At 66.7% G+C, this 461373-nt stretch carries 409 protein-coding genes and 7 pseudogenes (2 of these 416 running past the window's edge); 206 read left to right on the top strand and 210 right to left on the bottom strand.

The window, feature by feature from the left end; all coding sequences use genetic code 11:
* Positions 1-511, bottom strand: partial view of an alpha/beta fold hydrolase gene (locus tag JOF56_RS42715; RefSeq protein WP_209645273.1) — the 5' portion only. 176 nt of this gene lie to the left of the window's left edge; the window shows 511 of its 687 coding nt (coding positions 1-511); it begins with the start codon at positions 509-511; its stop codon lies off the left edge, out of view.
* Between the two features lie 455 nt (positions 512-966).
* Between JOF56_RS42715 and JOF56_RS42710 the strand changes: the two genes are divergently transcribed.
* The 4 genes from JOF56_RS42710 (at position 967) to JOF56_RS42695 (ending at position 7967) form a co-directional block, all read left to right on the top strand.
* A complete protein-coding gene (locus JOF56_RS42710; RefSeq protein WP_209645272.1) occupies positions 967-1449 on the top strand; it encodes a CocE/NonD family hydrolase in 483 nt (160 codons plus the stop codon).
* A 597-nt stretch (positions 1450-2046) separates the two neighbouring features.
* Positions 2047-3567 carry a non-reducing end alpha-L-arabinofuranosidase family hydrolase gene (locus JOF56_RS42705; RefSeq protein WP_372448402.1) on the top strand — a complete coding sequence of 507 codons (1521 nt, stop codon included), beginning with the start codon at positions 2047-2049 and terminating at the stop codon, positions 3565-3567.
* Between the two features lie 464 nt (positions 3568-4031).
* Positions 4032-6386, top strand: coding sequence for a ricin-type beta-trefoil lectin domain protein (locus JOF56_RS42700; protein WP_307855505.1), 2355 nt, complete (start codon positions 4032-4034; stop codon positions 6384-6386).
* A 117-nt stretch (positions 6387-6503) separates the two neighbouring features.
* The gene (locus JOF56_RS42695) at positions 6504-7967 is read left to right on the top strand and encodes a ricin-type beta-trefoil lectin domain protein (RefSeq protein WP_209645270.1); all 1464 of its coding nucleotides are present in this window, start codon (positions 6504-6506) and stop codon (positions 7965-7967) included.
* A gap of 167 nt (positions 7968-8134) precedes the next feature.
* On the opposite strand, the gene JOF56_RS42690 is transcribed toward JOF56_RS42695, so the two are convergent.
* Entirely contained in the window at positions 8135-8704 is a 570-nt protein-coding gene (locus tag JOF56_RS42690; protein WP_209645269.1) for a TetR/AcrR family transcriptional regulator, read from the bottom strand.
* A 458-nt stretch (positions 8705-9162) separates the two neighbouring features.
* Between JOF56_RS42690 and JOF56_RS42685 the strand changes: the two genes are divergently transcribed.
* Together JOF56_RS42685 and JOF56_RS42680 are read left to right on the top strand one after the other, a co-directional pair.
* The gene (locus tag JOF56_RS42685; RefSeq protein ID WP_209645268.1) at positions 9163-10368 is read left to right on the top strand and encodes a cytochrome P450; all 1206 of its coding nucleotides are present in this window, start codon (positions 9163-9165) and stop codon (positions 10366-10368) included.
* A 38-nt stretch (positions 10369-10406) separates the two neighbouring features.
* Positions 10407-10601, top strand: coding sequence for a ferredoxin (locus JOF56_RS42680; RefSeq protein ID WP_209645267.1), 195 nt, complete (start codon positions 10407-10409; stop codon positions 10599-10601).
* A gap of 148 nt (positions 10602-10749) precedes the next feature.
* Here the strand turns inward: JOF56_RS42680 and JOF56_RS42675 are convergent, their stop codons facing one another.
* Together JOF56_RS42675 and JOF56_RS42670 are read right to left on the bottom strand one after the other, a co-directional pair.
* Entirely contained in the window at positions 10750-13638 is a 2889-nt protein-coding gene (locus JOF56_RS42675; RefSeq protein WP_209645266.1) for a glycoside hydrolase family 9 protein, read from the bottom strand.
* Between the two features lie 109 nt (positions 13639-13747).
* On the bottom strand, positions 13748-14515 hold the full coding sequence (locus JOF56_RS42670) for a FadR/GntR family transcriptional regulator (protein WP_307855504.1): 768 nt from the start codon (positions 14513-14515) through the stop codon (positions 13748-13750).
* A 344-nt stretch (positions 14516-14859) separates the two neighbouring features.
* Here JOF56_RS42670 and JOF56_RS42665 point away from each other — a divergent pair, with 344 nt between their 5' ends.
* The 6 genes from JOF56_RS42665 (at position 14860) to JOF56_RS42640 (ending at position 22724) form a co-directional block, all read left to right on the top strand.
* On the top strand, positions 14860-16218 hold the full coding sequence (locus JOF56_RS42665) for an ABC transporter substrate-binding protein (protein WP_209645265.1): 1359 nt from the start codon (positions 14860-14862) through the stop codon (positions 16216-16218).
* Complete coding sequence (locus JOF56_RS42660; RefSeq protein WP_209645264.1) at positions 16215-17102, top strand: carbohydrate ABC transporter permease; 888 nt, start codon at positions 16215-16217, stop codon at positions 17100-17102. Before JOF56_RS42665 ends, JOF56_RS42660 begins: the two co-directional genes overlap by 4 nt.
* Positions 17092-18036: a carbohydrate ABC transporter permease gene (locus JOF56_RS42655; RefSeq protein ID WP_209645263.1), complete on the top strand. Its 945-nt coding sequence runs from the start codon at positions 17092-17094 to the stop codon at positions 18034-18036. The genes JOF56_RS42660 and JOF56_RS42655 overlap by 11 nt, the downstream gene beginning before the upstream one ends.
* A 30-nt stretch (positions 18037-18066) precedes the next feature.
* Positions 18067-19995 carry a DUF8034 domain-containing protein gene (locus tag JOF56_RS42650; protein ID WP_209645262.1) on the top strand — a complete coding sequence of 643 codons (1929 nt, stop codon included), beginning with the start codon at positions 18067-18069 and terminating at the stop codon, positions 19993-19995.
* A 23-nt stretch (positions 19996-20018) separates the two neighbouring features.
* Positions 20019-21536 (top strand): arabinofuranosidase catalytic domain-containing protein, encoded by a 1518-nt coding sequence (locus JOF56_RS42645; RefSeq protein WP_245378616.1) that lies wholly within the window; start codon positions 20019-20021, stop codon positions 21534-21536.
* A gap of 114 nt (positions 21537-21650) precedes the next feature.
* Entirely contained in the window at positions 21651-22724 is a 1074-nt protein-coding gene (locus JOF56_RS42640; RefSeq protein WP_209645261.1) for an RICIN domain-containing protein, read from the top strand.
* A gap of 100 nt (positions 22725-22824) precedes the next feature.
* Here the strand turns inward: JOF56_RS42640 and JOF56_RS59740 are convergent, their stop codons facing one another.
* Positions 22825-24102 (bottom strand): extracellular catalytic domain type 1 short-chain-length polyhydroxyalkanoate depolymerase, encoded by a 1278-nt coding sequence (locus JOF56_RS59740; RefSeq protein WP_209645260.1) that lies wholly within the window; start codon positions 24100-24102, stop codon positions 22825-22827.
* Positions 24103-24511: 409 nt separating this feature from the next.
* On the opposite strand from JOF56_RS59740, the gene JOF56_RS42630 reads away from it, so the two are divergent.
* The 6 genes from JOF56_RS42630 to JOF56_RS42610 all read left to right on the top strand — a co-directional run bounded on the left by JOF56_RS42630 (position 24512) and on the right by JOF56_RS42610 (position 30635).
* Positions 24512-25465 carry an alpha-amylase family protein gene (locus tag JOF56_RS42630; RefSeq protein WP_245378615.1) on the top strand — a complete coding sequence of 318 codons (954 nt, stop codon included), beginning with the start codon at positions 24512-24514 and terminating at the stop codon, positions 25463-25465.
* A complete protein-coding gene (locus JOF56_RS58660) occupies positions 25372-25767 on the top strand; it encodes an RICIN domain-containing protein (RefSeq protein ID WP_245378614.1) in 396 nt (131 codons plus the stop codon). The genes JOF56_RS42630 and JOF56_RS58660 overlap by 94 nt, the downstream gene beginning before the upstream one ends.
* A 94-nt stretch (positions 25768-25861) precedes the next feature.
* The gene (locus JOF56_RS42625) at positions 25862-27328 is read left to right on the top strand and encodes a glycoside hydrolase family 10 protein (RefSeq protein ID WP_245378613.1); all 1467 of its coding nucleotides are present in this window, start codon (positions 25862-25864) and stop codon (positions 27326-27328) included.
* 42 nt (positions 27329-27370) lie between these two features.
* Positions 27371-28729 (top strand): RICIN domain-containing protein, encoded by a 1359-nt coding sequence (locus JOF56_RS42620; RefSeq protein WP_209645259.1) that lies wholly within the window; start codon positions 27371-27373, stop codon positions 28727-28729.
* A gap of 26 nt (positions 28730-28755) precedes the next feature.
* Entirely contained in the window at positions 28756-30042 is a 1287-nt protein-coding gene (locus JOF56_RS42615) for a ricin-type beta-trefoil lectin domain protein (RefSeq protein WP_209645258.1), read from the top strand.
* A 29-nt stretch (positions 30043-30071) separates the two neighbouring features.
* Positions 30072-30635 carry a DJ-1/PfpI family protein gene (locus JOF56_RS42610; RefSeq protein WP_209645257.1) on the top strand — a complete coding sequence of 188 codons (564 nt, stop codon included), beginning with the start codon at positions 30072-30074 and terminating at the stop codon, positions 30633-30635.
* A 56-nt stretch (positions 30636-30691) separates the two neighbouring features.
* On the opposite strand, the gene JOF56_RS60885 is transcribed toward JOF56_RS42610, so the two are convergent.
* The 20 genes and pseudogenes from JOF56_RS60885 to JOF56_RS42515 form a co-directional block, all read right to left on the bottom strand.
* Positions 30692-30817, bottom strand: a complete 126-nt coding sequence (locus tag JOF56_RS60885) for a hypothetical protein (RefSeq protein WP_372448304.1) — start codon at positions 30815-30817, stop codon at positions 30692-30694.
* 3 nt (positions 30818-30820) lie between these two features.
* Positions 30821-31123: pseudogene (locus tag JOF56_RS60880) on the bottom strand (TIM barrel protein); the annotation flags it as partial.
* A gap of 259 nt (positions 31124-31382) precedes the next feature.
* Entirely contained in the window at positions 31383-31856 is a 474-nt protein-coding gene (locus JOF56_RS42600; protein WP_372448401.1) for an ATP-binding cassette domain-containing protein, read from the bottom strand.
* A gap of 231 nt (positions 31857-32087) precedes the next feature.
* Positions 32088-33791 (bottom strand): ThuA domain-containing protein, encoded by a 1704-nt coding sequence (locus JOF56_RS42595; protein WP_245378612.1) that lies wholly within the window; start codon positions 33789-33791, stop codon positions 32088-32090.
* An 87-nt stretch (positions 33792-33878) separates the two neighbouring features.
* Entirely contained in the window at positions 33879-36689 is a 2811-nt protein-coding gene (locus tag JOF56_RS42590; protein WP_209645256.1) for a PQQ-dependent sugar dehydrogenase, read from the bottom strand.
* Positions 36689-40198, bottom strand: coding sequence for a ThuA domain-containing protein (locus JOF56_RS42585; protein ID WP_209645255.1), 3510 nt, complete (start codon positions 40196-40198; stop codon positions 36689-36691). Before JOF56_RS42585 ends, JOF56_RS42590 begins: the two co-directional genes overlap by 1 nt.
* 148 nt (positions 40199-40346) lie before the next feature.
* A complete protein-coding gene (locus tag JOF56_RS42580) occupies positions 40347-42170 on the bottom strand; it encodes an RICIN domain-containing protein (protein ID WP_209645254.1) in 1824 nt (607 codons plus the stop codon).
* A 332-nt stretch (positions 42171-42502) separates the two neighbouring features.
* Positions 42503-44827, bottom strand: a complete 2325-nt coding sequence (locus JOF56_RS42575; protein ID WP_209645253.1) for a beta-L-arabinofuranosidase domain-containing protein — start codon at positions 44825-44827, stop codon at positions 42503-42505.
* A 330-nt stretch (positions 44828-45157) separates the two neighbouring features.
* Complete coding sequence (locus JOF56_RS42570; protein ID WP_209645252.1) at positions 45158-47062, bottom strand: primary-amine oxidase; 1905 nt, start codon at positions 47060-47062, stop codon at positions 45158-45160.
* Complete coding sequence (locus JOF56_RS42565; RefSeq protein WP_209645251.1) at positions 47059-48507, bottom strand: APC family permease; 1449 nt, start codon at positions 48505-48507, stop codon at positions 47059-47061. Before JOF56_RS42565 ends, JOF56_RS42570 begins: the two co-directional genes overlap by 4 nt.
* 110 nt (positions 48508-48617) lie before the next feature.
* The gene (locus JOF56_RS42560; protein ID WP_209645250.1) at positions 48618-48935 is read right to left on the bottom strand and encodes an NIPSNAP family protein; all 318 of its coding nucleotides are present in this window, start codon (positions 48933-48935) and stop codon (positions 48618-48620) included.
* Complete coding sequence (locus tag JOF56_RS42555) at positions 48935-50545, bottom strand: bifunctional 3-(3-hydroxy-phenyl)propionate/3-hydroxycinnamic acid hydroxylase (protein ID WP_209645249.1); 1611 nt, start codon at positions 50543-50545, stop codon at positions 48935-48937. The genes JOF56_RS42560 and JOF56_RS42555 overlap by 1 nt, the downstream gene beginning before the upstream one ends.
* Positions 50542-51378 carry an alpha/beta fold hydrolase gene (locus JOF56_RS42550; protein ID WP_209645248.1) on the bottom strand — a complete coding sequence of 279 codons (837 nt, stop codon included), beginning with the start codon at positions 51376-51378 and terminating at the stop codon, positions 50542-50544. Before JOF56_RS42550 ends, JOF56_RS42555 begins: the two co-directional genes overlap by 4 nt.
* Complete coding sequence (locus JOF56_RS42545; protein WP_209645247.1) at positions 51375-51977, bottom strand: amino acid synthesis family protein; 603 nt, start codon at positions 51975-51977, stop codon at positions 51375-51377. Before JOF56_RS42545 ends, JOF56_RS42550 begins: the two co-directional genes overlap by 4 nt.
* 15 nt (positions 51978-51992) lie before the next feature.
* Positions 51993-52451: a VOC family protein gene (locus JOF56_RS42540; protein WP_209645246.1), complete on the bottom strand. Its 459-nt coding sequence runs from the start codon at positions 52449-52451 to the stop codon at positions 51993-51995.
* 194 nt (positions 52452-52645) lie between these two features.
* Positions 52646-53662, bottom strand: a complete 1017-nt coding sequence (locus JOF56_RS42535; protein WP_245378611.1) for a WD40/YVTN/BNR-like repeat-containing protein — start codon at positions 53660-53662, stop codon at positions 52646-52648.
* Between the two features lie 20 nt (positions 53663-53682).
* Positions 53683-54465: an SDR family NAD(P)-dependent oxidoreductase gene (locus tag JOF56_RS42530; RefSeq protein ID WP_209645245.1), complete on the bottom strand. Its 783-nt coding sequence runs from the start codon at positions 54463-54465 to the stop codon at positions 53683-53685.
* A complete protein-coding gene (locus tag JOF56_RS42525; protein WP_209645244.1) occupies positions 54462-55991 on the bottom strand; it encodes an aldehyde dehydrogenase family protein in 1530 nt (509 codons plus the stop codon). Before JOF56_RS42525 ends, JOF56_RS42530 begins: the two co-directional genes overlap by 4 nt.
* Entirely contained in the window at positions 55988-57538 is a 1551-nt protein-coding gene (locus JOF56_RS42520; protein WP_209645243.1) for an acetolactate synthase large subunit, read from the bottom strand. The genes JOF56_RS42525 and JOF56_RS42520 overlap by 4 nt, the downstream gene beginning before the upstream one ends.
* A 149-nt stretch (positions 57539-57687) precedes the next feature.
* Positions 57688-58380 carry an IclR family transcriptional regulator gene (locus JOF56_RS42515; RefSeq protein WP_209645242.1) on the bottom strand — a complete coding sequence of 231 codons (693 nt, stop codon included), beginning with the start codon at positions 58378-58380 and terminating at the stop codon, positions 57688-57690.
* Between the two features lie 146 nt (positions 58381-58526).
* On the opposite strand from JOF56_RS42515, the gene JOF56_RS42510 reads away from it, so the two are divergent.
* The 3 genes from JOF56_RS42510 to JOF56_RS42500 are packed head-to-tail and all read left to right on the top strand — an operon-like array spanning position 58527 to position 61337.
* A complete protein-coding gene (locus tag JOF56_RS42510) occupies positions 58527-60008 on the top strand; it encodes an aldehyde dehydrogenase family protein (RefSeq protein WP_209645241.1) in 1482 nt (493 codons plus the stop codon).
* 31 nt (positions 60009-60039) lie between these two features.
* Positions 60040-60666: an NAD(P)H:quinone oxidoreductase gene (gene wrbA / locus JOF56_RS42505; protein WP_209645240.1), complete on the top strand. Its 627-nt coding sequence runs from the start codon at positions 60040-60042 to the stop codon at positions 60664-60666.
* Positions 60663-61337, top strand: coding sequence for a DsbA family oxidoreductase (locus tag JOF56_RS42500; RefSeq protein ID WP_209645239.1), 675 nt, complete (start codon positions 60663-60665; stop codon positions 61335-61337). Before wrbA ends, JOF56_RS42500 begins: the two co-directional genes overlap by 4 nt.
* 41 nt (positions 61338-61378) lie before the next feature.
* Here JOF56_RS42500 and JOF56_RS42495 read toward each other — a convergent pair whose 3' ends face one another.
* From JOF56_RS42495 to JOF56_RS42480, 4 genes are read right to left on the bottom strand one after another with little or no spacing between them, the layout of a single operon-like run.
* Positions 61379-61549: a hypothetical protein gene (locus JOF56_RS42495; RefSeq protein WP_209645238.1), complete on the bottom strand. Its 171-nt coding sequence runs from the start codon at positions 61547-61549 to the stop codon at positions 61379-61381.
* Between the two features lie 11 nt (positions 61550-61560).
* Positions 61561-61842 carry a hypothetical protein gene (locus tag JOF56_RS42490; protein ID WP_209645237.1) on the bottom strand — a complete coding sequence of 94 codons (282 nt, stop codon included), beginning with the start codon at positions 61840-61842 and terminating at the stop codon, positions 61561-61563.
* A complete protein-coding gene (locus tag JOF56_RS42485; protein ID WP_209645236.1) occupies positions 61839-63377 on the bottom strand; it encodes an FAD-binding oxidoreductase in 1539 nt (512 codons plus the stop codon). The genes JOF56_RS42490 and JOF56_RS42485 overlap by 4 nt, the downstream gene beginning before the upstream one ends.
* A gap of 1 nt (position 63378) precedes the next feature.
* Positions 63379-64740 carry a (Fe-S)-binding protein gene (locus tag JOF56_RS42480; protein ID WP_209645235.1) on the bottom strand — a complete coding sequence of 454 codons (1362 nt, stop codon included), beginning with the start codon at positions 64738-64740 and terminating at the stop codon, positions 63379-63381.
* Between the two features lie 125 nt (positions 64741-64865).
* Here JOF56_RS42480 and JOF56_RS42475 point away from each other — a divergent pair, with 125 nt between their 5' ends.
* The 4 genes from JOF56_RS42475 (at position 64866) to JOF56_RS42460 (ending at position 69037) form a co-directional block, all read left to right on the top strand.
* Positions 64866-65648: a FadR/GntR family transcriptional regulator gene (locus JOF56_RS42475; RefSeq protein WP_307855503.1), complete on the top strand. Its 783-nt coding sequence runs from the start codon at positions 64866-64868 to the stop codon at positions 65646-65648.
* The gene (locus JOF56_RS42470) at positions 65645-66340 is read left to right on the top strand and encodes a cache domain-containing protein (RefSeq protein WP_209645234.1); all 696 of its coding nucleotides are present in this window, start codon (positions 65645-65647) and stop codon (positions 66338-66340) included. Before JOF56_RS42475 ends, JOF56_RS42470 begins: the two co-directional genes overlap by 4 nt.
* A gap of 108 nt (positions 66341-66448) precedes the next feature.
* Complete coding sequence (locus JOF56_RS42465) at positions 66449-67969, top strand: APC family permease (protein ID WP_209645233.1); 1521 nt, start codon at positions 66449-66451, stop codon at positions 67967-67969.
* 9 nt (positions 67970-67978) lie between these two features.
* A complete protein-coding gene (locus JOF56_RS42460; protein WP_209645232.1) occupies positions 67979-69037 on the top strand; it encodes an LLM class flavin-dependent oxidoreductase in 1059 nt (352 codons plus the stop codon).
* On the opposite strand, the gene JOF56_RS42455 is transcribed toward JOF56_RS42460, so the two are convergent.
* Positions 69021-69818 (bottom strand): hypothetical protein, encoded by a 798-nt coding sequence (locus JOF56_RS42455; protein ID WP_209645231.1) that lies wholly within the window; start codon positions 69816-69818, stop codon positions 69021-69023. The two genes, JOF56_RS42460 and JOF56_RS42455, sit on opposite strands and share 17 nt — an antisense overlap.
* Before the next feature lie 21 nt (positions 69819-69839).
* The gene (locus JOF56_RS42450; protein WP_209645230.1) at positions 69840-70364 is read right to left on the bottom strand and encodes a hypothetical protein; all 525 of its coding nucleotides are present in this window, start codon (positions 70362-70364) and stop codon (positions 69840-69842) included.
* Between the two features lie 348 nt (positions 70365-70712).
* On the opposite strand from JOF56_RS42450, the gene JOF56_RS42445 reads away from it, so the two are divergent.
* Together JOF56_RS42445 and JOF56_RS42440 are read left to right on the top strand one after the other, a co-directional pair.
* A complete protein-coding gene (locus JOF56_RS42445) occupies positions 70713-72506 on the top strand; it encodes a flavin-containing monooxygenase (protein WP_307855502.1) in 1794 nt (597 codons plus the stop codon).
* The gene (locus JOF56_RS42440; protein ID WP_245378610.1) at positions 72496-74049 is read left to right on the top strand and encodes an NHL repeat-containing protein; all 1554 of its coding nucleotides are present in this window, start codon (positions 72496-72498) and stop codon (positions 74047-74049) included. Before JOF56_RS42445 ends, JOF56_RS42440 begins: the two co-directional genes overlap by 11 nt.
* Positions 74050-74052: 3 nt before the next feature.
* Here the strand turns inward: JOF56_RS42440 and JOF56_RS42435 are convergent, their stop codons facing one another.
* Positions 74053-75498 (bottom strand): MDR family MFS transporter, encoded by a 1446-nt coding sequence (locus tag JOF56_RS42435; RefSeq protein WP_209645228.1) that lies wholly within the window; start codon positions 75496-75498, stop codon positions 74053-74055.
* Between the two features lie 27 nt (positions 75499-75525).
* On the bottom strand, positions 75526-76149 hold the full coding sequence (locus JOF56_RS42430; RefSeq protein WP_209645227.1) for a TetR/AcrR family transcriptional regulator: 624 nt from the start codon (positions 76147-76149) through the stop codon (positions 75526-75528).
* A 185-nt stretch (positions 76150-76334) separates the two neighbouring features.
* Here JOF56_RS42430 and JOF56_RS42425 point away from each other — a divergent pair, with 185 nt between their 5' ends.
* Entirely contained in the window at positions 76335-77465 is a 1131-nt protein-coding gene (locus tag JOF56_RS42425; protein WP_209645226.1) for a sensor histidine kinase, read from the top strand.
* Positions 77462-78097 (top strand): response regulator, encoded by a 636-nt coding sequence (locus tag JOF56_RS42420; protein WP_209645225.1) that lies wholly within the window; start codon positions 77462-77464, stop codon positions 78095-78097. Before JOF56_RS42425 ends, JOF56_RS42420 begins: the two co-directional genes overlap by 4 nt.
* Here the strand turns inward: JOF56_RS42420 and JOF56_RS42415 are convergent.
* Positions 78094-78369: a PLDc N-terminal domain-containing protein gene (locus tag JOF56_RS42415; RefSeq protein WP_307855501.1), complete on the bottom strand. Its 276-nt coding sequence runs from the start codon at positions 78367-78369 to the stop codon at positions 78094-78096. The two genes, JOF56_RS42420 and JOF56_RS42415, sit on opposite strands and share 4 nt — an antisense overlap.
* A 1106-nt stretch (positions 78370-79475) precedes the next feature.
* Positions 79476-79706, bottom strand: a pseudogene (locus JOF56_RS61130) (IS701 family transposase); the annotation flags it as partial.
* Positions 79707-80494: 788 nt separating this feature from the next.
* On the opposite strand from JOF56_RS61130, the gene JOF56_RS42405 reads away from it, so the two are divergent.
* From JOF56_RS42405 to JOF56_RS42395, 3 genes are read left to right on the top strand one after another with little or no spacing between them, the layout of a single operon-like run.
* Entirely contained in the window at positions 80495-80833 is a 339-nt protein-coding gene (locus JOF56_RS42405) for a PadR family transcriptional regulator (protein ID WP_209645223.1), read from the top strand.
* Positions 80830-81783, top strand: a complete 954-nt coding sequence (locus tag JOF56_RS42400; protein WP_245378609.1) for a hypothetical protein — start codon at positions 80830-80832, stop codon at positions 81781-81783. The genes JOF56_RS42405 and JOF56_RS42400 overlap by 4 nt, the downstream gene beginning before the upstream one ends.
* Positions 81784-81815: 32 nt before the next feature.
* Complete coding sequence (locus JOF56_RS42395) at positions 81816-83324, top strand: alpha/beta hydrolase (protein ID WP_209645222.1); 1509 nt, start codon at positions 81816-81818, stop codon at positions 83322-83324.
* 66 nt (positions 83325-83390) lie between these two features.
* Here JOF56_RS42395 and JOF56_RS42390 read toward each other — a convergent pair whose 3' ends face one another.
* Positions 83391-84764, bottom strand: a complete 1374-nt coding sequence (locus tag JOF56_RS42390; RefSeq protein WP_209645221.1) for an IS701 family transposase — start codon at positions 84762-84764, stop codon at positions 83391-83393.
* 217 nt (positions 84765-84981) lie between these two features.
* On the opposite strand from JOF56_RS42390, the gene JOF56_RS42385 reads away from it, so the two are divergent.
* Positions 84982-85626 (top strand): CBS domain-containing protein, encoded by a 645-nt coding sequence (locus JOF56_RS42385; RefSeq protein WP_245378608.1) that lies wholly within the window; start codon positions 84982-84984, stop codon positions 85624-85626.
* 22 nt (positions 85627-85648) lie between these two features.
* On the opposite strand, the gene JOF56_RS42380 is transcribed toward JOF56_RS42385, so the two are convergent.
* Positions 85649-87067 carry an NAD(P)/FAD-dependent oxidoreductase gene (locus tag JOF56_RS42380; RefSeq protein WP_209645219.1) on the bottom strand — a complete coding sequence of 473 codons (1419 nt, stop codon included), beginning with the start codon at positions 87065-87067 and terminating at the stop codon, positions 85649-85651.
* Positions 87068-87237: 170 nt separating this feature from the next.
* On the opposite strand from JOF56_RS42380, the gene JOF56_RS42375 reads away from it, so the two are divergent.
* The 5 genes from JOF56_RS42375 (at position 87238) to JOF56_RS42355 (ending at position 95549) form a co-directional block, all read left to right on the top strand.
* A complete protein-coding gene (locus tag JOF56_RS42375) occupies positions 87238-88500 on the top strand; it encodes a flavin monoamine oxidase family protein (protein WP_209645218.1) in 1263 nt (420 codons plus the stop codon).
* Between the two features lie 44 nt (positions 88501-88544).
* Complete coding sequence (locus JOF56_RS42370; protein WP_209645217.1) at positions 88545-89960, top strand: amidase; 1416 nt, start codon at positions 88545-88547, stop codon at positions 89958-89960.
* Between the two features lie 76 nt (positions 89961-90036).
* Positions 90037-90624 (top strand): TetR/AcrR family transcriptional regulator, encoded by a 588-nt coding sequence (locus tag JOF56_RS42365; RefSeq protein WP_209645216.1) that lies wholly within the window; start codon positions 90037-90039, stop codon positions 90622-90624.
* 232 nt (positions 90625-90856) lie between these two features.
* Entirely contained in the window at positions 90857-92401 is a 1545-nt protein-coding gene (locus tag JOF56_RS42360) for an MFS transporter (RefSeq protein WP_245378606.1), read from the top strand.
* A gap of 19 nt (positions 92402-92420) precedes the next feature.
* On the top strand, positions 92421-95549 hold the full coding sequence (locus JOF56_RS42355; RefSeq protein ID WP_209645214.1) for a bifunctional cytochrome P450/NADPH--P450 reductase: 3129 nt from the start codon (positions 92421-92423) through the stop codon (positions 95547-95549).
* Between the two features lie 43 nt (positions 95550-95592).
* Here JOF56_RS42355 and JOF56_RS42350 read toward each other — a convergent pair whose 3' ends face one another.
* Positions 95593-96228 (bottom strand): TetR/AcrR family transcriptional regulator, encoded by a 636-nt coding sequence (locus JOF56_RS42350; protein WP_209645213.1) that lies wholly within the window; start codon positions 96226-96228, stop codon positions 95593-95595.
* A 188-nt stretch (positions 96229-96416) separates the two neighbouring features.
* Between JOF56_RS42350 and JOF56_RS42345 the strand changes: the two genes are divergently transcribed.
* On the top strand, positions 96417-98504 hold the full coding sequence (locus JOF56_RS42345) for an AMP-binding protein (protein ID WP_209645212.1): 2088 nt from the start codon (positions 96417-96419) through the stop codon (positions 98502-98504).
* A 215-nt stretch (positions 98505-98719) separates the two neighbouring features.
* Positions 98720-99853, top strand: coding sequence for an MFS transporter (locus tag JOF56_RS42340; protein ID WP_209645211.1), 1134 nt, complete (start codon positions 98720-98722; stop codon positions 99851-99853).
* Positions 99854-99861: 8 nt separating this feature from the next.
* On the opposite strand, the gene JOF56_RS42335 is transcribed toward JOF56_RS42340, so the two are convergent.
* The 5 genes from JOF56_RS42335 to JOF56_RS42315 form a co-directional block, all read right to left on the bottom strand.
* Positions 99862-100356, bottom strand: a complete 495-nt coding sequence (locus tag JOF56_RS42335) for a hypothetical protein (protein WP_209645210.1) — start codon at positions 100354-100356, stop codon at positions 99862-99864.
* Positions 100357-100358: 2 nt separating this feature from the next.
* Entirely contained in the window at positions 100359-101345 is a 987-nt protein-coding gene (locus JOF56_RS42330; protein ID WP_209645209.1) for a HEAT repeat domain-containing protein, read from the bottom strand.
* A gap of 10 nt (positions 101346-101355) precedes the next feature.
* On the bottom strand, positions 101356-101877 hold the full coding sequence (locus tag JOF56_RS42325; RefSeq protein ID WP_209645208.1) for a zinc-dependent metalloprotease family protein: 522 nt from the start codon (positions 101875-101877) through the stop codon (positions 101356-101358).
* 271 nt (positions 101878-102148) lie between these two features.
* A complete protein-coding gene (locus JOF56_RS42320; protein ID WP_209645207.1) occupies positions 102149-104350 on the bottom strand; it encodes a hypothetical protein in 2202 nt (733 codons plus the stop codon).
* A gap of 170 nt (positions 104351-104520) precedes the next feature.
* Positions 104521-104883 (bottom strand): hypothetical protein, encoded by a 363-nt coding sequence (locus JOF56_RS42315; protein WP_209645206.1) that lies wholly within the window; start codon positions 104881-104883, stop codon positions 104521-104523.
* A 180-nt stretch (positions 104884-105063) separates the two neighbouring features.
* Here JOF56_RS42315 and JOF56_RS42310 point away from each other — a divergent pair, with 180 nt between their 5' ends.
* Positions 105064-105927: a thioesterase family protein gene (locus JOF56_RS42310; RefSeq protein WP_209645205.1), complete on the top strand. Its 864-nt coding sequence runs from the start codon at positions 105064-105066 to the stop codon at positions 105925-105927.
* Positions 105928-105967: 40 nt separating this feature from the next.
* Here the strand turns inward: JOF56_RS42310 and JOF56_RS42300 are convergent, their stop codons facing one another.
* The gene (locus tag JOF56_RS42300; protein ID WP_245378605.1) at positions 105968-106831 is read right to left on the bottom strand and encodes a family 43 glycosylhydrolase; all 864 of its coding nucleotides are present in this window, start codon (positions 106829-106831) and stop codon (positions 105968-105970) included.
* Between the two features lie 843 nt (positions 106832-107674).
* Between JOF56_RS42300 and JOF56_RS42295 the strand changes: the two genes are divergently transcribed.
* Entirely contained in the window at positions 107675-109654 is a 1980-nt protein-coding gene (locus tag JOF56_RS42295) for an alpha-L-fucosidase (RefSeq protein WP_209645204.1), read from the top strand.
* A gap of 152 nt (positions 109655-109806) precedes the next feature.
* On the top strand, positions 109807-110532 hold the full coding sequence (locus tag JOF56_RS42290; RefSeq protein ID WP_209645203.1) for a FadR/GntR family transcriptional regulator: 726 nt from the start codon (positions 109807-109809) through the stop codon (positions 110530-110532).
* A gap of 13 nt (positions 110533-110545) precedes the next feature.
* On the opposite strand, the gene JOF56_RS42285 is transcribed toward JOF56_RS42290, so the two are convergent.
* Entirely contained in the window at positions 110546-111259 is a 714-nt protein-coding gene (locus JOF56_RS42285; RefSeq protein ID WP_209645202.1) for a FadR/GntR family transcriptional regulator, read from the bottom strand.
* 148 nt (positions 111260-111407) lie between these two features.
* On the opposite strand from JOF56_RS42285, the gene JOF56_RS42280 reads away from it, so the two are divergent.
* Genes JOF56_RS42280 through JOF56_RS42260 form a run of 5 tightly spaced genes read left to right on the top strand, consistent with a single transcriptional unit; the run spans position 111408 to position 118645 of the window.
* A complete protein-coding gene (locus JOF56_RS42280) occupies positions 111408-112730 on the top strand; it encodes an enolase C-terminal domain-like protein (protein WP_372448303.1) in 1323 nt (440 codons plus the stop codon).
* Between the two features lie 40 nt (positions 112731-112770).
* The gene (locus tag JOF56_RS42275; RefSeq protein ID WP_209645200.1) at positions 112771-113826 is read left to right on the top strand and encodes a sugar ABC transporter substrate-binding protein; all 1056 of its coding nucleotides are present in this window, start codon (positions 112771-112773) and stop codon (positions 113824-113826) included.
* Positions 113827-113851: 25 nt separating this feature from the next.
* On the top strand, positions 113852-115348 hold the full coding sequence (locus JOF56_RS42270) for a sugar ABC transporter ATP-binding protein (RefSeq protein ID WP_209645199.1): 1497 nt from the start codon (positions 113852-113854) through the stop codon (positions 115346-115348).
* Positions 115341-116366, top strand: a complete 1026-nt coding sequence (locus tag JOF56_RS42265) for an ABC transporter permease (RefSeq protein WP_209645198.1) — start codon at positions 115341-115343, stop codon at positions 116364-116366. The genes JOF56_RS42270 and JOF56_RS42265 overlap by 8 nt, the downstream gene beginning before the upstream one ends.
* Positions 116367-116386: 20 nt before the next feature.
* Entirely contained in the window at positions 116387-118645 is a 2259-nt protein-coding gene (locus JOF56_RS42260; protein ID WP_245378604.1) for an alpha-L-fucosidase, read from the top strand.
* Positions 118646-118727: 82 nt separating this feature from the next.
* Here the strand turns inward: JOF56_RS42260 and JOF56_RS60400 are convergent, their stop codons facing one another.
* Positions 118728-119036 carry a DUF6355 family natural product biosynthesis protein gene (locus JOF56_RS60400; RefSeq protein ID WP_209645197.1) on the bottom strand — a complete coding sequence of 103 codons (309 nt, stop codon included), beginning with the start codon at positions 119034-119036 and terminating at the stop codon, positions 118728-118730.
* A gap of 179 nt (positions 119037-119215) precedes the next feature.
* Here JOF56_RS60400 and JOF56_RS42250 point away from each other — a divergent pair, with 179 nt between their 5' ends.
* From JOF56_RS42250 to JOF56_RS42205, 9 genes and pseudogenes are all read left to right on the top strand, one after another.
* Complete coding sequence (locus JOF56_RS42250; protein WP_209645196.1) at positions 119216-120079, top strand: SDR family oxidoreductase; 864 nt, start codon at positions 119216-119218, stop codon at positions 120077-120079.
* A 146-nt stretch (positions 120080-120225) separates the two neighbouring features.
* Positions 120226-121302, top strand: coding sequence for a hypothetical protein (locus JOF56_RS42245; protein WP_307855500.1), 1077 nt, complete (start codon positions 120226-120228; stop codon positions 121300-121302).
* Positions 121303-121349: 47 nt separating this feature from the next.
* Positions 121350-123371: an AbfB domain-containing protein gene (locus JOF56_RS42240; protein ID WP_209645195.1), complete on the top strand. Its 2022-nt coding sequence runs from the start codon at positions 121350-121352 to the stop codon at positions 123369-123371.
* Positions 123361-125424 carry an AbfB domain-containing protein gene (locus JOF56_RS58650; protein ID WP_245378603.1) on the top strand — a complete coding sequence of 688 codons (2064 nt, stop codon included), beginning with the start codon at positions 123361-123363 and terminating at the stop codon, positions 125422-125424. The genes JOF56_RS42240 and JOF56_RS58650 overlap by 11 nt, the downstream gene beginning before the upstream one ends.
* Before the next feature lie 59 nt (positions 125425-125483).
* Positions 125484-127532, top strand: coding sequence for an AbfB domain-containing protein (locus tag JOF56_RS42225; RefSeq protein ID WP_209645194.1), 2049 nt, complete (start codon positions 125484-125486; stop codon positions 127530-127532).
* A gap of 28 nt (positions 127533-127560) precedes the next feature.
* Positions 127561-131481, top strand: a complete 3921-nt coding sequence (locus JOF56_RS42220; protein ID WP_307855499.1) for a nucleic acid/nucleotide deaminase domain-containing protein — start codon at positions 127561-127563, stop codon at positions 131479-131481.
* A 144-nt stretch (positions 131482-131625) separates the two neighbouring features.
* Entirely contained in the window at positions 131626-132720 is a 1095-nt protein-coding gene (locus JOF56_RS42215; protein WP_209645193.1) for an acetate/propionate family kinase, read from the top strand.
* Positions 132717-133682, top strand: coding sequence for an Acg family FMN-binding oxidoreductase (locus JOF56_RS42210; RefSeq protein WP_209645192.1), 966 nt, complete (start codon positions 132717-132719; stop codon positions 133680-133682). Before JOF56_RS42215 ends, JOF56_RS42210 begins: the two co-directional genes overlap by 4 nt.
* A gap of 321 nt (positions 133683-134003) precedes the next feature.
* Positions 134004-134628 (top strand): annotated as a pseudogene (locus JOF56_RS42205) (phosphoketolase family protein); the annotation flags it as partial.
* Here JOF56_RS42205 and JOF56_RS58645 read toward each other — a convergent pair.
* From JOF56_RS58645 to JOF56_RS42180, 6 genes are all read right to left on the bottom strand, one after another.
* Positions 134559-134813 (bottom strand): hypothetical protein, encoded by a 255-nt coding sequence (locus JOF56_RS58645; RefSeq protein ID WP_245381307.1) that lies wholly within the window; start codon positions 134811-134813, stop codon positions 134559-134561. The pseudogene JOF56_RS42205 and the gene JOF56_RS58645 sit on opposite strands and share 70 nt — an antisense overlap.
* Before the next feature lie 114 nt (positions 134814-134927).
* The gene (locus JOF56_RS42200; protein WP_209645191.1) at positions 134928-135581 is read right to left on the bottom strand and encodes a response regulator; all 654 of its coding nucleotides are present in this window, start codon (positions 135579-135581) and stop codon (positions 134928-134930) included.
* Positions 135582-135884: 303 nt separating this feature from the next.
* Positions 135885-137639 carry a sensor histidine kinase gene (locus JOF56_RS42195; protein ID WP_307855498.1) on the bottom strand — a complete coding sequence of 585 codons (1755 nt, stop codon included), beginning with the start codon at positions 137637-137639 and terminating at the stop codon, positions 135885-135887.
* A gap of 83 nt (positions 137640-137722) precedes the next feature.
* The gene (locus tag JOF56_RS42190; protein WP_209645190.1) at positions 137723-138151 is read right to left on the bottom strand and encodes a pyridoxamine 5'-phosphate oxidase family protein; all 429 of its coding nucleotides are present in this window, start codon (positions 138149-138151) and stop codon (positions 137723-137725) included.
* 135 nt (positions 138152-138286) lie between these two features.
* Positions 138287-139990 (bottom strand): sulfate permease, encoded by a 1704-nt coding sequence (gene sulP, locus JOF56_RS42185; protein WP_209645189.1) that lies wholly within the window; start codon positions 139988-139990, stop codon positions 138287-138289.
* Between the two features lie 24 nt (positions 139991-140014).
* Complete coding sequence (locus tag JOF56_RS42180; protein WP_209645188.1) at positions 140015-141229, bottom strand: nitrate/nitrite transporter; 1215 nt, start codon at positions 141227-141229, stop codon at positions 140015-140017.
* A gap of 161 nt (positions 141230-141390) precedes the next feature.
* Here JOF56_RS42180 and JOF56_RS42175 point away from each other — a divergent pair, with 161 nt between their 5' ends.
* From JOF56_RS42175 to narI, 4 genes are read left to right on the top strand one after another with little or no spacing between them, the layout of a single operon-like run.
* Positions 141391-145029, top strand: a complete 3639-nt coding sequence (locus JOF56_RS42175; protein WP_209645187.1) for a nitrate reductase subunit alpha — start codon at positions 141391-141393, stop codon at positions 145027-145029.
* Positions 145029-146558, top strand: coding sequence for a nitrate reductase subunit beta (gene narH, locus JOF56_RS42170; protein WP_209645186.1), 1530 nt, complete (start codon positions 145029-145031; stop codon positions 146556-146558). The genes JOF56_RS42175 and narH overlap by 1 nt, the downstream gene beginning before the upstream one ends.
* Complete coding sequence (gene narJ, locus JOF56_RS42165) at positions 146558-147184, top strand: nitrate reductase molybdenum cofactor assembly chaperone (protein ID WP_245378602.1); 627 nt, start codon at positions 146558-146560, stop codon at positions 147182-147184. The genes narH and narJ overlap by 1 nt, the downstream gene beginning before the upstream one ends.
* Positions 147181-147891, top strand: a complete 711-nt coding sequence (gene narI / locus JOF56_RS42160; RefSeq protein ID WP_307855497.1) for a respiratory nitrate reductase subunit gamma — start codon at positions 147181-147183, stop codon at positions 147889-147891. Before narJ ends, narI begins: the two co-directional genes overlap by 4 nt.
* 14 nt (positions 147892-147905) lie before the next feature.
* Here narI and JOF56_RS42155 read toward each other — a convergent pair whose 3' ends face one another.
* Genes JOF56_RS42155 through JOF56_RS59735 form a run of 3 tightly spaced genes read right to left on the bottom strand, consistent with a single transcriptional unit; the run spans position 147906 to position 148547 of the window.
* On the bottom strand, positions 147906-148133 hold the full coding sequence (locus tag JOF56_RS42155) for a hypothetical protein (RefSeq protein ID WP_209645184.1): 228 nt from the start codon (positions 148131-148133) through the stop codon (positions 147906-147908).
* Entirely contained in the window at positions 148130-148384 is a 255-nt protein-coding gene (locus tag JOF56_RS42150) for a hypothetical protein (protein WP_209645183.1), read from the bottom strand. The genes JOF56_RS42155 and JOF56_RS42150 overlap by 4 nt, the downstream gene beginning before the upstream one ends.
* 40 nt (positions 148385-148424) lie before the next feature.
* Positions 148425-148547, bottom strand: a complete 123-nt coding sequence (locus JOF56_RS59735) for a hypothetical protein (protein WP_281065572.1) — start codon at positions 148545-148547, stop codon at positions 148425-148427.
* A gap of 224 nt (positions 148548-148771) precedes the next feature.
* On the opposite strand from JOF56_RS59735, the gene JOF56_RS42145 reads away from it, so the two are divergent.
* The 4 genes from JOF56_RS42145 to JOF56_RS42130 all read left to right on the top strand — a co-directional run bounded on the left by JOF56_RS42145 (position 148772) and on the right by JOF56_RS42130 (position 154449).
* On the top strand, positions 148772-150889 hold the full coding sequence (locus tag JOF56_RS42145) for a hypothetical protein (RefSeq protein WP_209645182.1): 2118 nt from the start codon (positions 148772-148774) through the stop codon (positions 150887-150889).
* 13 nt (positions 150890-150902) lie between these two features.
* On the top strand, positions 150903-152045 hold the full coding sequence (locus tag JOF56_RS42140; RefSeq protein ID WP_209645181.1) for a S53 family peptidase: 1143 nt from the start codon (positions 150903-150905) through the stop codon (positions 152043-152045).
* Positions 152046-152150: 105 nt separating this feature from the next.
* A complete protein-coding gene (locus tag JOF56_RS42135) occupies positions 152151-153383 on the top strand; it encodes an outer membrane protein assembly factor BamB family protein (RefSeq protein WP_209645180.1) in 1233 nt (410 codons plus the stop codon).
* A 28-nt stretch (positions 153384-153411) separates the two neighbouring features.
* The gene (locus JOF56_RS42130) at positions 153412-154449 is read left to right on the top strand and encodes a hypothetical protein (protein ID WP_209645179.1); all 1038 of its coding nucleotides are present in this window, start codon (positions 153412-153414) and stop codon (positions 154447-154449) included.
* Between the two features lie 3 nt (positions 154450-154452).
* On the opposite strand, the gene JOF56_RS42125 is transcribed toward JOF56_RS42130, so the two are convergent.
* The gene (locus JOF56_RS42125) at positions 154453-154887 is read right to left on the bottom strand and encodes a DUF6069 family protein (RefSeq protein WP_209645178.1); all 435 of its coding nucleotides are present in this window, start codon (positions 154885-154887) and stop codon (positions 154453-154455) included.
* 148 nt (positions 154888-155035) lie between these two features.
* On the opposite strand from JOF56_RS42125, the gene JOF56_RS42120 reads away from it, so the two are divergent.
* The gene (locus JOF56_RS42120; protein ID WP_209645177.1) at positions 155036-156004 is read left to right on the top strand and encodes a LysR family transcriptional regulator; all 969 of its coding nucleotides are present in this window, start codon (positions 155036-155038) and stop codon (positions 156002-156004) included.
* 173 nt (positions 156005-156177) lie between these two features.
* On the opposite strand, the gene JOF56_RS42115 is transcribed toward JOF56_RS42120, so the two are convergent.
* The 4 genes from JOF56_RS42115 to JOF56_RS42100 form a co-directional block, all read right to left on the bottom strand.
* Positions 156178-156786: a hypothetical protein gene (locus JOF56_RS42115; RefSeq protein WP_209645176.1), complete on the bottom strand. Its 609-nt coding sequence runs from the start codon at positions 156784-156786 to the stop codon at positions 156178-156180.
* Positions 156786-158069: a hypothetical protein gene (locus tag JOF56_RS42110; RefSeq protein WP_209645175.1), complete on the bottom strand. Its 1284-nt coding sequence runs from the start codon at positions 158067-158069 to the stop codon at positions 156786-156788. Before JOF56_RS42110 ends, JOF56_RS42115 begins: the two co-directional genes overlap by 1 nt.
* On the bottom strand, positions 158066-158779 hold the full coding sequence (locus JOF56_RS42105) for an ATP-binding cassette domain-containing protein (RefSeq protein WP_209645174.1): 714 nt from the start codon (positions 158777-158779) through the stop codon (positions 158066-158068). Before JOF56_RS42105 ends, JOF56_RS42110 begins: the two co-directional genes overlap by 4 nt.
* An 87-nt stretch (positions 158780-158866) precedes the next feature.
* Positions 158867-159232: a hypothetical protein gene (locus JOF56_RS42100; RefSeq protein WP_209645173.1), complete on the bottom strand. Its 366-nt coding sequence runs from the start codon at positions 159230-159232 to the stop codon at positions 158867-158869.
* 514 nt (positions 159233-159746) lie between these two features.
* On the opposite strand from JOF56_RS42100, the gene JOF56_RS42095 reads away from it, so the two are divergent.
* Positions 159747-159998, top strand: a complete 252-nt coding sequence (locus JOF56_RS42095; RefSeq protein ID WP_209645172.1) for a hypothetical protein — start codon at positions 159747-159749, stop codon at positions 159996-159998.
* A gap of 14 nt (positions 159999-160012) precedes the next feature.
* On the opposite strand, the gene JOF56_RS42090 is transcribed toward JOF56_RS42095, so the two are convergent.
* Both JOF56_RS42090 and JOF56_RS42085 read right to left on the bottom strand, forming a co-directional pair.
* Positions 160013-161542: an alkaline phosphatase D family protein gene (locus JOF56_RS42090; RefSeq protein ID WP_209645171.1), complete on the bottom strand. Its 1530-nt coding sequence runs from the start codon at positions 161540-161542 to the stop codon at positions 160013-160015.
* Positions 161543-161550: 8 nt separating this feature from the next.
* On the bottom strand, positions 161551-163152 hold the full coding sequence (locus JOF56_RS42085; RefSeq protein ID WP_209645170.1) for an FG-GAP repeat protein: 1602 nt from the start codon (positions 163150-163152) through the stop codon (positions 161551-161553).
* Between the two features lie 134 nt (positions 163153-163286).
* Between JOF56_RS42085 and JOF56_RS42080 the strand changes: the two genes are divergently transcribed.
* A complete protein-coding gene (locus JOF56_RS42080; RefSeq protein ID WP_209645169.1) occupies positions 163287-164981 on the top strand; it encodes an RICIN domain-containing protein in 1695 nt (564 codons plus the stop codon).
* Between the two features lie 95 nt (positions 164982-165076).
* Here the strand turns inward: JOF56_RS42080 and JOF56_RS42075 are convergent, their stop codons facing one another.
* Positions 165077-165970, bottom strand: coding sequence for a LysR family transcriptional regulator (locus JOF56_RS42075; protein ID WP_209645168.1), 894 nt, complete (start codon positions 165968-165970; stop codon positions 165077-165079).
* Positions 165971-166053: 83 nt separating this feature from the next.
* On the opposite strand from JOF56_RS42075, the gene JOF56_RS42070 reads away from it, so the two are divergent.
* Positions 166054-167256: an MFS transporter gene (locus JOF56_RS42070; protein WP_209645167.1), complete on the top strand. Its 1203-nt coding sequence runs from the start codon at positions 166054-166056 to the stop codon at positions 167254-167256.
* A 26-nt stretch (positions 167257-167282) separates the two neighbouring features.
* Positions 167283-167960: an alpha/beta fold hydrolase gene (locus JOF56_RS42065; protein ID WP_209645166.1), complete on the top strand. Its 678-nt coding sequence runs from the start codon at positions 167283-167285 to the stop codon at positions 167958-167960.
* A gap of 166 nt (positions 167961-168126) precedes the next feature.
* Here the strand turns inward: JOF56_RS42065 and JOF56_RS42060 are convergent, their stop codons facing one another.
* Entirely contained in the window at positions 168127-168312 is a 186-nt protein-coding gene (locus JOF56_RS42060) for a hypothetical protein (protein ID WP_209645165.1), read from the bottom strand.
* The gene (locus JOF56_RS42055) at positions 168309-168995 is read right to left on the bottom strand and encodes a hypothetical protein (protein ID WP_209645164.1); all 687 of its coding nucleotides are present in this window, start codon (positions 168993-168995) and stop codon (positions 168309-168311) included. The genes JOF56_RS42060 and JOF56_RS42055 overlap by 4 nt, the downstream gene beginning before the upstream one ends.
* A 288-nt stretch (positions 168996-169283) precedes the next feature.
* Between JOF56_RS42055 and JOF56_RS42050 the strand changes: the two genes are divergently transcribed.
* Entirely contained in the window at positions 169284-170519 is a 1236-nt protein-coding gene (locus JOF56_RS42050) for a PQQ-dependent sugar dehydrogenase (protein WP_209645163.1), read from the top strand.
* Positions 170520-170556: 37 nt separating this feature from the next.
* Here the strand turns inward: JOF56_RS42050 and JOF56_RS42045 are convergent, their stop codons facing one another.
* The 3 genes from JOF56_RS42045 to JOF56_RS42035 all read right to left on the bottom strand — a co-directional run bounded on the left by JOF56_RS42045 (position 170557) and on the right by JOF56_RS42035 (position 173519).
* A complete protein-coding gene (locus JOF56_RS42045; RefSeq protein WP_245378601.1) occupies positions 170557-171234 on the bottom strand; it encodes a DUF4166 domain-containing protein in 678 nt (225 codons plus the stop codon).
* On the bottom strand, positions 171210-171806 hold the full coding sequence (locus JOF56_RS42040) for a hypothetical protein (RefSeq protein ID WP_209645162.1): 597 nt from the start codon (positions 171804-171806) through the stop codon (positions 171210-171212). The genes JOF56_RS42045 and JOF56_RS42040 overlap by 25 nt, the downstream gene beginning before the upstream one ends.
* A 402-nt stretch (positions 171807-172208) precedes the next feature.
* On the bottom strand, positions 172209-173519 hold the full coding sequence (locus JOF56_RS42035) for an FAD-dependent oxidoreductase (RefSeq protein WP_209645161.1): 1311 nt from the start codon (positions 173517-173519) through the stop codon (positions 172209-172211).
* Between the two features lie 207 nt (positions 173520-173726).
* Between JOF56_RS42035 and JOF56_RS42030 the strand changes: the two genes are divergently transcribed.
* The 3 genes from JOF56_RS42030 (at position 173727) to JOF56_RS42020 (ending at position 177138) form a co-directional block, all read left to right on the top strand.
* Complete coding sequence (locus JOF56_RS42030; RefSeq protein WP_307855496.1) at positions 173727-174722, top strand: alpha/beta hydrolase; 996 nt, start codon at positions 173727-173729, stop codon at positions 174720-174722.
* A complete protein-coding gene (locus JOF56_RS42025; protein ID WP_209645160.1) occupies positions 174719-175636 on the top strand; it encodes an NADP-dependent oxidoreductase in 918 nt (305 codons plus the stop codon). Before JOF56_RS42030 ends, JOF56_RS42025 begins: the two co-directional genes overlap by 4 nt.
* An 80-nt stretch (positions 175637-175716) precedes the next feature.
* A complete protein-coding gene (locus tag JOF56_RS42020; protein ID WP_209645159.1) occupies positions 175717-177138 on the top strand; it encodes an MFS transporter in 1422 nt (473 codons plus the stop codon).
* Positions 177139-177260: 122 nt separating this feature from the next.
* On the opposite strand, the gene JOF56_RS42015 is transcribed toward JOF56_RS42020, so the two are convergent.
* The 4 genes and pseudogenes from JOF56_RS42015 to JOF56_RS42000 all read right to left on the bottom strand — a co-directional run bounded on the left by JOF56_RS42015 (position 177261) and on the right by JOF56_RS42000 (position 179593).
* Positions 177261-177620 carry a serine hydrolase domain-containing protein gene (locus JOF56_RS42015; protein WP_372448302.1) on the bottom strand — a complete coding sequence of 120 codons (360 nt, stop codon included), beginning with the start codon at positions 177618-177620 and terminating at the stop codon, positions 177261-177263.
* Positions 177621-177663: 43 nt separating this feature from the next.
* Positions 177664-178149: pseudogene (locus JOF56_RS42010) on the bottom strand (ABC transporter permease); the annotation flags it as partial.
* Complete coding sequence (locus JOF56_RS42005) at positions 178146-178757, bottom strand: ATP-binding cassette domain-containing protein (RefSeq protein ID WP_209648797.1); 612 nt, start codon at positions 178755-178757, stop codon at positions 178146-178148. The gene JOF56_RS42005 and the pseudogene JOF56_RS42010, both read right to left, overlap by 4 nt.
* A 206-nt stretch (positions 178758-178963) precedes the next feature.
* The gene (locus tag JOF56_RS42000) at positions 178964-179593 is read right to left on the bottom strand and encodes a hemerythrin domain-containing protein (protein WP_209645157.1); all 630 of its coding nucleotides are present in this window, start codon (positions 179591-179593) and stop codon (positions 178964-178966) included.
* A 197-nt stretch (positions 179594-179790) separates the two neighbouring features.
* On the opposite strand from JOF56_RS42000, the gene JOF56_RS41995 reads away from it, so the two are divergent.
* Positions 179791-180729 (top strand): LysR family transcriptional regulator, encoded by a 939-nt coding sequence (locus tag JOF56_RS41995; protein ID WP_209645156.1) that lies wholly within the window; start codon positions 179791-179793, stop codon positions 180727-180729.
* 15 nt (positions 180730-180744) lie between these two features.
* On the opposite strand, the gene JOF56_RS41990 is transcribed toward JOF56_RS41995, so the two are convergent.
* The gene (locus tag JOF56_RS41990; RefSeq protein WP_209645155.1) at positions 180745-181635 is read right to left on the bottom strand and encodes an MBL fold metallo-hydrolase; all 891 of its coding nucleotides are present in this window, start codon (positions 181633-181635) and stop codon (positions 180745-180747) included.
* 100 nt (positions 181636-181735) lie between these two features.
* Here JOF56_RS41990 and JOF56_RS41985 point away from each other — a divergent pair, with 100 nt between their 5' ends.
* Both JOF56_RS41985 and JOF56_RS41980 read left to right on the top strand, forming a co-directional pair.
* Positions 181736-182164: a MarR family winged helix-turn-helix transcriptional regulator gene (locus JOF56_RS41985; protein ID WP_245378600.1), complete on the top strand. Its 429-nt coding sequence runs from the start codon at positions 181736-181738 to the stop codon at positions 182162-182164.
* Positions 182165-182230: 66 nt separating this feature from the next.
* A complete protein-coding gene (locus JOF56_RS41980) occupies positions 182231-183025 on the top strand; it encodes an oxidoreductase (protein ID WP_245378599.1) in 795 nt (264 codons plus the stop codon).
* A 29-nt stretch (positions 183026-183054) separates the two neighbouring features.
* Here JOF56_RS41980 and JOF56_RS41975 read toward each other — a convergent pair whose 3' ends face one another.
* Positions 183055-184863: a Xaa-Pro dipeptidyl-peptidase gene (locus tag JOF56_RS41975; protein ID WP_209645154.1), complete on the bottom strand. Its 1809-nt coding sequence runs from the start codon at positions 184861-184863 to the stop codon at positions 183055-183057.
* Positions 184864-184930: 67 nt separating this feature from the next.
* The gene (locus tag JOF56_RS41970) at positions 184931-185491 is read right to left on the bottom strand and encodes a snapalysin family zinc-dependent metalloprotease (RefSeq protein ID WP_209645153.1); all 561 of its coding nucleotides are present in this window, start codon (positions 185489-185491) and stop codon (positions 184931-184933) included.
* A 277-nt stretch (positions 185492-185768) separates the two neighbouring features.
* Here JOF56_RS41970 and JOF56_RS41965 point away from each other — a divergent pair, with 277 nt between their 5' ends.
* From JOF56_RS41965 to JOF56_RS41950, 4 genes are all read left to right on the top strand, one after another.
* Positions 185769-186530, top strand: coding sequence for a S1 family peptidase (locus JOF56_RS41965; RefSeq protein ID WP_209645152.1), 762 nt, complete (start codon positions 185769-185771; stop codon positions 186528-186530).
* A gap of 116 nt (positions 186531-186646) precedes the next feature.
* Positions 186647-187405 (top strand): GTP pyrophosphokinase, encoded by a 759-nt coding sequence (locus tag JOF56_RS41960; RefSeq protein ID WP_372448301.1) that lies wholly within the window; start codon positions 186647-186649, stop codon positions 187403-187405.
* 96 nt (positions 187406-187501) lie between these two features.
* Entirely contained in the window at positions 187502-189295 is a 1794-nt protein-coding gene (locus JOF56_RS41955; protein ID WP_209645150.1) for an NACHT domain-containing protein, read from the top strand.
* Between the two features lie 36 nt (positions 189296-189331).
* Complete coding sequence (locus tag JOF56_RS41950; RefSeq protein ID WP_209645149.1) at positions 189332-190009, top strand: hypothetical protein; 678 nt, start codon at positions 189332-189334, stop codon at positions 190007-190009.
* Positions 190010-190033: 24 nt separating this feature from the next.
* Here JOF56_RS41950 and JOF56_RS41945 read toward each other — a convergent pair.
* From JOF56_RS41945 to JOF56_RS41930, 4 genes and pseudogenes are all read right to left on the bottom strand, one after another.
* Positions 190034-190279 (bottom strand): annotated as a pseudogene (locus JOF56_RS41945) (RNA polymerase sigma factor); the annotation flags it as partial.
* Positions 190280-190351: 72 nt separating this feature from the next.
* Complete coding sequence (locus JOF56_RS41940; protein WP_209645148.1) at positions 190352-191212, bottom strand: hypothetical protein; 861 nt, start codon at positions 191210-191212, stop codon at positions 190352-190354.
* Positions 191213-191281: 69 nt separating this feature from the next.
* Positions 191282-193834, bottom strand: a complete 2553-nt coding sequence (locus JOF56_RS41935; RefSeq protein WP_209645147.1) for a reprolysin-like metallopeptidase — start codon at positions 193832-193834, stop codon at positions 191282-191284.
* A 229-nt stretch (positions 193835-194063) separates the two neighbouring features.
* A complete protein-coding gene (locus JOF56_RS41930) occupies positions 194064-194843 on the bottom strand; it encodes an inositol monophosphatase family protein (protein WP_209645146.1) in 780 nt (259 codons plus the stop codon).
* Positions 194844-194897: 54 nt separating this feature from the next.
* Between JOF56_RS41930 and JOF56_RS41925 the strand changes: the two genes are divergently transcribed.
* Positions 194898-195794, top strand: coding sequence for a LysR family transcriptional regulator (locus JOF56_RS41925; RefSeq protein ID WP_209645145.1), 897 nt, complete (start codon positions 194898-194900; stop codon positions 195792-195794).
* Here the strand turns inward: JOF56_RS41925 and JOF56_RS41920 are convergent, their stop codons facing one another.
* From JOF56_RS41920 to JOF56_RS60395, 4 genes are all read right to left on the bottom strand, one after another.
* Positions 195795-196403 (bottom strand): NAD(P)-dependent oxidoreductase, encoded by a 609-nt coding sequence (locus JOF56_RS41920; RefSeq protein WP_209645144.1) that lies wholly within the window; start codon positions 196401-196403, stop codon positions 195795-195797.
* 73 nt (positions 196404-196476) lie between these two features.
* Positions 196477-197127 carry a LuxR C-terminal-related transcriptional regulator gene (locus JOF56_RS41915; protein WP_209645143.1) on the bottom strand — a complete coding sequence of 217 codons (651 nt, stop codon included), beginning with the start codon at positions 197125-197127 and terminating at the stop codon, positions 196477-196479.
* Positions 197120-198259: a sensor histidine kinase gene (locus JOF56_RS41910; RefSeq protein WP_209645142.1), complete on the bottom strand. Its 1140-nt coding sequence runs from the start codon at positions 198257-198259 to the stop codon at positions 197120-197122. Before JOF56_RS41910 ends, JOF56_RS41915 begins: the two co-directional genes overlap by 8 nt.
* Positions 198260-199465, bottom strand: a complete 1206-nt coding sequence (locus tag JOF56_RS60395; RefSeq protein WP_209645141.1) for a fibronectin type III domain-containing protein — start codon at positions 199463-199465, stop codon at positions 198260-198262.
* 188 nt (positions 199466-199653) lie between these two features.
* Between JOF56_RS60395 and JOF56_RS41900 the strand changes: the two genes are divergently transcribed.
* The 3 genes from JOF56_RS41900 (at position 199654) to JOF56_RS41890 (ending at position 203319) form a co-directional block, all read left to right on the top strand.
* On the top strand, positions 199654-200166 hold the full coding sequence (locus JOF56_RS41900) for a hypothetical protein (RefSeq protein WP_209645140.1): 513 nt from the start codon (positions 199654-199656) through the stop codon (positions 200164-200166).
* A gap of 80 nt (positions 200167-200246) precedes the next feature.
* The gene (locus JOF56_RS41895) at positions 200247-201911 is read left to right on the top strand and encodes a hypothetical protein (protein WP_209645139.1); all 1665 of its coding nucleotides are present in this window, start codon (positions 200247-200249) and stop codon (positions 201909-201911) included.
* 124 nt (positions 201912-202035) lie between these two features.
* Positions 202036-203319, top strand: a complete 1284-nt coding sequence (locus JOF56_RS41890) for a hypothetical protein (RefSeq protein WP_209645138.1) — start codon at positions 202036-202038, stop codon at positions 203317-203319.
* A gap of 90 nt (positions 203320-203409) precedes the next feature.
* On the opposite strand, the gene JOF56_RS41885 is transcribed toward JOF56_RS41890, so the two are convergent.
* Entirely contained in the window at positions 203410-204882 is a 1473-nt protein-coding gene (locus JOF56_RS41885; RefSeq protein WP_209645137.1) for a flavin-containing monooxygenase, read from the bottom strand.
* Positions 204883-205016: 134 nt separating this feature from the next.
* Positions 205017-206117, bottom strand: a complete 1101-nt coding sequence (locus JOF56_RS41880; protein WP_209645136.1) for a calcium-binding protein — start codon at positions 206115-206117, stop codon at positions 205017-205019.
* A 300-nt stretch (positions 206118-206417) separates the two neighbouring features.
* Between JOF56_RS41880 and JOF56_RS41875 the strand changes: the two genes are divergently transcribed.
* The 3 genes from JOF56_RS41875 (at position 206418) to JOF56_RS41865 (ending at position 208213) form a co-directional block, all read left to right on the top strand.
* Positions 206418-206921, top strand: coding sequence for an RICIN domain-containing protein (locus tag JOF56_RS41875; protein ID WP_209645135.1), 504 nt, complete (start codon positions 206418-206420; stop codon positions 206919-206921).
* 96 nt (positions 206922-207017) lie between these two features.
* On the top strand, positions 207018-207251 hold the full coding sequence (locus JOF56_RS41870) for a hypothetical protein (RefSeq protein ID WP_209645134.1): 234 nt from the start codon (positions 207018-207020) through the stop codon (positions 207249-207251).
* A 329-nt stretch (positions 207252-207580) separates the two neighbouring features.
* Positions 207581-208213, top strand: a complete 633-nt coding sequence (locus tag JOF56_RS41865) for a tetratricopeptide repeat protein (protein ID WP_209645133.1) — start codon at positions 207581-207583, stop codon at positions 208211-208213.
* Here the strand turns inward: JOF56_RS41865 and JOF56_RS41860 are convergent.
* From JOF56_RS41860 to JOF56_RS58635, 4 genes are all read right to left on the bottom strand, one after another.
* The gene (locus JOF56_RS41860; RefSeq protein WP_209645132.1) at positions 208207-211959 is read right to left on the bottom strand and encodes a tetratricopeptide repeat protein; all 3753 of its coding nucleotides are present in this window, start codon (positions 211957-211959) and stop codon (positions 208207-208209) included. The two genes, JOF56_RS41865 and JOF56_RS41860, sit on opposite strands and share 7 nt — an antisense overlap.
* A 56-nt stretch (positions 211960-212015) precedes the next feature.
* Positions 212016-212960: an acyltransferase domain-containing protein gene (locus JOF56_RS41855; protein ID WP_209645131.1), complete on the bottom strand. Its 945-nt coding sequence runs from the start codon at positions 212958-212960 to the stop codon at positions 212016-212018.
* Positions 212961-213058: 98 nt separating this feature from the next.
* The gene (locus JOF56_RS41850) at positions 213059-213580 is read right to left on the bottom strand and encodes a hypothetical protein (protein WP_209645130.1); all 522 of its coding nucleotides are present in this window, start codon (positions 213578-213580) and stop codon (positions 213059-213061) included.
* A 207-nt stretch (positions 213581-213787) separates the two neighbouring features.
* Positions 213788-214306, bottom strand: coding sequence for a hypothetical protein (locus JOF56_RS58635; protein WP_245378597.1), 519 nt, complete (start codon positions 214304-214306; stop codon positions 213788-213790).
* Positions 214307-214407: 101 nt separating this feature from the next.
* On the opposite strand from JOF56_RS58635, the gene JOF56_RS58630 reads away from it, so the two are divergent.
* Positions 214408-215343: a hypothetical protein gene (locus tag JOF56_RS58630; RefSeq protein WP_245378596.1), complete on the top strand. Its 936-nt coding sequence runs from the start codon at positions 214408-214410 to the stop codon at positions 215341-215343.
* Between the two features lie 6 nt (positions 215344-215349).
* On the opposite strand, the gene JOF56_RS41840 is transcribed toward JOF56_RS58630, so the two are convergent.
* From JOF56_RS41840 to JOF56_RS60390, 11 genes are read right to left on the bottom strand one after another with little or no spacing between them, the layout of a single operon-like run.
* Positions 215350-215919: a hypothetical protein gene (locus JOF56_RS41840; protein WP_209645129.1), complete on the bottom strand. Its 570-nt coding sequence runs from the start codon at positions 215917-215919 to the stop codon at positions 215350-215352.
* The gene (locus JOF56_RS41835) at positions 215916-217787 is read right to left on the bottom strand and encodes an AMP-binding protein (RefSeq protein ID WP_209645128.1); all 1872 of its coding nucleotides are present in this window, start codon (positions 217785-217787) and stop codon (positions 215916-215918) included. The genes JOF56_RS41840 and JOF56_RS41835 overlap by 4 nt, the downstream gene beginning before the upstream one ends.
* A gap of 21 nt (positions 217788-217808) precedes the next feature.
* On the bottom strand, positions 217809-218570 hold the full coding sequence (locus JOF56_RS41830) for an SDR family NAD(P)-dependent oxidoreductase (RefSeq protein ID WP_209645127.1): 762 nt from the start codon (positions 218568-218570) through the stop codon (positions 217809-217811).
* Positions 218567-219718 (bottom strand): CaiB/BaiF CoA transferase family protein, encoded by a 1152-nt coding sequence (locus JOF56_RS41825; protein WP_245378595.1) that lies wholly within the window; start codon positions 219716-219718, stop codon positions 218567-218569. Before JOF56_RS41825 ends, JOF56_RS41830 begins: the two co-directional genes overlap by 4 nt.
* A complete protein-coding gene (locus JOF56_RS41820; RefSeq protein WP_209645125.1) occupies positions 219718-220143 on the bottom strand; it encodes a MaoC family dehydratase in 426 nt (141 codons plus the stop codon). Before JOF56_RS41820 ends, JOF56_RS41825 begins: the two co-directional genes overlap by 1 nt.
* Positions 220140-220577, bottom strand: coding sequence for an FAS1-like dehydratase domain-containing protein (locus JOF56_RS41815; protein ID WP_209645124.1), 438 nt, complete (start codon positions 220575-220577; stop codon positions 220140-220142). Before JOF56_RS41815 ends, JOF56_RS41820 begins: the two co-directional genes overlap by 4 nt.
* Before the next feature lie 16 nt (positions 220578-220593).
* Positions 220594-221739, bottom strand: coding sequence for a thiolase family protein (locus JOF56_RS41810; RefSeq protein WP_307855494.1), 1146 nt, complete (start codon positions 221737-221739; stop codon positions 220594-220596).
* On the bottom strand, positions 221736-222149 hold the full coding sequence (locus JOF56_RS41805; protein WP_209645123.1) for a Zn-ribbon domain-containing OB-fold protein: 414 nt from the start codon (positions 222147-222149) through the stop codon (positions 221736-221738). The genes JOF56_RS41810 and JOF56_RS41805 overlap by 4 nt, the downstream gene beginning before the upstream one ends.
* On the bottom strand, positions 222146-223087 hold the full coding sequence (locus JOF56_RS41800; RefSeq protein WP_209645122.1) for an SDR family oxidoreductase: 942 nt from the start codon (positions 223085-223087) through the stop codon (positions 222146-222148). The genes JOF56_RS41805 and JOF56_RS41800 overlap by 4 nt, the downstream gene beginning before the upstream one ends.
* Before the next feature lie 3 nt (positions 223088-223090).
* Positions 223091-224284: an acetyl-CoA acetyltransferase gene (locus tag JOF56_RS41795; RefSeq protein WP_209645121.1), complete on the bottom strand. Its 1194-nt coding sequence runs from the start codon at positions 224282-224284 to the stop codon at positions 223091-223093.
* A gap of 1 nt (position 224285) precedes the next feature.
* Entirely contained in the window at positions 224286-225578 is a 1293-nt protein-coding gene (locus JOF56_RS60390) for an OB-fold domain-containing protein (protein ID WP_209645120.1), read from the bottom strand.
* A gap of 139 nt (positions 225579-225717) precedes the next feature.
* On the opposite strand from JOF56_RS60390, the gene JOF56_RS41785 reads away from it, so the two are divergent.
* Complete coding sequence (locus JOF56_RS41785) at positions 225718-226881, top strand: TetR/AcrR family transcriptional regulator (RefSeq protein WP_209645119.1); 1164 nt, start codon at positions 225718-225720, stop codon at positions 226879-226881.
* Positions 226878-227330: a nuclear transport factor 2 family protein gene (locus tag JOF56_RS41780; protein ID WP_209645118.1), complete on the top strand. Its 453-nt coding sequence runs from the start codon at positions 226878-226880 to the stop codon at positions 227328-227330. Before JOF56_RS41785 ends, JOF56_RS41780 begins: the two co-directional genes overlap by 4 nt.
* Before the next feature lie 34 nt (positions 227331-227364).
* Here JOF56_RS41780 and JOF56_RS41775 read toward each other — a convergent pair whose 3' ends face one another.
* Complete coding sequence (locus JOF56_RS41775; RefSeq protein ID WP_209645117.1) at positions 227365-228174, bottom strand: oxidoreductase; 810 nt, start codon at positions 228172-228174, stop codon at positions 227365-227367.
* Positions 228175-228386: 212 nt separating this feature from the next.
* Here JOF56_RS41775 and JOF56_RS58615 point away from each other — a divergent pair, with 212 nt between their 5' ends.
* Positions 228387-229115 (top strand): GbsR/MarR family transcriptional regulator, encoded by a 729-nt coding sequence (locus tag JOF56_RS58615; protein ID WP_209645116.1) that lies wholly within the window; start codon positions 228387-228389, stop codon positions 229113-229115.
* Between the two features lie 24 nt (positions 229116-229139).
* Here the strand turns inward: JOF56_RS58615 and JOF56_RS41765 are convergent, their stop codons facing one another.
* Positions 229140-229847, bottom strand: coding sequence for a TIGR03943 family putative permease subunit (locus JOF56_RS41765; RefSeq protein WP_209645115.1), 708 nt, complete (start codon positions 229845-229847; stop codon positions 229140-229142).
* Positions 229844-230854, bottom strand: a complete 1011-nt coding sequence (locus JOF56_RS41760; RefSeq protein ID WP_245378593.1) for a permease — start codon at positions 230852-230854, stop codon at positions 229844-229846. The genes JOF56_RS41765 and JOF56_RS41760 overlap by 4 nt, the downstream gene beginning before the upstream one ends.
* A gap of 254 nt (positions 230855-231108) precedes the next feature.
* Between JOF56_RS41760 and JOF56_RS41755 the strand changes: the two genes are divergently transcribed.
* Positions 231109-231546, top strand: coding sequence for a hypothetical protein (locus JOF56_RS41755; RefSeq protein WP_209645113.1), 438 nt, complete (start codon positions 231109-231111; stop codon positions 231544-231546).
* A gap of 173 nt (positions 231547-231719) precedes the next feature.
* Positions 231720-233225 carry a family 43 glycosylhydrolase gene (locus tag JOF56_RS41750; RefSeq protein ID WP_209645112.1) on the top strand — a complete coding sequence of 502 codons (1506 nt, stop codon included), beginning with the start codon at positions 231720-231722 and terminating at the stop codon, positions 233223-233225.
* 56 nt (positions 233226-233281) lie between these two features.
* On the opposite strand, the gene JOF56_RS41745 is transcribed toward JOF56_RS41750, so the two are convergent.
* The 3 genes from JOF56_RS41745 to JOF56_RS41735 all read right to left on the bottom strand — a co-directional run bounded on the left by JOF56_RS41745 (position 233282) and on the right by JOF56_RS41735 (position 235072).
* A complete protein-coding gene (locus tag JOF56_RS41745; protein WP_209645111.1) occupies positions 233282-233773 on the bottom strand; it encodes an NUDIX hydrolase in 492 nt (163 codons plus the stop codon).
* A gap of 21 nt (positions 233774-233794) precedes the next feature.
* Positions 233795-234208, bottom strand: coding sequence for a DUF5980 family protein (locus tag JOF56_RS41740; protein WP_209645110.1), 414 nt, complete (start codon positions 234206-234208; stop codon positions 233795-233797).
* Between the two features lie 150 nt (positions 234209-234358).
* Positions 234359-235072, bottom strand: coding sequence for an SDR family oxidoreductase (locus JOF56_RS41735; RefSeq protein WP_209645109.1), 714 nt, complete (start codon positions 235070-235072; stop codon positions 234359-234361).
* 89 nt (positions 235073-235161) lie between these two features.
* Between JOF56_RS41735 and JOF56_RS41730 the strand changes: the two genes are divergently transcribed.
* Complete coding sequence (locus JOF56_RS41730; RefSeq protein ID WP_307855493.1) at positions 235162-235578, top strand: MerR family transcriptional regulator; 417 nt, start codon at positions 235162-235164, stop codon at positions 235576-235578.
* Here the strand turns inward: JOF56_RS41730 and JOF56_RS41725 are convergent.
* Entirely contained in the window at positions 235570-235728 is a 159-nt protein-coding gene (locus JOF56_RS41725; RefSeq protein WP_209645108.1) for a hypothetical protein, read from the bottom strand. The two genes, JOF56_RS41730 and JOF56_RS41725, sit on opposite strands and share 9 nt — an antisense overlap.
* A 17-nt stretch (positions 235729-235745) precedes the next feature.
* Here JOF56_RS41725 and JOF56_RS41720 point away from each other — a divergent pair, with 17 nt between their 5' ends.
* Together JOF56_RS41720 and JOF56_RS41715 are read left to right on the top strand one after the other, a co-directional pair.
* Complete coding sequence (locus tag JOF56_RS41720) at positions 235746-236366, top strand: hypothetical protein (RefSeq protein WP_209645107.1); 621 nt, start codon at positions 235746-235748, stop codon at positions 236364-236366.
* A 97-nt stretch (positions 236367-236463) separates the two neighbouring features.
* Entirely contained in the window at positions 236464-237639 is a 1176-nt protein-coding gene (locus JOF56_RS41715; RefSeq protein ID WP_209645106.1) for an SGNH/GDSL hydrolase family protein, read from the top strand.
* Positions 237640-237700: 61 nt separating this feature from the next.
* Here the strand turns inward: JOF56_RS41715 and JOF56_RS41710 are convergent, their stop codons facing one another.
* Complete coding sequence (locus JOF56_RS41710) at positions 237701-238186, bottom strand: SRPBCC family protein (protein WP_209645105.1); 486 nt, start codon at positions 238184-238186, stop codon at positions 237701-237703.
* 72 nt (positions 238187-238258) lie between these two features.
* Between JOF56_RS41710 and JOF56_RS41705 the strand changes: the two genes are divergently transcribed.
* From JOF56_RS41705 to JOF56_RS41695, 3 genes are all read left to right on the top strand, one after another.
* Positions 238259-238939 (top strand): TetR family transcriptional regulator, encoded by a 681-nt coding sequence (locus tag JOF56_RS41705; RefSeq protein WP_307855492.1) that lies wholly within the window; start codon positions 238259-238261, stop codon positions 238937-238939.
* Between the two features lie 228 nt (positions 238940-239167).
* A complete protein-coding gene (locus JOF56_RS41700; protein WP_245378592.1) occupies positions 239168-240010 on the top strand; it encodes an alpha/beta fold hydrolase in 843 nt (280 codons plus the stop codon).
* Positions 240011-240019: 9 nt separating this feature from the next.
* Complete coding sequence (locus JOF56_RS41695; protein WP_307855491.1) at positions 240020-240967, top strand: helix-turn-helix domain-containing protein; 948 nt, start codon at positions 240020-240022, stop codon at positions 240965-240967.
* On the opposite strand, the gene JOF56_RS41690 is transcribed toward JOF56_RS41695, so the two are convergent.
* The gene (locus JOF56_RS41690; protein WP_209645104.1) at positions 240948-241496 is read right to left on the bottom strand and encodes a TIGR03086 family metal-binding protein; all 549 of its coding nucleotides are present in this window, start codon (positions 241494-241496) and stop codon (positions 240948-240950) included. The two genes, JOF56_RS41695 and JOF56_RS41690, sit on opposite strands and share 20 nt — an antisense overlap.
* 313 nt (positions 241497-241809) lie before the next feature.
* Here JOF56_RS41690 and JOF56_RS41685 point away from each other — a divergent pair, with 313 nt between their 5' ends.
* Positions 241810-242508: a DUF8817 family protein gene (locus tag JOF56_RS41685; protein WP_245378591.1), complete on the top strand. Its 699-nt coding sequence runs from the start codon at positions 241810-241812 to the stop codon at positions 242506-242508.
* Between the two features lie 56 nt (positions 242509-242564).
* On the opposite strand, the gene JOF56_RS41680 is transcribed toward JOF56_RS41685, so the two are convergent.
* Positions 242565-242900 carry an MDR/zinc-dependent alcohol dehydrogenase-like family protein gene (locus tag JOF56_RS41680; protein WP_209645103.1) on the bottom strand — a complete coding sequence of 112 codons (336 nt, stop codon included), beginning with the start codon at positions 242898-242900 and terminating at the stop codon, positions 242565-242567.
* On the opposite strand from JOF56_RS41680, the gene JOF56_RS41675 reads away from it, so the two are divergent.
* The gene (locus JOF56_RS41675) at positions 242884-243249 is read left to right on the top strand and encodes a hypothetical protein (RefSeq protein WP_307855490.1); all 366 of its coding nucleotides are present in this window, start codon (positions 242884-242886) and stop codon (positions 243247-243249) included. The two genes, JOF56_RS41680 and JOF56_RS41675, sit on opposite strands and share 17 nt — an antisense overlap.
* Positions 243250-243367: 118 nt before the next feature.
* Positions 243368-243817, top strand: coding sequence for a hypothetical protein (locus JOF56_RS41670; RefSeq protein ID WP_209645102.1), 450 nt, complete (start codon positions 243368-243370; stop codon positions 243815-243817).
* Between the two features lie 35 nt (positions 243818-243852).
* Here the strand turns inward: JOF56_RS41670 and JOF56_RS41665 are convergent, their stop codons facing one another.
* The 5 genes from JOF56_RS41665 to JOF56_RS41645 all read right to left on the bottom strand — a co-directional run bounded on the left by JOF56_RS41665 (position 243853) and on the right by JOF56_RS41645 (position 247104).
* On the bottom strand, positions 243853-244704 hold the full coding sequence (locus tag JOF56_RS41665; RefSeq protein ID WP_504739850.1) for a DUF72 domain-containing protein: 852 nt from the start codon (positions 244702-244704) through the stop codon (positions 243853-243855).
* Positions 244705-244833: 129 nt separating this feature from the next.
* Positions 244834-245157 (bottom strand): hypothetical protein, encoded by a 324-nt coding sequence (locus JOF56_RS41660; RefSeq protein ID WP_209649137.1) that lies wholly within the window; start codon positions 245155-245157, stop codon positions 244834-244836.
* A gap of 67 nt (positions 245158-245224) precedes the next feature.
* Positions 245225-245893, bottom strand: coding sequence for a DUF2238 domain-containing protein (locus tag JOF56_RS41655; protein ID WP_209645101.1), 669 nt, complete (start codon positions 245891-245893; stop codon positions 245225-245227).
* The gene (locus JOF56_RS41650; RefSeq protein WP_209645100.1) at positions 245851-246162 is read right to left on the bottom strand and encodes a hypothetical protein; all 312 of its coding nucleotides are present in this window, start codon (positions 246160-246162) and stop codon (positions 245851-245853) included. The genes JOF56_RS41655 and JOF56_RS41650 overlap by 43 nt, the downstream gene beginning before the upstream one ends.
* An 18-nt stretch (positions 246163-246180) precedes the next feature.
* Positions 246181-247104, bottom strand: a complete 924-nt coding sequence (locus JOF56_RS41645) for a pyridoxamine 5'-phosphate oxidase family protein (RefSeq protein ID WP_209645099.1) — start codon at positions 247102-247104, stop codon at positions 246181-246183.
* A 116-nt stretch (positions 247105-247220) separates the two neighbouring features.
* On the opposite strand from JOF56_RS41645, the gene JOF56_RS41640 reads away from it, so the two are divergent.
* On the top strand, positions 247221-247679 hold the full coding sequence (locus tag JOF56_RS41640; RefSeq protein ID WP_372448400.1) for a VOC family protein: 459 nt from the start codon (positions 247221-247223) through the stop codon (positions 247677-247679).
* A gap of 3 nt (positions 247680-247682) precedes the next feature.
* Complete coding sequence (locus JOF56_RS41635) at positions 247683-248453, top strand: PIG-L deacetylase family protein (RefSeq protein ID WP_209645098.1); 771 nt, start codon at positions 247683-247685, stop codon at positions 248451-248453.
* Positions 248454-248455: 2 nt separating this feature from the next.
* Here JOF56_RS41635 and JOF56_RS41630 read toward each other — a convergent pair whose 3' ends face one another.
* Positions 248456-249136, bottom strand: coding sequence for a TetR/AcrR family transcriptional regulator (locus JOF56_RS41630; protein WP_209645097.1), 681 nt, complete (start codon positions 249134-249136; stop codon positions 248456-248458).
* Between the two features lie 66 nt (positions 249137-249202).
* Here JOF56_RS41630 and JOF56_RS41625 point away from each other — a divergent pair, with 66 nt between their 5' ends.
* From JOF56_RS41625 to JOF56_RS41615, 3 genes are all read left to right on the top strand, one after another.
* Complete coding sequence (locus tag JOF56_RS41625) at positions 249203-250312, top strand: FAD-dependent oxidoreductase (protein WP_209645096.1); 1110 nt, start codon at positions 249203-249205, stop codon at positions 250310-250312.
* Positions 250313-250373: 61 nt separating this feature from the next.
* Positions 250374-251930: an MFS transporter gene (locus JOF56_RS41620; RefSeq protein WP_209645095.1), complete on the top strand. Its 1557-nt coding sequence runs from the start codon at positions 250374-250376 to the stop codon at positions 251928-251930.
* Positions 251931-251948: 18 nt separating this feature from the next.
* Entirely contained in the window at positions 251949-252527 is a 579-nt protein-coding gene (locus JOF56_RS41615; RefSeq protein WP_209645094.1) for a TetR/AcrR family transcriptional regulator, read from the top strand.
* A gap of 146 nt (positions 252528-252673) precedes the next feature.
* Here the strand turns inward: JOF56_RS41615 and JOF56_RS60385 are convergent, their stop codons facing one another.
* On the bottom strand, positions 252674-254338 hold the full coding sequence (locus tag JOF56_RS60385; protein WP_209645093.1) for a CHAT domain-containing protein: 1665 nt from the start codon (positions 254336-254338) through the stop codon (positions 252674-252676).
* Between the two features lie 22 nt (positions 254339-254360).
* Positions 254361-255611: a CHAT domain-containing protein gene (locus tag JOF56_RS41605; protein ID WP_209645092.1), complete on the bottom strand. Its 1251-nt coding sequence runs from the start codon at positions 255609-255611 to the stop codon at positions 254361-254363.
* Positions 255612-256020: 409 nt separating this feature from the next.
* Between JOF56_RS41605 and JOF56_RS41600 the strand changes: the two genes are divergently transcribed.
* The 8 genes from JOF56_RS41600 to JOF56_RS41565 all read left to right on the top strand — a co-directional run bounded on the left by JOF56_RS41600 (position 256021) and on the right by JOF56_RS41565 (position 266650).
* Complete coding sequence (locus JOF56_RS41600; protein ID WP_209645091.1) at positions 256021-257922, top strand: hypothetical protein; 1902 nt, start codon at positions 256021-256023, stop codon at positions 257920-257922.
* Positions 257915-260404 (top strand): protein kinase domain-containing protein, encoded by a 2490-nt coding sequence (locus tag JOF56_RS41595; RefSeq protein ID WP_209645090.1) that lies wholly within the window; start codon positions 257915-257917, stop codon positions 260402-260404. The genes JOF56_RS41600 and JOF56_RS41595 overlap by 8 nt, the downstream gene beginning before the upstream one ends.
* Positions 260405-260424: 20 nt before the next feature.
* Positions 260425-261840 (top strand): coiled-coil domain-containing protein, encoded by a 1416-nt coding sequence (locus tag JOF56_RS41590; protein WP_209645089.1) that lies wholly within the window; start codon positions 260425-260427, stop codon positions 261838-261840.
* Positions 261837-263672, top strand: a complete 1836-nt coding sequence (locus JOF56_RS60380) for an AAA family ATPase (protein ID WP_209645088.1) — start codon at positions 261837-261839, stop codon at positions 263670-263672. The genes JOF56_RS41590 and JOF56_RS60380 overlap by 4 nt, the downstream gene beginning before the upstream one ends.
* Positions 263669-264313, top strand: a complete 645-nt coding sequence (locus tag JOF56_RS41580) for a 4Fe-4S single cluster domain-containing protein (protein WP_209645087.1) — start codon at positions 263669-263671, stop codon at positions 264311-264313. Before JOF56_RS60380 ends, JOF56_RS41580 begins: the two co-directional genes overlap by 4 nt.
* The gene (locus tag JOF56_RS41575) at positions 264301-264852 is read left to right on the top strand and encodes an FHA domain-containing protein (RefSeq protein ID WP_209645086.1); all 552 of its coding nucleotides are present in this window, start codon (positions 264301-264303) and stop codon (positions 264850-264852) included. Before JOF56_RS41580 ends, JOF56_RS41575 begins: the two co-directional genes overlap by 13 nt.
* Positions 264849-265598, top strand: coding sequence for a PP2C family protein-serine/threonine phosphatase (locus JOF56_RS41570; protein ID WP_209645085.1), 750 nt, complete (start codon positions 264849-264851; stop codon positions 265596-265598). The genes JOF56_RS41575 and JOF56_RS41570 overlap by 4 nt, the downstream gene beginning before the upstream one ends.
* A 113-nt stretch (positions 265599-265711) precedes the next feature.
* Entirely contained in the window at positions 265712-266650 is a 939-nt protein-coding gene (locus tag JOF56_RS41565; RefSeq protein ID WP_209645084.1) for a LysR family transcriptional regulator, read from the top strand.
* Between the two features lie 34 nt (positions 266651-266684).
* On the opposite strand, the gene JOF56_RS41560 is transcribed toward JOF56_RS41565, so the two are convergent.
* From JOF56_RS41560 to JOF56_RS41525, 8 genes are all read right to left on the bottom strand, one after another.
* Positions 266685-267911, bottom strand: a complete 1227-nt coding sequence (locus JOF56_RS41560; protein WP_209645083.1) for an MDR family MFS transporter — start codon at positions 267909-267911, stop codon at positions 266685-266687.
* Positions 267902-269647, bottom strand: a complete 1746-nt coding sequence (locus tag JOF56_RS41555) for an ABC transporter permease subunit (RefSeq protein ID WP_307855489.1) — start codon at positions 269645-269647, stop codon at positions 267902-267904. The genes JOF56_RS41560 and JOF56_RS41555 overlap by 10 nt, the downstream gene beginning before the upstream one ends.
* Positions 269648-269676: 29 nt before the next feature.
* On the bottom strand, positions 269677-271167 hold the full coding sequence (locus tag JOF56_RS41550) for an ABC transporter substrate-binding protein (protein WP_209645082.1): 1491 nt from the start codon (positions 271165-271167) through the stop codon (positions 269677-269679).
* 68 nt (positions 271168-271235) lie between these two features.
* The gene (locus JOF56_RS41545; RefSeq protein ID WP_307855488.1) at positions 271236-271769 is read right to left on the bottom strand and encodes a GNAT family N-acetyltransferase; all 534 of its coding nucleotides are present in this window, start codon (positions 271767-271769) and stop codon (positions 271236-271238) included.
* A gap of 69 nt (positions 271770-271838) precedes the next feature.
* Complete coding sequence (locus JOF56_RS41540) at positions 271839-272603, bottom strand: ABC transporter ATP-binding protein (RefSeq protein WP_209645081.1); 765 nt, start codon at positions 272601-272603, stop codon at positions 271839-271841.
* The gene (locus JOF56_RS41535; RefSeq protein WP_209645080.1) at positions 272600-273649 is read right to left on the bottom strand and encodes a FecCD family ABC transporter permease; all 1050 of its coding nucleotides are present in this window, start codon (positions 273647-273649) and stop codon (positions 272600-272602) included. Before JOF56_RS41535 ends, JOF56_RS41540 begins: the two co-directional genes overlap by 4 nt.
* A complete protein-coding gene (locus tag JOF56_RS41530; protein WP_307855487.1) occupies positions 273627-274538 on the bottom strand; it encodes an ABC transporter substrate-binding protein in 912 nt (303 codons plus the stop codon). The genes JOF56_RS41535 and JOF56_RS41530 overlap by 23 nt, the downstream gene beginning before the upstream one ends.
* 306 nt (positions 274539-274844) lie before the next feature.
* Positions 274845-275468, bottom strand: coding sequence for a DUF4360 domain-containing protein (locus JOF56_RS41525; RefSeq protein WP_209645078.1), 624 nt, complete (start codon positions 275466-275468; stop codon positions 274845-274847).
* Positions 275469-275753: 285 nt separating this feature from the next.
* Here JOF56_RS41525 and JOF56_RS41520 point away from each other — a divergent pair, with 285 nt between their 5' ends.
* Positions 275754-278588, top strand: a complete 2835-nt coding sequence (locus JOF56_RS41520; RefSeq protein WP_307855486.1) for an AfsR/SARP family transcriptional regulator — start codon at positions 275754-275756, stop codon at positions 278586-278588.
* Between the two features lie 227 nt (positions 278589-278815).
* Complete coding sequence (locus tag JOF56_RS41515; protein ID WP_209645077.1) at positions 278816-280003, top strand: PucR family transcriptional regulator; 1188 nt, start codon at positions 278816-278818, stop codon at positions 280001-280003.
* Positions 280004-280057: 54 nt separating this feature from the next.
* Here the strand turns inward: JOF56_RS41515 and JOF56_RS41510 are convergent, their stop codons facing one another.
* The 3 genes from JOF56_RS41510 to JOF56_RS41500 form a co-directional block, all read right to left on the bottom strand.
* Positions 280058-280396 carry a hypothetical protein gene (locus JOF56_RS41510; RefSeq protein ID WP_209645076.1) on the bottom strand — a complete coding sequence of 113 codons (339 nt, stop codon included), beginning with the start codon at positions 280394-280396 and terminating at the stop codon, positions 280058-280060.
* 315 nt (positions 280397-280711) lie between these two features.
* Positions 280712-282247, bottom strand: coding sequence for an ISL3 family transposase (locus JOF56_RS41505; RefSeq protein ID WP_307855824.1), 1536 nt, complete (start codon positions 282245-282247; stop codon positions 280712-280714).
* A gap of 115 nt (positions 282248-282362) precedes the next feature.
* Positions 282363-282830, bottom strand: a complete 468-nt coding sequence (locus JOF56_RS41500; protein ID WP_209645074.1) for a hypothetical protein — start codon at positions 282828-282830, stop codon at positions 282363-282365.
* A gap of 226 nt (positions 282831-283056) precedes the next feature.
* Here JOF56_RS41500 and JOF56_RS59725 point away from each other — a divergent pair, with 226 nt between their 5' ends.
* The gene (locus tag JOF56_RS59725) at positions 283057-283515 is read left to right on the top strand and encodes a YbaB/EbfC family nucleoid-associated protein (protein WP_209645073.1); all 459 of its coding nucleotides are present in this window, start codon (positions 283057-283059) and stop codon (positions 283513-283515) included.
* Here the strand turns inward: JOF56_RS59725 and JOF56_RS41490 are convergent.
* The 11 genes from JOF56_RS41490 to JOF56_RS41440 form a co-directional block, all read right to left on the bottom strand.
* The gene (locus JOF56_RS41490; RefSeq protein ID WP_209645072.1) at positions 283512-284783 is read right to left on the bottom strand and encodes an HNH endonuclease signature motif containing protein; all 1272 of its coding nucleotides are present in this window, start codon (positions 284781-284783) and stop codon (positions 283512-283514) included. The two genes, JOF56_RS59725 and JOF56_RS41490, sit on opposite strands and share 4 nt — an antisense overlap.
* A complete protein-coding gene (locus JOF56_RS41485; RefSeq protein ID WP_209645071.1) occupies positions 284780-285103 on the bottom strand; it encodes a type VII secretion target in 324 nt (107 codons plus the stop codon). Before JOF56_RS41485 ends, JOF56_RS41490 begins: the two co-directional genes overlap by 4 nt.
* 44 nt (positions 285104-285147) lie before the next feature.
* Complete coding sequence (locus tag JOF56_RS41480; RefSeq protein WP_307855485.1) at positions 285148-285567, bottom strand: SUKH-4 family immunity protein; 420 nt, start codon at positions 285565-285567, stop codon at positions 285148-285150.
* 30 nt (positions 285568-285597) lie between these two features.
* A complete protein-coding gene (locus JOF56_RS41475; protein ID WP_209645070.1) occupies positions 285598-285846 on the bottom strand; it encodes a type 2 periplasmic-binding domain-containing protein in 249 nt (82 codons plus the stop codon).
* Between the two features lie 70 nt (positions 285847-285916).
* Complete coding sequence (locus tag JOF56_RS41470) at positions 285917-286654, bottom strand: hypothetical protein (RefSeq protein ID WP_209645069.1); 738 nt, start codon at positions 286652-286654, stop codon at positions 285917-285919.
* On the bottom strand, positions 286651-287184 hold the full coding sequence (locus JOF56_RS41465; protein ID WP_209645068.1) for a YbaB/EbfC family nucleoid-associated protein: 534 nt from the start codon (positions 287182-287184) through the stop codon (positions 286651-286653). The genes JOF56_RS41470 and JOF56_RS41465 overlap by 4 nt, the downstream gene beginning before the upstream one ends.
* Positions 287181-287702 carry a hypothetical protein gene (locus JOF56_RS41460; protein ID WP_209645067.1) on the bottom strand — a complete coding sequence of 174 codons (522 nt, stop codon included), beginning with the start codon at positions 287700-287702 and terminating at the stop codon, positions 287181-287183. Before JOF56_RS41460 ends, JOF56_RS41465 begins: the two co-directional genes overlap by 4 nt.
* A gap of 14 nt (positions 287703-287716) precedes the next feature.
* Positions 287717-289078 (bottom strand): putative T7SS-secreted protein, encoded by a 1362-nt coding sequence (locus JOF56_RS41455; RefSeq protein WP_209645066.1) that lies wholly within the window; start codon positions 289076-289078, stop codon positions 287717-287719.
* Positions 289078-289458, bottom strand: a complete 381-nt coding sequence (locus JOF56_RS41450; RefSeq protein WP_209645065.1) for a hypothetical protein — start codon at positions 289456-289458, stop codon at positions 289078-289080. The genes JOF56_RS41455 and JOF56_RS41450 overlap by 1 nt, the downstream gene beginning before the upstream one ends.
* Before the next feature lie 119 nt (positions 289459-289577).
* Positions 289578-290735, bottom strand: coding sequence for an acyl-CoA dehydrogenase family protein (locus JOF56_RS41445; protein WP_209645064.1), 1158 nt, complete (start codon positions 290733-290735; stop codon positions 289578-289580).
* Between the two features lie 89 nt (positions 290736-290824).
* A complete protein-coding gene (locus JOF56_RS41440; protein ID WP_209645063.1) occupies positions 290825-291613 on the bottom strand; it encodes a pectate lyase in 789 nt (262 codons plus the stop codon).
* 328 nt (positions 291614-291941) lie between these two features.
* Here JOF56_RS41440 and JOF56_RS41435 point away from each other — a divergent pair, with 328 nt between their 5' ends.
* The 4 genes from JOF56_RS41435 (at position 291942) to JOF56_RS41420 (ending at position 296515) form a co-directional block, all read left to right on the top strand.
* A complete protein-coding gene (locus tag JOF56_RS41435; RefSeq protein WP_209645062.1) occupies positions 291942-293537 on the top strand; it encodes a carboxylesterase/lipase family protein in 1596 nt (531 codons plus the stop codon).
* Positions 293538-293606: 69 nt separating this feature from the next.
* A complete protein-coding gene (locus JOF56_RS41430; protein WP_209645061.1) occupies positions 293607-294377 on the top strand; it encodes an SDR family NAD(P)-dependent oxidoreductase in 771 nt (256 codons plus the stop codon).
* 79 nt (positions 294378-294456) lie between these two features.
* On the top strand, positions 294457-295188 hold the full coding sequence (locus JOF56_RS41425) for a PaaI family thioesterase (RefSeq protein ID WP_307855484.1): 732 nt from the start codon (positions 294457-294459) through the stop codon (positions 295186-295188).
* Positions 295189-295303: 115 nt separating this feature from the next.
* Positions 295304-296515, top strand: a complete 1212-nt coding sequence (locus JOF56_RS41420) for a cytochrome P450 (protein ID WP_209645060.1) — start codon at positions 295304-295306, stop codon at positions 296513-296515.
* A gap of 3 nt (positions 296516-296518) precedes the next feature.
* Here the strand turns inward: JOF56_RS41420 and JOF56_RS41415 are convergent, their stop codons facing one another.
* On the bottom strand, positions 296519-297958 hold the full coding sequence (locus JOF56_RS41415; RefSeq protein WP_209645059.1) for a radical SAM protein: 1440 nt from the start codon (positions 297956-297958) through the stop codon (positions 296519-296521).
* The gene (locus tag JOF56_RS41410; RefSeq protein ID WP_209645058.1) at positions 297958-300510 is read right to left on the bottom strand and encodes a glycosyltransferase; all 2553 of its coding nucleotides are present in this window, start codon (positions 300508-300510) and stop codon (positions 297958-297960) included. The genes JOF56_RS41415 and JOF56_RS41410 overlap by 1 nt, the downstream gene beginning before the upstream one ends.
* 244 nt (positions 300511-300754) lie before the next feature.
* Here JOF56_RS41410 and JOF56_RS41405 point away from each other — a divergent pair, with 244 nt between their 5' ends.
* The 3 genes from JOF56_RS41405 to JOF56_RS41395 are packed head-to-tail and all read left to right on the top strand — an operon-like array spanning position 300755 to position 303270.
* On the top strand, positions 300755-301333 hold the full coding sequence (locus JOF56_RS41405; protein ID WP_209645057.1) for a maleylpyruvate isomerase N-terminal domain-containing protein: 579 nt from the start codon (positions 300755-300757) through the stop codon (positions 301331-301333).
* A gap of 16 nt (positions 301334-301349) precedes the next feature.
* On the top strand, positions 301350-302477 hold the full coding sequence (locus JOF56_RS41400) for a cupin domain-containing protein (RefSeq protein ID WP_209645056.1): 1128 nt from the start codon (positions 301350-301352) through the stop codon (positions 302475-302477).
* Positions 302478-302532: 55 nt separating this feature from the next.
* Positions 302533-303270 (top strand): class I SAM-dependent methyltransferase, encoded by a 738-nt coding sequence (locus JOF56_RS41395; RefSeq protein WP_307855483.1) that lies wholly within the window; start codon positions 302533-302535, stop codon positions 303268-303270.
* Positions 303271-303280: 10 nt separating this feature from the next.
* On the opposite strand, the gene JOF56_RS41390 is transcribed toward JOF56_RS41395, so the two are convergent.
* Positions 303281-303739 carry a MarR family winged helix-turn-helix transcriptional regulator gene (locus tag JOF56_RS41390; RefSeq protein WP_209645055.1) on the bottom strand — a complete coding sequence of 153 codons (459 nt, stop codon included), beginning with the start codon at positions 303737-303739 and terminating at the stop codon, positions 303281-303283.
* A gap of 63 nt (positions 303740-303802) precedes the next feature.
* Here JOF56_RS41390 and JOF56_RS41385 point away from each other — a divergent pair, with 63 nt between their 5' ends.
* Together JOF56_RS41385 and JOF56_RS41380 are read left to right on the top strand one after the other, a co-directional pair.
* Positions 303803-304171: a VOC family protein gene (locus JOF56_RS41385; protein WP_209645054.1), complete on the top strand. Its 369-nt coding sequence runs from the start codon at positions 303803-303805 to the stop codon at positions 304169-304171.
* 196 nt (positions 304172-304367) lie between these two features.
* Positions 304368-305351 (top strand): hypothetical protein, encoded by a 984-nt coding sequence (locus tag JOF56_RS41380; RefSeq protein ID WP_209645053.1) that lies wholly within the window; start codon positions 304368-304370, stop codon positions 305349-305351.
* 57 nt (positions 305352-305408) lie between these two features.
* Here JOF56_RS41380 and JOF56_RS41375 read toward each other — a convergent pair whose 3' ends face one another.
* Together JOF56_RS41375 and JOF56_RS41370 are read right to left on the bottom strand one after the other, a co-directional pair.
* Positions 305409-307067: a sigma-70 family RNA polymerase sigma factor gene (locus JOF56_RS41375; protein WP_209645052.1), complete on the bottom strand. Its 1659-nt coding sequence runs from the start codon at positions 307065-307067 to the stop codon at positions 305409-305411.
* A gap of 125 nt (positions 307068-307192) precedes the next feature.
* Positions 307193-308035, bottom strand: coding sequence for a substrate-binding domain-containing protein (locus JOF56_RS41370; protein WP_245380657.1), 843 nt, complete (start codon positions 308033-308035; stop codon positions 307193-307195).
* A gap of 24 nt (positions 308036-308059) precedes the next feature.
* On the opposite strand from JOF56_RS41370, the gene JOF56_RS58600 reads away from it, so the two are divergent.
* On the top strand, positions 308060-308197 hold the full coding sequence (locus JOF56_RS58600; protein WP_245381306.1) for a hypothetical protein: 138 nt from the start codon (positions 308060-308062) through the stop codon (positions 308195-308197).
* Here the strand turns inward: JOF56_RS58600 and JOF56_RS58595 are convergent.
* A pseudogene (locus JOF56_RS58595) lies at positions 308171-308266 on the bottom strand (DeoR family transcriptional regulator); the annotation flags it as partial. The gene JOF56_RS58600 and the pseudogene JOF56_RS58595 overlap by 27 nt on opposite strands.
* Before the next feature lie 144 nt (positions 308267-308410).
* Between JOF56_RS58595 and JOF56_RS41365 the strand changes: the two are divergent.
* Genes JOF56_RS41365 through JOF56_RS41335 form a run of 7 tightly spaced genes read left to right on the top strand, consistent with a single transcriptional unit; the run spans position 308411 to position 317852 of the window.
* The gene (locus JOF56_RS41365; protein WP_209645050.1) at positions 308411-309709 is read left to right on the top strand and encodes an ABC transporter substrate-binding protein; all 1299 of its coding nucleotides are present in this window, start codon (positions 308411-308413) and stop codon (positions 309707-309709) included.
* Positions 309706-310632 carry a carbohydrate ABC transporter permease gene (locus tag JOF56_RS41360; RefSeq protein WP_209645049.1) on the top strand — a complete coding sequence of 309 codons (927 nt, stop codon included), beginning with the start codon at positions 309706-309708 and terminating at the stop codon, positions 310630-310632. The genes JOF56_RS41365 and JOF56_RS41360 overlap by 4 nt, the downstream gene beginning before the upstream one ends.
* A gap of 47 nt (positions 310633-310679) precedes the next feature.
* Positions 310680-311489 (top strand): carbohydrate ABC transporter permease, encoded by an 810-nt coding sequence (locus JOF56_RS41355; RefSeq protein ID WP_209648780.1) that lies wholly within the window; start codon positions 310680-310682, stop codon positions 311487-311489.
* Positions 311486-312502, top strand: coding sequence for a hydroxyacid dehydrogenase (locus JOF56_RS41350; RefSeq protein ID WP_209645048.1), 1017 nt, complete (start codon positions 311486-311488; stop codon positions 312500-312502). Before JOF56_RS41355 ends, JOF56_RS41350 begins: the two co-directional genes overlap by 4 nt.
* Positions 312502-314427 carry a DUF2264 domain-containing protein gene (locus JOF56_RS41345; protein ID WP_245378586.1) on the top strand — a complete coding sequence of 642 codons (1926 nt, stop codon included), beginning with the start codon at positions 312502-312504 and terminating at the stop codon, positions 314425-314427. Before JOF56_RS41350 ends, JOF56_RS41345 begins: the two co-directional genes overlap by 1 nt.
* 12 nt (positions 314428-314439) lie before the next feature.
* Positions 314440-315900, top strand: coding sequence for a glycoside hydrolase (locus tag JOF56_RS41340; protein ID WP_209645046.1), 1461 nt, complete (start codon positions 314440-314442; stop codon positions 315898-315900).
* The gene (locus tag JOF56_RS41335; protein WP_209645045.1) at positions 315897-317852 is read left to right on the top strand and encodes an RICIN domain-containing protein; all 1956 of its coding nucleotides are present in this window, start codon (positions 315897-315899) and stop codon (positions 317850-317852) included. Before JOF56_RS41340 ends, JOF56_RS41335 begins: the two co-directional genes overlap by 4 nt.
* An 81-nt stretch (positions 317853-317933) precedes the next feature.
* Here JOF56_RS41335 and JOF56_RS41330 read toward each other — a convergent pair whose 3' ends face one another.
* Entirely contained in the window at positions 317934-318833 is a 900-nt protein-coding gene (locus JOF56_RS41330) for a S1 family peptidase (RefSeq protein ID WP_209645044.1), read from the bottom strand.
* A 222-nt stretch (positions 318834-319055) separates the two neighbouring features.
* Here JOF56_RS41330 and JOF56_RS41325 point away from each other — a divergent pair, with 222 nt between their 5' ends.
* The 4 genes from JOF56_RS41325 to JOF56_RS41310 all read left to right on the top strand — a co-directional run bounded on the left by JOF56_RS41325 (position 319056) and on the right by JOF56_RS41310 (position 322233).
* The gene (locus tag JOF56_RS41325; RefSeq protein ID WP_209645043.1) at positions 319056-319556 is read left to right on the top strand and encodes a ribbon-helix-helix protein, CopG family; all 501 of its coding nucleotides are present in this window, start codon (positions 319056-319058) and stop codon (positions 319554-319556) included.
* A gap of 66 nt (positions 319557-319622) precedes the next feature.
* A complete protein-coding gene (locus tag JOF56_RS41320; RefSeq protein ID WP_209645042.1) occupies positions 319623-320465 on the top strand; it encodes a DUF4097 family beta strand repeat-containing protein in 843 nt (280 codons plus the stop codon).
* A 23-nt stretch (positions 320466-320488) separates the two neighbouring features.
* Positions 320489-321442: an ATP-binding cassette domain-containing protein gene (locus JOF56_RS41315; protein WP_209645041.1), complete on the top strand. Its 954-nt coding sequence runs from the start codon at positions 320489-320491 to the stop codon at positions 321440-321442.
* Complete coding sequence (locus JOF56_RS41310) at positions 321442-322233, top strand: ABC transporter permease (protein ID WP_209645040.1); 792 nt, start codon at positions 321442-321444, stop codon at positions 322231-322233. Before JOF56_RS41315 ends, JOF56_RS41310 begins: the two co-directional genes overlap by 1 nt.
* A gap of 7 nt (positions 322234-322240) precedes the next feature.
* Here JOF56_RS41310 and JOF56_RS41305 read toward each other — a convergent pair whose 3' ends face one another.
* Together JOF56_RS41305 and JOF56_RS41300 are read right to left on the bottom strand one after the other, a co-directional pair.
* The gene (locus JOF56_RS41305; protein ID WP_209645039.1) at positions 322241-323845 is read right to left on the bottom strand and encodes a peptidoglycan D,D-transpeptidase FtsI family protein; all 1605 of its coding nucleotides are present in this window, start codon (positions 323843-323845) and stop codon (positions 322241-322243) included.
* A gap of 88 nt (positions 323846-323933) precedes the next feature.
* A complete protein-coding gene (locus JOF56_RS41300; protein WP_209645038.1) occupies positions 323934-324497 on the bottom strand; it encodes a dihydrofolate reductase family protein in 564 nt (187 codons plus the stop codon).
* A gap of 65 nt (positions 324498-324562) precedes the next feature.
* Between JOF56_RS41300 and JOF56_RS41295 the strand changes: the two genes are divergently transcribed.
* The 5 genes from JOF56_RS41295 (at position 324563) to JOF56_RS41275 (ending at position 328217) form a co-directional block, all read left to right on the top strand.
* Positions 324563-325507, top strand: a complete 945-nt coding sequence (locus JOF56_RS41295) for a sigma-70 family RNA polymerase sigma factor (RefSeq protein ID WP_209645037.1) — start codon at positions 324563-324565, stop codon at positions 325505-325507.
* A 413-nt stretch (positions 325508-325920) separates the two neighbouring features.
* Positions 325921-326106, top strand: a complete 186-nt coding sequence (locus JOF56_RS41290) for a hypothetical protein (protein WP_209645036.1) — start codon at positions 325921-325923, stop codon at positions 326104-326106.
* A gap of 113 nt (positions 326107-326219) precedes the next feature.
* Positions 326220-327116: a thiopeptide-type bacteriocin biosynthesis protein gene (locus JOF56_RS41285; RefSeq protein WP_209645035.1), complete on the top strand. Its 897-nt coding sequence runs from the start codon at positions 326220-326222 to the stop codon at positions 327114-327116.
* Between the two features lie 64 nt (positions 327117-327180).
* Positions 327181-327846 (top strand): lantibiotic dehydratase C-terminal domain-containing protein, encoded by a 666-nt coding sequence (locus tag JOF56_RS41280; RefSeq protein ID WP_281065561.1) that lies wholly within the window; start codon positions 327181-327183, stop codon positions 327844-327846.
* On the top strand, positions 327816-328217 hold the full coding sequence (locus tag JOF56_RS41275) for a YcaO-like family protein (RefSeq protein WP_209645033.1): 402 nt from the start codon (positions 327816-327818) through the stop codon (positions 328215-328217). The genes JOF56_RS41280 and JOF56_RS41275 overlap by 31 nt, the downstream gene beginning before the upstream one ends.
* A gap of 76 nt (positions 328218-328293) precedes the next feature.
* Here JOF56_RS41275 and JOF56_RS41270 read toward each other — a convergent pair whose 3' ends face one another.
* Both JOF56_RS41270 and JOF56_RS41265 read right to left on the bottom strand, forming a co-directional pair.
* Complete coding sequence (locus JOF56_RS41270) at positions 328294-329763, bottom strand: polysaccharide deacetylase family protein (RefSeq protein ID WP_209645032.1); 1470 nt, start codon at positions 329761-329763, stop codon at positions 328294-328296.
* A 101-nt stretch (positions 329764-329864) separates the two neighbouring features.
* Positions 329865-330347 (bottom strand): GbsR/MarR family transcriptional regulator, encoded by a 483-nt coding sequence (locus JOF56_RS41265; RefSeq protein ID WP_209645031.1) that lies wholly within the window; start codon positions 330345-330347, stop codon positions 329865-329867.
* 143 nt (positions 330348-330490) lie between these two features.
* Here JOF56_RS41265 and JOF56_RS41260 point away from each other — a divergent pair, with 143 nt between their 5' ends.
* The 3 genes from JOF56_RS41260 to JOF56_RS41250 all read left to right on the top strand — a co-directional run bounded on the left by JOF56_RS41260 (position 330491) and on the right by JOF56_RS41250 (position 334289).
* Positions 330491-331402 (top strand): ABC transporter ATP-binding protein, encoded by a 912-nt coding sequence (locus JOF56_RS41260; protein WP_209645030.1) that lies wholly within the window; start codon positions 330491-330493, stop codon positions 331400-331402.
* Positions 331399-332991 (top strand): ABC transporter permease, encoded by a 1593-nt coding sequence (locus JOF56_RS41255; protein ID WP_209645029.1) that lies wholly within the window; start codon positions 331399-331401, stop codon positions 332989-332991. The genes JOF56_RS41260 and JOF56_RS41255 overlap by 4 nt, the downstream gene beginning before the upstream one ends.
* Before the next feature lie 377 nt (positions 332992-333368).
* Entirely contained in the window at positions 333369-334289 is a 921-nt protein-coding gene (locus JOF56_RS41250; protein ID WP_209645028.1) for a TolB family protein, read from the top strand.
* 253 nt (positions 334290-334542) lie between these two features.
* Here the strand turns inward: JOF56_RS41250 and JOF56_RS41245 are convergent, their stop codons facing one another.
* Entirely contained in the window at positions 334543-334905 is a 363-nt protein-coding gene (locus JOF56_RS41245; protein WP_209645027.1) for a VOC family protein, read from the bottom strand.
* A 121-nt stretch (positions 334906-335026) separates the two neighbouring features.
* Positions 335027-335473 carry an anthrone oxygenase family protein gene (locus tag JOF56_RS41240; RefSeq protein WP_209645026.1) on the bottom strand — a complete coding sequence of 149 codons (447 nt, stop codon included), beginning with the start codon at positions 335471-335473 and terminating at the stop codon, positions 335027-335029.
* 91 nt (positions 335474-335564) lie between these two features.
* Between JOF56_RS41240 and JOF56_RS41235 the strand changes: the two genes are divergently transcribed.
* The gene (locus tag JOF56_RS41235) at positions 335565-336143 is read left to right on the top strand and encodes a TetR/AcrR family transcriptional regulator (protein WP_209645025.1); all 579 of its coding nucleotides are present in this window, start codon (positions 335565-335567) and stop codon (positions 336141-336143) included.
* A 6-nt stretch (positions 336144-336149) separates the two neighbouring features.
* Here JOF56_RS41235 and JOF56_RS60875 read toward each other — a convergent pair whose 3' ends face one another.
* The 6 genes from JOF56_RS60875 to JOF56_RS41205 form a co-directional block, all read right to left on the bottom strand.
* On the bottom strand, positions 336150-336314 hold the full coding sequence (locus tag JOF56_RS60875; protein WP_209648779.1) for a PKD domain-containing protein: 165 nt from the start codon (positions 336312-336314) through the stop codon (positions 336150-336152).
* Positions 336250-336618: a beta-propeller fold lactonase family protein gene (locus JOF56_RS41225; protein ID WP_209645024.1), complete on the bottom strand. Its 369-nt coding sequence runs from the start codon at positions 336616-336618 to the stop codon at positions 336250-336252. The genes JOF56_RS60875 and JOF56_RS41225 overlap by 65 nt, the downstream gene beginning before the upstream one ends.
* A gap of 70 nt (positions 336619-336688) precedes the next feature.
* Entirely contained in the window at positions 336689-337069 is a 381-nt protein-coding gene (locus JOF56_RS41220; RefSeq protein ID WP_209645023.1) for a hypothetical protein, read from the bottom strand.
* Between the two features lie 39 nt (positions 337070-337108).
* Positions 337109-337522, bottom strand: a complete 414-nt coding sequence (locus tag JOF56_RS41215) for a hypothetical protein (RefSeq protein ID WP_209645022.1) — start codon at positions 337520-337522, stop codon at positions 337109-337111.
* Positions 337523-337670: 148 nt separating this feature from the next.
* The gene (locus JOF56_RS41210; RefSeq protein WP_209645021.1) at positions 337671-341273 is read right to left on the bottom strand and encodes an nSTAND1 domain-containing NTPase; all 3603 of its coding nucleotides are present in this window, start codon (positions 341271-341273) and stop codon (positions 337671-337673) included.
* Between the two features lie 135 nt (positions 341274-341408).
* Complete coding sequence (locus JOF56_RS41205) at positions 341409-342914, bottom strand: tannase/feruloyl esterase family alpha/beta hydrolase (RefSeq protein WP_209645020.1); 1506 nt, start codon at positions 342912-342914, stop codon at positions 341409-341411.
* 220 nt (positions 342915-343134) lie between these two features.
* On the opposite strand from JOF56_RS41205, the gene JOF56_RS41200 reads away from it, so the two are divergent.
* Together JOF56_RS41200 and JOF56_RS41195 are read left to right on the top strand one after the other, a co-directional pair.
* Positions 343135-343737 carry a hypothetical protein gene (locus JOF56_RS41200; protein WP_209645019.1) on the top strand — a complete coding sequence of 201 codons (603 nt, stop codon included), beginning with the start codon at positions 343135-343137 and terminating at the stop codon, positions 343735-343737.
* A gap of 146 nt (positions 343738-343883) precedes the next feature.
* Complete coding sequence (locus JOF56_RS41195) at positions 343884-344207, top strand: SDR family oxidoreductase (RefSeq protein ID WP_209648778.1); 324 nt, start codon at positions 343884-343886, stop codon at positions 344205-344207.
* A gap of 4 nt (positions 344208-344211) precedes the next feature.
* On the opposite strand, the gene JOF56_RS41190 is transcribed toward JOF56_RS41195, so the two are convergent.
* Complete coding sequence (locus tag JOF56_RS41190; protein ID WP_372448300.1) at positions 344212-344709, bottom strand: class F sortase; 498 nt, start codon at positions 344707-344709, stop codon at positions 344212-344214.
* 265 nt (positions 344710-344974) lie between these two features.
* Between JOF56_RS41190 and JOF56_RS41185 the strand changes: the two genes are divergently transcribed.
* The 3 genes from JOF56_RS41185 to JOF56_RS41175 are packed head-to-tail and all read left to right on the top strand — an operon-like array spanning position 344975 to position 346322.
* Positions 344975-345631, top strand: a complete 657-nt coding sequence (locus JOF56_RS41185; protein ID WP_209645018.1) for a TetR/AcrR family transcriptional regulator — start codon at positions 344975-344977, stop codon at positions 345629-345631.
* Positions 345628-345993 carry a YidH family protein gene (locus JOF56_RS41180; protein ID WP_209645017.1) on the top strand — a complete coding sequence of 122 codons (366 nt, stop codon included), beginning with the start codon at positions 345628-345630 and terminating at the stop codon, positions 345991-345993. Before JOF56_RS41185 ends, JOF56_RS41180 begins: the two co-directional genes overlap by 4 nt.
* Positions 345990-346322, top strand: coding sequence for a DUF202 domain-containing protein (locus JOF56_RS41175; protein WP_209645016.1), 333 nt, complete (start codon positions 345990-345992; stop codon positions 346320-346322). The genes JOF56_RS41180 and JOF56_RS41175 overlap by 4 nt, the downstream gene beginning before the upstream one ends.
* Positions 346323-346339: 17 nt before the next feature.
* Here JOF56_RS41175 and JOF56_RS41170 read toward each other — a convergent pair whose 3' ends face one another.
* The 4 genes from JOF56_RS41170 to JOF56_RS41155 are packed head-to-tail and all read right to left on the bottom strand — an operon-like array spanning position 346340 to position 349600.
* Positions 346340-347356, bottom strand: coding sequence for a sigma-70 family RNA polymerase sigma factor (locus JOF56_RS41170; protein WP_209645015.1), 1017 nt, complete (start codon positions 347354-347356; stop codon positions 346340-346342).
* Between the two features lie 50 nt (positions 347357-347406).
* Positions 347407-348630 (bottom strand): RNA polymerase sigma factor, encoded by a 1224-nt coding sequence (locus JOF56_RS41165; RefSeq protein ID WP_209645014.1) that lies wholly within the window; start codon positions 348628-348630, stop codon positions 347407-347409.
* Complete coding sequence (locus JOF56_RS41160) at positions 348627-348950, bottom strand: YciI family protein (RefSeq protein ID WP_209645013.1); 324 nt, start codon at positions 348948-348950, stop codon at positions 348627-348629. Before JOF56_RS41160 ends, JOF56_RS41165 begins: the two co-directional genes overlap by 4 nt.
* A 29-nt stretch (positions 348951-348979) precedes the next feature.
* Complete coding sequence (locus tag JOF56_RS41155) at positions 348980-349600, bottom strand: dihydrofolate reductase family protein (protein WP_209645012.1); 621 nt, start codon at positions 349598-349600, stop codon at positions 348980-348982.
* A gap of 255 nt (positions 349601-349855) precedes the next feature.
* On the opposite strand from JOF56_RS41155, the gene JOF56_RS41150 reads away from it, so the two are divergent.
* The 6 genes from JOF56_RS41150 (at position 349856) to JOF56_RS41125 (ending at position 360076) form a co-directional block, all read left to right on the top strand.
* Complete coding sequence (locus JOF56_RS41150; protein WP_209645011.1) at positions 349856-350359, top strand: GNAT family N-acetyltransferase; 504 nt, start codon at positions 349856-349858, stop codon at positions 350357-350359.
* A gap of 71 nt (positions 350360-350430) precedes the next feature.
* The gene (locus tag JOF56_RS41145) at positions 350431-351222 is read left to right on the top strand and encodes a LuxR C-terminal-related transcriptional regulator (protein WP_209645010.1); all 792 of its coding nucleotides are present in this window, start codon (positions 350431-350433) and stop codon (positions 351220-351222) included.
* A 70-nt stretch (positions 351223-351292) separates the two neighbouring features.
* Positions 351293-352627 carry an FAD-binding oxidoreductase gene (locus tag JOF56_RS41140; RefSeq protein WP_209645009.1) on the top strand — a complete coding sequence of 445 codons (1335 nt, stop codon included), beginning with the start codon at positions 351293-351295 and terminating at the stop codon, positions 352625-352627.
* 59 nt (positions 352628-352686) lie between these two features.
* Positions 352687-353976: a cytochrome P450 gene (locus JOF56_RS41135; RefSeq protein WP_209645008.1), complete on the top strand. Its 1290-nt coding sequence runs from the start codon at positions 352687-352689 to the stop codon at positions 353974-353976.
* A complete protein-coding gene (locus JOF56_RS41130) occupies positions 353973-359645 on the top strand; it encodes a type I polyketide synthase (RefSeq protein ID WP_209645007.1) in 5673 nt (1890 codons plus the stop codon). Before JOF56_RS41135 ends, JOF56_RS41130 begins: the two co-directional genes overlap by 4 nt.
* Positions 359642-360076 (top strand): acyl-CoA thioesterase, encoded by a 435-nt coding sequence (locus JOF56_RS41125; RefSeq protein WP_209645006.1) that lies wholly within the window; start codon positions 359642-359644, stop codon positions 360074-360076. The genes JOF56_RS41130 and JOF56_RS41125 overlap by 4 nt, the downstream gene beginning before the upstream one ends.
* Before the next feature lie 3 nt (positions 360077-360079).
* Here the strand turns inward: JOF56_RS41125 and JOF56_RS41120 are convergent, their stop codons facing one another.
* The 4 genes from JOF56_RS41120 to JOF56_RS41105 are packed head-to-tail and all read right to left on the bottom strand — an operon-like array spanning position 360080 to position 364944.
* Positions 360080-361945 (bottom strand): Xaa-Pro dipeptidyl-peptidase, encoded by a 1866-nt coding sequence (locus tag JOF56_RS41120; RefSeq protein WP_209645005.1) that lies wholly within the window; start codon positions 361943-361945, stop codon positions 360080-360082.
* 16 nt (positions 361946-361961) lie between these two features.
* Complete coding sequence (locus JOF56_RS41115; protein ID WP_209645004.1) at positions 361962-362456, bottom strand: TlpA family protein disulfide reductase; 495 nt, start codon at positions 362454-362456, stop codon at positions 361962-361964.
* A complete protein-coding gene (locus JOF56_RS41110) occupies positions 362453-362869 on the bottom strand; it encodes a hypothetical protein (protein ID WP_209645003.1) in 417 nt (138 codons plus the stop codon). Before JOF56_RS41110 ends, JOF56_RS41115 begins: the two co-directional genes overlap by 4 nt.
* A complete protein-coding gene (locus JOF56_RS41105; RefSeq protein ID WP_209645002.1) occupies positions 362869-364944 on the bottom strand; it encodes a peptidase M6 in 2076 nt (691 codons plus the stop codon). The genes JOF56_RS41110 and JOF56_RS41105 overlap by 1 nt, the downstream gene beginning before the upstream one ends.
* A 132-nt stretch (positions 364945-365076) precedes the next feature.
* Here JOF56_RS41105 and JOF56_RS41100 point away from each other — a divergent pair, with 132 nt between their 5' ends.
* Positions 365077-365754 carry a GntR family transcriptional regulator gene (locus JOF56_RS41100; protein ID WP_209645001.1) on the top strand — a complete coding sequence of 226 codons (678 nt, stop codon included), beginning with the start codon at positions 365077-365079 and terminating at the stop codon, positions 365752-365754.
* A gap of 98 nt (positions 365755-365852) precedes the next feature.
* Positions 365853-368807 (top strand): beta-L-arabinofuranosidase domain-containing protein, encoded by a 2955-nt coding sequence (locus tag JOF56_RS41095; protein WP_209645000.1) that lies wholly within the window; start codon positions 365853-365855, stop codon positions 368805-368807.
* A gap of 9 nt (positions 368808-368816) precedes the next feature.
* On the opposite strand, the gene paaK is transcribed toward JOF56_RS41095, so the two are convergent.
* From paaK to JOF56_RS41075, 4 genes are all read right to left on the bottom strand, one after another.
* Positions 368817-370079, bottom strand: a complete 1263-nt coding sequence (paaK, locus tag JOF56_RS41090; RefSeq protein ID WP_372448299.1) for a phenylacetate--CoA ligase PaaK — start codon at positions 370077-370079, stop codon at positions 368817-368819.
* Positions 370076-371092, bottom strand: coding sequence for a phenylacetaldoxime dehydratase family protein (locus JOF56_RS41085; protein ID WP_209644999.1), 1017 nt, complete (start codon positions 371090-371092; stop codon positions 370076-370078). Before JOF56_RS41085 ends, paaK begins: the two co-directional genes overlap by 4 nt.
* Positions 371093-371096: 4 nt before the next feature.
* Entirely contained in the window at positions 371097-372104 is a 1008-nt protein-coding gene (locus tag JOF56_RS41080; RefSeq protein ID WP_209644998.1) for a carbon-nitrogen hydrolase family protein, read from the bottom strand.
* A gap of 84 nt (positions 372105-372188) precedes the next feature.
* Positions 372189-373148, bottom strand: a complete 960-nt coding sequence (locus JOF56_RS41075) for an AraC-like ligand-binding domain-containing protein (RefSeq protein ID WP_209644997.1) — start codon at positions 373146-373148, stop codon at positions 372189-372191.
* A gap of 244 nt (positions 373149-373392) precedes the next feature.
* Between JOF56_RS41075 and JOF56_RS41070 the strand changes: the two genes are divergently transcribed.
* Positions 373393-374484 (top strand): AAA family ATPase, encoded by a 1092-nt coding sequence (locus JOF56_RS41070; RefSeq protein ID WP_209644996.1) that lies wholly within the window; start codon positions 373393-373395, stop codon positions 374482-374484.
* A 381-nt stretch (positions 374485-374865) separates the two neighbouring features.
* A complete protein-coding gene (locus JOF56_RS41065; protein ID WP_209644995.1) occupies positions 374866-376380 on the top strand; it encodes a serine/threonine-protein kinase in 1515 nt (504 codons plus the stop codon).
* Here the strand turns inward: JOF56_RS41065 and JOF56_RS41060 are convergent, their stop codons facing one another.
* Positions 376381-377028, bottom strand: coding sequence for a TetR/AcrR family transcriptional regulator (locus JOF56_RS41060; protein ID WP_307855482.1), 648 nt, complete (start codon positions 377026-377028; stop codon positions 376381-376383). It lies immediately after the preceding gene.
* Between the two features lie 113 nt (positions 377029-377141).
* On the opposite strand from JOF56_RS41060, the gene JOF56_RS41055 reads away from it, so the two are divergent.
* Together JOF56_RS41055 and JOF56_RS41050 are read left to right on the top strand one after the other, a co-directional pair.
* Complete coding sequence (locus JOF56_RS41055) at positions 377142-378353, top strand: cytochrome P450 (protein WP_209644993.1); 1212 nt, start codon at positions 377142-377144, stop codon at positions 378351-378353.
* Between the two features lie 13 nt (positions 378354-378366).
* Positions 378367-378561 (top strand): ferredoxin, encoded by a 195-nt coding sequence (locus JOF56_RS41050; protein ID WP_209644992.1) that lies wholly within the window; start codon positions 378367-378369, stop codon positions 378559-378561.
* Here JOF56_RS41050 and JOF56_RS41045 read toward each other — a convergent pair.
* A complete protein-coding gene (locus tag JOF56_RS41045; protein ID WP_209644991.1) occupies positions 378545-379234 on the bottom strand; it encodes an NADPH-dependent F420 reductase in 690 nt (229 codons plus the stop codon). The two genes, JOF56_RS41050 and JOF56_RS41045, sit on opposite strands and share 17 nt — an antisense overlap.
* A gap of 129 nt (positions 379235-379363) precedes the next feature.
* On the opposite strand from JOF56_RS41045, the gene JOF56_RS41040 reads away from it, so the two are divergent.
* The 3 genes from JOF56_RS41040 to JOF56_RS41030 all read left to right on the top strand — a co-directional run bounded on the left by JOF56_RS41040 (position 379364) and on the right by JOF56_RS41030 (position 381939).
* A complete protein-coding gene (locus tag JOF56_RS41040; RefSeq protein WP_307855481.1) occupies positions 379364-380224 on the top strand; it encodes a helix-turn-helix transcriptional regulator in 861 nt (286 codons plus the stop codon).
* A 160-nt stretch (positions 380225-380384) separates the two neighbouring features.
* A complete protein-coding gene (locus JOF56_RS41035) occupies positions 380385-381167 on the top strand; it encodes an ABC transporter ATP-binding protein (protein WP_209644990.1) in 783 nt (260 codons plus the stop codon).
* 10 nt (positions 381168-381177) lie between these two features.
* On the top strand, positions 381178-381939 hold the full coding sequence (locus JOF56_RS41030) for an ABC transporter permease (protein ID WP_209644989.1): 762 nt from the start codon (positions 381178-381180) through the stop codon (positions 381937-381939).
* A 68-nt stretch (positions 381940-382007) separates the two neighbouring features.
* Here the strand turns inward: JOF56_RS41030 and JOF56_RS41025 are convergent, their stop codons facing one another.
* Complete coding sequence (locus tag JOF56_RS41025) at positions 382008-383054, bottom strand: LacI family DNA-binding transcriptional regulator (protein WP_209644988.1); 1047 nt, start codon at positions 383052-383054, stop codon at positions 382008-382010.
* A gap of 122 nt (positions 383055-383176) precedes the next feature.
* Positions 383177-384586, bottom strand: a complete 1410-nt coding sequence (locus tag JOF56_RS41020) for an MFS transporter (RefSeq protein ID WP_209644987.1) — start codon at positions 384584-384586, stop codon at positions 383177-383179.
* Between the two features lie 101 nt (positions 384587-384687).
* Between JOF56_RS41020 and JOF56_RS41015 the strand changes: the two genes are divergently transcribed.
* The 4 genes from JOF56_RS41015 (at position 384688) to JOF56_RS41000 (ending at position 387859) form a co-directional block, all read left to right on the top strand.
* A complete protein-coding gene (locus tag JOF56_RS41015; protein WP_209644986.1) occupies positions 384688-385554 on the top strand; it encodes a helix-turn-helix transcriptional regulator in 867 nt (288 codons plus the stop codon).
* Between the two features lie 85 nt (positions 385555-385639).
* Positions 385640-386476: an NAD(P)H-binding protein gene (locus JOF56_RS41010; RefSeq protein ID WP_209644985.1), complete on the top strand. Its 837-nt coding sequence runs from the start codon at positions 385640-385642 to the stop codon at positions 386474-386476.
* A 45-nt stretch (positions 386477-386521) separates the two neighbouring features.
* The gene (locus JOF56_RS41005) at positions 386522-386995 is read left to right on the top strand and encodes a MarR family winged helix-turn-helix transcriptional regulator (RefSeq protein WP_209644984.1); all 474 of its coding nucleotides are present in this window, start codon (positions 386522-386524) and stop codon (positions 386993-386995) included.
* A 30-nt stretch (positions 386996-387025) separates the two neighbouring features.
* On the top strand, positions 387026-387859 hold the full coding sequence (locus JOF56_RS41000; protein ID WP_209644983.1) for a GNAT family N-acetyltransferase: 834 nt from the start codon (positions 387026-387028) through the stop codon (positions 387857-387859).
* 24 nt (positions 387860-387883) lie between these two features.
* Here JOF56_RS41000 and JOF56_RS40995 read toward each other — a convergent pair whose 3' ends face one another.
* Positions 387884-388276, bottom strand: a complete 393-nt coding sequence (locus JOF56_RS40995) for a VOC family protein (RefSeq protein WP_209644982.1) — start codon at positions 388274-388276, stop codon at positions 387884-387886.
* 153 nt (positions 388277-388429) lie between these two features.
* On the opposite strand from JOF56_RS40995, the gene JOF56_RS40990 reads away from it, so the two are divergent.
* Positions 388430-390031, top strand: a complete 1602-nt coding sequence (locus tag JOF56_RS40990) for a discoidin domain-containing protein (RefSeq protein WP_209644981.1) — start codon at positions 388430-388432, stop codon at positions 390029-390031.
* A gap of 59 nt (positions 390032-390090) precedes the next feature.
* Here JOF56_RS40990 and JOF56_RS40985 read toward each other — a convergent pair whose 3' ends face one another.
* From JOF56_RS40985 to JOF56_RS40945, 9 genes are all read right to left on the bottom strand, one after another.
* Positions 390091-390960, bottom strand: coding sequence for a fumarylacetoacetate hydrolase family protein (locus tag JOF56_RS40985; RefSeq protein ID WP_209644980.1), 870 nt, complete (start codon positions 390958-390960; stop codon positions 390091-390093).
* On the bottom strand, positions 390957-391367 hold the full coding sequence (locus JOF56_RS40980; protein WP_209644979.1) for a RidA family protein: 411 nt from the start codon (positions 391365-391367) through the stop codon (positions 390957-390959). Before JOF56_RS40980 ends, JOF56_RS40985 begins: the two co-directional genes overlap by 4 nt.
* A gap of 10 nt (positions 391368-391377) precedes the next feature.
* Positions 391378-391764, bottom strand: coding sequence for a cupin domain-containing protein (locus JOF56_RS40975; protein ID WP_209644978.1), 387 nt, complete (start codon positions 391762-391764; stop codon positions 391378-391380).
* Complete coding sequence (locus JOF56_RS40970) at positions 391761-392462, bottom strand: cupin domain-containing protein (RefSeq protein ID WP_209644977.1); 702 nt, start codon at positions 392460-392462, stop codon at positions 391761-391763. The genes JOF56_RS40975 and JOF56_RS40970 overlap by 4 nt, the downstream gene beginning before the upstream one ends.
* Positions 392459-394054 carry an FAD-dependent monooxygenase gene (locus JOF56_RS40965; protein ID WP_209644976.1) on the bottom strand — a complete coding sequence of 532 codons (1596 nt, stop codon included), beginning with the start codon at positions 394052-394054 and terminating at the stop codon, positions 392459-392461. The genes JOF56_RS40970 and JOF56_RS40965 overlap by 4 nt, the downstream gene beginning before the upstream one ends.
* Positions 394051-394779 carry an SDR family NAD(P)-dependent oxidoreductase gene (locus tag JOF56_RS40960; RefSeq protein ID WP_209644975.1) on the bottom strand — a complete coding sequence of 243 codons (729 nt, stop codon included), beginning with the start codon at positions 394777-394779 and terminating at the stop codon, positions 394051-394053. The genes JOF56_RS40965 and JOF56_RS40960 overlap by 4 nt, the downstream gene beginning before the upstream one ends.
* On the bottom strand, positions 394776-396356 hold the full coding sequence (locus JOF56_RS40955) for a phytoene desaturase family protein (protein WP_307855480.1): 1581 nt from the start codon (positions 396354-396356) through the stop codon (positions 394776-394778). Before JOF56_RS40955 ends, JOF56_RS40960 begins: the two co-directional genes overlap by 4 nt.
* Positions 396353-397402: an Ldh family oxidoreductase gene (locus JOF56_RS40950; protein WP_209644974.1), complete on the bottom strand. Its 1050-nt coding sequence runs from the start codon at positions 397400-397402 to the stop codon at positions 396353-396355. Before JOF56_RS40950 ends, JOF56_RS40955 begins: the two co-directional genes overlap by 4 nt.
* Before the next feature lie 95 nt (positions 397403-397497).
* On the bottom strand, positions 397498-398475 hold the full coding sequence (locus JOF56_RS40945; protein ID WP_209644973.1) for an AraC family transcriptional regulator: 978 nt from the start codon (positions 398473-398475) through the stop codon (positions 397498-397500).
* Positions 398476-398640: 165 nt separating this feature from the next.
* Here JOF56_RS40945 and JOF56_RS40940 point away from each other — a divergent pair, with 165 nt between their 5' ends.
* The 10 genes from JOF56_RS40940 to JOF56_RS40900 all read left to right on the top strand — a co-directional run bounded on the left by JOF56_RS40940 (position 398641) and on the right by JOF56_RS40900 (position 407468).
* Positions 398641-399438: an SDR family oxidoreductase gene (locus tag JOF56_RS40940; protein WP_209644972.1), complete on the top strand. Its 798-nt coding sequence runs from the start codon at positions 398641-398643 to the stop codon at positions 399436-399438.
* Between the two features lie 5 nt (positions 399439-399443).
* Complete coding sequence (locus JOF56_RS40935; protein ID WP_209644971.1) at positions 399444-400670, top strand: styrene monooxygenase/indole monooxygenase family protein; 1227 nt, start codon at positions 399444-399446, stop codon at positions 400668-400670.
* The gene (locus tag JOF56_RS40930; protein WP_209644970.1) at positions 400667-401185 is read left to right on the top strand and encodes a flavin reductase family protein; all 519 of its coding nucleotides are present in this window, start codon (positions 400667-400669) and stop codon (positions 401183-401185) included. Before JOF56_RS40935 ends, JOF56_RS40930 begins: the two co-directional genes overlap by 4 nt.
* Before the next feature lie 11 nt (positions 401186-401196).
* Positions 401197-402045 (top strand): FAD binding domain-containing protein, encoded by an 849-nt coding sequence (locus tag JOF56_RS40925; protein WP_209644969.1) that lies wholly within the window; start codon positions 401197-401199, stop codon positions 402043-402045.
* Positions 402042-402521: a (2Fe-2S)-binding protein gene (locus tag JOF56_RS40920; RefSeq protein ID WP_209644968.1), complete on the top strand. Its 480-nt coding sequence runs from the start codon at positions 402042-402044 to the stop codon at positions 402519-402521. Before JOF56_RS40925 ends, JOF56_RS40920 begins: the two co-directional genes overlap by 4 nt.
* Positions 402518-404968, top strand: coding sequence for a xanthine dehydrogenase family protein molybdopterin-binding subunit (locus tag JOF56_RS40915; protein ID WP_209644967.1), 2451 nt, complete (start codon positions 402518-402520; stop codon positions 404966-404968). Before JOF56_RS40920 ends, JOF56_RS40915 begins: the two co-directional genes overlap by 4 nt.
* Complete coding sequence (locus JOF56_RS40910) at positions 404965-405390, top strand: SRPBCC domain-containing protein (protein ID WP_209644966.1); 426 nt, start codon at positions 404965-404967, stop codon at positions 405388-405390. The genes JOF56_RS40915 and JOF56_RS40910 overlap by 4 nt, the downstream gene beginning before the upstream one ends.
* Before the next feature lies 1 nt (position 405391).
* On the top strand, positions 405392-406264 hold the full coding sequence (locus JOF56_RS40905; protein ID WP_209644965.1) for an amidohydrolase family protein: 873 nt from the start codon (positions 405392-405394) through the stop codon (positions 406262-406264).
* 156 nt (positions 406265-406420) lie between these two features.
* Entirely contained in the window at positions 406421-407353 is a 933-nt protein-coding gene (locus JOF56_RS58585) for a helix-turn-helix domain-containing protein (protein ID WP_307855479.1), read from the top strand.
* Positions 407277-407468: a DUF397 domain-containing protein gene (locus JOF56_RS40900; protein ID WP_307855478.1), complete on the top strand. Its 192-nt coding sequence runs from the start codon at positions 407277-407279 to the stop codon at positions 407466-407468. The genes JOF56_RS58585 and JOF56_RS40900 overlap by 77 nt, the downstream gene beginning before the upstream one ends.
* Positions 407469-407479: 11 nt before the next feature.
* Here JOF56_RS40900 and JOF56_RS40895 read toward each other — a convergent pair whose 3' ends face one another.
* From JOF56_RS40895 to JOF56_RS40865, 7 genes are read right to left on the bottom strand one after another with little or no spacing between them, the layout of a single operon-like run.
* Positions 407480-408712: an alpha/beta hydrolase-fold protein gene (locus JOF56_RS40895; protein ID WP_209644963.1), complete on the bottom strand. Its 1233-nt coding sequence runs from the start codon at positions 408710-408712 to the stop codon at positions 407480-407482.
* 12 nt (positions 408713-408724) lie between these two features.
* Positions 408725-410485 (bottom strand): DUF5605 domain-containing protein, encoded by a 1761-nt coding sequence (locus tag JOF56_RS40890; RefSeq protein WP_209644962.1) that lies wholly within the window; start codon positions 410483-410485, stop codon positions 408725-408727.
* A gap of 1 nt (position 410486) precedes the next feature.
* Entirely contained in the window at positions 410487-412934 is a 2448-nt protein-coding gene (locus JOF56_RS40885) for a glycoside hydrolase family 3 protein (RefSeq protein ID WP_209644961.1), read from the bottom strand.
* The gene (locus JOF56_RS40880; protein WP_209644960.1) at positions 412931-413767 is read right to left on the bottom strand and encodes an ATP-binding cassette domain-containing protein; all 837 of its coding nucleotides are present in this window, start codon (positions 413765-413767) and stop codon (positions 412931-412933) included. Before JOF56_RS40880 ends, JOF56_RS40885 begins: the two co-directional genes overlap by 4 nt.
* Positions 413764-415524, bottom strand: coding sequence for a dipeptide/oligopeptide/nickel ABC transporter permease/ATP-binding protein (locus JOF56_RS40875; protein WP_245378583.1), 1761 nt, complete (start codon positions 415522-415524; stop codon positions 413764-413766). The genes JOF56_RS40880 and JOF56_RS40875 overlap by 4 nt, the downstream gene beginning before the upstream one ends.
* The gene (locus tag JOF56_RS40870) at positions 415521-416462 is read right to left on the bottom strand and encodes an ABC transporter permease (protein WP_209644959.1); all 942 of its coding nucleotides are present in this window, start codon (positions 416460-416462) and stop codon (positions 415521-415523) included. The genes JOF56_RS40875 and JOF56_RS40870 overlap by 4 nt, the downstream gene beginning before the upstream one ends.
* A 17-nt stretch (positions 416463-416479) precedes the next feature.
* Positions 416480-418009, bottom strand: a complete 1530-nt coding sequence (locus tag JOF56_RS40865; RefSeq protein ID WP_209644958.1) for an ABC transporter substrate-binding protein — start codon at positions 418007-418009, stop codon at positions 416480-416482.
* Between the two features lie 137 nt (positions 418010-418146).
* Here JOF56_RS40865 and JOF56_RS40860 point away from each other — a divergent pair, with 137 nt between their 5' ends.
* From JOF56_RS40860 to JOF56_RS40810, 11 genes are all read left to right on the top strand, one after another.
* The gene (locus JOF56_RS40860; RefSeq protein WP_209644957.1) at positions 418147-419025 is read left to right on the top strand and encodes a transketolase; all 879 of its coding nucleotides are present in this window, start codon (positions 418147-418149) and stop codon (positions 419023-419025) included.
* Entirely contained in the window at positions 419022-420026 is a 1005-nt protein-coding gene (locus tag JOF56_RS40855) for a transketolase family protein (protein WP_209644956.1), read from the top strand. The genes JOF56_RS40860 and JOF56_RS40855 overlap by 4 nt, the downstream gene beginning before the upstream one ends.
* Positions 420019-421440: an FGGY family carbohydrate kinase gene (locus JOF56_RS40850; RefSeq protein ID WP_209644955.1), complete on the top strand. Its 1422-nt coding sequence runs from the start codon at positions 420019-420021 to the stop codon at positions 421438-421440. The genes JOF56_RS40855 and JOF56_RS40850 overlap by 8 nt, the downstream gene beginning before the upstream one ends.
* Positions 421441-421454: 14 nt before the next feature.
* A complete protein-coding gene (locus JOF56_RS40845) occupies positions 421455-422432 on the top strand; it encodes a sugar phosphate isomerase/epimerase family protein (protein ID WP_209644954.1) in 978 nt (325 codons plus the stop codon).
* A gap of 37 nt (positions 422433-422469) precedes the next feature.
* Positions 422470-423447, top strand: coding sequence for a sugar-binding transcriptional regulator (locus tag JOF56_RS40840; protein ID WP_209644953.1), 978 nt, complete (start codon positions 422470-422472; stop codon positions 423445-423447).
* A gap of 86 nt (positions 423448-423533) precedes the next feature.
* The gene (ribB, locus tag JOF56_RS40835; protein ID WP_209644952.1) at positions 423534-424181 is read left to right on the top strand and encodes a 3,4-dihydroxy-2-butanone-4-phosphate synthase; all 648 of its coding nucleotides are present in this window, start codon (positions 423534-423536) and stop codon (positions 424179-424181) included.
* Between the two features lie 132 nt (positions 424182-424313).
* Positions 424314-425951, top strand: a complete 1638-nt coding sequence (locus JOF56_RS40830; RefSeq protein ID WP_307855477.1) for a flavin monoamine oxidase family protein — start codon at positions 424314-424316, stop codon at positions 425949-425951.
* 12 nt (positions 425952-425963) lie between these two features.
* Positions 425964-427430, top strand: a complete 1467-nt coding sequence (locus tag JOF56_RS40825; RefSeq protein ID WP_209644950.1) for an APC family permease — start codon at positions 425964-425966, stop codon at positions 427428-427430.
* Positions 427431-427442: 12 nt separating this feature from the next.
* Complete coding sequence (locus tag JOF56_RS40820) at positions 427443-429272, top strand: amidohydrolase (protein WP_209644948.1); 1830 nt, start codon at positions 427443-427445, stop codon at positions 429270-429272.
* 27 nt (positions 429273-429299) lie between these two features.
* Positions 429300-430895 carry a carboxylesterase/lipase family protein gene (locus JOF56_RS40815; protein ID WP_209644947.1) on the top strand — a complete coding sequence of 532 codons (1596 nt, stop codon included), beginning with the start codon at positions 429300-429302 and terminating at the stop codon, positions 430893-430895.
* A 28-nt stretch (positions 430896-430923) separates the two neighbouring features.
* Positions 430924-431361: a hypothetical protein gene (locus JOF56_RS40810; protein ID WP_209648771.1), complete on the top strand. Its 438-nt coding sequence runs from the start codon at positions 430924-430926 to the stop codon at positions 431359-431361.
* Positions 431362-431374: 13 nt separating this feature from the next.
* Here JOF56_RS40810 and JOF56_RS40805 read toward each other — a convergent pair whose 3' ends face one another.
* The gene (locus JOF56_RS40805) at positions 431375-434320 is read right to left on the bottom strand and encodes a tetratricopeptide repeat protein (RefSeq protein ID WP_209644945.1); all 2946 of its coding nucleotides are present in this window, start codon (positions 434318-434320) and stop codon (positions 431375-431377) included.
* A 140-nt stretch (positions 434321-434460) separates the two neighbouring features.
* Here JOF56_RS40805 and JOF56_RS40800 point away from each other — a divergent pair, with 140 nt between their 5' ends.
* Positions 434461-435492 carry a Gfo/Idh/MocA family protein gene (locus tag JOF56_RS40800; protein ID WP_245378581.1) on the top strand — a complete coding sequence of 344 codons (1032 nt, stop codon included), beginning with the start codon at positions 434461-434463 and terminating at the stop codon, positions 435490-435492.
* 4 nt (positions 435493-435496) lie between these two features.
* Here the strand turns inward: JOF56_RS40800 and JOF56_RS40795 are convergent, their stop codons facing one another.
* The 5 genes and pseudogenes from JOF56_RS40795 to JOF56_RS40775 all read right to left on the bottom strand — a co-directional run bounded on the left by JOF56_RS40795 (position 435497) and on the right by JOF56_RS40775 (position 440204).
* Positions 435497-436927: an Nramp family divalent metal transporter gene (locus JOF56_RS40795; RefSeq protein WP_209644943.1), complete on the bottom strand. Its 1431-nt coding sequence runs from the start codon at positions 436925-436927 to the stop codon at positions 435497-435499.
* Positions 436928-437091: 164 nt separating this feature from the next.
* Positions 437092-437463, bottom strand: coding sequence for a hypothetical protein (locus JOF56_RS40790; protein WP_209644941.1), 372 nt, complete (start codon positions 437461-437463; stop codon positions 437092-437094).
* Positions 437464-437552: 89 nt separating this feature from the next.
* A pseudogene (locus tag JOF56_RS61175) lies at positions 437553-438317 on the bottom strand (LysE family translocator); the annotation flags it as partial.
* Positions 438318-438474: 157 nt separating this feature from the next.
* Positions 438475-439650 (bottom strand): cytochrome P450, encoded by a 1176-nt coding sequence (locus JOF56_RS40780; RefSeq protein ID WP_209644939.1) that lies wholly within the window; start codon positions 439648-439650, stop codon positions 438475-438477.
* Positions 439647-440204, bottom strand: coding sequence for a class I SAM-dependent methyltransferase (locus JOF56_RS40775; RefSeq protein ID WP_209644937.1), 558 nt, complete (start codon positions 440202-440204; stop codon positions 439647-439649). Before JOF56_RS40775 ends, JOF56_RS40780 begins: the two co-directional genes overlap by 4 nt.
* 129 nt (positions 440205-440333) lie before the next feature.
* Between JOF56_RS40775 and JOF56_RS40770 the strand changes: the two genes are divergently transcribed.
* The 4 genes from JOF56_RS40770 to JOF56_RS40755 all read left to right on the top strand — a co-directional run bounded on the left by JOF56_RS40770 (position 440334) and on the right by JOF56_RS40755 (position 444441).
* Entirely contained in the window at positions 440334-441428 is a 1095-nt protein-coding gene (locus JOF56_RS40770) for a sensor histidine kinase (protein ID WP_209644935.1), read from the top strand.
* Positions 441425-442072 (top strand): response regulator, encoded by a 648-nt coding sequence (locus JOF56_RS40765; protein ID WP_209644934.1) that lies wholly within the window; start codon positions 441425-441427, stop codon positions 442070-442072. Before JOF56_RS40770 ends, JOF56_RS40765 begins: the two co-directional genes overlap by 4 nt.
* Before the next feature lie 102 nt (positions 442073-442174).
* Positions 442175-443458, top strand: a complete 1284-nt coding sequence (gene eno, locus JOF56_RS40760; protein WP_209644932.1) for a phosphopyruvate hydratase — start codon at positions 442175-442177, stop codon at positions 443456-443458.
* 74 nt (positions 443459-443532) lie between these two features.
* The gene (locus JOF56_RS40755) at positions 443533-444441 is read left to right on the top strand and encodes an NADP-dependent oxidoreductase (RefSeq protein ID WP_307855475.1); all 909 of its coding nucleotides are present in this window, start codon (positions 443533-443535) and stop codon (positions 444439-444441) included.
* A 9-nt stretch (positions 444442-444450) separates the two neighbouring features.
* On the opposite strand, the gene JOF56_RS40750 is transcribed toward JOF56_RS40755, so the two are convergent.
* Positions 444451-445392, bottom strand: a complete 942-nt coding sequence (locus tag JOF56_RS40750; protein WP_209644930.1) for a helix-turn-helix transcriptional regulator — start codon at positions 445390-445392, stop codon at positions 444451-444453.
* A gap of 120 nt (positions 445393-445512) precedes the next feature.
* Here JOF56_RS40750 and JOF56_RS40745 point away from each other — a divergent pair, with 120 nt between their 5' ends.
* The gene (locus tag JOF56_RS40745; RefSeq protein ID WP_209644929.1) at positions 445513-448920 is read left to right on the top strand and encodes a S8 family serine peptidase; all 3408 of its coding nucleotides are present in this window, start codon (positions 445513-445515) and stop codon (positions 448918-448920) included.
* Between the two features lie 44 nt (positions 448921-448964).
* Here JOF56_RS40745 and JOF56_RS40740 read toward each other — a convergent pair whose 3' ends face one another.
* From JOF56_RS40740 to JOF56_RS40700, 9 genes are all read right to left on the bottom strand, one after another.
* The gene (locus JOF56_RS40740) at positions 448965-449447 is read right to left on the bottom strand and encodes a poly-gamma-glutamate biosynthesis protein PgsC/CapC (RefSeq protein WP_209644927.1); all 483 of its coding nucleotides are present in this window, start codon (positions 449445-449447) and stop codon (positions 448965-448967) included.
* Positions 449441-450622: a poly-gamma-glutamate synthase PgsB gene (gene pgsB, locus JOF56_RS40735; RefSeq protein WP_209644925.1), complete on the bottom strand. Its 1182-nt coding sequence runs from the start codon at positions 450620-450622 to the stop codon at positions 449441-449443. The genes JOF56_RS40740 and pgsB overlap by 7 nt, the downstream gene beginning before the upstream one ends.
* On the bottom strand, positions 450622-451713 hold the full coding sequence (locus JOF56_RS40730; protein ID WP_209644924.1) for a cache domain-containing protein: 1092 nt from the start codon (positions 451711-451713) through the stop codon (positions 450622-450624). Before JOF56_RS40730 ends, pgsB begins: the two co-directional genes overlap by 1 nt.
* The gene (locus tag JOF56_RS40725) at positions 451710-452690 is read right to left on the bottom strand and encodes a cache domain-containing protein (RefSeq protein WP_209644922.1); all 981 of its coding nucleotides are present in this window, start codon (positions 452688-452690) and stop codon (positions 451710-451712) included. Before JOF56_RS40725 ends, JOF56_RS40730 begins: the two co-directional genes overlap by 4 nt.
* A complete protein-coding gene (locus JOF56_RS40720; RefSeq protein WP_209644920.1) occupies positions 452687-453601 on the bottom strand; it encodes a hypothetical protein in 915 nt (304 codons plus the stop codon). The genes JOF56_RS40725 and JOF56_RS40720 overlap by 4 nt, the downstream gene beginning before the upstream one ends.
* Before the next feature lie 91 nt (positions 453602-453692).
* On the bottom strand, positions 453693-454343 hold the full coding sequence (locus JOF56_RS40715; RefSeq protein ID WP_209644919.1) for a response regulator: 651 nt from the start codon (positions 454341-454343) through the stop codon (positions 453693-453695).
* Positions 454340-455467 (bottom strand): sensor histidine kinase, encoded by a 1128-nt coding sequence (locus JOF56_RS40710; RefSeq protein WP_209644917.1) that lies wholly within the window; start codon positions 455465-455467, stop codon positions 454340-454342. Before JOF56_RS40710 ends, JOF56_RS40715 begins: the two co-directional genes overlap by 4 nt.
* A 179-nt stretch (positions 455468-455646) precedes the next feature.
* Positions 455647-456027 carry a DUF8189 domain-containing protein gene (locus JOF56_RS40705; RefSeq protein ID WP_209644915.1) on the bottom strand — a complete coding sequence of 127 codons (381 nt, stop codon included), beginning with the start codon at positions 456025-456027 and terminating at the stop codon, positions 455647-455649.
* A 335-nt stretch (positions 456028-456362) separates the two neighbouring features.
* Entirely contained in the window at positions 456363-457067 is a 705-nt protein-coding gene (locus JOF56_RS40700) for a tyrosine-type recombinase/integrase (RefSeq protein WP_307855474.1), read from the bottom strand.
* Positions 457068-457229: 162 nt separating this feature from the next.
* Here JOF56_RS40700 and JOF56_RS40695 point away from each other — a divergent pair, with 162 nt between their 5' ends.
* Both JOF56_RS40695 and JOF56_RS40690 read left to right on the top strand, forming a co-directional pair.
* A complete protein-coding gene (locus JOF56_RS40695; RefSeq protein ID WP_281065558.1) occupies positions 457230-457430 on the top strand; it encodes an ATP-binding protein in 201 nt (66 codons plus the stop codon).
* A gap of 146 nt (positions 457431-457576) precedes the next feature.
* Positions 457577-457795 carry a hypothetical protein gene (locus JOF56_RS40690; RefSeq protein WP_209644913.1) on the top strand — a complete coding sequence of 73 codons (219 nt, stop codon included), beginning with the start codon at positions 457577-457579 and terminating at the stop codon, positions 457793-457795.
* A gap of 202 nt (positions 457796-457997) precedes the next feature.
* On the opposite strand, the gene JOF56_RS40685 is transcribed toward JOF56_RS40690, so the two are convergent.
* Positions 457998-458294, bottom strand: coding sequence for a hypothetical protein (locus JOF56_RS40685; RefSeq protein WP_209644911.1), 297 nt, complete (start codon positions 458292-458294; stop codon positions 457998-458000).
* A gap of 736 nt (positions 458295-459030) precedes the next feature.
* Between JOF56_RS40685 and JOF56_RS40680 the strand changes: the two genes are divergently transcribed.
* From JOF56_RS40680 to JOF56_RS40670, 3 genes are all read left to right on the top strand, one after another.
* Positions 459031-460209 (top strand): sensor histidine kinase, encoded by a 1179-nt coding sequence (locus tag JOF56_RS40680; RefSeq protein ID WP_209644909.1) that lies wholly within the window; start codon positions 459031-459033, stop codon positions 460207-460209.
* 5 nt (positions 460210-460214) lie between these two features.
* Positions 460215-460886, top strand: a complete 672-nt coding sequence (locus tag JOF56_RS40675) for a response regulator (RefSeq protein ID WP_307855814.1) — start codon at positions 460215-460217, stop codon at positions 460884-460886.
* Between the two features lie 89 nt (positions 460887-460975).
* On the top strand, positions 460976-461373 hold the start of the coding sequence (locus JOF56_RS40670; RefSeq protein ID WP_209644894.1) for a CPBP family intramembrane glutamic endopeptidase. The gene runs 526 nt beyond the window's last position; only the first 398 of its 924 coding nucleotides appear in the window; the start codon lies at positions 460976-460978; its stop codon lies beyond the right edge, outside the window.

Genomic DNA, 461373 nt, shown 5'->3' with positions numbered 1-461373 from the left:
CGCTGAGGTCGACGGTCTCCGCCAGCAGCGCGGCGGCGTCGTCGACCACGCGGCTGAGGATGAACTGCGACTGCTCCTCGTCGGCGTCGTTGCAAAGCATCGCGCGTGCCGCGTCGGCATCGATGCTGTAGACGCCATCCGTGATGCTCGCCTCCACCGAGGCACGCACTTCCGGGTCGATCTGGTCGAGTACACGTGTGCCGTCTTCTGGTACCACGGCCGACAACAGCACCACTCGCCGGATGCGATCCGGCACCAGCTTCATGACCCGTGGCACGGTGACGCCGCCGAACGAGTGGCCGACCAGGACGATGTCGGTCAGGTCGCGCTCGAGGATATCGGCGGCTACGGCCTCGCCGCAGTCGTCCAGTGTCACGGTGCGCACGTCGGTGTCGCGCCGCTTGCCGCGGCCGGGCAGGTCCACGGCGAGCACTTCGCCGTCCAGCAACGGGATCAGCCGGTCCCAGCAGTCGGCGCCCATGGTGGCGCCGTGGATCAGTACGAACGACATGGGGAATTCCTTGTAGTAGACCAGTTCATGGGTTGGGAGAAGCCGCCGCTCGTCGGTGTGACCGCGCTTCTCGCCGTGCTGAAGCAACCAGCCTTCAGCAGTGGCAGGTGACCTGCCTGCGCGGGTGTCTGTCCACCGCTGACCATGCCCGCCGTCGCCGTGAGTCAGTCATCCGTCCTCCTCGTCGAGGAACCAAACTGAACTCACTTAGACTAACAAGCGGCATGCGAGACGCATAGCGGCAAGCCGGAATTGGTCTGCCGGGTACGGGATTCCGGTGTGTGAGCGAGTTACCTGCTGGTCAACGGGATAAGTGAAGTCATTTCATGACTGGTTGTCATCGGGTGGACAGGCACCGTCAGGCCCATGCGTGCGGCCGATCAATCTATCGAATATTGATGCTTGCTGCGACAGGCGGCCGATCGGGAAGGTGAGTACACCCGAAGGAGGTCCGGATGAGAACCCTCGCACTGGCCGCCGTGCTGATCCAGGTCGCGGTGTTGTTCGCGCCGAGCGCCGCGGCCGAGCCGCTGCTTCCCGCGGACCGGTTCTTCTCCTACGGCCGCGCGGCCACCTACGGCGTCCACATCGGACGGACGGATGTCCCGGTGCGCGACGGCAGCCACCTTGCGTGCGACATCCACCGCCCGGCCGGTCCCGACGGGCAACCGGCGCCGGGCCGCTTTCCGGCGATCGTCTACGACTACAACGCCTATGACCAACTTGAGGCACTCGGGAAGGCCGCGCGGTTCTACGTGACGCGCGGGTATGTCGCCGCGGTCTGCAACGTTCGCGGCTCCGGTGACTCCTCGGGATATCTCGACCCGTTCGGCGCCCAGGAGCGGCGCGACAACTACGACTATCCGGAGATCGACTCCGACGCCCCGGCCGGCCGGGTCACTCTCACGCGCGGCACGCTGGCGGTCACCACACTCTGAGCCTTGACCGAAAGTTTCGATCAAGCACCTTGTCATTTCGGTAGGCGTGCCGCCTTCGCACGTCACGGTCAGCGACTCGGGGCGATCGGGTCAGTGCGCCTGTGCCGAATGACAGCCGACAACATCGCAGGTCTATACGTTTGGGCAATCGATGCATCGGCGGTCGACCCTGGTGATCCCCCGTTGACTGCGGCTGCGGCACTGGCTACATTTGTTCGAAACTTGAGGTGGAACAGCCCGAACTTTTGAGCGTCAACGGTGACGTCGTGGAGGTGAGGCATCCATTTCGGTTGTCGGTCGCCACTTTCTGTGTAGCCGAAGCGCGGGTGCACGCATCGGCAGTTCCTCTTGAAGGTTCGGGAGCGATCTGGCAATCGCACAAGCGGTCATGATCACCGTTGCCCCGTGCTCTGCAGTGAATGCGGGCTTGTTCCGCGACCCCGAATGTTAGCGCTAACACGGCAACACTCCCTGCTGATCGAGATCCTGCGCTCCCGTCCCGTCACGACCAACCCGGGAGGGCGGGGATTGGGCCTCCCTGTCACGCATTTCAGCTTCGTGCGGCCCTGACACCGAAGGAGAACCACCATGAGTTCGATGGGTCAAGCCCCGTCGGCCGTGCCACCACGGACGGCGCCCCACCGTACGGATCGCGCACGGCGTAGCCGTCGGCCACGCGCGCTGATCACCCTGCTCGCGGCCGTTCTGGCGGTTTCCGCGGCGGTCACGCTCAACATCGGCGTAGCGTCGGCGGCGACCGTCGACACGAGCGCCTGGTATGTGTTGATCAACCGCAACAGCGGCAAGGCATTGGACGTTTCCGGTGTTTCCACCGCCGACGGAGCGGGGATCATCCAGTGGGCCCGCCACGACGGAGCCAACCAGCAGTGGCAGTTCGTGGACTCCGGCGAGGGCTACTACCGACTGAAGTCCAAGAACTCCGGCAAGGTCCTCGACATCGCCAACTCCTCGACCGCCGACGGCGGGAAACTCCAGCAGTGGACCGACCTCAACGCGGCCAACCAGCAATTCCGCCTCGCCGACTCCGACGGTGGCTACGTCAGGCTGATCAACCGCAACAGCAACAAAGCCGTGGCGGTGACAGGCTCGTCGGCCGCGGACGGCGCAGTCGTCGCGCAGTACGGCGACTCGAACGGGTCCAACCAGCAGTGGCAACTCGTCCGCCTGGGTGACACCCCGCCGCCCGGCGCGTGCACTCTTCCGTCGACGTACCGCTGGACATCGTCGGGACCGCTGGCGCAACCGAAGTCGGGCTGGGTCTCGCTCAAGGACTTCACCCACGTCGTCCACAACGGCAAGCACCTGGTCTACGCCACGACGCACGACACGGGAACGAGCTGGGGCTCGATGAACTTCAGCACCTTCACCAACTGGTCGGACATGGCCTCGGCCAGCCAGAACGGGATGAACGCCGGCACGGTGGCACCCACGCTGCTCTACTTCGCCCCCAAGAACATCTGGGTGCTCGCCTACCAGTGGGGCGGGACCGCTTTCAGCTACAAGACGTCGACTGACCCCACCAACCCGAACGGATGGTCGGCACCGCAGACGCTCTCCACCGCAAGCATCTCCGGCTCCGGCACCGGACCCATCGACCAGACGCTCATCGCCGACGGCACGAACATGTACCTGTTCTTCGCCGGCGACAACGGCAAGATCTACCGTTCCAGCATGCCCCTCGGCAACTTCCCGGGCAACTTCGGCTCGTCCTACACGACGATCATGAGCGACACGCAGGCCAACCTGTTCGAAGCGGTCGAGGTCTACAAAGTCCAGGGCCAGAACCAGTACCTCATGATCGTGGAGGCGATGGGAAGCAGGGGCCGCTTCTTCCGCTCGTTCACGGCCACCAGCCTGGGCGGTTCGTGGACGCCGCAGGCCGCCACCGAGAGCAATCCCTTCGCCGGCAAGGCCAACAGCGGCGCCACCTGGACCAACGACATCAGCCACGGTGACCTGATCCGCAGCAACCCCGACCAGACCAAGACCATCGACCCCTGCAACCTGCAACTGCTCTACCAGGGACGTGACCCCAACTCCGGCGGCGACTACGGCCGCCTGCCCTACCGGCCGGGCCTACTGACCCTGCAACGCTGACCGACTGACACAACAGGTCCACCTCAGCTGGGTCGCCGCCCTCATCTCTCGCCGGGTGAGGGCGGCGACCCGGCTTTTCGCCGTGCCCGTCGGCCGGGCGGTGTACGTCAAGCTGTAGCGACACCGTGCGGATGAGTCGGGTTTATCGCCGATGAGCTGAGCAGGCCAACCCGGCCGTGCGGCCGTTCGGTCCGCCGAACTGCCTGGAGGGCTCTTGATAAGTCGTATCTATCGTCGGCGCATGCTTGTGTATACATCGGTCATATGGTGCACTGATGTCCGCTGTGTTTCCCTGCTGTTAGACCAGTGTCATACGATGCGATCTTCGCGACCTTATGGGCGCGCGCACAGGAACGTCGAGCGCTGCCGCTTGAAGGTACGCAGGCAGGGCGTTCGTCGAGCATCTCTCCCCACTTGAAGGAGATCCTGTGTTCGCGTCCTCGTCCCCCGCGTCACGGAGACCGGTGTCAGCGTCCGTAGCAGTCGCGGCGTTGACCGCCGCGATGGCCGTGGTGGCCCCTGTCCCTTCCGCTTCCGCGGCTACGACCACTCTCTACGCGTCCCCGTCCGGTACCGGTACCAGTTGCACTGCCGCCGATCCGTGTTCGTTGCCGGCCGCGCAGGCCGCGGTGCGGTCGCTCACCGGCGCGATGTCCGACGACATCGTCGTGGAGCTGGCCGGTGGTGTGTATAGGCTTTCGGCGCCGCTTCGACTAACTGCGGCGGACTCCGGCAACAACGGCCACCGCGTCACATGGCAGGCGGCCGCGTCCGCCCGTCCCGTGATCAGCGGTGCCCGCGCGGTCACCGGCTGGTCGGTCGCCGACTCGGGCAAGAACATCTGGCGCGCCAACGTCGGTACCGGGATCGACACCCGGCAGTTGTACGTCGACAGCGCGATCGCCACCCGTGCGCGTACCCAGGTGAACCGGTCCTTGTTCACCTTTACCAGTGGTGGCATGACTTTCTCCAGTTCTGCGCTGAGTTACCTCAACAGCCTGGCCAACCAGAACCGGGTCGAAGTGGAGAGCGTCAACTCGTTCACCGACCGGTACTCGCCGGTGCAGAGCATCAGCGGGAACGTCATCACGATGCAGCAACCCGCGTGGAACAACAACACCTTCGGGTACGACACGCTCACCGCTCCGCACCGGGCCGGTCCTTTCTACCTGGCCAACGCGTACGAGTTCCTCGACTCGCCTGGCGAGTGGTACGTCAACCCGGGGACGGGCACGTTGTACTACATCCCGTTGGCCGGGCAGAACATGAGCAATGTCAATGTGGAACTACCGGTGTTGCAGTCGCTGGTGAACGTCGGGGGCACGTATGACGCGCCCACGCACGACATCACGTTCAGCGGTATCACGTTCACCGGCACGAGCTGGCTCGGCCCCAGCAGCAACCAGGGGTTCGCCGACCAGCAGACCGGCGCCTACCTGGCGGGCAACTGGAACTGGCTGGCCGACCGGCTGACCTCCTGCCAGAGCGGCTGCCAGCAGTTCGAGGCAGGGCGGCCGTACTGGAGCCAGATGCCCGCCGCCGTACAGGTTTCCGCGGCTCGTGGCATCACCTTCAGTGGCTCTGCGTTCGTCAACCTGGGACAGACGGCGATCGGCATCGGCAATGACGCCAACGCCCACGCCAGCGGAGTCGGTCTCGGCGCGAGCGACATCACGGTCACCGGATCGGAGATCGCCCGCAACTCCGCGGGTGGCTTCGTGGTCGGTGGCGTCCGCGCCGACGCGCACCATCCCAGCGACCAGCGGATGGTCAACAAGAACATCACCATCAGCGACAACCGTATCCACGACCTCGGCCTGGAATACCGGGGCAACGTCTCGGTTCTGACCACCTACGTCACGACAACCGACGTGTCCCACAACGAGGTCTACAACATGCCGTACTCCGGTATGTCGATCGGGTACGGGTGGGGCAGCAACGATGCGGGCGGCAGCAACCACTACGCCAACCGCGGTCTGTACAACTACCAGCCGCGATACTCGACGCCCACGACCGCGTCCGGCAACCGGCTCGTCAACAACTACATCCACGATGTCATGCAGCAGATGAACGACGGCGGCTGCATCTACACGCTGGGGTGGAACCCGAACGCGACGATCAGCGGCAACCACTGCCTGCGGACCAACGGTTACTTCGGCATCTACTTCGACGAAGGCTCGCGGTACTACACCGCGACCAACAACGTGCTCTCCGCCACCGGCACCTGGGCCACCGCGAACTACTGGGGCGGCGAGAACATGGGCAACTGGACCGTCACCAACAACTGGTCGACCAACGGCAGTACCAATGTGACCAATGGCGACCGTGGCAACGTCGTGTCCGGCAACGTCACCGTGAGCAACGGAAACTGGCCGTCCGGTGCCCAGGCCGTGATGGCGAACGCCGGGCCGCGGGGCGGCGGCACTCCTCCTCAGGCCGGCACGATCGTCGGCGGGCAGTCGGGCCGCTGCATCGAGGTCAGTGGCGGGAGTACGGCAAACGGCACCAGGACACGACTCTGGGACTGCAACACGGCCGCCAGCCAACGATGGACCTACACCTCCAGCAAGCAGTTGATGGTGTACGGCAACAAGTGTCTCGACGCGTCGGGCCAGGGAACCGCCAACGGCACCGCGGCGATCATCTGGGACTGTCACGGCGGGACCAACCAGCAGTGGAACGTCAACGTCAACGGCACCATCACAGGCGTGCAGTCCGGGCTGTGCCTGGACGCCAGCGGTAACGGGACCGCGAACGGCACGCTGCTCCACCTCTGGGCGTGCCACGGCGGAACGAACCAGCAGTGGAGCCTGCGCTAAGGCTTCATGCACTGTGGACAGCCGCCCGAACGCACGGTGAACGCACAACGGTTCCCGGGCGTTCGGGCCTCTGCCGACGACCACACCCTGCAACGTCGCACGAGAACGGTCTGTGCCATGTCCACCAACAAATACAAGTTCACGCTGTTCCGGCGCCTGCTCAGTGTGCTGACCACTGTGGCACTCGCCATGAGCTGCGCGCTCGTCAGCGCATCACCTGCCAGCGCCGACACAAGCCAGTTCAGAGGTATGAACTGGGCTCGGAAGGGTGACAACTTCACGACCGGAACCCTTGTCCTGGAAGGGTTGACCGGATCCGACAGCTATCAGACTGTCCGGGCCAAGGCCGACGCCGTCTACGCCAGTATGGCCAACCTGCTCGGCGTCAACACCGTCCGGCTGCCCGTCAATACCCACACTGTCGGCTCGGCTTGGTGGAACGCCTACCGCGGCGCCATCGACGCCGCGACCGGCCGCGGGTTCAAGGTCATCCTCGCCTACTGGGAGGACGGCGCCGCGTCAGGTGGCCGGATCACCAACATGGCCGCCTTCAATTCCATGTGGGACACCGTGGTCGCCCAGTACGGCGGCAACGCACTGATCCACTTCGAACCGATGAACGAACCGCACGGGTACAGCTCGAGCGAATGGCTGAACGTCGCCGCCGGCTGGATCAACGCCCGGCCGTCGATTCCGAAGGGCCGGATTCTCATCGGCGGCACAGGCTTCAGCCAGGACCTCAGGCCGGTGTGCGGTGACAGCCGGTTCACCGGCACCCTGCTGTCGTTCCATTTCTACGCGTTCTTCTACGGGCAACACGATTACGCCGGCTGGCGCGACCTTGCCCGGACGCGCCTGGGCAATTGCGCCTCCCGAGCGGTCGTGACCGAGTTCGGTGCGCCGATGGACACCGGTCTCGACTACGGAAACCCGAGCAGCTCCGACAACTTCGTCCGGTACATCCGTGCCATCACTGACATCATGCGCGACAACGACATGGGCGGGACCTACTGGCCTGCCCTCGGCGGCAAGATCACCGCAGGGCAGACCTACGACTGGTACTCGATGTTCGCGCTTCGCGGCAGCGGCACCGATCTCTCGCTGAGCATCCGTAGCACCAGCGGCGCGGACCGGCTCCGGCACGCCTGGGGTGACGACGGAGGCCCCGGTGTGCCGGCCACCGCCATCACGAACCGGAACTCCGGCAAGTGCGTCGACGTGGTGAGTGCCTCGAGCGACAACGGCGCCGAGATCATCCAGTGGGACTGCCACGGCGGGACCAACCAGCAGTGGGAAGCGCGCCCCGTCGCAGACGGTCACGTCCAGCTCGTTTCCCGGCATTCCGGCAAATGCCTTGATATCAGCGGTGCTTCGACCGCCAACAACGCCAAGGTGATCCTCTTCTCGTGCGGTACCGGAACCAACCAGCAGTGGCTGCTGCGCGACACCGGCGGCCACCTGGAGATCGTCGCTCGCCACTCCGGCAGGTGCCTGGACGTGACCGGCTCCTCGACGGCGAACGGCGCCCGGCTACAGCAGTACGACTGCCGGGGTACCAGCAGCCAGCACTGGAGCCGCTGATACGTCACAGCGCCCCGGCGATCGCGTGATGCCGGCGCTCTCGCGCACATCCTGAAATTTCACGGGTGTAGCCGGCATCAGCCGGGTGACCACCCTGGACCGCATCGTCGCCGCCGTACCACTAACCGGATCCTTCGCTCGCGGCAGGCGACCTCATGTCGCACCTGTCATAGCGGGCGGCGCAGCCCGTCCAGTACGAGGGTGATGACGCCGTTGGCTTCGGCACGCCAGTTGGGGCGGTCGTGGGCCGCGCCGATGCCGTGCAGTGCCATCATCACGGCACCGGCGTCCACGTCGTCGCGAACGGCGCCCGCCTGTATGGCGGCGGCCACCAGGTCGGTGACGGCCTGTTCTAGCGCCCGGCTGCCTTCGGTGAGGGCGCCCGAGCGATCGGCCCATAGCGTGGCCAGCGTCCGGGCGAGGCCTTGGTGGGCATCGATGTGGTCGACCATGTCGCGTAGGAAGGTCGCCAAAGCGTCCGCCGCGGGCAGTGTGGCCTGGAGCTGGCGGGCGTGGTCGTGCAGCGTGGCGACTTCTTCGTGGTAGACCGCCTCGGCCAGTGCTTCCCGGGTGGGGAAGTGGCGGTACAGCGTGCCTGTGCCCACCCCGGCCAGGCGGGCGAAGTCATCGAAGCGCAGGTCGAAGAAGTCTCCGGCGTCGAAGATCTCCCGGGCCGTGGCGAGCAGGGCCTCGCGTTTGCGCTGGGCGTCGGCCCGCAGCGGCTTGTCGGCGGTCATGGGCTACCCCCTTGTTGACAAATGGAGATGACCTCCATATTTTGGAAAGTGGAGATAGTCTCCAAAACGATATCGATCGTACCCCGACGAGGTGCAGTGTGAAGATCCTGATGTTCGGCCGGGGCGTGATCGCCACCATCTACGGCTGGGTCTTGTGGCGCACTCCGACCCCGGCGCCGAGGAGCCGCGTGAGGTCTGCCGGGACACCCTGGCCGAGGCACGACGGTTGGGCATCGCGGTACCGCGGCTGAAAGCGCGGAACCGACCTTCGCCCGTGCGGGGACAGGTCGAGCCTGAATTCACCGAAGTTGTCGGTCCCGGCGGTCCATTGCGGCTCCGTGGTCCGCCGCATCCCAGAGCCAAACCCGGTCGCACCGGTCGACCAACTGCCGTTCACCCACGGCTTTTCGCTGTCCAGCCTCTATCGCCTGTCCGTGCCGTCGTGGAAGGAAAAAGTCATGATTACCGCCGAGAAGCACGAGTTCCCCATGGCCCGTACGTGCCCGTTCGCGCCGCCGCCGGCGTACGAAGAGATCCGCGAAGAAGAGCCGGTCTCGCGGGTTCGTCTGCCCGACGGCGGGTGGGCCTGGGTGGTCAGCCGCCACGAAGACGTGCGAACCGTGCTGAACGACCGGCGGTTCAGCGCCGACCGGCAGCATCCGGACTTCCCGCAGCTGGTCAAGGGCGCGGCGGCGGCCCGGCGGCCGGACGAGGAGCGCACCCTGATCGAGATGGACGCACCCGAGCACGGGCCGGCGCGCAAGGCCGTACTCGGCGAGTTCACGGTGCGCCGGTTGGAGGCGCTGCGGCCGCGGATCCAGGAGATCGTCGATGGGCAGATCGACGCGCTGCTGGCCGGGCCGCAGCCCGGTGACCTGGTGGAATCGCTGTCGCTCCCGGTCCCGTCCCTGGTGATCTGCGAGATGCTGGGTGTGCCCTACGCCGACCATGAGTTCTTCCAGGAGCACACGGCGAAGATGTTCAAGCAGTCGACACCGCCCGAGCAACGGGGGGCGGCCATGGGAGCCATCCAGGGCTACATGGTCGACCTCATCGCGGAGAAGGAAGAGAATCCGCCGGACGACCTGCTCGGGCGGCAGATCGTCGAGCTGCGCGCGGACGGCACCTACCGGCGGACAGCGCTGGCCGGCATGGGCTTCCTGCTGCTCGTGGCCGGCCACGAGACGACGGCGAACATGATTTCGCTGTCGACCGTGGCGTTCCTGCGCAACCCGGAGCAGCTCGCGATGATCAAGGCCGACCCGGGCAACACGCTCAACGCGGTCGAGGAGATGCTGCGGTACTTCACGATCGTCGACGCGGCGGCGTCCCGGCTGTGCGTCGAGGACACCGAGATCGGCGGGCAGCTGATCCGCGCCGGCGAAGGAGTGCTGACGCTCGGTCATTCGGCCAACCGGGACCCGCGGGCGTTCGAGCACCCGGACGAGCTCGACATCGAACGCGGCGCGCGCCACCACGTCGCGTTCGGGTTCGGGCCGCACCAGTGTCTGGGCCAGAACTTGGCTCGGATGGAGCTACAGATCGTGTTCGACACGCTGTTCCGCCGCGTCCCCACGCTGGAGCTGGCGGTGGATGTCGACGAGCTGCCGTTCAAGGACGACGCGAACATCTATGGCCTGTACCAGCTTCCGGTGACCTGGTAGCGGACGAACTGCCATCCCCACCTCAGGAGGACAGGGCCATGAGGATCATCGCGGACACCGGCAGGTGCGTCGGTGCCGGACAGTGTGTGCTCACTGAGCCCGCGCTGTTCGACCAGAGCGAGAACGACGGCACAATCATCGTGCTGAACGAGAAGCCGGAGGGCGAACTGGTCGAGAAGGCCCGGGAAGCGGCACGCGTGTGCCCCAGCCAGGCCCTCTCGCTGGAGGCATGAGTCAGTCCGTGGATGGCCGTACAGCCTGAAACGATCACGCTGATCGGTGCGGGGCGCTGAACGGCACCGTCGACCCCGAGCCCAGGTAGGTCACCATGACACCGGGTCGCCGAGCACGCAAGACGCTCGGCGACCCGGTGCTTTCAGGTCAGCCCTTCGAACAGGGCTGACCGTTGACCGTGAAGGCGGTCGGTTCCGAATGCGGTGGCGTCGATGAGGCGTTGAATCCGGTCTGGACCGAACCGCCGGCCGGGACGCGGCTGTTGTACGACATGGCGGTCGCGGTCACCGCGGCGCCGGTCTGGGTCCAGGCCGCCGACCATCCCTGGGTGATCTTCTGGCTGCCGGGCCAGGTGAACCCGAGCGTCCACGAACTCCACTCCGCGCCGCTGGTGTTGGTGATGGTGATGTTCGCGGTCAGCCCGGTGCTCCACGTGTTCGCCTGATAGGCGATCTTGCAGTACGTCCCGCCGGTGTCCAGTTTGGTGGTCACCGGGACCGCGCCGGAGAGCGCGGACTTGAGATCAGCCCCGTTGCGCGCCTGCACGGCGAACCGATACGCGGTGTTCGGCCGCAGCCCGGTCAGTGTCGCGGACGTGCCGGTGACGGTGGTGACCACGCGTTGGGTGTCGCCCTCGATCGAGATGACGTCGTAGTCCCTGACACCGCTTTCCGGGTCGCTGGACGCGGTCCAGGTCAGTGTCACGCCCGAGCTGGTGACGTTGGACGCCACCGGGGTGCCCGGCGTGGTCGGGGGAGTGTTGTCAGGCGGGGTCGGCGTGCCTGACTTCTCCGCCGCCCAGTTGGCGATCCACGCCAGCGCCGAGTTCCAGTTGACTGTGACCTCGTTGAGCGAGTACGCCTCGATGTGGTCCACAAAGCACTTCTGTGGCTTGCAGCCCTGAAGCATGCGCGCGGCAATGGGGTCCTGCAACCCGCTGTTGGGGCCACCGGAGAGCACGCCGGGCGGCGCGATGGGCAGCGTCGAGTTGAGCTGGTTGGCCCAGTGCCGGTGGTGGACGTTGCGCACCGGCTGCCCGCCGTACCCGCTGACGTAGGAGTAGCTCACCGGGTTGCGGCCGAACAGGTAGTGCAGTGCCTCGAACACGCCCTCGCGGTACTTGGCCGCGCCAGTGAAGTCGTACGCCAACGCGAGCACCGATGCGTTGTTGGCGACCAGGCCGTTCGATCCCCACACGTATGTGCCGTCGGGCTCGCGGTACGGCGCGGGGTACGCCAGTGACGCCATCTGGTTCAGGTGTTTGTCGGCGGTGGCCACGAAGGCCGACTTGATCGCCGAGATGTCCTGTGCCGGCAGGCCGTTGGGCACCAGCGCGAGTGTGATGTCGCCCATCGGGCCGGTGGAGCCCCAGTCGTAACCGCGGTCGGTAACGGACTGTCCCTTGTAGAGGGACGAGCTGGTCACGTCCGCGCGGTAGGATGCCTCGCCGGTGGTCGCGTACATTTCCGCTGCGGCCCAGTAGAACTCGTCGGTCAGCACGTTGTCGCTGTACGCGCCGCCACCGGTGCTGTCGTTCGGGTCGGCGATCTTGTTCGGGTTCGCCTTCGCTGCCGCGTACGCCTTCGTCGCCGCGGCAAGGGCCTTGGCCGAGAACGCCGGGTCGATCGTCTTGTAGATGCGGGCTGACTGTGCCGCGACCGCTGCCATGTTCAGCGTCGCCGCGGTGCTGGTCGCCGACAGCCTGCGGGCCTGGTTGTCCTGATGCGGCAATGTGGGCAGGGCCGTCCAGTTCGCATCATGGATCTTGTGGTGCACCATGCCGTTGGGCGCCTGCATCTTCAGCAGGAAGTCGACCTCCCAGCGGGCCTCGTCGAGGATGTCGGGCACCCCGTTGGCCTTCTCCGGGATGGCGAGCTTGCCGTCGCCGAGTGCGGCGGCGTCGCCGATCAGTTTGGCGCGCTCGTAGGTGTTGAGCACCTGCCACGCTGAAATGCCGCCGTTGACGACGTACTTGCCGTGGTCGCCCGCGTCGTACCAGCCGCCGCGCACGTCCAGTGTGTAGCCGCAGTTCAGATCGGACCGGCAGGGCACGTTGTTGTCGCCTTGGTTGGGCGCGACGTTGAGGTGGCCGGCAGGCCGCGCGTACGTGGCGCCGACGTACTGCGCGTCGATCGCGATACCGCTGCGCTGGTGGTAGAAGAACGCCAGCGAGTCGTACCGCAGTTTCTTGATCGGGTTGGCGGAGATGTCGAACGGGAAGCTGGTGTCCGCGCCGACGGCGAGTGTATAGCCCGTGCCCGCGGTGTCATAGGAGGAGAAGTCGATCAGGTGCACCGAGTCCCCGGACAGCGTGTCGACGCCCTTCGGGGTGGTCCGGCCAGTGGCGACTGTCGCACCTGCGGAGTTCTTCAGCGTCCACGTCTGCGCGGCGGTCGCGTTGGACACGAGGGTGGCGTGCTTCGCCAGGCCTGGTACGTACGCGACCTGATCGACCTGGACCTTTTTGGTCGGTGCGCCTGGACCTCCGGGCGGGATCACGCCGCCGATCAACGAGATGTTGTCCACGCAGATGGTGTTGCCGGCCGCACGGCCGCCGAGCTGGAACGTGATCTGGCCGTTGCCCGCGTCCGGGAAGTCCAGCCCGGAGGTGAACGTGAACGAGTACCGCTGCTTGCTCGTGGTCAGCTGAAATTCCTGCCGCGCGATCGCGCGGTACGGGCTGACCCCCTCGCCCGCGTTGGCCGCGACCGGCTGGGGCGTGGTGGCGTAGGCGTCGAAGGACATTGTGTACTGCTGCCCGGTTTCGAACGGCACGCCGTTCTCGCCGATCAAGGCGTCCCAGGGGTTGGTCGTGCCGCCGGTGACCGACGCGCACAGCTCGCCGTTGGCGACGCGGTTGGTCACTCCGGTGCTCGCCCACCACTGGTCGGCCGTGCCGGCGCTGAAGGTGCCATTGACAATCCGTTCGTAGTTGGCAGCCTGGGCGGTGCCGGTGGCGAGTGCGCCCGTGACGGCTACCAGGGCGAGGGTTGCGGTGGCGTGGCGGCGCCAGCGGCGAGGGGCAAGAGATCTCATCGGACTGGGTCTCCTCCGTCTGCTCTGACGGTCGGCATTGCTTCTGGGAGCGCTCCCAGAAACATAGGGTGACCCAGCGCGACCGCACAAGAGCAGGCTTGCGGAAGGTTCAGCCGAAGACGCGGCGCTGAATCTCCCTGCGGTAGTCCTTGAGAGTGTTGTCCAGGTGCACAGCGGCGGCCTGGGCCGCCGCTTGCGGATCGCCGTCGCGGATCGCCCGGTAGATCGCCGCGTGTTCCTCGATCGCTTCCTCGGCGTGGCCGCCGACGGTGCCGCTCAGGCCGATGGCGCTGGACTGGCTCTGCAATCGGCGGGCCTCGCGCACCGAAGCCACCAGGAACTCGTTGTGCGACGCCGCGGCGATGCCGAGGTGGAAGTCGTCGTCACCGCGTTCGAACAGGGCAGTCTGCCCGGTCAGGTGGCCCTCGCGGCAGGTCTCGGCAGCGGCTTCGATGGCCCGCAGTTCGGCGGGCGTCGCGCGGGTCGCGGCCAGCCGGCTCGCTGCGGTCTCCTGGACCTGGCGGAACTCGAAGAGCATGTAGATGTGGTCGAGGTCGGTGGGCAGAAAGAAGCCGCCCCAGCGGGCCGAACCCAGCATCCCGTCGTCGTTCCCGACGTAGAGTCCCCGGCCTTTCTGGGCCTTGACCCGGCCGATCGCCGACAGCGTCTTGACCGCTTCCCGGACCATGGTGCGTGAGGCACCCAGCCGCTCGGCGAGTTCTTTCTCGGTGGGCATCCGGTCGCCCGGCTGCAGCCGCGACTCGGCGATGAGTTCGAGGATCCGTTCAGCCACCAGTTCGTAGCCGGGTTTGTACGAACCGGCGTCCTGTTCCCGCGTGGAATCGCTGGTACTGGCCGGAAGGGACGTGCTGTCCACCTGCATGCCTCCTACAGTGCGGGACCGCCGAGCAAGAGCATGGCTCATCAGTCGGGGCCGGTTAGACCGTACAACTGCGGTCTTGACGTGCTCACCTGGCGGCGGCAGTTGGGTGCGCACGGCTGAGAAGATCGGGCGATTAGTCAGGCTTATCTCTTGACGTCAGGCCTCCTGATCGTTGTTATGTGTGATCTAAGGGTCGAAATTCTCCCCCCACGGTGACCGATAGGTTTAGACAACACGGCGATTGTACGTCTTTTGGTCAGGGTAAGTCATACACATGCTGGCAGCTTTCGCCCGTGACGCTTCGGCTGGCCGGGCGCCACAACGTAGTGGAGTAGCTCATGACGAAGGCCGATGCTGGCGGCACACGAAGTCGGGGCAGTGGCCGGTGGCGGGTCGCGTTGCCGGCGAGCATCGCCGCACTCGTCTTGGCCGGGTGTGGTAACAGCGGCGGGACTGCCAGTCCCCAGAACGAGTTCAAGCCGGTGGAGCAGACCGGCGGCAAGCTGACGGTATGGGTGGATTCCACACGCCTGGCCGCCGCACAGCTGTACCAGAAGCAGAACCCTTCGGTGCCGATGGACATCGTCACGTACGACGGTGACGCCAACGGTTCGAACTACCTGCAGACCAAGGTGAGTCTGTTCAACCGGACCGGCAGTGGCTGGCCTGATGTGGTCTTCAGCTCGCAGAACAACGAGGCCACCTGGGCCGTGCAGGCGAAGTTCACCGCACCGCTGAACAAAGGGCTCCTCCCGCAGCAGGTTCTCGACGGCTGGGCGCACGGTGCCAACGACCCATGCATGGTCGACGGCACGCTTTACTGCCTGCGCAACGATCTGTCCCAGACCGTGCTCTGGTACAACGCGTCCCTGATGCAGCAGTGGGGTTACCAGGTTCCCACCACCTGGGACCAGTACGAGGACATCGGTAAGAAACTCGCCGCCGAACACCCTGGCTACCTGGTGGGTTCCGCGGGCGACACGTTCACCCCGGAGATCTACCTGTGGGCCGGCAAGTGCGGCGCCAACCAGATCACCGGGCCCAAAGCGGTCACCGTGGACACCACCAGTGCGACCTGCACCCGGATGGCGTCGCTGCTCGACACGCTGATCACGAACAAAACGCTGTCCACAAGCAGCGTGTTCAGTTCGGACTTCGGCAAGAACTACGCCGACAAGATCCTCATGATGCCCGGCCCGGCGTGGTACGGCGGTGCGCTCTTCCAGGAGGCGTTCAAGGTTCCCGCGGGCCAGATCGCGGTCGCCCCGATGCCGCAGTGGTCCGGCGACGACAAGCCGTCGGTCGGCAACGTCGGCGGCGGTACCTGGCTGTTGTCCGCGCACAGTGCCAACCTGAAGGCCGCCACCGACTTCCTGACCTGGGTGACCACCTCGGACGACTATCAGGGCAAGCTCGCACCGGGCTACCCGGCACACGCCCCGGCGGCCAAGACGTGGCTGGCGAACCAGGCCACCTCCAAGTACTACGCCAACGACATCGCCGCGCCCCTGCAGGCCGCCGCGGGCCAGGTGTGGCCAGGGTGGGGTTACGGGCAGTTCAGCCAGGAAGCGATCTGGGCGGCGACAGTCACCCCCGGTCTCAACGCCGGCAAGTCCATCGTGTCGATGCTTCCGGACTGGAAGACCGCGATCGTCAACCATGCGCGGTCCGACGGCTATCAAGTCAATCAGCAATGAGCTCGCCGCCGGCCGGCAGGGTGCGCTGGCGCGTCCGCGCCGGCCACGCTTTCGTCGCCCCCTATGTCGTACTACTCGTCGCCTTCGGTGTCGTACCGACTGGTTACGCGTTCTACTTCGCCTTCACCGATTCCGGCGACACCTTCGCCGGGTGGGAGAACTTCGTCACGGCCGCGAGCGATTTCCGGTTCGCCGCGGCCGTCGGGCACGTCGCGCTCTACCTGCTCTTCTGGCTGGTCACGCTGGTGATGTTCGTGGTCGGGCTCGCACTGTTGCTGCACCGCGTGCGCTCCCGCGTCATCAGCAGGTCCTTGCGTTTCCTGTACTACATCCCCGGCGCCCTGGCCGGCGCGGCGAGCGTGCTGGTCTGGCTGTTCCTGCTCGACCCGGCCGTCAGCCCGATCGCCTTCCTGTTGCGTGCGTTCGGATTCGACACCTTCGGCCAGGTGGTCGCGCCGGAGCACCTGCCGGTCCTGTTCACGCTCATCGCGTTCTGGACCGGCGCGGGCGGGTGGATCGTGGTGATGTACGGGGCGTTGAACAACATCTCGCCGGACATCATCGAGGCGGCCCGGATCGACGGCGCGGGCGCCTGGCAGACCGCGCGGCGCATCCAGCTCCCGTTGCTGCGCAAATGGATCGTCTACATGGTGATCCTCGCGTTCGCCGGCGGGACGCAGCTGTTCGTCGAGCCGCAACTGCTGTCGCAGGCGAGTGTCGGGGTCGCCGGCCGGGACTACTCGCTCAACCAGCTCTCGTACGACTTCGCCTTCCAGAACAACAATGTCAACACCGCCGCAGCCATCTCGGTCGAGCTGTTGCTGATCGCGCTCGTCGCCGCGGGCCTGTTCGTCACGAGATCGAGGTTCTTCGATGCCGACTGACGTGCGGCAGCCCGTCCAGGCCCGCGACCCTGCCACCGCGCAGCGTCCCGTGGGCGCCCGGTCCACGCGCCCACGCCGCGGAGTGCCGAACCCGTTGTCCGCGGCGGTCCTCGCGTTGTTCCTGCTGTTGTTCACACTTCCGGTGCTTTGGCTGGTGCTGGCCGCCACCAAGACCGACGACCAGCTCGTGCGTGACCATCCGCTGTCCTTCGGATCGTGGCAGGCACTGCTGGCCAACTGGGAGGCGCTGACCGCGTTCCAGGATCGCGTGATCCTGCAGTGGCTGGGAAACTCCGCGCTGTACTCGTTCCTGGCCCTCGCGATCACCTTGTGCGTGGTGATCCCCGCGGGATACGCGCTCGCACTGACCGAGTTCCGTGGCAGACACACCCTGCTGGTGGCCACCCTCGTCGTGATGCTCATGCCCAACGCGACGCTGGTGGTGTCGCTCTTCCTCGAGCTCAACGCGGTCGGCTTGATCGGCTCGATGTGGTCGATCATCCTGCCGTACTCGTTCTACCCGTTCGGGGTGTATCTGGCGTACATCTTCTTCAGCACCGCGCTGCCCAGGGAACTGCTGGACGCCGCCAGACTCGACGGCTGCTCGGAGTTCGGTGTGTTCCGCCGCGTCGCCCTGCCGCTGGCCGCTCCGGTGGTCGCGCTGGTCGGGTTCCTCAGCTTCGTGTCCAACTGGACCAACTACTTCCTGCCCTACGTCCTGTTGCCCGCCAGCGACCAGTTTCCGGTCCAGGTCGGGCTCGGCGAGCTGCTCAACAACGTCCCCCAGTTCAATCCGACCGTCGGCGAGCTCGCGGTCCAGCGCCCGCAACTGGCGCTGGCGACCCTGCTGGCGATCGTCCCGGTACTCGTGGTCTTTCTTTTCTCCCAACGATTCCTCGTAGCCGGGATGCTCGCCGGCGCGACCAAGGAGTGAACGCCCCCGCCCTGGAACGGAGAACTCCGGATGCATCCCGTCATCACCGCCTCGGTGCCCCTGCTGGAGCCGCCGGACTGGGCGATCTCCCAGCGTGCCCTGTTCGACCTGCTCGACCACGCCTGGCGCCAGTTCGAGCACGACTTCACCGGTCCGGACGGGCAACTGAACTACCAGGCCTGGCTCACCTCGCGCGACGGCGTGGACGATTTCTACGAGACGTTCTTCAACTGGCCTCAGCTCTACCTGCTCGGCGGGGCCGACGACCTGCTGGCCGCGTCCGAATGGCACTGGGAAGGGGTCACCCGGCAACTGGCCGGCCTGGGCATGCTTCAGGACGAGTACGAACGTGGGTACGACTGGTTTCACCAAGGCGAAAGCCTGCTGATGCTGTACTTCCTGTGCATGGCGGCGCCTGGCCGCTGGGTCGGGCGGGCGTTGCGCTTCGCGGAGCTCTACGTCGACCCGGCGCACGGCAACTACGACCCGCAACAGCGCATCATCCGCCGGCCGCACAACGGCAGCGATCCCCTGCGGGAAGGACTCTTCGACGGCGAGGCCTATCCCTGGTTGCCCCAGGAAGCCCGGATGTACGGCTTCCCACTGGACTGGGTGCTGGCACCGGGCACCGGCCAACCGGAACGCGACCGTGACCCCAGGCTGGGCGAGGAGATGCGCCGGCGGATGGCCGTCGGGGACACCGCGATCAATCTGGCGGCTGCCGGCCTTGTGCTCAACGCCTGGATACTGTCAGGCCTGCCCCGGTACCGGGACTGGATCGCCGACTATGTGGGCGCATGGCGCAAACGGGCCGACGCCAACGGCGGCATCATCCCCGACAACGTCGCGCCCGATGGCACGGTCGGCGGCCTGATGGACGGACGCTGGTACGGCGGGCACTATGGCTGGTCCTGGCCGCACGGCTGGTACAGCGTCGGGCAGGCCGCGACGATCGCGGCGCTGGCCGTGGTCGCGGCCACCGGCGACGAGTCCTTTCTCGACCTCGTTCGATCCACATTGGACGAAATCGTCGCGCAGGGCAAGACCATGGCCTTCACCGAGGCGGACTCCAGCCTCCAGTCCCGGTGGATCGTGCAGCTGGGCGATGACATTCGTACGTCCACCCTGCATGTTCCGCTCCGGTACGCCGACCACGGCTGGTTCGACTACAACCCGATGCTGATGGCGATTCCCACGGCGTTGTGGCATCACTCCGCCGCGCCCGCCGATCAAGAGCGCATCGAGCGGCTGTGTGCGGCCAGCGGTCACGACTGGCGCACCGTGCGATCGTTTCGCAGCAAGGAGGAGGCGGGTCACGAGGAGCCGTGGCTCGCCTTTCTGGCCGGGGACAATCCCGGATACCCCGAGCGGATCCTGGCCGCGGCGCAGGCCCAGGTGCGCCACCGGCTGGCCCGGATGGAGCGCTACGGCGGCACGGATGTGTCCGAGCCGGACATTCACCTGTGGCAACAGTCCAACCCGGTGGTCACCGAAGCCCTCGTACAGCTGACCTGGGGTGGCCCGCAGGTCATCTACAACGGAGGCCTGCAACAGGCGCGGGTGCGCTACTACGACGCCCGGGACCGGCGGCCTGGCCTTCCGCCTTCGGTGGCAGCGCTCGTGTCCAGCATCGAACCGGAGGCGACCACAGTCGACCTGATCAACCTCGATCCCGAACACGGCCGTTGCGTCATCGTGCAGGCCGGGCCGTTCGCCGAACACACCATCCGCTCCGCGCGCTACACCGTCTGCGCGGACTCGTCCTGGCTCGGCGACCTCTACGACTACGGACACAGCCAGCCGGCAGTGACAACAGCGTCCATCGATGTGGGCGGCCCATGGCTCGGAGTGGAACTGCCGCCCTCCACCCGCATCCGCCTGACGTTGTGCCTCGGCCTGCGAGACCGGCAGCCGTCCTATCGCACCCCCTTCGACGATCCGAGCACCAATGGACTTTGAGCTGATCAGGAAGGAGTAGAACAATGCACCCTTCATCCGTTTCCCTGCAAGGCCGTGCGACGCGTGGGCGTCGCTGGTCGGCGGCGGTTGGTGTGCGTATGGCCGTGGCGCTGATCGCGGTGCCGGCGGCCACGTTGACCTGGACGGCACCCGCCTCGGCGGCCGGCACAGGACCATGTGACATCTACGCTTCGGGCGGCACGCCATGCGTGGCCGCGCACAGCACTGTGCGGGCGCTCTACGGCTCGTACAACGGCAACCTCTATCAAGTCAGGCGTTCGTCGGACAACACGACCAGGGATGTCGCTGTCCTGACCGCGGGTGGCGCGGCCAACGCGGCCACTCAGGATTCCTTCTGTGCCGGCACTTCCTGTGTCATCACGGTGGTCTACGACCAGTCCGGCAAGGGGAACGACCTGTGGTACCAGGGATCGAGTGTGGTTCCCGGCTCGAGTCAAAGCAGGCCGGCGAACGCCACCTCCGAGTCGCTGACAGTCGGCGGCAGCAAGGCATACTCGCTCTACATCAACCCCGGCAACAGCTACTGGCGTGATGGCCACCTGACGGGCGTTCCGACCGGAAGCGCGCCCGAAGGCATGTACATGGTGACCAGTGGCACGCACGTCAACGGCGGCTGCTGCTTCGACTACGGCAACAGCGAGACGACCAGAAGCGCGGACGCCGCCGGAGCGATGGACGCGATCAACTTCAGCACACAGTGCTGGTTCGGCGGGTGCTCCGGAACAGGTCCCTGGGTCCAGGCGGACCTGGAATGGGGGCTGTATCCCGGCGGCAGCCAGTCCTGGAACCCCAACCAGCGGGCCTTCCCCAACAAGTTCGTCACCGCGATGCTGAAGAACAACGGGACGTCACGATTCGCCATCAAGGGCAGCAACGCACAGGCCGGCACCATGACGACGCTGTGGGACGGCGCCCTTCCATCCGGATACAGCCCGATGAAGAAGCAAGGGGCGATCATCCTGGGCAGTGGCGGCGACTGCTGTAAACCCGGCGGCGGTGCCAACCTGAGCGCGGGGACCTTCTACGAAGGGGCCATGGTCTCCGGTTACCCGTCCGACGCGACCGACGCCGCGGTGCAGGCCAACATCGTCGCGGCCGGGTATGCCACGGGTGGCGGCTCCGGTTCGAGTGGAGCGGTTCGCGCGGTGGGCGCGGGCAAGTGCCTTGATGTCAACGGAAGCAGTACGACTCCGGGCACGCAGTTGCAGATCTGGGACTGCCACGCCGGTACCAACCAGACCTGGACACGCACCGCGACGGGTCAGCTGACCGTCTACAGTGACAGCAACACGAGGTGCATGACTGCTCTGAACAATCAGACCAGTCCTGGAACCCAGGTTGTGATCTCGTCGTGCAACGGCGGTGCGGGTCAGCAGTGGCAGTTCAACGCCAACGGCACCGTCACGGGTGTGCAGTCCGGGATCTGCCTGGACGTCAACGGCGGATCGACCGCCAACGGCGCCAAGACCATCCTGTGGACGTGCCACGGTGGCAGCAACCAGCAATGGTCACTCGGCTGACCCACGCTGGATCGTAGGCACTGGCAGGGAACCGTTCCGGGGCTCTGCCAGTGCTGTGGGTACCCCTGCACAGCAGCAGTCGACACTGCGCTGACCCACGTAAGGAGAACAACTATGCGCACGCGTCTTCCATGGCTCGTGAGCGCGCTGGCTTTGGTCGTAGGCATGACGATTCCCAGCGCGACCGCCGTCGCGGAATCGAACGGCGGAGTCCGCGTGATGCCGTTGGGCGACTCGATCACCGAGGGGACACAGGTTCCCGGCGGATACCGGATCGGGCTCTGGCAGCGGATCGTGGCCAACAGGTATCAGGTCGACCTCGTCGGCTCGCAGTTCAACGGTCCCGCCGGGCTCGGCGACCATGACCACGAAGGACATCCCGGCTGGCGCATCGACCAGATCGACGCGAACATCGCCGGCTGGTTGCGCACCACCAATCCGCGTACCGTGTTGCTGCACATCGGCACCAACGACATCCTGCAGAACTTCAACGTCTCCGGCGCCCCCGCGCGGCTGTCCACATTGGTCGACCGGATCACCGCTGCCGCGTCGTCCGCCGAGGTGTTCGTCGCCACGATCATCCCACTGGCCAACTCCGGCCAGGAGGCGAACGCCCGCGCCTTCAACGCCACGATCCCCGGTATGGTGCAGAGCAAAGTCAACGCTGGCAAGCATGTGCACCTGGTCGACATGCACGCCGCGCTGACCACGGCCGATCTGATCGACGGCGTTCACCCCACCGCCACCGGCTACGACAAGATGGCCGCGGCCTGGTTCACTGCCCTGCAATCGGTGCCGGGGAGTATCGGCAGCCCTGTCGAGGGAGGCAAGCTGATTGTCGGCGGCCAGTCCGGTCGTTGTGTGGACGCGCCGAATACCAATGGTGCGCAGGCGCAACTGTGGGACTGCAATGGCCAGGCTTGGACCTATACCGCGAATCGGCAATTGACCGCGAATGGCAAGTGTCTCGACGCGTACGCCCAGGGTACGAACAACGGTACTCAGGTCGTGCTCTGGGATTGCAATGGCCAGGCGAACCAGCAATGGAATGTCAACGCCGACGGCACGATCACCGGTGCGCAGTCCGGTCTGTGCCTGGACGCTACCGGCCGCGGTACCGCCAACGGCACGAAGATCGTCCTGTGGTCCTGCAACAGTCAGACCAACCAGCAATGGGCTTTGCGGTGAGTTTCGAGGTTCTTGGCGTCGAAAGTTTCGGGCATGGCATGGCGCGGCTGCCCGGCGTGCGAACACCGCACGCCGGGCGCCGGACCACTGTGGACGGGGGTCAGCCCGCCGCGCAGGCGGATCCGTTGAGCGTGAACGCCGATGGCGCTGTGTTGGTCCCGGAGTGGCTCGCCTGGAAACCGAAGCTCACGGTGGCGTTCGGGGCGATCGTCCCGTTCCAGGTCACGTTACGGGCGTTCGCCTGGGTGCCGGACTGGGTGACAGTGGCGTTCCAGGCGCTGGTCACCTGCTGGTTGCCCGGCCATGTCCACTGCAGAGTCCAGCCGTTGACGCTCGACGTGCCGGTGTTGGTGATCCGGACATCGGCGGTGAAGCCGGTGCTCCAGGACTCCGGCTGGTAGGTCACGCGGCAGCCGGTGGCAGGGTCGGGCGGTGGCGGTGGCGGGGGAGTGGTGCCGGTCAGGCCGAAGAACTGGATGGCGTACTGGGCCATCCCGCTCATGGGCAGGTTGTGCCCCGCGCCGGCCACGGTGATCGCTTCCACCCGGGTGGTACTGGACGAATCGTTCCAGCGCTGCCGGGTCCAGCTGGCCTGCGGTTTGTCGGTGGACGTCGGCGTCGTGCCGAGGCCGTGCACGTTCGTCCACTGGTCGATCTCCTCCTGCAGCTCGGAGTACGCGACCACGTTGTCGGCCGTGCCGTGCCACAGTTGCATTCGCGGCCACGGCCCGGTGTAGCTGGGATTGGCCCGGCGCACGATGTCGCCCCACTGCTGGGGCGTCTTGCCGAGGTTGCCGGCGCACGGCGCAGGGTTGCCGCCAGGCTGGTACGCGGCCTCGTTGGGGAAGCACGCGAACGGCACGCCCATGAATGCCGCACCGGCCTTGATCACGTCGGGGTACAGCGCGGCGATGGCGTTGGTCATCATCGCGCCGGACGACGAGCCGGTGGCGTACACCCGGTTGGGGTCGCCCTGGTACTGACGTTTCGCGTACATGATCATCGAGATGATCGACTCCACGTCGGTGCCGGCACCGCGGATCTTCGACGCGTCCGACCAGTTGTCGAAGCAGTTGAACTTCTTGTTGGACGCAGACGGGTAGATCACCACGAAACCGTGCTGGTCGGCGAGGCGCCCGAACTCACTCGACTGGTAGAACTGCGGTCCGTTGCCGCCGCACGGGTGCATGGCGACCACGATCGCGGGTGTGGGTCTGACGGCGTTCGGCACGTAGACATGCATGCGCAGGTTGCCGGGGTTGCTGCCGAAGTTCGGCACTTCCGTCAGCGAGGCAGCGGCGGCGGGCGGCGCGAACGCGATGCCCATCGCCGCGAGCAGGGTCGCCGTCCCAACGATGGCGGCCTTCGTGCGAAGCATCTGTCACCTCCTATCGAAACTTTCGATCTTGACAGCGAAATACCCTTGTGACGTTAGACAGCTTCGTGACGGCCGTCAACACATTGCCCATCATTGTGGCGATGCGGCCGGGTGGTAGCCGGAAGGAGTTGTGAGCAGGAGGGAATTCTCCGAATAAGACAGTTTTCGCGGCCGGGGGTGGTCACGTTCCTGGTCGATTCCGCGCGCCCGGAAAAAGGTGCATGTTTGCGTTAACATTTATTCGGGCTCATGACGACGTTGTCGTCGTTTTCCCGGTCGATGTGATTGCTTGTTCGACAGGATGTAGTCGTGTTAGCGTTCACATAATCGTCGTGTAACGATGTGTACGAACCTGATCGGGCACCGTTGTCGTGCGCAGGTGCTCGCCGTCAACGATGATGGGGTTCTCATGTGCGATGAAGCACTTGCCCGCGGCATGGCCGTGGTACGTCGCTTGGTCAATCGATTCCGCTGCCATCGGGCGTTGCTGATCGTCGCGTTGCCGACGGCCGGGCTGGCCTTGGCGCCGGTCCCGTACCAGCCGGCGGGGTTCGCCGCGCCCGGCAGCCCAGCGGTCACACCACCTCTGGGGTGGAACAGCGACGCGCTGCGGGCCACTGGGCGGCCGATTGTGTTCAGTATCAACCCCAACAGCTTCCACGCGATCACAGGTGACAAGTACAACTGGGGTGAGGTCGCCGATCTGTGGCGCACCACCGAGGACCTGCTCGACATCTGGCAGAACGGCAACACCAACAGCTATCCGATGGGGGTCGGCAACGTCGTCGACGTCAACGCCCCGCTGGCCGCACAGGCCGGGCCCGGGCACTGGAACGACCCGGACATGCTGGTGGTCGGCCGGCCGGGACTGTCGTTGACCGAGTCGCGGTCGCATTTCGCGCTGTGGTCGCTGATGGCGGGCAACGACATCCGCACCATGTCCGCTGACGTCAGCGCGATCTTGCGCAACCCGCGGTTGCTGGCGGTGAACCAGGACCGGCTCGGTGCCGGCGGACGCCGGGTGCGTGACGATGGCGCCACAGAGGTGTTCGCCAAGCCGCTGTCCGACGGATCGGTCGCGGTTGGACTGTTCAACCGTGGTGGTGGCACTGCGACAATCAGCGCGACGGCCGCGCAGATCGGACTGTCCGGCGACTCCTTCACGCTGACCGATCTGTGGACCGGGTCCACGTCCAGCAGCGGCGGCCAGATCACCGCCAGCGTCCCGGCACATGGCGTGGCGGTCTACCGGGTGGCAGGCGGTAGCCCTTGTCCAGCACGACTTCGCGGCTTCGTGGCAGCGGTTCAGGACGTTGCCTCGATGTCACCAACGCCTCGACCGCCGCGGGCTCGGCCGTGGTGATCTGGGACTGTCACACCCCCGCGAGCCAGCTGTGGACGACGTGGCCGGGCGGCGAGATCCGGGTTTACGGCGACAAGTGCCTCGACACGGAGAACCAGGGCACCGCCAACGGGACGCGCGTGCTCATCGGGTCCTGCAACGGCCAAGCCGGTCAGAAATGGACCCTCGGCGCGGACGGATCGGTCACCAACGTCCACTCCGGACTCTGCCTGGACGTCAACCAGGCCGCCACCGCGAACGGCTCGCGGCTGATCCTGTGGAGCTGCAACAACCAGTCAAACCAGAAGTGGGCCCGTGGGTGAGCCGGTCACCGGCGTGGGCCACTCGACGCACGGCGGCTGCCGGTGCGGGGGAGGTGAACCAGCGGACTCCCGTGCGTGAAGAGAAAGGATGAACATGACCCTGCATACCCTTCTCCCCGGACAATGGCCCCGCAGACTCGTCCGCGGAGCGGTTGTCTCGCTCGCGGTCGCGAGTGCTGTGATCACCGTGCCCAGCACGGCGACGGCAGCGGCGTCCACTTTGGGCGCGGCGGCGGCCGAGTCGGGCCGTTACTTCGGCGCCGCGGTGGCCGCGGGCCGGCTGGGCGACTCGCAGTACACGACCATCCTCGACCGGGAGTTCAACATGGTGACTCCCGAGAACGAGATGAAGTGGGACTCGACCGAGAGGTCCCGCAACAGCTTCAGCTTCGGCTCGGCCGACCAGATCGTCAACCACGCGCGGAGCCACAACCAGCGGCTGCGCGGGCACACGCTCGTCTGGCATTCCCAGCTGCCCGGCTGGGTCAGTTCGATCGGCGACGCGAACACCCTGCGCAGCGTGATGAACAACCACATCAACCAGCTGATGGGCCACTGGAAGGGCCAGATCTACGCCTGGGACGTGGTCAACGAGGCGTTCGCCGACGGCGGGAGCGGCCAGCTGCGCAGCTCGGTGTTCCGCGACAGACTCGGAACCGGGTTCATCGAGGAGGCGTTCCGCACCGCGCGTGCTGCCGATCCGGCCGCCAAACTCTGTTACAACGACTACAACATCGAGGACTGGAACGCGGCCAAGACCCAGAGTGTGTACCGCCTGGTCCAGGACTTCAAGACCCGTGGCGTGCCGATCGACTGCGTCGGGCTGCAGGCGCACTTCGGCTCCGGCGGCCCGCCGAGCACGTTCCAGACGACGCTGTCGAGCTTCGCCGCGCTCGGTGTGGACGTACAGCTGACGGAGCTGGACATCGCACAGGCGTCGTCGAACGCGTACACCAACACTGTCCGGGCGTGCATGAACGTGGCGCGCTGCACTGGCATCACCACTTGGGGCGTCCGGGACAGCGACTCCTGGCGCTCGGGTGAGAACCCGCTGCTGTTCGACCGTAGCGGCAACAAGAAACCGGCCTACAACGCGACACTCACGGCGCTTAACGGCACGGTCGGCGGGGGACCGGTGCAGGTTGGTGTGAACTACCGCCTGGTGGCTCAGCACAGCAACAAGGCAGCGGAGATCACAGGCTCGTCGACAGCCGCTGGTGCGTTGTTGCGGCAGTGGTCGTCGACCGGTGCGACGAACCAGCAGTTCGATTTCCTCGACTCGGGTGGTGGTTACTACCGGATCCGGGCCCGGCACAGCGGCCTGGTCCTGCAAGTGGCCAGTGGCAGCAGCGGCGCCGACATCAGTCAGCAGCCGGATTCCAATGCCACCAGCCAGCAGTGGCAGGTGGTCGACCAGGGCGGTGGCGTGGTGAGTCTGGTCAACCGGCAGAGCGGGCTGGCGATGGACGTCTGGCAGGCCTCCACCGTCGACGGTGCCCGCATCTCCCAGTGGACGGTCAGCGGTGCCGCCAACCAGCGGTTCCAGCTGCAGCGCACCTAGCGGGGGAGCAACGACATTCGGAAGAACAGAGGGAGTCATGTGATGCCAAGGTGTAGATCCTTCTTCAGATCCCTTGCGGCCACGGCGCTTCTGGTGCTGGCGGCGAGCGGCACCGCGCAGGCAAGCCCGGACGCGGCCGAGTCACCTGCAGGTGTCGGCATCGCTGCCTCGACTGCCGGGTGCGGCAAGGCCCCGGCATTGGCAAGTGGCACGCACACGATTCAGAGCAACGGCAAGAGCCGCAGCTTCATCCTGAAGGTCCCTGACACCTACGACAACAACTACGCCCACCGGCTGGCCTTCGGGTTCCACTGGCTGGGCGGCACCGCCCAGCAGGTCGCCTCGGGCGGGAGCGACGGGTACGCCTGGGCCTACTACGGCATGCAGTCGCAGGCGGGCAACAGCACGATCTTCGTCGCGCCCCAGGGCATCAACAACGGCTGGCCCAACTCCGGCGGTGAGGACGTGACCTTCACCGACGACATGATCAGGGTGATCGGAAACGCTCTCTGCGTCGACACGACCCAGCTGTTCTCGGTCGGATTCAGCTACGGCGGCGCGATGAGTTACTCGCTTGCGTGTTCCCGCGCGACCGTCTTCCGCGCGGTGGCGGCCATCGCGTCCCCCAACGGGATCAGCGGGTGCAGTGGTGGCACGCAACCCATCGCGTACATGGGTATTCACGGCATCTCGGACAACATCGCCGGCGGACGGGCGCAGCGGGACAGGTTCGTCAGGAACAACGGGTGCACGCCCCAGAACGCGCCGGAGCCCGCAGGAGGCAGCCGCACGCACATCAGCACCAACTATTCGGGCTGCCGAGCCGGATACCCGGTTGTCTGGGCCGCGTTCGACGGAGGCCACCAGCAAGGCCCAGTGGACAACTGTGCCGGGTGCGAGAGCGGTGCCCGCAGCTGGGTCAAGCCGGAGTTGTGGCGGTTCTTCACCCAGTTCAGCAGCACTCCGCCCCAGCCGCCGGTCCAGGTCGGCGTGAACTACCGGCTGGTGGCTCAGCACAGCAACAAGGTTGCGGAGATCACGGGTTCGTCGACGGCGGCCGGTGCGTTGTTGCGGCAGTGGTCGTCGACCAGTGCGACGAACCAGCAGTTCGATTTCCTTGACTCGGGCGACGGGTACTACCGCGTTCGGGCGCGGCACAGCGGTCTGGTGCTACAGGTGGCCGACAGCAGCAGCGGTGCGGACATCAGCCAGCAACCCGACACCAACGCCACGAGTCAGCAGTGGCGCGTGGTCGATCAGGGCGGTTCGGTCAGCCTGGTCAACCGGCAGAGCGGTCTGGCGATGGACGTGTGGCAGGTGTCGACAGCTGACGGTGCCCGCATTTCGCAGTGGACCGTCAGTGGCGCCGCCAACCAGCGGTTCCAGCTCCAACGTGCGTAGTTTCAACACAACTCTGGAGAACGACGATGTTCGGTAGATCCATGTTCGGAGCGGTCGCGGCGCTCCTTGTGCTCGCGGCGGGTGGCACCGCCCAGGGCAGTGGCCTCGACAGTGACGTCGGCACGGCTGCGGCGACCCCCGGCTGCGGTAAGACCCCCACATTGCGCAGCGGGCCGCAGACGATTCAGAGCAACGGCAAGACCCGCAACTTCATCCTGCGGATTCCCGACAACTACAACAACCAGAACCCCTATCGGCTGATCTTCGGCTATCACTGGCGGGGCGGCACGGCCAACGATGTCGACTCGGGCGGGAGCGACCGGGACCTCTGGGCCTACTACGGCCAGAAGCGGCTGGCGAACAACAGCGCGATCTTCGTCGCGCCGCAGGGCTTCGGCAACGGCTGGGCCAACTCCGGCGGTGAGGACGTGACCTTCACCGACGACTTGGTCAGGCTGATCCAGAACGACCTCTGTGTCGACACGACCCAGCTCTTCGCCATGGGATTCAGTTACGGCGGCGGGATGAGTTACTCGATCGCGTGTTCCCGCGCGAATGTCTTCCGTGCGGTCGTGGTCTACTCCGGAGCACAACTCAGCGGGTGCAGCGGTGGTACCCAGCTCATCGCGTACATGGGTATTCACGGCCTGAGTGACAACGTCCTCAACATCGGTCTGGGGCGAGGGCTGCGTGACACGTTCGTCCGCAACAACGGCTGCACGCAACAGAACCCACCGGAACCCCGGCAGGGCAGCCTGAGCCACATCACGACCACCTACTCGGGATGCCGTTCCGGGTATCCGGTTGTGTGGGCGGCGTTCGACGGAGGCCACGGTCCCGCACCCATCGACGGGGCTTCGGGTGACAGCGGCGCCAGGACCTGGACATCGGCCGAAGCGTGGAAGTTCATCTCGCAGTTCGGCCCCGGCACCCCGCCGCCCGGGGCCAAGCAGATCGTCGGCGCCGAGTCCAGCCGGTGCGTGGACGTGCCGAACACCAACGGTACGCAGGCACAGCTGTGGGACTGCAACGGGCAGGCCAGCCAGTCCTGGACGAACACCACCGAGCGGCAGCTGAAGGCCCACAGCACCAAGTGCCTCAGCGCGTCCGGCCAGAACACCGGCGCTCAGGTGGTCATCTCGGACTGCACCGGTCAGGCCAACCAGCAGTGGACGGTCAACGCCAACGGCACAATCGTCGGCGCGCAGTCCAACTTGTGCCTGGACGCGAACGGCCGGGGCACGGCCAACGGCACGAAGATCATCCTGTGGACCTGCAACGGCCAGACCAACCAGCAGTGGACCCTGCGCTGATCACGACATGTGGAGGATAGGAGCGAGTGGTGGCCAAAGTGCTTGTCCTGACTGGCGATGCTGCTGAGGAACTGGACTGCATGTACCCCGTGTTCCGGCTCAGGGAAGGCGGCCACGAGGTGGTCGTGGCCGCGCCCACCATGCGTGCCGTCAAGCTGGTGGTCCACGACTTCGAGGCCGGCTGGGACGCCTACACCGAGAAGCCGGGCCACCAGTTGCCGGTGGACCTCGCGTTCGCCGACGTGCGGCCGGAGGACTATCAGGCGCTGGTGATCCCGGGCGGCCGGGCGCCGGAGTACATTCGCACGGATCCTGATGTGGCCCATATCGTGCGCCATTTCTTCTCGCGCGATCTCCCAGTGGGCACCATCTGCCACGGCGCTCAGGTACCGGCCGCGATGGGCCTGTTGCGTGGCCGTGCGACGGCGGCGTCCCCGCCGTTGCGAGCCGACATGGAGCAGGCCGGTGCGATGTTCATCGACGGTCCGGACGTGGTGGACGGCTCGATGGTCTCCTGCCGTGGCTGGCCGGACCTGCCCGAGTGGTCGCGGGCGTTCATGCGTGTGCTGGAAAACGCGAACGTGCCGGCCTGAGTGACAGTCTGCTTCGCCACGGCGAGTGGTTTTCGCTGTGGCGAAGCAGACCGTTGCTACAGGGATTTGAGAAAGGCCAGGCCGTTGGCGGCCAGGTAGTCCTGGCTCGCGGCCAGCGGCCGCCAGATCGATGCCGCGGTGGCGATGCTCGCGTTGTGTGCGGTGAACGATTCGATACACAAGGGACCGTCGTATTCGGCGTCGTCCAGCGCCGCAACCAGCCTCGGCCAGTCGAGGTGATCATGGCCGGGCGTGCCGCGGTCGTTGGCGCATACCTGTACGTGTGCGATTTTGCCTTTTGCCGCCCGGATTGTGGCCGGGATGTCGGTCTCTTCGATGTTCTGGTGGTAGAAGTCCAGTGCGACACCGCAGGACGGTAGTCCGGCCAGTGCCTCCAGTGTCTGGCCGATTGTGTTGAGCAGGCTTGTCTCGTATCGGTTGAGCGGCTCGACAGCGACAGTGACACCGGCCTGCCATGCATGTTCCAGAACCGGCCGGAGATTGTCGCGCAGTTCACGGATGTCGAACTCGCGTTCTGCTCGGTGCCCATCGACTTCAGCTGGACCGAACGCAGCAACTGCTCGACATCGATCCGCCTACGACCGAATGCCGCGTTGCGGACCAGCATCGTGTTGTCCCGCACGGTCTGGCGCAGGGCCAGGCCTTGGCCTTTGCGGTCCTCGGTGACATGCGCGATGCCCTGCCGGATCGCGGCCCGCGGCGACCGGATGTGCACCAAGCGACCGTCTACGTCGACCTCGCCGGAGCCCTGCAGGCCTGCCAGGCCGACGATCTCGCCCGCGGCGCCACGGGTAACCGCCGCACCAGGGTTCGGGGCGTGATCCCGTGCTCGCCCAATCGGCCGAGCAGATCGGCCGTGTCGGCTTCCATCCGGCGGCGATCCACCTGGCCGCGCCGGACCGGTTCCCGGCCGAGGTAGACGTTCTCGGCCACGCTCCGGTCCGGCAGCAGGTTCAGCTCCTGATGCACGATCGAGATGCCGGCTTGCTGGGCATCGCGCGGTGAGCCGAACGACACCTTCTGTCCATTCAGGACGATCTGGCCGCCGTCCGGCCGGTGTGCGCCGGCGAGGATCTTCATCAGCGTGGACTTGCCCGCGCCGTTCTCGCCCACCAGGGCGTGCACCTCGCCCGCGGCCAGGTCGAGATCGACATTGCCGAGCACAGTCACACCGAGGAACTGCTTGCTGATCCCCGTCATCCGCACCACCGGCATCATGGGTACATTCACTGAATTCCTAACGGGAGTCGAGCGGTGATGGCTTTGTCGCGCTGGTCGTTTGTGCCTCGCAACGCGCCCGGCATCGCCCCGGCCCCGGCGGCGGCCGGCCTCGGGCGAAGATGCCGGTTTGCGTGGGGCGGGGCGCAAACGACCGGCTTTGGCGACAAAGTCCGTCCGAGCGGAGCGAGGACAATCAACACTGTCGGGTTCTCAGGGCAGGGTCCAGCGTTGGTTGGTGCCGCCGTGGCAGGTCCAGATGATCAGCTGGGTGCCGTCGGCGGAGCTGGCTCCGTTGGCGTCCAGGCACTTGCCGGACTGGGAGTTGACCAAAGATCCGTTCGATCCGGCCGCCCAGTTCTGGCTGCCCGATCCGTTGCAGGTGGACAGCTGGATCTGAGCGCCGTTGGCAGTGCTCCCACCCGCGACGGTCATGCACTTGCCCAACGCGCGCAGCGTGCTTCCGCTGACAGTCCACTGTTGTTTGGTGCCGCCTGAGCAGGTCCAGAGCTGGATCTTGGTGCCGTCGGTGGTGTTGCCGCCGTTGACGTCCACGCACTTGCCCGCCACACCGGTGATCGGCCCGGTGCGGGGGACGGTGCCGCCCTGCTCCTTGATCCGGATGTTGCGGAACGACACGTCGTCGCCGGTGCCGTGGTTCTGGATGCCGATGTACCCGGAGGTCAGTGAGCGCACCGGGTCGGCGTTGGTGAAGTCGTTGATCTTCACCCCGTTCAGGAACACCTGCAGGCGCTCACCTTCCACCAGCAGCTCGTAGGTGTTCCACTCACCGGGCGGGTTCAGTGCGGCGTCGCGGGCGGCCTGGTCGGCGGCCTTGAACCCGTAGATCGAACCGGTGGTCTTGTCCACGGTGTCCGTGGCGTCGATCTGGACCTCGTAGCCGTTGTCCATCGCCGAGTTCGGATCGGAACTGGCCGGGAAGCCGACCAGGACGCCGGAGTTGTCGTCACCGGGCATCCGCCAGTCCAGCTTCAGCGAGTAGGAACGGAACTCCTTGGTGCTGTACCACAGCATTCCCAGCCCGCCGGTCGAGGTCAGCGTGCCGTTGCTGTTGGTGAACGAGCCCGGACCGGCCTGGGACCAGCCGGTGGTGGAGCCGTTGTAGAGCGTCGTGTAGCCGGTTTCCGGCCGGCAGTCCGCCTTGGTCCGGTTGGCCGCGTACCGGATGCCGCCGAGCACCAGCGACCGGAAGTCCGCCTCGGTGTAGCTCGCCTGGGTGTGGCCGTTGCCCGTGTAGAACGAGCGTCCACCTTGGAGTGTCTTGCACCAGGTGAACGGGTGGTCGGCGCCCATGCCGCCACCGGAGTACGTCGATTCGTCCAGTGTGGTCAGGACTCGGGCAGTCGACCGGACGTTGGTCCGGAAGTTGTACCATTCGTCGGTACGCACCCAGGCGGGGTTGAGGTGCTGGGTGGCCTGGTGCGCCCGGTTCTCGACCCGCTCGGTCGCCTGCTGGATGGCTGGGTGCGAGGAGAAGTACGCGCCCACAAGCTCGCCGTAGAACGGCCAGTCGTACTCGGTGTCGGACGCCGAGTGGATGCCTACGTAACCGCCCCCGCCGCGGATGTAGTTCTCGAAAGCGGTCTGCTGGGTGGGGTTGAGCACGTCCCCGGTGGTGCTGAGGAACACCACGGCTTCGTACTGGGCCAGGTTGCTCGCGTTGAACTGGTTGGCGTCCTCCGTGGCGGTCACGGTGAAACTGTTGGCCGAGCCCAGTTCCCGGATCATCTGGATACCGGCGGGGATGGAGTCGTGCCGGAAGCCCGCGGTCTTGGAGAACACCAGCACGTCGTAGGGCGTGTCGGCAGCGTTGCTTGGTGGGACGGCATTGAACGCGAGGGTTACGAACGCGGCCGCGGACAAGCCGAGCACGCGTCGGGTGAGCGAATGTCTCATCTTCGGCCTTCTGCAGGGGGAAGGCGGTGTGGCAGTGGTTCTCGCCGCTGGGGGAGGCCCGGCGAGAAGTACTGCCACACCGCATGGTCAGGGCAGGGTCCAGCGTTGGTTGGTGCCGCCGTGGCAGGTCCAGATGATCAGCTGGGTGCCGTCGGCGGAGCTGGCTCCGTTGGCGTCCAGGCACTTGCCGGACTGGGAGTTGACCAGTGATCCGTTGGCTCCGGGCGCCCAGTTCTGGCTGCCCGATCCGTTGCAGGTGGACAGCTGGATCAGGGCGCCGTTGGCAGTGCTGCCGCCTGCGACGGTCATGCACTTGCCCAGTGTGCGCAGCGTGGTCCCGTTGACGGCCCATTGCTGGTTGGTGCCGCCTGAGCAGGTCCAGAGCTGGATCTTGGTGCCGTCGGTGGTGTTGCCGCCGTTGACGTCGACGCACTTGCCGCCGACGCCGGTGATCGGTCCAGTGCTGCCGCCCGTCGGCACGCTGAAGGTGAACGCGTCAACCTCGAACAGGTTGCCGGAGCCACCGTGGAACGTCAGGTACAACGTGCCGCCTCCGGCCGGGACATTGGACAGGGTGGTGGACACCTCGGTGAAGGTGTCCCAGCCGCCCGTGGCCGGCACGGTGACCGATCCGAGCACTGTGCCGGTCGACGAGCCGGTCCGGACGGACAGCGTGCCGCCGGAGCCACCGGACGCCACCCGGGCGGTGAACCGCGTGTTCGTGTCGATCGCGTACGGCTCGAACGCGATCCAGTCACCGTTCTGGATGTCGCCGACGCTCCGGCCACCCTCGGCGGGCGTCTTGTTGAGCAGCGCCGTGCCGGACTGGCTGGCATAGTGCTCGGCCTGGCGATGCCGCGGCTGCAGGACGTTCTGCGCGTGGGTGGTCACCGGTGGCTGACCGTTCGCGCCGAGGTCGGTGTACTCGGCGTCGAACACCGCGTACAGGTTCGCTGCCGTGTCATGTTCGCCGTCCACTGGGATCTGCAGTGTCCCCGAGCATCCGTTCTGGGAGGTGATCAGATGCGCGTGGCTGTCATGGCCCAGGAGGTAGCTCAGCTTCACCCGGTTGCAGTCGATCGTGCCGTCCTCCGCGTCCGACACCGTGATGTTGTACGGCACGCTGTCACCGAAGCTGAACAGAGTTCCCTTGATGGGCGTGTTCAATGTGACTGTGGGGGCGGTGTTGCCGACCGAGATCAGCACGCTCGCACCGCCGGTACGGCCGCCTGTGTCAGTCACTGTGAGCGTCACCGTGTACTGGCCGCTGGTGGTGAAGGTGTGGCTCGGGTTGGCCGCAGTGGACGTGCTTCCATCGCCGAAGTTCCACGAATAGGTCAGCGCGCTGCCCTCGGGGTCCGAGGAACCGGCTGATGAGAAGTCCACCGCGAGCGGCGCCGCGCCGGACGTACGGTTGGCACTGGCCCGCGCGGTCGGTGCCTTGTTGCCGGCAGGGTTGTACTCGATGCGGTAGAGCGCGGAGCTGGCGTCCCCGTTGCCCCATCCGGTGCCGTAGTCGAGCACGTACATCGCGCCGTCCGGGCCGAAGGTGGAGTCCATGACCTGCGTGCCGCGCCACGGGAAGTCGTTGATCTGCCCGGCCGAGCCGTCGGAGTTCACGTCGATGGCCTTGATCCACCGCCGGCCGAACTCGGTGGCGAAGACGTGACCGTCCAGTGCGGGCGGGAACTTCACCGACGACGGGTTGGCCGCGTCGTACCGGTACACCGGCGCGCTCATCGGCGACTCCGACCCGCAGCCGAACGCCGACACCGAGCAGTTGTCGTACTTGATCCACGCCGCGCGGGCGGCAGGCAGGTTCCTCAGCCCGGTGTTGCGCGGGGAGTCGTTGACCGGCGCGGCACAGTTGAACCGCGCACCCGACGGCCCGGACGGGAACGTGTAGTCCACATAGGTCTCGTTGGTGGTGTTCGAGCCGGTGCAGTACGGCCAGCCGTAGTTGCCTGCCGAGGCGATCCGGTTGAACTCGACCTGGCCGGCCGGACCGCGGCCGGAGGTCGTCGAGCCCGCGTCCGGCCCGTAGTCGCCGAGATAGACCACGCCGGTGGCCTTGTCCACGTTCATCCGGAACGGATTGCGGAAGCCCATCGCGTAGATCTCCGGGCGGGTCTGCGCGGTACCGGGCGCGAACAGGTTGCCTGCCGGGATCGAGTACGACCCGTCGGCGTTCACCTTGATCCGCAGCACTTTGCCGCGCAGGTCATTGGTGTTGCCGGCGCCACGCTGCGAGTCGAACGCGGGATTGCGGTTGCTGCGCTCGTCGATAGGGGTGTAACCGTCCGAGGCGAACGGATTCGAATCGTCCCCTGTGGACAGATACAGGTTGCCTGCCGCGTCGAAGTCGATGTCCCCGCCGACGTGGCAGCAGATACCCCGGCTCGTGGCCACGTCCAGCACGGTCACCTGGCTGGCCATGTTCAGTGTGAAATCGGCGTTGAGGGTGAACCGGGACAGCCGGTTCACCCCGTTCCACGCCGAGAAGTCCGTGCCGTTCTCCGGGGCGTCACCGCCCGGTGTGGACAGTGGCGGTGAGTAGTACAGGTAGATGTACCGGTTGGTGGCGAAGTTCGGATCCGCCCCGATGCCCTGCAGGCCTTCCTCGTCGTGCGAATAGACCTGCAGGGTGCCGATCACTTTGGTGTTGCCCGCCGCGTCGGTGCGGCGCAGCGTGCCGTTGCGGGCGGTGTGCAACACCGAACGGTCCGGCAGCACGGCCAGCGACATGGGCTCGCCCATCTCGGCTACGCCCCGGGCCAGTTCGATCTGCTGGAAGTCGGCCGCGTTCACCGGATGGGCCGATGCCGGCGCGGCCGCTACGAATAAGGGTACGACAACGTTTGCCGCGATCAGCGCGGCCGTGGCGATCAGTTTTCCCATCACACTGCCTTCATGTGCGGACGTGGAGCGGCGATGGACGCGGGTACGGTCCACTTCTGGTTGGTGCCGCCGTGACAGGTCCAGATGATCAGCTGCGTGCCGTCGGCGGAGCTGGCTCCGTTGGCGTCGAGGCACTTGCCGGAGTTGGCGTTCAACAGCGAGCCGTCGGTCTGCGGGGTCCAGTTCTGCCCGGCACTGCCGGTGCAGCTCCACAACTGAACGAGAGCGCCGTTCGCGGTGCCCGATCCGTTCACCGTGAGGCACTTGCCCAGCGCACGGAACGTCGAGCCGGACCTCGTCCACTGCTGGTTGGTTGCGTTCGTGCAGGTCGACAACTGGACCTTGGTGCCGTCCGCGGTGCCGCTGCCGTTGACATCGACGCACTTGTTGGCGATGCCCACGATCGGGCCGCCCTGGCTGGTACCCGGCGTGCCCACACCGGGGCCGACGAACGTGATCGAGTCCAAATCGAACGTGGTGCTGGAACTGGACTTGAACACCACGAACAGTTCGGTGGTGCCCGCGGGCCTGGTCACGTTGACCGGCGTCAGGTTCACGTAGTTGTCCCAGCCGCCAGTACTGCCCACAGTCGCGGTCGCCACCAGCGTTCCGGTCGGCGAACCCGCCCGCAACTCGATCGTCCCCCCAGGACCCGGCGAGGACACCCGGAAGGAGACCTGGTTGATGTTGGTCAGGTTCATCGGGGTGAACGAGATCCAGTCGTTGTTGCCGATGTCCCCGATCCGCTGGCCGCCCTCGGCGCCGGCCTGGGCCACGACCCGGATCCCGGACGAGTTGGTGAAGTACTCGGCCTGCTTGTGCTTGGGCTGCAACACGGCCTGGGTCCGGCCGGTCAGTGCGGGAACCCCGGTGGCCCCTTTGTCGGTGTAGACCGAGTCGACCGCGTAGAACAGGTTCGCGTCCGCACCGTGTCCGGTGTCCGCGCTGGTCACGATCGTCCCGGAGCAGCCGGGCTGCGGCTCAAGCGGATGCGCGTGCTGGTCGTGGCCCAGCGCGGGCGTGGTGATGACCCGTGCGCAGTCGATGGTTCCGTCCTCGGGGTCGGTGACGTTCACGGTGTACGGCACGCGGTCCCCGAAGTCGAACATCCCGCCGTGGGCCGGTGCGCTGAGCTGGACCGTGGGCGTGGTGTTGCCGGAGGTGATCGTCACGTTGGCCACTCCGGTCTTGCCTTCCCCGTCGGTGACCGTCAGCTGTGCGTTGAACTGGCCGCGCGTGGAGTAGGTGTGCGACGGGTTGGCAGCGGTGGAAGTGGTGCCGTCACCGAAGGCCCAGCGATAGGTCAGTGCGGTGCCGTCCGGATCGGACGATCCGGCACTGGAGAAGGCCACTGTCAGCGGCGAGGTACCGGACGAGGGAGTGGCGGTGGCGCGGGCGACCGGGGCGCGGCTGCCGGAGGTGTAGTCGATCCGGAACAGCGCCGAGTCGGCGTTGTCCCGGCCGAATCCGGTGCCCCACTCCAGCAGGTACATCGATCCGTCCGGGCCGAACTTCATGTCCATCGGCGACTTGAACTGCAGGTTCGCCAGGAACCGGTTGATCTTGAGCAGGTTGCCCGAGGAGTCCAGCCGGAACTCGTGCATGGTGTTGCGCGACCACTCGCCGAAGAACGGCGTCTTGTCGAAGTACTGCGGGAATTTGGTGGCCGACGGGTTGTTGGCGTCGTAGTGGTACACTGGGAAGGCCATCGGAGCCTCGCCGCCCGTGCCCATTTCTGGGAAGGCGTTGCCGTTGCTGCCGTTGCCGTACCACACGTTCGCCGCGCGGGCCGCGGGAAGGTTCGTCATTCCGGTGTTGTTCGGCGAGTTGTTCACCGGCGCCCCGCAGTTGAACTTGGCGCCTGAGCTGTTGGTGGCGAAGTTGAAGTCGTTGAACGCGATGTTGTTGGCCACGCAGTACGGCCAGCCGTAGTTGCCCGGCGACTTGATCACGTTCCACTCGACCAGCCCGGCGGGTCCGCGGTTGGCGTTGTCGGAGCCGGCATCCGGGCCGTAGTCGGCCATGTAGATCGTCCCGTCGGTGTCCACAGTGAACCGGAACGGGTTGCGGAAGCCCATCGCGTAGATCTCGGGCTTGGTCTGAGCGGTCCCGGCGGGGAAGAGGTTTCCGGCCGGAACCGTGTACGTACCACCGGATTCCGGGTGGATGCGGAGGATCTTGCCGCGCAGGTCATTGGTGTTGGCAGAGGTCTTCTGCGCGTCGAAAAGGTCGCGTCCCGAACGCTCGTCGATCGGTGCGTAACCGCTGGACTCATTGGGGTTGGTGTCGTCGCCGACGCCGATGTAGAGGTTCCCGTTGGGACCGAAGGTCAGGTAACCGCCCGTGTGCCCGGGCTCGGAGCGGCGCGCGGCCGGAATGGACAGCAGAATCTTCTCGCTGGCCAGATCCAGGGTGTCGCCGTTGATGGTGAATCGGGACACCCGGTTGGTCTCAGCACTGCCCGCGGGGGAGTAGTACAGGTACACCCATTTGTTCGTGGCGAAGCCGGGATCGAGTGCGATGCCTGCCAGGCCGTCCTCACCGCCGGTGTAGACGTTGAGCGTGCCGGCCACGACCGTGGCCCGCGTGTCCGGCTTGTAGATCTTGAGCTGGCCGCCGTACTGGGTGTAGAACACCCGCCGGTCGGGAGCGACCTCGAGTGCGCTGGGCGCCAGCGTGTTGCCGTCCAGTTCCACCTTGTCGTAGTTCGACCACACGGTCGGGGCGCAGTCAGCCGAACGGGTGCCGGCGGCTGTCTGGACGCCACCGAGGATGTGGGTGCGGAACAGTGGCTCGGAGTACGAGGAAGCCTGATGCCCCATGGCCGTCGCCCACAACCGGCCGCCCTCGAAGTTGCGGCACCAGGAGATCGGGTGATCGGATCCCATCGCCGAGGAGCCCGGGTTGTAGGTGGTCTCGTCCGCCGTCACCAGCACATGCACGTTGCCACGGGCGTTGCGGTCGAAGTTGTACCACTCCTCAGTGCGGTTCCACCGCTGGGGCAGCCCCTGACCCGACGGGTGCACCTGGTCGGCGACCTTCGCCGTGCCCGCGACGGTGGCCGAGTGCTGGGTCATGGTCATCCCGAGCATCTGGTCCCACCACGGGAACTGGTTCTCGATGTTCATGTCCGTGGCGTTGTGGATGGCGACGATGCCGCCTCCGTTGCGCACGTACTTCTGTACCGCGGCGCGCTGGGAGTCGTTGTCCCAGACCATGCCCGAGGTCTGGAACATGATGATCACGTTGAAGCCGGCCAGCGTGGCGTCGTTGAAGACGGTCGAGTCCTCCGAGTGGGTCATCTGCCACCCGTTGTCCGCGGCCATCTGCTGGAACATGCTCACGCCTGCCGGGATGGAGTCGTGCCGGAACGCTCCGGCCGCGGTCTTGGTGAACAGCAACACCTTCTCGCCCGCCGCGGCCTGGGCGGGCGCGGCGGGCGCGGTCGTGGTGATCACCAGCAGCAGACCGGCGATCAAGGTCATCAGCCTGACGAATGTGTGTCTCATGTGTCCGCTTCCTGTGCAGGGGAAGGGGTAGCGGCGACCGTCCGGATCGAGCTCCTCCCCGTGACGGTGCGATCACGGGGAGGAGCCCTCCTTCTGGAAGCGCTCCCAGAAGCTGGATGAAAAAACCTGGATCGGCAAAACCGGGCCGCTAGCGGCCCAGCAGCCGCCAGGTCTGGTTGAGCTGGTTGCCCTGGTTCACGGGCTTGCAGGACCACTGGATGACGGGGGCTCCCGCAGCGGTGGACACCCCGTTGACGTCCATGCACTTGCCGCTGTGCCGGGCGACGAGTTGATAGTCATGGGGGTCGTTGCCGGAGTAGGTGACCTTTCGCGGGGTGAACTGCTGGCTGAGGGTCGCGGCAACACAGCTGCGCTGTTGAACGGCGGCGCCGTCCGTGGTGGCGGAGCCGTTGACATCGAGGCACTTACCCGTCTGCTGGTTGACGACGGTGTAGGTGTCGGCGACGCCGGCCACCGGGCGGAAGTTCCAGAGTTGCTGGTCGCCGCCTTCGCAGGGCGACTGCTGTTGCTGGTTGCCCTCGGCGGTGCTGGAGTTGGTGTTGTCCAGGCACTGCTGGGAATGCTGGGCGACGGCCACGGACTGGAAACCGGCGTCCGAAGGCGGCACGAGTGTGATCGTGAACGTGTCGTCGGCATTGCTGTGCGGCAGGTTCACCGTGGTGGCGTTGCCGGACAGGGACACGACGGAGTTCTGGATCGTGACCGGGCCGGTGACGGCGGCGCCCCCGTTGTGCGGGATGCGCTGTGCGATCACACGTACCTGGTTGTTCTGCACGATGCCGCTTGTGGTGTCCAGGCGCTGCAGGTTGACCGCGATATTGCCGGTCGTGCGCCCGCCACCGACGAGGACTTTCGCGACGTCCGGTGCCTTTGTGGCGAACGCGTCGTAGTTCGGGCTCGGGGTGACCGAGGCGATCTGGCCGGTCTGCGAGCCGTAGAAGCGATAGACCCACCATTCGCCCTTCGGCTGGTGCTGCCCGGCCGAGTTGCGCACGAGCAGGTTGCCGAGGTCGTTGTGCAGGTTCCCGCCGCCGGCCCAGTTGGCGCGCAGGCCGTCGGCGCCGGCTCGCTCCAGACGGGCGATGTACCAGGAGCCGTCACCGGGATTCTGCTCGTTGGACGCCCCGTACTCGTTGATCTGATACGGCCGCGGGTGCGGGATACCCCGGGAGTCCAATGAGGAGTTCGCGGCCGCCACGTTCGCCACTGGATCTCCCGGCAGGGAGTGCCAGCTGACGATGTCGGGAACGACATTGCCGGACCGCACGAAGTCCAGGTACTGGGTCCACCACCCGTTGCCGGTCGACGGGACGCACGCACAGCTCGGGCCGACGATCAGGTGCGCGGGGAAGACGGCCCGGACACGTTGGTAGGTACGCCGCCACAGCTCGAAGTACTGGGACTGGGGCCGGTTCCAGAACAGCGTGATGTTGGGTTCGTTCCAGAGGTCCCACTGCACCGGGGCGCCGGTCGCCCGTACGTCGTCGATCAGGCGGGTGAGGAAGTTGTCGTAGTCGGTCCAGTTGCCGTTGTCGCCAGGGAAGCGGGAGATCGGATAGCCGTCCGCGCCCCACAGGTCGTGCACGAGCAGGACGAATTCACCGCCCAGCGAACGGGTTCGCAGCAACTGGGCGCGGGTGGAGTTCCACCGGCGGTCGTAACGGCCCGACACCCAGCCACCCGGGCTGTCGAGTTGTGCTCCACCGGCGCGCATGTACCGGAACTTCACGTCCCGGTAGAAGTGGTCAGCGGGTCCGGAAGCGTTCTCGGTCATGCCGTAGATCCAGCCGGAGGCTCGGTAGGTCGGTGAGCCACCGGCGACGGAGAAGTTGACGGTGATGGACTCGTCCGCGGCCTGGGCGGGCGCGGCGAGCGTGACGATGGACGCGGCGGCGAGGAACGCGGCGGTTCTGCGCAGATATCTTCGCCACTTCAGGCGTCTGGTGTCCATGTGGCTCCTTTGGCAGCAGGGACGGAGTGCACGAGATCACCGAACGGGCAACCGGCTGGTCGACAGGCAGCCGGCGGACAGGCGGATACGGAGGCCGGGCAGGATCGGCAAGGCAGCCGCGGTCAGTGCGGCCGGCATGCGACGGATAGTTCGCCGTTGAACCATGGGGACTCCGACGGGGTCGAACCGGTTCGATCAACTGGCCACCGTACGCGACCTGTTGCGGGCAACGCAATGGTTCAGTCTTATCTGCCGAAATGGTTCAGTCTTATTGCGGCCGATCGAGCGATACCATCACCAGAAGCCAGGCTCAACAGGGCCCGCGACGCGCACTACTGGCTGTTGCGTACGATTCGCCATCGGTTGTCCGGGGTGCCGTTGTCGGAGTCCTGGACGGCGAAGGCGCCGTTGGTGGTGGAGCTGTTCTCGATGCCGAGCAGCTTGCCGCTGTTGGCGTTGCGGATTTTGTACGTTCCGTCCCCCAGGTCGAGCAGCGTCCACCTGTGGTCGGCAGTGCCGTTGTCCGACCACTGCAGGACATGTGCGTTGTCCGCAGTGGACATGTCGCGTACGCCGAGTACCTTGCCGCTGTTGGCGTTGCGGAAGCGGACCGCGGTTCCGTCGGTGATGATCTCCCAGTTGTGGTCCGCGGTGCCCGAATCGTTCCACTGCAACGCGCGGCCGCCGTCGGCCGTGGACATGTCCTGGATGCCGAGCACGAGACCGCTGCCCACGTTGACAAGGCGGGAAGTGTTGCTGCTCTGGCCGCTCGCGTTCCAGTAGACCGTGTAGTTGTGGCCGTGTGCGTCGTAAAAGGGGCCAAGGTTGACCGTGGAGCCGTTGGCGGTGGCGGTGAAAGCGAGGGAACTGTTGCTGGTCCTCGTAATCGAGGAGGTGGTCAGTGACGGCAGGGAGCTCAGCGCGGTGTTTCCATAGTTACCGGACAGAACCGTTGGGCCGTAAGTGACTGCGGCGACGTTCGGGTTGTCGTTGGCCGCCCGCATGACGATTCGCATCGGCATGCTGAGGGTGACTGTGTCGCCGGAGGTCCACGAGCGGGTCAAGGTGGCGTAACTGCCTGGTGTGGTGGGGATGTTCTGGGCTGTGCCGTTGACGCTGATGGTGGCGCCGGTGGTCCAGCCGGGGATGCGGATGCGCATCGGCCACGTTCCGCTGACGTTGCCGGTGACCTGCAGGGTCGTGGTGTCGCTGACCGGGTACGACGTGGTCTGCGTGACCGTGATTCCGCGCTGCGACCAGTTGAGCACCGATGGCAGGAACATGTTCACGATCAAGGTGGTGTCGTTGTAGAAGTAGATGGAGTCCATCAGCGTGGTGTGGACCTCCAGGCCCGTGCCCTGACAGCACCAGAAGGAGTCGTAGTCGGTGCTCCATGTGCCGCCGCCCCACGCCGGGCCCACGCCACGGCGGCCGCCCGGGTTGAGCGGGGTGAAGTAGGTGACGTGCCCGCGGCTGTCGGCCGGGTTCTGCTGGCCGATCATCTGGTTCAGCCATGCCCGCTCGTAGTAGTCGAACAGGGGGACCCGGTTGGGGTCCAACGTGAACAGCTCCCGGGTGAGCTTGAGCATGTTGTAGGTGTTGCAGCTTTCGCAGGTGTCCTTGGAGAGGTAACCGGCGACGGCGTTGGGCGGCCGGAAATGCTCGGCCTGGCTGTTGCCGCCGATGACGTAGGTGTGCGCGTTGACGCAGATGTTCCAGGCGTTGGTGGCGATGTCGCGGTAGCGGGTGGTGCCGGTGGCCTTGTACTCCCGGGCCGCGCCGATCCACTTGGGCACCTGGGTGTTGGCGTGCAGTCCGTTGAGCTGGTCCTGGTTGGCTGCCAGCGGGTTGAACACCGCGGCGTGATCGAAGCGCTGGGCGGCGGTGAGCCACCGCGAGTCGCCTGTCTGCTGGTACAGGTCGGCCAGAACGGCGTTCATACCACCGAATTCCGTCTGCAGCATGGACTGCATCTGCTGGCTGGTCAGCCGGCCGGTGCGCCAGTCGACCCACCCCGCAAGCCGCAAGAGCACGTCGCGCGCTTGCGTGCTTTCCATGTAGCGCCACACGTCCAGAAGACCGGCCAGGGTCTTGTGGATGCAGTAGTACGGCACGTTGCCGTTGGTCAGGGTCCGCGCCTCCAGAGCGCTGAAGTCGGACTCGGCAAATCCCGACAGGTACCCGGTGTTGAACCCGGCGGCGCTGTTGTTGGCTTGGCACTTGGCCATCTCGGCGACCATGTAGTTGGCCTTGTCGCGGCACGTGGTGTCGCCCGTCAAGGCGTACACCTGCGCCCACGCCGTGAGGAAGTGTCCCTGCATGTGGGTGCGGAACGGGAATGTCGGAGCGTCCCAGCCGCCGTTGGAAGCGGCGCCGTTGGTGGACAGCCGGTGGTTGGTCCGGAAGTTGTACAGCAACCGGTCGACGTTGACGAACCGCAGGTAGTTCACCGTGCGGTTCTGGTTGTCCAGCCACCGGCTCGCGGTCAGCCGGACCTGGCCGAGTTGAAAGGGATACGCCGACACCCCGATATCGGCCCTGACCGGTGCGATGGCCGCGTGGGCGGGCGAGCCGCCGAGGTAGTACCCCGCCGCGGATGCGACCGCTGCGGCTCCGGTGGCTTGCAGAAGCCGCCTACGGCTGAGGGAGGAGGACATCCCGCGCCCCTTTCCATCCAGGGAACTAGTGCACTGTGGACGCTGAACAGCCGTTGTTCGCGCGGAGCGGGGCGATGCCCGGAAACCCTGCTGTGGAAGCGGATTGCCGAAGGCTGCCGTGGCCGTGTCGCCGACGGCCCGGCAGGTCGGGGAGGCGGTTGTCCCAATATTATGTTAGCGCTAACATCCCGGTCTGTTCGTCGGGCAAGTGCAATTGGCTTACACACCTGCGAAGTTGACAACGCTGGAAGTGGTGCTCGTCACAACCCTAGACGAGCGTGGCCGATAACACCGGCGCAGTCAAGGTTCAGCCCGGGATGAGCCGGTCGTTCAGGCGTGGCAGTGTCCAGTGCCTTGACCGGATGGGGGTGGTATGTCCAGTGCGGGGTTGCGGTCGAAGAAGCCGGCGGGTTTGAGGGAGAAGCCGACGTAGTCGCAGGGCATGATCGGCCAGTCCTCTGGCCGGGGCAGGTGGGAGGTGCCGAAGGTGTGCCAGAGGACGATGTCCTGGTTGACCAGGTCGCGTTCTTGTTTGACCCATTCGCCGAGGCCGTCGCCGGGGTGCTGGTTGGGGTAGTCGCCGGCGGCGTGTGTCTCGGCTGCGTGGTAGCGGGTGACCCAGAGGTGGTGACGGGCGAACTCGGCTCGTTTGGCGAGGTCGCTTTCCGGGGCGGCCAGCAGGGTGGGGCCGACGAAGGGCACGAGTTTGTAGCCGACTGGTTCGCCGAATCGGTTGGTGACGCCTGGGTTGATCACTTTCCAGGTGCGTGCGGTGGTGGGGTCGCAGGCTCGTCGTGCGTCGCGTTCGTTGGTGATCTCGGTTTTGCGGGCGACGATGGCGTTGCCGTGTTCGTTGCCGGGACCCATCGGCATGCCGACGGCGTCGACTTCGAGGACGGTGTTGTTCGGCCCATCGACCTCGAAGTCGAGGCGCATGTTGAACAGGTGCTGGTGGTTGGGTGCGTCGAGCTGGGGCGCGACAAGGGTGCCGAACTCAGGGGTCGCGCCGGGCGCGACGGCTCGGGTTTGGACGATGCCGGTCAGTTTGGCTTCGAACTGGATGGTTCCGTCGAGGTAGAAGTACCAGAAGAAGCCGTATTCGTAGTTGCCGATGGTGTGGATGGCCGAGACGACGAAGCGGCGGGACCGGCGGACCTCGGGCTGGTCGGTGTAGCGGAAGTTCCAGTGTTTCCAGAGGATTCCGTAGTCCTCTTCGTGCATGCAGATCGCGTTGGTGATGGTCTGCGGCGTGCCGGCTTCGTCGGCGAGGACTGCGTCGAGGTAGCGGATCTCGCCGAGGCAGTCGCAGCCGAGCGACAGTGATCCGACTGTCTTGCCGAGGTTGTATTCGCCGGCGTCGAAGACGTTGCGGAAGTAGAAGTCGTTGCTGGTGTCGCCGTAGGGGACGACCATTTCGCTGATGGCGGCCCGGTGCAGGATCGATCGGCGACGGTCACCGTCCAGGTAGGACACGTCGCTGATCACGAGGCCTTCGACGGCGTCGATGTGGACGTGCATGCGCCAGCGTTGCCATTCGATGACGTGACCGGTGACGGTGAACGACGGCCCCTGGCTCTGGATGATCTCCAGGGGACGCAGATCCGTGCGCAGTGGGCCGACACTGTCGACGTCGTAGTTGCCGCTTTCGGGTGGCAGGGGGATCGGGTCGCCTTCTTGGATGGCGGCGACTGACTTGTCGTTGCAGTCGATCACGAAGACGAGGTTGCCGACTGGACGGGCGTAACCGTTGTCCGTTGTGTACTCGCGGACGTAGGCGCTGGCGCGGATGATCCGCCTGCGGGCCGAGACGCCGTCGACCGGCAGTGTCCCGGTGGACCACGGGTCGATCTGCAGCAGGTCCAGGTCGTGTACGCCGTGGCGGGCCAGTGCGGCGACCGCGGCGGGGTCGTTGCGGACGATCTCGTCGAGCATCATGATTTCTTCGATCATGATCGCGGGCTGCACGCCGGGAATGTGCGCCCAGTCGGTGATCTTGCCCGTGGCCAGGTCGACGCGGGCCTCGTAGGTGGCCGCGTCGGCACGGTCATAGACGACCAGGAACGCGGCCCTGGTGAATGCCGGGTCCTGCCTGCGGACGACGTCCTTGGCTGGCGGGTCTGTGCGGACGAGCGGGAACCGTGGCTCGGTCAGTTCAGGCTTGCCGGAGCGCACCGCGTTGACAGCGGCAGTGATCTCGTCCGCGCTGAGCGGGTCGTAGGGGTGTAGTGCGCTCACAGTTGTCCTCCAGACGGCAGTACCGGGTTGATGCTGGTCGCTGGTCGTCGTCGGGTGACGACCAGCGACCAGATCACCCCAACGGCGATCCAGCTGCCCAGGGTCCAGGGCACGGTGTCCAGCGGGCTGCTGGCCTTGTAGACGGCGCCGAACACGGCGCCGCCGGAGACCAGGATGCCTGCTGAGGCGGCGACGAGCAGCTTGACGCGGTTGACCTCGTTCCAGAGCCCGCGCGCTCCGGCGGCGCTGACGGTGAGGTACATCAGGGCCAGGCCGGTCCCGGCGAATCCGGCCATCCACCCGAACATCGGCGCCCACTGCGGCTGGCCCTCGGCACGGGCGAACACCCCGTCAGTGAGGGCGACGAGCAGGATCATGGCGACCGAGACGACCGCGATCAGTGTTGCGCCGACGACCGGCGTGCGGAAGCGGGGGTGGACGGTCGCCAGCGTGGACGGCAACCGGCCGGCCCTGGCCATGGCGAGCATTCCGCGGGTCGCGGCGACGCCGACGCCGATGGCGACCGCGAGGATGTCGAGGATGACGAAGACCGAGAGGAAGAGGCCGAATCCGGAGGACCCGAACTCGGAGCCGGAGGAGAGGACCTGTAACGGGAACACGCTGGTTTTCCACGCGGTGCCGTCGAGTCCGAAACCGACGGCCTGGGCGTAGGCGGTGATGATGAAGTACGCGCCGACGATCGTGAGTGACCACAGCACCGCGCGTGGGACATGCCGCTTCGGGTTGTCGGTCTCCTCGGCCAGGTTGGCCGCGGACTCGAATCCGATGAACATGTTGATGCCGTAGAGCACGCCGAAGAGCAGATCCGGGCCGGAGACGGCGAACGGGTTGAAGGGCGTGGCCGACAGGCTGTTTCCGCCGAGGCCGCCCTTGGCGATGATGTAGATCGAGAAGATGAGGACGATGGCCGACGAGATCAGCACCAGGGCCAGCTGGGCCCGCACCGAGACCTGGACGCCGACGACGACGATCGTCGTCACGATCGCGACGAACACCAGCGACAGCACCCACCAGGGCACGTTCACCGAGAAGGCGGCCAGGAGGAATTCCTGGGTCATGCCGCCGAGGACGAGGAAGGTCGCGGCGGCCAGCACGAGCATGGCGCCGAAGTAGGTCCAGCCGGCGACGATGCCGATGCGCGGGCCGAAGGCGTCGCAGATGTACTCGTAGAGCGAGCCGCACAGGTGGATGCGCTTGGCGTACTGGGCGATCACCCAGCCGGCGCCGAAGATGCCGAGGCCGGCGATGATGATCGCGACGGGGGTGGCGACTCCCGCGCCGCGGCCGGTGGCGGACAGGCCGACGATCAGCGGCAGCAGCGTGGCCACCGAGAAGACCGGGCCCATGAATCCGACGGACTGAGCCAGCACGCCGGTCATCGAGACTGTGGTGCGTCCTAGTGAGGCTGTCCCTGGATCGCTCATAGCGGCTCCTGTGAGTATGAGAGGACACCGGACCAACCGGGTGAATATGTACGATTTTCGTACATATTGTTCAAATAATGAACAGATGGTGACTTGCGGTCGGCCTGATGTCAACCGTTGACCGACGGAAATGCCGCTGGGACAAGAAGACGGCTGGACTGGGTTACCAGCAAGTCACGAACTTCCGTGCGGAACTGGGCGAAATCGGCGTCGGCGGCCAGTTGCCCGCGCCGTTGTGCGCGGTCGCCGGGGCCGGTGAACTGCCACAAGTAGACGATCGTGTTCAGCTGACCTGTCTCGGCGGTGTAGACGCCAAGCGGTTCACCCAGGTGACGTGTCTGGGGTTCCCGGCCGAGCCGGTTCCATGTTTCGAGGTATCGGGCTGTGCCACCCGGTACGAGAAGGTAGTCGCGCTGTTCGACGATCATCACGATTTCCCAGTGAACCGGTCGGCGAGTCGAGTGAGCGCCGGGGCGAAATCATCCACAGTGGACATCGCGGCGACGTAGCGGTCCGGGCGGACGAGCACGGCGTTACGGCCCCGCGCCTGGAACCAGGTTCGCAGTTCGTTGTGGACGTCTTCGACGACCAGGGTTTCCTTGGCGGCGCAGGGTTGCCGGTGGTGTCGTTCACCTGCCCGCGATTCGACGACTTTGATCACTTGAGGCCGCAGGCGCCGGACGGCGGCCAGTTCGGTGCTGGTGAGCCCGGCCAGCGGATCGCATTCGAACCCGATGACGGCGAACCACGGGCCCAGGACGTCGTCGAACTTGAGATGGATCCCGTCGGAGGTCTCGACCATGGGCTGGGTCATCATCCTGCCGACGCTGGGCACCCGGGTTCCGGGGCTTTCCGGTACGACGAAGCCGGTTCGATAGTGCGGGATGGGTTTGAACCGCATCTCGAGTGTCCACTTCTTCACCGCGGGTGCGAGAGACGCGGCGCGGAGAAACCAGTCGCGCGCCCGTGCCACGGACGGTCGAGTGGGGCTGAGAATTCGGCCGAGGGTGGTGGACAGATCGATGATCGCCTGGGCGTGCGGCCGGCGTTCCTGGGTGTATGTGTCCAAAAGCGACGGATCAGCCTCGCCGCTGACGATGGCCGCCAGCTTCCAGCACAGGTTGGTCACATCGCGGATGCCGGTGTTCATACCTTGTCCGGCCCACGGCGGCATTAGGTGCGCGGCATCACCGGCGAGGGCTACGCGGCCCTCGACGAAGCGGGTCGCGATGCGGGAATGGTGGGTGTAGACGCGGGCGCGGATCACGTTGACCACGCTGGGGTCTCGGACGTGGTGGCGGAGCAGGTCGTTGACCCGGTCTGGGGTGAGCATCTCCTCGGCGTCCTCGCCGGGGAAGAGCATGAACTCCCAGCGGCGGTGGTCGTCGGGCAGGTGCGCGCAGACGTACGGGCGGCGTGGGTCGCAGTGCAGCGCGGTGTAGGGAGCGTCGAGAGGGTCGTTGGCGCAGTCGATGACGACCCATTTACGGGAATGTGTCGCGCCTTCCAGCGGGATGCCGAGCAGGGTGCGGATGGGGCTGCGGCCCCCGTCGGCGGCGATCACGTAGTCGGCGCGGACTTCTTGCTGCTTGCCTTGCTCGTCCACCAGGTGGAGGGTGACGCCGTCCTTGTCCTGCACGAGGTGGCGCATTTCAGTGCCCAGCATCGTCCGCACGTGCGAGAAGCGTTTCAGACCGCGCCGCAGCGCGGCTTCGGCGATCGGCTGCATGAAGATGTTGCGCTTGTACCAGCCGTAGTCGCAGGTGGTGGGCCGGATGTCGGCCAGACAGTTCCCGGCGGCGTCGAAGAACTTCAGCGGCACGTTCTGGATGGCGCCGCGCAGGATGTCGGCCACGAGCCCGGCGGTCTGGAAGGTACGCAGGCTTTCGTCGTCGACTCCCGCTGCCCGCGGATAGTCCACGATGTCCGGTTCACGGTCGACGATCAGTGTGTTGATTCCGTAGGCGCCGAGCAGGTTGGCAGCCGTGGCGCCGACCGGTCCGGCGCCCACGATCGCCACCGAGTAGTGGTCGTTCATGACAGGAAACCGGTCACGAGCCGGATGAACGCAGCGGGGTTGTCGTCGTGCACGTAGTGTCCGGCGCCGGGAATCTCCGTCCACGTCACCAGGGGCTGACGCCAGGCCATTCGCTCACAGGTGTGTTTGGGCAGGAAATCCGACTGGGCGCCACGGACGACGAGTGTGGGGCAGCGCAGTGCCTCCACACAGGCCCATAGGTCGATGGAACCGGCGGGATCGCCGCTGAGCCGGGCTTTGGCGATGCCGGTCATGTCGAGATTCCAGTGCCAGCGACCGTCAGGTGCTTCGCGGATCGTGTGCTGGATACGTGAGGCGAGCGCGTCTTCGGTGATGCCCGGACGGATTCCGTGCCAGTAGCCGCGTACGGCGTCGAGTGAGTCGAAGCTGTCCGGTGTGTCGCTCATTTCCCGCACGATCCGGTCGGCTCCGGCGGTGGCTGTCGACGAGTCCGGACCGATGTCCTCGATGACCAGCCTGTCGACCTGCTCGGGGCGCCGTGCGGCATACGCGTAGCCGACCGCGCCGCCCATCGAATGGCCGACGATGCTGAAGCGGGTGAGCCCGAGCTGGGCGACGAGATCCTCGATGTCGCGGACGTAGGTGGTGGTGAAGTAGTCGTGCTTCGGGTCCCAGGAGCTCTCACCGCGGCCACGGAAATCTGGTGCGATGACCAGATGCGTGCTGCTGAGCGCATGTGCGACGGGCTCCCAGGTGCGGGCGTAGCTGCGCAGCCCATGCAGCATCAGGACGGCAGGAGAGCGCTCGTCACCCCACCGCAGGTAGTGGTAGCTCATCCCGTTGACAGGTGTGAGATGACTTGATGGTGTCATCGCAACCCGTCCACGCCGCGCACCTCGTCGGCCGTGAGGCCGCCGAGCCGGGCGTGCAGGCGGCCGCGGGAGGCGAACGCGAAGATGACCACGACCTCGTCTGGCCGTGGGGCGTCGCCGAAACTGGCCGAGATGGTGTCGTAGTTTGACCGGACGTACAGAGCATCCTTGTGGGCCAACGGAATATCGATGGCAGCGCCCGCGGCACCGACTTTGCCGGTCGAGGGCACCCACGACTTGCCGCCGCCCACGGCGTCGCGCACCGGGTCGGCGAATACCTGAGTCAGGAATGCATTACCGTGTTCGTACTCGCCGAGTGTGCCGATCAGGCAGGCTTTCCCGTAGCTCTGGATGGTCTCGTCGCCGGCTGCCTCGACGGCGCGTCGGCCGAATTCACGGCCGAGTTCGTCGGATTTGGCGACGATGTCGCTCAGGTCCTTGCTGAACCGTCCGGCGTAGGGGTTGTGGATGGCTGCTGCGACGACGATGCGGCGCACCGGCTGTCCATCGGCGGGCTGGCCGGTCTCGTTGGCGAGCACGTCCTCGACGTGGGTGAACCATTTGCGGATGTGGTACGGCCCGAAGTTCGCTTCTGGCATGGGTGTGGGCTCCTGTCAGGTGTAGAGGGGGTCGAGTTCGACGGGCTCGCTGGGCGCGTTGTGCTCGCCGAGGACGCGCTGGCCTTCCTCGTCGTCAGTGATGGTCTCGGCGAAGAACTCGAACCGGTTGCCGTCAGGGTCTTCGAAGTAGAGTCCGAAACCGATCTTGTGGTCGGTCGTCTTGACGACCTTGACGCCCTTGGACAGCAACATGCCGTACAGGCGGCGCAGATCGTCGACGTCGCCCTGGATTTCCAGGCCGTAGTGCTGCAGACCCAGGCCGCCCTGCTGGGCGCCGTCCTCGGCGCGGATGAGCGCGAGGTCATGGTGCTTGCGGCCGAAGGACAGGAAGACCCACTGCGGGCCGCGGGCCGTGATCTTCATACCGAGAACGTCGGCGAACCATTCCGCGGAGGCCTCTGGGTCGCGTACGAACAACGACAGGTGGGTGCGCACGATGACGGGTTTGGTCATGGTTGGTGTTCTCCTGATCTGAGTTTCTGACAGAGCCATGGGCTTGGCCGCGCTGGTCATTTACGCCGCGCAACACGCCCAACATCGCCCCAACCCGGCTGGGCCCGGCCTCCAGCGAAGATGTTGGTTGCGTGGGGCGGGGTGGAAATGGCCGGCTTCCGGCGGCCAAGCCGGTCCGGGCGGAGCTCGGACAGTCAAACACCGTGGGTGGCGGGAGCGTCGGCGGCCACGGCGGGTGTCCAGGCCACGTCGGTGATCTCCGGGAACTCGCGCCACTCCTTGGTGAAGGTCCGGCCGCCATCGGTCGAGCGGAACAGGTGGCCGTACTTGGTGCCGGCGAACACGCGGCCCGCGTCACTGGGGTGGGTGCCGAACGCCCAGACTGTCGAGTTGGGCGGAGTGTCGAATGTGGACTCCGTCCAGCTCTGGGCGAGGTCGTCGGAGCGCAAGACGCGGGTCTGGGTTCCGGGTGTGCCGTCGCCGATGCCGAGCAGTACCGAGTTGGAGTCCGGGATACGGGCGACGAGCCGGGTGTAGTAGATGCCCCAGGTGGACTTGGTGCCGGTGCGCGTCCAGGTGGCTCCGTCGTCCTGGCTGACGAAGATGGCGTTGACGACCAGGCAGATGAGTGTCTTGGGTGGGCCGTCGAGCACGACGACGCAGTGCACGTCCGAGGGGGTCACGCCGTCCGGTCCGTCGACGCGGTCCCAGGTGTCGCCGCGGTCGCGGGTGAGCCACAGGCCGCCTTCCTCGACCCCGAACCAGGCGGACTTGCCGTCGACGTGGTCGTAGGTGGTGGTGAGGATGCGCGGTTTGCTGACGCCGGCGCAGCGTTCGGGCAGTTCGGGGGAGAGCCGGTCCCAGGTGGCGCCGCCGTCGGCGGTGCGGTACATGACCGCGCGGGATGGCGCGCCGGTGCCCACGAGCATGCTGTCGGGGTCGTTCGGGTCGATCGCGATCGACCACACCTGGGTGCCGTTGAACGGTGAGTCCACACGGGACCACCGGGTTCCGCCGTCGTCACTGCGGCCCAGCCCTGCGTCGGCGCCCGCGAAGATCACCTCAGGCTGGGTGGGGTGCACGGCCAGGGTGCGTACCACGGCGTCGAATTCGAGGGCCTGGTCGAGCGGGATACGGTTCCAGGTGGCGCCGTCGTCGTTGCTGCGCAGCACTCCCTGCCCAGCCGTGCTCACCAGGATTGTTCCTTGCATCAGTGGTCTCTCCTTCTGCTTTAGAGGAAGATGCCGCGGGTCAGGCCGCCGTCGATACCGAGCGATTCTCCGGTGAGGCCACCGGAGGCGGGTGCCGCGAAGAAGCAGACGGCGTCGGCGACCTCGGCGGCGGTCAGAACGCGACGGATCGGTGTGCGGTTGATGAAGTTCTGCTCCACCTGTTGCGGGGTGATGCCTTCTGCCGCGGCGTTTTTCGCGTAGAGCTCGTGGATGTGCTCGGTCTCGACTACGCCGGGGTGCAGGGTGTTGATGGTGATGCCGTGCGGGCCGAGTTGGTCGGACAGCACTTTGGTCATGTGCACGATCGCGAGGTTGCGCATGCCGGACAGCGCGTGGCTCGACCGGCCGGTCAGCCCGCCGATGTTCACGATCCGTCCGTAGGACTGCTCGCGCATGAGCGGGACGACTGCCTTGATGCAACGGAAGTATCCGACGACTTTGGTGTTCAGGTCGGCGAGCAGTGCTTCTGGATCGGCGTTCTCGACATCATTGCGCACGAGCCCGGCCGGTGCTGCGGCGCCGTTGACCAGGATGCTGACCTGACCGAGCTCGGCGGCGGCTTCGGCCATCGCCACGACGGATTCGGTATCGGTGGTGTCGGCGACTACCGGAACGACGTGCCCGCCGATCTCCTCTGCCGCTTGCCGCAGGATGTGCATCCGGCGTGCTGCGATGACGACTGTGGCGCCCCGGCGTACCAAGGCCTGTGTGACGGCCTTGCCGATGCCGAGCCCGCCACCGGTGACGATCGCGACCTGGCCGTCGAGTTCTGTGCTGCTCATGTCAGATTCACCCAGACGCTCTTGGTTTCGGTGTATTGCTCGAGCACGCCGCGGCCCATCTCGCGGCCCCAGCCGGACTGCTTGTAGCCGCCGAACGGCGATGCCGGGTCGGTGAGGTTGTAGCAGTTGATCCACACGGTTCCGGCTTTGATCGCGGCCGCGATCCGGTGTGCCTGGGTGAGGTCGTTGGTCCACAGCCCGGCGGCCAGTCCGTATGGTGAGTCGTTGGCTTTGTCGATCAAGTCGTCGATCTCGTTCCAGCGCATCACGACGAGCACCGGGCCGAAGATCTCCTCCTGGACCACGCGCATGGCGTGCGTGGTCTCAGTGAGCACGGTCGGTTCGAGGAAATAGCCGTCGGCGTAAGGGGCATCGAGACCGCGTGGACGCGAACCACCGGTGGCCAGAGTGGCACCTTCGGTGAGTCCGGACTCTACATAGGATTCCACTGTGGCCAGTTGCCTGGCCGAGACCAGCGGTCCCATCTGGGTGGCCGTGTCCTGTCCCGGGCCGACGACGATCCGGCGGGCGTGGTCCACGAGTGCCGCCATCACGTCGTCATAGATGTCAGAGTGCACGTACAGCCGTGAACCGGCCGTGCACGTCTGGCCTTGGTTGAAGAAGATGCCGTCGGAGGCGGCTGCGGCCACGGCGACCGGATCGGCGTCCGGGAGCACGATGTGTGGTGACTTGCCACCGAGTTCGAGCGAGACCTTCTTCATGTTTCCCAGCGCTGCCGTCGTGATCAGCCGCCCGACCTCGGTCGAACCGGTGAAGGCGACCTTGTTCACATCAGGGTGGGCCGCGATCGCCGCGCCGACGACGCTGCCGGACCCGGTGACGACGTTGAGTACACCTGGTGGGAACCCGGCCTGCTCGACCAGTTCAGCGAGCCGCAGGGTCGACAGTGAGGTCTCTTCGGCGGGCTTGAGTACGACTGTGTTGCCCATCGCGAGGGCTGGGGCCAGCTTCCACGAGGCCATCGACATCGGGAAGTTCCAGGGCACGATCACGCCCACCACACCGATCGGCTCGTGCACGGTGTAGTTCAGAATGCGCAACCCGCCGCGCGGTGACAGCGGGATCGTCGAGCCCTCGAATTTGCTGGGCCAGCCTGCGAAGTAGCGGAAGAGTTTCGCGGTGGTGCCGACGTCGACAGTACGGGCGACCGAGACCGGTTTGCCGTTGTCGAGTGACTCCAGGAACGCCAGCTCATCGGCATGGGCTTCGACGAGGTCGGCAAGTCCGTGCAGCAATTCCCCACGCTGCAACGGGTTGATGTCCCGCCAGGCAGGATCGGCAAGGGCCGCCCGGGCTGCCGTGACTGCCGCGTCCACATCGGACTTGCTGCCTCGGGTCAGCGTGGCCAGCGGACGGCCGGTGGCCGGGTTGAGAGATTTGATCGTCTCGCCGGAGTCGCTTGGCCGCCACCGTCCGCCGATGAACAGGCCGTGTTCCAGGGACAGGAACGATGCGACGCTGGGAGGTGTCGACGCGGGAAGGAACGCACTGTCTACTGTGGTCATATCGCCATCTCGATCAGGTGTGGGCCGCCTGCGTCGACGGCGTCGGTGAGGGCATGCCGCAGGTCCGCGACACGAGTGGCCCGGTTGGCCGGCACCCCGAATCCGCCGGCCAACGAGACCCAGTCGACGCGCGGATCGGCCAGGCTGGTCAACGCCTCGGCCTGGGGCCCGAACTCGGCGTTCCCGTGCCGTCCGAGCTCGGTCCGAAGCACGTTGTAGCTGTGGTTGGCAGCGATGAGCACGATGACGTTGGTGCGTTCCCGGCTCATCGTCCACAGTGCCTGCGCGGTGTACAGGCCGCTGCCATCGGACTGCAGCGCGATGATCGGCCGATCCGGGGCGGCGATGGCCGCGCCGAGCGCGCAGGGCAGGCCTTGCCCGATGGCGCCGCCAGTGTTGGTCATAACCGTATGCGCGGCCGCGGAAGCCGACGCGGTGTAGAACGGGTAGCCGCTCGTACCACCTTCGACGGACACGATGGCCGAGTCGGGCAGGCATGCCGCGACAATCTGGCCGATTGCCTGGCCTGTCAGAGTTTCGTCGTCATTGGGCACCACGGCAGTCGATGTGGGTGTGGTCTTCGCGGTGCCGCCGATCAGGTCGGCGAGCTCGAGCAGGGCTTCTTCGGCGTCCTCGGCCGGACCGGCCAGCCGGATCAAGGTGCCGGGCTGCGTGAGAATACTCGGGATGCCTTCATAGCCGAAGTACGCGACGGGATTTTCTGCCCCCGCAACAACAACAGTGTCCACGTCCTGGAGTAATGCTGCGGCTGTCTCAGGGAAATAGGGCAGCCGGTCGATGTTGGGAAGCCCGCCGCCGCGCTCGGCGCGTGCGGGGAAGGTTTCGCTGTACAGCGCTGCTCCGGTGCTGGCGGCGATTCGTGCGGCGGCTTGCTGTCCCGGGCGGGTGAGGGCGTTGCCGCCGAGCAGGAGCAAGGCCCGTCCGGCACTGCGCAGTCGCGCCGCGACGTCCTTGACGCGGTCGCTGCCGACCACAGGACGGGATGACGGATTCGTTGGGGCGGCAGGGGATTGTGGCGCGCGGTCCTGTTGATAGTCGGCGGGCACGATCACGGTGCTGACGCCCAGTGTCCGGTGTGCCTCGTCGATCGCGCCGCGCGTCACCTCGCCGACGCCGGCCCGGTCGGTGATCGTGTGCACCGTGCCCACTGTCGCCGCGAGTGCAGCGATGTCCGAGGTCAGCGGTGCGTCGTAGGGCAGGTGCCAACTGGTGTGGTCGCCGACGATGTTCACCAGCGGTGTGTTCGCTCGCCGGGCGTTGTGCAGGTTCGCGAGACCGTTCGCCAGGCCGGGACCCAGGTGGAGCAGGGTCATTGCGGCGCTGCCGGTGATACGTGCATAGCCGTCGGCGGCTCCGGTGCACACGTTCTCCTGCAGCCCGAGCACCGCTCGCACGCCTGGTACCTGATCCAACGCGGCGACCAGCGGCATCTCGGTGGTGCCGGGGTTCGCGAAGCACACTCGCACGCCTGACTGCGCTGCGGCGTGCACGAGCGCTTCGGCTCCAGTGAAGGTTTCGTTGGCCACGACTCTCTCCGCTGTACGATAATCGTACGAGATGTACGCTTATTGGTGAGAGTAGACGCTGTCGCGGCCGTGCGGAACCCCGTTGTTCCGGGAGCGTGGGTTTCTCCGGGCAGGCCGAATTCAGCCTTGCCCGGTGGATCTGGGTGGCTCTACGCGCTGTGGTCGCCCGACAGGCGGCGCGCGGCCTCGGTGGCCGCGGACATCACCAGGTCAGGGATCTGTGGGTCGGAGACCTTGGTGCCGAGCTGCACGATGCCGATGCTGGCGCTGGCCCAGTCGGAGGTCTTGATCGGCGCGGCGACCCCGAGTGCCCCCGGCTGCAGAACGCCCACGGTCAGCGCGTAACCGCGTTGACGAGCACGCTGGACGTCCTTTGTGTCCTCGTCGGCCGGCGGGCGTCCGGCGAGGATGGCGAGGCCGTCCGCGCCGAGACCGAGAGCGTGCCGGGCGCCTTGACGCAACGCCAGGTGGAACGTGGTGTCCGGCGGCTCTTCGGTGATCAGGATCAGGGCCTCGTCGCCGTCGGCCACGCTGAGCAGGGACGTGCTGTTGGATTGCCGGCTCAGCCGGCGCAGGATCGGCAGGACCGTCGCCTGCAAGCGTGGACGCAGGCGGCTGGCCAGTTCGGCGATGCCGATGCCCAGCACGTACCGGGTGTCGATGCGTCCGATGAGGCGATGGGATTCGAGAGTGCGTAGCAGCCGGTAGACCACGGCGCGTGCCGTGGAGAGCTGCTCGGCCAGTTCGGCGGCCGTCAGCCCGTCACTGTGCTCGGCCAGCAACGACAGCACTGTGAGCCCGCGGTCGAGGGTCTGGGAGATCTCTCCGCCTGATGCGCTCATTGCTTCGCTGTCCTTCGTGGCCGGCCGTCTTCGTGAACATGGTTTAGCACAGCGGGCCGAACGCCGGCGTGATTGACCGGGGGCGACCCACTGCGTAGTGTACGACTATCGACCGCGAAGGACGGTAATCGAACATGACACCCAGCATGTCACGACGTTCAGCCGCCGAGGCCCTTGTCCGGAACGTGCCTGCCACGCCGTTTGTGGCGGGGCGTTGGGAGACGCGCTCCACAGCGCCGAGCTTCGATGTCATCGACCCGGTCACCGAACGTCCACTCACGACAGTGATCGAAGCGGACGCCGAAACAGTGGACCGTGCCGTCGTTTCCGCACACCACGCCCTTGACGAGGGTGAGTGGGGCCGGGTGGACGGCGCCACCCGTGGACAGCTGCTCTACACCTTCGCGCAACTGCTGGAGGACCGCGCGGAGGATTTCGCCAACCTCGAATCCCTCGAGGTCGGCAAGCCCGGCATCGAACCCCGGGTGATCGACCTTCCACAGGCCGTTGCCACTTTCCGGCACTACGCGGGCTGGGCCGACAAGCTGACCGGGCAGTCGATCCCGACCTCGGGTTATCAGGGACGCGCCACCCTCAGCTACACCGTCCGTGAGCCGATCGGGGTCGTCGCGGCGATCACGCCGTGGAACTCGCCCACGATGATCGGGTCCTGGAAGATCGCGCCGGCCCTGGCCGCCGGATGCGCGGTCGTCCTCAAACCCCCGGAGGACGCGCCGCTGACCTCACTGCTGCTGGCACAACTGGCCGAGCAGGCCGGTTTCCCACCCGGCGTGTTCAGCGTCCTTCCGGGCCGGGGCCCCACCACGGGCAACCTGCTCATCGAGCACCCGGGCATCGACAAGATCTCCTTCACCGGCAGCCCCGAGACCGGGCACATCGTGGCGACCGCCGCGGCCAAGGGATTCCGGCCCACCACACTGGAACTGGGCGGCAAGAGCCCGCAGATCGTGTTCGCCGACGCCGACCTCGACGCCGCCGCGGACGGTGTCGCCCTCGGCATCTTCGCCAACCAGGGCGAGGTCTGCGCGGCAGGCAGCCGGATCATGGTCGCTCAGGCGGTCTACGACGATTTCGTGGACCGGCTTGCCGCCCGCGCGGCCAAAATCGTGGTCGGTGACCCCTTCGACGCGGGCACCACCATGGGCGCACTGATCAACGCCAAGCAACGCGACCGCGTCCTGCGTTACGTTCGCCTCGGCCGCGAAGAAGGCGCCCGGCTTGTCACCGGGGGAGGGCAACCCGATCGCAACGGATACTTCGTCGAGCCGACTCTATTCGCCCACGCGTCGAACACGATGACCATCGCCCGTGAGGAAATCTTCGGCCCGGTCGGCACCATTCTCGCCTTCGACGACGACTCGCACGCCGTCGCCATGGCCAACGACAGCAACTACGCCCTCGCCGCGACCCTCTGGACCACCGACCTGAGCCGGGCACACACCGTGGCCCGGCGCGTGCGGGCCGGCGCCGTCGCGGTGAACGGCTGGTCCCCGCTCGACCCGCGCCTGCCGTGGGGTGGATCGAAACTCAGTGGCCACGGACGCGAGCTCGGCTGGGCCGGAATCGAGGCGAACACCGAGCTGAAGACCGTCACCGTCGTCCTCTGACCATTTTGTGTATCGCTGAAAGGAACAACACATGTCTGTCCGCGTACTCGTCGCCTACTACAGCGCGACCGGTTCCGTGCACCGTCTCGCTGAGGCCGTCCAGGCGGGCGCCGAGGCCGCTGGGGCCGAAGTGCGGCTGCGCCGCGTCGCCGAACTCGCCCCAGCCGACGCGATCGCGTCCAACCCTGCCTGGGCACAACACAAGCAGGACACCGACAGCCAGGTGGAGGTCGTAAGCCTGGACGACCTGGAATGGGCTGACGGTTACGCCTTCGGCACCCCCACCCGCTACGGCGCCCCCGCCGCGCAACTCAAACAGTTCATCGACTCCGCCAGCAGCCTCTGGCACGAAGGCAAACTCGCCGACAAGCCGGTCACCACGTTCGTGTCCTCGGCCGAGCAGCACGGCGGGCAGGAAGCCACGATCCTGTCCCTGAACAACGTCTTCTACCACTGGGGATGCGTCATCGTCCCGCTCGGATACACCGACGACGTGGTCTACGAAGCGGGCGGAAACCCCTACGGCACCTCATGGCCCGCCGGGTTCCCATCCACCATGCCCGACGAGGCCGTGTTGAACTGCGCACGCTACCAGGGCCGTCGCCTCGCCCACTTCGCCGGGGCACTCTCTGGCGTCCGGTCTGGCGCATCGGCGTGACACGCTCCACGAGCGTCGTGGACATCTGGTCGGACATCCATTGCCCGTGGGCGCTCGTCGCCGTGCACCGGCTGCGCAACGCCCGGGACAAGCACGATCTGGATGTGGTGTTCGCGCCGCGAGCCTGGCCACTGGAATGGGTCAACCACCGCGGTACACCGCGCGACATCGTCACAACCGAGACGGCGGCACTGGCCAGCCACGAACCGGAGCTGTTCAACGCCTACACAGTCCAATCCTGGCCATCGACATTCGTCCCGGCCTTCGAACTGGTCGCAGCGGCCCGGCGCGTACACGGCCTGCGCGCCGCCGAAGACGTCGACTACGCACTTCGGCTGGCGTTCTTCCGCGACAGCGTCGACGTCAGCATCAAGGCAGGCCTGCACGACGCACTCACCCTCGCCCACAGGCTCAACACGGACCTGCGGCCAGAAAAGATCATGGATACCTGGCTGCACGCGAACACACGCTCGGACGTAGCCGAGGATTTCCGCGTGAGCGGAACCCAGCCGATCCAAGGAAGCCCGCAGATCTTCTGGCCGGACGGGACCACCACGCACAACCCCGGCATGACCGACCACCACTGGCACGGCGACCTCGTCCGGATCGGACCCACCGATCCCGGCGAAACCGAAAGGCTCCTGCTGGCCCACACGGCGTCCATTCGGTGAACTGCCAGCGTGAGCACCAACACCACAGGACGACAGCGGCGTCACGCATGCGTCGAGGTACTGGCCACGCGCAAGGCACGGTCGACGTCCTCAGGTCCGGATACCGGGGCCGAGCCGAAGACCTCCCCGGTGGACGGATCGACCAGGTCGGCGCGACGGCCATCGACCGCGTCCACATATTCTCCGCCGACGAAGTTCCGGTAGTTCTCCACAGGGCTTCCCTTCACTCGGCGTCGATCTCAGCCAGGATCTCTGACCCCGCGACCACGCTGCCGGCGAAGTGCCGGTGCATCCAGTCCAGATGGTCGTGCCTGCTGCGCATGATCCGCAGGGTGTCCCAGTTGGGGAACGTCTGCTGGAGCACATGTCGTTGCATGAGCCGGGAGTCCACTTCGTACACGTGCTCGAACGTCGTTCCCGCCACCTCGCTCACCCGCACGGTTTCCGGCCGGGTGTGTTGCTCGGTGTAGCGGTACGGGCCGGCCGCGCGAGGCTCGGCGCTCATGGCGACGTCACTTCGAAAGCCCGGTCCAGGAGGTACTTGCCGGGATTCATGATGTTGTTCGGGTCCAGTGCGCGTTTGACGTCCAGCATCACGTCGAATCCGCGGCCCAGTTCCTGGGGCAGCAGGTCGACCTCGCCCTCGCGGCAGGAGCCGTGGCAGGCGCTGATGGAGCCGCCGTGGGCGATCGCGACGGCGGCGATGTCCCTTTTGGCCTGCACCCACGCGGCCCACGCGTCGTCGCCGAGCCGTTGCTCCCAGATGCCGACGTCGATCTCGGTGAGGTAGTCCACGCCGGTGCTGCCCGACGTATAGGCGAATACGCCCCAGTCGTCGAAAACGTCGCTGCGCCGGCGCAGATCGGCGACGATCTCGTGCCAGGCCTTCGTGACGGCCGGCACCGCGGAGTAATTGACAGCGGCATCCTCGCAATGCCAGGACATCGGGATCACCTGGCCGTCCTTGGTGCGCCCGTGCAGGGGAGTGGCGTAGCGATCGTGCCGCGCGGCCCAGTCTCCCTCGGAGATCTCATCGCCGAGATAGCGGGCACCGTGCTCACGCGCGATTCGGAACAGCCGCTTGCCGCCGGCACGAACCTCGTCGTCGTAGCCGTACATGACGGCGCACACGAGCGCGCGCACGTCCGCTGGCTGCGGGATGTAGGCCTCGTCGTCGCGGCGCAGGTAGGCGACTTTGTGCTCGTCGAAAAGCACGGCGCCGGCGAACGTCGCCACACCAGCGCGGGCAAGCGCGCCCACGCACGAGTACGCGGCGTCGTAACTGTCGAAGGACCAGAACGGCGACAGCTCCGCCTCCGGCTTCGGGAACAGCTTCAGCGTTGCCTGCGTGGCGATGCCAAGCGTGCCCTGATGGCCCATGAACAGGTGCTTGAGCTGGTAGCCACTGGAGGACTTGCTGATCTTGCGGCCGATCCCGTCGCCGACGTGCAGCACCTCACCGGTGGGCAGCACGTGATCGAAGCTCAGCACCAGGTCGCGGGTGTGTCCGTAGCGCGCCCCGATCAGCGACCAGCCGCTCGTACCGATCCGCCCACCCACCAACGAGCACGGATAGGACGCGGGGTTGTCGGGATAGATCAGCCCGTGGGCCGCCAGCCGCTCGTTGAGCTTGAGCATGTTGATGCCGGTGCCGACCGTGACCGTGCGGTTGACCAGGTCCAGCTCGTGGATCTGGTTCATCCGCTTGACGTCGACGACGATGCCGCGGCGCATCGGCACCGCGCCGTCGGTAAGGCCTGTGCCGCCGTCGCGGGGGACTACCGGCACGCGCAGCTCGTTGGCGATTTTCACGACGTCGGCGACCTGCTCGGTGGAGGCCGGCAGCACCACGACGTCCGGCACACGCTCGGACCAGCGATGCACCGGGAACGGCGCGGGCACGCGGGCGCGGTTCCAGCGGTCGGTCTTCGCGGTGAGTACCTGCTCGGGGGAGAGCACCCGAAGCAGTGCCGCGACGAGTGTGTCCACCCGGTCCGGCGGCAGCGGCTCGGTGATGAACGGGCTCTCATGCACGGTCATCTCACTGGCCTCCACGCCGGTCGCCGACCTCGCCGCGGGAGCCACCCACGGTGATGCCCAGCGACTGTGCCAACAGCTCGTGTAGGTCGACCACATCGATGTTCTGGGCGTCACCTGCTTGCGACAGCGGCCGCTCGGACCAGGGGCACGCGCTCACCAGCGTGTCGACGTCCAGTTCGGCGGCGCGCTCCAAGCGTGCGGCGCTGATCCGTGCCGTGAGGCCGGGCTTCGCGATCGGCAGCCCGCCTCCGCCGCCTGAGCAGTACGACCACTGGGTGACGCGGTCGACGTCGGTGAACCGCAAGCCTGGGATGGCCCGCAGCAACTCACGCGGCTCGGCCCAGATGCCCTTGCGTTTGTTCAGCCGGCACGGGTCGTGGTACGTGACCGCGCGGTCGACCGTCACCGACGGGGTGAGGCGGCCACTGCGCAGCAGCTGTGCCAGCACTTCGATCACCAGCACCACTTCGATGTCGAACTCGTCGCCGAAGTAGCGCGGGTAGTCCTCGGTGAAGCTGATGTAGTCGTGCGGGTCGAGCACGAGAACTCGCTTCGTGCCGGTGGCGTGCCAGTCGTCGAGGTTGTGCCGGGCGAACCGTTTCGCCTGCTCGGCGTAGCCCATTTCGGCCGCCGGACCGCCGCAGCACCATTGCTCGCCCATCAGCCCGAACTCGTAGTCCGCGAGCTGCAGCATCTGCGCGACGGCACGGGGGACCGAGGTCCGGTAGAACGCGGCTTCGCAATCGACGAACAACACCGTCTCGCCGCCCACTGGAATGTCCAGGCCCGCAGCCCAATCCCGCACGTTGTCCTGCCCGGCTGGGGTTTCCCCGAGCACAGGCTCGTGCGTGCGCAGGTCAGTGCGCTCGTTCCAGGTGCGCCAAGCGGGCTGGTGCACGCCGCTGTCCACCGCGAGCGTGCGAACGGCTTTGACGACATCGACCGTGCGAGTGCGGAACTGGTAGAAGTCGCCGGTGAACAACGTGTTCGGACAGCGCAGCTCACACGCGCCGCACTGGGTGCAGTTGACGTAGTCGGCGGCGACGTCGGTGATGTCGAGCTCGCCACGCTCCATCGCCACCACGTTCGCGTGGAAGGCCGTGGGCGTCCAGGATTCGTTGCGCTCCACCTGGGTGACCGGGCAGACCTCGCGGCAGAACTTGTGGCCCGAGGAGAAGCAGTTGTACGAGGCGTTGCGCCACTCCGCGACGAACTCCGCAGTCCTCGCGTCGGCGACCGGTGCAGGAGCTGGCGCCGCCAACGTCTCCGGGTACTCGGCGAGTTCCGGCGGGTTCGCGAGATCCCCGGGAACGAACGGCTCGGACAGTGCGTCAGGCGGGGCGTCAGGCGGGACCTGGGTCACGGGTGCTCCTCATCACAGTAGGAGGCATGCGGCAACGCTAGCGAGTAAAACCTATGAATTCAATGGTTAATGGTCAGTGGCAGGATGGAGCAATTCCCGTTGCCGGCAACGCAAGGAGGAGTGGCGTGCAACTGCTCAGCGGCGACGCGCGGCGCGCCGTGTTCGCTCCGCTTGATGACGGCGCGCTGCGCAGCGAAGCCGTCGTGCGGAGGGTGGGCAGTGCGATCGCGCTCGGATTGCTGAGCGACGGCGAACAACTTCCAGCCGAGACCGACCTCGCCACGATGCTCAACGTGTCCACGGTGACGCTCCGCGAGGCATTGTCCGACCTGCGCAAACTCGGCCTGGTCGAGACTCGCCGCGGCCGGGGCGGCGGCAGCTTCGTATGCCTGCGCGACGACGCGCTGACCGAGCTGGCCGACGCGCGGCTTGCCCAGCTCGGCACCACTGACCTGCGAGAGCTCGGCGATATGCACGCTGCCATCGCAGCCGCCGCGGCAGGCCTGGCCGCGGACCGGGCATCGCGTACCGAGATCGCGCGACTGCGCGACATCCTCGACCGGCTCGTACACGTCGTGTCCTTCACCGGCCAGCGCCGCGCGGAAGGCCGCTACTACATCGAGGTGGCGGCTGCGGCACAGTCGGTACGGCTGACGATGCAGGAGATGGAACTGCACCTCGAGCTCGGTCAACTGCCGTGGCCACCCGCGCAGGAGCCCGGGATGCTCGAATCGATCGTCGCCGGCCACCGCGCGGTGGTGGACGCCATCGCCGACGGCGACGTCGCGCGCGCCCGGCGGCTGGCCGGCGAGCACATCGACCGGCGCACCCGCTGGCAGATCGAGCTGCACCTGCGGCGGGCGATGGCCGGGCCGGACGATGCGGACACGCAGCGGGAGGTCTCGTGACGGCGACGAAGCAGACCGACGACGCCGGCCGGATCGGCGCGGCGGTCAGCGGGGTGATCGAGCAGGTTTTCGCGGCCGTCGACGTCGTGCACACCGCGGCGCTGCGATCACTCACTGACGCCGGGGCAGGTTCGGCTCTCGCCGAACAGGTCAGCGAGCTGTTACGGGAGCCGGGGCAGCTCGCAGTGGGCCTCGGGCTGGTCGCCGTCCCGCGACCGCAGACGGACATGGCGATGCAGCTGAAGTGGTGGCAGGCCGACCCGACCGCCGACCAGTTGGTGCAGCTCGACCCCGACCTGCGCCCGGCCAGCCTTGGCTACTACGACTACACGACCACCGACTGGTTCGACGTCCCGCGCCGCACGGGGCGGCGGCACGTCGTGGGCCCGTACGTGGACGTCCACGGCACCGGGCGGTACCTCCTGACGCTCACCGGTCCGGTGGCCGACGGCGGTGAGTTTCTCGGCGTGGTCGGCGCCGACGTGCCGGTGAGCGGCTTCGAGGCCACCCTCCTGCGCCTGCTGGGTGCGTCGCGGCAGCCATTCGTGCTGGTCAACGAGGAGGGGCGGGTCGTTCTGTCCACTACGGCGCGGTGGCTCGTCGGCGACCTGGTGCGGACCGAGGGGCAGCTGCCCGGCGCGGGAACGCCCATCGTGGGCGTCCCTTGGCGGTTGCACGTCGGCGAGCTCTGACGTCGCCACTGGCACCTTGATGTATGAACTCTGATTCTATAAGTTTATCTCCGCTTGCTGTGACCTGCCCCACAGCGATCCCGTGCCCGACGGGATGTAGGAGGCCTGGTGACCGGATCCGGACGGCCCATTGAGCACAACACCGACGACACCAACGACACTGCCCAGCTTGCCGCGCTCGGCTACTCGGGCGAGTTCGAGCGGAGTATGGGCCTGTGGGCGAACATGGCCCTCGGATTCACGTACCTCTCGCCGTTGGTGGGTGTGTACTCGCTTTTCGCGTACAGCCTGGCCATCGGAGGCCCGCCGGCGATCTGGTGGATCGTGATCGTCGGCGTCGGGCAACTGCTGGTGGCTCTCGTCTTCGGTGAGGTCGTGTCGCAATACCCCCTCGCCGGCGGCATCTACCCGTGGACGCGGCGACTGTGGAACCGCCGCTACGCCTGGATCGTCTCGTGGATCTACATTTGGGCCGTCATCGTCACGATCACCTCGGTCGCCGAGTTCGGCAGCACTTTCGTGGCCGCATTGCTTGGCATCGAAGCGACTCCGGGCGTCACCCTGCTCACAGTCGTCGGGCTACTGGCCATCGCGTTCGTGGCCAACTACAGCGGAACGCGTTCGCTGGCCCGGATCGCCCGCATCGGGCTCGCCGCCGAGTTGATCGGCGTGGTCGCGCTGGGGCTGTATCTCCTGCTTTTCCAACGTGCACAACCGTTCTCGGTTTTCTTCGACAGCCTCGGCGCAGGCGGCGACCAGGCGTATCTGGCGACGTTCCTGGCAGCGTCGCTGTCCGGACTGTTCCTGTTCTACGGATTCGAGGCCTGTGGTGACGTCGCCGAGGAGGTCGCCGCCCCGGCCCGGCGTATCCCGGTCGCGATGATTCTTACGATCGTCGTCGGCGGCGTCTCGGGCTTCCTTTCCTACGCCGGTTACGTGCTCGCCGCACCAGACCTGCGGTCCATCGTCGCCGGCGAGAACACCAATCCGATTCCGTCGATCCTGGAGAGTTCACTCGGCACCGCCGGGTCGAAGGTTTTCCTTGTCGTCACCGTCGTTGCCTTCGTCTCCTGTGTGTTGTCACTGCAAGCGGCGGGCAGCCGCCTGCTGTATTCGTTCGCGCGCGACCGGATGCTTCCGGCCAGCCATTGGCTCGCGCACGTCTCATCGCGATACTCCGTGCCCACCAACGCTTTGCTCGTCGTATGCGTGGTGCCGCTGCTCATCGCATTGTTCGTGTTCTGGCGGCCCGATTCGCTCGCCCGCATCACCGCGTTCGCGGTTCTGGGCATCTATGTGGCGTTCCAGGCGGTTGTGCTGGCGGCGCTGCGTCAGCGTTTGAAGGGCTGGAGTCCGGCCGGTGTGTGGAACCTCGGCCGGTGGGGAACCGCGGTGAACGTTCTGGCGCTCTGCTACGGGATCTTCGCGATGGTCCTGTTGCTGCAACCTGCCAGCGCCCCGACGTTCCTCGACCGCTGGATCGTGGCGGCCGGTATCTGCGTTGTCGTCGGATCCGGGTTGCTCTATCTGTTGCTCGGCCGGCCCGACCGGCGTTCCGCCGACTTCCCCGAGGGCGACGCCCGCGAGGTCGCCGCCCGGCTACAGGCGATCAGGCGCACACCACGGTGAGGAGAACTGATGAAGTTCAGCTATGTCATGCTCCCGGACTACCCGCTCGAAGAGTCGCTGCGCGCCATCCGGCTCGCCGACGAACTCGGCTTCCACGCCTGCTACGCGGCCGACGAGACGTGGCACAAGGACCTGTGGCTGCTGTTCGCCGCCGCGGCGCAGCAGACATCCCGGATCCGCTTCGGCCCGAGCGTCTCCTCGGTGGCGCTGCGGGAGCCGACACTGATCGCCCAGGCCACCGCCACCCTCGACGAACTGACCGGTGGCCGCGCCGAAGTCGTGTTGTCCAGCGGTAACTTCGGCCTGCTCGCCCAGTACGGGATGGACTGGAGCAAACAGAAGCCGCTCTCGCGTGTCATCGAAGCCGCCAAGGTGATCCGCACTTTCCTCGACGACGGCGCCATCACCTACGAGGGCGAATTCTTCCGCTACGACGGCCTGTTCACCTTCGCCCGCCCGGTGCAGGAGCGCGTGCCGGTCAAGCTCGGTGCAATGCGTGGGCCGCGGTCGTTCCAGGCGTCGGGCGAGTACTCCGACGGCTGCCACCACGCCCTCAGCTACACCCGCGAAGCCTACGAGTACGCCGCCGAACACCTGCGGATCGGTGCCGAGCGCGCCAACAAGGACTGGACCACCCTCGACTTCGGCGCCTGGGTGGTGCTCGCCGTCGGCCGTGACTCAGCGGCCGCGAAGGACGCCGCGCGCAGCATGGTCGGCATCTACGCGTCGTCGATGCCGGCCGAGCAACTTGAGCGAAACGGCGTCGACCCGGCCTCCCTCAAGCCGATCATCGATGCGATCGCCGGTGGCGACTTGGCACAAGGCATCGAACTGACCACCCCGGAGATCGCTGACAAGCTGTCCTTCGCCGGTACCCCGCAGGAGGTCCTCGAGAAGATCAACGCGATCGAACCGGCCGGGGTCAACCACCTGATCGCCGCGATCACCGATGCTTCGCTCGTCAAGGCCTTCACCGGCCGGTCGGTGCCCGGCGTCGCCACAGTGGAGGAGCAGCTGCGACTGCTGCACGACGAGGTGATGCCGGCCTTCGTCAGCCCAGGCGGTTGATCGTGTCCGAGTCCCAGGTGACCGCGTCGTCGGCGGTCACAGGGAATGCTTCGAGCTCGGCGTCGGCTACCACAGCCGCGATGGCGTCGGCGCTACCGCCGACGTAGGTGGTCATCATGTCGACGTCCGTTGCCACGCACCAGGTGTGATCGCTGGGCCACCACAGGTTCGGGTGCAGCCCGCGGTCGGGCTCCGTGAGCGGCGGGTGTTCGTCCCCCAGCGGGAACGCCGCCGCGGCCGCTGGGCCTACGAGCAGGTGCATGCCGCGACCAGGCACCTCGAACCGGGGCGCGGTGGTCCAGTTCCCGGCCAGGTCGCCGTATCCTTCCCAGACCGCGAGCCAGCACCGTCCGGGCGTGGTGGTGTATCTGGTGAGCAGGGCGGAGAGACGGGTAGCGACGGAGGCCGGCATCGCGCCTAGGACCGGTTCGTCATCCCACACGCCTGCGCGGGCGGGGATGGAGCCGAGGTCCCTGCACCACTTTTCGAGATTCGTCGTTTCGCCGGGCAGCGGCGGATTGATCTTCCGCCACTGCGCGAGCGGGTGCATCGCACGGTGGTGCGCCTTCGCCACTTCTCGCCAGCGCACCGGTTCGACGCTGTCGTCTGCGGTTCTGCGGTACGCGGGGTGGAACACGCGGGCGTAGGCGGGGAAGACCGACGGCACGATCGAGCCAACCGTGCCGTCGAAGTCTCGGACACCGGCAACAGCCCACGCCGAAGCGTGAGCTGTTGCCGCCGGTGCCGGCTTCGGTGCGCCGCCAACGGGATTTGCCGTCATGTCCGCATTGTCCCGTGACGGTCAGCAGTTGGTGATGCGGGCGCTGCGGCCGACCGCGCTGATCCGGCCGGTAGCCGGGCGGTAGCCGGGCGGGAAGGTGATCTCGCCGCCGACCCAGCTGCCGTACTGGTGGTTGTTGATGCACGCCGTGTTGGCGTGGTTCGCCGCACTGCGGCGCCCCGTCGTGACGCTGTTGCGCGCGGACGTGCCGGCCAGCCTGCCATCGCGGTAGATCGCGCCCCGCACGGCGATCCTGGGGACGTTGGCGGTGCACGTGATGTTGACGTGCACGTTCGCCCTGCGCGAGTCCGTGTGCGACTTGTGTGGATTGTCCGTGTTGCCACGGCAGACGATCACCGCCTGTGCGCTCAAGCCGTCGCCGTCGGCCACCGCGGTGATCTCGACCTGTCCCGGCTCGGCCCCCTCGATGACGGACGGTGCGGCCGCGCCCTCTTCAGCCGCTGACGCTGTTCCGCCGACGCTTATGACGAGTGCTGACACCGCCACGAACGTTGCCGCGATGAACGACGATTTCCTGTTCCCCATGGAATGTGTTCCTCTTTCATATTCCCCAGTTGCGCGCCGAATCGGTGATTGACGCCGCGTTGTGCGAGGACGAGCCCACAGGCCGAAACGTGGCCAGGCAAGAGACGTGACCCCCGGATCGCGCCCCCATGAGCACCGCCCCCACAACAATGCAGGGGCGAGCTTTCCGGTTCACGGCAACAAGAGGTACCACTGAACAGATGAATCGATCTTCCTCCGATCGGGGTGGGCGTGAGTTCCCGGGTAGCGCCTGGTTGTCAGCCCCGGCTCGGTTGGGAAATTTCCGCTACGCTTAAGTCAGTCGATTGACTTAACTCGTGAGAGGGTGGCATGTCGAGACTTGAGTCTGTGGGGACTCCTGATGAGCTGGGCTTCGACGCTGACGCACTGCGTGTGCGTTACGCGCTGGAGCGGGAGCGGCGGATCAGGCCCGACGGCAGCGAGCAGTACCAGCGCGCGGAGGGTAAGTTCGGCTATTACGCCGAGGATCCCTATGCGGAGCCCGGTTTCACCAGGGAGCCGATCCGTGACCGGGTGGACGCGGTCGTCATCGGCGGTGGGTTCGGCGGGTTGCTGGCGGGTGCGCGGCTGCGGCAGGCCGGTCTGGAACGCATCCGGATCATCGAGAAGGCCGGGGACTTCGGCGGTACCTGGTACTGGAACAGGTATCCGGGCATCCACTGCGACGTCGAGTCCTACGTCTACCTCCCGTTGCTGGAGGAGGTCGGATACCTCCCGCAGTGGAAGTACTCGCCGGGTGAGGAGATCCGGCAGCACGCGATGGCGATCGGCCGGAAGTTCGATCTGTACGCGGACGCCTTCTTTCAGACGGGCGTGCGGGAACTGCGCTGGGACGACGGCGAGTGGATCGTGCGCACGGACCGCGAGGACGAGGTTCGCGCGACGTACGTGGTGGTGTCCAACGGCACGCTCGACCACCCCAAGCTGCCGCGCATCCCCGGCATCGAGGACTTCGCCGGGCACACGTTCCACACGAGTCGCTGGGACTACGACTACACCGGTGGTGACGCGAACGGTGGCCTCACCGGGCTCGCGGACAAGCGCGTCGCGGTGATCGGCACGGGCGCGACGGCGATCCAGGTGGTGCCGCACGTCGGGCGGGATGCCGGGCACCTGTACGTCTTCCAGCGCACGCCTTCGTCGGTGGACGTGCGTGGCAACCGGCCCACCGACCCGGAGTGGGCCGCGTCGCTTGAGCCCGGCTGGCATTCCGCGCGCAGGGAGAACTTCCAGGCCCTCGCGACGGGACACCAGCCGGAGACGGATCTGGTGGACGACGCGTGGACCGCGAGCGGCCGGCTGCTCGGGAAGATCGTCGCGACGGACGCGAACGCACACCTGGAACCGGAGGAGTGGGAGCGGATCGAGGAGCTCCTCGACTTCGGGAAGATGAACGAGCTGCGCGCCCGCGTGGACGAGATCGTCGCCGACCCGGCCACGGCGGAGCTGCTGAAGCCTTGGTACCGCTACGGCTGCAAGCGTCCCACGTTCAGCGACGAGTACCTGCAGACGTTCAACCGCCCCAACGTCACCGTCGTCGACACGGCCGACCACGGCGGTGTCGAGCGGATCACCGAGAACGCGATCGTGGTCGGTGGTGTCGAGTACGAGGTGGACTGCATCGTCTTCGCCACCGGCTTCGCGGTCGGGATGTCGGACGTGATGACCGGCCGCCTGCCTGTCCACGGCAGGGACGGCGCCGGATTGCTGCAGTCGTGGAGCACCAGCGGGGTACAGACCCTGCACGGCTTCTACAGCAACGGTTTCCCGAATCTGTTCCACCTCGGTGGTCTGCAGAACGCGCCGTCGGTCAACTATGTGCACGTGCTGGATGAGCACGCCATCCACATCGGGGCCGTGGTCGAGCAGGCGCGTGAGCGGGGCGTGAAGCGTGTCGAGCCCACCGTCGAAGCCCAGCGCGCCTGGGTGGAGACGCTCAGGGCGACCTCTCCGGAGCGGGAGCGGTACGACGCCGAGTGCACACCCGGCTACTACAACAACGAAGGCAAGCCGCGCGGGCCTCGCCTGACCTACGGGCCCGGCCCGGCCGCGTTTCAGCGGCTGCTGCGCGAATGGCGGTCCGGCGACGGGATCAACGAGGTGCTCGGCGATGAGAACTGACGGGCGGTACGGCCAGACCGAGAGTCCACGCTCCGCACGGCGGAGCATCACCTGGCTCACTCCGCCGAGTCCGCTGTGGGGTTCGAACGGCGTCGCGTTCGGTCCGGACGGAAGGCTCTACGTCGCGCAGTTCGTGGCCGGCCGGATCAGTGCAGTCGACCTGACCTCGGGTGAGGCCGAGGTCGTGGTGGAGATGGACGGCCCGGTGCAGTCTCCGGACGATCTCGCTTTCGGTGCCGACGGTTCGATGTACATCACCGACCTGGTGCCGGGACGGGTGTGGCGGAGGTCGCCGGACGGCGAGTTCACCCTTGTCGCGGAGGGTCTCACGTCGCCCAACGGCATCGCTTGTGTCGGCGACAGGTTGTTCGTCAACGAGATGTGCATGGGCGGCCGGGTGCTGGAGCTGTTCCCCGGCGGCGGGGGACCAGTCGTGCTCGCGGAAGGGCTGGCGTTCGGCAACGCCATGCAACTCGGACCCGACGGCTGCCTGTACTACCCGCACATGGTCACGAACGAAGTGCATCGCGTGTCCCCGGACGGCGGACCGTCGGAGCTCGTCGCGGCGGACGTCCACCAGCCGGTGGCGGTCCGCTTCGACCGGGGTGGGCAGCTGACCGTGTTGTCGCGCGGTGAGACCGGGATCGTCACACGGATCGACCTCGCTTCGGGCAAGCGCACGGTCGTGCCCGGCGAGCTGTCCGGAATGGACAATGCCGCGTTCGACGCGGAGAACCGGATGTTCGTGTCGAGTTTCGCGGCGGGCGGGATCGCGGAACTCGCTCCCGACGGGCGCGCACGGGTGATCGTGCCGAAAGGTCTGGTCGGTCCGTACGGTGTCGCGGTCGACCGTTCCGGCACGGTGTTCGCGGGGGACAACTTCCGGCTGGCGACCGTTGAGGGCGGCGAGGCGCATACCCGCGAGCTGCTCGTGTCGAGCCACGGTGTCGCGGCCGACGACCGTGGCCGGGTGCACCTCGCCTCGCAGTCCGGTGTGGTGCGCACATACGAACCGGGGGAGCGGACGCTCAGGACGCGGGCGGAGAACCTAGCCCGTCCCGGCGGTGTCGCCCAACGCTCCGACGGTCTGCTCGTGGTCGCCGAGACCGGCGCGGGCCGCGTGGTGGGTATCGACGACACGGACGTTCTCACCGTCCTCGCTGAAGGACTGGGTGCACCGGTGGATGTCGCGTTCGACGCGGAAGACCGTTGCTACGTCAGCGATGAAGAGCGCGGCGTGATCGCCACGATCGACGGTGATCTCGTCGCGGAAGGGCTGGAGCGGCCGCAGGGCATCGCGGTGAGCGACGGTGTGCTCTTCGTCGTGGAGACGGGGACACGGCGGCTGCTCGCGATCGACCTCGCCACCGGGGAACGTCGTGTCGAGGCCGAGGAACTCGCCGTCGGATTGCCGCCAGGGCTCGCTCGCGTTCAGCCGGGCGCGGGAGTGCCGGTGCCGTTCGCCGGAGTGGCAGTGGGGCCGGACGGCTCGCTCTACGTCTCGGCGAACGGTGAAGGCAGCGTGCTGCACCTGCATCGCTGACGTTCAGTCCCCTTTGGATACATCAAGGCTGGTGCGCAGTGCCACCGGCTTGAGCAGGATCGCGGCCAGGACGCCGAGCAGGGCGACACCGGCCGAGATGGCGAAGACGGTTGCGGTCGCCTCTCCGTAGGCGGCCGCAACCGTCATGCCTGCCGCGGTGTGGTGGGCGACCTGGCGGGCGAGGACGGCGCCGAGGACAGTGACGCCGATGGTGCCGCCGAGCGACCGAGAGAACGACACGGTGGCGCTGGCGGCACCGATGTCGGCGAGCGGGACGGCGTTCTGCACGACGAGAACGAAGTTCTGCAGCGTCATGCCGACGCCGATGCCGACGAGCAGCATGGGCGCCGCGATGAACACCAGCGGGGTGTGCTCGTCGAGCAACCCGAGGCAGGCGAAGCCGGTGGCGAGGCTGGTGGCGCCGATGACGAGGAACGGCTTGATACGGCCGGTCCGGCTGAGCAGACGTCCGGCCACGATCGACGAGATGAGGATGCCCGCCATCATCGGGATGGTGAGCGCGCCGGCTTCCGTCGGGGTGTGGCCGCGGCTGACCTGGAAGTACTGGCTGAGGAAGACCGCGGCGCCGAACATGGCCGTGCCCGCGGCGAGGCTGCCGAGGATGGCCAGCGCGGTGGTGCGCCGCGTGACGATGCCGGGCGGCACGATCGGCTCCGCGACCCTGGTCTCCACCCACGCCGCGAGAACGAGCAGAACCACGCTTGCGCCGACCATGGCCGCGGTCTGCCAGGAACCCCAGGCGAAGGCGTCGCCGACGAACGAGACCCAGATCAGCAGCACGCTGACGCCCGCGGTGAGCAGCGTCGCGCCCCAGTAGTCGATGCGGACATTCTCCTTGCGTACCAGCGGAAGACGTAACGTCAGCTGCAACAGGGCTAGCGCGGCCAGTCCGAACGGGATGCCGATGAAGAAGCACCAGCGCCAGCCCAGCCATGAGGTGTCGACGAGGAACCCGCCCAGCAACGGCCCGCCGATCGTGGACAGGGCGGTGACACTGCTCAGGTAACCCGCGTACTTGCCGCGCTCGCGGGGTGGGATCATCGCGCCGATGGCGATCTGGACCAGGGCCTGCACCCCGCCGACGCCGACACCCTGCAGGGCGCGTGCGGCGATCAACTGACCGGCGTCCTGGGCCAGCCCTGCCGCGACCGACCCGGCGAGGAAGACCACCGTGGCGGTCTGGACGAGGGTCTTCTTGGCGTAGAGGTCGGCGAGCTTGCCCCAGAGCGGGGTGGTGACGGTCGAGGCGAGCAGCGTGGCGGTGACCACCCAGGTGTACTGGGTGGGGGAGCCGTACAGGTCGCCCATCATCCTGGGCAGCGCGGTGGCCACGACGGTGCTGCTCAGCGTGGAGACGAACAGGGCGAGCAGCAGGCCGGTGAGCGACTGCAGGACTTCACGGCGTGCCGGTGCGTCGATCGTGCTCATGGGCACAGATTAAGTCAATTGATTGATTTAATGCGAGGCGGGGGCCTGGTATAGGCCTGTGAGGGCGTTGATGAGCCCTGTCGCTGTCGAGTTCCAGATCTCCGTGCTGTCGTCGGGAAGGCCCGGTTCCCGACGGGCGCACATGTGCACGATCAGCACGCGGGCCATCTCGTCACGTTCGGCGCGCACAGCCGGTGCGAGGTCGGGAAGACAGCCGTGCACCGCGTCGATGATCGTCCGCTGGAGCTCGGTCTGGCCCACGTCGACCAGCCCGAGCTCACGCAGCTTCGGCTCGGTCATCAGCTGGGCGGCGAAGCGGGCATACCAGCTGTTCGAGGCGAGAGACACCAGGTGGTCGGTGAACGGACGCACAACGCAGGTCAGCCAGTCGCGCAGCTGGACGCTGCCGGCGTACTGCTCGAGCGCCTTCGCGCGCAGGCGGTCCAGCGACTCGTTGTGGCGCAGGTAGATGGCGCGGACGAGCTCCGCCTTGCTACCGAAGTGGTAGCTGACCGCGGTGTTGTTGCCCAGTCCCGCCTCGTCGCTGATCTGCCGGTTGGACACGGAGAAGACGCCGTGCTCGGCGAACAGGCGCTCGGCGGTCTCGAGGATGCGTTGCCTCGTACTTTCTGGCGTCTTGCTGCGCGTCATTCCCTGAAGCTCCGGCCGGCCGTGCCCCGGCGCCGTGCCGGGCTACTGACCAGCAGGATAAGGTCCGACCGCCGCCCAGCCGCCGTCGACAGGCGGCACAACGCCGTTGATGTCGGCGGCGAGGTCCGTGCGATCTGAAAGCCCTGATGCGCAGGTGATCATGCCGGTCGCATATCGTGTGCGCGATGCGGTCGGAAGGACGTTGGGCCAAGCGGCTCCTGTGGTGGGACGGCCGTGTCGGCTTGCTGTTGCTTGATGTCGCCGTGGCCGTTGCCGCGATTGTGTTCGACTTGGGCTCGGTTCGCCGTGTCCCTGTTCCTGAGTCGTTGTACGTGGTCGCCGCGTGTGCGGCAGGGTTGGCTTTGCTGGCCAGGCGCCGGTTTCCGTTAGTGGTGCTGATCGTGGCCAGTGTGTGTTTGCTGGCTGGTACTACGTTCCTTCCGTCGATGGTGGCGCTGTACTCGGTGGCTGCCCGGCATGGGCTCAGCCCTGCCACGGGTGTCTCGGCCGTCGTGGTCGCGGTGAACGGCCTGTACCGCCAGTTCACGGACTCGTTCGACGTGGTGTCGATGGTGGCTACGCTCAGTCTGCTGGTCGTGGCGCCGGTTCTGGGTGGCTTGTGGATGTATCAGCGTGCGGCGTTGCTCACGGCGTTGCGTGATCGCGCCGAGGAGGCTGAGCGCAACCGGACCTTGCTGGCGGACCAGGCGGTGCTGGCGGAGCGACGACGCATCGCCCGGGAGATGCATGACGTGGTCGCGCATCACGTCACGGCGATCACCCTGCAGGCGGGGGCGTTGACGCTGGCTCCGCCGGACGAGCGCACAGCCGAGATCGGCGAGAACATCCGCTCGTCCGGCGTGGTCGCCTTGAACGAACTGCGCGGCATTCTGGGTGTGCTGCGCGACAGCAGTTCCGAGGACTCACGGCTGTCCGGGGTGGGGATACCGGTCGCGATCCGCAAGCTGGCCGGCGAAGGTGTCAACCTGATTCTGCCGGACCGGTGGCCGGAGGTGCCCGGTGACGTCGGCCGGGCCGTGTACCGCGTCGTCCAGGAGTCGCTGACCAACGCCAAGAAGCACGCGCCGCAGACCACTGTCGACGCGACTGTCACCACGACCGGGTCCACGCTCACCGTCACGGTCACCAACCGCCTCGCCACGCACCACTCGGGCGTGCCCGGGTCCGGCTACGGTCTCGTGGGTATGCGGGAACGGGTCGAACTCGCCGGTGGGCAGCTCCGGGCCGGTCCGCACGACGGCCGGTTCGACGTGGTCGCCAGCTTCCCGCTCGGCCAGGCCGAGAAGCCGTCGTGACGGTACGAGTCCTGCTGCTGGAGGACGAGGAGCTGGTCCGCAGCGGCATCCGGATGATCCTCGAGTCCTCTTCGGACATCGAGGTGGTCGCCGAGGCCGCCGACGGGTCGCGCGCTGTCGAACTGGCCGAGACGCACCACCCGGACGTCGTGCTGACCGATATCCAGATGCCGCACGCAGACGGTCTCTCGGTCGCCGAACGTCTCGCCCGGCGCATCCCCGTGGTCGTGCTGACCACTTTCGATCTCGACGAGTACGTCCACACCGCGCTCCGGCACGGGGCGGCCGGGTTCCTGCTCAAGGACACCCCGCCCCGGGACCTGGTCAACGCGGTGCTCGTGGCGGCCCGGGGCGAGGCCATGATCTCGCCCCGGATCACCAAACGGCTGTTGTCCACGTTCGCCGCCGATCCCGCCGGAGAACCGGCGCGTGCCCGTCTGGCCTCTCTCACGCCCCGCGAACACGAGGTCGCCCTGGCCATCGGCCACGGCCTCAGCAACGCTGAGATCGCGAAGTCCCTCGGCCTGAGCGAGTCCACCGTGAAAGTCCACATCGGACGAATCATGGCCAAGCTGGACGCGGCGAACCGGACCCAGGTCGCGATCCTCGTCCACGACGCCGGACTCGTCTAGACCGCCGCTTGCCTGCGTCCGATCAGGAACCACACCAGCGGGCCGAGAAACGGTGCGAAGAACGCGAAAATGATCCAGACCAGTTTCGTCCCACCGCTCTGCGTGCTGCCGAGAATGCTGATCAGGGTACCGATGAAGAACACCAGATAGGCCACGACGAGAAGACCGATCACGACGACGGCGCCGACTCCCCAGGCCCGCTCGGCTTGCTCACTGAGTGCGAAGGACAGCACTGGTTCCCCTCCGATGGTGGCCAGAACGTTGATGATCACGTGTCAAGCATCGCCGTGAGGAGGGGGCGCGGGTATCGGCCGATCATGCATTCCGCGTAGTACTTAAGTTCTATCCCGGCCGCCGGCTTGTCGATCCTTTTCCACGCGGTCAGCACGATTCGTTGGGCCGGACCCATCGGTGCGACCGCAGCAGCCTGCCGATGGCGAGAGTCGTCGACCTGCCCTGCGGTAGAACGACGTAGTCGACCGTATTGTTGTCATAGGGTAACGATTGGCTCGAACGGGTGAACCGAAGCATCTTGACTTAACTCTCGGTAACGACGGCCGGATTGTCTTCGACCATACGGGTCAAATGCGAAACGGGGCTGTTTCGCGAAACCGGAGGAGGGGTCGAAGTGTTCTTGACAATGAAATTGGGTGCCTTTGTTCGACTGGTCCTGGTCGTTGCGCTGGTGGTCTTGGTCCTTGTCGCGGTGATGACCGGTCCCCGGTCGGTGCCCGAGGTGCCAACGCCCGCCCAGCCAGTGCCGACGGAGCGGGCCGGCAGTCTCGAAGCCCCTGTTTTCCTGAGGAAATGGGGCATGCTCACCCCGACATGAGCGATCGATCCGCCATGGCCGGGCGGCTCCTGCCCGTGCTGTCCGGCCATGCATTACCACAACGCTGGACGTTTGTCCGTCAATGATCAGGCGCGCAGAAGATGCCGCCGGCGAAGCCGGAGTAGTCGTTCCAGTGGAACTTCTGCACAATTCCGGTCAGCGAGGTTGGTCGGGAACAGTTTGCGTCAGAACTTGGCTATCCGGCGGTATTTCTCGTTGCCGGTGCGCAGTCAGGAGGTCTGCGCGCCGGAGAGGTCTTTGGGTCCCAGCGGAGGCAGGTAGTCAGGAGTGAGAAGGCGACACGCGAGGCGTGAGGCGGACTTTCGCCTCACGCCTCGCGTTGTGTGATCCACTCGGTGTCAGCCACGGGGTGAATCGTTTCGGCTTCGCGGACTCCAGATAGGGACTAATGGCCTCAGACAGTCGAACCCACTGATGTGGAGGAGAACCGCGATGAGCATCCTGCCCGATCACCATCAGCCGATCGTCGGCGGTGTCGACGGATCCGGCTCAGCCCTAGTACGGCAGCCGCACTTGCCGTGCGGGTTATGTTTGCTGGTTACGGCGTAGTCGGGTGCGGTGGTGGAACCAGCGGGCGCGGGCTTGGTGGCGTCGTCGCCACCAGATCCAGTGCAGGTGGTGGGTTTCGGGTTGCTGGCGGCGGGTGACCAGGAGGAACAGGGGTTTGATCTCGGCGACGGTGAGCGTGATGAGACCGGGATCGTTCGGTGGGTCGTCTGACCCCGTGGGCAGGATCGGTTGCGGTGCATGGGCCTGCGGGAAACGACCGGTGGCAACACCGACACCGCGCCCCCAGGTCTACCTCACAAACGTGTTCACGTTGGTCCTTCGGCTGGTGGTGCCGGTTGGGTTGCGCCGCTGGTGGCGCCTGCGGTGGATTTGTCGGTGGTCGGGCTGCTGGTGTCGATTCGGTATCTGTCGTTGCGGGATGCGCCTGTTGAGGTGATTTGCCGGCTCGGCGGCTGTTGTCGGCGTCGAGTGTGGTGACGTTGGCGTTGAACGTGGCTGAGCCGTTGATCGCTGGTGAGGTGGGGAAGGCGTTGTGAGGTGCTCCGCTGGGCGTCGGCCGAATCCGCCCGTCTGCTGGGTGCGGAAGGCGCCGCCCCCGGAACAGCCTCGGTATGCGCGCCGAGGCGTCGGTCGCGGAGGCCGCCAGGGCCGCGGTCGGACGCTGACGGGCACACGCGGAGCACCCGGCGGCCGGTGCCCGCGACCGGGCGGCCAGCGAACTCCTGATCCGGACGGCCGAAGGCCTGGCCACATGAGCCACGCGCGCTGGATGAACTGCAGTTCTTCGGGCCACCACGTGCGCCGACCCGTCGTGCGCCGCTACTGCTTTTCCGCGTCGCAGCCAGCTTCCCACCGTCCGGGGTGATGATCGCCGTGCGCACCGGACTGGTCTGGCATTGCGGGACGAAGCGTCTGAAGCGGCTGCCCTCAACCTGGCCGGCCCGCGGCTGCTTCGGAAATTTCGCGGAGGACGAGGCAACGGACACCGGTATATATCGTCTTATGATATATGTGGACTCATGGTGGAGCGAAACATGTCCGAGCAGACCTTCCTGATGCTGGTCGCGTTGGAGGAGGAGCCGCGGCACGGGTACGGAGTCGTGCAGCGGGTGCTGGAGGTGTCCGAGGGCCGGGTGCGGCTGCGTGTCGGCACCCTCTACGGCGTGCTGGACCGGCTGGTCGCCGACGGCTGGGCCGAGCACGACCGGGAGGAGATTCACCAGGGCAGACTCCGTCGCTACTACCGGTTGACCGGGGCGGGCAGCGCGGCGCTGGTCGAGCAGACCCGGCGGCTGGCTGCGAACGTCGATGCCGCCAGCACGGTGTTGCGAGCCCGCGGCCAGTGGCCCCGTGCGGCGGAAGTGCGGGCATGATCAGCGCCGAGGCTCGGTACCGCACGCTGGTACGGATACTCCCGGCGTGGTACCGCGCCGAACGCGGCGACGAGATGGTCGGCACCCTGCTCGACCTGCATGGCGAGCGGGCCCGCGCGGCACTGTGGAGCGAACTGTGGGCGTTGCTGGCGCTGGGTGCGCGCACCCGTCTGGCGGCCAGGGCGGCACCCGGCCGTGCGGTCGCCCTCGGCGATCTGGTGCGGCAGGTCGCGCTCCTCGGCCTGCTCTGGGGCGTGCTCAGATCCGCCGGCAGCGTCGGTGACATCCTCTGGTCGCTCTTGGCATTCTCCGACCAAGGCTTCTTCTACCGCGCGGCGTTGACGTCCGACCTGGCCAGGGACCTCGTCCTGCTCGCTGCCGCGCTGATCCCGCTCGTACTTCTGGTGGACGGGTGGCGCCGCCTGGCCAGGATCGCCGCCGGGGCGGTCCTGGCCGCGGGCGCGATCTTGTTCCTGACCAAGCACTGGTCCGATCTCGGCCCCGGGCCGGTCGTGTACTTCGCTCCACAGTGGCTTCCGCTGGTGCTGGTGCTCGCGGCCTTCCACGTCGACGCCCCGTTGCCACTGGCGCGGCCGTGGTGGTGGGCCATCGGTGCGAGCCTGGTCCTTGCCCCCGCCCTCGCGATCGCGCACATCCAGACGAGCGCACTGGACCGGATCACCGGTTTGTCCCCGCTCGTCTGGCTGTGCGCGATCGCCGGAGCCGGATATCTGCTACTCCGGCGCCGCACCGGACCACGCCCGGCACGGACGCTGGCGCTGGCCCTGTGCATCGCCTTGGCGGTGATCCAGAATCTGGTGCTGAAAAACGGAATCATGCCGTTCGGCGTGGTGGTGATCGCGCAGGTTTGCTGTGTCGGGGCAATCGTCGTGGCGCTGACCGTCGTGGGAATCCGTGACTACCGCCGGACCGTCGTGCGCCACGACTGAACGAGCACAACACGACAGATGGAGATGATTCAATGAGGCTGTTACGTGGCACAACAGCGCTGGTCTGCACGCTGACGGTTGTTCTCGCCGAGACCAGTAGTGCGGGCGCCGCCGGCGCGGGGTCGTCGAGCGTGGCCCGCCCGGTATCGTCAATCGACTGGCGACCCTGCGGCGAGCACCCGGCGCTGGACTGCGCGACCGTGCACATGCCGATCGACTGGGCGAATCCGGCCGGGCAGACCGTGCCGATCGCGGTCGCCCGTGCGAAGGCGGCGAAACCCGAGCAGCGCAAGGGCGTGCTGATGGTCAATCCCGGCGGGCCAGGGGGGTCCGGGGTCGACTACGCCTTCGACATCTCGGAAAATCATGCGCTGTCCCAGACGTTGTTGGACAACTTCGACATCATCGGTTTCGACCCGCGCGGCGTTTCCCGCAGTGCACAGCTCAAATGCGACGACGGTGTGCTCAACGAGACGTGGCCATGGCAACCGAAGTCCGAAAAGGACTTCGGTGAGGTGCTCGCGCACAATGACAGGGTCGCCCAGAGTTGCATACAGCACAACGGTGCGCTGGCCAACCATGTCGACACCACCAGTGTGGTGCGGGACATGGATGCGCTGCGCGAGTTGCTCGGCGAGAACACGATCAGTTACTACGGCAAGTCCTACGGGACCCAGGTCGGCCAGCAGTACGCCGAACTGTTCGGTCCGCATCTGCGTGCCCTGGTCCTCGACTCCAATATGGACCACAGCGCGGGAGTCGCGGACAGCCTCGTGCCGGAGAACCTGGCCCTCGAGCAGTCCTTCACCGATTTCGCGGCCTGGTGTCAGCGCACCACGTCCTGCGTCTTGCACGACCGGGACGTGCTGGTCCTCTGGGACGACCTCTACGCCAAGGCCACCGCGGGCAAACTGGGCTGGATAAAGCCCAGCGACCTCCGCGAGAAGGCCTCATGGGCGATGTATACCCCAGTCAGGTGGCCCAGCCTGGCAGAGTTCCTCAAGTCGGCTGCGGAGGGCACCCCGACGACCCGATCGGCCCGATCGACAAATACGGACGATGACCTGTCGAAAACCACGCAGCCGATCTGGTGCAGTGACTGGCAATGGCGCGAGGCCAACAGCTACGCGGCACTGAGCACTTACCGGACACAAGCCGAAGCCGTCGCACCACACACCCGGTTGACCCCGTTCTACGGTGATATCCTCGCCTGCCTCGGCTGGTCCGGCGCGGTGAACAATCCGCAACGTCCACTGCGCGTGCCGCACGCCCCGCCGATCCTGATGACTAACAGCCTGCGTGACGTCGCCACGCCCTACCAGTGGGCGCAGAACGTCGCCAGCCAACTGCCCACCGCCACCCTGCTCACCTACGACGGCACCGGACACGGCAACTACCAGTTGAGCACCTGCGCCCGGGCAGCGATCGATGCCTACCTGCTCACCGTCCGAACACCGGCCCCCGGCACACACTGCCCGGCAGAATGGCCCACCGGTGAGTCAACCGATATCACGCACTCGAACGCGCCCACTATGCGTTAAAAGAACACAACGCGGGAGCAAAAAAGAGTTTCTCAACTCGTATGGCAGCAGCACTCGCTGTTTGGGTTATGTTTGCTGGTTACGGCGTAGTCGGGTGCGGTGGTGGTACCAGCGGGCGCGGGCTTGGTGGCGTCGTCGCCACCAGATCCAGTGCAGGTGGTGGGTTTCGGGTTGCTGGCGGCGGGTGACCAGGATGAAGAGCCGTTTGACCTCGGCGATGGTGAACGCGATCAGACCGGGATCGGCGGGCGGTGTGTCGTCGGACGTGACGGGCAGGATCGGTACTGGAGCACGGGTTTTGGCTTGGGCGGCGGTGACCGCGCAGACCGCGAGCGCGGCCAGGGCCAGCACGATGTGCCGCAGCAGCGCGGTGTAGAGCCGGACCTGGGAATGGTCGAGCCCGAAATGGTCCTTGCCGAACTCGAAACCCTCCTCGACCGGCCAGCGCAGGCACGCGACCCGGACCAGGGCCATCAGCGTGACCGGCCGCCCAGGCGGGACGTGGCAGTAGTGGTAGGCCAGCTCGCCGGTGACCAGGTGCTTGCGGATCAACAGAAAAAGCTGCGGGCTGGTGGTGGCCAGCCAAGCCCAAGCATAGGAACGTTCGCCTTTCGAGCCGGTCACCGAGCAGATCTGCCACCGCCGCCGGTGCTTGCGGCCGGTCAGATGCGTGCTCACGGTGGCGTCGGCGCGCATCCGCCGACCGGGTGTGACCTCGGTGGTGAAGGCGCACCCGACGCGCATCACGTACCCGATCGTGTTGTCCTCCAAGAAGGTGCGGAGTTTCCCGGAGCGGCCGTAGACCTCGTCACCGGCGATCCACGGCGGGATTGTCGCATCGGCGATCATGTCGGCGAGAATGTCCTGCGCCAGCTGTGGTTTGGTCGTGAACTCCACGCCGGCGGGGACACCCAACGCCGCGCGGCGTCCGGGGTCGGCGAGTTGCTCTTCGGGTATATAGATGCGGGCACCGACCAGCGCGTGCCCGCCCGGGGTCGCGTACGAGCAGTAGACCGTGTTCACGCCGTTCGCGACCCGTCCGGCGCAGCCCATGTACTGCCGCTTGACCCCAGCCGTCGCGTTGCCGTGCTTCTCCTGGCCGGACTCGTCCAGCGCCCCCACCCGCAACGGCTGGTCGCCCAGCGCCTCGACCACGAATCGCCGTACCACGCCCTGGGCCTGATCGTGGTCCCAGACCGCGTGATTGAGCAGTCGCTGTGTCCGATCCGGTGTGCGGTCACCTGCGTGTTCGGCGATGCTCCACCCGTTCTTCCGCGGCAGATCACTCATCAACCCGGTCAGGTACTTGCGGGCCTGCCCGAACGGCTCCACCCGCGCGAAGCACGGCCGCAACCGGCCGTGCAATACGCCCAGGTTCGTCACCGCCCGCTCACCCTCTACGATGGCAGCCGCAGCCGCCTCACCGATCTCTTGCGTCACAACAAGAGGATCTTGAGGCGGCTGCCCTCATGGCCAACGGGGCAACTAAACCCCTGACCAGCCAAGATCACCCCAAGTGCTGCTGCCGTACTAGGCGCTGTCCTGCGGCCCTGCCTGCCCGGGCCATTGGTCCCTATCCGCTGTTCACCCCTTGGCACGACAGTGAAGCACAGTCCCTAGGAGGTTTCTGATGCACAACCCTACTGTTGCCAGTGTGATGACCAAGAACCCATACACTGTCGCGCCTGAGGCGGCGTTCAAGACTATTGTCGACCTGTTGGCTGTCAAGCAGATCAGCGCAGTGGCCGTCGTTGCGAGCGATGGCTTCCCTATTGGTGTTGTGTCCGAGGCGGATCTGTTGCGGAAACAGGAGAATGATGGGGCAGACGAGCAGCATAGTCTGTTTGTCGGCAAGCAAGCGAGACAGCGGATGCGCAAAGCAGCGGCCGTTCAGGCCAAGGACTTGATGAGTGTACCCGTCTACACGGTTGGGTCGGACACGACAGTGACTGCTGCGGCGCGTGAGCTTGACCGGCGTGGCGTGCGTAGGTTGTTCGTTGTGGAGAACGGAAAGCTCGTCGGCGTTGTGTCGAGGCGTGACCTGCTGGCGGTGTTCCGGCGGTCTGATGAGGACATTCGGCACGAGATCCAGCAGGAGATCCTTGTCCGGACACTGTGGGCAGACCCGGCCGCTGTCAGTGTCACCGTTGAGGGCGGCGTGGTGACTATGCTCGGCCGGCTGGAGCGTAAGTGCGAGGTTGAGATCGCCGGCCGCCTGGTTCCCAAGATCCCAGGCGTGATCGAGGTGCACAACCGCTTGGACTACGCCTGGAACGACATGCCCGAACGGCACCACGCCTGAGTTGTGCGGATCGCCGTGTCGGTCATGAGGCGAATCCCAGTCCGAGACGGTCGAGTAACCGCAGCCAGAGGTTGCGTCGGCCGGTGCGGTCCTCGCGGTCCATCGACCAGCGGGTGATCTGGATGCCGATCCAGGCGATCGGCTCCGGGGGGAAGGGCAGCGGCTTCTCCCGAACCATTCGCAGCCGGGTCCGCTCGGTGCTGAGACCGGCCAGCTGGTCCAGCATGACGTCGGCGGCGAAGCGTGAGGCTCCCACGCCCAGGCCGGTGAACCCGGTGGCGTAGGCGGTTCGGCCGCCGTGGGCCTGGCCGAAGAAGGCTGCGAAGCGGGTGGAGGCGTCGATGACTCCGGCCCAGCGGTGGGTGAAGCGGATGCCCTCGAGCTGGGGGAAGGTCTCGGCGAAATGCCGGGCGAGCTTCTCGAAGGTGACCCGGCGGTCCTGCAGTTCGTTGCGAATGGACCGTCCGAAGTGGTACACGGCGTCGTAGCCGCCCCACAGGATCCGGTTGTCGGGCGTGATCCGGTAGTAGTGGAACTGGTTGCCGAAGTCGGTGACGGCGATGGCGGGGTCCCAGTTCAGTGACCGGAGCTGTTCGTCGGTGAGGGGCTCGGTTGCCAGGACGTAGTCGTAGACGGGCACCACCGACCAGCGCGGCCGACGCAGCGGGCCGGGGAACACGTTCGTCGCGAGCACGACATTCGCCGCGCGCACGGTCCCGCCGGCGGTCGTGGCCAGGACGCGGCCGCCCTTGCGTGTCAGCGACTCCAGGCGAGTGTGTTCGTGGATTCGTACGCCCTGAGACTCGGCTGCCTTGGCCAGTCCCCATGCCAGTCGTGCCGGGTCGACGACGGAGCAGTCGCGAGGGCTGTGCCGCCCGGCCAGGTAGGTCGGCGAGTCGACGATCGCCCGGGTGGCGGTGGCGCCGAGGAATCCTTCAATGTCCGGGCGGAACTTCAGGACCTCGTGCGAGCGGGTGGCCACGGACAGCGAGCCGCCGCGCCGGAAGCCGCAGCCGATGTCGTAGCGGCTGACGGTCTGCTCGATCTCGTCGAGGTTGCGCATGCCGAGTTGGTGCAGCTGGTCGTACTCGTCGGGCCACCGTGTGCGTCCGTTGTGCTCGCCGTGGGTGATGCTGGCCTCGCACATCCCGCCGTTGCGGCCGGCGGCGTGCTCGGCGATCCGGTCGCTCTCGATGAGGACGACCTGGCGGCCTGGGTTGCGTTCGACGGCGCGCAGTGCGGTCCACAGCCCGGTCAAACCGCCGCCCACGACGAGCAGGTCGGTCTCGATGTCGTCGATGAGGGGCAACCGCGGCGCGGGACGGTCAGGGGTGTCGAGCCATAAGGGCCGGAGCTTGGATCCCTCGAGAGCGGAGAGGGGCCATGAACCCGCGCGGCCGGACGGCAGCGTGACGGGCCGGCTGATGCTCACTTGGCTCATTGCTGTTCTCCGGTCGGCCGACGGCGGTCGTGGGGACGGGCGGTCATGAGTTCCTCCGGTCAGTCCGATCAGGCACGTCCGACGCTAGCAGGAAATATTTGTTGCATTATATAACGAAGCTCATACATACTCGCCAGGCAGCCGGAACGGGCTCGGGAGGGGTACGTCGGATGAGCCGAACGGATGTCGTCGTCGTCGGAGGCGGGCTGGCCGGTCTGGTCGCTGCCCGGGACCTGACCGCGGCCGGGATCGGCGTGGTGCTGTTGGAGGCCCGCGACCGGGTCGGCGGCCGGGCCTGGACGGCCCGCTTCGAGGCCGCCGGTGCCGATGTCGACCTGGGCGCGGAGTGGGTCGCCCCGGACTGTCACGACGCGGTGGTGCGGGAAGTCGAGCGTTATGGTCTCGCTTTCGCCAGGGACATCACCGCCGAAGGCGCACCGGAGTCCCAGGTAAACGCGGCCTACCAACGCGCGCTCGACCAGATCGACAAGGACGCTGCCGAGATCGATTTCGACCGTCCCGACTGGTACCGCGGTCTCGAGCACCTCGACGTGACCATGGTCGAGTACCTGGCGCCACTGGATCTTCCAGCTCGGGCGCGTGAACAGGTACTGGCCGGCTCGTTCGCGTTGATGGGCGCCGATGAGCACCGCTACTCCGCGCTCAACCTGCTGCACGAGGTCTGCGGGTTCGGCAGTGCCCTGGCCGCGTTCACCGGCGAGTCGTCGCGGGTGAACGGGGGAGCCGACGCCATCGCGCGGGCAGTCGCTGCCGAATTGGGGGACGTCGTGCGGCTGGGACACTCGGTCAAGCGGATCGCCCCGCACGACAAGGGTGTTGTCGTGGCTGGGGTGGGCTTCTCGGTCGAGGCGCGGGCGGCCGTCATCGCGCTACCTGTCAACGTCCTGCCCGAGCTGGATCTGGAGATCCCGTTCGGCCCTCAGGCCGCGCGGGTGCTCGCCGAGGGCCACGTCGGCAGAGTGGCCAAAGGGTGGGCCACGGTCTCCGGCGACGCTACGGGTTTGCACTCCGGAGGATGGCCGGACGCGATCGAGGTGTACGCCGTGCCCGGGGAGTATCGGGCGGCCGTCGCCCGGTTCGGCCTCGGCGAGCCCGGCCATGACGCGGCGCTCGACCGGGCCCGCGAAGCGGTGGGACGTCGGCACCCGGAGCTCGGTGCCGAGCTTGAGGCCTTCTCCCACGACTGGATCGCCGACGAGTACGCCCGTGGCACATGGGTCGCCGCGACCCCCGGACAGGCGACGGGCTGGCACGAACTCGCGGCTTCTCCTGGACCCTTCTTCATCGCCGGTGCCGACGTCTCCCGCCGCTGGTTCGGCTGGATGGACGGGGCCATCACCTCGGGTGCCGACGTGGCCGAGCGGGCGGGGGCGTTCGTCGCGGGACGACCTGTGCCCGACGTCCGGGGGTGACCGCCATTGTCGTACATATTGTCACCGCGATCTGAGGAGACGGCATGCCGGACGAGCTGTACTGGAAGACTGCCGCGGAGCTGGGGGAGCTCTACCGGCGCGGCGAGGTGTCACCGGTCGAGGTGGTCGACGCCGCGCTCGACCGGATGGACCACGTCGACCCGCTGCTCAACATCATGGTCACCCGGACCGCTGACGAGGCACGAGCACAGGCAAAGGAGGCGGAACGCAGGCTGGGGTCCGGTGAGCAGCTCCCGCCGCTGTTCGGGGTCCCCATCACCGTCAAGGATCTCGCCGAGACCGCGGGTGTACGCACCACTTATGGCTGTACGGCGTACGCCGAGTACGTCCCGGACGAGGACGCGATCGGCTGGGCCCGGCTCAAACAGCAGGGCGTCATCCTGCTCGGCAAGACCACCACGCCCGAGTTCGGGCTGCTCGGTGTGACCGAGAGCAAGCTGACCGGATCGACGAGCACGCCCTGGCGGCCTGGTTACAACGCGGGCGGGTCCAGTGGAGGAGCGGCTGCGGCCGTCGTCTCCGGAGTCGGGCCGGTGGCTTGGGGGTCGGACGGCGGCGGATCGATCCGGGTGCCCTCGTCGCTGTGCGGTGCCGTCGGGATCAAGCCGTCGATCGGGCGGATCCCCACCGCCGGCAACACCGACGGCGACACGACCGACGGGCCGATCGCGCGGACCGTGCTCGACGCCGCGCTGGTGTTCGAGGTGACCAATGGCCACCACCCCGCCGACCGGTTCTCCGTGCCCCGCGACACGCGCAGCTACGTCGAGGCGGCGCGTGCGCCCGGCGACCTGACCGGGGTCCGCGTGGCAGCGTGCCCCGACCTGGGACAGAAAGTGCTCGACCCCGATGTGCGGGCGGCGTTCACCCAGGCGCTCGAGGACATGCGCGCGGCCGGCGCTGTGGTCGAGGAGGTGCGCGTGGAGCTGCCGGACACGCAGCAGTTCTTTGACCACATCAACGGATACGAGTACCTCGAGTTCGTCGAACAGATGGCGGCGGCCGGCATCGAGTTGTGGCCGATGTGCGTGGACCTGGCCCAGCGTGCGAAGAGCGTGACCGGGCGAGAGGTCAACCGGGCCTTCCGGCAGGGCAAGACCGACATCTACAACGCGTTCGCCACGGCGATGGCCGATGCCGACGTGCTGGTCACTCCGACGACGCCGGTACCGGCGTTCCCGCACGGTGGCGACCGCGGCCCTACCCGTCTGGTCGAGGGCCAGGAGGTGCCCCCACTCGGCATGCTGATCCACTCGATGACCGAGCCGCCGAGCCACGCGGGCCTGCCGGCGCTGAGCGTGCCCTGTGGTTTCGACTCCGAGGGGCTGCCGGTCGGGCTGCAGATCATCGGTCATCTGTGGGCGGACGCTGACGTGGTCTCCATCGCCGCGCGCTACGAGCGCATCAACGAATGGCACACCCGCCGTCCCGAGCTCTGAGCAACGGCCCGTGCTGTCGCGAGCGGGTCTCCCGGCTATATGATTGGGTCGTTGTATAACGAGCGGGAGGGGTGCGGTGCCGATCTTTGTCGACCACGAGCAGCGGCGGGAGGCGATCGTGGCCGCGGCGGTCGCCGTGCTGGGAGAGCTCGGTTTCGCCAAGTTCACGCTGCGGGCGGTCAGCAAGCGGCTCGGCGGCTCGGTCACGATGGTCACGCACTACTTTCCGAGCCGGGACGCGTTGCTGACGCGGATGCTGGAACAGACCCTGGACGAGGCGCGGTCCATGCAGGAGCAGCTCGCCTCCATCCCGGATCCGTACGACCGGATCGAGGCCGTCGTCCGGTACTTCCTGCCGATCGACAGGGAGGCGATGGCGGTCGAGTGCGCGCGTGTGGCGATGGTGAGCCACCGCAATGTGGAGCCGGCCATCAAGCAGCACCTGGCCCTGGTCGAGCCGGGTATGCGCGATCTGATCAGGACCGCCATCCAGGACCTGATCCCAGCCGAGGAGGTCGACCCGATGGTGGACCTGATCCGGTTGTGGACCAGCGGCGTGGTGCTGTCGGCGATCGAGCATCCCGAGCTGTGGACGCCCGAACGGCAGACCGCGGCGTTGCAGTACTTCATGCGGCTGATCGACCTGCCGGTCGCCACATCCTGACCTGACGCGACGACTCGGGCCTGGCGTCCAGAAGGCCTGATCGTCCGATGTGACTGATCACATTCCTCAGGGACGCATGGTGCTCCCGCGTCCGTTCTGACCTGCTCGCACGGCGATTCGCCGTGATCCATGATCGCACGTCCCGAAGTTGGCCATGCGGCTTGGCCGTTTGACTTGGTCAGATGGCCAAGTTAAGTTGATGTTCGCAGGACATCGACGAATGGAGCGAGGCATGCGCGACTCCGGTCCAGTTCCCGCGCCGCGCCAAGCAGGTGTTCGTCAGTGGTGGGCGTTGGCGGTGCTGACGGTGCCGGTGCTGTTGATGAGCGTCGACCTGACCGTGTTGTCCATGGCGGTTCCGCATCTGACCCAGGACCTGGCCCCGTCGGGGACCCAGTTGCTGTGGATCATCGACATCTACGGGGTGTTCCTGGCCGGCCTGCTGATCCTGATGGGGTCGCTGGGCGACCGGATCGGGCGGCGCCGGCTGCTGCTGATCGGTTCCGCGGCTTTCGGCGTGGCCTCGATCCTCGCGGCGTTCGCGTGGAGTGCCGAGGTGCTGATCGTGGCGCGGGCTCTGCTGGGAATCGGCGGCGCGACACTGATGCCGTCGACCCTGTCGCTGATCCGCACGGTCTTCCAGGACCCGGCCCAACGCCGGCGCGCTGTCTCGGTGTGGATGGCCGCGTTCGCCGGTGGCTCCGCGCTGGGCCCGGTCGTGGGCGGTCTGCTGCTGGAGCACTACTGGTGGGGATCGGTGTTCCTGATCAACGTGCCGATCATGCTCGTGCTGCTGATCGTGGGCCCGCTGCTGCTGCCGGAGTCGAAGGATCCGGCCCCGGGACCGTTCGACCTGCTCTCGGCGCTCCTGCTGATCGCGGCGATCCTCACGGTGATCTTCGGGTTCAAGAACGCCGGCGAGCACGGCTGGGGACTCGGTCCGGTCGCCTGGCTGACGGGAGGCGTCGCACTTGCCGCGGTCTTCGTGACCCGGCAACGCCGGCTCTCGCAGCCGCTGATCGACATCTCCCTGTTCCGGTCGCTGCCGTTCACCGTGGCGGTGCTGGCGAATGTCGCAGGTGTTTTCGCGATGACCGGAGTGCTGTACTTCTTCCCCCAGTACGTCCAGATCGTGCTCGGCCGCTCCCCGCTCGAGGCCGGTCTGTGGGCCCTGCCGCTCGCGGTAGGCGCCGTCACCGGGGCGCTCACGGCACCGGCGATCGCTCGCCGTTTGTCGATGGGGTGGGTGATCGGGCTGGGTCTGACGGGCGCCGCGCTGGGGTATCTCCTGGCGAGCTTTCTCGGCGTCGATGAGTCGATGGCTCTGGCGTTCGCCAGCGGGGCTTTGCTCGGCGGTGGTGTCGGTCTCGCGGACACACTGACCAATGACGTCATCATCGGCACTGCCCCCGCGGACAAGGCCGGGGCCGCGGCCGGAATCAGCGAGACCGCCTACGAACTCGGCGGAGCGATGGGCACAGCGGTTCTGGGCAGCATCGGCGTGAGCCTGTACGGCAGCAGCGTCACCGCGAACCTGCCCGCCGACATTCCCGCCGAGGCGTCCAAGGTCGCCTCCGAGACGATCGGAGCCGCCAGTCAAGTCGCCGGGGAGCTCCCGGCGGAGCTGGCGGGCCCGTTCATGGCGGTCGCCAAGGATGCGTTCGTCGACGCGATGACGCAGACCTTCTTCACCGCTGCGGTGATCGTCGCCGTCACCGCTCTCGGCGCGTTCCTCGCCCTGCGCAAGCACCAGGCAACCCAGCCCGCCGACCACTGAACCCGAGAAGGAGACAGAGATGAACACGCAGGTCTCACCCACGCGGGCAGTGATTCCCGGCCCGAAGCCGTTGCCCTTGGTCGGCAACCTGTTCGAGGTCCTCGGCGCCTCCCAGGAGACCACAATCGAGTTCGCTGAGGACTACCACCGGGAGTACGGCGGGATCTTCGTGCTGAGCGCAGGCGGGAAGCGGCAGATCTTCGCCTCCCACCACGCGCTGGTGGCCGAGATGTGTGCCGGCCCGACCTGGTCCAAAGCGGTGCACGACTCGCTGGAGCAGCTTCGTGACCTGGGCGGGGACGGGCTGTTCACCGCCTACAACCAGGAACCCAACTGGGGCAGGGCACACCGGCTGCTGATGCCGGCGTTCGGCACGGTCGCGATGAAGGACTACTTCCCGCAGATGCTCGACATCGCCGAGCAGATGATGGTCCGCTGGGAGCGGTTCGGGCCCGGCCACCACATCGACGTAGCCGAGGACATGACCCGGCTGACCCTGGACACGATCGCCCTGTGCGCGTTCGACGTGCGGTTCAACTCGTTCTACTCCGAGCAGTCGCACCCGTTCGTAGGCGCGATGGTCGGTGCTCTGATCGAGGCGGGCAACCGTGGTGAGCGGCTGCCCGGCGTCCAGCCGTTCCTGTTCGCGAAGAACCGTCAGTACCGCGACGACATCGCGACGATGCACCGGATCACCGACGAGATCGTCGCGGCGCGCATCGCCAAGCCCGCCGAGGGCCGTCCGGACGATCTGCTCGAACGGATGCTCAGCGCCGTCGACCCCCTCACCGGGGAGAAGCTGTCCGCGGAGAACATCCAGTACCAGCTGGCGACCTTTCTCATCGCCGGGCACGAGACCACTTCCGGGCTGTTGTCGTTCGCGACCCACAAACTGCTCACCCACCCCGAGGTGCTCGAACGTGCGCGTGGCATCGTCGACGAGGTCCTCGGCGACGCGACCCCGACGTTCGACGATCTCGCCCGCCTGGGCTACATCGGCCAGATCCTGCGCGAGACGCTCCGGCTGCACCCGACCGCGCCGGCGTTCGCACTGTCTCCCAGCGAACCGGCCACGCTGGGCGGATATCCCATCGACCCAGCCGAGAACGTCCTGGTGATGCTGCCGGTGCTGCACCGCGACCCCGCCGTATGGGAGAGCCCGGACGTGTTCGACCCCGACCGCTTCGGTCCCGAGCGTATGAACGACATTCCGGAGTACGCATGGATGCCCTTCGGACACGGCGCCCGTGCGTGTATCGGCCGGCCGTTCGCGCTGCAGGAGGCCACCTTGGTCCTGGCCATGATGCTGCAGCGGTTCGACATCGCCCTCGCCGACCCTGATTACCGGATGACCATCAGCGAGACCTTGACGATCAAACCCAAAGACCTCGCCATCCGCGCCACCGCACGCAGGCCCCACACGCAGATCCGGCCCGATGCGGCACCTCGTACCTCGCAGGCACCGGCGGACATGGTGACCACACACGGGACACCGATCCTCGTGCTCTATGGCTCCAACGGCGGCAGCAGCGAGAGCCTCGCGAGGACCATCGCCGGAGACGGCAAAGCCCGCGGCTGGGACACCGTCGCCGCACCCCTCGACGAATACGCCGGCACGCTCCCCACCACGGGGCCGGTCGTGATCGTCACCTCCTCCTACAACGGCGCCCCGCCGGACAACGCCAAGCGATTCGTCGAGTGGCTCACCCAGACCAGTCCGGACCTCACCGGAGTGGACTACCTCGTCCTCGGTTGCGGAAGCCTCGACTGGGCCGCGACCTACCAGCGCGTACCCACCGTGATCGATGAGGCAATGCACGCCGCCGGGGCCAGGCGCGTCCGCGAACGCGGGGCGACCGATGCCCGCACCGACTTCTTCGGCGACTGGGAACGCTGGTACCAGCCGCTATGGGAGAAGCTGTCCACCGAGTACGGCGTCGCCCACGTCGACCTGACCGGACCGCGCTACCGCATCACCGGCACCCCTGCAGCTCAGCACGACCGGGACACGGCGGCCACGGCTGTCGTGCTGGACAACCGCGAGCTGGTGCGTGGGCCCTCCGAGCGATCCAAGCGCCACCTGGAACTGCGGCTGCCCGACGGCATGGCGTATCGCACCGGCGACTATCTCTCCGTGTTCCCGCGGAATCACCCGAGTCTGGTGACCCGGTTGATCGCCCGGCTGGGCGTGCCGGCCGATCAGCTGGTCACCATCGAGTCCGACGCCCCCGCCGGGCACGTACCCGTCGGAATCCCGACACGAGTCGACGACCTGCTCACCCGATACGTCGACCTGTCAGCACCCGCGACGCCCGGGGTCGTCTCCCGGCTCGCGCAGACCACGAAATGCCCGCCCGAGCGGACCGAGCTCGGCCGACTCGCAGGCGACGACCACGCCGCACTCGTGCTGGGCAAGCGCCTGTCGCTGCTCGACCTGATGGAGATGTTCCCCTCGTGCCAGGTGGATCTGGCCTGGGTACTGGACATGCTGCCGCCTCACAGGGCGCGGCAGTACTCGATCAGCTCTGCCGCCGAGATCCAATCCGATGTCGCACTCACCGCGTCGGTTGTCGAAGGTCCCGCCCTGTCGGGCAACGGCACCTACCGCGGCGCTGCGTCCAGCTACCTTCAGCGCGTGCAGCCAGGCGACCGGCTCGCCGTGGCGCTCGCCTCACCGGTGGAGGCATTCCGGCCCCCTGCTGACAACGCCGTGCCGGTCATCATGATCGGCGCGGGCTCCGGCATCGCCCCGTTCCGCGCTTTCATCCAGGCTCGAATGGCCCGCGCGGACGCCGGTGAACCGCTCGGCGAGACCGTGCTGTTCTTCGGATGTCAGCACCCCGACTGGGACGACCTCTACGCCGACGAGTTCGCTCCGCACGTCGATTCGGGCCGCCTGCGCGTGGACCGCGCGTATTCGCGGCTTCCCGACGGGGATGTGCGATACGTCCAGCACCGGCTTTGGGAAGAACGCGGCACAGTGCTGGAACTGGCCGGACGTGGCGCCCACATCTATGTCTGTGGCGACGTCACCGGTATGGGCCCGGCCGTCGAGCAGACGCTGACTCGAACCGGTGCCGAGAGTCACGGCGCCGGATGGCTCAGTGCGCTCGCTGAGTCCGGCCGCTACGCGACGGATCTTTTCTAAGACCGCACAAGGGATCTGGCTCGCGCCTGCTGGGGGAGGCCGGTTACCCGGCCTGCCTCGGCCGGGTGAGCCCGGCGAAGAGGACGGCGAACTGGTCGAGCGACTCGTGAGCGATCCGGTTGTCGCGATGGGAAAGCCACGACGAGGTGACGCCACTCAGCGTGGCGACGACCATCTCGGCCAGCAGCTGGATGTCGATGGTGTAGTCGAGCTGTGCTTCGTCCGCGAGCCGCTCGAGATGGACCACGGCTTTCGCCAGGTAGGCGCGGTGTTCCCAGGCAGGCAGCCCGTGGAGTTCTGGCTCGCGCAGGGCGAAGCCGATCAGTTCGGTCAGGACCAGTTCCGTTTCGGGGTCGGCCTCGACGGTCGAGAAGAACGTGCGCAGCAGGGTCCGGATGGTGCTGGTGGGGTCGGCCTGTGGGGTGATGACGGGCCAGACGCCGTCGAGACCGGTGTTGATGTCGGCGGCCAGCAACGCGGCGTAAAGCTCCTGCTTGGAACGGAAGCAGTAGTGGAACGCCCCGTGGGGCATGCCTGCCTCGGCACAGATCGCGCGGGTGGTCGCCGCGGCGATCCCGTCACGCTTCATCACCCGCAGGGCGGCCGCGACCAGTTGCTCGCGCCGGACGTCCGCACTGACATGCTTCTTGGTGATCTTGACGTCCTGACCCGGGGGCATACCCGATAGTAGCATCTTGGCCGTTTGACTTGGTCATACGACCTACTCAGCTCGGTATGCCGTGGTCCGGGAAACCCTTGCGGGAAAGGTGCCTCCTGGTTATGTTTGGCACGTCATATAACGAGGGATATATTTCGACCGGCTGGCGTTCGACCCCCGGAAGACAACGAGAACAGGAGGTCGTCCAGATGGGCGGCTCGACCGACGTGCCCGTGACCTGGCCGGAGGACTTCCCGCAAGCGTGGACAGGTTGTCCCCGGCTCCCGTTGCTCCAGGTCCTTTGCCAGGGATTCGAGCAATTCGGAGATCGGACCCCGCTCGTTTTCGACGACGGGTACCGCATCACCTCCCGGGAACTGAGAGCGGAGACGGAGAAGTTCGCCGCGGCCTTGGCGACGCGGATCGGATTCGGCGACCGCGTGGCGCTGGCGGTCGGAAACCGCGCCGAATACGTCATCGCCTTCCTGGCCGTGGTGGCCAACCGGGCGGTCGTGGTGTCCCTCTCGCCGGAAATCGGTTCGCACGAGGCCGCTTACGTCGTCGAGGACTCGCAGTGCGTCCTGGCGATCACGGACGAGTCGTCGACCGCGGTTTTCCAGGAACTGGCAGGCACGTCGCCAGTCCTCAAGGAGGTCATCGCGGTACGCGGGGAGGAGCCCTATGGCTTCGCTCATGTGCTCGGCGCCGAGCCACCGCTGAACCTGGCTGCTGTCGAGGCCGATGTGGACGACCTGGTCGACATCGGATACACCTCCGGGACGACCGGCTTGCCGAAAGCACTCGGCGGCACGCATCCGGACACCCTGCGCTACATCGACGTCTTCGTCCGGAGCCGGACAGCCGTGCCGGGCGAGGACAGACGCCTGCTCATGCCGTTGCAGTTCCACTACGGCGACCCGCTGGTGGCGCTGTTCACCGCGATCTACACGGGCGCCACGATCGTGCTGATGCGGCGCTTCAGCGTTTCCCGGTTCTGGGACGTCGCCCGGCAGACCCGCGCGACCGAGATCCTGACCATCGGGTCCATTCCCGACATGCTGCTCAGCCGTCCCGAAAGCGCCGCGGACCGCGACCACAGCATCCAAGGTGCGATCGCGCTCGCGATCCCGCCAGGCCGGCACGCGGAGCTGGAGCGCCGGTTCGGCTTCCCCTGGCGGGAAGCGTACGGGTCGTCGGAATCCGGCCCTGCGATCGCGATGCCCGACTCGGCAGGGGCCGAGTTCGTCGGCACCGGCGCACTCGGCATCCCGTATCCCGGCGTCCATGCACGGCTGGTCGATGAGGACGGAGCCGTCGTCACCGGTACGGGCTCCGGAGAACTCGAACTGGCCGGCGAGGTGGAGTTCCCGGGCTACCTCAACAACCCTGAGGCCACCGCGGAGGTCCTGCGTGACGGCTGGCTGCGCACCGGCGACCTCATGCGCCGTGACGAACGCGGCGTCTACTATTTCGCCGGTCGTCGCAAGGAACTGATCCGCCGAAGCGGCATCAACATCGCGCCGACCGAGATCGAGACTGTGCTTCGCCTGCACCCGGACGTGCTGGACGCGGCCGTCGTACCGGTCGCCGACGCGATGATGGGCGAAGAGGTCAAGGCCTACGTCGAATTGGTGCCCGGTGCGGGATTCGACCCGGCGGCCCTGGTGAAGTTCTGCGAACAACGGCTGAGCCGTCAGAAGATTCCCCGCTATGTCGAGCACCGCACGGAGCCGTTCCCCCGGACGCCGACGCAACGCATCCCGAAGAACCAGTTGAAGGTCGACGGCGAACATCTCACTCGCACGGCGTGGGACCGCCTGGCAGGGGAGGAGACCACCGGGAAGTTCGAGGATCTCCCGTCCATGGTCGGGACCGTCGTGCGCGGGGAGCCGTTCGCGCTGGGGGACGAGGAAAGCGAGTTGTTCCACCGGGCAACCTGGCTCGACAAGGTCTATCCCGAGGATCCGGCCGACTACCCGGAGAACCTGGTCGAAGGCTTCCTGCTGCTGTCGATGCTCGACGCCGTGGCGAGGATGGCCCAGCCGGCCGCCGCGAGCCAGGTGTGGGGCCTGAACTACGGGCTCGACCGCGTTCGGTTCGTCTCCCAGGTCCACTGGGGCGACACGATCGTCCCGGCGTTCGAAACCCTTGACGTCCAACCGAAAGACGTCGGATTCAAAGTGTTGCGCCGCTGCACCTTCACCGTTGAGGGGCACGAGCGACCGGCGATGGTCGCCGACTGGTGGACCTTGGTGCTGCGCAACGGAACGGTCGAGAAGGGCCGGCGGAACGGGTGATCACCGTTGCGCCACGTGCTGAGCCGCCGGGGGTCTGAGCTGGAGGAGTGCTGGATGGCGAGATCAAGAAGGCAAGGCAGGGCCGTGGGGCGGCTTCGGATCGCTGCCTGGTGTTCCCGTGCGGACCAGGTGTCCGACGCCCGCGAGAAAAGAGTCCTGATGCCGCCAGTGAACAGCGATCTCCCCGTGCCCTCCGCGCCCGGCAGGTGTGGCCGATGACCGGCGCGTCGCCCGCGCCGGCGATCGGCATCCGTGTCGGTGCCGCGCTGGTGACCGGAGCCTCGCTGGGCAATCTCGGCGCCAACCTGATGCCGGTCCTGTTGCCTGGCATGGCCGGCCGGTTCCACCTGTCGAACACCTCCTCAGGCATGGTCGCCACCATGCAGCTGCTCGCGACGGCGCTGGCAACACTCGGCACGGCGTCACGGGCGGCTCGCCCTGGACGGGCGCGCATCGCCACGTTCGGGCTCGTCGCCACCGTGGCAGGATTCGGCCTGGCCTTCGCCGCGCCGGACCTCGCGATACTGACTCTGGGCAACATCCTGGCCGGCGCCGGTCTGGGCGTGGTCTATGCCGCCGCCATGGCGGCGATCACCGCGACCGACGACACCGACCGGGCCTCGGCCGTCGCCGTCGTGGGCGGCACGCTCGTGATCGCGGCCCTTGTCATCGCACTGCCTGAGGCCAACGATGCCTGGGGCGGAGCGGCGGGTTTCGCGGTCCTGGCCGCGTGCTGCCTTCCGGCGTTTTGGCTGGTGCGTGCCCTCCCTGATGCGGCCGAGCCCAGCCACGGCCCGGCATCGGAGGTGCCGGTCCCGGTGGTGTTTCTGCTGGCGGTAGCGCTGTTGGGGGCGACCGATCAGGGTGCCTGGTCCTACAGCGCCGTGCTCGGAGAAGGCCATGCGGGCATGTCGGCCGGCACCGTCTCAGTGGTTTTGTCGATCGCGTCCATCGCATCTCTGGCAGGCGTGGGCCTGAGCGCATTGGCGGCCGGCAAGGTCGGGCGACTGTCCATCGTGGCCGCTTTCGTTGCCGTGGAAGGCATTGCCAAGCTGGTGATCGCCGCGGTCCCGTCAGGGGCGGCCTACCTCGCCGCCGCGATTGTCTGGCAGATCTGCTTCATGGGCCTGCTCGTCCAGGTCCTCGCCGTGGCAGCATCCGCCGACCGCAGCGGCCGTTGGGTCGCGGCGGCAGGTGGCGCGCTGGCGATCGGTACGGGGCTGGGCCCGGCTCCCGCCGGCTGGATCCTCGACTCGTTCGGTGCTCCGGCGTTCGGCCTGGTTCTCGCCCTCGCCACCGCCGTGGCAGCGGTTCCGCTTCTGCGCACCGTTCGCGCCGTCTGCGGATAGGCGCGGCCTCAGATCCGTCGTATCGAGTTGAACACGTCGTCCGCCAGCCGGCAGGCGGCGACGTCCACACAGGACACACGAATCGTCAGGTGGTTCGACTCATCCTGTTGCGTGCTCAGGATTCGCACCCAGCCCCACGGGTTGCCGTCGCCTCTGAACGCAACCTCTGCGGCGGTGCCGCCGGTGATCTCGCGGCTCGTCCGGACGAATTCCGGTTTGTCTGTCAGAGCGGTCAGATCCTCACCGAAACGCCCGTAGTCGTAGACCACCTCATAGTTCGGTCCACGCATCACGCCGAACGCCGAGTCGACTGGCTGGAAGTCTTGAGCCTGAGCATCGGGCGGCACGGCGAAACTGACGGCATCGACGAGTGTGATCTCGCGCCATCCTTCGGGTTTCACAACGTTGTTGCCCCCGTCCGGCTTCGGGTGGGCGCAGGCGCCGATCGTGGCCAGCACGAGCAGTAGGACAACCGGTAAACGGCGATCGGCACCTGCGGTCACTCTCACCCTTCCATCGAAGGATCCCTCTGCGGACTGCGTTTCGTCGTGACCTGCCGGCTGGAGACACCGGAGATCTCGATGCCACTGGCTGTCGCGTGAACGCGCGCTACTACTGGGGCGACACCGGGAGCCATTACGGCGCGCAGACCCAACTCGACCCTGCCGTCCTGCACCGACGCCTCGCCAACGTACACGGCTTCACCGCTGGGACGGCTCAGGCGAACGGCAACTCGCCCCTCGCTGGTCGGGTGGCTGAGCGCGATCAGGCTCGGATGGAACTCGCCGTACTCAGGATCCTGCACGGCAACGACGGCGGGGACTGCGGGGCGACCACTCAGCTGCTGCACGTCGAGGTCGACCGCGATCGCCAACAGCCGGCGGCCGCACTGGACCTCATAGACGTCCTGCTTGCTGACGTCGAACCATGGCAGGTATCGGTTGATTGCCTTGAGGGCCTGGTCGCGGCGTCTGAGACCGGGGCGAACGCTCGCGAATGTCATTCCGCCTGCCGCTGCCGGCACCTCCTGCGTCTCCGGTTGCGCCAGGTCCACCTGATGGTCGGAGAGCCCGAACCGGTGCACGATCAGCGCCGCTGCGAACGTTGCTCGTTCACTCGTCGGCCCGTCGCCACGCTCTCGCACGCGTCGCAACGCCTCAAGCTCGGATGGCGTGCCGACGTTGCCCAGCGCCGCCGCAGCAGCCCTCCCCACGCCGTCGTCGGCGTCATCGAGCGCGTCGACAAGAAGTGGAATGGAATCCGAACCCGCGACCCGTGAATAGATGCCCATCGCGCCGATCCGGACGTGGCGTGCGAGGTCCGGATTCCCGACCGCGTCTCGCAGCAGTGCTGCCGGGTCGACGCCGGGGGCGTCGATATCGGAAAGCAGTGTCAAAGCCGCTGACGAGGGGATTGTGGCGACCTCGCCGGCGATTGCCTCCCGTAGTATTTCCGCACTGAGGTTGTTTTCGGGAATGTCAACGTGGACCATATTCACCTCATCAGGGCTCGATGAAACAGTGAGATCTCATGGTGTTGCCCTGTGCGGCGGTGAGCAGGCCACCGTTCGGGACCGACGGGAACATCAAGTTGGACGAGTCGCCGGTCACGTGGCTCAAGCCGAGATAATGGCCGACTTCATGCGCGAGAACCTGCCCGGTCGTGCCGCCGATGAGCTCGCACACCGTGCCGTCCATCCCTTTGGCATTCTTGTCGCATGGGCCGGGGACCGGTGACAACCCTGCGACAGAGCCGACATAGAGCCGGACGAAAAAGACGTCGACAGCGTTGTTGGCCACTGTCCACTCGTCTGTCAGCGTTTCGGCCTCTCCGTCGTTGTCGATGACGTCACGACCGTTGGCACTGGCGAGCGGTATGATGTAGTGCTCGACCCGCCGGAGTGTCAACCCGATACTCGCATAGATACCGCGAAGTGTTCCGATGGCATTGTTGATTGTCGTCAGGTCGGCTGCCGAGAAATTCTCGGACCCGACTCTGATGATGTTGAGGCTAATGCCCGGCATGCACGTCCTCCCCAAATATCCTGACGGGCTGTGCCGGGCAAGTCTCCTCTCATCGTTATTCGTTACTCAGCCGCCGAACGGGTGAAGAGGGATTATCGATCAGGTCCATTCTGATCGTATGTTCGCAAACAATGGACCGACTCGAAATATCGGACGACTGTCATCTTTGAGTGATTGATCCGAACCCTTCAGGTGGCTGACTCGTCGTGCAGCGCGCGCACGAACGCGGTTGCGGCTGCTGAGCGGTCCTCGTCGGTGACCACGATGGTTGTCACTGTGCCAGGGCGCTGATTGTGGTCGTCGTGTCGCGGATCGCGGTGCGGACCTGTTCGTCGATGATTCCTGGGGTCTGGCCGGGCCAGAAGGTCACGACGTGCTTGTCGCGGTCGGCGATTTCCCGCAGCGCCGGCAGGATCGGGGCAGCGGCCGGCCCGAGTTCGGTGAGCAGGCCGAGCAGGTCAGTCCAGGGGTCGGCGCCGGGCGGGTTCTCGGCGGTGACCACTCTGGTCAGAGCCGGCAGGACGAGGTCAGGGTCGCTGGTCAGTCGCCAGAGCGCGCGGTAGGCCCGCAGCCGCTGCGTGAACGGTCTGCTGTCGGTGGACAGCATTCCGGTCAGGGTCGGTACGGCGTCCGTCTGTCCTAGGTCGACAGCGAGGATCGCGGCCTCGACCTCGCCGTATCCGATCAGGTCGGTGTCGAGGTTGTCGAGAAACTGGCGCGCGATGGGCAACGCTTCCCCGGTGTCGCCGGTCCACTCCCAGATGAGCCGGGCGACCGCGACGCGTTCGGACTGGTACCACTCGGGGATCTCAGTCAGCCAGTCCGCTCGTGCCTGGCGCATCCTGGGCAGCAGGCCGCGGGCCGGTTCACCGATCTCGATCAACAGCGCGATCGCGGGGATGTCCGCACCGTTGTGGGTGATGTGCCGCCAGGCTTCTTCGATGGCGGGCTGCGGGTCACCGGTCAGCAGCCACCGGGCTCGGGCCAGGGTCACCAGTGTCTCGTTGGCTACGGCACTGTCGCCAAAGGATTCCGCGCGTGACGGCAACTGTGGCAGGGCATGGGCGGCGGCCGGCCCGATCGTGGCGAGGGCGTTGGCTGCCTCGGTGCCCGCTCGGCCGGACTGCAGCAGACTGACCAGTTCGGGGACGACGGTTGCAGCCGACGGTCCCCACGCCTGCACAAGGCGTAGCAGCCCGAGGCATTCCGGATCGGTGTGGCGGCCCTGTCCGCGGATGTCCCGGATCGCGGCAATGTCCCGTTGGTCCGGTGCGTTGCCGGCCAGTGCGGCGAGCCGGTCACGCACCGCGTCGAGTAATTCAGGGGTGGCCGGTGCCCCCATGGCGGCCAGCGCGATGCCGAGGTCGTCGGCCCCGGCGCCGGCCCGGATATGAGCAGGCAGCTGCTTGCTTGCCCGTGGGTCTCCGAGTTCGGCCAAGGCGGCGACCGCCTGCCCACTGGCCTCGTCGTCGCGGCCAGCCGCCGCTTCCAGTGCGTCGGCGAGGTGCGCGGCCGCCGGGCCGGCCCGGCGGACGGCATCGGTGGCGGCAAGCCGGACCCGCGGGTCGGGATCGCTGAGGGAGGGCACGAGGATCGTGGTCAGCGGCTCCCGCAGCGACCGCCGCAGGCCGATCGCGGTGCCTGCGTGGATGGCCGCCCGCATCCGCACGTCCGGGTCCGCGGAGTTCAGCAACGCCGTGAGAATCGGGGCCTGATCGGTGGGCTCGAGGTTGTCCAGCAGGTCTTGCATTGCCTCCGGGTACCAGTCCGGCGGACCCCATCGCCCGCCGTCGTCACCGGCGAACGGATCACCGTCGCGCCAGGCGTCCCGGACGGCGGCTACCGCTTTGGCTCCGGGCCAACGCCGGCCGGTCCGGACGGCGGCCAGCACCGCGGCGGCGCGGACGACCGGTGCCTGACGGGCGGCAAGTCCGTCCTTGATCAGGGTGGTGCGCCGGTCGAGGTCGGCGGACGCCATCACGAGACCGGCTCGAACCCGCGGATCGGGTTCCGTTGCCCACCGCTGCCGCAAACCCTCTTGGATGTCCGCGACCCGGTCCGGACAGCCCGACAGCGCGTACGCGGCGACATACCGGGTCCACGGATCCTCGTGGGCCAGCAACGGCAGCAGCCGGTCCACCTCCGCGGTGACCGCAGCGCGCACTTCGGCCCGCTCAGGCTCCTCCGGGTCGATCTCGTAGGCGTGGGCCAGATCGCCGAGTAGATAAATGATGCTCGCGCGGAGCGTATCGCCGACGCTGGTCAGCAACTCGGCAAGAAACGGCACGACCGGCGCGGTGGCCGAGTACACCGTGCCCTGGTGCAGGATCTCCCACTGCAGGTCATTGAAGGCATCGATCGCGGCCTGCTCGCCGCCCGCCGCGATCGTCCGGAGAAGATCAGGTATCGGCTCGTCCGAGACGCCCGCGACCTCAAGCTCCGCCCATGGCACCGAATCCAACGCACCCAGCATGCCCGCCGACGCTACTCGTGCCGGGGACGTGCGTCCTACGTGGCCCGCAATGCCGCCTGCATCGCGCAGGCGGTCCGCATTGGATGCTATTACGGCAGATGCCCTCTCGTATTGTGGATTTGTTCTGTCGCAAGAACAATCATTCCCAACGAGAGGGCATCTGTGGGGTCCTACCAGCGAACGCCGACGCTGACCGGGCCCTGCGGGCCGCTGACGTAGGCGTAGACGTGCCCAGCGGGCATGAACTTGCAGGTCCAGCTCTGCGGTGGGGCCGCGGCGTCGAACCAGTTCTCACCGCACGCGAGGCGCCCGTTGATCACGACGCCCCATTTCCCGGTTCCGCTGCCGTGCACGTCGGCGTCGACGTACAGGTCCCCGCCGGGGAACCCGGATGCGTTCGTGTTACAGGCGGTGCCCGAAGGGATGTAGCACGAGTTGCCGCCGGCCAGCGCGACCTGCGGTGACACAGCGAGCGCCGAAGCGACGACCGCGGTCGCGGTCGCGGTCAGGCCGCGCATGATTGCTTTACGCATGTTGCCCTGAATGATCGGGTTTGTCGCGTCAAAGCATCATCGAAGATCGTCTCGGCGTGCAATGGTTTCAAGCCAGGCTGAAATGGCTCGTGAGCATTGCGCGCGGCAGTCGGCGTGTGTAGGCCGAATTCACGCCGGGCTGACTACGCTTGGCTGGAGCCGATCCCGGATGGAGCTGCCGTGAGCCAGTCCGAATTCACTGAGGAGACAACGGTCGCAGCCGACGTTGACATTGAAAGCCGTTACCTGGCAAAGCTTTCAGCCGCGTGGAACGCGCCAATCCTGCCCCAGGGCGGGCTGACTGCTGCGATCGTGGCACGCGCGATGCAGGAGTATCTCGACGACGTGTCGCAGCCGCTTCGCTCGTTGAGCACGGTGTTCACCGCTCGCGTTCCGCCAGGCGATGTCACCGTGGATGTATCCGTTCTGAGACGCGGCCGGTCGATGAGTCAGCTCGCGGCGACGTTGTGCAACGCGGACGGCACACTCGGGTTGACTGCCACCGGCATTTTCGGCGCCACCAGGCCGGGATTCGCCTTCACCGACGCGACTGTCCCGCCGTGTGTCCCGCCTGAGCGATGCCCGTCGTTCCGCGACGCTCCAGCGGACGCGGAGGGGATCATCCCGGCTTCGTTGTGGGACCGGGTCGAAGGCCGATTGGTGCGGGGCCACTCGCCCTGGGTCGAGCATGCACTGACCACGTCCGAACAGATCTACTGGTATCGCTTCGACCAGACGCCGACCCTTGCCAGCGGTGCGCTGGACCCGCTGGCGTTGGTGGTCCTCGGGGACACGATGCTCGGATCTGTGGCCGAGCGGATGGGTACCGGCCTGCCGCGATGGCTGGCACCCAGCGCCGACCTCACCGTGACATGGTTCGCCGAAGCCCGTGGTCCGTGGATCCTCGCCCGCAACCGTGCCCGGCACGCCGGACAGGGGTACGTCACGCTGGAGAATGAGCTGTGGGACGGAGACCGGCTGGTCGCGTTGGCCACCCAGCTGGCTTTCTTCAGCTTCCCCGGGAAAGACCAGCCGTCCGCGTAATGAGCACGGCGGCCTCCTCGACTGGTGAACTGCCACCAGTTCATGTTGAACAGATAGCCGCTGGCGCCGGTGAACTTGAGGAACAGGTCCTGGGTTCCGTGGAGCCGTCCTCGTCGTGTCCTGTGTAGAGGTACACCCGTCCGTTGTAGAGCATCGGGGCGGGGTCGGCTGTGTAGATGTGCTGGACGAGGGGGTTGTCCGCCCTGGCCACAGCGGGGAAGACCGCCAGGGCACAGACAACGCCGAGCAACCAGGCTACTGTGCGCTTACGCTTGAGGGATCGCACTGTCGACTCCAAAGGGGTGGTGAAGACCTGTTGTGAGCGGACTTCGGTCTTGCCGTCCGGGGAGAGTTGGGCGACGCTGATGTTGGAGTTGCCGTAGGCGACGTACATGGTGTCGTTGTCGTCGACGAGCATTCCGGCGTCGTAGTAGCACTTGTTGATGGTGGTGTGCCGGGACCATTGGCCGTCGACGGCGGTCGCGGTGTAGATGTGGGTCTGGCCGAAGTCGATGCAGCCGCCCCAGTAGAAGGTCTTGTTGCTCTTGCGGTAGTTGAGGAAGGAGGCCCAGATGCCGCGGACGTAGCCGCGGCCGCCGTTGAGGTCGTACTTGGCGCCGAAGTCCAGACGCGGCACCGAGTGGCCGGCGAACTCCCAGTTCACCAGGTCGTAGGAGCGTAGGATTGGTGCGCCGGGGGAGTAGTGCATGGTGGATGCCGAGTAGTAGTACGTGTTGTCCACGCGCAGGATGTCGATGTCCGCGAAGTCCTGCCAGAGTATGGGATTGGTGAAGTTCGCGGCCGGCTGGACATCGCCGGCGCCCGCCTGTGCCGAAGGGCTTGCCATCAGGCCGAGCGCGACGGTGACAGCCGCGCCCAGCGCCCAGAGACGTCTGTGTGACATGGGATTCGCTTTCCAGGCCGAGATCCGGCCTGCGTCTGGCCGTGACAGGCCCAAGGACTGCGGCCATCCGCAGTCCTTTCGTCCTGGACCAGGGGCGCCGCCGTCGTACTCGACGCCGGCGGCGCCCCCGAGATCAGCAGGGGGCGTTGGTCTGTGTGGGTGGGCCCGGCCGGCAGTGGCAGCCGCCGCACGCGGCCCGCGGATCTCGAATGTCCTTAGTGGATTCGGCGCGGGCGGGGGCGTGCGGACGAGAGGGGTGTGCGGCGCAGGGATGTTGTCGCATCGAAAGTCCCCAACGTCATCGTTGACGGATGGCCGCAGTGGCGAATGGCTCGACCGGAGTGGGTCATCACCTTGTCGACGGCCTTGACTTTCGAGTCAATGTAGCGCTAGCGGTATCGTCAGTCAACGAAAGTTGTGAGCGCTAACATCCACGATCGCGCCAGGGGTTCGAACAACGAGATCATCTTATTCGGCCTGATGGCCCCAGTTACGCGGCTCTGCCATAGGGCGCTGGCCGTGCTCCTCGACAAGGATGACCCGTACCGGCTGGTCCGGCTTGTGAGCGTGAACAGTCGCTGCGACACTGGGAGCCGACATCCTGACATCATATGTTTGCGCTTGATCATTGCCGAGCTTGCTGATGTACTCGATCCGTCCTGTGTCACGGCCCGGTTTGGCATGTGCTGACCCGGGCGGCGCTTGACATGGCGCTGGCCAAACATATGATGACTTGGTGGTAGCGGTACGTGTCGACTGATGGCCTCAAGCCCGCGATCGGGGCCGGGTGTGCCGCAGCGCCTTCATCTCGCGCGCTTTTGTCGTTACGAGAGGTTCCCTGCCATGTCCTCTTCAACGTCTCGATTCAACCGCCGCAGACTGCTCATGGCTGCGGGGACCGCGACGGCCGCCGGGCTGTTACGGCCTGGCATTGTGCTTGCCACTGAAGGTCCGAGCAGCTATACGCCGTCCTGGCCGTCGGTCGACCTGCATCCTCCGGCGCCGGAGTGGTTCCAGGACGCGAAGTTCGGCATCTACTTCCACTGGGGAGTGTTCAGCGTCCCGGCGTTCGCCAACGAGTGGTACCCGCGCAACATGTATGCGGGCGGCTCCAACGAGAACCGGCATCACATTGCCACGTATGGTGATCCGTCGGTCTGGCCGTACCACAACTTCATCAACGGGGCCAGGGACAAGGCCGGCAACTGGGTGCAGTTCGCGCCGAAGCTGCGATCGGCGGGCGGCAACTTCGATCCGGGCGAGTGGGCGCAGCTGTTCGCCGACGCCGGTGCGAAGTTCGCCGGACCGGTGGCCGAGCACCATGACGGCTATTCGATGTGGAACAGCGGTGTCAACGAGTGGAACTCGGTGCGTACCGGGCCAGGGCTGGACCTGGTGCGGCTGCACGCCGACGCGATCCGGGCGCGGGGCATGAAGTTCCTGGTGTCGTTGCACCACGCCTACAATTTCACCGGCTACTACGAACGAGTGCCCGCACAATCGACCGCGAGTCTGCGCAAGCTGTACGGCCAGCTGGGTGCGGCGGCACAGAACCAGCTGTGGGTGGACAAACTCAAAGAGGTCATCGACGGCTATCAGCCCGACATCGTCTGGCAGGACTTCAACCTGCCGCGGGTCGACGAGGCCAGGCGGCTGGAGTTCCTGGCGCACTACTTCAACCGGGCGGTGGCGTGGAACAAGGACGTGGTGACCACCTACAAGGACGGGCTCAACAACCGGGGGTCGGTGTTCGACTTCGAGCGTGGCGGGCCCGCGGGTATCCAGAACCCGTTCTGGCTGACCGATGACAGCATTTCCAGCTCCAGTTGGTGCTACACCAACGGCATCGGCTACTACTCGCTCAACGCCATGCTGCACTCGCTGATCGACCGGGTCAGCAAGAACGGCAACATGCTGCTCAACATCGCGCCGATGGCCGACGGAACCATCCCCAGTGGACAGCGCACGATCCTGCTGGGCATCGGGGACTATCTCAAGCGGTTCGGTGAGTCCGTCTATGCCACGCGGGCCTGGGCGGTGTATGGGGAGGGCCCGACGCAGATGGGTGGCGGCTCGTTCGTCACGCCCAGGGCCGGCACCAACCGCGATATCCGATTCACCCGCAACAAGAGCAACACCGTGCTGTACGCGACCGTGATGGGCTGGCCGGGCAGCACTCTGAGCATCACGACCCTGAACTCGAACCGGATCAACCTGAGCAGCCTGACTTCCGTCCAGCTGCTGGACGCCACCGCCGGGACGTATGTCAACCTGCCCGGCCGCAGCCAGAACAGTTCGGGCCTGCAGATCACGATGCCGTCGGCGAGTGCCCCGTTCAGCGCGGGCGCGTATGTGGTGAAACTGACCTTCTCCGGCCAGATTCCCAGCCTGGACAGTGGTCCGGCGCCCACCGGCTGGGCCCGGATCACGAACGTCGCCAGCGGTCTTGTGCTCGACAGCGGTGGCAATGTCGGGTCTGGATCGGTGCTCAAGCTGTGGACCGTCGACAGCAGCACCAACTTGCAGTGGCAACTGGTCGACGCCGGCGGTGGCTACGTCCGGATCGTCAACCGCACCAACGGCATGGTCGCCGACAGCGGCGGCAACACCGCCAACGGTGCCAATGCCATCCAAGCGGCCTGGAACGGCGGCAACAACCAGCAGTGGCGGCTTGCCGGCCTCGGCAACGGCCGCTACAACATCGTCAACCGGGGTACCGGCACGGTCTTGGACAGCGGTGGCGGCACCACAGCCGGTTCCACTGTGAAGCTGTGGGCCCTGAACGCCAGCACCAACACCCAGTGGACCATCACGGCGGTCTGACTGTCACACCGCAGGTGGCGGCACGCTCCTGACCAGGAGATGCCGCCACCCTCGGCTGGTCGGCTGATACTCGAACGCCGAGATGGCTACCATGTGGCCTGACCAGGCCCGGTATCCGTTCGGCCGCCGAGGTGTCAAGGAGCTGAGCCGCGATGTCATTGACCGACGAGGCGATCTCGCGTATCCGTGAGCTGGTCCGGTCCGGCCGGTTCCCGGCTGGCGCGAGACTGCCTCCCGAGCATGAGCTGGCGGCGGAGCTCGGCATGTCACGCAGCCCGGTGCGGGAGGCCGTGAAGGCGTTGGCGGTGGCCGGCGTACTGGATGTGCGTCGCGGTGACGGCACGTACGTCACCAGCCTTGCGCCAAGCCTGTTGCTGGCCGGCTTGGGCAGCGCGGTGGAACTGATGCAGGGCAACACGTTGCTTGAGCTGATGGAGGTCCGGCGGCTGCTGGAACCGACTGCGACCGCGGTCGCCGCGGCCCGGATCTCCGAGGCCGATCTGGCCGTGGTGTACGAGCACCTGGAGGCGATGCGCGCGGCGGCCGACGACGTCGAACTGCTCAACTTCCACGACGCCGCCTTCCACCACGCGGTCATCGCCGCCACCGGCAACGAGGCGCTGACCACGCTGCTGGACGGAATCTCCAGCAGGACCCTGCGCGCGCGGGTGTGGCGCGGCATGACCGACAACGATGCGGCACCTCTCACGCTCGCCCAGCACACCGCGATCTATGAGGCGTTGGCGGAGGGGGACACCGCCACGGCCCATGCAGCCGCCTTGATCCACGTCGGCACCTCCGAACGTTGGTTGCGCGAACACCTCGCGGAGTCCGACACAGCGGCCGAGGAAGCGACCACTTTCCACGCTCCACAGTGAACACCGAGGTGATTCAGGTTTGACTGTCGTTGGGCGCGTCGGCGTCCGCCAGGTGGGCGCGTAGCCAGCGGTCCGATGTGTCCACGTGCATGAGGGCGGCGGCGGTGGCGACTGCGGCATCGTGGTTGGCCAGGGCGGTGTAGATGGTGTTGTGCTGGGCCAAAGTCAGGTGGGTCACGCCGCGGTCGACGGTGCCGCGCCAGATTCGTGCGCGCAGTGTGCGGGACGAGATGCTGTCGAGCAGTGTGGTCAGGGTTTCGTTGCTGGTCGCGGCGATCACGGCGTGATGGAAGGCCGCGTCGAGCACGGTGAGACGCTCGATATCGTCGGATGCCTTGTGCATCGCGTCGAGCAGTTGGTGGACTTCTTCGAGTTGTTCCGTGGTGATGCGAGTGGCGGCGAGGCCGGTGGCCGCGGGTTCGAGCAGTCTGCGTACCTCGGTGAGTTCGAGAACGCCGCCGCCGTTCATGAGCGCCACCGCGCTACCGAGGCCTTCCAACAGCAGGCTGGGCGCCAGGCTGGTCACGTAGGTGCCGTCGCCCCGGCGGACGTCCAGGACACGCGCGAGGCTGAGAGCCTTGACCGCTTCACGCACCGGGCTGCGTGAGATGCTCAGTTCGGAGGCGAGTTCCTGTTCAGGCGGCAGTTTCGAACCGGGGGGAAACCGGCCGGACTGGACGAATTCCCGGATCCGGTCGATCGCCTCGTCGGTCAGCGATCTCGGCATGGCAGTGTCCTCAGTCTTTCGTCGTGCTGGGACTGACAGTAGCAAACATGTGATGTATCGACGCCTATCCGATCGAATCTGGACTTTTGGGCACGGATGACGTAGCTATACATCTGATGTCTTTCTCTCTTGGTGGACCGAGTGAGAGGTGGTCACGTTGGCCGAAGTGATCAGTGCCATCCAAGCCGTGGATGTCCGGTTCCCGACTTCGCTCACCCTGGACGGGTCGGATGCGATGAATCCGGAACCCGACTACTCGGCGGCCTACGTGACCATCCGGACGAGCGGTGGTGAAGAGGGGTACGGTCTCGCGTTCACGGTCGGGCGTGGCAACGATGTCCAGGTCGCCGCCGTCCGCGCACTCGTCCCGCTCGTGGTGGGGATGCCGGTCGCCGAAGCGTTGTCCGATCTTGGCGCGTTCTCCCGTCGTCTGACCGGGGACAGTCAGTTGCGGTGGCTGGGCCCGGACAAGGGCGCCATCCACATGGCCGCCGCCGCGATCGTCAACGCGGCGTGGGACCTGCGGGCACGCCGGGAAGACAAACCGGTCTGGCGGCTGCTGGCCGAGATGCCGCCCGAGGAACTGGTCGATCTCGTCGATTTCCGGTACCTGCGGGAAGCACTGACCCGCGACGAGGCGCTGGAGATCCTGCGTCGCGCCGAGCCAGGACGTGCCGCCCGCCAGGCCGAACTGCTTGAGTCGGGCTATCCCGCGTACACCACGACTCCGGGCTGGCTGGGGTATACGCCGGAGAAACTCGCCGCCCTGTCCGCAGAGGCCGTCAAGGACGGGTTCACCCAGATCAAGCTCAAAGTCGGCGCCGATCTGGACGAGGACATCCGCCGGCTTCGGCTGGCCCGTGAGGTCGTCGGGCCCGGTATCCGGATCGCGATCGACGCCAACCAGGCGTGGGGAGTCGGGCAGGCCATCGAATGGCTGCGCCCGCTGGCGGAGTTCGACCCGTACTGGATCGAGGAACCGACGTCACCGGACGACGTGCTGGGCCACGCCGCGATCCGCCGGGCGGTGGCGCCGATCAAGGTGGCCACCGGGGAGCACACCCACAACGCGGTGATGTTCAAGCAGTTGCTGCAGGCTGACGCGATCGACATCCTCCAGCTCGACGCGAGCCGGGTCGCCGGTGTCACCGAGAACATCGCGATCCTGTTGCTGGCAGCCAAGTTCGGCGTGCCGGTGTGCCCGCACGCGGGTGGTGTCGGGCTCTGCGAGATGGTGCAGCACCTGGCGATGTTCGACTTCGTGGCGGTCAGCGGTACGCGGCAGGACCGCGTCATCGAATATGTGGATCACTTGCACGAGCACTTCGTCGACCCGGTGCGGATCAAGGCCGGGCGATACATGGCGCCGCTGGCACCGGGGATCGGTGCCCGGCTGCACCCGGAATCCGTGTCCCGTCACCAGTTCCCCGACGGCCAGGCATGGCGTGAGGCCTCAGCGGTGGTCGCGTGACGGGCCACCGCCTGGAAAAACCTGTCAACGAGGAGAGGTCATGAAGTTCCAGTACCTGTGTGCCGCCGTCGCCGGCGTGCTCACCGCGGCCGCACTGGCCGGTTGCAGCAGCGGCGGCTCCACCTCCGCGTCCGGCGCGACCGTCGTGGGCGTCGACTACCCGCGTTCGGACACCGACTTCTGGAACGCCTACATCAAGTACGTTCCCCAGTACGGCGGCGAGTTCGGCTTGGACCTGAAGACCACGAACTCGCAGAACGACGTCGCCAACCTGACCGCGAACGTGCAGACGATGATCAGCCAAGGCGTCAAGGGCGTGGTGATGGCGCCGCAGGACACCGCGGCGATCATCCCGACGCTGCAACAGCTGGCCGGCAAGAAGATCCCGGTCGTGTCCGTGGACACCCGGCCGGACCAGGGCAACGTCTACATGGTCGTGCGCGCGGACAACCGGGCCTACGGCGAGAAGGCGTGCCAGTTCCTCGGCGCGAAGCTCGGCGGCAAGGGCAAGGTCGTGATGCTGCAAGGCGACCTCGCCTCGATCAACGGCCGGGACCGCACCGAGGCCTTCAACGAGTGCATGAAGAAGAACTTCCCCGGCGTCACCGTCTTCGGTGAGGCCACGAACTGGGACGCGAACACCGCCGCCCAGAAACTCCAGGTCCAGCTGACCGCGAACCCGGACATCAAGGGCGTCTACATGCAGTCCAGCTTCGCGCTGGCCGGAACGCTGCAGATCCTCAAGCAACGCGGTGCGCTCGTGCCCGCCGCCGATCCGAAGCACGTGTTCATCGTGTCCAACGACGGTATTCCCGAGGAACTCGCCAAGATCCGCGCGGGGGAGATCGACGCGACCGTGTCCCAGCCCGCGGACCAGTTCGCCAAGTACTCGCTGCAGTACGTCAAGGACGCCATCGCCGGCAAGACACCTGTTGCGGGCAAGACCGACCACGACAGCACCATCATTCAGGTCCGCGACGGCCTGATGGAGGACCAGCTGGCAGCGCCTCTGGTCACCGCGGACGGTGGCACCTTCGGCCCGGTCAGCAGCGTCAAGGTCGACGACAAGTCCTTGTGGGGAAACAGCAAGAGCTGATCGCGCCGGGCGAGAGGAAGCGAACATGAGCACCGTGCCGGTGGTCGAGGCACACCAGATCGTCAAGCGCTACGGCGCCACGGTCGCGCTGGACCACGCCGATCTCAGTGTCCTTCCGGGACAAACGCACGCGCTCGTCGGCCGCAACGGCGCGGGAAAGTCCACTCTGGTCTCCATCCTCACCGGACTGACCGAACCGGATTCCGGGACTGTGCGCCTGGATGGGCAACCGGCCCCTGGTCTGTCCGACCGGGACGCCTGGCGCGCGCGGGTCGCCTGCGTGTACCAGCGATCGACGATCATCCCCGAGCTGTCGGTGGCCGAGAACCTGCTGCTCAACCGGCAGGAGACCCGTGGCGGCCTGATCCGCTGGCGTTCGGTGCGCCGGGCGGCCACCGAACTGCTTGAACGCTGGTCGGTGGACGTCGATGTCCGCCGGCCTGCGGGGGAGCTGAGTGTGGAGCAGCGTCAGTTCGTCGAGATCGCGCGGTCGTTGTCCTTCGGTGCCCGGTTCGTCATCCTCGACGAGCCCACCGCGCAGCTCGACGGGGCCGCCATCACCCGTCTGTTCGGCCACATCGCCGAGCTGCAACGCCAAGGCGTCACGTTCCTGTTCATCAGCCACCATCTGCAGGAGGTCTACGAGATCTGCGACACGGTCACGGTGTACCGCGACGCCCGGCACATCCTGACCACACCTGTGGCCCAGCTGCCGAAGGCCGATCTTGTCGCGGCCATGACCGGTGAGAACGCTGTCGCCACGGAAACCCGGACTACGTCGGTCCAGTCCGGTTCGCCCGTGCTCCAGGTGCGCGAGTTGAGCCTGGATTCCCGCTACGACAACGTGTCCTTCGACATCGCGCCCGGGGAGATCGTCGGCCTGGCAGGGGCGGGTGCCAGCGGTAAAACGGAACTCGCCGAAACCCTCACAGGGCTACGTAAGGCGGACACTGGAACCATCCTCGTCGCAGACCGCAGCCCGCGTCCTGGCGACGTTCCGGCCGCGCTGGCCGCAGGGATCGGATTCGTGCCGGAGGATCGGCACCATCAGGGTTTCGTGCCGGAGATGTCCATTGCGGACAACACTACGATGACCGTGATGGACCGGCTCGGGCCGGGGATCTTCGTCCGGGCGGGCGAGCGCGACCGGCTGGCCGGGACAATGATCACCCGGCTGGAGGTCAAGACACCAGGCCCGCAGCTGCCGGTGTCCGCGCTGTCAGGCGGCAACCAGCAGAAGGTCGTCATGGCCCGTGCGCTGGCCGTCGATCCACGGCTGCTGGTGCTGATCACCCCGACGGCCGGTGTCGACGTGCGCTCGAAGGACTTTCTCCTCGGCAAGGTCGCGGAGGCCGCCGCTGAGGGCACCGCCGTGCTGATCGCCTCCGACGAGCTGGACGACCTGCGGCTGTGCGACCGGCTGCTGGTCATGGTGCACGGAGAGCTGACCACCGAACTGCCCGCGGGCTGGCAGGACCGTGAGGTCGTGGCCGCCATGGAAGGAGTCGACCTCGATGCCTGAGAGTCCCACCGCGGTGCGCGCCGAGTCGCGGACCGAGCCTCCTCCCGCGTCGCCGTCGCGTCAGATCGCTCTTGCCCGGTTGCGGGATTTCGCCCTGGTGCCCGGCATCATCGTGATCGCGGTCGTCGGCCAGCTGGTGAACCCGGTGTTCCTCCAGTACGACAACGTGATCAACATTCTGCAGACCATGTCGGAGATCGCACTGCTGGTGCTGGCCCAGACCATGGTGCTCGTGGTCGGCAAGATGGACCTCTCGCTGGAATCCACGTTCGGCCTGGCACCGGGGGTGGCTGCCTGGCTGACGATCACCGGCAGCCACTCGCTGGGCCTGCTGCCCGGCTGGGCCGCGCTGCCTGTGGTGCTGCTGGTCGGAGTGCTGGTCGGTGCGCTCAACGCGCTGCTGATCGTCCGATTCGGACTCAGCGGGTTCGTGGTCACCCTGGGTATGCTGATCGTCCTGCGTGGCCTGCTCACCGGGGTCTCCGGCGGCCAGACGTTCTTCGGCCTGCCCGATTCGATGCTCTATCTCGGAACGACGCTGTGGGCCGGGATCCCGGCGTCGATCTGGCTCTGCCTGCTGTTGTTCGCCGGCGGCATCGTCCTGCTCGGCCATACCCGGTTCGGCCGCAGCCTCTACGCGATCGGCGGCAACCCGGACGCCGCGAAGGCCGCGGGTATCCGGACCGACCGTATCGTCTGGATCGTCCTCATCACGGCCAGTGCTCTCGCCGCGCTCGGCGGACTGTTGCTCTCCGGCAGGCTCGCTTCCGTTGCTGCCGCGCAGGGTGACGGTTACATCTTCACCGTGTTCGCCGCAGCGGTGATCGGTGGCGTGAGCCTCAACGGCGGCAAGGGCACCATTTTCGGTGCCTTCACCGGAATCCTGCTGCTCTACATGATCCAGAACGTGCTGACCCTGGCCGGTGTGCCCGCGCAGTGGATCGGGGCGCTCAACGGCACGATCATCCTGGTCGCCCTGGTGATGTCCCGCATCACCAGCGGCAAACGGCAGAACTAGTAGAACCTCAGGAGAATGCAATGACGCACCCTGCGAACAACCCCCTGTCGCGGAGGACGTTCGGTGTACTCGCGGCGGCCGGCCTCGCGGCCACGGCACTGCCGGGCACGGCCGCCGCGGATTCCCGATGTGGCCGCTACCAACCCACGTGGCCCTCGGTCGACCGGCACGTGCCCGCCCCGGAATGGTTCCAGGACGCCAAGTTCGGTGTCTACTGGCACTGGGGTGCGTTCACCACTCCGGAGTACGGCAGCGAGTGGTACGGCCGGGACATGTACCGGCCAGGCAGCAACGAGAACAACCACCACAAGGCGACCTACGGCGACCCGACCGTGTGGGGGTACGACCGGTTCATCAACGGTGGCGTCGATGTTGCCGGCGATCGCGTCCAGTTCGCCCCGAAACTGGCGTCCCGGGGCGGGAAGTTCGACCCGGACGAGTGGGCCAGGCTCGTCAAGGCCTCCGGTGCGAAGTTCGCCGGCCCGGTGGCCGAGCACCATGACGGTTACTCCATGTGGGACAGCCGGGTCAACGAGTGGAACTCGGTGGCCAAAGGCCCGCGTCTGGACCTGCTGGACCTGTTCGCCAAGGCGATCCGGGCCCAAGGCCTGAAGCTGCTGGTGTCGATGCACCACGCGTACAACTACAACGGTTTCTTCGATTTCGCTCCCCGGCAAACCGATCCCAGCCTGCAGAAACTCTACGGTCAGCTGCCACGCGCCCAGCAGGACCAGCTGTGGCTGGCCAAACTCAAAGAGGTCATCGACCGCGCCCGGCCCGACATCCTCTGGCAGGACTTCTCCCTCAACTCACCTGGGTACTGCCTCAACAACGGCCCCTGCGCCGTCGGGGAGCAGCAACGGCTGGAGTTCCTGGCGTACTACTACAACCAGGCCGAAAAGTGGGGCAAGGACGTCGTCGCGACCTACAAGCACTTCGACAAGGGCTTCACCAACAAAGGTCAGGTCGAGGACTACGAACGCGGCGGCCCAGCGGACATCGTCACCCCGTACTGGCTCACCGACGACGCGATCAGCAGCAGTAGCTGGAGCTACACCAAGGGCATCGGCTACTACTCCAGCACGCAGATGATCCACGCGCTGATCGACCGGATCAGCAAGGGCGGCAACATGCTGCTCAACATCTCACCGACCCTCGAGGGCACGATTCCCGCCGAGCAGCGCGCGGTTCTGGCCGACATCGGCACCTATCTCGGCCGCTTCGGCGAGTCGATCTACTCCACCCGCGCGTGGAGCGCCTACGGTGAGGGGCCGACCAAGATGGGCGGCGGGTCGTTCGTGGCGCCGAAGGTCGGTACTGCCAAGGACATCCGGTTCACCCGGGACAAAGCGGAACGCGTGCTGTACGCAACAGTGCTGGCCTGGCCCGGTACGACCCTGAACATCACCACCCTGTCCGCCAAGCGGGCCGATCTGTCGGGCCTCCGGCGGGCCGAGCTACTGGGCACCGGCACACGGTTGGCCTACACCCAGGATGAGGGTGGATTACGGGTCACGCTGCCGGACGCGAAACCGTTCGAGTCGCCCGCCTATGTCGTGAAGCTGACCTTCGCGAGCCGGATTCCGGTGGTGGGACCGGAAACCGGCGCGGCGGTCTATGTCGACCGCAACTACCGCGGTGCGGGCACGACTCTCAGTGTGGGCAGCTACACCGCGGCGCAACTCCAGGCGAAGAGCCTCGCATCGAAGAGCGTGTCCGCGATCTGGCCCGCGGAGGGCTACCAAGCCGTCGGCTACTCGAAGGACGACCTCACCGGGGCCTCGGCGACGTTCATGGTGGCCACACCTGATCTGCGCGCGAGCAGGTTCGACGACACCATCGTCTCGATGCGCGTGACGTTCGACCCGGCCCGATGGTTCCGCATCATCAACGTCACCAACGGACTGGCCATGGACGGCGGCGGTACGGTCGCCGCGGGCAGCAAACTCAAGATCTGGACACCGGATGACAGCCCGAACCTCCAGTTCCAGGCCGAGGAAACAGGCGACGGGTTCTTCAAGCTGACCAACCGCACGAACGGCTTCGTGATCGATGGCGCGGGCGCCCAGCAGGGAGGCAACCCCGTGCAGACCGTCTACACCGGAGCAACGAGCCAGCAGTGGTCGATCAGAGACACCGGCGGCAACGTCTTCGTGATCGCCAACCGCGCGACCGGCCTCGTCCTGGACAGCGGCGGCAACGTCGGTTCAGGATCGCCGCTCAAGGTGTGGACCGAGGACGGCAGCCCCAATTTGCGCTGGCAGTTCTTCGTGGTGTGACCTGGCCTGTTCGAGCAGGCTGAAAACAGCAACAATCCTGGCGGCCCGAGTGGGCCGTCGGGATTGTTCATGATGGACAGGTTCAGCAGCCGCCGACGTACCAGGCGTCACGCGTTGTATAGCCGCCGCTGTAGTACTCGATGTCGGTCAGACCCGGCGGGACACACTTCTCCCGGTCCTGGAACCAGATGTTCTCGACGATGATCTTGACCGGGCCGTCGCCGCAGTGGTTGTACCAGGCACGCTTGCCAGGCGTCTTGTATGCGGGAAGGAATCCGCAGTCGTAGAAGGTATCAGCGCGGGCAGACGAATTTTCGACAGCACCCGCGCTCGGCGCGATAGCAATACACGCGAGCACCGCCCAGGCGGATGCGATAGCAAGTTTCTTCACAGGCCGGAACGCTACACCGAACGCGCGAACCGTGCGGCCGTTTGGCGGAATTTCCGGCACCGGCCTGCGGAAAACGTACGCCCTTTCAGCCGTGCCTGAAACCCCGGGCCGGTGGAATCATTTGGGACACGGAGTTGCGCTCCATGTGATAACGGCCTACCCGTCCGTGGGACCCTCGAATGGGTAGGGCGACCCGAATTGGTTCCGGTTCCGGCCGGTATTCGGGCTCGAATAGCCTGGGCCAGGACATCCTCAAGGGCGAGGAAGGGGACGCCGTGGATCTGAAGCTCGCCGGCCGGGGTTATGTGGTCACTGGTGGCAGCCGGGGCGTGGGCAAGGCGATCGTGGCTGTGTTGCTTGCCGAAGGCGCTCGCGTGGCCACGTGTGCCCGTGACGCGGAGGTTCTGGCCGGGGTTTGGGGTGAGACTGACCGGGTTCTTGCCCGTTCGGGTGACGTTCGTGATCGGGCTTGGATGCGGGAATTCGTCGACGAGTCGGCGGCGGCGTTCGGTGCTCTGGACGGAGTTGTGGCGAACGCGGGTGCCGGTGTGACCGGTGGTGTCCTGTCGACTCCGCCTGGGGTGTGGCGTGATCAGTACGAGGTCAAGGTCGGCAGTGTGCTCAATGTCGTGGAGCCGGCGGTGGGGTACCTTGCGTTGTCGGATTCGGCTGCTGTCGTGTTGGTCAATGGCGTTACCGCTCATGCTCCGGAGCCGGACATGGCTGCGGTGAGTGCGGCTCGGGCCGCGGTGGGTTCGGTGGGCAAAATGCTGGCCGCGACCTTGATATCCGAGGGAATTCGAGTGAATACGGTCAACCTCGGCGCGATCGGCACCGATCGCCAGATGGCCAAATACACCGCGGCCGAGACGGGGCTGGATTTCGCGGCGTGGTCGGCTGAAGAGGCCCGTAGGCGAAGCGTCCCGGTCGGGCGGTTCGGCCGGGCTGAGGAAGTTGCGCCGGTAGTCGCGTTGTTACTGTCGCCGTTGGCGTCGTATGTGGTTGGAGCGGGTGTCGATGTCGCCGGGGGCCTGGGTGGATGAACGGCGGTGACCTCACGGTTTCAGCCATGGCTGAAACGGTGTGCCGGAAGGCTCTTGCGGCAAACCGGAGAACGTGGCTAGGTTGGGTTTCGATCGAAATTCCGACCGGGGGAACTTTCGCCACTAAAACCAGCTGGGGGGCTGAGGTGTACAAGCGCGCCTTGGTGTGCGCGGTCTGTACGGCCGCACTTTTCTCGTCCATCACGCCTATGGCGGCGTTTGCCGCTACCGAGTATTCCGCTGTGATCGCCGCGGCGCCGACACAAGCCGAACGCGACCGGGCGGATGTGTTGACGTACGCCAGATACCACCCGTATAGCACGGTCAAGACCGATGCTTGGCTGGCGCTGAGCAGTAGCGCACCCGACCTGGCGTGCGCGGATTTCCTTCGTGGCGGCGGCCTGGAGTACGCGATCGAGCGCGCTGCCCGGCGCGACGAGCAGAACAAGGATTTCATCAAGCGCGTCTACGAGACGAACACACCGCAGTACTCGCCCGAGGTGCACGCTGCGGCCAAGCACTTGTTGCGGGCGGGCGCGACGGCCAGCGAACGGGAGCAGTTCGTCCGAACCGGTTATGAGGCAGCGAAAGCGCGCGACCGGCAGTTCCGGGACGCGATCGGCGAGCAGAAGCGCGCACTCGTGGAAGCGGATCGCAACTACGTCCGGATGCTCGCGCAGCACGACCCGGGTGAGCAGGTGCGCGCGATCGCCGCATACGCGACAAGGCCCGGTGCGACGGATGACGACCTCGTCGACTTTTTCGCCTGGGGCTGGGCAAGCGGCGCGCGGCTGGACAATGATGCGCACAGGCTGCGTGTGTTGCAGAACAACCGCCAGTGGAGCAACACGATCGTCCGGCTGATCGCGGACGCGGAAGCGGCGGAGAAGGCCGCCCGTGACGCGTCCGACGAGATGGCCGAAGAGGCGAAGGCCCGCGCGATGGCCGCGTGGCGCGAGGTCGGGACGCAGACCGCGCCCGCGCGTACCGGCTGGGACGAGGCCAGGGATTTCGCCGCCCGGCAGGCGGAGAACTGGCACGCGATCCTGCTCGCCGCGCAACAGGCGAACACACCGAACTGGGACGCGGTCGTCGATCCGGCGCGTACGTCGCAAGCGGCATGGATCGAGGACCAGAACGCCGCGGCCGAGCAGGCCGCCTACTGGACCGCGCTGCTGCAGCAGGCGATCGAGCGCGAGCAGCGAGTCCGCGAATCCCGCTGACTTGTCGTATGGGGCTGGAACCGAACAACAAAAGAGGTTACTGGGGCATGCGAAGAACACTTGCGATGGCCGTCGCCGTTTTCGGCCTGCTGACGCCCATCGCCGCGCACGCGGCGACACCACCCGCGATTCCGAATGTGCAGGCCGAACCGCGGGCCGTGGCGTTACCCGAGGCCACACCGCGGGAGAAAGTCAACGCGGTCAACGAGATCGAGGTCGGCGAAGCCACTGACGACTGGGTCAGGCTGTCCGACCGCAACTTCGTCTTCAAGGTCTACGAGACCGTCAGCGCGACCAAGTTCCCGCTCACCAAAGCCGAAGCGGCCCGCGTGTACGGGCTCACCGCGACCGACGCGACCGCGTTCATCCGCACCGGCATCTTCGAGTTCGCCGCCCGTGACCGCGCCGAGAAGATCATCCGCGACCGGGAACGTGAGCACCTCCTGGAGACACGTCTCAGCGCCACCGGCCGGGTCCGTGTGCAGGCCGACCCGCTGATGCTCGACGCCACGGACAAGAACTTCGTCTTCCAGATCTTCAGCCGTGTACCGGCCGACTACCCGAAGGTGAAATCCGCCGCCGCCACCGCGTACCGGGGTGACGCGGTCGCGTGGAAGAACTTCGTCGAGGTCGCGATCCACACGATCGCCGACGAGGACGACCTGGACGCGATCAGGCGCCTCGAGCAGGAGGACGCCGAGAAGGCGCGCAAGAAGCAGATCGCCTCGGTCCGGATGAAAGCCCTGGCGGCCATCCCCGCGGCGTACAAGCCGATCTGGAACGACGTCGCCGACGACGTGTTCATCCGGGAGCTGCTGCTGGTGCCGGAACTGGCGCTGCCCAAGAACATCGAGGTCAAGGACGCCGCCGATCTCGCCGCGCGCAGCACGGATCCCTTGGCGTGGAAGACGTTCATCGAACGCGGCATCCACGAGGCGAAAGCACGGGACAACGCACGCCAGGACCGGCTGGAGGACGAGGCCGACCGGCGCGTCGTCCGGGAGGTCAAGGCCAAGGCGGAGAACAGCGGCCTGCTGCCGCGCCTGGTCGCCGCAGCGAACACCGCACTGGCCGGTTCGCACGCCGATGTGGTGAAGTTCCTGCGCGAAGGCCAGTACCAGTACCTGACCCAGTCTCTCGGCACCACGACGCCGGGTGTGCGTGGCTGGTACATCGACAGCGCGGGTGGCGACGCCTGGATCACGCCGGGCAACGCGGGAACCGGCACCGGTGGCCCGTTGACCGGAGCGACGTGGAAGGTCGCGAATGGACTCGCGGACTCGACCTGTTACTCGTTCGAGTCGACCGACTACGCCGGAAGCTACCTGCGCCAGCAGGACCTGCGCGTGAAGCTGCACGGCAACGACGGCACCGACCAGTTCAAACTGGACGCCACCTGGTGCCCGAGGCTGGTGGCGGGCGGTGTGCGGCTGGAGTCCAAGGCCCAGCCCGGCCGGTTCATCAGGCACGTCGACGCGCAGCTCTGGGTGGCCCAGGCCGGCGGCCCGAACTGGTTCGACACCGACCGGCTGTACCAGGAGGACTCGACGTGGACGACCGTCGATCCCAACCCGCAGATCAGCACGCCGCTGATGCTCGGCTGGTTCAACGACGACCAGTTGCGGTCGCTGGCCGGGAACCCCAAGGCCGCTGAGGTTTACGACAACGGAGTGCGGTACCGCGACTTCGACCGCGGCCGGGTGTACTGGAGCGAGAGCACGGGCTCGAAGTTCCTTACTGGCCAGGTGTTGCAGCGCTACAGTGCGCTGAACCTGCACAAGCAGGGGTACTTGCCGATCGAGCACCAGACTTCGAGGACGAACCACGAGCACGTCTCGCTCGGCAGCTACATCGCGGTCTACTGGTCGCCGGCGTCCGGTGCGAAGCTGGTCATGGGCGCCATCCGGGCAAAGTGGGAAAGCCTGGGCGGCGTGAGCTCCCCGCTGGGATACCCGATCAGCGACGAGTACGCCACGTCGTATGGCGCGCGCAGCGACTTCCAGAACGGCTACAGCATCACGTGGGACGCCACCACGCACGAGGTCAGGGTGTGGCGTAATGCGTCCTGAGCGAAGATGGCGCGCCACGGCCGTGACTGTGGCTCTGTTATGTGGTTTGGTCGCCACCCCGGTGTCCGCGCAGGCGGACCCGGTGGCGGCGGCCGACATGCCCGCCGCGACGGAACTGGAGAAGGTCAAGGCGGTCAACGAGATCGAAGTCGGCGAGGCGACACCGGAGTGGCGCAACGCCAACGACATGGATTTCGTGTTCAAGGTCTACGACCGGGTCAACGCGGAGAACTTCCCGTTCACCCGTGAGGAGTCCTATCGGGTCTACCGGATCATGGTGGACACGCCCGCCGCGCCGGACGCGACCTCGTTCATCCGCACTGGCATCTTCGATTTCGCCCAGCGCGACCGCGTGGAACGCCAGCGGCGTAACGAGGAACGCAACCGGGCCGTACAGGCCCGGCGGGAAGCCGCGCAGTGGGCGGAGATCCCGGTCGACGACGACATGCTGGGCGGAACCGACCAGAACTTCGTGTACCGGGTCTTCCAGCGTGCCAAGGCCGGCTCAAAGGTCAAGGCCGGCGCGCTGGAGGCATGGGGTGGCGAGGCCCCCGAATGGAAGGCGTTCATCAGCACCAGGATCTACGCCCTGCATTCCCAGGATCAGCAGGACGCGATCGACGACGCGGCGGAGCAGGACCAGGAACGGGGGCGAAAGCTCGCGTCCGACTATGCCCGCAAGAACGCGGGCGCGAAGATTCCGCTCACGATCCTGCCTGCCTGGCTGGAGCTGACCGACGACAACTTCATCCGTGAGCTGTTGCGTACTGCGGAGCTGGCGGACCCCGTCCACCAGGAGATCCGCGCCGCCGCAGTGGCGGCGCTGGCCAGTTCGAGCCGGGACGACTGGAAACGGTTCATCGACACGGGTGTGGCCGAGGCTCGTGCCCGGGACGACGCCAGAATCCTGCGTGAGCGCGAGGAAGCCGACCGTCGGCTGGTGCGGGACATCAAGGCCAAGGCGGAGGCGAGCAGGTTGCGGCCGCGGCTGGCTGCGGCCGCGGCCGCGGTGGCGGCGAACGGGACATGGGAAGAGGTGAAGGACTTCCTGGCCAGGGGGCAGTACATGCCGCTGGAGCAGTCCTTGGAAGGTGTCACAGTGAACACGCGGGGCTGGTACGTGCGCAGCACGGGCGGCGACGCATGGGCCACCGGCGGCACAGTTCCGGGGAGCCCGGTCGCCCCGCCGCTGGGCTGGGCGACGTGGCGGATGGTGCCAGGTCTGGCCGACCCGAACTGCTTCTCACTGGAGTCCAGCCAACTGGCCGGCAGCTACCTGCGTGTCAGCAGTACGTTGCGGGTCCAGCTGGCGGCCGCTGACGGCAGTGACCAGTTCAAGCGCACCGCGACCTGGTGTGCTCTGGCGCCCAAGTCCGGCGGCAGCGATCACGTGACACTCGAGTCGAAGTCGTCGCCCGGCCGGTTCCTGCGGCAGTACTGGGGCGAGCTGTGGGCGGCCAACGGCCAGAGCAGCCAGAACAACTTCGACACCACGGGCAACTTCGCCACTGACGCGAGCTGGAAGGTGGTCGAACCGAACCCGAGGATCACCACACAGATCATGTTCAAGTACCTCAACAACGACGGGTGGCGTAACGCGCTCGGACTGCCGGTCGGCGCCGAGACGATCCTCCAGTACGGCCAGCGCATGCTGCAGTTCCAGGGCGGGCTCGCCTTCTGGGGGCCGGGCATCCGCGATCCGCACTTCGTCGCGCCGCCGATCATCGACAAGTGGATGAGCGTGGGCGGGTACTCGGTGGAGAAGAACCTGCCGGAGAGCGAGACGTCCGCGACACCGGACGGGGTGGGCCGGTTCAACCACTTCGAGAACGGCAAGTCGATCTACTGGAGCCCGGGGACCGGAGCGCACCTGGTGTACGGAGCGATCCGCCAACGGTGGTCGGAACGGGGCTGGGAGCAGGGTTACCTCGGCTATCCGATCACCGACGAGTTGACGGCGGTCGGGCAGCCCAACCTGCGCCGCAGCATGTTCCAGTACGGCAACATCGATCACGACCTCAGCACCGGTGTGACCCGGGACTACCGCCGCTGAGCAACGGGGCGCCTCGCCGTGAAACCGGTGAGGCGCCTCCTTTTCCTGCGAGGGGACCCATGCGAAGAACAATGGCCGTGCTGACGGCCGCCTCCATCCTCTGTGGACTCGTCAGTCCCGTGACCGCGGTCGCCGCGCCGGCGGCGACGGAGATCCCGGCCGCGACCGAGATCGAGAAGGTCAAGGCGGTCAACGAGATCGAGGTCGGCGAGGCGACGGCAGAGTGGCGTAACGCCAACGACAGGGATTTCGTTTTCAAGGTTTTCGACCGGATCAACCAGACCGACTTCCCGTTGACGCGCGCGGAGTCGTATCGCGTCTACCGGATCATGGTGGACACGCCTGCGGCGCCGGACGCGACTGTCTTCATTCGTACCAGCATTTTCGACTTCGCGCAGCGCGACCGGGTCGAGCGCCAGCGCCGCCGCGACGCGTGGGCCGAGACTGTCCGGTTGCGCCGGGAAGTCGCGATCGACGCGGAGATCCCGGTCGACGACGACATGCTGGGCGGGACCGACCAGAACTTCGTGTACCGGGTCTACCAACGGGCACCGTCGGGCACGAAGGTGAAGGCGGGCGCGCTGGAGGCGTGGGGCGCGGACGCCGCGGCGTGGAAGGACTTCATCGAGAACAAGCTGCGGCTGCTGCATGCCCAGGACCAGGACGACTACATCGAACGGGAACGCCAGAAGGGCGAGGAGGCGGGCAGGCTGGCCGAGGCCATCGCGGCCAAGAAGGACGCGTGCCACCGGATTCCCCTTGTCGCCAAGCAGGAATGGCTGACCCTCACCGACGACAACTTCATCCGTGAACTGCTCAAGACTCCTGAGCTGGCCGACCGTGCGCACCTGGAGATCAAGAACGCGGCCGTCGCCGCGCTGGCCGGCACGGCCGCGGACTGGGCCACGTTCATCAAGACCGGTGTGGCGCAGGCACGAGCCCGCGATGACGCCCGGATTCTGCGTGAGCGCGAGGAAGCCGACCGCCAGCTGGTGCGGGACATCAAGACCAAGGCCGAGGCGAGCAGGTTGAGTCCACGGCTGGCCGCGGCCGCCGCGGCTGTGGCGGCGAACGGGACCTGGGAACAGGTCAAGGCTTTCCTGTCCACGGGCCAGTACGTCCCGTTGGAGCAGGCCCTGAACGGCCTCACTCACAACACCAGGGGCAAGTACGTCTACAGCACCGGCGGCGACGCTTGGACGAGCGTGGGCCCGTTCGTACCGGAGCAGCCGGCGGCGCCGATGCGGGACGCCACCTGGAAGATCGTCCCGGGTCTGGCTGACCCGGCCTGCTTCTCGCTCGAGTCGTCGGTCAAGATCGGCAACTACCTGCGGGTCGCGGCGAACCTGCGGGTTCAGCTGGTCGGCAACGACGGCTCCGACGCATACAAGGCAGCCGCCACGTGGTGTGCGAAGCCGGGCCTCGACGGCAGTGCGACGAACGTCAGCCTGGAGTCCAAGGCCAACCCGGGCCGGTATCTGCGGCAGTTCTGGAGCGAGCTGTGGGCGGCCAACGGCCGCAGCGACCAGAACAACTTCGACACCACCGGCAACTTCCAGACCGACGCCAGCTGGAAGGTGACCGATCCACAGCCGCTGTCCACCACACCGATCATGTTCAAGTACTACAACGAGGACTGGTGGCGTAACCTGCTCGGCGAGCCGACCGGCCCCGAGGAGATCCAGACCGGCACCACGACCCCATCCCGTTACCGGCGGTTCACCAACGGGGCCGCGTACTCCTCGGTGCGCACGAACACCGTCTACAACGTCCTGGACCCGTTGCTGCCCAAGTACTCCGCCAGCTTCGGCAGGTGGATCCAGCCGACCACGGACACGTTGTTCCTGCCGGATGGCAAGGGTCGTGCGACCCATGTGGAGAACGGCGTATCCATCTACTGGAGCCCGGCAACCGATGCGCGCCTGATCTACGGCGCCATCAAGGGACTCTGGGTGAGCATGGGCTACGAACGAAGCTGGCTGGGCTACCCGATCTCCGACGAGAAGGACGTGCCGGGCCAGCCGGGCATGCGCCGCAGCGAGTTCCAGCACGGAAACATCGACCACACCCCGGAAAAGGGTGCGTGGGCGTACGCGGTCAGCCGGTGATTTCGTTGACGACTGGGGTGTGAGGCAAGTGAAAGTAAGACTGAGAACCTTCTTGCTGTTCCTGAGTTTCGTGGTGTTCGCCGCGCTGATCGACCCGGCGGCCGCGGCGGCGAACGATCCGCCACCGGCGCCACCACCATCAACTCCGGCCCGACCGATGCCGGAGAACCCGTACAAGCCATGGGACGGCGACGCGGGTGTCCCCGATCTGGTCGGCGACAAGGTCACCAGGCAGGTCGTGTTCGACAACGCCGAACTGGCCGAGGATCCCGAAGTCCGGGACGCGGCGAAGGCGGCGCTGGACGAGGGCACCGTGCAGGCGCTGCGCAAGTTCCTGGAGACCGGCCTGGACCAGGCCAAAGCCAGGGCCGCGGCCCGCAAGGCCGAGACCGCGCGGCAGAACCGGATCGCCATCCAGGCCATGGCGGGCACCGGTGGGCCGATCTTCAACGCGGAGGTCCAGCGGGTACTGGCCGGCACCGACGGCGACCGGGCCGACTTCCTGGCGTATGGCAAAGACGTCGCGCGTGTCCGGGACCAGCAGGTCGCCGAGGGCAATCAGGCGCGGGCGGACCAGCTGCGGGCCAGGGTGACCGCGCTGGTCGGCTCGGCAGGGCCGAACGTGAAGCAGGCAGCGCAGAACGCGTTGAACGCCGGTGACGCGGCGATCGCGGAGTTTCTCCGCACCGGCTACCTGGAAGCGGCGCGGAAGGATGCTGAGGCACGCGAGAAGCAACTGCGCGACCAGGAGGCCGCGGAGCGTGCTGCCGAAGAGTTGAGCGAGGTCGCCAGGCGCGCCGCGCGTGCGATGACGGCCCGTCGCAACCTCGTTGTGGCGCACGGAAACAGCGTCCGTGCGTTGCAGCGCAGTGCGAACGCGATGATTCTGGCGGCCAACGAGTCCCGTAAGGCCGAGCAGATCCTGGCGGCCAACAACGCCAGCGGCCAGCACCCGCCGGACTCGTTCAACCAGGTCAAGGCCGAGGTCGCTCGTCAGTTGACCAACGCGCGCAACGCGGCTACCGACGCCGAGTCGGCGGCTGCGACAGCGACTGTCGAGGCGAACGTCCTTGTCGAGACCGGCTTTACGTATGGCACGCAGTGGGCCGACATGGCGCGTGGTGTGAGCGCTGCCGCACGTGCCGTAATTCTCGCTACGGAGACCGCGCAGCACTCCATCGACGCGACGCAGGCCACGGACCAGGCCCGCAACGCGCAGGAGAAGGCTGAGCGGCACGCCGAGCAGGCACGCAAGTGGCACGAGCACGCGAAGGAGCACGCCCTTGCGGCCGCAGCTGTCGCGGAAGCCGCACGCGTGCAGGCGGATGCGGCGAAGACCGCTGCGGACCGTGCCCGCCAGGCACGTGTCGACGCGGAATCCGCTGCCGAAGCCGCAAGGCTTGCGGCGGAACGGACTCGTGCGCACAAGCAGACCGCAGTGGACGAGCGTGATAAGGCAAAGGCCGCGCGCCGGGTTGCCGATGCGGAACGTACGAACGCGGCGAATGCCCGCGCGCGTGCGGACGCCGCAGCCAATGAGGCACGGAACGCGCGTGGCGAGGCTCAGCGTCAGGCCAGTATCGCGGCGGCCGCGAACGGTCGGGCCAATGAGCAGGAAGGGCTCGCGCGTGACGCGGATGGCCGCGCACAGAAAGAAGAAGGCCTCGCGCGTGAAGCTCGCGATCGTGCCTACGCCGCAGAGAAAGGGCTGCAAACCGCGCAAGCCAAAGCAGAGGCCCTGACGGCCGCTGAGGCAGCAGCACGGGGAACCAGTGCGGAGCAGGACGCCCGCAAGGCAGCAGACCAGGCGCGCACCGAAGCCACCAACGCTCGCACCGCGGCTACCAATGCTCGTAACGCGGCCAACCAGGCAACCGGTGCGGCAGTGGTGGCCCGGGAAGCGGCCGGCGAGGCGACTCGTGCGGCGGCACGGGCACGCGCGGCCGCTCAGCAAGCACAGGCCGCTGCCCAGGCGGCCAACCACGCGGCGACTCAGGCTGAGGCGAGTGCGGCGGAGACGCACAAGCATGCGACGCAGGCCAACGTGAAGGCGACGGAAGCCACCGAGAACGAGACCAAGGCGGCCGAAGCCGCTCGGTCCGCCGTCGCGCTCGCTGAGCAGGCAGCACGGGAAGCCGTGCAGTCGCTGCGTGCGGCCGAACGGACTCGTGCTGAAGCGGATGCCGCGTTCAACGAGTCGGTTTCCGCTGCCACACAAGCGAACATGGCTCTGCGGGCGTCAACGGCGGCGAGCTCGTCCTCCGCGGCGATCAGGGAGCCGGCGAACACCGCGATCACGGTGGTCGCACCGTTCGTGGGTTCGGACCTCGATGCCGACTTCGTGATCCTGGTGGCCAACCAGGCCCGCGCGGTCGGTGCGGAGCAGGCCGCCGCGGCTCGTCTGCGCGCCACGGAAGCAGCCGCTGCGGCTATTCGTGCCGCGGACGCGGCTCGCGACGCGAGAGAGGAGGTCAAGCCTGCCTTCGAAGCGGCTGCCCGAGCGGCTAAGTCCTCATCAGAAGCAGCGAAGTTCGCAGCCGACGCGCAGCAATACGCAGCCAACGCGGCAGTCGACGGTGCAGCGGCACGTGCGGCAGGGGAACGGGCCAACCAGTACGACTCTCAGGCACGTGCCGACGCGTTGGCAGCACGCAACGCTGCCAACGAAGCCAACGCCAACGCGGCCATCGCAGGCCGTAGCGCGGCTCAGGCGGAGCGGGAAGCTGCCGCGGCACGGGACGCCGCGACTCGTGCCGAAAACGACGCACGCCTGGCCAATGAGGCCGCCACCAATGCGGAAAACTCGGCCAGGGAAGCCGAGGCGGCGGCCGAACGGGCCGAGGCCCATGCTCGCAGCGCTGCCGAGGCAGCGGCCCGCGCAAGGGAACACGCCACAGAGGCCCAGCAGGCAGCCGACCGCGCCGAGGACGCGGAGCGCAAGGCGCAGGACGAAGCCCGCAAGCTGATAGCCCAGCAGACGGCCGCCGGTCTGGAACCTCTGACCGTCGAAGAGATCACCGTGCTGCAGAAGACCGAGCTCGGCCGGGAGGAGCTCGCGGAGTACCAGCAGGCCGCGCAGGAGGCCGCCAACGGTGGCAGCGTGACGTCGTTCCTCCTCGAGATCGGCGCCGACGTCATCCTCGAGGTGATCGGCTGGAACGACGCGCAGAAGTGCTTCAGCGAAGGCAACATCGAAGCCTGTCTGTGGACGGTGTTCAACGTCCTGTCGTTCGCCGCGATCTTCCTCAAGCTGCCCAGGCTGACCGCCGCGGTGGTGAAGGTCATCGCCAACATCGGCAAGTGGCTGGACAAGTCGAAGTTCTTCAAGAAGATCGTCGGCAAGGCCAAGTCGTGGTTCAAGAAGGCCGCGGAGTGGTGTGAGATCTCCGGTGGCCGGGCCGCGGCCGTCCAGGAGATCATCTTCTCGTGCGGACCGATCGAATACGACAGCGATCCACTGTCCGCGATCGCGGTCGATGCGAGGATTCATTCGGGGTACCACGACAACGGTCGGAATATCGCGGTGGCCTACGTCGAGGGCTGGGTCAACGACAACGGGAAGTTCCCCAACTACGTCATCGGCCTCAGCGGGGCCAACGGGAACCAGGACTACCACTCCGAGCAGCACATCCTCGACCAGCTCGCGGCGAAGGGCCAGCACCCGTTGCAGGTCGAGGCGCTGTACAGCGAGCGGGAGCCGTGCAGGAGATGCAAGGACGGCCCGGTCTCGAAGATGTCGAACGCGAAGGTGTCGTACTCGGTTCCGTACAAGAACGTCGGCGACAAAGGCATCGAAACCGAGGAAGACGCCAAAAAAGCCAACGCGGACTATACGGTCAAGCTGAAGGAGATGATCCGCAAGGCGTTCTGGCGCCGGGGCCACTCGCGCGGGACACAGACCGAGGAGGAGACTGCCGAGCAGAAGGTACTCGTCGGAGCAGGTAACTGACGAACACCAGCGGGGGCACCGGGGTTTCCGGTGCCCCCGTTTCCTGTGCCGGGAACTCGGCCATCGCCGAAGGGGTCTTTCGGCCCTGTGTCACGTGCCGATGGCCACTGATCCGGCCGACCCGGATTGCGCCAGTGTTGTCCTATGCGGGTAATGACGGTGAATCCGGGTTCGTCCAGCATCAAGGTGTCGCTGGTCGAGAACGGCGGGGAGATCGACCGTGCCGTGGCCGACCGGTGGGATGGTGTGACGTCTGAGCCGTTGCGGCAATCGGAATGGCCGGATGTTGACGTCGTGGCTGTGCGGTTTGTGCATGGCGGTGACCGCCGGACGCCTGTCGTGCTGGACGAGGAGATCTTGGCCGAGCTCGCGAACCTGGTTGCGCTGGCGCCGCTGCACCAGCCCCGGTCGTTGATGGCTGCCAAGTTGGCCATGCTGGGGCCGGCACCTGTGGTGGCATGCTTCGACACGTCGTTCCACGCGTCCATCCCAGAAGCCGCGAGGGTTTACGGCCTGCCTCGTGACCTGACCGTGCATAACGGTCTGCGCAGGTACGGATTTCATGGTCTGTCCTGCCAGTATGCGACGCGGCGGGTCACCGAGCTGATACACAACGATCCAGCCGCGACACAGGTTCTGTGTGTCCACATGGGAGCTGGTGTCTCGGTGACCGCGATCCGTGACGGTCACAGCGTCGACACCAGCATGGGTTTCACGCCGCTGGAAGGTCCTGTGATGGCCACCCGGTCCGGCTCAGTCGATCCGGGACTGCTCGTGCACCTGCTGGAGCAGAAGATCGTGCGCGTCGAGGAGTTGAGCGACGTGCTCTACCACCATTCCGGGCTGGCTGGGATGAGCGGGACCAGCGGCGACCTGCGTGATGTGCTGGCGGCGCGTGCCCGCGGTGAGCGGGACGCTGCGTTGGCTGTCGAGGTCTACGTTCATCGGCTACGCAGGGAAATCGGTGCGTTGGCCGCGTCGTTGGACCGTCTGGACGCGGTGGTGTTCACCGGTGGCGTGGCGGTGCATAACCCTGACCTGGTTGCTGAAATCGCGGGTGGGCTGGGGGTTCTGGGCGTCCGGGTGGTCAACCGGTTGATGGCGGCACACGGTGACCGGGTGGTGAGCCCGTGGGGTGCGTTGCCGCGCGTGTTCATGATCACCGATCGGGAGGAACTCGAACTCGCCAAGCAGGCCGAGGCCGCTATGGCCCGAATCGAAGGGGGAGTGACCTCATGACCAGTCCACAGATCAAGACCGCACTGGAGGCGGCGATTCTCGCGCCGTCACCGCATAACACCCAGCCGTGGCGATTTGAGGTCGCGGAGGACACTGTGGAGTTGTTCCTTGATGAGTCACGCATTCTGGCGATCGCGGATCCGGACGGGCGTGAGGCGCGTATGTCGTGTGGTGCGGCGCTGTTCAACCTGCGGATGTCGTTGCGGTCCCGGGGTGTGCCGGTGCGGGTCGAGCTGCTGCCGGACCGGGATCGGCCTGCGTTGCTGGCACGAGTGAGGATCGGTGGTCATCTGGCTGTCGCTTCTGATGAGTTGGTGTTGTGCCAGGCGATCCCGCGTCGGCGTACGAATCGTGGGCCGTTTCGTGAGGAGCGTGTGCCTGGTTCGGTACAGAAGACGCTGCGTCAGGCGGCGTTGCGTGAGCGTGGCCGGTTGATATTGCTTGATCAACCGGCTCGGTATTCCGCTGTGGCAACGTTGTTGCGGTTGGCGGAGTTCTCACAGCGCCAGGACACGGACTTTCAGGACGAGCTGGTTCAGTGGGTGGCTGGTGATCCTGCGCGGCTGGACGGTGTTCCGCCGCTGGCGAGTGGGCCTCCGCCGGTGACTGAGCCTTTGGTTCTTCTGCGGGAGTATGGCTCGAACAGCCAGAAGGCGCCGCGGGAGTACGAGCAGGAGCCGTTGCTGGGTGTGCTGGTGACGCATGGGGACACTTCGTATGATCATCTTCTGGCTGGTCAGGCGATGCAGCGGGTTCTGCTGGCGGCGACGGTGTGTGAGGTGAGTGCGTCGTTCCTGTCGGCGGCCGTGGAACTGCCATCCAGCCGGGCCTCGTTGCGTTCTCTGCTCGGCGATGGCGCCTACCCGCAGGTCGTTCTGCGTTTCGGCTATGGCTACCAGGCGCCGGGTACGCGTCGGCGGCCGGTCGATGAGGTCAGTACCTGTCCGCAGAACCAGACCTGACGACACATGGATCGTGTTTCGCTACCAACACTGGGCACGGTGCCATGTGCAGGGCGGTGGAGGTGATGACTGAGAGTTTGCCGGGCTGGTTGCCTGAGCCGATGACGAGCAGGTCGGTGCGGTCGCAGGTGCGGACGGCCTCGTGGGGCTGGCTGCGGACCAGGCGGAGGCTGGGAGTCAGATCGGGGGCGAGTTCGTGCACGAGTTCGTGGGCGTGTTCGAGAATGCTGGCGGGGTCGACAACTGCCGGTACGGCGGGGGCGCCTGGTAGTGGCGCGGCGTGCAGAAGACGCAGTCTGCTGCGGGACCGGACGGCGAACTGGACTGCGCGAGCTGTTCCGTCAGTTCTCCTTCCCTGGTGGCGTGCCCAGCCACGCCTCAGCCCACCTGCCCGGATCCATTCATGAGGGCGGTGAGCTGGGTTACGCGCTGGCGCACGCCACCGGAGCCGCGCTGGACAACCCTGACCTGATCGTGGCCTGTGTGATCGGCGACGGTGAGGCAGAGACGGGCCCGTTGGCCACGAGCTGGCATGCGCCGGCGTTCCTCGACCCAGCGACCGATGGCGCGGTGCTGCCGATCCTGCACCTGAACGGCTACAAGATCGCCAATCCGACCGTGCTGTCCCGGCTGCCGCGCGAAGACCTGGCCGCGATGCTGCGGGGCACGGCTGCAGTCTTATCAGCCCGGTGAGCTGTTCGACACCGACGGCACGCCCGCGGCTCTGGTTCGATACTGGCATCCGGTGGGCGACCTACGGATGAGCGCCAACCCCATCGCACACGGCCTGGTACAGAAGGACCTGCGCCTGCCGGACTGGCGGAAGTACACAGTGGACATCAAGCATCCGGCTGAGGCGACTCGCGCGCTCGGCGGCTATCTGCGTGACGCGATGGCGTTGAACAACGACAACTTGCTGTATTTCGCGCCTGACGAGCACGCGTCCAAACCCAGGCCGAATGTCTTGTCCAGGAACGCCCATAGGAAGACGAGTCCGGTGGTGATCCGCAGGATCGCGGTGACTTTGCCCGCGGTTGTCGTCATCACCGCGCCGTGTGCCGGTGCGGTGTCCGCGGCCTGGTGCGGGGAGACCTGCAGGCAATCGTTGACCGGGGCCTCGTGGATGGACATGAGGACCTCCTAATCAGTTGTCGGACACCATCCTGTCGGTGCCGAGACGAGATCGATTGGGTCGGAAGTCCCTGTGCGGTAAGGGCATTGGTCAGCTACTCAGAAGCCGGCCAGTCAGGACGATTTCTGCTCGTCGCGTCGGCGGGTGGCGTAGACGGCGGCTTCGGTGCGGCGTTCGAAGCCGAGTTTGTGGAGCAGGGAGGAGACGTAGTTCTTGACGGTTTTCTCGGCGAGGTAGAGCTGGGCGGCGATCTGGCGGTTGGTCATGCCTTCGGCGATGAGGTCGAGGATGCGGCGTTCCTGTGGGCTGAGGGATGCGTAGCGGGGGTCTTCCTGTTCGCCGCCGCTGCGTAGGCGGTTGAGGACTGTGGCGGTGACGCCGGCGTCGAGTAGTGAGCCGCCTGCGGCCAGCGTGCGGATGGCGCCGACGAGGTCGTTGCCGCTGACTTGTTTGAGCATGTATCCGGCGGCGCCGGCCATGATGGCGCTGAAGAGGGCTTCGTCGTCGGCGTACGAGGTGAGCATCAGGCACGCCGGTGGGGGTTCGACGGCGGCGCGGATGTCGCGACAGACCGTGACGCCTTCGCCGTCCGGCAGGCGGACGTCGAGGATGGCCACGTCCGGCCGCAGCGCGGGGATACGGGCGATGGCCTGGGCGGCGGTGCCTGCCTCACCGATGACCTCGATGTCCGGCTCGGCTTCCAGCAGTTGCCGCAGTCCCCGGCGGACGACTTCGTGGTCGTCGAGCAGGAAAACCGAGATGCCCATGGTCTGCTCCTCTTCATCGGCAATTCGGCAATGCCGACGCTACTGCGTGACGGTTGTTTGCCGAGTTCACCGTGCCGGACCTGCGGCGATCGCGGATAGGGCCGCCTGCCAGCCAGACTAGGGCCGAATGGCCCTAGTCGAGCGGTCGTCGTCGGCACAAAGGACACTTCCGGGGTCGTGCTGATGCTTCTGTACCGGCTCAGGTCGGAAAGGCCCTGCTTGTCGATGGCGGATGCCCCTGAACGACCAGGCCCACAACTAGGGGCAATGTCGGCGACATTTCCGTTGTCAGATATGCCGGTACTAATCCTGCGTCGGTAGTGGGACTGTCCAGGTGATGGTGGTTCCGCTACCGACGGCGGTGTCGATGTCGCAGGTGCCGTGCCATCGGTTGGCTCGTTCGGTGATGTTGGCCAGGCCACTGTGGCGCTGGGGTTCTCCGGGCATGCCTTTGCCGTCGTCCTTGATCGCCAGCTTGAGGCCGCGTCCCTCCCGGTCGACGTTGATCGTGATCAGGACAGTGCTGGCCTGGGCGTGCCGGGCGGCGTTGGACAGCGTTTCCCGCAGTGTTGCCAGGACGTCGGGGCGCAGGTCGTCGGGGACCAGGCTGTCCAGCGGGCCGTCCATGTTCACCGTGGGCTCGAAACCGAGTGCGCCGGCGCCTTCCTGGATCACCCGCAGCAGCTCGCCGCGCAGGCTGACCGGCCCGGTGCCAGGGTCTTCCTGCAGGGAGAAGATGCTGCGGCGGATCTCGCGGATGGTCTGGTCGATCTCCTCGACGAACCCGGCCACCCGGCGGCCGAGGTCGGGTTTGACCATCAGCCGGGACAGGCCCTGCAGGCCGAGGCCGATCGCGAACAGCCGCTGGATGACCTGGTCGTGCAGGTCACGCGCGATCCGGTCGCGGTCCTCGAACACGATCAGCCGCTGCCGGTACTCCTGCGCCCGGGCGTACTCGATCGCCAACGCGGCATGCGCGGCGAAGGTCTGCACCATCTGCAGGTCGACGTCCAGAAACGGGGTCTGGCTGCGGTGCTTGGCGATCGACAACACACCGAGCACGTGCTGGCCGGCCGCGAGCGGCACGATGAGCGTCGAGCCCAGCTCCTGCAGGATTGCCGGCGGTTCGTCGGCCCAGTCGAGCTCTGAGAGCGCGGACGAGGCCTGCGCCGGGTTCGGCACGATGCGTGGCTCGCCGCTGGCGAACACGCCGCCGATCAGACTGTTGGCGACCGTGACCTGCTGGCCGATGAGTTCCGCGGCGCTTGGGTTGTCCACGACCTCGATGGTCAGGTGCTCGCCGGTGTCATCGGGCATGGCGATGGTGACGAGCGGTGCGCCGGAGACCTCGGCGGCCCGGCGTGCGACCAGTTTCAGGGCCCCGTTGGTGGTCTGGCCGGTCATGAGTGCGCTGTTGAGTTCCGTTGAGGCCTGCAACCAGGTTTCCCGCTGCTGGCTGTGTGCGAACAGGCGCGCGTTCTCGATCGCGATACCGGCCGCGGCGGCCAGCGCGATCACCACTGTCTGGTCCTCTTCGGTGAACTCGTCGTTGCCTTTCTTCTCCGTCAGGTACAGGTTGCCGAAGACGGCTCCACGCACCCGGACGGGCACGCCGAGGAACGACTTCATCGGCGGATGGTTGGGCGGGAAACCGTATGACTGGGGGTGTTTGTGCAGGTCCGGCATGCGGATCGGTTCTGGGTGGTTGATCAGCAGCCCGAGGATGCCCTTGCCGTGCGGCAGGTCGCCGATCAGCTCGCGCCGCTGGTCGTCGATACCGATGTAGATGAACTCCTGCAGGCTGGTGCCCTCCGGCGCCAGTACGCCCATCGCGGCGTACCGGGCCCCGACCAGGTCGATCGACGACTGCACGATCCGGCGCAGCACATCCGGCAACGACAAATCGCTGGCCACCGTGACCACGGCATCCAGCAGACGATGGATCCGATCCTGGGACTCCAGCACCTCGGCCGCCCGGTCCATCAGCTCACGCAGCAGCGCGTCCAGCCGCAACTGCTTCAAATCGGGGAACGCCCGATCAGCCGACTCTTCGCTCACCGCATACCTCACCTTGGTCGAGCAGGCTCCTCGACCAGCGAGGCTATCGCTCTGATACCGCCGTCGCGACCTTGTGCCCGTCGTCAGATCGGGGCCGGGAGGTCCGCGGGAGCGTGGAGCCGCCGTCCGGTCACCTTCTCGGTCTGGATCCGGATGAAGTGGTCCCGCCTGCCGGTCACCCATGGCTGGAGCCAGACGCCGGAAAGCTCCACGAGCTCGTCGGTGTCGAAGATCAGCTGCGCGTGCCCGACAACGGTCACGCTCCAGCCGGCGCGCAGGTCGGGATCCAGTTCGTCGGCCTGGAAGGCCACCACAGCGTTGCCGGAGGCGGCTCGTAGTTTCGCGCCGCCTGCCACCCGGATCACGATCTGGCCTTCATACAGCCGGAAGTTGACCGGTTGCACGGCGGGCAGGGCGTTCTCGGTGAACACCAGGCGCCCGACTCGCACAGTCGGTAACAGCTCCAGGCACTGCTCCCGGTCCAGGACCTCGAGTTCTGATCGAGCTGACATTGCTTGCTCCCAACCAAGAAGGTGCGACTGCTTGCCATCGAGGATGCGTGCCCACACCCGGATGGACGCAGGGGCGAAAGTCCCGTGCAGCAGGGCCGAGCGGCACCCATTTGCCAGGCCTGCACCTCGCGTCTGTCAGCGGCCGAACTGTTCGGTGTGCCATTGGCGGAAGGCCGCCACCGCGGTCGGCAGGGTCGGGAAGATCCGGTCGTCTCCTACTCGCTCGACGAATCCGCCTTTGGCCAGCGCGTCATGCAGGTCCTGTTTGACTCTGGCCATCGCGAACACGATGCCGCGTCTGGTGAGCTCTGCTCGTAGGTCTTCGAGGGCGTCCACGGCGGTGATGTCGACTTCGACGTTGGCTTCGGCGTTGAGCAGGAACCATGTGACAGGTGTGGGGGAGTCTTCGACCGCGGCCAGTGCGCGGTGGCGGAAGTTGTCCGCGTTGGCGAAGCACAGTGGTGCGTCGTAGCGGTAGACGACGAGGCCGGGGATCCTTGTGGCGCGTGGGTAGTCGTCGATGTCGTGCATGCCGGCGACGCCGGGGACTTCGCCGAGGATACCGTCGTGTGGCCGGGCGAGCCGCCGGAGTAGGTCGAGAATGGACAGTCCGATGGCGACGAGAACGCCGTAGAGCACGTCGACGAGCAGCACGCCTGCGGTGGTGGCCAGTGCGAGTGCCAGTTCGCTGCGCCGGAATGTGCCGATCCGGCGGAATTCGCCCAGTTCGATCAGGCGTACCGCGGCGTAGATGACCAGTGCGCCGAGTGCTGCGGTCGGGAACGCGGTGAGGACGGGTCCGCCGACCAGGAGCACCAGCACGACCGCGCCGACGGCCACCAGCGAGTGGACCTGCGACCGGCTGCCCAGGCTGTCGCCGATCGCGGTCCGGCTCGCGCTGCTGCTGACCGGGAATCCGCGCAGCAATCCGGCGGCGATGTTGGCTGTGCCGAGGGCGAGCATTTCGGCGTTCGCGTCGATGCGGTAGGAGTTGCGGGTGGCGAACGATCGTGCAGTGAGGACGTTGTCGGAATAGCCGACCATCATGACCCCGATGGCAGGTAGTACCAGCGCGGCAAGGTCCACACCGGACACTGCGGGCAGGCCCGGTGTCGGGATCCCGGCCGGGACGGTACCGATCACCTGGATCCCAAGATCGCGCAGCGAGAACAGCACTGTGACGGCTGTCGCGAGCAGCACCGCGAACAGCGGGACCGGCAGCTTGGGCAGCAGCCTGCCGACGATGAACAGGAAGGCGAGCATGCCACCGGCAAGGATCAAGGTCGGGGCGTGGATCCGGTCGACCTGGTCGGCGATCGAGCTGACGCGGTCGATGACCGACTCGCCGGCGACCGGCGCACCGGTGATCTTGCCGAGCTGGCCGACGATCATGATGACGGCGACGCCCGCCATGTAGCCGACGAGCACAGGCCGCGACAGCAGGTCAGCGAGAAAGCCGAGCCGGGCAGCGGCGCCGAGCAGGCACAGGACGCCGACCAGCAGCGCGAGTGTCGTGGCCAGGGTGGCGTACCGGGCCGGATCACCGGCGGCCAAGGGCGCGACCGTCACGGCGGTCATGAGCGCCGTGGTCGACTCCGGCCCCACCGACAGTTGACGCGAGGAACCGAACACCGTGTACACCAGCAGGGAACCGATAACGGCCCAGAGCCCGACGACCGGGGCCAGCCCCGCGACATCGGCGTAGGCCATGACCTGGGGAACCAGGTACGCGGCGACCGTGATCCCGGCGAGCACGTCAGGCCGCAGCCAACTGCGCTGATAGTGCCGCAGCAGCCGCAGGCCAGCCGGTATGAAGTTCCGGCGCGGAGACTCTGTCATCACCAGAGCCTCCTGCGGGTTCCGTCAGGTTGGTTGGACGCGGGTTGTTGCGGCGCGTCGGACGGTGGTGGCGGTGAACATGAGGGCGGCGGCTGCGACGACGGCGAGTGCGGAGAGTCCTAGGGCGTAGCTGCCGAACTGGCCGTAGACGGCTCCCATGATCAATGGCGGGACGAAGCCGCCGAGTCCTCCCGCGGCGCCCACGAAGCCTGTGACAGCACCGACTTTGTCGGGTGGGGCCAGCAGGGCGACGAGTGCGAATGTGGCGCCGCTGCCTGCACCCAGAGCGGCGGCCATAGTGAGGAAGGCCGTCGTGCCCAGCGGCATGAGCGGGAATGTGAAACTTTGCAGGAGTGCGCCGACTGCCACGACACCGAGTGAGCCGGCGAGGATCCGGACAGGACCGAAGCGGTCGGACAGCCAACCGCCTATCGGACGCATGACGACTGCGAGCAGGACGAATCCGGCCATCCGGTTGGCGGCGTCCGCGGCTGACAGTTGGTACGCGGTCCGCAGGTATGCGGGGAGGTAGACCGAGAACGCGACGTAGCCGCCGAACGTCAGTGTGTAGACGGCTGCGGCGTCCCAGGTCGTGGGTAGACGAAGGGTTGCCTTGAGCCGTTGAGCGAGGGACGTGGTCGGGGCGGTCCGGCCGGGAGCGTCGCGGAGAACGACGGCGGCTACGGCCGCGTAGAGCGCCAGGATGGTTGCGGTCAGCAGGAAGGGTGCGGATGTGCCGAGCGAGTCGGTCAGATCGACGGTGGTCAGCGCGCTGATCGCGGTCCCTCCCATGCCTGCGCCGAAGATGCCGATGGCCAGGCCGCGCTGTCGTGGTGGGAACCAGGCGCTGACGAACGGGACACCGACGGCGAACGCGGTGCCGCCGATACCGAGGAAGAAGCCGCCGACGAGCAGTGTGCCGATTGTGTTCTGGCCGCCGAGGCCGAGGAACAGGACGGGCACGATCGTCGTGGCGGAGACCAGCGGGAACATGACGCGTCCGCCGAATCGGTCGGTCAGCGCTCCGACGGGGATCCGGCCCAGCGCGCCGACCACGACCGGCACTGCGACAACAAGTGCTTGCTGGAACGTGCTCAGCGCCAGGTAGTCCTTCAAGCGGGGACCGAGTGGGCTGAGCAGTGCCCAGGCCCAGAAGTTCAGCGCGAAACCGAGCGTCGCCATGCCGAGCATGAGCCACGCCCGGCCCGCGCGCTGCTTTTCCCTGTCAGCGTTCACCATGTCGTCCATCCCGTGTGATCCGGCATCCGCGACTGAGCCTGGGACGTCCGGGAGCGATCCGGTAGGAGGACTGAGGCCTGCGGAAACACGCCCAAAGCCGGTAGCGGCCCGGGGCATAAGGCCCTAGTCGGACATCGCGCCGCTCGGCTGGACTGCAGTCCATGACCGATCCACTGCACTCAGTCCGGCGCTTCCTCCGGCGCGCCGAGGTGTCCGCCGACGGCCGCACCCTGCACCAGATCGACCCGGCGGAATGGGACCGGTTCTACCGGGACAGATGGGCACACGACAAAGTGGTTCGGTCCACCCACGGCGTCAACTGCACGGGTTCCTGCTCGTGGCAGGTGTTCGTCAAGGACGGCCTGATCACGTGGGAACACCAGGCCACGGACTATCCCTCCATCGGGCCTGACTCCCCGGAGTACGAGCCACGTGGCTGTCCCCGAGGTGCGTCGTTCTCCTGGTACATCTACTCGCCGTCCCGCGTCCGCTATCCCTACGTGCGGGGCGTTTTGCTGGAGATGTGGCGGGAGGCCAAGCAGCGGCTTGGCGACCCCGTCGCCGCGTGGGCGGAGATCACGTCCGATCCGGAGCGCGCGCGGACCTATAAACGTGCTCGGGGGAAAGGCGGGTTCGTCCGGGCGAGCTGGGACGAGGCTATCGAGATCGTCGCGGCCGCCCACGTCTACACGACCAAGGCCCACGGGCCGGACCGGGTGGTGGGATTCTCGCCGATCCCGGCCATGTCGATGGCCTCCTTCGCGGCTGGCACGCGGTACCACTCCCTGATCGGCGGCACGCTGCTTTCCTTCTACGACTGGTATGCCGACCTGCCGGTGGCGTCCCCGCAGGTCTGGGGTGACCAGACCGACGTGCCGGAAGCCGCGGACTGGTGGAACTCCAGCTATCTGATCATGTGGGGCTCCAACATCCCGGTCACGCGCACGCCGGACGCCCACTTCCTCACTGAGGCGCGGTATCGAGGCACGAAGGTGGTGGCGGTCAGCCCGGACTATGCCGACAACGTCAAGCACGCCGATGACTGGCTTGCGCCGCATCCGGGAACTGACGGCGCGTTGGCCATGGCGATGGGGCACGTGATCCTCACCGAGTTCTTCCGTGACCGGGAAACGCCCTACTTCACCGATTACGTCCGCCGATACACAGACCTGCCTTTCCTGGTCGCGTTGGAGGAACGAGAGGACGGCTTCCAGGCGGGCAAATTCGTCACGGCAGCCGATCTGGGTGACGACAGCGAGGACTCGCAGTTCAAGACCGTGCTGCTGGACGACACGACGGGCCGGACAGCGGTGCCCAACGGATCGCTGGGCTTCCGGTGGGCGCAGTCCGGGAAAGGGCATTGGAACCTCGACCTGGGTGACGTGGTTCCCGCGTTGTCGTTGTACCGGTGGGCTGACGAGCACGTGCAGGTGGAGCTGCCGCGTTTCGACATCGGCGACACCGAGGGCGGGACGACCATGCGCCGCGGTGTGCCCGCCATGCGCATCGGCGGTCGCCTGGTGACAACTGTGTTCGACCTGCTGATGGCTCAATATGGTGTGCGTCGCCTGGAGCTGCCGGGGGACTGGGCAGAGTCCTATTCGGACGCTTCGCAGCCGTATACGCCGGCCTGGGCCGAGGAGATCACCTCTGTGCCCGCGGCGACCACGGTCCGCATCGCGCGTGAGTTCGCGCGTAATGCCGAACGGTCCGAGGGCCGCTCGATGATCGCGATGGGTGCGGGCACCAACCACTGGTTCCACTCCGACACGATCTACCGGGCCTTCCTGTCGCTCGTCCTGCTGACGGGCTGCCAGGGCCGTAACGGCGGCGGCTGGGCACACTACGTCGGACAGGAGAAAGCGCGTCCGATCACGGGAATGCAGCACCTGGCGTTCGCCTTCGACTGGCAGCGGCCGACTCGGCACATGGCAGGGACCGCGTTCTGGTATCTGGCCACGGATCAGTGGCGTTACGAAGGCTTCCGGGCCGATGAACTGGCCAGCCCGCTCGGCAAGGGCAGCCTACGGGGAAAGTCGTTCGCCGACTGCAATGCCCAAGCCGCGAGCCTGGGCTGGTTGCCGTCGCATCCGACCTTCAACCGCAACCCGCTGGCCTTCGCTGACGAGGCCGCCGAAGCCGGGCGGAGTGTCACCGATCATGTGGTGGCGGAGTTGAAAAGCGGGGGACTCCGGTTCGCTGCGGAGGATCCGGACGACCCGGCCAACTTCCCGCGCGCTCTGACAGTCTGGCGAGCCAATCTGCTTGGCTCGTCGGGAAAAGGCAATGAGTACTTCCTGCGGCACCTGCTGGGTACCGACGCCTCGGTGCGCAGCGAGCCGTCGCCGGAGAACCTGCGCCCCCAGGATGTCGAGTGGCACGACGATGCCCCGGAAGGCAAGCTCGACCTGCTCACCACCATCGACTTCAGGATGACCTCGACAGCGCTGTTCGCCGACGTCGTGCTACCGGCCGCGACCTGGTACGAGAAGCACGACCTGTCTTCGACGGACATGCATCCGTTCGTGCATGCGTTCAACCCGGCGATCGCACCGCCGTGGCAGGCCAGGACCGACTACGACGCCTTCCTGACGCTCGCGGACAAATTCTCCGAGCTGGCCAAAGACCATCTGGGCACCCGGACCGACGTATTGGCCATCCCACTGACTCACGACACGCCGGACGAGCTCGCCCAGCCCGGTGGCCGGGTCTTGGACTGGCGGCGTGGCGAGTGCGAACCGGTACCTGGTCGCACCATGCCGAAGCTGATCACCATAGAGCGCGACTACGCAGCCGTGGGGGATCGGATGCGCTCCATCGGGCCGCTGCTGGACAAGCTCGGTACCACCACGAAAGGCATCACCTACAACGTCGAGCCCGAACTGGCGTACCTGCGAAGCCAGAACGGTGTCCGACCCGATGGACAGCCCTCGCTGGCGACAGCCGAGCACATGTGTGAAGCGATCCTCGCGTTGTCGGCGACCACGAACGGAAGGCTGGCCAGTCAGGGATTCCGCACACTCGAGCGACGCACCGGCACAGAGCTGGCCGACCTGGCCGAAGAGCACGAAGGCAAACGCATCACCTTCGAGGACACCAAGAAAGGACCGCAGCCAGTGATCACGTCACCGGAGTGGTCCGGCAGCGAGACCGGTGGCAGGCGGTATTCGGCTTTCGTCATCAACGTCGAGCGCGACAAGCCGTGGCACACCCTGACCGGGCGGCAGCAGTTCTTCGTCGACCACGACTGGATGATCGAACTGGGCGAACAGCTGCCGGTCTACCGGCCGCCGCTGAACATGTACCGGCATTTCGGCGACCAGGAGCTGGGCGACGGCCGTGCCGAGGTGACGGTCCGCTACCTCACACCGCACTCGAAGTGGTCGATCCACTCCGAGTACCAGGACAACGCCCACATGCTCGCGTTGTCGCGGGGCGGGCCGACCATCTGGATGTCGACAGTGGACGCATCCAAAATCGGTGTCGCCGACAACGACTGGATCGAGGCCTACAACCGCAACGGAGTCGTGGTCGCTCGCGCGGTTGTGTCCCATCGCATGCCCGAAGGCACGGTGTTCATGTATCACGCCAAAGACCGCAACGTGAACGTTCCGCAGGCCGAGGTCAGCGGGAAACGCGGCGGTATGCACAACTCGCTGACCCGCCTGTTGCTCAAGCCCAGCCACCTCATCGGTGGGTACGGGCAGTTCACCTACGCGTTCAACTATTACGGCCCCACCGGAAACCAGCGCGACGAGGTGACGGTCATCCGCCGCCGCTCCCAGGAGGTGACTTACTGATGCGTGTCATGGCACAAGTGGCGATGGTGATGAACCTCGACAAGTGCATCGGCTGCCACACCTGCTCGGTCACCTGCAAGCAGACCTGGACCAACCGGGAAGGCACCGAGTACGTCTGGTTCAACAACGTCGAGACCAAGCCGGGGATCGGATACCCGAAGCACTACGAGGACCAGGAACGCTGGCGTGGTGGCTGGGTGCTCGACGACCGCGGACGCCTCAAGTTGCGGTCCGGCGGCAAGGTCAAGCGGCTGCTGGGCCTGTTCGCCAATCCGGATCTGCCCTCGATCGACGACTACTACGAACCGATCACCTACGACTACGACACGTTGATCACGGCCCCGGCGGGCCGGGACACGCCGGTGATCCGGCCGAAGTCGGCCCTGACTGGCAAGGACACCGCCATCAAGTGGGGTGCGAACTGGGAGGATGACCTCGGCGGCGCGGCCGAGCACGCCGCGGGTGATCCCAACATCGCCGCGATGCCCAAGCAGGCGGCCGACAAGGTCCGGTTCGAGTTCGAGCGGACGTTCATGTTCCACCTGCCACGGATCTGTGAGCACTGCCTGAACCCAGCGTGTGTCTCCGCGTGCCCGTCGGGCGCGATGTACAAGCGCGCCGAGGACGGCATCGTCCTGGTCGACCAGAACCGTTGCCGCGGCTGGCGGATGTGCGTGTCGGCGTGTCCGTACAAGAAGGTCTACGTCAACCACAACACCGGCAAGGCCGAGAAGTGTACGTTCTGCTTCCCACGGATCGAGGCAGGCCAGCCGACCGTGTGCGCCGAGACCTGCGTCGGGCGACTGCGCTACATCGGCATGGTGCTTTACGACGCGGACGCCGTGACCGCGGCCGCGAGTGTTCCGGACCCGCAGGATTTGCTTGAAGCGCAACGAAACCTCTTCCTCGATCCGGCTGACCCGGCGGTTGTGTCCGCCGCCTTGTCGGCAGGTGTCCCGCGGGACTGGATCGACGCGGCTCAGCGCTCACCGGTCTACGAGCTCGCCATCCGGCACAAGGTAGCTCTCCCGCTGCATCCGGAGTACCGGACTGTGCCCATGGTCTGGTACATCCCGCCGCTGTCGCCGGTGCTCGACGCCGTGTCCGAAATGGATGGTGACAACGCCGATCCGGACCAGGTCTTCCACGGGATCACCCAGCTGCGGATCCCGATGGAGTACCTGGCGAGTCTCTTCGCGGCCGGAGACACCGAGGTCGTGGCCGGTGTGCTGATGAAGCTCTCGGCCATGCGCGGGTACATGCGTGCCCGCACGCTCGACGGAACCGTCGCCGAGGAACTGCTTGCCGCGACCGGAATGTCCAGTATGGACATGGAGCGGTTGTACCGGCTGCTCGCGGTCGCGAAGTACGACGAGCGGTACGTCATTCCACCGGCACATCGGGAGACCGCCGCCGAACTGGCGGAGCTGGGCACCGGGTGCAGTCTCGACGTGCCCGGCGGGCCGGGAATGGGCAGAGTCCTGCTCCCGCTCTCGGTGCTCCCGATCAAACGGAATGGAGAACCATGATGGACGACCGGGCCTTGACGCTCAGGATCGTGTCGTTGGTGCTGCAGTACCCGGACAACGAACTCCTGGCAAACCGCAGCGAAATCGAATCGGTGGTCACCACACTGGCCGAGTCTCCCGCTCGCGCGCACCTGCTCGGTTTCATGCAATGGTTCGCCACTGAATCCGCGACACACCTGGCACGGCATTACGTCGAGACATTCGATCTACGTCGCCGCAGCAGCCTTTATCTGACCTACTACCTGCACGGTGACACCCGACGGCGTGGCATGGCGCTGCTCACGCTCAAACAACGCTACCGCGCCGCGGGATTCGTCCCACCTGACGACGAACTGCCGGATTTCCTCCCGATGGTGTGCGAATTCGCTGCCCTGGAAGGGCGACGAGGTGAAGCGCCACTCCGGCAGCACCGGCAAGGCGTCGAACTGATCCGCGCCGCACTGCATGACAGCGGATCTCGCTACGCGGCTGTGCTCGACGCGTTGGGGGAGATGCTTCCTGGACTGTCCACTGAGGATGAGGAGGCTGTCGCCGAACTCATGCTGACCGGACCACCGGCCGAGGATGTCGGGCTGGCGCCGTTCGCCCCGCCGCAGTACCTGACCGGAACGGAGATCAGAGCATGAGTATGGATGTCGCGCTGTGGGTGGTTTTGCCCTACATCGCGCTCACGGTGTTCGTGGCCGGCCATGTGTGGCGTTGGCGCTACGACCAGTTCGGATGGACCACCAGGACCACCCAGTTGCTGGAAAACCGATGGCTGCGGCTGGGATCTCCGCTGTTTCACCTGGGCGCCTTCGTGGCGATCGCCGGGCACGTGGTCGGTCTGCTCGTGCCGAAGTCATGGACTGAAGCCTTGGGCGTCCCCGAACATCTCTACCACTGGGTGGCCGTCCTCGCGGGTGCCGTCGCGGGTGTCATGGTCATCGTCGGCTTGGCCTTGCTGCTTGCCCGTCGTTTCGTCAACGACAGGGTCCGGCGCACGACAACGAAGACGGACAAGGCGATGTTCCCCGTACTCGCCGTCGTCATCATCCTGGGAATGGCCGAGACCGTCGGCGTGAACCTGTTCGGGCCAGGCTACGACTACCGCGCGACAGTCGCGGTGTGGTTCCGCGGAATCTTCTACTTCCAGCCAGACGCCTCGCTGATGGCGGACGCTCCGCCCGTCTATCAACTTCACGCGCTGACCGCGTGGGGACTGTTCGCGATGTGGCCGTTCACCCGGCTGGTCCACGTGTGGTCGGCGCCGATCGCGTACCTCTGGCGTCCGTATGTCGTCTACCGCCGACGGGCAACCCAGGCCAAGACCCGTCAGGAATGGGCAGGGTGAACCGCAATCTTCGCCTACCTCACCGGCACTGGCGGGAAGGTCCGGACGTTGTCGGGCCCCAACCATTTGCGGGCCAGGTCGATCGCGCTCTGCGGGGTGCCTTCCTCGAAGTACGCCCTGGCTGGGACACCAGCCTCGTCGGCGGCGTGTTTGAGGCCGCGCAACCGGTTGCCCAGCGCGCCCAGATCCGCCGCCTTGGCTGGGCCGCCGACGGCGACATAGCCGCCGTCGCCGCCGATCACGTCGACGTCTGTCGTCCCGTACGGGTCTTGATCTTCTTGCCGATCTTGCCGGGCTCGGTCGACGTGACCTGGCCGTTCTCGATCTTGGCGACCGCCTGCTCGCGGTCGTAGCCGACCTGATGACGCTGCTGAGGAGTCAACGGCTTCTGTTCCTGGGGCGTGGTCTTGGTGTCGAGCGCCGACTGTATCTCGCCCGTGAGCGTGTTCAGCGTGCGCGCGTGCTCAGCCAGCGCTACCACGTCAACTTTCATCGAGTCCTTCATCGCATCCTCAGAGTGTCGGCGCGGGGTGTCACTCGGCGATGTCCCGCAGGATCGGGCTGTCGGCCCAGTCGTCGTCGGCCTGCTCCACCGGACGCTTCGCGGCCTGCCGTGGGGTCGTCATCGGCGGGCGCTCGGCTTCGGCGATCCGCATCTCGGTGGGCTGCCAGGCATGTGTGCCCTTCCAGTGAACCGGGAAATGAGGACAGAAGGTGACGTAACCACGTGTCAAGGGATGATGTCGAGTAGTGAACGGCGGAATGTTCCGATCCGTCCGGCCCAAAATGCTGACATCTCACGTATCCGGTGGCGAGATCGCTCAACGATCTTGGTCGCCCGGCCGTCATAGAGGTGACACATCCACTGGAGGAGTTGCCTGTGCGAAAACCTTCCACGCTCCTGGTCGCGGCCGCGCTCGGTCTCCCGGCCCTGACCTCACCCAACGCGCAAGCGGCTGAGCCGGAGACAACGACGGCCCTACTCGTGACCGGCGACCAGATCGTCGTGAACACGCGGGCGGACGGCCGTCACACCGCCACTGTCGTGCCGGCTGCGGAAAGCGGTCTGGGACGGGTACGGCTACAGCTCAGTCTGGGGCGCAAGTCCTATGCGGTTCCCGCGGCGGCGTTGCCTTACCTGGGGCGCGGCCTGGACTGGAGCCTGTTCGACGTCGACGCCGTTCTGCGCAGTGCCCAGAAAACGGACATCAACGCCGCCAAGGACTTCGGCGCGAAGCTGGTCAGGAAGTTCCTCGACGACCGGAAACGCGGTACCTTCACGGAGTTCCAGCCCGCGATGAGCCTGCCTGGGGCGCCGGCGAGGAAACCGGTCCAGCCGATGTCGGTGATGCGCACCTTGACCGTCACCGCGAACGGGCCGGACGGCAAGCCCGACACTGGCAACACCGCGGTCGTGTACAACGCTGACAACGGTGACCTGTTCGATGTGGGCGAGTATGCCCAGCCGTTCTACGAGGGCGTCGCCAAGTTCAGCGTGCCCGAAGGCCACTACAGCGTGCTTGGGCTGTTCGTCGAGACCGACGCGGACGGCAACGTGACCGCCGTGCGCCTCTCGTCGCAGCCCGAGGTGAACGTGACCGCCGACGTGACGACCAAGGTGCACGCGCAGCAGGCGTCCAGCAAGGTCACCTGGGTCACGCCTAAGCCCGCATTGTTGCAGGAAGGCGGATTCGTGCTGCGCCGCCAGGCCGTGACGGGCAGCCCGCTCGCCATCGACGTGGCCGTCGGGCCTGGTGTCCCCATCTGGGTTTCGCCGGTGAGCAAGCCGGTGGCCACCGGGAAGCTGCAGTCGTACCCGTACAACCGGCTCAGCTCACCGCCCGGCCCGGGAACGCCGTACGAGTACCAGCTTCAACAGGCGACCACGAACGGAACCATTCCGCAGCAACGGTATGTCGTGAAACCCGGCTCGTTGGCCACGGTCGACGCGAACTACTACTCGGAGATCAACTCCGTGGGAGTCCGGCAGCGGGCCGGGATCTATCCGTGGGAGACCGAACAGAGCCGCGACGGGCACCGGATCACCCTGCCGGTCAGGCAGACCGAGTACGTCACGGCCGACCCGGCGATCAACTGGTACGGCGGGATGGCCAAGTACACCGGCATCGGTTTCGGCGGTTGGTACGGCGGTATGTACGACAGCAACCGGACCTATCAGCCGGGCCAGGCCCTACGCGAAGACTGGAACCGCTTTCCTCTGCACCCCGCCGGAAACGTCCAGGCCAGCCCGGACGCCGCATGGCCCGTCGTGCCCGCGGCCACCCGCAAGGGCAACGCCGTCCGGCTGCAGATCCACCCGTTCAGCGACAACACCCCTGGGCACACCGGGTTCGGATACTCCGGAGAGCAGCGGGACAAGATCACCGGAGCGTACGAGATCACCCAGGACGGCGTGACTGTCGCCAGCGGTGACCCGGCGCACGGCGGACTGTCGTTCCAGACCGAGGTCGCGCTTGATCCCAGCCCGTCGACGATCAAGCTGACCCTGGACGCGACCCGCGAAGGGCCGATGTACTTCTATTCCACCGGGAGCCACACCGAGTGGACCTGGAAGTCCGGCCACGTCGGGAATGTCAGGCTGCCCAACGCGTACGCCTGCGAGCTGATCAAGGGCGGGGAACCGGACCGCGACTGCGCCGTCGAGCCGCTGATGACGCTGCAGTACGCGATCGGAAACCTCGCCGTGAACGGGACAGCACCCAACGGTCCGCAGTCCTTGGATTTCACGGTGGGACACCTCCCGCTCGCACAGACGTCCGCGATCACCGGGGCAACCGTCCAGTTCTCCCTTGATGACGGCGTGACCTGGCAGGACGCTTCCGCGACAGCGCAGGGGAACGGGGCGTACAAGGCCGTGTACACGGCTTCCTCGCCGGACTTCCGCGGTACCCATGTGTCGTTGCGCGTGACCGCGACAGACGCGAACGGCGGACAGATCAGCGAGACGATCACGCGTGCCTACAAGATCTTCAACTAGAGGACATTCCACAATGAACAGTCGCATACTCGCGGCCGTCGTCGGGGTGATCACGAGTGTCGTGATCGTGCCCACCGCACAGGCGAGCCCGGCCGGGCAGGCGTTCTGCGCCGAACCCGCACCCGGTTACGCCCGCTGCCTGATCCGGTCCAGCTCGGCGCCGAGCCTTCGCGCCAACGCTGTCGGCGGCTTGAGCGCCACCGATCTCGCGGCCGCGTACAACCTGCCGCCGAACGGCGGTGCGGACACCCTGGTGGCAATCTCGATCGCCTACGACGCACCGAACCTGGAGGCCGACCTCAACACCTACCGGCGGGAGTTCGGCCTGCCGGAGTGCACCACGGCCAACGGGTGTTTCCGCAAGGTCAACCAGAACGGTGACCCCGCGCCACTGCCCAGGGCCGACTTCAACTGGGCCGTCGAGTCCACATTGGATGTATCCATGGTGTCGGCGGCCTGTCCGGCCTGCAGGATCCTCGTGGTGGAAGGCAACTCGCCCAGCTTCCCGGACCTGGCGGCCACCGAGGACACCGCGGTCCGGCTCGGCGCGAAGGTGGTGTCCAACAGCTACGGCGCAAGGGAGAACGGCCTGGCGCTGTCGTACGCGAAACACTACGAGCGCACCGATGCCACAATCGTGGTGGCCTCTGGCGACAGCGGATTCACCGCGGCCTCGTTCCCGGCCGTGTTCCCGTCGGTCATCGCCGTCGGCGGCACTACGCTGACCAAGGACGAGAGCACCCCACGGGGATGGGCCGAGTCCACCTGGCAGTACGGCGGCAGCGGCTGCTCGGCCTATATCGCGAAACCGGCCTGGCAGAAGGACAAGAGCTGCTCGAAACGCACCACGTCGGACGTGTCGGCGGCAGCCGACAACATCGCCATCCACAGCACGGAGATCGGCGGCTGGATCACCACCGCGGGCACCAGCGCATCAGCGCCATTCATCGCCGGTCTCTACGGCCGTAACGGCGGCACGTCGACAGCAGGTTCGCTCTACCGGCACGCCGGCGACCTGTTCGACATCACCACCGGCGCCAACGACCGGGACGGCACCGGAGCCAAATGCGGCTACGACTACCTCTGCACAGCCAAACCCGGCTACGACGCACCCACCGGCCTAGGGACCCCCAACGGCCCGGCCGCGTTCAAGTGATCTGACACGAACCGAGCCGGCCAGGCCGGCTCGGTTCGTCGTCGGGAGCGATCACGTGATTTCTGCCGTCGTGGGCCCAGGGGCGCTGCTGCGACACTGTGGACCGTGTCCGTGCGTCTTCGTTGGTGGTTTGTGGCCGGTGTCGTGATCCTTGTTGCGGCGAGTACGCTGGCGATCACATTGCCGGGGACCGGCTTGATCACGCCTGATCGGGTTGTCGACGGCCGTTTCGACGGCCCGGAGCCAGATCCCGGTGGCGACCGGGACGTCAAGCTCGACCCGGACACGGGTATCGCCTACTTCTCCTACACCGCCGGTGGGAGCCGGATCGCCGCGTACCGGGAAGGCTCGGACACACCACTGTGGACTGCCGAAGTCGGCGGCGACATCGTCAGCGTCAGTGGCGGTCTGGTGTTGACGACGGCCGATCGCGTGTTGACCGCGATCGACGCGCAGACCGGGAAACTGTTGTGGAAACAGCCCTCCCTGCCGATCGCCGCGGGAAGCGCCCGGAGCGACGGCCGCGTTTTCGCGAGCCTCATGGACAAGAAAGGTTTCACCAGCGGTGTCGCCATGCTGGACGCGCGGACCGGGCAGTTGATCTGGCGACTGGACCACGACGGCCGCGACCGGGTCGTGGCCATCCCGGACAGTCAGGAACTGTTGCGCTACCGGACAGGACACACCCTGGACAGGCTGGATCCCAGTTCGGGCGCCGTGCTCGCGTCGACCGACGTCTCCGCGCTGGTCACTGGCTCGACCAGTGCGGATTTGACCTTCACGGGTGACGCGCTGCTGATGCAGCTGCTGAACAGCGAGACCGACACACGCAGAGGCGTGGTCCTGGGACTGTCCGACCTGAAGCTGAGGTGGGAGCACGACGGCCGCATGACCAGCCTGGCCGACGGCCTGTTCTACGCCGGAAGCAGCGTCACCGGTCGCCAGGTGCTGGACGCCCAGGGGCGCGAACTGTGGCGCCCCGTGGAAGAGGTCCAGGTCGGCAGGGGCGGCGCCACTTGGGGGTACATGAAGGTCTATCCGGAGGACAAGCAGGGTACCGACGAGTTCGTCTACGTCGATCTCGCGACCGGTCGTCGTCTTGTCTCCGACAGCCGCCAACAGGCCTGGTACGGCACGTCCGGCGTCCTGCAGATGCACCGCGACCGGCCGAAAGGCCGGACGACGAATGTCCTGTTCTGGTTCCTGTCCCTGCCCGAAGGGGAGTACAGCAGCCTCGGCGAACTGCCGGTCGCGTATCCGGACTGTGCTTTCAGCCGCACCCACATCGCCTGTTTCGACAGCAAGGGCAAACCCGGCATCTGGCGTTACCGTGACTGATTGCGGTCGAAGTCCTACAGTAACCAGCATGCGCCGGAATATGAGGGGCGTATCTGTTTTGGCGATCGCCCTGCCTCTGATCAGCGGACTGTTGGTGTCACCAGGGCAAAGTGAGGCGACGGGCCGGCATCAGCCGACCAATGGCTTCGCGCGGTCCGGTCCGTGGAACACCAAGCTGCCGCGACACGTGCCGCTCGTGCCGAACTCGGCCGCGATCGTGGCGAACATCAAGCAGGACAAGGACGAGAACTACCAGGTGTGGGCGTTCAACACACACACCTGGTCGTCACCGATCTACACAGCCAGTTGGTACACACCACGGCTGCGCTGGACTTTCTCCGACTGTCTGGGACTGCCCCACCTGGCTCCGGTGATCGCGGACACGTTGTCCTCGGTGCCGACCCCGCCCGGGATGCTGGTGTCGCAGGGCACCGACAACACGGTCGCGATCTATCAGCCGTCCACCGATACCTACTGGGATTTCTGGCGTGCCGAGCGGGACGCCAACGGGAACTGGTCCGCCTGCTGGGGCGGCAAGATCGAGCACTACTCCCGCAACCCCGGGATCTTCACCAATCCGCTCGGCGCGGCCGCCACCGGCCTGCCGTTCGGGGCTTTCCTGATCCGTATCGAGGAATTACGCCGCGGGCGCATCGACCACGCCCTCAACATCCAGACCGTCCGGGTCCGGGCGAACTGCAACTCCTGGCCGGCCAACCGCAACGACGGCAACACCGAAGGTGTGGACTTTCCCTGTGAGGGGCAGCGGTTCCGGCTGGATCCGGCTTTCGACGTGAACACCCTGCGCTCTCCCGCGGCGCGGACCATTGCCCGCGCCATGCAGGAGTACGGGCTGATCATGTCGGACAAGTCCGGCTCACTGGCCACCCAGGCGGAGGACCCTCGCCCGTACATGGCGCGCAACGGCGGCGTGAACCCTTATCACCTGCTTACCGATCCGGAGAACGAGATCCCGGACGACGATTCCTACACGTGGCTGACGCTGGCCGACGTTCCGGTGGAGCGGCTGCAGGCGCTGCCACTGAACTACGGGCAGCCACGCTGAGAATCAGGCGGGGTCAGCAGGCAGTGGCAGTACCCGGGCGAGTACCGGCACGGTGATCACGGCGACGATGACGTGCATCGCCATCAGGGCCAGTGAATTCACGAAGCTCGCACCGGCCGCGAGGATCCCGAGATCCGGCCCGAACGAGAGGAGCACGGCCAGGGGAACAAGCACGCGCAGGACCGCGCGAGGTTTGCGGGCTGTGCGGCGGATGACGTACCAGCCCAGCGTGCCGAGCAGGATGCCGGCGACGGTCAGCGGCGCGTACTCGATCGGCTGCAGGCCCATGCGGACGCCTCCGTCCGGCAGGACCAGGCCGGCCAGCAGGGCGATCCCGGTGTTGAGCACGATCGAGGCCACCGCGGCCAGGGCGAGCGTGCCGGCCAGGACGAGGGCGGGCTGGTGGGTGCGGGCCTGCAATCCGCTGGTGTCGGTCATCGGTGATGTCCTTCCGGGTGCCTGAGGGTTTGCTCAGCGCGCGCTGAGGAGGGTCGGTCGATTCCGTACCCTGCGAGGGAGTGGCCGTCTCCAACGGGTGATTCGAAACTAGGCGACGACAGTCTTCTCCAGAAGGCGGCAATAACGTATGAACCACATCTCCGGCTTCGATAATTCCGCTGACCTGCGCGAACAGCGACCGAAAGAGCCGGCCGGGTGGGGCAGGCTGGATCTCAACCTGCTGATTCCGTTGAACGCGCTGCTGCTGGAACAGAACGTGACGAAGGCGGCTGAACGGCTCTCGATGGCGCAGCCGACGATGAGCACGATGCTGGCAAAGCTGCGGCGCCATTTCAACGATCCGTTGCTCATCCGCGACGGCCGCACGCTGGTGCTCACACCGTTCGCGGAGTCCCTCCTGCAGCCGGTGCAGACCGCCATGGTCGCGGCACGCGAGGTGCTGGCGTCCGGCCGCAAGCCCTTCGACCCCATCACCGCCGAGCGCACATTCACCATGATCGCCTGCGACTACACGGCCGGCACCCTGCTGCTGCCCACGTTGCGTGGACTGACAGCCCAGGCCCCAGGGGCGCGGGTGAACGTGGAACCGCTTCGTGCACAACCGGTCGAACAGCTCCGCTCAGGACGGTGCGACCTGCTGTTCTGGCCGTTGCAGCTCCAGACACCCGGACTGTTGAACTTCCCGCACCTCGCGCTGTTCACCGACGAGTTCATCGCCGTGGCAGACCAGGAAAACCATGCTGTGAACTCACCGCTGACCGCCGAAGCACTGGCCAGCGCCCCGGCCGTTCAGATCAACGGGCCGCGGGTCGTGTCCGAGGTGAAGCTCAGCGAGCAAGGGATACGCCAGCCGATCGCGGTCACAGTGGAGTCATACATGGTGGCGTTGCGGGCAATCACGGGATCGAGCCTGATCACGTTGACCCCGCGCCGGTTGTTCGACCAGTTGGGTCCCATGCTGGGTCTGCGCGAGATACCGCTGGCCATCGAACAGCCGAGACTGACAATGGCGATGTTCTGGCACCCACGCAACATGCGTGCCCCAGCCCACCAGTGGATCCGCGACCGGCTGGAGAGCGTGGCCGCGCAGCTGTGACGAATTCGGTTACGGCACGCGGCCGGCGATCGCCACAATCCGGCTACGTCGCTGGCGAGAGATGGGACGACGAGACCATCAGAGGCTGGCTTACCGGCTACGCAAACGGGCAGTACGTGCATGCCCAGACCGCCTGAACGCCCTCGGCGCTGTGACCGCGTTGAGGTAAGTGTTCAGTCGCGGTTGCGCGAGTATGCCCACATGGTCATGCCTCGATTGTGGGCTGTGGCGGCGATGGCCAGCGCGACCGCGACCAAGGCAACCACCGGCGGCAACGGAGTTCCGTTGGGTCGTGACAGCGGCAGCCAGGCGCCCACGTCCGGCAGGGTGTTCTGGACGACGCAGCAGGCGAGAAAGAGCAGCAGGGTCAATACAGGCGCCGTGATCGGGCCCAGCACGCCGCGGGCCAGGCACGCGATGGCCGTGAACACCGCGACGTTGGCCGGGACGTACTGCCAGGGCGCTTCACCTGGCAGTACGGCCACTCCGGCGAACACCACGAGTTGGGCCAGCCCGGTCACCGCGAGCACCAGCGCGGCTGAGAAGACCGATACCCGGGTGGTGCCGAGTTTTTCCCATTCCACAATGCGTGGTGCGGTCAGGCCGGCCGCGACTCCGCCGTAGACCACTGCCAGCAGTTCGATGAGCGGGATGTCCCGGGGTGGGTCGAACACAGCCAGATCGACAGGGATCACGATGCGCGCGGCCAATGCGGACAGTGCCGCGGCCAGCACGCACAACGCTGCGACGGCCCGCGCGTTGTGCGCCGAGAGGAACAGCACTAGACGGGATCCCTACCGTTCTGGCACGTGGCCACCTGGGTGTTGTTGGCCGCCAGCCAGGCTTGGATCTCCTCGGGCGATTTGGCGAACAGACCGGACGGCGGGGGTTCATAGGGTTGCGCCGACGGCAGGACAATCCCCGCCTGGTGCCGCAGCCAGCGCGCGAGTTCGTTCGCCCGTGCCATTCCGGCTTCGAGCGCCACGCGGTCGCCGGTGTTCGAGCGGATGGCGCGGGCACAGTTGAAATAGCCTGCCATCGCCGCGGCCACGTCCTCCCCGGCGGTGTCCCGGGTTGTCTGATCGAGGATCAGACCGACCACCACGTAGTCGTTCGGCAGTCCGCCTGCCGGGACGGCTGCAGCGTCGTAAACGCCTCTGACAGCAGCGGGTTTGCCGCCGTAGGCCTTGGCGAGCGCGGACACGGTGTCAGCGAGTTCGGGCAGATCGGCCTCGTGCGCGGCGTGGACGCACACCTCTATGCCGTTTCTGGGTTGGCAGAGCAGGGGAGGAGCGGCCACTGCCTCCAGCCTGGCCGGCGGATTCACCGCAGCGGCAACGAGGAACGCGGCGAGCACGCCGACTGCCCCGAAGGCTGGCAAGGCTGTGCGGCCGGGCTGGTCCGGTGTGCGGCCGAGTCGTGACGCCATGACCATCGCGCCTGCTGTTGCCAGCAAGGCGAACGCGCGGAAGATCAGTGACGCCGGTGTCTCGTATTCGTTGGCCGCCAAGGTGTCCCACTGCACCGGCAGTACCGCGCCGAAACTGCGTAGCACGACTTGGGGCAGTTGGAACAGCAGGAAGACCAGCACGGCAACAAAAACAGTCAGCACAGGCATTGGTGCGATGCCCGCGACGAACTGTCCTATCGCGACTGCGAAGCCCAGCCCCAGATAGCCGAGCACGATCGAGCCGATGGCGGGACCGCCATAGGTCGCTGATATGGCTGTGTGTATGAAGATCGGCAGCAGCCCGATGGTGTAGGCCACCGCGCACACTGCCCAGACCCGAAGGAAGTTGACCCAGTGCTCGGGTTTTTCCGTGCCCCGCAACCGGGCTGCGGCCAACAGACCGGCCGGGCGGGCCAGCGTGGCCCAGCGGTGGAACGCGGCCGCGGCCGCTACCGGGCCGGCGATACTGAGGTGTTCGTGCGCCAGGACCGAGGTCGCGGGCCACTCCGGCCGCCAGCCGAAATTCTCCAGTGACAGACCGAAAGCCGCAGCCAGGACCAGCCCGCCTGGGACAAGAAGGGTAAGGGGCGGTAGCGGCCACGCGATGCGCTTCACGTGTCCTCCTGGCCCAGCAGGCGTTCGTAGGCTTGTTCGAGGTTGGTGGCCGAGACCTCCGCACCATCCACAAGTTCGGTGAGCGGGCCGTGGAACCGCAGTGAGCCGGCATCGAGCACGGACACGGTCGGACAGAGATTGACCACGTCCTCCACCAGGTGGGTGGACAACACGACAGTGTGGTTCATGCCGATCCGTTCGATGACCCGCCGGATCCGTACGCGTTGACCAGGGTCCAGCCCGACCGTGGGCTCGTCCAGCACGACGATCTCAGGTTCGTGCGCGACAGCCGCCGCGATACCCGCGCGCTGCCGAAGGCCTCCGGACAGAGTTCGTACCGCGGAATCCGCCCGGTCACTCAGATCGACCAGCTCCAGTGCCCGGTCCGCGGCGGCTTCCGCTGCCCGCCGGTCAAGCCCGTTGAGCCAGGCCGCGTAGACGACGGTGTTGCGCACGGTCATCGAAGGCACCAGCGAGAACCGCTGTGGCAGATACCCGACACGACGGCGTGTGCCGCTGCCCGTACCGCCCACGGTGACCCGGCCGGACTTGGGTTTCCGCAGTCCGACCAGCAGCGCCAGCATGGTCGACTTGCCCGCGCCGTTCGGTCCGACCAGGCCCGTGATGCCCTCGGACACCGTCCAGTTCAGATTCGTCAGCGCCGGCTTTCGCCGATACGAATAGGAAACGTCCTCGAAAGCGACAATCACGTGCCCGCGATCCTCCCTGGTTTCACGTTCCGGTGCCAGCCTAGCGGCGCCGGGAACCCCGGTCCCGGCGCCACCAGGTTCACATGATCAGCACAACACGCGTCGCTGGCTCTCGCCGGAACGCTCGCCCGTGTCGGTGCGGGCCTGGTTGTAGTAGGCGTCCCGGCCTTCCCGGCTGCAGGGGCCGGCGCCGGTCACCGAACCGTTGACGAGATTGGCCGAGCCGTAGCCGATGTTGGGGTCCGGCCACAGGGTGAGGTCGGCGAACAGCCACGACTGCAGGTTCACCAGGTTCCCGCAGCCACCACGGCCGACCACGCCTTCGACGAACGAACCACTCTGATACGGCGCGTTCGCCCACCGGTCGCAAGCCTGGACCTCGGTCGTCCAGGCCGGCGTCGCGGTGAGAGCGATCCCTCCGACAGTGAGCCCCAGTACCGCTGCCCAGCCCATGGCTTTCCTCGACAAGGAAAGCCTGACTCGAGACGGTAATGCCATTTCTAGTGCGCTCCCTTCGATCAGATCACCTGAATGGGGGCGTTGGAGAAACGTGCGAGCCCGCCCTCGCGGACGTGTACCAAAGAATGAATCTCACCGCTGATGAGCGGGACTTGCCCCCCTTGCGGCGCCAACTCAATCAGTGTTCCGCGAATCTGTCAATTGTCCTTTATGGATCGCTGTGGGGCTGGTGGATGGGCGGGTTTTGGCATGTATTAACCGCGCTGCCGGATGGTCCGGGCGGGCGATGAAACATGGCGCCGCCGGATGTCACAGGTGCGTCCTGTGGCTGACATTGCCTGATAGGGCCGGTGTCTGGTGGTGTCGCGAGAGGTGATTACATAGAGTGATTAGCGGTTCCGTCGAATGTTGTAGTGCGAATCGGGCGGGAGCGGCGATACTCTGAGGCCATGGGGATGTAAACGGGGGTGTTTCGTTCCGGCACTGTCATGGCGAGGCATCGTGTCGAATGAAAGTCACGTCACGGTCGGACGGTGCATGCATTCGGCTCCGGGGCGGACCGGCGAGATATCAGTCTGTCCGAACCGTCGAGCACCTAGGCGAGCACTTCGACCACGCGCTGCTGCTCTACAACATGATGTTCGACCCGCGCGAGATCCTCGACCTGATCACCGCGGGCATGCCCGAAGAGATAGCGCTTCGCCGCCTGACCAACGCCTACTACGCCGCGCTGCGCGGCTGGATCCAGAGCGAGATCTAAGAGGTTTCAAGCCGTCAGGGGTTCTGCAGGCCTGGGCGACCTTCCTCGATGAGGAACGACCGTTGCGTCCGTGCCGCGGCCCCGCGCACGCTGACCTTGGGAACGACCCGGAAGTCGATGTCCATTTTGGTCTGACTGAGCCGGGTGCGGACGTAGCCGCGGTGCTGGGAGTGGAACTTCAGGTGCGGGTTGAGCGCCCCGTACGGGATCGCGGTGCTGTCCGAACCGTCACCTCCGGAGGAGACCGAGCTGGTCACCAGTTCGGTCCCGATCACAGGGGCGCCGGGGTTGGTGAAGTCGATCTTGAGCTCGTTGGCCCATGCCCGGTGCACGTCTCCGGTGAGCACCACGGGATTGCGCACACCACGCTGTACCCAGCCCTTCTGGATGCGGTCGCGAGACGCCGGGTAGCCGTCCCAGGCGTCCATGTTGCCCGCGTCGTTGCCGTCGGCCTGCCGGGCGAAGAACACCTGCTGGCCGATCAGGTCCCAGATACCGGTGCGCTGGGCCAAACCGTCGAGCAGCCAGTTCTCCTGGGCCAGGCCAGGCAGGCTGCGCCCGGGGGCACCGGCGTCGGGGCAGTACTTCCAGCCGTCCCCGCACGCCTGGTCATCGCGGTACTGCCGGGTATCGAGCATGTGGAAGGTGGCCAGCCTGCCCCAGCGCACGCGCCGGTAGAGCAAGATGTCGGCACCGTTGGGTTTGGCGGGTCCACGGAGTGGCATGTTCTCGTAGTAGGCCCGATACGCGTCGGTTCGCCGCTGTTTCCATTGCGCAGGAGTCAGTTCCGGCGCAGGTTTGTCCCCAGCCCGCTTCATGTTCGCGTAGTTGTTCTCCACTTCGTGGTCGTCGGGAACCACCAGCCAGGGAGCGGCGGCGTGCGCGGCCTGCAAATCAGGGTCAGCCTTGTACTGCGCGTACCGCCGCCGGTAGTCGTCGAGTTCGACGATCTCCTTGCCGAGGTGTTGCCGGACCTCGGTTGTGCGGGCGCCGCCCTCGTAGATGTAGTCACCGAGGTGCAGGATGAGGTCTGGTCGTTCCTCGGCCATTCGCCGGTAGACGGTGTAGTAGCCGTCCTCGAAGTGCGCGCATGAGGTGAACGCCATCAACAGATCACGCCCCACCACATCCAGGGCGGGCGCGGTCCGGGTGCGGCCGACAGGGGAGAGGTGGCCGTCGGCCCGGAACCGGTAGTAATACTCGTAATCGGGCTGAAGACCGTTGACTTCCACGTGCACGGAGTGGGCGTCGGCGTAGTAGGCCGTCACTTTTCCACTCTGTACGACGTTGCTGAACACCTCGTCGGTGGCGACCTGCCAATCCACGTCCACGGCCTGGTTCGGCATGCCACCGTGCCCGTCGCCGTTGAGCGGCGCGGTCGCGAGCCTGGTCCACAGCACCACGCCGTCCGGCAACGGATCTCCCGACGCGACGCCGAGAGTGAACGGAAAGGCCAGCGCGGCCGATGCGTTGCCGTTCAGGGTGAGCGCGCCGGCAGCAGCGACGCTGCCGAAGACGAAGATGCGTCGGTTGAACTTGGTCATGTCGGCCCCTACCGTGGCGAGTCTTGGTTGTCGTTGAGCACGTGGGCACTTCCCGCGATCGGAGTGCCCGGTCCGTAGTGGGAAGGGGTTGCGATCTGCGCGCGGGTGACTCGCTGGGATCCGGTCACTGCCAGGGAATCTCCGGAAAGCCCGGTCGTCAGCACGAACAGCGCGCCGGTCTGCAGCGTGCCTTCCTCCCACGGCGCCGCGACGACCAGTTCCGGCTTGCCGTCGCCGGTGATGTCGAGAATGCGCAGACCGTAGCCGAATCCCTCACCGGCCTGTTCGTTCCCGTTGATCGGCGCCGCGTTCTCGCCGAACGCGGAGGGCGGCCTGGTGAGCAGACCGGACGTGCTGCCCCGGAACAGGAACACCGAGCCGGCGCGGTTGTTCTCTTTGACAGAGCCCGCAGCCAGGTCGTCGAATGCGTCGCCGTCGAGGTCGCCCACGGCCAACGAGCCGCCGAAGATGTCGTTGACCTCTGTGCCACCGGGAACCGACGCGGTGTCCTGGTCGATCACCTGGGCGGTGGTGGTGAGGCCGGACCGGCTGCCGCGCACAGCCACCAGCGCACCGGAGTTCGCCGGTCCGCCGCGCCTCTGGTCGGCCTGGATCACCAGGTCCGCGTTGGTGCCGCCGTGGAATTTGCCGATCACGAGGCTGCGCCACTTTCCCTCGGTGGCGGCGTTTCCCACGCTGAAGTACGAAGACGCGTTGGCGGCCAACCCGTTCGCCGAACCGTGCAGCAGATGCACCGAACCCCAGGCGCCCGTCGTCCCGTTGATCACCTCTCCGGAGGACAGCACGGCGAGGTCGTCACGGTTGTCACCGGTCACGTCGCCCGCGGCGAGGGCCCAGCCCATCAGGTCACCGGCTTCGGCCGCCCCGGCCAGGTCCTCGTAATCCTGGTGGAACCCTGCCACACCGCGAGTAGTGAGTCCGGCGCTGCCGCCGTAGAAGACCCACACCCCACCTGCCCGCGCCTTGGTCTCGATCGCCTCGCCCGGCGAGCCGACGCCGAGGTCGGCGTAGCCGTCGCCGTTGAAGTCCCCGGCCGCGAGGGCGCCGCCGAACAGGTCACCGGCCTCCACCCCACCAGGCACGTCCGCGGTGTCCTGTGTGATCGTGCCCAACGCGCCGGCGATCGTCCGCAGATAGGGCGCTGTGCGTTGGCCGTACAGAATGGACACTGTGCCGGCATTGGCGTGGCCGCCGACCGACTCGGTGGGGTTTCCGATCGCGACATCGGCGAGCCCGTCGTTGTTGAAGTCGGCGGTCGCGAGGGCGGCACCGAACTTGTCGTCCGGTTCCATCCCCAGTCCGATGCCGGAGGTCTTCTGGTTGACCAACGCGGCCGGCGCGCCGGGCAGCGTCGTCCCGCCGGGGACCACTTGGACCGAGCCGCCGAGGTCGTTGGGCACCAGATCGGTGTCGCCGCTGTAGGTCAGCCGCGCGCCCGTGGACATCACCAGGTCGGCGACTCCGTCACCGTTCACGTCGGCCCGGGCCGCCGCCTGGGGTCCTGCCTCGGGTACCGCGGCGGCTGGGAGCCCGGCGAAACCTGTGGCCACCGCCGCGACGAGTGGTACCAACGATCTCTGTATCAACACTCTGGGAACGCTAGGAAGACCGGCCGAGTCTGGACAAGCGTTTCAGTTCTCGTGGAATGGTTTCCCACTCGCGAGCAGCCGCCCTAACGTCTGGCCATCGGTAAGAAGACCTGCGAATCCTGATTGGAGCTGCGGTGCTGGCACTCGTCGGACTCGTCACCGCCACATTGCTGACCTCAGTGGACGGTGCCACCGGCACCGCACTGACTGACGGATGGTCGTCGTATCCGCGGGCGATCCGGCTGGAACACGCTGATGCCGCGCATCAAGGGCGGATTCTCGTCTCGGCCAATACGACCAGCAGTGCAACGATCCACGAGAGCACCGATGGTGGTGCTTCGTTCCACCCGATCGCGACCATCGCGACCGGGCCGGGTCCGGGCGAGTGGTCCGGCAGTTCGACGCTGTTCGAATTCCCCTGGCAGCTCGGCGCGAGCCCGGCGGGCACCCTGATCTGGGCCACATCGATCAACACCTTCCGCGGCGGCCGGGACCGGCCGAACCCGAACTCCCGGATCGTGGCGTGGAAGAGCACCAACTACGGCCGCGACTGGCACAAGGTGGCCACGCCGCTCGCGACAGGGACGGTGGGCCATGGCGTCTGGGAACCGGAGTTCGCCGTGACGAACGGCGGTGAACTCGTGGTCCACTTCTCCGACAAGACCCAGCAGCCCAAGTACGGACAGACGCTTGCCCGCAAGCGATCCACCGACGGAGGCGAAACCTGGGGACCGAAGGTCAACACGGTCGCGGTGGACGCCTACGAGGACGACAACGACCTCGAAAAGGAGGATTCCCCGGGGATGGCCGTCGTAAGGCGGCTGCCGAACGGCACGTCGGTCATGGCGTACGAGTACTGCAACATCGGGCCGATGGGAAAGATCGGTCACGGCTGCCGGGTCTACACCCGCACGTCGCCTGACGGCTGGGACTGGGGTGCGGCCACCGATCGCGGGACAATCGCGAAAACCGCTGACGGCAAGCACTTCGTCCACGCGCCTACCATCGCCTGGGCGCCCGGAGGCGGCCCCAACGGGCGGTTGCTACTGATCGGGCGGCTGGTGCGAGGCGCCGACGCGGACGGCGATCCTGACCTTGGTCCCGCGCCGGTCCTGCGTCCGCAGAGCGGGAGCACGATCTTCGCCAACACCAGCAACGGGTTGGGGCGATGGTACGAACTTGACTCACCGGTGCGGATCACGGATTTCGGCGTCGACGACGAGCACACGACCTGCCAGAACTACAGTTCCTCGCTTCTGCCGTCCGCGGACGGTTCACGTGTGCTGCAACTGGCGACCGACCGGGTCGGCGACTATTGCGGGGCTTTCTTCGCCACCGGATCGACATACGGCTCGTTGGACCCGGGCGGGATCACCACCACGGCGACCTACCGGATCGTCAATCTCAAGAGCGGGAAATGCCTTACCGCTGAAGGGAATTCGACCACGAACGGAACCAGGGTGGTGCAGCAGCCCTGCGATGCCACCAGGCCGACCCAGGAGTTCAAAGCGGTCGGCCGCGGCAACGGCTTGTTCGCCATCACGAAAGCAGGCTCGTCACCCGCCAAGTGCTTCGACATGCCCAACGGCAACATCTCGGTGGAACCCGGCGACAGGATCCAGCTCTGGAGCTGCAACAACACCGGAGCGCAGAACTGGAAGCCCGCACGGACAGGCCGTTCCACCTACCTGTTCAAAGCACAGAACGATGAGGATCTCTGTCTGGACATCCCGCAGGGCACGCTCGACAACGGTGTCCAGGCCCAGCTCTGGAACTGCACCGGCCTCGGGCCGCAGATCTGGTCTCTGCAGGCCCTCGTGAGCTCGTGACGGATCCGGACCCGCGAAGCAGGCACGTAAGCTCTACTTTGGACAATGGCGAGTAGCGCTGCCGGAGCTTTCCGGCTGTCGCGGTCGGCCGACTGCTACATCTGCTCGGCGAGACTGCGTGCGACGTCGATGGCGATTTCGCGCGTTCGGATCGCGAGCGGGGACTCGGTGCGTCCGGCGGGCCAGTACAGGGACAACTCGCGTTCCGGCGACGGCTTCAGCTGATGGATGCTGAGCTGGTCATCGGACCAGGCGTCGTGTCCGTGCAGGGCAAGCCAGGGCAGCACCGCCCAGCCGATGCCCACCCGCACCATCGACAGGATGGTTTCGTGGCCCGTTGTGCGGAACACGAATCGTGGTTGTGCGCCAGAGCGGGCGAGCGTCCGTTCCAACCATCTCTGGTAATAGGTCGGCGGCCAGGCGACCATCGGAGCGTCGTCGAGCAGCTTCACCCGTACCGGACCATCGGGGAACGTGCCTGCGCCCGTCACCAGTAGGTACGGCTCGTCGAAAAGTTTGACGTGCTCGACGTCGCCTTCGATTGGGCCGTCGTGGAACAGCAGGTCGAGCTCGCCGATCCGCGGATCCTCCGGTTTCACGTCGGACAGCCTGATGTCGCAGCCGGGATGCTCCTCCAGCAGCCTGCGTATGACGGACGGCAGGATCAGGTTGGACACGCCCTGGAAGGTGCCGATGTCGATCCGGCCGTTGCCCGCCTGGAAGCGGTCGACGGCGTCGGTCAGCGCCTCGGCCCTCGTCAGCAGATCGCGGCCGTGGGCCAGGACCACCTCGCCGAGCGGCGTGACTCGGACAGGCCTCGGCCCGCCGGGCCGGTCGAAGACCGGGCCACCGACGGCCTTCTCCAGTGCGGCGATCTGCTGGCTCACCGACGACTGGGTGTAGCCGAGCCGGGCCGCCGCCTGGCCGAACGTTCCTTCCTCGGCGATCACGGCCATGGCCCGCAGGTGACGCAGTTCGACATCCGGCATGAGGTCTATCATAAGCGATAGCGATCAATATGATCTCAAATCATCGCTTTTCTTGATGCTCCTGCAGCCCTAGCGTCATTGCCATGACGACCTTGAGCACGATCAATCCGGCAATCAGGGCACCGCGCCTGGGCTTGCCCAAGCTGGTCTGGGCCCTGGCGGCCACGCACTTCGTCGGCCGGGCCGGGGGTGTCGTGCGGTCGTTTCTGGTGCTGTACCTGACGCAGGCGCAGCACCTCTCGCCCGCGACCGCGGGCGCGGTGGTCGCGGCTGTCGGTTTGGGAGACATCGGATCCCAGTTGCTCGGTGGCTGGCTGGGGGACCGGATCGGCCGGCGCAACACGATGCTGGTGGGGTTCGTGGGTGCCGCTGTGGCGCTCGCCGCGCTCGGCTCAGCGGATTCGATGCCCGAGATCTGGGCGGCCGCCGTCGGTGTCGGGCTGACGATCGAGCTGTTCCGCCCGGCCGGGTCGGCCGCGGTGGCCGACCTGCCCACGCGGCAACGGATCCGTGCGTTCGGGCTGCTCTACTGGGCGGCCAACCTCGGCTTCTCGGTCGCCACGGTGATGGCCGGGATCCTGGCCAAGTACGGATACGGGCTGCTGTTCTGGATCAACGTGGTGGCCTCGCTGATCGCGGCGCTGATCGTCTGGCGCCAGGTGCCGGAAACCCGTCCGGCGGGGTCGACGCGGGAACGGCGGGCGCTGCTGCCCGTTGTGCTGCGTGACCGGTTGATGATCGCGATGATGGTGATTCACGTCGGCTACTTCACGCTGTTCCTGCAGACGTTCACGACGTTGCCGCTGCTGATGACGGCCGACGGTCTCGGTCCCGCGACGTACGGCGCGGTGCTGGCGCTGAACGGGATCGCCATCGTCGCCCTCCAGCCACTGGCCGTCCGGCTGCTCGCCGGCCGCAACGGCAGTACGGTGTCCGCTGTCTCGATGCTGCTGGTCGGGGTCGGCGCCGCGCTCGGTGCCGTGAGCCACGGAACTGCCGGCTTCGCCGCATCGGTCCTGATCTGGACCCTCGGCCAGATCGGTATCGCCGTCCGGTTCGGCGACACCTTCGCCGACCTCGCACCGGCAGAACTGCGTGGCGGGTACATGGGCCTCGCCTCGACCACCTGGAGCGTCGGCGCGGTACTTGGCCCGCTGGCCGGAACCGCGCTGCTCGCTCTGGCCGGACCGGCCGTCCTCGGAATGGCATGCGCGATCGGTGGAATCGCACTCTTCGTCGCTCAACGGGCGCTCGCACCGGCACTGCGCCGTCGAATCGCCTCCTGATTCAGCAAACAGAAAGGTAGTGCCGCATGACTACGTATGTGTTGATCCACGGTGCCGGAGACGGCGGTTGGTCCTGGCACCTGGTCGCAGCCGAACTCCGGGACCGGGGACACGAGGTGGTGGCTCCGGATCTGCCTGGCGACGACGAATCGGCCACGCTCACCGACTACACCGACGCGGTGATCGAAGCCGTCGGCGACCGGACGGACCTGGTCGTCGTCGGCCACTCGTTCGGCGGGTTCACCGCACCGCTCGTCGCCGACCGACTCGCGGCCGGGCTGCTGGTCCTGGTGGCCGCCATGATCCCCGCGCCCGGCGAATCACCCGACGACTGGGGACGTGACACCGGATGTGGCGAGGCAGTGCAGGCACAGGCGGCACGCGACGGTGGCCTCACCGGTAACGCCGACCCGTACGTCGGCTTCTACCACGACGTACCGCGTGCACTCGCGGAAGAGGCACTGAGCAAGGAGCGGGCACACCCGTCGTCCACCGCGATGAAAGAGCCGTGGCCGCTGGATGCGTGGCCGAAGGTCCCGACCAAAGTCGTGCTGTGCGGTGAGGATCGCTGCTTCCCGCCGGACTTCCTTCGCGGGCTGGCGGCCGAACGTCTTGGCATCGTCCCGGACGAGATCGCCGCCGGCCACTGCGTCGCGCTCAGTCGTCCCACCGAACTCGCCGACCTCCTTGAGAGCTACCGATGACATCAACGCTACGTTCGGCGCTCTGGCTGCCGGCCGGAAACAGTCTCGCTGGACCAGGTACGAGGCGTACTCCGCGACGGCCCGGCAGAACCTTGAGACGCCAGACGGTCAGCGGTCTTCGATCGCCGCCACGCACACCGAGCCACCGCAGCGGTCCTGAGCCACTTCAAGTGCTTCTGAACTGAGGGGTGCGCGTGGCCCGGGTCCGTCGCGCAGTGGCCTCGGCGCGTGGTTCGGGTGTTGCGAGCAGACCGACCAGCCGCTCCACGATCGGAGTGACCGACGCGCTGTTCCAGAGCTCGGGGTCCTCGAGGCTGGCGACGTAGAACCCGCGCAGGACCAGGTGCATCACGTCAGCGAGGAAGTCGGGGTCGCTCGCCTGCACGCCTTGCGCGGCGTCACGGAACCCCTCGCGTTGCTGGCGTCCGTCAATCCCAGGTGGAATCGCAGGAGACGAACCAGTTCGGCGCCCAGGGTGGCCTCGGTCTGGGTGAGCAGCGCGGCCAGTTCGTCAGCGCGTGGTCCGCGGGGGAAGGAGTACGTCGTTGCGGCACCGTGTGTCAGCCAGTTGGCGAGGTCGGCCAGTGCATCGGTGCGTATCGCATCCGTGGGGTCGTTGATGAGTTGGAGGTCGACGCTGATCCTTGTCCACGTGCCGTGTGCGCGGAGAAGGCGACAGGCAGCCATCCGGACGTGGTGGGGATGCGTTTGATGAAGCAACGGCCGCAGGGAGTGCTCGTCCAGTGTGTGCGCCTGCGGGTGTAGTGAGAGCGTCACCTGTCGCGTTACCGAGGACACCGGGTCGGGGAGTAGCGGCAGGAGCAATTGCGGTGGCGCGCAATTGTGCCGTCGCAGTGCTCGGACCGCTTCGGCTCGACCGCGTGAGTTGGGGTGCGTCAGCCAGGGCTGGAACAGATCGATGTCGGACCGGATCCCGGTCTCGCTGAGACCGGCGATCACCGAGGGGGCGGGTGGCTGTTGTGCGGCGAGCAGCGTCCGATAGCGTGTGGCTGGGTCGATGCCAGCGCGGCGCACGATGGCTTGCGCGGTCGCGCGTACGAGTGCGCTGCGGTCAGACAGTGCTTCGACGGCGGGTTCAACTTCACCGACAGTTCCTCAGTCGATCGCGGTGGTGACGACAAATATGGAAGCGCTCCCAGTTTGGAGTCGATCACTGTTGGGGTCCTTGTCATCCTGTCGGTTCGCCATTCCTTTTCTGGTTGGAAAAGGCGGCAAGGAGGTGGGCTGGATGTTGCCGGGAAGTCGCGGTACGGTTGGGAGCGCTCCCAGATTCGTCCTCCACCCTGCACGAGGAGCTGAATCATGTCGCGACGGCGTTGTCGCCTGGCCACCATGCTGGCCGGCCCGCTTGTTCTGGTCCTGTCCGCGGTTCTGTTGCCCTCGGTGTCGGTGGCCGACACCGCTGCGGCTGGTACATCTCGCGCGGTTCCACTCCCTGAGCTGACTGTGGTGTCCGAACGGGTGGCGTCCGGTCTGCAGCGTCCGATCGCGATCACCGGGTTGCCGGACGGCCGGATGCTGATCGCGGAGAAGGACGGCACCGTCCGCGCCTACCACCCCGACACAGGCTTGGCGGCCGCGCCGGTGCTCGACCTGACCGCCCGGATCGACACGTCGGACAACGAACGCGGCCTGCTCGGCATTACGCCTGCGCCGAACTTCGCGCGGACCGGGATCCTCTATGTGGCCTACACGAGCCTGCCGGCCGGAGCGCTCACCCTGGCGCGCGTGCCCCTCGGCGCTCCGGACCGGCTGCAAGTGCTGCTGACTCAGGCACACGCCGAGTACGGCAACCACAACGGCGGACAGGTCGCCTTCGGCCGCGACGGGTACCTCTACTGGTCGACGGGCGACGGCGGCCACGCCAACGACCCGTTCAAGTCCGGTCAGAACCTCGGCACCCTGCTCGGCAAGATCATTCGGATTGACGTCAACCGCACCTGCGGGGCGAAGCCCTACTGTGTGCCCTCCAACAACCCGTTCGTCCGCGTGCCGGGCGCGCGGCCGGAGATCTGGCTCTATGGGCTGCGCAATCCGTGGCGGTTCTCCGTCGACCCGGTCGACGGCTCGCTGTGGATCGGTGACGTCGGCCAGGGCCTCGTCGAGGAGATCAACCACATCCGCCCGTCGCAAGGCGGGGCGAACCTCGGCTGGTCCTGCCGGGAGGGCACCCCGGTGTTCGACCCGCAGCAATGCCGGCCGGGCATGCGGTACACCGACCCGGTCTTCGAGTACGACCACTACAACGACAACTGCTCGGTGACCGGCGGCGTGGTGTACCGAGGCTCCCGGACCCCGGACGCATGGGGGACCTACGTCGCGAGCGACTATTGCTCGACCCGCGTGTTCGCCGTGCGTCCCAAGCCCGAGGGCGGCTACGAGTCCGCCACGATCGGCAATTTCCCCACCCAGCCGACCGCGATCGGCACCGACGTGCAAGGCGAGCTGTACGTGCTCAGCGACCTCCCAGGATGGCTGAACCGGGTGCGGTTCGAACGGGTCAAGCCGGCCGCCGGCAGCGGGGCGGCCAACCGCTGAGCCGGGATCCTCGGCTTACGCCGTGTGTCTGACCGCCTCATTCCCGCGCTTCCTCCCGGTACGGCTTCACGGCGGCTGGGACCGGCGTGTCGACGTACTGGGCGGTGAATGTGCCGTGATAGCCGAAGATGGGGCCGAACCTGGGATTGCTGACTGTGACGCGGATCCGGAAGCACTCATGCTGGTCGTCGTACCACTCGTGCAGGTCGGCCGTACCGGTCAAGGCTTGCGGCAGCCGGAAGTCCAGTCCGGCCAACCGGAATCGCTGTTCGCCCGAGCGGATCCGCAGTCCGCCTTGCTGGTCGACTTCGGGATGCAGGTCGACCGCGATGTGCTGGTGCGTGCCGAGGTAGTCGACGATCTGGCCGCGTTCCTCGCTGTAGATCATGGTCGCGTCGAACCGTCTGCGTAGACCGGGCCTGACGTCGAACGTGCGGACGAAGGTGACCACGTCTCTGCCGAAGCTGTCCTGATAGACGTGGTTCTCGATGGTGAACGGGATGTCGGTGCCGGTCTCCGGGAACAGGATGTTGCGGTTCGTGCCGAGCTTGAGGAACGGCACCGTGTGCCTGCCACCGCGCCAGATCTCCGTCATGGTGCCGGTGCCGACGCAGGACTGTTCGAAGCCGAAACGTCGTCGTAGCCGCGGATGCAGGTCGTCGAAGCGTCGGCCAAGTGCTCGCTTGAAGATCATCGGGGTCGCTTTCTGAGGCATCGGCCCGCCGACGGCACCTTGTCCGGCCGCGGCAGCAGCGCGATGACGGCGGGCAACGGGTTTCTGGTTGTCAGAGCGGCTATGAGCGCTGTCGTGCGGACCGTCATGTCGGCTATCGCGCGGCGGAGGGCCTTCTCCGGCGGGATGTCGTATTCCAGCCAGATCCGGAGGCGGTCGAACGACCACGCCGTCGCCCAGCCGATGAATGGCCGGAAGAGGCGGTCACCCGCACGCCACCGTGGCACGTAGTCGTAGCCGGTCAGGAACCGGATCCCTTGGCTCGTGGGGACATAACGCCAGTAGCCGCTGCCCCGCACGATCATCGACAGCGGGTGGTCCGAGTGGAACCTCAGTGCTGACGTGGATTCCCGTTTGCTCGTGGTGACGCCTTCGCCGTGGATGCGTATGCCCGCGACACTGGTTGCGTAGCGGAGGCGTTGTGACGTGGTGCCGGTGCCGACATAGTCGATCTCGGTGAACCGGGCGTCCCAGCGCTGATGCTCGGCCGGGTCCTGGGTCCGCTGCCACAACGTCGCCATGTCGGTCCGAATGCGGGTTTCGATGTACAGCATGTCTCGCCCCTTGTCCCTGAAGGATCCAGTCGCTGCCGGCGACTGGATCCTTCAGACCCCCTTGGTTTGAGCGTTCGCTCAAGACGAGACTAGACCATGTTTGAGCGATCGCTCAAGACCTGCCGTCGGTTTCCGACCAAAGTGCGGAAGCAGATCGGGGCCTCCAGTGCGGCACCTGCCTCGGCTGACTGCCGTGCTGTCGCAAGGGTCTGTTCTGGTTCGGTGATCCGCCACGGCCGAGATGGTCGGCGAGGGTGGCCGAGTCGATGCTGACCTGGGCGAGTCCCGCCTCTGCCGCGCCGCGCAGCACATCCTCCAGTCCAGTGACGACCGTGGGAGACTGCTCCGGCGTTTCCGGCATTTTGACGCAGTTGATCGTGGCAAAGGTCAACGCCGAAGGGGTCACGGCCGCGAGGCTGTCCGGGCGGCGGTCAGTCCGAACACCAGCGCCGTGGCGATGCCGCCCGCGTAGGCACGGTTCCACAGGCCGCCGGTGTCGCACCCAGCCGCGAGCAGCCCGGCGATGGGCTGCCCGTCCGTGCCGAGGACGCGGGCCTGATCGTCGATCAGGACACCGTGGAAGGGGAAGGTGATGGCTGGAACCGTCTCGATCACGTAGTACGGCGGCTCGTCCAGGGCAAACGGGTCCAGTGCCCGGTCCGGCGCCTGTCCTGCTGCCGCGAGCTTGTTGAACTGCTCGACCGCGTCCCGGATCGCCTTGCCGGAATAGCCCCATTCCTCCGGCAGGTACGCCAGCTCGCCGAGGGTCTCGGCGAAGCCCACGCGCCCACCGCGCTTGCTCGCTAGAGCGAACTTGTCTACCGCAGGAGCACCCTCCACATAGGACCCTGCGATCCAGTCGCGGCGAACCCGCGCGTCGGCGACGAGCAGGCCACGACCTTCGGGCTGGTCGAGCAGCGCCATGGTCGTGAGGTGATCACCGAGTGTTTCGTCACAGAATCGCTCATTGTCCAGGTTGAACAGCAGGGCGTGTTCGCTGTAGTACAGCGACAGGTCGACGAAGTCGGCTGGGTCGGCGAACGGTATTTCGCTCGGGATGAGGTGGCCGTAGAAGCCGGCGTTCTCGTGACCGGTCGCCGCCCCGACCTGGGTGGCCAACCGGTATCCGCCGCCGCGGCTGTTCGGGTTCGACCGCAGCTGCATCCGGTCCGCGTGCGGGTGCACGTGTGCGTTCCGCAGCGGGAGGTCGCCCTGGAAACCACCAGTGGCCAGCAGGGTCCAGCGAGCCCGTACCTGCCTGCGCTCCCCGTCGGCCGACTGCAGTTGCGCACCCACTACAGCACCGTCCTCGATGAGAAGCCGTTCGGCCTCCGTGCGAAGCAGCACCTCGCCACCGTCATCGGTGATACGCCTGCGGCAGGTGTCGATGTAATGGTTGGTGTCGAACTGGTGCCCGCGACCGAAACTGAGCATCCGTTGCGCGTCTTTCACCTCGACGCCGACCGAACGGATCCACTCGATGCCGTCGGCGAACCTGTCGACGAGGGCCCGTTTCAGCGCGGCATTCCCATGCGGGTTCTGCTGGTCCATCACCTCATGACTCGGGGCGGTCCACGCGTAGCCGGCGAAGCGAGCTGAACCGCCGACGTCCGCGCTGACCTCGGCCACCACAACGGACAGTCCATTGCGGACGGCCTGGGCGCCCGCGGTCAGCCCGGACATGCCCCCACCGAGGATCAAAAGGTCAACCATGCTGCACTCCCGCACAGGATAGGGCGACTCCAGGAAACCTGAGTTCAGTTCAGTTGAACATACCCTCAGGGTACATATCGTGCAATCGTCCTCATGTGCAGCAATCAACTGAACTTAATCCGATTCAGGCCCAGCCTGTCGATCGCCGGGTGACCCGCCGGAACTCACTGGCTTGTGTAACTAAATTTAGTCAGTTAACCTCGTGGTGTGAACATCAGTGCCGACGCTGCCCGGCGAGTTGTGGGCGAGCGAACGTTTACTGCTCCGTCCACGGTCAGCGAGCAGGCCCGTACCTGGCTTTCCGTCGACGTCGGCGAACTGTCCTACCCGGCCGCCGATGACACCGACGCGTGGCTCGCGATGGCCGAGCAGGCGAATCGATCCACGGCCCGGCGGTTCCCGGTCTCCGGACTGCCGGTCACCGTCGAAGAGCTCCACGTCGACGGCGTCATCGTGTACGCCGCGAGGCCTCACGGGGTAGAAGAGAAGGCGGACGAGCCGGTCTTCCTCTGGATGCACCCCGGAGGTCTCCTGGTCGGCGGCGGGGATGCGTGCCGCGCGACGACAGCTAGGACCGCGCTGTCCATGGGCGTGTTCGTGTGGGGCGTGGACTACCGGCTGCCGCCGTTGCATCCGTACCCAGCCGCGCTTGACGACGCCGTCGCGGTCTACCGGTGCCTGTTGCGCGACCGCGCCCCCTCGCGGGTGTTCGTTGGCGGCGACTCCGCGGGAGGGAATATCGCTGCGGCACTTCTGCTGCGTGCCAAGGACGCCGGGCTGCCGATGCCTGCGGCCCTGGTGCTCAACAGTCCGCAGGTCGATCTCACTGAGGCGGGCGACACGTTCCAGACCCTGGCAGGCGTGGACAACGTCCTGCGCAGCCTGCGAGAGCCGATCGCGCTCTACGCGGCAGGGGCCGACCTGCGGGATCCGTATCTGTCCCCGGTCCTGGGTGATCTGTCCGGCTTCCCGCCCACGTTCCTCCGCAGTGGCACACGCGACCTGTTGCTGTCCAACACCGTCCGGATGCACCGCAACCTGCGCGACGCTGGTGTGGATGCCGAACTGCACGTGTTCGAGGCCATGCCGCACGGCGGGTTCGGCGGCGACACCCCGGAGGACCAGGCGGCCACGGCCGAACAGCGTCGCTTTTTGAACAAGCACAGTCTCTACAGGCACGGCGCTCTGGCGGCACAGCGATGAAGGCGGTCGAGTTCAGCCGGTTCGGGGGCCCGGAGGTCCTCGAGATCGTGGACCTTGCGGAGCCGCACCCACGCCCCGACGAGGTCCGGATCGCTGTCCGTGCCGCCGGGATCAACGCGAGCGACTGGAAGAAGCGTCAAGGCCTGATGGACCAGGAACTCCCGCAGACCCTGGGCCACGAAGCGGCGGGCATCGTTGACGAACTGGGTGACGGTGTCACCGATGTCGCCGTCGGCGACCGCGTGTTCGGGTTCGCTGCCGTCAGTGCGGCTCAAGCGGAACTGACGGTGTTGTCCTGCTACGCACCCATCCCGCCGTCGCTCGGCTTCGCGCAGGCCGCCGCACTCCCGGCCGCGATCGAGACCGCAGCACGTGCCCTCGACCAGTTGGGCGTCGAAAGTGGTGGCACCGTGCTGATCAACGGCGCCTCCGGAAGCGTTGGCAGTGCCGCTGTCCAGCTTGCTGTGGTCCGGGGCGCACGCGTGATCGGTACTGGCAGCCCGGCCACCCATGATTTCCTGCGCTCGCTTGGTGCCGAACCCGTCGCCTACGGTGCCGGCATGGCCGAGCGGGTCCGTGCGCTCGCTGCAGATGAGGTCGATCTCGCGCTCGACGTGGCCGGGAGCGGTGTCCTGCCGGAGCTCATCGCACTCGCCGGCGGCCCGGAGCACGTGGTCACCCTCGCTGACTTCGCTGGTGCACAACGACATGGTGTGCGGTTCAGCAGAGGTGACACGGGACGCGCGCTCTACGTGATCGCCCAGATCGGCGAGCTGATCGAGTCCGGCCGGTTCTCACTCCCCATCGGACGGACATTTCCCCTGACCGAGGTGGCAGAGGCACACCGCGTCGGCGAGGCAGGTCGCGTGCGCGGAAAACTCGTGCTGCTCGTCGACTCCCTGAGGCCATTGTGAATTCTGACGTGTCATCGACCAAGTCCGCCCGACCGGCTCCTTTGGCAGGCAGTGACGAACACCGCCGACCGAACCGGTGGATGGCCCTCGCCGTGCTCAGTCTCGCTCAGCTGATGGACATCCTGGACTCCACCATCGTGAACATCGCCCTGCCGTCCGCCCAGCGCGACCTGGGATTTCCCGCTGACTACCGGCAGTGGGTGCTGACCGGGTACGCACTCGCGTTCGGGAGCCTCCTGCTGCTCGGCGGCCGGCTGTCGGATTTCTTCGGACGCAAGCGGTTGTTCCTCATCGGCGTCGGCGGATTCGCTGTCGCGTCGGCGTTCGGCGGTGCCGCCTGGGATTTCACGACGCTGCTGGCCGCACGTATCGCCCAGGGCGCGTTCGCCGCGATGCTCGCACCAGCGGCGTTGTCTCTGCTGTCGGTGACTTTCGCTGACGACGCAAAGGAACGCGGCCGCGCGTTCGGGATCTTCGGCGCGATCTCGGGCGCCGGTGGGGCACTCGGGCTGCTGCTGGGCGGCGTTCTCACGCAGGGCCTGTCGTGGCGGTGGTGTCTCTATGTGAACCTGATCATTGCAGCGGTCGCCTTCGCCGGCGGCATGGCCTTCCTTCGTGACGGCGATCGACCGGAGCGGGTCCGGCCCGACATCGCGGGCACGGTCACGGTGGTGCTCGGCCTGATCGGAATCGTCTACGGTCTGGGCACTGCCGAGACGCACGGCTGGAACGACATCCGCACGCTCGGCCCGGTGATCGCGGGCATTGCGCTCATAGCCGTCTTCGTGCTGATCGAACGCCGCACCAAGCACCCGTTGCTGCCGTTGCGGGTGATCCTGGATCGTGTCCGCGGGGCGGCGTACCTGTCACTCGGGATTTCCGGGATCGGGATGTTCGCGGTCTTCCTGTTCCTCACCTACTACCTCGAGAACACGCTGGGGTTCACCCCGCTGCAGACCGGCGTGGCGTTCCTGCCGATGATCGGTTCGGTGATGGTGGGCGCGGTCTTCTCCGGGGCAGTGCTTCTGCCGCGCATCGGACCGAGGCCGCTTGTCCCGGCCGGCTGCGTCCTGTCCGCGATCGGCATGGCGATACTCACCGGCATCCATGCCGATTCCAGTTACGCCGGAGCCGTCCTGCCGGCCCTGCTCGTCGCAGGCATCGGATTCGGACTGATCTTCGGCCCGGTGCAGAACGCCGCGACCAGCGGAGTCCGGCCACACGACGCCGGAGTGGCGTCCGCCCTGGTGACCACCGCCCAGCAGATCGGCGGGTCCATCGGGACAGCCGTGTTCAGTTCCCTCGCCACGACCGCGACCACGAAGTACCTCTCGACACAGCCGACGACGATCACCGAGGCGACCCTCGCCGGCTACCACCTCGTGTTCTGGATCGCAGCAGCGGTATTCCTGGGCAGCGCCACCCTGGCCGCGCTGCTCTTGCGAAGCGGCCCCCTCCGACTGCCGGTCGACTCGGATGCGGAACCCGCCGCCGCGAAGTAGCACAGAGTTTGTGCACCGACAAGTATGGTGCCGATTGCGGCGAGAGCCTCCGATATCGCCGAGGTGTCGTCGGTATCGGAGGTTCTCAGGCTGGTCCGGTTCGCGCTGTGCCTGACGCAGGATCAGAAGGAGTCCGGCCTCAGGAGGTGCTGTCCGGGCTGGGCCTGCCCGCCACAGATCACCTTGTCGACCACCTTCCACTCTCCGGCTTCCTGGTATCGGTAGTAGCCGTGGGCGTGCGGCCCGGGGATCTCCGGCCATGTGCCCGGCACCATGGTGTCCTGTAGCCCGAGCGGTCGCAGGATCCGCCGCTGGAGTGCGTCGCCGTAGGGGCGGCCGGTGATCTTCTCGATCAGCAGTCCGGCCAGCATGTAGTTGATGTTGGCGTAGCTCCAGTCTGTTCCCGGTGCGAACAGCGGTTGCTTGGACAAGCTGAACCGCACCAGTTCATCCGGCCGGTAGGTGTGGAACCGGTTGTCCACGAACTCCTGGCCTCCCAAGGGGATTCCCGGCACGAATGTCCACGGTCTTCGCGGCCAGGCCAAAGGCGACAGTGAGCCGGCTGACCGACACGACTACCAGCAGGAGCAGGCCGACGGCGGCAAGCCAGTGCGGGAAGGAGCCGGTGGGGCTGAAGCCGAACAGGAAGGCCATACCGATGATGGCGGCCACAGCGAGCATGGTACGCACCACAGTGGACACGACATGCCCGGTCAGCACAGCATCGCGGGAGACGTCCATGACCTTGAAACGGTTGATGATGCCTTTGGTCATGTCGGAGCTGACAGCGACGGCGGTGGCGGACAGGCCGTAGGAGAGGGCCATCATGATCATGCCTGGGGTGGCGTAGTTGATGTAGTCGCCGCCACCGACGTTGAACGCGTCGCCGAAGACGTATACGAACATCAGCATCATGATGACCGGCATGAGGATCGCGTTGAACACCGCGACCGGGTTGCGCAGGGTGTGCTTGAAGTTGCGGCGAAGCATGATCGCCGAGTCGCTGCTCATGGGGTGATGACCTGCGTCTTGGACTCGGCCGGGGAGCTCGAGTGACCGGTAAGGGCGAGGAAAACGTCGTCGAGGTCGGGCATCTGCACGGTGAATTCCTCGACGTCGATCGCGTGTTCGTCGAGTCGGGCCAGCAGGGTGCGCAGCGACTTGGCGCCGCCGTCGCTGGGCACGCGCAGGATCATGTTCGGCTCGTCCAGGAAGATGATCCGGGGCCTGCCGACCAGGGTCATCGCCAGGTCCAGCTTGCGGCGCATACCATCGGAGTACGTTGACGACAGCTTGTCGGCTGACTCCGCCAGGTCGAAGCGCGCCAGCAGGCGTTCGACGATTTTCTTGCTCTCGTTGCCGCCCAGGTGGTGCAGGTCCGCCATCAGTTGCAGGTTCTCGCGGCCGGACAGCAGTTCGTCCACGGAGGCGAACTGGCCGGTGACGCCGATGGCGGAGCGGACCTTCTTGGTCTCGGTCGCGACGTCGTAGCCCGCGATGCGCGCTGTGCCACTGTCCATGGTGAGCAACGTGGTCAGCACGTTCACGGTCGTGGTCTTGCCGGCCCCGTTCGGGCCGAGCTTGCGGCAATCCGGACCTGGGCGCCCGCGGTGGTCAATGTGGCCGTGATCGGCTGTGGCGTGGCGAAAGCAGGCATTTCGATCTCCTGTTGTGTGCGTGATGTTGTTGCGACCACAGTCGCCGACCGGCCGGACATACGGCTGTCACGGCTCAGACACCGGCGATGCCGGGAGAGGTGGTCGGTGTCAGGGCGTGTCCCGCAGGGCGTCTGTGACGGACACGGCCGGGAAATCCGCTCAGCCGGTCATGCCTGGCTGGTCCAGCGATCGTGAGCGGAGTAGTCGGGCCGCCACCGGGTGTAGTAGGCGGTGCGGACGGAGGCGGGCAGGGTGGACAGCGTTCTCGTGATGTTCTGTGGGTCTGCGTTCTCCAGTAGCCAGGGCAATACCTGGGGTGCGTCGGCGCCGATCCGCTGACTGTGGACGTGTTCGAAGGCCGCCCACTGAGCTGTGCTGAGAGCACGGGCAATGAGCGGAATCGCCGCGCGCTCTTCGTGTGTCAGGTGTCCGCGCACACCTGTGACCAGGGAGTCGGTGAGGTCCCCGAGCCGCAACGGGTCGGCGTCGGGGGCGGTCAGCAGTTCGTCGACAGTGGCGACAACCTGGCCGATGGCGGCGTGTTCGGCTTCCATCGCCTCCAGCAGCACCAACTCGTCCGGCCGGCCTGCCAGCCGCCGGCGCAGCACTGGCCAGAGCATGTCGTCCTCGGCACTGTGGTGGATACGCAACGATCGCTTGAACAGCTGCCAGCCGATCGCTGTGCGCAGGACGTGCCGGGGGTCGTGGTCGATCCGCTCGGTGACGCGGGCGATGTGCTCCAGTTCCCGGCGCAGGGCGTCGTGCATGGCGTGCATCGCCGTCATGTCCAAGGGCATCGTCAGATCCAGGAGGTCGCGGGCTGTTTCGGGCAATGTCCACTGTGCTGAGACATCGGATCCCGATCAACGACGACTTCGAACGCCCAGTGATAACGCATCGGTTATCACAGGCGCGATGACCTCGGACTTCTTACCCGGCCGCTCACCGCGTCCATGGCCGCGACACCGCGTCATGGTGATCGTGTTCTCGTATGATGTCCCGCGATGGGCTGGCTGAGCTGCAGATCGAGGCGGGTATGGAGTTACGTGATATCGAGATCTTCCTGACCCTGGCCGAAGAGCTCCACTTCGGCCGGACCGCCCAGCGGCTGCACGTCTCGCAAGCGCGGGTCAGCCAGGCGATCAACCAGCAGGAACGCCGCCTCGGCGGCGCACTGTTCGACCGCTCCAACCGCCGCCAGGTGCGCCTCACCGCGCTCGGCCGCCAACTCCGCGACGACCTACGGCCGGTCTACACCGGACTGCGCGACAGCCTCGAACGCGCCCGCCTCGCCGCCCGGGGCATCACCCACATCCTGCAGGTCGGCATGCTCCCCATCAACGCCTACGACCTGCGCCCCTTCTGGGACACGTTCCGCACCCGCCACCCAGAGTGGCAGCTCCGACTCCAGCAAGCACCCTTCGTCGACCCGTTCGCCGCGCTCCGCCGCCGCGAGATCGACGTGCTGGTCGCCTGGCTCCCGGTGGAGGAACCCGATCTCACCGTCGGCCCCACCCTGTTCGCCGAACCCCGCGTACTGGCCGTGCCCACCGATCACGAGCTCACGCAGCGCACATCGGTCTCACTGGAAGCGATCAGCCACTTCCAGCATGTGAACGTTCCGACGGCTCCGAACTACTGGTACGACAGCTACATCCCGACCCACACACGCGCGGGCAGCCTGATCGAACGCGGTCCGGCAGTGCGGGCCGTCGAGGATATCTTCACCCTGACCAGCACCGGAGAAGTCGTCACCCTCTTCCCCAGCCACATGACCCGATACTCGGTCCGGCCGGACATCGCCTACCTGCCCGTACGGGACATGAGCGCACTGCCCTACGCACTGGTATGGCACACCGAATCGGAAACCGAACCCATCCGAGCCCTCGCGAGGACCGCACGAGATCTAGGCCCCGTGGAAACACGAAGATGATCTTGGGGTCCAGGCTCAGGGCTGATGGCCCAATTTCACGGTCATCTTCGGGTGACGCTTGCTCAATGCCTTCAGGGCGAGCAGGCTCTCGCGGCTGCGTTGCCGCTCGGCCAGGAAGGTGCCGGGCTCGACGTCGTTCTCCCAGCCCCAGCGGGTGTGGGACACGTCGCCTGTCATGAGCACCGGGCCTGTCGTCGTGCGGGCGAGATAGGAGACATGTCCCATGGTGTGTCCTGGGGTCAGGATCGCGTAGAACGAGCCGTCACCGAAGACGTCGTTCACGCCTTCGAGTTTTCCGTCGGGGTCCTTTGTGAACTGAAGTTCCTGGAGCGCGGGCCTTCCGTTGAGGAGGTGGTTGTTGGTTCCCTGGGCGAACATGTTCAAGAAGAGGGATGCCTCCGCTTCGTCGGCGCCCGTGTAGATCGGGACATCCTGGGCAATGTCCGGAAACCCGGAGACGTGATCGAGGTGGAGGTGGGTCATGAAGACCCCCTTCAGCGGGGCTCCTTCCGCTTCGATGATCTCCGAAGTGCTCTGCTGGGGCCGCATCTTGTCGATGCCCCCGAATTTCTTCAGCATCCAGCCGACTCCCACGCCGGTGGGATCCTCCACGAGTCGCCGGGAAACACCGGTGTCCACTAGGAAGAAACCCTGTGTGGGGTGCCGCACGACATGGGTGTAGATCTGGATCGGCTCCTTGCGCTCCTTGATGCCTGCCTGGATGGCTTTGGGATCCTTGATGTTGAGCAGGCCGGAAAGGTTGGCCTCCCAGTCCGCGCCGATCGTCCTGAGCTCGATCGGCCCAGGCCGGCCGAGCAGGTCCTCCATGGCTGCCGAGTTGACTGGCGTGCCGATGCTGGCCGGCGTTGCCTGATGGGTTGTGGTCCTGAAGGTGAGCAGCTTCATGTGTGAACTCCTCTGTCCAGCGGCGTCGAGCATCTAGTTATGAACGATACCGTTCAGATCATAACTATCATAGCCTGAAGGAGATTGTTAGACTAGGAACATGACGATGTCGGATTCACAGGTGGCCGCGGACTGGGAGCTGGCCAAGCTGGTGCATGAGCTGGACACGCAGAACTCCGCGCTGCAGCGCGAGCGGGTGGGCAAGCTCGGCCTCACGATTGGGCAGGCCTCCGCGTTGCGCGAGCTGACCGAGCCGATGACTTTGAAGAATCTGGCCGTCCGGATGGGCTGTGAACCGTCCAATGCCCTGGTTGTGATCGACCAGCTCGAGAGTCAGCAACTGCTCGAACGGCGCCCTCACCCCACTGACCGTCGCGCCAAACAGCTGATGCTCACTCCTGACGGCGTCGAACGCCGGGAACAGCTGCTGAAGTCCCTGCGGGGTGAGGAACCTCTCCTGAGCGTTCTGACCCGGCAAGAGCAAGACGCGCTCCAGGACCTGCTGCAGCGGGCCCTGGCTCGTCGCTGAGCGCGAGGTTGGTGATTCGCTTCAATCCATGATAGATATGATCTGAATCATTCAGATCATAACGACATGGAGGCTGGACTCATGAACCTCAACCTCGCCAACAAGACAGCCGTCGTCACGGGGGCCAGCCGGGGCATCGGACTTGCCACCGTCCGCGCGCTGATCGGGGAAGGCGTCCGGGTTGTGGGCGCTGCCCGCAGCGTCACGCCCGAGCTGAAGGAGACCGGCGCACATGCGGTTTCGGCGGACCTGAGCACCGCGGAAGGAGTCTTCGCCCTGATCGACAGCGCGCTCGCCGAGCTGGGTGGCATCGACCTGCTGGTCAACAATGTGGGCGGCGGCGACGAGGCCACCCTTGGCTTCCTCGACGCCGACGACGCCCAGTGGACCCACATGTTCGACATCAACGTGCTCAGCACTGTCCGTGCCACGCGTGCGGCCTTGCCCAGTCTGATCGAGCGCCGCGGGGCGATCGTCAACATCTCTTCCACTGTCGCCCGAGTGCCTGTGGGTGTCCCGGCCACCTACAGTTCAGTCAAGGCGGCGGTCACCGCGCTCAGCAAGTCCCTGGCCGAGGAATTCGGCCCCCGCGGTGTCCGCGTGAACACCGTTTCCCCCGGCCTGGTCCGCACCACCGTCTACGAGGACCCCAACGGCCCGGTCGCCCAGTTGGCTGCCGCGGCCGGCCAGAACCTCGCCGACTTCGTGCAACAGATCGCGAAAGCGCAGAACATCACGACCGGTCGCATGAGCGAAGCCGACGAGGTGGCAGCCCTGATCACGTTCCTTCTGTCCGATGTGGCCGGAAACATCACCGGCGCCGACTACGTCATCGACGGCGGCACGATCAAGACCGTCTGAACCGGCCAATGCGAGCCGGGCTGGGGATTTCAGATCCTGCCGTCGACCATCGGGATGTCGAGGCTGCTGCCGTCGAGCTGGACGGTCAACGCTTTCGCGGCCTGGTCGATGCTGATGTAGTTCCGGTCGTTGGCCATCAGCACGAGACCGACCTGATGCCCGGCCGGGACGACGTAATCCTTGCCGTGCAGCTCCCAGGAAGCCTGATAGGACTGTCCTGGAACAAGAGGCGTGCCGGCGGTCGCCGAGGAGTGGTTCTTCAGGTCGATGGCGCCACGAGTGATCACCTTCGCGGTGATCGCCACCGCGCGTTCGGCCTGGGGTGTGGCGCAACCCGTCTGCTGGTCCACGTCAACGAGATCGCATTTCTGCGTCATCAGCTCCATCGGCGAGAAGTCCGCCACGGAGAACTCTGTCCCTGGCCCGTAGTCGACAAGCAACGCCGTCAGGGGCGCGCTCGCCGTGCTGGACCGCACAGTCACGTTCACGCGAGGTGTGCCGGACATCCGCACGTCCTGGGCTACCGGTTCGGTCACGTAGACAAGGCGGTTCGGCGCGGCAGCCCCGTAGTTGGTGATCGCCGTTTTCTCGGACTGGGTGCGCTTGTCGGTGAACGACTGAGTGCCGGTCGCGCGTTTTTCCCGCAGTGTGCCGGCGACGCCGGATGCGGCCGGACCGAAGTGCAGCCGCACGGTGCGGGCGGCCGCGTCGGGCCAGCTGCGGTGGGTTTCCCAGGTTTTGTCCGGCCGTTGGATGTCGGCCATGGGCTCGTTCATGATCCCGTTGTCCATTCCGGACAGCCAGTGGTCCATCCACCGATGCAGCTGGCGTTTCCACTCGCGTGACCGGGTCTGGACCGGGTCGATGTGCCCGTCCCGGTGCAGCCAGATCTTGCGTGGCACACCTTGTTTCTGCAGCAGATCCCACCAGGCGATGCCTTGGCGGGGCTTGACGTTCCAGTCCTGCATGCCGTGCACGAGCAGCACGGACGCCTTCACCTTGCCGGCGTCCGGCCGGTAGTTCCGCTCGGCCCAGAACGGCGTGTAGTCGTAGGTGTCGTCACCGGCGTTGTCGCCGAGGGACTTGAGGTAGTCGGCGCATTTGGATGTCGCGGGTGGGTTGGCTACGAAGTTCGCCAGCCATTCCGGATACCTGCGATCCCAGCCGCTGTAACCGATTCCCGCATCCCGGGTGTAGTCGTACCAGTTGGAGATCGCGGCGATCGGTACGATCGTTTTCAGTCCCTCGACACCTGTCGCGGCGACCGCGTTGGGCAGTGTTCCGTTGTAGGAGACGCCGATCATGCCCACGGCACCGGTGCTCCACGAGGCGACCGCGTCGGAACCGTTGGCGTAGTGGGCCTTCGCGCGGCCATTCAGCCAGTTCACCACCGCCTTCATCGAGGTCGTGTCCGCCGCGTCGCCCGTGGTCGGGCATCCGTCGGACCGGCTGGTGCCCTGCATCTCAGCCTCGATCACGGTGTACCCACGCGGCACGAAGTACTCGTCGTACCAGCCCTGGAATCCCACCGGCGCTTGGTGCTGCGCGCGAGCGAGCCCACCCTGACCGTAGTACGGGCTCGCCTCCATGATCACGGGCGTCTTCAGCTTGGTGGCGGTTTCCTTCGGCCGCATGATCTGGATCGCGATCCGGTCGGGTTTGCCGTCATTGTCGCTGTCCATGGGGGCGTCGACATAGACGTCCTCACGGATGGCGTCCTTGTAGGAATAGATCGGTTTGGTCTCCGGCACGGCCTGCGGCGCTGCGGACGCAGGAGCGCCTGTCGCAGTGATCGTCAGGCCTAAGATAGCGGTGACAGCAATTCGTAGTCGTCGCATGGTTTCCGCTCGGGTCGGTAGGAAATTCAAGGCATTTCATCGCGCCGGAAGTGATTTGCAGCGCTTTCTAATAAGCGGCTTCCACGACCACGACGCTCCTGCTGGCGCTGGAGGCCTTACCGGAGTAATTGCGTTCGACTTCGGCTCTTTCAGCGGCGTTGGGCCGCGTGTTTTTGCAGCTCACGCCACCGGTGGAACCGGACATCAGCGACGAGCACGGGCCGGGCTTGGCGTCGTCCAGGCCGAGGCTGTGACCCATTTCGTGGGCGACGATGCGGACCTTGTCATAGCCGTCGGCCACTGCCTCCCGTCCGATCCACACCTTCACGGTGCCGGTTGTGCGGACCGGGCCGAGGTCGGCGCTGGGCCAGCCCTCGTCGGCGATCACCCGGATGTTCACGCGCTGCCCCGGCTTCGCCTTCACGATCCGGACCTTCTTGACGTTGGCGTTCCAGACTCGGACCGCGGCGGCCGCTGCCGATTTGAACTCGGCGGCCTGGCTGTCGTCGTAGGTGAGCGTGGTGGCGGCCTGGGCGTCCACTGCCGCAGTGGCAGAAGGCGCCGCGACGACCATTGGCACTATCAGGGCGGCGCCGGTGAGAACACCGGAGAATGTGCGTCGAAGCACGGTTTCGCTCCTCGGTTGCAGGCCGACAGGAAATTCGCAGCATTTCATCACCTCGGAAGTGATCGGCACCACGGTCGAAAGTCGGTCGCGAATCGGCCGAAATACATATGGCCAAGGACGAAGGAGGTACGCCGAACGGTGGAATGGCTGCATTTCGTGGTAGTTCTGTGAAAAGTCAAAAAAGAAACCGTGCGAGCGGCTCTGGTGGAGGCGCGATTTCGGCCCTTAGTTTTCGAGCCGATCCCGGAATTCCTGGGCAGGGAAGGAAACGAAAACAATGAGAGTGCGTTCACTGTTGACCGCGTTGGCCGTGGCCTGCGGTGCCCTGCTGGCCTCGGCCGGCACCTCGCAGGCCAGTGACGTCCCGGTGCCCATCGTCGGCGGGCACAACGCGACGCAGGTCTACTCGTTCATGGTGTCGCTGCAGGACAGGTCGGGCAGCCACTTCTGCGGTGGATCGCTGATCAAGGCGGACTGGGTCGTGACAGCCGGTCACTGCCTCGACGGTGAGACGCCGTCGAGTGTCCGCGTGCGTGTCGGTACCACCAACCGCACGTCCGGCGGCACCGTCGCCACCGGCGCGCAGATCATCATCCACCCGGACTCGTCGGTCGACCTCGCGCTCCTGCGACTGTCCACTCCGGTCCGTCAGGCCCCGGTCAAGATCGCGAGTGCCTCAGGCTCAGTCGGCACCGCGACGCGGATCATCGGCTGGGGCCAGACATGCCGGACCCAAGGCGGTTGCGGCGCGCCGAAAATCCTGCAGGAGCTCGACACATCCATCGTCAGCGACAGCCGGTGCAGCGGCGGTGACATCAAGCCGGGCTCGGAGATCTGCACGAACAACACCGACGGCAACAGGGGCGCCTGCTATGGCGACTCAGGTGGCCCGCAGATCAAGTCCGTCGCGGGCGGGTGGCAGCTGATCGGCGCCACCAGCCGCAGCGGTGGCGGTTCGGTCTGTGCGAAGGAACCGTCGATCTACGTGGACGTCCCGCACTTCCGCTCGTGGATCAGCCAGCACGTCGGATCCCTGTAACCGGTTCTGCCCGTCTCCCGTTCGCGTTGGGAGACGGGCTCCTGGCGTGTAGGCGAGAACGGCGGCTGGTCGACGTGCCCCGGCCGTCGCGTGGTCGTCATGGCACTATGGACGTGGTGAAACCCTGGCAGCATTCTTCGGTCACCGGTCTCGAGCCCGCCACGGCGGCGCCGGCCGGTATCGAGGGCATCCGTGTCCTGCGTGGCGATTTCGCCGACTTCATGCTGGACTACAAGTTCGCGATCGACGAGATCACCACGAAGATCAACATCCTGCGTGAGGACTTCAACCACGCCCACGAGTACAACCCGATCGAGCACATCAACTCGCGGTTGAAGTCGCCGGAGAGTGTGCTGGAGAAACTCCGGCGCAAGAACTACCCGATGAGCCTGACGGGTATCCGGGAGAATGTGCTCGACATCGCGGGTGTGCGGGTGATCTGCAGCTTCATCTCCGACATCGGCAAGATCCGCGACATGCTGGCGGGCCAGGAGGACATCACCGTCCTGAAGGAACGCGACTACATCACCAACCGTAAGCCGAACGGGTACCAGAGTCTTCACCTGATCGTGTCGATTCCGGTGTTCCGCTCCAGTCACACCGTCCGCATCCCGGTCGAGATCCAGATCCGCACCATCGCGATGGACTTCTGGGCCAGCCTGGAGCACAAGATCTATTACAAATACCAGGGCGAGGTCCCGCCCAGCCTGCTCAGCGAGCTGACTCAGGCCGCCGAGGCCGCGACCCGCCTCGACGAGAAGATGGAGTCGCTGCACCGCCTCGTCGAGAACACCGGCCGGGGCGATGCCCGGCCGGGCCGCTCCGAGTCACTGGACCTCAGCGTGATGTACGAGACGCTCGTCATCGGCCGCTGACGGCAATGGTGGGATGTTTCGGCCGCTCGTGGGAATGTGCAAGGGGGACGCGGGCCGGAACGACAAGCATGCAGCAGGGTGAACTCTGGAGGCCGCATGCCGGAGCCCAACGTTTCGTCGAACAACGAATTCTCTGGCACCGCCCATACCGTGATCCAGGTCAACGCACTGTACGGAAACATCGTGTTCGCGGCCTCAGCCGAGTTGACGAACCAAGCGACAGCATTTGAGCAGCGGTATCGCAGGGGAATTCTCGAGGGCCTCGACCGGGTCGCCCTTTTCGGCCCGAACCCGCAGTGGGCGGAGACATTCCAGCTCAGTGAGGCGTATGTCGAGCTTTCGCTGACCGACTCGGCGACGCAGCATAGCGGGTTACGCGTCGACCATGTCCTGGCCGGCAGCCGCCGGTTGCTGCTGGAGGGCTCGGCCGGTACCGGTAAGTCGACGGTGCTGCGCAAGCTGGCGATTCGCGCACTGCGCGGCGAACTGCCTGAGGACGCGGCCGGTTGCTCCAGTCCTGTGCCCTTCTTGCTGAAGCTGCGGTCGTTCGTGAAGGACGACACACTGGCGCTTCCCAAGCCTGAGGAGTTCGTGGCCGCGATCGCGCCCCTGCTCGGCTCAGCGAAGCCCGAGGTATGGGTATCCCACCTGCTTGAGAGTGGCCGCGCGCTGGTGCTGATCGACGGCATTGACGAGGTGCGCGATGTCCATCGCGGTCATGTGCTCGCGTGGGTCCAGCACCTGATCGACTTCTACCCCGAGGTGGGGTACGTCATCACCGCGCGGCCTGCGGCCGTCCCGGAGACGTGGCGTAAGCAGTTGCGCGGCCTCGGGTTCGCGACCACGCGTCTTGAACCGATGAGTCGCCGCCAGGTCAACAGCTTCATCGACAACTGGCACCGAGCCATGGAAGCCGAGTGGGCGGCAGAAGACCTCAAGCACGAGGTCGCGGCACGGCGCGACCTGAGCAATCTCGCGACCTCGCCTCTGCTGTGCGGGGTTCTCTGCGCGATCTACATCAGTCACCATTACCTGCCTACAACCCGTAGCCAGTTGTACGACGCAGGATTGAGTCTTCTGCTCGAACGTCGTGACGTGGCACGCGGCATTCGCGGCAGTTTCTGGCAGTTGCCACGATCGGTGTCGCAGCCGTTGCTGTGCCAGATCGCGCTGTGGATGGTACTCAATGGCCAGGACTCGATTCCCTGGAGCACAGTGCTGACGATGACCCGGGAGACGGCGCACCGGCTCGGCGATCACCATTATCGCGCCGATCCCACCGGGCTTCTGCACGACCTGATCGAGCAGACCGGGATTCTGTGGCGGTCCGGTGAGGACAACCTGGAGTTCGCCCTGTCGTCCTTTCAGGACTACTTCGCCGCCACCGAGATCATCAACCAGGACCACGTCAGGCACCTGGTCCTCAACGCACACAACCCGACGTATCACGACGTCGTCATCATGATGGCAGAATTGGCCGGCGAGGCCGTCGCCACGCGTCTGCTGACCGGTCTGGTGGACCGCGCGGAGGCAGAACCCCTGTATCAGCGCGACCTCTGGCTGCTCGCGACCGCATGCCTCGGGGTCGTTCGCGAGCTGTCGCCTTCCCTCAGGGAACGCATCCTTGAGCAGGCAAGGCATCTGCTGCCGCCCACCAGCATCGACAACGCGTATCACCTCGCCGGTGCTGGTGTGTTCGTGCTGGACCTGCTCATCGGGCTCGCCCAGAGCCGCGAATTCACCGACGCGGAAGCCGCCGCCAGCATCCGTGCCGCCTCGTTGATCGACCCCAGGCACACGCGTGTCCTCCTCGACCATTTCAGCCGGCGATCCAGCCCTGAGGTTCAGCGGGAGCTGGCCGCCGCGCGCTCCCGCGACAACGGCACCTGACATTTTCCGCTCGGTTTCACCATCTATCCGGCGGATTTGGCGGAGCGGGACGCCTATCTGTGGTTCGACACCGCGCACTTCGCGTCGCCGGGGATCCGTTGCTACGACGGTGGTTGGGTCGAGGAGACCCGGGAGGTGGCCGGTGTCCGTGTCTCCGTTATGACTGACGATGATGCGCTTCGGGAACGGTTGCTCGCTGCGGTCCGGCCGGTCGTCGACGACACGGATTGTCCGGCCTGGCACCGGATCCTGGACGGGATCGCCGCGCGCCCGGATCCGGGCCGGTTCGGCCTGGCCGGGATCGGTTCGGTCGAGTCGGTCACGGTGTGCCGGTACGCCCTCGGCCGGCTGGGCAAAGTGATGAACAACCCTGTGATGTCGCTGAGCACGATCACCGGGGGTGAGGCGACCCGGTTGGTCCGGGCCATCTGCGCAGCGCCGCAGGGGAGTGGCCCGGATATTCCAGGCTGTCCGTGGCCGGAGGATGTGTACGGCATGGAGGCGATCGTGCTCACCGTACGCGACGGCGAGCACGCGCAGGAGGTGTTCGTCCGCTACAGCGGCTACGAGGGGCACGGTTTCGACGACGGGCACACCCGCCGGTGGCTCACGACTGAGGCACTCCTGGCCTTGCTGAAAGGCCCGCACTGGCCGATCCACGACCTGCACGGGCCAGTCTCGAAGATGGTCTGGTCCGACCCCGCGAGGGCGTGAATGGGCTGGTTCTGACCGCCAGTGACGCCGTAGCTTGTTCAGCGCCACGCCGTACAGCCACAGCCGCGCATCGGCGAAGGACCGGTCGTAGGTCCGCCGGGACTCGTAGGCGGCCCCCCACACCTCGCCGAGCAGGTCCTCGGCCTTGTCACGCCCCACACGCCGCGCCAGGTAGGCACCGAGCGCGACCTCGTGGCGGCAGATCACCTCCACAAACGCGTCCTTGTCGCCGTTCAGCGATGTGCTGATTAGTTCCGCGTCTGACGCCATGAAGCTCCTTGGTCCGCCTTGCCCTTCCACCCTGTGCTTGCCAACCTGCCTCGAAAGTGTTCAGGCGAACCCTCATGTCCAAGGTGGGAGGACTCGTCGCACGGCGCGGACCGCCACGCCGAGCGGCAGGTTCCACGGTTCGGTGTCCGCGGCATCCCAGGCGTAGGTGGGTATGCCGTCGTGGATCAGGGTGGTGAGGCCGGGAAGGGCCAGTTCGGCCGCGGACCAGGCGTAGAGGGCGTCCATGCGTGGCTGGATGACGCCCAGGTCGAGCAGCCGGCCGAAGCCGTGTTCGTCTGCTACGTACCTTCGGAGGCTTCCTGGCAGGGGGTATCGGTCGGGCAGCACTCGGGACAGTGACAGGAAGATGCTGGTCATTCCCAGGCGTGGGTCGCCCAGCATGGGACCGAATGGGGACAGCCAGCTCAGTGCCAGCCGTGGAGCGGCCACCAGTGCGTGGGCGTAGAGCACCCGGACCAGGATCAGGTTGATGAAGAACCGTTCCACCCGTGATTCGGCTTCGGCCAGTTCACGGTGTTCGAGATACGCCGTCACGATGGTCGCGTTGTGTGCGCGGTACCACGCCTGGGCCGAGGGTCGGCGGGCGAATTCCACGGACCAGGCGGCGCTTGTCGAGGACACTGGGCCGCCCTGGTTCAACAGGTGGGCGCGTGACTCGGCGGTGTCATGCAGAAGCCGTTCGTTGACCGCTCGCCACCAGGGGCTGCCCGGCGCCGGATCGCTGAGTGGGTTGAGGAGTCCGCGGCGCAGTTGCCAGCCCATGAACGCCAGAGCCGCACGCCGGTAAGGCAGATGGAGCTGACGTTGGCCGGGTACGGCCTCATAAAGGGACCTCAGCAGAGCAAGCCGTCCCGCAGGGTCGTCTCGCACGATCGCCGTTTGGGCAGCTGCGTACTCGGCGGCAGTGGACATACCTCCAGGCTAGAGTGATCTGCCCCAAGGGAGATGGGCGGTCGTCCAGCTTCGGACGACCGCCACGGTTCAGGAGATCGCGCCTGCACGCTGTCCTGTGTGGACAGCGGGGGACCGGACGGTGATGTCTGTGTCGTTGAGGTCGAAGAAGACGTTCCCGATCGCCTCGATCTTGATCCTGGCTTTGTTCGTGGTGACGCGGGGCAGAGTCACGGTTTCGCTGCCGTCGTTGGGAGTGCGGTTCGCGAGCACGTAAGGGAAGCTCACCCCGCCGTCGGCCGACAGCGTGATCCTCACTTCGCGTGCGTTGACTGGCGCCACGTTGGTGCGGGCAACATCCCAGGTGACCGATTGTGCGGAACCACCGGCGTAGGTGGTCGCGGAACCCTGTGAGGTCACCAGGAACGGGCCCGCAGCCGGGGCGAGCACCAGAGCTGTGTCTGCGCTGCCGATGCCACCGCCGCCTTGACGCCCGTCCCGGGCGGTGAGGCGGAAATGCAGGGTTCTGCTCTTGTCCCAGCCGATCCAGCCGGCTGTGGGCAGGAATTCCGAGTAGCAGTCGATCAGTGCGGCCGGCACGTTGGTGCCGCGGCCGGTGGTGGGTGGCGGCGGTGCCTGCGGGCAGGTACCGGTCTTGGCGTTGGTGTTGTTCGCGACGATCTGTGCCATGTCGGGGAAAACCCGGGCCGGGTTGGTGTTTGCCGCGTTCTGGCCTGGAGAGTAGTACTTCAGCGCATCCTGGTCGCTGACGACGGCGGCAGTGCCGAACTGCCGGAACAGCGGGCCCTCGGTCTTGGTGTTGTCCACCAGTGCGGTGCCGGCCACGCCGCCCCGGTCGTTCTGCTCCCACATGTAGGTGGTGGTGTCGCCGTCGGCGTCGGTTGCGCTGCCGGTCAACGCGAACGGCGTGCGGACGGGGATCGTGTGCTTCGGTGGGACGGTGACTACTGGTGCGCGGTTGGAGGTGTTCTCGACTCGCCAGCCGCCGTTGTCCTGTTTGCCGCCCTTGACTGTCTCGCTGACGAAGCCCGAGGTGCCGGTCGCGGTGGTGATGGCGAGCGACTCGACGTTCTTCGCGGAGACCGCGCCGCCGGTGAAGCTGACCTGAAATCCCGCGTCGGTCATCTCGTGGCCGGAAAACCCGAGTACGTCGACGGTCGCGCCTTTCGGCCACCCCCGGATCGCTTCGATGGCGGCTTTGATTCCGGTATCCGTGAAGTTATTGCCCCGCACGATCGGCACCGACTGCTGGCCGCGGTAGCCGATCGTGAAGGAGTCCGTGCCGTCGAAGTCGCGCAACGACACGTTCTGTATCTCGTCCAGTTCCGGCTGGCCGGCTGTGATGTACGAGTTGATCTCGGTGTAGCTTCGATGCGACCAGTAGGGGTCGCTGTGCGGTTGCAGGTTGTCCTGCCGGCAGATCCCGGCATACGCCATGATCGACGACCCGCTGCCCGGTTCGTAGGAGCTCGGAGTGCTCCGCGCCTGGTCGGCGCAGCCGTACTGGGTGCCGTTGAAGGTGTGGTTGGCGCCGAACTGATGCCCGATCTCGTGTGCCACATAGTCGACGGCGTAGAAGTCACCGACCGGCGTCGGCAGGCCTGTGCACCCCAGGGCCTTGTCACTCCCGCCGACCACACCGATGCCGGCCAGACCGCCGCCGTTCACGCCCAGGCCGACGTGCCCGACGTCGTAGTTGCCCGCCCCGACAAGCTGGCCAAGGACGGTCGGGTTGTGGTAGATCGTCGGAACGTCGCAGGAGGTGATTTCGTCCGCCCTGAAACAAGCCTCCGCGCCGCAGGGGCCGTTCGGTTCGGTCGCCATGGCCATTGTGTTGAGATTGGTCTTGTCGGTGTCGTTGACCAACACGAGCCGGATCGCGGTCTCGTTCTCGTAGATCTGCGCTACCCGATTGACCAGAGTCACCTTGGCCGCAGTGACGTTCGCCGCGCCGAAGTATGCCGCGTAGGACGGATCGGTCACCAGTGCCAGCCGATAAGTTCGTAGCCGCACAACCGAACCGGCGCTGATCTGTGGAGCATCCGGCACCGATCCCTTGACAGTCGCGCGTTCCACCAACGGCCCACCTGGGTTCGACAAGTCATGACCGTAGTAGCTGGCATACAGACTCTGGTCGGCGCGGTAGTACGGGTCGACGTACCATTGGCCGCGCGGCGAGCGCACAGAAGCGTGAAACCCCAATGGAGTGAGGTCTGCCCGGACTGTCGCGGCCGGGTCGTCGACGCCCTTGCCGGAGTATGTCCTGATCTCCAGGTGTGCGGCCGCGAGCCCGGCTTCCATGACCGGCGAATCAACCAGTTCGAAGCGCTGGAACGTCCCCTCGGGGGTCGGCAGCAGGACCTCTTGTGTCTGCGTGCCCCGCGACCGTGGCGCCCGGTCCAGCTTGGACTTCATGGCAAGGCGGTCAAGGGTGAAACCGGCGAAGCGGGTGGCACGGATTTCGGCCTGCTTGGCAGAACGCGCGCTGACCGAATCGCGGGGGACGGCGGTCCACGGGTTGTCCGGCGTTGCGGTGCCCAGCACTGGCAGCAGCACAATTGCCATGACCGCGATGACAAGCGCGGCCACGCTTCTGCCACGAGTCGGTAATGATCTCTTCACGCAAGCTCCTTGGCCTGGTGTTCGGACGCTCGCCGGATTATCGCGGCCGCCCTGCCGGGCCAGAACTGACGAAAGTCGGGAATATCCTGACAGACAAGAGGATGCTCGGCCAAGAGGTCAAGGCACAGGTCAGCGTGGTGGAGGGAGTCCGCTTGGGCATTCGGTGTGCTGAAGCGCGGACAATCGCCGTACCACGATCGCAGTAGGCGCACGGTCGTGTGGACTTTCCTTAGGCGGTAAGGACTTCCAGTGCGGCGGCGTGCACACCTGGCGCTGCGGCGAGGTAGCTCTCGCTGGCCAGTTCCCACGGTTTGCCCTCGATGTCGGTCACGACGCCGCCGGCTTCCTGGACCAGCAGCACACCTGCGGCGTGGGACCGGACGTTGTCGAACTGCCAGTGCAAGTCCATCCGGCCCGCGGCAACCTGGGCGAGCTGATGGGTCACCGGTACGGAGATCCGTACATAAAGGGCGGAGTTCGTCATTGCGGCGAAGGCGGAGCCCATCCGCTTCCCGAGCTCGGGATAGTGACCCGGCTTGGCCTGGCCGGTCCCGGCCAGTGCGCCGTCCAACGACGTCTTGACCGAAACCCGCAGCCGCACACCGTTGAGAAACGCCCCGCCGCCCTCGATCGTGGTGAACATCTCGTCGAGGACAGGGAAGTAGACCACCGCCAGCACCGGGCGGCCGTCACGGACAAGGCTCACGCCGATGTTCCAATCGGGCATGCCGTGCGCGGCATTGACGTTGCCGCCGACCGGGTCGATGAGCCACCACTCGCCCGTGGCCAGCGGTCCCGATCCGTGTTCGTCGTTGAGCCAGCCCGCGCCCGGCAGGGCCTTGGTCAACGCTGGGCGCAACGTGTCGACAACGGCCGCGTCATTGGCCTGGAGGTTCGCGAGCAGCGACTGGAGTCCGGGCTGACGGGATTCGGTGCTATAGCGCGTCATCATCCGGGCACCGGCGTGGCGGACGGCGGCGACGGTGGCGGCAAGCAGTTCCTGGCTCATGGCATGCTCCGGAGTTGATCGAAGTGGATCTGCGTCTTATTAGGATTTGTTCTTATGCACTTGGACTTGAATCTGCTGACTGTGCTGGACGCCCTGCTGGAAGAGGGCAGCGTGATGGGTGCAGCCGAGCGGCTGCACCTGTCCTCGCCTGCGGTCAGCCGCACCCTCGGCCGGCTTCGCGCCGTCACCGGGGACGACATCCTGGTGCGCACCGGCCACTCGATGGCTCCGACCCCGTACGCGGTGTCGGTGCGAGAAGACGTGCACCGGTTGGTCAGACAAGCGCACGAAGTGCTCTCGCCGGTCCGTGAGCTGGACCTGGCCAAACTGGATCGCACCTTCACGATCCGGTGTCACGACGCGGTGGCCGCGTCAGTCGTGCCGGTACTGGTGGGCAGGGTTCAGCAGCGGGCTTCCGGCGTGCGACTGCGGGTGCTGGCGGAGAACCCCGTCGACACCGACGACCTGCGGCACGGCCGCGTCGATCTGGAACTCGGCGGCAGCGGGCCTCGTCTGCCCGAGTTCCGGTCCGAGCCGCTCGGCGAAGATCGGCTCGTGGTGGCGATGCGCGCGGACCACCCTTGTGCCACCGGACTCGACCTGGCCTCGTACGCGGCGCAGCCGCAAGTGGTGATCTCCCGGCGTGGCCGCCTCACCGCGCCGATCGACGACTTGCTGGCCGCCGAAGGCCTGCGGCGCCGGGTGATCGCGGCGGTGGCGACTGTGTCCACCGCCCTGCAGATCGCCGCCCGTAGCGACGCGCTGGTCACCTGCACGGCGATCCTCAGCCGCCCGCTCATCGAGGCGTTCGGGCTCATCACCCTGCCGCTACCGGTCGAGTCACCAGCGGCGGCGATCAACTGCAACTGGCACCAGCGCTACGATTCCGATCCCGCCCACGCCTGGTTCCGCGAGCAGGTCCGGGCGTCGATCGAGGAGATCACTGGGTGACTACTCTGCCAACGGCAGGGCTACGGCACCGGGAAAACCAGGTGCCTCGGCTTCGTCGAGCATCGCCGCGGCGACGGTTTCCCGGCTGACCTTCGCACTGAGGTCGAAGGGCGGCGCGGCCTCCAGGCCGACCGTGCGCCGACCAGGGCTTTCCGGCCCGTCAGCGAGCACCCCGGCGTGGAAGACGGTGCCCCCGGCTGCGAGAACGGTGTTGTCGGCTGCGACCTTGTCCGCGAGTCGGTCGCCCAGCAGCTTGGCGAGTATGCCCGCGCCCTCGCCAGCCACTTCGGCTGATTTGCCCGTGCCATAGGCACCGAGCCAGATGACGCGCTGCGGGCCTGCGGCGATGACGGCCTGGGCGCCGATCAGGAGAATCCCGGCCCGGTCGGTGCCGAGCGCGGAAAGGACCACGGAGTCCTCATCCACGACGGCGGCGATACTGGCCGCGTCGTTCACGTCGCCCGCCACTTTGCGCAGGTCAGGGGAGTCGGGCAGGGCGATCCGCCGGGGATCACGCGCGATGGCGGTCACGGTGTGACCACGTCGCAACGCCTGCCGGGTGAGGGCGGTTCCGGTCTGGCCGGAGGCCGCGAGGACGGTGAGGTTCATGCCAAGAACGTTAGGGAGCTCCTCACTTAACATCAAATGCAAGTATCTGACTTGATTATTTACCTGGGCGCAATTACTGGGAGTTCCAGGGCGTCAGATGGGCGCGGGCAATGCGGATCAGGTCGGAGCGCCGGGTCCGGCCGAGCTTGTCCCGGATGTTTTCCAGGTGGCGGTTCACGGTGCGTACCGCGATGCGCAACTGTGCGGCGATTTCCCGGTTGTCGTAGCCGTTTGCCAGGCAGCGCAACACATCGCGCTCCCGGGAGGTGAGCGGCCGGGTATGCCGGTGCAGCTCACCGATCAGGTGCGCGGCGAGTTCGGCGGGGAGTACAGGTCCCGTGAGCACGGCGGCGACCGCGTCGGTCAGTTCGGCCGAGGTGGCTGCCTTGCCGACGCAGCCGTGCGCGCCTGCCTGGATCGCGGCCAGCAATTCCTCCGGACCCGCTTGGGAGAGAACGAGAACACGCGCCTCAGGCCTGCGCTGCCGCAGGTGACGGATCACGCCGATGCCGTGTCCGGTGGGTTCCTCGGGGTGGGGTCGCAGGCGCAGATCGACCAGGGCGACATCGGGCCGCACCTGATCGGCCATCCGGCACGCGGTCGGCACGTCGGCCGCCTCGGCAACGACGATCGCCCGGCCGTCGCGTTCCAGTCCACTTCGGACACCGTCGCGGGTGATCGGGTGGTCCTCCACGATGAGCACACGGATCCGGCTCTCAGCCATGGTCGTTTCCCTTCGGGACGCGTAGCTCCACCTCGGTGCCGTGACCGGGACTGCTGCGGATGCGGACGCTGCCGGCCATCCGGTGCACCCTGGCCTGTACCGACAGCCTCAGGCCGAGCCCGCCGGTGTCCTGGCCGGGCGGGAATCCGACACCGTCGTCGCGAACCGTGACCGTGATGTCGCCGCCGTCGGGCAGCACGGTGAGCCAGACCTGGTGCGCCTGCGCGTGTTTGACCACATTGGTCAGTAGCTCCGCGACCGCGGCGGTGATCTCGGTGGCCATACCCGTCGGCAGCGGGAACGGGCCCGCGGTGATGAGACGGACTGGGACGTCGCCGTAGCGCTCAACGAGTTCGGCCAGTTGGGCGTGTAGCGACACGACGCCGGGTGGTGGATCGGGCTCGGCGCTGCCCAGGCTCCGCAAGGCTGACTCCTGCCGGGCGATCCCTTCCGCGACGGCATCCAACGCCGGCCCGCCGGACATCTCCCTGATGCCGGCTCGCAGTCGGCCGAGCTGCTGTAGCACGTCGTCGTGGATCTGGGCGACGATCCGCTGCCGCTCGGCCATCCGTGCGGCCCGCTGCCCATCGCGGGTTGCCCGCTCGTGCAACGCGTTGAGCTGGCGGGCAGCCGCCCCGATCGTGCCGCCGAGCAGCACGTAGGACAGCCCTCCGCCGATCATGGTCAGTACCTGCAGGAACGACAGCCTGTCCAGCGCGATTTCGTTGGCCGCGTATGCGAACGGCAGGGAGAAGCCGAGGACCAGCCCGGCTGCACAGCCGCCGCGCAGCCGGTAGACGACTCCGCAGGCGGCGACCGCCGCAGCCGGGTAGGCCCCCATGAAGGAAGGGTGATTGGTCAGCATCGCGTGCGGCGGGTAAATGTGGCCGTACACCACGTTAAGCGCGATGGCCACCGCTACGTCTGCCGCGAGCACCAGCCTCATCCGCCGGACCGCGGCCACCGTGAGCCAGGCTGTCCAGCAACCGGTTGCGAGCAAAGCGATTGCGGCCTCGACGGGTCGCTGGATCTGCCCGCTGACCAACGCCACGGTCAGCATCCAGCCGAACGCCAGCCAGCGCAGGGCGAGCACCAGCAGTATCGGCGCCGGATGTCTTGGCCCCTCCGACATCTACGGCACTCTGACGATCACTGGGGGCGAGAATCTCGTGCAGGTCGAGCGGCGTACGAAATGCTTCTCGCACGCTTGGACATCCACCATGTAGGTGGTCGCCGGGGTCAGGTCGCGCACGGTGAGCTCGTAGCCGGCGACCTCGCGTTGCACACTGGACCGTATCGGGTCGTTCTGCGGCCGCCAAACCACATTGAACGCGTCCGCGGCCTGGTACCGCCAGCTCAGATGAATCCCTGTGGCGTCAGCGTATGCCGTGGTGATGCATGGCCAATCGAGGACCTCGCAGGGGCCGCCGGGTTCACGGGCGACGGAGTGGCTCTGTCCCAAGTGGACTTGTGGTGTTCCGTCAACAGGCAGCACGATCGCGCCGCCGCGGAAATTCACATAGCTGACCGAGTGATCCGCCGACTCCTCAATCGGTTCGCCGAGCCGCCCTGACGGGCCGTCCTCGGCAGTCCACGCGGCGAAGATGACCAACGGCATCACCATAAGGCGGTCGGGCCGCGAGCCGTACATCACGTAGTCCGGCCCGAATCGGGTGCCCCGGTTCGGTGCGTTCCAAGGCGTGTAGCGCACACCGCCCGCACCACTGCGGGTGTCACCGGCGGGGCAGCCCACCCCGGTTTGTCCATCGTTGTGCCGCAACCAATCGCGGACGGGCGCGTCGACGACGAACGCTGGACAGAAGCGGCCGGCCGGGTGCTGGTGGGCGAGGGCCACGACGACCACGCCGGCTGCCAGGCCGACCGAAAGCAGCAGAGCCGACGTGCGAATCGCCAGAGCCAGCGCGGAAGGCCGGTCGGGCCGCGGACCAGGTGCCAGCGCGACAAGCATCCTGGCGACGCGTGCCTGCCTGGCGGCCCAGCCCGCGGCCAGTGGCAGACAGACTGCGAGCGCGCCGCTGAACGCGCCGAACGGGTCAGCCCCCAACCACTCGCTAGCCAGCGCCAACAGGTACATGACCGCGAGGACGGTCGCGGCCGCGAGCCGCACCCAGCGCCACCAGAGTGGGGCGGTCAGCCAATGACGCGCCCACCCCAGCGCGACGCTCCAGATCTCCGGATCCGCGAACCGGTTTCCCCTTCGCGCCTGCCGGATCACTGCCCGGCGGGTCCGGAAACCGAGCTGCCACCACGCGACCTGCGCCCCCAGGATCTCGGCGAGGGCGCGATGCCCTGCGTTGGACCCCTCGATCGATCCCACAGAACCAAGTCTGGTGGTTGGCGAACCCGACCGCACTAGTCCGCATGGCTGCAGAACGGATGGGCATCATCACCCACGGTCACGTGGGCGAGGTTGGAGCTTACCCGTCCCGCATTACCAGGGTCAGGATCGGTGCGAGACCGGACTGGCAGGCACGTCCGCCAGTTGATTCCCAGGAGCTACTCGACATGAAACGCAAACTCAGCATTGCCGCCGTGTTGGTCGTCTTGCTCGGGACGGTAACGGGAGTATCGCCCGCGCATGCCGCGCAGGACTGGCGATGCACCATCACCGGCAGCTTCAGCGACGCCATTCCGCCGTACTCGACGCACTGGCGGGCCGGTGCCCGTGCTGCCGGCTCGTGGGGCAGGATCGTGTACTGGCTGCATGAGAAAGTCGTGAACGGCCAGTACCGCTTCGACACGGCCGACCGTGCCTCCTGCGACGCGCTTATCCCGCCATTGTTCCCGGTGGTCGGTATGCAGCCACAATCGCTGGCCGGGCAGCCGGCCTGCACGGCGCCGGACATGTTCTCGGAGATCAGAGACGGGAAAATCGCGACGTACTACCTCGTCGGCCAGGTCCGCAGCAACGTCGGCAACCTGATCCCGATCCCGTACACCTTCCGGTTCTGGCACGTCGAAGTCCAGCGCCAGCCGGGTGTGTGGACATGGGAGACCAGCGTCCTGGCCCAGTGCTGAACGAACTCACTGTTTTCCCAAGGAAAGGGGATCGGGTGATGAGCCGGTTGCCGCGAAGACGCGGAAGAAGACGCAGGGTGGTGGCTGCCGCGATCGGGGTACTCCTGCTGCCGGTGGGAGCGTACGCGAGCGCGCCTCCGATGGTGATGGCGCACGGTGGCTTGGGAGTGATCGCGCAGACGCCCGCCGGGCCTGTCTACGAGGCGACCGGCTCGTTCGACGCGGGCACGGTCAAGAACGTGACCATCGTGAAGTCGCCTGTGCCCGGCAGCACGGAGCCGGAGACCACGGACGCCTACACGCTCCAGCTCAACACCAACGAGTTCAAGACCTCGCTGTGCGACGACAAGCCCTTGTGCTGGGGCTGGATGCAGTTCCTGTTCGCCAACAACGGAACCAGCGGTGAGGTCTATATCAAGTACTGGCTGCGATCGTACGGTGCGGCGTGCCCATCGGGCTGGCTTCCCGCGCTGATCGACAGCTGCTACAAGAAGAGTGCGGCCAAGCCCACCCCGAGCGTGCCCCTCATCACCAGCAGAATGGCGCTCTACAAGTTGACTGGCAGCGTGAACGGGCCACAGGACAAGGTCGAGTTCACCGACGGGTGGTACACGTACCCCATGTCGGTCACCCGCGAACTCGACATCGGGTCGCAGTGGCAGCAAGTCGAGTTCAACGTGTTCGGCTACGCCGACGAATCCACGGCCAAGTTCAATGTGGGTGCCGAGTTCGACACCCGCACCGAGATCATCTACGGCGGCGACAAGAAACCACTGTGTTCCTCCACGGGCTTCACCAACGAAGCCAACGACCTGTCCTTCGTCGGACCGAAGCCACCAGTGAGCGGGACCAGACCCGCATTGATCTTCAAGCAGAAGAGACTTCCCAACGGAGCGCCTGGTGTCCACGTCCCGTGCGCCTGGGCCCGGGCCATCGGCGACACCCACGAAGTCACGTTCGCCGAGCTGGCCTATGACTTCCAGGCTTCGGGCGACTTCGTCGAGGCGCAGGTCGGCAGCGCGCTCGAGGTGCAGACCCGTAAGGTATCCGGCGCCCCGACATGGCCGAACGCGTCGGTCAACCGATCAGTCGGGACCAGGATGGGCACCACTCAGGTGGCAGTGTGCGACGGGACCCGCCTCATGGTGGACGGACGCCCGACCGATCTGCCACCCGGCGGCTCCGTGTCGCTGCCGAGCGGAGTGGACATCAACCGCGTCGCGAACGTGTACACCGTCAGGGACAAGGCCGGCAACAGCGTCGCCATCACCGCGAACACCACCTACGCCGATTTGGAGATCTCCCTCGGAATCTGGCCGACCAGGGTGCGTGGTCTGCTCGGCAATCCCGATGACAGCCCCACTTTGCTCGAAGGCAGAGACGGCACGCGGTACCGCACCCCGATCTCGTTCGCCGATCTCTACGCATTCGGCAACAGCTGGCGAGTGGCCGCCACCGCATCCCTGCTCCGGCCCTGCAACCAGGTCGCCGCGGGTACCCCCACGGCACCGTTCTTTGCCGGCAACCTTCCTTACACGCTCCGCATCCAGTCCGAGAACACCTGCCGCCAGGCCGGCGTCTTGAAGCCCCTCTGGCTGGAAGCCTGCACACTGGACGTCGCCGTGCTCGGCTCACGGGCCGCGGCTGTCTACGTCGACCGTCAAGTGGACGCCATCGACGGCAACGCGCCTCGCCAGCCACCGTGCTCACCGGCCGGCTGCAGCGGCGGCCGTGGTATCCGCTGATTCCCACTCCTGGCGGGCCCGGATCAATTACGGGCCCGCCAGGAACTTTCCGCTGGTTTCCAGCCTCCCGTGGTGCGTACCGTTCGAAGCGATGGCTTTGGGCCGTTCGGTGGGAGGCAGTCTGATGGCTCAGTTCGGCCGTGGATTCCAGCTGCGTGTGATGGATCTGATGGATGAGGGGCAGGGGCGGCATGCGACGGGCGACCTGCCGGCCGCGATCGATCGCTACCAGCAGGCCGCTGTGCTGGTGGGTGAAGCGGTCGAGGCCGAACCGGACGAGCCGGGCCACTCTCAGCAACTCGGTTCGATGCAGTACACGCTCGGTGAGTGGCTGCTGGAGGCTGGAGACTTCGACGCCGCCGGCCATGCACTCAACCAGGCCGAGACCGCCTACCAGCGACTCGGTGTCCTCAGTGGACAGCAGGACGCGAGCGCGGTCCGTCAGCTGATCACCGACGTGGTGATCCGGCGTGCCCGGGTGGCCGCCATGGCGGGCCGGCCCTTGTCCGCCATCGCCGACACGCAGCAGGCGGTGCTGTCCTGCCTCGACTGCCTCAGTGACGAACCTGGTGACCCGCGCCGGGCCGATGCGGCCCGGGTGCTGGCCTTCGCCGGTCAGGTGCAGCTGATGATCGGAGGCGACCCGGATCTCGCAGTCGGGGCGGCCGACTGGGCACTGCGGGAGTACCTGATCGCCTTCCGGAGGGGCGATGAGCTCGCCATACCCGCCATGCACGCACCGGCGGTCAAGACTGCGGGCCGAGTCGCCAGCCTGGTACACACCGCAGCGGGACGAACGGACCTGGCCAGGGCTGCCGGCCATTTCGCCACACTCGACAGCGTAGGTGGGTTCGATCCCGCCACACTGGCATACGCACCGACGCTGGCCGAGGTGCTCGATGGCGCGGACATGAAAGACCTGCGAAGGTCGCACACCGCGCCGGCCACCGATGTCGCTCTTCTCGTACCGGCCATGCGGTGTGACCCGCAACTGGCTCCAGCATTGGCGGAAACCTTGTTCGGCCTGCAGACCAGCCTCGCCGACGAGCAGGCGGAGTTGCTCCTCGGGCTGGAGGTGCACGCCCTGATGGCCGCGGCTTCCCAGCAACGGGTGCTCGCCCTGCGCTACCAGTTCGGACACGTGGGGCAGATCTGGGCGGCCGCGGTCGTCAACTTCGGGGAGCGGCACGCCGAACAAGGCCAGTGGCCGGCGGCAGTCGACGCCGCGGGCTGGCTCACCGCGATAGTCCAGCAGCTCGTCCCGCACACGATGATCGACCCCAAGGCCCGCACCACCGCGATCGAGTGTGCACGCTGGCAGCACAGCATCTACCACGCAGTCGGCAACACCACCGCGGCAGACGATGTCGCGCAGGTGGTCGACATGTTGGAGCGGCTCGCCACCTGAGGCTCAGTCCGACCGCTTGCAGGACAGGCGTGTGCACAGTGCTTCAGCCCTGGGCGGCTTTGTACCGATTTTCCGCGGCCTGGCCTGCCATCATGTGGCGACCGGTTGACGACGGGTTGCCGAGAAGGCGGAAGATGGGTCGCGGCGGGTCATTTTCCGGTACTTTCTTGTCGAGGCGGGCCATGGGTTTGTCACGTGGCCTGACTCGGTTTTGTACCAGCTGTCGCAGCCTGCCTGCCAGACGGTCCGGGATATGGCTGTGTTGAGCCATGAGCGGTAGGAGTCCATTGCTTCTGTGCGGACTTCGACTTCGCCAGGCAGCATTCGCAGGCAGTTCAGGATGTAGTGGACCTGGCACTCGATCATGAAGATGTTCGAATTGTGCCCGAGGATTGTGTTGGGTCCGTGCACCATGAAGAAGTTCGGGAATCCAGGCACAGCTATACCCAGATAGGCCTCGGCTGCCGTGGCCCACTGTTCGTGGAGATTCTTTCCGCCTCGGCCACGCACGGTCATCGGGACGAGGAACTCGGTGGTCCGGAATCCGGTGGCGTAGACGATCACGTCGGCTGGGTGATGTGTGCCGTCTTCGGTCTTGATGCCCGAGGGGGTGAGCCTGGCTATTCCTTCCGTCACCAGATGCACGTTCTCGCGGTTGAACGCCGGATAGTAGGAGTTGTCGATGACTATCCGTTTGCAGCCGATCGGGTAATCAGGCGTGAGGTTTGCCCGCACGACCCGATCGGGCACTTGGCGGCGCAGATGCCGGCGGGCGGCCCACGCGGTCGGCTGGAAGGTCCATCCACGTCTGATCACGGGAGTGAGGAGTGTGTCGGCAGCGAGGTAGGTCGCCGCCCGGTAGGCCGGCTGCAAAGCGGGAAACCGGTCGAACGCCCATCGGGTGACGCGTCCGAATTCCGCTTTCGGTTTCGGGATCACCCAACTGGGCGTCCGTTGGAAGACCGAGACCCGCCGGGCCCGCTCGGCCACGTGCGGCAGCAGTTGGGCCGCGCTCGATCCGGTGCCGACGACGGCGACATCGCGACCGGTCAGATCGACGCCGTGATCCCACTCGGCGGTGTGGAAAACCTCGCCGTGAAAGTTCTCCCAGCCGGCGAACTTCGGGAACTTGGGCCGGTGCAATTGGCCCACGGCCGACACCACGACGTCAAAGACATGCTCCAGCCCGTCGCCGGTGACTATGGTCCAGTGCGCCGACATTTCATCGTAGTCGGCGGACACGACCTCGGCCCCGGTCTTCAGGTGACGGCGCAGATCGTACTTCTCAGTCACTCGCCGGAGGTAGTCGAGGATATCCTGCTGGCCGGGATAGCGAACCGTCGCGCTTCGATATCTCTCGAAGGAGTATGAATACAGATGCGAGGGGACGTCACAGCCGCAACCGGGGTACGTATTGTCGCGCCAAATACCACCGACCTCGTCCGCCTTCTCGAAGATGACGAACGACTCGATCCCCATCCGCTTCAACTCGGCCGCCATGCACAGGCCACCGAATCCGGCACCGATTATGGCGACCGAGACCCCACTGTTGATCTTCGACACAGCCGGAATACAACTGGCGGTGACGCCGGCCCGTCAAGATCTGCCGAGTGTCCGGGCTAGTTCTGGCCACATTGACAATTCGGCCAGTGAAGGCGGGCTGTTCACGCTGCCCGCAGCGTGAACAGCCCGGTGTGTCAGGGGCAGTTGGCTGTGATGTCACCGAGGTCGGCCTTGCATCGGTCGATACCTGGCCCTCCGTCGGTCCGGTCGTTGCCGGCGATGTTGTCGACGGTGTTGATGAGGTCGTCGCCTGCCTCGCCGAAGATCGTGTTGGCCTGGTCGCTTCCGGTGAGGCTGTCGGCCGCCTGGCTGCCGCGGACGTTCTCCACATCGGTGCTGATGAAGTCGCTCTCGCCGGTCGCTGTGTCGCCGTCGTTGGTGAGCAGGTCCAACGTCACCGTGACTCCGGCGGTGCGCGGTGCGTAGGAGACGGTGTCGTTCCCGGTGAAGCCGAAGAACTGGTCGCCGCCGTCGACGGTTGGGTCGGAGATCATCTGGTCGTCCCCGGCGCCGCCGCCGACGATGTCGCCGTCCGGGCCGCCGAACAGGATGTCGTTGCCGTCCATCCCGCCGACCTGGTCGAAGCCGGCACCGCCGTTGAGTGTGTCGTCGCCAGCGCCGCCCAGCAGGATGTCCTCACCGCCCAGGCCGTCGATGCGGTCGGCGCCATCGCCGCCTTCGAGGAAATCCTGGCCCTGGCTGCCGATGATGGTGTCGTTGCCGGGACCGCCGTTGAGTTGCCCTTGCAGTACAGTCGATTGGTTCGCGGTCAGCGAGTCGTCGCCGGCGCCGCCCACGATGTTCTCGACGGTGAGATCAGCGTTGTCGCTCTCGCCTGCCGCGCCGTCGTCACCGATGTTGTCAAGGCTCACCCTGACCGCGCCTGTCCGGGCGCTGTAATCGATCGTGTCGTGGTCCGCGCCACCTTGGAAGACGTCGGCGCCGTCCGGCACGGCTTCGGCGACAAGGCGGTCGAGGCCGTCGCCGCCAAGGAAGAAGTCTTTGCCCGCGCCGAGACAGGCGATGTCGTTGCCACCAAGGCCTATCACTCGATCGTTGCCCGCACCGGCCGCGATCACGTCGTCGGCCGGAGTGCCTATGATCGAGTCGTCACCGGCTGTTCCGGTGATTGTCACCGGTCTACCGCCGCATGTCGCCTGGGCGTATGCCGGCCCGGCCGGGATGATCGTGATCCCGGCACAGATCACGATCGCGCCGATCCATGTCCTTCGCATTCTTGCTCCGTTCATGTCCCCACATCCGTCTACGATTTCGCCTTCTGGCAGGGAAATCCGTGCTCCGGATGCTGCCGGGGCGGATTGCAGGCCGGTTGCAGCGTCCGGCTGATCGTCATCAGAGCGAAGGTCTTGATCCACAAGGGACAATCAACGAGCCGGCCGGGTGAATCCGTACCGCCGCTTGTCGGCTAGGCGGCCCGGATCGGTGTGCCTAGGCTGGTTGACTCTGCCCGGACACAGGAACGGATGTGGCCATGCGCAAGCGTTTCGCGGTTTTATTTGCTGGTTTTGTTGGTGATGGCATCGGTTGTCCTGGCCGCGGCACCGGCAAATGCCGCCGTCTGGTGGTTGCAGTACTCCGACCGCAGCGCCCGGCTGTGCATGGACGTGTCCGGCGGCTCCAGCGCCGAGTTCGTGTTCATCCAGCAGGCCACGTGCAAGACCCCGGTCGGCAGCGGGTCGTACAACCAGACGTTCCAGCTCCAGACGCTCGGCAACGGCAACAAGTGGGTCATCGCGCGTAACAGCAACAAATGCGTCCAGATCTGGAACGAATCCAGCGCCGACGGCACGGGTATCCAGCAACTGAGCTGCTCCAGCAGCCTCGGCCAGCAATGGCAGACCCCGGTCGTCAGCGAGAACCCGAACGGGTCGGTCAACATCCTGTTCCGCAATGCTCTCAGCGGCAAATGCATCAGCGCCAACGGCAATGGCGCGGTCCTGACCCAGCAAACCTGCGACACCACCAATCTCCGCCAGGTGTGGCGCCAGCACCTGCGTGACGCAGGCGGCGGCAACTAACGGCGCATACCACTGGCCGGCTCGCGCCCGTTTGTCCGGGCAGGCTGCGCACAACGGTGGCTTGTGCCTCCGGTCGTCAGGCAGTCTGCTTGTCTGATGCGAAAACTTGTGGGTGTTCTGGGTATTTCCGCTGCTTTGGCGATGGGCGGCGCAGGTGTGGCCAATGCCGACACGTGGACGTGGATAGGTCCGTATCCGACGTTCGCCGCGTGCGAGATCTCCGAGCAGGGGTTCCGGGATGCCGGCCACTTGACGGCCGGTTGCGGCTATCGCGACCTCGCCTACCCCTGGCAGGACGGCTACTACTTCCCCGCATGGCCTGTCGAGTGAGTGGAATGGACATTTCCGGGACACAGTGAATTCGGAAACAACAGCCACGAAGGCGCTACCAGGATACGTGCCGCCGGATGTTCGACGGCCGCCCTGGAGGCGTGAGTGGAATTCCGAGTGCTGGGGTTGCTGGAAGTTTCGGCGAGCGACGGGTTGGTGCGTCTGACCAGCCTGCGGCAGCAAAAAATGCTCGCATTGTTGCTGATCAACGCCGACCGTGCGGTATCCTCAAGGACGAGAACGCAGGCGCGGATGTCGTCCCTGCCCGGCCGGTCGGGCAGGCGCACGCCCACCGCAGCCTCGGGCGTGCCCATGTCCACCTGGACCGGGTGTCCGACGCGATCGGTTACCTGACAGACGCCCAGCGCCTCTTCCAGGAGACGGGTGACGCGGCGGGCGAGGCCAGAGTCCACTTCGACCTGTGCTGGATCCGTGCCCGCCAGGGCGATCACCGGACGTCGCTGGCGCATGCCGAGCGGGCCTTCGAGTTGTTCTTCGGCATCGGCCACCGGTCAGGGCAGGCCAGAGCGCTCAACAACATCGCGTGGGGATACCACAACCATGGCGACGACGAGCAGGCCCTCGCCTCCGGCGAACGGGCCCTGCGCCTCAACCAGGAGATCGATGACCGGTACGGCGAGGCGGACACATGGGACACTCTCGGCCACGCCCACTCTGGGCTGGGCCACCACGAGGAGAGCATCGCGTGCTACGAACGTGCCGCCGCGCTCTACCGGGACCTCGGGCACCGGTGCGCCGAGGCCGAGACGATCGACCGGCTGGGCGACGCGCACCACGCCGAAGGAGCCGTCCAGGCCGCACGTGAAGCCTGGCGGCGGGCAATGACCGTCCTCCTCGAGCTCAGGCACCCGGACGCGGACGCCGTCCGTGCGAAACTGCGCTCGGCCGGTTCCCGTGGTCACGGTGACTTTCTCCGCAGTTTGATCACTGGCGCTCATTGAGGCGTTCGGCCGGCGGCGGCCTTCGCGGTCGCCAGCCGGTCGGACGCGTCGGCGATTCCCGGCGGATCGCCCAGCTCTTCACGCAGATCCAGCGCCTGCTGGTGAGCCCGCACCGCCTCGGCCGGCCGGCCGTGCCTCAGGTGATGCTCGCCCAGGTCGGCTGCGGCTTCCGCGCATATCCCGAGTTCGAACAGCGTGTGGCCCAGATCGGCGCGCCGGCTGAGGTACTCGATGACCCGGCTGGGCTCTCCCATTCTCTCGGCTGCCCGCGCGCAGTCCTTCAGCGTCCGCGCTACTGCCCAAGGGTCTTCGAGCGCGTCGCACACCGAGAGGCACTCGTCCAGGGGCCCAGGATTCTGTTGCGCCACAGCGAGTTCCGCCAAGGCCTGGGCCACCGCCCGATCGTCGCCCAACGTCCGCACGACCGCCAGCCGGGTTTGACATGTGGCGATCGCGGCGTCCGTGTCCCCGCCTTCCAGCTGTGCCTTGGCCAAACCGGCCAAGTGGTGCGCCCTGGCCCCGTCGCCATTGCGGTCACCCAGGTCGGCGGCTTGCCGGAAATACGCCTGCGCCGCACCGAACTGGCCGCGAGCTGTGGCGATCTCTCCCAGCAGTCCCAGGAACCGGAGTTGTCCACGGTCGGCCTCGGTCCGCACGGCCACTTCTACCCCGTGCCGGGCGAACGACTCCGCCTCGGCGAACCGGCGTTGGTCGAGCAGGGCCCGCACCAGATCGGCGCGGAACTTGGCGGTCCAGGTGAAATCCTCGATTGCGGTCAGGAAATCCAGGTGGTACCGCAGCAGTTCGATCGCCTCGGTGGCCCGCCCCTGCTTGATCCTCATCTGCGCGAAATACCCCTGCAGGGTCAACGCCCGCCGGTCGCCACCCTGGCGTTGCAAGGTCGGCAACGCCGCCCAGTAACACTGCTCGGCCTCGGCGAACCGGTACTGCTGGCTGTAGTAGTGAACAAGGTCGGCCAACGTCCATGCCGCCGGATCGAGCATCTCGCGCGTGGAAAGCGCGACCGCTTCCGACAGACGCCGTGCGGCCTGATCGAATTCACGCCGCAGAACATGGGTTTCCGCGACCATGCCGAGCATTTGCACCACGCCGTACGTGTTGCCGGCCTCCTGGCGCACTGCAAGCCCGCGTTCGAAAGTGGCCAACGCGTCGTCGAACCGGCCGGACTCGCGATGGCAGTACGCGATATCCACGAGATTCCAGCCCGTACGGTACGAGTCGACGCCCATCGACGTGCGGACACCGACAGCCGCCTCGTGCATGTCGATCGCTACGCGGAAACGGCCCATGTCCTGGTACATGTTCCCCAAATAGTCCAGAGCGACCGCTTCGGTCTTGGGATCGTCGAGCTGCCGGGACAGGTCTCGCGCTTTCACCATGCAGGGAACGGCTTCCGCATCCCGGTAGGCCGATCGGTAGACTTCGGCAAGCTTCATCAACGATTCGGCGCTACCGTCCTCAATGATGTAGCCGACAGCGGTGGCGATCCGCCCTTGAGCGGCATGGAACCGCGCGAGGTTCTGCGCACCGTGTTTGAGCGCTGCCGGGCGTTGGCCACGCATCCAGTCGTCGGACTGCGGGACTCGGAAGTCTCCGGCATCACTGTGGAATCCCAGACTCACGAGAAAACCGCGATTTCGCGCCTGTGGATCGTTGAGCGAGCGTCCGGCGGCCAGCAGTTGTCGCAGAAACTCCTTGGCCACCCCGATGCGTCCCAGGCTCAGCGCGGTATCGACCAGCTCGGCCAGCACCTCGGCCCGTTCGCGTGGTTCCGGCTGGGATGCCAGGATTTCCAGCGCCTTCAGCTGGCAGTCGATGGCCTGGGCAGCCACACCGAACTCGCGCAGGATCTGGCCGTACAGTGCGAATGCTCGGGCCCTGCTCACCTGGTCGTCGAAGGTTGTGGTGTACAGGGTCACGGCCCGGTCCACACACCGGAGCGCGGTCACGACTTCACTGCGCAAACGGTCCGCGTCCGCTTGACGAATCAGCGCATCCGCCTCGAACCACGGATCGTTCAGCTCACGCCAGATTTCCTGCGTCCTGGTCAGGCATTCGGTTGTCTCGTCGAAGAGAAGCTGGTGGGAATAGAGCTGTGCCAGGTTCGCCAGTGCCCACGCCTCCGCGCGCCGATTCCCCAGCGCCCGTAGCCGTTCGACGCAGTCCACTGCCGCCTTGCGGGCCAGCCCGATCCGGCCGCTTTCCAGGTAGGCGTCCGCGACGATCCGGAGAACATCCGCGTGGTCGGCCGGTGGCAGCTCCTGGATGCCTTGGGGGAGTGGCAGTTCGGCCTCGACAGTGGTCGTCTGGGCCAGGTACAGCATGATCTCGGCTTGGATCCGGACCTTGAGCACGGCGTTGGTCGTCTTCGAGGCTTGTCCGAGCGTGGCCCGCCAGTCGTCGACGTGCATCCGCTCACGGAAGAACGGCGCCAGCAAGCACGCGGTTTCCGCCGATGCACCGGACATGACCAACGCGACGAGGTTGGCGCGTTCGCCTTCCAGCCACCGCAGGGCGTCCCATTTGGTCCTGTGCTCGCGCTCGACGTCCAGCCGCGAGTTGATCCACGCGGTCGCCCCGGCCACCCGATCGCGGTACCACCCGGCGAGCCGCCGCATGGGTTCCGGGTCCGCGCCGAGCTCGCGGGCATACAGCCGAAGCAGGTCATGGAACCGGTAGCGCTGCGAAACGTACTGGTCCAACAGGTTCGCCCGGGTCAGCTCGGTCAGCAACCGCCGGGTCGCACCCAGCACGGTAGCCGCCTCGAAGCCGATCTCCGGTCCGGGATGGCTGCCGAGGTTGCGGAACAGCTCAGCGGCCTGCGGCGAGAGAGACTTGTACGACCACGAGAACACCGCTTGCAGATCGGTGTTCTCGTCTCCGGCATGGAACGCGGAGAGACGATCGCGTTCGTCGCGAAGCTCGGCCACCAGTTCGTCCAACGGAAGATCCGGCTCCGAGGCGCCACGAGCCCCGACGATCGCCAGCGCGAGGGGCAGCCCGCTGCACGATTCGGTCAGGGACGTGACCGCGTCCGCCTCCGCCGCAGCCCGGTCAGTCCCGACGCGGTGGGCCAGCAGCTCGTGCGCCTCCTCCTGGGCGAGCACGTCCAGGGGCATCAACCGGGCACCGTCCAGCGCGACCAGCCCGGTGAGGCGGTTGCGGCTGGTGATGATCACCCCGCAGAGCGGACTGCCCGGCAGCAACGGCCGGACCTGGTCCACGTCCCGGGCGTTGTCCAGCACGATCAGCATCCGCCGGTCGGAGACCAGGCTGCGGAACAATGCCGCCCGAGCGTTCACGTCCGTCGGAACAGAGCCCGCGGGCAGGTCGAAGGCGTTGAGGAAGCCCTGAAGCGCCTCCGCAGGCCGGACAGGGTCGCCGCTCGCCGAAAACCCCTGGAGGTTGACGTACAACTGCCCGTCGGGAAACCGGTTCACGGCCCGGTGCGCCCAGTGCAGCGCGAGCGTGGTCTTGCCTATACCCGCTGAGCCGTCGATCGCCGAGATCACCACGGATCCAGCGGGATCGGCCTCGAACACCGCGTCCAGCTCGGCGAGCTGGTCAGCACGACCCACAAACCCTGGTGCGGCTACGGGGAGCTGACGTGGCAGTGGCAGGCGCGGGTCCACAACGATGCCGACGTTGACGTCGCCCTGGATCGTGTGCGCTTGGACGACCACGTCCGCCATGCCTGACATGCTGTTGGCGGCGGACTCGGGCACATCCACCATTCTCGCAGCAGGATGTGGCCAGCCGCAGCAGCGGAAACAGCCTGTGGCTAGAACGGGAAGCGGCCGCGGCGCCAGTACCAGTGGCGGCCGGCCTTCAGGTGGTCGATGACCGCGCGCTGGAGCAGGGTGCGGTGGGGCAGTTGGTCGAGCGGCGTGGTCAGGGTGCGGAACACGAAGCGCCGTACCTCGACGTCGGCGTCCAGCCCTTCCGGCTCCTGGTAGGGCTCCAGCTCGAACCTCTGCTGGAAACGGGCGATGTTGGAGTCCTCGGGCAGGTACTCCAGCAGTTGCGGGTCAAGCAGCCACGAGCCGCAGGAGAACGCCGTGTGGTGCTCGTCGGGAAAGTGGCGCGGGAAGAACGCGCGGGCCTCGTCGAGCGACGCCGTGACCGCCTCCGGGGTCATCGGCCCTGCCTCGGTGATGTGCAGGTCGATGGCGGTGCTGCCGCGCTGGTGCTGCAGCCGGCCCAGCTCGTAGAGGCCGCCGCGCGCATGCAGCGTCAGCCAGCTTTGCATGACCGGCCAGCCCTCGCCGTGCATCCGCCGGTCGATCGCGAGGTTACGGCCCAGATCCGCGAGGGTCGTCCACGACACGGCATCGGCGATGCTGTGGTCGCGGTGGTATCCCATGACGACGTCGACCAGGGCCAAGTACGCGTACACGTAGAGATGGCGCCAGGCGGGGCCGCGTTCGCGTGGCAGCTCTGGCCCCGGCGGCAGCCAGCCGTAACCTCCGAGATCGGCGAGGACCAGGGCAATCGAGCGGTCGAGCAGCCAGCGCAGCTCGGGAGTCCATAGTGGAGAGTCGGGGTCGGGCCAGCCCGCCATGATCTCGGCGGCGTCGTCCGGCCGAACCGCGAGCCGGCCGAGGATCGCGGGCGCGTCGGCCTTGGCGGGCAGCGGAGCCGACGACCGGTCGCCGGCGAGCTGGTGCACGCGATCGACGTCCTCGACGGATACCCCGAGCCGGGCGGCGATGTCGTCCAGATCCACACCGACGACCCTACCGGCTGAGCCTTCCGGGCCGTTGTCATCAGAATTTGGACGTTCTCAGTGTCGCTTGGCGCTCTTCTCGCCGAGCGCACACTTTCTTATGAATGCCCCGCGACATTTACCGAACCGTTCAGAAGCATAGAGATGGCCCCCATCGCACCGGTGCGGAAGGCCACAGACAGCGCGTATCCGATGGCGGCATCGGCAGGCTGCGAATCGTCGGCCAGCCAACCCACGCTGAACTCGCCGTTGGTGTCCTCCATCCGGAACACGGCGATCTCGGCGCCCTCGCGGCTGAGCTCCGCGGTTTCGTCGGAGTCCGGCGTGAATCTGTAGTGCGTTCCGGCGAGGACCAGGTCGACCCGATACGAACGACGGGTCAGTTTTCCCGGGCCAGGCCGCAGTTCGGCCTCGACGCCGTCGACCGACATGGTCAGGTGGGCGGCTTCTCTGGTGCCGATCGGCACGAACTTGTTCAGTTCCGCGTCCGCAGAACGCTGGATGGCGACCGTGGGAACCTGCGTCCCGGAGACCTCGACCGCTCCACGCTCGGCGTTGACGCCGATCGTCACTACGCCGTAGCGCGCGTCGTCGACAACGCGGGTGCTGCTGAACTGCATGCCAACTCGCTTTCATGATCGGGCTTCCAAGACTACCGATCCACGATCGGATGAAACTGGGCATTGTTGTTTGCCTGCCCGTCACACGCGACTCCAATCGTGCGATGGTGGAGTTGTGGGGGAGGTGGTCTCGTTGAACCATCCGGTCTGCATCTGTCCGCAGGTGGAGACGACAGGCCGTGAGCCATGACGGCGTGCGCCCCGCAATCAGGCAACCGGCAGGTGCGCGGCAGACGCGCATCCGCTCGGCAGAGGCATCTCAACCAGGCATTGATGCGGATCGCGCGGCGGGCCGAGAGCACTGATCGCTACACGCTCGCGACGACCTACGTCACGGCCGGGTCGTTCTCGGCGATGCTGCACTCCACAGACCACCAGATCCTCTATGGACGCAGGGGGACCGGAAAGACACATGCCCTGCTCTACCTCGCGGACCTGATCGAACAGACCGGGGATCTGGCGGTCTACGTAGACCTGCGGACGATCGGTTCGGCCGGCGGGATGTACGCCGACAGCACTGTGAGCCTGGCGTTGCGCGGGACCCACCTGCTTGTGGACACGCTTGAGGCGGTGCACGAGGAGTTGCTCACGACCGCGATCGAACAAGAAGGCCACGAGAACCTGCTGCCCGGACTGGACGCGCTGGCCGAGGCGGCGACCGCCGTCCAGGTGGTCGGTGAGGTGGAACGCGAGACCAAGTTCGGTGACACGGCCGAGGTCACCCATGGGTTCGAGGTGTCCGCCGGTCCCGGTGCCAAGATATCCGCCGGGCGGCGGTCACTCAGGAGAGCCGGCTGCGGCGTACCGGGGTCGAGCAGCACCATGTCGTGTTCGGCCCGCTCAACCGGGCGTTGCGCCGTATCGTCCGGGCGCTTGGCCAGACACGCTTGTGGCTGCTGCTGGACGAGTGGAGCAGCATCCCGCTCGAACTGCAGCCGTTGCTGGCCGACCTGCTACGGCGGTGCGTGCTGCCGACGATGGGGGTCACGGTCAAGATCGCGGCGATCGAGCGGCGCTCCCGGTTCAGCCGGGCGACCGCGGACGGGGACTACGTCGGTATCGAGGTCGGCGCGGACGCGGCATCCGCGGTCAGCCTGGACGACTGCATGATCTTCGATCACGGCCGGACGAAGTCGCAGGAGTTCTTCAGCCGATTGTTCTACAACCATGCCGGTCCCCAGCTGGCCGCGATGATGGGCGCGCCACCGCCTGACGCGGAGACGTTCGTCGAGGAAACCTTCCGCCCCAACGCCTTCGCCGAACTCGTCCGCGCGGCGGAAGGAGTACCCCGGGATGCCATCAACATCGCGGCGCTCGCCGCGCAGCACGCCCACCACGAGCCGATCGGCCTGCCGGACGTCCGACGGGCGGCCCGCGACTGGTACCTGCGCGACAAACAGACCGCGATCACCGCGAACGAGCCCGCCCGCAGGACGCTTCGGCTCCTGGTCGACGAGGTCGTCGGGCGGCGCCGGTCGCGGACGTTCCTGATCGACCAGGTGGCCTGTCAGGAAACCGTCGACGAACTCTACGACGCCCGCCTGCTGCACGTGTTGCGCCGGGGCATTGCGGACAAGAACAATCCCGGAGTCCTGTACGACGGGCTCGCCATCGACTTCGGCTGCTACGTCTCGCTGCTGCTGGACGGTGAGCTGTCCAGCCGGCCACGAGACAAGGGTGGCTGGCTCAGCTCGCCCAAAGGCATCCCGCCGGACGGCTTCAGCTTCACCAGGGAAGCCATCGACCTGAGCAAATTCTGCTAGAACCGGTCAGGCCTGGCGCAACTCCCGTGCCGGGTCGTCGACGCCGTGCCACGGACTGATGGGCCCGTTGAGCAGGAAACAGCCGGTGGCTTCGGTGCGGGTGCCGTCCGGCTTCGGGTGGGTGGCTGTGCCCAGGTAGAGCCCTGTCGACAGGCGGCGTATCTCGTCGATCAGGCCGGCGCGGCCGGGCTGGTTGTTGAAGACGGTGTAGTCCATCAGCAGTGCCGGACGCCCGTCGACCAGTGACGCGCCGATACGGGTGGTGAACCGGCCCGCTCGCGGGAATTCGTAGCCGTCACCGGTGGCCGTGCGGAACACGTTGTAGCCCGCACCGGCGGAGTACGCCTTCCCGATCCAGTACCCGTTGCGTGAACGCTCCTGGTACATGGCCTGGACCAGAGCCCGTACCGCGTCGTCGGGCAGCCCATGGATCGGCAGGAAACCGGCGTACTCACCGTCGAGTTCGTCCTCGGCCGGTGCCGGGAGCGTGGTCCACATGCGAACCAGTTCGGGCTGGGCAATCGTCAGCAGCTGCTGCAGTCCCACCGCCGGGCACGGGTCGACAGCCGTTGTCATCGGGTTTTTCCTTTCGTGGTGGGCAGATCCGCGGTGGCCGTGCCGGAAACGAGGACCTGGTCGTGCTGGTTGGTGACCTGAAGGGTGACCTCCACGAGTTGCCCGTGCCTACGGGTGACGGCGCCGGAGCAGGTCAGCGTGTCGCCGGGGAAGACCTGGCGGCGGAACCGCACGCCGAACCTCCGGATGTTCGGCCGGCCGAGCCAGTCGGTGAGGTAGTGCGACAGCACGCCGGCGGTGAACATGCCGGGGCCGAACACCGCAGGATAGCCGGCGGCCTGCGCGTAGGCGTCGTCGTGGTGGATGGGGTGGAAGGAACCCGAGGATCCCGCGTAACGCGCGAAGTGCGTGCGGTTAACCGGTTCTTCGACCCGCCACACCGGACCGGGCGCGCCCTCCTGTAGGTTTTCCAGGCCTAGCAACGTGATCTCGCGGTCGCGGATCGCGGTGCGACGGGCCTTGTCGGCGTCGTCGCGCAGTGGTTCGTCCACGAACCTGATCGTGCGCGGAATCTTGTAGCGCACCAGCCGCTCACCGAGGAACTGCAGCACCTCGTCGGCGGTGACGTCGCCGTCGGTCTCGACGAGCGCGTGTACGCGCTGACCGAGGTCGTCGTCGGGCAGCCCGACCACGATCGCGCTCGCGACCCGGGGGTGTTCGATCAGCGCGGCTTCCACCTCGGCCGGGTAGACGTTCGCACCGCCGGAGACGATCATGTCGACGCGGCGGTCGCTGATGTAGAGGTAGCCGTCGTCGTCCAGCCGGCCCAGGTCGCCGACTGACATCCAGTCCTGGCGCCTGCGGATCTCGGCGCCCAGCACCTTGGCCTTCTCCGGTGCGCCGGCGACCGGCCGCAGGTAGATCTCGCCGACCTCGCCGGACGGCAGCTCGGTCCCCTCGGGGTCGAGGATCCTGACGTCCCCGCCGACCGGCTTGCCCACCGAACCCCGGTGCGCCAGCCATTCCGTCCCGCTGATCGCGGCGCCGACGGGCGCCTCGCCCGCGCCGTACAGCTCCATGAGACGGTCCGGGCCGACGAGTTCGATCCAGGCATCTTTCACCCACGGCGGGCACGGGCCCGCGCCGTGCCAGACCATGGTCAGCGACGAGAGGTCGAACCGTTCCAGCGCGGCGTCTCGCGCGTGGAGCATGCGGGACATCATCGTCGGCACGAGGAACATCCACTGCACGCGGAACTGGGTGATCGTCTCGAGTGCCGCGGTGGCGTTGAACTTGGGCAGTACCACCACATGCGCACCGATGAGCAGGCCCGACCACGCGAACTGGAACCCTGCTCCGTGGTACATGGGGGTCGGGGCGAGCACCACTCCGCCGGTGGGCATGCCCATGGGCGTGGCCATGCCGGTGAGCAACTGCGCGGCGCCCTGCGACGAGAAGCTGGAGACGATGAGCTTCGGCTGTCCCGTGCTGCCGCCGGAAGTGGTGATCTGCCATGACGGGCTCACCAGGTCTTCGTCGAACCGTGCCGTGGTCGGCGGCGGGACGAAACCGAGTGGAAGACAGGTCCGGCCAGGGTGCTCGCCCTTTGCCGCCCCCACCACAATCCGCGCGTCGGCGAGGTCGACGACGGCCCGGCGCTCGGCGGCGGGGAACCGGTGGGACAGCGGTAACGGCACCGCGCCGAGCATCCAGCACGCGAGCGTGGCGACGAAGAACTCGATTCCGTTGGGCAGTGCGATCGCGACAGTGTCCGCTGTGGTCACTCCGTGCTCGCGGTAAGTGTGCGCCAGCCGTCGCCCGCGTTCATGCAACTCGCCGCGAGTGACACTGTCTCCCGCACACGTGACGGCGGGCAACTCCGGATCCTTCTCGGCGAGCTCGCGCAGAATCGTGGTGATGGTCGACATGAAGGTTCTCCTTCCTACGGGTTATGCGCGTTTGCCGAGTGCACGGGTGCCTGCGCCGGAGCCGCCGTCGATCGAGTACACGCTGCCGGTGATGTAAGAGGCGTTGTCGCCGGCCAGGAAGGCGACGAGGTGGGCGATGTCCTCCGGCTGGCCCACCCGGCCGACCGGGATCCGGGCGGCCATCCCGCCGGCCAGTTGTGCGATCGCGTCGTTGCTGGCGACGAAACCGGGACAGACGGCGTTGACCCGGATGCCGTGCGGTGCGAGGTCCAGCGCGGCGGACTTCGTGAGCCCGAGCACCCCGTGCTTGGAAGCCGAGTATGCCGAGGACGCCGCGACTCCGCCGAGCCCGGCAGCCGAGGAGGTGATCACGATCGACCCGCCGCCCGTGTCTGCCATCGCCCGTGCCGCGGCCTGTAAACCGAGGAAGACCCCACGCAGATTGACCGCCAGGACGCGGTCCCACTCCTTGATCGGGAAGTCGAGCACGCCGGCGGCGTAGCCCGTGCCCGCATTGAGGTGTGCGATGTGGACCGCGCCGTAGCGGTCCGCCGTGGCGGCCACCATCGCGGTGTTGTCCTCAGGCACTGCGACGTCGGCACGTAGCCCGAAGGCGTGGCCGCCGTCGCTGGTAATCTTGTCGGCCACCGCGCGGGCACCCGCCTCGTCGAGGTCGGCGCAGCACACGCGGGCACCCGCAGCGGCGAGCGCGATCGCCGACGCGGCGCCGATGCCAGACGCGGCGCCCGTCACGACGGCGACCTTGTCGTTGAGCGAAGTCATTTGTGTTGTCCTGTTCGTTGAGGTCCCGCCACCGCACCGACGGCACGCAGCGAGTCCACTTCGGATTGCTCGAACCCCCAGTCCCGCAATGCGGCGTCGGTGTCGCGGCCCGGCGCCGGCGGCACGCCGGAAATCGACCCAGGAGTGCGGGAGAACCGTGGTGCTGGTGTGGGTTGCACGACGCCGGCGTGCTCGGTGAACGTGCCACGCGCGATGTTGTGCGGGTGCGTGGGCGCTTCGGCGCAGTCGAGCACGGGGGTGAGGCAGATGTCGCGATGCGAGAGTTCGGCACTCCACTCGTCACGGGTCCGCGAGCGGATCAGGTCCGCCAGCCGCTTGCGGATTACCGGCCAGTGCCGCGGGTCGCGGCCCGGCAGGTCGGTGAGACCGAGACTGGCGATGAGCCCGGAGTAGAACTTGGGCTCCACCGCGCCGAGGGAGATGAACTTGCCGTCCGCGGTCTCGTACGTGTCGTAGAACGGTGCGCCGCCGTCGATGAGGTTCGACTCGCGTTCGTCGTGCCACATCCCCGCCGCACGCATCCCGTGCAGATGGGTCGAGAGCAACGCGGTCCCGTCGAGCATCGCGGCGTCGATGACCTGTCCACGGCTGGAACGCGCCCGTTCGAACAAGGCACAGACGACACCGAACGCCAGCAGCATGCCACCGCCGCCGAAGTCGCCGACGAGATTCAACGGCGGTGCCGGTGGCGTGTCCTTGCGACCGAGGTGTCCCAGCACTCCGGCGAGCGCGAGGTAGTTGATGTCGTGGCCGGCGAGGTGGGCGAGGGGACCGTCCTGGCCCCAGCCGGTCATGCGGGCGTAGACAAGGCGGGGGTTGCGTCGCAGGCACTCCTCCGGGCCGATGCCGAGCCGTTCGGCGACCCCAGGGCGGAACCCTTCGATCAGGACGTCCGCCCGCGTGGCCAGGCGCAGGACCGTCTCAGCCGCTTCGGGTTTCTTCAGATCGGTTGCGAGTGAACGCTTTCCCCGGTTCAGCACGTCCTCTGGCACCGTGTCGGTGGCCCTGTCGGCCGGTCGCTCGACACGCAGCACCTCGGCACCCATGTCCGCGAGCAGCATCGCGCCGAACGGGGCCGGGCCCACGCCCGCGATCTCGAGTACCCGCACACCCTCCAGCGGGCCCATCACACGTTCTCCCGGACTGGCAGTGCGGCTGCCGCGTACCCGTCGACCAGCACCTCGCCCCGGCCGTTGGTCACCGCGAGCTCGGCTTCGACGACGCCGCCGCGTTTGCTGATGATCGTCCCGGTGCAGGTGATGGTGTCGCCGGGCAGGAGCCGGCGCCGGAACTGCACGCTGAACCGCCTCGTCCGGCTGGCCCCCAGCCAGTCGGTGACAAACCGGGACAGCACCCCTGCGGTGAACGCGCCCTGACCGAAGACGGCTGGATATCCCGCTGCCTGGGCGACTTCCCCGTCGAAGTGGATGGGGTTGAAGTCACCGGACGCCCCGGCGTAGCGGACGAAATCCAGCACCTCGACGGGGTCCGGGACCTGCCGGCTCGCTTGCGTCACACCAGGTTCGGCATCCTCGTAGTACAGCCGGTTCATGATCCGTCCTGGGTGGCCGCACGTGAGGTTTCGATCAGGGTGCTGCGCATCGTCAGCACATCCTCGCCGTGCTGGTTGGTGAAGATCGTCTCGGACTCGACGAACGTCATCGACCCGCCACGCGATCCTTGTTTCTCGTAAACATCCACAATAGATCCGCGGGAGGTCAGTGTGTCGCCGGCGTGGATCTCGCCCAGGTACTCGAACTCCAGCCCGCCGTGCAGCAGCCGGGCGAGGTCCAGTCCGGTGAGGTCCGCCTTGCCGGTCTGCCAGTGCGCCGTGGTGACGCCGAAGGTGAGCGGCACCGCCGGATCCGGTCCGAAGTAGACCGGATTGTCGTCCAGGATGGACCGGGCGAACTCCATGATCTTGCCGCGTTCCACTGTCATGGTCACCGGAGCCATGCTCCTGCCGATGATCGAACGGTCGGCCATGTGCGTTTCCTTTCCTTCAGGAGCTGAGCAGGGTGGCGCCGGATGTCCCTGGGATGCCGTAGACCTGGGCCAGGCCGACGCGGGGTGTGCGGGGCATCTGCCTGGCACCGGCTGTCCCGCGTAGCTGGAGCACGAGTTCGTGGATCTGGCGCAGGCCCGACGCCCCGATCGGTTCGCCGTTGGCGATCAGCCCGCCGTCGGTGTTGACCGGCAGCCGGCCACTGATGCGGGTCTCGCCCGCACGGACCATGGCCTCCTGTTCGCCGTCGGCGCACAGGCCGGTCTCGGCCATGGCGATGATCTCGCTGCCCGGTTCGCTGTCCTGCAACTGCGCGATGTCCACGTCGCCCGGCTCGATGCCGGCCATCTCGTAGCAGTCGCGTGCGGCTGCCTCGGTCGGCGACTCGGCGTGCCCGGGAGGTAGCGAAGGGCTGAACACGTTGAAGGAACCGTACTTCCTGGTACGGATCGCCACACCGCGCACGTACACGGGGTGGCTGGTGTAACGGTGGGCCAGATCGGCACGGCAGACCACGAGCGCGGCGCCGCCTTCGCCCGGTGAGCAGAACATGTACTGCGTGAACGGATGGTTCAGCATCCGTGAGCCCGCGATCTGCTCTTCCGAGAGCGCGGACCGGCGCCACGCGTTCGGGTTGAGCGCACCGTTCTCCCGGTTCTTCGCGGCGACCTTCGTCAGCACCTGCGGGGAGATCCCGTGGTCGTGCATGTACCGGGTGCACCGCATGGCGAAGAACTGCGGTGTCTGCATGAGCCCGAGCTGTCCGTACCAGTCACCGAGGCCGAGGAACGCCGGGTCGAAGTCGAAGGCGCCACGCGGGTGCCTGTCGAAACCGACCACGACGCCGAGGTCGTAGCGGCCCCGTCCGATCGCGTCGCAGGCCGCCGCCAACGCGCTGGTCGAGGTCGCGCATCCGTTGTGCACGTTGATGAACCGCATGCCGGTCAGCCCCAGGTGCGCGACCAGCGCGTCAGCCGCGCCGGACCGGAAGCTTCCGCCATAGGCGAACTGGATGTCCGGCCAGGAGACACCCGCGTCCGCCAACGCGGCCCGGACCGCCAGCGCACCCATCTGCAGACCGGTGACTCCTTCGTGTCGGCCGAACGGGTGCAGCCCAACCCCCACGATCGCGACGTTGGTCACGAGACCTCCTGTACGGGCCGGAAAGCGAACGTCATGACTTCTCCGCCGTCGACCTGGAACGGCACGAGGCACAGCTCCATCTCCGCACCGATCCGCGGTTGCTCGTGCTCGCCGACGACCAGCCTGGTCTCGACGAGGACACCGTCCGGCAGTTCGACGTAGCCGAGTGCGAACGGCACGAACGGGTCGGCGCCGATGTAGGGCGGGGACTTCGGCCGGTAGGTCTGCGTCGTCCATGTCCACAGCCGGCCCCGCTCGGCGAGGTGCAACACATCCATACTGTCGGCACCGCAACGTTGGCAGCGGTCCTGGGCAGGGAACGTGACGGCGGCGCAGACGGCGCACCGGGCGCCGAGGAGACGTGGCCGGCCCGACACCGAGGTGAACAGCCCGTCGGCGATGCAGTTCATGCGTTTCCCTTTGCTGTCAGCATCCGCACAACCTCGTCCAGCCCCATCTCCTCGGACAGCAGGCCGTTGGCGTCGAGAGGACGGAGGACCTCGTCCAGTGCGTCGAGCGTCCACGGCTCGTCGCTGGTCACCGTGTGCTGGAACGTGTAGCCGCCGACCAGGTCGACGCGACAGCCGAACACGTGCCAGATGCCGCCGGTGAATTTCGAGCGGGGCGAGGCGAGATACGCCACGAGCGGGCTGATGTTGGCCGGCAGCCACGGATCGAACCCACTGTCCTTAATAGACTCAGTGAGTTCGCCCAGTCCGGGGGTCTGCTGTACGAGACGGGTTCGGGCCATCGGGGCGATCGTGTTGACCCGGACCCCGTAGCGTGCCAGCTCTTTCGCGGCGACCTGGGAGAAAGCCACGATCGCCGCTTTGGCGGCCGCGTAGTTCGCCTGCCCGACGTTGTTGAACAGACCCGCGCCCGAGCCCGTGTTCACGATCGCGGCAGTGACCCGTTCGCCCGCCTTGCTGCGTTCCCGCCAGTGGTTCGCGGCGTGGCGGCTGACGCAGAAGGTTCCTTTGAGATGCACGTCGAGCACCGCGTCGAACTCGGCCTCGGACATGTTGACCAGCATGCGGTCGCGGAGGATCCCGGCGTTGTTGACCACGATGTCGAGCTGGGAGAACGTGTCGATCGCCGTGGCCACGAGACACTTCGCACCGTCCCAGTCGGACACGCTGTCGGTGCTGGCGACCGCGTGACCGCCAGCGGCGATGATCTCGTCGACGACCTGCTGGGCGACCGAGTGATCACGCCCTTCGCCGTCGGTGGCCGTGCCGGCGTCGTTGACAACGACCCGCGCGCCGAGTGCGGCGAGCTGGAGCGCGTGTGCTCGCCCCAGACCGCGCCCGGCCCCGGTCACGATCGCCACCTGACCGTCCAGATCCATGCCTCACCTTTCCTGTTCAGTGCCCACAATGGACACGAAGCTCACGCAGCGGCCCGGTTGCCCGCCGAGGTTGTGCGTCAGCGCGAGCGTGCGGCCGCCCGGGATCCGCCGCTCGGGCGGTGCTTCACCACGAAGCTGCAGCCAGCACTCGAACAGCATCCGCAGGCCGGACGCGCCGATGGGATGCCCGAAGCTCTTCAGCCCGCCGTCCGTGTTGACGGGCAGGTCGCCGTCGAGGTCGAACACGCCGTCGAGCACGTCCCGCCACGCCTTGCCGCGCTCGGCGAAACCGAGGTCCTCCATCAGGACGAGCTCGGTCGGGGTGAAGCAGTCGTGCACCTCGGCCAGTGCCAGCTCGGCTCGTGGCTCGGTCACCCCGGCCTGGCGGTAGGCGTCGGCCGCGGACTCGGCGGCCTCCGGGAGGGTCGTGAAGTCGTAGCCCGGGTCTCGTAACCCGGAACCGTTGCCTGCCACCAGGGACAGTGCCTTCACGAACAACGGCCGGTCGGTGTACCGGTAAGCGTCCTCGGCACGCACGAGCACCGCGGCAGCGGCACCGTCAGACACCCCCGAGCAGTCCAGCACGCCCAGTTGCCCCGCCACGGCAGGAGACGCCGCGATCTTGGCCTCGGGGATCTCCTTGCGGTACTGGGCAAGTGGATTCCGGGCGCCGTTGTGGTGGTTCTTCCAGGCGATGCGGGTGAGAACATCCTTCATCCGCTCCGCGGACAGGCCGTGCTTCGCGCGGTAGGCCGGGGCCAGGAGACTGAACATCGCGGGCCCGCTCAGCTCCGGTTCGGTGCCGTCGCCGTCCGGGCTGGGAATGGCCAGCCCGGAGAAACCGCTGTCCTTCAACTTCTCCACCCCGACCGCCATGACGACGTCGTAGGCGCCGGAAGCGACGGCGTAGCAGGCGTTGCGGAATGCCTCGGAACCGGTGGCGCAGAAGTTCTCCACACGCGTGACCGGCTTTCCGCTCAACGCCAGTGGTTCCGCCAGCGTGATCCCGCTGAAACCCGAGCCCATCGTGCCCAGCCAGTACGCGTCGACGACGTCCCGGTCGGTGCCGCTGCTCGCCCACGCCTGGCCGACGGCTTCGTCGAGCAGCTCCGGAACGCCCTTGTCCCAGTGTTCGGCGAACCGGGTGCACCCCATCCCGACAATGGCCACCTTGTCCTTGATTCCGGTACTCGCCATGTCATGCCCCTGTTCCCAGGCGCTCGGGACGCGCCTTCCAGAAGTAGTTGTGGACACCGTCCGCGGTGCGGAACCTGCGGAAGGTCATCTCGACGCGGTCTCCGACGGACACCGCGTCCGGTGCGACGTCGGTCAGCTCGGTCACCCGCCGTCCACCTCCGTCGAGGTCGACCACGGCCACGATCGTCGGCGGGCTGGGGGAGTGGGCGAGATGATCGGTCGTGTACGTCGTCACTGTGCCGTGCACAGTGGACAGTCGTCGGCCGCCGGCCTCGGCCAGTGCGAACTTCCAGTCCCGGTGCCGGAACGCGGACGGCGCCGTGGGCCGGGCCGGATTGGGCCTGCGGGGCGGCTCACGTGTCAGAAACCCACGCCAGGTGAGGAACTTCTCGTAGGTGACGGTGTGGCCAGGTGAGGCGAGTTGGTCGCGCAGGCTCAGGACTGGGCGCGCACCCACGGATGTCGCCCGGAACACCAGAACGTCGACGCCGTCGGCAAGCGATACGAGGGCGAAAACGTCGCCCGGCTCGGCCTCTTCCAGCGCGGCAACGAGAAGCAGTTGGCTGTGGGCCGCGCCGCAGTGTCCTGTCGTCGCGGTCAACTCGTCGGCCGTTTTCACCCCGAGAGCCCTGCGGACGGCGGTGACCGCACGGGCGTGTGCCCCGGAGACGAGCAGCCGGACCTCGTGGCGTGCCACGCCGGCACGGGCCAGCGCGGTGTCGACGACTTCGCTGACCTCGCCGAGATAGGCGCTTTCGCCGAAGCGGTCTTCCCAGATACGCGCGGTGGTCTCCCCGGCGAGCCGCCACCGGTCCATGAGTTCCAGCGTGCTCGACGCGCAACCGAGGAACTCGGCGATCACCCCGGTGCCCTCGCCGACGACGACTGCAGCAGCTGCGTCGCCGCCGAGCCGTTCCTCGTCGCTGCCCGGTCGCCCGGTTCGCATGTCGGCGGCGACGACGAGGGTCGGCGGACCGCCCTGCAGTGCGGTGAGCAGCGACCCGATCCCGGACCGCAACGCGCCACCGGTGTCGACCGCGGCCACGGCCGAGGGCAGTCCCAACGCGGCGTGCACGGCACTCGCGTTGTTCTTGTCGAGGTAGGCAGGTGTGGTGGTGGCGAACAGGAGTCGCTCGATCTCGTCTGTGTCCCGGCCATGCAGCGCCAGCCAGCCGGCTTCGACCCCCAGTGTGGTGGTGTCCTGGTCGTGGGCCGCGAGGGTGCGGATGCCGCCGGACGCCGTCGCAACGCGATAGGGCGGGATGTATGCCGCCATCGAAAGAATGCCTCGCACGGGAGATACCCGCCTTCTGTAAGAGCGGAAGATGCAGTCCAGGTCATTGAAAACCGGACACGATGCAAGGATGAGTTTACATACGATCGGCATCCATGCAAGACTTCGTTTACATCACGTCTCGATCGGGAGGTCCGCTGTGGACGGTAAGCCGGTGGCCGGCACGAGGCCGCGCAGGCGGGCGGAGGAGATCCTGTCGCACGCGGCAGGTCTGTTCCGGCAGAACGGTTACCACGGCGTCGGCGTCGACGACATCGCCAGGTCTGTCGGCATTACCGGCGGCGCGATCTACCGCCACTACCGCAGCAAGGAGCACTTGCTCGTGGCAATGATCGACCGGGTGGTCGACCGGTTGGCGGAGGTGCTCGGCGCCACGCTGCTCGAGGGCGGGGAACCCCGGCTGTGTGTCCTCGCTGAACTGACGGCCGGCCTGTGTTTTACCGACGGGGACCTGATGTCGGCCTACCAGCGCGAGATGCGGTCGCTGCCCGCGGCTCAGCGCGACCGTGTGCGTGACCAGCAGCGAGAGCTGGCCGGGGTGTGGGCGCGGGCGCTGAAGGCCGAGGTGGCCGGGCTGGCCGCGCCGGAGACCCGTTACCGCACGGCGGCGTTGATCGGCTTGGCGCTCACCCCGCTTTCCCACGACGCCGGCCTGCCGCAACCGGAGTACCACACGATGATCGTGGATCTGGTGCTCGCGGCCGGAAGGGTGCCGGTGCCGGAGTACGCGCGCAGCCGGGGGCGTGCGTCCGCCGAGCCGGACACCTCGCGGCGTCGTGACCGGATTCTGCACGAGGCGATCCGGCTCGCGAGAGCGCACGGATACCCTGCGGTCACCATCGAGAGCATCGGTGCGGCAGCCGGGATCGACGGGTCCACTGTGTACCGCCACTACCGGGATAAGGAAGACATCTTTCTCACCGCCTACGAGCTGGCGGGCCGCCAGCTGCTGTCTACTTTGGATGACGAAGCCCTCGTTCACGAGCTGGTCGCCCGCTATATCGACCACGCGCTGCGGCACGGTGACCTCGTCGCGGTCTGGCTGACCGAGAGCAGCCACTTCACCGGCACGCGCAGCCGGGACGCCCGCGGCCTGCAGACCACTTACACCAAGCGGCTGGTGCGTGCTCTGCGTGGCGCACGCCCCGAACTGGACGACGAGCACGCGGAGGTGATCGTGCGAGCGGTGTTCCTGTTGGTCAACGGCGCGGTTTCCCTCGGCCCCGCCACCCGGTTCTCCGAGCAGCGCATGCGTACGTTGCTCGGGAGCATGGCCGGTGCCTGTCTGGAGGTGTCGCGATGAGTGACCGGATCGGGATCGAGGACCGGCTGGCCATCGGGGAGATGGTCACCCGCTATGCCCTTGCCTTTGACGAGTCCGATGTGGATGGATTCGTCGACGTGTTCACATCGGACGGTGTCTTCGAGGCGTTCCTCGTCGGCAGCGACGAGCCGCTGACGACGTTGCGCGGCGTGGTGGACCTGCGCGGCTTCGTCGAACGTGGGGTGCCAGGCGGCGGGACCGCCGTGCACCACGTGTCGGGAGTCGTGTTCGACGCGCTTGACCGCGACGAGCCACGAACCCGGGCATCCGTCATCGTCACCAAGCAGTTGGCGAAAGGCCCGGCTGTGGTCACCCACGGCTGGTACCACGACCGCTGGCGCGAGACGTACCGTGGCTGGCGTATCACGTACCGCCGATACGTTTCGGCCGGTTATCCACCTGTTTCCCGCGCGACGGGGGAGCAGTGACGGCTCCCTCGCCGCTTCCCGGATACGGCCACAGCTACTTGGTCTTGCGGGTGACCAGTTCGTCGAACTCGCGGTCCGGCAGTGTCCGGTTGAGCTCCAGCAGCTTGTCGGCCATCCAGCCGACCGCGTAGCGGGTCTCCGGGCGGTCGGACTCGATCGCCTGCCGGATGGCGTCTGCGACGACGTCGGTGTCGGAGCCGTTGGCCAGGCCGCCCTCGCTGCTCTGGGCCATCGCCTCGGCCACGTCCCGGTAGGCGCCTTTGCCGGAGAACTCCCGCAACTGGGCAGCGGTCTGGTCTTCGAACTCGGTCTTGATGATGCCGGGCTGAATGATCACGACCTCGATCCCGAACGGCTCAACCTCCATGCGCAGCGTGTCCGAGAACGCCTCCAGCGCGTGCTTTGCCGCGTAGTACCAGGCACCGAGCGGCAGTGCGATCTCGCCGCCGATCGAGGAGACGTTGACGATCGTGCCGGAGCGCTGGGTGCGCATGTGAGGCAGGACAAGCTGGACGAGCCTGGCCGGTGCGAAGACGTTGACCTCGAACTGGTCGCGCGCCTGGTCCAGCGGTACATCCTCGATGGCGCCGTGCAGGACCGTCCCGGCATTGTTGACCAGGACGTCGATTCGTCCCTGCTCAGCGATGACGGTGTCGACTACCCGTTCGAGGTCCCCATGAACGCGTGCGTCCATCTGGAGCGCGTGGCCACCGGCGGCCTGGATGGCCTCCATCTTGTGCACGCGCCGTGCGGCGCCGTAGACCACGTGACCCGCACGCAGCAGGTCGAGGGCGGTCGTCATACCGATCCCGGACGAGGCTCCGGTGACCAGGCATACCTTCATCGTTGACCTCCGATGGCAGTTACTTTTGTTTCTCCAAAAGGAAAGCTACTGTTGCTTTCCATTACAGTCAAAGCAGGAAAGGGCAAGTTTCCCTGTTAGTGTGAGGCAATAGACTAACTGTGTTGCAATCACCATGTCGGTGATCGCAACTCGGATAGGGAAATGTTGCAATGATCTAGAGGCGAACGCCACATGGGAACCGAGGAGGGGCAATGCCAGGCGGTCGGCTGACGCTCGAAGACCGGCGACGCATCGCGACCTGGCTGCGCGAAGGGTTCCGCCCCGCCGCGATCGCACGGCGGCTGGGGCGGCCGCGGTCGACGATCAACCGCGAGCTGGAACGCAACGGCGGCCCTGACGACTACCAGGCCGACCGAGCGCAAGAAGCGGCCATGCGCCGAGCGCGGCGTCGTCCACCAGGACCGCCCCCGGCAGCGCCCCAGCAGGCCGACGAGTACGGGCGTGATGTGGCCGCAGTGCGCGAGTTCACCGAACAGTTCACCGCGCTGATGGTCCGGACCGGTCTGCCGGCCATGCCGGCCAAGGTGCTCGCCTGTCTGTTCGCCAGTGATGCCGGCGCCTTCACCTCGGCCGAACTCGTCCAACGACTGCGGGTCAGCCCGGCCTCGGTCTCCAAGGCCGTCGCCTATCTGGAGAAACTCCAGCTGGTCACACGCGAGCGCGACGCCGACACCCGCCGCGAGCGGTACGTAATCGACGACGACGTCTGGTACCGGGCATGGTCGGCCAGCACGAAGTCCATCACGCTGTGGGCCGGTGCCGCGGAACAAGGCGCGGACATCCTCGGCGCCGCAACCCCCGCGGGCACCCGGATGCGCGACATCAGTGAGTTCTTCCAACTCCTCGCCGAGGACATGACCAAAGCGGCCGAACACAGACGGGACACTCTCCGGCTGCGATCCGCGCCGCCGCCAGCTTGATCTTGCTGCGGGACAACGATGCCGTCACCCCAAGCCTTCGTACGGGTCGGATGGGGCCTGGACCGGTTTCGCTTGCTGGACGTCGATGAAGGGGATGGCGCCGTTGTTGAGCGGGTCTGTGGTCTGTTTGCTTGTGTAGGTGCCGGTGATCTCCAGCCAGGTGTCGGGTTGCAGGACTGGCGGAACCTGTCCGGTCAGGCCGATCTTGACCGGCTGGGCGTCGGCGGCGCAGCAGTTGAGGATCATGCGGATGAGGTAGACGGTGCCGTCCTTGTCGATGGCGACGAAGCCGGTGAGCTGGATCTGCCGGTCGTGCAGGGAACGTCCGTGGTCGTAGACCGCGCGGCCGGCGTAGTCGAGCACGCTGAGCGGGAGCGGGGATCCGGCAGGCAGGGCAGGAAATCCAAAGGGGACCGGTAGGGCCGTGCCGGTGCGCATGCCGCTGTAAGAGTCGAGTGCCGGTGGCTTGATGAGGATGAGAGCGAAGAGCGGCAGGACGAGGAGCCAGGAGATCCGTGGCTCGCGGTGGGTGTGGCTGTCCTGAGTGGTGGGTCGCCGGCGCCGTTCGTACCAGATGGTGGCGATGGCCGCGACGATGAGGACTATGCCGGTCCCGAGCATCAACGGGCGCAATCCGGCCTTCACGTAACGCAGGTAGAGGTCGGTGCTGCCGGCGTACAGCACGGCCCCTCCGAGGAGGGACAGCAGGACCGCTTGCGCTTGCCGGTTCACAGCAGGACCGCCCCGGTCAGCGCCGAGAACAGGACGGCCAGCACGAAGGTGCAGGGGGCGAACCGGAGCGCGAACCCGCGGCCGAACGTGGCCGCCTGCATGCCGAACAGTTTCAGGTCGATCATCGGTCCGACGACCAGGAACGCCAGCCGGGCGGTCAGCGAGAACTGGGTCAGGGCCGCTGCCACGAAGGCGTCGGCCTCCGAACAGATCGACAGCAGGACCGCCACGATCGCCAGGACGAGGACCGACACGACAGGGTTGGCGGCCGCGGTGTGCAGCCAGCTTGCCGGGACTATGGCTTTGAGTGTGGCCGCGGCCATCGCGCCGAGGACGAGGAAGCCACCGGCATGGACGAAGTCGTGCCGGACCGAGCCCCAGAACGCCTCTCCCTTGCTGAGGCCGTCGATCGACCGGTGGGCCGGCGGCCGCAGCCAGTCGGCGCGGCCCAGCCGCTGCCACAACCAGCCCATTGCGCACGCTACGAGCAGGCTCGCCCCGAGCCGGGCGAAGACCATCTCAGGATTACGGGGGAACGCGACGGCGGTCGCCGTCAGCACGATGGGGTTGATCGCTGGCGCCGACAGCAGGAACGTCAACGCCGCTGCGGGGGTCACGCCCCGGCGAACGAGTGCCCCGGCCACCGGTACGGAGGCGCATTCGCAGCCGGGCAGGACAACGCCGGCCATCCCCGCGACCGGCACCGCAAGGGCGGGCTTTCTTGGCAGCGCGCGGGCGAAGAACCTTGTCGGGACAAACACAGCGAGGGTGGCCGACAGCAGCACGCCGAGGACAAGGAAGGGCAGCGCCTGAAGGGCGACCGCGACGAACACGGTCATCCAGTTCTGCATCGCCGGTGCGGACAATGCCCGGCGGATCGGCCCCTGGAACAGGAATACCAGGGGCAGGAGCGTGATCAGGACGAGAAGCGAATCGAAGTTCCAGCCGCGCGGACGGTCCGGATCGTCATGGTCGAACCGGGCGGGGGTCGCCTTGGTGGTGGTCAATGGGGAAATCCGTCCGGTATATACGATTTCGGTGTCGCATTCACGTCCATACATCCAACCACGCCCGATGCCGGCATCCGGTTCACGGCCGTGACACCGGTCTGCCTCGGGCGTAACTGCGATATCAGGCAAACCGTGCCGAGTGTGACGGACCGGACTTTTCTGCAATCGTTCTGCAACGGCCGCCGGAAGGCTGCTGCCCGCTGGAGACTCTCGTTCCCGTGGCGCCGCAAGTGGTGCCACGATGAGGAAAGGTGAGCAGAATGATGGCAGGTCGTCGATGGTCACGCTGGTGGGTTGTGCTGGTCGCGCCGGTACTTCTGGCCGTGCTTGGCACCGCGCCCGCCCACGCCCAGTCCACGACATCAAGCCTCGTGGTTCCCACGACACCGCAGAACCTTCGGGCGAACTATGCCGACGGCGTCCTGCAGAGCTTTACGTGGGATCCCTCGACGATGGAGGGCCTGGAATACAGCATCTGGTACGACATCCATTTGCGCGAAAGCAACGGCGCCAGCCACCGCGCAATGGTTTTCCACACGACCGTCACCCCGCAGGAGCTGACCGACTCCCTCTACCTCGACCCCGGGCACACCTACACGATCAGAATCGTGGCGTGGGGCCACCGCGAGGGCATCAACCGTTCGTCCGACTTCAGTGACCCGTTGACCGTGACTTTCCCCAACACATAAGCGTTGTCTTCGAGATCTCGGCCACGCCGGCCGGCGTGGCCGAGATTCAACGTGTCCTGCCTGAGGTCTTGCACCACTGGGCCCGGGCATGGTGGGATAGGAAACGTCGATTTACAACGTTGTAAACACGGCGGTGCGGCGACCAGTCATGTCCACCCAAAGCAGCGGCGGCGATGGGACACAAGTTGGCAGGCAACAGGCGTAGCAGGATCACCGTCATCACGTTGACCGCGTTGTTGATCACCAGCGTGGCTCCGGCACCAGCGAACGCCGCTGTGCCCGACTACTCCACGGCGGAGGCGGGAAACCCTTTCGTGGACGGGTGGTACGCGGATCCTGACGTCGCGGTCTATGGCGAGAAGTACTGGGTTTTCCCCACATCCTCCAGGCCCTACGCGGAGCAGACCTACCTGGACGCGTTCTCCTCGCCGGACCTGGTGCACTGGACGAAGCATCCGAATGTCCTCACCATCGCCGACGTGCCGTGGGCCCGCCGGGCGGTGTGGGCGCCCGCGCCGGTGCAGCGCAACGGAAAGTACTACCTGTACTTCGCCGCCAACGACATCCAGAGCAACTCCGAACTGGGCGGCATCGGCGTGGCGGTCGCCGACAAACCTGAAGGCCCGTACCAGGACGCGATCGGCCGACCGCTCATCAGCCAGTTCGTCAACGGCGCGCAGCCCATCGACCAGGACGTGTTCATCGACTCCGACGGCCAGGCGTACATGTACTACGGCGGCTGGGGACACGCGAACGTGGTCAGGCTCAACAGCGACATGACCAGCCTGGGCCAGTTCCCCGACGGCAGCACATACAAGGAGATCACGCCGTCGAACTACACAGAGGGCCCGCAGATGTTGAAGCGCAACGGAAAGTACTACCTGATGTGGTCCGAGGACTACTGGGGCGGCCCCAACTACTCGGTCTCCTACGCGATGGCCGACTCGCCAACCGGGCCGTTCACCAGAATCGGCAAAGTACTCAGCCAGGACTCGGCGGTAGCCAGGGGATCGGGACACAACTCGGTGTTGAACGTCCCCGGCACGGACATCTGGTACATCGTCTACCACCGCCGCCCACTGAGCAGAACAGACATCAACCACCGGCAGGTCGCCTACGACCGGATGTCCTTCAACGCCGACGGAACCATCCAACCCGTCACCATGAAGGTCAAGGACAACTTCGACGACGGCGACGCCGTGGGATGGACAACTTACGGCGGCTCATGGTCGTCATCGCGCGGCCGGTACGAAGCCTCGTCCTCGCTCGGTGGCAAGGCACTTCTCGACACCAATTTCCCAGACTTCACCTACGACGCCGACGTAACCCTCAGATCCGCCAACGGCGATGGCGGAGTCGTCTTCCGGGTCACCCAGCCCACGACCGGACCCGACAGCTACCGCGGCTACTACGCCGGCATCACGGCTTCCGGCCAAGTCCTGCTCGGAAAAGCCGACAACAGCTGGACTCCACTGAGGACAGTCCCGATGCCTGTGCGGCCAGGAGCCCGATATCACCTGCGAGTCGAAGCCGTCGGCCCCACAATCAAGGTGTACGCCGACGACATGTCGACGCCCAAGATCGTCGTCACCGACACAAGCTACTCCAGCGGCGCCAACGGCGTACGCGTCTACAACACCGCCGCCAGCTTCGACAACATCTCCGTCAGCCACCGCTGACCGGACATGTACCGCTAGAAGCGCGATCTTGGTGCGTGTGCGTGTCTGTGGTCATCTCAGTGGTGCCACGGCAATTGGACGGGCTTCGCGGTGGCGGGGTTTGTCGAAAGGCCGGTGAGCAGGGGCACGAGCTGGAGTGGGTACACGGTCTCGGTGGTGGCGGTCAGTTCGCCGGTTGTCCACCATCGGTGTCCGCCGTGGTGGGACTGTTCGAGTTTCTCCATCCGGCTGGTGTCGACATCGTGGGTTGTGACCCGGAAGTAGAAGAAGTCGTCCCGGAAGATTCCGGTGGCCCACGAGAACTCGGCGTGGCCGAACGAGTACGCGACCGGGGCGCCAAGATCGTCCGGGGTGACGACCAGGCCGATTTCCTCAAGGGCTTCACGGGCGGCGGCGTCGCGAAGCGGCTCGCCGTCGCGCACGCCGCCGCCCGGGGTCAGCCAGATGTGGCCGTGTTCGGTGCGGAACCGTAAGAGCAGAACCCGCTCAGCGTCATCGACCACCAACAGCCGCGCGGACCGGCGGCGATACGTCTTGGGTTCAAGCATGATCACAGCGTACGGCTGGGTTCAGCACCCGTCCTGGAAGCCGATTCGCACGGGCATGGACTGGGTCTGCTCGCCGTCGGTCGCCCAGAGTTCCGAGACGTGCTCACCTGCCGGCGCGGGGGCGATCCGCAGGCCGGAGAAGACGTTGATGATCTTGACGCCCGGTGGGTTCTGGTGTGAGCCCGGCGGAAGAACCGACGAGCCAAGGGAAACCGAGCCGGGCGGCAGGTCCCGCAGACCGGTCGTGATCGTCTTCGACCAGCTGCCGGAGACCGACCCGATGAAGTAGGTGAACGGATGGCCGAAGTCGGGATCCACACAGATTCGCTGCGGGATCGGCTCTAGTGTCCACGTGGTGGCCGCGGCTGGGGTGGCACCTGTCACAGCCAATGTCAGACTGGTCGCGACCGCCGCCAGATATTTGTGTGCTCGCATGGATCCTCCGCCGATGAAGTCGAAGTTGCCCACTGCTGCGCTGACAGTGATTTTCCTCCCAGTCCTGGCATGGACAAGGACCATCCGGTCGATTGGCCGACACCTGCCATGAGTCCTTTATGGACGAAGCGGTGGTCGCCGGCGATCGCGTCAGTTCGCGGCCGGAGTGCTGTAAAGCTGCGCGGGATCGCCCGAGAGGGCGGCCTTGACGAAGCGGCTGGGGTCGTCGACCAGCACCTCGATGGTCCCGGCCTGCACGCCGTCGAGGCTCGCTCGGGCGACGTCGGCTGGGTCGATCTTGGGAGCGTCGCGTCCGGCCATCATGTCGGTGTCGGCGGCACCCAGGTGTACGCCCTGGACGAGGGTTCGCTGGCCGGCGAGCTCGACGCGCACGCTGTTGGTCATGTTCCACTCCGCGGCCTTGGCCACGGCGTAGGACCCGGTTCCTTCGGCGGCGACCCAGGACAGCACGGAGAGGATGTTCACGATCGCTCCGCCGCCATTGGCTGCGAGGGCTGGGGCGAAGGCGCGAATGACCCGGAGCGTGCCGAAGAGGTGGGTTTCCAGGTCGTGACGGATCGTGTCCAGGTGGTCGGTCATGAGGTTGGCCGCGGTCGCGATACCGGCGTTGTTGATCAGCAACGTGACGTCCTGTGCTGCCGTGGCGGCGTTCACGATCGACGTCTCATCCAGCAGATCCAGGTACAACGGCGTGACCCGCGGGTCGGAGATATCGATCAGTTCCGGGCGTCGGGCGGTGGCGTAGACCTTGCTGGCGCCTCGGGCCAGTAGTTGATCGACGAAGCGCCGACCGATTCCGCGGTTGGCTCCGGTCACGAGCGCGGTGGAACCGGCGATGTCCATGTTCTTGTTCCCTTCGGTGGGCGGTGGGGGATTGGTGTCCGCCCGGTGCGGCTTACGCTAAAACCTGACGTCAACGTGAAGGGCAAATCGTGACTCAGGTGGAGGGCCGGATGCGTATCGGCGGGCTGGCCCGCAGGGCCGGGGTCAGCACGCGTGCCCTGCGCTATTACGAGGAGCAGGGTCTGCTGTGTCCCGAGCGCACGGCCAGCGGTCAGCGGGTCTACCCGGAGTCGGCCGTGGATCGCGTGGGGCTGATCCAGCAGCTCTACACGGCCGGACTCGGCAGCCGTCTGATTGCGACCCTTCTGCCCGCCATCGACGCCCGCGACCTCGGGCCCGAGTTGCTGGAGCGTGTGGTCGACGAGCGCGTCCGGATCAGAGCCAAGGTCGCTGAGTTGGAGGAAGCGGGCCGCCGGCTCGATGTGCTGATCAGTCTCGCCATGCATCCGGGCGCGCAGCCGTGCCCGGCCTCGCTCGGCGAGGCGACCGCTGGAGACTCAGTCTGAAGCCGATGCCTCGGCTGCGCGTTCGTGCAGCCGAAGCCTGATCTCCTCTGGGGTGTAGGCGCGCCGCCGTCGCTCGCCGCGGGCGATGACCACGCCGGTGGCCGCGACACCGAGGAAACCCGCGATGCCCAGGATCTTCCACAGCCGCATCTGCGTAGCCTACAGCCGTGCCTGACAGCTCGATCAGCCTCGACGAGGCGGTGCACCTGACCCGGACCGGCGACGTGTGGGTGTTCCGCGGCAGCTCACCGGCGGACCGCGCGATCCGGGTGACGACCAACAGCCCGGTCAACCACGTCGGCATGGCGGTGGTGGTGGAGGACCTGCCGCCGTTGATGTGGCACGCGGAACTGGGCCGCTCCCTGCCGGACATGTGGACCGGGACGCACCAGCGCGGCGCTCAATTGCACGACCTGCGTGACGCGGTCACCACGTGGTCGATCAAGTACAAGCAGCGCGCGTGGTTGCGCCAGCTCGATCACGAGGTCACTCGCGAGATGGAAGACGCCGTGCTGCGCACGATCGCTCGTCTTGACGGCACCCCGTTCCCGTCCACCGCGCGTCTGGCCGGTCGCTGGCTACGGGGCCGGTTGCCCAGCCGCCAGCGCCCGGCGGCCTTGGAGACGGCGTTCTGTGCGGAGATCGTCGCGCTGACCTACGAGTCGATGGGCTTGCTGCCCCCGCGTCGGCCGAATTGGTACGACCCAGGCCGGTTCTGGAGCGGCGACGACCTCGAGCTTCAGGATGGCGCACGGCTGGGGGAGGAGATCGCCGTCAGGGTGCCTTGAGGATGACCGGCCGTGTCAGTGCCGTGTGAGCGCCGTGTCTGTGCCCCGCCTCAGTCTTCGCATGTCGCACAACCATGACGAACGACGGAGGCAACAGATGAACAACGTCGGCACCTGGGTCCGGAGCTGGGGCGCCTCGCCTCAGTCGGCTCACGACGGGATCGGCTCGCTCGATGACCAAGCGCCTCTCGCCGATGTGACGCTGCGCCAGGTGGTGCGTATCAGCGGCGGCGGACACCGGGTGCGCATCCGCTTCACCAACGAGTTCGGGACCGCGCCCTTCACCATCGGCGCGGCGCAGGTAGGCCTGGCGACGCCCGGCGGCGGGGTGCAACCGGGCAGCGAGCGCGTACTGACCTTTTCTGGCGCGTCGGCCGTCACCGTCCCGGCAGGGGCGCCGATCCTCAGCGATCCGGTCGACCTACCCCTGCCCGCCCTCGCCAAGCTGTCCATCAGCCTCTATCTGCCGGGGCGCGTGGAGACCTGCACCTGCCACGACCCTGCTTTGGACACCGGCTGGAAGATTCCTGGCGACACCGTCGCCGCCCTCACCTTGCCGGAGAACGCCGAAGTTCTGCCGGTGCGGGCCCTGATCTCGGCGGTCGAGGTGCTGTCCGGCGCCCCGGCCAAAGCCATCGTCGTGGTCGGCGACTCCCGCACCGACGGCGCCGGCTCGACCCCGGACACCAACCACAGCTGGCCGGAACTGCTGGCCGAACGTCTCGCCGGTGCGGGTTACGTCTCCAATCAGGGCATCAGCGGCAACCGGATGCTCAACGACGGCATCGGTACCGGTGTCCTGGCCCGTTTCGACCGTGACGTGCTGGCCACGCCCGGCCTCGGCTACGTGGTGCTTTCCTTGGGCGGCAACGACATCGGCATCTCCTTCGCCCCACGCGACGACGGACCGCTGGCCGATTTCCTGAAGATGTTCCCTGGTGCGCCGGTGACGGTGGACGACGTCATCGCTGGCTTCCGTCAGCTGGTCGCCCGCGCGCACGAACGTGGCGTGAAGGTCTATGCCACCACTATCGCGCCCTTCGAGGGCGCGGAGATCTACACGCCAGAGGGCGAGAGCGCACGCCTAGCGGTCAACGCATGGATCCGTACCGGCGGTGCTTTCGATGCCGTGCTGGACTTCGACGCCGTCTGGCACGACCCGGACCGCCCCAGCCGGATCAGGGAGGACTTGCACTCCGGTGACCACCTGCACGGCAACGATGCGGGCTACCAGGCCCTGGCCGACTCCATCGACCTCTCGCTGTTCAGCTGAACAGGGCCGCACTCGCCGCGGCCAGGACGAGGGCCTGGCCGCTGGCGGCGGCACCGGATGTTCATCGGGGTTGCGCGAGTCGAAGCGTCGTGTCCGGGCGTAGCGCACCGGTCTCGTCCAGTTCGGCGAGCAGGGCGGGCACTCCGACGGTGAGCATCCTGGTGCGGATCGAGCCGAGCATCTTGGCCATCGCGAACCCGCCGATTCCGGTGAACCCGGTGTGGTGGTAGGTGAAACGGGTTCCCTCGGGTGTGGGCTCCAGTTGGTAGCGGACGTGGCTGGGCGTCTCACCCTCCGCGCCGACCCAGGTGTAGCGCAGCAGTTCCCGCTCGCGGACCTCCAGTACCTCGCAGTCGACGATCCCCCGCCAGCCGGGCATCGGCCTGGCGGCGAACTGGAACCGGTTGCCGGTCACGGGCCGGAACCCGACGGCGCGAGCGCCTTTCCCGGTCGAGGTCCAGTACGGAATCAGGTCCGGGTCGGTCATCGCCCGCCAGACCTTCACAGGCGAATGCGGGTAGTCGCGAACGATGTGGATCTCGGACACGGCGGCCTCCTCTTCAGCAGCTATAAAATTACCGTAGCAGAACTTTTCGTGTGGCTGAAGTAGGCTGGGCACGTGCCAGGAACCGTCGAAGGGTTGCGTGAGCGCAAGAAGCGCGCGATGCGCCAGCAACTGTCAGACACCGCCGCGCGGATGTTCGTCGAGCACGGCTTCGACGCCGTCCGGGTAGCCGACGTCGGCGAGGCATGCGGGGTGTCCGAGAAGACCGTCTTCAACTACTTCCCGAGCAAGGAAGCACTGCTCCTGGACCGGCTGGAGGCGACAGCCGACGCGTTGCGTACGCACCTGTCAAACCCGGCGCTTCCCCCAGTCACCGCGATGCTGACAGTCCTTGACCGCGAACTACACAGCCTCGTCGCGAGTCTCACCGCCAACGCCGACCAAGATCGCGCGCTGGCGCAGTACCAGAAATTCGGCGACCTGATCCGCAACACCCCTTCGCTGCGGGCCTACCGAAGCGACACCGCCGACCGATTCATCGACGTCGCCGCCGAAACCCTCGCCACCCGAACCGGACTACAACCCGACGACCCCGAACCCCAGATCGCCGCGGCCACCCTCATCGGCCTGTGGCGAGTCCAGTTCCGCGCCCTGCGAACCCACCTGCGACCCGGCCACCCACTACCAGGCGCAATCAACGCCGTAACCCAGGAAATCCGCCGCGCCGCCCGCCTGGCCGAAGAAGGACTGACCAAGTTCCCGAAGCCCGGCGAAACCACGCTGAGGCACAACTGACCTGCCGGTCGCTGTCAATTGAGACATAACGGACAGGCTTGTTGTTCGTCGTCGGACGAGGAACAGGGGCCGTTAACCGCTTTCCTCGGCGCAACGCTCGCTCTTGCCGTGTAGCGGGCGTCTTTCGAGCGCTCGCTGGAGCTGAGCACGCGGTGACAGTCCCGCGACGTCAGTCGCACGACGACATTTGTCCAAGACTGGTGGTCGGCGACCGTGCACCATCCTCGCATGAGTGAGAACGGTGTTGAGCATGCGCACGGGATACACGTGGTACACGACGGTCCGCGGCAGGCGCCGCCGCTGGTGCTCATCCACGGATCGGGGGCCTCGGGTGCCTCGTGGAGCCCGGTGGTCCCGGCCCTTGCCGGCCACCACCACGTCATCCGGGTCGACCTCCCGGGCTGTGGCCAGTCCCCACCTTCACCGTCTTACGACGTGCCCGCGCAGGCGAGCGGAGTGGCGGCGGTGCTCGACGACCTCGGCCTCGGTCATGTCACCGTCGTCGGGCACTCCAGTGGCGGCTACGTCGCCACTGCCCTCGCCGAACAGCGCCCCGACCTGGTGCGCTCGGTCGCGCTGATCAGCTGCGGCCCGCATCCCGACGCACTGCTTTCCCAGCCGTTGATCCTTCGGATCCTGCTGGGCCCGCCGTTCGGTCCGCTGATCTGGCCGAGGCGTTCGGACGCGATAGTTCGCAAGGGAATCCGGGCAACGGCCGCTCGCCCGGTGGACGTACCCGACGACGCGGTCGCCGATCTCAAACACATCTCTTACCACACGTTCAGGACGATATTGCGCCGCAACACCGAGTACATCGCCGAGCGCAGCGTGCCCGATCGTCTCGCCGCCCTCACCGTCCCGGTGCTGGTGATCTTCGGTACGGCCGACCCCCGCTGGGACCCGTCGTCGGTGCGCCAGTACGAGGCGGTGCCCAACGCTCGGATCGAGCTGCTGTCCGGCGTTGGACACCTCCCCACGTTCGAAGTGCCTGAGGCGACCAGCGAACTGCTGCTGAGCTGGACCTCGCGGCAACGGACACTGAGCATCCCGCCCGTGGTCCCCGATCCCTAGACTGGTCGTGTGCTGTCGACCGGAACACCGCCGGACTGGAAAACGGTGGACATCGCGGTCCCGCGCCGGTCGAATCGGCTGCCGGGGATCAGCATGGCTGGGTTCCGCCAGAGTCTCCCCGCCGCCGTGGACATCGCCATGGTCGCGCACCCATCCGTCGCCCTGCTCATCGACCTGAGCGAGGGAGAAGGCGTCGTCTGCGACAGCCGCGGCCGGCACGAGCGCGGCAGCGTCGTCATCGGGCTCATGCCCGGCGATCTGCGGGCAGGTGGCTGCGTGGGCGAATGCCTCCAGATCCGGCTGGAGCCGGACGTGGCGGCCGCGGTGCTCGACGCATCACCCGATCTCAGCGGGACGATGGCACCCCTGGCAGACGTCTGGGGTCGCGACGCCGGGCGGATCGAGGACCGGTTGCGCGCCGCCGCGTCGTGGGACGAACGGTTCACGATCGCGGCCGAGGTCGTGGGCCAACGGCTGCGCGCCCGCACGCCGGTCGAACGGGAAGTCGCCCACGCCTGGCGGCGGACGCTCACAAGCCGAGGGCAGATACAGGTCGACAGCCTGGCAGGCGAGGTCGGCTGGGACCGCAAGCGCCTGTGGTCCCGCTTCCGGTCCCAGCTCGGAATCAGCCCCAAACGCGCCATCCGACTGGTGCGGTTCGACCACGCCGCCCACCTCCTCGCGACCGGTCACACCGCCGCCGGCGTAGCCGCCGAGTGCGGCTACGTCGACCAGTCCCACCTCCACCGCGAGGTCAAGGCGTTCACCGGGCTCACACCCTCGGTCGTGGCCGTCGCGCCGTGGCTCGCCATCGACGACGTCGCGTGGCCCACTTCATCACCAACCCGCGACCCCGCGACAGCCGGCCAACAGGCATTCGACACATCGGCAGCCGAGCATGGGCACGAGGAGATTGCCCGCCCCGTTGTGGCGGGCGTTACGGAACACGGCCGGTGATTGCCACGATCTGGTCGAGCAACGGGGCGTCTGGCGTAACGGTCACCGCGGGACCCCAGAGGGCCGGGATCGGGGCGGCCGGGACGAACTCGGCCACATGCTCGAAGCAGGCTCGCAGCGTGTGCTCGGGCAGGTCGAAGGGCTGGCCAGTGGCTTGGGCGATGTCCCAGCCGTGCACGACCAGCTCGGTGAGCGCGATCTTGCCCCACAGCTCGTTGGGCAGCTCCAGCCCTGCCACGTCGGTCCTGCCCTGCCAGGCCGCCGGCTCGTCCCACGCCTTACCCAGCGCCAGCACATGCTGAGCGACGCTGTCGCGCCAACCAGGGCTGGAGTGTGCGTTCTCAGTGTCCGGTAGTTCGCCGGATTCCTGGAGTGCCAGCGCGGCGGAGCCTCGCGACACCAGGTCGACGTGGTCGATGAGGTCGGCCACGGTGTACTCGGCGCACGGGCTGGAACTGGTGAGCTGGTCATCGGTGACGCGGTGCAGCACCTGGACCACCTGATGGCAGGCCGGCTTCAGATCGATCACGGGTTTCCTCCATAGGTCCGGCAGATGTGGTCGGAAGTACAGACCGTCAGCAGGCCCGAAATTCATCGATCACATGACCGGCGCCGCCTCACCACCAAGAGTGCGTTCGGCAAGGAGCGACCACTTCCGGCCGCACGTGGCGTACGCGGTCGATAGCCGCGACCGGTGTCACAGCAGTCGATCGACAGGCCGCTGACGTCGTTTTTTGCCGTGTTGGACGCCTGCAGATAGAACTGAACCGCCGGTGACCAGGGAACGTCGGGGTTTTCACTTTCATGTGCGTGCGGAAAGGCCGATCTCTACCTTCGGGACCATGACGGAGAAGACGATTCCCAGGCTGATGGCCCAGTCGATCGAGTCGGTGGCCGACTTCTACACCGCATTGGGGTTTGAGATCACGTTCCGGCAGACGGCGCCGTACCAGTTTCTGAGCGTGAAGCGCGGGGGTATCGAGCTGAACTTCTACGGAGACAAGAAGTTCGACCCGACGTCCTCCGAGCATGGCTGCCTGGTCGACACCGATGACGTCGACTACCTGTATGCCGCCTTCACCGAAGGGCTGCGGGAGGCCTTCGGGTCACTGCCCGCCCAGGGACTTGCGCGGGTGGGTGCGTTGAAGGACATGAGCTACGGGGTGCGACAGTTCCTGGTGACCGATCCCGGTGGGAACACTATCCAGATCGCCCAGCCGATCAGTGAGGACCAGCGGCACCGGCCGCTGCCGACGGCGACGTTCGACCGGGCCATCCACATGGGCTCGCTGTTCGCGGATTCCAAACAGGACCTGGAACTGGCGGTGAAAGTCCTGGACCGGGCTCTACATCGGACCGACGAGGAACCGACCGCGGTCCAGCTCGTGAAGCTGCTGGTCCTTCGAGCCGACGTGGCGGTCCGCCAAGGTGAGCCGGCTCTGGCACAGGAACTGCTGACCCGCGCCAGAGCCACCGGGGTCAGCGGACCGGAACTGGCTGACGACCTCCGGCGGGTCGCGGAACTCGAAGCCGGGCTGTGAGCGGAATTCAGCCTCCCCACCGAGCGGATGTTCGGCGTGGATGAATCCGTGGACCGTCAGGGGTTCTGCGGCAGATCGGACATGTCGAGTACGAAGCGGTAGCGGACTTCGTTGCGTTCCAAACGGTCGAGGGCTTCGTTGACGCGTGCGGACGGGAGGAGTTCGATGTCGGCGGTGATGTCGTGCTGGGCGCAGAACTCCAGCATCGCGGCTGTCGCGGGACGGCCACCGCTGCCCGCGGAGCTGAGCTTTTTACGTCCTGTCAGCAGATCGGTGGCCTGCACGGTGATCGTGCCGAGGTGTCCGATGTGGCTGAGGGTTCCGTCGAGCGCGACGAGCCTGAGGTAGGGGGTGACGTCATGCGGGACGGCGATGGTGCCGATCGACGCCACCGGCCTCGCCGGCTGGGCCGTCCGCCTCTACGACGAATATCTTCGCCGCCCCGATCTGATCCGGCTGGCCACCTGGGCGCGTCTGGAGCGACGCCCGACCGGTCACCTCGTCGAAGACAACGACCGCCTCGACGACGCCAAGCTGCGTGCCATCGCCGATGCCCAGGCCGCGGGCATCGTCCGGTCCGGAGACCCGTTCGACCTGATGGCCATGGTCATCGCGATGTCCATGGCATGGTCACCGGTCAGCAACGTCTACGCCGCCAGCGACCAGGATCCCCCGGAACTGCACGAGCAACGCCGAAGCCTGCTCCGCGACAGCGTTCAGCGCGTCATCGCACCCAACTGAGCGGCTCGCCCCGATACCAACGCGACCGGCGGTTGACCAAGATCGCCATCGGTATGTACGCCTACGGTGTCTGCTGGGGCTGCCGGTAGCGTCGGGTCGCGTCTGAAGGAGCAGAGACATGGGTGGTCGTGGCGATCCTGGTGTGGTCATGACCGCCCGTGTCCTTCCTCTTGCGGTCCTTGTGTTCAGCCGCTACTCCGACACGGAACTGGCCCGGTATCGCGGGACGCTCACCGAACTGGCGCATGACGCCGAAGTCTCAGATCAGCAGGCTCATGACTCCCTCCTCGAAGGCCTGCAGGGACTGGGCGGCCTGACGATCCTCGGCGGACTGCTCAGCGCGATCTTCATTTGGGCGTCCCAGCACATGGCGTATGTCCCGATGTCCGTACTCACGGCGATGAGCACGGGACTCATGGGATTCGCCGGCACCCTCGCGGCGATATACGGTGCCCGGCTGACGTGGCGCAGGCCAGCCTTGCGGCCACGCCGAGTCGATTTCTGGCTGGCCGTCGCACCAGGGCTGCTGATCACGGCCGGGGTCCTGGCAGGCAGGTTGACCGTGTGACACGTCGTCTACCAATGCACATCGTTTGTCCGCGCTCAGAACAGGGTCGCGGGCTCAACCGGCTCGGGCTCGGGCAGTGGGTCGAGGCCGGGCACGAGCGTTCGCACGTCGTCGTGGAATCGGCGGGCGAGCGCGGGCGCGTCGTCGTTGTCGGGAGTATGCAAGAAAACCGTCGGTGACCGGCCCTCGCGCAGCCAGCCGGCGACCACCGCGGTCCAGGGCCGCCACCCCTTGACCGTCTCCTCGATCGAGTCCCGGCCCAGGTAGCGGACAATCGGCTGGTCGGTCAGGGCCCGTGTCCGCCGCGGCAGCCGCGGTTTCTTGGCCCAGGCATCCTGCTCGGCCTCGCTGGTCGGCGGGCTCTGGAAGAAGACCGTGGTGTCGAAGGGCAGCCATTCGGCGTTCGCGTCGGCGAGCGTCCTCTCCAACAGTGACGTCGAGTTGGCGTCGGTGAAGAATCCGGGGTGACGCACCTCCACGGCGCGCCGGAGGTCAGCGGGGAGCCTGCGCAGGAAGCGGCCGAGGGCATCGACGTCCGAAGGGCCGAACGAGCCGGGCAACTGGGTCCACAGGACCGCCCGTTCGCCGAGAGGTTCGATCGCATCCAGGAACGCCCGCATCTCGGTCTCGACACCGGCCAACCGGCGCTCGTGTGTGACGACCTTGGGCAGCTTGAGCACGAACCGAAAGCCTGGATCGGTCTGCTGCGCCCACGTCTCGACGGTGGTCCGGGCGGGGGTCGCGTAGAAGGTGGTGTTGCCCTCGACCGCGTTGCACCAGCCGGCATAGGCACGCAGGCGCTGCTTGGCCGGCAGCGACTGCGGCAGGAACCGCCCGGGCCACGCCTTGTGGGTCCACATCGCGCAACCGACATGAAGACGTGCCACTCAGCCAACTCCCATCGATCGTGAGTCAAGATAGCCCGTTGCCAGCTCGCAAGGACGGCGGTAGCCGACCGGCTACAACGAACAGGCTGTCATGACGCGCTCGGCCGGGCTCCGCATCCGGTACCTGCTTTACCTGTTTCTGAGCTGTTTGCGGTTGATAGTCAGGATTTCGTCGGACAGTCCGGGGTCGGCCTCGGCGACAGCGCGGGAGACCACCATCGCGCCGACCAGCTGGCAGAACAGCGCCACTGCCTGTGCGTGGGCTTCTGCCGCGGTCATCTCGATGCCGGACTGGCGGGCGTGATCGAGCACCATCTCGGTGATGGTGCTGAAGTATCCCTCAAGCTCGTCGCCCGTGGGCACCCCGGACCTGTCGATCAGGTCGAGCGCGATGAGCAGCTTCACCACGGACGCGGTGGGCTGCGCCTGATCGGCTTTCCAGCTCAGCTCCACAGCGCACGCTTCCAGATCGACGATCTCGATCCCGAGACGGGGGTCGTTCTCATTGCTTAGGATGGACCTACTGCCCTGACCCCGCCGAAGACCTGTCACGGTTCTGGCCGGGGTTGGGCCCGGGCTGCATCACGCCCGCGAGCTGACGGTCGTGGACGCGGCGGAGCAACAACTGCGCGATCAGCGCGCCGCACAAACAGAGGAACATATCCCACTGTGTGTCCCAGACATCGCCTTGTGTACCAAGGAAGTCGTCGGCCGCGGCGCCAAGCACGACGGCCGCCGCCCACTCCACGAACTCGAAGCACGCCGCGATGGACAGGCACACCGCGGCTGTGAGGGTGAACGTCCAACCGCCCGGCCGCAGCGGCGTCAGGCGCAGCAGCAGCTCACGTACCAGGATCGCCGGTACGAAGCCCTGCACGAAGTGCGCGAAGCGGTCGTAGTTGTTGCGCCGGGTGTCGAACAGATCCTGAAACCAGTTACCGAGTGGAGTCTCCGCGTATGTGTGGTGCCCGCCGTAGCAGAGGACGATGGCGTGACACACCAGAAGCCACAACACCAGCCGCGTCAGGGGAAACCGCGTGCGGTTGAGAATCACCAGCGGCGCACCGATGACAATCCAGACGACTTCGAGCGCCCACGTACCAAGACTGTGGGCGCCGATCGCCGACCACACCAGCGCGACGACGACTATCCCGATGAGTACAGCGCCCTCTCGGCGGGAGATACCCATCCAGTCACTGTGCCGCATCTCGCGGCGATGCGCAGATCGTGGGCTCTGCCGACAGCTCGGCTGTGATCATGCGGCAGGCCGCCGGCACGCGGTAGCTGCCGGACGGCGCCTGGTACTCGCTTCGGTTCCCCAGTGCCGCAGGCGATGTCCACGACGTGTGCTCCGTCAGGCAGGGAGTCCAGGGTCGCTATCCGTGTGTCGGTGAGTCCGGCCAGGTAGGGCAGGCTCAGATCATGGGCAGCCGCGACCGCCGCTTCGGTATTCGTCACGTCTCGATTCCTTCGGTGTCAACGCTTGGCGGCTGATGCCACTGCGGCGAACTCCGCCCAGTCGATGCGGGGGCGTGGCAGGTTGCGTCGGCGGAGATATTCCCGTGTGCTGCGCTGGGTTCGCCTGAGCGTGCGCAGTGCTGAGCTTGCAGGGTCGACGACCTGTGTCGGGGTCAGTTGCCACTGGCCGTCAATGTCTGCCAGGGATCCGCGGACCAGGGCGAATCGCAGGTTGGCGAGCTTGTCATCATGGCGGTGCACGAGCAGGCTTGCCGGACCGCTGGTCACGGTGATGTCGTCAGGTATGTCGACGTGGTAGCCGGTCATGCCGGGCTGCGGGTGGACGCGCGCCAGCACGGGGGCACCTTCGGGGTCACGCGCGCTGAGCACCGCACTGGGGAAACCGCTCAGCACAGCCGATCCCGGCAGATCGCAACCCGGGATCGGCTGGGCTTGCGCCACGGGTGGGTGGGTGATCACCTGAGTCGGCGCGATCGTGATGACCAGCCGCATGAAGTACCAGTCCACGACCGGCCGCATCAGCCGGTTCAGGTACGCCCGGCTCGACGGCTGTCGCTGGAACAGCATCGACCAGTACTCGGCGAGGTCGCCGGGCGTGGTGACGATCTCGTCCGGACAGGTCGCCGTCGCCCGCACGAGCACCTGCTCAGACTGCGCGAGACCACTGCCGTGTGGTTCGGAGAACAGCAACGCGACCCGGCCGTCCCGGCGGATGTTGAACGCCTTCTGCGGAAAACCCACCGAAGTCGTCAAGGTGAACGTCCCGTCCGCACGCAGCAGAGGCGAGACAGGCCACGCCATGGGCGTACCGTCCTTGGCGAGGGTGGCGAACTCACAGGTCCGGTACGCGCGGATGATCGCGGCGAGATCACTGTCGATAAGAGACACGCGGAACGAATACCACCAGCCACGCAACGTCATGGCGTTCCCGGCGAACCGGCCGCTGTTACCTTTCCCGCATTGCCATGCTTGCCGACCACTGATAGGTGTCGGCGCTTGACCACGAACCTGGCGGCCAGCCTGATCAGGAGACCATGATGGACCACATCGACCGGCGAGGCTCGATCCGGCGGATGGACAACATCGCCATCGTCGTCGACGACCTCGCGGCTGCGAAGGCGTTCTTCGTCGAACTCGGACTGGAGCTGGAAGGCGAGGCGACGGTCGAGGGCAGCGCGGTGGATCGCCTTGTCGCGCTCGAAGGAGTTCGATCGGACATCGCGATGATGCGCACCCCGGACGGCCACGCGCGGCTCGAGCTGACCAAGTACCACACGCCGTTGAGCCGAAACGGTGACCCGCATGCTCCGGCGAATACGCTGGGCGCGCACCGCATCATGTTCGCCGTCGAGGACATGGACGACATCCTCGAACGCTTGCGGCCACACGGGGCCGAACTCGTCGGCGAAGTGGTGCAGTACGAGGACAGCTACCGGCTCTGCTACCTCCGCGGGCCCGCGGGCATCCTGGTCGCGCTGGCTGAGCAGATCGGGTGAAGGATGGCCGACATGACATTGCCTGCCCTTCCTGAGGAGTCCTTCCAACGTGTGCTCTGTGTCGTCGCGCATCCCGACGACATGGAGTACGGCACGTCCGCGGCCGTTGCCCGCTGGACCGCGCGTGGCATCGAGGTCGGTTATCTCCTGCTTACCCGTGGCGAGGCGGGCATGCCGAACCCTCCCGAGGAGACGGCTCGCCTGCGTGTCGCTGAGCAGCAATCTGCCTGCGCCGTCGTTGGCGTCAAGCACCTGACCGTCCTCGAACATCCGGATGGTGTGCTCGTGTACGGCCTCGATCTGCGCCGGGACATCTGCCGGGAGATCCGCCGGTTCAAGCCCGATGTCGTCCTCGGCACCAGTTACGCGATCGAGACGCCCTTTGGCTTCGACCAGGCCGACCATCGCGCGGCCGGGCTCGCGACGCTGGACGCGATGCGCGACGCGGGCAACCGGTGGGTGTTTCCCGAGCAGGTCGACGACGAGGGCCTCGAACCGCACTCCGTGCGCTGGTACATCGTCCCTGGGCTTGTCGGCTCCGGCGTGACCCACGGCGTCGAGGTCACGGGTGAGCCGCTGCGCCGTGGCGTGGCGTCGCTTGAGGCGCACGCCGCGTACCTGGCCGCGCTTCCGGACCACCCCGCCCCTAAGGACTTCATCCCGAAGTTCACCGCGATGAGCGGCAAGGCCATGGGCGTCGAGCACGCCGTCCTGTTCCGCGCTCACGACCTGCAGGCGCCACCGGAGTTCTTCACCGAGGCCACGCAGGACTGACTTCAGCCTGAGATGCGGGCCTCGATGCCGTCGAGCAGGAAGTCGAGGCCGATCGAGAAGGTCTGGCCGGCGTCCAGGTGGGGGCCGTCGCGTACGACCCTGGCCAGCGCGGGGAACCGGCCGGTGGCGAAGGTTCGCTCCAGATAAGGCCCGGAGGCGGCCTGCCACTGCTTCTCGTCCATTCCGGAGGCCCGCTCGGCACGCCGCTCGGTGATCTCCCGGCGTACCGCGCCGATCACGTACGCGTTGACCGCGGCGACCGCCGGTACGACGGTGTCCAGGTCGACGCCGGTCATCGCGGCCAGCATGGTCTCGCCGGTGTCCAGTGTGTTCGGCCCGAGCTGGGGCCGCCCGCCGATCAGGTCGGCGAGCCATTCGTGCTGGTGAACGGCCTGCCGGGTGGTTTCGGCCAGAGAGCGCAGCACCTCCCGCCAACTGTCTCCGGCCGGCTGGATCCCGGCGTAGACCGCGTCGACCATCAGGTCGAGCAACTCCTCCTTGGTGGCGATGTAGCCGTACAGCCGCATCGGCCCGACGTCCAGCGCCGCGGCGACCTTGCGCAGCGACACCGCGTCCAGGCCGTCCACATCGGCCAGCCGGAGCGCCGTCCGGACGATCAGGTCCCTGCTCAGCGGGGCCGGCACCGGTCGATCCGGCGGCTCCGGCCGCTCCCACACCAACATGCGCTGACAATACATCGCATACTGCGATACAGTGTATTGACCGATACGGTGAATCGAGGCGTGATCATGACCATCGCGATTGTCGGAGCCGGCCTGGGTGGCTTGGTTCTTGCCCGGGTACTGCATGTGAACGGCATGGAAGCCGTTGTGTACGAACGTGAATCGTCACGTGATGCGCGCGGCCAGGGCGGCATGCTCGACATCCACTCCGGCCAGCGGGCGCTGCGCGAGGCCGGTCTGATCGACCAGTTCTACGCGATCGCCCGTGGGGAAGGCCAGGACCTGCGTCTTCTTGAGCCGGATGGCACCCTGCTGCTGCAGGAGGACACGCCTGACGACGCCCCGCTCGCTCGACCAGAGGTCGACCGCGCCGATCTGCGTGACCTGCTGCTGGATTCCCTTCCTGAGGACGTCGTGCGCTGGGGGCACGCATTCACGTCTGCTGACAACGGATTGCTCCACTTCGCCGACGGCAGCAGCGCGACATATGACCTGCTGGTCGGGGCGGACGGCGCGCAGTCCCGGGTCCGTGCACTACTCACCGACGCCCGTCCGGCGCATATCGGCCAGAACGTCGTCGAGGTCGGCATTCCCGACATCGACCGCACGCACCCCGACCTCGCGGCGATGGTCGGACGCGGTAACTACTGGGTGCTCGGCAACGGAATGTCCCTGGCGGCGCAGCGCAATGGCGACGGCCGCGTTCGCATCGGCCTCAGCTTCTACAACACCGCCGAGGACTGGTTTGCCACCACTGGGATCCCATTCGACGACCCGGCCGCGGCCCGGGCGCGGCTGATCGATCTGCTTTCCGGCTGGGACGCACGGTTCACCGCGCTGATCGCGGCCTGTGACGACACGGTCGTGCCGCGGTCGATCACCACTCTCCCCATCGGCCTGACCTGGCCGTCGAGGTCGGACGTCACACTGCTCGGAGATGCCGCGCATCTGATGCCGCCAGTGGGGGAGGGCGCCAACATGGCGCTGCTCGACGGCGCCCTGCTCGGTCTCGCGCTGGCCGCGCATCCGGACGATTTTCCCGCAGCCGTAAGGGAATACGAACGCGAGATGTTCGAACGTACCAGCGCCGCCGCCCGGATGTCCGAGGATGTACAGCAATTGCTGATGTCGCCGGACGCCGCCCAGAAGATGCTCGCCTTCTTCCAGCCCGGCTGAGGCTGAGGCGAGGCGACCGTCACGTTGAAAACTGCACCGACTGGTCGGTAAAGTTTCAGGCATGCTTGACACCTCGGCGATAACCACAGGTGCGCGGCCCTTCTCTCCGCGACGCCGGTGGGCGGCGCTTTCCGTGCTGGCGGCTGTGGTGCTGCTGCTGTCGGTGGACAACACGGTCCTTTCCCTGGCGGTGCCTGCACTTTCGGAGGCGCTGGCGCCCAGCGCGGAGCAGATCCTGTGGATCGGTGACATCTACTCGTTGACGCTGGCCGGGCTGTTGGTGCTGATGGGCAGCCTCGCGGACCGGTTCGGGCGCAAGCGGGTGCTGCTGATCGGTGCCGTGGCGTTCGGGCTGGCGTCGGTCCTGGCCGCGTTCTCGCCGTCCGCGGAGATGCTGATCGTGGCGCGGCTTCTGCTCGGTGTCGCCGGGGCGACGCTGATGCCGTCGACCTTGTCGTTGATCCGCAACATCTTCACCGACCCGGCCGAACGCACCCGGGCCATCGCGATCTGGTCCACCGCCTTCGGGGCGGGCGGCGCGCTCGGCCCGCTTGTCGGCGGGTTCCTGCTGGAGCACTTCTGGTGGGGCGCGGTGTTCCTGATCAACGTGCCCATCATGATCATCGTGCTGGTCGCCGGGACCATGCTGCTGCCGGAGTCGAAGGACCCGAATCCGGGACGGTTCGACGTGGTCTCCGCGGTGCTGTCGATGGTCGCCATCGTGCCGATCGTGTTCGCCATCACGCACGTCGTCGGGTCGGGCGTCGATGCCTTTGTCATCGGCAGCTTGATCGTGGGCCTCACCGGCGGTGTTCTTTTCGTGCGCCGCCAGCGGCGCGTGGCCAACCCGATGCTCGACGTCGACTTGTTCCGGGTACCGGCATTCTCCGGCGCGGTCCTGGCCAGCCTCATCTCGATCCTGGCCTTCGCAGGACTGGTGTTCTTCTTCTCCCAGTACCTCCAGTTCGCCCGTGGCTACACCCCGCTGCAGGCCGGTCTGGCGGAACTGCCGTCGACGATCGCGTCGATCGTGGTGGTCGTGTTCATCGGCGTCGCGGTCACGCGTCTCGGTCGCGGCCGTGCGATCGCCGCCGGCCTGATCCTCACTGCGGCTGGGCTTGTGCTGGTCGCGCTCACAGCGTCCAACGACACGTACCTGTGGCTTGGCGTCGCCCTCACCGCCGTCGGACTCGGCTTCGGCCTGTCGATGACGCTGGCGGGCGACGCGATCGTCTCAGCTGCCCCACCACACAAGGCCGGTTCGGTGTCCGCGATCAGCGAGACCGCCAACGAACTCGGTGTGGTGCTGGGCATCGCGGTGCTCGGCTCACTGCTGTCAGCCGTGTATCGGGCGACGGTGAGCATCCCTGACACGGTCACGGGCGCTGTCCGTGCGCGGGTCGAGGACTCGCTGGCTTCCGCGATGACAGTGCTCGATCCTGGTTCCCCGCTCGTTGACTCGGCGCGGAGCGCGTTCGTCACGGCGATGCAGACCACCGCGATGGTGGCCGCCGCGCTCACCTTCGTCGCCGCCCTGATGGCGTGGTGGCTCATCCCGTCCCCACGAGGCACCACCGAAACCACGGCGGAGCCGGTTGGCGAGAATGGGACGAGCTGACAGCGAGGAGATCACACGATGGGACGCACCGCGGGCCGCTCGCCCGAGGACACCCGACGAGCCCTGCTGGACGCCGCGGCTGCGGCGATCCGCCGCAGCGGCATCCACGCCTCGCTGGACGAGATCGCCCGCCAGGCCGGCGTCTCCAAAGGCGGACTGATCTACCACTTCGCCAACAAGGACGAGCTGATCCTCGCTCTGACCAGGGATCACCTCTCCGCCTTCCGCAAAAGCGTCCACGACCGGCTGGACCCCGCGGACACCGGGCCGGGCAGGCTCACTCGCGCGTACATCCGGGCGCTGCTGGAACCTACTGAGGACGACGCCGCTGTCCGCGACGCGATCATGCTGATCGGGCAGCTCATGACCGTCCCCGCAGTCGTCGAGCTCACCCGCGCCGACTCCGAGGACCTGTACGCGGAGCTGGACGCCGATGGGCTGCCCGAACACGTGCTCACCCTGGTCACGACCGCTGCCGACGGCGTGAGCACCGCCCCGCTGTGGGGCGTGTCCGGGCTCGAGCCCCGCTACCGGGATCTGGAACGTCGGCTCATCGAGCTCACCCGCCGCCCCGAGCTCTGGGACGCCCTCCGCTAGGAACTCGCCCTGAATTCCATCCGTTACGGGCATGTCTGCCGGTAGGCGAGGTTCGGGCCGACGTAACGGAGCCATTCGTTCTCGGTGAATCCGCGACCGGCGCGCTGACGGTTCTGCGATGCGTCAGGTGACGCCGTCAATGTGGATCAGTCTACTGTGTCCACTACGGCCGCAGGGTTGCCGTAGATGGTGTAGGCGAGCCAGGTTGGGTCGCTGTGGTCGTCCAGTATGGACTGCCGGGCGGTCATGGCGGCTTGGCCGAGAGGTTGCCTGGCGGTGAGGAGGGCGTCGTAGAAGGCGGTGGCGAAGCGCGCGGCCGTGGTCGACCGGACGGCCCAGAGGGTGCCTACGAATGCTCCCGCGCCGGCCCGGAGGAAGCCGCTGGCCCAGCCGCTCATTCCGGTCAGGGCTGGGGTTTCGCTGCCGCTGCGGCATGCGTTGAAGAACACGAGGGGTGCTGTGTCGCGCAGCGTTCCGGTTTGGCCGGCGATGGTCAGGTCCTCGGGATCGAGTGGGCCGCCGATCAGGCGTAACCTGGGGCCGCTCTCTGCATTGAAACCGTTGTGGCAGGCGAAATGCAGGAGGTTGACGTTGCCGTCGTCGAGCAGGGACGACAGCCGGTGCAGGTGCGTGAGCACGCCCCGGTCGGCCACGCCGCTGCCGAGCCGCTGGCGGATGGATGTCACCTCGGTCAAGGCGCCGGTGGGGGAGGGCTCCGACAGGACGTAGGCGGCGCTGGCGAACCGGAACCGCCGGGTGTGCGGCTGCCGTTCGATTCGGCGGACCATCGGGAACCTGTCCACGAAGAAGCCGAAGTCGTCGGTTGCGGAGTACAACAGCTCCCACGGGGTGACGTCGAGGTCGCTGATGATCGAGAACGCGGTGATGCGAGGCAGCTGTTCCCAGACCTGACGGCGGATCGCCTGGGGCACCGCGTCTTCCCACAGGTGGGCGCCTAGGTTCGCCAGCCGTCGCCGGGCGTGCGCGGGAGAGTCGTACGGCGACCGGTCCTTGGCCATGGCGTGGGTCTCGCGGGCGATCCGTTCGACCAGTGACCGCACGTCCCGTCCCAGCCGCTCGGAAAGTGCCCCCTCGTACGGGGTGTCACATACGAGCCGGAACCGATACCCCTCCGCGCATTTGCCAACGACCAGCGTAACCTCGCCTGGCTCGCGGTCGATCGGGGCGATCGGGGCCGTGTAAACCTCGGCGTCCGCGGTGTCGGCATCGGACTCCACCGAGATCTGCACGGACATCTCACCGAGGAACGTGCCACCCAGGAACACCCGCACCACAACGCTGTGCAGGCCAGGGGACACCAGGCTGAAGCTGAACGAGCAAGGATCCGAGTCCATGTGCGGCGGGATCGTGAGATCGCGGTCCAGATCACCGATCCCTTGCAGGCCTTCGGACGGCATCGCGTTGACCGACACGGTGGTGCCCCGCTCGCCGACCTCGAACGGCCGCAGTTGCAGAGCGCCGGACCGCAGTGCGCGCATCACCTGCACGATCAACGGCACGCGCACACCCACAGCGGCCCGTTGAGGAAACTGGACCTGCAGATACCGCTCCGGCGGATCCTCAGCGAGAACCGCGGAACGGTAACCACTCTGCTCCGCTTCACGCTGCTGTCTCACCCATGCCCGTGTCTCGGCATGCGCGGCGAGGATTCGGCGAATCGCATCCTCGTTCTCTGCCAGCGCTTTCACCAATTCGATTTCCACCGCCAGCGCGGTCGCCTCGTCGGCGAACAAGGTCCGCAGGTGCGGCTGGATCGCCGTCGCCATGTTCCGCCAGTAGTGCTCGTTCACTCGATCCCCTTCGGCAGAAGACTCAGACCCCGATGTGCTCGAAGGCCGCCCACACCGGGATCGCGGCCTCGTCGCGGTCGTCGGGTTCCCGGAACAGCAACATGTCCAGGAAGTGGTCACGGACCTCGGCGGGCAGTTGTTCCGCCGCATGCACCTTCTCGGCATTCGTGCTGTCCCGCAACCATTGCTGCGCGTCTCGCAATGCCCTGGCCGGACTGGAGTCCGAGCGGTACCACCGCCGATAGAACTCGGTCATCAGAATGGCGCTGGACAGATCGTTCACGGCCCACAGCGATGCGACCACACCCGCGACACCCGCGTGCAGCAACCCCGTGGGCAGGCCGAGCGCCTCGTCCGGCAGGTCCGTGCCCGCCATGGAGGTCTCGCACGCCGACAACACAGCGAGCCGGGCACGCAGATCCATCCCCAGGAGATCTCGCAGCGTCAAGCGGTCGTCACCGGCCAGGACCAGATGGCTGTTGGCCGGGACGTCCAGATCGGCGATGCCGTGACAGGCGAAGTGCAGGATGTCCGCAGTGGACAGGTGGCTGCGGACGTTCGACGCCGTCGCCGCGGAGCCGCTCAGCAGAACCGACGTGTACCCGTCACATGCCGCATTCACCTCATGGATGGCGCTGTGCAACGGATCCAGTTCCTTGCGGCGTGGAAGTGGATCGGCGACAGCCAGTACGGTGTCCATGGTGGACTGTTGAGCGCGTCCGCGGGCCACCGTGAGTGACCGCGCGTTGGGTACATAGCTGATGACGACATCGTCAAGCGCGTACCTCCGGCCGGTCACTGCGGCCGAGTCCGGGAACCAGGCCGCGTGCAGCGGAAGAAGGCCGAGTAGACCGCCGGTGATGATGGTCATTTCCGTGGCCGGGCAGAGCGAGAGCACGGGTGCCATTACCGCTTCCCACAACCATTGCGTCGTGTCGTCAACATCGGATGTCCATGATGGCAGCGACAGGGGATCCCGCCGGAAGGCTCGGTAGTGCCGCAGATGGGACTCGACGCGTTCCCGTGTGGACGTCGCCGACAGCATGGGCAGCACGACCGGAATCACGTCACCGTCGCGCACGATCAACGCGGCACCGTCGGAGTCCGCCGCCGTGAGATAACACAATGGATGATCGTCGGCCGCGTTCAGGATATCGGCCAGCGCCGGTTCGGAGAGGAAGTCCTCATGGCCGGGCACTTGCCGGATCTCGGCGACCACCTCGTCGAACCCCCGGCGGGCCTGCTGGATTTCGTCGAACCGGTCGGCTTCCATCGGCTGCCTCCGCAACGAGGTCGTCGCAAACAGTCGGAAGTGAGTTTCCGACCGTGCTTGGGTAATTCTCGAAAGGGTGAGAACGCAATCCCGCAGATATGCGGAATTGATCGATGGTTCGGCGTTGTCCGTTTCGGGTCGTCGGGAGGGGCTGTCGGTGGTATGGGGGCTGGAGCTGGTGATCTTGGCCTGGGACACACCCGGTAATTGTGCACAACGGCCTGACGAGTGCTTTCGTGGGCCGACTGTCGACAATTGTCCACTTCTTGTCACGTGAGTGTCCGCCGATCATCGGACGAACCAGCCGTGGGTGGAGGATGGGAGATCGCGGTTGTGTCTCGTCTGCTAACGTCCGCAATTGCGCAGACGAATCGTCAAATAAGCCGCCCGCCATCCAATGGGGAACCAGATGGGACCTGACGACATCAACGCCTTACTGGCGCGGCGATTTCCGGCTGAATTCGCTGAGGAACGGCTGGAGCAGGCCAGGGCGGCGGTCGGCGCGGCAGGCGGGGACCGGGCGAAAAGGGCAGAGGCGCTGCTGGCGCTCGGCGCCGCTCTGATGGCCGAATGCCGCCACGGTCCGCGCCAGCCCGAGATGGACGAAGGCATCGATGCCCTGCGCGAGGTGATCGCGCTGACGCCGCGCGGACGCGTGGCCCGCACCCTGGCCGAGCAATTACTCGTCACCATGCTGTGCACCCGTCGCAACCCAGGCGACGCCGCTGCCGCGATCGCGGTCGCCGAAACATTGTTGTCCCAGGTCAAGCACTTCTCGCCGCCGAACCTGATGTTCGTGGTCAATCTCGGCACCGCACTGTACGCCCATTACGTCGACTACGGCGGCCAGAACGAGGTGAACCGCGCCGTCGAGGTCCTCCAGCACGCCCACGACCGTATGGGTTCGCCGAGGACGACCATGGCGCGGGTGGCCGCCGGGATGGTCAGTCTGGCGCTTGCGATGTGCATGGCCACACGGTTCCAGCACAGCATCAAGGAGGATCCCGCCAACATCCAGCGGCTGCAGGATCTGCTGGCGGAGATCGACGTCGACCTGATCGCGAAGTTCGTGCCGGACGCAGGCCAGTTCATCGAAATGATGCGGACGGGTCTCCCGACGACGCTGGAGTTGGTCGGCGGCGGTGATCCCCGCCGCGCCGCGGCGGACGGCGCGCTTTCGATCTCACCAACCGAGCCTGGCCGACCGATGTCCCAGCGGATGACCGAGTTGGCGAGCACGATGAAGGGCGTCGCTCGGACTGTCTCGTTCGGGTTGGACGGAAACCTTGAACTGCTCGATGACGCGATCGCGCGTCAACGAGCCGATCTGGCCGCCACTCCCGCCGCTGGGCAGTTGCGGGTGATTACGCTGGTCTCCCTGGCAGCCGGGCTGCACACGCGCTACCGCACTCGTCGGCTGGCCGAACTCCACGATGCCCGCAGGGATCTCGACGAAGCCATCCAGCTTGCTGAGGAGGCCTTGACCGATCCCCTGCTCGGACCAGGCCAAGAAGCATGGGTGATCAAAGGGCGCTGTCTGCTCGACCGATACCAGGAAGGGCTCGGAACCGCGGCGGATCTGGACGACGCGGTCCGGCTGCTGGAGCGGGCGGTCTACAGCGTCGAACGCGACTCGCGGGACGCGCTCGCCAATCGAGTCGCGCACTCTGAAGCGTTGATGGTCCGGGCATACCGGGACAGCAGCATCGATGACCTGGACGCGGCTGCGGACACGCTGGAAGTGTTCAAACGCAGTCTGGCACCGGACTCGTCCTTCCATGCCGTCGTCGATGTGCGCATCGCAGCAGTTTTCCAGCATCGCGCGGCTGCCTTGCAGGAGACCGAGCATCTCCTGCTTGCGTCGATGCGGTCCCGGGCGGCGATGGAGAGCGCGGCACAGGTGAGTGTGACCTGGGCCTACGACGCCGCATGGGGCTGGGCCAACTGGGCCTGGCACCACGCACCGGCCGCCGAGCGGGCGGAGGCACACCTGCGGGCGATGACCTGCCTGTACCGGTTAGCCCGCGCACAGCTGACCCGTGAGTCGGCCGAAGTAGCGCTGCGCAGGCAGACGCGGAACCTGACCGCGCGGTCCGTACGTGCGGCGATCGCCGCGGACCGTCCGGCCGACGCGGTCGTGGCCGCTGAGACGGGCCGCGCGGTGTTGCTCACTTTGGCGTTGCAGCGGCAGGAGTCCGCACTGTCCACAGTGGTTGATCCAGTCCTGCGTGAGCGGTTCCGCCGGGCGCGTGGACGGCTGGCGGAGGCGGAGGCGATGGCCGGGTCTGTTGGAGGGATGGGCGATGAGTGACGCGGCGCCGACACGACGGGACGCTCCGCGGGGGACGAGCTCCACGCGGCGCGACGACGTCAGTGCGGGACAACCGCCCCCGACCAGGCGCGACGACGGAGAACCCGCCAAGACGTCAATCGACACCGGTGGCTTGCCCAAGCCGGTGTTCGACCGGTACGAGCCGGTCCCCGGTGGCAGTCTGGGCGCGGGCGGTGAGGCACACCTGGTGATGCGGGTACGACGGCGGACCGACGGCGCCGACCGGGTCGTGAAGGTGTACCGGAGCACCATCCAGCCCGACACGAAGCTGCTGGAAGCCTTGCACACAGCCGATTCGGCCCATCTCGTCGGGGTGGACGAGTGGGGCGACCACACCGACGCGTACGGCACCTCGGTCAGCTGGGAGGTGCTCGAGTACGTCCCGGGTGGCTCGTTGCGTGACCTGATGCAGCGGGAGGGGTTGAAACTCCCCGGAAGCCGGGTGCGCGAACTGCTCATCGAGCTGACGGAAGCTTTGGACTACCTGCACTCCAACGTGGTGTACCGCGGCTCGACCGGGCTGGCGCACCGGGACGTCAAGCCGGCGAACGTGCTGATCCGGACCGAGGACCCGCTCGACCTGGTGCTCTGCGACTTCGGGCTGGTGGCCGAGATCCGGGCCACCCGGGTGTCGAGCAGGCGGGCCGGGACCGCCGCCTACCAGGCGCCGGAGACGTGGTGGGAACCCAGCCGTGGCCCCGAACAGGACTGGTGGTCGCTCGGCGTCATCGTCGTGGAGATGCTCACCGGCCGGAACCCGAACCTGGGCTCGAACGGCGAGGCCGTCGACGACAAGGTCCTGTTCGAGCACATCACCACCACCGGCGGCGTCGACCTGACCGAGGTGACGGATCCACGCTGGCGCATGCTGTGCGCGGGCCTGCTCACCATGGATCCGACCAAGCGCTGGCAGGGTGACCAGGTCAAGCAGTGGCTGGACAACAAGTCGCCGAAGGTGCACACCGGCACGGCCGCGCCGCGATCGGGGCGAGTGGTGGCGCCGCCGATCGAGGTCGCGGGCCTGCCTTGCCGCACTCCGTCCGAAGTGGCCGGTGCGATGAGCCGGAGCTTCGTTGATGCTTGTGGTCTGTTCCAGCGCCGTGACGACCGGCTTGATCTGAGCGAGTGGCTCCGCACCAGTTTTCCCGATCTCGCCGAGGCCCTGCCGAATGATCTGTTCCGAAAGGACCCGGCTGACCGGCGTGACGCGGGTACGCGGGTCGCGCGGTTCATCGCCTGGGTCGCGCCCGAGTTGCGGCCCGGTTACGAGGGCAGGCCGATGGACTCGGCCGGGATCGCGTCCCTTGCGCACGACGCGATGACCGACCGGGACTCGGCCCGCTTGCTGTCCCAGATCGACGCTCGCCTGTTGCGGGTGTTCGGCCGGCACCGATGCGCGGCCCATCCCGGCTGTACGAACGGCTGTGCCGTGCTCACCACGGCCGCCGACTGGCTGGAACCGGCTCGCCAAGCGCTGCGACGGCGGATCGACGATGCGCGCCGGGATGGCATGCCCAACTTGGATCAGCGTGACGTGGCGACCGCCGAGGCGCTCCTCATCCGGGTCCTGGTGGATCCCGATCATGTGGCCACCCAGCGAACCAGGCTCGGCAGGCTGAGGGGGATGGACGGCTCTGCATGGTGGACCCGCCTGCTACAGGAAAGCGGTGACACACCGAACGAACTCGCCGGTCTAGCCCTGGCGTCGGCCACCGAGCACCACGTCCTCAGGCAGGCCGCGAACGACCAAGCCGTGCGGGAGAGCGCACGGGCGGCGGAGAAACAGGAAAAGGCCGTCCGGCGCGGAGAGTTGCTCCGGCATCAGGGCGCGTCCGCCCGGATGGGCCTGCGGGACCTGTTCAGCTGGTCGCTCGCGATGGTGGTGTTCTACCTGGGTGTCATCCTCGCCGTTCTGGTGAGCGCGGTGATCGACGAGCGGACCGCCATGCCAGTGCCCGTGCTTATCGCTCAGGCCGTCGGGTTGCAGACCGTCCTGACGGTTCCGGCGGCGATCCTGCTCGGATGCGTCCTTTTCGGACCGACGCGGCCCTGGCCCGCCGCGCGAAGGGCATTCCGGATCGCGGCTTTCCTGTCCGGTGCGGTGGCCGTACTGCGGCTGTTGGGCTACCCGCAGCTGGCGATCTTCCCTGTGGTCTGGCAGTCAGGGGTGCAGGACCTGCTCGTACGCCTTGGTTCGTCGTTCGGCGGCGAGGGCTCGGCGGCCCAGGCCCCCACATCCGTCCTGTTCGGCGCGGCCATAGCGTTCGCCCTCGCGGGCTGGTGCATGGTCGCCTTCGCTCGCCGCCGCCGGATCGGCGATCCCGGGCCGGCCGCCCGCACAGTCAAGCGTGTCCTGATCGGCCTGGTCATCGCCATGTTCGCGGCACGGGCCGGCCAGATCTGGCTGGACTGGCACGTTCCCGGTCTACCGACCCCGGTTTCGACCTGGCTGGAGATCTGAACCGCAATGGAGGCACGAACGTGAGCAGTGTGACCGCCGCCAGTTACGTGGTGGTGGAGTCGGCGGAGGTGCAGCGGCGCCGCGAACAGCGCGCCGCGTGGGAACAATACGCCTCGGTCCGTGCGGAACTGGCCGCGCTGCAGGCGGAAGCCCGTGCTTACCGCAGCGTCTACGGTGACTTGGTGGAAGAGGTTCCCGCCGGGCAACGCGCCCGCGCCAACTCGTCACGGACCAAACTCGAACGGGCGACCGCGGACGCCGAGGCCATTCTGGCGTCCCACCGCAACCGGCTTCGTGAGTCGGTCGCGCGGGCGCAACGGCTCCAGGCCGAACAGTTGCGTACCGCCGATGCACCGGTGGCCGCCCCGATGACCTACGACCGGCCGGTGACCCGAGCCGAATCGTCCACAGTGGATGTGGAGGTCGAGGACGGGGAGCGAGCGAAGGCCAGGGCGGAGCGGGTGGCCAAGCTGCTGGCGAACCTGCCGGCCGAGGCTTCCCAGCAGACGCGGCGAGCCTGCGACCGGCTGGCGGCCGAGATCCTCGGGGATGTGCCGGAACCCCGCGCCCGGATGCTGCTTGCCGACTTGGAGAAGAGGATTCGCCGCGAGAAGCAGGCGGCCGAGCGGGTCGCCGAGGCCCATACCGCACTCAAGCTCCTACGGACACGGGTTGAGGTCATTGTGGTCGATCCGGCCGCCGACCACGACGCGGTGGAGGCTCTGTGCGGTGAGATCGATGGGCTGATCAGCGCACGTGCCGCCGCCGTCCCAACGGATCTCGCGGGCAGAGTCGCAAGACTGGCGGAGCAGACCGAGCGGGTCGCCGCGGCCCGCATCGCATTGCAAGCGTTGAGGGCCAAGGTCGAGGTCCTGCTCACCGATCCGGCCGCCGACCAGAACGCGGCCCACGCGCTGCAACGGGACATCGACGGTCTGATCAACTCACGCGCTGCCGAGGTCCCGGCGGATCTGGCCGGCAAGGTCGCGGACGTGGCCGAGCAGGCCGATTTGGCCTTCCGCCGCAAACTGGTCGCGGGCGCGCTCCGGATGAGCTTCGCAGAACTGGGTTACGAGGTGAGTGAGGGCTTCGAGACGGTACTGGCCGACCAAGGCGTCGCGTACACGAACCTCCCGAACGCCGAAGGCTACGGCCTCAAGGTCTTGCTGGACCGCGACCGTGAGGCCGTCCGTACCCAGGTAGTCCGGAGTGCGGGCAAGCCCGTTCGTGCCACCGGTGAAGACACCGACGCCCAGAAGAGTTTCTGTGACGACTACCCGACCCTGCTCGCCCGGCTGCGCCGGCACGGGGTCAAGTCGACCGAGCTGGGCGCGCGGCCGCCAGGCACCCTCGCCGTGGCCACGGTCGCCGACGAGCTGCTGCCCGTGGCCCGCCAGCAAGCCCAGCAAGTCCGGTACCAGGAGAGGAACCTGTGACGTCACCATCGGCCGAAGAGCGGCCACCCTGGTTGCGTGAGGTCGACCTCGCGCTCTGCGCGCACCCCCAGATCCTGCTCACCGGCAACGTGCACGACCTGTACCGGTTGCCCGACCCCGCCAGCGACGGCCGGATCCGCTTCATGACCCTGTTGGAAGGGTTGTGGAGCGTTGCCGAGGCCCGCGGATATGGCGCCATGCTGGCGTATTACACCGGCGTGGGTGTCGAAGTGGTCGCCCCGAGGCAACAAGTGCCTGCGGTCACGCAGCTGCTTCGGGACGCCGGTGTCGAGCCGAACCGCCAGCTTCCGTTGACGTCGCTGCGTGATCTGCTGACCGCGGTGGTGGATCCGGAGCGGCGCCGGGCCGACCAGCCACCCGTGGCATTGGTCCTCGCCGACGCCGCGCGGCTGTTCTTCGGCGAGATGCTCTCGCCCGAGGAGCGGCTGCTGATGTCCGCGGCCGACCGGCTCGCCTACCGGTCCACCCCGGTCGGATCCGCCTACAACACGGTGTTCTGGGTGCTGGACCGGGAACACGATCTGCCGTCCTGGTTCGTCACCGGCAACCACACACTGCGCATCACCGCGATCCCCGAGCCGGACCTGGCGGCGCGGCTGCGCACCGCCGGGGACCTGATCGAGGCGTTGCCCGACGCCCCCACCCAGCAAGAGGATCGGGACCGGCTGGTGCGGCGGTTCGCCGAATCCAGCCACGGCATGCGCATTCGCAGTATGCGGGACGTGGTCCGGCTTTCCAACGCGGCGGGCATCGGCGCCGAGCAGGTCGACGACGCCATCCGCGCGTACCGCGTCGGCGTGCCGGACAACCCCTGGCAGGGCGACGCCATGCGTGAACGGCTGATGCAGGCGGAAACCACGCTGGGACAACGGGTTCTGGGGCAGCCGGACGCGGTCCGCCGGGCACTGGACATCCTCGCCCGATCGGTGACCGGGCTCGCCGGGGCGCAGACCACCAGCCGCAACATGCCCCGCGGTGTGCTGTTGTTCGCCGGGCCGACCGGTGTCGGCAAGACCGAGCTGGCGAAAGCCTTGGCAGAGTTGCTGTTCGGCGACGAGAAAGCCTACCTGCGGTTCGACATGAGCGAGTTCTCCGCCGAGCACGCGGAGGCCCGCCTGATCGGCGCGCCACCGGGGTTCGTCGGGCACGACGCGGGTGGCGAGCTGACCAACGGCATCCGCCAGCAGCCGTTCCGGGTCGTGCTGTTCGACGAGATCGAGAAGGCGCATCCGCGGCTGCTGGACAAATTCCTGCAGATCCTGGACGACGGCAGGCTCACCGACGGGCAGGGCGGCACGGTCTACTTCACCGAGGCGCTCATCGTGTTCACCACGAACCTCGGCATCATCGTGCCCGACGACGACGGCAAGCCCCGCGTGAACGTGACGGCCGAACAGGACCTGCCGCAGATCGAGGAGCTCGTCCGCAGCCACATCGAGCTGTTCTTCCGTACCTTCCTCGGCCGGCCCGAGCTGTTCAACCGGGTCCAGCAGAGCATCGTGGTGTTCGACTTCGTCCGCGAACACGTCGCCGCCGAACTGGCCGACCGGGCCATCGAGCGGGTCGCCGCCACCGTGGCACGCCGGTACGAGGCCACGCTGAAGTTCTCCGATCAGGCCCGGACCGAACTGCGCGACCAGGCGACCTACGACCTGTCCAACGGTGGCCGCGGCATCATCTCGGCGATCGAGAAGCACCTGGTAAACCCGTTGGCCCGGCACCTTTTCGCACACCCGCCCGCGCCGGGCGACACGGTCCTGATCGAGGACATCGAGCAGGACGGCCAGAACTGGCGGCTGGTGCTGGGATGAGGCTGCGTCTGTCCCGGATCCACCACCCGGTCACCGCCCTGGGCCCCGGCCGCCGGATCGGTATCTGGACCCAGGGGTGCACGATCGCTTGTCCTGGTTGCGTGTCCCGGGACACGTGGCCCGCCGACCAGGAGACCGAGGTTGCGGTCGCCGCGGTACTGGACTGGTGCGGCACCGTCGATCCCGCCGGAGTCGCCGGTGTCACGATCAGTGGTGGGGAACCATCCGAACAGCCTGCCGCGCTGAGCGAACTGGTCGCTGGGCTGGCCGGTTTCCAGCGGGAGTATGGCTGGGATCTGTTGTGCTACACCGGTGTCGAGGAGAACGAGTTCGCCGATCGGTGCCCGGAGGTGTACCGGTCGCTCGACGCACTGGTCACCGGTCCCTACCGGGCGGGCGAGCCGACGGATCTGGTGTGGCGGGGTTCGGCCAACCAGCGGCTGATTCCGTTGTCCGAGCTGGGACACAGCCGTTATGACGAGTGGGTGTCGGCCGAGACGAGCGCCCCGGCGATCCAGGTTCAGGTGGCCGACGAGCGGATCTGGCTGATCGGGGTGCCCGGGCGCAGTGCGATGTCCAAAGTAGAACGAATGCTCGCGGATCGCGGGATCCGGCTGGAGGGTGTCTCATGGCGGCCATGAGATGCCCGGTGCACGGGCCGATGGGGGAGACCACGCGCCGGTTGTGCCCGGACTGCATGGAATTCCTTGTTCCCGACGTGCCGCCGGAAGTGGCGGAAACCCCCGATCCGCCGAGTCTCTGCCCGCAACCGGGATGCGGCATGGAACTCGACGACGAGGGCTGCCCGGTGCACTCGCTAGGTGCCGCACCGGCGCCGATGACGCGGCACGACGTCATGCCCGAACGGCGGCTGCCCGTGGTCGAATTTCCCTGGGGCACAGTGGAGATCGGTCCCGCGGAGGTCTGGATCGGCCGGGCCGAGGACTGCGGGCCGCTTGTCCCGCAAGTGCGGCACTACGACAACATATCCCGGCGCCACGCCGTGCTGTGGTCCACAGACTCGACGCTGTACGTCCGGGACCAGTCGTCCACCAACGGCACGTTCGTCAACTCCCGCAAGCTCACGCCCAACGAGCCGGTCCCGTTGCGGGACGGTGACCAGCTCCGGTTCGCGGCGGATCTGAAGGCGGTCGTGCGGTCGGCCGAGGACCGGACATGACGCGGGGGCTGGTTCGCGGGGTAGCGCTGACCGGGCGTGGCCTGGTGCGTCAGGCCAACGAGGACGCGGTGCTGATGTTCGAGTGGATCAGCCAGACGCCGCGGGCCCAGGTGGTCGAGATGCGGTCGGTGTTCGCTCCGCCCTTGGTATGTGCGGTCGCGGACGGTCTCGGCGGGCATGCCGCAGGAATGCTGGCCAGCCGGCTCGCGTTGGCACACATCGCCGCCGGCTATCCTCAGTGGACAGATGTGGACGGGGTCGCCGAAGGGCTCAGGGCAGTCAGCGCGAAGGTGAACGCTCAGGCAGGCGCCAGCGCCGAGACGCAGGGAATGGGCACGACCGTCGCCGGGGTGATCCTGCAGCGCGAGCGGGTGCTGTGCTTCAACGTCGGGGACAGCCGCGTGTACCAGATCACCGATGGCTTCGTCGAGCAGGTCAGCACCGACGACGCGGTGCTGAACCCGGCTGGTCAGTCGACCAGCGTCGTGACCCAGGCGATCGGCGACCCACCGGACACCCCCGTCTCAGCTCACGTCGTGGAGGTGCCGTACAGCGGTTCTCGCACACGGTTGCTGCTGTGTACCGACGGGATCACCGGCGTGCTGGAGGCGTCTCACTTCCGCAAACTCTGTCGGGAACGCCGGTTGCGGGATCTCGCCCTCGGGCTGCGGGACGCGTCGTTCGATGACGGCGCACCGGACAACCTTTCCATCGTCGCACTGGATGTCCATTTCACCGAGGGCTGAGTTCCTCTCGGGCAGTGTTCCGGTCCATGGCTATCATGAGTGCTGATGTCAAGGCGTGTGAAATGCCGATTCGTCATACTGGCATGCCTGGCTGGGATGACCGGAGGGCGCTGATGGATCTCAAGCAGCTCAAGGCGCTGGTGACGGTCGTGGAGGTCGGCAGCGTGACCCGGGCGGCCGAGCTGTTGCATCTGGTGCAACCGGCGGTTACCCGGCAGATCAGGACGCTGGAGCAGGAACTGGGTGTGCCGCTGTTCGAGCGGACCCGGCAGGGCATGCGCCCGACTGAAGCCGGTGTGAATCTTGCCGAGCGTGCCCGGCGCGCCCTCACCGAGCTTGATCGTGCTCGCGCGGAGTTGGCTCCGACCCAGGGTGTCATCACCGGAATCGTCACGGTCGGGCTGCTCGAAAGTGCCGCCGAACTTCTTGCTGAACCCTTGGTCTCCGCGGTGCTACGGGACCACCCCGGTATCGAACTGCGTGTGCTGACCGCCTACTCCGGACATCTGCAGCAATGGCTCGACGACGGCGATCTGGACCTGAGCCTGCTCTACAACCTGACCAGCACCCCGTCGCTGAACGTGACTCCCTTGGTGCGCGAGCAACTCTGGGTCGTCGCGCCCCCGTCCGAACGCCTGGACGCCACGCGTCCCGTCACCTTCGCTGAGGCTGCGGCGCACCCTCTCGTCATGCCGGCCACCGGGCACGCCCTGCACGCCTTGATCACCAGGGCCGCCCGCCAGGCTGAGACCGACATCGAGGTCGCGGTCCAGACGAACTCGATGTCTCTGCAGAAACACTTCGTTCGAGGCGGTCACGGCTGGACCATTCTGCCCGCGGTCGGCATCGCCGACGAAATCGAGGGCGGCACGCTCAGCGCGGCTCCGCTGTGTGAGCCTGAGGTCTGGCGTTCGATCGTGCTGGGTATGCCACGCGCTGGCCGTGTCACGGCCGCGGTCGAGGTTGTCGCCCGCGAACTCGTCGGGCAGATCCGTGCTGCCGTCCACGATGGACGATGGTTGTCCACCCGGCTTGAGCAAGGACAGGCATGACGCCTCCAGTGGGTCGAGGGTGATGTGCTGGTGATCACCGTTGATGCTGAGGGGGCCTGGTGGACGGCAGCAGGATGATGGGGAGTGCGGTGACCGCGGCGAGGGCGAGCCAGGGCACGGCCGGGGGCACGTTCAGGTCGAGCAGGGTTCCGGTGGCCGCGCTGCCGGCGAGCACGATCAGGCCGGACAAGGAGGACATCGCGCCGGTGTAGAGGCCGAGTCTGCCGGTCTCGGCGAGGTCGGGGATCCAGGCGCGGGCGGCCGGGGCGACGAGCATCTGGCCGACGGTGAGCAGGAGGACGAAGGCTGCGGCGGGCGCGAGTCCCAAAGCGGCGTGCTGTGTTGCGGCCACGACTGCGAACCCGGCTGCGATGAGCAGCAGTCCGGCGGCCATGGAGCGCCGTAAGTCGAGCCGGTCTGTCACCCAGCGGGTGACGGGCAGCTGGGCGCACACGACCAGCAGTGAGGACAGTGCGAACAGCCACGCGAGGGATGTTTGAGAGCCCGCCACGCGCTGTACTTCGTCTGGCAGGGCGAGATAGAGCTGGTTGTATGCGAGCAGATAGGCCCCATACGCAGTGCACACGGCAAGGAAGCGGCGGTTGCGCCGCAAAGGACCTATACCGCCACGGCCGCGTGTCTTGGGGCGGCCGGGAATGTGCTGTGGCAAGAGCCATGCGTGTCCGCATAAGACGATAACGAACACTCCGGCGCCGGCCAGGCATACTACGCGGAAGTCCACTGTGAGCAGCAGCGCGCCAAGCAAGGGGCCGGTGAACGCTCCGGCCTGGCCTGCGACCGTGAGCAGCGCCAGCACGTGGGTACGTGAACCGCCGGTTTCCTGTTCCCAGCACACTGCCTGCCGGGCGACCTCGGACTCCACGGCGGGGGAGAACAATGCGGCGGCGAAGCCGACAAGCAGCACGGCGCCGATGACAGTCATGGTCTCTTGTGCGAAGCCAAGCCAGACGAAGCCGGCGATACGTATGACGCAGCCGGTGAGCACTATGGGACGTACGCCGTAGCGGTCGGTGAGAGCGCCGCCGACGACGAATAACCCTTGCTGGCTGAAGGTGCGTAAGCCCAGCACAAACCCGACGAGCCAGCCTGCCATGCCGATGGATGTCCCCAGGTGCACGGCCAGGAACGGCAGCACGGCGAAGAAGCCGATGTTGAAGGCGAACTGGGTCAGGATCAGCAACCGCAGGAGCCGGGGGAGCGTGCGCCAAGTCTGCTTGCGGCTCTGGGAGGTCAGCGGCATGCAGGCTCCTTGTCAGTGACCACAACGGCTTTGCCGGAACCGGGCCATCGCACTCCGCCTGCCGCGGTCACTGCGAAGGCGCCCAGCAGGGCCAGCACCGCGGCGGGAGCCAGGACTGCCCATGGGGCGCGTTCGGCGTATGGCTGGTTCTCGGCGAGCAACAGTCCCCATTCCGGTTCTGGGGGCTGCGCGCCCAGGCCGAGGAAACCCAGCGCTGCCAACGCAAGCGCGATACCAGGGATGCGGATCAGCGCGTGGCGGACAACGGGCGGCACGATGGCGGGCAGCACGTGACGCCACAGCACATACCAGGGAGTGGCGCCCAAAGCGTGGGTGGCGGCGACATGGCTGGTGGCGCGTTCGTGACGGAGCAAGGCGGACGTGTGCGTCGCCAGTGGCGACCAGGCGACGACGGCCACCGCGATCGCGGGTGTGAACGGACCGCTGCCCGCGATTCCGGCGACCAGGAGCCCGGCCAGGACAGGCGGTACCGCACTGACGGTGTCGACCAATGCGCCGGATATCCGGGGGAGTACGCCCAAAAGCACGCCTGCCACCAGGGAGACGGCGCTGACTGCGAGGGCGACCAGGAGCGTGGTGAGCGCGCCGTGTCCGACGCGGGCCAGGACATCGCGGCCAAGTGCGTCTGTGCCAAAGGGATGCGCCCAGGTTGGTGCACGCAGCCGAAAGGCGGTATCGACGGCCAACGGGTCACGCAGCAGCCCGGCAACGACGACGGCGAGCAGCACGGCGCCATATAGCAAAGGAAGGCGTCGAGGCGTGAGAGGAACCGGCCGGTGTAGCGACTGTAACGCACCCGCCCGCAGCGCCGGTCCGAGCAGTAGCCGGGCACCAAACCGTGCGAACAACCCGGCGATGACCGCGAGCAGGACGAGGGCCAGCGTGCCGGTCTGCAGGACGGGCAGGTCCTGGGCGATCGCGGCGCGCAGAGTCAGCTGGCCCAGTCCTGGGATGTCGAAGATCTGCTCCACCGCGACGGAACCGCCGGTCAGCCCGACCACGAACAGGCCGAGGTTCGGCAGCAACCCGGGCACGGCGAGTCGCAGTGCCTGCCGCGCGAGGCTCTGGCTGGGAATTCCACGAGCGGCGGCGGCCAACGCCCACGGTTCGGTGAAAACCGCGGGCAGCAGGTCGTTGAGCATGCGTCCGAGGACAGCCCCGGCGGGCAGGCCGAGCGCGAGCGCGGGCAGGACCATCCAGGCAGGCCCGTACCACCCGACGGCAGGCAGCCAGCCGAGCTGGACGCCGACGACAGTGGCCAGTACGGACGCGATGAGAAACTCGGGTAGCGCCGCGAGGATCGCCGCGCCGCTCCCGCCGGACCCGCGCCCGGCCAACTGGTGGCGAGAGCCGAGCCGCAAGGTACCGGCGCAGATCGCTCCCGCGGTGCCGACGGCGACCACAAGGGCGGCGGCCATCAGCAACAGCGAGACTCCGAAGCCGTTGACCACCGACGGCATGACCTCTGCCCCAGAGACCCAGGAACGGCCGGCGTCACCCTGTGTCAAACCGCTCAGCCACTGCGCGAGCAGGCGCAGTGGCCCGGCATCCAGACCGAGTTCGTTGCGGACGGCCGCTAGTGCATCCGGGGCGGGATCAACGTCCGACGACCGTCCCTTGAGGACCGTCAGCGCGGGATCGGTCCGTGAAAGCCATGGCAACAGCCCGATACCGCACAGCAGCACAGCAACGAGCGCGGCTCGCCACAGCAGCACCAGCCCGCGCGTCGCGGCGTCGAGCCTGCTCAGCGTCGCGTCCCAGTCCCGACGAACATGCGCTCGTACGGGTCGAACAGCACCTGCTGCACCGACGGGCCGACGCCGACGATGGCCTTCTGGTGGACCAGCGGAATCACCGCGTCCGTGCTGAGGATCGCCGCCTCGACCGCCATCGCGGCGCTCTGCCGCTGGCCGGGGTCGGTGACGGCCTCAGCTTTGGTGACGGCCTCGTCCACCGGCTTGTCACACAGTCGCGACATGTTGTACGTGCCTTGACAGGTGAAGTCGCTGGCGAGGACCGAGACCGGGTCTCCGGTGTCGAGCATCATGTTCCGCGAGCCGACGAACGCGTCGAACTTCCCGGCCAGTGCGTCGGTCAACAGCCTTGAGGACTCCCGCACTTCCAGCTTCACCGTGAAGCCGGCCCGCTGCAGTTGCTGCTGCAGCACCTGGGCCGTTTCGGGTAACTCTGGCCGGTTGTCGTAGGTGGCCAGCGTGATGGTGGTGCCCTGGGCATTGGCCGGTTGCACCTGCCTGGCCGGTGCGGTCCGCTTGCCGGCCGCCCAGCTCAGGGCGGGTCCGAACAAGCCCTGGCCTGGATCGGCGTGTCCCTCGAACACATCCCTGGCCAGGACCGAGGTGTCGATCGCGGCCCGTGCCGCGGCCCGCAGAGCCGGGTTGGTGAAGGGACCGGCGGTGGTGTTCAGGTGCAGGCTGGTCAGGCGTGCGGTCGGCATTTCGTTGACCCTGTCCTTGTCCAGGGAACCGGCCTGCGAGACCGGGATCGCCTCGGCGATGTCCGCCTCTCCGGAACGCAGCGCGTTGGCACGCGCGGTGCCGTCGGCGATGAACTTCACGTCGATACCGGGTACCTGTGCCAGGCCGCCCCAGTAGTCGCCGAATCGCTCCAAAGTGGCCTGAGTGGCGCCGGTGGTCTGGGTGATCCGGAACGGACCAGTGCCGGTGCCGACCGGATTGACGGCTTCCTTCTTCTCGTAGGCCTTGGGGGACAACACCGCCAGGCTCGGGTTGGAAAGCCGCTGCGGCAGCACCGGATCGGGCACGCTGGTGGTGATCCGCACCTGGTTCGCGCCCACGGGCTCGGCGCTGAGGAGAACCCCGGACAGCGCGGTGAGTTGCGGCTTCGCCTGGGCGGCGCTGGTGAGCGCGGCGGCGGCCGCGGCCGCGGTGAGGTCGGTGCCGTCCTGGAACTTCGCCTTCCGCAAGGTGAACACCCAGCTACGGCCGTCCTGCGCGCTGGTCCACGACTCGGCGAGGGCGGACACCGCGACGCCGGTGGTGTCCAGCCGGGTCAGGCCTTCCGTGACACCCAGCCGCGACAGGCTGTACGCGTCCTGGCCGTAGGGGGAGTAGTTCTGCGTGGGCGGGAACGCGAGCACGACCCGTAAGCGTCCACTCTGGCCGGAACCGGACGGGTCCGAAGGGGACGAGAAACATCCGGACAGCAGCGGGACGAGCAGCAGACCGGCGGCGAGCCGGCGGTGGGACGATCTCATGGGCCTCGTTCTTCGCGGAATGATCACTGACGGTGTCCGGCGGCAGAGTAACATGAAAATCGTTTCCGCTAATTGAGGGGAATCTCGAAGTGAACAACCCCACTCCCGCCGTCAGGCACCTCCTCGCGCTCGTCGCACACCACCTTGCCCAGCGACCGCCACAGTTCGGTGGCCCCGGGGGAGTCCGGATACGTGTGCAGGTAGACCGATCGATAGCCGCCGTCCGCCTTCGCGAACTCCAGCAACTGGGCCACCATCTGCCGGGCGAGACCGCGCCGCCGGTGCTCCGGTCGCACGTACACCCGCCGCAGCTGTGCCGTCTCGCCTGACGGATAGCGCTCGGCCAGCCATCGGGGGTTCGGCGGATACGCGGGCCCTCGCGAATCCAGCGCGGCCGTAGCCGTCACATTGCCTGTGTCGTCGACCGCGACCAGCAAGGTGTGCCTCGGGGACGTCAGATAGAAGGGCTCGGGATCGATGATGTCCGCATGCCAGCGCGGCACGTAACCGGTGCCGAAGACGTGGTACACGGTATCGAGCATCACCGCCCTCGCGCCGTCGAGATCCTCCGGAGCCGCCGTCCTGATGCGATAGCCATGCACCTGCACATAATATGCAATAAGCGTTCGAGCGGGCCGGAAAATGTGCGACGATCATCACGGTGTCGCTGTTCAGGTGGGCGCGGTGACGAAATGCGGCCGCCCGGTGATGGGGTGCGGCACGATCGTGCTGCGTACGCCGAACACGTCGGCCACACGATCTGGTTCGAGCACTTCCTCGGGTTTGCCGGTCGCCACGACCTGGCCGGACCGCAGAAGTGCCAGATTGTCGCAGTACGCGGTGGCATGGTCGAGGTCGTGCAGGGCGGCGATGGTGGTGAGCCCGAGTTCGCGCACCAGGCTGAGCAGGTCGAGTTGTGAGCCGACGTCGAGGTGGTTGGTCGGCTCGTCGAGCAGCAGCACCGGCGCCTGCTGGGCCAGGGCGCGTGCCACGAGCACGCGTTGGCGTTCGCCGCCGGACAGGCGAGCGAAGACGCGGTGTGCGGCCCATTGCATGCCGACGCGGGCGAGTGCGTCCTGGACGATGTCGCGGTCCGTGCTGTTTTCCCTTTCCAGCAGGCGTTTGTGCGGGCCGCGTCCCATCGCGACGGTCTCCTCGACGGAGAAGTCGTTGTCCAGGTCGTGATCCTGGGTCACCACCGCGGTGCGGCGACCGGCCTGGCGGGCACCGGACCGCCAGACTTCGTCGGATCCGATGTAGACGGAACCGGAAGACGGCTTGAGCGCACGGTAGACACAGCGCAGCAATGTGCTTTTGCCCGAACCGTTCGGGCCGATCAGCCCGGTGACGGTCGCGGGCTGTACGTCGAGGCGGGCCGCACCGATGATCGGGTTGCCGTCGATGATCACCGTGACGTCGTGGACTTCGATTCTCATCGCAGGACTCGCTTTCGTCCGCGCAGCAGCATCAGGAAGAACGGCGCGCCGAGCACCGCGGTGAAGATGCCGATCGGCAGTTCGTTGGGCCGGTCGACGGTCCGGGTGGCCAGGTCGACCAGGACCAGGAAGACCGCTCCGGCCAGCAGCGACACCGGTAGCACCTTGCGGTGGTCGGGGCCGACGACCAGCCGTACGGCGTGCGGCACGATCAGGCCGACGAACCCGATTCCGCCCGCCACACTGACCACTGCCGCGGTCAGCAGCGAGGAGACGACCAGCAGCAGGATCCGCAGACGGTTGACGTCGACACCGAGCCCGGCTGCGGTGTCGTCCCCTGTGGACAGTGCGTTCATCTGCCTGCCTTGGGTGAGCAGCCACGCCATGGCGACGGCGATGACCGCGACGGGCACCCCCAGATCAGCCCACGAAGCTCCGGCCACCGAGCCCAGCAGCCAGAACATCACGCCCCGCAGTTCGCTGGGATTGGCCTGCAGCTGGAGATAACCGGTGATCGCGGTGCCGAGATAGGCCATCGCGACCCCGGCGAGAACCAGGCTGGTGCCCAGCAGTTTGCCGCCGCGTTGGGCCAGGGCGAACACGATGAGCAGGCTCGCCAACGACCCGGCGAACGCGGCACCCGCGACGGTGAATCCGGCCGTGACACCGGCGGTCAGCACGATCACCGCGCCCAGTGAGGCGCCGGCCGACACGCCGAAGACGTACGGATCGGCAAGCGGGTTGCGGATCAGCGTCTGCAGGCACAGTCCCGCGAGACTGAGCCCGCCGCCCGCGACCGCCGCCAGCAGCACGCGAGGCGTGCGGAACTCCCAGACGATCTGGTCGGTCAACGGGTTCAGGCCTGTGGTGTCGCCGAAGACGTGGGCCCAGATCACGCCGATCACGTCCCCGACCGGGACGTCGACGGTACCGATCCCGATCGCGAACGCGACTGCGGCACCGAGGGCGACGGTCAGACCGACGACGAGCATCGCGAATCCACGGCCGTGGACCAGATGCGGGTTACGGGACACGGTGCGCAGCATCGGAGATCTTCTGTACGGCGACGGCGTTGAGCGGGCCCAGATAGAAACTGTCGGACAGGCTGGTGAAGGTCCTGGTCCTGGCCGCCTCCCACTGCGGGAACTTCGCGAACAGATCGCCGGCCAGCACGTCGACCCGTTCTTGAGGCTGGTACACCCCGATCACCAGCACGTCGACCTTGGCCACCGCGAGTGCTTCGACGTTGATCTCGGCCAATTGGCTGGTGGTCTTGCCGGCGAACGGGTTCACGCCACCGGCGCGGTTGATGATGTCGTCGAAGATGCCGCCGCCGAAGATCGCGGGCAGGCCGTTGTTGTTCATCATCGACATCCCCGGATAGACGACCAGGACGCTCCTGCGCTGCTTTCCGGCCACCTTCTGCTGGAGCGCGGCCAGTTCGGCGCGTGCGGAGTTGACGTGGCCGGCGGCCTTCTGCTGGACGTCGAAGATCTCCCCGAGCCGCATCATCAGCTCGAAGGACGACTCGACGGACGCCGCTTCGTAGGCGGCCTTGTCCCGCGGACTGGCGTTCGGATCACCGTTGGCGCAGTTGACCGGGGTGACGAAGCTGTTGATGCCGGTGGCCGTGAGCTGGTCGCGGTTGATCGAGCCGATCTTCTCGTCGAAACCGCCCGCCCAGGTGGAGATCACCAGGTCGGGTTTGAGCGCCAGCACCTGTTCGCGGGGTACCTCGAAGTTCTCGTTGATCTTCAGCCCGCCGGTGGGCACGGCCTTGACCTTGTCCAGCATGGACGGATCGTCGGACACCCCGTAGGACTGGCTGTTGGCCAGGATCCGGTCCTGGATACCCAGTGCGATGAAGGTTTCCACCTCGGCCACCGACGCGCCGCTGAGCAACAGGACCCGGCTCGGTGCCTTCTCGAAGGTCACCTTCCGTCCACAGTTGTCGATGGTCAGCGGATAGGTAGTGGCTTTCGCTGTGGCGGAAGGCGGCGGGCTGCCTGGCGACAGCGGTACGGCGCCAGGGGAGTTTTCCGTGCCGCAAGCCGTGATGGCGCCAAGCAAGGCAACCACCGCGACTGCACGATAGCGAGACGACATGCCCTATCAGTCGGACGCGAGTGCCGAGCAGTTCCAGGCTTCTTCACGAAACGATCCGAGATCGCTGTCACATCGCCGCGCGACAGGATCGGACCGGGCACTCAACTGGCTGCCTACACTCAATCAGCCAGTTGTTCACGAGCCAGCGCAGCGTCGCCACCCGAACCGGTAAGTGACGGTCTTGACAGTCAGGAAGCTCGTGGTTTCATTCTCGGTCCCTCTTGCCACCCGTGCCTCTACGTTGCTGTTGAGCGATGCCGCCAAGTCGCACCAGACCCAGAACTGCGCGCTCACATCGATGGTATCGGTGACCTGCCAGTTGTCCGCGTACCCACTCGGAAACGGGTGGCTGACGAACGGTCTGGGTGCCGCGCCCGCGTAGTAGTGACTGTGCCGGAGGAGCCCGTTGCCGCCGGGCGCGATGTCTGCTGTGCCAACGGTCTCCGTTTCGAGTACCGCGTAGGTGTAGCCGCTGGGCACCAGTATTTGGACACTTACCTGACAGTTCTTACGGAAGTCGGTCGGTGACGAGCCCTTGCCGGCCGAGGCACGGAAGTCGCTGTACACCACTTGGAAGCCGCCGTTGCCGGGCAGCCGATTGACTTCGTATGTCCCTGGCCGGCAGCCTGATCCGTTCGCCGTGTTCACCTTCAGCTCAAAGGGTTGCTCTGGTGGTGACGTCTCGGCGGATGCCGGTGCCGGCGCGACCGCCAGCAGCAGGGCTATCGCTGGTATCAATGAGCCAACTGGCTGTCGCATAGTCCTCAACCCAACTGGGCACGGCACGTGGTGGCGCGGCAATGCTATCGGTGTGCGGCAAAACTGCGCACCGGCTGTTCGGACGCCGTGGTCACGCCCGAACAGCCGCAACATCCCACCACCGGACCGTATCGCGAATGTCCTCACTGGACATCGTGCGTTTGCGGGGAGTTACAAAGGCGGGGAGCGGCGGGCCGGCGATGTTTCGCGCTGTTACGAAGACTTGGGTGTCGCTGTCGCACCAGACTGGGCGGCGCGGGGGCCGATGGAGGGGAGGACTCGGCCGTGGCGGGCATTGGGCAGGGGGCGGCGGAGGCTGATTTCCGGGTTCTTGGGGACATCGCGGTGCAGGTTGGGGACCGGCCTGTCGCTGTTGGGTATTCGCGGCTTCGGTGTGTGCTGGCGGTCCTGCTGATCGAGGCCAACCGGGCGGTGTCGGCCGACCAGCTGATCGACCGGGTGTGGGGCGATCAGCGGCTGCCCGCGCATCCGCGCAACGCCGTGCATTACAGCATGAGCATGCTGCGCAACGCGTTGGCGGACGTGCCTGGCGTTGCCATCAGCAGGCAGGCGACTGGCTATCAGATCACGCTGGACTCTCAGTTCGTCGACGTGCACCGGTTTCAGGACCTGGTCGAACAGGCTCGCGGCGTTGACGACGTGCACGCTCTCACGATGTACGAGCAGGCGTTCGAACTGTGGCGTGGGGAGCCGTGCGCAGGCGTCGACACACCGTGGTTCAGCACGTTCCGGGCATCTCTCGTCGAGCGGCATCATGCCGCACGTCTGGACTACAACGATCTTCTGCTCCGATGCGGCCGGCACACGCAGCTGGTCACCGGACTGCGCTCCCAAGTCGGGCAGCACCCGCTTGACGAACGGCTTGCGGGCCAGTACATGCTCGCTCTCTATCGCAGCGGCCGCCAGGCCGAGGCGTTGGCGCACCACCAGTACATCCGTGGCCAGCTGATCGAACAACTCGGCACCGATCCAAGCCCGCCGTTGCAGGAGTTGCATCAACGGATCCTCGCCGCGGATCCGGCACTCGCCACGCCTGCCGGGCGATCCGAGGCGAAGCGGCAACAGCCTCCTGTGCCACGGCAACTTCCCGCCCCACCCCGGTTGTTCGCCGGACGCGCCGAGGAGCTTGCGCAGCTCACCGCACTGCTGGCTGGGCAATCGGGCACTGCCGTGATGCTGTCGGTGATCCGCGGCAGCGGCGGGATCGGCAAGACATGGCTTGCTTTGCGCTGGGCGCACGAGCATCTCGACCGATTCCCGGACGGGCAGATCTATCTCAATCTGCGCGGGTTCGACCCTACGGGCAGCCCGATGGACCCGGAAACCGCGATCCGCACGATCCTGGCCGGTCTGGGCGCCGATCCCGGTGCCGTTCCGGCGGATCTGGCCGCCCAGACGGGTCTCTACCGCAGCCTGGCGGACGGCAAACGCCTGCTCATCGTGCTGGACAACGCCGCGGACGCGGACCAGGTCACGCCATTGCTGCCCGGTAGTCCAGCCTGCACGGTCCTGGTCACCAGCAGGCATCGACTCAATGGGCTGGTTGCGTCGCACGGCGCCACTGCGGTCGATTTGGATGTTCTTGCTGATACCGCAGCGAAAGACCTGTTGGCTCGTCATCTCGGCCAGAGCCGTCTGGCCGAGGAGCCCGATGCGGTGAGCGATCTGGTGCGTCATTGCGGCGGGCTGCCGTTGGCTCTTGGCATCGTTGCCGCTCGCGTCACCGGTCAACCTGGATTTCCCCTTGCGGCGCTGGCCGACGAACTGCGGGACCGCACCTGCAGGCTCAACGCGTTCGACGCCGGGGACCTGACGACAAACCTGCGTGCAGTGCTCTCCTGGTCGTGTCATTCCCTGTCGAAGGCCGCACGCACTGTCTTCCGATTGCTCGGCCTGGTGCCAGGACCGGACATCAGTCTGTCCGGCGTCACGTGTCTCATCGACCTGCCGGCCGATCAGGCACGAGTGGTCATCCGGGAACTCGTGGACGCGCACCTGGTCCAGCAGCACGCGCCCGATCGATACCGGATGCATGACCTGATTCGGCTGTATGCCGCGGATTCCGGTCATCCGGCGAAGTCTGCCCGGGCCGCGCTACGCCGTCTGGCCGACCACTACCTGCACACCGCCGTGGCCGCCGAGCAACTGCTGGATCCGCCGCCTCGTCCACAGATCCAGCTCAGCCGGGCAGCCGCCGGAAGCATGCCGGTAGGCCTCTCGGACCAGACCCAGGCCTTGGCTTGGTTCGACGCGGAACACGCGAACCTGATGGCGATCCAGCGACTCGCGCTTGACCAGGGCTGGCACACGCAGGTCTGGCAGCTGAGCTGGACTCTGGACGTGTACCACTACCGACGGGGTTATCTGACAGATGCCCTCGTCGTCTGGCAGGCAGCGCTCACCGCGGCCGAACGCGTGAACGATTCGGTCACGCAAACCCTGGCGCATCGGCGTATTGGCTATGCCTGCGCGCGGGTCGGGCGCCACGATGAGGCGCTCGACCACTTGCAGCGGGCTCTCGCGCTCACCGAACTGGCCGGCGACCGGTCCGGGCAAGCACACAACCACTACATCCTCGCGCGAGCGTGGGAACAACAAGGCGACTACCAATTGGCATTGCACCACGCCGACCACGCTTTGTCGCTGTACCAATCGCTTGACCAGCCCGCGAGAGCCGCTCGTGTCCTGGGCGCGGCGGCCGGTTATCACGCCCGCCTTGGCCAATATGAGCCTGCGTATTTCCACGCCGAAGCCGCTTTTGTCTTGTTTCGGCAACACAACGACCGCGACGGCGAAGGCTCGGCGTTGACCACCCTCGGCCAGGTCGCGCACAGCACGGGCAGACATGCCGAAGCCCTGGAGCATTACCGCCAGGCTCTGGCGGTGTTCCGGGATCTGGGAAATACCTATTACGAGGCCGAAACCCTGGGACACCTCGGCGCAACGTACGAAGCCGTCGGCCAGCTCAGCCGGGCCCGAGCCACCTGGCACCAGGCGCTCCGGCTGTACCGCGTATTGCGCCACACCACGGATGCCGGACACATCCAGCGAAATCTCCGCAGACTCGACGCCGTCACGCCGGAGAACAGCCGTGCGTGATCGATCGTGCACAGATTCGATATTCACCGAATGAGTTCGTGCGCCGAAAAGTCCTGACATAGGTGCTGCACCTGGCGGTACCAACGCCAGGAGCCGGTGACAAGGTTACGGGTGCGGGCGGCGTAGCCGACGGGAAATGTGGACCGCTTTCGCGTTTATCACGCGCCGGTGGTCCGCATTCACGGGGGAACTCTCACACGTTTCACCAGTGTCAACGGGGAGAGACGATGGGCGGATTGTTCAAGGCGCTGCGCACCCGGATCGATTCCAACGCCGCACGCGCGGTCGAGACCTATACCAGTGAACTGCCCGAATACCGCTCTGTGGCCGAAGATCCCGTGGTGCAGGCCGGGATGATGGACTTCGCGGTCCTGCTCAGACGCCGGGAGGCCGAGCTCGCCCAGAACGAACAGCCGTTCACCGACAACGACCTGGCTGTGCTGCGCGCGTACGGCGAACAACGGGGCACAGCGGGAGTCTCTTTGCTGTCCCAGCAACGTGTTCTCGTTCTGCACTCCGTGCTCACGCTCCGCGAGATCCAGGAAGCGGCCGGTCCGGACGATTCCAGTCACCTGACCCGCATGCTCGGCTGGCTGCCCGGCAACGGGCTCGCGGCGCAGAGCGCCTACACGGAGGGCTATCTGCTCGGCCAGAAGCGATTTCGTCCTGCCACCCAGCGGATGCAGGATTTCGCCATGGCGCTGCTCGCCGGAAACCCCGCGGTGAAGGCCATCGCGGCCAGCATCGGCATGCCGCTGGCGACCCGGTATCTGGTGACAGTCGTGCACGTGCCCAGCGAGCCGTTCGCCACCGGACATGACCGGCGTGACGAGGTTCTGGGCGCGGTGCTCAAGCGATTCCTGACGCCCGTCACCTGGCAGACGCCCAAGGAGTTCGTCGCACTGCTGCCGGTGGACGAGGACGCGACCGGCGAACAGGAGGACGAGGTGGCCGACCATGCGCTGGCGCTCGTCCGGGAATTCGCGCACCTGATCGGGCGGCGATGTGGCGCGGGCGCGGCTACCGGGCATATCCGCGATCTGAACGATGCGTTGACTTTGGCCCGGCAGATCAGCCGGACCGCACCTGCCGAGGCGGTGCCACGCCGATTACACGGCATTTCCGATGTCTTCGTCGAGCTCGGTGTCGGGCACGTGCCACAAGTCGACGCCTGGTTGCGCGCAATAGCACAACGACTGTCCGAAGGGCCCGACCTGATCGCCACCCTGGACGCGTTCTACCAGCACGGGATGAATCGGCTGAACACGTCCGGCGCGTTGCACATCCATCCGAGGACACTGGACTACCGGCTGAACCGGATCCACCGGCTGGTGGGATTCGCTCCCGGTTCGGTGCAAGGTGTCCGGGCACTGAGCACTGTGGTCACCCTGGTTCTGGCCGGGACATGGACCTGACGGGCCCTGCTCCCCGTTCGCCTGACCGCGAATCGGGGAGCAGGGTGCCGGGTCCTAGTAGCTGACGCCGGTCAGAATCCCCGGCGCGCAACTGCCGCGAACGGTGTACAGGCCCGGCGGAAGCACCCCGTAAAGGATCTTGCCGTCGGAGCAGAAGGCATAGAACGTGGTCGTGGTGAGAACCGTGCAGTAGAAGTAGAAATTGGTCAGGCTGCCGTACGGCCCCTCACAGCTCGCGAGCTGGATGCCCGCGCTCGGTGCTTGCGCGGAATCCGTCTGCTCGAGAGTGACCGTGGCCGACGAACTGGCGTCGCCGGGCGCCGCGGCGGCAGTGCCCGCGATGGCGGTCACCAGACCCAGAATCATGGCGACAATGACGAAGAGCTTTCTCATCAGTGTGTTCGACTCCCTTCCGATACCCTGCGTCTCGATCGGAGCTTCCGGTGAACTGGACTCATCGTGGTGCGCCGGCCGTTGGCAAACCTTTGCTACGGCTTGGTAAGGGCGGTCGATGGACTGCTTGGCCTGTAGCTGAAACGCAAAGCAGGCCCGCGCCCTTTGCGGGCGCGGGCCTGCGATACGTGGACAGGTCAGCAGTTGATGGAAATCCAGGGGGACGCACCGGCCAGCGTGAGCGGGGAGTTGGCGTAGCCCGCCTTGGTAAACCTGGGGTCCTGTCGCTGATTGCGTGATCAACAAGTGGCTGAGTCAGAATCGGCAGAGGATCTTCTTGCGGAGTAGGTCAAACTTCGCCCGCCCGTACATGCTTCTCTTGATCGATTTCAACCGTGACACGGAACCTTCGACCGCTCCGGAGTTGTGCTCCATCGTGAGCCCGTTGACCACGGCTGCATGGTCGCGTTTAAGCCCTGCAGTGAACGAGTGCAGCTCCGGGAAATCGTCCGCTTCCACTGCGGCGGTCCAGTCATCGAGGCGTTCTCCGTGTCGTCCTGTCATCATCTCCGCGAAGGACGCAACATGGAAGGACAACCTCTCTAGCGCTGAACTTCGGGCCAGGATCTCGTTCAGCCGATCGCGGTCGTGATCGTCGAGGTCGTCGGGGTGTTGCAGCATCCACCGGGTCACGTCTCGGACCTTCGGCGGGGCTGGGGTGGCAGGTGGCGCGGCACCGACTGTCCGGAAGGGACGGAGGTAGCAAGTCAGGGCCGGATAGCTGCCGGTGTAGCCCTGTTCGCGGATCTCGGCCAGCAGGACCGTCGCCGTCGTGCATCCCTGGTTCCATCGCTCGTGCAGGTACGGCTTGAACCGCTCCAGCGGCCCGGGACGACCATCCCGCTGCTTGATCAGCAACTCCTCGATGGTCGTGGCTCGAGCGAACCGCCGCACGGTTTTGCGATCCAGCCGCAGCGACCGGGAGATCCCGCTGATCGATTCGCCCTCCGCCAGCAGTTGCTGCACTGCCTGGTAGTGCTCACGGATGCGGACGACCACGGCTTGGGTCTCCACGCGGTCGATGTCCGCGGCGATCGTGACCTGTTCGACATCCAGCGGGGCAACACGATCTGGGTCAGGACGGGGGATATCGTGGTCGGGATCGCGCAGGTCGCGATGATGCTGCCGGATCGTTTTCTCGACATAGCCGGCCAGGCCATGCCAGAGATGCCAGCGGTCGGCTACTTGCTGAGCGCCGGGCGCGCCCAGACGCGCGCCTTCAGCATACGCGCCAGCACGATCACGACAAACGATGGTCACGCCAGGGTGCGCGCGAAGCCAGGCAGCAAGGCTCTCCGCAGTCCGGTCCGCGAGCAGGTCCACCGGGCGATGGGTGGCCATGTCCAGCAGAATGGTCCCATAGGTATGACGGCGTTTGACCGCGAAATCATCGACACCCAGCACAGTGACCGTTCCAATCGGAGGGTCAGGGATGGCGCGGACCAAGCGCAACAACGTATCCCGGCCGGTGATCAAGCCAAGGCGAGCGGCCAGTCGAGCTCCGGCACGAGCGGCCACCGCCAGGCCGATCGATTCCAACATCCCACGCAGCCGCGGGCTGCGCCGTGCGTGCGCGCTGGTCACGCCATCGACCTGCTCGGCGAACGTCTTGAGCGGACATGTCTCGTTGTCGCAGAAAAACCGGCGCATCCGCAGCCACAGCACCACCGATTGTCCCGCCACCGGCACGTCAGCCACCCGACGGTCATAGCGGCTATGAACCCGACGCGACCCGACCCCACACGACGAACAGGCACTCACACTCGCCTTGGCACTTGCCCAGATCCGCACGCCGCTCGGAGCCTGCTCGACCTTCTCGACCGCCACTCCGGCCAAGTGCGGCAACAGGTCCGCTAACCAATCATGATCACACCAAGATCATGATCACAGACCGGTGGACCGACGTTCACACGGACCCAACCAAGTTGATCACGCAATCAGCGACAGGACCAAACCTGGCGTACCCCGCGCCTCGGTAGGACTTCGTGGTGCCGGGGCACGGGGTGGTCACGAAATGGCTGTTGAAGCTGACCTTGGCCAGGGTCCTGCCGTCGTCAGGGCCGAGGACGCCGTTGATCCCGATTCCGACCCCGACCTCGATCGTGTCCACGATGGCGTCACACGATGCCTGGACGTCGACGCGGATGGCCGAGCCGTTGCGGTACGGATTGGTGACAGTTCCGCCGCAGGTGATGATCTCCTGTATCGCCTGCCCCTGTTGTGGCGCGGCGTCGGCCGTCCGGGTCAGCTTCACCGTGAACGACTGTGTTCCGTTGACTGTGAGCGGTGTCGAGGGCTGGTCGGCCGCGCTGGCTGAACCGGCCGTGACAGTCATTCCCGCGGCATAACCCACCGCGAGGGCAACTGCTGACATGACTGTCCGAACACGTTGTGGCATGGTTAGCCTCCAAAAGTTGGGTAACAGCAATCCCCTGCCGGTCAGTCAGCGAGCCGGCCATCGGGCTGGCCAAGAGTGCCCATCCGGCCGTTGGCAACACTTTGCTGCAGCTTGGCTTGCCTGCTCAGGACGGGCCCGCTGCCGAGGAATCAAGTCTTGTGCCAAGGTCGGGGTGAGGACACCGAACAAAGGAGGCCGGCGGGTGGACTGGAAGCAACAGGTCGCTGAGAACGCCCGGCGGTACCAGGAGTTGAACGAGCAGGTCTCGCGCATGTCGGTCACCGAGGTCTCACCGGACGGTTCGGTGCGGGTGACTGTGTCCGCCAACGGGCTGATGACCGACCTGGTGCTGCGCGAGCGCGGCTACCAGAGGCCGTTGCCGCAGGTGGCGGACGAGATCATGGCGTGCATGCGCAGGGCGCAGGCCCGGATCCCGGATCTGTTGCAGCAGGTCATGACCGGCGCGCTCGGCACGGCGGATACCACCACGCACCTGCTCGTCGCCGACGCCCGCCAGATGTTCCCGCCACCGCCGCCCAGACAGGCATGGTCGGGGCATGCGGAACGCGCGGATCCGCCGCCCGCCAACGAAAACACGCGACGCCCTAGCCGCGCTGAGGACGACGACTGGCAGGAACCCGTTGTGATGGAGGATATCTAGTAATCCGCCCACCAGCGGTTGAACAACTCCCGGTGGGCCGCGCGATCCACTGGGACGAGGTTGTCGAAATCGTTCGTGCCACCGTATTCCCGGGGCCGGATGTGGTGCAGGTCCACCCCGTCCCACGTGGCGCCGGGCGCGAGCTGGTGGCCGCGCCGGTAGAACTCCCTGATATAGGCCGCCTTGTCCATGCCCGTCAGCGGGGGCACACGCTGTTCGAGCGGTACTTTGACCAGGCCGTCGCCCGGGTATTCGATCATCCGCATCGTCCGCCGGTCGACGACCTGCGGGTACCACCATCCCACCCGGTTCTGCGCCACATTCCGGCCGGTGAGCAGGATCGGGGGGATGGGCGGGACGGATGTGGGCACGGTGCCGCTGGAGTTGTTCTGCGTTTGCGGGTTCGGTCTCGGTGTCGTGCGGGGACCGGCGCGTTGCGGGACGGTACCTGGCGATGACGGTTCGAGGATCCTGCCGCCACCCTTCTCGTTGGTCAGGATGTCGATGAGGATCTGGTAGACCTGCCCGAACCAGCCGGCCGAGTCGACCGCCTGCTGGTCGGTGATGAACTGATTCGCGCGGCCATCACTGCCGGGTAGCTGGATGAGGTTGTGCACGCTGTCGCGCAGGTTCTGCTCAAGTGCGGCGATGGGTGCGGCGTAGGAGTCGATCATCCTGCTGCCGTCGGCCACGATCTGCACGGTCAGGCCACCCTGCACCGCGCGGGCCTGTCCCACGCTGGAGATCAGGTCGCGCACCAGACCGGCCAGCAGCTCGCCGATGCGCTTGCGGGTATCCGCCACCACCTCTGCCATCGCCACCGCGGCCGCGCTCTTGGCTTCGCACAATGCGGCTACGCCAGCCAAAGCCGTGGCGATCTCGGCGGCGCGAGCGCGGTACTTGTCACCCGCGACATCGCACCACTTCGCGGTTTCCGTCGGCGCGCAACCGGCGAGCCGTTCGGACACCGCGCGCACCGCGTCCGAGGCACGTCGCCAAGCGTCGGTGAACGACTGGACGGCTGACGCGGACCCGGCCATCCGGTCGTACGCGTCCTGCAGCGGCTGGACCTGCGGGGCGAACCAGCCGAGCCCGGCGGCGTTGAGCTGGTCGACCGGCCTGGCCCGGTCGTCCAGTGCCGCCATCCCGCCACCGGCCTGCAGCCCACCGGCGATCCACCGGCCGCTGGTGATGTTCTTGACCAGCTGTTGCGCCTCATTGAGGTAACGGTCGGCCTCGGCGCCGGTCATGGCTGGAGCGGAAGTCATGAGGTGGCAACCTCTCCCTCGACTCTGGCCATCCGCGCGGCCTCCGCGGAGTCACGGTTTTCGTAGGCGGCCGCCGAATCCCGGAGTTTGGCGCCCGTGCGGTCGACCGCGTCGACACCGGCCTTGATGGCTGCCTGTCCGTCCTGCGCGGCGCTCTCCAACTTCACTGCTGCCGGCCGGGCCGTCTCGCCGTAGGCATCACTGCTCAGACTCACCGACCGGGCGGCATCGAGCGCCGCACGCAACTCGCCCACCAGGCCGGTCAACGTGCGTGCGTGGCTGACCAGTGCTGCGGTGTCAACATCGATCGATTCGTCCACGCCTGCCAGTCTCCCAACGACGGGATAGCCGTGGCAACAAACAACTACATGCCGTAGCCGAGTTCCTCGGTGGCCACCGACCAGAACTGGTTCTCGCCGCGGACGGCGTGCCGGTCGGCTTTGCGGATCGCGGTGCGGGCGCGCTTGCCGTTCTTGCGGAACGCTTTGTCGTCGTTGATGGATTCGGCTTGCTGCCTGGCATCCAGGTAGATCTGGATGGACGTGGCGAACTGGGCCAGTGACCGGTTGACCAGTTCGGTGCTGTCGCTGTCGGCGAGCAGCACTTCGCCGTTGTCCCGGCTCACCACCAGCTGCTGGATGCCCGGGTCGTCCACCAGGATCGCGCAGGTCCGCCCGGCCACTTCGCGCTCCGGATAGGGCGCGGTGTGCCACTTGCCCTCGAACGGCACCTGGTCGACATCCAGCCCGGCCAACGCGTTCCCGATCTCAAGATCTGTCGCCACGCGCACAGCATCCCAGTGCCGGGGCGCTGTTCAGGTCTTGGGTGCCTGGACAGTCCGGCGGACGGCGTTACGTAGCCAGTGGTGTCCGCCGTCGGCGGCGTGGCGGGGATGCCAGGCCATGCCGATGGTCAGTGGCGGCAGTGGCAGGGGGATATCGAGGAGTTGTAGGCCGAGTGCGGCGGCGGGTTCGGTGAGCGGTAAGAGGGCTGCGTCGGGTACCAGGCAGACGACGTCGCTGCGGGCGGCGAGGATCATCGCGGCCAGGTGGCTTGGGAGCACAGCGGTGACCCGGCGGCTGAGGTTGTGCTCGGCGAGCCGGGCTGAGCGCCTTGCTGGGCCTTTCCGAACGCTAGGCCCAGGCCTGCGAGGGGACGCGGTCGAGGATGTCGCAGCGCAGGTCGAGGGCGGGTACCAGTTGGGCCGGGTCGCGGTGGTCGCTGACGGTGTCGAGGACTTCGAGCTGGCCGCCGCGGATCCAGAAGCCGCGGAAGTCGCGGCCGTCACCGAGCATGAAGTCCATCAGGTGGGGCGTGAGCACTGCGCGGGCGAACTGCTCGTTCTCGGCCGTGACCTGGTATCGGGCGTCGAACTCGGGGTGGCCGATACGCAGGTCGCCGACGCCCAGGCTGTCGCCGATGACGCTCTGGGCGCGCGGTACTGAGCGCACGTCGAGGGTTGGGGCCGGGGCCGGCGTGCTGACCCAGATCGCGAATGTGTCCGACCAGCCGCCGCCCTGGCGGGTGTCCGGGGGCTGGCTGATGTGGAATCTGGCTGCCACGAAGGTTCGGCCGCGGTGCTGCCCGGACACGACGTCGTGTGCCCGCAAAGCCTTGGGGGAGCCGGCAAAGCCGACGACGGGCTCGGACAGTTTGCGGTGCCGCTCCAGGTCGTTGAACACCTGGGTGTAGGCGTCGGCGCGTTCGGAGAACGTCCAACCCCGCTGGGGAGCCTCCGCGTGCAGGCGCTCGAGGATCGCGCCTTCTTCGGTGTCGTACGACTTGCGTAGCCAGATCATCATCGCGATGAGCAGACCGGCCACGACGATGAGGCCGCCGACGACGATGACGATGATCAGCGCCGGGCTCACCGGCGGTTCCGCTGGTAGATGTCGAAACCGTCCTCGAAGTCGTCGTTGTCCGGCGCCGCGTGCCGCGAGTGCCTGCCGCGGCCGGCCTGGAGCGGCTGGACAGCCTGAACAGGCTGCTGGACGGGCCGGGTGGCGGGGAAGGCGGGCGCGCGGGTCGGCTCGTCGCCGAAAACGCGTTCCTCCTCGGCCAGGACGCGGTCGAGCAACTCAGTGCTGCCCAGGCCACGCCGGACTGCGTCGGCCTGGGAGCGTGCGGCGTCGGCCTGTGCTCTGGCGATGGTCTGCATGACGATTGTGGACAGTGCCGCGGGCGGGACACTGTGGACCGACTGGCTGAACGTGATCGACTTCAACGCGCCGCCCGCCCCGGCTACCACCGTGACCACACCGTCCGGCGAGGTCGCGGTGCCGTCGGCCTGCTTGAGATCCTCGGTCAGCTGGCGGTAGGACTCGGCACGCAGCCGGTTGTCCACGGCGGCGCTGTCGATCGCCTCGATCCTGCGCGCCAGGCGCTCGGCCCACTCTGTCATCGCCTGCCCCCGTTGTGGGTGTGTGCTGCGGCCTGCTCGGGCCGGATGGTCGAGATGAACTGCTGGAAGTCGCCGATCACCTGATCGAACCGGTCCGGGGTCGCGGTCAGCACGATCCGCAGGACCGCCTGGCGCCGCGGGTCACGTACGTCCTGCATGCCCAGGAACACCTGCAGCTGCGCGACATCCTGCGGCCGGCCGTTGAGGTTGATCCGCATCCGCAGCGCCTGGGTGAGGCCCGGACTGGCCGGTGAGCCGGCCTCGGTGCGCTTGCCCAGCATGACGTTGCCGGGACCCACCTCGGTCTGCATGTTCGCCAGCGCCTCGTCGGCGACGACACCCAGCTGGATGTCGCCACGGACCTCGCCGCTGATCGTGATGTTCGGCGTGAACCCATTGCTGGCCGGCGGTCGCAGCGCGACGAACGCGACATGCGGCGACCCGACCTCGTCCGGCGGTGCCGACACCCATCCGTCAGGCAGCGAGAACTCGATCGGCACCGGGATCGTGGTGGCCATTGTCAGCTACTCCCTTAGAAACCGAGGAAATCCTTGACGCCACCAGCCACGTTGCTGATGCCCTTGTCGACCGCGCCCGCGGCACTGCTGATGCCGTCGCCGATGCCACCAGCCACGTCGGCCACCGTGTCGACCACCGCACCGGGGTCGACGGTGAACTCGCCGCCGAGTTTGGCGCCGACGCCGAGCCCGAGCCCGACCGAGCCGCCGACGTGGAATTTGCCGTCGTCGCCCATCCCGAACTGGGCACTGGCCTCCGCGCCCGCACCGGCCCACGCCTCGCCGTGCACACCGGCACCGACCCCGGCGACCTCCGCGCCGATGTCGCCCTCGGCCCGGGCACCGGCGAAGGCACCGGCGTTGGCATCGACACCGCCCCAGCCGATGTTGGCCTCGGCCTCGGCTTTCGCACCCACGAACGCCTCGCCCTTGCCGCTCACGCTGGCGTGGTCGCCGAAGCCCAGCTCGCCTTCGGCCGACGCCTTGGCCAGGTACGCCTCAGCACTCGCGCCCGCCGTGAGCCCGTCCGGGCCCCACTTGGCGTGTGCCTCCGCACCGGCGCCGAGCACGTCGGCCGACAGTTTGCCGTTGCCGGAGAAGAAGCCGCTGTCGAACTCGCCGCCGATCTCACCGCCCCAGACCTTGGCCTCGGCCTTGGCTTCCCACTCGCCCTCGGGAATGTCGATGCCCAGCTGCTTGAGCGCGCCACTGACCAGCCCGCCGAACATGTCGCCGAGCTGGCCCTGCTGCTGGCTGCCGAACTCGCGCTGGTAGCCGCGGCCGGCCCGGGTGCGCTGCCAGCCTTGCTTGTTCTGGTTGTCCAGACCGAACCCACGCTCAGGTCCGGAGTAGGTGTACTTGCCCTCGCCGTCGGGCTGCAGGCCGAACATCTGCGCGATGCTCCCGCCGGCCGTGGCCAGCCGGTCCCGCGCGTTGTTCAGGACGGTCTGGGCATTGTGGAGCATGTCGACCGCCGGATCGACGAACGGGCCGACGACCCCCTGCTGGGCGGTGGTCAAAGCCTGCGCTGCGGCGGCCCGGGAAGCGGCCATCGCCTGGGTGTACATCTCGATCGCCTGCTGCGCCTGGCCTTGCGCCCACGTCAGCGTGTCCCCGAAATCGGCCAGTGCCTGGCCGCCGGTCCCCAGGTCTTCCACGGCCTGCATCCACTTCGGCGGCTCCTCGCCGAACGCGCTGGTGAACGCCGACGCGGCCGCACCGGTCCAGTTGACCACGTCGACCGAGCCGAGGCCGCCGCCCGCCTGCGCGACCTGCTGGATGGTGCCGATCAGCGCCCGGAGGTCCTGCGCGATCGCGTCCGGATTGCCGGGAATGAGCTCCCGTGGGTCGAGGGTCTGCCCGAGTTCGGCTGCCATCACATACCACCCGGGTTGAGCCGCTGCGCGATCCCGAGGTGTGCGCCGCTGGTCGGGCGCCCGCCGCCCAGCACCTCGGCGGCCGACTCGAGCAGCGACCCGGCCTGGCCCAGCACCTGGCCGACGCCCGATTCCCGGTCCAGATAGGACGCAGCCGCGGTGATCAGGTTCTCGCCGTGACCGTCCGCTTTGGCACGCAATGTCTCGACATGCGCCTTCATCTGGTCGATGAACCCGGCCCAGCCCATCTGCACGCCAGGGTGGCCGTAGTCGTCGCTCGGTCCCTGCCAGACCGCGCCGGCGACACCGGCGATCACGTCGCCGATCCGGCCCGCGGTCTGCCGCAACTCCTCAGGAACTATCCCAAACCCGTCGGGCATGTGACCCCGACCCCCAGTCGAAAGCGATTCGGTAGATCTTCATCCAAGTGGCTGCTGTTCTACCAGACCGACGGCCGACGCGTCCGCCAAACGGGTGAACTCCGATCTTGTCTGCTCCGTCATACCTGTCGCATGAGCCCGCCGCCGATGATGAGGCGTTGGATTTCGCTGGTGCCCTCGTAGAGGCGCAGCAGGCGGACGTCGCGGTAGATCCGCTCCACGGGGATCTCGCGCATGTAGCCGGCGCCGCCGTGGACCTGCACGGCCAGGTCGGCCACCTTGCCGACCATCTCGGTGCAGAAGAGCTTGGCCGCCGAGGGAGCGATGCGACGGTCCTCGCCGCTGACGTAGGCGCGGGCGGCCTCGCGCACCATGGCGCGTCCGGCGAGGACTCCGGTCTGCTGGTCGGCCAGCATCGCCTGCACAAGCTGGAAGTCGCCGATCCGCGTACCGCCCTGGGTGTTGGCGGCGGCGTACGCGACGGACTCGTCCAGCGCTCGCTGGGCGGTGCCGACGGCCAGGGCCGCGATGTGGACGCGGCCACGGGCCAGGGAGGTCATCGCAGCCCGGTAGCCGGCAGCTTCGTCACCTCCGACGAGAGCGTCGGCTGGTACGCGCACGTCGTCGAGGATGACGTCGGCGGTCCAGGCACCTTCCTGGCCCATCTTGGCGTCCTTCGGGCCCACGGTCAGGCCCGGTGTGCCGGCGGGGACGAGGAACACGGCGATGCCGGGGTTCTTGGGCTGCGGTTCGGCGGTGCGGGCGAAGACGATGAACAGGTCCGCGAGGGGTGCGTTGGTGATGAACTGCTTGTGCCCGTTGAGAACCCAGCCGTCGCCGTCGCGGTGGGCACTGGTGCGCAGCCCTGCCGGGTTGGAGCCCGCTCCGGATTCGGTGAGTGCGAACGACGCGACGACCTCGCCGGTGGCGATCCGTTCCAGCCACTGCTTTTTCTGCTCGTCGCTGCCGAAGCCGACAAGGACCTGCCCGGCGATGCCGTTGTTGGTGCCGAACATCGAGCGCAGCGACAGCGTGGTGTAGCCGAACTCCATCGCCAGCTCGACGTCCTGGGTGAGGTCGAGCCCCAGGCCGCCCCACTCGGCGGGGATCGCGTAGCCGAACAGGCCCATGTCCGCCGCGGCCGAGCGCAGGTCGTCGGGGATACGGTCCTCGCGCATGATCTCGGTCTCCCGTGGCACCACCCTGGTCCGGATGAAGTCGCGGACCTGCCTGCGGATCAGCTCGAAGTCCTCAGCGGACACCTGCGTGTGGCTCATCGGTCCAGAGTGACGCCATAACCGAGGCGGGTGCAATACCCACAACGGCCGAGCCGCGAACCGCGGCCCGGCCATTGTTGTGCGGTGCTCTACTGATAGATGATGTCGGACGCGGAGTAGATGCAGTTGCGTCCGTCCGGGCCGGTTCCGACCTTTTTGGACTCGCCCTCGCCCTTCTTGACACCGTTGTACTTGTCACAGACCGAGGTCTTCCGCTGGCTGTCGCCGACGATGGTGACCCGGCTCAGCCGGGCGGTGTCACCGTAGTTCACGTTGATGCTGACGACGTTCTTCGCGGACATCTCGATGCGCACGTTCTCCACCCGCACGTGCCGGGTCTGCGGGTTGTTGCTGCAGTTGCCGCAGGTGCGCACCAGCTTGCCGATACCCTGCGCGGCGAAGTTGCGGATGATCATCGTGCCGGGAGCGTTGTGCTGGAACACCTTGTCGCTCGCGCTCAGCGCGCCGCCGCCGTCGATGGTCATCGTCTGCGAGGCCGAGGTGCCCTTGAAGGTGGCAGCATCCTCGCCCACGTCCTCCCACCACACGTTTCGCAACGTGCAGGTACCGACACAGTGCACGCCGTCCGCGCCCGGCTTGCCGATGATCACGTTGGCCAGCGTCGCCCCGTCGGCGAGTTCGAACACTGCTTTCTGGCTCTCACTACCGCCGCCGCTGCCCAGGCCCTTCGGGATGATCCGCTTCATCCCGTAGTCCCGTGAACCGGAAACCTTGACGGTACTCGTCACGGTCTCCTCGCCCTTCGCGGGCGGTACGGTGACCGCCTGCGCGGGCTGCGCAAGCACCACGATCGCACCTGCTGCCACAACACCGGCGAAACCGCCTGACAGGACGCGACGCCACCTCTTCGTGGCCATAGAACCTCCGATCGCACCTCCTGGTACGGCTTTCCCGAGGGGAAAGCCTCTTCAACGTGCAAGCCGGCTCCAGGGAACGAGAGTACGGTCTGGAAAGCGCTTTCCGCAAGATGTCCGCACTGAATCGAAGCCAGGTGTAGTAAAAGCCGCAGGCGGAGGAGTTCCTGGCGGGGTGCGAGTTCCGGCGAAGGTGGTCCGCTCGGAAAGCGATTTCCGTTGGGGTGCGTTGTCAAGGTTGTGAGCGGGCGGAAGCCGGCGGTGCTCACCAGGTTGAGTATCAGGAATCCTGTCCTTGACCGTCTGTATACCCGTCAGTAGGTTGCCGGACATGCAGCCCGGTCAACGCCATTCGCGCCGGCGAGTCGCAATCGCCCTTGCCGTGTCGATGATTCTGCTCGCCGCCGTCCAGGTTTCCGCCAGTACGGCGTGGGCGGTGATCGGCGATGAAGTGACGGTCGCGCAAGGAAAGCTCCGAGGCAAAGTCGACCTCGACAGCCGTCAGTTCCTCAACATTCCTTACGCGGCACCGCCAACGGGAGTGTTACGGTTCCGGCCGCCGCAGTCGCCCTCGTCGTGGCAAGGTGTTCGCGACGCCACCAATCAGGGCAACGTCTGCCCGCAGGGCGCTCCGCTCGGCACGGTGAGCGAGGACTGCCTGGTACTCAACGTGATCACGCCACCGGCGGTGAAGTCCAAGAACCTGCCGGTGATGGTGTGGTTGCACGGCGGCGCCTACACACTCGGCTCAGGAGCGGGCTATGACCCGAAACCGTTGGTCACCAACGGTGGCGTCATCGTCGTCTCGGTGAACTACCGCCTCGGCTCCTTCGGGTACCTGGCCCTGCCGGGCTTGGCCTCCGAGTCGGGCACGACGGGCGACTACGGGGTGCTCGACCAGCAGGCCGGCCTGCGCTGGGTCCGCGAGAACATCGCCGCGTTCGGCGGAAACCCCGGCAATGTCACGATTTTCGGTGAGTCGGCGGGCGGGCACAGCATCTGCATGCAGCTGATCTCCCCGGGCGCGGCGGGCCTGTTCCACAAGGCCATTTCGCAGAGCGGTGGCTGCATCGACACGGGGCTCGGCCCGGCGCCGTTGAACACCGCGTACTCCGTCGGCGGGTCCTTCGCCAAGGAGGCCGGCTGCGCGGACGCCGCGTCTCAGGCCGCGTGCCTGCGTGGCAAGTCGATGGACGAGTTGATCAAAGCGCAGGGCGAGGCGTTTTCCCTGCAGGCCCAACTGCGTTGGATACCCACGATCGACGGGAAGGTCATCAGGGAGTCCACAAAGGATGCCCTGACGTCCGGCCGGTACAACCGGGTCCCCTTGATCAGCGGGACCAACAAGGACGAGGGGGACCTGTTCGTCGCATTCGGCTGGCACCTCAGCAAGTTGCGCAGGGCCAACGCCACCGAACTGGAGGCGGAGATCCGTGCCCGCGCGGGAGCGGTCACGCCCGAACTGCTTGCGACCTACCGGCCTGAGGCGCCGGACAACGCGGACGCGGCCCTGTCCGGCGTGATCACCGACGGTGGATTCGCCTGTCCGGGGGAGTCGGTGGTGCGGTCGGTGACGTCCCGTCCCGGACCGGTCGTCTACCAGTACGAGTTCGCCGACCCGAAGCCGCCGTACTCCTTCCTGGATCCCTTCATGCCGCTGGACGACTTCCATGCGTCCGAACTGTTCTACCTGTTCGCAACTCTGCAGGGGATCCCGTCCGTGCTGGACCTCCGGCAGATCCAGCTGTCGCGCCAGATGATCGGGTACTGGACAAGCTTCGCCGCCACCGGCAACCCGAACGGGCCCGGTCGTCCCAACTGGCCCGCGGCCACCGTGAGCACGCCTTCCCCTGTCCAGCGGTTGACCTCGGAGGGCACCGCTCCCGTCAGCACCTTCCCCGCCGAACACCACTGCCGCCTCTGGTAGCTCGACAGGGTAAGGCATGTGCCTTAAAGTGCTCGTCGAGTGGCGACCGTCGTGGAAAGGCACCGGTGCATGCGTGGCTTGACGGGCAAGAGAATCGTCGTCTGCGGGGGAGCGAGCGGGATCGGTGCCGCCACGGCGGCCCGGCTGGCTGAAGAGGGCGCGCGTGTCCTCATCGGAGATATCGACATCGAAGGTGCGACGGCGACCGGGAAGCGGATCACCGCGGCAGGTGGCGTCGCGGTCGCCATGGAGTTCGATCTCGCCGACGAGGAGTCGATCCAGGCCCTGTTCGATCGCGCTGTCAGCGAGTTCGGCGGCCTCGACGGCGTGTTCAACGTCGGCGCGGATCTGTCGGAAGCCACCATCGGCCGCGACGGTGACCTGCTGAGTCTTGATCCTGAGGTCTGGCGGCGCACCTTCGAGGTGAACCTGCTCGGCTACGCGCGTACGTGCCGGGCGGCCATCCCGTTGCTGCTGACCAACGGCGGCGGTGCCATCGTCAACACGTCTTCCAACGCTTCCTTCGTGGGCGAAACGGTCCGTCCGGCCTACGCGGCGTCCAAGGCGGGCATCAACGCGCTCACCAGGCACATCGCGGCCCGGTGGGGCAAGAAGGGCCTGCGGTGCAACGCCATCTCACCAGGCTTGGTGCTCAGTGAGAAGGCGCTGCAGACGATGAACGAACAGTTCCGTGCCGCCGGGCTGGCCGCCACCCGCAGTACGCGGCTCGGCAAGCCCGATGACCTGGCCGGCACGGTGGCGTTCCTGATGTCCGACGACGCCGAGTGGATCAACGGCCAGGTCTGGTCGGTCAACGGTGGCGTGGCACTGCGCGAGTGACGAAGATCGGCTCGCGGACGTCGCCCGGTGTATGGCAACTTTGTCGTTGCCGGGGAGGCCGTGAGACTAGGAGCAACGTGTGAGCGATGGCGGCTCGATTTTCGAAACTGGACGCAGTCACCACGCCATGGTCGACCGGCTGCCCGAGGACCCGGCGTTGCAGCGGCGGCGCGTGGCCATCAACGAACTGGGCGACGCGATGCGGGACCTGGTCGAGGGCGCGGTGAACACCGAGGTCGGCGAGGAGGAACTGCGCCAGGCCGCGGAATTGGTGCGGACAGCCGCGCTGTCGTTGCGTGCCAAGAGCCGCAAGCTCGCCGAGCTTCCCAGCGCGGACGATCTGCTCAGCGGGATCCGGTTGTACAACCCGGTCACGGGTGATGGCAGCGCTTTCGCGCCTCCGCTGCGCATCGACGTCGTGGACGGAGTGGTGACAGGCACCTGCAGCCTAGGCCGCGCCTACGAAGGGCCGCCGACGTACGCGCACGGTGGCGTCAGCGCGACGCTGCTGGACCAGCTCCTGGGATACGCGGCCAGTTATGCCGGGCACCCCGGCATGACAGTCCGGCTGGACACGTACTACAAGGCGCCCGTGCCACTGCTGACGCCGCTTCGTCTGGTCGCCGAAGTGGGCGCTGTGGACGGCCGCCGGGTCACGATAGAAGGCACTATCACCACCGCGGCCGAACCGGACAAGACGCTGGTGAAGGCGGTCGGTACGTTCCTCATGCTGCGGCCGGATCAGGCCGCCCGGCTGTTCGACCAGGTACGGCACCCGGATGCCACGGATCCGTCGGTGGCGCACGACTGATCATGTCCAGGGCGTGACCGAACGGCCGGGGGAATGTGGCCGATCGACACTGTCACAGCGGTGCCGCGGACGGGGAAAATCCCGGGCAACCGGCACCGTACTGGAACAGGTGATCATGGCTGACACACCGACCCTGACGACCCTTCCCACCTTCCCGTTCGACACCCAGGCCGGCCACGACACCGATCCGGAGGGCTTACGCCTGCTCGCCGAGGGGTCGATGGTCCGGGCGAGGATGGCCAACGGCGGCCAGGAGATCTGGCTCATGCTCGGCTACCACGTGACCCGGCAGGTGATGGCCGATCCGCGGTTCCTGCGGGAGCCGGTCACGAAACCGGATGCCCCGGTCACCCTGCCCGCGCTGGTCGGTGTCACCGATGTGGTCTCCGTGCTGGACGCCCCGCGGCACACCAGGGTCCGGCGGTTGCTGGCCGCGGCGTTCACTCCCCGCATGATCGAACGGCTGCGGCCCCGGATCCAGTCCGTTCTGGACAGTCTGCTGGACGGGTTCGTCAACTACAGCAAGCCGCCCGACCTGCTGGACATGTACCTCGCGCCGCTGCCGATCACGGTGATCTGCGAGCTGCTGGGCGTGCCCGAGTCCGACCGGTCGAACATGCGGGAATGGGCGGAGCGGTTCATGGCCGCGTCCGTGACACCGGAGGAAATGGCCGCCACCCACCGGGAAGTCGGGGGCTACCTGGCTGGGCTGATCGCGGCCAAGCGCGCCCACCCCGAGGACGACCTGACCACCGCGCTGGTCCAGGTGACCGACGAGGGCGACCGGCTGACCGAGGCGGAACTGGTGATCAACATCCAGACGCTGCTCGTGGCCGGGCACGAGACGACCATCAACCAGCTCGCCAACGGAATCGTCACACTGTCACGCAACCCCAATCAGTTCGACATGCTGCGCCGCGACCCCGGACTGGTCGACAATGCCGTCGAGGAGTTGCTGCGGTACGACAAACTCGTCACGTCGACCATCCCCTGGGTCGCGGCCGAGGACGTCGAGGTCGACGGCCACCTGGTCAAAGCCGGGGATGCCGTGGTCGGGGTGCCCCACGTCGCCAACCGCGACCCCGCGGTGTTCGAGGACCCGAACCGGCTGGACATCACCAGGCCCAACGCCTCGCAACACCTCAGTTTCATCCACGGCCCGCACTTCTGCCTCGGCGCCCAGCTGGCCAGAACCGAACTGCGAATGGCACTCGCGGCGCTGCTGAGCCGGTACCCCGAACTCGATGTCGCAGTCGACCACGCCGATCTGGAGTGGCGGCCGAACACACTCAACCGGGCGCTGCGACGGCTTCCCGTCACCTGGTGACGATCACTGCTCGTCGAGTTCGGTGTTGATGATCGCCTCGACGAGCACCTCGCCGTCCGGGGTCAGCGTGACGCCGGTGTCGTCGAGGACAAGCAGGCCCCGGCGGGCCAGTGACTCGAACTGGGAGTGCCACGGTTCCTCGTGCAGCGCACGGCCGAACCGCTCGAGATGCAGGTCGGAGCGGACTGGCTGCAGGGTGGACAAGGCCATCTTGATGGCGCGGGATTCCTGTGCCTCCGGGGAGAAACGGGTTGCTGAGCCCAGGGGGATGCGGCCCTCGTCGACGGCTTGGGCGTAGCGTTGCCAGTGGACGTCGGTGATTGCCTCGGAGCGGCGGCAGCTTGAACTGCCGCCGAGGCCGATCGCCACTTCGGCCTCCTGCCGGTGCTGGTCTACCATGATCGACTTCCATTCCTCGGGGGCGTGGCCCGCGCGGGCGAAGTACATGGTCGGGTGTTCGGTGTAGCCGGCGTTCCGCAGTCCGTCGGTGAGGATCTCGCGCATCTGGTACTGCTCGCCGAGTGCGGGCCAGCGGTGCCCGTCGTGCACGAGTTTGTCGCGGTAGGAGGGGATCTGCCAGGCCGCGGGCTGCACGCCCGCGACTCCGGTCCGTGTGTCCGAATAGGACTTCAGGTGCAGTTTCGTGCAGACCACGGCGGTCAGTTCGAGATCCAGTACGGTGTCGAGGTCACGCCGGACGCTGTCGAGCGTCTGGTCGAGCAGCCCGTACATCAGGTCGATGCTGATCCACTCGAAGCCGATCCGCTGCGCTGTGCGGACGAAGTCGACGCACATCTGGGCGGAGTGTTCGCGGCCGCACTCGTGCAGCACCTTGTCGTCGAAGGACTGCACGCCACTGGACAGCTTGGTGCACCCCAGTTCGGCGAGCAGTTCGAGCTTCGGTGGGGTGAACGTGCTGGGGTCGCCCTCGAACCGGATCGCGGTGTCCGGGCCGAAGGCGAAATTCTCCCGGTAGAAGTCCAGCAACCGGCGGATCGCGTCGGGCGGCAGCAGGGACGGTGTGCCGCCGAAGACGTTGAACTCTCCCACGGGAGCCGAACGCAGGTTCGGCACCGCGCGCAGCCACAGTTCGGCCTCCCGGATGTTCCAGTCGACCCACTGCGCGGCCTTCGCGTCCGCGTTGTCCCCTTTGGCCAGCACCACCGGGTACTGGCAGAACCGGCACCGGTAGGCACATGTGGGAATGTACGACCACAGGTGGATCGGTGCCGTGCCGGCCAGTTGATCGTCCAGATCGGACAGGAAGTCCGCCGGCGAGTACGCGGCGATGTCACCGGGGAACACATGCGCGCCGAACGGATCCTCGATCACGTATTCGAGGAGGTGACGGTTCTCCGGCGCGGCCAGGGTCAGCACGACCGCCGGGACTGGCATCGACGGGTCGGTCATTCGCAGTGACGCCAGGGCCTCTTCGTATGTCATCAGAACACACCGCCGTTGCCGAAGTAGTTGTGCGCCTCGCCGGATTCCCTGTCCTCGCAGTAGTACCTGACGAACTCGGTGAACCGCTCCGGCGGCACGTCCTGCAGGCACTGCGGTAGCGGCGGCGGGTAGCCGATGTCCTCGCCGACGGTCGCGCGCAGCCTGGCGAAGATCTCTTCACGGAACTCGAAGTACAGTCGGTAGGACGGTGTCTTGTAGGAGTGGATCGGGGTGAAGTCGAGTACCCGCATCTCGTCCTTGATCTTCGCGATCCGCCTGGCCAGCCGCTCCGCCAGCTCCGGGCCGAAGAACTCGATCACGACGTCGTCGTCCAGCAGCGAAGGCGTGAGCAGCACCGGCAGGATGGTGTTCTTCGGGGTGAAGTCCTTGATGGAGAACTCCCATGCCTGCTGGGCCTGTTCCTCGGTGAGATCAGGGTGTTCGGCCGCGCCGGTCACGCGGATGTCCTGCATGACAATGATTCCGTCGTTGCCGTAGGCCCGGCCGGTGATCACCTCGTTGATGGCATGGTCGACGCGCCGCGGGTTGATCTCCACCCGGGACCTGGGCGCGAAGGCGATGTCCTCACCGCTGGCACGGACTTTGATGCCGAAGTCCCAGTCGTCGGACAGGTGGTTGACGAACCGCCCGTCCTGCACCTGGTAGAAGATCTCGATTCCGCCGACCGCGTCGTGCACGTCCCGGTCCACGGCGAACCCCTTGCCATCCGGGAAAGTGCCGAACAAGGCGAACGTGACGGCCCGGCAGCGCAAGGTCTTCCAGATGGCGTCCCAGAGCCGTGGGCGGCCGGTGAAATGTTCCGGTGAATAGTAGTAGTCGCAGACACCGATGGCGGCTTTCCCGGATTCCATCGCCGCGAACAGCTCGGCCAGCCAGTCCGGGGCGACACGGCAGTCGGCGTCCGCAGAGACCAGATGGAACCGTTCGTCCCCATTGGACCGGCCGCGGCTGCGCACGCTGGCGAACCGCATCCCGGTCCGACGGGCGCAGGACACGCCCTGCTCAGGTTCGAGCACGACGTGCAGCGTCACGTCCGGATGCTCGGTGGCGAAGGCCTGCGCGATGGCGACCGTGTTGTCAGTGGAGTTGTTGTCCACCAGCACGATCTCGTACAGCTCACGGTCGATTCCGCGTTGGTGGTACAACGAGTCGAGTACCGCAGGGAGGTTCGCGGCCTCGTTGTAGACGGGCAGGATCACACTGAGCCGGATCCGCTCGTCCATCGGTGTCAGCAACAGCCGTTCCAGGACGTCCTTCGTGGTGTGCCGTTGCCCCAACTGGTAGTTGAACTCCGCCATGTCCGCGCGCTTCTCCTCGTCGTCGAGCAGGTCTCGCACTTCCTGGATGAATCCTGGACCCGGCAGGTCGCCGTCCGCCGGATCGAAGACGGCGGCACGAAATCCCTTGCCACCGTAGACCGTGTCGTAGAGCTGGTAGCGAGTCGTCAGGTAGGGCACGCCGGAAGCGATGGCCTCGCCGATCGGATTTCCGTAGCTCTCATAGTCATAGGAGGTCAGAAACGACATCACCGTGGTGTGGGCGAGCAGATCGCGAACCGAGTACCGGTTCCCCGCGCTGTGGCCTTCACGCGGGGCCAGCAGGCCGCCGAAGATCACCCGGTCGGCAACTCCCAACTCGGCCGCCAGCCCGGTGAGCCGCTCATACTCGGCTGGGGATTCGGTGGTGTCGCCTGCCACGAAGAGGTAGGCATCGGTCAAACCGGCCAGCAGGTGCAGATCACGGTCGATCCGTTTCTGCTGGATGATCCGGGTGCACCGCGCGATCAGCGGAACCTCTTCGGGAATCCCGTAGTATTTCCGGAATCCGGCGTTCGAGGTGTCAACGGCCGCGCGGTCGTAGCTGAACGTGTTGGGCAGGACATCGAGGGCGGCCAAGTGCGGCGTCCAGTCGAGCATGCGCCGACGCGCCTCCTCATGCAACACGACATAGTGGATGTGCGGTGAGGCCGGTGGCCGGGGCGTCGCCGGGTAGGGATAGTCGCCGTACTTCCTGGAACTCGGCTCGCTCTGCCACATCAGATCGTGGTCCCGCCACAACACGAACCGGCCGAGACCTCTGCGGGCCCCATACTCGTTGACAGCCAGGTGCAAGGCATGGGTGTAGGTGATGTTCTCCGGCAAGGTCCCGTTCTCGACCAGCACGAACGATACGTCCTGCGCCTCCCACGCCTGGACTATCAGGTCGGCGATCTGGTGTGCGAGAGGCTGGATCCTGGGTTCCGGCTCGCCACGCTGGACCACGTTTCGCAACACATCGGCGACGAACTGCTGGTCATAGCCTGGGATGTCGCTGATCCCGGCCACCCGGGCCAGCTCCACCCAGTCCGGCAGAAGCGTGCCCTCGTCGCGGTAGGGCTGGAAGAACAAGTCCTTGTCGGCCTTGATGTCGTAGCCCAGATCGAGCAGTACCCGGTGGCCCCTGTCGGCGAAATGCCTTGCTGTCTTCACGAACTCGACCACGACACCGGAGATCGGTGTGGCGTCGAAGGAGATACCCCACAGCGCCGTCATCCTCCGACGTTAACAACCCCCGGCCGATCCCACAGGACAGAACCCCTGTCCACTGGTCAATAGTGCAGGATTTGCTGACACAACGGGCATCGCGCGGTGTGGCCCGTGCCTGCGGAGCAACATCATTCCCATAATCGGCGTCGGATGTGGTGTACGAGTTGGTCTTTGGGGGAACGAGCCAGTGATCGAGGCCGGGGTGTCCCGTTCGAGCTGTCGCGGCACGGATCGGGACACGCTCGCGGAAATGTGGAATCGCTGGCACATCGCCGGCCGGCGGATGCCTGCCGAAATGTGGACGGCCGGATCCGGTCTGGGCGATTGGACGGTGCGTGAGCTGTATGCCCACGTCAGCCGGGGTGTGTCGACATTGGCAGACCTCATCGCGCAGCCTCTGTGCACCGACGAGCCCGAACTGTCCGACGCGGCCGCCTACTTCGCCGCACTGAGGCCGTTGGGCAAGCAAGGCGCTGCCCAGGTCGCGCAGGCAGCCAGGATATGGGCTGCTGAGCGAGCTGATGAGGTTCTCGTCGAAGCCTTTCATGGCCAGGCAGGCAGGGTTCTCGCCGCACTGTCTGTGAATGGGAACAACGTGGTGCGCAGCATCGCGGGCACGATCAGGCTCTCGGACTTCGCGGTGACGAGAATCCTCGAAGCCACGGTGCACTTGCTCGATCTCGGCGCCGTGGTCGCACACGCTGCTGGTCCCACTCCCGATGCATTGCACCGCACTGTGGACGTGCTGACGGATCTTTTCCCGCCTGCCGACTTCGTACTCGCCGCCACCGGTCGTTCGTCGTCCGTGGTGCTGCCTGTGCTGACCTGAATGGAAAAGGAGCACGATGTCTGTTCACCCTCAGCTCGAGCCAGTCTCCGAGCGGGCGCGATGGCATCTGGGCGGCCTGCTCACGATCAGGGCCGCCGCTGGGGACACGAACGGTGCGATCGCCGTGGTGGAGGAACGCGCCCTTCGCGGATACGCCACACCGCCGCATGTCCATGGCCGGGAAGACGAGACTCTTTTTGTCATCGACGGCACCCTTGAGTGCACAGTGGACGGCGTCACCGGAACGGTCACGGCAGGCTCGGCGGTACACCTGCCGCGGGGACGGGCGCACCGGTTCGAGGTGACGTCCGAGAAGGCGCACTTCCTGGTGATCATCACGCCGGGGGGTTTCGAGGAGTTCTTCCAAGAGGTGAGCCCCTCCGCGGCGGCTGCCCGGGTACCCGAGGCGCACGACCACGCGCGCACCGACCCGGCTCAGATGGTTCAGGCTGCGGCAGCACGTGGGACAACGGTGTTCCGCGATCACGAGACGGCCGCGCTTTTCGCTGCTCTGACGGTCTTTCGTTCGGACGACCGAGCGGAAGTCCTGCAGGCCTACCGAGACTTGGGCGCCGCGCTGGTCGAACCGGCGCCGTTGCCGGCGTGTGCGGGTGAGGTGGCTGACATGCTTGTCGACACCGTGACCGAGCGGTTGCCTGCCGATTCGCTGCACGCCCGTGCCTTGATATTGCTGGGGATTCTGGTCGAGCGGCACGGCATCGACGTGGCTCGCTGGGACAAGGCGATCGCGCGCCTGCTGCGGACGATCGGCCCGGAGCTCGACAGTGCGGCGATTCTCGCCATGGCCTATCTGCTGGCGCATTTTCCCAGCCACAGTGCGGCGGTGCTGGACGCGCTGCGCCCGGCCGAGCTGCCCGAAGCAGACTTGCAGCGGCTTGAACGTTGCCTGGCGCAGCCCGACTTCACGAGCGCCGAGACGCACAGCCGGATCGGCCGGGTCTGGCCGTCACCTGCACTTTGGCAGCTCGACACCGGTGAACGGGAGCTCGACGAAACCTGGCGGGCCGGCCTTCGGCTGGATGCCGGGACGGCAGGAGAGCTGTGGGAATCCGAAACCGTCGCGCTGCTGGCGTACATGGGCGCCAAGGCCGACCACGCCGTAGAACGGAACGAACATGCTTGACCTGCTGCACGAACGGTTTCGCGGTGTCTTCGCCTGCCCGACATGCAGGTGTCCGGTGGCGGCCACCGATGACCGGCTCGCCTGCCCGGAGTGTGATCGGGTCTTCGGCTCCGGTGCGGGTTACCCGGACTTCGCACCCGAGGTGCGGATGAAACCCGGCCTGGGGCCGTTCTACCTACAGGATCCGCTGCACGTCACCCGGTACGAATCCGAGACACGGGTGGCATTCCTCAACCTGATGGGCGCCAACTGGGAGAACGGTCTCACGCCGGAAGGCGAGGACGACTACCTGCGCACCATGATCAGGCCGGTGGACGGCCCGGTGCTTGACCTTGCCTGCGGTGCGGGGCGGTGGACCCGGACCGTCATGGCGCACGTGGGGGAGTCCCGCGTGATCGGCCTCGACCTCAGTGTGGCCATGATCGACTTGGTCCGGGCCCAGCTGCCCGGCCTCTGTGTCGTGCGCGGCACCGCTTCGCAGCTGCCGTTCACCACCGGTTCGCTGGGTGCGGTGAACTGCTCCAACTCGCTGCAGCTGTTTCCCGATCCGCGGGCGGTCCTGCAGGAAGTCGGCCGGTGCCTGCGCATCGGCGGGACGCTGACGGCGTTCACCTTCCGGCAGGCCGAACGTGCCACGTATCGCCATTTCCAGCGACGACACGAGCAGACCTTCAACGTGCGTGCCTTCCGAGTGGACGAGCTTGTGTCCTGGCTGGTCAGTGCGGGCCTCGAACTCGTCGACCTCCGATCACCTGCCAATACGCTGCTGTTCACGGCGCGACGGGCGGGTTGACGGCTCGTCGCTATGCGCCGTCGTTGCCCTCGCGCAGGGAATGGATCATCTTCTGCAGGATCCGGAACGCGCCTGACTGCTCGGCCTCGGTCATCCCGGCCAGCATTCTGACCTCGACGGACCGGACCGCCACGGTCGCCTTCTCCAGGCTCCGCCTGCCGCGAGGCGTGAGCCGTGTGGGAAGAACTTTCCCGACGGGTGCCTCGGTGGGCCTGGATACGTAGCCATCTCGTTCCAGGGCCTGGAGCAGCACGTTCATCGACTGCCGCGTCACGAACGCACCCCGCGCGAGCTCGGAGTTCGACAAGCCCGGTCGTTGCGCCAGCAGCTCGAGGCAGGCGTAGTGCGTCACGGTCATCCCGAGTGGCCGCAGCACCTCCTCCATGGCTGCCCGCAGGACGCTCGACGCCTCTTTCAGCAGGTAGCCCAGTGACGTCTCCAGGTCGACGCCGGCCCCGTCTTGACTCATGTCAGTATTCTGACATAGGTTGAGCCATGTCAGAAGACTGACACGCAACGAAGGAGTATCGCCATGCCCGCCCTCGGCCCCGACTTCATCTCGCTCCAAGCACGTGATCTCGCCGCTTCGCAGGCGTTCTACGAGCAGTACCTCGGCCTCGTCCGCTCGCAGGCCGGGCCTGCGCACGCCGTCGTCTTCGAGACCAAGCCGATCGCGTTCGCACTCCGCGACGTCATTGCAGGCACGGATCTCTCATCCGTGGCTCAGCCCGGCATCGGCGCCGCGATCTGGCTGCACGCCACGGACGTCCAGGCCATTCACGATGCTCTCGTCGCCGACGGTCACACCATCGTCTCCGCGCCGATCGACGGCCCCTTCGGCCGGACATTCACCTTCGCCGACCCCGACGGCTACCAGATCACTCTCCACGACCGCGCCTGACAAGCCGTACGCCGCAATTGCGATTCTCTTTCCGGTCACCACAAGAATCCTGCAAGGTCTGCCTGCGCCGAATGGGATAAGTTGACGTTCGCCCCCGGCCGCCGCGAGAAGCGGCGTGCCGCACAAATATGGCGGAATGTTCTCGGCTTGTATCCTGGAGGCTGGCTTGAGAAAAACCCTGTCCCTGCTCGTCGGAATGACAATGATAATGCTGGTCGTCCTTGTCTCGCCGGCCACGGCAGCCACAAGCGTCACGTTCCAGCCGAGGACCGTTCTGGGGCCGGGCGTGCCCCAGGACGGTTCCAATGATCAGAATATCGTGGCGCTCGGGTCGATCTCACTGGACATGTCCAGTACGCAGACGGCTTATGTGGTGTCGGTGATGCGGGTGAACTCCGCGACCATTCGTACGCTCTTCGACAACGAGATCGTCTGCAAGTGGGCGGGCGGCAGCAAGAACATGGTGATGGGCCAGAACGTCTACCAGAAAGGCGGCGGCAACCCACAATGGGAGGACGTCACCCTTACTACCAGGTATCTGGTGCATCCAGGTGTCACGGGCGTGGTCACCTGCACCGCCTATATCAGGACCGCCTCTCTCGGCTATGACGATTCGACGGTCGATCTGGTAGGTGGATCGCTGCGGTTCGCGGACGTCTCTGTCGACAACACGGCCGCGGGCGAACCCATTCAGAGCAGCGTTCCCCGTGGGCTGCTGAACGTCAATTCCGCGACGCCCATTGTCCGGCAGCCCGCAATGCCGATGTTCGACACAGCGGCGGGGTTCTCGGGTCTGAGTGTGTTCGGCGATACCGAGTACATGGTCTGTCACCCAGGCAGTTCCTGTGACAAATCCGGCTCGTCCACCGCCCGGTTCACGCTTTTCGTCAACCAGTGGAAGGCGGACGGCACGGTGTGCCACAGCGATTCGTCGGCGTCGGTGACCAAGGCGGTGCCCTACTACGTCCACCATATCTTCGTTCCGTTGAACAAGCCGGATTTCCAGGTACGGACGGACTCCGGTTGCATTCCGCGATTCAATGCCTACGTCCTGGTGGAATGGCTGTCCGGGGAGACCGGCGCGGTGCAGGGGACCGCGGTCGGCCTCACCGACTCGCGAGGGTCGGCAACCAAGCACAACTCCGACATGAGCCACGTCTTCGCGGTTGCATACAAGTAATCAACCTACGGGCACGGATGACCGGCGTCATGTGTGCCCGTAGGTCCACTGTGGACTTCACTTCTTCGGTGTGATGGTGACCGGTATCTCGATCCGTAGCGGGACAGCGGAGTTCGTGGTGGCGGTGATCGTGCCGCCCGTCGCCTTGGGGCCTGCGAGCAGCCGGAAGACGAACGTCACCGAGTCGCCCGGGGCCAGTTGCGGGCTGGCCGGGCAGACCACAGTGTCCTTGCCCGCCGGGCAGCCAATGGTCTGCTGCGCCGCGTTGAGCCGCAACAGCGGCCCACTGAGCAGGTTGTTGCCGGGCCCGACGAGCTTGATGTCATCGGGCAGGGACAGCGTCAACGTCGTGGGCGGCGCGGGAGCCGAACCGGTGTTGCGAATGGTGATGGGCACCCTGGTGGGCGGACCGCCGGTGGACGTGGTGAAGCTGCCGGGAGCGGTCGGCGTCAGGGTCGGTGCCCCATTTCCCGCGCTCGTCGGGTTTGTCGTGCCCCCCGGTGGGGCGGCGCTCGGCCCGCCCACAGACGGCCCCACGGAAGGCCCCAGAGATGGCCCAGTGGGGGCGCCCGTTCCAGATGGCGGTGCGGTGCCCGTCGGGGTGGCGGCGGGCGAGCCCGACTGTCCGGTCGGCGCCGTTGTCTGACCGTTGGTGCTCGACGCGGGCGGGTCGACGACGGACGTGGGCCCGATTGCACTGTTCGGCGGGGTAGTCCCCGACGCGACGGCAAAGACCACAGCCGCCGTCGAGGCCGCTGCACCAAGCCAGGGGAGCACTGTGGTGGAAGTGCTGGCAGCGAGCGACACGGTTGCGCCCGCCTTGCCCGCGCTCGCGGCCAAGTAGCCCGCGGCACCGGCGCCGAGTACGAGAGGCGCGACAACACCGCGCAGCGTTCCGTTGACGTCAGCCAATTCGGCCGCCAGGGCACGGCAGTCGGCGCACTTGTCCAGGTGCGCCTCGACCTGGGTGGTCTCGCGTCTGGAAAGACCGCTGCGAGTCCAGGAACCCAGCTTGGCGGCAGCGGCGCGGCAGCGCTCGGAAGGGTGGTGCACCACGTGCGCCTGCAGGTAGGCCTTCCGCAGGCCCTCACGCGCCCGGTAGGCCATCGCGGAGACGCCGTTGCTGGTCAGGCCGAGCAGCGGCGCGACCTCGTTGGGTGACTGGCCCTCGATCGCGGTGTGCCACAACACGGTCTGCCAACGCTCGGGCAGGCTGGCGAACGCCTTGACGGCAAGCGACCGGTCCAAGTGGGCCACTGTCGTGTCGTGGAAAGGCAGCCTGTTGATCCGCTCCGCGCCGGAGACGGCCTCCATGTCGTCGACCAGTTCGAGCTTGCGGTCCCGACGAGTCTTGTCATAGGCCGTATGACGCAACGCGGTGAGCAAATACGCACGGAAGGCCGTGTCCGGACCGCCGCCCGCGCGCAACGTGGTGAGAACCTTGGCGAAGGCTTCCGACACAAGGTCGTCGGCCTCCATCGGAGACCTGGACAGCTGACGTGCCAGGTTGTTGGCGGCGTGCACATGGCGCGCGTAGAGCTGGCCGTAGGCCTGGACCGCCCCGCCCCGCACAGCTTCGATCAGGTCGGCGTCGGAGGCCACCGGCGAGTTCGCGCTGTCGGCCCTGGACAACGGCTCATCAGGCGCGTCCCGGCCGAGAGCGCGGTCGAGTTCGGCGCGCATGGCCACCGAACCACTGGTCTGCCACCGCTCCATGTCGCGTTCATCGGGGTGCCCGAGCAACGGCCGCCCCCTTCTCGATGCCCAGTGATGAGCGGTCACCTTATCGGGGGACACGCAGGCGATGTATCAAGGGCGCCGACAAGTATTGCCGGCCGAAATCAGGCGATCGGCTGGGTGCCGCAGGATTCGCGCACTGTGAGGGTCGGCCACAGCACGATTCGGTGCACTGGGCGGTCGACGGGATCGCCGACGCGGGCGAGGGCGAGTTCCGCGGCGAGGACGCCGATGCGGTGCTTCTGAGGGCGGACGGCGGTCAAAGGTGGGTCGGACGCGGCTGCCACCTCGTCGTCGTAGGACACCACCGCGAGTTCGTCCGGTACTCGCATGCCCTTGTCCTGTGCACGTTCCAGTACTCCGATTGCCTCACGGTCCGCATGCACGACAAGGGCTTTTGTGTCCGAGTGACGGCATTGGTCGATTACGTCGTCGGCCGCTCGTGACCAGCCTGGGGAACCGTACGGCGGTACGTCCAGAACGGGAATTCCGGTGCCGGGGAGGCCGAGCGCCGCGATCGTGCTCCGCCATCCGGCGTGGATTTGCGGACTGTGCGGGCTTTCCGAGGAGAGCACCAGCCCGATCTTGTTGTGGCCGAGTGTCGCGAGGTGCCGTACGGCGAGGCCTGCGCCGATGGCGTGGTCGGTGACGGCGGCGTCCAGCGGGATGGTGGGCAGTTCCGGTGGTGGGAGGCGTTCGACCAGAACGACCGGGACACTGAGTCCGCCGAGCCAGCGCAACAGGTCGATGCCCGCGCGGCCGGCCACGGTGGGTGCCACCAACAGGGTTTGCACGCCTCGGTCGAGTAGTTCCATGGTGCGCCGCCGGTCTTCGATCGGGTCGTAGCTCGACGCGCGCAGGAGCAGTCGTCCGCCGGTGATCGCGATGGCGGTCTGGGCGCCCTGGATGACCGTGGGCCAATAGTACTCGACTGACGGGGCGACCATGCCGACTAGAATGTTAGCGCTAACATGACCGACGAGCGAGTGTGGGCCTCGGTGTGGCTGGGGCGATTCGGTTCGCCGCGGCAGAGTGATTCCCCCGTGGACGCGTACCACGAGTCCACGGTCGGCCAGCACTGTGACGTCGCGACGGACGGTCACCGCTGACACCGCGAGCAGGCCGACCAGATCCGCCAGCCGAATGGTTCCGTGGGCCCGCACGGCGCTCAGGATCATGTCCCGGCGTTGGGACGCAAGCTTCGGGTTCTCCCGCGGCATTCTTCGGTTCCGTTCGGTCTTGAGCGTTTCTGATCGTTTCGTTGACCAGTGACTATGCCAGAGAGTGAGGTGTTGCTCACCACAGCTTCGAGAGGATCGGCAATGGAGCTTCCTCGGCGCACGTTCCTGCGTGCCTCACTGGCGATGGGCGCCGCCGGACTGGCCGGCGGGTGCTCGTCCTCCGCCGCTCCGCCAGGCGCGACACGGGTACGTCTGTGGTCGTGGCTCACCGGCATGGATCGCTACGTCGCGGCTTTCAACGGCGCCCAGCGGGATGTCTTCGTCGAACTGCGGACGATCGCGGCGGGCCTGTCCGGGGGCTACGCGCAGCAGACCAACGCGATCCGGGCCCACAACGCCCCGGACATCCTGCATGTGGAGTACCAAGGGCTGCCGCAGATCCTGCTCACCGGCGGGCTGCGGGACCTCACCGCAGACCTGGCCGGCCTCGGATCCGGATATTCGCCTGCCGCATGGCTCGGCACGCAGCCGGACGGCCGGACGTGGGCGGTCCCGATGGATCTGGCGCCGATGGTGTTCTACTACCGCAAGGACCTGTACGACAAACACGGCATTCCGGTGCCACGCACCTGGGACGAGTTCCGCGCCGCTGCCGACGCCGTCCGCAAGGTGGACGCGAACGCCAGGATCACCACGTTCCCACTCAACGACGGTTCCTTCTTTGCCGGGATGTGCTGGCAGGCAGGGGATCCATGGTGGCGGGCCGAAGGGGACACCTGGCAGGTCAATATCGCGGGGGAGGGAACGCTACGGACCGCGGCGTTCTGGCAGTCGATGGTCACCGGCGGCCTGGTCGCCGGGGTCAACCACGGGACGCAGGACTGGATCGCGGCGATGCACGACGGCCGGTTGTGGGGCCTGCTCGGTGCGTCGTGGAGTGTCGGTTCGCTCAACAGGTCCATTCCCAAGGACACCGGCCGGTGGGCGGTCACCACGATGCCGACCTGGAACGGCTTGCCTGCCAACGGCATTCAGGGCGGGACCGCGTTCGGGGTGTCCGCGGAGAGCGATGTTCCCGAAGCCGCCACGACATTCCTGCGATGGCTGAGCACAGATCCGGCGGTACCACGGATTGGCGCGCAGATCAGTACCCCCTTCCCGGCCTATCTGGCCAGCCGGGAAGTCGCGAAGGGCGCCTACAAGAGCGGCTACTTCCTCGGCGAGCCGGTCTACGACGTGCTGGAGGAGGCCGCGAAGCGAGTGCCGGAGTGGACGTGGGGACCGAACGCGCTGCGGTTGTTCTCCACGATCGTGGACAACTTCGGCGGCGTGCGGACCGGCGGAACCACGTTGCCCGACGCGATGCGGCGCGTCCAGGCGGCAGCGGTGGCGGACATGCGTGATCGAGGACTCTCGGTGCGGGAAGGAAGCAGGGCATGAGCGTTTTGGCGCCCCAGCGCGCACCTTCGAAAGCTGCTGAGCCGGTTGACCGGCAGCCTCGCCGCCGGGGTCATCTTGCCGGGCTGCTTCTCGCTGCCCCGTTCGCGATCCTGCTGCTCGGCACAGTGCTGGTGCCGGTGCTGTACGCGTTGTACCTGAGCTTGTTCACCGAACGGTTGTCCGGCCTGGGGTTCAATGGTCCGGAACAGGTCTTCGTGTGGCTGGGCAACTACATCGGCGTGCTGTCCGACAAGGCGTTCCACGGCAGTCTGGGCAACGTCGCGCTGTTCGTGCTGGTGCACATACCGATCATGCTCGGCGGTGCGCTGGTGCTCGCGTTGCTGCTGGACTCCGCGGTGGTGCGGCTGCGCAGGATGTGGTCGCTGGCCGTGTTCCTGCCGTACGCGGTGCCGGTCGTGATCGGCGGACTGATCTGGGCCTACCTCTACAGCCCCGGAATCGGGCCGCTCGCGGCGATACTGCCGTTCGACCCGCTCAGTGACGTGGGCATCCTGCCGTCGGTGGTCAACATCGCGACCTGGCAGTGGATCGGCTACAACATGATCATCTTCTATACCGCTTTACAGGCGGTGCCGCGGGACGTGATCGAGGCCGCGCACGCCGACGGCGCCGGTCCGGTGCGGGCCGCGCTGTCGATCAAGGTGCCGATGATCCGGCCGAGCCTGTTCGTCGCGCTGGTCTTCACAGTCATCGGTTCGCTGCAGTTGTTCACCGAACCGATGGTGCTGCGCGGGTTCACCGGTTCTGTGTCGAGCGCCTGGACTCCGAGTATGTACGTGTACGAGGCAGCGTTCATCGCAGGCGACTCCGGCCGTGCCGCGGCTGCCTCCGTGCTGCTGGCCGTGGTCTGCGCATTGCTGTCAGCGGTGGTCATGCGCGTGTCGTCGAGGAGGTCGCGATGAGTGCGTCTATTGTGGATCGCAGGTCCCGCTGGGTGTCCGTGCCTGCGGTGCACGTGCTGCTGGTGCTCGCCGCGCTCTACAGTGTGATTCCGATGGTCTGGCTGATCACCTCGGCGACCAAGACACTCGGCGACTTCTCCACCACCAGCGCGTTCGAACTGGGGGAGTGGAACCTCGGCGCGAACCTCACCGCACTGTTCCGCCAGGAAGACGGGGTGTTCCTCACCTGGCTCGTCAACTCCGCGTTCTACGCGGGCGGCGGTGCCATCGTCGGTGCGCTGATCTGTGCCGCGTGCGGTTATGCCATCGCCAAGACCAGCTTTCCCGGCCGTAAGGCCCTGTTCGCGCTCACGCTTACCGGAGTGCTAGTGCCCACAACGGCATTGGCCCTCCCGATGTATCTGCTGGCGTCCGAGCTGCGGATCGTGGACAGCGCGTGGGCGGTGTTCATTCCCCTGCTGACCAACCCTTTCGGCGTGTACCTGGCGAAGGTCTACGCGGACGCCGCTGTGCCCGATGAGGTGATCGAGGCCGCGCGGGTGGACGGTGCCGGGCATCTGCGCACCTTCTTCACTGTGGCGTTGCCGATGATGCGTCCGGGCGTGGTGACCGTGCTGTTGTTCCAGTTCGTCGGGATCTGGAACAACTTCTTCCTGCCGCTGGTCCTGCTCACCGATCCGAAGCTGTTCCCGGTCAGCCTGGGGTTGTTCCAGTGGAGCACGCGCCAGACCCTGTTCCCGCAGTACACACCGCTGGTCATCACCGGTTCACTGGTGGCGATCCTGCCGCTGATCGTGGCTTTCGTGGTGCTGCAACGCCAGTGGCGGGCGGGCCTGGCGGCCGGGAGCGTGAAATGAGTCCTCGCCACCCGGAGATCCTGCTGGTGATGAGTCCGGACGTGCTGCACCTGCAGTTCGGGGACGCTGAATTGAGCAGGCTTCGTGCGCTGGGGAACCTGAGCGAACCCGTTGCCGCCCATGAGCTCTCCTCTGAACAGGTACGCCGGAGGCTGGCGGATGTGGAGGTTCTGGTGACGTCCTGGGGCTGCCCGCCGATCGACGAGGACGTGCTGCGTGCCGCGCCGAAGCTCCGCGCGGCGTTGCACGCAGCAGGCTCGGTACGGCCGCACATCCGGGACGCCGTGTTCGACCGCGGTCTTCTGGTGACCACTGCCGCGCACGTCAACGCGGAGCCTGTTGCCCAGTACACCTTGGCGGCGGTGCTCTGGGCGTTCAAGAAGGCGCCGTTCCTGGCCACGGATGCTCGCCTGCATCGCCAGGACTGGACCTACCGTGAGCAGCGGGGCGAACTGTCCGGCCGGCACCGTACGATCGTGCTGGTCGGCTTCTCTCGCGTTGGCCGACGAGTCGTGGACCTGTTGTCCCGTCTCGACATCGGCCGGGTTCTGGTGGTCGATCCCGTGGCCGACCCCGCCGAGGTGCGTGCGTCGGGCGCCGAGCACGTCACTCTCGCGGAGGCGTTGCCGCAGGCCGACGTGCTGAGCCTGCATGCGCCCGCACTGCCGGAGACGCACCACCTCATCGGCGCGGCGGAACTCGCGGCACTGCCACCCTGGGCCACCTTGATCAACACCGCTCGTGGGTCCCTTGTGGACACCGAAGCGCTGGAGCAAGCCTGTGCGTCCGGCACACTGCACGCCATCCTGGACGTCACGGATCCCGAGCCGTTGCCCGCGTCATCACCGCTCTACGACTTCCCGAACGTGATGGTGACCCCGCACATCGCGGGCTCACTGGGATCGGAGACACGCGCCATGACCGCGGCGGTGCTGGAGGAACTGGAACGTTACGTCGTCGGGCTGCCCCCGCTGGCGCCGGTGACCCGGCACGAGCTGGCGGTGCAGGCGTGATGCCGCCGGAGGACCGAATCCGGTCCTCGTACACGGGGTGGACGCGGGAGCACTGGGTCGCCGTCGCGGACCGGATGCTCAACGCATTGGAACCTCACTGGTCGCCGTCCGGTGCCCGGATCGACTTGCCTGGACCGCCCAGTCGTAACGGCGTGGTGTCCGACGGTCTGGAAGGGTTCGCGCGTACCTTCATGCTCGCGGGGTTTCGCGTCGCAGGGGAGCACGGAGCCGATCCTGGCGGGCTGCTGGAGCGGTATGCCCGTGGGCTGGCCGCAGGTACCGATCCCGCGTCGCCGGAGGCCTGGCCCCGGCCGGACGAATTGGGGCAGGCCAAGGTCGAGGCGGCCTCCATCGCGTTGGTATTGCAGATGACCCGGCCGTGGCTGTGGGATCGGCTGGACGACGTCGTGCGAGAGCGGGTTGCCGCGTGGCTGGGCACGGTCGTGGGCCAGGTTTATCCGCCGATCAACTGGGTGTGGTTCCGGATCGTCGTGGAATCGTTCCTCCGTGAGGCCGGTGGGCCGTGGTCGGCTGAGGACATCGAGCAGGATCTCGCGGTGCACCAGTCCCTGCGCCGCGCTGACGGCTGGTTGAGCGACGGTCAGGAGCGTTCGTACGACCATTACACCGGCTGGGCGTTGCACACCTATCCGTTGCTATGGACGCATCTGTTCGACGTGACGGGCTCGCTGTGCTCGCAGGAACTGCGTGATCAGTGGTCTGCGGATCTGGCTCGTTACCTCGAGGACGCGGCCATACTGGTGGGCGCGGACGGCTCGCCACTGATGCAGGGGCGCAGCCTGGCCTACCGGTTCGCTGCTGCGGCACCGTTCTGGGTCGGTGCGCTCACCGGCACAGGCGGGCAGGAACCGGGCTTGGTGCGGCGGGTCGCCAGCGGCATGCTGCGGCATTTCGTGGACCATGGAGCGGTGGAGCCCGACGGTCTGCTGCGCCTTGGCTGGTACGGCGAGTGGCCGGCGATCCGTCAGTCCTACTCCGGTCCCGGTTCGCCGTACTGGGCCGCGAAGGGAATGCTCGGGCTGGCCGTGCCCGCAGATCATCCACTATGGACTGACACTGAGTGCCCGTTGCCGGTGGAGAAAGGCGATACGGCCCACGTGATCAAAGCACCTGGCTGGCTCGTCTCCGCCCGGCACGACACAGGTGTTGTCACGGTGGTCAACCATGGCACCGATCACGCGTTGCCCGGCGATACCCGGTCTGATGCGCCGATGTACGCACGCCTGGCATATTCGACAGCCACGATGCCGCCCTTGGTGTGCACCCAGCCGGTGGACAACTCTGTGGGACTGCTGGACGAGAACGGCCTGCTCAGCCACCGGGCCGGTTTCCGCACGCTGTTCCTGCGCGAACTGCCCGGTGGAGTGCTTGCCGGGGCGTCGTGCGGGACGGTGCGTTGGGTCGACACGAGCGCAGACGACTCACCGGACCATGGCTCCGGACGAACCGGGCCGGTCCGGCTCGGACCTTCGGTCCTGGTTGCCTCGGTGATCCGGGACGGCGTCGAGATCCGGCTGGCCCGTGTGGATGGTGAGACGCCGTCGCCCCTGCGGCTGAGTGGCTGGTCAGTGACTGGTGACCGCCGGCCGGACACCGAAGTCGAGGCTGGGCCGTGGATCGCTGTCAACGGCGTGACACTGCGCTCGGGTCTGTGCGGTCTACACGGGTTCGACCATGCCGGGGTCGACAATCACGCGGATGCCAGTCCGCTCGGTGCTTTTGCGGCCACTCCGTGGCTTGCCACTGCGGCATCCGTGCTGCCCGGTCACGTGCTGGTGGCCGCCGTTTGGCTGGACCGCGGTGGAGCGAGGCCTGCTATCCCGGTCGTCGCTGTCGAGCGGGACGTGATCTCCCTGCGGTGGAGCGATGGGCTCCACACGCAGGTCACCCTGCCGAATCCGTAACAGGAGGGTCTTATGGTCACACGCAGGACACTGTTGTCCGGCGCGGCCGCCGCAGTGGCGGGAACAACACTGGCAACAGGAACAGCACACGCGGACATGACCGTCGCTGTCGACCCCAGCGCCGACTATGGGCGTTGGGAGGGGTGGGGAACTTCGTTGGCGTGGTGGGCCAACGTGTTCGGTGACCGCGACGACTTCGCAGACCTGTGGTTCACCACCAAGACAGTCACCTATCGTGGAGCGTCCCTGCCGGGACTCGGCATGAACATCGCCCGCTACAATCTCGGGGCGTGCAGCTGGAACAGCGTCGAGGGCCAGGCCATGGCCGCCTCGCCGAACATTCCCAGGTTCAAGCAGATCGAAGGGTTCTGGCAGGACTGGCGTAATGAGGACCCAGGTTCCTCGGCGTGGAACTGGTCGGTGGACGGAAAGCAACGCGCGGCACTGGTCAAGGCGACCCAGCGCGGGGCGATGAGCGAGCTGTTCGCCAACTCGCCGATGTGGTGGATGTGCCTCAACCACAATCCGTCCGGCGCGGCGGACGGCGGCAACAACCTCCAGTCGTGGAACTACCGGCAGCACGCCGCCCATCTCGCTGAGGTTGCCAAGCGCGCCAAGGATTCCTGGGGCGTCACGTTCCGGACCGTCGACCCGTTCAACGAGCCGTCGTCGGACTGGTGGAAGGCTGCCGGCACACAGGAGGGCTGCCATATCGACGCGGGCGTCCAACGCACCCTGCTGCGGCACCTGCGTGACGAGTTGAACAAGCGTGGCCTGACAGGTACCTGGATCTCGGCGTCCGACGAGACGAACTACGACCTGGCCCGCACCACCTGGAACAGCTTCGACTCAGCCAGCAAGGCCCTGGTCAACCAGGTGAACGTGCACGGCTATCAAGGTTCGGGCGGCCGGCGCGACCTGTTGTACCAAGATGTGCGAGCGGCCGGGAAGGTGTTGTGGAACTCCGAAACCGGTGACGCCGACGGTACCGGTCTGACCATGGCCAGCAACCTCTGTCTCGACTTCCGCTGGCTGCACCCGACCGCGTGGGTCTACTGGCAGGTGATGGACCCGACCGCAGGCTGGGCGCTGATCCACTTCGACGGCAACACCCTGCAGGCAGGCAATGTCCAGACCAAGCTGTACGTCCTCGCCCAGTTCACCCGCCACATCCGGCCAGGCATGCGAATCATCGGCACGGACGCCGGAAACGCCGTCGCCGCATACGATCCAGCGGCGCGACGACTCGTCCTCGTGGCCGTCAACACCGGTTCGGCCCAGACGATCACGTTCAACCTCACCCGGTTCGGCACAGTTCCCAGCACGACGATCACGCGCTGGACCACTGTTACTTCAGGCAGCGGTGACCGGTACACCCAGCGTGTGGACATGCGTCCGGACGGCAAGCTGCTGCGGGTGCCGTTCGCGGCCGGAGCAGTGCAGACGCTGCAGATTGACGGGGTAGTCCAGTGACCAGGAAACTCGCCGTCGCGGTGGCGCTCACGCTGTCTCTTGGCGTGAACGTCCCGGCGCTGGCCGACGGGGTCACCATCCGGATCGATCCGTCCTACCAGCAGCCTGCCTTCGAGGGATGGGGCACGAGCCTGGTCTGGTTCGCCAACGTGACCGGCGGTTATCCCGAGCCGATCCGCCGTCAGCTGGTCGACATGCTGTTCGGCGAGGACGGGCTGAACCTCAACATCGCGCGCTACAACATCGGCGGAGGCAACGCGCCCGACGTCCGTAAGAACTACATGAAGGCGGGCGCGACAATGCCTGGCTTCTGGCAGGCACCGCCGGGAACCACGCGCGACGACACGCAGTGGTGGGACCCGGCGAACCCACAGCACTGGGACTGGACGGCGGACGCCAACCAGCGTTGGTGGGTGGACCAGATCAAGGACAAGGTGACGCGGTGGGAGGCGTTCAGCAACTCACCGCCGTGGTTCCAGACGGTCAACGGGTATGTGTCCGGTGGCTTCGACCCGAGCACCGACCAGATCCGGGCGGACCGCGTGGACCAGTTCGCCACTTATCTCGTGCGCGTCACCGAGAAGCTGGAACAGGCCCACGGCATCAAGTTCGACACCATCGCCCCGCTCAACGAGCCGAACACTCCGTACTGGGGCACACAACTGGGACCGGACGGGCAGCCCACCGGCGGACGTCAGGAAGGCGCACACGCAGGCCCGGAACTCCAGCAGAAGGTAGTTCTGGCGCTGGACCGTGCACTCGACACAGCGACAACACGCGCGACAGTGTCCGCAATGGACGAAACCAATCCGAGCGTCTTCACCCAGAACTGGAACGCCTACAGCGGTCCTGCGCGAGGTGCGGTCGACCAGCTCAACGTGCACACCTACGGCACCGATATGCGAACAAGCGCACGGGACATCGCCAAGGGCGCGGACCGGAACCTGTGGATGAGCGAGGTCGAAGGCACCTGGGGGACCGGCACCGACTTCACCGGTATGGAGCCGGGTCTCGGTATCGCCACCAGGATCGTCGAGGACATGCGTGAACTCGAACCGTCGGCGTGGGTGTTCTGGCAGCCCGTCGAGGACTCCGTTCCCCAGGCTCAGGCAGGCAAGAACTGGGGCAGCATCCACATCCCGTTCACCTGCACGGCTGCGGACACACCTCAGACGTGTCCCATCCGGGCCAACACGAAGTTCCACACGATCCGCAACTTCACCCACTACATCCGGCCAGGAGACCGCTTTGTCAAGGTCGACGACCCGTCGAGCACGGCGGCACTGAAGCCCCACGGTGTCGGCGCGACAGTGGTGCACGTCAACAATTCCACTGCCGCGCGCAACGTGACCTTGGATCTTTCCCGGGTTGGTGTCGTGACGTCCAGGGCATCCGTGACACCCGTGGTGACCAGCGCCGACGGCGCGCTCGTCCGAGGTACGCCGGTGCGGGTGAAGGACCAGCGAGCGACGCTTGCCGTCCCGGCGAAGTCGGTCACGACATTTCTGGTCGACGGCGTGGCCGGGGTGTCGCCGGACGCCGCCACCGTCAAACCCGGGCGCATGTACCAGCTGAAGGGAGTACAGAGCGGGAAGTCGTTGACGCCGAACGGCGACGCGTCGGGCGTGGTCATCCGCACGAGTGGGCAGGATTGGGCACTGCAGAAAGTGACCGGCGGAACCAGCAACCGTGAACGCTATGCGATCGTCAACGCGGCCAGTGGCAAGCAACTCGCGGTGCGCGCCAACGAAGTCGTTCTCCAGCCGCCGTCAGCCGATCCCAGCGCGCAATGGGTGATGTCCACGACCGGTGACGGCACCTGGACGTTCGTCAACGTGGCGACCGGCCGCCTGCTTGACGTCGCCGGCCAGTCCACTGCGGACGGTGCCCGGGTTTCCTCGTGGACACCCACGTCAGGGCCGAACCAACGGTGGATCGTGACCGGCCGGTGAGATCGCCTTGCCCGTGGGGCACCGGAGGTTTCTCCAGTGCGCCACGGGCTCGTCGGCGCTGGTGCGCGGGTCCATTGTGGATCAGTTGATCTGCGCGTTCACCGCATTCAGTGCGTTGGTCACCGGCTGGAAGAAGGTCACGCCGCCGGTCCGGCAGTTGCCGCCACCGCCGGAGGTCAGCCCGATCGCGCTGCCGTCCTGGGTGAACAGTGGCCCGCCGCTGTCACCTGGCTCCGCACAGACAGTGGTCTGGATGAGTCCGGTGACGGTGCCCTCGCGGTAGTTCACGGTGGCGTTCAGTCCGGTGACGCGGCCGTTGCGCAGCCCGGTTGTGCTGCCCATCCGCAACACCCGCTGGCCGACCCGGGCGTTGGCGGCCCGCTGGATCTGCACCGTCCGGCCGCCCCCGGTGTCGACCACGCTGGGCGCCTGGGTGGCGGTGTTGTTGTAGGTGAGCAGGGCGAAATCGCCGTTGCCGGGGAATGTCGCCTGCCGGACAGTGGCGGCCGGCCTGCCGTTGGGTGACAGCGACCATTGCCTGGCGGCGGTCCCGCAGTGACCTGCGGTGAGGAAGCCCGGGTTTCCGTTACTCGTGGTGACATTGAATCCGAGTGAACAACGCCCGCGTCCGGCGAAGATCGCGTCACCACCTTCGGCGAACAGCGTGAACTCCCCGGGTGATCGCTCGACCCGCACCCGGTTTCCCCCGGCTGAGCCGACAGCCGACATCAGGGTGTCCCACCTGTCGCCCTTGACGGTGCTGTCGGCGGTGACGACGACCTGGCCGGTCTCCGGGTCGGTCGCCCACGCGGTGCCGGGAATACTCGCCTGGCGCCTGAGCGTCTCAGTGGCTGTCGCCGGGGACTTGGTATTGGAGGCATAGGCCTGCGGAAGGGCGATCGCCGCCGCCGCTGCCGCGGTGACCACGGCAGCCGATGCCAGGATCTTCGTTCTGCTGATCCTCTTGTGTTGGGGGCGCATTTCGATGACCTCCGCACCAATCGATTGGCTCCTGCCCCCAGTACGAGCCGTTTCAGGTTCAGGGTTCGGCCTGTTCAACGACATTGGCCGATCGGATTTGAGCAATCCGCCGATCGTCTCGACTTCGTCCTCGGCACCGAAGCGAGCCAGGCTGAGCCAGTGTGGCATCAAACTGAGCCAAGATGGCTTGTATGTGGTGTCAGCATGTGTCATAGTGCTGCCATGGATCTGAGCCCGTACGTGGATTCCCTTGGCCGCGAGCTGCTGACAGTCGCCGAGAACAGCGGTGACAGCGCGCTGATCGAGCGGTTGACGGTGGCGATGGAGTCGGCGATCCGGCTCACGCTGCTCGAAGCGTTGTCGGCCGCCGCGGACGAGATCACCAGCGACCTGGCTCCCGGCTCGGTCCAGGTGCGGCTGCGTGGCCGTGACCCGAACTTCATCGTGACGCCTGCCCAGGCGGAGCAGCCGGTGGAAAGTGCGGCGCCGGTGGACAACGCCGTCACAGGCCTCGAAGACGGCCCCGCGGTGCGGATCAACGTCCGTCTCCCGGAGCCGTTGAAGGCCGCGATCGAGGAGGCGGCGGGCAAGGAAGGCCGGTCGCTCAACGCGTGGCTGGTCCGGGCCGCCGCGACCATGCTGCAGTCCTCGGAACACGACAACGGCTCGGGCAGGCAGCTCGGCAAACGCGGCGCACAGCGCTACACCGGCTGGGCGCGCTGACTCCTTTTTTACTTCACGGCCCCGACCAGCGGGGATGGTCTTCAGACTCGATTCGAGGGGACACCCATGCCTGTTTTCGATACTCCTGAACCGATTTCCGTCACGATCGACCTGAGCGCCGGCAATGTGCAGATCGCCGCGAGCGACCGGACCGACACCCTCGTGGAGGTACGCCCGACCGACGAATCCGACGAGTCCGATGTGGACGCTGCGCAGAAGACCCGCGTCGAGTTCGCCGAAGGCACACTGCTGGTTCGCGGGCCCAAGGGCCGCCCGCTCTCCCGCAAGACCAGGTCGGTCGACGTGCGGATCGAACTGCCCGTCGGCTCGCAGGTAGGCAGTGAGGTGTCGGTCGGTGACCTGCGTACCACCGGCGTGCTGGGGGAGTGCCGCCTCAAGGCCTCGGTCGGGCACTTCCGCCTCGACCAGACCGGCCCCCTGCGCCTGGACACCTCCGGTGGCCACATCACCGTCAACAAGATCGCCGGCAACGCCGAGCTCGCCACCGGCTCGGGACGTATGCGCATCGGCGAGATCGACGGCACCGCTGTCATCAAGAACTCCAACGGCGGCACCGAGATCGGCACGGTCACCGGTGAACTGCGGGTGCGCACGGCCAATGGCGACATCTCCGTCGACCGGGCGTTTACCAGGGTGGAAGCCAAGACCGCCAACGGAAGCATTCGCGTCGGCGAGGTCGTGCGGGACTCGGTCACGCTGGACTCCTCGACCGGCGACCTCGAGGTCGGCATCGCCGAAGGCACCACCGCATGGCTCGACCTGAAGACCAGTCACGGGCGAGTGGACAACGCGCTGGACGAGCTCAGCCAAGAACCGGACACCTCCGAGGAGACCGTCGAGGTCCACGCCCGCACCTCCTACGGCGACATCGCCGTCCGTCGTTCCTGACCAGACACTCGAAGGGCACTGCTATGACCACGTCACCCCCACCGGCGATCACGGCGACCGGACTGCGCAGGTCGTTCGGCGACCACGTCGTGCTCGACGGAATCGACCTGAATGTCCCCAAGGGCACCGTTTTCGCCCTGCTCGGTGCGAACGGCGCCGGCAAGACCACCACGGTCAAGATCCTGTCCACCCTGATCCGGGCCGACGGTGGCAGCGCGCGGATCGCGGGCCACGACCTGGTCGCCGAGCCCGACGCGGTCCGCGCCGCGATCGGCGTCACCGGCCAGTTCTCGGCGGTCGACAACCTCCTGACCGGCCAGGAGAACCTGATCCTGATGGCGGACCTGCACCACCTCGGCCGGGCCGCGGGCCGCCGCCGGGCCACCGAGCTGCTCGAGCAGTTCGACCTGGCCGAGGCGGGCGGCAAGGCGGTCTCGACCTACTCCGGCGGGATGCGCCGCCGGCTGGACCTCGCGATGACCCTGGTCGGCTCACCACAGGTGATCTTCCTCGACGAGCCGACCACCGGGCTGGACCCACGCAGCCGCCGCGGCATGTGGCAGATCGTCCGGGATCTCGTGGCGGGCGGCGTCACCATCCTGCTGACCACCCAGTACCTGGAGGAGGCCGACGAGCTCGCCGATCGGATCGCGGTGCTCGACCACGGGAAGATCGTCGCGCTGGGTACCGCGGACGAACTCAAGCGGCGTATTTCCGGTGGCCACGTGCTGCTGCGGTTCGCCGAACTCTGTGACCTCGAAACCGCGGCACGCGCCGTGGGCCAGGTGTCTCGCGACAGTGACGCGCTCGCCCTGCGCGTGCCACACGACGGCAGCCTCCGCTCGCTCAAGGCCCTGATCAACCGGCTCGACGAGAACGCGGTCGCGGTCGACTCCCTGAGCGTGCACACCCCTGATCTCGACGACGTGTTCCTCGCCCTCACCGGCAATCCCAAGAACGAGAAGGTGACCACCTGATGAGCACCATGGCGTACGCCCTGACCGACTCGGCGACGATGCTTCGCCGCAATCTCAAGCGAATGCTGCGCTACCCGTCCATGACGGTGCAGCTTGTCGGAATGCCGATCATCTTCCTGCTGCTGTTCGTCTACGTCTTCGGTGGCACGCTCGGCGCCGGGCTCGGCGGCATGTCCGGCGGGCGCGAGGTCTACGTCAACTACGTCACCCCGGCCATCATCCTGATGGCGATAGCCGCCGCGGTCCAGGGCACGTCCATCTCGGTCGCGATGGACATGACCGAAGGCATCGTCGACCGGTTCCGCACGATGTCCATCGCGCGTGTGTCCGTCCTGACCGGACACGTCATCGGCAGCCTCATCCAGGCGATGCTCAGCATCACGGTCATCATCGGTGTCGCGTTGCTCATCGGGTTCCGGCCGTCGGCGAGTCTCGGCGAATGGTTCGCCCTGGCAGGTGTGCTGCTGCTGATGAGCTTCGCGCTCATCTGGCTGGCGGTCGCGCTCGGCCTGGCCAGCAAGACCGTCGAATCGTCCAGCAACATCGGGATGCCACTGGTGCTGCTTCCGTTCCTCGGCAGCGGATTCGTCCCGACCGACTCGATGCCTGCCGGTCTGCGCTGGTTCGCCGAGTACCAGCCGTTCACCCCGCTCATCGAAACCCTGCGCGGCCTGCTGATGGGCACTCCGATGGGCAACAGCGCCGTCATCGCGCTCTGCTGGTGTGTCGTCATCGCACTGGGCGGATACCTCTGGTCGAAGAAGCTGTTCAACCGCGAATCCACGCGGTAGGCACCTGTTATCGGGGGAGCTCTGTGGACAGCGGCAGGCTGAACCGTTGCGTGAGGTACGAGGCGACGTTGCGGAACAGGGGAGCGGCCTCGATGGGCGAGTTCAGCGCGATGCCGATGACAAACCGGGGGTTGTCCGCGGGCAGGATGCCGGCGATGGTGACAGGGGTTTGAGCGTCGCCTGGTCCGGTCATGGCGGCGATCTGGTAGCCCGGGATGCCTGCCGAGGCGGTCGCCCGGAGCTTGGCTCGTAGCGTGGCGGCAGTGTTTTCACTGACTACGCGGACGTTTTCCGGGGCGGGTTGTTCGTGACGGGTGCCGTCACTGTTGATGATCGCCTTGATGATTCTGGGCGGTACGCGGACGCCTTCATGGGCGATGGCCTGATACATCGAAGTCGTCTGCAGCGTGGTTGCCGACAGGCCCTGTCCGATCGCCAGTTCGTCGAGTGTTGTGGCCGACCAACCAGCACGGTCTGGTACTGATCCTGCGTTCTCGCCGGGCAATCCGGCGCCTGTGCGGGTACCGAGCCCGAAGGCGTTGAGCATCGCGGCGTATCTGTCGGGCCCGACTTTCCTGGCCAGAGTCACGGTACCGACGTCTGACATTTCGACGATGTCGTCCGGGCCGGCGATCTGGTGCTCGATCACGGCCGCCGCCGTGACCAGCTTCTGTACCGCTCCTGGTTGCTGGGGCACGGTGGCGGCCGGGACTCCGGTCGCTTCGGAGTTGCCCAGGCCGAAAGGTCCATGGGGGTCGCGCGGATCGAAGTTCTTGGCACCGGCCAGGGCAAGGATTTCCGCGGTCCGCGCGTCCAGGACCACGATGCTGCCCCCGGTCGCGCCGGTACTCGCCACATACTCGGCGAGCTGGCGTTGGGCGTTGTACTGGATGTCGGAGTCGAGAGTGAGCTCGATGCCGGCACCGTTCTTGGCAGGGCGCAGATCGCGTTCCGTCCCAGGGATGACGACGCCGTCGGCGCCTCCGTCGACGTCCGCCGTCACGCTGCCCGGTTCACCAGCCAATACGGTGTCCCGCGCGGCCTCCAGGCCGAACCAGCCGTGCATCAACCCGTCAGGGCTGGCTGCGTGCCTGCTCGCATATCCGAGGATGCTCGAGGCGAGTGTGCCACCCGGATACTCGCGTCGTATCCGGGTCTCCACACCGATCTCGCCCTTGTAGTCCCTGGTGATCTCCCGTTCCTGCGCCGGATCCACGTCGGCAGCAAGGTAGGTGAACTCGTTGCCGCGCATCCGGGCCAGCAGTTCGGGCTCGTCGACCTTGTCGTGCAGGACCGACTCGAATCTCGCAGCGATCGCGGCTGTCCTGGCGCCGAAGTCGATGCCGGACTTGGCGTACCGGGCCCGCATCGCCTTGGGCGACCAGGACAGTGCTTTCGTGGTCACGCTGAACGCGAGTTTTCCCCCAGTCCGGTCACGGATGTCACCGCGAACCGACGGCACACGCACCTGCTGGGTCCGCTGCCTGGCAGCCTTCTCCGACAACGCCTCAGCCTGGAGAACCTGCACCTGGACAAGCCGTACCCCGGCGGCAAGCAACACGATAACCAGCACAACCCGAACCGACCGCACCCGTAACCGGTGGTCCACCATCGCAGCTCCCCAAGAAGATCAGCACCTGTAGATCATCATCTTCTCAGGAACGCGCCCGCCGAATGGCTTTTCCGCGCGCTGCCCAGGGTCAGCCTGTCACCTGGTAGCGCAGGAGTGCGGCGTTTCCCTTCTGCTCGACGGAGTTGAGCTGGAGGCCGGTGGATCGGGTGCGGTCGGTGAAGAGGCGTTGCCCGGTGCCGAGCACGGTTGGGAACACCATGACGCGGTACTCGTCGACGAGGCCGTGCTCGGCCAGTGTGTGTACGACGCTGATGCTGCCGGTGGTGATGATGTCCTGGCTGGTCTTGTGGCGGCGGACGGTGGTGATCAGGTCGTCTTTGATCAGCGACGAGTTCTGCCATTCGTCGGTGCTGGTCAGTGTGCGTGAGGCGACGAGTTTGGGGATGTTGTTCATCTTGGCCGAGAACTCGTCGCTCCGGCCCGGCCAGATCTTGGCGAACAGCTCCCAGGTTGTGCGGCCGAGCAGCATGAGGCCGGTGTCGAGCAGCGACCCGAGCTGGAACTTGTCGCCCGCCACGGCGTCCGGGCCATGCCGGAAGGCCCAGCCGCCGCCGGGCGTCGCGCCGGATCCGTCCGGGTCCTCGACGACGCCGTCCAGGGTGGTGAACTCGATGACGATCAGGTTGCCCATGGTGAACTCCTCATCCGGTTGTCCTGCGTAGGTACATACCGGCGGGAGCGGCCATACTCATCGCGATGAGCATCGTTGATTTCGAGTCGCGCACCGAGTCGCATCGCCGAGAGTTGCTGGCGTACTGCTACCGGATGCTTGGGTCGGTCCACGAGGCCGAGGATCTGGTGCAGGAAACGATGTTGCGGGCGTGGAAGGCACGCGACCGTTACGACGAGCGCAAAGCGTCCGTCAGGACCTGGTTGTACCGGATTGCGACGAATGTGTGCCTGACTGCGCTGGAGGGCAAGCAGCGCCGGCCGCTTCCCTCCGGGCTGGGCGCGCCGAGCACTGATCCTGAAACGCCGCTGCTGCCGGCTTTCGACGTGCCATGGCTGCAACCGTTGCCCGACGCCCGGCTCGGCGATCCGGCGGAGTGGGCGGTGAAACGGGACAGCATGCGGCTGGCTCTGGTCGCGGCGATGCAGCTGCTGCCACCGCGTCAACGAGCCGTCTGGGTACTGCGCGAGGTGCTGGAGTTCAGCGCTGCCGAGGTGGCCGAGCAACTCGACACCTCGGTTGCCTCGGTGAACAGTGCCTTGCAGCGAGCCCGGGCGGGGCTGGCCGGCGCCGAAGGCAAGGTCGCCCAACCCGATGATCCGGCCGTACGCCAGACCGTGGAGGCCTACGTGCGTGCGTTCGAGGCGGCCGACGTGGACGCACTGGTCGAGCTGCTGACCGAGGACGCGATGCTTGAGATGCCGCCGGTTCCGCTCTGGTATCTCGGTCGCGACGACTACGCCGCGTTCATCCGGCGCGTGTTCACGATGCGCGGGGTCGGCTGGCGCATGACTCCGACCGCTGCAAACGGCCAGCCGGCGGTGGCCGCCTACGCGCCGGATCCCGACGGCGGACATCGGCTGCACACCCTGCAGGTGTTCACAGTCACCGAGGGAAAGATCGCGCACACTGTCGTATTCCAGGATCCGGCAGTATTCGCGGCCTTCGACCTGCCCACCGTCCTCAGCTGACTTCGGAAGCCTGAGCCGCTGTGGTGTTCTGGAAAGTCCCCCGGTGTGTTCCGGTGTAGTCGGACTGGGCTTCGTAGTAACCGCCTTCGTGGTCGTAGGTCGTGTGTGCGCCTTGTGTGACCAGGGCTTCATGTGCTGAAGCTGTGCTGTTGCCGGCGTGAAACCGGGTTTTTGCATGATCGACTCCAGAGTGATTCACGGCCCGGGCGCGCAACATCCGCCGCTTGGGGCCCTGCAACGGGAGGAACTTGATGAGTCGAATGGTCAAGCGCGCCGCTGTGCTGACGTCAGCCGTGGCGGCAAGCCTGGCGATGTCGCCGCTGGTCGCGTCGGCGGACTAGTGCCAGATCAGCTCCTGCACCGAGTCGAGGTCCGACTACCCTGGCAATCGCCAGATTTTTGTGGATTTCGACGTGCATGGCAGTGGTGGGGCCGAGTATGTCGTGTTCCGCAACTCCAATGTGCTCTGCCGGTGGAACTTCGAGGCCTCGGCCGGACCGGCCACGCGGGGCTGCGGCACCGGTCGTGAGGCAGCGGGTTCGTTGTCGGCAACGATCGTGGGCCCGCAGGGGCCGTCCTACATCGAACTGCGCTGGTGACTTTGGGCGATCGTCAATCCATTCGGGACCGTCCTTGAAATAGCGTCCGCAGAGGTTTCACGCAACCCTTTCAGCTGAATACCTCGTCGAGCTTTCCGAACCGGAGCGCCGTGATGTCGGATAACACCTGGGTGAGCGGGCACGCCTTCTACCACGGCGACCTGGACCGGCTGCTGCTCGACGTGACCGTGCCGCTGATGGCCGAGTTGATCAGCGCCGAGCTGGCCACACACCACTTCTTCCTCCGATACTGGGCCGGCGGACCGCACCTGCGGCTGCGCGTGCTGCCGGCCGACGAGTCCGCCGCCGAGGTGCGGCGCCTGATGCGTGAGCACTTCGAGAAGTACTTCGCCGAGAATCCCGCTGCCGAGCGGATGACGCCCGATGAGTACACCGAAGCCGCGCGCTGGTTGTCAGCCACGGAAAACGCGCCATATCCGGAGAAGATGTATCCGAACAACTCGCTGGTGTTCTTCCCGTACGAGCGTGAACACGTCAAGTACGGTCATGGTGAGACCATCGAGGCCGTGGAACGCCATTTCGGTCAATCCAGCCGGATCGTGCTCGAGTTCCTGGCCACGGATCCGACGGCCGATCACCGGAGCACGGCCGCGGCCGCGATGATGCTGGTGGCGTGGTTCGCAGCTGTGGACGACCCGGCGCTGGTCGCTGAGTGGACGGGCAATTTCCGGCTGTTGCGCGACCAGCCCGACCCCGGCCCTGGCACCGAGGAGCAACGCGTGCGGCTCGTCGAGCTGGCCGGACGCATGTACGTCCTGGCCAGGAAATGGCCCGGCATCGACGGCGACGGGATGCTGCTGCGGTGGGCTCGGTCGGTCGGCACACTGGCTGGTGAATTTGAGAACACGAAGCCTCAAGCGGCGCTCCGGGTACTCAACAGCTGTGCCCATCTGGTGTGTAACCGGCTGCGCGTATCGCTGGCGGAGGAGGACGCCCTGCGCCACCGCGCCGCGCTGGCGATCGGGCAGTTCGCCAAGGGAAAGGGCTGAGCGGTGGACTGACACACCATCCACGTCTACTACCACGACGATGACAAGGACGCCCTGATCCTGGATGCGGTGCGGCCGTTGTTCGACCGGCTGGCCGGGCAGGTGGACGCGGCACTTGCGGCAAGGTCCACACCTGAGGCTGAACGTTCGCGCCAGCACGGAAACCATGCAGAGGTCTGTGCTTCCGGCGGCCCAGGAGATCGTGGGTGGCTGGCTGGAGCGGAAGCCGTCCACGAGGCAGCTGGATCCGCTCGCGGTGCTGCCGGAGCATGAACGGCTCGCCGAAGCGGAGAACGAACGCGGTCCGCTGATGCCGTGGCCTGCCAACAACTCCTTGCGCCTAGGCCCGTACGACCGGCGGGTCGAGGTGGTCGGCAACGAAGCGAGGGCAGATCTGCTTGCCGACTTCTACGCCGACACCACGCCGATCTCGTTCCGGATGACCGAACGGTCCGGCGCCGGGCAGCGGCTCATGCTGGCGTTCGACCTGATCGTGGCCACAGTTCACGCCATGTCCACTGTGGGCATACAGGACGGGTTCGTCGCGCTGCGCCCGCATGCGGAGGCGTTTCTGAACGGACGCGCGGAAAACGGTCGGCTGCGTGAAGGCTGGGACCGGCACTACCGGCTGCACTTGGCCACGCTGGCCGCACCGACCTCATCCATCGCTACGACCACCACCGTGACAAGGCGGCCGCTATGGCCGCCGACTCCACACGTGTCACCGTGATGTCCGACCACGCCCTGCTTTACGCGCACCCAGACACGTTCTCCCGCCTGGACTTCCTCACAGGCTCCGCCAAGACCCGCGCGTTTGCCGCGTCCGCGCCCTCCGGCAACCCGGACCTGCGCGCCGACCTCACCAAGCTGATCAATCGCTACCTGGAAACAGGCCTGGACGTCATCGTGGTCGACCAGACCACACTCGAGCACCGGGCCGGCGGCTTCACCTGCGTGAAGGTCCTCATTCCCGGTACCGTGCCGATGACGTTCGGCCATGCCAACCGACGTACAGCGAACCTGCCCCGCCTGCACACCGTGCCCCCGCGCCTCGGCTCACAGCCGTCAGGCATCAACCCCCATCCGCATCCGTTTCCATAGTCTCGAACTGGCGTCGGACCGAAAGCCGCGGCCAGTACTGTGAGCCGTTGGTCAAGCGGCTGGAAACCGGCGGGACCTATCCGCGGCCGAAGGCCTTGGAGTTGGAGCTGTAGCTGGTGCCGGCGGCGAGCGGTGTGCTGCCGAACAGCTGGGTGATGGTGACGAACTGGTAGCTGCGTTCCTTCAAACCCGCCAGGATCGCGGGCACGGCAGCCACAGAGGTCTGGTGGATGTCGTGGATGAGCACGACGTCGCCGGGTTTCACCTTGTCGAGCACGGTCTGGGTGACTTTGGCGCTGTCGTGGTACTTCCAGTCCTCGGTGTCCACGTTCCAGAGGATCAGGGGCCGGTCGGAACTGGCCCGCACGGTGTCGTTGATCGCGCCGTAGGGCGGCCGGATGAGTGTGGGTTTCCGCCCGGTCGCGTTCTGGATGGCCTCGTCGGTACGGGCGAGCTGGTCCTGGATCTCCTCGGCGGAAAGTTTGGCCAGGCTGGGGTGCGACCAGCTGTGGTTGCCGATCTCGTGCCCTGCCGCGGCTTCCTGGCGGACCAGACCGGCGTCGTAGGTCGCGTTCTGCCCGACGACGAAGAAGGTGGCGTGCGCCTTGTACTCCTCCAGCGTCGCAAGCAATTGCCCAGTGTACGGGCCGGGGCCGTCGTCGAAGGTCAGCGCGACACACTTGACCTGGAGACAGTCCACAGTGGAGGCGGCTGGCGGATCGACCGGCTCGGTCGGCACCGCGGGTGCGACCGAAACGTCGGCGAGGTCCAGCCGTTGTCCTGGGTGGATGGCCTGCTGCTGGGCGCGACGCCCGAAATCGGACAGCAGCGGTCCGGCGTCCGCTGGGGGAATGATGACCTGTGGGCGTCCGGCCGCGCCCGGCGCGACACTGCCCTGGGGGAACTGTACGACCAGGCCACCGGTCTCGGTGAAGGACAGGTCAGCGAGGGTCGACGAGCGGAACTCCGGGTTCAGTGCGTCTCTGACCTGCTCCTCCTGGACGCCTTCACGGCCGGACACGGCTTTGGTCACCGCGGCGACGAAGCTGTCCATGCTTGTGTCGGAAACCAGCGCGGTGGCCGGCAGGGACTTACCGGTGCGGCCGTCGAACCAATAGGACTCCGCACCGATTCCGCTGCCGGCGCTGGCGTAGTCGTGCGTGGTCACCTCGACGCCCACCACATCGCCGGAAGCCGCCAGGAACTCGGAGCTGATGTCGGCCTTCGGCGGATCCTCGGTCTGCTCGCACTCGGCGCCGTCATCGCTGTTTTCCGACGCCGTGCCGAAGCGGTTACGCACCATGTCACGCAGGGTGGCCGTGAGCGCGTCCGCACCGGGGACCGCGGGATAGCTCGCCGACCACTGACAGGCGCTGCCGTCGCTGACCATCCGCAGCCCGGCGATCCAGGTCGGGGTGACTGTGCGGATCTTGCCGGGGTCGGGTGGCGCCTGGCCGGCCACCGGCCGACCGGCCTCCGGCGCCGCACAACCTGTCAGTCCCGCAATGATCAAGGCGAGGACCACGACGGTAGATCCACTCTTCATATCCCGGTAGACGTACAGATCGCAGGATCGGTTGTGCGCACGCGTTCAGCGCATAAACCCCAGCGTGCGCCCGTGCCGGGAAGGCATTCTGAGCGGTTGTGTCAGTCCGGCCGGTGGGCGTCCAGGTTCTTCCACTTGCGGGTCAGTTGCGGGATCTCCTCGCGCAGGAAGGCGAAGAAGCGCTGGGTCTGGGCCAGGCGGTCGCCCACGTCGGTCCGCGTGCCGAAGATCTCGGTGCCTTCGCGGGCGATGTCCTCGAAGCGGCGGTAGATGGTGTCGCTGGAGGTCAGGGCTTCGAACCAGGCGACGTGGTGGACGCTGTAGTGGTCGCGGCGCTGCCCGGGGTCGCGTTCCCGGACGGCCATGCCGGTGCGCAGGAGGTAGTTGATGCCGCCGGAGATGGCCGACGGGCCGACGCCGAGCAACTCTGCGAGTTCGGCCGCGGTCCGCGTGCCGTTGGGGGACAGCAGGAGCGCGGAGAACACGCGGGCGGCCATGCGCGGGTAGCCGGAGTCGGAAAGGACCACGGCGAACCGTTCGAGGAATCGCCGTTCCTCGGTGTCCTGGCTGGTTGCGTCGCTCACGCGGGTGTTCTCCCTGTCCTTGTCCACCTCGGGCAGAGCCTAGCGATCGTGCCGTCGGGCCCTGCGCGCATCAGTCAGTCCTGCCGAGTTTATAGACTTCACATACTTCATGAAATTCGTGAAGTATGTGTATCGTGTGCGGAATGACGAACACGATCTTGGTGTCCGGGCTGGTCAAGAACTTCGGCCCGACCAGGGCACTCGACGGTCTCGACCTGACCGTCCGGCCCGGCGAGGTGCATGGTTTCCTCGGCCCGAACGGGGCGGGAAAGTCCACGACCATCCGCGTCCTGCTGGGTCAACTGCGGGCCGACAGCGGCCAGGTGAGCCTGTTGGGCGGTGACCCATGGGCCGACGCGACGCAGTTGCATCGCCGTCTGGCCTACGTACCCGGTGATGTGACGTTGTGGCCGAACCTGACGGGCGGGGAGGTGATCGACCTGCTCGGCCGGATGCGCGGCGGGAGCGACCAGCGGCGCATGGCCGGGCTGCTGGACCGGTTCGAGCTGGATCCACGCAAGAAGGGCAGCACCTATTCCAAGGGCAACCGGCAGAAGGTGGCACTGGTCGCCGCCCTGTCGTCCAATGTGGAGCTGCTGATCCTGGACGAACCGACCTCGGGGCTGGATCCGTTGATGGAGGCGGTGTTCCAGGACTGCGTCGCTGAGGAGCGCAGGCGCGGCCGGACGGTACTGCTGTCCAGCCACATCCTGTCCGAGGTCGAGGCACTCTGCGACCGGGTCAGCATCGTCCGCCACGGCCGCACCGTGGAATCCGGCACCCTCAACGAACTACGCCAGCTCACCCGCACCACCGTGACCGCCGAGCTGACCGGACCTGTGCCCCGGATCGAGGGCCTGCCTGGGGTGCACGCGGCCGAAGTGGACGGACGCCGGGTGCACTGTCAGGTCGACGGCGATGCGTTGCCGGAACTGATGCGTGCACTGGCCGCCGTCGGCATTCACAGCCTGACCAGCCAGCCGCCCACGCTGGAGGAGATGTTCCTGCGCCACTACGGAGACGACCTGGCCGAACAAGAGGTGGCAGTCCAGTGACATCGCTAGTTGGCACTGCCGACCTTGTCCGGTTCATCGTACGGCGCGACCGGATCCGGATTCCGGCCTGGTTCGGCCTCACTGCGTTGTTCGCGATCGGGGTGCTGGCGTCGGTGCAGGGTGTTTACCCGACCGAGGCCGCCCGTCTCAGCTTTTTCCAGACCACCAATGGCAATCCGGCGCAGCTGATGATGATCGGCCCGATCTTCGACGCCTCCGAGGCGGGAATCGGCGCCTGGCGGATCCGCGGTCAGGTCGCGCTGCTGCTGTCGCTGGCGAGCCTGCTGCTGGTGGTCAGGCACACCAGGGCCGAGGAGGAGTCCGGCCGCGACGAGTTGATGCGCTCGACTGTGGTGGGTAGGTACGCCGGACTGACCGCGGCACTGTTGGTGGCGTTCGCCGCCAATCTGGGCGCGGCTGTCGTGATGACGCTGGGTTTCGTCGCGCAGGGTCTTGCGGTGGGTGGGTCGATTGCGCTCGCGCTGTCGTTCGCCGCTGCCGGTTGCGTCGCCGCCGCGCTCGCCGCACTGGCTGCGCAACTGACCGCGAGTTCCCGGGCCGCCATCGGTCTGGCGACCGCGGGCGTGGGCGTCTGCTATGCGATTCGGGCGATCGCCGACGCGGGCGATGCCTCGTGGCTGCGATGGCTTTCCCCGTTCGGCTGGACCCAGGAAATGCGTCCCTTCGCCGGAAACCACTGGTGGCCGCTGCCGCTTGTCGCCGGGCTGGTGGCGTTGCTGGTCGTGGTGGCCTACGCGGTATCCGCGCGTCGCGACCTCGGTGCCGGGATCCTTCCTGCCCGGCTTGGTCCGGCCACTGCGGCTCCCCGGCTGAGGTCGGCGCTGGCCCTGGCCTGGCGGCTGCAACGGGGCGTGCTGATCGCTTGGACGGTCGGCGGCGCCGCGTTCGGCGCCGCCATCGGCACGACCGCCGACACCATCGCCGAGCAGGTCGACGAGAGTCAGGCATTGGGTGACCTGATGGCGCAGATGGGCGGCGGCGGACGTCCGGTGGACGGCTTTTTCGGGCTGATCATCTACCTGGTGAGCCAGGTGGTGACGATCTACGCGATCCAGGCGACCCTGCGGATGCGGGCAGAGGAGCTGTCCGCCCGCGCCGACACTGTGCTCAGTGGACCGGTCAGCAGGCTGCGCTGGGCCGGCGGGCACCTGCTCGTGGCCGCGGCCGGCACTGTCGTGGTGATGACCGGTCTCGGTTTCGGGATGGGTCTGGTCTATGGCCTGGCCACCGGCGGCGTGGGCGGCGAACTGCCGCCGTTGCTCGCCGCGGCTGTGGTCCGTGCGCCCTCGGTCCTTGTGCTGGCCGCCATCGCCGCCGCTCTCTACGGCATCGCACCCCGTTTCGCCGCGCCGGTCGCATACGCGGTGCTCGGCCTGTGTTTTCTTCTCGAACTCGCCGTGGCCTACGGCGGCGCCAGCGAGAGCCTGATGTGGATCTCCCCGTTCGCGCAGACCCCGGCACTGCCCAGCGCCGACTTCGCCGTTGTCCCGCTGCTGTGGTTCGCCGTCATCGCGGGCGGCCTGGTGACCGCGGGGATGGTCGGCCTCCGGCGCCGTGACCTGGGCTGACGTTCGGAGCGCTGTCGGCCGGCCGAAGCCGGCCGACAGCGCCGCAAGCGATCCTGGTTCAGGACTTGCGCTTCCATCGTGACGAAGTTCGCGCACTTCGCTGTGGCGTCAGGCCAGGCGAGTCACGCACGCACTCGACCACCGCCTGTTCGTCCACTTCGTCGTTTTCCGGCTGTGGCGAATCAAGGCTGGTCGTTGCCGTCATCCTCACGAGCATGCACTGCGCCGGTGCCCGGTTCATTGTCGAAATCCGAGAACCGGGCCGACGCCCAGGCGGTGGTTTGTCATTTGTCACAGAGGGAGAGAAGAAGTCCGCGCTTTGAATTCCACTGTAGGCTGATGCCGGGGACCCACCCGGCAGGAGGGACCGACGCCCGATGAGCGCGCCACCCCGGCAGTTGCGGCCTGGGCAGCGTGCCCGCATCCGTGTCTGGGACCGCTCCACCGGAGCGGTGCGCACGGTGTTCGAGTCGAGCGACCGGCTATACGAGGCGCCGAACTGGACGCCCGACGGACGGCTGCTTGTCAACGGCGACGGCAAACTCTGGCTCCTACCCGCACATGGTTCCGTGCCTCCCGTGGAAATCCCCGCGTATGGGCTGCCGGATGTCAACAACGACCACGTCCTCGCTCCCGACGGCGCGACCGTGTTCGCGTCGGCGAATGACTGGCACATCTGGGAAGTCGCCCTTACCGGAGGAGAGGCACGTCGTGTCACCGTCGATGACGGCGGAATGCACTTCCTGCACGGCATCAGTCCCGACGGGCGACGGCTCGGCTACGTACGCCTGGATCCGGAGGGGGACAACTGGTGGGCGTCGGCGACCATCCACACCGTCGGTGTCGACGGGCAGGGGGACGTCGCCGTCACGACCGACCCGGGCCCTGCGGACGGATGCGAGTGGACGCCGGACGGCGAGTGGATCGTGTTCAACACAGAGCAGTTCTCGAATGGGCACGCCCAGCTGGCCCGCGTGCGGCCGGACGGGACCGAGTTGGAGCAGCTGACCTTCGACGAACGTGTGAACTGGTTCCCGCACGTCGCTCCGACCGGCGATGTCGCGGTCTACCTCAGCTACCCGCCAGGCACCACCGGACACCCCGCCGACCGGCCTGTCGAGCTGCGGCTGGTCTCGGTCGACGCCTGGCAGGAGCCTGCGACGCTGGTCGCGCTCGACGGCGGGCAGGGAACGATCAACGTGCCCAGCTGGGCGCCGGACGGATCGGCGTTCGCGTTCGTGGACTATCCCCTCGACAACGCACTCAGCGTTGGTGTACCCGCAGCGGAAGCCGGGTGAGACCGTGCCGGTGATCAGAATCCGGGCAAGACCGGCGCCCAGGCAGTAGTGGACGCCCGCCCCGAATGTCAGATGGGGATGGGGAGTCCGGGACAGGATGAGGCGGTCAGGGTCAGCGAACACCCCGGGATCCCGATTGGCCGCGGCGAGCAGGCAGATAATCCTCAACTGAGTCAGCGCCGCCCCCGGGTTGAGGACCTGTGTCGAAAGTGGATCTTGGGTGTCGGATGATCTTGATTCGTGGCCGGTGACGTCAGGAAGGCGTCAGGCAGAAGGGGTGGCCGGCCGGATCCAGGAGTACCCGCCAGCGTCCGTCGCCGGGCTGATGGTCCGGTTTGGCCGCGCCGAGTTCCAGGGCCAGCTCCTCCATCGCATCGAGGTCGTCAGCGCGGAAATCCAGGTGGAACTGTTGTGGCACGTCCTGGCCCGGCCACTGCGGAGCCCGGTATCCGTCAACCCGCTGGAATCCCAGATCACAGCCGGAGTCGTCGGTCAGAGCGACGAACTCGTCCGTACTGAAGAGTTCGCGCATCCCGGTCAGTGCACCGTAGAAGTCCGCCAGCGTCTGCGGGTCGGCACAGTCGAGAGTCACCCCTCGCAGTACAGCGCCTGGCATCATTCGCTCCTTCGCGCGTCTGCCTCCGTGAGCCGCCGCTGCACGCGATCACCGGCCACGGCCACACCGTACTCGCCACATCCACCGCTGAAGTAGCGGTTTTTACCCCTGCCGCGTGGGCTCAGGTGCGGGCGGCGACCAGTAGGGCGAAGGCGGCGATGATGACGGCGACGCGGACGTAGTGGTAGCGGTCCCAGCGGTTCATCTGCTGCTTCCAGTCGGCGGGCCGGTTGTCGGGGGTCCACGTCTTGCCTCGGTTGTTGATCGGGACGAGCAGTAGGACCGACATGATCACGCTGACGATCAGCAGGGCGCCGGCGGTGACGACGAGGCCGGTGCCGGGGTGGCTCCATCCGGCGATGGCCCAGACCGCGACGAGGACGAGCGAGGTGATGTACCAGACCGGCATCACGGCGCCGAGCATCCGGCCTCCGTGGGCGCGGCCGCGTAGGGCGCTGTCGTCCGGGAGGCTGTCGAGGATTCGGTTGATGACGAAGGCGACGGAGAACTCCACCCCCACCATCACGCCGACGATCACGGTGGTGAACACCTCGAGTGCGTTGAGCATGAGGACCTCTCCTGAGATCTAGCGTTGATATCTGACGTGTCAACGCTAGTACTACTGACGCTCGATTGTCTAGCGGTGCTAGGATCGAGTCATGTCGGTACAGGAACGCAAGGAGCGTGAACGGGCTGACCGGGAACGCCTCATCTTGGCGACGGCTCGCGAACTCGCTGAGCAGCAGGGTTGGGACGCGGTCACCACCCGTCGGCTCGCCGAGCGCATCGAATACAGCCAGCCCGTTCTCTACAGCCACTTCCGCGGCAAACGCGAGATCATCGGCGCCGTCGCCCTCCAAGGCGCCGCTGAGATGGCCGCGGCAGTGCGGGCGGCGGCCTCCGCCGCGGACGGCCCGCGCGCTCGGGTCACCGCGCTCGCCCGCGCCTACCTGGACTTCGCCGCACGTAACCCGGCGGTCTACGACGCCATGTTCCAGCTCGACGGCGGCCTGGCGTTCGCGCAGGCCGACACCCCAGAACCTCTGAAGGACGCCTTCGCCGCCCTGCTGGAGAGCCTCGGAGAAGTCGCCGGCGACGGCGTCCACCCGGGCCTGTTCACCGAGTTGTTCTGGGCGGGCCTGCATGGGCTGGCGACCCTGACCCGGGCGGGTCGGCTGCCGCCGGAGGACACCGAGCGCAGGACACTGTTGTTGGTGGACCGGCTCGCCGTGCTCTGACGCACCCTAGGAGGTGATGACGACCTCCTGGTGTGTCACGGCGACCGAGGATCCGTTGCAGGAAGCCGACTGTCCGGTGAACACCAGCTTGGTTGAACAGCCCTCGTCATCGGTGACGGTGAGCGTGACTCGGTACCGGCCCGGGGTGGCGTAGGTGTGCTGCGGGGCCAGGCGTGCCGAACGGCGTCAGCTGGCCTCGCGCGCCGACGCGGTAGCTGGCGATTCTGTCGGCCCCGGTTCTGAGGACATAGGCGGTGTTCCCGTTAGGAGCGAACACAATGCCGCGCGGCCGATCCAGAGCCTCAACGGGCTTGCCCACGGGTTTGAGGTCGCCGGACGCCAGGATCGTGGACACCGCGACATTGTCGGAATCCCCGTTCGTCACATAAAGCGTGCGCCTGGCCGGCGTTGACGAAGCTGCGGGCGTGACCGCGGCGAGCATGATCGCCGCGGTCACGACAATGATCCGACTCATCCTACCCCCGTTGGATTGCCTTTCCGCTTCTCACGGTACTCGCAATCCAGGGCCTGAATCAGCGACGCGTTCAGGTGTTGTCGATGTCCCCACGAGCTGATATCGAGCAACCTCGGAGTTCGAGCTGATACACGCTGTACAGTCCCGGAATTCGTTCACCGTGACTGCTCGACGTTCCCACGGTGCCGGAACGAACGACGACACCATTGTTGACGTCCCGGGCCCGCCACGGGCACGGCGACGGACGGAGGCGGTTGTTGATGCCGATGTCCACGAAATGCCCGCTGGCATTGGCCGACACAATGGCGGTCGTGCAGTTGCCGCTGCTGCCGACGAAGCAGGTGGAGCTGGCAAGGATCCCGATCGAGTCGGCGCCGGCAGGAGAAACGACAAGGCCACTGCCAAGCAGTGTCCCGGCGAATACGATCGCCGCACGGTACTTCGAAATCATTGACGTCACTTCCCTCTCACAGTTCGGGGAATACTCAGGTCAGCAGGACTGGCCACGGATGTGTGCGTCCTCGTTGGTGGCGATCTTCTTCGCCCACCGGGCGGGCACTGTGAAGTCCTTCCATACCCAGACTGGAGGTACCCACGTGGCGAGCCGCCCGGAGGCGTTGCACTCCACGTAGACGCCGTCCCAGTCCTCGTTCGGCGGCGTCTGCTCGTTGGGTTGAAGCGGCTTGAACTCAGTGCCTGGTGCTGGGCCGCCGTTGCCCCAGTCCTTGATCGCCCAGATGACGTGGTTGCTCTCGTTCATCACGGAGCCGCAGACGTTGGCCACGCAACCACCAAGTGTGCCGGCTTCATCGTCCGGGTCCGCCACCTGCGACGCGTCGGACACGCCGGTCGACGCCAGGGACGTGGCCGCGATCATCGCGAGCACGGTGAGTGTCCTCCTCATTGCCCCCTCTTTTCTTGATTGCGAACGGGATGCCTTCGGCGTCGTTGTCGGCCCGCCGTAACGACTTCCAGGCATGGCAGCATGTCTAGCACCGCAGTGGTGTCCGACCAGGGCTGTCGACAGTCCGGACACCAAAGCCCGGACAACGTCAGCAGGTGTTCTGGCGGGGCAGGTCTGCTACGAGCTGGTTCCACTCGTCGTCGGTGAGATCACGCCAGAAGGTGTCGCAGATTTGCCTGGCAGCCCGTTCGGCGTCGGTATCCCAGAACAGCACCATTTCGCCACCCGCAGTGACGAGCGTGCGGCCGTCGGGGCTGAAAGCCAGAGCGCGGATTGCCTTGGTGTGGCCCGCGAGGCGGGCCCAATTGGTGTGCTTGTCGAGATTCCAGAGGGAAATGGTGTTCTCGCCGCTGGTGAATGCCAGCGTTGTGCTGTCCGGGCTGAACGCGACCCCGTTGAATTCGGTGTCGAGATGTCCGGTGAGAGTGGCCTTCAAGGTGCCGGTCGCCGCGTCCCAAAGCCGGACCGTGGAATCGCTGCTCGCTGTGGCGACGGTGCGACCGTCCGGGCTGAACGTGGCGTTGCGTACCCAGCCTTTGTGCCCGATGAGTTGTACGCGTGGCGTCCAGTCAGCCGTGTTCCACAGCACCACGGTGAAGTCGTGGCTCGCGGTGGCGAGGATTTGCCCGTCGGAGCTGAACGTCACGCCGTTGACGGCCCCGGTATGGCTGCTCAGCGTGGCCATACGGACGTGGGTGGCGACGTCCCACACGATCGCTGTCTTGTCGATACCGCTGGTCACGAGGGTGTGGCCGGAAGGGCTGAACGCGATATCGAGCGCGGCGTCTGTGTGGCCGGTGAGCTTCGCGATCTGGGTGCCGTTCTCCAGCGCCCACAAGGTTATGGTGCCGTCTTTGTTGGCCGTGGCGAGCAGTTTGCCATTTGGGCTGAACGCCAGGGCATTCACTGTTGACGCGTCGGTGAGGACGCCGAGTTGGCGGCGTGTTTTCGCGTCCCACAACATTGTGCGGTTCTCGGCCGCCTCGGCGAGAGTGGTGCCGTCCGGGCTGAAAGCCAGATCGTTGATACGGTTTTCGCCGGTCTCGACGAGGATGGCCTGATCGGTGTTCCAGAGAATGACCGAGCCGGTCTCCCCGGCTGAGGCCAGTAGTGAGTCGGCGCCGAACGCGAGCGCGTAGACGCTGTTCGTATGTCCGGTGAGGCGGGTACGTAGGACGCCTCGACCGACATCCCACAGCAGGACTTTTGTGTCGTTTCCGGCGCTGGCGAGGGTAGTGCCGTCCGGGCTGAACGCGAGTGTCAGGACACGGTCTATGTGGCCTGTCAACACCTTCGACGGGGAGCCGTCGGCGGCGTTCCACAGCCGCACCGTGGTGTCTCCCGCCGACGCGAGGTACCGGCCAGTGCGGTCGAACGCCACCTTGTAGATGGTGTCCGTATGGCCTGCGAGAGTCTTGATCCGCGTTTGGGTTGCTATATCCCAAAGCACGACGGTCTTCCCTGTGCCGGCGGCGGCCAGGACGCGCCCGTCCGCGCTGAACGCCAGGCTGTTCACTGTGCCGCCGTGACCCGTGAACCGGGCGATGGCAGTGCGTTGTGCCAGGTCCCAGATGATGACGGTGTCATCGGCGCCGCCCGACGCGAGCAGACGCCCGTTAGGGCTGAACGCGACTTCCTTGACCGCAGCGGTGTGGCCGGACAGCGTGCCGACACGGACGTTGCTGGCGAGGTGCCAGAGGATGATGTCCTTGTCGTCCCCGCCGCTGGCCATGGTGGAGCCGTCCGGACTGGTTGCCAACGCACGCAACCAGGTGTCGTGCTCGGTGAGAGACGCGATACGGTGCCGGGCACGTACGTCCCACGTCGCCATCGAGTGATCGGCGCTCGCGGTGACCAGCGTGCGGCCGTCGGACGAAAAGGCGAGTTCCGACACCGCTTTGGCGTGTGCCGCGAACTCCGCCTGGTAGGCACCACGCGTGGACATCCCGAGCAATGCGCTGCGTGCTTCGACTGTCGGCGCAGTGCGGTAAGCCTGCACGCTCAACAGCATCGCCGTGTCCGGCCGCGAGTCGACGAGCGTCTGTGCCTGCGTCGCCAACTGCCGGGAGATCGCGACCTGGCGCGCGTCCACCGCGTCGCGACGCTGCTGGACCGCGACTAACGCGATGCCGATGACAACCACCAGCAACACCACCAGCCCGACCGTCAGATATCGCAGCTGCCGATCACGTCGACGCGTTCGTTTCCTTTCGCTGGCCTCCAGTTCGATGCTCGCATCCAGGAAGGCCTGCTCGGCCGGGTTCAGCTCCTCGCGGTGACCATCGCGCTCGGCCCATTCGCGGGCGATCACCAACTGTGTGCCCCGATAGAGGGCACTTGTGTCCTGGCCGAGCGCCTTCCACGTGTACGCGGCCTCGGTGAGCCTTCGATGGGTGCGAAGACCGTCCCGGTCAGTGACCAGCCAATTGTGCAGCCGCGCCCACGCCGTGATCACGGCCTCGTGCGTCAACTCGGCTGTGGCCTCGTCAAGTGTCACAAGCCGCGCGCTGGCAAGGCTTTCCAACACCGTCCACGTGTCCGGGTCGCCGGTGTCGAGCTCGTCGCGCAAGACGCGGCGCTTCGTGTCTCCCGTGCCTTCGCCGAACACCGTCAGCCGCAGGAACAACTCACGCGTCAGCCGCTTGCGTTCCGGGCTCAGCGATCCGTAGAGATCTTCGGCGGTTTTGGCCAGTGCCCCTTCGATACCTCCCGCCGCCCGATACCCCGCGAGGGTGAGAGTCCCGCCTTTTCGTCGCCGCCATGTCTCCAGCAACGCGTGCGACACCAACGGAAGTACCGCAGCCTGTCCTGCGGCATCCGCCACGACCGCTGCCACCAAAGAGTTTTCGACGGTGCACGCCATCCGCTCGGCCGGCCCTACCACCACTTGTCGCAGTTCATCCGTCGTCATGGCCCCGACGAGCACCTGCGAGCCTCCCATCACCGCCCGCAACTCCGGATAGTCCGCGCAGTGCGCGAAGAAGTCTGCTCGCATCCCGATGACAACACGTGTCCTGCCGCCTGCGGCCGCTACCACCGCGGCGACAAAGCGAGCTCTCTCCTCGCGATCATGGCACAGCGTGAAGACCTCTTCGAACTGGTCGATCACCACGACCAGTTCGCGATCCCCGGCACGTTCCGCCAACCGAGCCGCCAACTCGTCAACCGGCCGCTCTCCAGGCGTCATCACCACGGCGGTGGCAGCAGCACTGTCACCCAGCCCCTCCGTACGAACCCGGGCGACCAAACCCGCCCGCAGCAACGACGACTTACCAACCCCGGACGCCCCCACAACCGCCAGAAACCGGTTCTGTGTCAGTCGCCCGACAATCTCCTCCAACAGCGCGGTTCGCCCGAAAAGCCGATCCGCATCCTCAACCTGCAACGCCGCCAACCCCGAATACGGCGCCGTTCCGTCTTCCTCACCTCGCGCCGCGGCAACTTCTCGCCAGCGCTGCTCCCACTCGACAACGTCACCATCACATGCGCTCACATACGCCAGAACCACGGCCAAGGTAGGCAACCGCCGCCCACCAGCCGCATCGGACAACGTCGTGGACGCGTAGTGCGCACGCCGGGCCAGCTCCCGGTAGCTCGGTTTGCCTGCCTTGTCCCGCAACAACCTCAGGTCGCCCGCGAACTGGACAAGTGCGGAATCCTCCCCGCCCAGCGGCCGCTCCACACGAGGCATGATCTCTCTCCCCCCGGATCTGACTCACCCTGGCATCGTTCCGCCTCCAGATGGTCAAGTACAGGGAGTAACCAACGTAGTGATGACGGCCGAACGGCCCAGACATGTGCCAGTACAACCGATGATCGGCCGTTCTCAGAGCGTGCAGTCGAAGTTCGCGGCGGAGTTCGGGTTGCCTCTGCCGTCGTAGCGGGCGATCCGCGGGTAGGCACACAGCGGTCGAGTCCGTGTGACCTGGCCGTTATCCACTTTGGACGCGATGACGCGGTCCGGCGCCGACCCCTGTTCCACCCACCTTGTCAGGGCGGCGAACATGTCGAAGGTGTTCGGGCCAGGCCCGCCGGCGCAGTGCTCGACACCGGGGGCCATGAACAACCGGGCGAACTCGCCCACCCGGCGCACTCCGCCCATCCGGTCGAGCACGCGCTGGTAGTAGTCGATGCTGCCCTGGGGGAAGATGAGCTGGTCGTTCCAGCCGTGCCAGATCAGCAGCCGCCCGCCGGAGGCGCGCAGCCGGGACAGATCGGGATCGTCGGTGCCGATGACGTTGCCGAACAACCGTTGTGACGCACGGAAGTCCCGCTCGAAGCCGGCGTAGTCCAGTGTCCGCCAATCGAATTGCGGGTTCTGCTCGACCCAGTACCGCAGATGGTTCTCGGCGATGGGGAAGGGCACCGGCCCTGCCAGGAAACCCAAGGGCGCGCCCTTGGCCAGCCCGTACCACAGCCGTTTGCCGTTCTTGGCCACGGCTCCCTGCCAGATCGCCCGCACCACGTCGGCGTCCGCTGTGGTGAACGCGCCACACGGCGTTGCCTGACCGATCAGAGTCCGGGCGTCGAAATCGCATCGGCGCGGATCGTCGATCACGCCGTCGGCGACGCCGTCATACCGGTCGCAGTGCGCCACGGCGGCCTGTGTGGCGGCGGCCAGTTTGCAGTCCCCGATCGGCCCGCCCAACTCCTGGCGCATCACGACTTGTGGCCACAGTTCAGCGGGAATGAACCGGTCCCAGTTGATCGCCGGCGCGCCGGCCAGGATGCCGTCGTAGGCACCAGGCATCCGCTGGGCCAGCATCAGGCCCTGGCGACCACCGGTGGAGCACCCGTTCCAGTAGGAAAAGCGGGATGGCTGGCCGTAGAAGGCCTTGATCAGAATTTTGGCCTTGAGGGTCAGCTCGGTCAGCGAACGGGACGCGAAATCGGTGATCAGCTGCTGATCGAGCCGGCCGTCCGGCCGCAGCGCGAACGATCCGTCCCTGACCTGGTGCCCGGTGTCCGTCGACGCCGTCGCGAATCCTGCCCGCAGCGCACCTGCCATCGCCGGATAGCTGATGACACCGGCGTAGCCGCCGCCCCCGACGGCCTGGAACCGCCGGTTGTAGGTGCCGGTCGGCAACCACACCTCGATCCCGATTCGGGGCACCACAGTCAGAATCACCCGGCAGAACTCGGGCAACCCGGTCATCCCGGCCGCCTGTCCATCGGTGACCAGCTGCGCCGACACGTTCGGCACCTCAGGCAGACCGATCTTCGGAAGATCGGCACACGCCACGCGTCCGGACGCCGACGCAGTCCCTGCAACCGCGACCAGAACCGTGGCCAACACCAGTGCTGGGGCCAAGATTGCGAGCAGCCTGTTCATCCAGCCCTCCGATCCACACCGACCAGAGCCGACACCGAGCGTCAACAGGGTAGGGCCTCGCCACCGGGACTGTCTACAACCAGATCGCGCGACTTCAGGATCTTGGAGACTGTTATTGACCGTGACCGGCCGTGCCGTTACCGTGAAACTGGGAGCGCTCCCAGAATCTCGGCGCCGCGCCATGAGCCTTTCCTGTTGCCACAACGCCCTGGAGGTACGAATGACTCGTATCAAGGCTGTGCTCGCAACCCTCGTCGCGTTCCTGGTGATCACCTCGCAGGCGGCCGCGGCCCAGCCGAACTCGATGGGCTTCATCGGCTGCTCGATGGCCGAGAACGTTTCGCAGGGATACCGTGCGGTCGGCGGCACGCGCATGTGGGGTCCATATGGGACAGGCGGTCTGGTCGTGCAGTCGTGGACCAGTCCCAACTCAGGCGCCTGGCAGAAATTCGACCAGCAGGCAAGCAGATTTGGCAAGCCCACGGCGGTGTGGGTGCAGATCTGCATATTCTCGTGGAGCGGGGCCACCTACAACGAGGTGAAGATGCTCATCGCCAACGCGCGCCTGCACGCGGCCCCGGCGGCGACGATCATCATTTCCGGCATGCCGCTCTACGATCCCGGTCAAAGCTGTTTCCTCGCCGGCCCCAACGGTCCACAGTTGACAGACAACCTCGCCCGGCAGGCCGCGGCCGATCCGACGCAGAACGTGACCTACCCCGGGGTGTTCCGCCTCAGGAGCAATGAGGTCGCCGACGGCTGCCACGCCAACACAGCAGGCCAGCAATCACTCGGCAGGCAGGCTAAGGCCTACTGGAGCTAGCCACTGCCTCGCGCCATGAGCCCCAGTACCAAAGCAGGGTCCTGGGGCTCATGGGGGTGCCTGCCGCTACGAAATGCTTCCTGGAACATGACATGACGCAGTCACCGGATTCACCTCATCGAGGTTGCTGTCACGCCGCGGTGTGAATTGGTGAGGATCACTCGGTCTCGCTGACCCGCGCGCTGGCCACCGAATGGGCAGCCAGCGGTGTTCGCGTCAACGCGATCCTGCCGGGGTGGATCTCCACGGAGCTGACCAAGATGATGTCCGGCAACCAGGAAGTGCCCGACGGCCTGTTGCGGGCGGTGCCGGCACGACGCTGGGGCGCCCCGGAGGACGTGGTGGGTGCGGCGGTCTACCTGGCCAGACTGACCACGGGCTCGACGGTCACAATGGACGGTGGCATGACCTGTTACGTAGGCGGGCCGACCGTGATCGACCTGCTCGCACTCGGCCGGATTCCGTTGTAATTCATTACGTGGCCAGGGTGGCGTAGACGATGATGTTGTCCTTGTAGCTGTGTTCGGTCCGGTCGAAGGCGCCGCCGCAGGTGATCAGCCGTAGTTCCGGTTGACCGGTATCGCCGTAGACCTGCTCCTCGGGAAACTCGCTCTTGGCGATCTGGTCCAGTTGCTGGACAACGAACTTCGCGGTCTTGCCGTCCTGTCTGGCAACCAGGATCTCGTCACCGGGCTTCAGTTCACGCAGCCGGAAGAAGATCCCCGGCTTCTTGTCGCCGTCCACATGGCCGAGAATGACGGCGGGACCGACCTCGCCCGGCGCCGGGCCGAACTTGTACCAGCCTGCCTGCATCGGCTGGCTGACCGGCGGGACCTCCACCGTCTCATCCTTGTCGAGCCCAAGCGGCACAAGGGAGGATTTCGCTGAGATCCTGGGAATCTCGAGGGACACAGGTTCGGGCTTCGCCGGACCGGCCGGTTGGGTGTCCACAGTGGATGGCGTCGTCGTCACGGCAGGGCTGGAAACGGAAACGTCGTGACTTGCCGATGGACCACAGCCGGTGACGAACCAAGTGAGTATGGCCAGCAACACGGCCACCACCCCGGAAAACCCGGGGTGGCCATGGCTGCCGCTGAGGCGAGATCCCACGATCAGTGGACAAGCCAGGAAGCGGTGGCTCGCCGAGCTTGCGGTTACTTGCGGGTAGGGATTCCTTACCTACCGAGTGCTCGGTAAGGTAGCGGAACCACGAGGATGTGCCGGGACGGAGTGGCCGATGACGCGGGCGGAGGCAGGCCGGATTCGCCGACCGGCGGCTGCGCGGCGAGAACAGATCCTTTCCGTTGCAGCGGATGCCTTCGCCCTCGCGGGTTTCAGGGGCACGAGTCTGGCTGAGGTGGCCGCGAGGGTAGGGGTTTCCCAGCCTGGATTGCTGCATCACTTCGGCAGCAAGGAAGTGCTCATTCTGGCGGTGTTGCAACAGCGCGACCTTCAGGATGAGCAGTTCGTCGAGACGCAGTTCAAGGGCGTCGACGCCACCACCCGGGAGTGGCTGATGGCCTTCTGCCGTCGCAACGAGACCCAGCCCGGTCTGGTTCGGTTGTTCACTGTCCAAGCGGCCGAGAGCCTTGACCCGGCGCACCCGGCCCATGAGTTCTTCCTCGAACGCAATCGGCGTGTCCGTAACCGGATCGAGCGACTGGTCACTCGCGATCAGGAGAAGGGCTTGGTCCCTGCCGGGCTCGATCCGGCCGCGGTGGCCACCGAACTGGTCGCGGTGATGAACGGCCTGCAGCTGCAATGGCTTCGTGACCCGTCCGTCGACATGTGCGGGATCTTCGAAGCGAGCCTCCGGCGCCTCGGGACGCGCGGAGGTAGCCGCGTCAAGGACGGCGACGCCGGCTTGTCCCCCGGAGCGGAGTCCGCGGAATGACCGGCGACAAGCCGCAGTTTCCCGCTTCGGTGTACCGGTATGGCACCCGGCCTGACCCTCGATTCAGTCTCGCCAACGAGCGCACGTTCCTGGCGTGGATCCGCACCTCGTTGGCGTTGCTTGCGGGCGGTGTGGCGCTGGAGGCGCTGAAAGTCCCTATCCAGGAGGGATTCCGGTTCGCGGCGGCGGCTGTGTTCGTAGTGCTCGGCTTGTTGTCCGCGATCCAGGCGTGGTTCGGCTGGATGCGGACCGAACGCGCATTGCGGGAAGATCGAACACTCCCGGCCCCCTCGCTGGGGCTTGTGCTGACGCTGGGCATCACCCTGGGCATTGTGCTCATCGTGGTGGGATTTTTCTGGTGAGCACACCGTTCGACCCTGGTCTGCAGCCCGAGCGCACACTGCTGGCGTGGCGCCGCACCTGCCTCGCCCTCGCAGTGGCGAGCTCCGCGGTCGCCCGTTTCACGGTGGAGGCCATCGGTGTGGCTGCGGTTGTGCTGGGACTCGCCGGGATCGGGTTGTCCGGGTGGGCCTATTTGGCGTCGACGGCCCGGCACGGCCAAGTCCACCGCATGCTGACCCGCACCGGCAGGACGCCATCTCCCGCGGTGCCGATGTTGGTGCTCACCGGTGCGGTATTGGTCTTGGGCCTGGCCTGCGCGGTCTACGTCCTCGCACGCGGACCGGCATAACCCGGATTCATGGCGGGTCAGCTCAGTGAGGCGGGCAGCCCGAACGGCGGGAAATGGCCGGCGCCGAGGAATGAGGTGATCTCAGCGATCCGGTCGTCCCGCAGGGACAGGACCGTGATCGACCATGCGTCGTGCGGGCCGTGGGCGTCGGTACCGAGGTAGAACGCGATGGCTGGCTGGCCGTTCGCACTGATGGTCCGGTACCGCCAGCTCGGGCAGCGCGTCATGGGCACCTGCACGGCGAAGTCGGTGACGGCCGCGATGCCGTGATACCAGTGCGGCAGCGGCGGCATCGACCAGGTGACGTCCTCGGTGAGCAGTGCGATCAGGGCTTCGGTGTCGCCGCGATCCAGCGCGGTCGCGAACCCGGTCACGAGTGCCCGCAGTTTCGTGTCGTCGATGGTGCGCAGAGTCTGTTGCTGGGTGCGGGCGGGGACCCGCTGCGCGACGATCCGCCGGGCACGTGCCAGCGCGGAGTTCACCGAGGTGGCCGAGGTGTCCATCATGGCGGCGATTTCAGCGGCGGAGAACCCGAGGACGTCGAACAGCAGCAGCGCGGCCCGCTGGTTGCCGGGCAGGTGCTGACATGCCGCGACAAAGGCCAACTCGACCGCCTCGCGCTGCTCGGAGCGTGCCGCGGGGAGGCCTGCATCCGGATAGGGACCCAGCCACGCCACGTCGGTGCGTGGAAGCTGGTCGAGCACAGCACGCTCGCTGGACGGACCCAGATCCATTGGCAGCGCACGTTTGTCGCGTGCGTCGATCACGTCCAGGCAGGTACGAGTGGCCACTGTGTACAGCCACGTGCGCAGCGAGCTACGCCCCTCGAAGCGAGCCAGCCCCCGCCAGGCCCGCAGCAGTGCCTCCTGGACAGCGTCGTCGGCATCATGGACCGAGCCGAGCATCCGATAGCAGTGGGCGTGCAACTCCCAGCGCAGCGGCGTCACCAAGCGGGTGAACGCGGCGTTGTCCCCATCCCGGGCGTGAGCCAGATCGTCCGCCTCAGCGAGCCGTCCGGAGGAAACTTCGTCCACGAGCGACGATTCTGCCCCACGGTCACGCAAGTGGTTCCGGTCGGGATCCGTTACCGCAGTTGGTCTCGGCGGCGTGTCAGGTTGGCGGTCTCGGCGCTGTTGCCCGCGAGGCCGATGGCTTTGTCGTAGGCCGCGCGGGATTCCTGGCTACGGCCCAGCCGACGCAGCAGGTCGGCGCGGGTGGCGTGGTAGGCGTGATAGCCGGCCAGTTTGTCCTCAAGACGGTCGATGGCCGCCAGTGCCACCTCCGGGCCGTCGAGCTCGGCGACCGCGATGGCCCGGTTGAGGGCGACGATCGGCGAGGGATCGAGGCGGACGAGCTGGTCGTAGAGGGCGAGGACCTGTGACCAGTCGGTGTCGCGAATGTCGCGGGCAGAGGTGTGCACGGCGTTGATCGCCGCGAGGATCTGGTAACGCCCGGGGGCCACCCCGGTGGCGAGGCGTTCGCGCACCAGCTGGTGGCCCTCGGCGATCAGCACGGCGTCCCAGGCCCCACGGTCCTGCTCATCGAGAGCGACCAGTTCGCCGCCGGCCGAGACCCGGGCGGGGCGGCGGGCCTCGGTGAGCAGCATCAGCGCCAGCAGCCCGGCCACCTCACCGTTGTCCGGCAGCAGGGCACGGATCAGTCGGGTTAGCCGGATCGCCTCGGCGGTCAGGTCGTGACGCACCGGCTCGGTGTCGGGGCCGGTCGCCAGGTAGCCCTCGTTGAACACGAGAAACAGGACGGTGAGCACACTGGACACGCGGGCTGGGAGATCTTCGGCGGCCGGCACGCGGTAGGGGATGCGCGCTGCTTTGATCTTGGCTTTCGCGCGGGTGATCCGTTGCCCCATGGCGCTTTCGGCCACGAGGAAGGCGCGGGCGATCTCGGGCACGGTCAGCCCGCCAACCATGCGAAGCGTCAGAGCCAGGCGGGCTTCGATGGCCAGCGCGGGGTGGCAGCAGGTGAAGATCAGCCGGAGCCGGTCGTCGTCGATGGCGCCGAGAGGCTCGGGCGGGTCGTCGTACACCATCTGAGCCTCCTTGTGCTTGTCGTCGCGCTTGTTCTCGCGCCGGATCCGGTCGATGGCCTTGCGGTTGGCGGTGGTGGTCAGCCAAGCGCCGGGGTTGGGCGGTACGCCGTCGGCCGGCCACCGCTCGACGGCAATCGCGAACGCCTCGGCGGCCGCTTCCTCGGCGATGTCGAGGTCACCGAAACGCTTGGTCAGGGCGGCGACCACCCGTGCCCATTCCTCATGGTGGGCCCGGGTGATCGCCTCTTGGACGTCGCTCACTGAAACGGCCGCACCTCGATCTTCCGATCACAGATCTTCGACGCCTCGGTGGCGAGCCTGAGTGCCACATCCAGATCAGGGGCCTCCCACACCCAGACGCCGGCGAGGTACTCCTTGGACTCCACGAACGGCCCGTCGCTGAACACCGCCTGTTCGCCCCGGTTGTCGATGACCGTGGCCGTGTCGGTGTCGGCGAGCCCGCCCGCGAAGACCCAGTAGCCCTCGGCGATCAGTCGTTCGTTGAACACGCTGATGGCAGGCTGCCGGTCGGTGCTGCCGGGATTGCTCTTGTCGTCGATCACGGAAACCAGATACCGCATCTGCAGATCATCTCCTGTGTGTGGTTCGGTCAGACCGTTGCATACTGCGGACGCCCGGCCGGCCGGTAGACCTGGATTGCGACGCCCTTCGAATCGACTCGCGACTCGACCAGGTCGAGCGCGAGATCCGGGCCGGTCTGCGGGAACAGCCGCGCGCCCTGGCCGAGGATCACCGGGACCACGATCAGCGTCATCTCGTCGACGAGATCGTTCGCCAGCAGCCACTGGACCAGAGTGCCACTGCCGTGCACCTGCAGTTCACCGCCCGGCTTGGCCTTCAGCTCCCGGATGGCGGTGGCAAGGTCGCCGGGCAGGACGGCGGTGCCCGACCACGCCGGATCGGCCAGCGTGGCCGACGCCACGTACTTGGGCTGGGCGTTCAACGCCCGCATGACCGGCTCCCAGCCAGGGACATCCTGTTCGGTCAAGGACCCCCACGAGCCGGCGAACAGCTCGTAGGTCCGCCGGCCAAGCAGGAACGCGTCGGCACGCTGGTAGGTCTGGTTGATGAACGCCATGGTCTCGTGGTCGCCCTTGCCCCGGGCCCATCCACCGCGCTCGAATCCGTTCCTGCGGTCCTCTTCCGACGCGCCACCGTTTCCCTGAACCACTCCGTCGATGGTGACCTGAGTTATGGTCGTCAGCTTCATGATCGCGGTTCCTCCACCTCGGCGCCGCCCCTCTTGGCCGGCCTCACCCCTGCTACGAACGCCACCACCCCGATCCGACACCGCCTCCCGGATTTCTTTCAAGATCTTTTCGAGCCGGTGGGCGACATGCGGATACCCTCGATTCAGGGATGGCGCCGCTTGTTGCGCGGACCGGACTGCTCGGCTGAGCCGCCAGTCGCGCCAACACCGCCCTTACGTTGCCGTTTTACGCCGCCTGAGTGGGACGATGCGGGCATGTCGCGGGCGCCTGTTCTGGACACTCTGCAGACCGATCGACTCATCCTTCGGCGTCGTCGAGTGGACGAGGCCGCTGTCTATCGTGAGTTGTGGGCTGAGCGGGATCTGCGGGTGCCGTCGCATCGGCGGGTAGATGCGGAGGGCCGGCCGACCTTGGAGGACATCGCCGCGGAGGTGCGTGCGGATTCGGGGCTGCTGGCGGTGAAGCGGAAGGGCACCGCCGATGTCATCGGGTATTGCGGGCTGATCCTTGATGGCGACGAGCCTGAGTTGGCCTTTGAGTTGCTGCGGGTGGTTCATGGTTGCGGTTACGCGACTGAAGCGGGCCGGGCCGTGGTCACCTGGGCGAGCGAGGCAGGCTATCGGCGGCTGCGGGCGACGGTCTGGCACTGGAATGTCGCGTCGCGCCGGGTCCTGGAGAAGCTCGGGTTCCGTGAAACGGGCCGGGTGGAGCCCGACTCCGTGCACGGTCACACTTTGCTCACCGTAAGAGAGTTGTGAACGGTCGAGGATCAGGCCGACACGCCCAGTAGAGTTGAACATATGTTCGATTTCTCTAGTAGGGTTTCGGCGTGACGCCGTCTCGCTTGGTGACCGCCGCCGCGTGCGGCGGTGATGTGGCGCGGCGTTTTGCACGCAATTCTACGAAAAGGGCAGGAAGTATGGGGATTCGTGTTCTTCTCTGTGATGAGCAGCCGTTGGTTCGTGCGGGCCTGCGGACGATTCTTGCGCGTGAGCCGGATTTGGAGGTGGTAGGCGAGTTTGCGGACGGGAATTCCGCCTCGGATTCTGTTTCGGCGCTCAGTCCGGCTGTTGTTGTGGCCGATGTTGCCGGGCTTACCGGTCCGGGTGGCCGGGCGACGGGTCAGCTGGTCGATTCCGCCCTTAATCATTCTGTGCCGGTGGTTGTGCTGGCGGAGAAGAATGACATCAATTGTGCTGTCATGGCGTTACGGGCCGGTGCGCGTGGGTTTCTGCTGAAGGAGGATCCGCCGGAGCAGATCGCTTACGGTGTGCGGGCGGCCGCGGCTGGGAAGGCGTTGCTCTCGCCTGCTGTGACCAGCAACTTCATCGCCGAGGTCACCGGTGGCGGCACCGCTGGGAGAAGGCAGGCGCCGGATTTGCTGGCCGCGCTGACTCCCCGTGAACTGGAAGTGCTTCAGCTGCTCGCCACCGGTACGACGGTCGGGAACATCGCCAAGACGCTCTTTGTCGCCGAGGTGACGGTCCGGTCCCACATTCACCATATTCTCCGGAAACTCGGCCTGGAACGTTCGTTCCAGGCGGTCGCGCTCGCCTACTACACGGGTCTGGTGCACCCCGCCTCGGTTGTCAACAACTGTGGAGGCGATTTCCACTATTGATTGACGACCGCCAGGTCATGGTCTCGATAGCGTCGGGTCGGTAAGCGCGAGCCACGCACTGGGGGGACTTATGCCTGCGGACCATGACCGTGCCGTCGAGGTGCTGCGGCAGAACTACCGCGCCCTCCCGGATGGGGCATCGATCCGGCTCGCCAAGCCCACCTCCAACCTCTTCCGGCCCCGCGCCCGGCCGCACGGGGCCGGGCTCGACGTGAGCGGCTTCGACCAGGTGCTCAGCATCGATCCGCAAGCCCGTACAGCGGACGTGCAGGGCATGGTCACGTACGCGAACCTCACCGAGGCGACACTGGCGCACGGCCTGCTCCCGCCGGTTGTCCTCGACTTCAAGACGATCACGTTGGGCGGCGCGGCCGTCGGCCTTGGCGCGGAGTCCTCATCGTTCCGCGCAGGCCTGCCCCATGATCCGGTCACCGAGATGGAAATCCTCACCGGTGACGGGCGCGTCGTGGTGGCGACGAGCGACAACGAGCACGCCGACCTCTTCCACGGTTTCCCGCATTCGTACGCCTCGCTCGGTTACGCCCTCCGGCTCAAGATCGACCTGGAACCGGCGAAGCCCTATGTGCGGCTGAAACACATGCGGCTGAAGTCTGTTGCCGCGTGGACCGAGGCGATGACTCAGGCCTGCGCCGACGAGCGGGCCGACTTCGTGGACGGTGTGTATTTCGGGCCTGGCAACGTATGCCTGACTCTCGGCACGTTCACCGACGAGACTCCGTACCTCTCCGGCTACACCGGCAAACAGATCTACTACCGGTCGATCGGGCGACGCGAAGAGGACTATCTCACCGTCCGCGACTACTTGTGGCGTTGGGACACGGACATGTTCTGGACGTCACGGCTGTTCGGCCTGGAGAACCCGGTGCTGCGCAGGGTCGTCCCCGGCCGGGTCCGCACGAGCGAGAATCTTCGCCGGCTGATGATGTACGACCGGCGCCTGGGGCTGCTGAGCGGGATGAACCGGTTGCGCGGCAGGCGTTTGGAGTGGGTGCTGCAGGACGCCGACGTACCTGCCGAAGCCGTCGGGGACTTTCTGGACTTCTTCGACCGAGAGGTCGGCCTCAAACCGGTGTGGCTGTGCCCGATGCGTGTCCGGCGGGAAATGTCGCTCTATCCGATGCAGCCCGGCCAACTCTGGGTCAGCGTCGGGTTCTGGGGCCCGGTGACGCTCCGGGCAGGACAGGCGCCCGACCACCACAACCGGTTGATCGAACGTGAGATCGCCGCACTGCACGGACTCAAACCGTTGTACTCCACCACGCACTACGACGAGGACGAGTTCTGGCAGCACTACCGCGGTGACGCCTACTGGAAGCTCAAGGACGTCTACGACCCCGATCGCAGGCTGCCGAGTCTCTACGAGAAATGCGTGCTGAGCCGTTGAAAGCGAGCGTGATGAGAACAAACGGGCGAAAGGCTCCCGGACCGGCAGGCTCGGTCGGAGTGCGCCGATACCGCGCCGACTCGGCCGGGCTGATGCAGCGACTGCACCGGGAATACGGGGATGTCACTCGGTTCCGGGTCGGTCCCTACGTCATGCACCAGGTCACGGACCCAGCGCTCATCAAGGACGTGCTGCACGACAACATCGGCACCTACCGGCGTGGCCGCGTGTTTCACGGGTTCGAGCTGTTCTTCGGCATCGGCACGATGACCACGGACGGCGAGCAGTGGCGCACACTCCGGACGGCAGGCCAGCCGTTCTACCGGACCGGCTTTCTCAACGAGAGTGTTCCGGTCATCGCAGGCACTGTGACCGAACTGCTGACCCGTTGGGACGGACTGGCCGCGCGAGGTGAGCCGGTCGACATCGTCCCGGAGATGATGCGGCTGGCGATGGGGGTCGTCAGTCGGGTCCTGTACGGCCATGACCTGACGCACCGCGCTGACGAACTCATCCCGGCGGGCCGGTTCGCGCTGTCGGCGATCTTCCCGGGCAGCCCCGAGTTGATCCTGCCCGGCTGGGTGCCGGGACCGCACCGGCGCAGGCTTCGGTGCGCTCAGGCGGCATTCGACAACGCGATGGATGAAGTGATCACCGCGCACGAGCACGGCCGGACACCGCCGGACCGTATGGCCGGCACACTGCACGCGGTGACCGACCCCGAGACCGGCCGGTCATTCAACCGGCAGCAGGTCCTGGACGAGTTGAAGACCCACTTCATCGCCGGGAACGAGACCACCGGATGCGGCCTGGCCTGGACTCTCTACGAGATCGCCCGGCATCCCGACGTGCACAGCAGGCTCTGTGCCGAACTCGACGACGTCCTCTGTGGACGAACGCCGGCCATGGCCGACCTGGCCAAGCTGCCGTACCTGCGGCAGGTGGTCAACGAATCACTGCGGCTGCATCCGCCGGTCCCGATGACGCCCCGCGAACCCGTGCACGACATCGAGCTCGGCGGCTACCGCATCCCGGCGGGCAGCACGATCTTCATGTCCCAGCACACCGTGCACCACGATCCCGCCCACTGGCCTGACCCTGACGTGTTCGACCCGGGCCGGTTCGATCCGGACCGTCCAGGCCCCGGCCGGTACACCTACTTCCCGTTCAGCGGCGGCCCCCGGCGGTGCATCGGCGCGCCGTTGGCCGAGATCGAGATCCAGATTGCCGTGGCCATGATCACCCAGCGTTATCGATTGAGCCCCTTGCCGCATCACCCCGTGGAGACCGACTCGATGATCTCGCTACGCCCCCGGCACGGAGTCGTCATGGCAGTGGAGGCGCGATGAGGGTCGCGATCATCGGCATGGCATGCCGTTATCCCGACGCCAAAACACCCACCGAGCTCTGGGAGAACGCACTGTCCCAGCGCCGGGCGTTCCGCCGGATGCCTGACGAACGCACGCGGCTCGCGGACTACTTCTCACCCGATCGGGCAGTGCCTGACCGGTTCTACGCGCCGAACGCCGCCCTCATCGAGGGCTACGAGTTCGACCGGGTGCGGTTCCGGATCGCCGGGAGCACCTACCGATCCACCGACCTGACGCACTGGCTCGCGCTGGACGTGGCTTCCCAGGCGTTGGCAGACGCGGGTTTCCCGGACGGTGCTGGGTTGCCGCGTAAGTCCACTGCCGTGATCATGGGCAACACCTTGACCGGTGAATTCACCCGCGCCAACGTGATGCGGCTGCGGTGGCCGTACGTGCAGCGCACTGTTGCGCAGACACTGCACGAGCTGGGCTGGGACGACGCTCAGCGGGCCTCGATTCTGGGTGCGCTGGAGAAGACCTACAAGGCTCCGTTCCCTGCGGTTGACGAGGACACACTCGCCGGCGGTCTGTCCAACACCATCGCCGGCCGGATCTGCAACTACTTCGACCTGGGCGGCGGCGGGTACACAGTGGACGGTGCCTGTTCGTCGTCGTTGCTGTCGGTCACCCATGCGTGCAAGGCACTTGTGGACGGGGACGCGGATATCGCCGTCGCGGGCGGGGTCGATCTCAGCCTCGACCCGTTCGAGCTCGTGGGGTTCGCGAAGACCGGCGCCCTCGCCCAGGACGAAATGCGGGTGTATGACCGCAGGTCCGCCGGGTTCTGGCCGGGGGAGGGATGCGGCGTGCTCGTCCTGGCCCGCGAGGACGACGCACGTGCTCGCGGTGACCGTATCTACGCTCTCATCCCCGGATGGGGCATTTCGTCCGACGGCAAAGGCGGCATCACCCGGCCTGAGGTCGACGGCCAACGCCTCGCTATGGAACGTGCCTACACCAGAGCAGGTTTCGGTCCGGACACCGTCGGTTACTTCGAGGGACACGGCACCGGTACACCGGTTGGCGACGCGTGCGAGATCCAGGCGATCTCAGCGGTCCGGCTGGCCGCGAACGCCTCCGCCACGCGCGCCGTGCTGGGCTCGATCAAGGCGAACATCGGTCACACGAAGGCGGCTGCGGGCGTGGCCGGGCTGATCAAAGCCACCATGGCGATCCACCAGCAGATGATCCCGCCCGCGACCGGGTGCGCTGACCCGAATCCCGGCCTGAACGGCCCCGGTTCGGCGGTCCGGGTGACCGGCAGTCCCGAAGCATGGCCGGTGGATCAGCCCATCCGGGCCGGAGTGTCCTCGATGGGCTTCGGCGGGATCAACACCCACGTCGCGCTCGAGCACCCTGGCAGCCCACGTCGGACCGAGCCGCAGGCCCGCGTTCGTGCGCTTGCCCGTTCAGCACAGGACGCTGAGTTGCTGCTGTTCGACGCTTCTTCTCTTGCCGAGCTGCGTGAGAAAGTCGTTGCCACGGCTGAACTCGTGTCCCAGCTCGCGTACGCCGAGTTGGCTGATCTGGCTGCCCGCCTGCAAGCAGAGGTGGAGGGTCGGCCCGTGCGTGCGGCCGTCGTCGCGGCGAGTCCCGGTGTGGCTGGGCAGCGCCTGACCAAACTGTCGGAGTTGATCGAAGCCGGTGCGCAGAATGTCTTTGACGCCAACGGCATCTTCTGCGGTAATGGAGTGCGGGTGCCCCGGATTGTGTTCGCGTTTCCCGGACAAGGATCCGGGCGTTCCACTTCGGACAGTGCGGTGCGGCGGCGGTTCGATGACGTCGACCGGTTCCTTTCGGCTCAGGTTCTCCCGGTCGCGGAAAACCCGGTAGCCACAGAGGTTGTGCAGCCGCACGTTGCCGCGTCCAGTGCAGGGGCGTTGCTGGCGCTGCAACAGCTGGGCATCAGCGCCGAGGTGGCTCTCGGGCACAGCCTTGGCGAGCTCACGGCGTTGCATTGGGCTGGTGTCATGGACGATGCAACGCTGGTGCGAATCGCTGCGGAGCGTGGCCGCATCATGGCTGGGACGAGCCGTGAAGCTGGTGCGATGGCGAGCATCGAGGCTACTTCCGTTGAGACGGCGCCACTGCTCGGGGAGCGGCCCGTGGTGATCGCCGGGCTGAACGCCCCGCGCCAGACGGTAGTGTCCGGCCCTGCTGCTGCGGTCGCTGAGGTGATCGCGGACGCGGAACGTGCCGGGCTCCGGGCCACCCGGCTGCCGGTCTCTCACGCCTTTCACTCACCGTTGGTCGCTGAGGCAGCCGGCACCTTCGCGGAATTCATCGGCACACAACAGTTCAAGCCGTTGCGAAACCGTGTTGTCTCGACCGTGACCGGTGCAGAGCTCGTTGCGGACGCTGACCTGGTGGAGCTGCTGGAGCGGCAGATCACCGAACCGGTCCGGTTCGTCGAGGCAGTGACCGAGGCCGCCGTCGACGCCGACCTGATCATCGAGGTCGGCCCCGGCCATGTGCTGTCCGGGCTGGTGCGTGAAACCGTGCCGGTCCCGGTGGTGGCGATGGACTCCGACAGTCCGTCGATCGAGGGACTGCTGCGAGTCGCGGCTGCCGCGTACGCACTCGGCGCTCCGGTCCGTCATGCGGGATTGTTCGAAGGCCGTCACGTCAAACAGCTGCCTAACCCGATCCGGCTGTTCGCCAACCCGTGTGAGACAGGCGTTTCCGACGAGGTGATTCCGGTCCCGGATGTCGTTGCTCCGCAACCGGTTGAGCCGGAAGGAAAGGCAGGTGACGGCCTCGACCTGATCCGCGGGCTCGCCGCCGAACGGGCCGAGCTGCCCGTCGAGTCGGTCCACCCGGACAGCAGGCTCCTGGACGAGCTGCACCTCAGCTCGATCACCGTCGGCCAGATCGTCAACGACGCCATCCGGGTGCTGGGCCTGCCACAGCCCGCGGCACCGCTGAACTTCGCGACCGCCACGGTCCGCGAGATCGCGGAGGCGGTCGCCGAGCTGGCCGGAGACCCCGATTCCAGCGCCTCGGAACAGGTTGTCGGTGTGGTCCCGTGGATTCGAGCGTTCCAGATCGAGCTGATCGAGGAGCCCCTTGTCCCGTCTGGGAGCAGTTCCGAGAGCGGCAGTTGGCAGCTGTTCGCACCCCACGGGCATCCGATCGCCGAGCAGCTTCGCGACGAGCTGCAAGCCGCAGGAGTCGGTGGGGGAGTGCTGGCCTGCCCGTCCGATGTAGATCCTGATCTGGAATTGGTCTTGGCCGCGGCCAAGACCACGCCGGCGGAACGTTTCGTTCTTGTCCACCATGGTGCCACCGGCGGCGGTGCCGCGATGGCGAAGACACTGTTCCTGGAAACCGGTGTCACCACCTGTGTCATTGATGCGCCGCCGATTCGGCAGGCAGTGCCGTGGATCGTCGCCGAGGTCTCCGCCGCGACCGGTTTCGCCGAGATCCACTATGACGCGACGGGAACTCGCAGGCGCCCGGTGTTGCAGCCGGTGCCGGAGCGGACCGGTCCACGTGAGCTGCCGCTCAGCGAGCAGGATGTCCTGCTGGTGACCGGTGGGGGCAAAGGGATCACAGCAGAGTGCGCGTTGAATCTCGCTGTGGAGACCGGGGCCCGTGTCGCCCTGCTTGGCCGTTCGGACCCGGCGCAGGACACCGAGCTCGCCGCGAACCTCGACCGGTTTGCTGCGGCTGGTGTCGACTTCCGGTACCTGCGCGCCGATGTGACTGTCGGATCGGACGTGCACGCTGCTGTCGCTTCCGTGCAGGCCGCATTCGGCACGATCACCGCTGTGCTGCACGGCGCCGGCCGGAATGTGCCGCGCAAACTGGCGGACCTGGACGAGCAGGAACTGCGGGAGACACTCGCGCCGAAGATCGGCGGGCTGCATGCAGTGCTCGATGCCGTCGACCCCAAGGCATTACGGCTTCTGGTCACGTTCGGCAGCATCATCGGCCGCGCCGGGCTCGCCGGTGAGGCTCACTACGCCGCGGCCAACGCTGCGGTGACTGAGGCGACTGTTCGGTTCGGCGGGCAGTATCCGGACTGCCGTTGTCTCGCGCTCGAGTGGAGTGTCTGGTCCGGCGTCGGCATGGGCGAACGCCTTGGCGTGGTTGAGTCATTGCGGCGCAACGGGATTACGCCGATCTCCACCGACGAAGGGCTTGCTCTCTTCCGTGAGTTGCTCGCGAACCCAGGCACGCCTGACGTGTTGGTGGTGACAGGCCGGTTGACGGGCATGCCCACGGTCGAGGTGCGGCGACGGGAGTTGCCGCTGCTGCGATTCGTCGATCGCGTGCTTGTCGACCACCCGGACATAGAGCTGGTCACTGAGGCCGAGCTCACCACCGAGACCGATCCTTATCTTGCCGATCACATCCTCGACGGCGACCAGCTGTTTCCTGCGGTGCTGGGCATGGAGGCGATGGCCCAGGCAGCCGCCGCGGTAACCGGGCAGGACTGCATTCCCGCGATCGAGGACGCCGAGTTCCGGCGGCCGATCGTGGTGCCCGCGCACGGGTCGACCACGATCCGGGTGGCCGCGTTGGTGCGTTCACCGATGACGGTCGAAGTGGTGGTTCGCAGCTCGGAGACCGGCTTCCAGGTCGACCATTTCCGCGCGATCTGCCGGTTCCCACGCTCCGATCCGGACACAGATCAGGTCGCGCCTGCGAACCTGCCGCGAGTGCCGCTCGACCCCGCGAGCGAACTCTACGGCGGACCTCTGTTCCAAGGCAGGCGATTCCAGCGACTGCTCGGCTACAGGCAACTCAGTGCCACACAGTATGTCGTTGACGTCGCCGGAGTGGAGGGTGAGGAATGGTTCGGCATGTTCCTGCCCGGCCGTGTCCTGCTCGGCGACCCAGGTGCTCGCGACGTGTTCATGCAGGCGGTCCAAGGCTGCCGTCCGGACCAGCTGCTGCTTCCGGTCCGCATCGACCGCGTGCTGCCCACCGGACTCGGCGAGGCGGATGCCAAAAGGCTCACAGTTACCGGCGTGGAACGGGTTCGTGAATCAGACGCCATCGTCTGGGACGTCACGGTTCGCGACGACGCCGGCAAGGTCATCGAACTGTGGGAGGGCTTGCGGTTGCAGGTGATACGGAGCCACGGCGGCCTGTGGCCGGTTCCCTTGTTCGGTCCTTACCTGGAACGACACGTTGGAGACACACTGCGGATTGTCGTCGAGCCACAGGGCGACGCCGATCGTCCACAACAGACAAACACGGTGGTCAGCCGCGTGCTTGGGCGCGAGATTACGGTGCGGCACCGGCCAGATGGCAAGCCTGAGGTGCCTGGTGGCCATGAAGTTTCGGTCGCTCACGGCGCAGGCCTCACTGTCGCTGTGGCGGGCGAACAGGCGACCTGTGACGTGGAACCGATCGTGTCCCGGTCAGAGCAGGAATGGCGGGCGTTGCTCGGCGCCGACCGGTACGCCCTGGCCCAGCTCCTCGAACGGGAACACCACGAAGATCTCGCCGTGGCGGCCACAAGGCTTTGGTGCGCCTCGGAATGCGTGCAGAAAGCCGGCCGCCCGGTCGAGGAGCCGATCACATTGCTGAAATACGAGCCGTCAGGCTGGGCCTTGTTCCGCGCAGGCGATGCCCGTGTCGCCACCTACAGCAGCACCGCCCGTCAGGTCGTGTTCGCGGTGCGAGGCGGATCATGAAACTGATCGAGGACCACTACTTCGAGTGGCGGCACGTCGTGGCGTTCGGTGAGACCAACCTCGTCGGCAACGTCTACTACGCGCATTACGTGAACTGGCAGGGACAGTGCCGCGAGATGTTCCTTCGCGAGACCTGCCCCGAGATACTCGACGAGCTCCGATCCGGCTTGAAGATGTTCACGCTGAAAGCCGAATGCGAATACCTCAGCGAGATCACCGCGTTCGACGAGGTCACCCTACGGCTGGCGCTCGACGAACTCACCCAGACCCAGCTGGCGTTCGCATTCGACTACCTCGTGGCACGCGACGGGAAGCTCGAACTGATCGCCCGGGGACGCCAGCGCGTGGTCTGCATGCGGATGGAAAACGGCAGAGCAGTCCCCACCCGCGTTCCCGCGGCCCTGTGCCAGGCACTGAACCGGCTGCGGTGATGCTCACTTCAGACCGGCTCGTGCCGCGGCCGCCTGCCCACCCACGATGGGCAGCTCGATCAGGCTTCGGCGGGGTGAGATCGTGATCGTGGCGCGGTTCTGGTCGGCCTGGCTGCCGTAGTCGCGGTAGCTGCCGACAATGATCACGCCGACGCGGTGCCCGGCGGGAAAGACGTAGTCCTCGGGCAGCAGCGGGAAACCGACCTCGTACTGCCTGCCGCGCACCAGCGGGGTCGGCCTGCTGTAGTCGTTGATGTTCAGGCCGTCCACGATGCCCTTGGTCACGACTTCGCGGTCGGTCACCGCGACACGCTTGAACACCTCGCGGTAGCACGCTTCCTCGGTATAGCCGCCCCACACGGCAGTCTCGCCCCAACAGTCCTCCTTGGTACCGGTGACGACGCCGTCACCGGTGCGTTGGACCCGTTCCGCGGGTCCGTAGTCCACGAGGATCGCCCCGAAATTCGTGTCGACGTCGTTGACGGACGCCTGGAGATTGATCCTCGGCGTGCCGGAGATGTGCAGGGGCGTGGTGAGTGGTGCGGAGAGGTAGGCCAGCCGGTTCGGCTGGATCGCCGACTCGTTGCCGATCATGGTGGTTTCCCGCTGGAGCGGGTCGTCCCGGAAGCTCAACGCGGGTGCGGACGGCGGGTTCGGCCACACCGACAACGTCCCTGAGGGCGACAGCCACAAAGGGGTGGGGCGGGAGCCAGGCAGAGGCCAGTCGTTGGCGGTCTCCCACACGTCCGCCGCACGCTCGATGTCGACCATGGGCTCGCGCATGATGCCGTTGTCGACACCCTGGAGCCAGTAGTCGAACCACTTGTGGATCTCGTCGACCCAGGCCCCGCGCCGGAAGTCGAACGGGTCGATGTGCCCGGTCTGCGAGAGCCACAGCTTGCGGGGCACGTTGTTCTGGGCCAGGCCGTACCACCACTTGCTGAAGTGGTCCGGGCGGACGTTCTCGTCGTTCAGCCCGTGGACGACGAAGACGCTCGCACGGACCTTGCCCACGTCGCGGTTGTAATCGCGGACGTGCCAGAACGGGGTGTAGTCGCCGGATTCGTCGCCGTCGTTGGCAGACAACCGGTCGCGGACCGGCGCGCAGTGGTTCCTGCGGTCGGGGTTGGTGATGGTGTTGGCGAGGGAAGCCAGGTAGTTGTCGCCGCGCTGGATCACGCCGTTGCTGCGGGTGTAGTCGTAGTAGCTGGAGATCGCGCTGATCGGCACGATGGTCGTCAGCCCCTGCACACCGGACGCGGCGGTGCCGTTGGCGAGGGTGCCGTCGTAGGACTTGCCGATCAGGCCGGTCTTTCCGTTGTGCCAACCGGCCACGACCTCGCGCCCTGTTTTGTCGCGTGCGGTGGCGCGGGCGTTGAGCCAGTCGATCACCACCTTGGGTGACAGGTTGTCGGACTCCTCGTGGATCGTCGGGCAGCCGGTCGACTTGTTCGTCCCGATCATGTCCATGAGCACGACGGCGTAACCGCGGGGGACGAAGTAGTTGTCGTAGAACAGCGGCCACCGGTCCAGCAGGCCGTCGCCGTCGGCGTCGACCTTCAGCTCGGACTCGTTGCCACGGCCGAGAGTCGAGTAGTACGGGCTCGGATCCATGATGACCGGAACCTTCAGGCCTCGGTCGCTCGCGGCCGGACGCATGATGTCGACAGCGATGATGTCCAGCTTGCCGTCCACATCGGAGTCGTAGGGGGAGTCGACGAACACGCGCTCCCTGATCGCGTCGCCATAGCCGAAGACCGGTTGGGTGACGCCGTTTGCGACCACGATGCCGGGCGTTTCCGCGCTGGCCGTGCCGCCGAGGCTGATGGTCGCTGCCGTGGCCAGCACCACGCACCACACGACTCTCATCCTGTCTCCTGTCTGTTCAGGCCACGAGGAACTGCCGGATCTGCTTGTCCAACTCGGTCGTCCCGCCAGGCCAGCCGCGCACGAGCCGGCCGCCTTTGCTGATCAGTGCGATGAGCGGAGGCTCGTCGACGCGGTAGCGTCGCCAGATCTCCCCACTGGCGTCCAGGCCGACGGGGTAGTCGATGTCGTTGTCTCGCACGAACTTCGCAGCATCCGCACTGCTGGATTCGTGGCCGACACCGACGAACAGCACCGTGTCGCGGTACTCCTCGGAAAGGGCAGTGATGCCGGGCTGTTGCTGTGTACACAGCTGGCACCACGACTCGAAGAACACGAGCACCACCGGGCGGGTTTTCCACTGCTCGGCGAGGTCGAGAGTGGAGCCGTCCAGCAGTTTCAGCTGGAAAGCCGGTGCCGGCGGTGCCGTGGATGGTGCCGCTACGTATGTCACGGCACCCGAACAGCCGGTCAGCGCTAGAACGGTCGCCAGAGCGAGAACAGCGAGTCTCACGAGACCTTCACCTCGCCCACCACGCCAGGTTGCTCGCCGGGTTCGATGGGGATGCCCGCTTGCCGGTCGATGACCAGCTCGTGGCCTTCCGGCCTGGTCAATCCGTTGACGTGCAACGTCATCGCGCACATTGTCGGCTGGCGCATACCTTCGCGGAAGTCCACGTCCATCATCTTCTCCGCGGTGCCGTTGGGCAGTTCACCCCGGAACACCTCGACGCCTGCTCTGTCCTTGATGACGTAGCCGGTGTCGGCGTGCGCGTACCGGAACGGACCGGCGCCGTTGCATGGGTCGCCGAGCTGGCGCAGGTTTCCGTCCAGGACAAGCACCCGGAGTGTGCTGCCCTGGGCATCGTCGCTCGCGCACCCACTGAGGAGGAGCGCGGCGGCGAGGCCCCGCACCAAGGTTCTCATCACCGGGTTGTGTCGTCGACGTTGACCGTGCAGGGGAGAGAATGGGTGACGGTCGGGTTGCTTTCGGACTTGGCAGTCAGTGTGACGGTGGTGCTCTGGTCGGAGCCGGGGGTATGGGAGACGTAGACCGGGACGGTGACGGTGCGCCCGGCGGTGGCCGTGGTCAACGCGTTGTCCAGCTGGGCGGTCCAGCCCCGGCCACGGGAGGACACCGAGAGGCGGTAGACGTCATTGTCCAGTTTGGACGCGACGTTCGTGCTGGTGTGGCCTGCTGTGTTCGTGGCGGCCTGGCCGGTGTTGGTGAGCGGGAACGAGCACTTCGCGGCCTGTCCCGGTTGCACGCTGCTGACCGTCGGCCTGCCGAGCCGGACGCCACGGCGTTGCGGCCCGGAGCCGTCGAGGGATCGCACGGCCAGGGTGTAGGAGAGGACGCCGTTGCCGTCGCGGCGGATGCCGATGACGTAGAAGTGCAGGCGGTTGGCCTGGTCGACCCATTCGTAGGCTGAGCCGGAGTTCAGGCCTGCGCGGAAGGTCGCGTCATTGAGCTGGCGGTGGTCGGCGATGGAGGCCATGACAGGGGTGCCGTCAGGGCGGTAGAAGTCGACCAGCCCGATGTCTCCCGGGTTGGCATCGACAACCCAGTTGAAGCAGTTGTAGCCGCAGGTGTTGCTTTCGGCGGTCTTGTTCTTGGCGATGACGACGCCGTTGTCCGGGGTGAACGAGTCGAAACCCATCCGGCCGACGACTTCGAGGGTGTAGTGGTCCCAGCCGGTGTTGCCGTGGCAGAACGGATCAGTGTTGATGTTGCAGTCAGGAGTGCGGTCGGGTCGCCCCGCACCGTCGAGCCGGACCTTGATGCCGGATGTCCCGCCAAACCCTGGATCGACGGCGCGGGCCGTAACGGTGTCGACGACGAGTCCAGTGCGCGCAAGGGCTTCACGGCTGATGTCGAGAACGTTGGCCGTCGGCACGATGCCGGCGTGGATCTTGTTGCGCAGCATCAGCCCGGCAGGTGACCAGCCGCCCATGTTCGGCGGGATCACCCAGCGCATGTGATGGCCGCCCGGACCGTTGAACGAACCGCGGTCCATCATGTCCCACGGCGCGGAACCCACCCGGTGGAACGGGCTGGGCGGGTTCTGGCGGTCGGAGAACGGATTGTTGTTGTTGTCGCCGATATTGAAGAAGTAGTGCCCCATCTCGTGGGTGATGGTCCCCGAGCTCTCCGCCTGCCGGATGGACGAAAGGCCCCATTGCTGCGCGGCTGCGCGCCAGGATGTCCACTCGACGTACCGGGTGGGGGCCCAGTTCGGCATCGTGTTGTCCGGGTCGACCGACGCGGGCGGACCCCACGCGTCGGGGATGTCCTCCTTGCGGTTGAACATCATCTCGCCGTACTCCTGCCAGATACTGGTCTCGTCGTATCCGGCGTAGACCCGCAGGACCACGTCGTAGCCGCATCGGCTGTCCGGGCACGGGATGCCACGCGCGGCGAGGTCGGCCTTCCAGCCCGTGTCGGCGTCGCGGTCGAGATTCCCGTCGCAGGTGAAGCCTTTCGGGCAGGCCGCGGTCTGCCCCCACTCGTTGAGGCCGTACTCGAACAGGTTGCGGGGGAGCCGGTAGGCGCCGAAGACATCCATCTTGCCGACACCGAGCTTGCCGCGGCTCTGCTCCATCCAGTACTCGTGGATGGTCCGGCCGTGGTTGTACTGGTTCGGGATCATGTAGTAGTCGTGGTAGAACTTCGGCACGTCCGCGCGGGGGATCGGGTCGATCTGCGGGTTGCCGAACAGGTCGCTCTGCTTGGGCTGCGTGATCACGAACGGCTGGTCGGGGAAGTCGACGGCCACCAGGGCGATCCGCAGGCCGCGCTCACTGGGCCGGGCGTTCGGGTCGTTCCATTTCGTGCCGGGGATGTTCTTCCAGTCCGCCCACGTCATGTCGTACTGGTTCTGCCAGTGCTGGGGATCGATCGGAGCCACTTCGAAGCGTGCCGGGTTCCCAGTGGCCGTGCCCGGCACCGATCCGGCCACCAGCGCGGCGACGGTGAGAACAAGAACGCCTGTCAACCTCATCGCACACACGCTCCTTCGGGACTTGCCGACGGACGGTGACATGTAAAATACGACATTGCACTTACTGGCGGCACCAACGAAAGTACGACGTAAGATCGGTATTCGGGAGTGGAGTCGCACCTGGAGGACCGGATGGCCGAATCACGGCACCTGGCGCTGCCATCGTTCGCGCGCTGGACCAGCGTCCGGGAAGAGGTCGCGAACGTGTTGCGCGGGGCCATCATCGCCGGTGAGATGCGGCCCGGTGAGCTGTATTCCGCCTCGGGACTGGCCGAGCGGTTCGGCATTTCGGCCACCCCGGTCCGTGAGGCCATGCTCGACCTGGTCAAACAGGGGCTGGTCGAAGTGATCCGCAACCGGGGCTACAAGGTCACCGTGATCTCGGAGGCCGACCTCGACCAGATCACCCAGATCCGCCATTTGCTCGAGCCGACCGCGGCCGCCGAGGCGGTCCCGCACATCACGGCCGACGAGCTGGTTGCCTTGCGCGAGCTCGCATCGGCGATCGTGGACGCCGCCGCCGAAGGGAACCTCGTCAGCTACATCAACGCCGACCGGGAGTTCCACATCCGGTTGCTCTCGGCCGCCGGGAACCACCGTCTGGTGCGGATCGTGGAGGATCTCCGCGCACAGACCCGTCTCTACGGGCTTTCCGCCCTTGTCGCGTCGGGTCGTCTGGTGGACAGCGCCCAGGAGCACGTCGAGATGTGCGACCTGATCGCCTCGGGTGACGCGAAAAAGCTGAAGAAGCTGATGAGCACGCACCTGGGCCACACCCGTCGCGAGTGGGCCGGCCGCTCGCCGGAGTAAACCCTTGCCCTGTTCGGCGTCCTTGACGTGTAATTCTGACGATCAGTAAAATTGCACACCTTACATGTCATCTGGCACCAACGACGGTGGGGAACTGGATGGACAAGGATCTCTCCCGGCGTCGCGTCCTGCAGATGGGCGCGTTGTCCGCGGCTCTCCCGTTGCTCCCCGGTCAGGCGCATGCAGCACAGCCGGACTTGGCTGTGCTGAACGGTTTTCCCAGTCCGGGTAGCTGGGTCGTGCGGCCGTTCGACCTGGGGCAGGTGACGCTGGGCAGCAGTGTGTTCCGGGAGAAGCGTGACCGCCTGCTCTATTTCGCCCGCGAGTACGGGCCGAGCGTCGTGGGCGGGGTCCGTGACGACATGCGCGGTCCCGACCGGATGTTACGTAGCTTCCGCGTCAACGCAGGGCTCGATCACAAGGGCGCCAATCCGATCGGCAGCTGGGAGACCCCCGACGGAAACCTGCGCGGCCACTACACCGGCCATTTCCTGACGCTGCTGGCGCAGTCGTACGCGTCGACCGGTGAGCAGATCTTCAAGGACAAGCTCGACTACATGGTCACGACCCTGGGCGAATGCCAGGATGCGCTGGCCGCCGCTGCACGCCGGCCGACTCCCCGGGTAGCGGGTCGATCGGGCACGGCGGTTCGGCTGACCGGTACCCCGAACGGTCACATCACTGGCGACGCGGATTACATCGCTGTGCCTGCCGGTGTCACCAACGGGCTGACCGACTTCACCGTCGCCACCTGGGTCAACCTGGCGGTCCGGGACGCGGACGCGCGGATTTTCGACTTCGGCAAGCCTGGTGACAGCGCCGCCGACTCGAAGGTCCGGATGTACCTCGCCGCACACACTTCAACCGGCGGCCCGCGATTCGCGATTACCACAGGTAATGCGGAGCAACGTGTCGACGCCACCACGCAACTGGCCGCTGGCACGTGGGCGCATGTCGCCATCACCAAGGCAGGCAACGTCGGCACCATCTACGTCGACGGGGTCGTCGCAGGTACGGGCACCCTCAGCCTCAGCCCGGCGGACCTGGGTGCCACCACCAACTGGATCGGCCGGGCCCAGTTCCCGCAGACCAACATCAAGTTCCTGAACGGGACGCTCGACGAGTTCCAGATCTTCCGCCGTGCCCTCGCCGGCGCCGAAGTGGCATCCGTCGCGCAGAACGCCAGTGCTGTGGGCACCACGGACTTGGTGGCGTGGTACCGGTTCGACGAAGCTCCCGGGCCATCTATTGTGGACTCATCCGGCCGTGGCAACAACGCCGAGTTCTTCGGTGCCACCGACGGACGACGGCACCCCGGCTTCTTGTCGGCGTACACCGAGGCCCAGTTCATCAGGCTGGAGGAGTTCACGAACTACAGCGGCGCCGGTATCTGGGCGCCGTACTACACCCTGCACAAGATCACGCGAGGCCTGCTCGACGCGTATCACCTGGCCGGCAGTGAGCGGGCGCTGGACATCGTCCGCAAGGTCGGCGACTGGGTGCACAGCAGATTGTCCACAGTGGATCGTGACCGGCTGAACCGGATGTGGTCGCTGCACATCGCGGGCGAGTACGGCGGGATGAACGAGGTCATGGCCCACCTGGCGGCCATTGAGAACGACCCGGCCCGCAAGGCCGCCTATCTGAAGACCGCCACATGCTTCGACAACCGGCGCACAGTGTTCCCCGCGGCCGTGGAGAACCGCGATGTGTTGCGCGGTATCCACGTCAACCAGCATGTGCCGCAGTTCATCGGCTACCTGCGTGTCTTCGAGCAGAACCCCGCCGGCCGGGAGTACTTCACGGCGGCGCGGAACTTCTGGCACATGGTGTTGCCGCACCGCATGTTCAGCCACGGCTCGGCCGGCGGGCAATACGCGGCGGGGCAGGGCTACCCGGAGAACACCAACGCCGAGCTGTTCCAGCCGCGCGACGACATCGCCGGTTCGCTGACCTACCAGACGCGCCCACAGACCGACACGGACGGTGGTGGCGGCGAGACCTGCTCCACCTACAACCTGCTCAAGCTCACCAGGAACCTGTTCTTCCATGACCCGGACCCGGCGTACATGGACTACTACGAACGAGGCCTGCTGAACCACATCCTCGGCTCCCGGCAGGACGTGAACAGCGCGGCCGAGCCGATGGTGACCTACTTCCTGCCCGCACACCCAGGCGCCACAAGGGGATTCGGCAACATCGGCACCTGTTGCGGCGGTACGGGGCTGGAGAACCACACCAAGTACCAGGACACGATCTACTTCCGGTCGGCGGACGGCAAAACGTTGTACGTCAACCTCTACATCGCCTCGACCCTGCGGTGGGAAGGCTTCACCGTCACGCAGGAGACAGACTTCCCCCGCGAGCAGAAGAGCACGTTGACCGTCAATGGACGCGGTCGCCTCGAAGTCAAACTCCGGGTGCCGGGCTGGATCCGGAAGGGTTTCGCAGTCACGATCAACGGCGTCGCCCAGGACGTGAAGGCCGTCGCGGGCACGTATCTCAGCCTGAACCGGGACTGGTCGCCGGGGGACCGCATCGAGATCTCGATGCCGTTCAGCCTGCGAATCGAGCGGGCGATCGACGATCCAGCGGTCCAGAGCCTGTTCTACGGCCCGCTGGTGCTCCCGGCACTGAACAGTTCCCGCAGCTGGCGAACCTTCTCCTTCTACAAGCACCTCAAACTCGACGGCGACCTCCGCGCGGCGGTCAACCCACTAGGCCAGCCGAACTTCTTCGCCACCCAAAACCACACACTGCGACCGCTCTACATCGGCATCGACGACGCGCACCACATCTATTTCAAGCGGGTGGAGCCGACCGTGGTATTCGGATCGGTCGATTCCGGCGTGTCGAACCAGGCTGTGGACGAGGAAGGTTTCTCGTTCCTCGACCGCGTCTGGCAGGCAGCCCCGTTCGAAAACCACGCCCACTTCGTCCGACAGGTCGGGGACGTGTCAGCGCAGTGGCAGGCAAAGGGCCGCTTCACCCGGCACGACCGCCAGGCCGTCCTCATCGCCGCGTCCCAGGCCCAGGACAGCATGCGCACCTGAGAGGCGGCTTTACTTCGGTCGGTTGTCGATGACCCGACGGAGTTTGCCGACCGAGCGTTCCAGGGTGTCCGGATCGGTGATGTCGACTGCCACGCTGATTCCGATGCTGTTCTTGATCTGCCCGGCCAGGGTGGCGGCGGCTGTCTGGCGGGCGTCGGTGGCTGTGGCGGGGCGCGCCTCGACGCGGACCGTCATCGTGTCCATCCTGTCCTGTTTGGACAGGATTAGCTGGAAGTGCGGGCTCAGGCCGGGTGTGCGGAGCACGATCTCCTCGATCTGGGTGGGGAACACGTTCACGCCACGCAGGATGATCATGTCGTCTGTGCGGCCGGTGACTTTCCGCATCCGGCGGAACTCGGGCCGGGCGGTGCCCGGTAGCAGACAGGTGAGGTCGCGCGTGCGGTACCGGATTATCGGGAGCGCCTGCTTGGTCAGCGAGGTGAACACCAGTTCGCCCTGCTCACCTTGGGGCAGAACCACTTGCTCGATCGGGTCGACGACCTCCGGGTAGAAGTGGTCCTCCCAGATGTGCAGGCCGTCCTTGGTCTCCACGCATTCCTGGGCCACGCCGGGGCCGATCACCTCGGACAGTCCGTAGATGTCGACCGCGTCCATGCCTGTGCGCTCCTCGATCTCGCAACGCATCTGCTCGGTCCACGGTTCGGCGCCGAAGATGCCCACCCGTAGTGAGCTTGTGCGCGGGTCGATGCCCTGGCGCTCGAACTCGTCCAGCAGGGTGAGCATGTACGACGGGGTGACCATGATGATCTCGGGCCGGAAATCCTGGATGATCCGCACTTGGCGGGCGGTCATGCCGCCGGATGCCGGGATGACCGTACAACCGAGCTTCTCCGCGCCGTAGTGGGCGCCGAGACCGCCGGTGAACAACCCGTAGCCGTAGGAGATGTGGACCTTGTGGCCGGGGTGGCCACCCGCCGCGTGGATGGAGCGGGCCATCACCTCGGCCCACGTGTCGAGATCCTGCGCGGTGTAGCCGACCACGGTCGGTTGGCCGGTCGTGCCGCTGGAGGCGTGGATACGGCGCACCTGGTCCCGCGGGACGGCGAACATGCCGAACGGGTAGTTGTCGCGTAGATCCTGCTTGGTGGTGAAGGGAAACTTCGTCAGGTCCTCAAGGCTGTGGCAGTCCTCGGGGCGAACACCTGCGTCATCGAACTTCTTTCGGTATGCCGGCACGTTCTCGTACGCGTGCCGCAGCGTCCACTGCAGACGTTCGAGCTGCAGCTCGCGTAGTTCGTCGAGTTGGATCACCGCAACGTCCGCAGCAGTCCCGTCCTGGCGTGACAGCCCAGGTATTCGAACCGCGTTTGGGACTGCTCGGCGACCGTGACCTCGTGGTAGAGGCGTAGCCGCGCCGCTGGGCCCATCGTCGACAGGTACTTCATCGCCACCCGGAAGATGGCCACGTGCGTCGGGTGGGACTCCGACCAGGTTTCGAGGTCTTCGAGGCCTCGCCACCAGCTCAGGCCGAAGCTCTTGTCCGTCTGGCTCCCGTCCTCGGCCAGCACCCGGACGTATCGGTTCGCGTAGCAGCCGATCGGCAGGCCGTCGTCACGAAGGAAGTCCATGCCCGCCCGCAGCACGGGTTCGACCTCTTCCAGGTACATCCGCCGCTCGTCGCCGTCGGTCTCGGACCACTCCTGGCCCGAGCGGATCAGGCACAGGTTGCCGTTGGGCACCACCGTTACCAGGTCGCCGGAGGTGTGCACCGACACTGCTCCGAATGGTGCGAGTGTGTCCGTCTGCGACAGTGGGATCCGGTCCCGCGCGCCGCCCCAGTATCCGTGTTCCTGGATCTCACCGCTCAACTTGTCCGCCGCGACGGCTATGCCTTCGACTCGGTCGTTGGAGAACAGTGTCTCGAACCGGTGTACGGTCGGCTGCGCCGCCTCCAAGAAGAAACCCGCCTCAGGACTCGCCGGGCCGGTGGTCCAGAAGTCGTTGTCCGCCAACCACGACGCGAATTCCGCCGGGTTCGTCCAGTACCGGATCTCCAGAGTGGTGTGGTAACCGGCCTCGTCGACGTACCGTGCCCGCTCGCGATGCGCGCCGCCTGCCGTCCCGGCCAGGCGCGTCAAGGCCGCTTCGGCTACAGGGGGCGGGTCCTGCGACGCGTGTTGCACCCCGAAGTAGGCCATGACGACCTGCTGCATCGACGGGTCGAACCGTGCTGAGAACGACGGGTACGGTGGCTGGAACGTGTCCGACTTGCGGCTTGATCTGGTCCGTTCGACTGTCAGGTATGGGGGAATCGCGGATTCCATGTCGTCACGCCCCGTCCGCGGTGACGAGTTCGATGTCCTTGAACTCCGGCTCTGGCTGCTCTGCTCCACTGTGGATGATCCGTGGATTCGCGCCGAGGTTGACCTGCAGACGGAACACGTCCGGGCGCGAGTAGTGACCCACCGGGTCCGCGGCGGACTTGGCGATCGCGATCAGCGAGAAGTCCAGGTCGGCGAACAACAGGCCCTCGTCGGTCTCGGCCAGCGGAGATGCCAGTTCGCTGCCCTCGGGACCGTAGATCCGGGCGAATCCGCCGCCCTTGAGCAGCAACTGTTTCTTCACGTCGTCATCGCAGAATGTCTCGTGCGCCGCGTCGCCGACAACGCCGCACGGCGCGAGCACGAACGTCTGGCCTTCCACGGCGTACACCAGGCTGGCCGCGGTGTTGACCTCCGGGCCCAGCGCCTTCGCCCCGCCGCGGTACACCGAGAAGCTCGGCCACGAGGCGACGTGGATCTGCTCGCCCAGGCTGTACATCGTGTACTTGGTCAGTGGCTGGAAGTGTTCCCAGCAGTTCAGCGCGCCGAGCCGGCCCAGCTTCGTGTCGTGCACCTGAATGTCGCTGCCGTCGCCCTCGCCGAACACACTGCGCTCGACGTGGGTCGGCTTGAGCTTGCGGCGCACGGAAAGCACGCGGCCGGTGTCGTCGATGAACGCCTGCGCCATGTACAGGCTGCCGCCCGCCTTCTCGCTGAACCCGAGGACAACGTGCACGCCATGTTCGGCTGCGGCAGCCGCGATCCTGGACATCTCGGCGCCGTCGCGGGTCATCGAGTTCTCGCTGTAGCGAGGGACGAACTGCATGCCCCAGGCGGGCGAGTCGAGCCAGATCCACCACGGGTAGCCTGGCAGGAAGGTCTCCGGGAAGGCGACCAGCCGGGCACCGCCCGCCGCGGCATCGGCGATGAGGCTGACGACCTGGTCCACCCCGGCGGCCAGATCCAGCCACCTCGGTTCCGCCTGGACGACCGCGACGCGAACCTGTTCTGCCATGGCAAGCCTCCGAACTGAGCCGCAACTGCTACCGGCTCACTATCGGCCGCTCACCAGCCGTCCGGATCGACAACGCGTGCCGCCTCACTGACCGGACGTGCCACGGAACTGTCCGGGAGTCATCCCTGCCTCGTGGCGGAACACCCGGAAGAACTGCCGTTCCCCGGCGAACCCGCACGCCAGGGCGATCGACTCAAGCGGACGCCCACGATCGGCCCGCAGCAACGACTTCGCGTGCTCCACCCGGACGCGCCGCAACAACGTGCCCACCCCGTCCGGCGTGCCGTCGAACAACCGGTAGAGCGTCCGCTTCGAAATCAGGAACGCGTTGGCCACGTCGTCGACCGTGAGGTCCGGATCAGCGTGATGGGCGCGCAGGAACGCCTGGATACGTTGGCGCGTCAGGACTTCGTTACGAGGAGCCCGGCCGGCGGAGAGAGCCAGCGCGGACGCCATAAGCCCGCGTCCCTGCGTCGCGAGGGTGGCCGCGCCGAACGGGTCAGTCTGATGGAGATGCGCGAGGCCGTGAAAGAACTGAGCGACGACTCCGGCAGGACTGTTCGCGCCGAGCTTCACCGCCGTGACGCCCCGGGAGTCGCGAAGCCCAGTCTCAGCGAGCATCCCGCGCAGCGGCACCTGCACGACGACCTGCTCGAACGTGTCGTCGAAATGCAGGGTGTACGGACGAGTGCTGTCGTAGAGAGCCATCTCGCCGGGAGCCAGCTCGGCCACACGGCCATCCTGCTCGATCCGCCCGCAGCCACGCGTCTGAATGCTCGCGAGCAGATACTCCTCCCCGGCACGGGCGATCAACTGCGGCGTCCGACGGACCCGTTGCCCACCCGCATGCACAGTCGTCATCTCGAAGGACTCAAGGTCGGCATGCCTCAGCCGGCCATCGAACCGCCCCGGCCTCGTCGGCGTCGCCGACAGCTGCACAAACGTGGCGCAGATCAGATCCCGCCAGTACTCGAACGCACGCGGCGCCAGAACCTCCGAAGTGGACCACACCTCGGCGGGACCGGTCGGCCTCGAGCCGCTCATCGCGCAATAATGCGCCGACGTGCACGAACTGTGCAACAGACCGATCCGGCATGATCCCGGACGCGTGAGCGGGAGCACTCCTGACCGTCAGTTGGCTGCGAGTGCGTCAACAGCGGTAGATTGTCGTAGGTTTACGACGAAATCGAAGCCTTGCGCGCGGCCAGACTGCAGAGAGGGATATGTTGTGCTGATCCGGTTCGAAGTATCGAACTTTCGTTCGATACTTCATCCTGTCGAACTGTCGATGGTGGCTGTCGATCGGGATCGGGACGAAGCGCACCCCATTCCCAACCTGGGTGAGAGCCTCCTGCCGCTCGCGGCCATCTTCGGGCCCAATGCCTCCGGCAAGTCGAACGTCCTGGCCGCACTGAGCTGGCTTCGGTCCGCCGTGCGCGATTCACTGGTCAGGTGGGACGACAAGATCCCGGTGGAGCCCTTCGCCTTCACACAAAGCCTGGCGTCATCGGAGTTCGTCGTCGCGGCCGTCGTCTCAGGTGTTCGCTTCGAGTACGTCGTCGAGTTGGACCAGCAGGCTGTTCGCTACGAAGGCCTGTTCCACTATCCGGAGAAGAAGCGGCGGCGGATCTTCGAACGTGAGGGCCTGGAGTTCACCCTGCAACGCGGCCTGGGCAGGCTGTCCGGAACTCGGGAGTTGCTGACCGACCGGGTGCTGGCACTGTCGATCGCCCGGCGGTTCGATGAACCTGTTGTCTCGGACTTCGCCCGGTATCTGCTCAATATCCAGGTGCTCGGACAGGGGCTGGAGGATCCGGCGAAGCTGGCGCCGGAAGACCGGGCTCAGGCGTTGGCACTGCTGCGGATGGCCGATCTTGGCATCGATGATGTCGTGATCGAACGGTTGGAAGGCCGTCAGAAAGTGCGTCTCATGCATCGAACGGCCGAAGGGGCGATGCCGCTCGACTTCGAGGCCGAGTCGGAGGGAACGCGTACCTGGTTCAGGCTGATCGGCCCGGTCCTGGGCGCGCTCAAGGAAGGCTCACTCGTCCTGTTCGACGAGTTGGACGGAAGCTTGCATCCCACGCTGTCCATGCACCTGATCCGGCTCTTCCATGAGCGGGCAACGAATCCCAAGGGCGCGCAGTTGGTGTTCACCTCCTATGACACGAGCCTGCTGAACCATCTCAACCGCGACGAAGTCTGGCTGACCGAGAAACTCGAAGACGGCGCCACACGGCTGGGTGCCTTGGCCGAGTTCGCCGGCGAGCGAGTGAGGAAGTCCCAGAACCTGGAAAAGGCATACTTGCACGGCCGTTTCGGCGCGTTGCCCCATGTGGACCGGACCGAGATGCTGCGCGCTCTCGGCTTGGTCGGCTGATCCGATTGCGCCAAGAAGGACGCGGGCAAAGGACCTCAGGGACTACATCAGCGCACTCAAGCGGCTGCCGAGCATCCGCGGCACAACACCTCGATCGATATCGAGGCCGCCACAGAGCGAGGAGTGCCGCAGACGCTCGTGCGCCGGGCCGTCGAGCGGGCCCGTGACGATGAGGTGGACGAATGCTGGTGTGTGTCCGTCATCGTCGATGTACGACCTCTTGGCGGCGATCGAGCGTTGACGCGGGAGTGCTCCGTCTCGGGCAGGCGAGAAACTGGCCGTTGCTCCTGGCGTTGTGGGAGTTGATCATCCGTAGGATGGGCCGCGGTCTGGTGAGTGGGGCGTCCGGGGTTCGGCGCTTGCCTGTTCGGAAGGGTTGTTGTGAAGCCGCTTGGAGCGTCCGATCCGATGGTGATCGGCCGATACCGGATTCTGGCTGAGCTGGGTCGCGGTGGGATGGGCCGCGTGCTGCTTGGGTCTGGTCCGGATGGACGGCTGGTTGCGGTGAAGCTGGTCAGCTCCCTGTTTGTCGAGGATGAGGGGTTTCGCGCCCGCTTCAGCCTGGAGGTCGAGGCCTCGAGAAGGGTCTCCGGGGCTTATACGGCTGCCGTGGTCGAGGCTGATGCGGACGCGGAGGTGCCGTGGCTGGCGTCGGTGTTCGTGCCGGGTCCTTCGCTGTATGAGGCTGTGACGGTGGCTGGGCCGTTGCCGGAGGAATCGGCGTTACGCCTGGCGGCCGGGCTGGCCACGGCTCTGCTGGAGATTCACCGGGTCGGCCTGGTTCACCGGGATCTCAAGCCCTCCAACGTGCTGTTGACCGACGACGGCCTGCGCGTGATCGACTTCGGTATCGCCAAGGCTGTGGACGACTTCAGCGGTCAGCTCACCCGGACGGGCTCGACGGTCGGGTCGCCGGGGTTCATGTCGCCTGAGCAGGCCGAGGCCGGCACGCTCGGTCCGGCCAGCGACGTCTTCTCCCTGGGTGCGGTACTCGCTGCGGCGTGTACGGGACGCAGTCCATTCGCGGGCTCGTCGACCCTGCAGACGCTGAACAATGTGGTGAGCGTCCACCCGGACCTGTCGGCGATCCCGTCACGGGTGCGCCGGATTGTGGAGCGGTGCCTGGAGAAGGACCCGCGCAGGCGCCCCAGCCCTGAAGAGATCCTCAACTTGGCGCACCCGGTCCCGCCGTCGGTGCGGCCCTGGTTGCCCGCTGTCCAACGGATGATCGACGATCAACGCGCCGCCGTCGCGCAAGTCCTGTCCGGCGAGGCGCCGGAGCAAACGGTCCGCGTGACCGTGCCTCCGCCGCACTCCACCTCGGTCATACCCGCGCGTCGGGGGCGACGGCGGACGGTGGCGGCCATCGCGGGCGCGGCCGTCGTCGCGCTGTCAGCCGTAGCGGTGGTGATCTGGCAGAACTGGCCGACGTCCGCGAGCGGTGAACCAGCGCAGGCGCCGCCGTCGCCAAGTACGAAGGAGTTGCGGCTTTACTGGAACGGTGCACTGCAGGACAACGCCACCTGCGTCACCGACGAGTGTCTGGGGCGATATCGCGTCGGGTACCAACCCGCCCACCCGGAAGGACGTGTGCTGGTCTCCCGCGAGGACGGCACGGTACCCCTGAAGACCTACCGGAACGAGGCTCGCGGGGACATCGTCAGCTGCGGGACCGACACATGCGTCAACCAGAACAAGCACGATGGGTACGTCTTCATCCGGGACGAAGGCTACGTCTACCGCGCGCAACGGCCCGGCACGGTCCCGCTGCGGTTGTACTGGCACGAAGGACGCAAGGACAACGCGACGTGCGTGACCGACAAATGCAATGAAGACCAGAAAAACGCTGGTTACAAGTACATCCGGGATGAGGGCTTCGTGTACCCGGTCGGCTGATCAGGTGTCCGACAGTGCTCGCGTGACGAGGCTGATCGCGTTGGCGATGTGTTCGCGGTGCCTGTCCAGGGTTTGCGGAGTGATGCCCTTTTCCGCTGTGGCATGAACAAGATGATCTGTCGCGGCCTTGAGTACCGCGTTCATGGTGGCGGCCTGCACGCGGACGTCGAATGTGTTGGGCGGCTTGCCCATGCGTTCGGCGAGCACTTCGGCGAAGGTGTCTTCCGAGCGTTCGCGCAGCACCAGGTAGACGGCACGGAGCGCGGGTTCGTCATGGGTCATCCGGATCACGGCGAGCACTGCTTCGACGTCGGTGCCGGGTGCCGAGTCGAAGACGGGTGTGTAGGTCGCCCGCAGGTGCTCGATCAGCTCGAGTTCGGGCGGCCACGCGCGCAGGACCGCCCGGAAGGCGTCGATCATCTTGGTGAGCAGCGGCTCCACACAGCTTTCCTTGGTGCGGAAGTAGCGCCACAGCGTGCGTTCGGAGACTCCGGCGGCCCGGGCGATCTGTTCGCCGGAGGTGGCGGCCACGCCCTGTTCGGCGAACAGCCGGACCGCGTGGCGCGAGATGTCGAGGCGTTGCTGCTGGCGTTGTTCGTCGCTCGCCGGCGGCCGTCCCCGGCGGGGTGCGTAGCCGGTGCCTGTCACGACGTCCTCCATCAGGGGATCTAAGCATGCCCGAAGGCAATGGAAACTTTAATGGCAGTCACTGACAATAAAGTGCTACGGTCGGGTTGTCGGAAAATCACTGGAGGAGTGCCATGAGCGTTGCCGCTGAGCGTTCGCAGTTGCCCTTCCCGAGGCCGAACATCCTCGACCTCGCCCCGCTGTACGAGGTGCTGCGCCGGCAGGGCCCGGTCACGCCGGTCACCACCCCGGCCGGCGATCCCGCGTGGCTGGTCACCCGCTTCGAAGAGGTCCGCGAGCTGCTCAGCGACAAGCGGCTCGGCCGCTCACATCCCGAGCCGGAACGGGCATCACGCATCACCACCGCCGCGGTGCAGGACGGGCCCTCAGGCAACTACGACACCGAAGAAGCCGACCACACGCGGATGCGCCGGCTGCTGACCCCCGCGTTCTCCGCCAAGCGGATGCGGATGCTCACCGATCACATGCAGCAGCTGGTCGACGGCTACATCGACCAACTGTTCATCGAGCACGACACCAACCCTGACGGCGTCGTCGACCTGCACGCCGGGCTGGCCTTCCCGCTGCCGGTCGCGGTCATCTGCCAACTGCTCGGCGCTCCCGAGAAAGACCGCGCGTACTTCCACACGCTGTCAGAGCGGATGTCCAACACCGTCATCGGCGAGGACGCCCACCGCGCCCGGGAGGAGTTCAGCCGCTACATGATCGGTCTGGTCGAGACCAAACGTCCGCAGCTGGATGAGGACGTGATCTCCGACCTCGTGCGTGCCCAGAGCGCCGACGAGGCCTTCGACTACGACGAGATGGTCCGGCTCTGCGTCGGATTGCTGTTCGCCGGGCACGAGACCACCGTCAACCGTATCGGCCTCGGCACGCTGTTCCTGCTCACCCACCTCGACCAGTGGGAAGCGCTGACGGCCGACCCGGACGGCCGGGTCGACGCCACCGTCGAAGAGATCATGCGCTTGGGCGCGCCCGGCGACCTGGGCCTGCTGCGGTACGCCCACACCGATGTCGACGTCGCCGGTGTCACTATCCAACGTGGCGACGCCGTGATCCTGTCGGTCAACTCCGCCAACCGCGACGCTTTGGTCTACACCGATGCCGAGACCTTCAACCCGGACCGTCCGGAACGCGCCCACCTCGGATTCGGCCACGGCGCGCACTTCTGCATCGGCGCGAGCCTGGCTCGCACGGAGTTGCGGGTCGTGTTCGCCGCCCTGGCCCGCCGCCTGCCTGGTCTACGGCTCGCCAAACAACTCGATGAGCTTGAGGTGCGCACCACGATCACCGGTGGCGTCACCGCGCTTCCCGTGACCTGGTGACTGGGAGGACATCGTGAAGGTGGCCGTTGATCAGGACAAATGCGTCGGCTCCGGGCAGTGTGTGCTGGCCGCCGACGATGTGTTCGACCAGCGCGACGAGGACGGAATCGTGACGCTGCTCGACGCCGATCCGCCCGCCCAGCGGCTGGCGGATGTGCGGCACGCGGCTGTGGTCTGTCCGGCGCTGGCCATCACCGTCGAGGAGTGACCGCGATGTTGAAGTGAAAGGTGCCGAGCACGGCTGAGAGCGTGAAGTAGAGCGGCATGTACATCTCGACGCCGCGCGCTGCCCGGATGCCACCGAGGTCGATGATCGCGTCCATCGGCCATCCGAACCCGTGCAGCAGGCTCTTGGCTGTGTTCTTGGCATCAGTGTCGTCGCCCGCGAGGAAGATGTTGTGCTCCCCGGGGACCCGCTTCGGCTCGATCATGACTTCGAAGAACACCGTGTTCAGGGTCTTGACGACGCGTGCGGCAGGGAAGGTGCGCTGGATCTGCTCACCGAGGCTGTCGGTGTTGGCGACCGTGAGCGTCGGCGGCATTCCCTGGGAGAGGTCGAGCGGAAGCGCGATGTCGACGATCACCTTGCCGGCCAGGTTCGCCGCGCCGGTCGCATCGAGCGCCGCCAGTGAGCTGGCGCCCGCGGTCGCGTTGACGATGAGTTCGGCGTGCGCACCGGCCTTGGGGAACGGCACCAGCCGCACTTCGGGGCTGGTCTGCTGCCACACGGCGTAGGGCGGGTGCCCCAACGCGTCCGGCTCGGTCCGCGCCAGCGTCTGCTGCACGTCCCGCGTGCCGATCACGACGTCGTGTCCGAGCTCGGTCAGGCGGTCCGCGAACCCGCGGCCGGCCATCCCGGTGCCGAGAACGGCGATCTTCATGGTGAACTCCTGTTTCCTGAAGTGGACAGTCACCATGCAACTCGCGGCGGCTGTGATGTGGGAGTCACGGCTCTGAGGGGTACCGACAGGGACACCCAGCCGCGCTGCGGCGCACCTAAACTGGTCTTTGTGGACCACCGCGCTGAAACCCGGACATTTCTCCAGTCCCGGCGCGCCAAGATCACGCCCGAGCAGGCCGGTCTGTTCGCCGGCGGCGAGCGCCGGGTGGCCGGTCTGCGCAGAGGCGAGGTCGCGATGCTCGCCGGAGTCAGCGTCGAGTACTACACCCGCATGGAACGCGGACACCTCGGCGGAGTGTCCGAGGGCGTCCTGGACGCGATCGCCCGTGCACTGAGACTCGACGACGCGGAACGGGCGCACCTGTTCGACCTCGCCCGCGCGGCCAACACCACCGCCGCCCGACGGCGCAAGCCCGTCCAGCCGACCGTGCGGCCCAGCGTCCAACGGATCCTCGACGCGTTGACCAGGGTGCCCGCGTTCGTCCGCAACAACCGCTTCGACATCGTGGCGACCAACTCACTCGGCCGCGCGCTGTATTCGGAGATGTTCGCGGGCTCAGTGGGATCAGTGAACATTCTGCGGTTCATCTTCCTCGATTCCCGCGCGACACGCTTCTACGTCGACTGGGAACGCAACGCCCGAAACAGCGTCGGAGCACTGCGTGTCGAGGTCGGCAAGAACCTGCACGACCGCGAGCTGTCCAACGTCGTCGGCGAACTCGCCACCCAAAGCGACGCCTTCCGCACCATGTGGGCCGAACACGACGTGCACGTCTACCTGCCCGGGGCGAAACGCGTACGCCACCCCGACGTCGGTGAACTGGAACTGGCGCACGAGATCATGGCCCTGCCTGGCGACGAAGGCCTGGTGATGTGCACTTACAGCGCCGAAGCCGGCAGCGCGTCCGAGGACGGCCTCAAGCTCCTGGAAAGCTGGTCCGCCACCACCGGGAGCGCCGGCCACCGCTGAGACTCGTCTTGATCGTCGTGCCCCGTGAGCTGGGCTTTCTCGTGAGATGACGCCCGTGTCAGCGCGGTGGCGGTGCCGTGTCAGGGCCTAAGGCGATCGTTGCCGCCATGACCAGTTCAGCGGCCTCGGCGGTCGATGCGATCGGGATGGGGGCAGTCTGATGCCTACCCAGGCAATCCATGTACGGGGTCTCGAGAAGTCCTATGGGGACCTGAATGTGCTGCGCGGTGTGGACTTCGGTGTGGCGCGGGGCAGCATTTTCGCCCTGCTCGGTTCCAATGGGGCGGGCAAGACCACGGTTGTGCGGATCCTGTCCACCTTGCTCAAGGCGAATTCGGGGACGGCGAGCGTCAACGGTTTCGATGTGGCCACGCAGGGTGCGGACGTGCGGGAGGTCATCAGCCTCACCGGGCAGTTCGCCGCGGTCGACGAGATCCTCAGCGGGCGGGAGAATCTCGTGCTCATCGCCAGGCTGCGGCACATCAAGGATCCGGGCAGGATCGCGGATAACCTGCTGGCGCGCTTCTCGCTGACCGAGGCGGGCGCGCGGAGGGTGTCGACGTATTCGGGTGGCATGCGCCGCCGTCTGGACATCGCGATGAGCCTGATCGGGGATCCGTCGGTGATCTTCCTGGACGAACCGACCACCGGGCTCGATCCCCAGGCGCGTGTCGAGGTGTGGCAGGCGGTCAAGGAACTCGCCGGACAGGGCACGACGGTGCTGCTCACCACCCAGTATCTGGACGAGGCCGAGCAGCTGGCCGACCGGATCGCGATCCTGCACGAAGGCCGGATCATCGTCAACGGCACCCTCGCCGAGCTCAAGCAGCTGCTCCCGCCCGCCAAGGTCGAATACGTCGAGAAGCAACCGTCGCTTGAGGACGTTTTCTTCGCCATCGTCGGCGACGACCGCAAGAGCGGCGAAGTCCGCACAGACAAGTAAGGAAACGACGATGACCACGCACGTCCTCGGCGACACCACCGTCCTGTTGGGACGATCCCTGCGCCACATCACCCGCAGCATCGACACCATCATCACGACCGCGATCACGCCGATCGCCATGATGCTGATGTTCGTCTACGTGTTCGGCGGCGCGATCAACACCGGGTCGAGCTCGTACGTGAGCTACATGCTGCCCGGCATTCTGCTCATCACGATCGCGTCGGGGATCGCCTACACCGCGCTCCGGCTCTTCACCGACCTCAAGAGCGGGATCTTCGAGCGCTTCCACTCCATGCCGATCGCACGGTCGTCCGTGCTGTGGGCACACGTGCTGACCTCGCTGGTCGCCAACCTGATCTCGCTTGTGCTCGTCGTGGCCGTCGCCCTGCTGATGGGCTTCCGCTCAGGGGCGGGAGTGCTGGCCTGGCTGGCGGTCACCGGCATCCTGCTCCTGTTCACCCTGGCGTTGACGTGGGTCGCCGTGATCGCCGGTCTCACCGCGAAGACAGCCGAAGGCGGGGGCGCGTTCTCCTACCCGCTGATCTTCCTGCCGTTTCTCAGCTCGGCATTCGTGCCCACCGCGACGATGCCCGGCCCGGTGCGCTGGTTCGCCGAGAACCAGCCGGTGACGTCCATCGTCAACACCATCCGCAGCCTGTTCACCGAGCAGCCGATCGGCAGCGACATCTGGGTCGCCCTGGCCTGGTGCGCGGGCATCCTCGTCGTCGCGTACGTCTTCGCCTCGTCGGCATACCGCCGCAAGATCGCCTAGTGCCAAGCCCGGGCACGACCGACTGTGCCCGGGCTTGGTTTCCCGCGTGGTTGATCAGAGCGTCAGCTTCAGGCCACGGAATCGCGTAGGCGTACCGGCATGGGCACGCGGTACGTCCTGGCTTCCGGTGCGGTTTCCTCGCCGTCCCGGGTGATCTCGGCGAGAAGTACTTCGACGGCTTTGCGTCCGAGTTCGTAGTGGGGGAGGGCGACGGTGGTGAGTTTGGGGCGGAGCCAGCCGGCGACTGGATGGTCGTCGAACGAGATGACGGACACGTCCGCGGGCACCTTGAGGCCGAAGTCGTCGAGCGCTTGGTACGCGCCGACGGCGAGCCGGTCGTTGAGGCAGATCAGGGCGCGTGGCCGGGTGTGCTCCAGGAGTTCGCGAGCCGCCTCGTAGCCGTACTCCGGCAGCCAGTCGTCGCAGAGGCGACCGCCGGCGATCTTGACCTTTGCCCGGGTGAGGACCTCGCGGATGCCGGTGACCCGTTCGGCGGCGGCGACGCCTCCCGATGGCACGTCACGGCTCCGAGGGCCGGCGCCGATGAGGTGGATGCCTTCGCTGTGGCCCGCGTCGAGCAGCACACGCGCGGCGGTGCGACCGGCTTCGAGTTCGTCGGGCACGACTGAGGAGAGTGCGGATGCCCGCTTCGCAACGGCGTTGAGTAATACGGCAGGCCCGGTCGTGAGCGCTGTCGGCACCTTGACGGCCCGGGTGTACATCGACGCGTAGATGATGCCGTCGACCTGACGATCGTGCATGGCCTGTAACAGGTCGCGTTCGAGGCCCGCGTCGCCATCGGTCTCACCGATGAACAACAGCATGTCTTGTTCGCGCGCGGCCTCGATCGCGCCTTTGATCATGTCACCGGCCAGCCGGGACGTGGCGACGGTGTCCGACACGAAGCCGATCGTCCGGGTAGTGCCCGTGCGCAGGCCACGGGAGACGATGTTGGGCCGGTAGTTCAGCTCTTTCGCCGCCTCGAGGACCTGCTGCTCGACACTGCTGGAGATCCGTAGTTCACGGGCCCGGCCGGCCAGTACGAGGGACGCCGTGGTGCGCGAGATGCCTGCCCGCTTGGCGACTTCCGCGAGCGTGACCCTTTGTGGGCTCAACGGGCAACCTCCGGCGTCATCCTCGACATGTGCGACTGTGCAGCGTAACACCGCTGTGTGCCAACACGTTTGGCAAACGGTGCGTGCTCGGGGCCGACCGCGGCGCAATCCTATGTGGAAGTTCAGTCGCCGGTCTGCCGGGTGGCGCGCCATGTGGTTCGGGCCAGTGCGATGGCGACGATCGCGCCGACGGCGGTCAGTGCGGCGATCCATGACAAGGTGGTGGTGATCGCCTGGGTGGTGAGGGTCAGGTAGAGGCTGCCGAAGATCGCGACGCCGACCACCTGGCCCAGTTGGAGCGTGGTGGTCACCAGGCCGCTGGCGTCCGCCGCCGACGTGGCCGGGACGTTGACCAGGGTGTGGGTCATCAGCGGGCCGAACGCGGTGCCGACACCGACCGCGAACACCAGCAGACTGGCTGCGATGACGAGGCTCGACGGCCGGTCGGCGAGCAGGATCGCGGTGATCAGGTAGCCCGCAGCGCCCACCGCGAAGCCGATCGGCACCAGCAGGTGATGGCTGCGGGCGGGCAGGCGGCGCCAGTAATAGCCGCACAGGCCGAACAGCACACCGGACGGGGCGAACGTCAGGCCGGTCCTCAGTGGACTGTCGCCGAGCTGGATCTGCAGGTGTACTGACGTGGTGAACAGGAATCCGCCGTACGCGATCATTCCGGCTGCCAGTGTCGCCAGCCCGGACGCCGCCCCGGGCACGCGCAGCACGGCCAGATTCATCAGTGGATGCTCGATTCGCCGCTCCACCACCACGAACAGCGCCGCGAGCAGTGCACCTGCCACCAGGCTGACGAACGTCCAAGCCGGCCAGTGCAACTCGTGGCCGAGCACCAGCGGCAGCACAATCAGGCACACCGCAGGCATCGAGACAGCCAGACCGACCAGGTCCAGCCGGCGCGCCGGGGCGGGCTCGTCAGGCGGCACCAGCTTCGGCACCAGCGCCGCGACCACGATGCCGATCGGCACGTTCACCAGGAACACCGGCCGCCAACCGCTGTGCAGCAGGTCCGCGCTGACCAGCAGACCGCCGATCACCGTGCCGCACACGCCGCCCACCGCGATCACTGCGGCATATGCCGACAGTGCCTTGGCGCGCGCCTGGGCCGCGAACTGGGTCTGGATGGTGGTCATGATCTGCGGCATCATCAGCGCCGCGCCGACGCCGTTGACCAACCGCGCGGCCACCAGCACGCCCGCGGACGGGGCCAGGCCGCTGAGCAGCGAGGTGATCGTGAAGCCGATCACGCCGATGAGAAAGATCCGCCGCCGGCCGTACAGCTCCCCGAGCCGCGCGCCGGTGATCAGGAACATCGCGTAGGTCAACGTGTACCCGGCGACTATGAGCTGGGACGTCGAGCCGGATGTGTGCAAGTCCTGCTGGATCGACGGGATCGCGACATTCACGACCGTCACGGCAAGCAAAGCCATGAACTGCCCGGTCAGCAGCACGATCAGCATCAGCCAACGCTGCCGCTCACCGCCCGGTGCCTGAGCGGTCGCAGCCGAATTCATTGTCATGCCGACCACCTTCGGGCGGCCGGACAGATCGCACCGAGTGCCCTCTGGTGCTGGTACTACCACTACCCCTCTCGGCGACCGGAACTAGGGGATGATGGGGTGTGGCCACATTCGACACCGCCGACGGACGCAGGCGCAGCGAACTGGGCGCCTTCCTGAAGACGCGCCGCGCCCAGCTCCGCCCGGAGGACGTCGGCCTGCCGCCGGGAGAGCGGCGGCGCACCGCGGGTCTGCGCCGCGAGGAGGTCGCACTGCTCGCCGGAGTCGGCATCACCTGGTACACCTGGCTTGAGCAGGGACGGCCGATCAACGCCAGCATCCAGGTCCTGGACGCGGTGGCCCGCACCCTGAAACTGGACCGCGCCGAGCGTCGGCACCTCTACGAATTGGCCGAGGCCACGCCACGACGCGACCGGGAACACGGCACAAACCTCCCGCCGGCCACGAAAGTGCTGCTGCAATCGTTGCAGCCACTGCCCGCCACCCTGGTCAACGGCCGGTTCGATGTCTTCGTGGCCAATGACGTGTACCGAGCGCTCTTCCGCGACTGGCACACCGCAACCGGCACGTGCGTGCACCGAAACGTGTTGTGGTGCTGCGTGACCGAGCCGATGGCACGTTGCTGGTACGTCAACTACGACGCCGAGATCGCGCACATGGTCGCCCGGATGCGCGCCGAGTACGCCCGCCACGTCGGCGACCCGGACTGGGAAGAGGACATCCGCCGGCTGCAGGAGACCAACGAGGAGTTCGCGCGGCTGTGGGCACGGCACGAGGTCGCCGAACCCGCCGTCCGCCACCGCATTTTCGAGCTCCCCGAATTCGGCCGAGTCACTTTTTCCGGGCAGGAGCTGGCAGTGTCAGCTGTGCCTGGCCTGACCATCCAGGTGAACACCCCGCAGGACGCACACACCTGGTCCGTCATCAAATACCTGGCCGAGGAAATGGACGTGTCCCTCGCGGACTGAGGGCCCTTCGATGCCCACGCGTGGCATGCCGCTCGAGGTGTACGCTTACTCCAAAAGTTGGACTATCCAGAGTTTGGAGTAAGTCATGTTCCTTGTCACCGGAGCCACCGGCAGTGTCGGGCGGCACGTCGTCGCCGGGCTTCTCGCCGAAGGTCACTCCGTACGCGCGCTCACCAGGAATCCGGAGACCGCCGTGCTACCGGACGCCGCCGAAGTCGTGCACGGCGATCTGGCCAGGCCGGACGAGCTGGCGGTCGCAGTGCAGGGTGTCGACGCTGTCTACCTGGTCGCGATGGGCGATGCCCCCGAGCAGTTCGTCAACCTCGCCAAGCAGGCCGGTGTTCGTCGCATCGTGCTGTTGTCCACCGGCGACGTGCGAGACGACGTTGCCCGGCAACATGACGCGGTCGCCGAGCGCCATGCGCGGTTCGAGCATGTGATCCGGTCGTCGGGCCTGGAATGGACGTTCTTGCGCCCCAACGAGTTCGCCGGCAACAGCCTGCACTGGGCACCGCAGATCCAGGCTGGCGACGTGGTACGCGCGCCGTACGGTCAAGCGCGCACCTCTCCGATCCATGAGCGTGACATCGCGGCTATCGCGGTCCAGGCGTTGACCGATGACGGGCATGCCGCGGTGGCGTACCAGCTGAGCGGGCCGCAGACCTTGAGCCACGCCGACCAGCTTGACCTCATCGGTGCCGCGATCGGCCGGAAGCTGCGCTTCGAGGAGATGCCCGCAGTCCAAGCCCGCGAGGAGATGATCCGCTATGCGCCACCGGCGATCGTGGACGCGGTGCTCGGACAGCTCGCCGCAGCCGTCACCCACCCGGTCGGTGTCACGCACGCGGTGCAGGAAGTGACCGGCCGGCCACCGCGTACGTTCGCTGAATGGGCCACCGAGCACGCTGCCGACTTCCGGTAGCCACATAATGATGGTCGGTAGACATCAATGACGAGGTAGGTCCCGTTGGCGAATCCCCCCAAGCAGAAGCTGATCGACGAGCTGATGCTGGCCGTCACCGACCTGCAGAACGCCTCCGATGTCGCCGACCAGGCCATCAGCGACAGTCTCGGCCTCAACCGCACCGACGCGCGCTGCCTGTCATGCCTGATCACCCGTGGCCCGATGACAGCAGGCGAGCTTGCCGAAACGGCCGGGCTGAAACCGGGGGCGCTGACCTTCGCAGTCGACCGCTTGCGGGAGGCGGGTTTCGCCGAGCGCGCGCCCGACCAACGAGACCGTCGCAGGATCATCATCGCGGCTTCCGACAAAGCACGGCATCTCGCCGAACAAGTGTGGGGCCAGACCATCGCCGAGGCGCAGACCCAACTCGACCGATACACGTCCGCGCAACTGAAACTGCTCACCGGCTTCGTGCGGGAACAAGTCGAGCTACAGCAACAGCAGGCCCATCGCATCCGTACCTGGAACGGACGTTGATGCAATTCTTTGACAGGAAAGGGGACACGCGTGTCGTTGTTCTGTGACACCGGGCTGGCTGAGCGGATCGAGCAGGCGGAGGTGCGGCTGATCAGCGCAGGCTGCGAGGCTGCCCGGGGCAGGGGAGCGCGTGGCCTGCTGTTGCCGGTCGCCGGGGGTGTGGCGAGCGTGGCGGAGGAGGGGTCGCCGCTGAACAAGGTGGCTGGCCTGGGGTTCGCGGGGGTGCCGACTGAGAAGGACGTCGAGGAGATCGAGCTGGCGTTCGGCGACATCCCGGTCCAGGTGGAGCTCGCGCATCTGGGCGATCCGGGGATCCCGGCGCTGCTCACCGCCCGCGGTTATCGGCTGGTGTCGTTTGAGAATGTCCTGGGCCTGGCGCTGGACGGTGGCTACGAGCGCGTCGACCCGGCGGGGGTGGAGGTTCGCCGCACGGACGAGGATTTCGAGTCCTGGCTGGACACCGTGGTCGAGGGATTCGCCAGTCCGGACAATCAGGGAGTGCCGTCGCACGAGGAATTCCCGCGCGAGATCCTCGCGAACGCCATGCGTGACCTGGTCGCGGCAGCTGGGGTGCGGCGCTATGTGGCGTTGTACGAAGGCGAGCTCGCGGGTGCGGCGAGTTGTCGAGGTGACAACGGCGTCGCACAGCTCACGGGCGCGGCGACCGTGCCCAAGCATCGGCGCAAGGGAGTGCAGACCGCGCTGTTGTCCGCCCGGCTGGCTGATCTGGCGGCCGAAGGTTGCGACATCGCCGTGATCACGACCCAGCCAGGCTCCAAGTCGCAACAGAACGCCCAACGCCAGGGCTTCGACCTGCTCTACACCCGTGCTGTGCTGGTGAAGCCCGCGCCGGAAACCGGATGACGGATCGCCGGATCCGATCTGTTGCTACCCGTAGATGATCAGCTCCAGCAAAGAACCGTCCGGGTCACGGAAGTAGATGCTTGTACCGCGGCCACGCCCGCCCCAGCGGACGACTGGTCCCTCCTCCGCAGGCACTTGGTGGCGGCTTAGGTGGGTCATGGCTTCATCGACCGTGCCTGGCCATGTGAAGCAGAGATCGCTACCGCCCGGAACCACCGGCGGACTCGCCACGAGCGGGCCGATGTCCAGACCTGGTCCGTGAACGTTGAGTTGCTGGTCGCCGAACCTGTATGCGACGCGGCCATCGGGGTGGTCGACCACCTCCGCGCCCAGCACGTCCCGGTAGAAGTTCGTCGACCGCTCCCAGTCGCTCACCGCGATCACGCAGTGGTCGAGCCTGACCTTGATCTCCGGCATCAACGAAATGTACCGCGGCGGGCTTCCGGGCATTTCGGGCAACGCCCGGAGTTTGTCAGGAAAGGTTCCTAACAAAGCTTGACCCGTGCCGCGCTGGGCGGGAAGGTGTACGCAGCCGCCGCGACACTCTGTACTTTCACATGCGGAGGCATGATGAGACGCCGTGCGTTGTGCACTGTGGTCCTTCTTGTTCTGATGTCCGTTTTCACCGGTGTGCCGGCCAATGCCGCCACCACCTATCCGATGTTCCTCACCTTCTACGGGTGGTGGGACAACACGCCACCCGGGGGTGACATCGCCTACCCGCAGATCCACAACACCGCCGGGGGCAAGGGCACCTACGCCGACCCCATCACGTTCGCCACCTCCACTTCGGAGCTGCGCGCGGGCACCAAGGTGTGGGTTCCCCGGGTACGCAAGTACTTCATCATGGAGGACTCCTGCCAGGAGTGCGGCGAGGACTGGAACGGTGAAGGCCCGAACGGAGGGCCGGGGCTGCGGCACATCGACCTGTGGCTCGGCGGCAAGGGCGGCGACCCGATGGCCGCCATCGACTGCGAAGACGCGCTGACGCACTACAACCCTGACAGCACACCGGTTATGGAATCTGTTGTCGTCGACCCGCCGTCCGACGAACCATACGATCCCACGCCGATCTTCAACACCGGCACCGGTGAATGTTACGGCGGTGCACAGCCGAACACCACATTCGGCTCGTACAGGAACGTCTCCACGGGCCAGTGCATGGAGAATCCCGGCAATAGTTCCAGTCCTGGCACGCAGATGAAGCTGGCGGCCTGCTCCGGCGCGGCCGCGCAGCAGTTCAAGTTCCACGGCGCCTTCTTCGAGATCAACAAACTCTGCCTGGGCATGTCGGGCAGCAAGATCGTGCTGCAGACCTGTACGGCCGGGCCGAACCAGCAGTGGTCGGTCAACCCCAGTCTGACCATTTCGGATATTCAGACCGGCAAGAAGTGCTTCCGGGCAGCCAGTGGCGCCGTCACCGCGGCCAGTTGTTCCGGGACCGCGAGCCAGTGGCAGTTCACGCCCGCGGGCACCAACGATTTCTCCGTGGCGGTCAACCCCGCGTCCGGATCGATCACCGGCGGCGGTGCCGTGACGGCGACTGTGGCGACCACGGGCTCCGGTGAGATCAGTCTCGACTCGTCGAACGTTCCCCCGGGCGCGGTCGTGACGTTCACCCCGGCCACGGTGACTGCGGGTGGTTCCTCCACGTTCAGAGTCGCGACTACGGCGGACGCACCGGCAGGGACGTACCCGATCACGATCACCGGCACCTCCGGCGGCAAGACCCACACGGCCACCTTCACCTTGACCGTCGGTGGAAGCGGCAACCCGACCCTGCTGTCCCAGAGCAAGCCCGCGACCGCGTCCTCGACTGAGTCCGGCAGCTACCCGGCGAGCGCCGCGTTCGACGGCAACCTCACCTCGACCCGTTGGGCCAGCAAAGAAGGCTCGGATCCACAGTGGATCCGTGTGGACCTCGGCAGCACCGCCACCATCTCCCAGGTCAAGCTCAGCTGGGAAGCCGCATACGGCAAGTCGTACACCATCCAGACCTCGCCGGACGGCAACACCTGGACGACGATCTACACCACCACGACCGGAAACGGCGCCACAGACGACCTCACCGCCCTCTCCGGCACGGGCCGCTACGTCCGCATGAACGGTACCGCCCGAGGCACTTCATACGGCTACTCCCTCTACGAAATGCAGGTCTACGGCACGCTTTAGTTCACCTCGTGTGGTGCCGGTGCGTCCGGCACCACACCAGCGCCGATGAAGCGAAGTACTCACCAGGGAGTCGACAGACTGACGGTGTTCAGGACGCGATTGCGGAGTTCGCCGAGGCCACTGACCGCGGTGACCACCTCGTCGCCGGGCTGGAGGAACACCTGGGGCTCGCGGGCGTTGCCGATTCCGCTGGGGGTTCCGGTGAGGATCACGTCGCCGGCTCGCAGGGTCATGCCCCAGCTCAGTTCGGCGATGATTCGCTCGAACCGGAACGCGACTTGCCGGGTCGAGGCCTGTTGCAGGGTCACGCGGTTGACGTCACAGCGGATTGTGAGGTCATACGGGTCGTCGATCTCGTCGAGTGTGGTGATCCAGGGGCCGAGCGGCATTGTGCCGTCGATGCTCTTGCCTTTGAGCCATTGGCCGCCGTGCCGGCGCTGAAGGTCGCGCTGGGATACGTCGTTGGCGACGCAGAAGCCGAATACGTGCTCCCAGGCGTGTTCTTCGGGGATGGATCGGCCGTCCTTGCCGATCACGAGTGCGACTTCGGCTTCGTAGTCCCACTTCGTGGAGATCGCCGGGTCGTGGGCGATGTCGTCGTAGGGGCCGATGACGGTGCCGGGGCCTTTGGTGAAGAACGTGGGGTGCTTGGGGCGTTCGGCCGGGTCCTGGCCTTCGCGTTTGCCTTTCGACTCGTCGAAGTGGTCCCAGTAGTTCCAGCCGGTGCACAGGATGTCGCGGTTGAACCGGCGCAATGGCGCGGTCAACTCCACGGCACTCAATGGGAGGCGTTCGGCGAAATCGAAATCGACGCAACCGCCTCGGACGATGTCGTCGACCGAACCCGGCATGACCGCGGCAGTGCTGTCCTCGGGACGTACCGCGGCGAGGAGTTCCTTGCCGTCCAGCAGGACGGTCGCGAGTTTCATCGTTCGTCCTCGTCGGGCAGCACGGCGATGGCGTTGATCTCGATCAGGTAGTCCTTGTTCACGAACTTGGACACTTCGACCATGGTGGAGGCAGGTGCCACACCGGTGAAGTACTGCCTGCGCACGGAATGGATGGCGGCGAAGTCCTCCATGTTGCGGACATAGACGTCGACGCGGGCGATATCGTCGAGCGTGCCGCCTGCGGCCTTCACGGCTGCCGCGAGGTTCTGGCACACCTGGTGGGTCTGGGCCGTGATGTCGCCGACGCCGGTGACGTCGCCCGTGGCGTTGCGGGCGGTCATGCCGGAGACGAAGAGCAGGCGTCCCCGGGCGGGGACGACGGTGGCCTGGGCGAAGTGTCCATTGGGGACAGCCAGGTCGGGGGAGACGACTTCGTGTTTGGGCATGGGATTTCCTTCAGCGGGCGTCTTCGGGGTCGCTGTACCAGTCGGGCTGGGTGGGATAGTGCGGGCCGTCGTAGATCTCCAGCAGCACGGACTCCTCCTCGGCGATGGTCGGGCCGTGCGAGGCTCCCTTGGGGTTCCAGTAGAAGGCGCCCTCGGTGAGCGTGATGCCGGTCGGCGTGTAGGTGTAGCGGCCGCTCAGGCAGTACATGAACTGGTTGGAGGCGTGCGCGTGCCGGGACGGAATACCCGAGCCTTTCTCGAACCGGACCAGAGCGATGGAAGCACCGGTCTCTTCGTCACGCCACAGCATCTTGTGCGACAGGCCCGCCAGCGTCTTGTCGACCCATTCGAGGTCGCGGGTCCGCAGCAGGATCTCCTCGAGATGGTTCGTGGTCATCGGTTTTCTCCCAGGTACTTCAACTCGATCAGTCGGCTTCGGTAGCGGGTGGCGCCCGCGTTGACGAACATCTGGACATCGCCGGGTTCGAGATACCGCACGGAGCCCGTGGGCTCGGTCACGACCGGCCCTTGCGCGGCGAGGGTGTCTATGCGGGTGTCCGAGCCGTCGAGCGTGATCACCACATGCGGGTTGCAGTGTCGGTGCCACATAAGCGAAGCGCCCGGGTCGAGCACGATTTCCCACGCGCGCACAAGGTCGGTTTCGAACACGACGTGATGGCCGACCGGTCCGGTCCCGGGCTCCGGTTGTAGATGTTTCGGCACGATCGCCGGCACCACGTCGCCCACGGCGTGCTCCCCGATGTCGAGCAGTTCGATCAACCGGTTGCGATACGGCGTCGTTCCGACGTTGGTGAGCATGTGCACCGGCGATGTGGGCCGAAGGATCACGCCACCGACGTACTCGTTCACGAACCGCGGTGGGGCGCCGTCCAGCCAGTCCATCCGCCCAGGTGACGCTTCGAGGTTGACCACGAGATAGGGGTTGTGGTGCAGGTGCCACGGCTGGGACTCGCCCGGATTCAGCGCCACTTCCCACACACGCACCCGGTCGTTGGCGAGCAACTCGGTCTGACCGATTTCGGCGAGCACAACCTGCGGCCCATCCGGTACCCGCGCAATGGTTCCCGCTGTCATTTCAGTCCTTCCGCAAGAGCCTGAGCCGATGCCCGGCCGGTGATGCGTGCGTACACGTCGCCGATCGGGTCGGCGGGATCGAAGCCGACGATCGCCGCGACGTGCCCGTCCGGGCGGACGAGGATCGCGCTGTCCGGCGCGACCCCAAGCCGGCGCGTGGCCCGCTCTCCGGGATCGAACAGCGCGCGGTCGCGCAGCCCGGAGTCCAGCGGCGCATCCCACCGGCTCACGACGTAACGCCGCAACCCGGGGGAGTCAGCAGGTAACTGCGGGTTGCGCCGCGCATCGGTGAAGTACAGGGCGACGAACGCGTCAGCGCAGAGGTCGTGTACGTGAATCGCGCCGTCAGGGCCGAAAAGACGTACGTCAGGCAGGCGGTCACCGGTCCGGGCCGCGTGTGGCGCGTCGCCGGTCGCGATCATCGACCAGTCGCCGGTGCCATCGACATCCAGCCGGACACCAAGCAGGGAGCGGGTCACGGCCACGCCCCAGCCACCGCCTGCCATGGCGGATACGCTCGAGTCCCTGCGGTCCATGTACGCGCGGGCGGCCTCGGCCATCTCGCCAGAGCCGCGGACGGCCACCGGTGCCTGTTCCCGTTCGTAACCGTCCAGAATGGACTCATCTGCCCACCCCCGGAGTACCCATGCAAGGCGCCACGGCAGATTCGAGGCGTCGAGTACGCCAGTGTTCAGCCCCAGCGCCCACATCGGTGTGATCAGGTGGGCAGCGTCACCCATGAGGAAGACGCGCCCGACACGCCAGCGGTTGGCGACTCGGTGATGTACGGGGTAGATGTTCGTGCCGATGACACGCAGGCCGTCGACATCTCCGATGAACCGCTTCGCCTTGGCGGCGAGCTCGGCGTGGTCGGGTTCGGGTCTGCCGGATTCGAGCGGGTAGAGAAACCGCCAGCAATGTGGTTGCCGCACCAGGATCATCCACTCCGCCGGGTCGCCGAAGTAGGCCAGGTACGGATAGTCCCTCGGGTTCGCGACGTCGAGATCGACTTCGAGGTCGACGAGCATGTACCGCTGGTCCAGGGTGTGCCCCTCGACGGTGATGCCGAGCTGCTCACGGGTCTGCGACCGGCCGCCGTCGCAGGCCAGCAGGTACTGTGCGGCCACCCGTCGTTCGCCTTCAGGCGTGTCGAGCAGGATTTCGACGTGGTCGGAGTGCTGGGTGAAGCCCGTCATCCTGTGTTTCATATGGACGGTTCCGGGCGCCAGTTCGTCCAGCCTCCGATGCAGGACGGGTTCCATGTGGTGTTGCGGGATGTTGACAACAAAGGGAAACCGTGTGTCCTCGGTCAACAGTCCGGTTCGGACACTGTCACGGGCGGTGCCGGTCGCCCGGTCGAGGTCACCGATCTCGTCGATCCTCAGTGACGCACGCAGGACTGTGTCGACGGCGTCGTAGCGATGCAGAACCTCGAGAGTGCGGGTGAGTACGGTTCCGGCCTTGGTGTCCAACGAGAGTGCCTCGTCTTCCTCGAACACCATGACCGGGATCCCGTGGTGCACAAGGCCGAGTGCGGTGATGAGCCCGACCGGTCCGCCGCCGACCACGGCCACCGGAAGTGGTTCGGTCATGAGGCCTCCTGGGCGAAGGCCCGGTCCCGGGTCAGGGTCGAGCCGGTCATGGTGGCCGCGTCGGACAGCAGGAACAGCAGGCAGCCGACGACGTCCTCGGGCGAGCCGATCCCGGTGGTGGCGGCCCAGTGTTCACGCTCGCCGCCGCTTGGGTTCGCGGCACGGAACTGCGGTGTGTCGATCACTCCGGGGAAGACAGTGTTCACCCGCACCCGGTAGTCGGCGACCTCGGCGGCCAGTGACTTCGCGAAGGAGATCAATGCTCCTTTGCTTGCCGCGTAGGCGGCAGCCTGGGCACGGCCGGCGTGGGCGAGGCCTGACGAGAACACGACGATACTTCCGGAGCGCCGGGCGATCATGTCGGGCAGCACTGCCTGGCAGCACCAGACGACGCCGTCGAGGTTGACCGCGAGGGTCTGGCGCCAGGTGTGGGCGTCCATTCCCACGACGTCGCAACGTGGCTGCACCGCTGCGCCCGCCACCAAGGCGTCGATGCGTCCGTGCTTGTCCAGCACGGCATCGACGGCATGCAGGACCGCCTCACGGTCGGACACGTCTACGCGGTGGTGCTCGATCCGGTCATCCAGATCCTCGGCGGGCGCCACGTCGAACACCACGGCGGTTCCGCCGCGTTCGGCGAACGCCCGGGCGGTGGCCGCGCCGATCCCGTTCGCCCCACCGGTCACGAGCAGGACCTCGCCCTGGGCATCGAAAGTGGATTTCATGCTTTTCTCCTGAGCAGGCGTTGTGCGACAAGGTGGCCTGAGGCCCCGCCAAGACCTGGACCGGGATGGGTGGACGCGCCGATGTGCCAGAGACCGGGTACCGGGGTCGAGTGCCGGGCGCCGGTGGGAGTCGGGCGCCAGAGGAAGTTCTGGTCGAGTTCGGCGGATCCCCCATACGGATCGCCGTGCACAGCGTTGACGTTGTGGGCGGCCAGATCTGCCGGGGTGATGACGTCGATCGCGCGAATGTTCTTGGCCAGGCCCGGTACGTGCGCGGCGACCCGATCGATTACCCGCTGTGCGAACGCGTCCGCCAGCTCCCGGGTCCAGCCGTTGGCAGTGTCGAGTTCACCGGCCGCATCACCTGTTGGCGCGAACGGCACCTCTTGCAACTGCAACCACAACGCAGCGGCGCCGTCGGGCACGCGCGTGGGATCGAGGACGTACTGCTGTCCCACCACGACAGTCGGCTTCGCGGGCAACAGGCCGGCTTCGGCCTGGGCGCAAGCTATTCCGGTGCTCGCCGAGCCATCGGAGAGGTGGATGAGCGGCACCTGGGAAAGACTGGTTTGCTGCCATGCCGGGGGCTCTGCCAGCGCAACATGGATCTGCATTGCCCCGCGCCCATAGCGGAACCGTTCGGCCTCGTCGGTGAACCGGGTGCTTGTGGCGCCTGCGGGCAAGAGGTTCTGCACCAGAGCGGTCGGTGTGCACGAGGCCACCACCGCCCGGCGAGCCCGGATGTGACGTCCTGCAGCGACAACGCCGACAGCACGACCATCCTCGACAAGGATGTGCTCGACCTCGGTACCGGTGTACGCACTGACACCGAGTTCGGCGAACAGTTTGCCGAACGTCTCGACCAGCCGTGCAGACCCGCCCGCGACGACAGGCAGACCGAAGCCGTGCATCGTGGCGGCCAGGATCGGGATCATCAGGCCGCCGGACGCGTGATCAGGGGAGAGACCCGCGTGCAGCAGCCACGGTGACCACAGATGATCCACCTCGTTGCCACGAAACTCCCGGCGGCAGTACGAGCGGCCGCTGGTGACGGTGTCTCGCAGCAGGCGGGCGAGGTGGGAACGCCCGGCGGTACGAGCGAGTTTCAGCCCTGTCCGGACGGTCGATCCGGACAGCAGTTCCGAGCCGAGCAACGTGCCGAACGGCTCGGCGATGCCGAGAAATCCGTTGAGGGCAGCCAGATAGGTGTCGCGGTCGCGGCCATCGGCAAACAGGGCTGCGGTGCGTTCGGGGTCGCGGTGAGCCGCGGTCACACGCCCGTCGTCGGCAACGCTGGCGGTTACCCACTCGTCGGTGTTGCGGTACTCGAGGCCCAACCGGTGCAGATCGTCGCCAAGTGCCGCGTACGCGGGTCCGGAGACGAACAGCGGGTGCCACGACGAGTATGTGTCGTGCCGGTAGCCGGGGAGCGTTCGTTCCTCGGTCGCGATGAATCCGCCGAATGTGTCGTTGCGCTCCACCAAGGCGACCGACCAGCCTGCTTTGGCGAGCTCGGCCGCGGCGACCATGCCGTTGATGCCGGAGCCGATGACCACAGCGTCGACCTGTTCGTTCACCGCACACCTCCGATGGCGAGTTCGACACCGAGTGAACGAGCCGTGTCGATCAGCGCGCTGCGCACGGCAGGCTCCAGGCGGACGCCTTCGACGCGTGCCTTCTCGTGGCGGAGCGCTTCCAGTTCGCCTGGGAGGTACACGCGGTCGATTCCCGGCGCCGCAGGGGTGTTCGCGATGTTTGTGGCGAAGGTCCGCATCTGTTCCTCGAACGTGCCACCGAAGGCGGCCGGATCCAGGGCGAGGAAGAAATGGGCGCAGTCGTTGGGGACAGCCGTGTCGGCGTAGAGACCGGACACGCCGGCGCCGAAAGCCCCGCCGGACAACACCCCGGTAAGGACATCGACCATGACCGCGAGCCCGTATCCCTTGGGACCGCCCGCAGGAAGCAGCATGCCTGCGAGCGCCGCCGTGGGATCAGTGGTCGGTACGCCGTCCGCGTCCGTGCTCCAGGTTGCAGGGATCTGCCGGCCTTCGGCTGCGGCGATACGAACCTTGCCCAGCGCGGCCTCGGACAGCGCCATGTCGAGCACGATCGGGGCGCGTCCCGGCACCGGGGCCGCCAAGGCGAGCGGGTTGTTGCCCACGACCGGTGCCGCGCCACCGGGGGCGGGCATCAGAGGCCGGGTATTGGCGGCGGCGAGGCCGACACAACCTTGCTCGGCGGCGGCCAGGACGTACCGGAAGGCTCCGCCGAAGTGGAACGCGTGGCGGACGGTGACGGCGCCGATGCCGAACTCTTTCGACTTGGCCACCGCGAGACGCATCGCCTGATCGCCGGTGAGCTGACCGAGCGCGTTACGTCCGTCCAATGTGGCCACTGCGGCCAAGTCGGCGACGACCTCGGCGGTCTGCGCTGTGCTGACCGACCCGCGGCGAATTCGCTCCACATACATCGGAACGAGCATCGCGCCGTGGGAAGGAATACCACGGCAGTCAGCGTCTACAAGGGACCCGGCGACCACGCGTGACGGGCGTTCGGACAGTCCCGAAGCAGTGAAGATCCGGCTGATCGTTTCGGTCAGTACGTCGATCGGGACTGCGTCCACCGGACACCTCGCTTCGCCGTTCGGCCGTGTCCGGTCACCGTACGAGCGGGCATCGGGCCGGGCTATCCGCTCAGCGAGCCCGCTGTCCGGAAACCTCAGCCACGCAGGGTCGCGGAGGGTGATTCGCCGAACCGCTGCCGGTACTGCACTGAGAACCGGCCGGCGTGCAGGAACCCCCATCGCATCGCGACGTCCGTGACGTTGGTGCGGGCCGGATCGGCTAGCTCCAGTTCGGCCCGCACCCGACGCAGGCGAACTTCACGCAGGTAGTTCATGGGCGTGGTGTCGAGGAACCGCCGGAATCCGTCCTGAAGCGCGCGCACACCGATACCGACGGCCTCCGCGACGTCCTCCACGGTCAGTGGTTCCGCCGCGTGCGCGTCGATGAGTTCCGCCGCCTGCTTGATCACCTTCGGCGCGCTGGGCGCCGGGTCACGGTGCAGGGCGGCGCTGTAGTTGTTCGGCTGCGCGATCAGGAGCTGGCTGAACAGCAGCCGTTGGAGCTCCGTCATGGCGAGTGGCTCGGTGGGGATCGCGCCGTCCATGTCGATCTCGCTGCGCATCAGCTCCACGACGTTGCGCCAGGAACGAATGGCCTGCTGGGTCATGTCCATGCCGAGGTCGAACCGTAAGGGCTGGGCCAGCGGCCGGCCGAGCATCTTGCTCAGGTGACGTTCCAGGGCCTCGCGGTCGATCCACACGATGAGCTGGGGATTGTTCGCGCTCCACCGCATGACCAGATCCCGGTCGGGCGCGGGCACGGACGCCATCAGCGGGTCGGAGAGCACCGAGTCCTTGCCGCAAATGATCTCGGCGTGGCCCGCCAGCGGCATCTGCACGAGGAAGAAGTCCTGCAGCTGTCCGGGCGCGATCCGCACTTCGGCGCCGTAGTCGAGGTAGTTCAGCCCCACATCGCCGAGCCGGACGGAGTGGAACCGGGCATCGAGCACGCCATGACCGTCGAGCGGGAGCAGCTGATGCGTGCAGAAGGCACGGGTCACCAACTCGCGGGCCTCGTCGACATCGCGGGTGTGCGCGCCCTCGTGGCGGAACAGCGGGGGCTCGTCGGTCATTGTTCACCTCCGGCACGGCTGGTGGTCACTATGCGCCGATTTGCCGCCGGACGCGACACCCCGCTGCCGGGACCTCGTAAAACGCATAGCCGCCGCGCCGGGTGGATAGCTGAGACCCGGTCGCGTCCTTAACGTCCTCGTCCAACCTGACTCGGAGGAGGTGCGATGCGGGAACTCACTGGCAGGACCGCCGTCGTGACCGGCGGTGCGACGATCATCGGACAGGCCGTGGTACGCACGCTGCACGCCCAAGGTGCCCGAGTGGTGATAGCCGATATCGACGATGTCGGCGCGAAGGCTGTGGCCGATGAACTCGGCCCGCACGTACTGGCCGAACACACCGACATTACCGACGATACGGCGATCGCGCGCTGTGTCGCCACCACCGTCGACCATTTCGGCGGCATCGACATCCTGGTCAACCTCGCCTGCTCCTATGTCGACGACGGCGCTGATTCCACACGTCAACAGTGGACCCAGGCCCTCGACGTCAATGTGGTCAGTGCGGCGATGTTCGTACAGGCCGTACGTCCGTACCTGGTCGCACGCGGCGGTGGCGCGATCGTGAACTTCACGTCCATCTCGGCCAAGGTGGCGCAGACCGGGCGCTGGCTCTACCCGGTCAGCAAGGCGGCGCTGGTGCAGCTGACCCGCAACATGGCGCTGGACCTGGCCGCCGACGGCATCCGGGTGAACTCGGTCAGCCCAGGCTGGACGTGGTCGAAGGTGATGGACGAGCTGACCGGTTCCGACCGTGCCAAGACCGACCGCGTTGCCGCGCCGTTCCACCTGCTTGGTCGCGTCGGCGACCCCGAGGAGGTCGCCTCCGTCGTGGCGTTCCTCTGCTCTGACGCCGCCTCCTTCGTCACCGGAGCCGACTGGGCCGTCGACGGCGGCTACTCGGCACTGGGCCCCGAACAATCCGTCCCGGCCATTCCCCAGCTCAGCGATCCCCAGAGGTGAACACCATGCGCTCCATCACCATCGTCGGCGCGGGCCAGGCGGGCCTGCAGCTTGGCCTCGGTCTGCTCGACCACGGCTACGACGTCACCATCGTGTCCAACCGGACGCCGGACGAGATCAAGACCGGAAAGGTCATGTCCAGCCAGTGCATGTTCGGCGGCGCGCTGGCCCGCGAGCGAAAGCTGGGCCTTGATCGGTGGGACGAGACCTGTCCGCCGGTCGAGGGCATCTCGTTCACCGTGCCCGACGGCGCCGGTGGCAAGGCCATCTCGTGGGCGTCACGGCTCGACGTCCCCGCGCAGTCGGTGGACCAGCGGGTGAAGATGCCCGTCTGGATGAACGAGTTCGAGCTGTTCGGCGGCAAGCTCGACTACATCGACGCCGGCCTCGACGACCTGGAGTCCTACGCGCGCTCCGCCGATCTGGTGATCGTGGCCGCGGGGAAGGGGGAGATCGCCAAGCTGTTCGAACGGGACGCCGAACGCTCCACCTACGACGCGCCGCAGCGGGCGCTCGCGCTGACCTACGTCACCGGCATGCGGCCGCGCGACGAGTACTCGGCGGTGTCGTTCAACCTGATCCCCGGTGTGGGGGAGTACTTCGTTTTCCCGGCCCTGACCACGAGCGGGCCGTGCGAGATCATGGTGTTCGAGGGTGTGCCCGGCGGCCCGATGGACCGCTGGGGCGAGGTCCGCTCGCCTGAACAGCACCTGGAGACGTCGGTACGGATCCTGGAGCAGTTCCTGCCGTGGGAGTTCGAACGCTGCGGCGATCTTGCCCTGACCGACGACAATGGCATCCTCGCCGGCCGGTTCCCGCCCACCGTGCGCAAGCCTGTCGGGGTACTGCCGTCGGGCGCCACTGTGCTGGGTCTGGCGGACGTGGTGGTGCTCAACGACCCGATCACCGGGCAGGGATCGAACAACGCGAGCAAGTGCGCCGCGTCATACCTGTCCAGCATCCTCGAACACGGTGACCGGCCGTTCGACCAGGCGTTCATGCAGGACACCTTCGAACGGTACTGGGACTACGCCCAGTATGTGGCCGCGTGGACCAATGCCCTGCTGGCCCCGCCTCCGCCGCATGTGCTCGAACTGCTCGGCGCGGCCGGCGGGCATCCCCGCATCGCGCGCCGGTTCGTCAACGGCTTCGACGACCCCCGCGACTTCTTCCACTGGTTCATGGACCCTGCCCAGGCACAGGCCTATCTCGCGACCGTAGGTGCATCATGACCATCTTGACGGAGCAGCCCGTGACCAGGGACTTCGGCCCGCGTGAACTCCGCTCGGCCCTTGGCCACTACGCCACCGGCGTTACCGTGATCACTGCCTGCACCCCGAGCGGACAGCGGATCGGCGTCACCGCCAACTCGTTCACCTCGGTGTCGCTGGAACCGCCACTGGTGTCGTGGTGCCCGGCCAAACGTGCGCCCAGCCTGCCCGATCTCAAGCAGGCCACGCACTTCGCGGTCAATGTGCTGGCTTCCGGCCAGCACCACCTGTCGCAGCAGTTCGCCACTCCGGCGCCGGACAAGTTCGCAGGTGTTCCCATCATCGACGGCATCTGTGGTGTCCCGCTGATCGAAGGCGCGCTCGCCCGGTTCGAATGCCGGACCGTGCGCTGGGTGGACGCGGGTGACCACCTGATCTGCATCGGCGAGGTCGAGCGCTTCGACACCGCCCATGGCGATCCCCTGGTGTTCCACGCCGGGTCGTACCACGTGGCCGCGCGTCACCCCGAATTCTGAGGCGGCACACCGTGATCCTCCCGCCCATTCGGTACCTGCGGCCGGACACTCCGGCCGATGCCGTCGCTCTTCTGTCTGAAGTGGACGACAGCGTCGTACTGGCCGGTGGTCAGACGTTGCTCAACATGCTCAAACTCGACCTGGCCCAGCCCGCGGCACTCGTCGACGTGCATCGGATCGATGCCTTGCGCGGCGTCAGCCAGACCGAGGACGGCACGCTGATTGTCGGTGCCGCCACCACCTATGCCGCCCTGGCCTCATCGGCTGAGGTGTATCCCGCTGTGGCCCAGATGGCGGCCGGACTGGTCGACCGGCAGGTCCGCAACCGCGGCACCATCGGTGGGAACTGCTGCCTCAACGACCCGACCAACAACTTTCCTCCGTTGCTGACCGCCTTGGACGCACGATTTCGCGTTCTCGGTGCCTCAGGCGAACGGGTTTTGCGCGCCGACGAGTTCTTCCTTGGCACGCTTGCGACCGCGGTAGGCAGGGGAGAACTGCTCACTTCGGTCGAAATCCCGGCCCTGTCCCCGAATTCGGTCGTCGCGCACGAACACTTGCAGGTGGGTGCCGATTCGTGGGCGATCGCGCGGGCCATTGTACGGCTCGACGTGACTGACGGCATCGTTACCGATGCTCGCGTGGTGTTAGGCGCCGTCTACGGATCGCCGCTTCGCCTGCCCGAGATCGAACGCCTTCTTGTAGGCGCCCAAGCGACACCTGAGCTTGCCGATGCCGCTCGAGGCCTCGAGGTGGACACGGCGGATGACGTGCACTGTTCGGCGGCCTATCGCAGAGAGATGGCAGAAGTTCAGTTGCGGCGCGCGTTGCGTGCCGCGGTGGAAAGGAGCACTCGATGACGGACCGGGACATCACCGTAACCGTGGACGGGAAGCCTGAAACCGCTGCGGCACAGGATCGCACACTGCTGGTGCACTGGCTGCGTGACGCGCTTGACAAGCGCGGTCCCAAGATCGGTTGCGACACCGGGAACTGCGGCGCCTGCACCGTGCGGTGGGATGGCGCCCTGGTCAAGTCGTGCATGGTGCTGGCGGTCCAAGCCGATGGCGACACGGTCGAGACCGCTGCGGGATTGTCTGAAGTGGACGGATCGCTCAACCGAGTGCAGCAGTGCTTCAAGGACCATCACGCCCTGCAGTGCGGCTACTGCACCTCCGGAATGCTGATGACCGCGACGGACTTCCTCGACTCCGGCGAATCCGTCACCGAGGAGACCACGCGTCGCGCCATCAAGGGCAACATCTGCCGTTGCACCGGCTACCACAACATCGTGCAGGCTATCCGCGCTGCCGCAAGCCCTGAGGAGCGTCTGTGACCTCCGACCAGATAGCCCGGCCCATGCTGCGCCAACAGTTCACCGGCAAGCCGTTGCCCCGCAAGGAGGACGACCGGCTGCTCAAGGCCCAGGGTGAGTTCGGCGACGACACTCCGGTCGCTCACCTCGCCTATCTGGTGTTTGTGCGTTCTCCGTACGCGCACGCCCGCATTACCGCGATCGACGTATCGGCTGCGGAACAGGTGCACGGCTACCTCGGCTGCTTGACGCCTGACGAGGTCGAGACGCTGACCGATCCCTACATGGAGCTGCAGGGGCCGCCGGGTGATGCGGAGGTGGACCGCTGCCTGGCTTCCGGCGGTGTCGTGCGCTTTTCCGGGGAGCCGGTCGTCGCAGTCGCCGGCGCGTCCCGGGAGACGGCGCGGGACGCTGCTGCGGCCGTCGTCGTCGACTACGAGCCGTTGCCGCATGTGCTCGACGCTCGAGAAGCGGTCCAGCCTGAGGCGCCGCTGGTGCATTCCCAGATCGGGGTGAACGTCGCCTTCGACGCGCTCTACGACTGGGGTGACATCGACTTCGCGCTGGAGAACGCCGACCATGTGATCGAGGTCGACGAACTGCACTTCCACAGGTTCTCCTCGACACCACTGGAATGCAGCGCGATCACCGTCGAGTACGACGCAGGTGTCAACACTTTCACCTTCACCGGCGGTTTTGCGACACCGCAGTTGGCGACGTTCAACCTCGCGGTGGCGCTGCGCCATCCCGCGAACCGGCTTCGCGTGCTGAGCAAGGACTTCGGCGGCTCGTTCGGCGTCAAGATCAACACCCATATCCCGGCCACTGCCGCGGCATTGTTGGCCCGCAAGCTCGGCAGGCCGGTGCGGTGGACGGAGACCCGGACCGAGCACCATCTGATGGGCGGGCACGGCAACGAGCGGTGGTTCCGTGACGTGAAGCTGGCCGTCCAGTCCGACGGCACGGTCCTGGGTTTGACTTACGACGCGCTCGACGACGTCGGCGCCTACACCCGCTATGAGCCGCTCGGTGGCGTGATCTGGACGCAGGTCACCAATGCCTGCTACCAGCTCAAACACCTCAAAGTCCGCTACCGGTCGGTGTACACCAACAAGGGGCCGGTACACCCCAACCGCGGTTACTCCCGCATGCAGCATCTGTGGCTGGTCGAGCGGATGATGGACATCGCCGCGCACAAGCTCGGGTTCGACCCGGTCGAGTTCCGGCTGCGCAACTACGTCCAGCCGGACCAGTATCCGTACACGACTGTCAACGGCTGCGTATACGACTCGGGAGACCTGCCCCTGTCACTGCGCAAGGTGTTGGATCTCATCGATTACCAGGACGCGCGGCGGCTGCAACGGGAATCCGCGGGTTCGGGCAAACGAATCGGTATCGGCATCGGGTCTACTTTGGACTCCGGTACGAACAACTTCGGCCAGGCACGCCTGATCAACGCGCACCTGCCGTTCGGCGGCAACACCGAAGGCGCGCTGGTCCGGCTCAGCGCGGACGGTTCGGTCTACGCGACGACAGGCGGTGTCGCGTTCGGCCAGGGACACGAGACCACAGTCGCCCAGGTCGTCGCCGACATGCTGGGCGTGGCCTACGACGACGTGCATGTGCAGCGGGGCAGCGACTCGTCGTTGTCCGCGCAGACCGGGTTTTCCGGCTCGTACGCGTCCCAGTTCGCTGTCACCGGTATCGGCGCGATGATCAACGCCACCAACCGGCTGATCCGGGAAATCTCGCTCGTCGCGGCCGCCACCCTGGGGTGCGAGCCGGATGAGATCGAGCTCGCCGAAGGCGCCGCGCGAGTGGCGACAGACCCGGAGCGCGCGCTTGCGCTCGCCGCCGTCGCGGGAATCGTCCACTTCTCACCCGTCGACCTGCCTGCCGAAGTCGCGGAGGAAGTCGGCTTGGTGGCACGGTCGGTGTACCGGGCACCCTTCGAGTTGCCTGACCTGGAACGTAAGTACGGCAACCTGACCCTCACCTACGCGACCCAGATCCACGCCTGTGTCGTGGAGATCGACGAAGAGACCGGGCACACGACACTGTTGCGCTACGCCATGGTCGACGACTGCGGCACGCCCATCAACCCGATGGTGATCGAGGGACAGGTCCACGGCGCCACGGTGCACGGCATCTCGGCGGCGCTGTTCGAACACTTCGCCTACGACGCCAATGGTCAGCTGGCCGCGGGGAACTTCTACGACTACCACGCGGCCACAGCCCTGGACCTGCCGAGCTTCGGCTACGACAACGTGGTGAGCCCGTCGCCGTTCACTCCGATCGGCGCCAAGGGCATGGGCGAGGGAGGCGGCGCCCCGCTGCACGCGCTCAGCGCCGCGATCCAGGACGCCGTCGGCACCAGCGCGATGGTGCTCGAGTCCTTCAACCCGCCGGAGCGCGTGCTCCGGCTGCTGCGCGGCCTTGACGCCGAGAAGGTGAAGGTGGCCCGATGAAGCTGACCGGCCGGTTCGAGACATCGACTGGTGCGACGGCTCTGCTCGCGCTGCAAGGCGGCCCGGACGTGTTGACGGCGGTACCCAGCCTGAGCAGTGTCCGGACCGACGGCGCCGGCAACGTTCGTGCGATCTTCACCCCGCGCTGCACGTTCATCCCGATGCCGTTCTCGATCACTGTGGCCGTCCAGCAGGCGCGTGCTGCGGGAGCGGTTCTGTCCGTGCACGGAACACGCGGTCCGACAGCGGTTGATATCCTGCTGCGACTGGAGTTCACGCAGAGTCCACACGGGACCTCTGTGTCCTGGACCGCGGATGTGGCAGTGCGAGGACCCGGAGCCACTGTGGGGCAACGTGTGGTCCGCGATCTCGTGTCCGCCGCCCTCGACGAGGTGCTCCGCGACACCGCTGCGGTGGCGTGAGATGACTTCGATCGACCTGCACGTCCACCTCGCGCCCAAGCATGACGGCAGCCCGGTGGGGCCGCCCGCCCTCTACCGCCCGGACGAGGCCGAGGCCTACCTCGACCGGGCAGGGCTGGACGAGGCCGTCGTGTCCATCCCGCCCCCGTTCTTCCGCCAGGGCCAGCCCGGAGTCGCACGCGAGGTCAACGACGGCCTGCTCGACGTCACCGCCGGGCGTTCCCGCCTGCGCCCACTCGCCTATCTGCCATTCGAGGACCCGGAAGCCGCCGCCGAGGAGTACGACCGAGTCAAGGCGGACGCCCGATTTGTCGGAGTGTGCGGCGCGGCAGGCGGCAAGTCCGTGTCTCTGGCCGACTCCCGCTTCGGTCCACTGTGGAAGGCGCTTGACGCTGACGCGCGACTGCTCCTGCTACACCCCGCCACGTCACCCGACAACCGCCTCGACCCGTTCTATCTGCACAATCTCCTGGGCAACCCCATCGAGACCGCAGTCGCCACCGCCCAGCTCGTCTTCGGCGACGTCCTTGCCCGACACCCCAGTCTCAGGGTCCTGCTCGTGCACTGCGGCGGATGCGTACCCGCCGTCGCAGGCCGCTGGCAACGTGGCCTGGACACCGCACGACCCGGCGTCGAAACGCTCACCGAGCCACCACGGCTAGCGTTACGACGCATCTTCGTGGACTGCCTTGCGCACGACCCCGCCCAAGTCGACCACGCCATCGAAGTGTTCGGTCCGGACCGCATTGTGCTCGGCAGCGACTGGCCCTTCGCCATGGGCATCGTCGACCCACGAAGCCAGATCGCACACCGTGGCCCCGCATTCGTGGAACAAGTCGCTACCACCAACGGTACGCACGCACTCACCGGGTGAGCCTCTTGGTCCGGTTTCGGGCGTGGCTGAAGGTCCTGGACGAAACGGTGACCCGCCCTTCCTACCGGTGAAAGATGGGCGCCGGTGTGCGTCGTTGGGGTGGATTCGGCGCGGCGTGCCTGAGGTTTCACCGATGCCGGTCCTAGCGTGGTCGGCATGGGCAATCGTTACGTCTCGGCCGCTTACCGGGAGTTGGGCGCGATGCTGGTCAGGACCCGGCAGCAGGCCGGACTGACCGCGACGGAGGTCGCGCGCAGGCTTGGCTGGCCGCTGACAACGATCTCCCGGATGGAGAACGGCCGCCGGACCACGACAACGACCGACGTCATCCAGTACGTGGTCATGTGCGGCCTGAAATGGCACGAGCTGCAACCATATGTGGAGTTCACCAGGCTTGCTGAGCGTAAGCAGGGCTACTACCTGTCGGACGAACGAATCGACGGTTCCCTGCAGTCACTGATCTTCCACGAGTCTTCGGCAGAGCATGTGCTGAGCTATGAATCGCAGGTGATCCCCGGCCTGTTGCAGACACCTGACTACGCCCGAGCTCGCATCATCGCTATCGAATCCGGCATCGCCGAGGAAACAGTGGCGGGTGCTGTTCGCACTCGAATGGAGCGACGACAGGTTCTGAACCAGTCGCAGCCCCCGCGGTTCACCTTTTATATCCACGAACACGCGTTGCGACTCCGTGTCGGCGCGGACAAGATCATGCACGAGCAACTGCTGCACCTTGTGTTCATGGCCGCGCCAGACAACGTCACGATGCGGATCGTGCCGAGCGCGGCTGGCGCGTTTGGTGAGGCATTTCGCCTGATGGAGTCCCATGAATTCCGCCCTGTGGTCTACCTGGACGACCTTCGATTCGGTGGCCTGATTCTCGACGCCCTTGCTTACGTGAACAGCTATCGCGAACTCGTGTCCAAGCTCGCTGATGTGGCCCTGGATGAGGGACAATCTCGGGAGTTCGCGGCCAGACTGGCCGACGAGTACGACCGAGGGAGTCAACAGGGTGTCACAGACGTCCTGGCGCAAGAGCAGCCGCAGCAACGGTGTGGGAACCGACTGCGTGGAGGTGGCGTGGCCTAGCCGCCCTCCATCTCTGAGTGCTGACGGGGTTCTGGTCCGCGATTCCAAGAACCCCGCCGGTCCCACGCTCACCATCCCTGTCGCCGCCTGGCGCGGGCTTCTCGCCACTCGCTGAGGCGGGGTGACTCAGGCGCGGCGCTGGTCGAACAGCCAGTCGAGGATGACATCGTTCGGGTAGGTGGGAATCCAGGAGCCGTGGCTGAACACCGGTGTCGTACCCGCGGGGAACGTGGTGAAGATGTGCTTGCTTCTTGACCTGGCGGCGCGTGCACGCGCGTCGGCGGCGTAGGCCTCCTGGACGCGTTCCGGTGCGGTGCCGGGCCACTCGCTCCAGGTGACCGGACGGCCCGCCGCCTCCAGCGCCTTGAAGATCCGGTAGTCCGATCCTGGAACGTCGTAGCGCACGACGGAGTCGTCGATGGAGTGCACGGCCCAGATCGGGAACTTGCCGAGGTTGGTGACGGCTGCTGTCTCGTCGCCTGCGCCGCAGACGAGGATGGCGCCGGCGAATAGATCATGGTTCTCGGGCAGGAACGCCCACGAACCGTATGACCCCATGGACAGGCCGGTCAGGTAGACCCGGCTCCGGTCGATCGCGGGGTTCTTCGCGATCGTTGCTTTCACCAGGTCCAGGACGGCCGCGCGAATGTCGGATCGCCACCATCCGCCGGTTCCGGGCGTGCCAGGAGGTGCTTGGGGAGAGAGAACGAAAGCCGGCCGCGCCGGGTTCGCGAAGGCCACGGAGATCTGGTTCCCGGCGATCTGGGCGAAGTTATCGGTGCCGCTTTCGCCGTGACCGTGGAGGGTCACCACGAGCGGATATTTCCGGCCGGGGCGCACTTTGGGGGTGAAGAAGCGGTACGGCAGCGGGCCGGACGTGCCGGAGCTGTAGTCGTCGACGACGGGGTTGCTTATCCCCGTGTTGGTCACCCCTTGGACCTGGTAGGCGCCTTTCAGGTCGTAGAAGCGCGTGTAGTAGCCCTCGTTGTACGCGGCGCGGGCGAGTGGGTCGTTCTCGTCCAGTTCCAGGATGACGTACCTGCCCGGCCGCGGGTGCTCGCTGAACTCCGGGGCGTTGTTCGGGTAGGCGTCCACGACCGTGCGGGTACCGGTGAGAGGGTCGGCGTCGGGCCGGGAAAGCGTCACCTTGACATCGAAGGGTGATTGTCCACCATGGACTGGCCGGTCGTACTCGATCGCGAGGCCCGCGACCTTGTATCCCACCGGGCTTACTGTTGTGATGACTGTGGCGTCTATCGCGCGGGGTTTGCCGGGCTTCGCTTCCGCAGTTCCCGTGAACGCGGCGCCGACCGCCGGCACGGTGAGCCCTGCCCCGAGTAATGTTCGCCTTCTTATCATGTAATCCACTCCTCATTGAGCCGAGATCGCGATAAGCCGGACTGCCATGAACGGGCGGCCGGGCAGCGGGACCCGGAACGAGCCCTCGAACGAACCTGGCTGCCGTTCGACTGTCATGTTCCAGGTGTCGATCACGTCGACGGTGTAGTGAGCGCCGGGCGGACGGATGATGTCGCGATAGCGTGGCCGCCCGAAACCGAAGTACGCCAACAGGTACCGGTCGGCGACACCACCCCAGGGAACATCCCAGTCACTGGGGAGTGGATCAAGCGTGCCCGTCGGCGATTCTGCCATGACCGACAGCAGGAACGCGACCCGTGCCGGGGAATCGCCGACCAGTTCGCCACCTTTGGACCACCAGAGCTCTTCCCGGTCGTTGAGGTAGGTCTCGCCGTGCCCGACGTATCCGCCGCGCACCGCGCCTTCCCAGCAGCGGCGCGTGAACTCCTCGCCGCTGATGTTGCCCCAGCCCTGGTCGATGTCGCCTTCGTAGGCGCATTCGTCGATGACGATCGGCTTTTCCCACTGGGTGCGCCAGTCGTCGGTGTTCTCCGCGGTGCGGTAGACGTCGATGCGCTGGACGCTGCAGTGCGTGATCCAGGGCCGCGAGTAGTCGTAGAAACCGAAGCAGTTGTGGATCGACAGCAGGTGCCCGGACGGGTCCTCGCCGGTGATGATCTCCGCGAGGCGCTCCCAGTCGGCGATCTCCTTCGACCGCACCAGGTCGTACTCGTTGGCCAGCGACCACCACACGTTGCGGAACGCGGACAGCCGCCGCACCACGTACCGCACGTACCGGTCGTCCGCGATGTGCCCGAGATCCGAGAATCCCCACCGGTCGTAGGCGTGGAAGAGGATCAGGTCCGCTTCGATGCCGATTTCGCCCAGCTCGCGGATACGGCGTTCGAGGAGGTGGAAGTACTCGGGGTCGAACCGTTTCGGGTCGAATTCGCCTTCCTCGTTCTTAGGGAAGGGGAAGACCGAGGGTTCGTTGGTGTTGAAGAGATATGCCTTGGGGAACAGGCACATACGGAGTTTCGTGAACGGCGAGGTGCGCAGCGTTTCGAGGGTTTGTTCCTGCAGTGGCAGCGGCTGATGTGTCCATGCGTACGCCGTCGTGCCCAATGGGTGGTGACGGGTGCCGTCGGCGTGGGCGAAGTGGAACGTGTCCACGACCCGCACTGGGCCGTGGTTTCCTTGCCCGGGTTCGGTGGCCGTGAACTGTCCTTCGACGCCGTCCAACGAGCGGGCGTTGGATTCGGTGGTGAACGACCAGTCGCCGGTCTGCGGTGGCATGAATCTGATGAGGTACCGGCCGTCGCCATCGTAGAAGCCGCCGACGCGGACGTGCCGTCCTGGCGCGGAGAAGCGTGCCGTCAGCTCGACGTCGACGAACGGGTTGCCGTGGGAAGGACCTTCGAGAAGTACTTCGAAGACATCCCAGCGTTCGGCGGAGTCCGGGTGTCGGACAGTCGCCGAGCCCCGGGTGACGTCTTCGGTCTCGTAGTCCGCACGCGGGACGATCGGTGTGGTCTCGCGGACCCGGACCGGGATGTCCGCTTCGAGCGCACCGAGTTCGTGCCAGAGCTTCTCGCGCGCACTCTCGTCGAGGAATTTTCCTCCGTAGGCGACCACCTGTCCCAGTGGAAACTGGTTCATCTGGGTGAACAACGGTGAGTTGATCACGCCGGGCAGTTCGCGTTCGAGGATCGCGCGGGCGGCTGGATCGCCGAGCGCGTCGGCGAGGCGGGATTGCTTGGTGAAGCCAGGCACGTCAGTTCCCCGTCCGGATCGTTGCTTCGAGTGGCAGGTCAACGGCCGACGAGCCGGCGCTGAGCGTGAACGAACCCGGCTCGTAGTGCCAGCCCTTGTCCCAGTGGGCGAAGGTCCGGACATCCACCTCGACATCGACCACTGTGGACGATCCAGGTTCCAGCCACACCGGCTGGAACCCGGCCAGCCACCGGACAGGGCGGTCGACGGCGGAATCCGGTCGGGCGGCGTAGACCTGGACCACATGCTTGCCGGAGCGTGGGCCGGTGTTGGTGACGCCGACCGAGACAGTGATCGTGCCGCCGAAAGGTTCTTCGGACGCAACGACTTCCTCAGGCGCTTTGATGCTGTCGAACCGGAAGGTGGTGTACCCGAGCCCGTGCCCGAACGGGAACGCGGGTTGCGTGCCCGCGGACAGCCAGGCGCGGTAACCGACGTGAATGCCTTCGCTGTACTCGAGATTCCCGTCGACCGGGACGGTGTCGAGGACGGGCACGTCTTCCTGACCGACCGGCCAGGTCGTGGGCAGGCGGCCACCAGGCTCCGCGGCGCCGGTGAGGATGTCCGCGACGGCGTTGCCGGACTCCTGCCCGCCGAAATACCCCACCAGGACGGCCGCGACCTCGTCCCGCCAGGGCAGCAGAACGGGCGACCCGGCATTCACCACGACGACCGTGCGCGGGTTGGCCGCGGCCACTGCACGCACCAGGTCGTCCTGGAAGCCAGGCAGGGACAGGCTGGTCCGGTCATGGCCTTCGGACTCGACGTTGGAGTTGGTGCCGACGACTATCACCGCGGCAGTCGCCGCGCGTGCCGCCTGTACCGCCTCGTCGATGAGTACTTGCGGGTCGATCTGGGGTGGCGTGGTGCCGAGCGTGAAGGCGAGTGACCGTGCCAGCAGGCCGGTCCGGTCACGCAGGTCGAACTCCGCGCGCAGATGAACGCTTGTGCCCGCGGTGACCGTGATCGGAGCCGAGAGGGAAGGCGGCGACAGCAGTGCGGCACCGAGGTCGGCGCCCTCGGCCTCGGTGGTCGCGGCGAGCACTTCCTCGCCGTCGGCGAGTAGCCGGGCCGTGCCGAGCGCGGCGAAGGCGAGCGGGAACTCGCCGCTGGTCTCTGGCGTGAAGTGGGTTTCCAGGATCAGGGTGGCCGAGTCGGCGATCGGTGCGGAACCCCCGAACCACAACAGGTCGCTGGCGCGCCGGTCTTCCGTGTACAGCTCTGCCCCGGCTGCGTCGGCGAACGCCACCCGCACGCCGGGCTCACCTGTGTGCGGGTTGACCATACGGCTCAGCGGTAGCGGCAAAACTCCACTGTGGACGATAACGCCGGGTGCGTAGGTGATGTCCGTGTTCGGCAACGCCGCTCGAAGCCCGTCCAGCGGTGACACCACGGTTTCAGGGACCACAGTCGCACTGCCACCGCCCTGGATCCTTGCCACGGCGGCGTTGTGGCCGATGACCGCGAGCGAGGGGAGTTCCGCGGGTATCCAGGGAAGTTCTCCCCGGTTGGTCAGCAGGACCGTGCCCGCTGCGGCCGCCTCGCGGGCGAAGGCCACGGGATCCTCCGCCTCGGGGAGCGTCACCTCGGGCTCGAATCCGGCCAGCGCACCGACGCGGGCGGCGAGCTGCAGGATTCGGATCACCTTGCGGTCGACGGCGGCCTCGGGGACGCTTCCATCGCGTACCGCGGCCACCAGCGCCGCGCCCCACGGGCCGTCCGGACCCGGCATCACGAGGTCCTGGGACGCTCGCGCACTCGCGATGCTGCGTACCGCGGTCCAGTCGCTGATCACGACGCCGTCGAAGCCCCATTCGTCGTTGAGCGGCGTCTCCAGGAGATCGTTCTCGGTTGCCGTCGCGCCGTTGATGGAGTTGTACGCGCTCATGACCAGCCACGCGTGGGCCTGCACGACGGTCTTCTCGAATGGCGCCAGGTACACCTCGCGCAATGCCCGGTCGCTCACCCGGACATCGACGGTGAACCGGTCGGTTTCGGAGTCGTTGGCCACGTAGTGCTTCGGCGTGGCGGCGATCCCGTTGGCCTGTGAGCCTTCGACGAAGGCCGCGCCGAGTTCCCCGGTGAGCAGCGGATCCTCACTGAACGCCTCGAAATGACGGCCGCCCAGCGGCGACCGGTGCAGGTTGATCGTCGGGCCGAGCACGACATCCACGCCCTTGCGGCGTGCTTCGACGGCGACAGCGGCCCCGTAGCGGCGCGCGATCTCGCAGTCCCAGGACGAGGAGAGCGCTGATCCGGACGGAAAACTCGCCGACGGGTCGCGCTCGTCCCAGACCTCGCCCCGCACACCGGCCGGACCGTCCGACAACAGCATCCGGCGCAGACCGATCTTCTCGTTCGGCCACGTTGTCCAGAAGTCGCGCCCGGTGAGCAGGGCGACCTTCTCTTCGAGGGTGAGGCGTGCCAGAAGTGGACGGACGTCGGTCACTCGGTTCCCGCTTTCTGAAGTTCCTGGCGCTCGGCCCGGCGCTGCTGCTGCCGATCCGGGTCCGGCACCGGCGCGGCCAGCAACAGTTGCCGCGTGTAGGGATGGTTCGGGCGTGCCGTGACCTGGTCACAGTCGCCCCACTCGACGATCTCGCCGTGACGCATCACGGCCACGCGATGGCTCATGTGCCGGATGACGGTCAGATCATGCGAGACGAACAGATACGCCACGCCCGTGCGGTCCTGGATCTCCCGGAACAGGTCCAGAACCCGGGCCTGGGTGGAGAGATCGAGCGCTGACACCGGTTCGTCGCACACGATGAGCCGGGGTTCCAGCGCGAGGGCACGCGCGATCGCAATGCGCTGCCGCTGCCCGCCCGAGAATTCTCGGGGCAGGCGTGACCGCGCGTCCGAGGGCAGCCCGACCTGGTCGAGAAGGCGCCGGACCCGTGCCGATGCCTCCTCGGGCTTGACCTGCCGGACGACGAGCGGCTCGGTGAGGATCTGCTCGATCGTCAGCGACGGGTTGAGCGAGGTGTACGGGTCCTGGAACACGACCTGGATCTCACCGGCGAGAGTACGCCGGTCCCGGCGGGACAGGCCCGAGATCTCCCGCCCGTCGTAGGTGATGCTGCCTGCCGTGGCCGGGGAAAGGCCGAGCACAGCGCGGCCGAGGGTCGTTTTGCCGGAGCCTGACTCGCCGACCAGACCAACCGTCTCGCCTGGTCGCACATCGAGAGAGACCCCATGCAGGACGCGGAAGGGGCTGTGTCGGAAGCCTTTGACGGGGTATTCGACCACGAGGTCACGGATATCGAGCAGTCGGTCGCTCACGCCTTCACCGCCTCGCGCACAGCCGACTCGTCGAGGATCGCGTCGAGCAACGACTTGGTGTACTCGTGCTGGGGCTCGCGGAGGATGGTCCGGACCGGGCCGGTTTCGACGATGCGCCCCTCCCGCATGACCGACACGCGGTCACACAGATCGGCGACCACACCGAAGTTGTGGGTCACCAACAGGATTCCCATGCCCATCTCCTCCCGCAGCGAGCGCAGCAGGTCGAGCACCTCGGCCTGCACGGTGACGTCCAGGGCCGTGGTCGGTTCGTCGGCGATCAGCAGGTCCGGCTGGCAGGAGATCGCGCCCGCGATGAGCACCCGTTGCGCCATGCCGCCGGAGATCTCATGGGGGTAGGAGCGGAAGGTGCGGTCCGGGTCGGGAATGCCGACCTTGGCCAGCAGCGCGAGGGCACGTTGGCGAGCGTCGGGTTTCGTCAGGCCCAGCCGGACCCGCATCGGTTCGGTGAGCTGGCTGCCCACAGTGAACGACGGGTCCAAGTTGGACATCGGTTCCTGTGGCACATAGGCGATACGAGTGCCGCGCAGCCGTTGCATGGCCTTCTCAGGCAGGGTGGCGAGATCGGTCCCGTCGAAGACGATGGAGCCGCCGGTGATCCGTCCGGTGTCGGGCAGCAGACGCAGGACCGACCACGCGGTCTGGGTCTTGCCGGAGCCGGACTCGCCGATCAGTCCATGCACCTCGCCTTTGCCGACCATCAGTGAGGCGTTGTGCACGACAGTCGTGACCGTGCCGTCGGGCTGGTCGTGGCCGACCGAGAGGCCGGTGATGGTGAGCAGCGGTTCGCGTTCCTCACCGGCGTGTTCTACCGGCGCTGCAGTGTCTACAGTGTCCGTTACAGGCTCTGCGGGCTGCCGTCGTGCGCGCCGTTTGCGGCGAGTGGTGCGTTCGAGTTCGTCGCGCATCGCGTTGGCCAGCAGGGTCAACGAGATGGTGGTCAGCGCGATGACCAGGCTCGGCCACAGCATCAGCATCGGTGCGGTGTAGATGTTGGCGAACCCGTCGTTGAGCATGCTTCCCCAGGTGGGGATGGTCATGTCACCGAGGCCGAGGAATTCGAGGCCGGCCTGGATGGCGATCGCGATACCACCGACCATGGCGGCCTGGATGATCACCGGCGCCCGTACGGCGACCAGCACGTGGCGGGCGATGATCCGGCGGTCGGTGAGACCGGAGACCATCGCCGCGTCGACGTACAACTCCTTGCGTACCGCAGTGACCGACGCGTACACCAAGCGGAAGAACGAAGGCGACAGGAGCAGCCCGAAGATCGCCATCGACAGCCACATCGACGGGCCCAGCACCGCACGGGCCGCGAGCAGGATGACGATGCCGGGCAGCGCCTGCCACAACCCGGCCTGCCACGACAGCACCGAGTCGAGACGGCCACCGTAGAAGCCGGCGAACAGACCGGCCGTCACCCCGATCACCATCGCCACCAGCAGCGCGACCAGTGCCCCGGCGAGGCTGAACTGCCCGGCGATCAGCAGCCGGGACAGCACGTCACGCCCCGCACTGTCAGCACCGAGCGGGTGTGCCCCACCTGGCGGCGCGAGAACGTCGATCAGCGACGCGGCGTTCGGATCGGCTGGTGCGAGCATGCGTGAGAACGCCGTGATCAACACGAGGACCGCGAGATAGGTCATCGCGATGACCCCGACCGGGTTACGCAGCAACCGCCGGAACAAGGATTTGCCGGGCGTCACCGTCGGCAGGTCCTGGTTGAGACTCATGACAGGCGCACCTTGGGGTTGAGTGAGGCCTGGAGGATGTCTATCAGCAGGTTCACCACGACCACGAGCGTCGCGGTCACCACGACCACGCCCATGACCAGCGGGATGTCGCCCTGGCCGGTCGCGGTGACCGCGATCTGGCCGATGCCCGGGATGGCGAAGACCTGCTCGATGATCACCGCCCCGCCGAACATGCCGACGAACTGGACCGCGAGGACTGCGAGCGCCGGGCCGCCCGCGTTGCGCAGCACGTGCTTGAACAGCACACGGGATCCGGGGAGGCCGCGGCTGCGCAGGGTACGGACGTAGTCCCGGGCGAGGTTGTCGATAACCGCGCCCCGGACCTGCTGGGTCACCGACGCGATGCCGGCCAGACAGAGCGCGAGGATCGGCAGCGTGGCGGTGGCGAACCAGCCGACGGGCGAGGTAGTGAACGCCACATACCCGGTGGGACTGAACCACTGCAGGTTGATGGCCAGCAGCAGGACGAGCCCGAGCGCCACCAGGAATCCCGGGATCGCGAAGCCGACGATCGACAGGACCTGGACGACCCGGTCAAGCCAGCCTCGGCGCGTCGCGGCCAGGACGCCGAGCGCGACCGCCACGGCGGCGCTGAGCAGGGTCGCGCCGAGAACAAGCGTCAGCGTCACGCTCAGCCGGGACGTGACGGCGGCCGACACCTCCTGGCCGGTGAACCAGGAGGACCCGAAGTGGCCGGTGACCGCGTTGCCCAGCCACTCGCCGTACTGCACGAGGATCGGGCGGTCGAGGCCGAGTGACGCCGCCTTCTGCGCGACCCCTTCCTGGGTCGCCGACTGGCCGAGGATGCGGCGGGCTATGTCGCCGCTGCCCAGGTACAGCAGGAAGAACGCGAGCGTCGAGATCACGAACAGCAGCACGACGCCGGCGGCCAGCCTGCGGATGACGAAGTTGAGCACGGTGTCACTCCGTCCATTCAGGACTTAGGCTTGAAGTTCCACAGATACGGGTAGGCGTTGCCCTGCTGCACGGTCACCGTGGTGTTCGCGTCGGTGACGAAACTGGACTGCATCCGGTACCACGGGGCGTACCACGCCTGCTCGACGAGATACTTGTTGAGCTTCTTGGCCGCCTCGTCGGCGTCGGCCTGCGAGCCGTTCTGGATCGTCCCGGCGAGCGAGACCACGGTCGGATCGCTGTAGCGGAACGGGTTCCAGGCCGCGTTGGGCAGTAGGCCGAACGTCGCGATCTTCCAGGCGGTGGAGTCCTCCTGCAGGATCATGTAGGCGGAGCCCCACTTCGCGCCGACGAGCTCGGCGATGTAGCCCTGGGCGATGTCGGTGTACTGCACGGTGATGCCGACGTCCTTGAGCTGCTGCGCGAGCAGCGTGTAGGTCGCCGGGCCGATCAGGGCCGACTGCGGTTGCTTGAGGGTCAGGCCACCCGCGTAGCCGGCGTCGGCCAGCAGTTGCTTCGCCTTCGCCGGGTTGTAGTCGTAGTAGCTGTCGAGCGACTTGTCGTAGGCGGGGGAGTTGACCGGGAAGACCTGTGTGGTCGCCGTTCCGTAGCCCTTGCCGACCGCCTTGAGCAGAGCCTGCTTGTCGAAGGCGTAGTTGATCGCCTGCCGGACGCGTACGTCGCCCAGTGCGGGGTTGGTGGTGCCGGCGCGGTCGAGCAGCAGCAGGCCGGTCCAGTTGAGCTCCAGCGGGTTGACCGTGTACCCGGCCGCCTTCATCTGGTCCAGGGAGTTGTTGTCCGGGGTGTTCGCGGCGTCGACCTGGTGACCCTTGATCGCGTTCAGCAACGCGGTCGCGTCGCCGTAGACCTTGAGCTCGAGCTTGTCGTAGTGCACGGTCTGCGGCGCCCAGTACTTCGGGTTCTTGGTGAACACATAGCTCGAACCCACCACGGTGGCGCCGGTGTCCAGAATGTAGGGACCCGAACCCACCGGCACGGTCTTGATCGTCGCGCTGGTGAACGCCTTCGGGCTCTCCTGCACGCCTGCGCCCTGCGTCAGCGCGGTCAGCAGCGCGGGATCCGGCTCCTTGAGGGAGATCTCCAATGTGGACTCGTTCACGGCCTTGGCGTCGGCCACCCTGGACAGGTCGCTCTTGTTCGGCGAGTTGCCGTCGCGGAACCGGATCACGTTCTGCGCCGCGACATCCGCGGTGAACTTGGTGTCGTCGGTGAACGTGACGTCCGTGCGCAGCGTCAGCGTGAGCTTCGTCTTCGCACTGTCGTATGTCCACTTGGTAGCGAGCCACGGCTCGATAGTGCCATCCGGCGCGGCTCGCAGCAGGCCGTCGTACACCGCCTGACCGTACGGCGACTCGTTCGCCCAGTTGATGTCCTGCGCGGCGAATGTCGTGGCGGGTACGAGCACCCCGAGCGTCAGGGTGGGGTCGCTGGTGCCGCCGCCTTGCGTAGCCGTCGCGCCACAGCCGGCGAGCGCGAGTGTCAGGGCCGCGGCGACGGACACGGAGCCGAGTCTTGTCGATCGGAACATCGTTGGTCCTTTGCGTTTCCGTTCTCTGCCACCGAAAGCGACGAACCTGAGAGCCACGCCCTGGCAGCTGATTGACAGCATTTTCACACGCGTGACACACTGATTGCAAGTTTGGTCACCTATGAATAGGTATGCAAATGCTCTCGACGGACCACGCTCAGGTCGAACGGTGGCGCAAGCGGCGTACGCAGCTCGCGGCCGCGACTCCCGATCAGCGCCGGGAACTGCTCGCCGACACCGCGCGCCAGACGCGGCGCAGTGTCGTGCGGATGATCCGGACCGCAGGCCAGGGACACATCGGCGGAGACTTCTCCGTTGCCGACATCCTGACGACGTTGTTCTCCTACACGTTGCGCGTCGATCCGGCCGCGCCGTCGGCTCGCGGGACCGACAGGTTCATCCTCAGCAAAGGACACTGCGCGGCCTCGCTGTACTCGACGCTCGCGGATGCCGGCTATTTCCCGGTGCGCGCACTGGAGACCTTCATGCGGCCACTGTCCGAGTTGAACGGACACCCGAACCGCACCAAGATCCCGGGCGTCGAGACGAACACCGGGCCGTTGGGTCATGGGCTCCCGGTCGCGGTCGGCCAGGCGATGGGGGCAAGGCTCACCGGGTCGGACACGCGGGTGTTCGTGGTGCTCGGCGACGGCGAACTGCAGGAGGGCAGCAACTGGGAGGCACTGATGGCGGCCTCGCATTTCCGGCTGGACAACCTGGTGATCATCGTCGACCGCAACCGGCTGCAGCAGGGCGCACGCACCGAGGACACCAACGGGCTTGAGCCGCTTGAGGCAAGGCTTCGCGCGTTCGGCTGTGAGGTGCGCCGTGTGGACGGGCACGACTTCGACGCGTTGATCGAGGCCTTCCGGCCGGCCGGGGAGAACCGGCCGGTGGCGGTGATCGCCGATACGGTCAAGGGGAAAGGTGTGTCCTTTATGGAGGATCGGGTGGAGTGGCACCACAAGGTGCCGACGCCGGAGCAGACCGATCAGGCATTGAAGGAGCTCGCGTGAGCACGGAGGCGGCGAACATGACCTCGTCCACCGGGGGATCGAACACCGTGTCAGCCGACGTGCCGGTCTACGACAACCGCGCGGCGTTCGCCGACGAGCTTCTCCGGCTCGCCCGTGAGGACGAGCGGATCGTCGCGGTGTGCAACGACTCAGTCGGTTCGAGCAACCTCGTGGCCTTCCGGCAGGAGTTCCCGGACCGGTTGATCAACGTCGGGATCGCCGAGCAGAACATGGTGGGGGTGGGGGCCGGGCTGGCGAGTTTCGGGCTGATCCCGTTCGTGTGCGCGGCGTCGCCGTTTCTCACGGCCAGGGCTCTCGAGCAGATCAAGGCCGACATCGCGTACAGTCAGCATCCGGTGATCCTGTGTGGAATGAGTCCCGGGCTTGCCTATGGGGAACTGGGGCCGACCCACCATTCGCCGGAAGACCTGTCGTGGTTGCGCGCGTTGCCTGGCATCGACATCGTCGTTCCTGCGGACCGCAGGCAGACGCGGCAGGCGGTCGCGGCGGCGGCCCGGCATCCACGGCCCACTTTCATCCGGGTCGGCCGTTTCAAGGTCCCGGATGTCACGACCGAAACGTCTAGACTCCGGCGCGGGAAGTTCGATGTTCTACGCGGAGGTGACGACCTGACCATCATCGCCGCCGGAACGCTCGTCTCCCGGGCGCTGATCGCCGCCGAAAGGCTGCGAGCCTCAGGAGTGGAGGCACGGGTGCTGAACGCCGCGTACATCGCCCCGCTCGATATCGACGCGATCAGGGCTGCTGCGTTCGAGACGCGCGCCATCGTCACCGCCGAAGAAGCCAATGTGTCCGGTGGGCTTGGCGCGGCCGTCGCCTCTGTGATCGGCGAGCTACCCGCACCGGCCCGTGTTCCGCTGCGAGTGCTCGGCATGCGGGAGTTCGCTCCCACCGGAAGCACTGAGTTCCTGCTCGGTCACTTCGGGCTCACCGCCGAGGACGTCGTCAAGGCCGCGGAGGATGCGCTGTCCCATGGCTGACGTGGTGATCGCGGTCGACCAGGGGACGAGCTCGACCAAGGCCATCGCCCTGGACACCGCCGGTGCGATCGTCGGCCGCGCGAGTGTGCAGATCGGACAGCACCACCCCCGCCCTGGCTGGGTCGAACAGGACGCGGAGGAGATCGCGGCCAGTGTGATCGAGGCGATCGGCCAGGCAGCCGAGGCAGTGACCGGGAGAGTGGCCGCGGTGGCGCTGAGTACCCAGCGTGAATCCGCCGTGATTTGGGACAAGACAACCGGGGCGCCGCTCGGCCCGGTACTGGGCTGGCAGGACCGGCGCACCGCCGGCTCCGCGCGCAAGCTTGTCGAAGAAGGTCACGACGAGGTCGTCCGGTCGATCAGCGGACTGCCGATCGACCCGATGTTCTCCGCTCTCAAGTTCGCCTGGCTGCTCGCCGAGACCGATGCCGCGAACGTCGCACTGGGCACGGTCGACTCCTGGCTCGTACACCGGCTCACCGGTGAGTTCCGGATCGAGGCCGGCAACGCCAGCCGCACCGGGCTTCTGGATCTGGCCACAGTGGACTGGAGTGACGAGCTCCTGGCGCTGTACGGCATCCCGCGCGCCGCATTGCCCACTGTCGTACGTTCCGACGAGCCGACCGCGCCCATCCGTGGCGTGCCCGGTCTCCCAGTCGGCATCCGCGTGCATGCCGTGCTTGGCGATTCCCATGCGGCGCTTTACGGGCACGGCGTGCGTGCGGCTGGGGGAGTGAAGGCGACGCTGGGTACAGGCTCGTCGATCATGGGGTTGCTGGACTCGCCGAAGACATCTTTGCCAGGTCTCGTCACAACTCTCGCGTGGGCGTGTGAGAACCCGGTGTACGCGTTCGAAGGCAACATTCTCTCCAGCGGTGCGACTCTGGTGTGGCTGTCCGGTCTGCTGTCGATCACTCCCGACGAGTTGCTCGCGCAGGCGCAGTCGGGCGCTGAGGGCGTCGACGTGGTCCCGGCTTTCGGTGGGCTCGGAGCTCCGTGGTGGGACAGCGAGGCCCGCGCGGTACTCACCGGTTTCGACCTGGGCACCGCACCTGCCGACCTGGCTCTGGCCGCCGCCGAGTCCGTCTGTCTGCAGGTGGAGGACGTGCTCTCGGCGGCGGAGACCGCGACCGGCAGTCCACTGGGGACTGTTCTGCTCGACGGAGGCCCGGCCGCCAACGACTGGCTCGCCCAGTTGATGGCCGACATCAGCAGTCGCGAGTTCAAACGGCCCGTCACCACGGGTGTGTCCGCCCTGGGCGCGGCGCGTCTCGCCGGTGTCGCCGCCGGGCTGTGGCACGACTTTCCGGACGAAGACAGCAGGGTATTCCGTCCTGGCCGATCCGCCGAATGGGCCGACGCGCGCCGGCAGCGGTGGCACGCCGCGGTCGCTCTGGCACGACGGCAACATTGACGAAGGAGAACATCATGACCCAGAAGTTCGGCGCGGGCATTTGGCACTTCGCAACGTATGTCGACCGGTACGCGACTGACGGTTATGGCGCTCCCCGCACTGTGCTCGAAGCAATCGACCTTGCCGGGCGGGTGCGGGATCTGTCGGTCGTCGACCTCAACTATCCGTTCTTCGGCGGTGAGTTCAGCAACGAGCAGGTCGCCGAAACGTTGAAGCGCAACAATCTTGGCGTCATCGGCATCACGCCGGAGATTTACACCCGGACATTCGTCAAGGGCGCCTTCACCAACCCGGACCCGGGTGTCCGGCGGCTCGCCCACGAACTGGTGACCGAGGCCGCTGAGGTCGTCCGCTACTTCGGCGCCGACTACGTCAAGCTCTGGCCGGGACAGGACGGCTGGGACTACCCGTTCCAGGTCGACCACGGCGCGTTGTGGAAGCACTCGCTCGACGGGGTGGGGCAACTCGCGTCGGAGAACCCCGACCTGAAGTTCGTCATCGAGTACAAGCCCAGGGAACCACGGGTGCACATGAGTTTCGACTCGGTGGCGCGCACTCTGCTGGGCATCGAGAAGATCGGCCTGCCCAACGTGGGCATCCTGCTCGACTTCGGGCACGCGCTCTACGGAGGCGAGTCTCCCGCGGACTCCGCACAACTGGCCATCGACTACGGCCGGTTGTTCGGAATGGACGTCAACGACAACATGCGTGGGTGGGACGACGACCTGGTGGCCGGGACGGTGCACCCCATCGAGCTGTTCGAGTTCTTTCACACCCTGCGCAAGAACAACTGGGAAGGTGTCTGGCAACTGGACCAGTTCCCGTTCCGTGAGGACAGTGTCGCCGCGGCAGATCACGCCATCGACTTCCTGAAGACCATCGAGCGCGGGCTCGACCGTCTCGACATGGACGCGCTTCGGCAGGCGCAGGAGCGGCATGATGCGCTGGGCGCGCTGGCGATCGCCCAGCGCGCGCTCTACTCGGCGCACTAACGGTCATGTCTGCATACCTATGCACTACGCTCAGGCCGTGAAACCGGAGAAACCTGGTACCCGAATCAACGGTGACCGGCTGTCGCTGCTGACCAAGGTCGCACGGCTCTACCACGAGCAGGGGATCCGTCAGCCCGAGATAGCCGAGCGCCTGACCATCTCCCAGTCCCGGGTGTCCCGTCTGCTCAAGGAGGCGGTGGCACGCGGGATCGTGCGGACCGTGGTCGTGCCACCGGTCGGTGTGTATCCGGAACTCGAGGACGCACTCCAGGCGCGGTACCAGCTCCGCGACGTCGTGGTGGCCGATTCGGGCGGCCAGGACGAGATGTCCCTGCTGAACGCGATCGGTGGTGCCGGCGCGGCCTATCTGGAGACCACGTTGCACGCCGACGACCGGGTGGGGATCTCGTCGTGGTCGGCGTCGCTGCTGGCCGTCGTCGACGCGATGGCGCCCCGGCCAACCCGGTCGGCGCGTTCGGTCGTTCAGGTCATCGGTGGGGTCGGCCACGCCAGCGTCCAGGTCAAGGCCACGCGGCTGACCGAACGCCTCGCGAGCGTCACCGGCGCCGAGCCGGTCTTCCTGCCTGCCCCCGGGCTGGTGGCGAACAAGGTCGTGCGGGACTCCCTGTTCACCGACCTGCCCATCGCGTCGGTCGTGTCCGCCTGGCAGGACTTGACCGTGCTGCTGGTCGGAATCGGCAGCCTACGGCCGTCACCACTGCTGAAGGAGTCGGGCAACACCCTGTCCGAGGAGGAGATGGCAGGGCTGCGTGAACTGGGTGCGGTGGGCGACGTATGCCTCCGGTTCTTCGACGCCGACGGCGTTCTGGTCGAAAGTCCCCTCAACGATCGCGTGCTCGGTCTCAGCGTGGACGAACTGCGCCGGGTGCCACGCCGGGTCGCCGTCGCGGGCGGCGAACGGAAGGTGGAGACCATCCGGGCCGCGCTGCGGGGCCAGTGGGTCGACGTGTTGATCACCGACAACTGGACGGCGAAAGCGCTGCTCGAATCCTGAGATGTGGGACGCCGCACACCATTACCGCCCGGTAACCGCCAGCGTCGTAATATTTATTCACTATTGACGAGGCATGGAGGAGCACGGTGGCGGCCCCAACACACACAGCAGGCACCCGCACCCGGGTCGACCTCGCCGTCGCCGAGATCGCAGCCGGTCGCGCCGTCGTGGTCGTCGACGACGCGGACCGGGAGAACGAGGGCGACCTCGTCTTCGCGGCGGAGTTCGCGACAACGGAGCTCGTGGCCTTCACCATGCGGGAATGCCGGGGACTTCTGTGTGTCCCGATGACCGGTGCGGATCTGGACCGGCTCCACCTCCCACAGATGGTGCCGGTGAACACCGAATCCCATGGCACCGCGTTCACTGTCTCGGTCGACGCCCGGACCGGAATCACGACCGGCATCTCCGCGGCAGACCGTGCGCGCACCATCCGGCTGCTGGCTTCAGCGGATACGGCACCCGCCGATCTTGTGAAGCCCGGCCACGTCTTTCCGCTGCGTGCCCGCCCCGGCGGTGTCCGCGCTCGGCCCGGCCACACTGAAGCCGCGGTCGAGTTGTGCCGGCTGGCAGGCCTGCGTCCGGCCGCCGCCATCTGCGAGATCGCCAACGACGACGGCTCGATGGCCCGTGAACTCGACCTGATCGCCTTCGGGGACAAGCACAATCTGGCGACCGTCACGATTCGCGAGCTGATTGAGTGGCTGGAGCGCGCGCCGCACGCGAGTTCGTAGACTGTCCTTTGTGGACCGTGGCTGGACTCGGTGGATGGTGACAACTGAATCCTCCTCGTCTGTGCGTGTGAACAACCGATTTCGTTGAATGAACACGTTGACAGTGCGGTATTCGTGCTGTTTAGTCGTTCTGTGCCACGTACCGAGATGTTGCGATTCGTGCGCCGGGTCGTCCTCGACCATGCCGCCGCCGAGCGGCTCGGCGTGCCGGTGCTTGAGTTCCGGGAAGCGCGGATGGCTCGTGCGCAGGCCCGGACGATCACCCGGCGAGACGTGCTGAAGATCGGTGGCGTGCTGGGTGGCGCCGCATTGCTGGGCCTGCCAGGACGTGCGCACGCCGCATCGGCTGAGCAGGGCCCGGCGCCCAAGGTCGCGATCGTCGGCGCCGGCATCGCCGGTCTGACCGCGGCGTTGAAGCTGGCCGATGCCGGTGTCCGGGCGACTGTCTACGAGGCACGCGACCGGGTCGGCGGCCGCATGTACTCCGAACGGGATTACTGGGACGGCCGGCAGGTTTCCGAGTACGGTGGCGAACTCGTCGACACCGACCACACCGCGATCCGCGACCTGTGCGCGAGATTCGGGCTCGGGTTGACCGATGTGCGGGCCGCGGCCCCGAAGGGCGGCCGTGATCTGCTGTTCTTCGACGGCAGATATCGATCGCACAGCCAGTTCGTCGAAGAGTTCAAGCCGGTCTACAAGGCGCTGCAGGCCGATATCGCCAAGGCCGGGCCGGACGCGCCGACCTGGGACGCGACCACACCAGGCGCGACCGAGTTGAGCAACATGAGCGTCGCCGAGTGGATCTCCACGCGTGTCCCCGGCGGCTATTCCACCTGGTTCGCGCGTTTCCTGGACGAGGCCTACGTCGTGGAATACGGCAGGCAGGCCGACGAGCAGACCGCGGTGAACCTGGCCTACATGATGATCGACCAGAGCGATCTGGACGATCCCAACGTGTGGGGCGCTTCGGATGAGCGCTACCACATCACTGAAGGCAGCCAACGGCTTCCGGAGGCGATCGCAGCCGCGTTGCCTGCGGGCACGATCCAGCATGGCTGGCGGTTGGAAGCGATTGTCCGTAACGCCAACGGAACGCAGACTCTCACGTTCGACGACCGGGGCAGCCGCCGGACCGTCAAGGCGGATCACACGATCCTGGCTGTGCCGATCGGTGTGCTCAAAGGGATCGACTACGCCAGAGCGGGTTTCGACGCCCGGATGAAACGCTCGATCGCCATGCTGGACATGGGTTTCTGCTCGAAACTGAACATGCAGTTCCGGCAGCGCCGCTGGCTCGGCCGAGGCCCGTGGCCAGGCGTCGCCAACGGCACCAGCTTCACCGATCTGGGCTACGAGCAGATCTGGGACGCCACCGCGGGTCAGCCCGGCAGGCAGGGGATCGCCATCCAGTACGGCGGCGGTGACGGTGCCCTCCGGCTGCGCCCACGGAAGCCTTTTCTCGATTCGCGTGATCCGTATGTCCGTGCGGTCGTGCGGGACAAGCTTGCCCAGTTCAACAGGGTTGTTCCCGGCGTGAGCGCGGAGTGGACGGGCAGGGCGAAACTGGCCGCGTGGCACATGGACCCGAACTCGCTCGGTGCCTACAGCTGCTATCCGGTCGGGTACTGCCACCGTTACGCCGGCTACGAGGGCATGCGTCAGGGCAACATCCACTTGGCCGGTGAACACACCTCAGTGGACTTCCAGGGATACATGAACGGTGGCGCGGAAAGCGGCGCCCGGGTAGCCGCCGAGGTCCTCGGCTGAGCGGAGCAAACCATGGTGGACCGGCTGAAGCCGAACTCTGTCGGCCTGCTCGGGGTCGTGTTCATGGCAGTCGCGACCGCCGCGCCGATCACCGCCATGACCGGGAACGTCCCGGTCGCCGTGGCGTTCGGCAACGGCATCGGCGCACCGGCCGGATACATCTTCGCGACGGTCGTGCTGACCATCTTCAGCATCGGATTCGTCGCCATGGCACGGCGAATCACCTCGGCGGGAGCCTTCTACGGGTTCATCTCACACGGTCTCGGACGGGTGATCGGCCTGGCCAGCGGGCTGCTCGCGGTGCTGGCCTACATCGTGTTCGAGGCGTCCATCGTCGGGATCTTCGCCTACTTCGCCGACACGACGATCAACGCCCAACTCGGCGTCGACCTGCCGTGGCAGGTGTATGCCGGGATCATGCTCGCGGTCACCGCGATACTGTCCTATTTCGACATACACCTCGCGGCGCGAGTACTCGGCGTGTTCCTGGTGGCCGAGATCGCTGTCCTGGCGGTGATGGCGTTCGGCGTGCTGCTGCAGGGCGGCGGGCCGGACGGGATTCCGGCGTCGCCACTGGACCCGGCGGCGGCTTTCGGCGGGACGGCAGCCGGATTCGGCTTGTTCATGGCGTTCTGGTCGTGGGTGGGGTTCGAGTCGACCGCCATGTACGGTGAGGAGTCCCGCAATCCCAAGAAGATCATCCCGATCGCCACCATGGTCGCGGTGATCGGGATCGGCCTGTTCTACGTCTTCGTCTCGTGGATGGCGATCGCGGGCAACGGCCTGGCAGGCTCGGTGCAGATCGCGACGGCCAATCCGCTGGGCCTGTTCTTCGCGCCGACCGAGCAGGCTGTGGGCCACTGGGCGGTGGTGGCCTTTCAGTGGCTGATGATCACCGGGTCGTTCGCCTGCGGGATGGCGTTCCACCAGTGTGCGGCGAGGTACTTGTACGCACTGGGCCGGGAAGGCCTGATCTGGCGACGGTTGGGGCGTACTCACCCGAAGCACGGGTCGCCGTTCGTGGCGTCCTTCGCACAGACCGGGATCGCGGTGGTGATCGTCGCGCTGTTCAGCGTCGCCGGTCAGGATCCGTACCTCGGGCTCTACACTTTGATGGCTTTGCTCGGCACGATGGCGATTCTGATCGTGCAGGCACTGTGTTCCTTCGCTGTGGTCGGCTACTTCTGGGGACGCCGGCGCCGAGGCGGGCATTGGTTCACCACGTTGGTCGCACCCTTGGCCGGTGGGGCCGGAATGATCACTGTCGTCTGGCTGTTGTTCGACAACGCCGACGCGGCGGCCGGTCCGGCCGCGGAGTCCACTTTGTTCACCGCGATTCCCTGGATCGTCGCCGCCGTGTTCATCGGCGGCGTGGCCGGCGCGTTGTACCTGCGCAAGGTCAAGCCCGCGGTCTACGACCTGTTGGGCCGCATCGTGCTCGAGGACACCAGGGAGCGTTCCGTTCACCCCGTCGCTTGAGGAGGTTCGGACATGCAACGACCCGGTATCGGCCGTCGGCCGCTGTTGGCAGGTCTCGGAATGATCGGAGCGGGCCTGGCCGCCGGAACCACGCCGGTGTCGGCGGCCCCCAGAACTTCGGCTGCCACGATCATCAGGAACGCCAGGGTATGGACTGGCATGTACTCCTGGTACCCGTCGTCCGCGGTCGCGATCGGCCGTGACGGCCGTATTCTGGCCGTGGGAAACGATTTCGACGTGCGTGGTCACCTGGGCAGGGACACCGAGGTGATCGATGCCAAGCAGGCCACCGTGATGCCTGGCATCCACGACGGGCATGTCCACCCGCTTGGCGCGGCACAGTTGTCCTTGGACGTTACCCTGAACAACGAGTCGTTGACCGTGGCGCAGTTGCAAGCCAAGGTGCAGGGTTTTCTCGACCAGTCGGCAGACCAGGAGCCCGACGGCTGGCTGGTGGTCAAGGAATGGAACCCGGTCGGCCTGATCGGTGCCGTGGCACACCGGAAGTTCCTGGACGCCCTGACCACGAAGCGGCCGATCCTGCTGTCCGGATCGGACTTCCACAACGCCTGGGTGAACTCGCGGGCCTTGCAACTGGCCGGAATCACGGCGTCGACCCCGTCGCCGCCGGGCGGGCAGATCGTCAAGGACGCCGACGGGCCGACCGGACTGCTCAAGGACAGCGCGATGGACCTGGTGTCCCGGCTGGTCCCCGAACCGGATCCGGCTGTGCTGCGCCGAGCCCGGATCAAAGCGCTGAACCAGCTCGCGGCCCAGGGCGTGACGTCCTTCATGGACGCTGCCGGACCGGACCCGCTCGGTGTCTACGCTTCGCTGCTTCAAACCGGTGATCTGCCGATCCGTGCGTTCGTCGCGCATCATCTCGAGGCCGACATCGCCAAAGATCCCCGAGCGTCCTTGGCCGCAGCCCGTGCGGCACAACGTAAACACCCCGCCGGCCCGATGCTGGGCATGCGGACCGCCAAGGTCTTCCTCGACGGCGTGGCCGAGTTCCCGGCGCAGACCGCCGCGATGATCTCGCCCTACCTCGACGAGAACGGCAAACCGACCACCCACGTCGGCGAGCTCTATGTTTCACCGGAGCACTTCTCCGCTTTGTGCGTCGAACTGGACAAGGCGGGATGGCAGGTCCACGCACACGCCATCGGTGATCGCGCTGTCCGTGTCGCCCTGGACGGATACGCCGCAGCCCGCCGCGCGAACGGCTGGCGGGACAACAGGCACACCATCGCACACGTCCAGTTCTGCGACCCAGGCGACTATGCACGTTTCGCCAGATACGGTGTGGTCGCTTCGATGCAGATGCAATGGGCGACCAGGAACGTCTTCACCGTGGAGGCACTCGAGAAGTACGTCGGCCCGCAAAGACACCGCGGTATGTACGCGTTGAGAAGCCTGGAGCGGGCGGGCGCCGCCCTGGCAGGCGGCTCGGACTGGCCGGTCGACACACTCAACAGCTGGAACCAGATCCGAACAGCCATCGACCGCACAGGCACGGCGTCCGAAGGCGGTGCTCTCTATCCGGAGCAGGGAGTCACTCGCGAGACCGCGCTACGCATGCACACCTATGGGGCCGCGCAGCAACTGCGTCAGGACACCACTACGGGCACACTCACCCCAGGCAAGGCCGCCGATCTGATCGTCCTGGACCGCGACGTACTGAAGTGCCCGGTCGCGGACATCAGCTCGGTCCAAACCCAGATGACCTTCGTCAACGGCGTGGCCGTGCACGATGCCAGCACAGCGTCGGGCAAGACGAATCTGATTGCCATGGCTACCTCTCCAACGCACAACCGCCACGCCGCTTGCGGCAGCCACTGAACCCGTTCTCGACCTTCAGGAGTGGTAATGCGTTGTCGCCGAATACTGGCCGCACTCGTGTTGGGCGCCGTTTTCGCGGCGCCCACTGCAGAGGCGTCGAACGGCCCGATCGTGCGTACAGCCGATGGTCCGGTCCAAGGGCTCCAGAAGCCGGGATTGCAAGTTTTCCGGGGCCTTCCGTACGCCGCACCGCCCGTTGGAAAGCTGAGGTTTCTGCCTCCGGTCGCGCATGGCCGATGGTCGACGGTGCGTCCTGCCCGAAACCGCACGCCGGCGTGCGTCCAGACGCCTGCCTACGACCCAACGGAGAACAGCAACGATGTGATGGCCGAGGACTGCCTCACAGTCAACGTGTGGACACCAAGGGCCGACGGCCGAAAACGACCCGTCCTGGTCTACATTCACGGCGGCGCGTTTGTCGTCGGCAGCGCCCGCAACACATGGTTCGACGGAGCAGCGCTGGCCAGGCGGGGTGACGCCGTGATCGTCACCGTCCAGTACCGGCTCGGCGTGTTCGGGTACACCGAGCTGTCGCATTTGGACAGTCGGTTCGGCGGTGGCGGCAATGCGGGATTGCTCGACCAGGTGGCCGCTCTGCGCTGGGTCAACCGCAACATTGCCAAGTTCGGCGGCAATCAGGACAACGTGACCGTGTTCGGCGAGTCCGCTGGCGGCGAAAGCGTGCGAATCCTGCTCGGACACCGTCCTGCGCAAGGACTGTTCCACCGCGCGATCATCCAAAGTGGCATCCTGGCCGGATCGCTCGGGCCGGTGTCCGACGCCCGCGACACGACCCGTACGGTGATGGACGCTGTCGGCGTGCAGTCCGCCCAGGCGCTGCAACAGGTCGACGCGCTGAAGCTGGAGAAGCTCGTCAACGATTCCGGAGCGTTCCCGTATCCACATCAGGACGACTATGCCTACGCCGAATCCCCGGACGAGATCATCCGTACCGGCCGGGGAGCCCGCGTACCCTTGTTGATCGGCACCAATCTCGACGAGATCCGTTACTGGACTGCGATGTGCGCCGCCCCCGGCGACGACTCGGTCAACACACCGGCGCTGCTGCGCAACGTCTTCGGCAACCGCGAGATGATGCAACGCTACTTCGGGCCGCAGGCGGACAAGGTGATCGCCACATACCAACGCGACTATCCGAACCCGGAGGAAGCGGTGACCACCTTCCTCGGCGACGGCGACTTCCGTGCCTCATCCATCAGACTGGCCGAAATCCAGGGCCGCTTCGCGCCCAGCTACATGTACCTGTTCAACTACCGCTCGCCGGTGAAAGGCCGTACAGGAAAGCCATACGGCTCATCACATTCGATGGAACTGCCCTTCGTCTTCGGCATCTCCCCGGCCGACGCGGCCCGAGTCACCGGTCCGGCCAGCCTCTGGGGTGATCTGCAAGACCGCACCATGGACGCCTGGCTTGCCTTCGCGCGGACCGGAAACCCAAGCACACCAACACTTCAGTGGCCGCAGTACACACAGTTCCGGCGCACCACGATGCTCCTCGACTCGGCGAGCAAGCTGGTCCACGACCCGTATCGCGACCAGCGACTCATCTGGTCACGTGTACCAACCGACCTGTTCCCGTATCCCATCCCGTTCGAAGTGTGAATCCCGACAGGTGGAATGACACGGAACCATCTCCACCCGAACGTGTCGAGCGCGGTCACGGTATCCGCGGCTGCGCGGGCAGCACCCGGATGACTTCTGCTACGCGACTTCCGACCGGCTGGAATCGAGTCGCGTCGTGGCCGGGTCCTGTGACGTGATGTTCGTCCTCGGCGGCGGCCCGGAGACCGGGGAACTGGCTGCCCGGCTGGATTCCTGCCCGGCGCCTGTCCACATCGTGGACCGTCCGGAGTGGATTCGCCCGTCATGGCTCGCCGGAGCCGCGAGCGTCGGGCTCACCGTCACGCCGTCGGCACCGCCATCCCTTGGCAGACAAGTACTTGACATCCTGTCCGGCCTCGGACCCCTGTCAGTCGTCCGCCGGCAGGTAACCACCGGACCGGCAGGCAACGACCCGTGGCCATCGCCTGTCGGGGCCTCACACGGTCGTCACGTCAGCACGCACTGAAGACAGCTCTTGCTTATGGGTGCTCGGAAACGACGATCGCTGCCGCTTCGTCGTGGCGGCCGGCGCGCTCCAGCGCCTTTCGCAGTGAAACAAGAGTGGCGCGATAGATCGAGCCGTACGAGGCAGGCTCGTTCTGTTCGGCGGAGCGCAGGAGGGCTGCGGCGTCCCGGTATGCCTCGATCGCGTCAGTCGTCTTTCCGGAGTCTTCCAACATCGTCGCCATTCGCAGGTGGCATCGCGCCAGGTCGTCCCGGTGGGCTTCGGGTTCGTGTTCTGCCAGTGCGCGGTACATGTCCGTTGCTTCGGTCAGCGTCTTGGTCGCCTGCTGCCGATGGTTGCAACGCCAGAGGTGAACGGCGTGGTTGGCGAGACTGTAGGCCAGGAAGACGGTGTTTTCATCGGGCTGCGCCGCCATGAGAGCCCGCTGGATCCGCTGGGCTCGTTCAGAGGCCTTGAGAGCCTGTTCACTGTCGCCTGAATCGCTGAGAATCGTTGCGAAGTCGGTCAGCAGCAGAGCCAGGCCGGATTGATACCGCTCAGGAGAACGCTCGGCCAACAGTTGCTGGATGAGGACTGCTTCCTGCATCGCCTTGACGGCCTCCGTCGTCTTGGTCACGGCGTTCAGGCACCTGGCGAGCGAGTGCAGTGCTCGTGCGAGGGCAGGTTTGAACTGATCCGGCGCATCAGCCGCCAGCTGACGACAGATCTCGGTCGCTTCGGTCGCGGCTGCCAGTGCGTCCCGGTTCTGGTCCAGCCGGGACAACCCATGCGCGAGACGAACGAGCGAATCCCCGAGACCGGTATCGGCAAGCTCCCGCTGGATCTCGATCGCCGATCTGATCGCCGTCAGCGCATCGTCGTGATGGCGCAGGCTGTAGAAGACCTCAGCCTGGTGGCTGAACGCATGAACGAGTTCCAGCAGATGCTTGCCAGGTTCCCGGGAAACGAGCGCCTGGTAGATGTGTACGGCCTTCTCGATGGCCGCGGCGGCCTCACTGTAACGGCCCGCTTCCGACAGCCGGTGCGCGTGTGTGTAGTACGACTCCGCGACGGATGCGTCATCGGGATCTTCTTGGGCAGCACCGCTTTGCAGGATTACGGTCGCTTCGGTGCTGGCTTCGAGAGCCTCGTGCGTCAGGCCCACATCGGACAGGTGCGTGCTGAGCCGGTCCAGGGCGAACGCGAGCCGGACCGGGCGCTCGTCCGGTTCTTGCCGCGCCTGCTTCCGGGTGATCTCCACGGCTTCCCGGGCCGAGACCACGGCTTGCTGGCTCACGCCTGCGACCCGCTGCAGCGACGCGAGCCCAAGCAGCGCTGTGACCAGGTCAGGCCCGTGCGCCCACATCGGCTGGTTCTCGGCCAGTATCCGGCAGTGCTGGACGTGCACCTCCTGCAGGGCGCATCTGACTCGCGGATATGCGTCCGGAATGTGCAGGCCTTCCAACCGGACGTTGATGTCCGACCTGTCCATGTAGTCCTCACCGAGCACGTCGCGGAGGTCCTGTTCGGTCAGGTTGGTCACGTCCATCGCCGCCCTCGGCGTGCCCTGCGGCCCGGCGGCCGCGATCTCGGCTGTCATGCCGTGGCGGCGGACGAGATCCGCGAGCGCGGTGTCCACATCGGAGCCGACGATTCCCTGCTCGATGACCGCCGAGCAGACCGTCGGCAACAGCGACCGATCACCGTCGACCAGGCCGAGCAGAACGGGCAGGTTCCCGGAAAACGTCCGGCAGGCACGCGCGAGAACCGGCACCGCATCCGCGGCCGGCCCGGCCAGCAATTCCGGCGTACGAGCCAGCGTGTCGAGAAGCAGCCGCTCACCGACCAGATGCGGCTGCACGTCCAGACGCCCGTCCAGGCCACGGGAGTACTGCCGGAACGCCCACCGGGCCACGACAACCCGTGTCTCCTGGGCGGATTCGTGGGAGAACTGCGGTACCCGGCTGAGCAGACCGGCTGCCTCGGCAGTGGTCACCGACGTCAGGAGCATCAGCACCGTGACCGCCTCGGCGAGAACCTCGGCATCACACGTCAGAGGCAGCGCGTCCCGCGTCCAGCGCTGTGTTTCCAGACCGACGAGATCGCTGCTGATCGCGGCCAGTGAGGCGCGATGCCTGCCAGGCCGGTCGAGGACCGCAAGCAACGCCCTGGCTTGCAGAAGGAGAAACGTGTCTTCGTCATCGCCGATCTTCTCCTTGGTCAACTCCGGGACCGGGAGCCCGAGTTGCTCGGCGTAGGCGCGGACAGCTTCGCCGTACCACCGTTTCCGATCGTTCCTCCCGCCGACAGGTGCCAGGACACATCGGATGACGGGATCTGAGAGTGATGGACTTGTCGGGAGGCGTTCCGGGGCACGCGTGAGCACCAAGATCCGGAGTTTGGCCGGGTGCCTGCCAGCCTGGCGGAGCAATGTGTCCAGATCAGCCAGGTTTTCCGCGTCCTCGACCACAATCAGGGCCGGTTGTGACGTGGCTGCGATTCTGTCGACGGCACCGGCGACCGAGGTCAGTCTCCCGGTGAGCCAGCCTTGGGGGAGCCTTTCGGCGACTTCGATCGCCAGCCGGCTTTTGCCCACACCCGCGGGACCGGCGATCATCCGGACCACGCCGGCCGACTCGTCCCGATCGATGCACCAGGAAACCAGTTTGTCGATCTCCGGCGCCCGGCCGCGCACCGGCGACGGGCAGTACGACGCGGTCAGCCGGAACACCATGCCCACGTCCTGGCGTTCCGGTCTCAGCGGTGCAAGGACTTCGTCGAGCCGGGGGCGGCCATCGGTCCCGCTTTCGGTGATCTGCCACGCCAACAGGCCGATCTGCACGGCGACCAGCCCGGCTGCGGCGGCCGCCAGGCTCCACGAGAACGTACTCGTCACCAGGTTGGTCACGGCACCGAGGGCCGCGCCCGCCAGCACCGACAGCAGGCCGTGCCACCAACGGAATCCGCGCAGTCGCCACACGCCTGATAGTCGGTGTTGGGGGCGGCGGCGTAACGAGTGCCGGGAATGAGATCCTGTGCCCCGTTGATCACTGTGAGTGGCTGGCGAGGATGATGGGCCGCGCAATCCCGTGCTGTCCGTACTGAAGGGACCCCGAAAGCATGACGACACTTCCTGCTCCGCGTACGCCGGATCCGATGGAGGCACCAGCCGTGCGGTGGGGCATCCTCGCGCCGGGCTGGATCGCGCGGCTGTTCTGCACCGCTCTGCGGGACGGGACGCGGCAGGAGATCGTCGCCGTCGGTTCGCGGGGCTTCGACCGGGCGAAGCTCTTCGCTGACGACTTCGGCGCCCCGTCGGCGTACGGGTCCTACGAAGGGTTGGTGAACGACCCGAACGTCGACATCATTTACGTGGCGTCGCCGCATTCGGAGCACTACGCGCACGCCCGGCTCGCGCTGGAGGCGGGCAAACCGGTCCTGGTCGAGAAGGCCTTCACCCGCAACGCGGCCGAGGCCCGTGACCTGGTCGCGCTGGCCAAAGCGAAGAACCTGTTCCTGATGGAGGCGATGTGGGCGCGCTTCCTGCCGCACTACGACGTCATCCGGCAGGCCGTGGCGAACGGCATGCTCGGTGAGGTGACGACGGTCTTCGCCGACCACGGCCAGCCGCTGTACCCCGGTGGGCCCGAGCGGCTGTCCAATCCGGCCCTCGCCGGTGGTGCCCTGCTTGACCTTGGCGTGTACCCGGTGTCGTTCGCGGACTTCGTGCTGGGACCGTTCACCTCGATCACGGCGGTCGGTGCGCTGACCGATCTCGGAGTCGACAGTCAGGAATCCATCACTGTGACGAACGCGTCTGGTGCGCAGGGCGTCCTGCACGCCTCGATGCTCGGCAGATCGGCCTCGACGGCGTCCGTCTGCGGCACAGTCGGCCGGCTGGACATCGGTGGCCCGTTCTACGCCCCGACCTCGGTCCGGTTGTACGACCGGTACGGCCAGTTGGTCGACCAGCACGACAAGGTGCAGGACATGGAGCACGCGGCCCTGCGGTACCAGGCCGCCGAGGCCGCACGCTGCCTGGCCGCCGGTCAGACCGAGTCGGAGCTCTTCCCGCTTGAGGCCACCGTCCGGGTCATGGCGGCGATGGACGAGGTCCGTGCCCAGCTCGGAGTCCGTTACCCGGGCGAATAAGCCGTCAGTCGAACAGCTTGGCGCCCTGAGTGACGATGGTCAGCACCGAGAGCACGCCGAACAGGCCGACCGACCAGCACAGCGCGGCGATCCGGCCGCCCCGGATGCGGATCTGGTCGGGGAGCACGCGGCGGTTGAGGACGATCAGCAGAACGGAGTAGATGAACATCATCAGCCCGCCGACGCAGGCGGAGAGCACCAGCAGGACCAGCGGCTGGTCGAACCCGGCGAGCAGGATGACACAGCCGAGCAGTACGAGGATCCAGACGAGGACGACGTAGAGGGTGCTCTCCTTGGCCTTCTGCGCGTACGAGGTCTTGATGACGTCGGCCGCCAGCCTGCTGGTGTAGTCGGTGATGCCGAGTGCGGCGGCGAACAGCGCGAATGCCCCGATGAACCAGAAGAACGCGCCGAACCAGCCGCCGCCGACGGCGGTATCGAGTGCCTGTCCTTCGACCTTCAGGAAGCCGATGCTGTTGGACAGACCCGGCTTGCCGTACACCGTCGAGTACGCCAGCAGCGACGTGAACGTGATCGTGACGAACGTGATGAGCACGAAGGTGTAGAGCTGCTCGCGGTTGGCCAGCCGCCACCAGGCCCGCCACCGGCGCATGTTGTCCTCGTCCGGTTCGAAGATGAACCCGGTGCTGGGGGCGGCTTCCGGCTTGCCGGTCAGCGGGCTGGCGATCCGCGGCACGTACTTGCCCATGCCGAACTGCTTGTCGCGGATCCAGTTGCTCTGCACCAAGTTCTGCCCGCCGCCCGCCCCGGCGAACGCCAGGGCACCCAGCAACAGAGCGAACCCAAGCTCGGTAGGAACACTCGCATCGGTGACGATGCGCGGCAGACTGCTCCACGCGTCGGCAGTGATCGCGAAGAAGGCGCCAACGACGACAAGAACGATGACCGCAGCCACCTTGAGCATCTCGGCGCGTTCCAGTGCGACGTAGACGACCGGCGCGAGCGTGAGGATGAGCCCGATCACGACGAGCATCCCGATCGCGATCCAGCGGACATCACCGCCCCAGAGGTACGTCACCAGCGTCGCCGAACTCGTCGCCCACCCAGGCCAGAGGTTCGCCAGGTAGGTCAGCACCGCGAACACCAGGCCCCAGTGCCGCCAGAACCGGCTGAAGCCGGTGAGCGCGGTCTCGCCGGTGGCCAGCGTGTAGCGCTCGATCTCCATGTTCAGGAAGAACTGCGTGACCACCCCGACCAGCGCCGCCCAGACGAACACCAGCCCGACCTGCGAGGCGATATAGGGGAAAAGAATGAACTCACCGGACGCCAGGCCGACACCGGCAGCGACCACACCCGGCCCGATGATCCGCCACGTCGAGGCAGGCGCCTCCGGCAGCGGCCGGACCTGCGGGCGTGCCAGGTGTTTCGCCGGAAACCTGTCGGCCGCGGAGGCCGGCGTGCCGCGAGTCGTCATCGACCCCACCCTTCACCGGTACTACCAGGAAAGCGATGCCACCACCCCAGGGTTGCGCATTTTCCCCAGAAGATCCAGATCCAGTCGGAGACAAACCAACATCACGGCCAAAAAGGACAGTCCGGTGCCAGGTCGTGGCCAATGTCAAAGGCAAGCGCCGCGACTTAGCCGAGGCAACGCAACCAGATCACACGCGGTCCGCCGATGACGTCCTCGCGGGGCTCCACGTCCACAATGCCGAGCTGAACTCGGGTCTTCGTGTTGGTGTCGGCACCGACACAAGTAGGTCCTTGCGCTCCGTCATGCCACATGTTGTCGCTGCCGGCCCACCAAGCGCCCGCGATTATGTAGCCGTTGCCGTCGCGTGTGTCGTCGCTGTCATGCAACGAGATCGCTGTACCGGTCATGTTGGGCACGGCCCACCCCTCAACGACGTCGGGCACCGCGATGTGCCGCGTGGTGAACCACCAGATCCCGAACGCGACCGCGGCGACCAAACCTACTGCGGCTGGCGCCACGAGTCGATGCTTGTTCATGGCTATCTCGCTATCAGCATACGTCGCCGACGAGGCCTGCAGTCGCCCTGTAGGTCGTGAAAGCGTGCCCGAAAACCCCGGGTGCTTTGTCAGGCGCCAGGTTCCCCAGTTTCTTTCCTTATGATAACGAAGTCTGTGCCGATCGAGCGATACAGGCAAGTTGCCTTCAGCCAATTGGGCCGTACCCAGCAGGACTTCCTAGCGCTGGAAGACGAGTAGTTCGCTGGTCTCGTGTTGGGGCCCATCGCCGAGTGTGGCAGCGCTGCCTCGATCTTGGCGAAGCCTGCCTGGATGACCTCCTCGGTCATGTGCTCGAAGGCTGAGACGGCACGCAGCTTCAGCTTCTCGAAGTCCTCGGCCAGGTTCGCCGAGCGAAGCCAGGTGACTTCGTCGCGAGAAACGAGCGTCCATCCGGCACCGGCGAAGTCGCTTCGCACCTCTTGTGCGGACCGGAACTGTGCCTTGTCGGCTTTCCTCCAATGTGCTCGGCAGACCCAGCCGCATAGGTGACAGCGGGATGGGTGGCGTGGGCAAGGGCTTGAGCACGCATCTTGTCTGACGGCTCGACTCCGTGGACGGGGGCCGCCGAAGACTGCCGCGGCTGCGCGCTTGATCCATCGTTGGATGGAGGGGCGGCGCAGGAGCAGAGCGGAGAATGTGCCGGCCGCGATGCCGAGGGCGCTGTCCATGATCAGGCCGATCACGAAGAGCACTGCGCCGAGAACCAGGATCTGCAGACCTGTGGACCATCCGCCCACGGTGATGAACTGGGGGACGAAGGCCAGGTAGAACAATACGACCTTGGGGTTTCCGATGTTGGTCAGGACGGCCTCCGCGGCGGCCGCCGACCATGCCGTGCGCGAGGATGAACATCATGCCTGGGCCTGGCACGAGGTTGAGCACCACGCAGGCGACGACAAAACCGAGAACTGCGTTGAGCTCCATGCAAGGCATCCAAGCACGAACCGCTCTGGAGAACCGCGACATTATCGGCGCGGACCGCTGTGTGATTCAGGTGTGGACCAGCAGTCTGTCCACGCCGTGCACGATCGACGTGGTCCGGAATGCGGGGTGATCTTCGGCCAGGCGCATGGTGGGGAATCGGCGTACCAGCGCTGGGTAGGCCGCGCGTAGTTCCATCCGCGCCAGTTCTGCGCCGACGCAGCGGTGTGCGCCGTAGCCGAATGCCAGGTGTGTGTCGGCGGGGCGGGTGTAGTCGAAATCGGTTGCAGCAGAACGGTTGGCGGCTGACAGCGACACCACGACCACGTCGCCTTCTTCGATCTGCTGGTCGCCGATTCTTATTGCGTGCCGGGCAAAACGGGGGAACGCGACCTGCACCACGCTCAGGTGTCGCAGCAACTCTTCTACCAACGGGCCGACTGCGGCGTCGTCATGCATGGACGCACGAGCGCGGTCGTCGCGCAGCAGCACGATCGCGCCGAGCGCGAGCATGGACGCAGTAGTGTCGAAGCCTCCGGTGAGCACGCCATCGGCAAGGCCTGCCAGTTCTTCGTCGCTCACGTCGCGGCCATGCGTGCGGATGATCGTCCCAATCAGACCGTCGCCAGGGGAGCGGCGTTCGCGTTCGACGATCTCCTGCATGTAGATCAGCGATTCGGAAAGTGCACCCAGTGCTTGACCGGCTCCTGCGAAGAGGTCGAACCGGGCTACGGCCAGCTTCTGGAATCGGTCACGGTCCTCATAGGGCACGCCGAGCAGTTCGCAGATCGTGAGCGACGGGATCGGCAGGGCGAATTCCTTGACCAAATCCACTGGGCCGGGTGTGGCCTCGATCGCGTCGAGGCGCTGGGTGACGATCTCGTTGATGCGTGGCATGAGCCGGGACAGCCTGCGCATGGTGAATTCCGGTGTGAGTAGTTTGCGCAGTCTGGTGTGGTCGGGTGGGTCGGCGAAACCGAGACCTCCTGGCGACGGTTCGATGTGGCCGATGGTGGCGGCGAGGCGTGCGTAGTCGTTGCTGAACGCCTTGGTGTCCGAAAGCACCGTTTCGGCCTCGCTTCGGCCGGTGATCAGCCACATACGGACGCCGAACGATATCCGCAGGCGGTGTACGGCACCGGACTGCCTCATCCGTTCCAGTTCGGCGGATGGTTCCACTCCGTCGCGCTTCAGTGGGAACAGCGCGAGTTTGCCGATGACCCACGTCCGGATCTTCTTGATCATCGTGTTGCGGCCGCCCGGTGGACGAACGCGGGCGGCAGGTTGCCCCACACGACCCGGCTGCGGCCGACGAATCCGAATCGCTTGGTCAGTGACGCCTCGAACCGTCGTGCGGCGGGTAGCCATGCCGCGTGCAGGTAGGCGAAGGTCGCGAACCGGCCGCTCGGCGAGAGGATCTCGCAGACCTGGTCGAGGATCCGTTCCTGCCGCTGGCTGGGGAACAGTGCCCAGGGCAGGCCGGACACGACGATGTCGGCCGACCGTACGTGGCGGGTCAGATCCTCAGCGGACCCGGTGACGACCTCGACTCCGTCAAGGCGCCGCGCGAGGTCGCCGGCCAGCCTCGGGTTGAGCTCGATGGCGGTCAGGCGGGCGCCTGGTTCCAGCCGTGCGAGCAACGCTTCGGTGAACACTCCGGTGCCAGGCCCGAGCTCGACGACGTGCGCCGCGCGCTCCACACCGATGCCCGCGACCATCGCCGCGGCCAGGCGCCGGGAGCTGGCCGCGACCGCACCGGTGCGGCCAGGGCTGCGAAGGAATTCCCTGGTGATCGACATGCTTTCGAAGCTAGGAACGCCGATCTCGCCAAGCGTCCACTTCGGAGTCGCACTATCTCCTACCACGGTAGGAGAACCGTGCTACCGCAGTAGGACGCGCTCGCGCCCGGCGACATTTATGGTCAGGCGGTGCACCGCCTGTACCAGTGGCTGCGCGACCACCCGTGGATCGCGGACATTCCGCTCTACGCCTACCTGCTGTCCTCGCCCGTGATACAGCACCGGCCGGACTGGGAACCGGTGTGGCCATACGCGCTGGCGCTCGTCGTGATCGTGCTGCCGTTGCTGTGGCGGCGTCGTCATCCGGAACTGGCCGCGCTGATCGTGTTCGCCGTAGCGGCCGTACAGCTGGGGATGCAGTCCTATAACGGCGTTCCTGGCGATATCGCGATGGCGGTCATGCTCTACACGCTTGTCGTTCTGGGCAAACGTCGAGCGGCGGTGGTCACTGCGGTGGGCATCGTCGCGCTGGACTTTGTGTGGGCCGCGACCACGTTGACCGGTAAGCAGTTCGGTCTGTTCGCGACGGTCCTGGCGATTCTGCCGTTGCATCTCGCGGCGTGGGCGCTGGGCGAGTTCGTCCGTAGCCGGCGCGGATTCGCCGCGGAGGTCGAACGGCGTGTGCTCGCCGAGGATCGGGCCCGGATCGCGCGGGAGCTGCACGACGTCCTGGCCCACAGTGTGAGCGTGATGGTCCTGCAGGCCGAGGGCGCGAAAATGATCGCCCGCCAGGACCCTGAACGGGCGGCGAAGGCCTTGGAAACCATCGGCAGCACCGGCCGCGGAGCCGTCGGGGAACTGCGCCGCCTGCTTCAGGTCCTGCACGACGCCGAACCCCAGCTCGGGGTCGGCGACCTGCCCGAGCTGGTCGCCCGGTCGGGCGAAGGACGGGCACCGGTCCGGCTGGAGGTCCGGGGCGACGGCGACGCCCTGCCGGCGAGCGCGGCGCTACAGACGTACCGGATCGTCCAGGAAGGCCTCACCAACGTGCTCAAACACGCGCCGCCGGACGCCGAGACCAATGTGCTGGTCGAGTTCGGCGACGAGGTCCGCATCGAAGTGGTGAACAGCGGCGGGACCGGGCGTGCACCGGCGCTGCCCTCCTCCGGACGTGGCCTGGCCGGGGTGGCACAACGCGTCGAGATGTTCCACGGCACCCTGCACACCGGTCCGACGCCGGACGGCGGGTTCCGGCTCGCCGCGACCCTGCGAGCGGCGTCATGACGGCACGCGTACTGATCTGCGACGACCAGGAACTGGCGCGCGCCGGGTTGCGCATGATTGTGGACAGCCAGGACGACCTGACGGTGGCCGGCGAGGCTGCGGACGGGGCAGCCGCGGTCGAGCAGGCTGTCGCGCTGCGGCCGGATGTCGTGCTGATGGACGTGCGCATGCCCGTGTTGGACGGCGTCGCCGCGACCGGGAAGATCTGTGCCCGGCTGTCCGATACCCGCGTCCTGATCATCACGACGTTCGACCTGGACGAGTACGCCTACACCGGGTTGCGGGCCGGCGCCAGCGGGTTCGTGGTCAAGGACGCCCCGGCAGACGAGCTGCTCGTCGCGATCCGCGGGGTGCTGCGTGGCGACGCGATGGTGGCGCCGTCAGTGACCAGGCGTCTGCTCGACCGATTCCTGGCCGGACCGCCGGACACACGGCCGCTCGACGTGCTCACCACACGCGAACGGGACGTGTTGGCACTCGTCGGCCGTGGCCTGACCAATGGCGAGATCGCCGCCCAGCTGTACATCGGTGAGACGACGATCAAGACCCACGTCGGGAGCATCCTGCGCAAGCTTGGCCTGCGCGATCGAGTGCACGCGGTGGTGACGGCCTACGAGACAGGCTTGGTGCGGCCCGGAGGCTGAGTGACCTGGGTAAGTCTTCTTCTTGATCGGTTCTGATAGCCTCCAGGCGCCCGGGGCGGCTCAGCGTCGCGCCGCTCTGAAACAGCATGTGAGGAGCGCTCTATGACTGCCATTGTCGCCGTCCGTGGCCGTGAGGTCCTCGACAGCCGAGGCAACCCGACCGTCGAGGTGGATGTCCTGCTGGAAGACGGATCGTTAGGTCGTGCGGCGGTGCCGTCCGGCGCGTCCACCGGGACCCGTGAGGCTGTCGAGCTGCGCGACGGCGACAAGTCCCGGTACCACGGCAAAGGCGTCCGCAAGGCCGTAGACGCGGTCAACGGTGAGATCGCGGACGCGGTCGTGGGGCTCGACGCGGAATCGCAGGCAGAGGTGGACCGTGCCCTGATCGACCTGGACGGCACCGCAAACAAGGCCCGGCTCGGGGCGAACGCGACGCTCGGCGTGTCCCTGGCAACGGTCAAGGCCGCCGCGGTCAGCAGTGGCCTGCCGTTGTACCGCTACGTCGGCGGCGTGTTCGCCCACCTGCTGCCGTTGCCGATGATGAACATCATCAACGGCGGCGCGCACGCCGACAACTCGATCGACTTCCAGGAGTTCATGATCGGCCCGGTCGGGGCGGAGAGCTTCGCCGAGGCGGTCCGGATGGGCTCCGAGGTGTTCCACACGCTGCGCAAGTCCCTGCACGACGCCGGTCACAACACCAACGTCGGCGACGAGGGCGGATTCGCCCCCAACCTGAATTCGGCCGACGAGGCGCTGCAGTTCGTGGTCAAGGCCATCGAGGACTCCGGCTACACCCCGGGCGAGGACATCGCCTTGCTGCTCGACCCGGCCGCATCGGAGTTCTACGCCGACGGCGTGTACGACTACGTGGGCGAGGGGCGCAAGCGCAGCGTCGAGGAGCATGTCGCCTACCTGGCCGAACTGACCGAGCGGTTCCCCATTGTGTCCATCGAGGACGGAATCGCCCAGGACGACTTCGACGGCTGGAAGCGGTTGACCGACACCATCGGCGGCCGGGTCCAGCTTGTCGGCGACGACGTGTTCTGCACCAACGTGACCATCCTGCGCGACGGGATCGAGCGGGGAATCGCCAACTCGATCCTGGTCAAGGTCAACCAGATCGGCACCCTCACCGAAACACTGACCACAGTGGACACCGCGCACAAGGCCGGTTACTCGGCCGTGATGTCCCACCGGTCGGGCGAGACCGAGGACACCACCATCGCCGACCTCGCCGTGGCCACCGGCTGCGGCCAGATCAAGACCGGCTCACTGTCCCGCTCGGACCGTACCGCCAAGTACAACCAGCTCATCCGTGTCGAGGAAGAGCTGGGCACCGAAGCCCGGTACGCGGGCCGCGACACCCTGCGCGGCAGCCGCTGACACCAGTGTGACGTTCCCGCCCGGCAAGATGGGCGGGAACGTCACGCCGGATACGGTGCTGATCGACTGCGGAGGTGAGTGTGCGGGCGTACGGGTTCGTGCAGGTCGGTGGGCCTGAGCAGGAGTCGTTCCTGGATGTGGCGGTGCCTGAGCCGGGGCCAGCGGAGCTGCTTGTGCGGGTGCGGGCGGCGGGAGTGAACCCCGGCGACTGGCGGCTGAGAGATGGCTCCTATGGCGACTTGCGTTCCGCGGTGCTGGGCCGTGAGGTCGCTGGGACAGTCCTGAAGCTCGGTTCCGGCGTGACCGGGTTCGCGCCTGGCGATGAGGTGTTCGGTGGCTGTCCTGGAATGGTCGGTGGCTGGGCTGAGCAGGCCTTGGTGACGGCCGGGTTCGCCGCGCACAGGCCAGACGGAGTCTCACCAGAGGCTGCCGCGGTGCTTTCGGTCGCTGCCGGTACGGCATATGACGCCCTCAACCAGTTCGATCTGCCTGAGGGCGCGACTCTGTTGGTGAATGGGGCCGGTGGTGGCGTCGGTGTGCCGATTCTGCAGCTCGCCCGGCTGCGCGGAATTCGTGTCATCGGCACGGCAAGCCCGGCGAAACACGATCTCATCGCGGGGCTCGGCGCGATTCCAGTGTCCTATGGGGACGGTGTGCTTGACCGGATCCGGGCCGCGGCGCCGGACGGGGTCGACGGTGTGTTCGACCTTGTCGGTGGGGAGGCCTTGCGCACGGTCGCCGCGTTGGCGCCAGCCGGCCGGTTGTTCTCCGTCGCGGACAAGCCGCTGGTGAAAGAGCTCGGCGGGCGAGATGTGGCGCGCGACCGCAGCAACCGGGTGCTGGCCGAACTGGCCCAGCTGGTGGCTGCTGGGCAATTGGACCCGCACGTCACGGAGGTACGGCCGCTCAGCGAGGCCGGCGAAGCTCTCGCCCTCGTCGAGCGGGGACATGCGTGGGGCAAAGTCGTCCTGGTGCCTGGCTGACAGATGGTTTTACAGCCAGCCGCGCTGGGCGGCTATCACGCCTGCCTGGAACCGGTTGGTCGCGCCGAGACGAATGTGCAGTGCGCTCACCCGGCGCCGCATGGTGCGCAGTGACAGGCCGAGTCGCCGGGCGATGGCTTCGTCCTTGAGCCCGGCGGCCATCAGCGCGAGCAGCGACCGGTCCTCGCTGCTCACCTCGTCATCATCGCCCTGCAGTGGTACCGATTGCCGCCAGCACAGTTCGAAGAAGTCGACCAGGGCGTCCAGCAGCGCCGACGGCCGGACCACGACGGCGCTTACGTCGCTCATGTCGAACGAGAGCGGTAGCAGCGCCAGCCGGCGGTCGGTGATGGCGAGCTTGACCCGCAGGCCGGGCAGCACCCGGGCCTGTTCACCACGCCGTGCCAGGTCTTGGATCTCCAGCAGGGTGCCGCCTTCGAGCGCCTCCGGCGCGTACACGCCGCGGTAGCGGACACCGCGGGCGAGCGCGGTGTCCTCGGCCGGGTTGCTTGGGGCCTGCGCGTACGGCGGAAGGACTAGACCAAGCACCTCCTCGCGGGCCTCCTGCTGTAACCGCACGAACCAGCGCAGGAGGGCGTCACGGCCGCGCACGATCTCGATCTGTTCCGTACCATCGGGATGTGCTGTCACCGCCAGCCGCGACAGTTCGCCGACCGCCGCCCTGACCTGGTCCAGTTCGCCCGCCCGGGAGCGGATCAGGGCTTCCACGGCGATGTGCGGATCGATGGCCGCGTACCGGTGCGGCCGGCCGGCGAGCCGGTCGACCAGCCCGTGCGCCCGCAGCCGGTTGAGCGCACGGGTGACCCGCTTCTGCGAACAGCCGACATCTGTGGCCACTGTGGACGGTCCGGCGGTGTGGCGGGCCAGAAGCGCGCGATACACCGACTCGTCGAACGAATCCACACCCGCGGCACCCAGCAGATTGATCACTGCTTGATCGTGGCCGCTGTGTGCCACTGACAGCAACGGGCCAACGGGAAATCTTGTGTGGCCATGGTCATCGGCCCTAGGACGGTTACAGGGGCCTGCAACCCACCGCGAGGGAGCACGATGACCGCGATTCGCCGAAGACTTGTCCTTGCCCTGACCGGAGTACTCATCGCCGGTACCGCCATACCGGCCAACGCTGAACCGGCGGACGACCCACCCGCCGGCAACGTGGTCACGCTGATCACCGGTGACAAGGTCAGCGTCACCGAGTTCGGCGCGGGACGGCGAGCTGTGGCCGTCACACCGGGCAAGAACCGTTCGGACGTCACCTTCTACAAACAGAGTCAGGATGGTGGCGACGTCACCATCATCCCGTCCGACGTGGTCGGGCTCTTGCACGACGGCACACTCGATCCCCGGCTGTTCAACGTCACCGGCCTGATCCGTGACAGGTTCGACGACGCGCACAGCGCGAGCCTGCCGCTGATCATCACGCACACCGCCGACCGCCGACCGGTAGCGCTTGCCCAGGCGGACGGCGCCACGGACCAACGCGCACTGGCGAGCATCGACGCCACCGCAGTCGGTCAACGGCGTGACCGGGCCGTCGAGTTCTGGGCCGGCATCGCACGGGAACCAGCGGCCGCGCTCGAGTCCGGAATTCGCAAAGTCTGGCTGGATGCTCGCTATGAGGCCGTGGACGACGTGGGCAACGTGCAGATCGGCGTGCCCGCTGCCCACGAAGCCGGTTACACCGGGACCGGCGTGAAGGTGGCCGTGCTGGACACCGGCTGGGACTACGACCATCCCGACCTGCAGGGCCTGGTCATCGACGAGCGTAGTTTCGGGCTGGCCAAGAACGCGAACGACGACAACGGCCACGGCACGCACGTGGCGGGCATCATCGCGGGCAGCGGCAGCGCGTCCGGTGGCAGGTACGCCGGTGTGGCGCCGGATGTGGACCTACTCATCGGCAAGGTCCTGGATGACAGCGGCAGCGGCTCCGCCTCGCAGATCATCGCGGGCATGGAGTGGGCGGTCGCGGCAGGCGCGGACATCGTCAACATGAGTCTCGGTTCCCGCTTTCCCAGCGACGGCACCGACGTGATGTCCCAAGCCGTGAACGCGTTGTCCCGGCAATCGGACACGCTTTTCGTGGTTGCCGCGGGCAATTCGGGGCCAGGCGCCACCACGGTCGCCGCGCCGGCCGCTGCCGATGCGGCATTGACTGTCGGTGCTGTCGACAGTGCCAGCGTGATCGCCCCGTTCTCCAGCCGCGGACCCCGGCTCGGTGACGGCGCGGTCAAACCGGAGATCACCGCGCCCGGCGTCAACGTGATCGCGCCACGAGCCAAGGGCACTCCCATCGGCGACGTTGACCCGGAAGGGCCGATGGGGCCGATCAACGACAACTACACCGCGCTGTCCGGCACATCGATGGCAGCGCCGTCGGTCGCCGGGGCAGCGGCGTTGGTCGCCCAGCAACACCCTGGCTGGGACGGCGAACGACTCAAGGCCGCGCTCACGTCCACCGCCAGCCCGCAGTCCGGGCAGGATGTGTTCATGCAGGGCAACGGCCTGACCGACCTGGCCAGAGCAGTCCGCCAGCCGGTGACAGCCGAACCCGCCAGCCTGGCGATGGGATTCTTCGCCTGGCCGCACAAGGACAAGGCGCCGGTGACGAAGACCGTGACCTACCGCAACGACGGAACCGTGCCGGTATCGCTGCGGATCACCTCGACGCCCACCACATCGGTGCCCGCGGGGTTGCTGCGCCTGTCTGTCACCGAGATCGCTGTCCCTCCACATGGGACGTCTACTGTGGACGTGACGCTGACGCCTTCGGCTGGTGTCACGACGGCAGGTGGCGACTTCGGCTGGAGACTGGTGGCGGCGAGCGCGGACGGCCTGACCAGGCTGCAGACCACGGCTGGGACGCGCTTCGAGACCGAGAGCTATGACTTCACATTCACAGCCATCGACCGCAACGGGAACACGCCACGCGCGCCGTACCAGACCTTTGTCATGGCCGACCCGATCGACAGGAAGGGTGCCAGCACGTTCGCACGGGTGGACACGATCAACCCGAAGGCCACGCTGCGGCTGCCCAAGGGCCGGTACGGCCTGACCGCGATCACGACCACTGTCACGAACGGCGTTCCCACCGAGAACACCCTCGAAAGCCGGCCACGCGTCACATTGGACCGGCACACCACGCTCGAATTCGACGCCCGGAAGGGCAAGCCGGTGTCCGTCGGGGTCGCATCGGAGGAGAAAGTGACACCGACGTTCGCTGAAATGGGAGGCCTGCACACTGGCGCCGGGGAGACCGCGGAGTTCGGCGCATGGCGCCCGTACTTCTCGAAGACGGCGTTCTCAGCGGTTCCGACCCCGTTCTGGGAAAGGGACAGCTCGTTCCGGTACTACTACCGCACCACACTGGTGCCACCACAGGACGACGTGACCACGCCGATCGCGGGCCCGACCTACTCATTGCTGGAGGACAACCGGGGTGGCGTGCCGGATCGGCTGTCCTACGACGTTCCTGTGCACAGTCTGGCCAAAGTGGATGCCTGGTACGGCAAACGGGCGGGATCGCTCAACAATGCGGCATACCTCGTCGCCGGGTTCGCGCCGGGCCAGGTCGGCTCGACGGCCATGACCGTGGTGCGAAACGTGCCGATTCCCAGTCGCCGCGTGGAGTACTACAGTCCGGGCGCGTCCTGGGCAGGAATGATGAGTCGTTCCCGAACCCCTGACGGCACCGCCTACTACTCACTCGGGCGGCTGATCAGCCAGCCGCGTACCTACCCGGTCGGGCGCGTCACCACGGAGATGTGGAATTACGCGGTCGACGGGCCGGCACTTGCGGCGAACGGGCAGTTCCTCACCCGGGCCGGAGATCGCATCACACCGGCGTTCGCGCTGTGGGGTGACTCGAACCCGAACCACTACAACTACAACGACCGGCCGTTTACCAGAGCCAAGGCCACCCTCTACCGGGACGGCGTCGCGGTGGGTACCGTCGACCGGCCTTGGGAGGACGAGGAAAACTTCGCCGGTCCGGTCTTCTGGACCGTGCCGGACAAGCAGGCCTCGTATCGGCTCGACGTGACGGCGACTCGGGACGCCTCGTGGCACGGGCCGAGGTCACAGCGGATCGAGGCGAGCTGGACGTTCCGCTCAGGGCACACCGACGCGACCACACCGTTGCCGGTCACCGTGGTCCGCTTCCAACCACCGACGGACGGCAACGGTGTCGCCACGGCTGGCACTCGGTTCAAGGTGCCGTTTACCGTGCAGCAGCAAGGAACCAAGCGCCAGGGAATCGACAAGCTCACAGTCGAGGCGTCCTACGACAACGGCACGACGTGGACACGTGTGCCGTCGACCATCTGGGGCGCCAGCGGCAAAGCGGAGCTCACCCATCCTGCCGGGCCAGGCTGGGTCTCACTCCGGGTGGCCGGCACCGACACTGCCGGCAACACCTTCAGCCAGACGGTGATCCAGGCTTACCAACTGGCCTGAGAACCTCTGTCGCTGCCAGGCACGCGCCTGGCAGCGACAGGATTTCAGGCGTGCGGCAGGAGGTTGAGCAAAACACCGGACAGCAGAACGACGTACGACATCAAGGTCACCACACTCGTCGATATCAGGGTGGCCTTGATCGGCTGACGGACACACTGATAGGCGATCAGGCCGGGCACGATGAAGCCGAGTGTGCCGTGGGAGAACAGGAACGGCCGGTCGTTCAGCAGGAAAAGGAAGATCGTCAGCTGGAGGAAGACGCCGAGCAGCAGCACCGCTGCGAAGAGGCGTTTGCCGTACAGGATGACGAACCGTTGCAGCAGCCTGGTGCCGAAATAGGTCGCGACGGTGACACCGCCGATGATCCAGAGCCGGCGGGGGTCGGTGATGAGCGCCAGTCCCAGCCAGCCTGGCGTGATCATGCCACCGGGGGAGAGGTTGGAGACCAGATAGCACGCGAGCGAGAACACCAGGCCGATCGCGATTCCCAGCACAGCCACCTCGGCTGTCACTGTGGCTGTCAGCATGGGACTCCTGTTCTTTCCAGGTGGCGCAGCAGGATTTCGCCCTGGCCGTGGATGTTGCCGATGGCCACCAGGGATGCCTCCTGATCGATCTGCTCGACGATGGTGCGCAGGACGTCCTCGACCGGGAAGTTCGCGCCGCCGAGGTCGAACACGGAGCCGTCCCAGCCGGACGGGACCTTGACCAGCGCCGATTTGGAAGGGTGGCCGATTACGAAGAGCTTGTCGGTGAGCAGTTCGGGCACGATCTCGCCCATCTGGCCGTTGCGTTCCACCCGGTCGGGGCGGCAGTTGATGAGTGTGAAGACCGGTGACTGGATCTGCTGGCGTTCGATGAGCTCCTGCACGTTCATCACCGTGGATCGGGGGTCGTTGGCCGCGAAGACGTTGGCGAAGTGCAGCGACTTGCTGCCGAACCGGTAGGACTCGACGGTGAGCACGCCGGGATCCGGTGGCGCCTGCCACATGCCCTTGAGAGCCATATCCCTTGGTATGCCCAGTAAGCGGGCGACTTCGAGGGAGATGGCGACGTTCTCCTTGAAGCTGTGGTGCCGGAACCCGGACATGTCCTCATCGGTGATGTCGTCCGGGTCGACCGCGATCAGCCGGCAGGAACGTTTGTCGGCCTCCTGCTGGAGAATGTGCAGCAGGTCGCGCTCAGCGGTGACGCAGATGCCGCCCACGGGCATGGACCGCGACAGGGACCGGGCAACGTCCTGGAGAGTCGGGCCCATCTCCTGCAGATGGTCCTCGCGGACGTTGCTGAGCACGCCGATGGTGGACTGGATGAGCTTGGTCTGGTTGACCTCCTGCAGTGGGGGCATGACAGCCATGCATTCCATCACCAGCACGTCCGGCTGGGCCGCGGCCGCGCGCCGGACGATGCCGATCTGTTCGACCACGTTGGCGATGTCGAACTTCCGGTGGACGGGTTCTTCGGTGGCGTCGGGGTGGATAAAGCGGGCCGCGGTGCCGGTGGTCTTGGCGACGACGGTCAGCCCGCCGCCGCGCAGCGCCCCGGCACACAGCCGGGTGACTGAGCTCTTGCCACGGATGCCGTTGACCAGGACGCGACTGGGGATGCTGTCCAGATTTCGTTGGTGGCGGCGTTGTTCGACGACGCCCGCGATGAGCAAGGTGCCCAGCGCGATGCTGAAAACGGTGTACAGGAAGGACATTAGCTCCTCCGGAGCAGGCCGCGGCGCAGCAGTTCCAAGTCGCGTGCGATCAGGCCGAGGTGGTCGTAGCGGCGGACGATCACCGCGTCGTCGGTGTGGCCGCGGGCGATCTGTCCCGCGGCTTTCGCCAGTGCGGACAGCGGGCTGATGATCACCGCGTACAGCCAGCCGAAGATGACGACCGTGATCGCCGCGATGAGCACGCCGAGCAACAGCAGTTCACGTTTCTCACTCGAATGGGGAAGCGTCAGCGCCGTCTCCGGCCGGTCGGTGACCACCGCCAGACCGATCTGGCGCGTGGCTTCCTTGCTGGTCACCGGCGCCCAACTGACCACGTGCCGTTGGCCGTCCACGTCTCGTACAGCCGAGCCCGCGCCTTGAGTGGCAGCGGATTGGGCCGCCTGATCGAGATCCGGCCGGGTCAGTGGTTCGAACGCGGTGAACCCGGTGGTCGCCCCGATGACTTTTCGCTCCTTGTTGAGCAGCCGGGTGTTTCCCGGTCCTGCCAGGGAAAGCGGCCGGATCAGCGCCTCGGGTTTGAACTCGGCGACGAGCCGGCCGGCCCGTGGACCTGTGACAGGTACCGATACGAACACCCGCGGTGAGATGCCTTGTGCTGCCGCGGCGGCCAGGGCGGGCTTGTCCGTGGTCGTGATGACCGTGGTGTCGATGTCCTCACCGGCCTTTGCCCGGATCTCCCCGGTGGGGGCGAGGTACGCGGTGCCGCGGTACCGGTTCCTGGTGGACACCAGTTGCGACAGCAGCCGATTCGGCGTTTCGTCGTTGAGCACCCGGATACCGGCGGCGACACTGGCGAGATCCGACACCCCGCTGTCCAGCGAGCGTTGGAGCTGACGTGCGGCCAATGCCGTTCGCGCCTGTTGTTCGGCGGCGACACTGTCAGGGATGTCCTCGACCAGCCAGGACGATGGCGCGGTCGCTGTCGTGACGGCCAGGACGAGGAAGGCGACTGCGCCGAGCGCCCACATCGCGACGGCGACAGGGAAATAGCGTCCGAGGCTCGTCTCACCGGATGGCGGGACGTCGGTGTCCGGGGCGGATTTGTGATGGCGGCCAACGCGTACGGTCATTTCTCCTCAGACTGGGTGCGCCGGACATGTGCTTGTGCTTCGGCGATGCGGCCCGCTTCACCGAGTCGCGGGGACGCGCCCCGCCCGAGCCGTCCGATCGGCCGTAGTACCAAGAGATAGAGGCCGAGGAAGACGAACACGGTGAGCGTCGCGAGCGCGATGCTCAAGGTGATTGCTCGTCGTCGTGAGTCGTCGGCCGGGGCGTTGGTGTCGGTGGTGGCCTGGTTGGACACCACGGTCCAGTTGAGCGCGTTCGCCGGTGCCTTGCCGGGCAGGGACGTCCACGCGACCACTTCGGTCCGGTCGGCGTTGCGTTGTGCCCTGCTGCCGGCTGAACTCTCGCCAGGCTCCGCGGCCGGTGCGATCACTCCTTGCGGAGGCGCGCTGTTGTTCGGGCCCGCTATGACCGATCCGTTGTTGTCCAGCAGCCAGGCGCTCTGCGGACCGGCCACCGCCAGCAGATCGGTCAGCCGGTTCGGGTCGAGATGCCCGACCAGCAGGTATTTCGCCTCGCTCGGCTTACCGACCGGTGTATACTGCACGATCTGGTTGGACGTGCCCACCTGGGCCAGGCGCATACCCGCCTCGGCGGGCATCGGCTCACCGAGCACCGCGGGCTGTGCGGGTTCGCCGACTTGGGCGACCACCGCACGGGTACTCCGGTCGACCACGTACAGCGCCTTCCAGATCCTTTTGCGGAACGGGATCAGCAGGGCTTTGTTGCGCTGTTGCATCGACTCGTCGACGACAGTGGCGATCTCGGCCAGGCTGCTCAGCCCGCCGTTGAGTGACCGGGCGACAGCCTGTGAAGCCGCGACCGTGGTCTCTCGCCGGGCATCGAGCACGGACTGAGGGACCGGCGAGAAGTCCCGTGGGCGCGCCATGTAGACCCCTGCGGCCACGGCCAGCAGCAGGAACAGGACCAGTCCGGTGATCCAGGGCGCGCGGATGCCGGGAACGCGCTGGGTGCCAGTCACTGGCCGACCGCCTGCCGGGCCAGCGCCGAGACGACTCGGTCGCGTGATTCGGGCGTGTCGCGGATGTCCCGGGACACTTCGACATGGACGAAGTCACCACCGCGGGCGACGGCGAACCGCGCCTGGACGTTGGTGGTCCCTTCAAGGCCGGGGCACCCGGTCACCCATGGGCGGCACACCGACAGGCCTGCCGACTCGAGTCGCTGGGCGATACGGTCCACATAGGCACTGTGTAGTTCGGGGCCGGCGGAAACGACGACGTCACTGTCCGGTGCCGACTCGTTCTGGTAGCCGTGCAGTTGCACCACCGGCAACTTCCGCTGTATCAGCAATTCGTGCACTGTCTGGAAAACGCTGTCGGTCGTGTGCGCCATGTCGGCCTGTTCGCCTGACCGGCGATGGGCACCGGCCACTACCAGGACCGAGCCGGGAACCTTGCGGAACAGCCCGGTACCGAGCGACTCGGAGTCCAGGTCGGCCTTGGGATGGGGAATCTCGATTCCTAAATGGACTTTCGGGTCGATGTCCACGAGGATCCGGCCCCATCCGCGGGTGACCGCGGCCCGGTCGGATATCTCGTAGAAGGCTCGTTGGGTGGCGGTGTCGGCCAGCCTGCGGATCGTGTAGCCGACCGGCGCCAGGACATCCTCGGCCTCGCGCGGTCGGCCGTCGAGCACCCGGCGAACGCCGTCGCCGATGGCCGCACGCTGGGCGGGAGTCGGTTGCGTGTAGCCGGATTCCGTTGACATGCCCAGTGCGAACCGCTGGACGTCTGCCGACAGGTCGGCCTGGCCGTCGTCGGGCAGCTCGCTCTTCTTGGTGGTGGGAACCAGAAGCAGAACGAGTGCCACGACGACGAGCGCGGCCACGATGCCCGTCGCGGCCTTTATGGTCGTGCGGGAGTGCGTCACGAATCCGACGTTCCACGATCACGGGGACGCGTGCCGCCGGATGTAACTTTCCTCCAGGCCAGATCCGACTGTGAGCGGATCTGCGGGTCCTTCAGGCTGTGTAGCCTGCGTCGTATGCGATCATGGCGAGCTGCACACGGTTGGTGCAGTCCAGTTTGACGAACATCCGGCTGACGTGCGCTTTGACCGAGCCTTCACTCATGTCGCCGCAGCGGGCGATCTCGGAGTTGGACAGACCTTGCGCCAGCCAGCGCAGGACGTCGTTTTCCTTGCCGGTCAGGGCAGTCAATCGCGCGCGTGCCTGCTCGGCCCGCAGTGGGTCGTGGCTGGTGAATTTCGCCAGCACCGAGCGGGTCACCCGCGGCGACAGGAACGCGTCCCCGGCCGCCACCGACCGGACGGCGTCGATCAGTGCCCGCGGTGGCATGTCCTTGAGCAGGAAACCGACCGCTCCGGCGGAGAGTGCACGATGAACGTATTTGTCGAACGCGAACGTGGTCAGCATGGCGACGGCCGTCGTGGGCATGCGCCTGCAGATCGCCTCGGTCACCGCGAGCCCGTCCACACCAGGCATGTGGATGTCCATCAGCAGCACGTCAGGCCGATGGTGCTCGACCAGTTGCAGCGCCTGGGTTCCGTTGGACGCCTCGCCGAGCACCTTGATGTCCTCGGCTGTCTCCAGCACACCCCGGATCCCGGACCTGACCAGCGGCTCGTCGTCAACGATGCAGACGGAGATCATTGGCCGCCGCCCCTTTCCTCGGTTGCGAACGCGGCGGTCACCAGAAAGCCGCCGTCAGCTGTCGGTCCCCAGTGCAGGCGCCCGCCCAGTTCCCGTGCTTGCCTGGCGAGTGATCCAAGGCCCCGCCCCGAACCGGTGCCGCGGGTGCTCGGCGGGCATGCGGGCGGGCTGTTGCGGATCAGCAGCCGCGATCGGTCTGCCTCGATGTGGAATTCGACCACGACGTCGACCAGTCCCGCGTGTTTGTGCACGTTGGTCAGGGCCTCCCGGGCGATCCGATGCACGGCGCCGGACACGTCCGGTGGCAGGGCGTCGATCCCACTGTCCACTGTCGACTTGACAGATACGCCCGCGCGCCGGGAGGAGTCGATGAGCTCTGGCAGCGTCATCAGCTGTGGCGCGCGGGGAACCGGCTGCGAGTCGAGGACACCGACGATCTGCCGGAGATCATCCAAGGCGGCGCGGCTGGTCGAGCCGAGCAGGTGAGCCGTCTGATCATCCGATGGGCCAACGAGTTCGAGCCGTCCCGCGTGCAATGTGATGATGCTCAGCTTGTGCCCCAGGACATCGTGCATCTCACGCGCCATCCTGCCACGCTCGCGCGTCACAGCCTGCTCAGCGACCAGTTCCTGCTCCCGCTGCAGGGCGGTCGCCCGGTCCCGATACGCCGCGGCAACCTGATGCGACCGGCGGACATACGCACCGAGCAGAGCCGGGAACAGAACCTGAAACCCCGCGGAGGTCAGACTTTCGAAGACATCGGAGTCCTCCCACTCAGCGGAGGCGACCGCGAAGGACGCCCCAAGCACCGCCAACGCCCCCGGCAGCACCCTGGCCCGCGTCCCGACCGTGTACGCAGCGCATATAAGCACCGGCAGCACCCCACTCCACATAAGAAAGTGGATCGAGGTGACTCCGAGTAGCACAGCTGACGGCACAAGCCTTCTGACCATGAGCAGGACCACAGCACAGCCCGCCCACCACAGATCGCTGGTGCCCAGGCTCGCCGCGACAGCCGGCCCTGCCCAGGTCAGGACCGCCGCGACATCGAGAACGAGGTCTCGTCGGCGACGGTCGAAGCGGTTCCATCGAGCCTCGGCTCTCTCGACGAATGAAGCATTCAAGGCGGCGGTATCCCACTGTTGCTACGGTTGTGGACACCCTATTCGTTACCACAGAGCGTGACCGCCGCCCATGTGACACCTCTCGCCCCCAACCAACGCAACAATGGCGCAGCTACGGCCACAAAGGCAGTGAAACTGCTGGACGGGCCAGTCGTGATGGCCCGTCCAGCAGTTGTGCGTCATGCCCGTGCCCACGCGGTCCATGGGCCCTGGCCAGGGGCACTCTGCGTGCGGCAGTAGCCGACGAAGCCGATGTCGAATCGGCAGACCCTGGCTCGCCCATCGCTGAGGAATTCGTTCCACGGCGATGAGATGGAGACACCGCCGAGACTCGCCCAGCCGCTCCACGATCCACCGGCGGAGTACTGCCATCTGTGCTCCAGAATGTTGCCGTTTCGCCGGAACTCCTCCCAACGTCCGTCACAGTTCGGGACCGTCTTCGACAGGATCCCCACATCCGCCTTGGCCACGGCTTCGGTCGCCGATGCCGCGGCCGGAACCGACACGACCGAGGCCAGGAAAAGGCCCATCAGCCCCAGTGACAACAGCCTTCGAAACATATGCTTCCCTCCCAGTGATAGCTGCGCCGTCAGACTGGCCCAGCCACCGCTGCGCAGGGGTGCGCATCAGCGCCAGGTTCGTGCCGGATCGCGCCAGATGCCGCTGACCGGAGGGCCGATGGGGACACTGGATGTGGTGTCGTTCAACGTCTTCGTCGGCATGCGCTTCCGTGACGCCTCGGCCCCGGTGTCGTTTGCCACTGCTGAGGGACCACCGTGTTTGCCAGTCGTGGGACCACCGACACCCGCGCAGAAGTGGAACGGGTTATCACGCTGTTCATCGGCGGCCGCCGCGTTCCCGAACGACCGGTATGCGGCAAGACAGTGCATCCATGTCAGGTTGCGGGTGCCATGTACGCCGCCAGGATGTAGTTCGGGTGTCGATCAAGGTTCTTGCGGGCTCGGTCGTAGCGCATGGTCGTGCGCGGGTCGGCATGCCGAGCGGCAATCTGAACGTCCCGTAGGTCGACGCCCGCGTCGAGCATCGTGGTTACGAAGGTGTGGCGCAGCATGTGTGGATGCATCCGTGGCAGCCGTACCACCGATACCTCAGACAGCCTGCGCAGCCGTCGGGTTGCGCAGTGCCGGTCCATCCGCACGCCTCGCCGGTTGAGCAGGATCGGACCGTGGTCTTGTTCGCCGACGGCCCCGTCGATCGCCCGCCCGACCGCCGGCGGCAACGGCACCAGCACGACCTTGCCGCCCTTGCCGACCACGAGCAGAACGCGGTGCCCGTGTTCCTCGCCGACGTCGTTGATGTCCGCGGCGCAGGCTTCGAACACCCGTAAGCCCAGCAGGCCCAGCATCGCCACCAAGGCGAAGTCGAACCGGTTGACGGATTCCCGCGCGGCGGTCAGCAGCGCCTCGAATTGGAGATGCGACAGGCCGAGTGTGGGCGATTCGCTGGGCACCACCGGGCGCCGCACATACTCCGCCGGCGAGTGCTCGAGCACGGTGTCGATGACGCAGGTGCGGTAGAAGCCGGTGACGGCTGGTTCGGGGTGAGCGGGTAAACGCTGGTAGTCCGGGGCAACCCGCACCGAGGGCACCGACGCGATGGGCGGCAACCTCGACGCGCTCGCTGCGCCCGCGCCGGCCGGCCTCGGCGGAGGAGATCGCGGACGCGATCGCCTACCTCGCGGTCGGGCCCTCCCCATTCGTGTAGTGCACCGTTCTCGATGTGGACGGGGGCGACGAGCAGTTTGACCAGGTCGACGACAAAACCCAACGTCGACGCCACCGTCGTCCACACCCTCGCCGCCTGCGACTGGGTCGAGAAAGGACTGCCGCTCTGCCTGATCGGCGACTCCGGCATCGGCGAGTCACATCTGCTCATCGCACTGGGCACCCTGGCCGCCAAGCTGGTCAACGAGCTCATCGAAGCTGCCTGTGGTGGCCCGTAGGGGGCACACGCGGGCCCATAGCGGTCTCCGATTGGGCTCCGTTGCTCACGGAGCACTCGATACGCCGCAACACTAACGCTCGCCAAAAATGCTGCCCGACCTGCACAGATCAACTACCCTGACCTAGGCGAACATGGAGCTGCCACGTGACATCTCGGTGGCCGACTACGAGCGACAGCCGCCTGCCCCACATCGACATGACGACCGTTTGCCAAAACACCACGGGCCTGGTCGAACACGCGGTCCGCGTAACCATCGCCCGGCTAAAATGCACCGCCCGGCCCGCAGAGACGGTCCTCGATCCGAAACTGGTGATCCGCGGCACGACCGACCCACAGCCTCACCGAGTCGAGCTGTCGACGTGAACTCTTGCCCGGCTCCGCCGATACGGCTGTCCCGAGCGGTGTTCCTTATTGACGACCGGCGGTTCGCGACCGGCCGTCACTGCGGTGCGACGAAGCGGGCACCTCGACGTCGTTCATGTCACGTACGTCGCACGAGCCCTCGCAGATGTTCGGCGTACGCCCGCGCGGATGAGTTCATCCGCGCGGGCGTACCAAAACTGCCTTAGCAGTGCGCAGCTATTGCCCTGGCGAGATTGGTGGCCGTCTGCCTGACCTGGCCACCCAGGTTGTTGCGGACCCACAGCATCTCGTTGTAGAGGAATCCCGCGTCATCCGAACCGGTCGGTCGCCCGATTGCGCCGAGAAGTGCCCTCGCGTCCCGCTTGGCGTTGCTGCAGACCGACATGACTCCGGCCGAGGGCGCGTTCGCCGACGCGGCCAGCGCGGCGGGTGCGAGCACCGCACCCGACAGGGTCAAGCAAAGCGCCGCGCCCGCCACGAACAAGGCACTTTTTCCCATGTGAACCTCCAGTTTTCGAACAGTATTGTCATCTAACTTCCGCTGGCGCGACGGCGCGGAGAATGCTGAACTACTTCTCGGGTGCCCCGTTGCCAGCGAAACCCTTGGTTGACGCAGGAAAGAGAGGGAGCACGTCATCAGCGGGCTTATGTGCTGCGTCGAGTGCGTCATCGGTGGTCGTCGTGCGCCAGGAGTGCTGTCAGGCCAAGCGCGACGACTCCCAAGACCACCCGACAGCGACTGACATTGAGACCGGGGTCGTGCCGGTGTTGGCCGCAGCGGCCAGAGTCAGCAGAGCCCACGCGAGCCCGTGGGCAACCCGCGAGGTGCCGCGTCTTCAGCAATCGTGCCGGTGGTTTCGGGTGGGCGGTTGCCGCTGACCATGCCTCGTTCCTTCCTAGGCCTGCGGGCAGTCTGGCCGCTGTCCGACAAGATCCACCTTGGCAGGCCGTGGGCAGCTGGCACATCGGCAAAAAGGCGAAAGCCGGTCGTCTCCTACTTTTGGTGCAAACGGGGCCGGTGGCGGCGGGTGGCGTACCGCCGTGATCGATCATGGGCAGGTCACCGCCCGCCGGACCGTGGCGTCGGCTGCTCGCGAGGACGGCAGGGAGCGTGGGCAGATACTGTTCGTCAGCGATCCGTGGAGGCCGACATGGTTCCCGTTACCTCGCCATCACATAGGTCCTGGCCTCCGCGTCTGGTTGCCGCGTTTGGCAGTGGTGTGGCGGCGATCGGCATGCTGCTGTTTCTGCCCAGCGCGGCCGAGGCCGACCCCGACCTCGGGCCGGTGCCCAGCCCTGGTGGAGCCGCATGGTGGGCCGTCATGACGGTGCTGCTGGTGCAGGCCGTGATGGTCGCCTGGGCCGGTAGGGCCCCCGCGGTGGTGTTGCCCGGGGTGACCGCCGTGGCGTTGGTGCTGGTTCCAGTGGCACCGGGATCGGCGTTCACGCTCACCGCCATCGCTGTGCTGGTGTCGGTGTTCGTCGCCGTCACAGCCCGTCCGGCGCGGCCGTTGTGGGCGCCTTTGCTTGCCGCGGCGGGGTTACTACTCACCGGACAGTTCGTTACCGCGGGTGCCCGCGGCGCGTCCGGGGTGGGCGCGGCCGGGATGAGTGCGGCGTTGCAGGCCTTGCTGGTGATCGGGCTGCCGCTGCTGGTTGGTTCGGTGCTTGCGGCGCGGCGGGACGCGCATGAGGCGCGTCGGCTGGAGCTGGCGGCTCTGCGCCGGGAGCAGGATGCGCTCCTGCAGGCGGCGATCTCGCGGCAGCGCACGGCGTTGTCGCGGGAGCTCCACGACATCGCCGCCCATCACCTGTCCGGTATCGCGATGCTGGCCGCGGTGGTTGCCCGGCAGATCGACACCAGTCCCGCCACGGCCAGGCACTCGGTGGCCCAGATCCGGGAGCAGAGCCGTGCCGTGCTCGCCGACCTGCGACGGCTGGTCGGTCTGCTGCGTGAGGAGACCGATGGGGTCCGTCCGGTGGAGACCCTCGACGCGCTGGCCGGGCTCGTCGAGGCCCGGCGGGCGGCGGGCGCCGAGATCGAGCTGTGCATGCCGCCGTGCTGGGAGGAGCCGGGGCCGCTGGCCCAGTTGGTCGCCTACCGGATGGTGCAGGAGTCACTGGCCAACGCCGCGGCGCACGCACCGGGTGCGCCCTGCACGGTCGAGGTCGGCGCGCCACGCGAGGGGCGGCTCACGATCAGCGTGCGCAACGGCGTGCCCACCAGCCCCGACCCGGGTCCGGGTGGCGGGTTCGGCCTGGTGGGCATGGCCGAGCGGGCCCAGCTGGTCGGCGCCGATCTCGACCACGGCCCCACTCCGGAGGGTGGCTGGGAGGTGCGGCTGAGACTTCCGCTCGGGGAGACGGTCAGTACGATGTGCGCGCCCGCGAGCCTTCCGGAGGTCCCCCCTTGATCCGCGTGCTCATCGCCGATGACCAACCCCTGGTGCGCACCGGCTTGACGGCACTGCTGACCGCCGAGCCGGACATCGAGGTCGTCGGCGTCGCCTGTGACGGGGCGCGGGCACTGACCATGGCGCGTGAGCTGGTGCCCGACCTCGCCTGCCTCGATATCCGGATGCCCGGCCGCAGTGGCATCGACGTGGCGCGGGAGCTGTGCGCGCCACATGCCGACCCCCAGGTGCCGGTGCTCGTGCTCACGACCTTCGACCTCGACGACTACGTGTTCGGCGCGCTGGAGGCCGGGGCCTCCGGGTTTCTGCTCAAGGATTCCGAACCGGATGACATCGTGCACGCGGTCCGGCAGGTGGCCGCCGGACGGGGCACGATCGACCAGACGCTGACCCGGCGCATCCTGCGCGAGTTCGTGCACCGGCGCCGGCTGCAGCCGGTGGCCGGGCGACGGGTCGAGGAGCTGCTCACCCCGCGCGAGCACGACATCCTGTTGCTGCTCGCGGAGGGAATGTCCAACGACGACATCGCCCGTACTCTGGTCGTGGAGGTGTCGACGATCAAGTCGCACCTGGCCCGGATGCTGCCCAAGCTCGGCGTGACCTCCCGGCTCCAGGCCGTTGTGTGGGCCTACCAGAACCGCGTCGTCGCCGTACCCGGCCCGGAGCGCGTGCTCTGAGACCGGGATGTTGCATCTTTGGATGGCACCCGGGAGCTTCGGTCGTTTGCCGCTCGTGACGGACTTCGCGCGTGCGCAGGATTGCGGCCATGACGACTTCGAACCACACCCCGCCGCTCACCGACCCCGGTCCCCGGCCGCCGGATCCCCCTGGTGCCGGTGGCGTGCGCGGGGTGGTGCGCCGCCATCCGTTGCTGAGCTTCTTCCTGCTCGCCAACCTGTTGAGCTGGCTGGCCTGGATGCCCTACGTCCTTTCGCAGGACGGGCTCGGCTGGTGGGCCTACCGGCTCCCGGAGTTTCTCGGGAGCACCCAGCTGACCGGTGTGCTGCCCGGCGCCTATCTCGGCCCCATCACCTCGGCGCTGCTGGTCACCGCGATCGCCGACGGGCGGGCGGGGTTGCGGCGGTGGGTCAGCCGGATGTGGCGCTGGCGGGTTCGCTGGCACTGGTACGCCATCACCCTGCTCGGTGTGCCGGCGGCGATGCT

The sequence above is a fragment of the Kibdelosporangium banguiense genome, from assembly GCF_017876405.1.
GTDB lineage: Bacteria > Actinomycetota > Actinomycetes > Mycobacteriales > Pseudonocardiaceae > Kibdelosporangium > Kibdelosporangium banguiense.
This window is presented reverse-complemented; position numbering and strand designations above follow the sequence as displayed.

Bases quoted from the DNA above. Each gene is read 5' to 3' on its own strand.
- JOF56_RS42225 (WP_209645194.1), top strand. From the start codon at position 125,484: ATGCGAAGAACAATGGCCGTGCTGACGGCCGCCTCCATCCTCTGTGGA.
- JOF56_RS41100 (WP_209645001.1), top strand. From the start codon at position 365,077: ATGGCCGAATCACGGCACCTGGCGCTGCCATCGTTCGCGCGCTGGACC.
- JOF56_RS42120 (WP_209645177.1), top strand. From the start codon at position 155,036: ATGAACCACATCTCCGGCTTCGATAATTCCGCTGACCTGCGCGAACAG.
- JOF56_RS41920 (WP_209645144.1), bottom strand. From the start codon at position 196,403: ATGAACCTCACCGTCCTCGCGGCCTCCGGCCAGACCGGAACCGCCCTC.
- JOF56_RS41370 (WP_245380657.1), bottom strand. From the start codon at position 308,035: ATGGTCGCCCCGTCAGTCGAGTACTATTGGCCCACGGTCATCCAGGGC.
- JOF56_RS41460 (WP_209645067.1), bottom strand. From the start codon at position 287,702: ATGGCCACCACGATCCCGGTGCCGATCGAGTTCTCGCTGCCTGACGGA.
- JOF56_RS41715 (WP_209645106.1), top strand. From the start codon at position 236,464: ATGAACAACGTCGGCACCTGGGTCCGGAGCTGGGGCGCCTCGCCTCAG.
- JOF56_RS42665 (WP_209645265.1), top strand. From the start codon at position 14,860: ATGACGAAGGCCGATGCTGGCGGCACACGAAGTCGGGGCAGTGGCCGG.
- JOF56_RS41870 (WP_209645134.1), top strand. From the start codon at position 207,018: ATGCGAAAACTTGTGGGTGTTCTGGGTATTTCCGCTGCTTTGGCGATG.
- JOF56_RS41245 (WP_209645027.1), bottom strand. From the start codon at position 334,905: ATGCCAGGCGCTGTACTGCGAGGGGTGACTCTCGACTGTGCCGACCCG.
- JOF56_RS42575 (WP_209645253.1), bottom strand. From the start codon at position 44,827: ATGTCCTCCTCCCTCAGCCGTAGGCGGCTTCTGCAAGCCACCGGAGCC.
- JOF56_RS42095 (WP_209645172.1), top strand. From the start codon at position 159,747: ATGAAAGTCACGTCACGGTCGGACGGTGCATGCATTCGGCTCCGGGGC.
- JOF56_RS41410 (WP_209645058.1), bottom strand. From the start codon at position 300,510: ATGACGGCGCTGTGGGGTATCTCCTTCGACGCCACACCGATCTCCGGT.
- JOF56_RS42300 (WP_245378605.1), bottom strand. From the start codon at position 106,831: ATGTCACACAGACGTCTCTGGGCGCTGGGCGCGGCTGTCACCGTCGCG.
- JOF56_RS40895 (WP_209644963.1), bottom strand. From the start codon at position 408,712: ATGATAAGAAGGCGAACATTACTCGGGGCAGGGCTCACCGTGCCGGCG.
- JOF56_RS40945 (WP_209644973.1), bottom strand. From the start codon at position 398,475: ATGACCGACGAGCCCCCGCTGTTCCGCCACGAGGGCGCGCACACCCGC.
- JOF56_RS42050 (WP_209645163.1), top strand. From the start codon at position 169,284: ATGTCGCGACGGCGTTGTCGCCTGGCCACCATGCTGGCCGGCCCGCTT.
- JOF56_RS41635 (WP_209645098.1), top strand. From the start codon at position 247,683: ATGGCCGACATGACATTGCCTGCCCTTCCTGAGGAGTCCTTCCAACGT.
- JOF56_RS41795 (WP_209645121.1), bottom strand. From the start codon at position 224,284: ATGGCGAGTACCGGAATCAAGGACAAGGTGGCCATTGTCGGGATGGGG.
- JOF56_RS42315 (WP_209645206.1), bottom strand. From the start codon at position 104,883: ATGCGTAAAGCAATCATGCGCGGCCTGACCGCGACCGCGACCGCGGTC.
- JOF56_RS40850 (WP_209644955.1), top strand. From the start codon at position 420,019: ATGGCTGACGTGGTGATCGCGGTCGACCAGGGGACGAGCTCGACCAAG.
- JOF56_RS42580 (WP_209645254.1), bottom strand. From the start codon at position 42,170: ATGGACACCAGACGCCTGAAGTGGCGAAGATATCTGCGCAGAACCGCC.
- JOF56_RS41280 (WP_281065561.1), top strand. From the start codon at position 327,181: ATGCGGTGCGGCCGTTGTTCGACCGGCTGGCCGGGCAGGTGGACGCGG.
- JOF56_RS40980 (WP_209644979.1), bottom strand. From the start codon at position 391,367: ATGCCCAAACACGAAGTCGTCTCCCCCGACCTGGCTGTCCCCAATGGA.
- JOF56_RS58650 (WP_245378603.1), top strand. From the start codon at position 123,361: ATGCGTCCTGAGCGAAGATGGCGCGCCACGGCCGTGACTGTGGCTCTG.
- JOF56_RS41875 (WP_209645135.1), top strand. From the start codon at position 206,418: ATGGCATCGGTTGTCCTGGCCGCGGCACCGGCAAATGCCGCCGTCTGG.
- JOF56_RS42535 (WP_245378611.1), bottom strand. From the start codon at position 53,662: ATGCAAGGAACAATCCTGGTGAGCACGGCTGGGCAGGGAGTGCTGCGC.
- JOF56_RS42425 (WP_209645226.1), top strand. From the start codon at position 76,335: ATGCGGTCGGAAGGACGTTGGGCCAAGCGGCTCCTGTGGTGGGACGGC.
- JOF56_RS41365 (WP_209645050.1), top strand. From the start codon at position 308,411: ATGGAGCTTCCTCGGCGCACGTTCCTGCGTGCCTCACTGGCGATGGGC.
- JOF56_RS42630 (WP_245378615.1), top strand. From the start codon at position 24,512: ATGTGCGATGAAGCACTTGCCCGCGGCATGGCCGTGGTACGTCGCTTG.
- JOF56_RS40985 (WP_209644980.1), bottom strand. From the start codon at position 390,960: ATGAAACTCGCGACCGTCCTGCTGGACGGCAAGGAACTCCTCGCCGCG.
- JOF56_RS41655 (WP_209645101.1), bottom strand. From the start codon at position 245,893: ATGGGTATCTCCCGCCGAGAGGGCGCTGTACTCATCGGGATAGTCGTC.
- JOF56_RS41095 (WP_209645000.1), top strand. From the start codon at position 365,853: ATGGACAAGGATCTCTCCCGGCGTCGCGTCCTGCAGATGGGCGCGTTG.
- JOF56_RS41850 (WP_209645130.1), bottom strand. From the start codon at position 213,580: ATGCAGTTCAGCAGCACCCGCGTTGTCGACGACGCGCGCTACGGCGTA.
- JOF56_RS42180 (WP_209645188.1), bottom strand. From the start codon at position 141,229: ATGGTGAACGCTGACAGGGAAAAGCAGCGCGCGGGCCGGGCGTGGCTC.
- JOF56_RS41080 (WP_209644998.1), bottom strand. From the start codon at position 372,104: ATGGCAGAACAGGTTCGCGTCGCGGTCGTCCAGGCGGAACCGAGGTGG.
- JOF56_RS41750 (WP_209645112.1), top strand. From the start codon at position 231,720: ATGGGACACAAGTTGGCAGGCAACAGGCGTAGCAGGATCACCGTCATC.
- JOF56_RS40910 (WP_209644966.1), top strand. From the start codon at position 404,965: ATGAAGCTGACCGGCCGGTTCGAGACATCGACTGGTGCGACGGCTCTG.
- JOF56_RS41820 (WP_209645125.1), bottom strand. From the start codon at position 220,143: ATGAACCGGCTGTACTACGAGGATGCCGAACCTGGTGTGACGCAAGCG.
- JOF56_RS41465 (WP_209645068.1), bottom strand. From the start codon at position 287,184: ATGACAGAGTGGGCCGAGCGCCTGGCGCGCAGGATCGAGGCGATCGAC.
- JOF56_RS42550 (WP_209645248.1), bottom strand. From the start codon at position 51,378: ATGACACCATCAAGTCATCTCACACCTGTCAACGGGATGAGCTACCAC.
- JOF56_RS41835 (WP_209645128.1), bottom strand. From the start codon at position 217,787: ATGTCGACCATCACCACGATTCTGCGCGAGCTCGCCGAGAAGGATCCG.
- JOF56_RS42275 (WP_209645200.1), top strand. From the start codon at position 112,771: ATGAAGTTCCAGTACCTGTGTGCCGCCGTCGCCGGCGTGCTCACCGCG.
- JOF56_RS42250 (WP_209645196.1), top strand. From the start codon at position 119,216: ATGGGTAGGGCGACCCGAATTGGTTCCGGTTCCGGCCGGTATTCGGGC.
- JOF56_RS40800 (WP_245378581.1), top strand. From the start codon at position 434,461: ATGACGACACTTCCTGCTCCGCGTACGCCGGATCCGATGGAGGCACCA.
- JOF56_RS42595 (WP_245378612.1), bottom strand. From the start codon at position 33,791: ATGAGACATTCGCTCACCCGACGCGTGCTCGGCTTGTCCGCGGCCGCG.
- JOF56_RS42530 (WP_209645245.1), bottom strand. From the start codon at position 54,465: ATGAGCAGCACAGAACTCGACGGCCAGGTCGCGATCGTCACCGGTGGC.
- JOF56_RS41915 (WP_209645143.1), bottom strand. From the start codon at position 197,127: ATGGCTGAGAGCCGGATCCGTGTGCTCATCGTGGAGGACCACCCGATC.
- JOF56_RS42065 (WP_209645166.1), top strand. From the start codon at position 167,283: ATGACTACGTATGTGTTGATCCACGGTGCCGGAGACGGCGGTTGGTCC.
- JOF56_RS42600 (WP_372448401.1), bottom strand. From the start codon at position 31,856: ATGACGGGGATCAGCAAGCAGTTCCTCGGTGTGACTGTGCTCGGCAAT.
- JOF56_RS41185 (WP_209645018.1), top strand. From the start codon at position 344,975: ATGACGCGGGCGGAGGCAGGCCGGATTCGCCGACCGGCGGCTGCGCGG.
- JOF56_RS41345 (WP_245378586.1), top strand. From the start codon at position 312,502: ATGCCGCCGGAGGACCGAATCCGGTCCTCGTACACGGGGTGGACGCGG.
- JOF56_RS42400 (WP_245378609.1), top strand. From the start codon at position 80,830: ATGATCAGCGCCGAGGCTCGGTACCGCACGCTGGTACGGATACTCCCG.
- JOF56_RS41615 (WP_209645094.1), top strand. From the start codon at position 251,949: ATGGGACGCACCGCGGGCCGCTCGCCCGAGGACACCCGACGAGCCCTG.
- JOF56_RS42355 (WP_209645214.1), top strand. From the start codon at position 92,421: ATGAACACGCAGGTCTCACCCACGCGGGCAGTGATTCCCGGCCCGAAG.
- JOF56_RS41330 (WP_209645044.1), bottom strand. From the start codon at position 318,833: ATGCGCCCCCAACACAAGAGGATCAGCAGAACGAAGATCCTGGCATCG.
- JOF56_RS41390 (WP_209645055.1), bottom strand. From the start codon at position 303,739: ATGAGTCAAGACGGGGCCGGCGTCGACCTGGAGACGTCACTGGGCTAC.
- JOF56_RS41550 (WP_209645082.1), bottom strand. From the start codon at position 271,167: ATGAGATCGTCCCACCGCCGGCTCGCCGCCGGTCTGCTGCTCGTCCCG.
- JOF56_RS42130 (WP_209645179.1), top strand. From the start codon at position 153,412: ATGCGCCGGAATATGAGGGGCGTATCTGTTTTGGCGATCGCCCTGCCT.
- JOF56_RS42385 (WP_245378608.1), top strand. From the start codon at position 84,982: ATGACCAAGAACCCATACACTGTCGCGCCTGAGGCGGCGTTCAAGACT.
- JOF56_RS42340 (WP_209645211.1), top strand. From the start codon at position 98,720: ATGACCGGCGCGTCGCCCGCGCCGGCGATCGGCATCCGTGTCGGTGCC.
- JOF56_RS41140 (WP_209645009.1), top strand. From the start codon at position 351,293: ATGCCTGCGGACCATGACCGTGCCGTCGAGGTGCTGCGGCAGAACTAC.
- JOF56_RS41980 (WP_245378599.1), top strand. From the start codon at position 182,231: ATGGAGGCTGGACTCATGAACCTCAACCTCGCCAACAAGACAGCCGTC.
- JOF56_RS41670 (WP_209645102.1), top strand. From the start codon at position 243,368: ATGGGTGGTCGTGGCGATCCTGGTGTGGTCATGACCGCCCGTGTCCTT.
- JOF56_RS41130 (WP_209645007.1), top strand. From the start codon at position 353,973: ATGAGGGTCGCGATCATCGGCATGGCATGCCGTTATCCCGACGCCAAA.
- JOF56_RS42025 (WP_209645160.1), top strand. From the start codon at position 174,719: ATGAAGGCGGTCGAGTTCAGCCGGTTCGGGGGCCCGGAGGTCCTCGAG.
- JOF56_RS41975 (WP_209645154.1), bottom strand. From the start codon at position 184,863: ATGCGACGACTACGAATTGCTGTCACCGCTATCTTAGGCCTGACGATC.
- JOF56_RS41445 (WP_209645064.1), bottom strand. From the start codon at position 290,735: ATGAGCCACACGCAGGTGTCCGCTGAGGACTTCGAGCTGATCCGCAGG.
- JOF56_RS42070 (WP_209645167.1), top strand. From the start codon at position 166,054: ATGACGACCTTGAGCACGATCAATCCGGCAATCAGGGCACCGCGCCTG.
- JOF56_RS40795 (WP_209644943.1), bottom strand. From the start codon at position 436,927: ATGACGACTCGCGGCACGCCGGCCTCCGCGGCCGACAGGTTTCCGGCG.
- JOF56_RS42705 (WP_372448402.1), top strand. From the start codon at position 2,047: ATGGGTCAAGCCCCGTCGGCCGTGCCACCACGGACGGCGCCCCACCGT.
- JOF56_RS41930 (WP_209645146.1), bottom strand. From the start codon at position 194,843: ATGAGCCAGGAACTGCTTGCCGCCACCGTCGCCGCCGTCCGCCACGCC.
- JOF56_RS41525 (WP_209645078.1), bottom strand. From the start codon at position 275,468: ATGCGACAGCCAGTTGGCTCATTGATACCAGCGATAGCCCTGCTGCTG.
- JOF56_RS41625 (WP_209645096.1), top strand. From the start codon at position 249,203: ATGACCATCGCGATTGTCGGAGCCGGCCTGGGTGGCTTGGTTCTTGCC.
- JOF56_RS42695 (WP_209645270.1), top strand. From the start codon at position 6,504: ATGTCCACCAACAAATACAAGTTCACGCTGTTCCGGCGCCTGCTCAGT.
- JOF56_RS42685 (WP_209645268.1), top strand. From the start codon at position 9,163: ATGATTACCGCCGAGAAGCACGAGTTCCCCATGGCCCGTACGTGCCCG.
- JOF56_RS41815 (WP_209645124.1), bottom strand. From the start codon at position 220,577: ATGGCCGACCGTTCGATCATCGGCAGGAGCATGGCTCCGGTGACCATG.
- sulP (WP_209645189.1), bottom strand. From the start codon at position 139,990: ATGACAGAGTCTCCGCGCCGGAACTTCATACCGGCTGGCCTGCGGCTG.
- JOF56_RS41700 (WP_245378592.1), top strand. From the start codon at position 239,168: ATGAGTGAGAACGGTGTTGAGCATGCGCACGGGATACACGTGGTACAC.
- JOF56_RS41605 (WP_209645092.1), bottom strand. From the start codon at position 255,611: ATGGAAGCCGACCGGTTCGACGAAATCCAGCAGGCCCGCCGGGGGTTC.
- JOF56_RS41740 (WP_209645110.1), bottom strand. From the start codon at position 234,208: ATGCGAGCACACAAATATCTGGCGGCGGTCGCGACCAGTCTGACATTG.
- JOF56_RS41305 (WP_209645039.1), bottom strand. From the start codon at position 323,845: ATGGTGGACCACCGGTTACGGGTGCGGTCGGTTCGGGTTGTGCTGGTT.
- JOF56_RS42405 (WP_209645223.1), top strand. From the start codon at position 80,495: ATGTCCGAGCAGACCTTCCTGATGCTGGTCGCGTTGGAGGAGGAGCCG.
- JOF56_RS41380 (WP_209645053.1), top strand. From the start codon at position 304,368: ATGACAATGATAATGCTGGTCGTCCTTGTCTCGCCGGCCACGGCAGCC.
- JOF56_RS41075 (WP_209644997.1), bottom strand. From the start codon at position 373,148: ATGAGCGGCTCGAGGCCGACCGGTCCCGCCGAGGTGTGGTCCACTTCG.
- JOF56_RS40960 (WP_209644975.1), bottom strand. From the start codon at position 394,779: ATGAAATCCACTTTCGATGCCCAGGGCGAGGTCCTGCTCGTGACCGGT.
- JOF56_RS40965 (WP_209644976.1), bottom strand. From the start codon at position 394,054: ATGACCGAACCACTTCCGGTGGCCGTGGTCGGCGGCGGACCGGTCGGG.
- JOF56_RS42525 (WP_209645244.1), bottom strand. From the start codon at position 55,991: ATGACCACAGTAGACAGTGCGTTCCTTCCCGCGTCGACACCTCCCAGC.
- JOF56_RS40780 (WP_209644939.1), bottom strand. From the start codon at position 439,650: ATGATCAAGAAGATCCGGACGTGGGTCATCGGCAAACTCGCGCTGTTC.
- JOF56_RS41490 (WP_209645072.1), bottom strand. From the start codon at position 284,783: ATGACTTCCGCTCCAGCCATGACCGGCGCCGAGGCCGACCGTTACCTC.
- JOF56_RS41535 (WP_209645080.1), bottom strand. From the start codon at position 273,649: ATGCTGCGCACCGTGTCCCGTAACCCGCATCTGGTCCACGGCCGTGGA.
- JOF56_RS41200 (WP_209645019.1), top strand. From the start codon at position 343,135: ATGACTCGTATCAAGGCTGTGCTCGCAACCCTCGTCGCGTTCCTGGTG.
- JOF56_RS42370 (WP_209645217.1), top strand. From the start codon at position 88,545: ATGCCGGACGAGCTGTACTGGAAGACTGCCGCGGAGCTGGGGGAGCTC.
- JOF56_RS42375 (WP_209645218.1), top strand. From the start codon at position 87,238: ATGAGCCGAACGGATGTCGTCGTCGTCGGAGGCGGGCTGGCCGGTCTG.
- JOF56_RS41965 (WP_209645152.1), top strand. From the start codon at position 185,769: ATGAGAGTGCGTTCACTGTTGACCGCGTTGGCCGTGGCCTGCGGTGCC.
- JOF56_RS40995 (WP_209644982.1), bottom strand. From the start codon at position 388,276: ATGCCGGAGATCAAGGTCAGGCTCGACCACTGCGTGATCGCGGTGAGC.
- JOF56_RS41310 (WP_209645040.1), top strand. From the start codon at position 321,442: ATGAGCACCATGGCGTACGCCCTGACCGACTCGGCGACGATGCTTCGC.
- JOF56_RS41400 (WP_209645056.1), top strand. From the start codon at position 301,350: ATGTCTGTTCACCCTCAGCTCGAGCCAGTCTCCGAGCGGGCGCGATGG.
- JOF56_RS41725 (WP_209645108.1), bottom strand. From the start codon at position 235,728: ATGCGGCTGTGGAAGATCCTGGGCATCGCGGGTTTCCTCGGTGTCGCG.
- JOF56_RS42380 (WP_209645219.1), bottom strand. From the start codon at position 87,067: ATGAGCCAAGTGAGCATCAGCCGGCCCGTCACGCTGCCGTCCGGCCGC.
- JOF56_RS40820 (WP_209644948.1), top strand. From the start codon at position 427,443: ATGCAACGACCCGGTATCGGCCGTCGGCCGCTGTTGGCAGGTCTCGGA.
- JOF56_RS40790 (WP_209644941.1), bottom strand. From the start codon at position 437,463: ATGAACAAGCATCGACTCGTGGCGCCAGCCGCAGTAGGTTTGGTCGCC.
- JOF56_RS42320 (WP_209645207.1), bottom strand. From the start codon at position 104,350: ATGCTGGGTGCGTTGGATTCGGTGCCATGGGCGGAGCTTGAGGTCGCG.
- JOF56_RS41540 (WP_209645081.1), bottom strand. From the start codon at position 272,603: ATGAGAATCGAAGTCCACGACGTCACGGTGATCATCGACGGCAACCCG.
- JOF56_RS40970 (WP_209644977.1), bottom strand. From the start codon at position 392,462: ATGACAGCGGGAACCATTGCGCGGGTACCGGATGGGCCGCAGGTTGTG.
- JOF56_RS42675 (WP_209645266.1), bottom strand. From the start codon at position 13,638: ATGAGATCTCTTGCCCCTCGCCGCTGGCGCCGCCACGCCACCGCAACC.
- JOF56_RS40860 (WP_209644957.1), top strand. From the start codon at position 418,147: ATGCTCTCGACGGACCACGCTCAGGTCGAACGGTGGCGCAAGCGGCGT.
- JOF56_RS41780 (WP_209645118.1), top strand. From the start codon at position 226,878: ATGAGTGACCGGATCGGGATCGAGGACCGGCTGGCCATCGGGGAGATG.
- JOF56_RS41455 (WP_209645066.1), bottom strand. From the start codon at position 289,078: ATGGCAGCCGAACTCGGGCAGACCCTCGACCCACGGGAGCTCATTCCC.
- JOF56_RS41160 (WP_209645013.1), bottom strand. From the start codon at position 348,950: ATGCGGTATCTGGTTTCCGTGATCGACGACAAGAGCAATCCCGGCAGC.
- JOF56_RS41840 (WP_209645129.1), bottom strand. From the start codon at position 215,919: ATGACAACGGCTGTCGACCCGTGCCCGGCGGTGGGACTGCAGCAGCTG.
- JOF56_RS42290 (WP_209645203.1), top strand. From the start codon at position 109,807: ATGTCATTGACCGACGAGGCGATCTCGCGTATCCGTGAGCTGGTCCGG.
- JOF56_RS41405 (WP_209645057.1), top strand. From the start codon at position 300,755: ATGTGGAATCGCTGGCACATCGCCGGCCGGCGGATGCCTGCCGAAATG.
- JOF56_RS41440 (WP_209645063.1), bottom strand. From the start codon at position 291,613: ATGGCCACGAAGAGGTGGCGTCGCGTCCTGTCAGGCGGTTTCGCCGGT.
- JOF56_RS41825 (WP_245378595.1), bottom strand. From the start codon at position 219,718: ATGGGCCCGCTGGAGGGTGTGCGGGTACTCGAGATCGCGGGCGTGGGC.
- JOF56_RS40865 (WP_209644958.1), bottom strand. From the start codon at position 418,009: ATGTTCCGATCGACAAGACTCGGCTCCGTGTCCGTCGCCGCGGCCCTG.
- JOF56_RS41830 (WP_209645127.1), bottom strand. From the start codon at position 218,570: ATGACTTCGCTCAACGACAAGGTCGCCGTCGTGACGGGCGCCGCGTCT.
- JOF56_RS40975 (WP_209644978.1), bottom strand. From the start codon at position 391,764: ATGACCACGAACCATCTCGAGGAGATCCTGCTGCGGACCCGCGACCTC.
- JOF56_RS42645 (WP_245378616.1), top strand. From the start codon at position 20,019: ATGCACCCTTCATCCGTTTCCCTGCAAGGCCGTGCGACGCGTGGGCGT.
- JOF56_RS42440 (WP_245378610.1), top strand. From the start codon at position 72,496: ATGAGAACTGACGGGCGGTACGGCCAGACCGAGAGTCCACGCTCCGCA.
- JOF56_RS58585 (WP_307855479.1), top strand. From the start codon at position 406,421: ATGGGCAATCGTTACGTCTCGGCCGCTTACCGGGAGTTGGGCGCGATG.
- JOF56_RS40815 (WP_209644947.1), top strand. From the start codon at position 429,300: ATGCGTTGTCGCCGAATACTGGCCGCACTCGTGTTGGGCGCCGTTTTC.
- JOF56_RS41640 (WP_372448400.1), top strand. From the start codon at position 247,221: ATGGACCACATCGACCGGCGAGGCTCGATCCGGCGGATGGACAACATC.
- JOF56_RS42140 (WP_209645181.1), top strand. From the start codon at position 150,903: ATGAACAGTCGCATACTCGCGGCCGTCGTCGGGGTGATCACGAGTGTC.
- JOF56_RS58600 (WP_245381306.1), top strand. From the start codon at position 308,060: ATGACCGACGAGCGAGTGTGGGCCTCGGTGTGGCTGGGGCGATTCGGT.
- JOF56_RS41105 (WP_209645002.1), bottom strand. From the start codon at position 364,944: ATGAGGTTGACAGGCGTTCTTGTTCTCACCGTCGCCGCGCTGGTGGCC.
- JOF56_RS41085 (WP_209644999.1), bottom strand. From the start codon at position 371,092: ATGGAATCCGCGATTCCCCCATACCTGACAGTCGAACGGACCAGATCA.
- JOF56_RS42090 (WP_209645171.1), bottom strand. From the start codon at position 161,542: ATGACCAAGTTCAACCGACGCATCTTCGTCTTCGGCAGCGTCGCTGCT.
- JOF56_RS41430 (WP_209645061.1), top strand. From the start codon at position 293,607: ATGCGTGGCTTGACGGGCAAGAGAATCGTCGTCTGCGGGGGAGCGAGC.
- JOF56_RS41215 (WP_209645022.1), bottom strand. From the start codon at position 337,522: ATGAGGAGGACACTCACCGTGCTCGCGATGATCGCGGCCACGTCCCTG.
- JOF56_RS42430 (WP_209645227.1), bottom strand. From the start codon at position 76,149: ATGACGCGCAGCAAGACGCCAGAAAGTACGAGGCAACGCATCCTCGAG.
- JOF56_RS40775 (WP_209644937.1), bottom strand. From the start codon at position 440,204: ATGTCGATCACCAGGGAATTCCTTCGCAGCCCTGGCCGCACCGGTGCG.
- JOF56_RS42000 (WP_209645157.1), bottom strand. From the start codon at position 179,593: ATGCCCTTGGACATGACGGCGATGCACGCCATGCACGACGCCCTGCGC.
- JOF56_RS42590 (WP_209645256.1), bottom strand. From the start codon at position 36,689: ATGGGAAAACTGATCGCCACGGCCGCGCTGATCGCGGCAAACGTTGTC.
- JOF56_RS41805 (WP_209645123.1), bottom strand. From the start codon at position 222,149: ATGAACTGCATCGCCGACGGGCTGTTCACCTCGGTGTCGGGCCGGCCA.
- JOF56_RS42490 (WP_209645237.1), bottom strand. From the start codon at position 61,842: ATGAGCGCCGAGCCTCGCGCGGCCGGCCCGTACCGCTACACCGAGCAA.
- JOF56_RS41880 (WP_209645136.1), bottom strand. From the start codon at position 206,117: ATGCGAAGGACATGGATCGGCGCGATCGTGATCTGTGCCGGGATCACG.
- JOF56_RS59735 (WP_281065572.1), bottom strand. From the start codon at position 148,547: ATGCGGATCGCCGAAGCCGAGCGCCCGCCGATGACGACCCCACGGCAG.
- JOF56_RS42555 (WP_209645249.1), bottom strand. From the start codon at position 50,545: ATGAACGACCACTACTCGGTGGCGATCGTGGGCGCCGGACCGGTCGGC.
- JOF56_RS41620 (WP_209645095.1), top strand. From the start codon at position 250,374: ATGCTTGACACCTCGGCGATAACCACAGGTGCGCGGCCCTTCTCTCCG.
- JOF56_RS41150 (WP_209645011.1), top strand. From the start codon at position 349,856: ATGTCGCGGGCGCCTGTTCTGGACACTCTGCAGACCGATCGACTCATC.
- JOF56_RS40930 (WP_209644970.1), top strand. From the start codon at position 400,667: ATGACCATCTTGACGGAGCAGCCCGTGACCAGGGACTTCGGCCCGCGT.
- JOF56_RS41360 (WP_209645049.1), top strand. From the start codon at position 309,706: ATGAGCGTTTTGGCGCCCCAGCGCGCACCTTCGAAAGCTGCTGAGCCG.
- JOF56_RS42150 (WP_209645183.1), bottom strand. From the start codon at position 148,384: ATGAAAGTTGACGTGGTAGCGCTGGCTGAGCACGCGCGCACGCTGAAC.
- JOF56_RS41955 (WP_209645150.1), top strand. From the start codon at position 187,502: ATGCCGGAGCCCAACGTTTCGTCGAACAACGAATTCTCTGGCACCGCC.
- JOF56_RS41995 (WP_209645156.1), top strand. From the start codon at position 179,791: ATGTCCCGCGATGGGCTGGCTGAGCTGCAGATCGAGGCGGGTATGGAG.
- narH (WP_209645186.1), top strand. From the start codon at position 145,029: ATGCGTGTCATGGCACAAGTGGCGATGGTGATGAACCTCGACAAGTGC.
- JOF56_RS41735 (WP_209645109.1), bottom strand. From the start codon at position 235,072: ATGGACATCGCCGGTTCCACCGCGCTCGTGACCGGAGCCAACCGCGGA.
- JOF56_RS41250 (WP_209645028.1), top strand. From the start codon at position 333,369: ATGAGCGCGCCACCCCGGCAGTTGCGGCCTGGGCAGCGTGCCCGCATC.
- JOF56_RS42360 (WP_245378606.1), top strand. From the start codon at position 90,857: ATGCGCGACTCCGGTCCAGTTCCCGCGCCGCGCCAAGCAGGTGTTCGT.
- JOF56_RS41565 (WP_209645084.1), top strand. From the start codon at position 265,712: ATGGATCTCAAGCAGCTCAAGGCGCTGGTGACGGTCGTGGAGGTCGGC.
- JOF56_RS41260 (WP_209645030.1), top strand. From the start codon at position 330,491: ATGACGAACACGATCTTGGTGTCCGGGCTGGTCAAGAACTTCGGCCCG.
- JOF56_RS41110 (WP_209645003.1), bottom strand. From the start codon at position 362,869: ATGAGAACCTTGGTGCGGGGCCTCGCCGCCGCGCTCCTCCTCAGTGGG.
- JOF56_RS41510 (WP_209645076.1), bottom strand. From the start codon at position 280,396: ATGAGAAAGCTCTTCGTCATTGTCGCCATGATTCTGGGTCTGGTGACC.
- JOF56_RS41030 (WP_209644989.1), top strand. From the start codon at position 381,178: ATGACCACGCACGTCCTCGGCGACACCACCGTCCTGTTGGGACGATCC.
- JOF56_RS41070 (WP_209644996.1), top strand. From the start codon at position 373,393: ATGGTGGCTGTCGATCGGGATCGGGACGAAGCGCACCCCATTCCCAAC.
- JOF56_RS41940 (WP_209645148.1), bottom strand. From the start codon at position 191,212: ATGTCCACTGCCGCCGAGTACGCAGCTGCCCAAACGGCGATCGTGCGA.
- JOF56_RS40745 (WP_209644929.1), top strand. From the start codon at position 445,513: ATGACCGCGATTCGCCGAAGACTTGTCCTTGCCCTGACCGGAGTACTC.
- JOF56_RS42270 (WP_209645199.1), top strand. From the start codon at position 113,852: ATGAGCACCGTGCCGGTGGTCGAGGCACACCAGATCGTCAAGCGCTAC.
- JOF56_RS41205 (WP_209645020.1), bottom strand. From the start codon at position 342,914: ATGAACAGGCTGCTCGCAATCTTGGCCCCAGCACTGGTGTTGGCCACG.
- JOF56_RS42485 (WP_209645236.1), bottom strand. From the start codon at position 63,377: ATGACCGTGCATGAGAGCCCGTTCATCACCGAGCCGCTGCCGCCGGAC.
- JOF56_RS40740 (WP_209644927.1), bottom strand. From the start codon at position 449,447: ATGCTGACAGCCACAGTGACAGCCGAGGTGGCTGTGCTGGGAATCGCG.
- JOF56_RS58635 (WP_245378597.1), bottom strand. From the start codon at position 214,306: ATGGGTGACCTCGGCCGTGTCACCGAACTTGGTCTCGCGTTCCACCTC.
- JOF56_RS58615 (WP_209645116.1), top strand. From the start codon at position 228,387: ATGCCAGGCGGTCGGCTGACGCTCGAAGACCGGCGACGCATCGCGACC.
- JOF56_RS40935 (WP_209644971.1), top strand. From the start codon at position 399,444: ATGCGCTCCATCACCATCGTCGGCGCGGGCCAGGCGGGCCTGCAGCTT.
- JOF56_RS42200 (WP_209645191.1), bottom strand. From the start codon at position 135,581: ATGGGCATCTCGGTTTTCCTGCTCGACGACCACGAAGTCGTCCGCCGG.
- eno (WP_209644932.1), top strand. From the start codon at position 442,175: ATGACTGCCATTGTCGCCGTCCGTGGCCGTGAGGTCCTCGACAGCCGA.
- JOF56_RS42045 (WP_245378601.1), bottom strand. From the start codon at position 171,234: ATGCCTCAGAAAGCGACCCCGATGATCTTCAAGCGAGCACTTGGCCGA.
- JOF56_RS41045 (WP_209644991.1), bottom strand. From the start codon at position 379,234: ATGAAGATCGCCGTTCTCGGCACCGGGATGGCCGGCCGCGGGTTCGCG.
- JOF56_RS42075 (WP_209645168.1), bottom strand. From the start codon at position 165,970: ATGCCGGATGTCGAACTGCGTCACCTGCGGGCCATGGCCGTGATCGCC.
- JOF56_RS41035 (WP_209644990.1), top strand. From the start codon at position 380,385: ATGCCTACCCAGGCAATCCATGTACGGGGTCTCGAGAAGTCCTATGGG.
- JOF56_RS41350 (WP_209645048.1), top strand. From the start codon at position 311,486: ATGAGTCCTCGCCACCCGGAGATCCTGCTGGTGATGAGTCCGGACGTG.
- JOF56_RS42350 (WP_209645213.1), bottom strand. From the start codon at position 96,228: ATGCCCCCGGGTCAGGACGTCAAGATCACCAAGAAGCATGTCAGTGCG.
- JOF56_RS42260 (WP_245378604.1), top strand. From the start codon at position 116,387: ATGACGCACCCTGCGAACAACCCCCTGTCGCGGAGGACGTTCGGTGTA.
- JOF56_RS42100 (WP_209645173.1), bottom strand. From the start codon at position 159,232: ATGGGCTGGGCAGCGGTACTGGGGCTCACTGTCGGAGGGATCGCTCTC.
- JOF56_RS42285 (WP_209645202.1), bottom strand. From the start codon at position 111,259: ATGCCGAGATCGCTGACCGACGAGGCGATCGACCGGATCCGGGAATTC.
- JOF56_RS41020 (WP_209644987.1), bottom strand. From the start codon at position 384,586: ATGACAATGAATTCGGCTGCGACCGCTCAGGCACCGGGCGGTGAGCGG.
- JOF56_RS42435 (WP_209645228.1), bottom strand. From the start codon at position 75,498: ATGAGCACGATCGACGCACCGGCACGCCGTGAAGTCCTGCAGTCGCTC.
- wrbA (WP_209645240.1), top strand. From the start codon at position 60,040: ATGTCTGTCCGCGTACTCGTCGCCTACTACAGCGCGACCGGTTCCGTG.
- JOF56_RS42210 (WP_209645192.1), top strand. From the start codon at position 132,717: ATGACCAGTCCACAGATCAAGACCGCACTGGAGGCGGCGATTCTCGCG.
- JOF56_RS41500 (WP_209645074.1), bottom strand. From the start codon at position 282,830: ATGTCAGCAGTTGCCCTCGCGGTGGGTTATGCCGCGGGAATGACTGTC.
- JOF56_RS41375 (WP_209645052.1), bottom strand. From the start codon at position 307,067: ATGGAGCGGTGGCAGACCAGTGGTTCGGTGGCCATGCGCGCCGAACTC.
- JOF56_RS41600 (WP_209645091.1), top strand. From the start codon at position 256,021: ATGGGACCTGACGACATCAACGCCTTACTGGCGCGGCGATTTCCGGCT.
- JOF56_RS42295 (WP_209645204.1), top strand. From the start codon at position 107,675: ATGTCCTCTTCAACGTCTCGATTCAACCGCCGCAGACTGCTCATGGCT.
- JOF56_RS58645 (WP_245381307.1), bottom strand. From the start codon at position 134,813: ATGTCCATCCACGAGGCCCCGGTCAACGATTGCCTGCAGGTCTCCCCG.
- JOF56_RS42585 (WP_209645255.1), bottom strand. From the start codon at position 40,198: ATGAGACACACATTCGTCAGGCTGATGACCTTGATCGCCGGTCTGCTG.
- JOF56_RS42515 (WP_209645242.1), bottom strand. From the start codon at position 58,380: ATGAGCGCATCAGGCGGAGAGATCTCCCAGACCCTCGACCGCGGGCTC.
- JOF56_RS41745 (WP_209645111.1), bottom strand. From the start codon at position 233,773: ATGCTTGAACCCAAGACGTATCGCCGCCGGTCCGCGCGGCTGTTGGTG.
- JOF56_RS42680 (WP_209645267.1), top strand. From the start codon at position 10,407: ATGAGGATCATCGCGGACACCGGCAGGTGCGTCGGTGCCGGACAGTGT.
- JOF56_RS41435 (WP_209645062.1), top strand. From the start codon at position 291,942: ATGCAGCCCGGTCAACGCCATTCGCGCCGGCGAGTCGCAATCGCCCTT.
- JOF56_RS42655 (WP_209645263.1), top strand. From the start codon at position 17,092: ATGCCGACTGACGTGCGGCAGCCCGTCCAGGCCCGCGACCCTGCCACC.
- JOF56_RS40875 (WP_245378583.1), bottom strand. From the start codon at position 415,524: ATGAGTCTCAACCAGGACCTGCCGACGGTGACGCCCGGCAAATCCTTG.
- JOF56_RS42450 (WP_209645230.1), bottom strand. From the start codon at position 70,364: ATGGGGAACAGGAAATCGTCGTTCATCGCGGCAACGTTCGTGGCGGTG.
- JOF56_RS42330 (WP_209645209.1), bottom strand. From the start codon at position 101,345: ATGGTCCACGTTGACATTCCCGAAAACAACCTCAGTGCGGAAATACTA.
- JOF56_RS42640 (WP_209645261.1), top strand. From the start codon at position 21,651: ATGCGCACGCGTCTTCCATGGCTCGTGAGCGCGCTGGCTTTGGTCGTA.
- JOF56_RS41575 (WP_209645086.1), top strand. From the start codon at position 264,301: ATGGCGGCCATGAGATGCCCGGTGCACGGGCCGATGGGGGAGACCACG.
- JOF56_RS42175 (WP_209645187.1), top strand. From the start codon at position 141,391: ATGACCGATCCACTGCACTCAGTCCGGCGCTTCCTCCGGCGCGCCGAG.
- JOF56_RS42510 (WP_209645241.1), top strand. From the start codon at position 58,527: ATGTCACGACGTTCAGCCGCCGAGGCCCTTGTCCGGAACGTGCCTGCC.
- JOF56_RS41800 (WP_209645122.1), bottom strand. From the start codon at position 223,087: ATGGATCTGGACGGTCAGGTGGCGATCGTGACCGGGGCCGGGCGCGGT.
- JOF56_RS42395 (WP_209645222.1), top strand. From the start codon at position 81,816: ATGAGGCTGTTACGTGGCACAACAGCGCTGGTCTGCACGCTGACGGTT.
- JOF56_RS41210 (WP_209645021.1), bottom strand. From the start codon at position 341,273: ATGCCTCGTGTGGAGCGGCCGCTGGGCGGGGAGGATTCCGCACTTGTC.
- JOF56_RS41595 (WP_209645090.1), top strand. From the start codon at position 257,915: ATGAGTGACGCGGCGCCGACACGACGGGACGCTCCGCGGGGGACGAGC.
- JOF56_RS42125 (WP_209645178.1), bottom strand. From the start codon at position 154,887: ATGACCGACACCAGCGGATTGCAGGCCCGCACCCACCAGCCCGCCCTC.
- JOF56_RS41775 (WP_209645117.1), bottom strand. From the start codon at position 228,174: ATGAAGGTATGCCTGGTCACCGGAGCCTCGTCCGGGATCGGTATGACG.
- JOF56_RS41125 (WP_209645006.1), top strand. From the start codon at position 359,642: ATGAAACTGATCGAGGACCACTACTTCGAGTGGCGGCACGTCGTGGCG.
- JOF56_RS40705 (WP_209644915.1), bottom strand. From the start codon at position 456,027: ATGTTTCGAAGGCTGTTGTCACTGGGGCTGATGGGCCTTTTCCTGGCC.
- JOF56_RS42265 (WP_209645198.1), top strand. From the start codon at position 115,341: ATGCCTGAGAGTCCCACCGCGGTGCGCGCCGAGTCGCGGACCGAGCCT.
- JOF56_RS41420 (WP_209645060.1), top strand. From the start codon at position 295,304: ATGGCTGACACACCGACCCTGACGACCCTTCCCACCTTCCCGTTCGAC.
- JOF56_RS41010 (WP_209644985.1), top strand. From the start codon at position 385,640: ATGTTCCTTGTCACCGGAGCCACCGGCAGTGTCGGGCGGCACGTCGTC.
- narI (WP_307855497.1), top strand. From the start codon at position 147,181: ATGAGTATGGATGTCGCGCTGTGGGTGGTTTTGCCCTACATCGCGCTC.
- JOF56_RS42560 (WP_209645250.1), bottom strand. From the start codon at position 48,935: ATGATCGTCGAACAGCGCGACTACCTTCTCGTACCGGGTGGCACAGCC.
- JOF56_RS40990 (WP_209644981.1), top strand. From the start codon at position 388,430: ATGAGACGCCGTGCGTTGTGCACTGTGGTCCTTCTTGTTCTGATGTCC.
- JOF56_RS41645 (WP_209645099.1), bottom strand. From the start codon at position 247,104: ATGACGTTGCGTGGCTGGTGGTATTCGTTCCGCGTGTCTCTTATCGAC.
- pgsB (WP_209644925.1), bottom strand. From the start codon at position 450,622: ATGTCCTTCCTGTACACCGTTTTCAGCATCGCGCTGGGCACCTTGCTC.
- JOF56_RS41240 (WP_209645026.1), bottom strand. From the start codon at position 335,473: ATGCTCAACGCACTCGAGGTGTTCACCACCGTGATCGTCGGCGTGATG.
- JOF56_RS41055 (WP_209644993.1), top strand. From the start codon at position 377,142: ATGAGCGTTGCCGCTGAGCGTTCGCAGTTGCCCTTCCCGAGGCCGAAC.
- JOF56_RS42545 (WP_209645247.1), bottom strand. From the start codon at position 51,977: ATGCCAGAAGCGAACTTCGGGCCGTACCACATCCGCAAATGGTTCACC.
- JOF56_RS41295 (WP_209645037.1), top strand. From the start codon at position 324,563: ATGAGCATCGTTGATTTCGAGTCGCGCACCGAGTCGCATCGCCGAGAG.
- JOF56_RS41300 (WP_209645038.1), bottom strand. From the start codon at position 324,497: ATGGGCAACCTGATCGTCATCGAGTTCACCACCCTGGACGGCGTCGTC.
- JOF56_RS40715 (WP_209644919.1), bottom strand. From the start codon at position 454,343: ATGATCTCCGTCTGCATCGTTGACGACGAGCCGCTGGTCAGGTCCGGG.
- JOF56_RS41890 (WP_209645138.1), top strand. From the start codon at position 202,036: ATGGCTCAGTTCGGCCGTGGATTCCAGCTGCGTGTGATGGATCTGATG.
- JOF56_RS42190 (WP_209645190.1), bottom strand. From the start codon at position 138,151: ATGTCAGCTCGATCAGAACTCGAGGTCCTGGACCGGGAGCAGTGCCTG.
- JOF56_RS41180 (WP_209645017.1), top strand. From the start codon at position 345,628: ATGACCGGCGACAAGCCGCAGTTTCCCGCTTCGGTGTACCGGTATGGC.
- JOF56_RS40685 (WP_209644911.1), bottom strand. From the start codon at position 458,294: ATGGGAAAAAGTGCCTTGTTCGTGGCGGGCGCGGCGCTTTGCTTGACC.
- JOF56_RS42455 (WP_209645231.1), bottom strand. From the start codon at position 69,818: ATGACGGCAAATCCCGTTGGCGGCGCACCGAAGCCGGCACCGGCGGCA.
- JOF56_RS41275 (WP_209645033.1), top strand. From the start codon at position 327,816: ATGGCCGCCGACTCCACACGTGTCACCGTGATGTCCGACCACGCCCTG.
- JOF56_RS40730 (WP_209644924.1), bottom strand. From the start codon at position 451,713: ATGACCGTACGCGTTGGCCGCCATCACAAATCCGCCCCGGACACCGAC.
- JOF56_RS41325 (WP_209645043.1), top strand. From the start codon at position 319,056: ATGGATCTGAGCCCGTACGTGGATTCCCTTGGCCGCGAGCTGCTGACA.
- JOF56_RS41900 (WP_209645140.1), top strand. From the start codon at position 199,654: ATGAAACGCAAACTCAGCATTGCCGCCGTGTTGGTCGTCTTGCTCGGG.
- JOF56_RS42020 (WP_209645159.1), top strand. From the start codon at position 175,717: ATGGCCCTCGCCGTGCTCAGTCTCGCTCAGCTGATGGACATCCTGGAC.
- JOF56_RS42215 (WP_209645193.1), top strand. From the start codon at position 131,626: ATGCGGGTAATGACGGTGAATCCGGGTTCGTCCAGCATCAAGGTGTCG.
- JOF56_RS41155 (WP_209645012.1), bottom strand. From the start codon at position 349,600: ATGAAGCTGACGACCATAACTCAGGTCACCATCGACGGAGTGGTTCAG.
- JOF56_RS42565 (WP_209645251.1), bottom strand. From the start codon at position 48,507: ATGAGCGATCCAGGGACAGCCTCACTAGGACGCACCACAGTCTCGATG.
- JOF56_RS40905 (WP_209644965.1), top strand. From the start codon at position 405,392: ATGACTTCGATCGACCTGCACGTCCACCTCGCGCCCAAGCATGACGGC.
- JOF56_RS42460 (WP_209645232.1), top strand. From the start codon at position 67,979: ATGAAGTTCAGCTATGTCATGCTCCCGGACTACCCGCTCGAAGAGTCG.
- JOF56_RS41385 (WP_209645054.1), top strand. From the start codon at position 303,803: ATGCCCGCCCTCGGCCCCGACTTCATCTCGCTCCAAGCACGTGATCTC.
- JOF56_RS41925 (WP_209645145.1), top strand. From the start codon at position 194,898: ATGCACTTGGACTTGAATCTGCTGACTGTGCTGGACGCCCTGCTGGAA.
- JOF56_RS59740 (WP_209645260.1), bottom strand. From the start codon at position 24,102: ATGCTTCGCACGAAGGCCGCCATCGTTGGGACGGCGACCCTGCTCGCG.
- JOF56_RS41910 (WP_209645142.1), bottom strand. From the start codon at position 198,259: ATGTCGGAGGGGCCAAGACATCCGGCGCCGATACTGCTGGTGCTCGCC.
- JOF56_RS42660 (WP_209645264.1), top strand. From the start codon at position 16,215: ATGAGCTCGCCGCCGGCCGGCAGGGTGCGCTGGCGCGTCCGCGCCGGC.
- JOF56_RS41220 (WP_209645023.1), bottom strand. From the start codon at position 337,069: ATGATTTCGAAGTACCGTGCGGCGATCGTATTCGCCGGGACACTGCTT.
- JOF56_RS41570 (WP_209645085.1), top strand. From the start codon at position 264,849: ATGACGCGGGGGCTGGTTCGCGGGGTAGCGCTGACCGGGCGTGGCCTG.
- JOF56_RS41560 (WP_209645083.1), bottom strand. From the start codon at position 267,911: ATGCCGCTGACCTCCCAGAGCCGCAAGCAGACTTGGCGCACGCTCCCC.
- JOF56_RS41580 (WP_209645087.1), top strand. From the start codon at position 263,669: ATGAGGCTGCGTCTGTCCCGGATCCACCACCCGGTCACCGCCCTGGGC.
- JOF56_RS41450 (WP_209645065.1), bottom strand. From the start codon at position 289,458: ATGCCCGACGGGTTTGGGATAGTTCCTGAGGAGTTGCGGCAGACCGCG.
- JOF56_RS41285 (WP_209645035.1), top strand. From the start codon at position 326,220: ATGTCGGATAACACCTGGGTGAGCGGGCACGCCTTCTACCACGGCGAC.
- JOF56_RS40765 (WP_209644934.1), top strand. From the start codon at position 441,425: ATGACGGCACGCGTACTGATCTGCGACGACCAGGAACTGGCGCGCGCC.
- JOF56_RS41515 (WP_209645077.1), top strand. From the start codon at position 278,816: ATGGGCGGATTGTTCAAGGCGCTGCGCACCCGGATCGATTCCAACGCC.
- JOF56_RS40680 (WP_209644909.1), top strand. From the start codon at position 459,031: ATGCTGCTGTTTCTGCCCAGCGCGGCCGAGGCCGACCCCGACCTCGGG.
- JOF56_RS41320 (WP_209645042.1), top strand. From the start codon at position 319,623: ATGCCTGTTTTCGATACTCCTGAACCGATTTCCGTCACGATCGACCTG.
- JOF56_RS41685 (WP_245378591.1), top strand. From the start codon at position 241,810: ATGACGGAGAAGACGATTCCCAGGCTGATGGCCCAGTCGATCGAGTCG.
- JOF56_RS41415 (WP_209645059.1), bottom strand. From the start codon at position 297,958: ATGACATACGAAGAGGCCCTGGCGTCACTGCGAATGACCGACCCGTCG.
- JOF56_RS41315 (WP_209645041.1), top strand. From the start codon at position 320,489: ATGACCACGTCACCCCCACCGGCGATCACGGCGACCGGACTGCGCAGG.
- JOF56_RS40825 (WP_209644950.1), top strand. From the start codon at position 425,964: ATGGTGGACCGGCTGAAGCCGAACTCTGTCGGCCTGCTCGGGGTCGTG.
- narJ (WP_245378602.1), top strand. From the start codon at position 146,558: ATGGACGACCGGGCCTTGACGCTCAGGATCGTGTCGTTGGTGCTGCAG.
- JOF56_RS42345 (WP_209645212.1), top strand. From the start codon at position 96,417: ATGGGCGGCTCGACCGACGTGCCCGTGACCTGGCCGGAGGACTTCCCG.
- JOF56_RS42710 (WP_209645272.1), top strand. From the start codon at position 967: ATGAGAACCCTCGCACTGGCCGCCGTGCTGATCCAGGTCGCGGTGTTG.
- JOF56_RS42615 (WP_209645258.1), top strand. From the start codon at position 28,756: ATGTTCGGTAGATCCATGTTCGGAGCGGTCGCGGCGCTCCTTGTGCTC.
- JOF56_RS41340 (WP_209645046.1), top strand. From the start codon at position 314,440: ATGGTCACACGCAGGACACTGTTGTCCGGCGCGGCCGCCGCAGTGGCG.
- JOF56_RS41235 (WP_209645025.1), top strand. From the start codon at position 335,565: ATGTCGGTACAGGAACGCAAGGAGCGTGAACGGGCTGACCGGGAACGC.
- JOF56_RS42625 (WP_245378613.1), top strand. From the start codon at position 25,862: ATGACCCTGCATACCCTTCTCCCCGGACAATGGCCCCGCAGACTCGTC.
- JOF56_RS42650 (WP_209645262.1), top strand. From the start codon at position 18,067: ATGCATCCCGTCATCACCGCCTCGGTGCCCCTGCTGGAGCCGCCGGAC.
- JOF56_RS40845 (WP_209644954.1), top strand. From the start codon at position 421,455: ATGACCCAGAAGTTCGGCGCGGGCATTTGGCACTTCGCAACGTATGTC.
- JOF56_RS42040 (WP_209645162.1), bottom strand. From the start codon at position 171,806: ATGCTGTACATCGAAACCCGCATTCGGACCGACATGGCGACGTTGTGG.
- JOF56_RS41990 (WP_209645155.1), bottom strand. From the start codon at position 181,635: ATGAAGCTGCTCACCTTCAGGACCACAACCCATCAGGCAACGCCGGCC.
- JOF56_RS41270 (WP_209645032.1), bottom strand. From the start codon at position 329,763: ATGAAGAGTGGATCTACCGTCGTGGTCCTCGCCTTGATCATTGCGGGA.
- JOF56_RS41630 (WP_209645097.1), bottom strand. From the start codon at position 249,136: ATGTTGGTGTGGGAGCGGCCGGAGCCGCCGGATCGACCGGTGCCGGCC.
- JOF56_RS40940 (WP_209644972.1), top strand. From the start codon at position 398,641: ATGCGGGAACTCACTGGCAGGACCGCCGTCGTGACCGGCGGTGCGACG.
- JOF56_RS42325 (WP_209645208.1), bottom strand. From the start codon at position 101,877: ATGCCGGGCATTAGCCTCAACATCATCAGAGTCGGGTCCGAGAATTTC.
- JOF56_RS42240 (WP_209645195.1), top strand. From the start codon at position 121,350: ATGCGAAGAACACTTGCGATGGCCGTCGCCGTTTTCGGCCTGCTGACG.
- JOF56_RS41120 (WP_209645005.1), bottom strand. From the start codon at position 361,945: ATGAGAGTCGTGTGGTGCGTGGTGCTGGCCACGGCAGCGACCATCAGC.
- JOF56_RS41985 (WP_245378600.1), top strand. From the start codon at position 181,736: ATGACGATGTCGGATTCACAGGTGGCCGCGGACTGGGAGCTGGCCAAG.
- JOF56_RS42035 (WP_209645161.1), bottom strand. From the start codon at position 173,519: ATGGTTGACCTTTTGATCCTCGGTGGGGGCATGTCCGGGCTGACCGCG.
- JOF56_RS40920 (WP_209644968.1), top strand. From the start codon at position 402,042: ATGACGGACCGGGACATCACCGTAACCGTGGACGGGAAGCCTGAAACC.
- JOF56_RS42620 (WP_209645259.1), top strand. From the start codon at position 27,371: ATGCCAAGGTGTAGATCCTTCTTCAGATCCCTTGCGGCCACGGCGCTT.
- JOF56_RS42690 (WP_209645269.1), bottom strand. From the start codon at position 8,704: ATGACCGCCGACAAGCCGCTGCGGGCCGACGCCCAGCGCAAACGCGAG.
- JOF56_RS41225 (WP_209645024.1), bottom strand. From the start codon at position 336,618: ATGAGTCGGATCATTGTCGTGACCGCGGCGATCATGCTCGCCGCGGTC.
- JOF56_RS42540 (WP_209645246.1), bottom strand. From the start codon at position 52,451: ATGACCAAACCCGTCATCGTGCGCACCCACCTGTCGTTGTTCGTACGC.